Source organism: Rhizobium sp. NZLR8, from assembly GCF_019685025.1.
Classification (GTDB): domain Bacteria; phylum Pseudomonadota; class Alphaproteobacteria; order Rhizobiales; family Rhizobiaceae; genus Rhizobium.
This window is the reverse complement of the sequence record NZ_JABDVY010000002.1, coordinates 173,015-634,387: the sequence shown is the minus strand read 5'-3', so window position 1 is coordinate 634,387 and position 461,373 is coordinate 173,015. Positions and strand designations below refer to the sequence as shown.

Annotated in this window: 425 protein-coding genes and 12 pseudogenes (2 of these 437 only partly in view); 259 read left to right on the top strand and 178 right to left on the bottom strand. The window is 61.2% G+C overall.

Going from position 1 to position 461,373, the window contains the following annotated elements; genetic code table 11:
• A protein-coding gene (locus HJB89_RS06990; RefSeq protein ID WP_221132582.1) for an ROK family transcriptional regulator crosses the window boundary here: on the bottom strand, positions 1-496 show its beginning. Its footprint begins 656 nt before the window's first position; 496 of the gene's 1,152 nt are visible here — the first part of the coding sequence; it begins with the start codon at positions 494-496; its stop codon lies beyond the left edge, outside the window.
• 266 nt (positions 497-762) lie between these two features.
• On the opposite strand from HJB89_RS06990, the gene HJB89_RS06985 reads away from it, so the two are divergent.
• Entirely contained in the window at positions 763-1,791 is a 1,029-nt protein-coding gene (locus tag HJB89_RS06985) for an AraC family transcriptional regulator (protein WP_207584683.1), read from the top strand.
• 1 nt (position 1,792) lies between these two features.
• Here the strand turns inward: HJB89_RS06985 and HJB89_RS06980 are convergent, their stop codons facing one another.
• Both HJB89_RS06980 and HJB89_RS06975 read right to left on the bottom strand, forming a co-directional pair.
• Positions 1,793-2,866: a LacI family DNA-binding transcriptional regulator gene (locus HJB89_RS06980; protein WP_221149374.1), complete on the bottom strand. Its 1,074-nt coding sequence runs from the start codon at positions 2,864-2,866 to the stop codon at positions 1,793-1,795.
• Between the two features lie 176 nt (positions 2,867-3,042).
• Positions 3,043-3,675: a TetR/AcrR family transcriptional regulator gene (locus tag HJB89_RS06975; RefSeq protein WP_207584685.1), complete on the bottom strand. Its 633-nt coding sequence runs from the start codon at positions 3,673-3,675 to the stop codon at positions 3,043-3,045.
• Between the two features lie 112 nt (positions 3,676-3,787).
• On the opposite strand from HJB89_RS06975, the gene HJB89_RS06970 reads away from it, so the two are divergent.
• The 5 genes from HJB89_RS06970 (at position 3,788) to HJB89_RS06950 (ending at position 11,987) form a co-directional block, all read left to right on the top strand.
• On the top strand, positions 3,788-4,861 hold the full coding sequence (locus HJB89_RS06970) for an efflux RND transporter periplasmic adaptor subunit (protein ID WP_207584686.1): 1,074 nt from the start codon (positions 3,788-3,790) through the stop codon (positions 4,859-4,861).
• Entirely contained in the window at positions 4,858-5,943 is a 1,086-nt protein-coding gene (locus HJB89_RS06965; RefSeq protein ID WP_221149372.1) for an efflux RND transporter periplasmic adaptor subunit, read from the top strand. Before HJB89_RS06970 ends, HJB89_RS06965 begins: the two co-directional genes overlap by 4 nt.
• Complete coding sequence (locus HJB89_RS06960; RefSeq protein WP_221149370.1) at positions 5,940-9,011, top strand: efflux RND transporter permease subunit; 3,072 nt, start codon at positions 5,940-5,942, stop codon at positions 9,009-9,011. The genes HJB89_RS06965 and HJB89_RS06960 overlap by 4 nt, the downstream gene beginning before the upstream one ends.
• 263 nt (positions 9,012-9,274) lie before the next feature.
• The gene (locus HJB89_RS06955; RefSeq protein ID WP_259671987.1) at positions 9,275-10,378 is read left to right on the top strand and encodes an alpha/beta hydrolase; all 1,104 of its coding nucleotides are present in this window, start codon (positions 9,275-9,277) and stop codon (positions 10,376-10,378) included.
• A gap of 157 nt (positions 10,379-10,535) precedes the next feature.
• Positions 10,536-11,987, top strand: coding sequence for an NCS1 family nucleobase:cation symporter-1 (locus HJB89_RS06950; protein WP_221149368.1), 1,452 nt, complete (start codon positions 10,536-10,538; stop codon positions 11,985-11,987).
• Between the two features lie 58 nt (positions 11,988-12,045).
• Here HJB89_RS06950 and HJB89_RS06945 read toward each other — a convergent pair whose 3' ends face one another.
• Entirely contained in the window at positions 12,046-13,929 is a 1,884-nt protein-coding gene (locus tag HJB89_RS06945) for a methyl-accepting chemotaxis protein (protein ID WP_207584690.1), read from the bottom strand.
• 135 nt (positions 13,930-14,064) lie between these two features.
• Between HJB89_RS06945 and HJB89_RS06940 the strand changes: the two are divergent.
• Both HJB89_RS06940 and HJB89_RS06935 read left to right on the top strand, forming a co-directional pair.
• A pseudogene (locus HJB89_RS06940) lies at positions 14,065-14,154 on the top strand (DUF4272 domain-containing protein); the annotation flags it as partial.
• A 156-nt stretch (positions 14,155-14,310) separates the two neighbouring features.
• Entirely contained in the window at positions 14,311-15,354 is a 1,044-nt protein-coding gene (locus HJB89_RS06935) for a magnesium and cobalt transport protein CorA (protein ID WP_207584691.1), read from the top strand.
• Between the two features lie 14 nt (positions 15,355-15,368).
• Here HJB89_RS06935 and HJB89_RS06930 read toward each other — a convergent pair whose 3' ends face one another.
• The 3 genes from HJB89_RS06930 to HJB89_RS06920 all read right to left on the bottom strand — a co-directional run bounded on the left by HJB89_RS06930 (position 15,369) and on the right by HJB89_RS06920 (position 17,481).
• Positions 15,369-16,142 carry an aminoglycoside phosphotransferase family protein gene (locus HJB89_RS06930; protein ID WP_221149366.1) on the bottom strand — a complete coding sequence of 258 codons (774 nt, stop codon included), beginning with the start codon at positions 16,140-16,142 and terminating at the stop codon, positions 15,369-15,371.
• Positions 16,143-16,167: 25 nt separating this feature from the next.
• The gene (locus HJB89_RS06925; RefSeq protein ID WP_207584693.1) at positions 16,168-17,049 is read right to left on the bottom strand and encodes an MBL fold metallo-hydrolase; all 882 of its coding nucleotides are present in this window, start codon (positions 17,047-17,049) and stop codon (positions 16,168-16,170) included.
• A gap of 69 nt (positions 17,050-17,118) precedes the next feature.
• Positions 17,119-17,481 (bottom strand): hypothetical protein, encoded by a 363-nt coding sequence (locus tag HJB89_RS06920; RefSeq protein WP_221149443.1) that lies wholly within the window; start codon positions 17,479-17,481, stop codon positions 17,119-17,121.
• A 216-nt stretch (positions 17,482-17,697) separates the two neighbouring features.
• Here HJB89_RS06920 and HJB89_RS06915 point away from each other — a divergent pair, with 216 nt between their 5' ends.
• From HJB89_RS06915 to glgB, 3 genes are read left to right on the top strand one after another with little or no spacing between them, the layout of a single operon-like run.
• Complete coding sequence (locus HJB89_RS06915) at positions 17,698-20,922, top strand: alpha-1,4-glucan--maltose-1-phosphate maltosyltransferase (RefSeq protein ID WP_221149365.1); 3,225 nt, start codon at positions 17,698-17,700, stop codon at positions 20,920-20,922.
• Positions 20,923-24,204, top strand: coding sequence for a maltose alpha-D-glucosyltransferase (gene treS, locus HJB89_RS06910; protein WP_221149364.1), 3,282 nt, complete (start codon positions 20,923-20,925; stop codon positions 24,202-24,204).
• A complete protein-coding gene (gene glgB / locus HJB89_RS06905; protein ID WP_221149362.1) occupies positions 24,201-26,411 on the top strand; it encodes a 1,4-alpha-glucan branching protein GlgB in 2,211 nt (736 codons plus the stop codon). The genes treS and glgB overlap by 4 nt, the downstream gene beginning before the upstream one ends.
• A gap of 6 nt (positions 26,412-26,417) precedes the next feature.
• Here the strand turns inward: glgB and HJB89_RS06900 are convergent, their stop codons facing one another.
• Positions 26,418-28,046: a thiamine pyrophosphate-dependent enzyme gene (locus tag HJB89_RS06900; protein WP_221132544.1), complete on the bottom strand. Its 1,629-nt coding sequence runs from the start codon at positions 28,044-28,046 to the stop codon at positions 26,418-26,420.
• Between the two features lie 27 nt (positions 28,047-28,073).
• Positions 28,074-29,264: an amino acid aminotransferase gene (locus HJB89_RS06895; RefSeq protein WP_221149360.1), complete on the bottom strand. Its 1,191-nt coding sequence runs from the start codon at positions 29,262-29,264 to the stop codon at positions 28,074-28,076.
• A gap of 153 nt (positions 29,265-29,417) precedes the next feature.
• On the opposite strand from HJB89_RS06895, the gene HJB89_RS06890 reads away from it, so the two are divergent.
• Positions 29,418-29,885, top strand: coding sequence for an Lrp/AsnC family transcriptional regulator (locus tag HJB89_RS06890; protein WP_207584699.1), 468 nt, complete (start codon positions 29,418-29,420; stop codon positions 29,883-29,885).
• 18 nt (positions 29,886-29,903) lie between these two features.
• Here the strand turns inward: HJB89_RS06890 and HJB89_RS06885 are convergent, their stop codons facing one another.
• The 5 genes and pseudogenes from HJB89_RS06885 to HJB89_RS06865 all read right to left on the bottom strand — a co-directional run bounded on the left by HJB89_RS06885 (position 29,904) and on the right by HJB89_RS06865 (position 33,656).
• Positions 29,904-30,665 (bottom strand): ABC transporter ATP-binding protein, encoded by a 762-nt coding sequence (locus HJB89_RS06885; RefSeq protein WP_221132546.1) that lies wholly within the window; start codon positions 30,663-30,665, stop codon positions 29,904-29,906.
• Positions 30,662-31,702, bottom strand: coding sequence for an iron ABC transporter permease (locus HJB89_RS06880; protein WP_221132547.1), 1,041 nt, complete (start codon positions 31,700-31,702; stop codon positions 30,662-30,664). The genes HJB89_RS06885 and HJB89_RS06880 overlap by 4 nt, the downstream gene beginning before the upstream one ends.
• Entirely contained in the window at positions 31,699-32,724 is a 1,026-nt protein-coding gene (locus HJB89_RS06875; RefSeq protein ID WP_207584702.1) for an ABC transporter substrate-binding protein, read from the bottom strand. Before HJB89_RS06875 ends, HJB89_RS06880 begins: the two co-directional genes overlap by 4 nt.
• A 163-nt stretch (positions 32,725-32,887) precedes the next feature.
• A pseudogene (locus tag HJB89_RS06870) lies at positions 32,888-33,165 on the bottom strand (hypothetical protein).
• 26 nt (positions 33,166-33,191) lie between these two features.
• Positions 33,192-33,656: a hypothetical protein gene (locus tag HJB89_RS06865; protein ID WP_221149359.1), complete on the bottom strand. Its 465-nt coding sequence runs from the start codon at positions 33,654-33,656 to the stop codon at positions 33,192-33,194.
• 157 nt (positions 33,657-33,813) lie between these two features.
• On the opposite strand from HJB89_RS06865, the gene HJB89_RS06860 reads away from it, so the two are divergent.
• The 10 genes from HJB89_RS06860 (at position 33,814) to HJB89_RS06815 (ending at position 51,946) form a co-directional block, all read left to right on the top strand.
• Positions 33,814-40,113, top strand: a complete 6,300-nt coding sequence (locus HJB89_RS06860) for a HAMP domain-containing protein (RefSeq protein ID WP_207584704.1) — start codon at positions 33,814-33,816, stop codon at positions 40,111-40,113.
• A gap of 10 nt (positions 40,114-40,123) precedes the next feature.
• A complete protein-coding gene (locus HJB89_RS06855; RefSeq protein WP_221115090.1) occupies positions 40,124-41,800 on the top strand; it encodes a response regulator in 1,677 nt (558 codons plus the stop codon).
• 150 nt (positions 41,801-41,950) lie between these two features.
• The gene (treZ, locus tag HJB89_RS06850) at positions 41,951-43,711 is read left to right on the top strand and encodes a malto-oligosyltrehalose trehalohydrolase (RefSeq protein ID WP_246762878.1); all 1,761 of its coding nucleotides are present in this window, start codon (positions 41,951-41,953) and stop codon (positions 43,709-43,711) included.
• Between the two features lie 26 nt (positions 43,712-43,737).
• Entirely contained in the window at positions 43,738-45,603 is a 1,866-nt protein-coding gene (malQ, locus tag HJB89_RS06845; protein ID WP_207584707.1) for a 4-alpha-glucanotransferase, read from the top strand.
• Between the two features lie 192 nt (positions 45,604-45,795).
• Complete coding sequence (locus HJB89_RS06840) at positions 45,796-45,957, top strand: hypothetical protein (protein ID WP_207584708.1); 162 nt, start codon at positions 45,796-45,798, stop codon at positions 45,955-45,957.
• 548 nt (positions 45,958-46,505) lie between these two features.
• Complete coding sequence (locus HJB89_RS06835) at positions 46,506-47,381, top strand: DMT family transporter (protein ID WP_221149358.1); 876 nt, start codon at positions 46,506-46,508, stop codon at positions 47,379-47,381.
• Between the two features lie 149 nt (positions 47,382-47,530).
• Positions 47,531-48,445: an ABC transporter permease gene (locus HJB89_RS06830; protein ID WP_207584710.1), complete on the top strand. Its 915-nt coding sequence runs from the start codon at positions 47,531-47,533 to the stop codon at positions 48,443-48,445.
• Positions 48,446-48,448: 3 nt separating this feature from the next.
• A complete protein-coding gene (locus HJB89_RS06825) occupies positions 48,449-49,375 on the top strand; it encodes an ABC transporter permease (RefSeq protein WP_221149353.1) in 927 nt (308 codons plus the stop codon).
• Positions 49,368-51,002 (top strand): ABC transporter ATP-binding protein, encoded by a 1,635-nt coding sequence (locus tag HJB89_RS06820; protein ID WP_221149351.1) that lies wholly within the window; start codon positions 49,368-49,370, stop codon positions 51,000-51,002. The genes HJB89_RS06825 and HJB89_RS06820 overlap by 8 nt, the downstream gene beginning before the upstream one ends.
• Complete coding sequence (locus tag HJB89_RS06815) at positions 50,999-51,946, top strand: 2-hydroxyacid dehydrogenase (RefSeq protein ID WP_221132555.1); 948 nt, start codon at positions 50,999-51,001, stop codon at positions 51,944-51,946. The genes HJB89_RS06820 and HJB89_RS06815 overlap by 4 nt, the downstream gene beginning before the upstream one ends.
• 29 nt (positions 51,947-51,975) lie before the next feature.
• Here HJB89_RS06815 and HJB89_RS06810 read toward each other — a convergent pair whose 3' ends face one another.
• On the bottom strand, positions 51,976-52,695 hold the full coding sequence (locus HJB89_RS06810) for a GntR family transcriptional regulator (RefSeq protein WP_207584714.1): 720 nt from the start codon (positions 52,693-52,695) through the stop codon (positions 51,976-51,978).
• Positions 52,696-52,837: 142 nt separating this feature from the next.
• Here HJB89_RS06810 and araD point away from each other — a divergent pair, with 142 nt between their 5' ends.
• The 11 genes from araD (at position 52,838) to HJB89_RS06755 (ending at position 63,266) form a co-directional block, all read left to right on the top strand.
• Entirely contained in the window at positions 52,838-54,574 is a 1,737-nt protein-coding gene (araD, locus tag HJB89_RS06805) for an L-arabinonate dehydratase (protein WP_221149349.1), read from the top strand.
• 9 nt (positions 54,575-54,583) lie between these two features.
• The gene (locus HJB89_RS06800) at positions 54,584-55,774 is read left to right on the top strand and encodes an L-talarate/galactarate dehydratase (protein WP_221149348.1); all 1,191 of its coding nucleotides are present in this window, start codon (positions 54,584-54,586) and stop codon (positions 55,772-55,774) included.
• 22 nt (positions 55,775-55,796) lie between these two features.
• Positions 55,797-56,507, top strand: coding sequence for a ribonuclease activity regulator RraA (locus HJB89_RS06795; protein WP_207584717.1), 711 nt, complete (start codon positions 55,797-55,799; stop codon positions 56,505-56,507).
• 66 nt (positions 56,508-56,573) lie between these two features.
• Positions 56,574-58,091 carry an aldehyde dehydrogenase (NADP(+)) gene (locus HJB89_RS06790; RefSeq protein ID WP_221149347.1) on the top strand — a complete coding sequence of 506 codons (1,518 nt, stop codon included), beginning with the start codon at positions 56,574-56,576 and terminating at the stop codon, positions 58,089-58,091.
• A 336-nt stretch (positions 58,092-58,427) separates the two neighbouring features.
• The gene (locus tag HJB89_RS06785; RefSeq protein ID WP_207584719.1) at positions 58,428-59,948 is read left to right on the top strand and encodes an ABC transporter substrate-binding protein; all 1,521 of its coding nucleotides are present in this window, start codon (positions 58,428-58,430) and stop codon (positions 59,946-59,948) included.
• Positions 59,949-60,018: 70 nt separating this feature from the next.
• Positions 60,019-61,080, top strand: a complete 1,062-nt coding sequence (locus HJB89_RS06780; RefSeq protein WP_221149346.1) for an Ldh family oxidoreductase — start codon at positions 60,019-60,021, stop codon at positions 61,078-61,080.
• 190 nt (positions 61,081-61,270) lie between these two features.
• Positions 61,271-61,561: a hypothetical protein gene (locus HJB89_RS06775; protein ID WP_221149345.1), complete on the top strand. Its 291-nt coding sequence runs from the start codon at positions 61,271-61,273 to the stop codon at positions 61,559-61,561.
• Positions 61,562-61,599: 38 nt separating this feature from the next.
• Complete coding sequence (locus HJB89_RS06770) at positions 61,600-62,004, top strand: hypothetical protein (RefSeq protein ID WP_221149441.1); 405 nt, start codon at positions 61,600-61,602, stop codon at positions 62,002-62,004.
• Positions 62,005-62,071: 67 nt separating this feature from the next.
• Positions 62,072-62,320 (top strand): hypothetical protein, encoded by a 249-nt coding sequence (locus HJB89_RS06765; protein ID WP_221115075.1) that lies wholly within the window; start codon positions 62,072-62,074, stop codon positions 62,318-62,320.
• 317 nt (positions 62,321-62,637) lie between these two features.
• Positions 62,638-62,868, top strand: coding sequence for a hypothetical protein (locus HJB89_RS06760; protein ID WP_221115074.1), 231 nt, complete (start codon positions 62,638-62,640; stop codon positions 62,866-62,868).
• Positions 62,869-63,002: 134 nt separating this feature from the next.
• Complete coding sequence (locus HJB89_RS06755; RefSeq protein ID WP_207584725.1) at positions 63,003-63,266, top strand: hypothetical protein; 264 nt, start codon at positions 63,003-63,005, stop codon at positions 63,264-63,266.
• Between the two features lie 87 nt (positions 63,267-63,353).
• Here HJB89_RS06755 and HJB89_RS06750 read toward each other — a convergent pair whose 3' ends face one another.
• Entirely contained in the window at positions 63,354-64,424 is a 1,071-nt protein-coding gene (locus tag HJB89_RS06750; RefSeq protein ID WP_207584726.1) for a LacI family DNA-binding transcriptional regulator, read from the bottom strand.
• A gap of 178 nt (positions 64,425-64,602) precedes the next feature.
• Here HJB89_RS06750 and HJB89_RS06745 point away from each other — a divergent pair, with 178 nt between their 5' ends.
• The 4 genes from HJB89_RS06745 to HJB89_RS06730 all read left to right on the top strand — a co-directional run bounded on the left by HJB89_RS06745 (position 64,603) and on the right by HJB89_RS06730 (position 68,978).
• Positions 64,603-65,430 carry an ABC transporter substrate-binding protein gene (locus tag HJB89_RS06745; RefSeq protein WP_207584727.1) on the top strand — a complete coding sequence of 276 codons (828 nt, stop codon included), beginning with the start codon at positions 64,603-64,605 and terminating at the stop codon, positions 65,428-65,430.
• 64 nt (positions 65,431-65,494) lie between these two features.
• Entirely contained in the window at positions 65,495-67,030 is a 1,536-nt protein-coding gene (locus HJB89_RS33575) for an amino acid ABC transporter permease/ATP-binding protein (RefSeq protein ID WP_221115073.1), read from the top strand.
• A 189-nt stretch (positions 67,031-67,219) separates the two neighbouring features.
• Positions 67,220-68,356, top strand: coding sequence for an FAD-binding oxidoreductase (locus HJB89_RS06735; RefSeq protein ID WP_221115072.1), 1,137 nt, complete (start codon positions 67,220-67,222; stop codon positions 68,354-68,356).
• A 115-nt stretch (positions 68,357-68,471) separates the two neighbouring features.
• Positions 68,472-68,978: a hypothetical protein gene (locus tag HJB89_RS06730; protein WP_207584730.1), complete on the top strand. Its 507-nt coding sequence runs from the start codon at positions 68,472-68,474 to the stop codon at positions 68,976-68,978.
• Positions 68,979-69,046: 68 nt separating this feature from the next.
• On the opposite strand, the gene HJB89_RS06725 is transcribed toward HJB89_RS06730, so the two are convergent.
• A complete protein-coding gene (locus tag HJB89_RS06725; protein WP_221149343.1) occupies positions 69,047-69,775 on the bottom strand; it encodes an endonuclease/exonuclease/phosphatase family protein in 729 nt (242 codons plus the stop codon).
• Positions 69,776-69,890: 115 nt separating this feature from the next.
• On the opposite strand from HJB89_RS06725, the gene HJB89_RS06720 reads away from it, so the two are divergent.
• Positions 69,891-70,853 (top strand): lysylphosphatidylglycerol synthase domain-containing protein, encoded by a 963-nt coding sequence (locus tag HJB89_RS06720; protein ID WP_221149342.1) that lies wholly within the window; start codon positions 69,891-69,893, stop codon positions 70,851-70,853.
• On the opposite strand, the gene HJB89_RS06715 is transcribed toward HJB89_RS06720, so the two are convergent.
• The gene (locus HJB89_RS06715; RefSeq protein WP_221149329.1) at positions 70,800-72,341 is read right to left on the bottom strand and encodes a phospholipase D-like domain-containing protein; all 1,542 of its coding nucleotides are present in this window, start codon (positions 72,339-72,341) and stop codon (positions 70,800-70,802) included. The two genes, HJB89_RS06720 and HJB89_RS06715, sit on opposite strands and share 54 nt — an antisense overlap.
• 114 nt (positions 72,342-72,455) lie before the next feature.
• Here HJB89_RS06715 and HJB89_RS06710 point away from each other — a divergent pair, with 114 nt between their 5' ends.
• Complete coding sequence (locus tag HJB89_RS06710; RefSeq protein ID WP_221115071.1) at positions 72,456-73,700, top strand: DUF763 domain-containing protein; 1,245 nt, start codon at positions 72,456-72,458, stop codon at positions 73,698-73,700.
• 22 nt (positions 73,701-73,722) lie between these two features.
• On the opposite strand, the gene HJB89_RS06705 is transcribed toward HJB89_RS06710, so the two are convergent.
• Positions 73,723-74,172, bottom strand: a complete 450-nt coding sequence (locus tag HJB89_RS06705) for a pyridoxamine 5'-phosphate oxidase family protein (protein ID WP_221115070.1) — start codon at positions 74,170-74,172, stop codon at positions 73,723-73,725.
• Positions 74,173-74,360: 188 nt separating this feature from the next.
• Entirely contained in the window at positions 74,361-75,278 is a 918-nt protein-coding gene (locus tag HJB89_RS06700; protein WP_207584735.1) for a DMT family transporter, read from the bottom strand.
• A 217-nt stretch (positions 75,279-75,495) separates the two neighbouring features.
• Here HJB89_RS06700 and HJB89_RS06695 point away from each other — a divergent pair, with 217 nt between their 5' ends.
• Positions 75,496-76,833 (top strand): epoxide hydrolase family protein, encoded by a 1,338-nt coding sequence (locus tag HJB89_RS06695; protein ID WP_259669445.1) that lies wholly within the window; start codon positions 75,496-75,498, stop codon positions 76,831-76,833.
• Positions 76,834-76,968: 135 nt separating this feature from the next.
• Positions 76,969-77,286 (top strand): YkgJ family cysteine cluster protein, encoded by a 318-nt coding sequence (locus tag HJB89_RS06690; RefSeq protein WP_207584737.1) that lies wholly within the window; start codon positions 76,969-76,971, stop codon positions 77,284-77,286.
• Positions 77,287-77,383: 97 nt separating this feature from the next.
• Here HJB89_RS06690 and HJB89_RS06685 read toward each other — a convergent pair whose 3' ends face one another.
• Complete coding sequence (locus HJB89_RS06685) at positions 77,384-77,953, bottom strand: nucleoside 2-deoxyribosyltransferase (protein WP_207584738.1); 570 nt, start codon at positions 77,951-77,953, stop codon at positions 77,384-77,386.
• A 185-nt stretch (positions 77,954-78,138) separates the two neighbouring features.
• Between HJB89_RS06685 and HJB89_RS06680 the strand changes: the two genes are divergently transcribed.
• From HJB89_RS06680 to HJB89_RS06635, 10 genes and pseudogenes are all read left to right on the top strand, one after another.
• Positions 78,139-78,447, top strand: coding sequence for a DUF982 domain-containing protein (locus HJB89_RS06680; protein ID WP_311044368.1), 309 nt, complete (start codon positions 78,139-78,141; stop codon positions 78,445-78,447).
• Positions 78,448-78,669: 222 nt separating this feature from the next.
• On the top strand, positions 78,670-79,698 hold the full coding sequence (locus HJB89_RS06675) for a substrate-binding domain-containing protein (protein ID WP_221115067.1): 1,029 nt from the start codon (positions 78,670-78,672) through the stop codon (positions 79,696-79,698).
• A 170-nt stretch (positions 79,699-79,868) separates the two neighbouring features.
• Positions 79,869-81,407, top strand: a complete 1,539-nt coding sequence (locus HJB89_RS06670) for a sugar ABC transporter ATP-binding protein (RefSeq protein ID WP_221132568.1) — start codon at positions 79,869-79,871, stop codon at positions 81,405-81,407.
• Positions 81,408-81,435: 28 nt separating this feature from the next.
• A complete protein-coding gene (locus HJB89_RS06665) occupies positions 81,436-82,428 on the top strand; it encodes an ABC transporter permease (RefSeq protein WP_221149327.1) in 993 nt (330 codons plus the stop codon).
• A 1-nt stretch (position 82,429) separates the two neighbouring features.
• Positions 82,430-83,434, top strand: coding sequence for a sugar-binding transcriptional regulator (locus HJB89_RS06660; protein WP_221149322.1), 1,005 nt, complete (start codon positions 82,430-82,432; stop codon positions 83,432-83,434).
• Positions 83,431-84,423 carry an aldo/keto reductase gene (locus HJB89_RS06655; RefSeq protein ID WP_221149319.1) on the top strand — a complete coding sequence of 331 codons (993 nt, stop codon included), beginning with the start codon at positions 83,431-83,433 and terminating at the stop codon, positions 84,421-84,423. Before HJB89_RS06660 ends, HJB89_RS06655 begins: the two co-directional genes overlap by 4 nt.
• 12 nt (positions 84,424-84,435) lie before the next feature.
• Positions 84,436-86,184, top strand: a complete 1,749-nt coding sequence (locus HJB89_RS06650) for a glycerol-3-phosphate dehydrogenase/oxidase (protein ID WP_221149317.1) — start codon at positions 84,436-84,438, stop codon at positions 86,182-86,184.
• Positions 86,157-87,002: a class I fructose-bisphosphate aldolase gene (locus HJB89_RS06645; protein WP_259671976.1), complete on the top strand. Its 846-nt coding sequence runs from the start codon at positions 86,157-86,159 to the stop codon at positions 87,000-87,002. The genes HJB89_RS06650 and HJB89_RS06645 overlap by 28 nt, the downstream gene beginning before the upstream one ends.
• Before the next feature lie 28 nt (positions 87,003-87,030).
• Positions 87,031-88,560: an FGGY-family carbohydrate kinase gene (locus HJB89_RS06640; protein ID WP_221149315.1), complete on the top strand. Its 1,530-nt coding sequence runs from the start codon at positions 87,031-87,033 to the stop codon at positions 88,558-88,560.
• Positions 88,561-88,562: 2 nt separating this feature from the next.
• Positions 88,563-90,121 (top strand): annotated as a pseudogene (locus tag HJB89_RS06635) (GMC family oxidoreductase).
• A gap of 178 nt (positions 90,122-90,299) precedes the next feature.
• On the opposite strand, the gene HJB89_RS06630 reads toward HJB89_RS06635, so the two are convergent.
• Positions 90,300-90,503, bottom strand: coding sequence for a cold-shock protein (locus HJB89_RS06630; protein WP_003572688.1), 204 nt, complete (start codon positions 90,501-90,503; stop codon positions 90,300-90,302).
• Positions 90,504-90,613: 110 nt separating this feature from the next.
• Positions 90,614-91,126: a hypothetical protein gene (locus HJB89_RS06625; RefSeq protein ID WP_207585200.1), complete on the bottom strand. Its 513-nt coding sequence runs from the start codon at positions 91,124-91,126 to the stop codon at positions 90,614-90,616.
• A 327-nt stretch (positions 91,127-91,453) separates the two neighbouring features.
• Here HJB89_RS06625 and HJB89_RS06620 point away from each other — a divergent pair, with 327 nt between their 5' ends.
• Positions 91,454-92,566, top strand: a complete 1,113-nt coding sequence (locus HJB89_RS06620; RefSeq protein ID WP_207584746.1) for a hypothetical protein — start codon at positions 91,454-91,456, stop codon at positions 92,564-92,566.
• An 88-nt stretch (positions 92,567-92,654) separates the two neighbouring features.
• Here the strand turns inward: HJB89_RS06620 and HJB89_RS06615 are convergent, their stop codons facing one another.
• Together HJB89_RS06615 and HJB89_RS06610 are read right to left on the bottom strand one after the other, a co-directional pair.
• A complete protein-coding gene (locus HJB89_RS06615) occupies positions 92,655-93,263 on the bottom strand; it encodes a class I SAM-dependent methyltransferase (RefSeq protein WP_207584747.1) in 609 nt (202 codons plus the stop codon).
• A gap of 182 nt (positions 93,264-93,445) precedes the next feature.
• Positions 93,446-96,325, bottom strand: coding sequence for an AAA family ATPase (locus HJB89_RS06610; RefSeq protein ID WP_221149313.1), 2,880 nt, complete (start codon positions 96,323-96,325; stop codon positions 93,446-93,448).
• Positions 96,326-96,643: 318 nt separating this feature from the next.
• Between HJB89_RS06610 and HJB89_RS06605 the strand changes: the two genes are divergently transcribed.
• Positions 96,644-97,486, top strand: a complete 843-nt coding sequence (locus HJB89_RS06605) for an alpha/beta fold hydrolase (RefSeq protein ID WP_221149311.1) — start codon at positions 96,644-96,646, stop codon at positions 97,484-97,486.
• 30 nt (positions 97,487-97,516) lie between these two features.
• Here HJB89_RS06605 and HJB89_RS33705 read toward each other — a convergent pair.
• The 3 genes and pseudogenes from HJB89_RS33705 to HJB89_RS06595 form a co-directional block, all read right to left on the bottom strand.
• A pseudogene (locus tag HJB89_RS33705) lies at positions 97,517-97,618 on the bottom strand (ABC transporter ATP-binding protein); the annotation flags it as partial.
• Between the two features lie 61 nt (positions 97,619-97,679).
• Positions 97,680-98,291, bottom strand: coding sequence for a DedA family protein (locus tag HJB89_RS06600; protein ID WP_207584750.1), 612 nt, complete (start codon positions 98,289-98,291; stop codon positions 97,680-97,682).
• A complete protein-coding gene (locus HJB89_RS06595) occupies positions 98,288-98,869 on the bottom strand; it encodes a class I SAM-dependent methyltransferase (RefSeq protein WP_207584751.1) in 582 nt (193 codons plus the stop codon). The genes HJB89_RS06600 and HJB89_RS06595 overlap by 4 nt, the downstream gene beginning before the upstream one ends.
• A gap of 267 nt (positions 98,870-99,136) precedes the next feature.
• On the opposite strand from HJB89_RS06595, the gene HJB89_RS06590 reads away from it, so the two are divergent.
• Together HJB89_RS06590 and HJB89_RS06585 are read left to right on the top strand one after the other, a co-directional pair.
• The gene (locus HJB89_RS06590) at positions 99,137-99,811 is read left to right on the top strand and encodes a response regulator transcription factor (RefSeq protein WP_207584752.1); all 675 of its coding nucleotides are present in this window, start codon (positions 99,137-99,139) and stop codon (positions 99,809-99,811) included.
• Between the two features lie 38 nt (positions 99,812-99,849).
• Positions 99,850-101,187, top strand: a complete 1,338-nt coding sequence (locus HJB89_RS06585) for a sensor histidine kinase KdpD (protein WP_259671975.1) — start codon at positions 99,850-99,852, stop codon at positions 101,185-101,187.
• Between the two features lie 37 nt (positions 101,188-101,224).
• Here HJB89_RS06585 and HJB89_RS06580 read toward each other — a convergent pair whose 3' ends face one another.
• The 9 genes from HJB89_RS06580 to HJB89_RS06540 are packed head-to-tail and all read right to left on the bottom strand — an operon-like array spanning position 101,225 to position 109,914.
• Positions 101,225-101,968, bottom strand: coding sequence for an ABC transporter ATP-binding protein (locus tag HJB89_RS06580; RefSeq protein ID WP_207584754.1), 744 nt, complete (start codon positions 101,966-101,968; stop codon positions 101,225-101,227).
• Entirely contained in the window at positions 101,965-102,822 is an 858-nt protein-coding gene (locus HJB89_RS06575) for an ABC transporter ATP-binding protein (protein ID WP_207584755.1), read from the bottom strand. Before HJB89_RS06575 ends, HJB89_RS06580 begins: the two co-directional genes overlap by 4 nt.
• Entirely contained in the window at positions 102,819-103,754 is a 936-nt protein-coding gene (locus HJB89_RS06570; protein WP_207584756.1) for an ABC transporter permease, read from the bottom strand. Before HJB89_RS06570 ends, HJB89_RS06575 begins: the two co-directional genes overlap by 4 nt.
• A 4-nt stretch (positions 103,755-103,758) precedes the next feature.
• Entirely contained in the window at positions 103,759-104,856 is a 1,098-nt protein-coding gene (locus tag HJB89_RS06565) for an ABC transporter permease (RefSeq protein WP_221149308.1), read from the bottom strand.
• 5 nt (positions 104,857-104,861) lie between these two features.
• Entirely contained in the window at positions 104,862-106,448 is a 1,587-nt protein-coding gene (locus HJB89_RS06560; protein ID WP_207584758.1) for an ABC transporter substrate-binding protein, read from the bottom strand.
• A 43-nt stretch (positions 106,449-106,491) separates the two neighbouring features.
• Positions 106,492-107,445 (bottom strand): dihydrodipicolinate synthase family protein, encoded by a 954-nt coding sequence (locus HJB89_RS06555; protein ID WP_221115057.1) that lies wholly within the window; start codon positions 107,443-107,445, stop codon positions 106,492-106,494.
• Between the two features lie 19 nt (positions 107,446-107,464).
• The gene (locus HJB89_RS06550) at positions 107,465-108,352 is read right to left on the bottom strand and encodes an SMP-30/gluconolactonase/LRE family protein (protein WP_207584760.1); all 888 of its coding nucleotides are present in this window, start codon (positions 108,350-108,352) and stop codon (positions 107,465-107,467) included.
• Positions 108,349-109,179, bottom strand: coding sequence for an NAD(P)-dependent oxidoreductase (locus tag HJB89_RS06545; protein WP_207584761.1), 831 nt, complete (start codon positions 109,177-109,179; stop codon positions 108,349-108,351). Before HJB89_RS06545 ends, HJB89_RS06550 begins: the two co-directional genes overlap by 4 nt.
• 21 nt (positions 109,180-109,200) lie before the next feature.
• Positions 109,201-109,914, bottom strand: coding sequence for a FadR/GntR family transcriptional regulator (locus HJB89_RS06540; protein ID WP_207584762.1), 714 nt, complete (start codon positions 109,912-109,914; stop codon positions 109,201-109,203).
• Positions 109,915-110,216: 302 nt separating this feature from the next.
• On the opposite strand from HJB89_RS06540, the gene HJB89_RS06535 reads away from it, so the two are divergent.
• The 6 genes from HJB89_RS06535 to HJB89_RS06510 all read left to right on the top strand — a co-directional run bounded on the left by HJB89_RS06535 (position 110,217) and on the right by HJB89_RS06510 (position 118,530).
• Positions 110,217-112,157 carry an ABC transporter substrate-binding protein gene (locus HJB89_RS06535; RefSeq protein WP_207584763.1) on the top strand — a complete coding sequence of 647 codons (1,941 nt, stop codon included), beginning with the start codon at positions 110,217-110,219 and terminating at the stop codon, positions 112,155-112,157.
• A gap of 118 nt (positions 112,158-112,275) precedes the next feature.
• A complete protein-coding gene (locus HJB89_RS06530; RefSeq protein ID WP_221149307.1) occupies positions 112,276-113,262 on the top strand; it encodes an ABC transporter permease in 987 nt (328 codons plus the stop codon).
• Positions 113,263-113,271: 9 nt separating this feature from the next.
• Positions 113,272-114,393: an ABC transporter permease gene (locus tag HJB89_RS06525; protein WP_221149306.1), complete on the top strand. Its 1,122-nt coding sequence runs from the start codon at positions 113,272-113,274 to the stop codon at positions 114,391-114,393.
• Between the two features lie 7 nt (positions 114,394-114,400).
• Complete coding sequence (locus HJB89_RS06520) at positions 114,401-116,122, top strand: ABC transporter ATP-binding protein (protein WP_221115056.1); 1,722 nt, start codon at positions 114,401-114,403, stop codon at positions 116,120-116,122.
• Positions 116,119-117,330, top strand: coding sequence for a mandelate racemase/muconate lactonizing enzyme family protein (locus tag HJB89_RS06515; RefSeq protein WP_221115055.1), 1,212 nt, complete (start codon positions 116,119-116,121; stop codon positions 117,328-117,330). Before HJB89_RS06520 ends, HJB89_RS06515 begins: the two co-directional genes overlap by 4 nt.
• A gap of 12 nt (positions 117,331-117,342) precedes the next feature.
• Positions 117,343-118,530, top strand: a complete 1,188-nt coding sequence (locus HJB89_RS06510; protein ID WP_207585201.1) for a mandelate racemase/muconate lactonizing enzyme family protein — start codon at positions 117,343-117,345, stop codon at positions 118,528-118,530.
• A 65-nt stretch (positions 118,531-118,595) separates the two neighbouring features.
• Here HJB89_RS06510 and HJB89_RS06505 read toward each other — a convergent pair whose 3' ends face one another.
• The 7 genes from HJB89_RS06505 to HJB89_RS06475 all read right to left on the bottom strand — a co-directional run bounded on the left by HJB89_RS06505 (position 118,596) and on the right by HJB89_RS06475 (position 126,027).
• Positions 118,596-119,168, bottom strand: a complete 573-nt coding sequence (locus HJB89_RS06505) for an NADPH-dependent FMN reductase (RefSeq protein WP_221115054.1) — start codon at positions 119,166-119,168, stop codon at positions 118,596-118,598.
• An 82-nt stretch (positions 119,169-119,250) separates the two neighbouring features.
• Entirely contained in the window at positions 119,251-119,916 is a 666-nt protein-coding gene (locus HJB89_RS06500) for a nitroreductase (protein WP_221115053.1), read from the bottom strand.
• A gap of 191 nt (positions 119,917-120,107) precedes the next feature.
• The gene (locus tag HJB89_RS06495) at positions 120,108-120,467 is read right to left on the bottom strand and encodes a helix-turn-helix transcriptional regulator (RefSeq protein WP_221115171.1); all 360 of its coding nucleotides are present in this window, start codon (positions 120,465-120,467) and stop codon (positions 120,108-120,110) included.
• Positions 120,468-120,676: 209 nt separating this feature from the next.
• Positions 120,677-121,369, bottom strand: coding sequence for a response regulator transcription factor (locus tag HJB89_RS06490; RefSeq protein ID WP_221132579.1), 693 nt, complete (start codon positions 121,367-121,369; stop codon positions 120,677-120,679).
• 1 nt (position 121,370) lies between these two features.
• Entirely contained in the window at positions 121,371-121,748 is a 378-nt protein-coding gene (locus HJB89_RS06485; RefSeq protein WP_221115051.1) for a response regulator transcription factor, read from the bottom strand.
• Between the two features lie 2 nt (positions 121,749-121,750).
• Positions 121,751-122,392 (bottom strand): response regulator transcription factor, encoded by a 642-nt coding sequence (locus HJB89_RS06480; RefSeq protein WP_221115050.1) that lies wholly within the window; start codon positions 122,390-122,392, stop codon positions 121,751-121,753.
• Positions 122,389-126,027 carry a PAS domain-containing protein gene (locus HJB89_RS06475; RefSeq protein ID WP_221132580.1) on the bottom strand — a complete coding sequence of 1,213 codons (3,639 nt, stop codon included), beginning with the start codon at positions 126,025-126,027 and terminating at the stop codon, positions 122,389-122,391. Before HJB89_RS06475 ends, HJB89_RS06480 begins: the two co-directional genes overlap by 4 nt.
• Positions 126,028-126,369: 342 nt before the next feature.
• On the opposite strand from HJB89_RS06475, the gene HJB89_RS06470 reads away from it, so the two are divergent.
• From HJB89_RS06470 to tnpC, 4 genes are all read left to right on the top strand, one after another.
• Positions 126,370-127,122 carry an SDR family oxidoreductase gene (locus tag HJB89_RS06470; RefSeq protein WP_221115048.1) on the top strand — a complete coding sequence of 251 codons (753 nt, stop codon included), beginning with the start codon at positions 126,370-126,372 and terminating at the stop codon, positions 127,120-127,122.
• Positions 127,123-127,353: 231 nt separating this feature from the next.
• On the top strand, positions 127,354-127,740 hold the full coding sequence (tnpA, locus tag HJB89_RS06465; RefSeq protein WP_221149305.1) for an IS66-like element accessory protein TnpA: 387 nt from the start codon (positions 127,354-127,356) through the stop codon (positions 127,738-127,740).
• Positions 127,737-128,090: an IS66 family insertion sequence element accessory protein TnpB gene (gene tnpB, locus HJB89_RS06460; protein WP_221149436.1), complete on the top strand. Its 354-nt coding sequence runs from the start codon at positions 127,737-127,739 to the stop codon at positions 128,088-128,090. Before tnpA ends, tnpB begins: the two co-directional genes overlap by 4 nt.
• Before the next feature lie 68 nt (positions 128,091-128,158).
• Positions 128,159-129,703 (top strand): IS66 family transposase, encoded by a 1,545-nt coding sequence (tnpC, locus tag HJB89_RS06455; protein ID WP_221149304.1) that lies wholly within the window; start codon positions 128,159-128,161, stop codon positions 129,701-129,703.
• A gap of 76 nt (positions 129,704-129,779) precedes the next feature.
• Here the strand turns inward: tnpC and HJB89_RS06450 are convergent, their stop codons facing one another.
• A complete protein-coding gene (locus HJB89_RS06450; protein WP_221115044.1) occupies positions 129,780-130,661 on the bottom strand; it encodes an SDR family NAD(P)-dependent oxidoreductase in 882 nt (293 codons plus the stop codon).
• A gap of 125 nt (positions 130,662-130,786) precedes the next feature.
• Between HJB89_RS06450 and HJB89_RS06445 the strand changes: the two genes are divergently transcribed.
• The 13 genes from HJB89_RS06445 to HJB89_RS06385 all read left to right on the top strand — a co-directional run bounded on the left by HJB89_RS06445 (position 130,787) and on the right by HJB89_RS06385 (position 143,916).
• A complete protein-coding gene (locus tag HJB89_RS06445; protein WP_221149301.1) occupies positions 130,787-131,500 on the top strand; it encodes an HXXEE domain-containing protein in 714 nt (237 codons plus the stop codon).
• Positions 131,461-132,147: a TetR/AcrR family transcriptional regulator gene (locus HJB89_RS06440; protein ID WP_221149297.1), complete on the top strand. Its 687-nt coding sequence runs from the start codon at positions 131,461-131,463 to the stop codon at positions 132,145-132,147. Before HJB89_RS06445 ends, HJB89_RS06440 begins: the two co-directional genes overlap by 40 nt.
• The gene (locus HJB89_RS06435; protein ID WP_221115041.1) at positions 132,144-132,755 is read left to right on the top strand and encodes an HXXEE domain-containing protein; all 612 of its coding nucleotides are present in this window, start codon (positions 132,144-132,146) and stop codon (positions 132,753-132,755) included. The genes HJB89_RS06440 and HJB89_RS06435 overlap by 4 nt, the downstream gene beginning before the upstream one ends.
• 240 nt (positions 132,756-132,995) lie before the next feature.
• Complete coding sequence (locus HJB89_RS06430; protein ID WP_221149290.1) at positions 132,996-133,766, top strand: alpha/beta fold hydrolase; 771 nt, start codon at positions 132,996-132,998, stop codon at positions 133,764-133,766.
• Positions 133,767-134,336: 570 nt separating this feature from the next.
• Positions 134,337-135,530 carry a plasmid partitioning protein RepA gene (gene repA, locus HJB89_RS06425; protein ID WP_221115039.1) on the top strand — a complete coding sequence of 398 codons (1,194 nt, stop codon included), beginning with the start codon at positions 134,337-134,339 and terminating at the stop codon, positions 135,528-135,530.
• A 3-nt stretch (positions 135,531-135,533) separates the two neighbouring features.
• The gene (gene repB, locus HJB89_RS06420; RefSeq protein ID WP_207584776.1) at positions 135,534-136,535 is read left to right on the top strand and encodes a plasmid partitioning protein RepB; all 1,002 of its coding nucleotides are present in this window, start codon (positions 135,534-135,536) and stop codon (positions 136,533-136,535) included.
• 154 nt (positions 136,536-136,689) lie between these two features.
• Entirely contained in the window at positions 136,690-137,994 is a 1,305-nt protein-coding gene (gene repC / locus HJB89_RS06415; RefSeq protein ID WP_221149284.1) for a plasmid replication protein RepC, read from the top strand.
• A 104-nt stretch (positions 137,995-138,098) separates the two neighbouring features.
• Complete coding sequence (locus HJB89_RS06410) at positions 138,099-138,983, top strand: dihydrodipicolinate synthase family protein (RefSeq protein WP_221131438.1); 885 nt, start codon at positions 138,099-138,101, stop codon at positions 138,981-138,983.
• Between the two features lie 7 nt (positions 138,984-138,990).
• Positions 138,991-139,668: a GntR family transcriptional regulator gene (locus tag HJB89_RS06405; RefSeq protein WP_204330037.1), complete on the top strand. Its 678-nt coding sequence runs from the start codon at positions 138,991-138,993 to the stop codon at positions 139,666-139,668.
• A gap of 56 nt (positions 139,669-139,724) precedes the next feature.
• On the top strand, positions 139,725-141,053 hold the full coding sequence (locus tag HJB89_RS06400; protein ID WP_221131437.1) for an ABC transporter substrate-binding protein: 1,329 nt from the start codon (positions 139,725-139,727) through the stop codon (positions 141,051-141,053).
• Positions 141,053-141,994: a carbohydrate ABC transporter permease gene (locus HJB89_RS06395; RefSeq protein ID WP_207584780.1), complete on the top strand. Its 942-nt coding sequence runs from the start codon at positions 141,053-141,055 to the stop codon at positions 141,992-141,994. Before HJB89_RS06400 ends, HJB89_RS06395 begins: the two co-directional genes overlap by 1 nt.
• Positions 141,994-142,809, top strand: coding sequence for a carbohydrate ABC transporter permease (locus HJB89_RS06390; protein ID WP_221115034.1), 816 nt, complete (start codon positions 141,994-141,996; stop codon positions 142,807-142,809). The genes HJB89_RS06395 and HJB89_RS06390 overlap by 1 nt, the downstream gene beginning before the upstream one ends.
• Positions 142,810-142,929: 120 nt before the next feature.
• Positions 142,930-143,916, top strand: coding sequence for a sugar kinase (locus HJB89_RS06385; RefSeq protein ID WP_221115170.1), 987 nt, complete (start codon positions 142,930-142,932; stop codon positions 143,914-143,916).
• A 36-nt stretch (positions 143,917-143,952) separates the two neighbouring features.
• On the opposite strand, the gene HJB89_RS06380 is transcribed toward HJB89_RS06385, so the two are convergent.
• The 3 genes from HJB89_RS06380 to HJB89_RS06370 form a co-directional block, all read right to left on the bottom strand.
• Positions 143,953-144,798, bottom strand: a complete 846-nt coding sequence (locus HJB89_RS06380) for a carbohydrate ABC transporter permease (RefSeq protein ID WP_207584782.1) — start codon at positions 144,796-144,798, stop codon at positions 143,953-143,955.
• A gap of 5 nt (positions 144,799-144,803) precedes the next feature.
• Positions 144,804-145,742 carry a carbohydrate ABC transporter permease gene (locus HJB89_RS06375; RefSeq protein WP_207584783.1) on the bottom strand — a complete coding sequence of 313 codons (939 nt, stop codon included), beginning with the start codon at positions 145,740-145,742 and terminating at the stop codon, positions 144,804-144,806.
• 153 nt (positions 145,743-145,895) lie between these two features.
• A complete protein-coding gene (locus tag HJB89_RS06370) occupies positions 145,896-147,143 on the bottom strand; it encodes a sugar ABC transporter substrate-binding protein (protein WP_207584784.1) in 1,248 nt (415 codons plus the stop codon).
• 526 nt (positions 147,144-147,669) lie between these two features.
• Between HJB89_RS06370 and HJB89_RS06365 the strand changes: the two genes are divergently transcribed.
• Positions 147,670-148,704 carry a LacI family DNA-binding transcriptional regulator gene (locus HJB89_RS06365; protein WP_207584785.1) on the top strand — a complete coding sequence of 345 codons (1,035 nt, stop codon included), beginning with the start codon at positions 147,670-147,672 and terminating at the stop codon, positions 148,702-148,704.
• Positions 148,705-148,711: 7 nt separating this feature from the next.
• Here the strand turns inward: HJB89_RS06365 and HJB89_RS06360 are convergent, their stop codons facing one another.
• Together HJB89_RS06360 and HJB89_RS06355 are read right to left on the bottom strand one after the other, a co-directional pair.
• Entirely contained in the window at positions 148,712-149,647 is a 936-nt protein-coding gene (locus HJB89_RS06360) for an alpha/beta hydrolase (protein WP_207584786.1), read from the bottom strand.
• Positions 149,644-150,792: a Gfo/Idh/MocA family protein gene (locus tag HJB89_RS06355; RefSeq protein WP_207584787.1), complete on the bottom strand. Its 1,149-nt coding sequence runs from the start codon at positions 150,790-150,792 to the stop codon at positions 149,644-149,646. Before HJB89_RS06355 ends, HJB89_RS06360 begins: the two co-directional genes overlap by 4 nt.
• 271 nt (positions 150,793-151,063) lie before the next feature.
• On the opposite strand from HJB89_RS06355, the gene HJB89_RS06350 reads away from it, so the two are divergent.
• Positions 151,064-151,882, top strand: coding sequence for a sugar phosphate isomerase/epimerase (locus HJB89_RS06350; protein ID WP_207584788.1), 819 nt, complete (start codon positions 151,064-151,066; stop codon positions 151,880-151,882).
• 92 nt (positions 151,883-151,974) lie between these two features.
• On the opposite strand, the gene HJB89_RS06345 is transcribed toward HJB89_RS06350, so the two are convergent.
• Entirely contained in the window at positions 151,975-152,736 is a 762-nt protein-coding gene (locus HJB89_RS06345; RefSeq protein WP_207585168.1) for a DeoR/GlpR family DNA-binding transcription regulator, read from the bottom strand.
• A gap of 264 nt (positions 152,737-153,000) precedes the next feature.
• Here HJB89_RS06345 and HJB89_RS06340 point away from each other — a divergent pair, with 264 nt between their 5' ends.
• The 8 genes from HJB89_RS06340 to HJB89_RS06305 all read left to right on the top strand — a co-directional run bounded on the left by HJB89_RS06340 (position 153,001) and on the right by HJB89_RS06305 (position 160,760).
• Positions 153,001-153,801, top strand: coding sequence for a class I fructose-bisphosphate aldolase (locus HJB89_RS06340; protein WP_164007235.1), 801 nt, complete (start codon positions 153,001-153,003; stop codon positions 153,799-153,801).
• 3 nt (positions 153,802-153,804) lie between these two features.
• A complete protein-coding gene (locus HJB89_RS06335) occupies positions 153,805-154,746 on the top strand; it encodes a PfkB family carbohydrate kinase (protein ID WP_221149282.1) in 942 nt (313 codons plus the stop codon).
• A 327-nt stretch (positions 154,747-155,073) separates the two neighbouring features.
• The gene (locus HJB89_RS06330) at positions 155,074-156,222 is read left to right on the top strand and encodes an ABC transporter ATP-binding protein (RefSeq protein WP_221115032.1); all 1,149 of its coding nucleotides are present in this window, start codon (positions 155,074-155,076) and stop codon (positions 156,220-156,222) included.
• Positions 156,223-156,355: 133 nt separating this feature from the next.
• A complete protein-coding gene (locus HJB89_RS06325; protein ID WP_221149280.1) occupies positions 156,356-157,432 on the top strand; it encodes a Gfo/Idh/MocA family protein in 1,077 nt (358 codons plus the stop codon).
• Positions 157,432-158,277: a sugar phosphate isomerase/epimerase gene (locus tag HJB89_RS06320; protein ID WP_221149272.1), complete on the top strand. Its 846-nt coding sequence runs from the start codon at positions 157,432-157,434 to the stop codon at positions 158,275-158,277. Before HJB89_RS06325 ends, HJB89_RS06320 begins: the two co-directional genes overlap by 1 nt.
• Complete coding sequence (locus HJB89_RS06315) at positions 158,274-159,083, top strand: alpha/beta fold hydrolase (protein WP_221149270.1); 810 nt, start codon at positions 158,274-158,276, stop codon at positions 159,081-159,083. The genes HJB89_RS06320 and HJB89_RS06315 overlap by 4 nt, the downstream gene beginning before the upstream one ends.
• A gap of 4 nt (positions 159,084-159,087) precedes the next feature.
• Positions 159,088-159,789 carry a ribulose-phosphate 3-epimerase gene (locus HJB89_RS06310; RefSeq protein ID WP_221149268.1) on the top strand — a complete coding sequence of 234 codons (702 nt, stop codon included), beginning with the start codon at positions 159,088-159,090 and terminating at the stop codon, positions 159,787-159,789.
• Between the two features lie 14 nt (positions 159,790-159,803).
• A complete protein-coding gene (locus HJB89_RS06305; protein WP_221149267.1) occupies positions 159,804-160,760 on the top strand; it encodes an ROK family protein in 957 nt (318 codons plus the stop codon).
• Positions 160,761-160,785: 25 nt separating this feature from the next.
• Here HJB89_RS06305 and HJB89_RS06300 read toward each other — a convergent pair whose 3' ends face one another.
• From HJB89_RS06300 to HJB89_RS06280, 5 genes are all read right to left on the bottom strand, one after another.
• Entirely contained in the window at positions 160,786-161,178 is a 393-nt protein-coding gene (locus HJB89_RS06300) for a DUF4112 domain-containing protein (RefSeq protein WP_221149266.1), read from the bottom strand.
• 131 nt (positions 161,179-161,309) lie between these two features.
• Positions 161,310-162,383: an alcohol dehydrogenase family protein gene (locus tag HJB89_RS06295; protein WP_221149263.1), complete on the bottom strand. Its 1,074-nt coding sequence runs from the start codon at positions 162,381-162,383 to the stop codon at positions 161,310-161,312.
• Positions 162,384-162,397: 14 nt separating this feature from the next.
• A complete protein-coding gene (locus tag HJB89_RS06290; protein ID WP_221149260.1) occupies positions 162,398-163,777 on the bottom strand; it encodes an aspartate aminotransferase family protein in 1,380 nt (459 codons plus the stop codon).
• A gap of 95 nt (positions 163,778-163,872) precedes the next feature.
• Positions 163,873-165,369, bottom strand: coding sequence for an NAD-dependent succinate-semialdehyde dehydrogenase (locus HJB89_RS06285; protein WP_221149259.1), 1,497 nt, complete (start codon positions 165,367-165,369; stop codon positions 163,873-163,875).
• A 215-nt stretch (positions 165,370-165,584) separates the two neighbouring features.
• Positions 165,585-166,082, bottom strand: coding sequence for an Lrp/AsnC family transcriptional regulator (locus HJB89_RS06280; protein ID WP_221149258.1), 498 nt, complete (start codon positions 166,080-166,082; stop codon positions 165,585-165,587).
• Positions 166,083-166,183: 101 nt separating this feature from the next.
• Here HJB89_RS06280 and HJB89_RS06275 point away from each other — a divergent pair, with 101 nt between their 5' ends.
• The 10 genes from HJB89_RS06275 (at position 166,184) to doeB (ending at position 175,782) form a co-directional block, all read left to right on the top strand.
• Positions 166,184-167,569, top strand: coding sequence for a PLP-dependent aminotransferase family protein (locus HJB89_RS06275; RefSeq protein WP_221149257.1), 1,386 nt, complete (start codon positions 166,184-166,186; stop codon positions 167,567-167,569).
• Between the two features lie 121 nt (positions 167,570-167,690).
• Complete coding sequence (gene ehuA, locus HJB89_RS06270) at positions 167,691-168,476, top strand: ectoine/hydroxyectoine ABC transporter ATP-binding protein EhuA (protein ID WP_207584803.1); 786 nt, start codon at positions 167,691-167,693, stop codon at positions 168,474-168,476.
• A 56-nt stretch (positions 168,477-168,532) separates the two neighbouring features.
• Positions 168,533-169,381 (top strand): ectoine/hydroxyectoine ABC transporter substrate-binding protein EhuB, encoded by an 849-nt coding sequence (gene ehuB, locus HJB89_RS06265; RefSeq protein WP_207584804.1) that lies wholly within the window; start codon positions 168,533-168,535, stop codon positions 169,379-169,381.
• Positions 169,382-169,456: 75 nt separating this feature from the next.
• Positions 169,457-170,116 carry an ectoine/hydroxyectoine ABC transporter permease subunit EhuC gene (ehuC, locus tag HJB89_RS06260; RefSeq protein ID WP_207584805.1) on the top strand — a complete coding sequence of 220 codons (660 nt, stop codon included), beginning with the start codon at positions 169,457-169,459 and terminating at the stop codon, positions 170,114-170,116.
• Positions 170,117-170,120: 4 nt separating this feature from the next.
• The gene (ehuD, locus tag HJB89_RS06255; protein WP_207584806.1) at positions 170,121-170,780 is read left to right on the top strand and encodes an ectoine/hydroxyectoine ABC transporter permease subunit EhuD; all 660 of its coding nucleotides are present in this window, start codon (positions 170,121-170,123) and stop codon (positions 170,778-170,780) included.
• Positions 170,781-170,782: 2 nt separating this feature from the next.
• Positions 170,783-171,562: an ectoine utilization protein EutA gene (eutA, locus tag HJB89_RS06250; RefSeq protein WP_207585169.1), complete on the top strand. Its 780-nt coding sequence runs from the start codon at positions 170,783-170,785 to the stop codon at positions 171,560-171,562.
• Between the two features lie 4 nt (positions 171,563-171,566).
• Complete coding sequence (gene eutB / locus HJB89_RS06245; protein ID WP_221149256.1) at positions 171,567-172,568, top strand: hydroxyectoine utilization dehydratase EutB; 1,002 nt, start codon at positions 171,567-171,569, stop codon at positions 172,566-172,568.
• The gene (eutC, locus tag HJB89_RS06240; RefSeq protein WP_221149254.1) at positions 172,565-173,557 is read left to right on the top strand and encodes an ectoine utilization protein EutC; all 993 of its coding nucleotides are present in this window, start codon (positions 172,565-172,567) and stop codon (positions 173,555-173,557) included. The genes eutB and eutC overlap by 4 nt, the downstream gene beginning before the upstream one ends.
• 28 nt (positions 173,558-173,585) lie before the next feature.
• Positions 173,586-174,767, top strand: a complete 1,182-nt coding sequence (gene doeA, locus HJB89_RS06235; protein ID WP_207584809.1) for an ectoine hydrolase DoeA — start codon at positions 173,586-173,588, stop codon at positions 174,765-174,767.
• A gap of 7 nt (positions 174,768-174,774) precedes the next feature.
• Positions 174,775-175,782, top strand: coding sequence for a N(2)-acetyl-L-2,4-diaminobutanoate deacetylase DoeB (gene doeB, locus HJB89_RS06230; protein ID WP_221149251.1), 1,008 nt, complete (start codon positions 174,775-174,777; stop codon positions 175,780-175,782).
• Positions 175,783-175,813: 31 nt separating this feature from the next.
• Here doeB and HJB89_RS06225 read toward each other — a convergent pair whose 3' ends face one another.
• Positions 175,814-177,631, bottom strand: coding sequence for a methyl-accepting chemotaxis protein (locus tag HJB89_RS06225; protein ID WP_207584811.1), 1,818 nt, complete (start codon positions 177,629-177,631; stop codon positions 175,814-175,816).
• A 248-nt stretch (positions 177,632-177,879) separates the two neighbouring features.
• On the opposite strand from HJB89_RS06225, the gene HJB89_RS06220 reads away from it, so the two are divergent.
• Positions 177,880-178,128, top strand: coding sequence for a plasmid stabilization protein (locus HJB89_RS06220; protein WP_207584812.1), 249 nt, complete (start codon positions 177,880-177,882; stop codon positions 178,126-178,128).
• 29 nt (positions 178,129-178,157) lie between these two features.
• Here the strand turns inward: HJB89_RS06220 and HJB89_RS06215 are convergent, their stop codons facing one another.
• The 8 genes from HJB89_RS06215 to HJB89_RS06180 all read right to left on the bottom strand — a co-directional run bounded on the left by HJB89_RS06215 (position 178,158) and on the right by HJB89_RS06180 (position 186,217).
• The gene (locus tag HJB89_RS06215) at positions 178,158-178,406 is read right to left on the bottom strand and encodes a hypothetical protein (protein ID WP_207584813.1); all 249 of its coding nucleotides are present in this window, start codon (positions 178,404-178,406) and stop codon (positions 178,158-178,160) included.
• Between the two features lie 240 nt (positions 178,407-178,646).
• Positions 178,647-179,735, bottom strand: a complete 1,089-nt coding sequence (locus HJB89_RS06210) for a DUF5666 domain-containing protein (RefSeq protein WP_207584814.1) — start codon at positions 179,733-179,735, stop codon at positions 178,647-178,649.
• Complete coding sequence (locus tag HJB89_RS06205) at positions 179,732-180,595, bottom strand: DUF6502 family protein (RefSeq protein WP_207584815.1); 864 nt, start codon at positions 180,593-180,595, stop codon at positions 179,732-179,734. The genes HJB89_RS06210 and HJB89_RS06205 overlap by 4 nt, the downstream gene beginning before the upstream one ends.
• Positions 180,596-180,778: 183 nt before the next feature.
• Complete coding sequence (locus HJB89_RS06200; protein ID WP_207584816.1) at positions 180,779-181,153, bottom strand: hypothetical protein; 375 nt, start codon at positions 181,151-181,153, stop codon at positions 180,779-180,781.
• A 10-nt stretch (positions 181,154-181,163) separates the two neighbouring features.
• Entirely contained in the window at positions 181,164-182,210 is a 1,047-nt protein-coding gene (locus tag HJB89_RS06195; protein ID WP_221149247.1) for a flagellar hook-associated family protein, read from the bottom strand.
• Positions 182,211-182,212: 2 nt separating this feature from the next.
• On the bottom strand, positions 182,213-183,673 hold the full coding sequence (gene flgK / locus HJB89_RS06190) for a flagellar hook-associated protein FlgK (protein ID WP_221131407.1): 1,461 nt from the start codon (positions 183,671-183,673) through the stop codon (positions 182,213-182,215).
• 13 nt (positions 183,674-183,686) lie between these two features.
• Positions 183,687-184,979, bottom strand: coding sequence for a flagellar hook protein FlgE (locus tag HJB89_RS06185; RefSeq protein WP_221149245.1), 1,293 nt, complete (start codon positions 184,977-184,979; stop codon positions 183,687-183,689).
• A 362-nt stretch (positions 184,980-185,341) separates the two neighbouring features.
• Positions 185,342-186,217 (bottom strand): EF-hand domain-containing protein, encoded by an 876-nt coding sequence (locus HJB89_RS06180; RefSeq protein WP_221115018.1) that lies wholly within the window; start codon positions 186,215-186,217, stop codon positions 185,342-185,344.
• A gap of 163 nt (positions 186,218-186,380) precedes the next feature.
• Here HJB89_RS06180 and HJB89_RS06175 point away from each other — a divergent pair, with 163 nt between their 5' ends.
• Complete coding sequence (locus HJB89_RS06175; RefSeq protein ID WP_207584821.1) at positions 186,381-187,028, top strand: TetR/AcrR family transcriptional regulator; 648 nt, start codon at positions 186,381-186,383, stop codon at positions 187,026-187,028.
• Between the two features lie 365 nt (positions 187,029-187,393).
• On the top strand, positions 187,394-189,577 hold the full coding sequence (locus tag HJB89_RS06170) for a DUF1217 domain-containing protein (protein WP_221149243.1): 2,184 nt from the start codon (positions 187,394-187,396) through the stop codon (positions 189,575-189,577).
• A 38-nt stretch (positions 189,578-189,615) separates the two neighbouring features.
• On the opposite strand, the pseudogene HJB89_RS33700 reads toward HJB89_RS06170, so the two are convergent.
• Positions 189,616-189,890, bottom strand: a pseudogene (locus tag HJB89_RS33700) (prevent-host-death protein).
• 161 nt (positions 189,891-190,051) lie between these two features.
• On the opposite strand from HJB89_RS33700, the gene HJB89_RS06165 reads away from it, so the two are divergent.
• From HJB89_RS06165 to HJB89_RS06095, 15 genes and pseudogenes are all read left to right on the top strand, one after another.
• Complete coding sequence (locus tag HJB89_RS06165) at positions 190,052-191,044, top strand: LLM class flavin-dependent oxidoreductase (RefSeq protein ID WP_207584823.1); 993 nt, start codon at positions 190,052-190,054, stop codon at positions 191,042-191,044.
• Between the two features lie 23 nt (positions 191,045-191,067).
• Positions 191,068-192,417 (top strand): LLM class flavin-dependent oxidoreductase, encoded by a 1,350-nt coding sequence (locus HJB89_RS06160; RefSeq protein WP_221115017.1) that lies wholly within the window; start codon positions 191,068-191,070, stop codon positions 192,415-192,417.
• Between the two features lie 17 nt (positions 192,418-192,434).
• Positions 192,435-193,634 (top strand): M20 aminoacylase family protein, encoded by a 1,200-nt coding sequence (locus HJB89_RS06155; RefSeq protein WP_221115016.1) that lies wholly within the window; start codon positions 192,435-192,437, stop codon positions 193,632-193,634.
• A gap of 8 nt (positions 193,635-193,642) precedes the next feature.
• Entirely contained in the window at positions 193,643-194,194 is a 552-nt protein-coding gene (locus HJB89_RS06150) for a GNAT family N-acetyltransferase (RefSeq protein ID WP_207584826.1), read from the top strand.
• Between the two features lie 37 nt (positions 194,195-194,231).
• Positions 194,232-196,010: an amino acid ABC transporter permease/ATP-binding protein gene (locus tag HJB89_RS33570; protein ID WP_221115014.1), complete on the top strand. Its 1,779-nt coding sequence runs from the start codon at positions 194,232-194,234 to the stop codon at positions 196,008-196,010.
• Between the two features lie 93 nt (positions 196,011-196,103).
• Positions 196,104-197,048 carry an ABC transporter substrate-binding protein gene (locus HJB89_RS06140; RefSeq protein WP_221149241.1) on the top strand — a complete coding sequence of 315 codons (945 nt, stop codon included), beginning with the start codon at positions 196,104-196,106 and terminating at the stop codon, positions 197,046-197,048.
• Positions 197,049-197,120: 72 nt separating this feature from the next.
• The gene (locus HJB89_RS06135; protein ID WP_221139463.1) at positions 197,121-198,059 is read left to right on the top strand and encodes an ABC transporter substrate-binding protein; all 939 of its coding nucleotides are present in this window, start codon (positions 197,121-197,123) and stop codon (positions 198,057-198,059) included.
• A gap of 29 nt (positions 198,060-198,088) precedes the next feature.
• Positions 198,089-199,122: pseudogene (locus HJB89_RS06130) on the top strand (LLM class flavin-dependent oxidoreductase).
• Between the two features lie 60 nt (positions 199,123-199,182).
• Positions 199,183-199,779, top strand: a complete 597-nt coding sequence (locus HJB89_RS06125) for a 2-hydroxychromene-2-carboxylate isomerase (protein ID WP_207584830.1) — start codon at positions 199,183-199,185, stop codon at positions 199,777-199,779.
• A gap of 114 nt (positions 199,780-199,893) precedes the next feature.
• A complete protein-coding gene (msuE, locus tag HJB89_RS06120; RefSeq protein WP_221115011.1) occupies positions 199,894-200,454 on the top strand; it encodes an FMN reductase in 561 nt (186 codons plus the stop codon).
• 11 nt (positions 200,455-200,465) lie between these two features.
• Positions 200,466-200,663, top strand: a complete 198-nt coding sequence (locus HJB89_RS06115) for a hypothetical protein (protein WP_207584832.1) — start codon at positions 200,466-200,468, stop codon at positions 200,661-200,663.
• Between the two features lie 32 nt (positions 200,664-200,695).
• A complete protein-coding gene (locus tag HJB89_RS06110; RefSeq protein WP_207584833.1) occupies positions 200,696-200,860 on the top strand; it encodes a hypothetical protein in 165 nt (54 codons plus the stop codon).
• 13 nt (positions 200,861-200,873) lie between these two features.
• A complete protein-coding gene (locus HJB89_RS06105) occupies positions 200,874-201,023 on the top strand; it encodes a hypothetical protein (protein ID WP_207584834.1) in 150 nt (49 codons plus the stop codon).
• The gene (locus HJB89_RS06100) at positions 201,023-201,586 is read left to right on the top strand and encodes an alpha/beta hydrolase (protein ID WP_207584835.1); all 564 of its coding nucleotides are present in this window, start codon (positions 201,023-201,025) and stop codon (positions 201,584-201,586) included. The genes HJB89_RS06105 and HJB89_RS06100 overlap by 1 nt, the downstream gene beginning before the upstream one ends.
• Positions 201,587-201,597: 11 nt before the next feature.
• Positions 201,598-201,906 (top strand): hypothetical protein, encoded by a 309-nt coding sequence (locus tag HJB89_RS06095; RefSeq protein WP_207584836.1) that lies wholly within the window; start codon positions 201,598-201,600, stop codon positions 201,904-201,906.
• Between the two features lie 6 nt (positions 201,907-201,912).
• Here the strand turns inward: HJB89_RS06095 and HJB89_RS06090 are convergent, their stop codons facing one another.
• The 3 genes from HJB89_RS06090 to tauA are packed head-to-tail and all read right to left on the bottom strand — an operon-like array spanning position 201,913 to position 204,623.
• Positions 201,913-202,767 (bottom strand): ABC transporter permease subunit, encoded by an 855-nt coding sequence (locus HJB89_RS06090; RefSeq protein ID WP_221115010.1) that lies wholly within the window; start codon positions 202,765-202,767, stop codon positions 201,913-201,915.
• Complete coding sequence (locus HJB89_RS06085) at positions 202,764-203,552, bottom strand: taurine ABC transporter ATP-binding protein (protein ID WP_207584838.1); 789 nt, start codon at positions 203,550-203,552, stop codon at positions 202,764-202,766. The genes HJB89_RS06090 and HJB89_RS06085 overlap by 4 nt, the downstream gene beginning before the upstream one ends.
• Before the next feature lie 57 nt (positions 203,553-203,609).
• Positions 203,610-204,623 carry a taurine ABC transporter substrate-binding protein gene (gene tauA / locus HJB89_RS06080; RefSeq protein WP_207584839.1) on the bottom strand — a complete coding sequence of 338 codons (1,014 nt, stop codon included), beginning with the start codon at positions 204,621-204,623 and terminating at the stop codon, positions 203,610-203,612.
• A gap of 213 nt (positions 204,624-204,836) precedes the next feature.
• Between tauA and HJB89_RS06075 the strand changes: the two genes are divergently transcribed.
• The 14 genes from HJB89_RS06075 (at position 204,837) to HJB89_RS06010 (ending at position 219,078) form a co-directional block, all read left to right on the top strand.
• Positions 204,837-206,207 (top strand): FAD/NAD(P)-binding protein, encoded by a 1,371-nt coding sequence (locus tag HJB89_RS06075; protein ID WP_207584840.1) that lies wholly within the window; start codon positions 204,837-204,839, stop codon positions 206,205-206,207.
• 247 nt (positions 206,208-206,454) lie between these two features.
• The gene (locus HJB89_RS06070) at positions 206,455-207,147 is read left to right on the top strand and encodes a GntR family transcriptional regulator (RefSeq protein ID WP_207584841.1); all 693 of its coding nucleotides are present in this window, start codon (positions 206,455-206,457) and stop codon (positions 207,145-207,147) included.
• Positions 207,148-207,619: 472 nt separating this feature from the next.
• Positions 207,620-208,222: an amino acid synthesis family protein gene (locus HJB89_RS06065; RefSeq protein ID WP_221115008.1), complete on the top strand. Its 603-nt coding sequence runs from the start codon at positions 207,620-207,622 to the stop codon at positions 208,220-208,222.
• Between the two features lie 16 nt (positions 208,223-208,238).
• Positions 208,239-209,084, top strand: a complete 846-nt coding sequence (locus HJB89_RS06060) for an alpha/beta fold hydrolase (protein ID WP_221149239.1) — start codon at positions 208,239-208,241, stop codon at positions 209,082-209,084.
• Positions 209,081-210,016: a flavin reductase family protein gene (locus HJB89_RS06055; protein ID WP_207584844.1), complete on the top strand. Its 936-nt coding sequence runs from the start codon at positions 209,081-209,083 to the stop codon at positions 210,014-210,016. Before HJB89_RS06060 ends, HJB89_RS06055 begins: the two co-directional genes overlap by 4 nt.
• On the top strand, positions 210,013-211,053 hold the full coding sequence (locus HJB89_RS06050) for an LLM class flavin-dependent oxidoreductase (protein ID WP_221115006.1): 1,041 nt from the start codon (positions 210,013-210,015) through the stop codon (positions 211,051-211,053). The genes HJB89_RS06055 and HJB89_RS06050 overlap by 4 nt, the downstream gene beginning before the upstream one ends.
• Before the next feature lie 4 nt (positions 211,054-211,057).
• On the top strand, positions 211,058-212,521 hold the full coding sequence (locus HJB89_RS06045; RefSeq protein WP_221115005.1) for an aldehyde dehydrogenase: 1,464 nt from the start codon (positions 211,058-211,060) through the stop codon (positions 212,519-212,521).
• A 5-nt stretch (positions 212,522-212,526) separates the two neighbouring features.
• A complete protein-coding gene (locus HJB89_RS06040) occupies positions 212,527-212,850 on the top strand; it encodes an NIPSNAP family protein (protein WP_207584847.1) in 324 nt (107 codons plus the stop codon).
• A gap of 48 nt (positions 212,851-212,898) precedes the next feature.
• Positions 212,899-213,909 (top strand): ABC transporter substrate-binding protein, encoded by a 1,011-nt coding sequence (locus tag HJB89_RS06035; protein ID WP_207584848.1) that lies wholly within the window; start codon positions 212,899-212,901, stop codon positions 213,907-213,909.
• Between the two features lie 114 nt (positions 213,910-214,023).
• A complete protein-coding gene (locus HJB89_RS06030; RefSeq protein ID WP_207584849.1) occupies positions 214,024-214,896 on the top strand; it encodes an ABC transporter permease in 873 nt (290 codons plus the stop codon).
• Between the two features lies 1 nt (position 214,897).
• A complete protein-coding gene (locus HJB89_RS06025) occupies positions 214,898-215,698 on the top strand; it encodes an ABC transporter permease (protein WP_221139458.1) in 801 nt (266 codons plus the stop codon).
• Entirely contained in the window at positions 215,695-216,771 is a 1,077-nt protein-coding gene (locus HJB89_RS06020; RefSeq protein ID WP_221115003.1) for an ABC transporter ATP-binding protein, read from the top strand. The genes HJB89_RS06025 and HJB89_RS06020 overlap by 4 nt, the downstream gene beginning before the upstream one ends.
• 10 nt (positions 216,772-216,781) lie before the next feature.
• Complete coding sequence (locus HJB89_RS06015) at positions 216,782-218,236, top strand: NAD-dependent succinate-semialdehyde dehydrogenase (protein WP_221149237.1); 1,455 nt, start codon at positions 216,782-216,784, stop codon at positions 218,234-218,236.
• Between the two features lie 41 nt (positions 218,237-218,277).
• Positions 218,278-219,078, top strand: a complete 801-nt coding sequence (locus HJB89_RS06010) for a phosphate/phosphite/phosphonate ABC transporter substrate-binding protein (RefSeq protein ID WP_221149236.1) — start codon at positions 218,278-218,280, stop codon at positions 219,076-219,078.
• Positions 219,079-219,126: 48 nt separating this feature from the next.
• Here the strand turns inward: HJB89_RS06010 and HJB89_RS33110 are convergent.
• The 6 genes and pseudogenes from HJB89_RS33110 to HJB89_RS05985 form a co-directional block, all read right to left on the bottom strand.
• Positions 219,127-219,347 (bottom strand): annotated as a pseudogene (locus HJB89_RS33110) (FAD-dependent oxidoreductase); the annotation flags it as partial.
• Between the two features lie 117 nt (positions 219,348-219,464).
• Complete coding sequence (locus tag HJB89_RS06005; protein ID WP_221149231.1) at positions 219,465-219,821, bottom strand: RidA family protein; 357 nt, start codon at positions 219,819-219,821, stop codon at positions 219,465-219,467.
• Positions 219,822-219,837: 16 nt separating this feature from the next.
• Entirely contained in the window at positions 219,838-220,659 is an 822-nt protein-coding gene (locus HJB89_RS06000) for an ABC transporter permease (RefSeq protein ID WP_221149230.1), read from the bottom strand.
• On the bottom strand, positions 220,659-221,915 hold the full coding sequence (locus HJB89_RS05995) for an ABC transporter permease (protein WP_221149229.1): 1,257 nt from the start codon (positions 221,913-221,915) through the stop codon (positions 220,659-220,661). Before HJB89_RS05995 ends, HJB89_RS06000 begins: the two co-directional genes overlap by 1 nt.
• Before the next feature lie 69 nt (positions 221,916-221,984).
• The gene (locus HJB89_RS05990; protein WP_221149228.1) at positions 221,985-223,034 is read right to left on the bottom strand and encodes an ABC transporter substrate-binding protein; all 1,050 of its coding nucleotides are present in this window, start codon (positions 223,032-223,034) and stop codon (positions 221,985-221,987) included.
• Between the two features lie 45 nt (positions 223,035-223,079).
• The gene (locus HJB89_RS05985; protein ID WP_207584859.1) at positions 223,080-224,162 is read right to left on the bottom strand and encodes an ABC transporter ATP-binding protein; all 1,083 of its coding nucleotides are present in this window, start codon (positions 224,160-224,162) and stop codon (positions 223,080-223,082) included.
• Between the two features lie 239 nt (positions 224,163-224,401).
• Here HJB89_RS05985 and HJB89_RS05980 point away from each other — a divergent pair, with 239 nt between their 5' ends.
• The 4 genes from HJB89_RS05980 to HJB89_RS05965 all read left to right on the top strand — a co-directional run bounded on the left by HJB89_RS05980 (position 224,402) and on the right by HJB89_RS05965 (position 227,796).
• The gene (locus HJB89_RS05980) at positions 224,402-225,799 is read left to right on the top strand and encodes a PLP-dependent aminotransferase family protein (protein ID WP_207584860.1); all 1,398 of its coding nucleotides are present in this window, start codon (positions 224,402-224,404) and stop codon (positions 225,797-225,799) included.
• A 3-nt stretch (positions 225,800-225,802) separates the two neighbouring features.
• Positions 225,803-227,095, top strand: a complete 1,293-nt coding sequence (locus HJB89_RS05975) for an FAD-binding oxidoreductase (RefSeq protein WP_207584861.1) — start codon at positions 225,803-225,805, stop codon at positions 227,093-227,095.
• 96 nt (positions 227,096-227,191) lie between these two features.
• Positions 227,192-227,443, top strand: coding sequence for a transcriptional regulator (locus HJB89_RS05970; RefSeq protein ID WP_097621406.1), 252 nt, complete (start codon positions 227,192-227,194; stop codon positions 227,441-227,443).
• Between the two features lie 2 nt (positions 227,444-227,445).
• Positions 227,446-227,796 carry a type II toxin-antitoxin system RelE/ParE family toxin gene (locus HJB89_RS05965; protein WP_207584862.1) on the top strand — a complete coding sequence of 117 codons (351 nt, stop codon included), beginning with the start codon at positions 227,446-227,448 and terminating at the stop codon, positions 227,794-227,796.
• 23 nt (positions 227,797-227,819) lie between these two features.
• Here HJB89_RS05965 and HJB89_RS05960 read toward each other — a convergent pair whose 3' ends face one another.
• The 5 genes from HJB89_RS05960 to HJB89_RS05940 form a co-directional block, all read right to left on the bottom strand.
• Positions 227,820-228,797 carry an ABC transporter ATP-binding protein gene (locus tag HJB89_RS05960; protein WP_207584863.1) on the bottom strand — a complete coding sequence of 326 codons (978 nt, stop codon included), beginning with the start codon at positions 228,795-228,797 and terminating at the stop codon, positions 227,820-227,822.
• Between the two features lie 4 nt (positions 228,798-228,801).
• On the bottom strand, positions 228,802-229,629 hold the full coding sequence (locus HJB89_RS05955) for a carbohydrate ABC transporter permease (RefSeq protein WP_207584864.1): 828 nt from the start codon (positions 229,627-229,629) through the stop codon (positions 228,802-228,804).
• On the bottom strand, positions 229,626-230,504 hold the full coding sequence (locus HJB89_RS05950) for a carbohydrate ABC transporter permease (RefSeq protein ID WP_207584865.1): 879 nt from the start codon (positions 230,502-230,504) through the stop codon (positions 229,626-229,628). The genes HJB89_RS05955 and HJB89_RS05950 overlap by 4 nt, the downstream gene beginning before the upstream one ends.
• 62 nt (positions 230,505-230,566) lie before the next feature.
• Positions 230,567-231,850, bottom strand: a complete 1,284-nt coding sequence (locus tag HJB89_RS05945) for an ABC transporter substrate-binding protein (protein WP_207584866.1) — start codon at positions 231,848-231,850, stop codon at positions 230,567-230,569.
• Between the two features lie 37 nt (positions 231,851-231,887).
• A complete protein-coding gene (locus HJB89_RS05940; protein WP_221149227.1) occupies positions 231,888-234,209 on the bottom strand; it encodes an alpha-L-rhamnosidase in 2,322 nt (773 codons plus the stop codon).
• A gap of 141 nt (positions 234,210-234,350) precedes the next feature.
• Here HJB89_RS05940 and HJB89_RS05935 point away from each other — a divergent pair, with 141 nt between their 5' ends.
• Positions 234,351-235,400 (top strand): LacI family DNA-binding transcriptional regulator, encoded by a 1,050-nt coding sequence (locus tag HJB89_RS05935; RefSeq protein ID WP_221149226.1) that lies wholly within the window; start codon positions 234,351-234,353, stop codon positions 235,398-235,400.
• Between the two features lie 78 nt (positions 235,401-235,478).
• Positions 235,479-236,621, top strand: a complete 1,143-nt coding sequence (locus HJB89_RS05930; RefSeq protein WP_221149225.1) for a Xaa-Pro peptidase family protein — start codon at positions 235,479-235,481, stop codon at positions 236,619-236,621.
• Between the two features lie 37 nt (positions 236,622-236,658).
• Here the strand turns inward: HJB89_RS05930 and HJB89_RS05925 are convergent, their stop codons facing one another.
• Both HJB89_RS05925 and HJB89_RS05920 read right to left on the bottom strand, forming a co-directional pair.
• Positions 236,659-237,996, bottom strand: a complete 1,338-nt coding sequence (locus tag HJB89_RS05925; protein ID WP_221139448.1) for an alpha-L-fucosidase — start codon at positions 237,994-237,996, stop codon at positions 236,659-236,661.
• Positions 237,997-238,025: 29 nt separating this feature from the next.
• Positions 238,026-239,033, bottom strand: a complete 1,008-nt coding sequence (locus HJB89_RS05920; RefSeq protein WP_207584873.1) for a LacI family DNA-binding transcriptional regulator — start codon at positions 239,031-239,033, stop codon at positions 238,026-238,028.
• Between the two features lie 188 nt (positions 239,034-239,221).
• On the opposite strand from HJB89_RS05920, the gene HJB89_RS05915 reads away from it, so the two are divergent.
• The 10 genes from HJB89_RS05915 (at position 239,222) to HJB89_RS05870 (ending at position 251,548) form a co-directional block, all read left to right on the top strand.
• Positions 239,222-241,147, top strand: a complete 1,926-nt coding sequence (locus HJB89_RS05915) for an ABC transporter substrate-binding protein (protein ID WP_221114980.1) — start codon at positions 239,222-239,224, stop codon at positions 241,145-241,147.
• Positions 241,148-241,252: 105 nt separating this feature from the next.
• Positions 241,253-242,239, top strand: a complete 987-nt coding sequence (locus tag HJB89_RS05910) for an ABC transporter permease (protein WP_221139446.1) — start codon at positions 241,253-241,255, stop codon at positions 242,237-242,239.
• A gap of 12 nt (positions 242,240-242,251) precedes the next feature.
• The gene (locus HJB89_RS05905; protein ID WP_221149223.1) at positions 242,252-243,385 is read left to right on the top strand and encodes an ABC transporter permease; all 1,134 of its coding nucleotides are present in this window, start codon (positions 242,252-242,254) and stop codon (positions 243,383-243,385) included.
• The gene (locus tag HJB89_RS05900; protein ID WP_246762846.1) at positions 243,375-244,424 is read left to right on the top strand and encodes an ABC transporter ATP-binding protein; all 1,050 of its coding nucleotides are present in this window, start codon (positions 243,375-243,377) and stop codon (positions 244,422-244,424) included. The genes HJB89_RS05905 and HJB89_RS05900 overlap by 11 nt, the downstream gene beginning before the upstream one ends.
• Positions 244,424-245,482 carry an ABC transporter ATP-binding protein gene (locus tag HJB89_RS05895; protein WP_221139568.1) on the top strand — a complete coding sequence of 353 codons (1,059 nt, stop codon included), beginning with the start codon at positions 244,424-244,426 and terminating at the stop codon, positions 245,480-245,482. Before HJB89_RS05900 ends, HJB89_RS05895 begins: the two co-directional genes overlap by 1 nt.
• Positions 245,482-246,315: a 5-deoxy-glucuronate isomerase gene (locus HJB89_RS05890; RefSeq protein ID WP_221149222.1), complete on the top strand. Its 834-nt coding sequence runs from the start codon at positions 245,482-245,484 to the stop codon at positions 246,313-246,315. The genes HJB89_RS05895 and HJB89_RS05890 overlap by 1 nt, the downstream gene beginning before the upstream one ends.
• A 69-nt stretch (positions 246,316-246,384) precedes the next feature.
• On the top strand, positions 246,385-248,253 hold the full coding sequence (locus HJB89_RS05885) for a GH39 family glycosyl hydrolase (protein ID WP_221149220.1): 1,869 nt from the start codon (positions 246,385-246,387) through the stop codon (positions 248,251-248,253).
• Between the two features lie 31 nt (positions 248,254-248,284).
• Positions 248,285-249,103, top strand: a complete 819-nt coding sequence (locus HJB89_RS05880; protein WP_221131396.1) for a sugar phosphate isomerase/epimerase — start codon at positions 248,285-248,287, stop codon at positions 249,101-249,103.
• Between the two features lie 4 nt (positions 249,104-249,107).
• The gene (locus tag HJB89_RS05875) at positions 249,108-250,124 is read left to right on the top strand and encodes a hydroxyacid dehydrogenase (RefSeq protein WP_221149219.1); all 1,017 of its coding nucleotides are present in this window, start codon (positions 249,108-249,110) and stop codon (positions 250,122-250,124) included.
• The gene (locus HJB89_RS05870; RefSeq protein ID WP_221149214.1) at positions 250,121-251,548 is read left to right on the top strand and encodes a mandelate racemase; all 1,428 of its coding nucleotides are present in this window, start codon (positions 250,121-250,123) and stop codon (positions 251,546-251,548) included. The genes HJB89_RS05875 and HJB89_RS05870 overlap by 4 nt, the downstream gene beginning before the upstream one ends.
• A 146-nt stretch (positions 251,549-251,694) precedes the next feature.
• Here the strand turns inward: HJB89_RS05870 and HJB89_RS05865 are convergent, their stop codons facing one another.
• Both HJB89_RS05865 and HJB89_RS05860 read right to left on the bottom strand, forming a co-directional pair.
• On the bottom strand, positions 251,695-254,847 hold the full coding sequence (locus HJB89_RS05865) for an efflux RND transporter permease subunit (RefSeq protein ID WP_221149212.1): 3,153 nt from the start codon (positions 254,845-254,847) through the stop codon (positions 251,695-251,697).
• A complete protein-coding gene (locus tag HJB89_RS05860; RefSeq protein ID WP_221139441.1) occupies positions 254,847-255,947 on the bottom strand; it encodes an efflux RND transporter periplasmic adaptor subunit in 1,101 nt (366 codons plus the stop codon). The genes HJB89_RS05865 and HJB89_RS05860 overlap by 1 nt, the downstream gene beginning before the upstream one ends.
• Before the next feature lie 320 nt (positions 255,948-256,267).
• On the opposite strand from HJB89_RS05860, the gene HJB89_RS05855 reads away from it, so the two are divergent.
• The 3 genes from HJB89_RS05855 to HJB89_RS05845 all read left to right on the top strand — a co-directional run bounded on the left by HJB89_RS05855 (position 256,268) and on the right by HJB89_RS05845 (position 259,811).
• Entirely contained in the window at positions 256,268-256,954 is a 687-nt protein-coding gene (locus HJB89_RS05855) for a response regulator (protein WP_221149210.1), read from the top strand.
• 2 nt (positions 256,955-256,956) lie between these two features.
• Positions 256,957-258,246 carry an ATP-binding protein gene (locus HJB89_RS05850; RefSeq protein ID WP_221139440.1) on the top strand — a complete coding sequence of 430 codons (1,290 nt, stop codon included), beginning with the start codon at positions 256,957-256,959 and terminating at the stop codon, positions 258,244-258,246.
• 116 nt (positions 258,247-258,362) lie between these two features.
• A complete protein-coding gene (locus HJB89_RS05845; RefSeq protein WP_221149207.1) occupies positions 258,363-259,811 on the top strand; it encodes an efflux transporter outer membrane subunit in 1,449 nt (482 codons plus the stop codon).
• 98 nt (positions 259,812-259,909) lie between these two features.
• Here the strand turns inward: HJB89_RS05845 and HJB89_RS05840 are convergent, their stop codons facing one another.
• From HJB89_RS05840 to HJB89_RS05820, 5 genes are read right to left on the bottom strand one after another with little or no spacing between them, the layout of a single operon-like run.
• The gene (locus tag HJB89_RS05840) at positions 259,910-260,761 is read right to left on the bottom strand and encodes a CoA ester lyase (protein ID WP_221114967.1); all 852 of its coding nucleotides are present in this window, start codon (positions 260,759-260,761) and stop codon (positions 259,910-259,912) included.
• Positions 260,758-261,210: a MaoC family dehydratase gene (locus tag HJB89_RS05835; RefSeq protein WP_221131389.1), complete on the bottom strand. Its 453-nt coding sequence runs from the start codon at positions 261,208-261,210 to the stop codon at positions 260,758-260,760. The genes HJB89_RS05840 and HJB89_RS05835 overlap by 4 nt, the downstream gene beginning before the upstream one ends.
• Positions 261,210-263,075, bottom strand: coding sequence for an acetyl/propionyl/methylcrotonyl-CoA carboxylase subunit alpha (locus HJB89_RS05830; protein WP_221139437.1), 1,866 nt, complete (start codon positions 263,073-263,075; stop codon positions 261,210-261,212). The genes HJB89_RS05835 and HJB89_RS05830 overlap by 1 nt, the downstream gene beginning before the upstream one ends.
• Positions 263,076-263,082: 7 nt before the next feature.
• A complete protein-coding gene (locus tag HJB89_RS05825; RefSeq protein ID WP_221114964.1) occupies positions 263,083-264,693 on the bottom strand; it encodes a carboxyl transferase domain-containing protein in 1,611 nt (536 codons plus the stop codon).
• Positions 264,690-265,835: an isovaleryl-CoA dehydrogenase gene (locus HJB89_RS05820; protein WP_221114963.1), complete on the bottom strand. Its 1,146-nt coding sequence runs from the start codon at positions 265,833-265,835 to the stop codon at positions 264,690-264,692. The genes HJB89_RS05825 and HJB89_RS05820 overlap by 4 nt, the downstream gene beginning before the upstream one ends.
• Before the next feature lie 153 nt (positions 265,836-265,988).
• Between HJB89_RS05820 and HJB89_RS05815 the strand changes: the two genes are divergently transcribed.
• A complete protein-coding gene (locus tag HJB89_RS05815; protein ID WP_207584895.1) occupies positions 265,989-266,249 on the top strand; it encodes a type II toxin-antitoxin system Phd/YefM family antitoxin in 261 nt (86 codons plus the stop codon).
• Positions 266,239-266,658, top strand: a complete 420-nt coding sequence (locus tag HJB89_RS05810) for a hypothetical protein (RefSeq protein ID WP_221149206.1) — start codon at positions 266,239-266,241, stop codon at positions 266,656-266,658. Before HJB89_RS05815 ends, HJB89_RS05810 begins: the two co-directional genes overlap by 11 nt.
• A 1-nt stretch (position 266,659) precedes the next feature.
• On the opposite strand, the gene HJB89_RS05805 is transcribed toward HJB89_RS05810, so the two are convergent.
• On the bottom strand, positions 266,660-267,667 hold the full coding sequence (locus HJB89_RS05805) for an AraC family transcriptional regulator (protein ID WP_207584897.1): 1,008 nt from the start codon (positions 267,665-267,667) through the stop codon (positions 266,660-266,662).
• Positions 267,668-267,800: 133 nt separating this feature from the next.
• Between HJB89_RS05805 and HJB89_RS05800 the strand changes: the two genes are divergently transcribed.
• The 8 genes and pseudogenes from HJB89_RS05800 to HJB89_RS05765 all read left to right on the top strand — a co-directional run.
• Positions 267,801-268,568, top strand: a complete 768-nt coding sequence (locus tag HJB89_RS05800; RefSeq protein WP_207584898.1) for an SDR family NAD(P)-dependent oxidoreductase — start codon at positions 267,801-267,803, stop codon at positions 268,566-268,568.
• A 20-nt stretch (positions 268,569-268,588) separates the two neighbouring features.
• Positions 268,589-269,788 (top strand): acetyl-CoA C-acyltransferase, encoded by a 1,200-nt coding sequence (locus HJB89_RS05795; protein WP_207584899.1) that lies wholly within the window; start codon positions 268,589-268,591, stop codon positions 269,786-269,788.
• A gap of 4 nt (positions 269,789-269,792) precedes the next feature.
• Positions 269,793-270,920 (top strand): acyl-CoA dehydrogenase family protein, encoded by a 1,128-nt coding sequence (locus tag HJB89_RS05790; protein WP_221149204.1) that lies wholly within the window; start codon positions 269,793-269,795, stop codon positions 270,918-270,920.
• A gap of 63 nt (positions 270,921-270,983) precedes the next feature.
• Positions 270,984-272,216: a 3-methyl-2-oxobutanoate dehydrogenase (2-methylpropanoyl-transferring) subunit alpha gene (locus HJB89_RS05785; RefSeq protein WP_221131386.1), complete on the top strand. Its 1,233-nt coding sequence runs from the start codon at positions 270,984-270,986 to the stop codon at positions 272,214-272,216.
• Position 272,217: 1 nt separating this feature from the next.
• Positions 272,218-273,231 carry an alpha-ketoacid dehydrogenase subunit beta gene (locus HJB89_RS05780; RefSeq protein WP_221149202.1) on the top strand — a complete coding sequence of 338 codons (1,014 nt, stop codon included), beginning with the start codon at positions 272,218-272,220 and terminating at the stop codon, positions 273,229-273,231.
• A 3-nt stretch (positions 273,232-273,234) separates the two neighbouring features.
• The gene (locus tag HJB89_RS05775) at positions 273,235-274,470 is read left to right on the top strand and encodes a dihydrolipoamide acetyltransferase family protein (protein WP_221114957.1); all 1,236 of its coding nucleotides are present in this window, start codon (positions 273,235-273,237) and stop codon (positions 274,468-274,470) included.
• Positions 274,471-274,473: 3 nt separating this feature from the next.
• Positions 274,474-275,871, top strand: coding sequence for a dihydrolipoyl dehydrogenase (lpdA, locus tag HJB89_RS05770; RefSeq protein ID WP_221114956.1), 1,398 nt, complete (start codon positions 274,474-274,476; stop codon positions 275,869-275,871).
• Between the two features lie 44 nt (positions 275,872-275,915).
• Positions 275,916-276,131: pseudogene (locus tag HJB89_RS05765) on the top strand (ATP-binding protein); the annotation flags it as partial.
• Here HJB89_RS05765 and HJB89_RS05760 read toward each other — a convergent pair.
• From HJB89_RS05760 to HJB89_RS33105, 3 genes and pseudogenes are all read right to left on the bottom strand, one after another.
• The gene (locus tag HJB89_RS05760; RefSeq protein ID WP_207584905.1) at positions 276,078-276,839 is read right to left on the bottom strand and encodes a slipin family protein; all 762 of its coding nucleotides are present in this window, start codon (positions 276,837-276,839) and stop codon (positions 276,078-276,080) included. The pseudogene HJB89_RS05765 and the gene HJB89_RS05760 sit on opposite strands and share 54 nt — an antisense overlap.
• Before the next feature lie 28 nt (positions 276,840-276,867).
• Positions 276,868-278,271, bottom strand: coding sequence for a nodulation protein NfeD (locus HJB89_RS05755; protein ID WP_221149435.1), 1,404 nt, complete (start codon positions 278,269-278,271; stop codon positions 276,868-276,870).
• 145 nt (positions 278,272-278,416) lie between these two features.
• Positions 278,417-278,654: pseudogene (locus HJB89_RS33105) on the bottom strand (nucleotidyltransferase); the annotation flags it as partial.
• 171 nt (positions 278,655-278,825) lie between these two features.
• Between HJB89_RS33105 and HJB89_RS05745 the strand changes: the two are divergent.
• Entirely contained in the window at positions 278,826-279,347 is a 522-nt protein-coding gene (locus HJB89_RS05745) for a tetratricopeptide repeat protein (protein ID WP_221149197.1), read from the top strand.
• 228 nt (positions 279,348-279,575) lie between these two features.
• Here the strand turns inward: HJB89_RS05745 and HJB89_RS05740 are convergent, their stop codons facing one another.
• From HJB89_RS05740 to HJB89_RS05675, 14 genes are all read right to left on the bottom strand, one after another.
• A complete protein-coding gene (locus HJB89_RS05740; protein ID WP_221149195.1) occupies positions 279,576-280,142 on the bottom strand; it encodes a hypothetical protein in 567 nt (188 codons plus the stop codon).
• A 60-nt stretch (positions 280,143-280,202) separates the two neighbouring features.
• Complete coding sequence (locus HJB89_RS05735; protein ID WP_221149193.1) at positions 280,203-281,507, bottom strand: AAA family ATPase; 1,305 nt, start codon at positions 281,505-281,507, stop codon at positions 280,203-280,205.
• Positions 281,508-281,522: 15 nt separating this feature from the next.
• Positions 281,523-282,467, bottom strand: coding sequence for a type II secretion system F family protein (locus HJB89_RS05730; RefSeq protein WP_221149192.1), 945 nt, complete (start codon positions 282,465-282,467; stop codon positions 281,523-281,525).
• A gap of 6 nt (positions 282,468-282,473) precedes the next feature.
• Positions 282,474-283,427, bottom strand: a complete 954-nt coding sequence (locus tag HJB89_RS05725; RefSeq protein WP_221149190.1) for a type II secretion system F family protein — start codon at positions 283,425-283,427, stop codon at positions 282,474-282,476.
• Positions 283,424-284,869, bottom strand: a complete 1,446-nt coding sequence (locus tag HJB89_RS05720) for a CpaF family protein (RefSeq protein ID WP_221149189.1) — start codon at positions 284,867-284,869, stop codon at positions 283,424-283,426. Before HJB89_RS05720 ends, HJB89_RS05725 begins: the two co-directional genes overlap by 4 nt.
• 19 nt (positions 284,870-284,888) lie before the next feature.
• Positions 284,889-285,461, bottom strand: a complete 573-nt coding sequence (locus HJB89_RS05715) for a L,D-transpeptidase (protein ID WP_221149186.1) — start codon at positions 285,459-285,461, stop codon at positions 284,889-284,891.
• The gene (locus HJB89_RS05710) at positions 285,458-286,600 is read right to left on the bottom strand and encodes a pilus assembly protein (protein WP_221149185.1); all 1,143 of its coding nucleotides are present in this window, start codon (positions 286,598-286,600) and stop codon (positions 285,458-285,460) included. The genes HJB89_RS05715 and HJB89_RS05710 overlap by 4 nt, the downstream gene beginning before the upstream one ends.
• Before the next feature lie 29 nt (positions 286,601-286,629).
• Complete coding sequence (locus HJB89_RS05705) at positions 286,630-287,253, bottom strand: TadE/TadG family type IV pilus assembly protein (RefSeq protein ID WP_221149184.1); 624 nt, start codon at positions 287,251-287,253, stop codon at positions 286,630-286,632.
• Positions 287,247-287,726 carry a TadE/TadG family type IV pilus assembly protein gene (locus HJB89_RS05700; protein WP_221149183.1) on the bottom strand — a complete coding sequence of 160 codons (480 nt, stop codon included), beginning with the start codon at positions 287,724-287,726 and terminating at the stop codon, positions 287,247-287,249. The genes HJB89_RS05705 and HJB89_RS05700 overlap by 7 nt, the downstream gene beginning before the upstream one ends.
• Complete coding sequence (locus HJB89_RS05695; RefSeq protein WP_221149182.1) at positions 287,723-289,324, bottom strand: TadE/TadG family type IV pilus assembly protein; 1,602 nt, start codon at positions 289,322-289,324, stop codon at positions 287,723-287,725. The genes HJB89_RS05700 and HJB89_RS05695 overlap by 4 nt, the downstream gene beginning before the upstream one ends.
• 93 nt (positions 289,325-289,417) lie before the next feature.
• On the bottom strand, positions 289,418-289,723 hold the full coding sequence (locus HJB89_RS05690) for a hypothetical protein (RefSeq protein ID WP_221149181.1): 306 nt from the start codon (positions 289,721-289,723) through the stop codon (positions 289,418-289,420).
• On the bottom strand, positions 289,707-291,194 hold the full coding sequence (locus HJB89_RS05685) for a type II and III secretion system protein family protein (RefSeq protein ID WP_221149174.1): 1,488 nt from the start codon (positions 291,192-291,194) through the stop codon (positions 289,707-289,709). Before HJB89_RS05685 ends, HJB89_RS05690 begins: the two co-directional genes overlap by 17 nt.
• Before the next feature lie 54 nt (positions 291,195-291,248).
• Positions 291,249-292,166 (bottom strand): Flp pilus assembly protein CpaB, encoded by a 918-nt coding sequence (cpaB, locus tag HJB89_RS05680; protein WP_221149172.1) that lies wholly within the window; start codon positions 292,164-292,166, stop codon positions 291,249-291,251.
• 98 nt (positions 292,167-292,264) lie between these two features.
• Positions 292,265-292,462 (bottom strand): Flp family type IVb pilin, encoded by a 198-nt coding sequence (locus tag HJB89_RS05675; RefSeq protein ID WP_221149171.1) that lies wholly within the window; start codon positions 292,460-292,462, stop codon positions 292,265-292,267.
• 256 nt (positions 292,463-292,718) lie between these two features.
• On the opposite strand from HJB89_RS05675, the gene HJB89_RS05670 reads away from it, so the two are divergent.
• Both HJB89_RS05670 and HJB89_RS05665 read left to right on the top strand, forming a co-directional pair.
• Positions 292,719-293,255 carry a prepilin peptidase gene (locus tag HJB89_RS05670; RefSeq protein ID WP_221149170.1) on the top strand — a complete coding sequence of 179 codons (537 nt, stop codon included), beginning with the start codon at positions 292,719-292,721 and terminating at the stop codon, positions 293,253-293,255.
• Between the two features lie 53 nt (positions 293,256-293,308).
• Positions 293,309-294,031, top strand: a pseudogene (locus tag HJB89_RS05665) (hypothetical protein); the annotation flags it as partial.
• Here HJB89_RS05665 and HJB89_RS05660 read toward each other — a convergent pair.
• From HJB89_RS05660 to HJB89_RS05630, 7 genes are all read right to left on the bottom strand, one after another.
• Positions 294,015-294,836, bottom strand: a complete 822-nt coding sequence (locus HJB89_RS05660; protein WP_221114950.1) for an Ig-like domain-containing protein — start codon at positions 294,834-294,836, stop codon at positions 294,015-294,017. The pseudogene HJB89_RS05665 and the gene HJB89_RS05660 sit on opposite strands and share 17 nt — an antisense overlap.
• Before the next feature lie 512 nt (positions 294,837-295,348).
• The gene (locus HJB89_RS05655; RefSeq protein WP_207584923.1) at positions 295,349-295,633 is read right to left on the bottom strand and encodes a MurR/RpiR family transcriptional regulator; all 285 of its coding nucleotides are present in this window, start codon (positions 295,631-295,633) and stop codon (positions 295,349-295,351) included.
• 139 nt (positions 295,634-295,772) lie between these two features.
• Positions 295,773-296,765, bottom strand: a complete 993-nt coding sequence (iolG, locus tag HJB89_RS05650) for an inositol 2-dehydrogenase (protein ID WP_221131381.1) — start codon at positions 296,763-296,765, stop codon at positions 295,773-295,775.
• A 42-nt stretch (positions 296,766-296,807) separates the two neighbouring features.
• Positions 296,808-297,611, bottom strand: coding sequence for a TIM barrel protein (locus HJB89_RS05645; protein ID WP_207584925.1), 804 nt, complete (start codon positions 297,609-297,611; stop codon positions 296,808-296,810).
• A gap of 81 nt (positions 297,612-297,692) precedes the next feature.
• Positions 297,693-298,487 (bottom strand): ATP-binding cassette domain-containing protein, encoded by a 795-nt coding sequence (locus tag HJB89_RS05640; RefSeq protein ID WP_207584926.1) that lies wholly within the window; start codon positions 298,485-298,487, stop codon positions 297,693-297,695.
• A gap of 2 nt (positions 298,488-298,489) precedes the next feature.
• Positions 298,490-299,611, bottom strand: coding sequence for an ABC transporter permease (locus HJB89_RS05635; RefSeq protein WP_221114948.1), 1,122 nt, complete (start codon positions 299,609-299,611; stop codon positions 298,490-298,492).
• 125 nt (positions 299,612-299,736) lie between these two features.
• Entirely contained in the window at positions 299,737-300,684 is a 948-nt protein-coding gene (locus tag HJB89_RS05630; RefSeq protein WP_221149152.1) for a sugar ABC transporter substrate-binding protein, read from the bottom strand.
• A gap of 171 nt (positions 300,685-300,855) precedes the next feature.
• Here HJB89_RS05630 and HJB89_RS05625 point away from each other — a divergent pair, with 171 nt between their 5' ends.
• On the top strand, positions 300,856-301,851 hold the full coding sequence (locus tag HJB89_RS05625) for a LacI family DNA-binding transcriptional regulator (RefSeq protein ID WP_207585173.1): 996 nt from the start codon (positions 300,856-300,858) through the stop codon (positions 301,849-301,851).
• A 66-nt stretch (positions 301,852-301,917) separates the two neighbouring features.
• Here the strand turns inward: HJB89_RS05625 and HJB89_RS05620 are convergent, their stop codons facing one another.
• A complete protein-coding gene (locus HJB89_RS05620) occupies positions 301,918-302,145 on the bottom strand; it encodes a LysR substrate-binding domain-containing protein (RefSeq protein WP_409201822.1) in 228 nt (75 codons plus the stop codon).
• 115 nt (positions 302,146-302,260) lie between these two features.
• Here HJB89_RS05620 and HJB89_RS05615 point away from each other — a divergent pair, with 115 nt between their 5' ends.
• Positions 302,261-303,334, top strand: a complete 1,074-nt coding sequence (locus HJB89_RS05615; RefSeq protein WP_221139428.1) for a tartrate dehydrogenase — start codon at positions 302,261-302,263, stop codon at positions 303,332-303,334.
• Positions 303,335-303,535: 201 nt separating this feature from the next.
• Positions 303,536-304,012 carry an Lrp/AsnC family transcriptional regulator gene (locus HJB89_RS05610; protein ID WP_007634620.1) on the top strand — a complete coding sequence of 159 codons (477 nt, stop codon included), beginning with the start codon at positions 303,536-303,538 and terminating at the stop codon, positions 304,010-304,012.
• 398 nt (positions 304,013-304,410) lie between these two features.
• Here HJB89_RS05610 and HJB89_RS05605 read toward each other — a convergent pair whose 3' ends face one another.
• Both HJB89_RS05605 and HJB89_RS05600 read right to left on the bottom strand, forming a co-directional pair.
• Positions 304,411-305,787: an aspartate aminotransferase family protein gene (locus tag HJB89_RS05605; protein WP_221139427.1), complete on the bottom strand. Its 1,377-nt coding sequence runs from the start codon at positions 305,785-305,787 to the stop codon at positions 304,411-304,413.
• A gap of 13 nt (positions 305,788-305,800) precedes the next feature.
• Complete coding sequence (locus tag HJB89_RS05600; protein WP_221131379.1) at positions 305,801-306,634, bottom strand: GNAT family N-acetyltransferase; 834 nt, start codon at positions 306,632-306,634, stop codon at positions 305,801-305,803.
• A gap of 395 nt (positions 306,635-307,029) precedes the next feature.
• On the opposite strand from HJB89_RS05600, the gene HJB89_RS05595 reads away from it, so the two are divergent.
• Complete coding sequence (locus HJB89_RS05595) at positions 307,030-307,698, top strand: haloacid dehalogenase type II (RefSeq protein WP_221139425.1); 669 nt, start codon at positions 307,030-307,032, stop codon at positions 307,696-307,698.
• Between the two features lie 249 nt (positions 307,699-307,947).
• Here HJB89_RS05595 and HJB89_RS05590 read toward each other — a convergent pair whose 3' ends face one another.
• The 3 genes from HJB89_RS05590 to HJB89_RS05580 form a co-directional block, all read right to left on the bottom strand.
• A complete protein-coding gene (locus tag HJB89_RS05590; RefSeq protein WP_207584933.1) occupies positions 307,948-309,405 on the bottom strand; it encodes an NAD-dependent succinate-semialdehyde dehydrogenase in 1,458 nt (485 codons plus the stop codon).
• 278 nt (positions 309,406-309,683) lie between these two features.
• Entirely contained in the window at positions 309,684-311,138 is a 1,455-nt protein-coding gene (locus HJB89_RS05585; protein ID WP_221149151.1) for an aldehyde dehydrogenase family protein, read from the bottom strand.
• Between the two features lie 126 nt (positions 311,139-311,264).
• Positions 311,265-312,542: an FAD-binding oxidoreductase gene (locus HJB89_RS05580; protein WP_221149147.1), complete on the bottom strand. Its 1,278-nt coding sequence runs from the start codon at positions 312,540-312,542 to the stop codon at positions 311,265-311,267.
• Between the two features lie 378 nt (positions 312,543-312,920).
• Here HJB89_RS05580 and HJB89_RS05575 point away from each other — a divergent pair, with 378 nt between their 5' ends.
• On the top strand, positions 312,921-313,640 hold the full coding sequence (locus HJB89_RS05575) for a cupin domain-containing protein (protein WP_207584936.1): 720 nt from the start codon (positions 312,921-312,923) through the stop codon (positions 313,638-313,640).
• 122 nt (positions 313,641-313,762) lie between these two features.
• Here HJB89_RS05575 and HJB89_RS05570 read toward each other — a convergent pair whose 3' ends face one another.
• Genes HJB89_RS05570 through argE form a run of 3 tightly spaced genes read right to left on the bottom strand, consistent with a single transcriptional unit; the run spans position 313,763 to position 316,200 of the window.
• Positions 313,763-314,119, bottom strand: coding sequence for a cupin domain-containing protein (locus tag HJB89_RS05570; RefSeq protein WP_207584937.1), 357 nt, complete (start codon positions 314,117-314,119; stop codon positions 313,763-313,765).
• A 14-nt stretch (positions 314,120-314,133) separates the two neighbouring features.
• On the bottom strand, positions 314,134-315,057 hold the full coding sequence (locus tag HJB89_RS05565; protein WP_207584938.1) for a glyoxylate/hydroxypyruvate reductase A: 924 nt from the start codon (positions 315,055-315,057) through the stop codon (positions 314,134-314,136).
• 15 nt (positions 315,058-315,072) lie between these two features.
• The gene (argE, locus tag HJB89_RS05560) at positions 315,073-316,200 is read right to left on the bottom strand and encodes an acetylornithine deacetylase (protein WP_207584939.1); all 1,128 of its coding nucleotides are present in this window, start codon (positions 316,198-316,200) and stop codon (positions 315,073-315,075) included.
• Positions 316,201-316,442: 242 nt separating this feature from the next.
• Between argE and HJB89_RS05555 the strand changes: the two genes are divergently transcribed.
• From HJB89_RS05555 to HJB89_RS05505, 11 genes are all read left to right on the top strand, one after another.
• Positions 316,443-317,318: a GNAT family N-acetyltransferase gene (locus tag HJB89_RS05555; protein ID WP_207584940.1), complete on the top strand. Its 876-nt coding sequence runs from the start codon at positions 316,443-316,445 to the stop codon at positions 317,316-317,318.
• Between the two features lie 324 nt (positions 317,319-317,642).
• Positions 317,643-319,094 (top strand): NADP-dependent succinate-semialdehyde dehydrogenase, encoded by a 1,452-nt coding sequence (gene gabD, locus HJB89_RS05550; protein WP_221149145.1) that lies wholly within the window; start codon positions 317,643-317,645, stop codon positions 319,092-319,094.
• 251 nt (positions 319,095-319,345) lie between these two features.
• The gene (locus HJB89_RS05545) at positions 319,346-319,612 is read left to right on the top strand and encodes an acylphosphatase (protein ID WP_221114938.1); all 267 of its coding nucleotides are present in this window, start codon (positions 319,346-319,348) and stop codon (positions 319,610-319,612) included.
• Positions 319,613-319,761: 149 nt separating this feature from the next.
• Positions 319,762-320,415, top strand: a complete 654-nt coding sequence (locus tag HJB89_RS05540) for a Rieske 2Fe-2S domain-containing protein (protein WP_207584943.1) — start codon at positions 319,762-319,764, stop codon at positions 320,413-320,415.
• A complete protein-coding gene (locus tag HJB89_RS05535) occupies positions 320,412-321,257 on the top strand; it encodes an aromatic ring-hydroxylating dioxygenase subunit alpha (RefSeq protein WP_207584944.1) in 846 nt (281 codons plus the stop codon). The genes HJB89_RS05540 and HJB89_RS05535 overlap by 4 nt, the downstream gene beginning before the upstream one ends.
• Complete coding sequence (locus tag HJB89_RS05530) at positions 321,254-321,916, top strand: glutathione S-transferase family protein (RefSeq protein WP_221139421.1); 663 nt, start codon at positions 321,254-321,256, stop codon at positions 321,914-321,916. Before HJB89_RS05535 ends, HJB89_RS05530 begins: the two co-directional genes overlap by 4 nt.
• A gap of 1 nt (position 321,917) precedes the next feature.
• A complete protein-coding gene (locus HJB89_RS05525; protein WP_207584946.1) occupies positions 321,918-323,297 on the top strand; it encodes an amidohydrolase in 1,380 nt (459 codons plus the stop codon).
• 25 nt (positions 323,298-323,322) lie between these two features.
• Complete coding sequence (locus HJB89_RS05520; protein ID WP_207584947.1) at positions 323,323-324,420, top strand: BMP family ABC transporter substrate-binding protein; 1,098 nt, start codon at positions 323,323-323,325, stop codon at positions 324,418-324,420.
• A 3-nt stretch (positions 324,421-324,423) separates the two neighbouring features.
• Positions 324,424-325,944 carry an ABC transporter ATP-binding protein gene (locus HJB89_RS05515; protein WP_207584948.1) on the top strand — a complete coding sequence of 507 codons (1,521 nt, stop codon included), beginning with the start codon at positions 324,424-324,426 and terminating at the stop codon, positions 325,942-325,944.
• The gene (locus HJB89_RS05510; protein ID WP_221149143.1) at positions 325,944-327,044 is read left to right on the top strand and encodes an ABC transporter permease; all 1,101 of its coding nucleotides are present in this window, start codon (positions 325,944-325,946) and stop codon (positions 327,042-327,044) included. Before HJB89_RS05515 ends, HJB89_RS05510 begins: the two co-directional genes overlap by 1 nt.
• Entirely contained in the window at positions 327,041-327,952 is a 912-nt protein-coding gene (locus tag HJB89_RS05505) for an ABC transporter permease (protein ID WP_207584950.1), read from the top strand. The genes HJB89_RS05510 and HJB89_RS05505 overlap by 4 nt, the downstream gene beginning before the upstream one ends.
• 26 nt (positions 327,953-327,978) lie before the next feature.
• Here HJB89_RS05505 and HJB89_RS05500 read toward each other — a convergent pair whose 3' ends face one another.
• On the bottom strand, positions 327,979-328,512 hold the full coding sequence (locus tag HJB89_RS05500) for an NUDIX hydrolase (protein WP_207584951.1): 534 nt from the start codon (positions 328,510-328,512) through the stop codon (positions 327,979-327,981).
• A gap of 95 nt (positions 328,513-328,607) precedes the next feature.
• On the opposite strand from HJB89_RS05500, the gene HJB89_RS05495 reads away from it, so the two are divergent.
• The 5 genes from HJB89_RS05495 (at position 328,608) to HJB89_RS05475 (ending at position 333,801) form a co-directional block, all read left to right on the top strand.
• On the top strand, positions 328,608-329,252 hold the full coding sequence (locus tag HJB89_RS05495) for a DUF47 domain-containing protein (RefSeq protein WP_207584952.1): 645 nt from the start codon (positions 328,608-328,610) through the stop codon (positions 329,250-329,252).
• Positions 329,252-330,256: an inorganic phosphate transporter gene (locus tag HJB89_RS05490; RefSeq protein ID WP_033184194.1), complete on the top strand. Its 1,005-nt coding sequence runs from the start codon at positions 329,252-329,254 to the stop codon at positions 330,254-330,256. The genes HJB89_RS05495 and HJB89_RS05490 overlap by 1 nt, the downstream gene beginning before the upstream one ends.
• A gap of 470 nt (positions 330,257-330,726) precedes the next feature.
• A complete protein-coding gene (locus HJB89_RS05485; protein WP_207584954.1) occupies positions 330,727-332,040 on the top strand; it encodes a CmpA/NrtA family ABC transporter substrate-binding protein in 1,314 nt (437 codons plus the stop codon).
• Positions 332,041-332,098: 58 nt separating this feature from the next.
• The gene (gene ntrB, locus HJB89_RS05480) at positions 332,099-332,992 is read left to right on the top strand and encodes a nitrate ABC transporter permease (protein WP_207584955.1); all 894 of its coding nucleotides are present in this window, start codon (positions 332,099-332,101) and stop codon (positions 332,990-332,992) included.
• Between the two features lie 11 nt (positions 332,993-333,003).
• On the top strand, positions 333,004-333,801 hold the full coding sequence (locus HJB89_RS05475; protein ID WP_207584956.1) for an ABC transporter ATP-binding protein: 798 nt from the start codon (positions 333,004-333,006) through the stop codon (positions 333,799-333,801).
• Between the two features lie 40 nt (positions 333,802-333,841).
• On the opposite strand, the gene HJB89_RS05470 is transcribed toward HJB89_RS05475, so the two are convergent.
• Positions 333,842-334,516 carry a GntR family transcriptional regulator gene (locus tag HJB89_RS05470; RefSeq protein ID WP_207584957.1) on the bottom strand — a complete coding sequence of 225 codons (675 nt, stop codon included), beginning with the start codon at positions 334,514-334,516 and terminating at the stop codon, positions 333,842-333,844.
• A 341-nt stretch (positions 334,517-334,857) separates the two neighbouring features.
• Here HJB89_RS05470 and HJB89_RS05465 point away from each other — a divergent pair, with 341 nt between their 5' ends.
• The 7 genes from HJB89_RS05465 to HJB89_RS05435 all read left to right on the top strand — a co-directional run bounded on the left by HJB89_RS05465 (position 334,858) and on the right by HJB89_RS05435 (position 341,384).
• On the top strand, positions 334,858-335,985 hold the full coding sequence (locus HJB89_RS05465; protein WP_207584958.1) for a BMP family ABC transporter substrate-binding protein: 1,128 nt from the start codon (positions 334,858-334,860) through the stop codon (positions 335,983-335,985).
• A 20-nt stretch (positions 335,986-336,005) separates the two neighbouring features.
• On the top strand, positions 336,006-337,130 hold the full coding sequence (locus HJB89_RS05460; protein WP_207584959.1) for an ABC transporter permease: 1,125 nt from the start codon (positions 336,006-336,008) through the stop codon (positions 337,128-337,130).
• Positions 337,130-338,056, top strand: coding sequence for an ABC transporter permease (locus HJB89_RS05455; protein WP_207584960.1), 927 nt, complete (start codon positions 337,130-337,132; stop codon positions 338,054-338,056). The genes HJB89_RS05460 and HJB89_RS05455 overlap by 1 nt, the downstream gene beginning before the upstream one ends.
• A 65-nt stretch (positions 338,057-338,121) precedes the next feature.
• Entirely contained in the window at positions 338,122-338,823 is a 702-nt protein-coding gene (locus tag HJB89_RS05450) for a cysteine hydrolase family protein (RefSeq protein WP_207585174.1), read from the top strand.
• On the top strand, positions 338,820-340,370 hold the full coding sequence (locus tag HJB89_RS05445; protein ID WP_221131369.1) for an ABC transporter ATP-binding protein: 1,551 nt from the start codon (positions 338,820-338,822) through the stop codon (positions 340,368-340,370). The genes HJB89_RS05450 and HJB89_RS05445 overlap by 4 nt, the downstream gene beginning before the upstream one ends.
• On the top strand, positions 340,370-341,038 hold the full coding sequence (locus tag HJB89_RS05440) for a cysteine hydrolase family protein (protein WP_221149142.1): 669 nt from the start codon (positions 340,370-340,372) through the stop codon (positions 341,036-341,038). The genes HJB89_RS05445 and HJB89_RS05440 overlap by 1 nt, the downstream gene beginning before the upstream one ends.
• A complete protein-coding gene (locus tag HJB89_RS05435; protein ID WP_221149141.1) occupies positions 341,031-341,384 on the top strand; it encodes a cupin domain-containing protein in 354 nt (117 codons plus the stop codon). The genes HJB89_RS05440 and HJB89_RS05435 overlap by 8 nt, the downstream gene beginning before the upstream one ends.
• Before the next feature lie 115 nt (positions 341,385-341,499).
• Here the strand turns inward: HJB89_RS05435 and HJB89_RS05430 are convergent, their stop codons facing one another.
• Positions 341,500-342,084 carry a cysteine hydrolase family protein gene (locus HJB89_RS05430; RefSeq protein ID WP_207584964.1) on the bottom strand — a complete coding sequence of 195 codons (585 nt, stop codon included), beginning with the start codon at positions 342,082-342,084 and terminating at the stop codon, positions 341,500-341,502.
• Between the two features lie 80 nt (positions 342,085-342,164).
• Positions 342,165-344,555 carry a bifunctional diguanylate cyclase/phosphodiesterase gene (locus HJB89_RS05425; RefSeq protein WP_207584965.1) on the bottom strand — a complete coding sequence of 797 codons (2,391 nt, stop codon included), beginning with the start codon at positions 344,553-344,555 and terminating at the stop codon, positions 342,165-342,167.
• A 101-nt stretch (positions 344,556-344,656) separates the two neighbouring features.
• On the opposite strand from HJB89_RS05425, the gene HJB89_RS05420 reads away from it, so the two are divergent.
• Positions 344,657-345,463, top strand: coding sequence for a transporter substrate-binding domain-containing protein (locus HJB89_RS05420; RefSeq protein ID WP_207584966.1), 807 nt, complete (start codon positions 344,657-344,659; stop codon positions 345,461-345,463).
• A gap of 80 nt (positions 345,464-345,543) precedes the next feature.
• On the opposite strand, the gene fdhA is transcribed toward HJB89_RS05420, so the two are convergent.
• Positions 345,544-346,734 (bottom strand): formaldehyde dehydrogenase, glutathione-independent, encoded by a 1,191-nt coding sequence (gene fdhA, locus HJB89_RS05415; protein WP_207584967.1) that lies wholly within the window; start codon positions 346,732-346,734, stop codon positions 345,544-345,546.
• A gap of 763 nt (positions 346,735-347,497) precedes the next feature.
• On the opposite strand from fdhA, the gene HJB89_RS05410 reads away from it, so the two are divergent.
• Positions 347,498-347,932 carry a hypothetical protein gene (locus HJB89_RS05410; RefSeq protein ID WP_207584968.1) on the top strand — a complete coding sequence of 145 codons (435 nt, stop codon included), beginning with the start codon at positions 347,498-347,500 and terminating at the stop codon, positions 347,930-347,932.
• A gap of 100 nt (positions 347,933-348,032) precedes the next feature.
• Here the strand turns inward: HJB89_RS05410 and HJB89_RS05405 are convergent, their stop codons facing one another.
• Positions 348,033-348,935, bottom strand: coding sequence for a DMT family transporter (locus HJB89_RS05405; protein ID WP_207584969.1), 903 nt, complete (start codon positions 348,933-348,935; stop codon positions 348,033-348,035).
• A 111-nt stretch (positions 348,936-349,046) separates the two neighbouring features.
• Here HJB89_RS05405 and HJB89_RS05400 point away from each other — a divergent pair, with 111 nt between their 5' ends.
• Positions 349,047-349,922 carry a LysR substrate-binding domain-containing protein gene (locus HJB89_RS05400; protein ID WP_207584970.1) on the top strand — a complete coding sequence of 292 codons (876 nt, stop codon included), beginning with the start codon at positions 349,047-349,049 and terminating at the stop codon, positions 349,920-349,922.
• On the opposite strand, the gene HJB89_RS05395 is transcribed toward HJB89_RS05400, so the two are convergent.
• Positions 349,897-350,889 (bottom strand): GlxA family transcriptional regulator, encoded by a 993-nt coding sequence (locus HJB89_RS05395; RefSeq protein ID WP_221114928.1) that lies wholly within the window; start codon positions 350,887-350,889, stop codon positions 349,897-349,899. The genes HJB89_RS05400 and HJB89_RS05395 overlap by 26 nt on opposite strands.
• A gap of 105 nt (positions 350,890-350,994) precedes the next feature.
• On the opposite strand from HJB89_RS05395, the gene HJB89_RS05390 reads away from it, so the two are divergent.
• The 10 genes from HJB89_RS05390 to HJB89_RS05345 all read left to right on the top strand — a co-directional run bounded on the left by HJB89_RS05390 (position 350,995) and on the right by HJB89_RS05345 (position 364,697).
• On the top strand, positions 350,995-351,897 hold the full coding sequence (locus HJB89_RS05390) for a 3-keto-5-aminohexanoate cleavage protein (protein ID WP_207584972.1): 903 nt from the start codon (positions 350,995-350,997) through the stop codon (positions 351,895-351,897).
• A gap of 7 nt (positions 351,898-351,904) precedes the next feature.
• Complete coding sequence (locus HJB89_RS05385) at positions 351,905-353,395, top strand: carnitine 3-dehydrogenase (RefSeq protein ID WP_221114926.1); 1,491 nt, start codon at positions 351,905-351,907, stop codon at positions 353,393-353,395.
• A gap of 9 nt (positions 353,396-353,404) precedes the next feature.
• Complete coding sequence (locus HJB89_RS05380) at positions 353,405-354,565, top strand: acyl-CoA dehydrogenase family protein (protein ID WP_221131361.1); 1,161 nt, start codon at positions 353,405-353,407, stop codon at positions 354,563-354,565.
• 4 nt (positions 354,566-354,569) lie between these two features.
• Positions 354,570-356,624 carry an acetate--CoA ligase family protein gene (locus tag HJB89_RS05375; RefSeq protein ID WP_221131360.1) on the top strand — a complete coding sequence of 685 codons (2,055 nt, stop codon included), beginning with the start codon at positions 354,570-354,572 and terminating at the stop codon, positions 356,622-356,624.
• A gap of 6 nt (positions 356,625-356,630) precedes the next feature.
• Positions 356,631-357,413 (top strand): carnitinyl-CoA dehydratase, encoded by a 783-nt coding sequence (locus tag HJB89_RS05370; protein ID WP_221131359.1) that lies wholly within the window; start codon positions 356,631-356,633, stop codon positions 357,411-357,413.
• Positions 357,414-357,531: 118 nt separating this feature from the next.
• The gene (locus tag HJB89_RS05365) at positions 357,532-359,121 is read left to right on the top strand and encodes an ABC transporter substrate-binding protein (RefSeq protein WP_221131358.1); all 1,590 of its coding nucleotides are present in this window, start codon (positions 357,532-357,534) and stop codon (positions 359,119-359,121) included.
• Positions 359,122-359,210: 89 nt separating this feature from the next.
• Positions 359,211-360,218, top strand: coding sequence for an ABC transporter permease (locus tag HJB89_RS05360; RefSeq protein WP_207584978.1), 1,008 nt, complete (start codon positions 359,211-359,213; stop codon positions 360,216-360,218).
• Positions 360,215-361,042, top strand: coding sequence for an ABC transporter permease (locus HJB89_RS05355; RefSeq protein WP_207584979.1), 828 nt, complete (start codon positions 360,215-360,217; stop codon positions 361,040-361,042). The genes HJB89_RS05360 and HJB89_RS05355 overlap by 4 nt, the downstream gene beginning before the upstream one ends.
• Positions 361,035-362,666: an ABC transporter ATP-binding protein gene (locus tag HJB89_RS05350; protein WP_221131357.1), complete on the top strand. Its 1,632-nt coding sequence runs from the start codon at positions 361,035-361,037 to the stop codon at positions 362,664-362,666. Before HJB89_RS05355 ends, HJB89_RS05350 begins: the two co-directional genes overlap by 8 nt.
• A gap of 27 nt (positions 362,667-362,693) precedes the next feature.
• Entirely contained in the window at positions 362,694-364,697 is a 2,004-nt protein-coding gene (locus HJB89_RS05345; RefSeq protein ID WP_409201821.1) for a CocE/NonD family hydrolase, read from the top strand.
• Positions 364,698-364,700: 3 nt separating this feature from the next.
• On the opposite strand, the gene HJB89_RS05340 is transcribed toward HJB89_RS05345, so the two are convergent.
• Positions 364,701-365,612, bottom strand: a complete 912-nt coding sequence (locus HJB89_RS05340) for an alpha/beta hydrolase (RefSeq protein ID WP_221114920.1) — start codon at positions 365,610-365,612, stop codon at positions 364,701-364,703.
• A 262-nt stretch (positions 365,613-365,874) separates the two neighbouring features.
• On the opposite strand from HJB89_RS05340, the gene HJB89_RS05335 reads away from it, so the two are divergent.
• Together HJB89_RS05335 and HJB89_RS05330 are read left to right on the top strand one after the other, a co-directional pair.
• Complete coding sequence (locus HJB89_RS05335) at positions 365,875-366,399, top strand: RNA polymerase sigma factor (RefSeq protein WP_207584981.1); 525 nt, start codon at positions 365,875-365,877, stop codon at positions 366,397-366,399.
• Positions 366,396-368,534: a VWA domain-containing protein gene (locus HJB89_RS05330; RefSeq protein WP_207584982.1), complete on the top strand. Its 2,139-nt coding sequence runs from the start codon at positions 366,396-366,398 to the stop codon at positions 368,532-368,534. Before HJB89_RS05335 ends, HJB89_RS05330 begins: the two co-directional genes overlap by 4 nt.
• 55 nt (positions 368,535-368,589) lie before the next feature.
• Here the strand turns inward: HJB89_RS05330 and HJB89_RS05325 are convergent, their stop codons facing one another.
• A complete protein-coding gene (locus tag HJB89_RS05325; RefSeq protein ID WP_221149140.1) occupies positions 368,590-369,516 on the bottom strand; it encodes an SMP-30/gluconolactonase/LRE family protein in 927 nt (308 codons plus the stop codon).
• Positions 369,517-369,742: 226 nt separating this feature from the next.
• Here HJB89_RS05325 and HJB89_RS05320 point away from each other — a divergent pair, with 226 nt between their 5' ends.
• A complete protein-coding gene (locus tag HJB89_RS05320) occupies positions 369,743-370,810 on the top strand; it encodes a LacI family DNA-binding transcriptional regulator (protein WP_207584984.1) in 1,068 nt (355 codons plus the stop codon).
• A 41-nt stretch (positions 370,811-370,851) separates the two neighbouring features.
• On the opposite strand, the gene HJB89_RS05315 is transcribed toward HJB89_RS05320, so the two are convergent.
• Both HJB89_RS05315 and HJB89_RS05310 read right to left on the bottom strand, forming a co-directional pair.
• Positions 370,852-371,883: an L-idonate 5-dehydrogenase gene (locus tag HJB89_RS05315; protein ID WP_221149139.1), complete on the bottom strand. Its 1,032-nt coding sequence runs from the start codon at positions 371,881-371,883 to the stop codon at positions 370,852-370,854.
• 10 nt (positions 371,884-371,893) lie between these two features.
• Positions 371,894-372,835 (bottom strand): 2-hydroxyacid dehydrogenase, encoded by a 942-nt coding sequence (locus tag HJB89_RS05310; RefSeq protein ID WP_221114916.1) that lies wholly within the window; start codon positions 372,833-372,835, stop codon positions 371,894-371,896.
• Positions 372,836-372,970: 135 nt separating this feature from the next.
• On the opposite strand from HJB89_RS05310, the gene HJB89_RS05305 reads away from it, so the two are divergent.
• From HJB89_RS05305 to HJB89_RS05265, 9 genes are all read left to right on the top strand, one after another.
• Complete coding sequence (locus tag HJB89_RS05305) at positions 372,971-373,735, top strand: SDR family oxidoreductase (RefSeq protein WP_207584987.1); 765 nt, start codon at positions 372,971-372,973, stop codon at positions 373,733-373,735.
• A 13-nt stretch (positions 373,736-373,748) separates the two neighbouring features.
• A complete protein-coding gene (locus HJB89_RS05300) occupies positions 373,749-374,303 on the top strand; it encodes a gluconokinase (RefSeq protein WP_207584988.1) in 555 nt (184 codons plus the stop codon).
• Positions 374,293-375,186 (top strand): NAD(P)-dependent oxidoreductase, encoded by an 894-nt coding sequence (locus tag HJB89_RS05295; protein WP_207584989.1) that lies wholly within the window; start codon positions 374,293-374,295, stop codon positions 375,184-375,186. Before HJB89_RS05300 ends, HJB89_RS05295 begins: the two co-directional genes overlap by 11 nt.
• 101 nt (positions 375,187-375,287) lie before the next feature.
• Positions 375,288-376,784: a sugar ABC transporter ATP-binding protein gene (locus HJB89_RS05290; protein ID WP_207584990.1), complete on the top strand. Its 1,497-nt coding sequence runs from the start codon at positions 375,288-375,290 to the stop codon at positions 376,782-376,784.
• An 18-nt stretch (positions 376,785-376,802) separates the two neighbouring features.
• On the top strand, positions 376,803-377,843 hold the full coding sequence (locus HJB89_RS05285) for an ABC transporter permease (RefSeq protein WP_164012916.1): 1,041 nt from the start codon (positions 376,803-376,805) through the stop codon (positions 377,841-377,843).
• 51 nt (positions 377,844-377,894) lie between these two features.
• The gene (locus tag HJB89_RS05280) at positions 377,895-378,992 is read left to right on the top strand and encodes a substrate-binding domain-containing protein (protein WP_207584991.1); all 1,098 of its coding nucleotides are present in this window, start codon (positions 377,895-377,897) and stop codon (positions 378,990-378,992) included.
• Between the two features lie 89 nt (positions 378,993-379,081).
• Positions 379,082-379,420: a hypothetical protein gene (locus HJB89_RS05275; protein WP_207584992.1), complete on the top strand. Its 339-nt coding sequence runs from the start codon at positions 379,082-379,084 to the stop codon at positions 379,418-379,420.
• A 160-nt stretch (positions 379,421-379,580) separates the two neighbouring features.
• Positions 379,581-379,805, top strand: a complete 225-nt coding sequence (locus HJB89_RS05270) for a hypothetical protein (RefSeq protein WP_207584993.1) — start codon at positions 379,581-379,583, stop codon at positions 379,803-379,805.
• A 422-nt stretch (positions 379,806-380,227) separates the two neighbouring features.
• Positions 380,228-382,213 (top strand): methyl-accepting chemotaxis protein, encoded by a 1,986-nt coding sequence (locus HJB89_RS05265; protein ID WP_207584994.1) that lies wholly within the window; start codon positions 380,228-380,230, stop codon positions 382,211-382,213.
• A gap of 80 nt (positions 382,214-382,293) precedes the next feature.
• On the opposite strand, the gene mctP is transcribed toward HJB89_RS05265, so the two are convergent.
• The 5 genes from mctP to HJB89_RS05240 form a co-directional block, all read right to left on the bottom strand.
• The gene (mctP, locus tag HJB89_RS05260) at positions 382,294-383,769 is read right to left on the bottom strand and encodes a monocarboxylate uptake permease MctP (protein WP_221114913.1); all 1,476 of its coding nucleotides are present in this window, start codon (positions 383,767-383,769) and stop codon (positions 382,294-382,296) included.
• A complete protein-coding gene (locus HJB89_RS05255) occupies positions 383,759-383,956 on the bottom strand; it encodes a DUF3311 domain-containing protein (RefSeq protein WP_164012938.1) in 198 nt (65 codons plus the stop codon). The genes mctP and HJB89_RS05255 overlap by 11 nt, the downstream gene beginning before the upstream one ends.
• Positions 383,957-384,203: 247 nt before the next feature.
• Positions 384,204-384,875, bottom strand: coding sequence for a response regulator transcription factor (locus tag HJB89_RS05250; RefSeq protein ID WP_207584996.1), 672 nt, complete (start codon positions 384,873-384,875; stop codon positions 384,204-384,206).
• On the bottom strand, positions 384,872-386,257 hold the full coding sequence (locus HJB89_RS05245; RefSeq protein WP_221149138.1) for a cache domain-containing protein: 1,386 nt from the start codon (positions 386,255-386,257) through the stop codon (positions 384,872-384,874). The genes HJB89_RS05250 and HJB89_RS05245 overlap by 4 nt, the downstream gene beginning before the upstream one ends.
• Before the next feature lie 170 nt (positions 386,258-386,427).
• A complete protein-coding gene (locus HJB89_RS05240; RefSeq protein WP_164013069.1) occupies positions 386,428-386,892 on the bottom strand; it encodes an Lrp/AsnC family transcriptional regulator in 465 nt (154 codons plus the stop codon).
• Between the two features lie 162 nt (positions 386,893-387,054).
• On the opposite strand from HJB89_RS05240, the gene HJB89_RS05235 reads away from it, so the two are divergent.
• From HJB89_RS05235 to HJB89_RS05215, 5 genes are all read left to right on the top strand, one after another.
• Positions 387,055-387,834: an ABC transporter ATP-binding protein gene (locus HJB89_RS05235; protein WP_207584998.1), complete on the top strand. Its 780-nt coding sequence runs from the start codon at positions 387,055-387,057 to the stop codon at positions 387,832-387,834.
• Positions 387,835-387,881: 47 nt separating this feature from the next.
• Entirely contained in the window at positions 387,882-388,655 is a 774-nt protein-coding gene (locus HJB89_RS05230; protein ID WP_207584999.1) for a transporter substrate-binding domain-containing protein, read from the top strand.
• Between the two features lie 12 nt (positions 388,656-388,667).
• Positions 388,668-389,393 carry an ABC transporter permease gene (locus tag HJB89_RS05225; protein ID WP_207585000.1) on the top strand — a complete coding sequence of 242 codons (726 nt, stop codon included), beginning with the start codon at positions 388,668-388,670 and terminating at the stop codon, positions 389,391-389,393.
• A gap of 12 nt (positions 389,394-389,405) precedes the next feature.
• Complete coding sequence (locus HJB89_RS05220) at positions 389,406-390,095, top strand: ABC transporter permease (protein WP_207585001.1); 690 nt, start codon at positions 389,406-389,408, stop codon at positions 390,093-390,095.
• A gap of 120 nt (positions 390,096-390,215) precedes the next feature.
• Positions 390,216-391,124 carry a homocysteine S-methyltransferase family protein gene (locus HJB89_RS05215; RefSeq protein WP_207585002.1) on the top strand — a complete coding sequence of 303 codons (909 nt, stop codon included), beginning with the start codon at positions 390,216-390,218 and terminating at the stop codon, positions 391,122-391,124.
• A 20-nt stretch (positions 391,125-391,144) separates the two neighbouring features.
• On the opposite strand, the gene HJB89_RS05210 is transcribed toward HJB89_RS05215, so the two are convergent.
• A complete protein-coding gene (locus HJB89_RS05210) occupies positions 391,145-391,573 on the bottom strand; it encodes a MarR family winged helix-turn-helix transcriptional regulator (RefSeq protein ID WP_207585176.1) in 429 nt (142 codons plus the stop codon).
• A gap of 199 nt (positions 391,574-391,772) precedes the next feature.
• Between HJB89_RS05210 and HJB89_RS05205 the strand changes: the two genes are divergently transcribed.
• From HJB89_RS05205 to HJB89_RS05195, 3 genes are all read left to right on the top strand, one after another.
• Complete coding sequence (locus HJB89_RS05205; protein WP_207585003.1) at positions 391,773-393,584, top strand: chloride channel protein; 1,812 nt, start codon at positions 391,773-391,775, stop codon at positions 393,582-393,584.
• A 115-nt stretch (positions 393,585-393,699) separates the two neighbouring features.
• Positions 393,700-393,966 (top strand): type II toxin-antitoxin system Phd/YefM family antitoxin, encoded by a 267-nt coding sequence (locus HJB89_RS05200; RefSeq protein ID WP_207585004.1) that lies wholly within the window; start codon positions 393,700-393,702, stop codon positions 393,964-393,966.
• Positions 393,963-394,385 carry a type II toxin-antitoxin system VapC family toxin gene (locus HJB89_RS05195; protein ID WP_221116797.1) on the top strand — a complete coding sequence of 141 codons (423 nt, stop codon included), beginning with the start codon at positions 393,963-393,965 and terminating at the stop codon, positions 394,383-394,385. The genes HJB89_RS05200 and HJB89_RS05195 overlap by 4 nt, the downstream gene beginning before the upstream one ends.
• Before the next feature lie 26 nt (positions 394,386-394,411).
• Here the strand turns inward: HJB89_RS05195 and HJB89_RS05190 are convergent, their stop codons facing one another.
• The 5 genes and pseudogenes from HJB89_RS05190 to HJB89_RS05170 all read right to left on the bottom strand — a co-directional run bounded on the left by HJB89_RS05190 (position 394,412) and on the right by HJB89_RS05170 (position 399,569).
• The gene (locus HJB89_RS05190) at positions 394,412-395,182 is read right to left on the bottom strand and encodes an ABC transporter ATP-binding protein (protein WP_207585006.1); all 771 of its coding nucleotides are present in this window, start codon (positions 395,180-395,182) and stop codon (positions 394,412-394,414) included.
• 9 nt (positions 395,183-395,191) lie between these two features.
• Positions 395,192-396,174: pseudogene (locus HJB89_RS05185) on the bottom strand (ABC transporter substrate-binding protein).
• Between the two features lie 40 nt (positions 396,175-396,214).
• Positions 396,215-397,066 carry an ABC transporter permease gene (locus tag HJB89_RS05180; RefSeq protein WP_221149137.1) on the bottom strand — a complete coding sequence of 284 codons (852 nt, stop codon included), beginning with the start codon at positions 397,064-397,066 and terminating at the stop codon, positions 396,215-396,217.
• Between the two features lie 11 nt (positions 397,067-397,077).
• Positions 397,078-398,430: an LLM class flavin-dependent oxidoreductase gene (locus tag HJB89_RS05175; RefSeq protein WP_221149136.1), complete on the bottom strand. Its 1,353-nt coding sequence runs from the start codon at positions 398,428-398,430 to the stop codon at positions 397,078-397,080.
• Positions 398,431-398,783: 353 nt separating this feature from the next.
• Positions 398,784-399,569, bottom strand: a complete 786-nt coding sequence (locus HJB89_RS05170) for an IclR family transcriptional regulator (RefSeq protein ID WP_221149135.1) — start codon at positions 399,567-399,569, stop codon at positions 398,784-398,786.
• Positions 399,570-399,788: 219 nt separating this feature from the next.
• Between HJB89_RS05170 and HJB89_RS05165 the strand changes: the two genes are divergently transcribed.
• From HJB89_RS05165 to HJB89_RS05130, 8 genes are read left to right on the top strand one after another with little or no spacing between them, the layout of a single operon-like run.
• Positions 399,789-400,859, top strand: a complete 1,071-nt coding sequence (locus HJB89_RS05165) for an ABC transporter substrate-binding protein (protein WP_207585011.1) — start codon at positions 399,789-399,791, stop codon at positions 400,857-400,859.
• Positions 400,860-400,881: 22 nt separating this feature from the next.
• Positions 400,882-402,396: a sugar ABC transporter ATP-binding protein gene (locus tag HJB89_RS05160; protein ID WP_221149133.1), complete on the top strand. Its 1,515-nt coding sequence runs from the start codon at positions 400,882-400,884 to the stop codon at positions 402,394-402,396.
• Positions 402,393-403,355 carry an ABC transporter permease gene (locus tag HJB89_RS05155; protein ID WP_207585013.1) on the top strand — a complete coding sequence of 321 codons (963 nt, stop codon included), beginning with the start codon at positions 402,393-402,395 and terminating at the stop codon, positions 403,353-403,355. Before HJB89_RS05160 ends, HJB89_RS05155 begins: the two co-directional genes overlap by 4 nt.
• Positions 403,352-404,293, top strand: coding sequence for an ABC transporter permease (locus tag HJB89_RS05150; RefSeq protein ID WP_221149131.1), 942 nt, complete (start codon positions 403,352-403,354; stop codon positions 404,291-404,293). The genes HJB89_RS05155 and HJB89_RS05150 overlap by 4 nt, the downstream gene beginning before the upstream one ends.
• Positions 404,290-405,246, top strand: coding sequence for an amidohydrolase (locus HJB89_RS05145; RefSeq protein WP_207585015.1), 957 nt, complete (start codon positions 404,290-404,292; stop codon positions 405,244-405,246). The genes HJB89_RS05150 and HJB89_RS05145 overlap by 4 nt, the downstream gene beginning before the upstream one ends.
• A complete protein-coding gene (locus HJB89_RS05140; protein ID WP_221139412.1) occupies positions 405,239-406,549 on the top strand; it encodes an alanine racemase in 1,311 nt (436 codons plus the stop codon). The genes HJB89_RS05145 and HJB89_RS05140 overlap by 8 nt, the downstream gene beginning before the upstream one ends.
• Positions 406,550-406,584: 35 nt before the next feature.
• Positions 406,585-406,929 (top strand): RidA family protein, encoded by a 345-nt coding sequence (locus HJB89_RS05135; RefSeq protein WP_207585017.1) that lies wholly within the window; start codon positions 406,585-406,587, stop codon positions 406,927-406,929.
• 31 nt (positions 406,930-406,960) lie between these two features.
• Positions 406,961-407,974 carry a succinylglutamate desuccinylase/aspartoacylase family protein gene (locus HJB89_RS05130; protein ID WP_207585018.1) on the top strand — a complete coding sequence of 338 codons (1,014 nt, stop codon included), beginning with the start codon at positions 406,961-406,963 and terminating at the stop codon, positions 407,972-407,974.
• Here the strand turns inward: HJB89_RS05130 and HJB89_RS05125 are convergent.
• The 7 genes from HJB89_RS05125 to HJB89_RS05095 form a co-directional block, all read right to left on the bottom strand.
• Complete coding sequence (locus HJB89_RS05125; RefSeq protein WP_207585019.1) at positions 407,971-409,155, bottom strand: hypothetical protein; 1,185 nt, start codon at positions 409,153-409,155, stop codon at positions 407,971-407,973. The two genes, HJB89_RS05130 and HJB89_RS05125, sit on opposite strands and share 4 nt — an antisense overlap.
• A 96-nt stretch (positions 409,156-409,251) precedes the next feature.
• Positions 409,252-409,926, bottom strand: coding sequence for a 4-carboxy-4-hydroxy-2-oxoadipate aldolase/oxaloacetate decarboxylase (locus HJB89_RS05120; protein ID WP_207585020.1), 675 nt, complete (start codon positions 409,924-409,926; stop codon positions 409,252-409,254).
• A 91-nt stretch (positions 409,927-410,017) separates the two neighbouring features.
• Positions 410,018-410,854 (bottom strand): ABC transporter substrate-binding protein, encoded by an 837-nt coding sequence (locus HJB89_RS05115; protein ID WP_207585021.1) that lies wholly within the window; start codon positions 410,852-410,854, stop codon positions 410,018-410,020.
• 31 nt (positions 410,855-410,885) lie between these two features.
• A complete protein-coding gene (locus HJB89_RS05110) occupies positions 410,886-411,650 on the bottom strand; it encodes an amino acid ABC transporter ATP-binding protein (protein ID WP_221116806.1) in 765 nt (254 codons plus the stop codon).
• Positions 411,647-412,402, bottom strand: coding sequence for an amino acid ABC transporter permease (locus HJB89_RS05105; protein WP_221149129.1), 756 nt, complete (start codon positions 412,400-412,402; stop codon positions 411,647-411,649). Before HJB89_RS05105 ends, HJB89_RS05110 begins: the two co-directional genes overlap by 4 nt.
• The gene (locus HJB89_RS05100; protein WP_221149127.1) at positions 412,399-413,106 is read right to left on the bottom strand and encodes an amino acid ABC transporter permease; all 708 of its coding nucleotides are present in this window, start codon (positions 413,104-413,106) and stop codon (positions 412,399-412,401) included. The genes HJB89_RS05105 and HJB89_RS05100 overlap by 4 nt, the downstream gene beginning before the upstream one ends.
• Positions 413,103-413,876: an SDR family oxidoreductase gene (locus HJB89_RS05095; protein ID WP_221149125.1), complete on the bottom strand. Its 774-nt coding sequence runs from the start codon at positions 413,874-413,876 to the stop codon at positions 413,103-413,105. Before HJB89_RS05095 ends, HJB89_RS05100 begins: the two co-directional genes overlap by 4 nt.
• Positions 413,877-414,108: 232 nt before the next feature.
• Here HJB89_RS05095 and nac point away from each other — a divergent pair, with 232 nt between their 5' ends.
• The gene (nac, locus tag HJB89_RS05090) at positions 414,109-415,014 is read left to right on the top strand and encodes a nitrogen assimilation transcriptional regulator NAC (RefSeq protein WP_221149123.1); all 906 of its coding nucleotides are present in this window, start codon (positions 414,109-414,111) and stop codon (positions 415,012-415,014) included.
• Between the two features lie 14 nt (positions 415,015-415,028).
• Here the strand turns inward: nac and HJB89_RS05085 are convergent, their stop codons facing one another.
• From HJB89_RS05085 to HJB89_RS05055, 7 genes are all read right to left on the bottom strand, one after another.
• Positions 415,029-416,231 (bottom strand): pyridoxal phosphate-dependent aminotransferase, encoded by a 1,203-nt coding sequence (locus HJB89_RS05085; protein ID WP_221149119.1) that lies wholly within the window; start codon positions 416,229-416,231, stop codon positions 415,029-415,031.
• 61 nt (positions 416,232-416,292) lie between these two features.
• Entirely contained in the window at positions 416,293-417,060 is a 768-nt protein-coding gene (locus tag HJB89_RS05080; protein ID WP_221149117.1) for a 5-oxoprolinase subunit PxpA, read from the bottom strand.
• A gap of 21 nt (positions 417,061-417,081) precedes the next feature.
• Positions 417,082-418,077, bottom strand: coding sequence for a biotin-dependent carboxyltransferase family protein (locus HJB89_RS05075; protein ID WP_221149115.1), 996 nt, complete (start codon positions 418,075-418,077; stop codon positions 417,082-417,084).
• Positions 418,074-418,793 carry a 5-oxoprolinase subunit PxpB gene (gene pxpB / locus HJB89_RS05070; protein WP_207585030.1) on the bottom strand — a complete coding sequence of 240 codons (720 nt, stop codon included), beginning with the start codon at positions 418,791-418,793 and terminating at the stop codon, positions 418,074-418,076. Before pxpB ends, HJB89_RS05075 begins: the two co-directional genes overlap by 4 nt.
• A complete protein-coding gene (locus HJB89_RS05065) occupies positions 418,790-419,215 on the bottom strand; it encodes an acetyl-CoA carboxylase (protein WP_221116810.1) in 426 nt (141 codons plus the stop codon). The genes pxpB and HJB89_RS05065 overlap by 4 nt, the downstream gene beginning before the upstream one ends.
• Positions 419,212-420,606: an acetyl-CoA carboxylase biotin carboxylase subunit gene (gene accC / locus HJB89_RS05060; protein WP_221131343.1), complete on the bottom strand. Its 1,395-nt coding sequence runs from the start codon at positions 420,604-420,606 to the stop codon at positions 419,212-419,214. Before accC ends, HJB89_RS05065 begins: the two co-directional genes overlap by 4 nt.
• Positions 420,606-421,037, bottom strand: coding sequence for a biotin/lipoyl-containing protein (locus HJB89_RS05055; RefSeq protein ID WP_221116812.1), 432 nt, complete (start codon positions 421,035-421,037; stop codon positions 420,606-420,608). The genes accC and HJB89_RS05055 overlap by 1 nt, the downstream gene beginning before the upstream one ends.
• Between HJB89_RS05055 and HJB89_RS05050 the strand changes: the two genes are divergently transcribed.
• Complete coding sequence (locus HJB89_RS05050) at positions 421,036-421,254, top strand: hypothetical protein (protein ID WP_221149113.1); 219 nt, start codon at positions 421,036-421,038, stop codon at positions 421,252-421,254. The two genes, HJB89_RS05055 and HJB89_RS05050, sit on opposite strands and share 2 nt — an antisense overlap.
• A gap of 168 nt (positions 421,255-421,422) precedes the next feature.
• Here the strand turns inward: HJB89_RS05050 and HJB89_RS05045 are convergent, their stop codons facing one another.
• From HJB89_RS05045 to HJB89_RS05025, 5 genes are all read right to left on the bottom strand, one after another.
• Entirely contained in the window at positions 421,423-421,746 is a 324-nt protein-coding gene (locus tag HJB89_RS05045; protein WP_221149112.1) for a hypothetical protein, read from the bottom strand.
• A gap of 33 nt (positions 421,747-421,779) precedes the next feature.
• Complete coding sequence (locus HJB89_RS05040; RefSeq protein ID WP_221149110.1) at positions 421,780-422,382, bottom strand: hypothetical protein; 603 nt, start codon at positions 422,380-422,382, stop codon at positions 421,780-421,782.
• A gap of 8 nt (positions 422,383-422,390) precedes the next feature.
• Positions 422,391-423,722, bottom strand: a complete 1,332-nt coding sequence (locus HJB89_RS05035; RefSeq protein WP_221149108.1) for a hypothetical protein — start codon at positions 423,720-423,722, stop codon at positions 422,391-422,393.
• Between the two features lie 117 nt (positions 423,723-423,839).
• Positions 423,840-425,714, bottom strand: a complete 1,875-nt coding sequence (locus HJB89_RS05030) for an adenylate/guanylate cyclase domain-containing protein (RefSeq protein WP_207585037.1) — start codon at positions 425,712-425,714, stop codon at positions 423,840-423,842.
• Positions 425,715-425,951: 237 nt separating this feature from the next.
• Positions 425,952-427,022: a LacI family DNA-binding transcriptional regulator gene (locus HJB89_RS05025; protein WP_207585038.1), complete on the bottom strand. Its 1,071-nt coding sequence runs from the start codon at positions 427,020-427,022 to the stop codon at positions 425,952-425,954.
• Between the two features lie 222 nt (positions 427,023-427,244).
• On the opposite strand from HJB89_RS05025, the gene HJB89_RS05020 reads away from it, so the two are divergent.
• The 6 genes from HJB89_RS05020 to HJB89_RS04995 all read left to right on the top strand — a co-directional run bounded on the left by HJB89_RS05020 (position 427,245) and on the right by HJB89_RS04995 (position 434,181).
• On the top strand, positions 427,245-428,198 hold the full coding sequence (locus tag HJB89_RS05020) for a sugar phosphate isomerase/epimerase (RefSeq protein ID WP_221131341.1): 954 nt from the start codon (positions 427,245-427,247) through the stop codon (positions 428,196-428,198).
• A gap of 58 nt (positions 428,199-428,256) precedes the next feature.
• A complete protein-coding gene (locus tag HJB89_RS05015; RefSeq protein ID WP_221149105.1) occupies positions 428,257-429,489 on the top strand; it encodes an ABC transporter substrate-binding protein in 1,233 nt (410 codons plus the stop codon).
• 97 nt (positions 429,490-429,586) lie between these two features.
• Positions 429,587-430,474, top strand: coding sequence for a carbohydrate ABC transporter permease (locus tag HJB89_RS05010; RefSeq protein ID WP_207585041.1), 888 nt, complete (start codon positions 429,587-429,589; stop codon positions 430,472-430,474).
• Positions 430,474-431,358 carry a carbohydrate ABC transporter permease gene (locus HJB89_RS05005; protein ID WP_207585042.1) on the top strand — a complete coding sequence of 295 codons (885 nt, stop codon included), beginning with the start codon at positions 430,474-430,476 and terminating at the stop codon, positions 431,356-431,358. Before HJB89_RS05010 ends, HJB89_RS05005 begins: the two co-directional genes overlap by 1 nt.
• Positions 431,359-431,365: 7 nt before the next feature.
• Positions 431,366-432,448, top strand: a complete 1,083-nt coding sequence (locus HJB89_RS05000) for an ABC transporter ATP-binding protein (RefSeq protein WP_207585043.1) — start codon at positions 431,366-431,368, stop codon at positions 432,446-432,448.
• An 80-nt stretch (positions 432,449-432,528) separates the two neighbouring features.
• Positions 432,529-434,181: a GMC oxidoreductase gene (locus HJB89_RS04995; RefSeq protein ID WP_207585044.1), complete on the top strand. Its 1,653-nt coding sequence runs from the start codon at positions 432,529-432,531 to the stop codon at positions 434,179-434,181.
• 31 nt (positions 434,182-434,212) lie between these two features.
• Here HJB89_RS04995 and HJB89_RS04990 read toward each other — a convergent pair whose 3' ends face one another.
• On the bottom strand, positions 434,213-434,350 hold the full coding sequence (locus HJB89_RS04990; protein WP_246762854.1) for a hypothetical protein: 138 nt from the start codon (positions 434,348-434,350) through the stop codon (positions 434,213-434,215).
• A gap of 288 nt (positions 434,351-434,638) precedes the next feature.
• Between HJB89_RS04990 and HJB89_RS04985 the strand changes: the two genes are divergently transcribed.
• The 3 genes from HJB89_RS04985 (at position 434,639) to ppk2 (ending at position 436,975) form a co-directional block, all read left to right on the top strand.
• Complete coding sequence (locus tag HJB89_RS04985; protein WP_207585045.1) at positions 434,639-435,028, top strand: nuclear transport factor 2 family protein; 390 nt, start codon at positions 434,639-434,641, stop codon at positions 435,026-435,028.
• A 72-nt stretch (positions 435,029-435,100) separates the two neighbouring features.
• Entirely contained in the window at positions 435,101-435,952 is an 852-nt protein-coding gene (locus HJB89_RS04980; RefSeq protein ID WP_207585046.1) for a helix-turn-helix domain-containing protein, read from the top strand.
• A gap of 108 nt (positions 435,953-436,060) precedes the next feature.
• Positions 436,061-436,975, top strand: a complete 915-nt coding sequence (gene ppk2, locus HJB89_RS04975; protein ID WP_141335705.1) for a polyphosphate kinase 2 — start codon at positions 436,061-436,063, stop codon at positions 436,973-436,975.
• Positions 436,976-437,100: 125 nt separating this feature from the next.
• Here ppk2 and HJB89_RS04970 read toward each other — a convergent pair whose 3' ends face one another.
• Positions 437,101-437,976, bottom strand: a complete 876-nt coding sequence (locus tag HJB89_RS04970; RefSeq protein WP_207585047.1) for an aldo/keto reductase family oxidoreductase — start codon at positions 437,974-437,976, stop codon at positions 437,101-437,103.
• A gap of 96 nt (positions 437,977-438,072) precedes the next feature.
• On the opposite strand from HJB89_RS04970, the gene HJB89_RS04965 reads away from it, so the two are divergent.
• The gene (locus HJB89_RS04965) at positions 438,073-438,984 is read left to right on the top strand and encodes a LysR family transcriptional regulator (protein WP_207585048.1); all 912 of its coding nucleotides are present in this window, start codon (positions 438,073-438,075) and stop codon (positions 438,982-438,984) included.
• A 16-nt stretch (positions 438,985-439,000) separates the two neighbouring features.
• Here HJB89_RS04965 and HJB89_RS04960 read toward each other — a convergent pair whose 3' ends face one another.
• From HJB89_RS04960 to HJB89_RS04945, 4 genes are all read right to left on the bottom strand, one after another.
• Positions 439,001-439,480: a pyridoxamine 5'-phosphate oxidase family protein gene (locus HJB89_RS04960; protein ID WP_207585049.1), complete on the bottom strand. Its 480-nt coding sequence runs from the start codon at positions 439,478-439,480 to the stop codon at positions 439,001-439,003.
• 128 nt (positions 439,481-439,608) lie between these two features.
• Positions 439,609-439,803, bottom strand: coding sequence for a hypothetical protein (locus tag HJB89_RS04955; protein ID WP_116409581.1), 195 nt, complete (start codon positions 439,801-439,803; stop codon positions 439,609-439,611).
• Between the two features lie 61 nt (positions 439,804-439,864).
• Positions 439,865-440,098, bottom strand: coding sequence for a 30S ribosomal protein S21 (gene rpsU / locus HJB89_RS04950; RefSeq protein WP_207585050.1), 234 nt, complete (start codon positions 440,096-440,098; stop codon positions 439,865-439,867).
• Positions 440,099-440,124: 26 nt separating this feature from the next.
• Positions 440,125-440,334: a hypothetical protein gene (locus HJB89_RS04945; RefSeq protein WP_207585206.1), complete on the bottom strand. Its 210-nt coding sequence runs from the start codon at positions 440,332-440,334 to the stop codon at positions 440,125-440,127.
• A 392-nt stretch (positions 440,335-440,726) separates the two neighbouring features.
• On the opposite strand from HJB89_RS04945, the gene HJB89_RS04940 reads away from it, so the two are divergent.
• From HJB89_RS04940 to HJB89_RS04920, 5 genes are all read left to right on the top strand, one after another.
• The gene (locus HJB89_RS04940; protein ID WP_207585051.1) at positions 440,727-441,440 is read left to right on the top strand and encodes an Ig-like domain-containing protein; all 714 of its coding nucleotides are present in this window, start codon (positions 440,727-440,729) and stop codon (positions 441,438-441,440) included.
• A 174-nt stretch (positions 441,441-441,614) separates the two neighbouring features.
• Complete coding sequence (locus tag HJB89_RS04935) at positions 441,615-441,803, top strand: hypothetical protein (RefSeq protein ID WP_221149104.1); 189 nt, start codon at positions 441,615-441,617, stop codon at positions 441,801-441,803.
• Positions 441,804-442,285: 482 nt separating this feature from the next.
• On the top strand, positions 442,286-443,785 hold the full coding sequence (locus tag HJB89_RS04930; RefSeq protein WP_221116824.1) for a DUF4173 domain-containing protein: 1,500 nt from the start codon (positions 442,286-442,288) through the stop codon (positions 443,783-443,785).
• 47 nt (positions 443,786-443,832) lie between these two features.
• Positions 443,833-444,537, top strand: a complete 705-nt coding sequence (locus HJB89_RS04925; protein WP_207585054.1) for a response regulator — start codon at positions 443,833-443,835, stop codon at positions 444,535-444,537.
• Entirely contained in the window at positions 444,537-445,544 is a 1,008-nt protein-coding gene (locus HJB89_RS04920; RefSeq protein WP_221116825.1) for a HAMP domain-containing sensor histidine kinase, read from the top strand. Before HJB89_RS04925 ends, HJB89_RS04920 begins: the two co-directional genes overlap by 1 nt.
• A 63-nt stretch (positions 445,545-445,607) precedes the next feature.
• On the opposite strand, the gene HJB89_RS04915 is transcribed toward HJB89_RS04920, so the two are convergent.
• Positions 445,608-446,201 (bottom strand): TetR/AcrR family transcriptional regulator, encoded by a 594-nt coding sequence (locus HJB89_RS04915; RefSeq protein WP_221116826.1) that lies wholly within the window; start codon positions 446,199-446,201, stop codon positions 445,608-445,610.
• A gap of 117 nt (positions 446,202-446,318) precedes the next feature.
• On the opposite strand from HJB89_RS04915, the gene HJB89_RS04910 reads away from it, so the two are divergent.
• Together HJB89_RS04910 and HJB89_RS04905 are read left to right on the top strand one after the other, a co-directional pair.
• Positions 446,319-446,747, top strand: coding sequence for a Tautomerase enzyme (locus HJB89_RS04910; protein WP_207585057.1), 429 nt, complete (start codon positions 446,319-446,321; stop codon positions 446,745-446,747).
• 78 nt (positions 446,748-446,825) lie between these two features.
• On the top strand, positions 446,826-447,221 hold the full coding sequence (locus HJB89_RS04905) for a VOC family protein (RefSeq protein ID WP_221131337.1): 396 nt from the start codon (positions 446,826-446,828) through the stop codon (positions 447,219-447,221).
• A gap of 52 nt (positions 447,222-447,273) precedes the next feature.
• On the opposite strand, the gene HJB89_RS04900 is transcribed toward HJB89_RS04905, so the two are convergent.
• The 7 genes from HJB89_RS04900 to otsB all read right to left on the bottom strand — a co-directional run bounded on the left by HJB89_RS04900 (position 447,274) and on the right by otsB (position 454,173).
• Positions 447,274-448,038, bottom strand: coding sequence for an SDR family NAD(P)-dependent oxidoreductase (locus tag HJB89_RS04900; protein ID WP_207585059.1), 765 nt, complete (start codon positions 448,036-448,038; stop codon positions 447,274-447,276).
• 41 nt (positions 448,039-448,079) lie between these two features.
• A complete protein-coding gene (locus HJB89_RS04895) occupies positions 448,080-448,808 on the bottom strand; it encodes an SDR family oxidoreductase (protein WP_207585060.1) in 729 nt (242 codons plus the stop codon).
• 27 nt (positions 448,809-448,835) lie between these two features.
• A complete protein-coding gene (locus HJB89_RS04890; RefSeq protein WP_221131336.1) occupies positions 448,836-450,095 on the bottom strand; it encodes a sugar ABC transporter permease in 1,260 nt (419 codons plus the stop codon).
• Positions 450,092-450,913 (bottom strand): ATP-binding cassette domain-containing protein, encoded by an 822-nt coding sequence (locus HJB89_RS04885; RefSeq protein ID WP_207585062.1) that lies wholly within the window; start codon positions 450,911-450,913, stop codon positions 450,092-450,094. The genes HJB89_RS04890 and HJB89_RS04885 overlap by 4 nt, the downstream gene beginning before the upstream one ends.
• Positions 450,914-450,984: 71 nt before the next feature.
• Entirely contained in the window at positions 450,985-452,058 is a 1,074-nt protein-coding gene (locus HJB89_RS04880) for a sugar ABC transporter substrate-binding protein (RefSeq protein ID WP_207585063.1), read from the bottom strand.
• Between the two features lie 249 nt (positions 452,059-452,307).
• Complete coding sequence (locus HJB89_RS04875; RefSeq protein ID WP_207585064.1) at positions 452,308-453,192, bottom strand: AraC family transcriptional regulator; 885 nt, start codon at positions 453,190-453,192, stop codon at positions 452,308-452,310.
• A gap of 201 nt (positions 453,193-453,393) precedes the next feature.
• A complete protein-coding gene (otsB, locus tag HJB89_RS04870) occupies positions 453,394-454,173 on the bottom strand; it encodes a trehalose-phosphatase (RefSeq protein WP_221149432.1) in 780 nt (259 codons plus the stop codon).
• 124 nt (positions 454,174-454,297) lie between these two features.
• Between otsB and HJB89_RS04865 the strand changes: the two genes are divergently transcribed.
• From HJB89_RS04865 to HJB89_RS04830, 9 genes and pseudogenes are all read left to right on the top strand, one after another.
• Positions 454,298-455,383, top strand: a complete 1,086-nt coding sequence (locus HJB89_RS04865) for an ROK family protein (protein ID WP_221116829.1) — start codon at positions 454,298-454,300, stop codon at positions 455,381-455,383.
• A gap of 236 nt (positions 455,384-455,619) precedes the next feature.
• The gene (locus HJB89_RS04860; RefSeq protein ID WP_221116830.1) at positions 455,620-455,790 is read left to right on the top strand and encodes a hypothetical protein; all 171 of its coding nucleotides are present in this window, start codon (positions 455,620-455,622) and stop codon (positions 455,788-455,790) included.
• A 518-nt stretch (positions 455,791-456,308) separates the two neighbouring features.
• A complete protein-coding gene (locus tag HJB89_RS04855; RefSeq protein ID WP_207585066.1) occupies positions 456,309-457,148 on the top strand; it encodes a transporter substrate-binding domain-containing protein in 840 nt (279 codons plus the stop codon).
• Between the two features lie 167 nt (positions 457,149-457,315).
• The gene (locus tag HJB89_RS04850) at positions 457,316-457,978 is read left to right on the top strand and encodes an amino acid ABC transporter permease (protein WP_207585067.1); all 663 of its coding nucleotides are present in this window, start codon (positions 457,316-457,318) and stop codon (positions 457,976-457,978) included.
• Between the two features lie 5 nt (positions 457,979-457,983).
• Entirely contained in the window at positions 457,984-458,643 is a 660-nt protein-coding gene (locus HJB89_RS04845) for an amino acid ABC transporter permease (protein ID WP_207585068.1), read from the top strand.
• A 12-nt stretch (positions 458,644-458,655) separates the two neighbouring features.
• Positions 458,656-459,426 carry an amino acid ABC transporter ATP-binding protein gene (locus tag HJB89_RS04840; RefSeq protein WP_221149103.1) on the top strand — a complete coding sequence of 257 codons (771 nt, stop codon included), beginning with the start codon at positions 458,656-458,658 and terminating at the stop codon, positions 459,424-459,426.
• Between the two features lie 405 nt (positions 459,427-459,831).
• Positions 459,832-460,008: pseudogene (locus HJB89_RS33695) on the top strand (GntR family transcriptional regulator); the annotation flags it as partial.
• 202 nt (positions 460,009-460,210) lie between these two features.
• Positions 460,211-460,603, top strand: coding sequence for an FCD domain-containing protein (locus HJB89_RS33690; RefSeq protein ID WP_405048954.1), 393 nt, complete (start codon positions 460,211-460,213; stop codon positions 460,601-460,603).
• Between the two features lie 4 nt (positions 460,604-460,607).
• Positions 460,608-461,373, top strand: the 5' portion of a protein-coding gene (locus HJB89_RS04830; protein WP_221116831.1) for a transporter substrate-binding domain-containing protein. 20 nt of this gene lie beyond the right edge of the window; the window shows 766 of its 786 coding nt (coding positions 1-766); its start codon is at positions 460,608-460,610; its stop codon lies beyond the right edge, outside the window.

The window sequence follows — 461,373 nt, the reverse complement described above, 5'->3', positions numbered from 1 at the left end:
GCATACGGTGGCCGGCGACCGCCAGGCCGACGCCGAGAATGTCGCGGCGTTTGGCGCCCCGGCGAGCCAGAATGTCTTCGACCGCCGCTTCGATCTGTTCCAGCTCAGCCGACAGCGAAGTGCCCGCCTGCTGGATTTCCAAGTTTTCCAATGGTTCCCCAAAGCCCATGAGGCAAAGGCCGATCGAGCCGACGTTGACGGAGATTCCAAGTGTCAGACACCAGTCCTTTCGAAGGGTCAGCTCCGGGCTGGGCGGACCTGACCGTCGGCCTTCAGAATGCGAAAAGACGATCATTCCTCGCTCATGAAGCCGTGCGACGATCCTGTGCAGGGATTGCTGGGTGAGATCGAGCGGCTCGGTCAGGTCGGAGCGCTCGATCCCTGGGGATTTCCAGATCAGCCGCAAGAGGTCCCGTTCGTTGCGGGACGCCACTCGGGCCGGTTGTGCATCTCGCAAAAAATGCGCGGCAACATGTTTTAGCGGATCATACTTCATTTGCAGTTCGTTTTGATTTACACTGTGAGTGTGAAGCAGATTGCAGGTGCATGTTGCTTCTGTCAAATGAGGGGATTCGATCCCCTGTTTGCCGAGCTTGCTTACCTCATCAAGATTGGCCAAGCCAGCCGAGATGAGTGCATTTCAGGGACTCGAAGAGCGGGTCCGTGCGTTTGGAGGAACCCATTCGCCATCACTGCAAGCTCGAGCGAGATGGAACGCTCGGCCTTGCGGCAGGCGGGTGCTGAAAGAGAGGATCGAGCAACATGATTTCCTCGCGATACGAGAATACGGCGCGCGCTCCTGAGCGCGAGAATTATGGGTTCGCACCGATGCATCAAGGCCGCGACTTCGAGTCGATGGTTCAAACACTGTCGGCGGGTTATGGGGTTTTCGCCGCACAGCCGCTAGGCAACGATCGAATCTTCCCCTGGGCGGCAGACTTGAGAAGAGGCAATGGATTTACGGTTCTTCACTCCGTCTTTCAAAGTTCTTGGACAGTTCGAACGCTCAATGAGACGCCGCAACACCTTGCCTTCTACCTTCCGCATACCGGATCCTTTCGGGTGTCCATTGGAAAAAGGTCGGTTGAAAGTGGAGCGGGTCACCTTCTCATGGCCAATAATCATGAGGCCGATGATCGTTTCGTCCAAGGTCCGCACACTTCGGATGTACTCTTCCTCGACTGGGGAGTCGTGAAGCGAATGCTCGTTTCACTTATGGAAACACCGCTCTCCGAGTCGCTCGACCTTGAGCCCGTTCTGGATCTTGCGACACAGTCGGGCCAGCTTATCGGCAATCTGGTACAGACAATCGTCCAGGGTATGCGCAACGGCGGTCCGCTTTTGTCCTCCCCTCTCGCCATGGCGACGATGAGCGAGACCCTCGCTCACCTCGTGATCCGATTTGGCCACCACCGCCTTTCAGGTCAAATGGAAAAAAAGAAAATATCGCTGGTTGCGCCTTGGCATGTCCGACGGGCCATCGACTATATGCATGCCAAGATCGCCGAGCCTCTCACCATGGCGATGGTTGCGGATAATGTCGGCGTTTCACTTCGCGCGCTGCAGACGGGATTCAAAGCTTTCAGGGGGACTTCTCCGGCCTGTTATCTGCGCTCCATCCGGCTGCAGGCAGCCCGCGAACAACTGCGGGATCCAACAAACCAACGATCCGTCCGCGAGATCTGCGCGATATGGGGTTTTGCGCATGCGGGCAGGTTTTCCATCATCTACCGCGGCACCTTTGGCGAGAGCCCGCGGGATACGCGACTGCGGGCAGAGCGTTTGCGTTAATTCAAGCCTTTGGGATTTGAGGCCTTCCGACAGGTTCTTGACGCGGCGGCGCGACGCTGCGGCGCAGGACGAGATGGCATCCGAGTTCCAGGCGATGGGCCGGGCGCTGCGGGTCGTTGGCGATCAGCCTTTGTTCGATGAGTGCCAGTGCGGCGGCGCCGAGCTTGTCGGTAGGAACGCTGACCGTTGAAAGCGGCGGACGGCTGAATTCGCCGGGGACGATATCGTCGAAGCCCAGCACAGAGATCGCTTCCGGCACGCCTATGTCGCGATCGGCCAATGCCTTCAGGCAGCCGAGCGCCAGATTGTCGGCCGCGCAAAAGACGGCGGTCGCCCCTTTCAGCGTAGGATCGCGGTCGAGCAACGCATTGATGGCAGCCTCGCCGTGTCTCGGCTCATATCCCTCGGCCTCCAGAATCATATCGTCCGGCACGGGAAGCTGGGCGGCGAAATAGGCATCGGAAAAGCCGTCATATCTCCGCTGGATCGTCGTGCGGCCCTTCCAGGTCAGGTGCAGGATGCGGCGATGCCCGAGCGCCAGCAAGTGCGCGATGCCGAGCCTTGCTCCGAAGCGGTTTTCGGGTGTCACCGTATCGACCAGCATAGCGGGATCCTCGCCGTTGACGATGACGACCGGCATGTCAGGGGAGGCGAGGCTGCGGATGAGTTCCGGCTGATCGTCGTTCAGGACCACGATGCCGTCGGCACGCTCCGAAAGCGCGATCTGCCTGACATGAGCGCCGTCGATGCGCCGTCCGGTGCTGACGAAGGGTACGATCCGGATGCCGCGACGCTCGCACTCCCTTCGAAGACCGTTGAGGATCGTCCAGCTCACTAGGTTAAGGTCGCTCTCCGGCGCGGCATCATCGGGAATGGCGAGAAGCAGAACGCGCAGCGCCGCAATCGTCGCCTTCTTTCGCCGGCGGTCGAGGTAACCCAAGCGTTTGGCCGAATCCAGAACCCGTTCGCGCACTTCTATCGTCAGCGGCGCGGTTCCGTTCAGAGCGTGCGAGGCCGTGCTCAGCGATACATCAGCGTCGCGCGCGACATCCTTGAGATTGACTTTGCGTTCCACTTTATTCCGTCGCGAATTGAGGTCGTGCCTTCGAAGGCACAAGCTAACACGATGTTTTCACATAAAAACTTCAGAAAATCTACGTGCGCTGCAGCCTATTTTTCCTCTTTCGGCGAAAACCGGCCGCAGCGCTGCCGCAAATGAGCGATGATCGCGGGCGCTGGAACCATTGGCGATCAGTGAGGCTTGGCGAGCAAGCCGTTGAACAGCAGGTCGAAATAGGTCCGCAGGAAGGCCTCCTTGTTGGGAGTGGGCACGCGGCGGTCGTCGAATATCAGTCGCAGAACCGTCGTCGTCAGGATGGGCGCGACCACGATGTCGGAAAATTCCACCGGAACCTGACGAAACTCCCCCGAGGCCATGCCCTCCAGAATGAGAGCGTCGATCTTGGCGATGATCGGCGCAATGAACTGATCGTGGTGGCGATCGATCAGGTCGGGAAAGCGCTGTCCCTCCGAAATGACGAGTCGCGTTAACTCGCGCGTCGCGCGGTCCTCGGGAATTTGCTCGTAGAAGAGTCCCAGAATTGAAACCAGTCTGTCGGTAGCGCTGCCGCTGAGCCGATCGGCGATCACGACCAGTTCCTGAAACGGCACGGAGAAGTGGTTGATCATCGCTTCGAATAGCTTTTCCTTGGTTTCGAAATAGACGTAGACCGTGCCCTTGGTGACGCCGACCCGCTCGGCGATGTCTTCGACCCTCGTTCCGGCAAAACCGCTTCTGACGAATTCCTCGAAAGCGGCATCCAGGATCTGGATGGGTCGCAGCGCTTTCTGTTCTGCGCGTGTGAGTTTCTTCTGAGCTGCCATTTTTCTCGCCTTCCTTTGTCGTGCGCGCCCTCGTTCCCTCCGGCGCAAAGTTTCATTGACTAATGCGTCAGTCAATTATATAGGAGCTGCCGTTGAGAGCAAGAGGTCTATTATGAGAACCATTCAGGTCGCCGCAGCGATCGTATGCGCCATCGGTCTCGGGTCATGCAGTGATGACAGCCGACCGGCCGGACCAACCCCGCGGCAGGTCGGTGTTGTCGTCGCCAAGCCTGAGCCGCTGGTCCAGGGCGGTGCGATCACGGGAGAAGTCCGCGCCCGCGTTCAGACCGATCTGTCCTTCCGCGTCAGCGGCAAGATCGTCGAACGGCTGGTGGAAATCGGGCAGTCCGTGAAGGCGGGTCAGCTTTTGGCCCGCATCGATCCGGAAGAGCAGAAGGCCGATCTGGACGTGGCGGCGGCCAATCTTCAGTCGGCGCAAGCGCAGCAGACCCAGGCGCAGCTGGCATTCGATCGCCAGCAGAGCCTGTTTCGAACGCAGGTGACGACCCGCGCTGCGCTCGATCAGGCGCAGGAGGCGCTTCTGACGGCCCGGGCATCGACGAAGTCGGCGCAGGCGCTTTTCGAAACCGCCCAGGACACCCTGTCCTACACCGAGCTGAAGGCGGACGTCGACGGGGTGATCACCGCCCGCAATGCCGAGGTCGGGCAGGTGGCGCAGGCCGCTCAGGTCGTCTTCACCCTTGCTCATGACGGCGACCGGGACGCCGTCTTCGAGGTGGTCGAAAGCGCCTTCCTGCGCCCGATCGCAGGCGACGGGACCGTGGCCCTCCTTTCGGACCCGACGCAAAAGATCACGGCGAAGGTTCGCGAGATTTCGCCGACGATCGATTCCTCCACCGGCACCATCAAGGTCAAGGTCGCGATCTCGAGCGACGCTCCCATTCCGCTGGGCGCTCCCGTCGTCGGAAGATTCAACTACGTCTCCCAGGACGTCATCCAGCTTCCCTGGTCGGCAATGACCGCCAAGGACGGCAAGCCAGCCGTCTGGATAGCCGATCCCGCATCGTCAGAGGTCTCTGTGCGGGCCGTCGATGTCACCGGCTACGAGACCGGCAGCTTTATCGTGAAATCGGGCGTGTCGGCAGGAGAGGTCGTGGTGACTGAAGGAACAAAGTTCCTCAGGCCCGGTGAAATCGTTTCTTATGTCAAGGAAGCTTCCAAGTGAGTATTCGTCCCAAGATAGTCGCACTAATGATGGGTACGGCCCTGATCTCCTCCTGCACGCGGCAAGAGGATAACAACGAAGAAGCGCCGCGTCCCGTGCTGTCGATGACAGTCACGCAGACGCCTGCCACCAGTCTCAGCCTGACCGGTACAGTCGAGCCGACGATCGAGACCGAGCTCGGCTTTAGGATTCTCGGGCGGATGATCGCCCGCAACGTCAATGTCGGAGATGTCGTCAAGAAGGGCGATGTCGTCGCAGCCATCGATCCGCTGGCGCTGGAGCTTGCCGTGCGCAGCTCCCAGTCCGATGTGGAAAACAGCGACGCCCAGTTGAGGAACGCGGTGACCACCGAGCAGCGCCAGCGCGCGCTGGTGGAATCGCGCTCCGGTACCGAAGCCTCGCTCGAAGAGGCCGAGCTGGCGAGACGATCGGCCTCGGCCGCGGTCGCCAAGGCGCAGGCCAATCTCGACAAGGCCAATGAGCAGCTCGGCTATGCGCAGCTTCGCGCGGAATTCGACGGAGTGGTGACGGCGGCCTCGGCCGAGGTCGGGCAGGTGGTATCAGCCGGCCAGACGGTCGTGACCATCGCGCGGCCGAACAAGCGCGACGCCGTGGTCGACGTGCCGCAGGGCACTGCCCAGAAACTGAAGATCGGCGCGCCCTTCGAAGTGACGCTGCAGCTCGATCCTGCAATTCGTGCGTCAGGGGTCGTGCGCGAGATCGCGCCGGAGGCGGACGCCTCCACTCGCACGAGCCGAACGAAGATCGCGCTTACCGATCCGCCGGAGGCCTTCAGGCTCGGTGCCGTTATATCAGCCTCGGCCACCATTGCCGCCGATCCGGAGATCGTGCTGCCGTCTTCGGCAATCCTTGCCGGCGCCGAGGGCCCGAGCGTCTGGATCGTCGACGTGCCCGGCAAGAAGGTATCGCTGCGCCGCGTGAAGATTGACGGCGACGTCGTCGGAGGCGGCAGCGTCCGCATCGCAGAGGGGCTTGCCCCCGGAGACAGGGTGGCCGTGGCAGGCGTGCATAAACTTGAAGATGGCCAGGCCATCAGGATCGACCAGGAGATCAGCCAGTGAAGTCCTTCAACCTTTCCGACTGGGCGCTCAAACACCGTTCGCTCGTCTGGTACTTCATGATCGTCTTCATTCTCGCCGGCGCCTTCTCCTATTTGAACCTCGGCCGCGAGGAAGACCCGAACTTCACGATCAAGACAATGGTGATTACGGCGCAGTGGCCCGGCGCTTCCGCCGAAGAGATAACGCGGCAGGTGACGGACAGGATCGAAAAGAAGCTTCAGGAATTGGAGTCGCTTGACTACACCAAGAGTGAGACCGTCGCTGGCCAGACGACCGTCTTCGTCGAACTGCTGCCGACCACCAAGGCTGGGGATGTCGCGCCGACCTGGCTGCGCATCCGCAACATGATCGCCGACATTAAGGGAGATTTTCCGAGCGGTGTCGTCGGACCTTTCTTCAACGATCGCTTCGGCGACGTGTTCGGAAACATCTACGCCTTCACGAGCGATGGGCTGACCCAGCGGCAGCTTCGCGACCTCGTGGAAAACGCCCGCTCCGAGGTTCTGACCGTGCCCAATGTCGGCAAGGTCGATGTGGTCGGCGCTCAGGATGAAGCGATTTACCTCGAATTCTCCACGCGCCAGATCGCAGCACTCGGCATCGACCAGCAGTCGGTGATCAGCACCCTGCAGGCGCAGAACGCCGTTACCCAGTCCGGCTTTGTCGATGCCGGGCCGGAGCGTATCGCCTTGCGGGTGAGCGGACAGTTCACCTCCGAGGAAAGCCTGCGGTCGATCAACCTTCGGATCAACGACCGCTTCTTTCCGCTGACCGACGTCGCCACGATCAAGCGCGGTTATGTCGATCCGCCGTCGGCGCTGTTCCGCTTCAATGGCGAACCGGCGATCGGACTTGCGATCGGCATGAAGCAGGGCGCCAATCTGCTGGAGTTCGGCGAGGCGCTGGACGCGCAGATGAAACGTATCGTTGCCGATCTTCCGATCGGCGTCGATGTCCACCGCGTTTCCGATCAGCCGGCCGTCGTCGACGAAGCGGTTTCGGGCTTCACCCGCGCGCTCTTCGAAGCGATCGCTATCGTGCTTGTCATCAGTTTCATCAGCCTCGGCTTGCGCGCCGGCATGGTGGTGGCGATTTCCATCCCTCTTGTGCTCGCCATCACCTTCGTGGTGATGGAATATTCCGGCATCTCGCTGCAGCGTATTTCGCTCGGCGCGCTCATCATTGCGCTCGGACTGCTCGTCGACGACGCCATGATTGCCGTAGAGATGATGGTGGCCCGTCTGGAAGCGGGCGACGATCTCAAGAAAGCCGCCACTTACGTCTATACATCGACGGCTTTTCCGATGCTGACGGGAACGCTCGTCACCGTCGCGGGCTTCATTCCCGTTGGTCTCAACAACAGCGCCGCAGGCGAATTCACTTTCACGCTTTTCGTGGTCATCGCGGTTTCGCTGGTTGTCTCCTGGATCGTGGCGGTGCTGTTCACGCCGCTTCTCGGCGTCACCATCCTGCCGAAGACCATGAAGTCGCATCACGAGAAGAAGGGCCGCTTCGCCTCCTTCTTCTCCTGGCTTCTGGGGCTGGCGATGGGCTGGCGCTGGATCACCATCGCGCTCACCGTCGCCGTGTTCGGCCTCTCGGTCGTCGGCATGGGGCTGGTGCAGCAGCAGTTCTTCCCGAACTCGGACAGGACCGAGCTCGTCGTCGACTGGAACCTGCCGCACAACAGCTCGATCGCCGAGACCAACAGGCAGATGGCCAAGTTCGAAAAGGAGATGCTGGCCGGCAACAAGGACATCGATCACTGGACCACTTATGTCGGCCAGGGCGCGCCGCGCTTCATCCTCTCCTTCGATGTGCAGACGCCTGATGTCTCGTTCGGACAGACGGTGATCGTCACCAAGGGGCTTGACGTGCGCGACAAGGTGCGGGCGGACCTGCAGGGCTATCTGACGAAAACCTTTCCCGGCACCGACGCCTTCGTCAAGCTCCTCGATATCGGCCCTCCGGTGGGCAAGCCGGTCCAGTACCGGGTCAGCGGCCCCGATATCCAAAAGATGCGTGACATCTCCCAGCAATTTGCCGGCATCGTCGGTACGCATCCGCTTCTCGCCAACATGGTCCTGGACTGGAACGAGCCCTCCCGCGTCGTCAAGGTCGATGTGCTGCAGGACAAGGCGCGCCAACTCGGCGTCTCCTCCGAGGATATCGCCACCGCCCTTAACGGCATCGTCGAAGGCTCGACGGCGACGCAGATCCGCGACGACATCTACCTGGTCAATGTCATCGGGCGGGCCAGGGCATCGGAGCGCGGTTCCATCCAGACGCTGCAGAACCTTCAACTTTCCACCTCCAACGGCAAGGTCGTGCCGCTCTCAGCCGTCGCCAATTTCCGCTACGAGCTCGAGCAACCGACGATCTGGCGTCGCGACCGGCAGCCCACCATCACGCTCAAGGCAGCCGTTATCGGCTCGACGCAGCCGGCCACGATCGTCGACCAGTTGAAGCCGAAGGTGGAAGAATTCCAGAAGAGCCTGCCCGTGGGATACAAGGTGGAAATCGGCGGCGCGGTCGAATCCAGCGCCGAGGCGCAAGGGCCGATCGCGGCGGTCGCTCCGATGATGCTGTTCGTAATGGCGACGATCCTGATGATCCAGCTGCAGAGCTTCAGCCGCCTGTTCCTGGTCTTTGCGGTGGCTCCGACGGCTCTAATCGGTGTGGTTGCGGCGCTGTTGCTGAGCCATGCGCCGATGGGCTTCGTCGCCATCCTCGGCGTGCTGGCGCTGATCGGCATCCTGATCCGCAACTCCGTCATCCTCGTCGTGCAGATAGAGCATCTGCGCGCCGAAGGTGTCCCGGCCTGGCAGGCCGTCATCGAGGCGACCGAACATCGCATGCGGCCGATCATGCTGACGGCAGCGGCCGCCACCCTCGCGCTGATCCCGATCTCGCGCGAGATATTCTGGGGACCGATGGCTTACGCCATGATGGGCGGCATCGTCGTCGGAACCGCGCTCACCCTGCTGTTCCTGCCGGCGCTCTACGTCGCGTGGTTCAGGATCCCGAGGGATGAAGGCGCCCAGGCCGGTGCCGCGGCAGAGGCGTGAGGAAGCTAGTGGCTATTTCATGCCGCCGTGGCTGCAACACGGACTGGAACGCAATGCGTGGGATGGCACAAGCGATTGCCATCCCACGCGGGAGCAGGAATCGCACTCCGAGTGACGACATGGGCAAAACCACACTCGTGACCGCCAGCGACCTTTGGAAGAATGGATCGATGGCGGAGCGGCATTCCCGAGAGGTGTCGAAGGGAACTCCTGCTGGTCCGCCGAGCATCGCTGCGGCCATCACCGTTGGCATCGCCCTGGCGATGCTTGGCGGCTGCGCCACGCGGCCATCGCCGGATGTCCTGCAACCCGTGCATCTCGATAAGCCCGTTTCGCTGAACAAGCAGGTTCATGGCGAGAAGGCCCCGGATCGGGTGAGGGTCCTCGCCGCCACGAATCGAACCCCCGACAGAGTGCGCGGCGGTTTCGGCAGCGCATGGGCCGAGACGCTCACCTATGAGGAGTATGAGTTTTCGGTTCCTCCCGACCGAAAGGATACCGCGATCACCTATCCGACCGCGACGCCGGATCCCGAGCGGCAATTTGCGGTCATCGAGCGCGAGCAACTGCCGAAGGATGCCTTCGTGCAACAGGCGCTCGGTTCCGTGCAGGCCGACGGCACCGTTGGCATCTTCGTGCATGGCTACAACTACAGTTACCAGGAGGCGCTTTACCGCACCGCGCAGATCGCCGCGGATGCGAATATACCGGGTGCCCCGATTCTGTTCTCCTGGCCTTCGGCCGCGGCGGTCGCCGGCTATGTCGCCGACCGCGATGCGGCCCTGTCTTCGCGCACCGAACTCGCCTCGCTCGTCACGTCGCTCTCGGCTTCGGGCAAGGTGAAGCGTATTGTCCTTTTCGGACACAGCATGGGCGGGTTTCTGGTCATGGAAACGGTGCGCCAGCTCAAGCTGCAGCATCGCGACGATGTCATCGGCAAACTGGCGGTGTTGCTTGCCGCCCCCGACATCGATGTCGACGTTTTCCGCGCCCAGCTGAAGGACGTCGGGCGGATGCCGATCCCGATATCGCTTCTCGTTTCGAAGGACGACCGGGCGCTCGCGGCCTCGAGTTTCATCGCCGGAGAGCGGCCGCGCGTCGGGCGCCTTGATATCGACGATCCCGTCGTCGAGGAGGCTGCCGTGAGGGAAAGGCTTCGGGTCATCGACATCACGTCGATCCAAGCGTCCGACGGGCTGGGGCACGACCGCTACGCATCGCTCGCCAGGTTCGGCGCGCAGCTCGCCTCCTTCGAGAGCGGCAGGCGTTCGACCGCTGGTGACGTCGGCGCTTACGTCTTCGACGCCGCAGGTGCCGCGGTTGCAAGCCCGTTTCGCCTGGCTGGGCGTGTCGTCGGCTCACAGTGAACGCTTTCGCCAAGGACCGATCCGGCTCCGGCGATGGCTAATTCTCAGGCATCGCCAAGAGATGTGCATAATATGACTATTAAATGGTCAGATGCACAAAGGAGGAGCAGACTTCCGGCTGTGGTCGATTTGACCTCAGGGATATGGGAGGGCATTCATGAGCATTCGAAATCCGTCTCCCTCGTTGTACAACGAGGATCTTGCACCCGCCGAGGAGCCTAAATGGGGTGCATTCAGTATCTTTAACGTCTGGACATCCGACGTTCACAGCCTGTGGGGCTATTATCTGGCGGCGAGCCTGTTCCTGCTGTGCGGCAGCTTCGTCAATTTCGTCATCGCTATCGGCATCGGATCGCTGGTCATTTTCGTGTTGATGAGCTTGGTCGGCAATGCCGGCGTGCGCACCGGCGTACCTTTTCCGGTGCTGGCGCGCGCCTCCTTCGGCACATTCGGGGCGAATGTTCCGGCCCTTGTCCGGGCCGTGGTCGCCTGCTTCTGGTACGGGGCGCAGACCGCCGCTGCATCCGGCGCCATCGTCGCCTTGCTGATCCGCAACGACAGCCTGCTCGCCTTTCATCAGAACAGCCATATGCTCGGCCACTCGACCCTCGAACTCATCTGCTATGTGATCGTCTGGGCGCTGCAGCTGCTGATCATTCAGCGGGGGATGGAAACGGTTCGCAAGTTCCAGGATTGGGCCGGTCCGGCCGTCTGGATCATGATGCTGATCCTTGCGGTCTATCTGGTCGTCAAATCAGGCACCTTCTCCTTCGGTGCCGAAATTCCGCGCGACGTGCTGATCGAAAAGACCAAGGATGCCGGCGTGCCGGGCGAGCCAGGCTCGGTCGCAGCGCTTGCCGCCGTGTCCGCCACCTGGATCACCTATTTCGCGGCGCTCTACCTGAACTTCTGCGATTTCTCGCGTTACGCAACGAATGAAAAGGCGCTCAGGAAAGGCAATCTTTGGGGGCTGCCGATCAATCTCCTGGCATTCTGCCTCGTCGCAGGTGTGACGACCACCGCCGCCTTCACCGTCTACGGGGAGGTCCTGCTGCATCCGGAAATGATATCGGCGAAATTCGAAAGCTGGTTCCTGGCGCTGCTTGCGGCGCTGACATTTGCGATCGCAACGCTCGGCATTAACGTCGTGGCGAATTTCGTGTCGCCGGCCTTCGACTTCGCCAATGTCTTCCCACGCCAGATCAACTTCAAACGCGGGGGATATATCGCCGCAATGATCGCTCTCGTGCTTTACCCGTTTGCCCCCTGGGAGACAGGTGCGGCGCATTTCGTCAATTTCATCGGATCGACCATGGGACCGATCTTCGGCGTCATGATGGTGGACTACTATCTCATCCGCAAGAGCCAGCTGAACGTCGAGGCGCTTTACCATGAGAATGGCGAGTTCCGCTTCCAGAACGGATGGCACGGCAATGCCTTCATCGCATTCGCGGTCGGCGCGCTTTTCTCCTCGATCCTGCCGACCTTCACCAGCATCCTGCCGGATTGGTGGGGTACCTATGGCTGGTTCTTCGGCGTCGGAATCGGCGGGGCGATCTATTTCGTGCTGAGAATGGGCGCGCGGCGCAATCCAGCCTTCGCGTCATGACAAACGAAGGGCGCCCGGCATTGCCGCGCGCCCTTTATCGACTCCTGTTGCCGATAGTTCAGCGGCGTGCGGCAACCGCATGCACCGTTGCGCGGGCCATTGGTTGTTCCATTGTTCTAGCGGTGGAGCGAAGGGCTGAGGATTGGCTAGATGCGGCGTCGTCGAGCCTGAACTGGCTGATGAGTTCGCGCAGCGTCTGGGCCTGCTGGGCTAGCGAATCGGAGGCAGCGGTCGATTGTTCCACCATGGCCGCGTTCTGTTGCGTGGTCTGATCCATGCGATTGACGGCGACGTTGACTTCGCTGAGGCCGACCGACTGCTCTTTCGCCGAGGTGGCGATCGAATCCATATGGTGATTGATCTGGCTGATGAAGCCACCAATGGTCTTCAGGGCCTGGCCGGTGTCGCGCACAAGCTTGACACCGCTTTCCACCTCTTTCGACGAGTTCTGGATAAGACCCTTGATCTCCTTGGCAGCCGTTGCGGAACGCTGCGCAAGTTCGCGCACCTCCTGGGCGACGACGGCAAAGCCCTTGCCGGCCTCGCCGGCTCTTGCCGCTTCCACGCCGGCATTCAGCGCGAGAAGATTGGTCTGGAATGCAATTTCATCGATGACACTGATGATGTTGGAAATCTGCTGAGACGAGGTTTCGATCCGCCCCATTGCCTCCTCGGCGTGGGACACGACCTCGGCGGAGATCCCGGCGCTGCGATTTGCCTCGGTGGCGACCGTGCGCGTCTCCTCGGTTCGCTTGCTGGAGTTCGACACATTCGCCGTGATCTCTTCCAGCGCAGCCGCGGTTTCTTCGAGCGACGCTGCCTGCTCCTCCGTGCGTTTTGAAAGATCGCCCGCACCTGAGGAGATCTCCCGCGAGCCTTCGTCGATCGTGCCGATGCTTTCGGAAATCGCTCGAAGCGTTGTGCCAAGCTGCGTGACAGACTGGTTGAAGTCACGGCGCAGCGCCTCGAAGTCGGGTGCGAAGGCCTCGTTGAGCTGGAAGGCCAGGTCGCCTGCGGCCAACCGCTTTAGACCGGCGGCGAGGCCCGAGGTGGCGATGCGTAGCCGCTCCGAGGCGTCGGCTTCGGCCTGCCTCTGTGCGGCAACGCGGTCGGTCTCCGCTCTATTGCGATTCTCCTCGGCTTCCATCGCCATCCGCTTGTTGGTGATCGCGGCCTGGCGGAAGATTTCGACCGCCTCCGCCATCGACCCGATTTCGTCGGCGCGGTCGGCGAACGGGATCTCCGAACCGGTGTCCCCGTCGGCCAGCCGTCGCATCGAAGCGGTGATGCCGGTAATCGGATTGGCGATGCTCTTCAGCACGAAGGCGACAGCGCCGAGAACGAGCAATCCGGCAACACCGATCGTTGCAAGCAGGTAGAATTCTATGGAGGCGAAGGTCTCCTTGCTGAGGTCGGCAGCCTTCTTGCTGCCACTGACGTTCAACTCGACCAGGGCCGCTGTGGCTTCCTTGAGCTTGTCCGAATAGGAGCGCATCTCCCCGCCGAGATATTTCCCGGCTTCTTCGGTCTTGTTGGCGCGGGAAAGATCAAGCAACTGCGCGCTACTGGCGATGTAGCCTTCGACGCTTTCCTCGATCGTCTTGATCAACTCGCGCTCGTGGTCGGATGAAGCCAGAGGAAGGTAGGCGTCCGCCGATTTGCGAATCGCATCCTCGGCGACCTTGATGGCCTCTTCGCGTGTTTTCTTTTCCGCCTCCGTCTGCGCAATGATGTGATCGCGGTAAACGAGGCGCAAATTCGTCATGGCGAGATTGATCGCCTGGGAAGCCTGTACGCTCGGCAACCAATTACTGGCAATCTCTTCCGTCGATCCGTTCGTCTTCCGAAGACCATCGACCGCGAGATAGGCGACAAGGCCGAAAAGAAGAGCTATGACACTGAAAATCAACAGCAAACTTGATTTGATGTTTGGGCGGCGCATTGAAAGTCCTCGATCGAACTTCCGGCTTCTGACCGGACTGGATGAGGAGTTTCTAACAAAAACAATTTAACGATTTGCTCAATATGTAAAACGCCGTTTACCACCTTTTTGGAAAGCCTATGTCGCTTTTGCGCTCAGGGGGCTGTCTACGCACGCCACTACGCTCTCAACTGGCTGATCGGCTACATGGATCAGGACTGGGACGATATTTCCACGGATACGTGATTGCACGCGCCTTGCCACGATGAAGGCGCTGGGTCAGCCCTCCACATCGAGGCAGATGCATGTTTTACGAAATAGCATTATGATGGGCTGACCGCCTGACCGGCAGACGGATGGCTGCGGATATGTGATCCGTGCGGGAGTGGAGGACGGCAGGATTTGGAACAGCTGAAGAATCTGGACAGCATTTCCCCGCGGGCCGGCAGCGGTTCGACATCGCCGCCCTATGAACGTCCCGGCGTCGTGGCTGCTGCCGTTTACCAGCATGGGCAACGCATTCGCGACATCAGGATAGAAGAGGCCGGTGAATGGCGAGGCCGGGAGAATGCCGTCGTCTGGATCGGCCTGCACGAGCCGGATGAAGTGCTGCTGCACCAGGTCCAGGCCGAGTTCAATCTCCATGCCTTGGCGATCGAGGACGCGGCACAGCCCCACCAGCGACCGAAGCTGGAGACCTATGGGGACGCAATGTTCATCGTTGCCCGGACCGCCCATATGAAGGATGACGAAATCGTCTTCGGCGAAACGCATTTGTTCGTCGGTCGCGGTTATGTCGTCTCGGTCCGCCACGGGGACTCGTCCTCGTACCTGGCGGTGCGGCAGCGGTGCGAGGCGACGCCGACGGCGCTGGCCCACGGCGAGAATTATATTCTTTATTCCATCCTGGATTTCATCGTCGACAACTACATGCCGGTGATCGAGGTCGTGCAGGAGGAGGTCGAAAAACTTGAAGATCTGGTGCTGCGCGAACAGCTGGCAAAGTCCGACATCGAACGGCTTTACCTCTTACGCCGCAAGCTTCTGCGGCTGCGCAATGCCGTGGTGCCGCTCGTCGACGTCTGCCGGCGATATGAGCATGTCGATCTTCCCGGCATGGATCCGACGCTGCAATCGCTGTTTCGCGATGTGACCGATCATGTGCGCCGGGTCCAGGAGGATATCGACGCGCTGCGCGAGGTGCTGGCCTTCGCCTTCGAGGCCAGTGTGATGATCGGCCAGACGGAGCAGACGGCGATTGCCCGCAAGCTTGCCGCCTGGGCGGCGATCCTCGCCGTTCCCACCGCGATCGCCGGTATCTACGGCATGAATTTCAGCGATATGCCGGAACTGAAATTCCAGTATGGCTATTTCTTCGTGCTGGGTGTCATTGCCGTCTTGTGTCTGGGTCTGTTCGGTTTTTTCCGCCGAAGGAAGTGGCTGTAATTGCCAGAGGCGCGTCACCGCAGCGCGCGCAGCAGCCGATCTCGATGTTTGCTGATGTAGTCGATGTCGTTTAGATACAGCCGATCGTCTCCTGCGGCCACGTCCTCCACGAAGGTCTCGTCTCCGGCCGAGGCCCTTGTTTGCATGAAATTCACGAGCGCCTGAAGCCGCCTGCAGATCGTCTCCGGCAGCTGGCGCCGCTCTTCTGCCGTCGTGCCGTAAGCCATGCAGAAGATTACCGTCCGCCGCAGCTGCTCATCAAGGCCTGATATCACGCCGGGATTGGAAGGATCGGACAAGGGCCCCCAGCGGTAAACAGCATAGGCCAGATCCCATAGGCGCGGCGCGGGATGGGCGGCGTCGAAATCGATGACCCCGACAGCCTCATGTTCTGCGGTTGCGACATTGTAAGGCGCATAATCTCCGTGGCAGACGATCTCGCGCGGTTCCTGCGGCGGCAGCATCCATGTCTGGACCTCGCCATCCCTTGCCAGAAACCCTTGAGACGCCGAGTGAAAATCGTGCAGAAGCCTGGCCGCGGAAATCAGCATGGTCTCTGATCCGACAAATGGGTCACGCAAGTCTTCGCAGACGCGCCCGGAGACGTAGCTGACGATCTCCTGGCCTTCCCCTGTGATGTCGATCGGCACCGGCGCTCCCAGAAAGTCTCTGGTCCTGAGATGGCGCAAAAACCGATGAACCGTCGGCGTCCATACGCCTGATGGTCTGATGACGGTGTTGCCGTCACGCCAGATCTGCCCGGCTCGCCCGCCCTCCAATGGTTTCACGTCATGGTCTCCTGCATGCTATCCCCTATGCGTGATTCCGTTTTTCGATATGGGCCTGAACCGTGGCGCCAAGATTTGTCTCGTGGCAGTTCCGGTAGAATGTCACCGTATCCAAAGGCATCCCGTCGGGAATGATGACGAAATCTTCAAGCCGGAAGTCGCTTGAGCGGCTGAGTTGTCCATCCGCCAGTTGGTTTTCGCTCAACCCATCGACACGATCGGCCAAGGCTTCGAAATAGACGAGGTTCGCATTCACCGTTGAAGGTGAAGACGTCTGGCCATGCGCGGGGATGACCAGTCTCGCATCGAGGTCACGGATACGCTCCAGCGAGGAACGGATCAGGCGAAGGTCTTCGGCACTTTTGCTCCAGACTTCGGGAATGGGGTATTCCACCGCATCGACCGCCAGGCAGATGCGAAGTTCGGGGATCCATACGGCGATATGGTCGGGCGTGTGCCCGGGCGTATGGATCAGTTCGAGCGTGAGATCGCCGCCGTTGAGAACCATCGAGCCGGAGAAGGTGATATCGGGACCGATGAGCTCGACATTCCGAAATCTCGATTCCTGACTGGCCTTGTCTCTGAGGATCTGCTGCGCGGAGGGATCACGCAAGCGGTCGAGCGCCGCGGCATGCGCTATGATGGGAGCGCGGCCCGCAATGGCGGCATTTCCCCAGAAATGATCCCAATCCATGTGCGAGTTGATGACCATCAGCGGGCGAGCTGCAGCCTTCTCTTCAAGCAGATCCAGCGCCATTCGGCATAGCTCGGGCGTCCCGAGCGTATCGATCAGGACGTTGAACCTCTCGGTCCGGACAAACACGCCATCGACTTCGTCGCCCGCTCGAACGATCACGATCCGGTCGTCAAGTTCGGGATAGGAGCACAGTTCTACCGATACATCCACGTCTGGTTGTCTCTATTGCAATCGAAGTGTTTTCATTCAGTACATCAAATCTTGCTCAGGTGCCCGCCCTTAAGGATGGTGCGACTTCCGCTCTACGGGAACATGCCCATCCCAAGTTTTCATCACGGTGTTCGGCACCGCGGCTGCGCAAATCACCATGACGCTGGGTTTCGAACGGCCGAGGCTCGTCGGCGTCCATTGTGTTTGGAGCGGGACCGCGCATCGAGGAACCAGCACCTTGGCGTTGGGCTCCAACGCTTGCCATTGCTCGCTCCCCTTGGCGTTCTCACCCGAGATGAAACGCCTGGCCTCCTCGCGGATCTCAAACAGGCCGTGCTTGTGAGGAGTCGAACGATCGGTATCGATGCTCCAGGAGGCGAGGGACGAGACGCACGCTGCAAGCGTTGCAGTGACGAGTATCGTTCGAAACACCGATGCGCCGTCAACAGCCAAATGGGTACCCTCCTGGGAGAGGCGAGACTACCCAAAAGCGGCATGAATCCTCAAGCACTCTCTGCATCATTGAGCGCCGTTGATGAGCGAACGTCGGTGCGATCGGTGATCGTCGCGCATCGCGAATTGGCGGTTTCGGTGGAACAACCACCGCCAAGGGAAGTTTGCATGGAAAGCAACTCGAGGCGGCGGCCGATGCCATTTTCTACGAACCAGGGTGTGTTGAGCACCCCACCCCGGATCTATTATGTCAATCCGCTTCTACTTCAGGGCATCGACGCATGGCGCGAGGTTTTCGACCATGCGGCGGATACGGGTTTCGATCGTGTGCTGACGGCGCCTCTCTTCGACCGGGGCGGGGAGTGCAGCGTCTTTGCCCCGCGGGACTTCGATCGCCTCGATCCTCCGCTGTCGCTCGGGAGCGCGGTCGAGGATGGGGTAGCGCGCTTGGCGGAGGCTGCCGGCAAGAGCAGTGTCGCCTTGATGATGGACCTGATGCTCGATGGCAAGTCTCGGGATCCCGAAGCGGGCTTTCATCCCGTCGACCCCCGTCGCTCACCATTAGACCCGGCGGAGCCGATGTCCGCGATGGCGGCGGAGTCTCAATCCCGGCTATTGGAAGAATGGACCGAACGGCTGCGAAGACTGGCCCCTCTAGGCCTCTCCGGCTACCGGGTGCTCGGGATCGATCGCGCCGCGCCGACGCTCTTCAAATCGCTGATTTCGGCGGTGCGCGAGAAGGCGGACGCGCAATTCTTCGCCTGGACCCCCGGCACCGATTTCGGCGCGAGGGAAGCGGTCAAGGATGCAGGCTTCGATGGATGTTTTTCATCGATGGCCTGGTGGGATTTCGACGAGAGATGGTTTATCGAAGAACACCGCGTGCAGGCGTTATTCGGCCGGCAGATCGCCTTTCCGGAGCCGCCATTCTCCCGGCGGATCGCGCACGGAACCGAGAGCCGCGAAATCCTCGAACGGCGCGCCGTCCGTGCGCTGCGCCTTGCCGCCGCGCTCGGTGGTGGCGTGATGGTTCCGATGGGCTTCGAGTATGGCGCAGCCACGCCGCTCGATCCGACCCATGGGAATGGAACGGGCTTGCGAGGCCTGCGCCATGACCTCGCTTTCGATATCTCCTCCCAAATTCGCCTTGCGAACACGGAAATCGGCAAGAACCCAGATGCCTTCGCTGCAACGCTTCGGCTCATCCGCAACGCCAATGGCCCGGTCTCAGCGCTTCTGCAATCCGAGGCGGAAGACCTTCGCAGCACGGAGAATGTGCGCTTCATCTTAATCAACAGGGACCTTCGGAAAAGCGCGCCCGCTCCGGTTACGGCACTTCGCGAAGCGGCTTCGGGTTTTCTTCCCGTGGCTGCCGGCAGCGCGGCTCTACGGCTGCGGGCAGGGGAGACCCTGGTAATCGAAGGCAAAGCGCCGGCACCGATCACATCCCGGCCCATTCTCGATATCGAGCAGGCGACGGCGTCGCCGCGGCTCGCCATCGAAAACATCCTGCCGCGCGTCGATGAAGGGCGCTTCCCAGTCAAGCGAGTGGTCGGCGACATCGTCACCGTCGAGGCAGATATATTCGCAGACGGCCACGACCCGATCGCCGCCGTCCTGCTCTGGCGGCCGCTCGATGCGGCGGACTGGAACGAGACGGAGATGCAGCTGGTCGAAAACGACCGCTGGCGCGCCGAATTCCTGTTGGAGCGGACCGGCCGCTATGAGTTTGCCGTCGAGGCATGGAGGAACCTGTTTGCGATCTTTCGCTACGAACTGACGAAGAAGAACGATGCCAGGCTGGACCTGAAGCTCGAGCTGCAGGAGGGGGTGAATCTCGTCCGCTCGGCTGAGACCCAGGCCAGCACAGCGCTCAGCGCGGAATTGAAAGCCCTTGCCGACCGTCTCGAACACGCGCCGGATGCCGAGCGCGCGGCGATCCTGCTTGATCCTAAGACATCGGAACTGATGAACAAGGCCGACAGGCGGCCGTTTCGGCTTTGCTCGGCGGCAAGCGCCGTCGATGCCGAACGCAAGGCCGCCGCCTTTGCCAGCTGGTACCAGATCTTCCCGCGCTCGCAGAGTGGCGATCCGGACCGGCATGGCACGTTCGACGACGTCATCGCGAGATTGCCGGCCATCCGCGATATGGGCTTCGACGTGCTCTATTTCCCGCCAATTCATCCGATCGGTTCGACCAACCGCAAAGGCCGCAACAACAGCCTGAAAGCCGCGCCGGATGATCCCGGAAGCCCCTATGCCATAGGCTCGGAGGATGGCGGCCACGATGCCATCCATCCAGAACTTGGCGAGTTCGAGGATTTCCGGCGGCTGATCGAGGCGGCGGGCCGGCATGGCCTGGAGATCGCCCTCGACCTCGCAATCCAGGCGTCGCCGGATCACCCCTGGCTCACGGAGCATCCTGGCTGGTTCGACTGGCGTCCCGACGGCACGATCAAATATGCCGAAAACCCGCCGAAGAAATACGAGGACATCGTCAACGTCGATTTCTACACCAGGGATGCGCTACCTTCGCTATGGGTGGAGCTCAGGGATGTCGTCCAGCTTTGGGTGGACCAGGGCGTCAAACTTTTTCGCGTCGACAATCCACACACCAAGCCCTTTCCGTTCTGGGAATGGCTGATCGGAGACATCAGGGCGCGTCATCCCGATGTCGTCTTCCTGTCGGAAGCCTTCACCAAGCCGAAGGTCATGTACAGGCTGGCAAAGATCGGCTTTTCCCAGTCCTACACCTATTTCACCTGGCGCAATGCCAAGTGGGAACTCGAGCAATATATGCGGGAGCTGACGGAGACGGCGGCGAAGGAATTCTTCCGCCCGCATTTTTTCGTCAACACCCATGATATCAATCCGGATTTCCTGCAGAACGCACCGCGCCCGGCCTTCCTGATCCGCGCAGCCCTTGCCGCCACCCTCTCGGGCCTGTGGGGCGTCTATAACGGTTTCGAACTTTGCGAGGGGCGCCCCGATGCCAAGCGCAAGGAATATGCCGATAGCGAGAAGTACGAGATCCGCGCCTGGGACTACGACCGACCGGGCAACATCATCGCCGAGATCAGCATGCTCAACCGCATCCGGAGTGAAAATACCGCGCTGCATTCACATCTCGGGCTGACGCTGCTGAATGCACGAAATGGCAATATCCTGTTTTTCGAGAAGGCAAGCCGTGCGCGTGACAACGTCCTGCTGATCGCCATCAGCCTCGACCCCCACAATTTCCAGCAAAGCGATGTCGAGCTGCCGCTCTGGCAGTGGTCGCTCGGGGATGGCGGCACGCTGGATGCCGAAGATCTGATCGGCGGGCATCGTTTCAAGTGGACTGGCAAATGGCAGAGCATCGGGCTCAATCCCCACGTCCTGCCCTATGCGATCTGGCGTATTCGCTCAAGGGAGGCATGAATGGACACGACGAATACCGATGGCTCGCATCAGCCGCTGTGGTACAAGGATGCGATCATTTACCAGCTGCATATCAAGTCGTTCTACGACGCCAATGGCGACGGCGTCGGCGACTTTGCCGGTCTGCACCAGAAGCTCGATCACATCGCAGCGCTCGGCGTCAACGCCATCTGGCTGCTGCCGTTCTTTCCCTCTCCGCGCCGCGACGACGGCTATGATATCGCTGATTACGGCAATGTCAGCCCCGACTACGGGACGGTGGAGGATTTTCGCGCCTTCGTCGATGCCGCCCACCGGCGCAATATCCGCGTCATTATCGAGCTCGTCATCAACCACACCTCTGACCAGCATCCCTGGTTCCAGCGCGCGCGCCAGGCGCCAGCGGGGTCGCCGGAGCGCGACTTCTACGTCTGGTCGGATACCGATCAGAAGTTTCCGGAAACGCGCATCATTTTCATAGACACGGAAAAATCCAACTGGACATGGGATGCTGTCGCCGGCGCCTACTACTGGCACCGCTTCTATTCGCATCAGCCCGACCTGAATTTCGACAGCCCGCTCGTCATGGAGGAACTCCTGAAGGTGATGCGCTTCTGGCTGGAAACCGGCATCGACGGGTTTCGCCTCGACGCGATCCCCTACCTCGTCGAGCGTGAGGGGACGATCAACGAAAACTTGCCGGAAACCCACGCAATCCTCAAACGCATCCGCGCTGCGCTCGATGCCACCCATCCCGGTGTGATGCTGCTTGCCGAGGCCAATCAATGGCCGGAGGACACGCGCGAGTATTTCGGCGAGGGTGACGAATGCCACATGGCCTTCCACTTCCCGCTGATGCCGCGCATGTATATGGCGATCGCCAAGGAGGACCGGTTTCCGATCACCGATATCCTGCGGCAGACGCCTGAGATTCCCGACAACTGCCAATGGGCGATCTTCCTTCGCAACCACGACGAGCTGACGCTCGAAATGGTGACCGACGCCGAGCGCGACTATCTTTGGGAGACCTATGCATCCGACAAGCGTGCCCGCATCAATCTCGGGATCAGGCGGCGCCTGGCACCGCTGATGGAGCGCGACCGCCGGCGGATCGAGCTGATGAACGCGCTGCTTCTCTCGATGCCGGGAACGCCGGTGATCTATTACGGCGACGAGATCGGCATGGGCGATAATATCTACCTCGGCGACCGGGATGGGGTCAGGACGCCGATGCAATGGTCTCCGGACCGCAATGGCGGCTTCTCCAGGGTAGACCCGGCGCGTCTCGTCCTGCCGCCGGTGGCCGACCCGCTCTACGGTTTCGAGGCCGTCAACGTCGAGGCGCAGAGCACGGACGCGCATTCGCTGCTCAACTGGACGCGCAAGATGCTGGCGCTGCGCGGCAGCCATCCGGCCTTCGGCCGTGGTTCGTTGCGGTTCCTCGCACCGGAGAACCGCAAGATCCTCGCTTATCTCAGGGAATATGAAGGCGAGACCCTGATGTGCGTCGCAAATCTCTCACGGCTGCCCCAGGCCGTCGAACTCGACCTCTCGAGTTTCGAGGGCCGCGTGCCGATCGAATTGACCGGCATGTCGCCCTTTCCGCCGATCGGCCAGCTGACCTATCTGCTGACACTGCCGCCCTACGGATTCTTCTGGTTCCAATTGGAGGCCGATGCCGACCCGCCGGCATGGCGCACCGCGCCGCCGGAGCAGCTTCCCGATCTGGTGACGATGGTAATCCGCCGCGGCCTGCTCGATCTTGTCGATGAACCCAAGCTTGCACGCGTCCTCAGCAATGAAATTCTGCCTGCCTATCTCGGCAAGCGGCGGTGGTTCGGGGCGAAGGATCAGCCGCTTCAGGCGGCGCGCCTGATTTCCGCAACGCCGATACCGTTTGCCGACGGGATCGTTCTCGGCGAATTGGAGGCCGTGCTGCCGAACCATAGCGAATCCTACCAGCTGCCGCTGGCAGTCGCCTGGGACGATGCGCAACCCTCCGTACTGACCCAGCAGCTCGCGCTCGGACGGATTCGCCAAGGCAGGCGGGTCGGCTTCCTGACGGACGGATTTGCTGTGGAGGCGATGGCGCGCGGTATCCTGCGCGGGCTTGGCGACCGCTCGCGCATTACCGGCCGCACCGGCACACTTGAATTTCTCGGCACGGAGCGGCTCGACCGTCTGGCCGTCACCGACGACCTTCCGGTCCATTGGCTCTCGGCCGAGCAGTCCAACAGTTCGCTGATCGTCGGCGACCTCGCGATGATCAAACTGATCAGGCACATCTTTCCTGGAATCCATCCGGAGGTCGAGATGACGCGCTATCTCACCCGCGCCGGCTATGACCACACCGCCCCCTTGCTGGGCGAGGTCGCGCACACGGATTCCAGCGGACGCCGTTCGACATTGATCATCGTCCAAGGCGCGATCCGCAATCAGGGGGACGCCTGGAACTGGATGCTGAACAACCTGCGCCGTGGGGCAGACGAACTCGTGCTCAACGATCCGGCCGTCCAGCCCGGCGACGACGTCTTCCAGCCGCTGATCAGCTTCGTCGCGATGGTCGGCATGAGATTGGGCGAACTGCATGTCGTGCTCGCCGGCGAGACCGGGGACGAAGCCTTTAGCCCCGTCGTCGCCGGCGACAGCGAGGTCGACACGATGAAGAAGGCGGTTGCCGGCGAGGTCGCTTATGCCATGTCGAAACTTGCCGAACGCGAGGAGAATGCCGATCCCGCGATCGGCCTGCTCGCAGCACCGCTTCTTGAGCGCCGCACCGAACTCGCCGAGCTTGCCGCGACGCTTGCGGAGGCCGCACGCCATACGCTGATGACTCGCACGCATGGCGATTTCCATCTTGGCCAGATCCTCGTCAGCGAGGGCGATGCCGTCATCATCGACTTCGAGGGCGAGCCTGCTAAAAACCTGGCCGAGCGCCGCGCCAAGACCAACCCGCTGCGCGATGTCGCCGGGCTTTTGAGATCGCTGAGCTATCTCGTGGCCACCGCCCAGCTCGACAACGACGCCGTCATCGAACACGAGAACGAAGTCCGGCGCGACGCCATCGCCCGCTTCGGGCGCCAGGCAGAGGAGGCGTTCCTCGGCGCCTATTCGCAGGCGGTGTCGGCATCGAAGGCGCTTTACATGCCGTCCGGTCAACGACGGAGGGTTCTCGATGCCTTTCTTCTCGAAAAAGCCGCCTATGAGATCGCCTATGAAGCCCGCAACCGGCCGAAATGGCTTCCCATTCCGCTCTCCGGCTTCACCGAAATCGTTTCGCGTCTGGCGGGGGTCCCGGCATGAATGTTGAGCGCTCGGAACTGCTGGCGGGCATCGGACAGGATGAGCTCCAGGCTCTGATCGAGGGACGCCACGGCGATCCTTTTTCGATCCTCGGCCCCCATGAGAGTAGCGGCATGGCGATCGTGCGCGTTTACCTGCCCGGCGCCGACGCGGTCGATCTCATCGAGGCGGCGAGCGGTCGAGTGGTGGCGCCTTTCAGCATCGCCCACCCGTCCGGCCTGTTTGCGGCGGCGACGGTCGCCAGGGCGGGATACCGCCTGCGGATCACGTGGCCGGATGCGGTGCAGATCACCGAGGACCCCTATAGTTTCGGCCTGTTGCTCGGAGAACTCGACCTCCATCTGATCTCGGAGGGCACCCACTATAGTCTGAGCCGGACGCTCGGCGCCGTGGCGATGTCGATCGACGGCATATCAGGCGTTCGTTTCGCCGTGTGGGCCCCGAACGCGCGGCGCGTCTCGGTCGTTGGCGACTTCAACGCCTGGGACGGTCGGCGAAACCCGATGCGGCTGAGGCAGTCGGCGGGTGTCTGGGAGCTGTTCATTCCCCGGCTGGCGCCTGGCGAACGATACAAGTTCGAGATCGTCGATGCTGCTGGAACCTGCCTGCCGCATAAGGCCGATCCGGTGGCGAGGGCGAGCGAGGCCGCCCCATCCACAGCGTCCATCGTCGCATCGTCGACGCCATTTCGATGGAGCGATGACGGCTGGATGAAGGGCCGATCCCGGCAGGCGAGGCTGGAGGGCGCGGTCTCGGTTTATGAGGTGCATGTCGGCTCCTGGCTCCGCGACCAGAAAGACGGTAACAGGTCGCTCGACTGGGTTGAGCTCAGCCAGCGGCTTGTCCCCTATGCTCGTGACATGGGCTTTACCCATATCGAGCTGCTGCCGATTATGGAGCATCCGTTCGGCGGCTCCTGGGGCTATCAGCCGCTTGGCCTGTTTGCCCCGACCGGCCGATATGGGACGCCTGAGGATTTCGCCTATTTCGTCGACCGCTGCCATGGGGCGGGGCTTGGCGTCATCCTCGACTGGGTGCCGGCCCACTTTCCCACAGACGTCTGGGGACTTGCCCGCTTCGACGGCAGCGCGCTCTACGAGCACGAGGATCCGCGCGAGGGTTTTCACCGCGACTGGAACACGCTGATCTACAATCTCGGCCGCAACGAGGTCAAAGGCTTCCTGATCGCCAGCGCGCTGGAATGGCTGGAGCGCTACCATATCGACGGGTTGCGCGTCGATGCCGTGGCATCGATGCTTTACCGTGACTATAGCCGCAATGAAGGCGAGTGGGTTCCCAATCAATATGGCGGCCGCGAAAATCTGGAAGCGGTCGAATTCTTCAAGCACCTGAACAGCATCATTCACGAGCGCTGCCCGCATGCGATGACAATCGCCGAGGAATCGACGGCCTGGCCTGGTGTCACGAAGCCACCCGAGCAGGGCGGCCTCGGTTTCGACATCAAATGGAACATGGGCTGGATGCATGACAGCCTGAGCTACATCGAGAAGGATCCGGTCTATCGGAGTCATCATCATGGCACGATGACCTTCGGCATGATCTATGCCTATTCGGAGCGCTTCATACTGCCGATTTCCCATGACGAGGTCGTCTATGGCAAAGGCTCGCTGCTGACGAAGATGCCGGGCGACGAATGGCAGAAATTCGCCAATCTGCGCAGCTATCTCGCTTTCATGTGGGGACATCCCGGCAAGAAACTGTTGTTCATGGGCAGCGAAATCGCCCAGCCGGGCGAATGGAACCACGACGCTTCGGTGACCTGGGATGTACTGGATCGGCCCCAGCATGTCGGCATTCAGCGCCTGGTGAAGGATCTGAACAGCCTTTACAGGGACGAAGCCGCATTGCAATTCGGCGACTTTCATCCCGAGGGCTTCGAATGGGCGGCAGCCGACGACGCCGTCAATTCCGTCCTCGGCATGCTCCGTTATGCCCCCGATCGCACTTCCTCTCTCCTGGTCGTCTCGAACTTCACACCGGTGCCGCGTTACGGCTACCGGATCGGCGTGCCGAAGGATGGAGTGTGGGTCGAAGGGATAACGACGGATGCGCGGGAATATGGCGGCTCCGGCCTCGTCAACGGTGCGCTGTCGAGCGAACCGGTCCCCGCCCACGGCAGGGCAGCCTCCCTGTCGTTGACGCTGCCGCCGCTGGCGACGATCTTTCTCAAGGGACCATCGTCTTGATGGGCATCAATCGGCGTGCGGAGCCGGATGAATGAAAGGCCAGGGGCTCGCCTCTGATCCCTTTTCGATCGGAACCTCGATGAGAACCGGTTCGTCGAGAGACAGAGCTTTCTCGATGGTGGCTTTCAATTCGCCGGGGCTCGTCACCTTGAATGCGCGGATACCGAAGCTCTCGGCAAGAGCGACAAAATCAGGATTGGTCAGGTCCGAGCCGAGATAGCGGCCTTGATATGCCTGCTTCTGGTCTCGCAACACATTGCCATAGGCGGAATTGTTGAAGACGATAGCGACGACATTGATCTTGTGCTGGACGGCAGTGGCAAGCTCCTGAACGCCGAACATGAAGCCTCCATCGCCTGAAACAGAGACCACAGCTTTGTCGGGATTGGCGACTTTTACACCCAAGGCCGTGTTGAAGCCGAAACCCAGATTGTCTTGATAACCGCATGTCACATATTGGCGCGGACCATAGACCGGGAAGGCAAACCGGGCGGTAAAGCCCACCTGGCTGACCTCCTCGACGAAGAAGCCGTCCCTCGGCAGGGCTTGGCGAATGGCATGGAGATAGGCAAGCTGCGGCTGCACTTCCGAGAACCGGGACTTGGCGCCTTTGTTGAGATCGGCAAATTCGCGGGTGCGATCCTTGCTGGGGGATTCTGCCAGGGTATCGAGCAGAGCTTGCGTCGCTGCCTTGGCATCGGCGACAATGCCGACATTCGGCTTGAGGCGGACCATCTCGGTCGGATCGATATCGATGCGGATCACCTTGAGGCCCTTGGGGAGCCACTTCCATCGCATGAACTGCAATTCGAGCCGGCTGCCGATCCCGATCAGCACGTCGGTGTTCTTCCAGTATTCATAGGCGGCGACAAAATTCAGGGAGTTCGGGTGGTCGTCGGCGACGATGCCCTTGCCGGAACGATGGGAGGTGACGGGCGACTGCAGCAATTTTGCAAGCGCGGCGATCTCGGCGCCGGCATCTACAGCACCGCCGCCAACCATGATCATCGGGTTCTTGGCGCCTGATATCAGCGCGGCTGCGGCAGCGACCTGATCGTGGTTGACTGCTGGGTGAGGGGCTCTCGAACCGATGGGAAGTTCGATTTCAGGGCCGGATTGGCCAAATACATCCCAAGGGGCTTCGACCGCTCCCGGACCCTGGCGGCCGGAAAGCATCTTGCTGACGACGTCGGCCATGACAGGACCGGCCTCCGACAGGTGATTGATGCGCTCCGCCGTCTTGGTAATCCCGCGCATCGTCGCGAGTTGATCCGGCAGCTCGTGCAACTGTCCTCTGCCCTGACCGATCAAATGGGACATGATGTTGCCGGTGATGCAAAGCACCGGCGAATTGGCGCCGTAAGCCGTGCACAGAGCCGCGCCGGAATTGAGGACGCCGGGGCCGGGCACGACGGTGTAGGCGCCGATCCGGCCGGTGGATTTGGCATAGCCGTAGGCCATATATCCGGCGCCCTGTTCGTGCCTGGTGTGGATGAACCGAACTTTGTCGCTGGCACCGTAGAGGGCATCGTTGAAATCATACATATGGGCGCCCGGGATGCCGAAGACCGTGTCGATCCGATGGCCGATGAGCGAACGGGTCATCGCCTGGCCGGTCGTTTCTTTCCTGCTCATTTTAAAACCTCAAAGGCTTGAGTTCGCTTAGGCCGACATCGATGATTTTAGGCAGCCTTCAGCGCGAAGTGCGGCGACGATGGCGCAGGCATCGTCCGGCTGCATGCCCGCAAGGTTCATACGACCGGAATCGGCCATATAGATGCCGTGCTTGGCTCGAAGCGCTACTGCCGTTTCTTTCGACATGGAGAGATTGGAGAACAGACCGCGCTGCTGGCTAATGAACGCCAGATCGGGAGCAGCGGCGGCAAGCGCCGCACGATTGCCGTTGACGCGCTGGCACATCTCCTCGAGTTCGGCGCGCCACATTGCCGACATTTCGTCACTCTCGAGGATGGTTCTGACGATCGCGGCGCCATGGTCGGGCGGCATAGACCAGTTGACACGGGCAAGGGCCGCCATGTTGCTTTCGGCCTTCCCGGTGTCGTCGACATTGCGGGCCATGACATAGAGCGCGCCGACACGCTCGCGATAAAGGCCAAAGTTCTTGTCGCAGGAATAAGCGATCAGCGCCTCATCGACGGCATCGAGGATCATGCGTGTCGGCGCGGCGTCACGTTCCAGACCGTCGCCGAGCCCCTGATAGGCAAGATCGATGAACGGCACCAGCTTCTGTGCAACAAGCAGTGCGGTAATCTGCCGCCACTGCTCCATGGTGAAATCGATGCCGGTCGGATTATGGCAGCAACCGTGAAGGAGCACGACGTCGCCTTCCCCCGCGGAAGACAAGGCTTCGATGACGCTTTCGAATTTCACCTGCTGTAACGTCAGGTCGACAAAGGCGTACGCCTTGACCGGCAAACGCGCTGCGCCGAAGATCGGCGCATGGTTTGGCCAGCTCGGCGTCCCGAGCAGAACCTTCGCCGACGGATTTGCTGTTTGGATGAGTTCGGCGCCTAGACGCAGCGCACCGCTTCCGCCCGGTGTCTGAATGCCGACAAGGCGATGACCGAACGTCGGTGATTTTCCGAAAATAATAGGCTGCAGCAGGCGCACGAATTGCAGATCGCCTTCCGGGCCAAGGTATTTCTTGCTGTCCTGGGTCTCGAGAAGAAACTGCTCCGCTGCCTTCACGGCACGCATCACCGGCGTGCGTCCCATGATGTCGCGATAGACGCCGACGCCGAGGTCGACCTTTCCGCTGCGATCGTCGGCGTGAAAGGCCTTGATCAGGGCAAGTAGACTGTCGGCTGGCCGGCTATTCAGTTGGTCAAACATAAGTCCACCTCCGTTCCATCTCTTGGTCGGAGATTAACTGAACTCCTGCGGCGAATTTCTGCGATTATCTCCCTGCTTCAACATAAATATGAAGATAATCGGCGTGTCGTAGCTATAATGCGCAGAAATTCACCTCTTTTGGGGATCGTGACCATGCTTGACCAGTTCGACATCAAATTGCTTGCCGCGCTCCAGCAGAACAGCGAGATGACGCAGAGCGAGTTGTCGCAGCAGGTCAATCTTTCTGCGACCCAATGCGCGCGCCGTTTGGAAAGGCTGCGCAACGAGCAATACATTCAGAATGTCGTTGCCATCCTCAATCCCGCAAAGTTGGGTTTCAGCGTCGTCGCTCATACTCTTGTCAGCCTCAGAGCGCATACGGAAGGCGGAAACGAGCGGCTTCATCGCTTCATCGAGACGGCGCCGGAGATTCTGGAGTGCTATTCGCAGACGGGGGACGCCGATTTTCTGATGAAGGTCATGACGCGCGACCTCGACCATCTCAGCCAGTTTCTCGAAAGAATGATCCGGGTCACCGACAATCTGGCGTCGGTCAAGTCAAGCATCGTCCTCAAGACGCTGAAAAAGACGACCGCTTTGCCGCTGCAGATCGTGACATGAGAGCGGCTTCAGCTACTCTCATCTGAGATAGTGGATGTGCGGGCGGGAATGATGGGGTGAGGCTTCGATGCGGGCCTCGACGGAAAAGACATCGCGCAGGAGGTTTTCGCTCAGCACGTCCTGCGGTGCGCCGGAGGCGACGATCCTGCCCCGCTGCATGATGATCAGCTGATCGCAGAACATGGCGGCATGGTTGAGATCGTGCAGCGCGACGATGCTGGTGATCGGCAGGCCGGAGACGAGCCGCATCAGGCCGATCTGGTGCTGGATATCGAGATGGTTCGTGGGCTCGTCGAGGATCAGCTCTTGGGGCGACTGGGCGAGCGCCCTTGCGATATGGGTGCGCTGTTTTTCACCACCCGACAGGCTCTGCCAGCGATCGTCGCGTTTCTCCGCCATGCCGGCGCGCGCCAGCGCGCCTTCGACCGCCTCTTCGTCAGCCCTGGCCCAGCCTGAGAACATCGACCGATGCGGAAACCGGCCGAGCTTGACGACGTCGACGACCTTCAGATTGGCATTTGTCGTGGCATGCTGCTCGACGAAGGCGATGCGGCGGGCGATCGAGCGGCGGCTAATCGCGCCGATATCATTGCGGTCGAGCGTGACGCGGCCGGCATGCGGCCGCTTCAGGCCGGCGAGGAGCCGCAGCAGCGAAGTCTTGCCCGAACCATTGGGGCCGAGCAGACCGAGCATCTGGCCCGGCTGCGCCTCCAGGGAGACGCCGTCCAGAATGGTCTTCCTGCCAATTTTCCAGATGAGGTTGTCGGCCTTGATGCTCATGACGCGCGCTGGAACCGGTAGAGGATGATCGAGAAGAACGGAACGCCGACCAGTGCCGTGACGACGCCGATCGGCAGGATCTGGTTGGGAATGAGGGCGCGCGCGGCAATGTCGGCGAGCACCATGAAGATCGCTCCCGCGATGGCACAGGCCGGCAGCAGGCGAATATGGAGCGGCCCGACGACAAAGCGGGCGACATGCGGAACGACGAGGCCGACGAAGCCGATCGAGCCCACCATGCTGACGATCGTCGCCGTCATCATCGCCGTCAGCGCGAAGAGCACCATGCGGGCGCGGCCGACATTGACGCCGAGCGAGGATGCCGCCTCGTCGCCGAAAGCGAAGGCGTCGAGTACGCGGGCGTAGAACAGACAGGCGGCGAGGCCGATGCCGACGACGACCGAGACCAGCGCGAATTCCGGCCAGCGCACGCCGCCGAAACTGCCGAGCAGCCAGAACATCACGTCACGGGCCTGCTGTGCATTGGCCGAGGTCGTGACGATATAGGAGGTGGTGGCGTTGAAAAGCTGCGAGGCGGCGACGCCGGCAAGGATGGTGCGGTCGGCCCCGCCGCGCGTGCCGTTCGAGAGCAGCGCCACGAAGAAGAAGGCGGCGAAGGCGCCGGCAAAGGCTCCGGCCGACAATGATACCGCGCCCGCGCCGAGCCCGAGGATGACGATTGCCACCGCGCCTGTGGAGGCGCCGGCGGAGATGCCGAGCACATAGGGTTCAGCCAGCGGATTGCGCAGCAGCGACTGCATGGTGGCGCCCGACAGCGCCAGCCCGGCGCCGCAGAAGGCGGCGACGAGCGCCCGGCTGAGGCGATAATCCCAGATGACCGTCTCGTGGATGCGGTTCAGCTCGACCGCGGTCCATCCAAGCCGGTTGGTGACGGCCGAAAACGTCGTTGCAAGCGGGATCGGCAAGTCGCCGATCCCGACGCTGACGCCAATGGCGACAGCGACGAGGCACAAGGAGGCGAGGAGCAGCGCGACGGCGGTTCCCAGCTGCCGGAAGATACGGCCCGCTTCCGTCACTTCAACAGACCGAGAGCCTTCAACCGGCCTGCAACCTGCTCGGCGCCGTAGATCGTACGGACGGTGGGGTTCATCGCCTGGCCGTCCATAACGACGATCGCCTTGTTCTTGACGGCAGTGATCTGGCTGACGGCCGGATCGGTGTTGAGGAAGTTGATCTTGGCCTCCGGCTTGTCGAGCTCCCAGCGGTTGCGGTCGAGGCTGGCAACGACGATGACGTCGGGATTGGCGGCGATGATGGCTTCCCAGCCGAGCGTCGGCCATTCCGCTTCCGCTGATATCGCATTGTGTCCGCCGAGCAGGTCGGCGATGAATCCGGAGGCGCTGTTCTTGCCGCCGAGATAGGCGTCGGCGGACGGGCTGGGGCTGGAGAACCAGAAGACGTAGGAGAGGTTCTTGCCGTCCTTCGAGACGCTGGAACGAAGCTTGGCCTCACGCGCCTTGAAGTCGGCGATCAGCGCCTGGCCGCGATCGGCGACGTTAAAGATCTGCGATAGTTCGTCGATCTCCTTGTAGAGAAGATCCATGTTCCACAACTCGGCGCGGCTGCCATACTGGTCCTTCACGTCCTTGGTGCTGAGGCAGGTGCTGGGCGAGAGATAGGTGACGACGCCGATCTTGTCGAAATCCTCGCGCTTGGCGACCTTGCTGTTCGGCCCGACGAGGCTCGGCAGGGCCGCCGCCACGAAGTCGGGGTTTTCGGCGAGGATCGATTCGAAGGTCGGCATCTCGACGGTCAGAAGCTTGACCTTGGCATTGGCTTCGGCAACCTGCGGCAAGACCTTGCTCGGCCAGAAAGCGGTGCCGGCCATCTTGTCCTCGAGGCCGAGCAGCAGCAGAATTTCAGCGCTGTTCTGGCCGAGGCCAATCGCCCGCTCGGGCGCCTTCTTGAACGTTACCTCAGCGCCGCAATTTTCGAGCGTCAGCGGGTAAGTCGTCGAACCGGCCAGTGAGGGAGTTGCGGCAAGGCCGATCACGGTTGAGAGGCCGCAGGCGGCCAAGAGTGATTTGAGGCTGGTCACGTAAGGATCCCGGTGCGTGAGTGTATGCGGCCGCCGTATAGCCACGGGACGCGTCCAAAACAAGACTGAAAATATCAACTTATTGCAAAATCGCTGTAGTGACACTGCTGACAATATAATAGGTGGCCGCTGTCTATCCCCAAACCGTGCACGTCGAACATGTTCAGGTGAGCTTACCCACGAGCTTTGCATAGTCCGAAAAGGTGAAGCGCTCGCCTCTTTTGTTTGCCTCGTCGGCAAGCATCAGCACACGGGTGGGAAACAGGATGGCGGCGCGGTTGGAATCGGATAGCTCGTTGTCGTCATCATCTTCGACGGCCTTTCTGGCTTTCGCGCGGCATTGACTTCCTGATGGGTGAGCAGTTCTTTCTCGACGATCGCGTCGCATATCGAGGCTATTGCCATGATCAGGCCCTTGAGCTGCAGGTTGGCCGTATTCATGAGAGCTCCAATGAAAAGAGGGGCATTTAATCCAGTTCGACCGGTCGGATCGTGTCGACCGAAACTACACCGTCGACGATCCCGCGTTTGACGTCGCGTCTATCCCGATCGATCTCGATGACGGTGTAGAGCTTGTCGTCGCGGAAGGCGCTGGCATTGACCGTGGTGACATCTTCGGCGGGAGCTGCATCCACTTCCATGAAGTCGAGCTCACGAGCCGCGGCGACGATCCTCGCATCGCCCGGCGTCCGGGCGGCCACCACGATGATGCCGTGTCCGGGAGCGTTGGCCCATCTGGGATCGTCGGGCTTGGCGATCGGTTCAAGCCGGTAGATGTTCAGCATTTCGCCACTGGCGTCCGACGAGGCTTGCGCGGCCGCATCCTGCATCTGCGCTTGGCTCTCGACCGACCTCCCGAAGGTGGTCGGGCTGGTCGCGTTGTTGATCTCTTCCTTGCCTGTCCTTGAGACGTTCGACATGTCGCTCTCCATTATCAGGTTGGAAACGACGGCCGGCCGGAAACTGTTCCAGCGCAGGCAAAGTTTGACGGCTGATGCCCATTACGTCGATCTCTGCAACCGCGCGCCTCAGCCATACCCTTTTTCCACTTGAGCACTAATTTAACTCCAGTCGAACAAGGGGGATTTCGTGAGCAAGCAGACCAGTGAATTTTCGCGCGATGTCGTTGCGGTAGACGGCGTCAATGGGCACGACCATAAAACCATGGCATTCGACGATGCCAGCGCGCTTCTCGAAGTGCTGGTCGCCGTCAGGCGGGGCGACTTTTCCGTGCGGATGCGAGCGGATCTGACCGGCGTTACCGGCAAGGTCGCCGACGCTCTCAACGACATCATCGCTGCCAACCAGCGCATGGCCCAGCAGCTCGAGCATGTCGGCGAAGTCGTCGGCCGGGACGGGCGGACGAGCACGCGGGTGCGCTTCGGCCTGTCGGACGGTTCCTGGTCCGAGATGGAAGGTTCGATCAATGGTCTGATTGACGATCTGCTGTGGCCGACGACCGCCGTCACCCGCACGATTACTGCGGTCGCCAAGGGGGATCTGCTGCAGACCGTGCCGCTCGATGTCGACGGGCGACCGCTGAAAGGCGAATTCCTGCGCTCGGCCGATATCGTCAACACGATGATCAAGCAACTCAGCGTCTTCACGTCGGAAGTGACGCGCGTGGCGCGCGAGGTCGGCACCGACGGAAAACTCGGCGGGCAGGCGCAGGTGCCGGAGGTGACGGGCGTCTGGAAAGACCTCACCGAGAGCGTGAACTCGATGGCCTCGAACCTGACGGCGCAGGTGCGAAATATCGCTGAGGTGACGATCGCCGTCGCGAACGGCGACCTTTCGAAGAAGATCACCGTCGACGTGCGCGGCGAAATCCTGCAACTGAAGGAAGCGATCAACACCATGGTCGACCAGCTGAGGTCCTTCGCCTCGGAAGTGACGCGCGTCGCCCGGGAGGTCGGCACCGAGGGCAAGCTCGGCGGCCAGGCCCTGGTGCCCGGCGTCGCCGGCACCTGGAAGGACCTGACCGACAGCGTCAACGCCATGTGCGGCAACCTGACCGCCCAGGTCCGCAACATCGCCCAGGTAACGACGGCCGTGGCGCGCGGCGACCTGTCGCGCAAGATCACCGTCGACGTCTCCGGCGAAATCCTCGAACTGAAGGAAACCATCAACACCATGGTCGATCAGCTCAATGGCTTTGCCGGCGAGGTGACGCGCGTAGCGCGTGAAGTCGGCACCGAAGGCCGGCTTGGTGGACAGGCGCAGGTGCCGGGTGTCGCGGGCACCTGGAAGGATCTCACCGACAACGTCAATTCGATGGCGTCGAACCTGACGGCACAGGTGCGCAACATCGCCGAGGTCTCGACCGCGATCGCCAATGGCGACCTGTCGAAGAAGATCACGGTGACGGTGTCGGGAGAAATCCTCGAGCTGAAGGAGACCATCAACACGATGGTCGATCAGCTGAACGCTTTTGCCTCGGAAGTCACCCGCGTTGCCCGTGAAGTCGGCACGGAAGGGCGGCTCGGCGGCCAGGCCAATGTACGCGGCGTTGCCGGCACCTGGAAGGATCTGACCGAAAACGTCAACTCGATGGGCGGCAACCTGACGGCGCAGGTGCGCAATATCGCCGAAGTCTCGACTGCGATTGCCAATGGCGATCTGTCGAAGAAGATTACCGTCGACGTGAAGGGTGAAATCCTTGAGCTGAAGGAAACCATCAATACGATGGTCGATCAGCTGAACGCCTTTGCTTCGGAAGTGACCCGTGTGGCCCGCGAAGTCGGCACAGAGGGCCGGCTCGGCGGCCAGGCCAATGTGCGCGGCGTTGCCGGCACCTGGAAGGATCTCACCGACAGCGTCAATTCCATGGCTTCCAACCTGACGGGACAGGTGCGCAACATTGCCGAAGTCGCCACCGCCGTCGCCCAGGGAGACCTGTCCAAGAAGATCACCGTCACTGTGTCCGGAGAAATCCTCGAGCTGAAGGAGACCATCAACACGATGGTCGATCAGTTGAACGGCTTTGCCGGTGAGGTGACGCGGGTGGCACGCGAGGTCGGCACCGAAGGGCGGCTAGGCGGCCAGGCCAACGTGCTCGGTGTTGCCGGCACCTGGAAGGATCTGACCGACAGCGTCAATTCCATGGCGGGCAATCTGACGGCGCAGGTGCGCAACATCGCCGAGGTCTCGACTGCGATTGCCAATGGCGACCTGTCGAAGAAAATTACGGTGTCGGTCTCGGGTGAAATCCTTGAGCTCAAGGAAACGCTGAACACCATGGTCGATCAGCTGAACCGGTTCGCCTCGGAAGTGACGCGCGTCGCGCGCGAGGTCGGGACGGAAGGCAAGCTCGGCGGCCAGGCGCAGGTGCCAGGTGTCGCCGGCACCTGGAAGGATCTGACCGAGAACGTCAATTCCATGGCCTCCAACCTCACCGGCCAGGTGAGAAACATCGCCGAAGTAACAACGGCCGTGGCGCGTGGCGACCTGTCGCGCAAGATCACCGTCGACGTGAAAGGAGAAATCCTCGAACTGAAAAACACCATCAACACCATGGTGGACCAGTTGAACGCTTTTGCCGGTGAAGTGACGCGTGTCGCCCGCGAGGTCGGCACCGAAGGCAAGCTCGGCGGCCAGGCGCAGGTCTCCGGTGTGGCCGGCACCTGGAAGGACCTGACCGACAGCGTCAATTCCATGGCCGGCAATCTGACGGCGCAGGTGCGCAATATCGCCGAGGTGGCGACCGCGATCGCCAACGGCGACCTGTCGCGCAAGATCACCGTCGATGTGCGCGGCGAAATCCTGCTGTTGAAGGATACGTTGAATACCATGGTGGATCAGCTGCGATCCTTCGCCGGCGAAGTGACGCGTGTGGCGCGCGAGGTCGGGACCGATGGCCGGCTCGGCGGCCAGGCGGTCGTTCCGGGCGTTGCCGGCACCTGGAAGGACCTGACCGACAACGTCAACCTGCTCGCCGCCAATCTGACCACCCAGGTTCGAAACATCGCCGAAGTGACGACGGCGGTGGCGCGCGGCGACCTGTCGCGCAAGATCACCGTCGACGTGAAGGGTGAAATCCTCGAACTGAAGAACACCATCAATACGATGGTGGACCAGCTGAACGCTTTTGCCGGAGAGGTGACGCGCGTCGCCCGCGAAGTCGGCACCGAAGGCAAGCTTGGCGGCCAGGCGCAGGTGCCTGGAGTGGCAGGCACCTGGAAGGACCTGACCGACACCGTCAATGTCATGGCCGCTAACCTGACCGAGCAGGTCCGCGGCATCGTCAAGGTGGTGACGGCGGTGGCGAACGGCGACCTCAAGCAGAACCTTACCGTCGCATCCAAGGGCGAGGTGGCGGCGCTCGCCGAAACCATCAACAACATGACCAACACGCTCGCGACCTTTGCCGATCAGGTGACAACGGTGGCGCGCGAGGTTGGCGTGGAAGGCCGCCTCGGCGGCCAGGCGAATGTTCCGGGCACGGCGGGGACCTGGAAGGATCTGACCGGCAACGTCAACCTGCTTGCCGCCAACCTGACGACGCAGGTGCGCGCCATTGCCGAAGTGGCGACCGCCGTCACCAAGGGCGACCTGACGCGCTCGATCAAGGTCGACGCGCGCGGCGAAGTGGCCGAGCTCAAGGACAACATCAACACGATGATCGACAATCTGCGGCTGACCACCGAGCGCAACACCGAGCAGGACTGGTTGAAGACCAACCTGGCGCGCTTCACCAATATGTTGCAGGGACAGCGCGATCTGACGCTGGTCGGCAAGATGCTGCTCTCGGAGCTGGCGCCGCTGGTCGGCGCGCATCAGGGGGTAATCTACCAGGTGGATGCCGATGAACGGCAGCCGGTCTTGTCGCTGCTCTCTGTCTATGCGCAAGGGGTCGAGGCGGCGCACCCGGCACGGCTTGAATTCGGCCAGGGACTGGTTGGTCAGTGTGCCAGCGACGCCCGCCGCATCCTGGTCACCGATCTTCCCGACAATGTCGTTCCGATAAGCTCCGGCGTGTTCACGACCCTGCCGAGAAGCGCCATCGTGCTGCCGGTGCATTTCGAGGGGCAGGTGAAGGCGGTGATCGAGCTTGCCTCCGCCGGCGAATTCACCGAGCTGCAATTGTCATTCCTCGACCAGCTGACGACGTCGATCGGCATCGTGCTCAACTCGATCGAAGCGACCATGCAGACCGAAGGCCTGCTCAAGCAGTCCCAGCAGCTTGCCGCCGAGCTGCAGACGCAGCAGCGCGAGTTGCAGCAGACCAACGAGCAGCTCGGGCAGAAGGCGCAGCAGCTGGAAGAACGCAACGTCGAAGTCGAGGCGAAGAACCAGGAGATCGAGCAGGCCCGGCGCGCGCTGGAGGAAAAGGCAACCGAGTTGGCGCTGACATCGAAGTACAAATCCGAATTCCTCGCCAATATGTCGCATGAGCTGCGCACGCCTTTGAATTCGATCCTCATCCTCGGCCAGCAGCTGGGAGAGAATCCGGATGGCAACCTGTCGGGAAAACAGGTCGAGTTCGCCAAGACCATCCACGGCGCCGGAACCGATCTCCTGAACCTCATCAGCGATATCCTCGACCTGTCGAAGATCGAGTCCGGAACGGTCTCGGTCGATGCCGAGGAGATTTTCGTCAGCAACCTGCTTGAGATGATGGCCCGGCCATTCCGGCATGAGGCGGAAAATCGGAGCCTGTCATTCGCGGTCGAGGTCGGTGGCGATATTACCAAGAGCATCATTACGGATTCGAAGCGGTTGCAGCAGATCCTCAAGAATCTGCTGTCGAACGCCTTCAAATTCACCGCGCAGGGCGGCGTCACGCTTCGTGTCGGGTTGCCGGCGAGCGGCTGGTCGCCCGATCATCCGTCGCTCCGGCACGCGCCCTCCGTCATCGCCTTCGAAGTGGTTGACACCGGCATCGGCATCCCCCCGGAAAAGCAGCGCATCATTTTCGAGGCGTTCCAGCAGGCTGATGCCTCGACAAGCCGTAAATATGGCGGCACCGGCCTTGGCCTGGCGATCAGCCGCGAGCTGGCAAACCTCTTGGGGGGTGAGATCCAGCTCCGCAGCACGCCCGGCGTCGGCAGCACCTTCGTCCTCTATCTGCCGCTCACCTATGTCGGTGCCGGGGCGGTTGCGCCGAAATCCGTCCCACCGGCAAACGTCGTGGAATTTGCCGAGGCCGCGGCAATCCGCCGTGCCGAAAAACCAACCGAACATGTTGAAGACGATCGTCATCGGATAGCGGCCGGTGACTCGGTGCTGCTCATCGTCGAGGATGATCCACATTACGCCCGCGTCTTGGCCGATCTCGCCCGTGACAATGGATTCAAGGTTCTGGTGGCGATGCGTGGCGGCGATGCGCTGGCACTCGCGCAGGACTACAGGCCGGCGGCGATCTCGCTCGACATCTTCCTGCCCGATATGCTCGGCTGGACGGTGCTCAGCCAGCTCAAGCAGAACCCGCAGACGCGGCATATCCCAGTGCAGATCATCAGTCTCGATGAAGATCGCCAGCATGGGCTGACCCGCGGCGCCTTCGCCTTCATGAGCAAGCCGACGACGCCGGAGGGCCTCGGCAAGGCGCTGTCGCGTTTGAAAGCCTATGCGCAACCGCGCCGCAAGCATCTGTTGCTCGTCGAAGACAACGAGGCCGAACGGTTGAGCGTCACTGCCCTTCTCGGACATGACGACATCGACATCACCAGCGTCGGCTCCGGATCGGAAGCACTCGACGCTCTGAGGCAGGATCCTCCGGATTGCGTGGTGCTCGACCTTTCCCTTCCGGATATGTCCGGCTTCGACGTACTGGAGAAAATACGCGACGACGCCGAGATCGGTGAGGTTCCAGTGGTCGTATTCACTGGACGGGAGCTTTCCCCCGAGGAGGATGCGACGCTACACAGCATGGCGCGAAGCGTCGTCGTGAAGGGCGTGGAGTCTCCGGAACGTCTTCTCGATGAAACTGCGCTGTTCCTGCACCGGGTCTTCGCCGACCTGCCGCCTGCAAAACAGGCGACGCTGCAGGAATTGCACAGCTCGGACGAGGATCTCGTCGGCGAGACAGTACTGCTCGTCGACGACGATGCTCGCAACATCTTCGCGCTGAGCAGCGTGCTCGAGCGCCGGGGAATGCGGGTGCTGACAGCAACGACCGGCAGCGAAGCCATCGACGTCATCAACAATGAACCCTCTGTCGCAATCGTGCTGATGGATATCATGATGCCTGGAATGGACGGCTACGAGACGATGCAGGTCATCCGTTCGGAGCCACGATTCCGGCGGCTGCCGATCCTGGCGTTGACGGCCAAAGCGATGAAGGGCGACCGCGAGAAATGCCTGGAAGCGGGCGCTTCCGACTACCTGGCGAAGCCGGTCAATACCGAACAGCTTCTGTCGGCCCTTCGCATGTGGCTGCACCGCTGAGGACCTGGCCATGAACCCCGTCAACATCCTCCTCGTCGACGACCAACCCGCCAAGCTTCTGAGTTACGAGGTCATCCTCGACGAGCTCGAAGAAAACCTCATTAAGGCGCAGTCGGCGCGCGAAGCCTTCGAGCATCTATTGCGCACCGAAATCGCGGTGATCCTCGTCGATGTCTGCATGCCTGAACAGGATGGGTTCGAGCTGGTCAGCATGATCCGGCAGCACCCACGGTATCAAGATACGCCGATTATCTTCGTTTCCGCGGTGATGCTGGCCGAACCCGACCGGTTGCGCGGATATGCGGTGGGCGCGGTCGACTACGTCTCCGTGCCGATCGTGCCCGAAGTGCTGAGAGCCAAGGTCAGGGTCTTTGCCGATCTCTACAGGAAGACACGGGAACTCGAGCGCCTGAATGCGGAGCTGGAGGCCCGGGTTCGCCAACGCACTGCCGAACTCGAAGCCTCGGCCGCCCAGTTGCGGGAGCTCAACGAGGAGCTCGAGCACCGGATCGATCAAAGGACGCGGGAGCGCGAGGAGGCGTTGGCGCAACTGTTCGAGGCGCAGAAGCTCGACACCATCGGCCACCTGACCGGCGGGGTGGCGCACGACTTCAACAACCTTCTCATGGCGGTGCTCGGCAGCCTTGGCCTTCTGAAGAAGCGGCTTCCGGTGGATGAACGCAGCGAACGGCTGCTGACCAATGCGATCCAGGCGGCCGAGCGCGGCACGGCGCTGACCCAGCGCCTGCTTGCCTTCGCACGCCGCCAGGAGCTCAAGCCGCAGGCGGTCGACTTCCTCAGGCTGTTCGAAAACGTCGAGGATCTTCTCGCCAAGGCGGTCGGGCCGCGCATCGAAATCCGCAAGCGCATCCCGGCAGATCTGGCGCCCCTTCTGGTGGACAGCAACCAACTGGAATTGGCGCTGCTCAACCTGTTCGTCAATGCGCGCGATGCACTCGAAAGCGGCGGAGCCGTAACGGTTGCCGCGGCGGCCGCCGAAGAGGGCCGGCCAGCCGGTCTCGCCGGCGGCAACTACATCAGAATATCGGTGTCGGATGATGGCGAAGGGATGGACGAAGCAACGGTCTCGCGTGCCGCCGAACCGTTTTTTACCACCAAGGGAGTCGGCAAGGGCACCGGTCTCGGCCTATCGATGGTGCATGGTCTGGCGGCGCAATCCGGGGGCTCGATCCAGATATCGAGCGCCAGGGGCAGCGGCACGACCGTATCCCTTTGGCTGCCCGTCGCCGAGACTTTCGTCGAGGTGCAGCCGGTCGTCGAGGCTCCGGCGACGGAGCCTCTGAAACCGGCGTCGCGGCCGCTTGCCATTCTCGTCGTCGACGACGACGCGCTTGTCCGGACGGGAACCGTGGCGATGCTGGAGGATCTCGGGCACCTGCCGCAGGAAGTGTCCTCCGCTTCCCAAGCCTTGGAATTCTTTGCCGGCGGACAGGATTGCGATCTCGTCATTACCGATCATGCCATGCCGGGTATGACAGGCGCCGAGCTTGCGCGCCACCTCCGCTCGGCTTTCCCGGGCCTACCGATCATCCTCGCCTCGGGCTATGCCGAATTTTCCGAAGACCATGGCCTCGGCCGGATGCTGCGGATGAAGAAACCATTCACGCAGGAACAGCTTCAGGCGGCCATGGATCAGGCGCTCTCCGGCAAGGTCGCGGCGGCCTGACGATCGAAGCGTAAACATACCAAGGCGAGCAGTGCGGTCATCCCCGCGACCGTTGCCGCTTTCGCGTGTCCAATTGCGGACGAAACTTTTTGCTCCCGCAAAAGTTAAATAAATCTATCCCCACTCACCGAAGGCTTTCCCTTGACCAAAATGACGTTCGGCCCCGCATTCACCGAAGACGGCATTCTGTTTCGCCTCTGGGCTCCTCTGCATGACAGCGTGTCGTTGAAGATCGAAGGCGCCGATCCGCGTCCGATGCAGGCGGCGGAAGATGGCTGGCATCGGTGCATAGTTCCGAATGCCCATGCCTGTACGCGCTATCGCTTCGTCCTGCCGGACGGTCTCGAAATTCCCGATCCCGCCTCGCGGTTCCAGCCGCAGGATGTGCATGGTCCGAGTGAGGTGGTCGACCTTTCCTCTTATCGCTGGAAGACAAGCGACTGGCCTGGCCGGCCCTGGGAAGAGATGGTTATCTACGAGATGCACATCGGCTGCTTCACGCCGGAGGGCAGCTTCAGGGCGGCGATCGAGCGGCTCGATCATCTGCGAGAGCTGGGCATCACGGCGCTGCAGATCATGCCGCTCAGTGAATTCCCGGGTCGTTACAGCTGGGGCTATGACGGTGTGCTTCCCTATGCTCCCGACAGCAGTTACGGCCGGCCGGAAGATTTCATGGCGCTGGTGGATGCAGCGCACCAGCGCGGCATCTCGGTGTTCCTCGATGTGGTCTACAATCACTTCGGGCCGGATGGGAACTATATCCCCTCCTATGCGCCGCTCTTTACCGACCATCACAAGACGCCCTGGGGCCATGGCATCAACTACGACGGCGACGGATCGCAGATGATCCGCGAATTTGTCATTGAGAACGCCATTTACTGGATCACCGAATTCAGGCTCGACGGCTTCCGCTTCGATGCCGTTCACGCGATCAAGGACGACAGCGACGAGCATCTTCTTTACGAGCTTGCCCGCCGCGTCAGGGCTGCGGCCGGCGATCGGCATGTGCATCTGATCATCGAAAACGAGGAGAATGACAGCGACCTGTTGAAGCGTGACGAAAAAGGTGAAGCGAAGCTGTTCACAGCCCAGTGGAATGACGACGTCCACCACGTGCTGCATATCGCGGCGACCGGCGAAACCTTCGGCTATTATGCCGATTACGCTGGCGACGCTGGCAAGCTCGGCCGAGCGCTGGCGGAAGGTTTCGTGTTCCAGGGCGAACATATGTCGTATCGCGGAGGAGGCCGCGGCAGACCGAGTGGCCACCTGCCGCCGACCGCCTTCATTTCCTTCATCCAGAACCATGATCAGATCGGCAATCGGGCGCTCGGCGATCGGGTTCTGGCCTCGAGCCCGGCCAATGCCGTCAAGGCCGTCATCGCCATCTATCTGCTGGCGCCTGAGATACCGATGCTGTTCATGGGTGAGGAATGGGGTGCGGAGGAGCCGTTTCCTTTTTTCTGCGATTTCGACGAGGATCTGAACGAGAAGGTCAGGAAAGGCCGTCGCGAGGAGCTTTCGCGTCTGCCGGGCTTCGACGCCGACGACCTTCTCGACCCGACGGCGCCATCGACCTTTGCGGCCGCCAAACTGGATTGGTCGAAACGCACTACCTCTGACGTGCTTGAGTATTACCGGACACTTCTCGACCTCCGGCATCGGAAGATCGTTCCTTTGCTGAAGGGTGTGGCCGGCGGAAGCGCGGTCTACCGCTCGGCGGGAAACGCGATCGCGGTGGATTGGACCCTTGCGGAGAGCCGGCACCTTCATCTGCGCGCCAACCTAGGCAGCGAGGCGGGACGGCCGCTTGACCCGCAACAGGGTGACGCCGAGACGATATTCCGTCTCGGCAGCGACGGCGGCGATCTCGCGCCCTGGACGGTGATCTGGAGCATGAGCAAAGCGTGACGGCGGTGCGAGGAAAGGATCGACTGATGAAATCCGCTGAGCTCGATAAGCTCGCCCGGCTCCACGGCATCAGCCCGACAAGACCCAGCCCCGAGAACCGGGAAGTGGCGATTTCCGCCGAGACCAAGCGCAAGATACTCTCTGCACTGAACATCGAATTGACGAGGACGGGTGAGACTGGCGCGCCGCGGCGGGAAGCGAAGCCGGCGCGCGGGAAGATTCCGGTGTCATTTCTGCCGGATTTCCTGTCCGACACACGGGTCTGGGGCGTGAGCCTGCAGCTTTACGAACTCCGGTCGGCACGCAATTGGGGCATAGGAGACTTCAAGGATCTGGCTGATATGGCCGATCTGGCGGGATCGCTGGGGGCCGATTTCATCGGACTCAATCCGCTTCACGCGCCGTTCCTCGCCGATCCCGACCGTTGCAGCCCCTATGAACCCTCAAGCCGTCAGCATCTCAACCCGCTCTATATCGCAGTCGACCAGGTGCCGGGGTTTGCCAGCAGTCGCGAACTCGAACGGGAGTTGGAGCGCCTTCGCCAATCCGATCTCGTCGATTACATCGGCGTCGCGCGGACCAAGCTTGGAGCGCTTCGTGATCTCTGGTCGGCATGGCGCCAGGGTCGTGTCAGTCGCAAGGCCGCCTCTGACGGCCCGGCCGATTTCGACGCCTTTGTCGCGCAAGGCGGCGACAGCCTGCGGCTGCATGCGCTGTTCGAATGCCTCTCGTTTTACATGGTCGAGCGCGGAGCGGGCGCCGGCTGGCAACGGTGGCCAGCCGAGTTCCAGCGCGTCGACAGCGCTGCCGTCACCGATTTTGAACGCGAGCACCCGGACGATGTTCGTTTCCACATGTGGCTACAATGGCTCGCCCACCGGCAATTGATGCAGGCAGCAGATCGAGCGCGCAAGGCCGGGCTGCGCATCGGGCTCTATCTTGATCTTGCCGTCGGGGAAGCGGTCGATGGCTCGGCGACATGGAGCGAGCCGGATATCTATGTCTCCCAGGCCACCATCGGCAGCCCTCCCGATCCATTCGCCGTCGACGGCCAGGACTGGCACCTCGCTGGATACCTGCCTTCAAAAATTGCCGCAGGGGAGATGTCGCCGTATCGACGCATGGTCAGCACCTCCATGCGCTACGCGGGCGCCATTCGCATCGATCACGCGCCGGCAATCCGTCGCCTTTTCCTGGTTCCATTGGGCGACAGGCCGGAGAGCGGCGCCTATGTCCGCTATCCCGAGGATCGGCTGCTGCAGATCCTCGCCGAAGTTTCCGCCGAACACCGATGCCTCGTCATCGGAGAGTCCCTGGGAATGATCCCGGAAGGATTGCAGGAAGATCTGGCCGCTGCCGGCATTTTCTCCTACCGGATCCTTTCCTACGAACAGGACGACAAGGGCTTCAAGCCGGCCGATGCCTATCCCGTCCTCGCGCTCGCCTGCATTTCGACGCATGACCACCAGACCCTTGCCGGCTGGTGGCGCGGCGCCGACATTCGGGACCGTTGTGAACACGGTATCGTACCGCCCGATCTCACCGAAGAACATCTCAAACACCGCAAGCACGAACGGAGGAACCTGAAGGTCACCTTCAAGGTTGCCGGCATCGATTTGCCGGCCCGCCTTGCTGCCGCAAGGGTAAGCGAGGAAACGCTGAGGGAACTGACCGTCAGCGCCTATCGCTTCATCGCGCGGACTCCGTCGTTGCTCGTCGCGGTTCGGCTTGCCGATCTCACCGACGAAAAAAAGCCGACCAATGTTCCAGGCACCAGCGACAGCTATCCGAACTGGAAGCCGAAGCTATCGGTTTGGCTTGAGGATTTGACGACTAGTCCGCTGCCCGAGATCGTGGGGGCGGTGATGCGAGAGGAAAGGCCGCGGGAGTGATCGAGGTCGAATGAACCGCCAGCTTCGCCATTGTCGTTCGATCGGGCCTGCCGCGCGTATGGAAATCGATCGGGCAGGGAACGAATACGAAGCCGGCGAATTTTCAAGGAATAAGGACAGGGATCGCCGAGATAAGCCTGTCCGCTTTCGCCGCTTCAGATGCGGCGCGACCAATATGATGGAAACAAGACCATGACGACCGCATTCATCCTTATCGCATTGGCTCTCATCATGATCTACGCCGGTCCGACGTTGCTGTTCATCTGCTTCGGCTATGCCGACTATGTGCTGGAGCGGCGAAGACATATGATGGCTCTGAAGCACGCCGTGAGACGTCGCAGCGATGAGCTTTAGAGTAATTCCTGGAAATCGCTTCCTTTCCCGTGCGAAGTGGTCAGCTTTCGTCGGTCTTGGGCATCGGAAAGGGAACCGGCTTTTCCGGCGTGGCGCGGATTGTCAGGCTTTTCGACCCGTCTGAATAGGTTGACGGCATCCGATTAAGGTAATCGGAAAAGTCGACGACGAAGTTCAGCCGGCCGTATTTTTAAAATTGAAAGCGTATTCCATCGACGGCGCTCTCCCGGCTTTCGAGTTCCCAGCTGCCCCCATCATCGTCACGTGCCGTCGAGTGTCATCAAGCCTAGTTTCTCGATGGGATATGGCAGTTGTCGCCTTCAAACTAATATATTTGTATTTTAGTGTGGACGCCGGGCGAGGGATCGAGATAAGACCGTCAGATCGCGCGACCGACAGATAGCGATGCCCATCCCTGATGAGTTGAGCGATCCTGGCACCTGCACGCCAGGAAGGCTCTTATTTCTGATGGATTGCTGGTTCAACGCGCTGCCGTATCGAACGTCCGATATTGGCAGAGCCCACATCGTTCAATCAGGAGAAGCGTGATGCAGCCCGGTCGCACAGGCCTTGCCGTCTGCATGATGGTGGCCGCCGCCTTTTTGAATAGTCTTGACGCCATCATTGTGCGCTTGCTGGCCGGCGACGTGCATCCCTTGATGATCTGCTTTTTCCGCTCGTTTTTCGGACTTCTTGTCGTCTCGCCGTGGATCGTGTCCCGAGTCGGTCTGAAAGCCTCTCCCTATCGTGTTCTGCACGCCGTGCGTGCGGGTCTGAAGCTTGCCTCACTGGTTGCTTTGTTCATCGCCTTTGCGCACGCGCCACTGGCCGATGCCACGGCGATTAATTTCACCATGCCGATGTTTCTCGTTCTCGGTGCATGGCTTGTCCTCAAGGAGCGCGTCGGCGTCTCCAGCGTCGCCGGCATCGCCGCAGGCTTTATCGGCGTGATGATCATCATTCGCCCCGGAGCGTCAGATTTCAACCAATGGCTGCTTTTTGCCCTTGCAGGAGCGGTCTTGACGGCGGCTAGCCAGTTGATGCTTCGGCGCATGGCGTTGAGGGATAGCGCGGACCGGCTGGTTGCGTGGAATCTCACTACCACGGTGCCGCTTGGCCTGATCGTCATGGTGCCGGTTTGGTCGATGCCGACCTGGAGCCAACTCGGGCTGCTCGCCATACAAGGGGCGCTCGGCGCATTCAACATGACGCTGATCACCCGCGCCTTCGGTATGGCGGCTGCAAGCGTTCTGGCCCCGCTCGACTTTCTCCGGCTGCCGGTCGTAGCACTCATAGCTTTCCTGTTTTTCTCGGAGGTTCCGGCCGCACAGACATGGATTGGTGCCGCGGTCATCATTGGCGCGACCATCATTGGAACGGGCGGTATGGCGTGGCGGCGCAAGCCGCCGTTTGATAAGAGCTGACGATTTTGAGAAAGGGGGTTCACAAAAATTCTAGATGAACTAATATTTTAGTTCACGCCTGTCGCCGGAAAGGGCATGACTGGGCGGGCTTCGAAACACGCGAAGACCAGACCTGACGGTCCGTATGGGTTTCACTCGGGAGGAGTGGCATGAAGAGTTTTATCGGCAAGCGTGCGATCGCCAGTGGCGTATCGCTCGTGGTGCTTATCGTCATCGTCTTTTTCCTCTCCCGGCTGACGGGCGACCCGACCGACCTCTATCTGCCGATCGACGCGACCACGGAAATGCGCCAGCAATTCCGTGAGATGAACGGTTTCAACGACCCATTGATCATCCAGTTCGGCCGTTATGTCGCGGATCTCGCCCAAGGCAATTTCGGTCAGTCCCTGCGCCAGGCCCGTCCGGCCATGGATGTCGTGCTGGAGGCCTTCGTCTGGACCTTCTGGCTGGCTGTCATCACCATGGCGCTGGTCACGGTCGCTGCGATCGTCATTGGTTCGCTCGCGGCGTTTCGCGTCGGCGGGGTCTTCGACCGTCTTGCCACTTTCTTCTCGCTGATCGGCGCTGCCGCCCCGGATTTCTGGCTTGCCATCGTGGCAATCGTCATTTTCGCCGTGAAACTGCATGTCCTGCCGACATCGGGAACGGGAACGTTCTGGCACTGGGTCCTGCCGGTCAGCGTGCTGTTCATCCGGCCCTTCGGCCTGATCCTGCAGGTGGTGCGCGGCTCGATGATCAGCGTGCTGTCTTCCGCCTACGTGAAGACGGCGCGCGCCAAGGGCGTGCGTTCGAACTCGATCATCTTCATTCACGGACTGCGCAACGCCATGCTGCCGGTGATCACAGTGATCGGCGATCAGGCGGCGGCCATCTTGAACGGTGCCGTTGTCGTCGAGACGGTGTTCGGCTTTCCCGGAATAGGCAAGCTGATGATCGATTCCATCCTGCTTCGCGATTTCGCCGTCGTGCTGGCCGTCATCATGGTCTCGGCATTGGCGATCTTCATCATGAACCTGTTGATCGACATTGCCTATGCGCTGCTCGATCCGCGTATCCGGTATTGAGCGATGACGATGACCGACACACAAATCCTCATCGAGAAAAAACCGAGCGGCCCGATCGGGCGTTGGCTGACCATGCTGTGGGCCGACAAGCTCGCATTCTTCGCCGCTCTATTCCTCCTGATCGTTCTTCTCTGCGCGCTGTTTGGCCCGTTTCTGCTGGAGGGCATCGCCACCAAGCAGAACCTGCGGGGCCGAAACGCGCCGCCCTTCGATATTACCCGCGGATGGCTTTATGTCCTTGGAGCCGATGCGCTGGGCAGGCCGCTGCTTGCCCGCGTCGTCGTCGCGGCGCAAAACACCATCCTGATTGCTGCGGCGGCGGTGCTTGCATCCTCTATCGTTGGCACGGCGCTCGGACTGGTGGCGGGTTATAGCCGCTCTTCCGCCGCTCAATGGATCATGCGCCTCGGCGACGTCATCATGTCCTTTCCGTCGCTGCTTCTGGCGGTGATCGTGCTCTATATGCTCGAACCCTCGGTCACCAATATCGTCCTCGTCCTGGCGATCACCCGCATTCCCATCTATCTGCGCACCACCCGCGCCGAAGTGCTGGAAGTGCGCGAGCGGATGTTCGTGCAGGCGGCGAAAGTCATGGGAGCATCGTCCCGGCGCATTGTCTTTCATCACATCCTGCCGGTGATCTTCCCGACGCTGGTCACCATTGGGACGCTTGATTTCGCCTTCCTCATGCTGGCGGAATCCTCGCTGTCGTTCCTTGGGATCGGCATTCAGGCGCCGGAAATCACCTGGGGCCTCATGGTTGCCCAAGGGCGGCCTTACCTTACCAATGCCTGGTGGCTGTCCTTCTGGCCGGGCCTTGCAATCATCCTGACGACGCTGTCGCTCAATCTTCTGTCAAATTGGCTGCGCATCGCGCTCAATCCAACGCAACGCTGGCGCCTTGAAATGAGGGGCAGGAAAAATGGCTGAACATCTTCTGGAAGTGCGCGACCTCTCGGTCGAGTTTCACACCGCCAGTGGCTCCGTCAAGGCAGTGCAAGATGTCAGTTGGCATCTCGATCGCGGCGAGACACTGGCAATCCTCGGGGAAAGCGGTTCGGGCAAGTCGGTGTCCGCCTCGGCGATCATGAACCTGATCGATATGCCACCCGGCAAGATCACCGGCGGCACCATCCTCCTCAATGGGCGCGATATGCTGAAAATGACGCCTGAGGAGCGGCGTTCGATCAACGGCGCCAAGATCGCCATGATCTTTCAGGATCCGCTGGCGCATCTCAATCCGGTCTACACGGTCGGCTGGCAAATCACCGAAATGATGACCACGCATGGTCAGTCCGCTGAGCAGGCCCGTGCCAGGACGCTCGAACTCATGCAGCGAGTGGGCATCACCGATCCGCAGGCGGCGATGCGAAAATACCCGTTTCAGTTCTCCGGCGGGCAGCGGCAGCGGCTGATGATCGCCATGGCGATCGCCTGCAAGCCCGAAATCCTGATTGCGGATGAACCGACCACCGCGCTTGATGTTACGGTGCAGGCACAAGTGCTCGAACTTCTGCAGGAATTGCAGCAGGAAACCGGAATGGGCCTGTTGCTGATCACGCACGATCTTGGTGTCGTTGCAGAGATCGCCGACCGGGTCGTGGTGATGAATTCCGGCTGCGTCGTCGAAACCGGCAATGCCGCCGAAGTTTATCGCAACCCGCAGAACCCCTATACGAAGAAGCTGATTGCTGCCGCACCTGGGAAGGGCGCGATGGCGCAAGAGCGTGACCGGCAGGGCGAACCGCTGCTGCGCGCCATCGGCTTGAAGAAGAGTTTTGGCGCATTCCAGGCACTGAGAGGCGTGGACTTCGTCATCATGCCCGGCGAAACGGTCGCTGTTGTCGGCGAGAGCGGTTCCGGTAAGTCGACGCTTGCCCGGGCGATCGTTCGCCTTGACGACCCACAGGAGGGTCAGGTCCTCTACCGCGGCAATGATCTGCTTGCGATGAGCCCGAGGGAAATATTCGGGCTGCGTCGGGATTTGCAGATGGTCTTTCAAGACCCGACGCAGTCGCTCAACCCGCGGATGACCGTGTTCAGGCTGATTTCCGAGGCCTGGGTCATTCACCCGGATATCCTGCCGAAAGCGAGATGGAAGGAGAGGGTGGCCGAATTGCTGGTCAAGGTTGGCCTGAAGCCGGATATGGCGGACCGGTATCCACATCAATTTTCGGGCGGCCAGCGCCAGCGCATCGCCATTGCCCGCGCGCTGGCGATGGAGCCGAAACTGATCATCTGCGACGAGGCGGTTTCAGCGCTCGACGTGTCGATCCAGGCACAGGTGATTGCCTTGCTCGAGGGTCTGCGTCGCGAATTCGGCCTGTCCTACCTTTTCATTGCACACGACCTGCCGGTGGTTCGCGATTTCGCGGATCGTGTCATCGTCATGAAGGCCGGCGAGATTGTCGAGGAGGGGCCGGTGGGCCAGATATTTAACGCGCCATCCCACCCCTACACCCAGGCGCTGCTTGCCGCCGGCCTCGATCCCGATCCCGAGGTCCAGGCCACCCGACGCGCCGCACGTCTCACACAGGAAGGACTCGTTTCCGTATGAAGCCCGATGTCATCGTCGCCTATCCGCTCCGGTCCCGTCAGATGGCGGTGCTGGAGGAGACCTATACGCTGCACCGGCTGGATCTTGCAGAAGGCGGGCAACGCGATGCTCTCCTGGCCAAAGCCGGCCCGATCTGCACGGCTCTGGTCTGCAACGGCCATGTGACGATCGATGAAGCCCTGCTTGCGAAATTGCCGGCACTGAAGCTGGCCGCCTGTTCCTCGGCCGGCTACGACCAGATGGACGTCGAGGCGATGACGCGGCGCGGCATCAAGCTCACCAACACATCCGAGGTGCTTTGCGACGACGTTGCCGACATGGCGCTGCTTCTGATGCTGGCGGCACGCCGGCGCCTGCCGGAAGGTGATCGCTATGTGCGCTCCGGCGACTGGGGGCACAAGGGCATGATGCCGCTGACGACATCGACGTCGGGCAAGAAAGCCGGGATCGTCGGTCTCGGCCGCATAGGCATGGCGATTGCCAGGCGATGCGAAGCTGTCGGACTGGCGGTCGGCTATTATGGGCGGACGAAAAAAGCCGACAATGATTTTGCCTATTTCGACGAGCCGGTAAAACTGGCGGACTGGGCCGACATCCTGATCGTCGCGACACCGGGCGGGCCCTCGACCGAAGGGTTGATTTCGGCAGAGGTGCTGAATGCGCTCGGACCAACGGGCAGCTTCATCAACATTGCCCGCGGCACCGTGGTCGATGAGCCGGCCTTGATCCGCGCCTTGCAGGAAAATCGGATCGCATCTGCCGGCATCGATGTCTACCTCAACGAACCCAATCCCGATCGGCGCTTCGCAGCACTCGATAACGTTGTGCTCTATCCCCATCACGCCAGCGGCACCGAGGAAACGCGCGACAGGATGGCGCAACTCACGCTCGACAACCTTGCCGCCTTCTTCGCAGGCAGGCCGCTGCTGACGCCGGTCAATTGACCCCGGCGGAAACCTGCGGCGCGGCAGGTTCAGACGAAGTAGTCCGGGAACTCCTTCCTGAGCTCTTCTACTTTTGCGACTGTGCGGCTGAGATGCTCGCGGACCGCATCGACGGCCCCCTGTTCGTCGCGAGCGGCAATCGCGTCGATGATGGCGTGGTGACCATCGAGGATGCTCATGATCTTGCCCTTTTCGGGCAGATGCAGACGTCGAATGCGCTCGAGATGGCCGGACCGCTCGCGGATCAGTTGATGGAGGCTGCTGCGCTTGGCGCCTGCGAACAATGTCTGGTGAAAGAGCTCGTCGAGCTCCTGGAAGATGGCAATCTGATCGACGTCATCGGCGACCGCCGACTGCATTTTTATGATCGAGCGGGCGCGCGTGATGACGCTCGGATCCGGATCCGGGTCAGTCGCGAGGCGGCGGCAGACTTCCGATTCCAGCGCGACACGAAGGAAATGCGCTTCGTAGATTTGCAGGACGTCTATCCTGGTCACCACAGTGCGGGACTGCGGGTAAATGCGAACCAGGCCCTCCTGTTTGAGAAGCTGTAACGCGTCACGAATGGGCGTCTGGCTGACTTCGTAGGTCTCCGTCAGCTCGGTGCGCGACAGCGTGGTGTCCGGCGGCAACTGAATGGTGATGATGCGCTTTCGCAGATCATCATAGACCCGCTGGACGGTGCTGCCGGCCGCGACTGGAAAGCCGGGTGCGGTCAGGCCGAATGTGGAAGCGAACTGAGAATTCATGTGAGGCAAATCCTTTTACACCATTCATAGCTTTACGTGACCTAATGCACAAGAATGCAAAGTTGCGGTTGATATATATGGCAAACTAAAATATTAGTTGGAGAAATTCGTAGAGCAGCAAGCAAAATGGTGGGAGAAAGCCGTGACCGCGAGGAAAACGTACGAGCAACTGCGGTCGGCCCGATGGATGCTGCCGGATGATCAGCGCTCGTTCGGTCACCGGTCGCGGACCATGCAGATGGGGTATGCGCCGGAGGATTGGCAGGGAAAGCCGATCATTGCCGTCATCAACACCTGGTCCGATGCCCAGCCCTGCCACATGCATTTCCGCGAACGCGCCGAATGGGTGAAGCGCGGCATCCTTCAGTCGGGCGGGTTTCCCATGGAGCTGCCTGCTCTTTCTCTTTCCGAAAATTTCGTCAAGCCGACCACGATGCTCTATCGCAACATGCTGGCGATGGAGACCGAGGAGCTGTTGCGGAGCCATCCTGTCGACGGCGCCGTTCTGATGGGCGGCTGCGACAAGACGACACCGGGCCTTGTCATGGGTGCGGTCAGCATGGGCATTCCCTTTGTTTATCTCCCTGCCGGCCCGATGCTTCGCGGCAACTACGCCGGCAAGACGCTCGGCTCCGGCACTGACGGTTTCAAATACTGGGACGAGCGGCGTGCCGGCACGATCACCAGAGAGGAGTGGCAGGGCATCGAAGGCGGAATTGCCCGCAGCTACGGCCATTGCATGACCATGGGCACGGCGTCGACGATGACAGCGATCGCCGAAGCTATGGGATTGACACTGCCGGGCGCTTCCTCGATTCCGGCAGTCGACGCCAACCACCAGCGCATGTCGGCCGCCTGCGGTCGCCGCATCGTCACTATGGTGTGGGAGGATCTGACGCCGGACCGGATCATCACGCCGGCGGCCGTCGACAACGCCGCCACGGTCGCCATGGCAACCGGTTGCTCCACCAATGCGATCATCCATCTGATCGCCATGGCGCGGCGCGCCGGCGTGCCGCTGGAGCTCGATGACCTCGACCGCATCGGTCGCACGACCCCTGTTCTTGCCAACATTCGGCCTTCTGGTTCGACCTACCTGATGGAAGATTTCTTTTATGCGGGCGGCCTGCGGGCGCTCATGAAGCAGCTCGGTGACAAACTCGATCCGACCGCGATAACCGTTACGGGCAAACCCCTGGTGGACGGCCTCGACCAGGTGAAGATCTACAATGAGGACGTTATCCGGCCACTGTCGAACCCGGTCTATCACGAAGGTTCGCTGGCAGTGCTCAAGGGGAACCTGTGTCCTGACGGCGCGGTCATCAAACCAGCGGCCTGCGACCCGAAATTCCATCGCCATTGCGGCCCGGCCCTGGTCGCCGACAGTTATGCGGAGATGAAGAAGATCATCGACGATCCCGATTATCCGCTGACGCCGGACACGGTGCTGGTGCTGCGCAATGCCGGCCCGCAGGGCGGGCCCGGCATGCCGGAATGGGGCATGATCCCGATGCCGAAGGCGCTGTTGAAGCTCGGCCTGCGCGACATGGTGCGCATTTCGGATGCGCGCATGTCCGGAACGAGTTTCGGCGCCTGCGTGCTGCACGCCGCGCCGGAATCTTACATCGGCGGGCCGCTGGCATTGCTTAGAACCGGGGACATGGTCGAGCTCGATATTCCGGCACGCAGCCTCAATATGCTGGTTTCCGAAGAGGAGATCGCAGCCCGACGGGCCGCCTGGGTGGCGCCGACGCGACATTACGAGCGCGGTTACGGCTTTATGTTCTCCAAGCATATCGAGCAAGCCGACAAAGGCTGCGACTTCGACTTCCTGACGACGGAATTCGGTGGCAAGACTCCGGAACCGGCTATCAATTGAGGAACCACGATGTTTGATCCCAATCGACGCTCGATCCCCGCACAACCGCCTAAGGCTGGCTTCGCCGCCGGCCCGTCCAAGCTGGACGCCATCCGATCGGTCACCCTGTCGCTCGCTTATCTGCCGTTGGCGCGGCCGATCAGCGACGCCAAGGTTTTGACGGGCCGGCAGAAGCCGCTGACGGAGGTGGCGTTTCTGTTTTGCGAGATCGTTTCCGAAGCGGGCCATAGCGGTCTCGGCTTCAGCTACTCGAAACGGGCGGGCGGACCCGCTCTTTATGCACATGCCTGCGAGATCGCCGACAACCTGATGGGCGAAGATCCCAATGATACCGCACGGATATGGGACAAGCTCTGCTGGGCCGGGGCCTCGGTCGGCCGCTCCGGCATTGCGACGCAAGCCATTGCCGCCATCGACATCTGCCTCTGGGACCTGAAGGCGAAACGGGCCTGCCTGCCGCTGGCAAAATTGCTAGGCGCCCATCGCGACAGCGTCGCCTGCTACAACACTTCAGGCGGCTTCCTGTCGTCGAGCGTCGAGGAAATCCGCGATGCTATCGATCACTCGATCGCCGCCGGTATCGGCGGCATCAAGATCAAGGTCGGACAGCCGGACCCGATGGCCGATCTTCGCCGGCTTGATGCCGTGACCAGCCATATCGACGGCCGTGTGCCGCTGATGGTCGATGCCAACCAGCAATGGGACCGCACGACGGCATTGCGCTTCGGACGGCTTGTCGAGCCGCTCAATCTCGAATGGATCGAAGAGCCGCTCGATGCCTATGACGCCGAGGGCCATGCGGCACTGGCGCGCGAACTCGCCACGCCGATCGCCACCGGCGAGATGCTGGCAAGCGCCGACGAACATATGGCCCTGATCCGCGCGGATGCGGTCGACTTCATTCAGCCGGATGCGCCGCGTGTCGGCGGCATCACGCCCTTTCTGCGCATCTGCGCGCAAGCCGAGGCGAAACGCCTGCGCCTGGCGCCGCATTTTGCCATGGAAATCCATTTGCACTTGGCTGCTGCCTATGCGCACGAGCCGTGGGTAGAGCATTTCGATTGGCTGGCGCCACTGTTCAACGAGCAGCTCGACATCAAGGACGGCCGGATGATCGTGCCCGCACGTCCGGGGCTTGGCTGCAGCCTGACGGGCAAAGCCCGTGACTGGACAGTGGAAACGCGCAGCTTCGGCGGCTGAATTTGAACGAGGAGAAGGAAATATGAACCCCGCAACCCGTGAAAAGCTGATGGGCGTCTCGGTCGCGACCCTCTGCTCGGCGCTGTTCAAGCGCGGCTTGAGAAATCAGACGGTCCAGGATGTTCGGCCCGTGCAGCCGAAGGGCCGCAATATGGTGGGGCCGGCCTTCACGCTGCGCTACATGCCGGCGCGCGAGGACCGCAACGCGATGAACGTCTTTCGAAACCCGAAACATCCGCAACGGCTTGCCATCGAGACGTGCCCCGACGGCCATGTTCTGGTGATGGACAGCCGCAAGGATCCGCGAGCCGCCTCCGCCGGCGATATTCTGATTACCCGCCTGATGATGCGCGGCGGTGCCGGCGTGGTCACCGATGGCGGCTTCCGCGACGCCGTGACGATCGGTGGTCTTGATATTCCCGCCTATCACAATCGTCCCTCCAGCCCGACCAACCTCACGCTCCACGAGGCGATCGACATCAATGTGCCGATCGGTTGCGGCGATGTGGCGGTCTTCCCGGGCGACATCATGGTTGGCGACGACGACAGCGTGATCGTCATCCCGGCCGAGATCGCCGACGAGATCGCTGACGAAGCGGTGGAAATGACCGCTTACGAGGATTTCGTCACCGAGCGCGTCAAGCAAGGACATACGATCATCGGCCTCTATCCGGCCACCGACGAAAGCAACCTGACGCTCTTTGCCGAATGGCGGAAGGTGAATGGCCGCTAAGGCCGGCATCTTGGACAACGGATCACCGCATCAGGACGGAGCGAGGCTCCGCCGAGGAGGATAACAATGAGCTGGACCCCTTCAGGCAGACATTTCATCGGTGGCGAGTGGATTGCCGGAACGACGACATTTCGCTCCGAGCCGGCGCACGGGCCGGCCCATGACTTCGCTGTCGGTACGACGGAACTGGTTGACCGCGCCTGCCGCGCTGCAGAAGCTGCTTTTGCGGCGTTTGCGGCGAAGACATGCGAGGAGCGCGCTATTTTCCTCGAGACGATCGCCGAGGAGATCGACAGACGCGGCGAGGCCGTCACCCTTATCGGCACCGAGGAAACCGGGCTCCCAGAAGGCCGGCTTAACGGCGAGCGCGCCCGCACGACCGGCCAGCTCAAGCTGTTTGCCGAGCATATCCGCAGGGGCACGCATCTTGACGCTCGTATCGATGCGGCGCAACCCGATCGGCAGCCGGCGCCGCGGCCCGAGATCCGGCTGGTGCAGCGGCCTATCGGCCCGGTCGCCGTCTTCGGCGCCTCGAATTTCCCTTTGGCATTCTCGACGGCCGGCGGCGATACGGCAGCCGCGCTTGCTGCCGGCTGCCCGGTCGTGGTGAAGGGACATTCAGCCCATCCAGGCACCGGTGAGATCATTGCCGAGGCGATCGCCGCTGCTGTCGAACGCACCGGAATGCCGGCTGGCGTCTTCAGCCTGATCCAGGGCGGGCGCCGTGACGTCGGCACGGCTCTGGTGACGCATCCCGCCATCAAGGCCGTCGGCTTTACCGGATCGCTGGTCGGTGGTCGTGCGCTGTTCGATCTTTGCGCCCAGCGTCCAGAGCCGATCCCGTTTTTCGGGGAACTCGGCAGCGTCAATCCGATGTTCCTGCTGCCGGCCGCGACCGCTGCCCGGGCGGAGGCGATCGGTTCAGGCTGGGCCGGCTCACTGACGCTTGGCGCCGGCCAGTTCTGCACCAAACCCGGTATTGCCGTCGTGGTCGATGGGCCGGAGGCGGACAGGTTCGCCGGCGCTGCCAAGTCGGCGCTTGAAAAGGTGGCGCCGCAGACGATGCTGACTCAAGGCATCGCCACCGCCTATCACGACGGTGTCGATCGGATGCGGGCAAGCAATGCAGTCGCACCGGTTCTCACTGGAAAGAGCGCTGGCCGGGATGCAGCCCCGAACCTGTTCGAGACCAATGGCTCGGCCTGGCTTGCCGATCATTCGCTCAGCGAAGAGGTGTTCGGCTCTCTCGGCCTCGTGGTGCGCGTCGGCTCGCAAGAAGAGATGCTCTCCCTTGCCGAAAGCTTCCAGGGACAGTTGACCGCGACGATCCATATGGACGACGCCGATCTTGGTCTTGCCCGCGAGCTGCTGCCGATCCTCGAAAGGAAGGCGGGCAGATTGCTGGTTAATGGCTTCCCGACCGGCGTCGAGGTCGTCGATTCCATGGTTCATGGCGGCCCCTATCCGGCCTCGACCAATTTCGGCGCGACCAGCGTCGGGACCATGTCGATCCGCAGGTTTCTGCGCCCCGTTTCCTACCAGAATTTCCCCGCCGGCCTGCTGCCCCAAGACCTGCGCAACTGAAACCGGGGAAAAGCAAATTGATCGCGCCGCGACGGAACTTCGCAAGATCATTCGCCGGCTTCGAGGCAGATCAATGCCTGCGCCGCCGACCGATCTTACCGATGATGAGGTCGAGATGTCGCGCGGACTGTTTGTTTCGGCCGGCTAGAAATCGAGCGTTTCAGACAGGGTGGGCGCCCGTGTTTCGGGTGTCGCGCTTGATCGCTCCTCTCAACTAGTATATTAGTGCACTTATGCATTAGATCGGCTTTTGCAGGAGGAGGCGAGGGCCGCATCACCGGAAATGGGACGAAGATTCGCTTGAGGAGCGCCGACGGCGCATGGGAGGAGAACGAAATGAAACTGCATTTGCTAGCTGTCTGCTTTTCAACCACGATGATCGGGCTGAGCGGTGGCTCGGCTCACGCTGAGGATGCCAAGAGCAACGTGACTGTTGTGCTTGCCGAAACCGTCGATGTCGTCGAGCCTTGCATGGCGGCGCGCCAGGACGTCGGCCGGGTCATTTCCGAGAACGTCAACGAGATGCTGGTCGAATTCGACTACGTCAACGGCGGCCTCAAACCCCGTCTGGCGACGGAATGGTCGAAGATCGACGACGACACCTGGGAATTCAAGCTGCGCCCGAATGTCAAATGGCACGATGGCAAGCCGTTCACCGCCAAAGACGTCCAGTTCACGATCGAGCGCAACAAGAACAAGAAGCTCAGCTGTGAGACCGGCGGCAAATATTTCGGCGGCACGGAATTCAGCTTCGAGACGCCGGATGCCAACACGATCCGCATTACCACAAAACCGGCGCAGCCGATTCTTCCGCTGCTGATGACGGTGATGGCCGTGGAATCAGCCGAGGCGACACCAGCAGACGAATTCACCCGCAAACCGATCGGCACTGGCCCCTATACGTTCGACAAATGGGATATCGGCCAGTCGATCGTGCTGAAGCGCAATCCGGACTATTGGGGGGAGAAACCGCAGGTGGAACAGGCGACCTATCTGTTCCGCTCCGACAGCGCGGTCGCAGCCGCCATGGTCGATGCCGGCGAAGCCGATATCGTTCCGGCCGTATCGGTGCAGGATGCCACCAACAAGGAAACAGATTTCGCTTATCCGAATTCGGAGACGACATCGCTGCGCATCGATACGCGCGCGGCACCCCTCAACGACCGGCGCATTCGCGAGGCGATGAACCTCGCCATCGATCGTCAGGCAATGCTCGGAACGCTGTTCCCTGAACAGGCGAAGATCGCCACACAGCTCGTCGTACCCACAACGATCGGTTACAATGCCGATATTCCCGTCTGGCCCTATGACCCGGAAAAAGCAAAGGAACTGGTCAAGGCGGCGAAAGCTGACGGCGTCCCGGTCGATCAAGAGATTCGCATCATCGGCCGCAACGGGCAATATCCGAACGCCACCGAAGCGATGGAAGCGATGATGGCCATGCTTCAGGACGTCGGTTTGAACGTAAAGCTCGATATGTATGACGTTTCCGTGTGGAACGGCTACTTCGTGGCACCTTTCGTCGCCGATTCCGGTCCGACGCTGACGCAGTCGCAGCACGATAACGCGACCGGCGATCCCGTCTTCACCGCCTTCGTGAAATACGCGACCGACGGCTCTCACTCCATGGTTCGGGATCCCGCAGTCGACGCCCTCATCGCCAAGGCGACCTCAGCCACCGGAGACGCGCGCACAAAACTCTGGAAGGAGCTTTTCGCCAAGGTGAACACCGAGATCATCGCCGATATCCCGATGTTTCACATGGTCGGATTCACCCGCGTTTCGCCGCGTCTCGATTTCAAGCCGACGATCGCGACGAATTCCGAGCTGCAGCTATCGCAGATCCGCTTCAAGTAAGCCGGTTTGCGGATTGACGCGCGGGCCGCCTTCCCTGAATGGCCCGCGCTTTCGATGACATGACGGATGGATGCCTATGCCGCTGATTGACCGCATTGACCTCACCCAATTCGCCGAGCAGATATTGATCCGCGCCGGGATGGAACCCGACAAGGCCAAAATCACAGCCGCCGTCCTGGTGGAAGGCGACATGATCGGCCACGAAACGCATGGCGTCAGCCTTTTGAACTGGTATGTCGAAGCGTTGGAAGATGGTTCGCTGGCGAAGTCGGGTAGCTACGAGGTGGTCAATGACCGCGGCGCAGCCTTTGTGTGGGACGGCAAATCTTTGCCCGGCGCATGGCTGCTGACCAAGGCGATCGACCAGGCCTGCGAACGCGTACGCGATCATGGCGTCGTCACCGCCGCAATCCGAAACTGCCATCACACCTGCGCACTGTCAGCCTTCATGCGGCAGGTTACCGAACAGGGCCTCATCGTTCAGCTGTCGGTATCGCATCCCGCGGCAAGCCGAGTCGCGCCCTATGGCGGCACAAAGCCGCTCCTGACCCCCAACCCGATGGCGGCCGGCTTTCCGACATCCGAGGATCCGATTCTGATCGACGTCTCCGCCTCGATCACCACCACGACGATGACGCAAAACCTGGCGAACGCCGGCAAGAAATTCCCCGAGGCCTGGGCCTTCACCGCCGCGGGCGAGCCGACCGATGATCCGCGCGAGGTGACCGAACGTGGCGGGACAATGATGCCCCTCGGCGGTCAGTTGAAGGGACACAAGGGCTTTGGGTTCGGGCTGATCGTCGAACTGCTGGGGCAGGGGCTTTCCGGCAAGGGACGGGCGAACGCGCCGCCCGGTGTGTTTTCGCAAAGCGCATTTATTCAGGTCATCGACCCCGCCTTTTTCGCCGGGCTGGACGCCTTTACCGCGCAGTCCGATTATCTCGCCTCTGCATGCCGCAGCAACCCATCCGCGCCGTGGAACGATGGCCCGGTCCGCATGCCGGGTGACAGCGCAGCCCGCAGGCGACGCGCGGCGTTTGAAGAGGGCGTGTCTGTCGGCGATGTGCCTTGGGAAAAGCTCTGCAAACATGCCGAGCTCCTTGGCCTGCGCATTCCGGATGTCGCCGCGTGAGGCACGCCTCCAAGACTGTCCTTGATCTAGCGATGCCAGTCCCACGTGCGATTCTCGCATGGCGAGCGTTTTGACGTCTCGGGAGACGTGTTCTGACGTCCCCAACCGAATTGTGGAACAATGTCGGTCTTCCCTGGTTAACGACCATAAAGATGTGTGACGCGGAAAACACGGAACAGCGGGAGGTTCGATGAAGCGGAGCATAGGATTTGGGCTGGTTTTTGCCGTTGTTCTGACGGGCTGCACGACCGGCGCAGGCAATTACGCGTCGGCGGGACTGGCCCCCATTCCCGGCAGCATCACCTATCATGGGCAGCCTCGCACGAAGCTGACGAAATCGCCCGTGGGTTCTTCTTTCCCGCATAGCTTTACAGATCAATGGGGACGCCAGGTCGAGGAAATTTACATCATCCGGCCTGACCGGAGCTTGCTGATCGCCGAGCGCCACTATCGGCCGGTCTTCTCGCTCGACGATAACTAGAACAGGATGGTTTTAGCCCCAGGGAAGGAGAATTGATGATGCCGCGACGCAAGAGCACTGAGACGATGACCCTCGACACCAACGGAGCCAAGATCGGCGAACCGGTGCCGAAAGCCATCATCGATACGAACACGGCCTCGGTCGGCATTCCCCGGCAGCCTGATCAGGGCCTGCGTGAGGAATTGAGCGCGTTGCGACAGCAAATCGACGCGCTCCAGCGGCAGGTGTTCGATGGTGCCCGATCGTTAAAGGGAGGCGCCCGGAAAGCAAAGCGGCAGACGGAAGCGGCTGTGAAGCTCTATCCGGCTTCGACGCTCATCCTCGTTGCGGCCGTTGCGGGTGCGTTCGCCTTCGCTGGACACCGCGCTTCTCTGCCGCGCCATCGCCATCAATCGCTGCGCGAGTTGAGGGATCTTTACGACGCGATCCGCGAGCGCATCTGACAAGATTTCAGGATTGTCAGCATCGCGATTATGCCCGACACTTGCTCATCGAAGCGAGGGCAACCGCATGCTCGACATCATTATACGGAGCGCTCTTGATATTGTTCAGCGTACGGAGCGCCTGATCGTGGCAAGCAAGCAGCTGCTGAAGAGTGAAGACCTTGACGAAGTCGAAGTGTATGAACTCGATTGCGAGATCGAACGGCTCGGGGATGCGGTTTTCGTCGTGGACGAAGCCATTCGGTCACTTGCACGCGCCGTCGAATGTTGGCCGCAGGCCGCACGGGCCTACGGCATAAACAGAACATTGCATTGATGGGCTGTCGCTGCCTTGGGCAGAGCTGACAATTCACGGAGCCCGTTCCGGACGTGTTTTCGAGCCGCGATCTGCGTGTCACGCCGATGTCACGCGACCATGGAAACAATATGTGCTTGATCGGCATGGTTGGGATGAGGCTGAGGTCTCAGACCTAGCGATTGCCGTTCTGATGGCGGGAACCGGCCGCTCTGTTGTTTGATCGATTTTTAAGCGCATTGGAGACACTCGATGAGGGATGTGCTGCCGACTATCACGCGTGTCCTGAGCCGTGGACGGCTGGGGCAATCCTCCTTTTGTTTCGATGGGGCATCACGATGACCTCGAAGACCTCCCGGCGAAAATCTCAGCCCCACGAATTCATCTTTCCGGTTCACACACGCACGATCGCAGAGATCAGATATGACAGCCTCAGCCGAGTCATGACGGTGGTCTATCACGACGGCCGCTCGACGACGACGACCGGCATACAAGGCCCGGCGATGCTGAGGATTCTCGCCCAGCGTCCGCTGGAGCGCTCTCCGTTCCTGTTGCAGACGGTCATCTGACCTGGAGAAACCGTCGCCACCTCTTGTCTCTGCCGCGTGACAAGGCATCCGCTGGCTAAATCGGCATGATTGTGCATCCATTTCCCGCAGGCTGCGTTCCTCTCCTACAGTTAGACCTAATGGAGTGAATGCCGATGACCTTTCCACCGCCGAAAACCGAAGCTCCCGCGCAACGCTTTGAACAGGCAACCGAGGCCGCGCGCGACGCATTGGAAAGACTGATTGCCGTCGCCAATGAGTCCGGATGGGCAACCGGAGAGATAACCGCGGCGCTGCTTAAGGCCGCGCAATTTCTGAGCGACGCCAACAAGAAAGATCCCGATCCGGCTGATGACCCTGTCATCAGCGATGCTTCCGCTAGGCAAGAGCAGATTGGTCATGGCGAGCTGTACGACTAAGCATGTCGCGCAAAAGTGCGCAGCGGTTTTGCAGCAACGACATGCGTAAAGACAAAACCTAAAGCGCGACGCGCTTTAACCCAGATTTTACCGGCCGATCGTCGCAACGGAGCCGCGCACGACGAGGCTGGTGGCAACGCGCAGACGTTCGACGGCAAGCGGGGTGCGTTCGATGCGGGCGACGAGCCGTTCGCCGGCGAGTTTGCCCAGTTCGTAGACGCGCTGGTCGACGATGGTGATCGGCGGAACGGTGACGCTGGTCCAGTCGGCGTCCAGAAACGAAATCATCGAGACATCCTGAGGGATCGACAAGCCGAGCGACTGCAGTGACTTGAAAATGCGCAAGCCCACGAGACTGTCGGATGCCAACAGCGCCGTCGGCGGCGATATCTCCGAGAGCAGGCGTTTTATCACGGCGTTTGTCTGCTGCTGGTTCGTGGCGCCGAGCCGGATGTAATGAAGAGGGTTCGGCAAACCCGCCTCGGTCAGAGCGCTGACGAAGCCTTCCATGCGTTCGCGCACGGCGGAATTTGATATCCGCCCGAGCTCAGTGAGCCCGCCGTCCTCGGCGTCCATGGCGGAGATATAGGCGAGGCGGCGATGGCCCTGGCCGATCAGATACCTTGTCGCGGTGAGTGCCGCATCCCTGTCATCCCCGGTCACGGCGTCGACATCAAGCTCCGGGATGGCCCTGTCGAATAGAACCAATGGCACGCCGGCGCGGCGGACGTGCTGCAGGTGATCGAGGCGATCGCAGCGGGCCGGCGTGACGATCAGGCCATCGACGCGTTTACCGATCAGCAGGTCGACCGCCGATTTTTCCGCATCGATCTGTTCGCCCGAATTGGCGATGATGACGTTGAAGCCCGCAAGCCGGGCTGCATCGGTAATGCCGCGCACTGCGAGGCTGAAGAAAGCATTCTCGATATCGCCGACCACCACGCCGATAATGCCTGAGCGTCCCGTGCTCATGCTTCGGGCGAGCTCGTTCGGGCGGTATTCGAGCGCGGCGGCGGCCGCCGTCACCTGATCCTTGATCTTGTCGCTGACGACGCCATAGCCGCCGAGCACGCGGGCTGCCGTCGCCTTCGAGACCCTTGCTGCCTTCGCGACGTCGGCAACCGTGACTGAACGTTTCGGGGCAGCGGAATCTTCCATGGCGCAGCACTACAAGAGTTGTTGACGGCCGGTCAATTGACAGATATCAAATATGTCGTGAGACCGGTCTCTTTATATAGAAGACCGGTATCTTGTCCAGAAGTCTTCGTCGCACGGGCGACGAGACCGGATGATAACGAATGCCGACAAGAGCATCCCTTCAGAGCGGAGAACGAACATGAAGCCTTTTGAATCTTTCGCGGCCGTCGCGGCTCCATTGCGGGCTGGCCTTCTGACGTGCCTTCTGGCGATGGGGGCCGGCTCTGCGGCCGCGGCCGACAATCCCTATAGCCTCATCGAGCCCGGGGTGATCAGCGTCGGCACGATGGGCGATGCCAAGCCCTATACGTTTGCGACGGCGGACGGCCAGTTCACCGGTTTCGATATCGAGTTGTTTCTCAACGTCGTCTCCCGCCTTGGCATTCCGAAAGACAAGGTCACGTTCACGGGCCAGGAATTCTCCGCACTTCTGCCGTCGGTGGCAAACGAACGGTTCGATGTTGCTGTCGCGGCGATCGGAACCACCGAAGCCCGGAAGAAGACCGTCGACTTTTCCGACGGCTATCTTGCCGGTTATCTCTCGGTCCTGACGGCGGATTCCGGCATCAAGGATGCCGACGGCCTCAAGGGCAGGCGTCTCGGCGTCGTGCAGGGGACCTTGCAGGAAGTCTATGCGGCCAAGAATTTCGGTGAGGCCGATCTCGTGAAATTCCCCGACAACAATTCCGCCGTGGCTGCCCTCAACAACGGAACGGTCGATGCGCATTTTCTCGACTACGAGGCTGCCAAACAATATGGCGAGCGCTATCCCGCGCTGAAGATTGCGGTCAACATCCCGTCCTTCGATGCGCCAGCGGGCTTCGTGATCCGCAAGGGAAATGACGCCTTCCGCACGGCGTTGAACACAGCTCTTCACGACGCGATGCAGGACGGCACCTGGAAGACCCTCTATGAAAAATGGTTCCCCGGTTCGCCGATGCCGGACCAGTACCTTCCCAAGAAGTAACGTCGTAAGCCGTCCGCTCCGGCGGACGGTTTCATGCCCGGCTTGGGCTTCGATGAGGATCTCGATGAACTGGCTTGAAAATCTGCGCCGCAGCTTCCTGGACTGGGACGCCATGGCCGAAGTGCTACCGAGCATGATCAGCGTCGGCCTGAAGAATACCCTGATCCTGGCCGCCGCCTCGACCGTGCTCGGTGTCGTTATCGGCATGGCTCTCGCCGTCATGGGTATCTCGCAGTCCCGCTGGCTGCGGCTGCCCGCGCGCGTCTATACCGATGTCTTCCGCGGTTTGCCGGCGATCGTCACGATCCTGATCATCGGTCAGGGTTTTGCCCGGATCGGACGGGAGATCTTCGGTCCGTCGCCATTTCCGCTCGGCATCCTGGCGCTCAGCCTGATTGCCGGGGCGTACATCGGCGAAATCTTCCGATCAGGCATCCAAAGCGTCGAGCGCGGCCAGATGGAAGCCTGCCGGGCGCTCAGCATGAGCTACGGGCAGGGCATGCGCTTGATCGTCATCCCGCAAGGCATCCGGCGGGTTCTGCCGGCGCTGGTCAATCAATTCATCGGAAACGTCAAGGATTCCAGCCTCGTCTATTTTCTCGGATTGCTCGCCTCCGAGCGGGAGATCTTCCGCGTCGGGCAGGATCAAGCTGTCGTAACGGGCAATCTGTCGCCCTTGTTGCTGGCGGGCGTCTTCTATCTCGTCATCACCGTGCCGCTCACTCACTTGGTCAATTACATCGATGTGCGACTGCGCCTGGGAAAACAAGGCCGCAGCTCGGGTGTTGCGAGTGGATTGGTCGAGGTGAGCGAAATGCGCGCCGCCGGTCCGCAACCCCCGGCAAAATCTGTCGAGCAGACCGAACCGCGCTTCAAGGGTGGTGCCCTGAACGTCCGGGATCTCACCATGGCCTATGGTAATCTCGATGTGCTGAAGGGTGTCGATCTCGACATCGCCGCCGGTACCGTCACCTGCATCATCGGTCCTTCCGGCTCGGGAAAATCGACGCTGCTGCGCTGTATGAATAGGCTGGTGGAACCGAAAGGCGGCGACATCCTGCTCGATGGCGCCAGCATTCTGGCCATGAAACCAGAGCGGTTGCGCCGGCGCGTGGGCATGGTGTTCCAGCACTTCAACCTGTTTCCCGATCACACCGCGCTTGAGAACGTCATGCTTTCACTGACGAAGATCAAGAAGATGTCGAGGCAGGAGGCGCGACGCATTGCCGAGGCGCGTTTGGCCGAGGTCGGTCTTGCCGAGCGCAGAAATCATCGCCCGGCAGGTCTGTCTGGCGGGCAGCAGCAGCGCGTCGCCATCGCGCGTGCTCTTGCGATGGATCCGGAACTCATCCTGTTCGATGAAGTGACGAGTGCGCTCGATCCCGAATTGGTGAAAGGCGTTCTCGACTTGATGGCAGCTCTCGGCCGCCAGGGCATGACGATGGCCGTGGTGACGCATGAGATGGGATTTGCACGCAGGGTGGCCGACCAGGTCGTCTTCATGGATGAGGGCCGCATCGTCGAAGCCGGCTGCCCGGGGCAAATCTTCGACAATCCCCACAGCGAGCGGCTGAAACGCTTCCTTGCGGAAGTCCTCTAAAGCATGTCGCGCAAAAGTGTGCAGCGGTTTTGCGGCAACGACATGCGCAAAAAACAAAGAGCCAAAGCGCGAGGAGCGAATCTGAAAGATCGCGACGCGCTTTAGCCCCTGACGCGAGGCATGCCGCTGAGGGCTCCTACGACGGATGCATGGAATTCGTTCGACATAGCAGGAAACAAGGTTATCGACATGAATGCTTCCCCCAAACCTTCGAAGGTCGTCGTCATCGGTGGCGGCATATTCGGCGTCTCGACGGCTGTCCATCTCGCTCGCCTCGGGATCGCCACCGTGCTCGTCAGCGATGGGCCGCTTGCCAATGGCGCCTCCGGCCGTTCGCTCGCCTGGCTCAATTCGGCCCGGAAACGCTCTGATGCCTATCACCGGCTGCGCCTCGCCGGCATCGACCGTTATCGCACCCTTGCTGCCCGATATCCGGATGCGCCCTGGCTGCGTTTCGATGGCGGCCTGACCTGGGATGCCGATGACGCCGGCAATGAGATAGCCGAGGTCTTCGACTTCGAGCGCGACCTCGGCTATCACGCGCAATGGCTGGCCCAGGAAAACATTCCCGGCGCGACGCCCGGCGTCGACGCCGGTGCGGTGACGCCGCAGGGCGCGATCTTCAATCCCGGAGAAGGTTGGGTCGATCTTCCCTCGCTGATCGGCCTTCTCGCGGAGGAATTCCGTTCGCTCGGCGGCGAGGTCGTGACGGACGCCGGGCGCGCGGCGATTGATGTCGAAGGCGCCCGTGTCTGCGGCGTGAGCGCAGCGGACGGCAGACACTGGGACGCGGAGTCTGTGCTGCTCGCCGCGGGCGGCGCCGTTCCGGCAATCGTTGCCGAAGCCGGCCAGCATATCGACGATGCAACGCCGGTCGCGCTTCTCGTCAGGACCAAGCCGATCCGCCATTCGCTGAAGGCCGTGCTCAACACCCCCCGCGTCGCCATCCGACCCATGCCGAATGGCGGCTTCGCCCTCGATTCCGCCTGGTCCGAGGAAGAGGTCGAAGTGAAGCCGGACGGCGGCTATGAAGTCAGACAATCGACGTTGGACGGGCTGCTGCGCGAGGCGTCAAAAGTTCTCGAAGGCAACCCGACGCTCGAGATTGAAGATTATGGGGTCGGCCCAAAGCCCATTCCGGGCGATGGCGAGCCGGTCTTTGGCGAACTGCCGTCGATCTGGGGTTACTTCGTCGCCTTCAGCCATAGTGGCGCCACCCTCGGCCTGATCGCCGGTGAACTGCTGGCCGACGAGATCGCCACCGGACGCCGTCATCCGCTGCTGGCGGAGTTTCGGCCCGAACGTTTCAGCGCGTCGCGAGGATGACGGTCGTGGAAGGAGCGGAAGTCCGACTCGGCGCCGTTGCGAACCGCGACCGGCGTCCGATGCATCCTTCTGAGCCGTCGAGCGTTCTATCGCCAGGAACAACTGGAGATCCATCATGTTCAAGGACGAACTCGGGGACATCGGCACAAACCTGGACAGGCGCGACAATACCGGCACCGCACCGGCTGCTTTCGAAGATGCAAACGCCAATCCCGATCTCATCAGGCGTGAGGGCTTCGCGAGCGAGGCCGAATATCGGGCTTATATCGCGACGCTCGGTGGTCATGCTCCGGTTGGAGGCACCTTTGAGGAGCCTCTCCTGGCCTCTGACAATCATGCCCTGGAAGGCCGTCTGCGAGAACTGAGAGAAGAACTCGAAAACCTCCGCGCCCGCCTTCAGGTGATCCAACATCAGGCTGCGACCGTCGTTGCGGCGAACGTCCGCTGGGCCGATGCAAGCGCCCACGCGCAGCTTGGCAATCAGCCCTGGCTCAAGCTGGCCGGCGCAATGGCGGCAACATTCGTCGTCACCAGAGGCATCACGCGGCTGCCGCTCGGAACCGTGGCGACGACGGCGCTACCGTTGGTGGCGGCCGCGATGAAACGGAAGTCCGTCAGGTGAACATCGTCCTCTAACGGGACATCGGGCACGGCACACTTCTGCTTCAATCGCCTTCTCTCGGCGTCCGTTTAGGCGAAACCAATTTCCGCAAGGAGAGGCAGGTGATCAGAGGCGACCCTTGTCAGTCGGTTTTCCAGGACCGTCGCCTGTTTGACGACGAGATCGTCGGAAACGAGAATGTGGTCAAGGCGCATCAGCGGATAGCGGGAAGGGAAGGTTGCTCTTGGTGTGGCCTTGCCTTCGCGCTGAGCATCCTTCAATGACTGAGTGGCAAGTCGGTAAGTCGCCGATGCCGGAATGGCGTTGAAGTCGCCGCAAAGGATGGTGGGGAGAGATTCGCCCGCTGTCCCGCGCAGCCAGCCCGAGTTCAACAGCGTCGTCATCTGCCGCATGCGCTCGCGGCCGCGAAGGCCAAGATGGGTGTTGACGACCAGCAGTTTTCTGTCGCCGACCAGTATTTCGACCGAAAGGGCACCGCGCTGTTCGCCGATGGATGGCAGCGGGCCGGCCTTGACCGCGCCAGTCGGCAGCGCGGTGATGATCGCATCGCCATACTGCTCTTCGGCAATCGACAGCGCCGGATGAAAATGAGCCTGCATCTCCAGAAGCGCGGCGATCGTATGGGCCTGGTCGATGCCGCCGGTCCTGCGCCTGAGGACATCGACCTCCTGAAGAGCGATGATGTCGGCTTCCGCCTCGGCGATGACTGAAGCAATGCGTCCGGGATCGAGCTTGCGGTCGTTGCCGATACAGCTGTGCACGTTATAGGTTAAGAGTTTGATCGTTTTTTCCGACATGAGTCCGCTGAAGCTTGTCCTTGGGGACATGGATCTCGTTCCCCAGGGGAACACAAAACTCATTTGATCGTTCCAGATTATCGAACCATCCCGTTTGCACTCCTGAGGACAATCGATGAGCTTGAAAAACATGATCTGGAATGGACTGCTCGTTGCTGCCCTTTGTTTCGCGGTCTTCCTTCTTTACCGCATCTTCCAACAGTACAGCCTCGAGCAGATCGTCCAATCGGTTCGCAGCATACCTTTTTCGAATTTCTGCGTAGCCCTGCTGTTTGCGGCGGCATCCTATCTATGTCTTGGCTGTTTCGATCTCCTGGCGATCCGTTCACTCGGCAAATCCTTGCCTTATCCCAAAATCGCGTTGGCTTCGTTCATCAGCCTGTCGCTCGGCCACAATATCGGTTTTGCCGGACTGAGCAGCGGCGCCTTCCGCTACCGTTTTTATTCGCGCTGGGGGCTGACGACCGAGGATGTCGCCAATATCATCGTGTTTTGCGGCATCACAGTCGGGCTGGGGCTGATCACGCTTGGCGGCCTGGCGATGATCATCAATCCCGGCGACGCCGGGCGCCTGCTGCGGCTCGATCCGGCCGGTGTGCGCATCTTCGGCTTGCTGGCGCTCATCGTGCCGGTCGTCTATGCGGGGCTGGCGTTTTTCATCCGCAGCAAGTTGCGGCTTTGGCGCTGGTCCTTTCAGTTGCCGCGATTTTCGATAGCGGTCGCGCAAGTTGGGGTCGGCACGATCAACTTCGGGTTCGTTTCTGCCTGTCTCCACCAGATGCTCTCAGCCTTCGGCGATGTTGCCTTCTTCAGATCGGTAACAGCCTACGTGCTCGCCAACTCGGCAATTCTTGCAACGCATGTTCCAGGTGGTCTCGGCGTGCTCGAGGCGACCGTCTCCTATGCGGTGCCGAAGGAAGCATCCATCGGCGCGCTGATCGCATTCCGCTGCGTCTATTTCTTCATTCCGCTGGCGCTTGGCGCAACGCTACTCGCAATCAGCGAGGTCGTCTTTCGCCGCCGATCACGTGGAGCGAACGAGACGGCGGACGAAGGCGCCGAGGCCCAGTCGGCTTAGCAGTGTGGTGGGCCGACCCGGGTCGAAGAGCGCGGTTCCCATGACTGGCTTGGTGCTGCCGGCCATGTCGACTGCAAACTCGCGCAAGCCGCGGCGACCATCATTCAGCGTCTCGATCGCTTCGATCACCGATCCTGTCCGAGCGAAGGCTGCAGCAAAGGTCTCGGCCGCCCTTCCTAGGTATTCCGAAAGCAGGCGGTTGCGAAGATCCACGATCCCCCGGCGTTGATCCTCGCCGTCGGCCTCCAAGAGCATATCGCATTCGGTATCAATTGCTTCCGAGCGGTTGTTGATGTTGGACGAGCCGATGCGCACCAATTTGTCATCGGCAATTATCAGCTTGGAGTGGACGAGCACCTCCACTTCTGTGCTCGACGCCAGCGGGGCTCGCCCAGGGGCAGTGGCTTTGGGCATGACCGGCCCCGGAACAACGGGATAGTAGATGCGCAGCCGATGAGCGCGATCAGCGCGTTTGAGGCGACGGATGACACGGTCGCGATTATTGCCCATGACAAGCTTTTCGATCAGCCCGTGAGAGCTGCGCGTACAGATGATGATGACTTCAGGCCCGTCTTCCTCCTCAAGCCCGGCGGCGATGGCCTCCGCGACGCGGAAGGAGGCGAGGTATTGTGCTTCGATGTAAAGTGATCGCTTCGCCCGGGCGATCACATCAAGTGTCATGTCGATACCGTCGCTTACGCCGGTCCGCAAGGCCGTCGAGGGTTCCGTCAGCGCGAAACTGACCGAAATATCTCCGATCGAAACCGGCAGATCATCGGGCCAGACGAAAGGCGCGCTCGCGACCAGCGGCGAGTGGCTTTCGCCGGTGGCGTCTTCCCAGCGCCGCCTGGCGATATCGCCGATCAGCTTGGCCGCGTCGCCCGTGACCATCGCTTGAACATCGTGCAGGGGGTCGTAGGAAACGCCGGCGGGATCACGTCGCAGTTTGTCTTTGGCGCGATGAAGCCAAGTGTCCCACCGCCGCGCCGTCAGATCCATCCCACCGATGAAGGAGACCGCGTCGTCGATGCAGACGAGTTTCTGATGATGGCAGCCGCCGACTGCCCGCGCAGAATCGAAGCGCAGATCGATCCGGGCATTCTTCGGGAAATTCTTCTTGCGAAACAGCTGCAGGGACTTGTTCGAATAGAGGGGGCCGAGTGCCCAGACGAGGATGCGTATTTCCAGTTCGGGATTTTCCGCCGCGAGACCGTGCAGCAGGTCGGCAAGCGTCTCCTCGGATTTATCGGGTTCCATCAGGATGTCGGGATTGAAATCCCATCCGATGATCCAGACAGTGCGCCGCGCCTGCCGTAGCGCCCGCGCCAGCTCGGCAAAATAGCTGTTGCCGTTGATCAGGAAGGCCGCCTTCGCGGCACTCCCTTGCAGGTCAAACCCACTGCAATCTTGCCTTTTACGGCCGACCAGCGCCGGCAATTTTGCCTGTGTCAGCGTCGGATGATTGAAGACGGTCTCAATTGCGGTCATGATTGCCTCTCTAACTGGGGAAACAAACGCTTGGAATATTTCTGGGTTCCCTGCGGTGGCGGAAGAGGCGGCCGGGCTGACTTCGTCCGGCGATAGAAAGCCTAAGGAAACGCGATGTCACAACGAGCAGGCAGTGCCGATCTTCCGCTTCACGGGGGACGTGTGCCACATTGGCTGGGCGACCGGATGACGCGACTCGGTACGCTGATCACCGAGGCGATCGTTCATCACTATGGCCGCGACGAATTCCTGCGCAGGCTTGCGCATCCCTTCTGGTTCCAGTCCTTCGGCGCGGTCATGGGCATGGACTGGCATTCCTCCGGCATCACCACCAGCGTTCTCGGCGCCTTGAAACGCGGACTGAAGCCGCGCGCCGGCGAACTCGGCCTGCATGTCTGTGGCGGCCGCGGCGCGCAGTCGCGCAAGACCCCGCAGGAGCTGCTGTCGATCGGCGAACGGGTCGGTCTCGATGGGGAGGGGCTGGCGACGACGAGCCGTCTCATTGCCAAGGTCGACAGCGCCGCCCTTCAGGACGGGTTCGATCTTTATCTGCACGGCTTCATCGTCGCCGATGACGGCCATTGGGTGGTCGTGCAGCAAGGCATGAATGGCGACAAGCGGCAGGCCCGGCGCTATCACTGGCTGTCGGAAGGGCTGGAGAGCTTCGTCGACTCGCCGCATGCGGCCATCGAGGGCAGGAGCCAGGGCGAGATCGTCAATCTGGCCGACAGGCGCGCCGAGCGTTCTCGGCGTGGCCAACTCGATCTGCTGGCGACGCTCGGTCCCGACCGGATCGTTCGCGAGGCCGCCGCGCTGCTGCGTGTTGAGCACCCGGCGCCCGAGCCTGCCGAACAACCGATGCTGCCGCACCTGATCATGCCGACCCATCACGACGTTCGCGAAAGTGACATCATCATGAGGCGCCTGCACGGAAATCTGGCCGCCGCAGCCGACCGTGGACCGGCGGATTTCGAAGAGCTGCTGCTGGTTCCAGGTGTCGGTGCCCGCACCGTGAATGCGTTGGCCCTGGTGGCCGAAGTCGTCCACGGCGCGCCTTGCCGTTTTTCCGATCCGGCGCGCTTCTCGATCGCCCATGGCGGCAAGGACCGCCATCCCTTCCCAGTGCCGCTCAAAGTCTATGACGAGACGATCGGCGTGATGAAATCGGCGGTACAGAAAGGCAGGCTCGGACGGGAGGAGGAACTGCAGGCGCTGAAGCGCCTCGATGACCAATCCAGGCAGATGGAACGCTACGTCACCGGTCCAGACCTCAAGGAAATTATCGCCGGCGAATTCCGCCAGTCCGCCGATTTCGGCGGCCGGAGCGTCTTCGGCTGTGAGGAGCCGCCCGCAGAGTAGGGCACCCCTTTGTGCCACTGTCTTAACTCGCTGAGCCGGGTAGGGTGACCTCGCCGTTTTCCTCACCATCCCAGTACCGGATGGAGGACGCCGAAACTTTGATAAGAACGATCCCGGGAGTGTCCACACCTTCAGGAAACCACCGCTGGAGATCGGGCACCCAATGTTCTTCGAACGCCGCCTTGTCCCGCACCAGCGAGGCGAAGCCCTCGACAGCGATGAAAATCCCCGGTTTGCCGAGGAGGCTGGGAGGTGCCGTGAACGTCAGCGAGACGATGTCGATGCCTTCGATCTCCGTGATTTTCCTGCTGTCCTCATACGAAAAGAACCAGGAATCCCCGTCATATTCGACGTCGCCATTATTGCTCATCGGTCGGGCCGAGATGCAGCCCGACCCGGCGTTCGTCGACAGCATGCAGAAATCGATCTTCTTCAGTTGTGAGGATAGGTCTTCGAGGGTCATGGACGCCATTGCGATCTCCCGGGTTTGAATGCTCGGGAGTAGCGTGCAGGCGTCCAAATTGTTCCGTGGAAAGCCTACGTGACTAAGCCTCCATCCTTTTGATCTATTCCCGCAAGGTTTAAGGATGGAAGTATGCAGGAATTCCAGGGGTTACAGCAGCGTCCTATGCAAAGCTGAAGATAAGCGGCGCTATACCCTCAATGGCCGTCGGGCGGGACGGCTTCGACCGGAACCGTCTCTTTCAGGTTCTTCCGGTGGAAGATGAAGAGCCCGGCAAAGACGATGATTGCGGCGCCGATGACGATCTGTGCATCGGGAATATCATTGAAGAAGAAATAGCCCAGAATGATCGCCCAGAGCAGCAGCGTATACTGCAGCGGCGCCAACAGCGATGCCGGCGCGAGCTTCAGCGAGCGTGTGATCAGCAGGTGCGCGCAGGAGGCGACGATCCCGAGCAATAGCATGCCGGCCCAATCGACGAGTGTTGCCGGCTGCCAATGGCCGATGCTCAACACGATGCCGGTCGCCAGGGCGGCGATCGTCTGCCATGTCACGAGCGTCGTATCGCTGGTCGAACGTAGATAGCGGCTCATCACCAGCGACAGCGCAAAGGCAAAACTGCCAACAAGACCGAAGAGCGACGGAAGCGACAGCATCGCCGTCGATGGACGCAGTGCAATGACGACACCTGCAAAGCCAAGCAGAACGGCAAGCCAACGGCGCCAGCCGATCTTCTCTCCGAGAAAGAAATGCGAGAGCGCCGCAATGTAGATCGGCCCGGCCATATAGAAGGTCATGACATCTGCGAGCGGCAGATAGGCGACGGCGGCGTAGAACAGGGCAACATCGGCGGTCGCCATGGCGACCCGGATGAACTGGAGGCCCTTCTGTTCGACGCGAAACAGGGCCATCGGCCCTTGTCGCGCGATCATCGGCCCGAGCACGACGAAAGCGCCGACGGAGCGGATAACCAGCACTTGGCCGACGGCAAAGCTTGCGACCAGCCACTTGCCCATCGCATCGTTCAGTGCAAAGAGCAGATCGCCGAGCAGCATCAGCACGACGCCGGTCATGATCAGGTTTCCGGCATTGGCTGCGGCCGTCTTGGTCTTCATATGGCGTCCTTGCAAGAGGGGCCGCTCAGGCGCGGCCGAGGTCGGCTTCAGCTTTAACACCGCCGATGTCAACGGTTAGTTTCACCCGCAATTTGATTGATCGCCGCCATCGCTGGGGCCGCGGTGCTCCCGTCACGTTCCCTAGCGGGGCGTCCTCGCCGCTATGCCGGACATCTGCGGATACAAATCGGCGTGACCTCGGACATATCTCGGATACATGAAAAAGGCACCGTCTTGGGGCGAAAATTCAACCCTAAAACGGAGTTTCCCTTTGACGTCCCTCCCTCCTGATATTAACCGCCGCAATTTTCTGGCGGCCGCCGCCATCGCCGGCACTGCAACGATATTAAAGCCTGCGATGTCATTTGCTTCCACTGGCGCAGCCCACGAGATTCGACCTTTCAAGGTAAGCGTTCCCGACAGCGCTCTCCAAGAGTTGAAGCAGCGCCTTGCCTCAGCGCGATGGCCCGCCAAGGAAACCGTCGGTGACGACTCCCAGGGCGTCCAGCTCGACCGTTTTCGCGCCCTCGTGAACTATTGGCAGGACGGTTACGACTGGCGGAAGGTCGAGGAAAAGCTCAATGCCATTCCGATGTTCATTACCGAAATCGATGGGCTCGACATCCATTTCATCCACGTCCGCTCCAGGCACGAGAACGCGCTGCCGTTGATCATGACCCATGGCTGGCCGGGTTCGATCCTTGAAATGCTCAAGGTCATCGATCCGCTGACAAACCCGACAGCTCACGGCGGGAGGGCCGAGGATGCCTTCCATCTGGTCGTTCCCTCGATTCCGGGCTTCGGTTTTTCCGGTAAACCGGACGTGCGGGGATGGGGTTCCGACCACATCGGTCGCGCATGGAGCACGCTCATGGACCGGCTCGGATACCAAAAATACGTCTCCCAGGGTGGCGATTGCGGCTCGGTCATCTCGCAGCGCATGGCGCATCAGAACGTTCCCGGTTTGCTGGGCATTCATCTCACCATGCCTGCAATCGTCCCGCGCGAAATCGTACCTCTCCTCGCTGCAGGCGCTGCCGCACCCGAAGAGTTCAACGAGGAGGAGCGAGCTTGTTTCGATAAGCTGGCGATCTTCTACCGAGATAGCGCTGCCTACGCGCAAATGATGGTCACCCGTCCGCAGACCATCGGCTATTCGTTGGTAGATTCACCGGTCGGAATGGCCGCTTGGATGTACGACAAGTTTGCTGAATGGACATTTAGCGACAAGCAGCCGGAAAAGGTCCTGACGCGCGACGAGATGCTCGACGACATTTCGCTCTACTGGTTCACGGAGACCGGTGCCTCGGCTGCCCAAATCTATTGGGAAGACCATACCAACAACTTCAATGCCCTCGACAAGATCCCGACGTTGCCGGTGGCGGTCAGCGTCTTCCCAGGGGAAATTTATCAAGCCCCGAGGTCGTGGACAGAGCGAGCCTACGGCAACCTGATCTATTTCAACGAGGTTGATAACGGCGGACATTTCGCCGCTTGGGAACAGCCCGCGATCTTCACGAACGAAGTTCGGGCGGCGTTCCGTTCGCTACGCTAAGTCGAGTGCTTGATGGCCGTCGCGATTGCGGCGGCCATCGCCTTCAGCCGCAAGCGAGCGCGTCGTCCGATATCCCTTTCGAGTTCTGTTTCAAGCACTTTGCGTTAAGGGCGGGTGTCGTGGTAGGAGTTGGGTATGAACTCACTAAGCGATATAGATTGCCAAAGCTGCGGCGCGTGTTGCTCTTTTTCATCGGATTGGCCAAGATTTTCTACGGAAAGTGATGCTGCTCTCGATTTGCTGCCACCGCGCTTCGTTGCGGCAGATGAGACGGGAATGCGTTGTAGCGGGTCGCGTTGCTCTGCGTTGGCAGGTCGGGTCGGTTTTGAGACATCGTGCCTCGTTTACGATATTCGGCCTGTCGTTTGTCGCGAATGCGTTCCTGGAGATGATGCCTGCCTGATGGCGCGTGAAGCCTTCGGATTAACGCTGCCGCATCAGATCCTCGGGTAGGCCAGCGCTTGAACGGGAACCAAATTCATAGCTTTGCGCGGAAGATAAACGAATTCGGGCGATTTATCCTCGACCTCGAACGCCTGAACCAAGCATTTTAGCGCAGCTTTTCAACGGCGATGGCGAGACACGTCTTGAATGCGGCGAGGTCGGTATAGAGCGCATCCCGAGGCGCGTCTCCGACGATGAGGACGCCACCGCGCCGCTCGATCCCGGCGTGCAGCATGAGATTGTCGGCCAGGCCGAAATCCTCGACGGCAATCCCGTTCGGGTCTCGCAGTCGACCGTCGGCATCATAGGCGAGGGCCCCGCCGTAAAGATCGCTCACCCGTCCGCTGTGATCTCGGGCCACATTCGTGTAGGCGAATACCGGCTTACCACTTGCGCACATGAATCCGAGTTCGAAGGCCGTCCCGGTATCGGCGGCAATGCCACGAAAGGGCGTCAGATTGGCGATGATGGCGTCAGCCTCCATCATCATCTTTTCGTCCACCGCGTTTATTGCCGCTGCGCGCTCGCGCTTCGAGTTCGTGTGCGGGATTTCCAGATCACCGGGCGAGAGTGGGAAAAGTCCCGCCTCGCGCGCAAGCGCTGCCTTCCGGTCGAGCATTTCACGGGCGTTTGGAAGGAAGACCTCCGGACCGGCCAGATAAACTTTTTTTGTCATAGACGAATTGCACCTTAATGGGATGGGCTCGGAATACCTCCCTTGCTGTATAGCCAAGGAGGATCACAATCCAGTGGACGAGAACCGCCCGCGACGCGCAGCGTGTACCAATCAGATCGTTAGCCGATGGAATTGTTCCGTAGCGTGTTGGTCCGGTCGATGGCTCTTCATAGGACTAAAGCCCTATGCTGGAACGAGCCCGCGCAGATGACGTTCAGCCGATAGCTGAAGGAGCTGAAGAGATGTCGATGCGCCGCGATTTTTGGGACCAACCCGTTGAGGTCATCATTGGGGATGGCGACCACCTTAAGAGTATCCGCAGCAGCCGGGACGCGCTCGCATATCTCATGACCTGTTGGCCGCGTGAGAAAGCAGCCTCCTTCGCCGTCGCGAAGAGGATCTGCACGGACGCCGTTGACGGGCGGGCAGATCCATCCGCTGCCGCATTGGCATTCAAAGTTGCGGCTGAGGAAGCCGGCGTCCTTCACCGCTAGCCGTTCTTTGCGTCGAGGAAAAGCGATTGGGCACACAGTCGGACCTTCAGTGATTTCATGTGAAATATATTTCAGCGCGTGAATTTTATTGACAGCTCTCTATCGTTGGGATTACCTGCCCATACCGGACTTCGAGGAGGAACTCCGGTCTTCAATGGATCATCGGCAGCCGCTCAGGTGCCGCCGGATATTTGGGAGGGGCCTCGGCCTCGAGGAGGAAACTTGCGCAGATTTCTAAGCACGACCGCATTGGCGGTCCTCGCATCGACACTATTGGCTGGCGTGGCCAGCGCAGACACGGAAAATCCGTTCCGCTGCAAGCCGGGCGAAAAATACGTCATGAATGTGATGGTCTCGGGCGTCGAATATTGGTTTCCGGTCTATGAGATGTTCAAGCAAGCCGGTCAGCAGCTCGGTTGCGAGACGGCTTATACCGGCACGCCGGAATATGACGTCAACAAGCAGATTGCCACCTTCGACCAGGCGCTGGCCCAGAACCCGGCCGGTATCCTCGTTCATCCGATGAACTCCGACCCGTTTATCGAGCCGATCAACCGGGCTATCGATCAGGGCACGGCGGTCGTTACCTTCGCGGCCGATGCGCCGCTCTCCAAGCGCATTTCGTTCATCACATCGGATAATACCCGTGAGGGCACCTATGCGGCCGACGCGATTGCCGAAAAGATGGGTGGCAAGGGCGAATATGCCGTTCTCGAAAATCCGGGCCAGGACAACCACGACAAGCGTATTGCCGCCTTCATCGCCCGTATGGAGGAAAAATATCCGGATATGAAGCTGGTCGGCCGCGCTGCCTCCAACCAGGACCCGAACAAGGCCTATCAGGGCCTGATGAGCCTGGTGCAGGCACATCCGAACCTCGGCGCCGTCTTCATGCCGGAAGCGAATTCGGCGATCGGCGCTTCGCAGGCCAACAAGGAAAGCGGCGGCAAAATCCTGGTGATGTGCGCCGACGTCAACGCCAACATCCTCGACATGATCAAGGCGGGCGAAGTGTTCGGCTCGATCAACCCGAACCAAGGCATGCAGGGTTACATGGGCTTCATGCTCCTGTGGCTGGCCAAACATCCGGAACTCATCGACCCGATGAACGACGCCAAGCGCGCCAGCTTCAACCCGATGAGTATTCCATTCGTCGACAACGGCCTGTCGATCGTCACGGCCGATAATGCCGACGACTTCTACTGGGATAAGTACCTCAAACGGCGGGGCACCAAAGGCATCGATGAGTAAGCCCACTGCATAATTCCTGAAATCGGAATCGACTTAAGGACAAATTATGCAGCGGACCAAAGCGTTACAGCGACCTTTGCGCGTCTGAAACGACGCGCGGCGCAGTAGGTGCCGGCTGTCCGAGGCATGAATCCCCGGACAGCCATCGCGAGCGTGAAGAGGAGACGATGATGGCGTCCGTGCCGGTTCTGGAAATCCGCAATGTCAGCAAGCACTTCGGTGCGGTGAAGGCGTTGACGGAGGTGAGTTTCAGCCTGGAAAAAGGCGAGGTTCATGCGCTTTGCGGCGAAAACGGCGCGGGCAAGTCGACGCTGATGAACATCATTGCCGGCGTGCTGCAGCCGACCGAGGGGTACGTTCTTGTCGACGGCGCGCCGGTAAAAGTGACGTCGCCGACCGTGGCGCAATCGCTCGGGCTTGGCCTCGTGCATCAGGAAATCGCGCTCTGCCCCGATGCGACGGTGGCCGAGAACATGTTCATGGCCGCTACCAACCGCCGCCGCTCGCCTTTCATGAATTATGGCAAGCTGGCGCGGGATGCGCAGGTCGTGATGAACCGGCTGGCGCCGATCGACGTCCGCCGTAAAGTCGGCGACCTGTCGATTTCCAGCCAGCAGCTTGTCGAGATCGCCAAGGCACTGACGCTCGAATGCCGGGTGCTGATCTTCGACGAACCGACGGCAGCGCTGACGGAATCGGAGACGCAGATCCTGTTCGGGATCATCCGCGACCTCAGGGCGCAAGGTATTTCGATCATCTATATCAGCCACCGCATGGCCGAAATCTTCAGCCTGTGCGACCGGGTCACCGTGTTCCGCGATGGCCGCTATGTCTCGACGGAGAAGGTGGTGGATTTGACGCCGGATGATGTGGTGCGTCGCATGGTTGGACGCGAGATCACCCAACTCTATCCGGAAAAGCAGGCGCCGGCGGAGCGGACCGACGAGATCATTCTAAGCGTCAGCGATCTCGGCGACGGCAGCCGCTTCACGGATGTGAGCTTCGAACTGCGCAAGGGCGAAATTCTTGGTGTCGGCGGGTTGATCGGCTCCGGCCGCACCGAGATCGCCGAAGGTATTTGCGGATTGCGGCCGGTGATTGCCGGCGAGGTTGAACTGCATGGGCAGCGGCTGCAGACGCGGTCCTATGCGCAGGCCGCGCAGGCAGGCGTCGTTTACCTGTCGGAAGACCGGAAAGGCTCCGGCATATTCCTCGATCTTTCCATCGCCCAGAACATTGCCGTTCTCGATCTGAAATCACTGACCGGACCGCTTGGGCTGTTGAATTCCAAAGCCGAGGCGGATCGAGCCCGCGACCTGGTCCGCCGGCTCGGCGTGCGGATGGGTGGCATCGACATGCCGATGTCGTCGCTGTCGGGCGGAAACCAGCAGAAGGTGGCGATTGCCAAGCAACTGGCGGTTAACCCCAAGGTCATCCTGATGGACGAGCCGACCCGCGGCATCGATGTCGGCGCCAAATCGGAAATTCACCGGCTGCTGCGCGATCTCGCACGCTCCGGCATCGGCATCGTCGTCATCTCGTCGGAACTGCCGGAGCTTCTCGGCCTGTGCGACCGGGTGCTGGTCATCCACGAAGGCAGGGTTGCAGGCGAAGTCGAGGGCGAGGCGATGACGGAAGAGGCGATCATGCGGTTGGCGTCGGGGATCGGCGGTCACGATAGTTCAAGGGCATCAGAGCATGCCGCATAGAGAAAAAGCAGGGGCAGGAGACAAGGTCATGGCGGACGCAACGTTGGCAACGGCACATCAGCCACGCGCGCCCGGCTGGAAACGGCTGGGGACAATGCGCGAGGCGGGACTGATCGCGATCATCCTGGCGCTCTGCATCGTCATGAGCATTGCCTCGCCGCATTTTCTGACGCTCGGCAATTTTCGGGCGATGCTGATGTCGTTCTCGGTGGAAGGGATCGTCGTCGTCGGAATGACCATCCTGTTGATTGTCGGCGGCATTGACCTGTCGGTCGGCTCGGTCGTCTGCTTCTCGATGGTGCTGTCTGGCTCGCTGTTCCTGATCGGGCTCGATCCGTGGAGCGCATCCCTGATCGGGATCATTGCCAGCGGCCTGATCGGCTGTGTCATGGGCTTCTTCGTCACGGTCGTCGGGCTCAACCACTTCATCACCTCGCTTGCGGCCATGGTCATCGTGCGCGGCATCTGCCTGATCATTACCAAGGGCACGCCGCTGTCGCTGTTCACCTTGCCGCCCTCGTTCAAGGCGGTCGGGCAGGGCACGTTCTTCGGTGTCCCCTATGTGATCCTGATCTTCGTTGCCGTCGTCGCGCTGTTCGATTTCCTGCTGCGCCGGGCGACCGCCTTCCGCAAGGTGTTCTACACCGGCAGCAACGAGAAGGCGGCGCTCTATTCCGGCATCAAGACCAACCAGGTGAAGTTCTGGGTGACGGTGCTCTGCGCCACGCTGTCCGGTGTTGCCGGGGTGATCTACATGTCCCGCTTCGGCGCCGCGACCCCGACCTTCGGCGTCGGCATGGAACTCAACATCATCGCCGCCGCGGTGATTGGCGGTGCATCGCTGAATGGCGGCTCCGGCACCATCCTCGGGGCAATTCTCGGTATTGCCCTGCTGTCGGTCGTCACAAGCTCGTTGATCTTGCTCGACGTGTCCGTCTATTGGCAAGACATGATCAAAGGCTGCATTCTGCTTGCCGCCGTCTCGATCGACCATTTCCTGCACAAGCGGAAGGCTGCCTGATATGCCGATAGCCAAACTCAGACCCGCAAACGCGCCGCGCGAGGAAATCGTCATCGCCCGGCAGATGCACCAGGCTCTGGTGCTGCATTTTCTCGAAGGACTGACGCAGGCGCAAATTGCCGATCAGCTCGGCATCTCGCACGCCACCGTCAACCGCCTGATCAAGCGCGGCCGCCAGCTCGGCCTGGTCGAGATCAAGATCAAGTCGCCGGTCGAGCCGCTGGTTGATATGGAAGAACGGCTGCTGGCGCTTGGCGGCATCGGTCGTGCGGTGGTGGTGCCGACAGTGTCCGACAATCCGCAGACGGCGCTGCAAGCTGTCGGCGAAGCGGCAGCGCGGTTGCTGGTGGAAGAGATCGTCGACGGCGATACGATCTGCATTACCGGCGGCAAAGGGGTGAGCGCCGTCGTCGCCGGTCTGCAGCCGCCGCGTCGTTTCGACATCGAAGTCATTCCGGCAACCGGGTGCGTGCAGGGTAAGCACTACACCGACGTCAACCATGTCTCGACCTTGATGGCCGACCGGCTTGGAGGACGTTCCTATCAGATCCACGCACCGCTCTTTGCCGACGATGCCGAGCAGCGGGCGATGCTGATCAACATGCGCTCCGTCGCAGACGTTTTCAAACGGGCGCGCGAGGCGAAGGTGGCGGTGGTCGGCATCGGTTCGATCCTGTCGGACGATTCCAGCTATTACGACCTGCATCCCTCCACAAGCACCGACCGCGCCGCGATCGAGCGGTCCGGCGCCTCCTGCGAATTGCTGGCGCATCTGCTCGATGATCATGGCCGGGTCTGCGACTACAGCCTCAACCGTTCGCTGGTGTCGTTGACGCTGGCGGAATTCGCCTCGATCCCCACCAAGATCGGTGTGGCGAGCGGGCCGAACAAGGCAGGCCCGATCCTCAGCGTTCTCAGGGGCAATCATCTGGATACGCTGGTGACCGATGAGGCGACGGGTGCGCAGGTGCTGGCACTGGCGAATGGCGAAGGAAAATGGGCATGAGCGGACAGCAATTGACACGCGAGATCGGCAAATCCGGCGTTTCCGCCTCGGCGGTTGGGCTGGGCACCTGGGCGATCGGCGGCTGGATGTGGGGCGGGACTGACGAGAAAGAATCGATTGCCGCGATCCAGGCATCGCTCGATACCGGCGTGACCCTGATCGACACGGCGCCGGCCTATGGGCTTGGACGGTCCGAGGAAATCGTCGGCAGGGCCTTGACCGGTCGCCGCGACAAGGCCGTCATCGCCACCAAATGCGGCCTTGTCTGGCACACCCAGAAGGGCCGTCATTTCTTCGATCAGGACGGCAAACCGGTCCACCGTTATCTCGGCCGAGATGCGATCCTGCACGAGGTCGAGGAAAGCCTGAGGCGGCTCGGAACCGACTATATCGACCTCTACATCACCCATTGGCAGGACCCGACGACAGCGGTCGAAGAAACGATGCGGGCGATGGAAGATCTGCGCACCGCGGGCAAGATCCGGGCGATCGGGGCAAGCAATGTCAGCCGCGACGACCTCAATGCCTATATCGATGCCGGTGGTCTGGATGCCATCCAGGAGCGGTTCAGCATGATCGACCGCGAGATCGAGGCGGAGCTTCTGCCGCTGACCAAGGTGAACGGGATAGCGACACTGAGCTATTCGTCGCTGGCGCTGGGGTTGCTGTCCGGGACCATCGGTCCGCACCGTGTGTTCTCAGGCGATGACCAGCGCAAGGATAACCCGCGCTTTTCGGTCGCCAACCGCCAGAAGGCAATGGCGTTGGCCGACGCCATCCGGCCGGTCGCCGAAAAACACGGCGCCAGCATCGCCCAGACCGTGATTGCCTGGACGCTGGCGCAGCCCGGCGTCACCTTTGCGCTCTGCGGGGCGCGCAATCCGGCACAGGCCGTCGACAATGCCCGAGCCGGCACCATCCGGCTGGATGAGGCCGATCGCGCGGCGATCGATGCGGCCATTGCGGCGAAACTGACTGATATGAGATAGCGGATCGCCATCATGAAACGTGAAGAGAACTTGGACGGGCTTCGCCAGAGCCCGAAGGTGGACGTGTGTATCATCGGCGGCGGCATCAACGGCATCAGCGTCTTTCGGGAGCTGGCGCTGCAGGGGCTGAATGTGCTGCTCGTCGAAAAGCACGATTATTGCTCCGGTGCCAGTTCGGCGTTGTCCCGCATGGTGCATGGCGGGCTTCGCTATCTTGAAAACGGTGAATTCAAGCTGGTGCAGGAATCGCTGGTCGAGCGCGACCGGCTGTTGCGCAACGCGCCGCATTACGTCGCGCCGCTGCCGACGACGGTGCCGGTGTTCGACATCTTTTCCGGCCTCGGCAATGGCATCGTCCGCTTCCTGGGCCTCAGCCGCCGCCCGAGCCGCCGTGGCGCCGTCGCCATCAAGGCTGGCCTGAGCATCTATGATTTCCTGACGCGCAAGCGGGCGCTGATGCCGCGCCACAAGTTTCGCGGCCGGCGCACGACGCTTGCCAAGTGGCCGGCGCTCAATCCCGCCATCAAGAGTTCAGCCACCTATTTCGACGCCTGGGTCAGCCATCCGGAGCGGCTGGGCATCGAGCTTCTGCAGGATGGTCTTTTAGCCACGTCCGGTGTCATGGCGCTGAACTATGCTGAACTGCGGCGGACCGAAAATGGTCAGTATCACGTCGAGGACCAGATAGGCGGCGCGTCGGTTGCCGTCGAACCGGCGCTGATCATCAACGCCACCGGCGGCTGGATCGACATCGCCAATCAAACCCTGTTTTCGCCGGAAGCACAGCCGGGACCACTGATGGGCGGCACCAAAGGCTCGCACCTGATCATCGACAATGCGGAGCTGCGCGACGCACTTGCCGATCACATGATCTATTACGAGAACGAGGACGGGCGGATCTGTATCCTGTTTCCCTATCTCGGAAAGGTTCTCGTCGGCTCCACCGACATCCGCGTCGATGATCCGGAAACGGTGCGCTGCGAGACGGACGAGCGGGATTACATCCTGCAATCGCTCGCCTTCGTGCTGCCTGATATCACCATCCGTCCGGAGCAGATCGTTTTTCAGTTTTCCGGCGTGCGGCCGCTGCCGGCCAGTACTGACAGTTTTACCGGACGCATCCCGCGCGATCATTTCTGCACCGTGCTGGAGCCGTCCGAGGGCGGGCCGCCGGTGCTCTGCATGATCGGCGGCAAGTGGACGACATTCCGGTCTTTTGGGGAATTGGCGGCCGACATGGCTCTGGAAAGGCTCGGCAGAAGGCGCCGGGCTGCGACAACCGATCGGCCAATCGGCGGCGGGCGGGCATTTCCCGCCGACACGTCCGTCTGGCTTTCGCAGGTGGCGTCCGGCAAAGGCTTTTCCGGCGGGCGTATGGCTGAACTGTTTGCCCGGTACGGCACGGATGCCGAGGCGATTGCCGGTTTTATCGCGGCAGGCCCGGATGCAGCCCTGCCGCACGCAAGCTATTCGGTGCGCGAATTGCAGGTGCTGATCCGCGATGAGGCGGTGGAACATCTCGACGACCTGCTTTTGCGGCGCACCACGCTTGCCGTTTCGGGCGAGCTTTCGCTCGACATGACCGATGCCGTCCTCGACCTGCTGGCGCAGGAAAAGCGCTGGACGCCGGGCCATCGCGCCAGTGAGCGCCACCGCTTTCTCACCCTTCTCAACGAACGCCACGGCGTCGGCGAAGACATGCTTTCCGCAAGGAACGAACCAAGGAGCACAGAATGCGACACAACAGCAAAGTCCGGATGAACCGGCTGTTCGGCGGCGGCCGCTGCCTCGACGTGGCGATCGATCACGGCGTTTGCAATGAGCCATCCTTCCTCGACGGGCTGGAGGATATTCAGGCCGTCGTCAACGCCTTGGTCGCTGCCGGGCCGGATGCGATCCAGATGAATTACGGCCAGGCGGACCTGCTGCAGGACGTGCCCGGCAAGGACAAGCCGTCGCTGGTCATACGCATCGACATGGGCAATCCCTATAACCGAATTCGCCACCGCGACATGTGGGCGGTACTGCAGAACGAGGCCGAGCCATTGATCGGCGCGATCGAAATGGATGCAGCCTGCGTCGTCGTCAACCTGTTCATGCTGCCGGACGAGCCGGACCTGTTCCGCCAGTGCGTTGAGAATATTTCGCGCGTGCGGGCCGATTGCGACAAATATGGCATGCCGCTGATGATCGAGCCGCTGGTGATGCAGCCGGTCACCGAAAAGGGTGGTTATATGGTCGATGGCGATGCGGACAAGATCGTTACGTTGACCCGGCTCGCCCGTGAGATGGGTGCCGATGTCGTCAAGGCGGACCCAACCACCCATGCCGAGGATTTCCACAGGGTGGTGGAGGCAGCCCGGTGCCCGGTTCTCGTCCGCGGCGGCGGCAAGGAAGATCTTCGTGCCGTTTTCGACAAATCGGCGGCCTTGATGCGACAGGGTGCTGTGGGCATGGTTTATGGGCGCAACATCTATCAGCACGCCAATCCGAGCGCCGTGGTGCGCGGGCTGATGGCGATCGTCCACGAGGATGCGAGCGGCGAACAGGCCTTTGCGCTCTATCAGCAGGCTGAATAGCGATTTCGAACCTTGGGAGGGGTTCTGCATGGGAGACTATCTTTTGGGGCTCGACGCCGGAAATACCGTAATCAAGGCGGTGATTTTCGACCGGCATGGCAACGAAATCGCGGCTGCTTCCGAAGAGGGGCACAGCCGCATGCCGAGCCCGGGGCATGTCGAGCGGGGGCTGGACGAACTCTGGACGAATGCACGGCAGGTCATCCGCGCCTGCATCGAAAAGGCGAAGATCCAGCCGGAGGAAATCGCCGCAATCGGTTGCGCCGGACATGGCAACGGCCTCTATGCGCTTGATCGCGACGGCGCTCCGCTGCTCGGCATCCAGTCGCTCGACACGCGGGCGGCCGGGCTGGTCGATGAATGGCGAGAGGCTGGCGTTGGTGAGCGGACCTATCCGATTGCCCGCCAGCGTCCGTGGCCATCCCAGACGCCGACATTGCTTGCCTGGCTTAAGCGTCGCCGGCCGGACCTGTTCGACTGCATCGGTACGGTGTTCTTCTCCAAGGATTTTATCGTCAATCGGCTGACCGGCCGCCGCGTCAGCGAGGTGTCCGACATGTCGGGGGCGGGCTTGCTCGATCTTGCCGCGCGCCGCTACGACAGGGCGTTGATGGAGGCCTATGGACTGGGCGATTGCATGGACCTCTTGCCGCCGCTCATCGAAAGCGCCGACATTGCCGGCACGGTCACGGAAGAGGTGGCGACGCAGACCGGGCTGGCTGCCGGCACGCCGGTGGTCGGCGGGCTGTTCGACGTAGTCGCCTCGGCGCTCGGCTCGGGCGTTTCGTGCACCGGCAGTGCCTCGATCATTGCCGGCACCTGGAGCATCAACCAGGTCATCATCGACGGTCCCGACCTCGACGGGCCGGTGTTCATGTCCTCGACCTTCGATCGCACTCGCTACATGGCGATGGAGAACAGCGCCACCTCGGCTGCCAATCTCGAATGGCTGGTGCGGGAGTTCTTCGAAGGCGAGCATGCGGAAGGCGTTTCCCCTTTCGATGCCTGCTGCGCGCTGGCTGCGGTGATCAAGCCCGCCGCAGACGACCCGCTCTATCATCCCTATCTCTACGGCGCCCAGCAGGACGGCCACGCACGCGCCGGCCTCTACGGTCTTGCCGGTTGGCACACCAAGGGGCATCTGGTTCGCGCGCTTCTCGAAGGTGTCGCCTTCGGCCATCGCCAGCATATCGAGGCGATCCGAAAGGCCGGCGCTGATTTCAACGAAGCCGTGCTGTCCGGCGGCGGCTCGCGCAGCCTGATCTGGCCGCAGATCTTTGCCGATGTGCTCGGCGTTCCCGTCACCGTTGCCCGCTCGCGCGAAACCGGTGCGCTGGGGGCGGCGATTGCGGCGGGAACCGGCGTCGGAATCTTCGCGGACTTCGGCACTGGTGCTGCGGCGATGGTCCAGACCGAGCGGCATTATCGTCCGGATATCTCGCTTGAGGCACATTATGCGCGGCGCTACGCGCTCTATCAGGATATTGCCGAAGCGATGGCACCGCTCTGGCGGCGTCTGACGGCAGTCGCGCCGGCGGCAGCGGGAGTGGCGGCGTGAACATGCGTGTGAATGATGCCGCCATTGATGCGGGAAGCTACGACTACATCATCGTCGGCGCGGGATCGGCGGGATGCGTTCCAACCGGCTGTCGACCGATCCGAAAACCCGCGTCCTGCTGCTCGAAGCCGGCGGCAGCGATCGGTATCATTGGGTGCATGTGCCGATCGGCTATCTCTACTGCATGGGCAATCCCCGCACCGATTGGATGATGACGACGGCGGCGGAAGCCGGACTGAACGGCCGGTCGCTGCCCTATCCGCGTGGAAAAGTCTTGGGCGGCTGCTCGTCGATCAACGGCATGATCTACATGCGCGGGCAAGCGGCCGATTACGACGGCTGGCGGCAGGCGGGTAATTCCGGTTGGGGCTGGGACGACGTGCTGCCCCATTTCCTGAAATCCGAGGACAACTATCGTGGCAAGTCGTGCATGCACGGGGCGGGCGGCGAATGGCGGGTGGAAAGGCAACGGCTCTCCTGGCCGATCCTCGATGCCTTTCGCGATGCGGCCGAAGAACTCGGCGTTCCCAAAACCGACGATTTCAACAATGGCGATAATGAGGGCTCAGGCTATTTCGAGGTCAATCAGCGCGGCGGCCTGCGCTGGAACACCACCAAGGCCTTTCTGCGCCCGGCGATGAAGCGGGCCAATCTGCGTGTGCTGACCAGCGCCGAAACCGAACGACTGGAATTCGACGGCAGGATGGTGACCGGCGTGCGGTTCCGGCTCAACGGGCAAACTCATCTGGCTCGCGCCGGTCGCGAGGTCATTCTGTCTGCCGGTGCGATCAATTCGCCGAAAATCCTGGAGCTTTCCGGGGTTGGCCGCCCGGATGTGTTGTCCGCTGCCGGACTTGATGTCACCCATGAACTTCCGGGCGTCGGCGAAAACCTGCAGGACCACCTACAGATTCGCACGATTTTCCGCATCGAGGGCGCAAAGACGCTGAACCAGCTCTATCACAACCTGTTCACCCGGGCCGGGATGGGGCTTGAATATATGCTGCGCCGGTCCGGTCCGACCGCCGATCTCGAATATCACGTGCAGCCCTTGAGCACCGACCGGCTGGGCGAGCCGCTGCACACATATCCCGCCGTCACCGTTTCGGTCTGCAATCTGCGGCCGGAAAGCCGAGGCACCGTGCATGTTGGCGGCCCGGACCTTTCCGTGGCACCGGAAATCCGCCCGAATTATCTTTCGACCGTCGGCGACCGGATCGTTGCAACAAAATCGATTCGGCATGCCCGCCGGCTGATGGAGGCCGGGGCCATCGCCAAGTACCGGCCACAGGAAATGCTGCCGGGCGCGGAATACCAAAGTGACGAGGATCTGATTCGTCGCGTCGGCGATATCGCCACCACGATCTTCCATCCGGTCGGCACCTGTAAGATGGGCAGCGACACGATGGCGGTCGTCGATTCACAATTGCAGGTGCATGGGCTGGCGAAGCTGCGGGTCGTCGATGCATCGATCATGCCGACGATCGTCTCGGGCAATACCAACTCGCCGGTGATCATGATTGCCGAGAAGGCCGCCGAGAGTATCCTGTCAGGGCAATAACTCTTGGGATTGCCTGAAGTGAATGCGTGAAACGCCTTGCCGTCCCGGTACCCCAAAACGACACGCGCAACGCTTGGTTACCGTCGTGACAGCCTATCGCGCTAAGGCATTCTTGCCTGCGGACTGCGACGAGGAGCCCAACCCGCTTAACGCGGGCTGGGCAATCTTCGACTTTCGATCAGAGGGTTGAGACGTTCTCAGCCTTTGATTTTCCGGTCTTGCGATCCTGTCCGACGTCAAAGCTGACCTTGTCGCCTTCGCGGAGCGAGCCGCCGCGCTGCAGCGCAGACACGTGCACGAACACGTCTTGTCCGCCATCCTCAGGGGTAATGAAGCCGAAGCCCTTGTCGTCATTGAAGAATTTAACCGTACCTGTCGGCATGAGATAACTATTCCTTGTGTCATTCGTCGATTTGCGAAAGCGAAACTATACCGCCGACGCTTCTCTATCAACCTTCATGCCGTTGACGCAATTCAAAAGCAACGAAGGCACTAGCTTCGTTGAAGGTCAATCAGGCTCGTGACAACCGATCGACCTGTGGCGGGGTCGGTATCGACGGTCGTAAGACGCATGCCCGACGCACCGATCTTTTTGATCGTCATCTGCGCACGTCGATCGCCATTTACCTCCTTGGCCCACTTTATCGCGAGGTTTATGGCATCGCCGTTGCGCTTGCCGCCAAGACCCGCGGTGCCGGTTCCCGCCCCGACATAGGAGCCGGTGTAGCTGTCACCGCTCGTCTTGAGATTGGCGCTGATGATGCGGGAAAAGATCATGAGGCTGGTGCAGCGCCCATTGAGTGCGAGGGAATTCGTGTTTGTGTCCGACTTGAAGCGGCACGTGACTTTGAGAGTGGGTGCATTTGTCCGCACTTTCACCGTCCCTTTACCGCTCCAACTTCCCGCAAGTGTTTTTAGGAAGGCTGATTCGTCGGCATGGGCACCGCCGGCCATGACCCCCGACCCGGTCGCAATGGCGACGGAGCATGCAATGACCTGGATCATGTGAGTAATTTTTGGCCCACGGGACATCAGCATCACGACGCTTAGCAAATCGAGGAGAAGGGTCGTCATATAATCGCTCGGCGGTGATTTGGTTCCGTATGGGAAGCATTCAGGCTTGCAACTCACTCCTCTTGCGACGGTGGTGTCATGCGCGCGTGCGTATCAACAGGATCGACGTAGGAATGCTGCCCAAGCGTGCATAAAGGGATTGCGAATCCTTCGCATCAAGTTGTAGATCGGGATTATGCAAGCCGATCAGAATGACGCCAACTCCGCTGCTCGTCATCGGTTGCTGTCTGAAGCTTTACCGGCGCGCGGCGCTGTCACATGAGGGGTCCAACGCCATTGTCTTCGCTTGTACTCCCCAGTCGCCCGCTTTCATTGGCGCGCAACGTCATCTCCACGCCGAACGCCTACTTCTGGTCAACGCCCATTATCCTGGCGTTGGCTGTCTTTCTATTCGTCTCGGAAGCACCGGGCGTGATCCGCGATTTCCAGATCAGCCAGAACCCTTTGGTACTCGAAGATGGTGACGTGCAAAACGGGAAATGCACGACACGCAAGGCAGTCTTCACCGACTGCGAGGCACGCCTTGTCTACAGCTACGGTGGACGAAACTACGACACCGAGGTCGAGGTCATGTTCGTCGATTTCCATACCGGCGATTATGAAACCGGTCTTGTGATTTCCGCCGATCATCCGGAACTCGCGACGATGAGTCTCGGTCTAGACATGCTCTGGAACAGGATTATCACCCTCACTCTGTTTGTGGTCCTGCTTGGCGCCATGAGCCTGGGGATGATTTTTCTCGGTATCCGCATTTGGCGGGTCAAGGGGCAATTGCGCCGGCCCGCCAGGCTGATCCCGGTCCCGGTCGAGATCAGCGCATTCGACCGAAAACGCGGCGTCCTTTCCATCACCTACAATGACAAGATTGCCGCCGACAAAACAGGGCGTTCGGCTTACACGCGGATGAAGAGCGGACAGGAACCGCTGATCGTCGGTGAAGCCAATGGCAAGGCGATCGGACTGGCTGTCCGGCACGGCAATACAGCCCTGCCAGTGCTTCTGGACGATCGTCTGCAGCGGGTCGAGCTCACGGATGCCGAGCGCACCGCGGCTCTTGCACCCTTAGCGCATAAGCAAGCAAGCGATCAGGGTGTGCCGGTGCTGATTGAAGAAGCCAAAAGAACGGTATCGATATGGAAGCGGCTGCAGTTTTTCTTCGGTGTGTTGCTTCTGATGGTCGTCGGTGTGGTCGGCTTCTGGCTTTGGTATGTCACAACCTCCTCGACGCAATTCCAATCGCCTGGAATGGACATCAACAATCTCATGCCGGCGCCGTTAAACGCGTGGGGATGCGAGCAACTAAAGAAGCGGTTTGGTCAGGATCGCGCGCCGTTCGGTTGCGTCGCCGCCGATTACACGAGCTGGAAATGAAAACGGCCTGCGCAGCCGACGCCTATCGTTTGATAAGGAACGCCTGATAGCAGCCTTTGCATCGCGAAGCGCACGAAATCGCTGCGCGTCATCCGGGTTTCCGTGCGTAAAATGTGTTCCACGCTTCGTTGTTACGACCCAAGCGGTATGCGTCCCATTCAAGATCCATGCCGGCGGCCTTGATGCACAGCGCGAAGTCGTCCCGGCGCCAGTAGGTCATATGGTAGGCACCGCTCGTCTCCCCGTCGCCATCACGCATCGTCACCAGGAAGACGCCTCCGGGGCGTAGCGCTGCGACGATCTTTTCAAGGACTTGGCCGGTCTGGTCGCGAGGCACATGGATGAGGACACAGAGAGCGATCACAGCGTCATAGGGGCCGCCGAGGTCGTCGGTGATGACGTTGAGGAACTCGCCCTGCTTGCCGCGCGCCGCCTGCAGTTCGAGAAAGCGTTGCGTGGCATCGGTTCGCCTTACCAAAACGCCCTGGGTCTCAAGGAAATCCGCATCCCATCCGGGGCCGGAGCCAATCTCAAGGATCCGGCCTACTTTGCCGGCGGCGACGGCGACTTGACGCAACGCCGTCTCCAGGCTGGGTGAGGGAAACGGATCAACGATGCGACTATAATCATCCGCACAATCTTCATAGGAATCGATCGTGCGTTGCGTGCCGGCCAAAGTGGCGGAAGAAGTGGGCATTTTGACCTCCGAATGATGGAATACTAACGCCGCTCAGCGCTTCGTATCACCATGCTCAGCGTAAGGCCGCGCACGCACATCAGGCAAAATGCCTAGGCAACGAAAGAATTGAATGCGATGCCGACCTCGTGAGAGCGGCCAATCAGGAGGGTTCAGCCAGGCAATCTCCTGGAAGCTAACATTTAGGCGGGATCAACCATCCGCAGCCGGTGCGCCATCGCGGCTGCAGCGCCGCGGCTGGGGACGGAGAGTTTGCTCAGGATGTTGGAGACATGAACGCTCGCCGTTTTCGAAGAAATGAACAGATTGTCGGCGATCTCGCGATTGCTTTGTCCTGCAGCGACAAGCCGGAGCACCTCGAATTCCCGGTCCGTCAGGCCAAGCGGTGCCTTCGGCATACCGCCGTCCGTCCCACCTCGAAGATCAATACGAGCCTTTGCGGCCAGCGTCTCGATCTGATCGCAGAGGAGGCGGGCGCCGATCGAATGGGCAAGATCAGCACCTTGCCGTAAATGACCCGCACCCCTGGCGCGCTTGCCGGCATTCACCGCAGCGCCACCGGCCTGCATAAGGGCATAGGCCTGCCGAAAGGGCTGGCTCAAATCAGCCCAGTTTTGGGCAAGCGCTTCCCAGCCATCGAGGTCGGACCCCGCGGTGCGCGACATCTCGGCCGAAATGCCCAGCCTCTCGGCCTCCTCCACTATGTTGCGGCACGGCGACCGAGCGGCAAGGTCCGCGAGCTGCCGGGCGGCATCTTTCTGACTCGTATCGACGGCAACACGCATGGCCGAGGCCAGCAGCGGCCATGAGACGCTTCCTTGCTTCTCGATATGGGTCGAAGCGGATCTTATCAGTATCGCAGACTGATCCGTATCGCCCGCCAGCGCGCAGCTTTCGATATCGAATCTCAGAAGATTGGCCGCCATGCGGCTCGCAACCTGAGGACCCGGTGGCAGAGCGCGCAAGGAGCTTGCGGCTGCGGCAATTCGATCCGAATCCCCTAACACCAGGGCAATCTCCGCCTGGCATTCGAAAACATGAACAAGCCCAAGCGGCAGCGGATCCAATGCCGCCATCCGTTCGCACGTCTCAATGGCTTCGGAAACGCGGCCGACGGCGAGCAAGGCGCGGCACAAAGGCGAACCCACGATCGCCCCGATATACCGGGCCTGACCGAACTCGACGGTCCGCGCAAAGATCGCCGGTCCGACTTCGATGACCTCAGCGTATTTTCCTGTCGCAAACAGGGCTTGAAGGAGGGAGGCACCCGCCAGCACCTCGACCCGGCCGATGGAGGCTTGCTCGGCGCGCTTGGCCACGCTCCAATGGGCGTCGATGCGGGAACTGTCCGATGCCATGTCCACAGAGGCCGCGACGATCAGCGCCTCGATACGGTACTCCTCGTCATCGAGCCTCTCCGACAGATCCTTCAGTTCGTCGCCTAAGCGCCTGGCGCGATCGAACTCTCCCCGCAATATCAGCGCCCGGGAAAACTGCCCCAGTCCGTCCGCGCGCAGCCTTGTGGGATCGAGCGCATGATCGAGCGCTCGTTCCAGATCGGCGATTTCGCCTGGGATAAGCGTGTGCTGACGCATCACCGCGCGCTGCAGCAGAAGGGCTGCCAGCTGCGTGCCGTCGCGCTCGGCATCCACCTCGGCGAGTGCGCGTTCGACAAAAGCCAGTCCCTGTTCCGCTTCCGCTGCCCAGCAGGCGGCATCGGCAGCCAGTTCCAGCACCCTGCAGGGATCCGCGCCGATCAAGTCGGCCGCATTATCGACGTCGGGCCACGCCGCCAGCACGAGCTTCAGCATCTCCATCTGGTCCGCATAGGCGAAAGTCGCGGCGCCTTCTGCAGCCGATTGCCAGGCCCACCGCAGGCAATGTTCGGCTTCGCCGGCACCGTGCCAGTGGCGGGCGAGCGCAACGGCATGCCAAACCCGGTAGCTTGGAACCGGACCGCGTTCGAGCACTTCGGCATAGGCGCGATGAATGGCCATCCTCTCGCCGGCAATCAGGTCGCCTCGCACCGCTTTGTGGATAAGGGCGTGGCGGAACGCATATCCGTCGCCATCGGGCACCAGGATCCCGGCCGAAATCGCAGGGCGCAGCAAATCTGCCAGTTCAAGGTCGGACTTATCCGCCACGCTGCGAAGAAGCCCATGGGCGATATGCGGGCCGCCGAGCGCCGCCACCTTCAACAGCTCGGCCGTGGACGCCGGCAAATCCCTGACGGCTTTGAGCAGGTAGTCGATGAGCGAGCCGGGAAAATCCGTACGCAAGCCTCCGCTTGCATCGATGAGGGCCTCGGTGAAAAGCGGTATCCCGCAGCACCGCGTATGAACCTCATTGATGACAGCAGGTGTTGGCGGGCGCCCGAGCAGCCCTTTGAGTTGTGCTGCGACCTCCGCCCGCGTGAGGCGGGGAAGCTTCAACACCTCGGCACCCTCGGAAAGGGAGAGGTCGGCAATAGTCGTCCGCAGTGCGTTGCTGCCGCTGGTCTCCTCGGGTCGATAGGTGACGATCAGCATCAGCCGAATTTTCCTCAGCCGCGCCGCGAGGAAGCGAAGCAGATCGCACGTGGTCTGGTCGGCCCAGTGTATATCCTCGACGACCAGGACGAGCGGCATTTCTCGTGCAAGCTCTTCGAACAATTTTCGCAGCGCTTCGAACAGCCGTGCTCTTGCGATGCCCGCATCATACCTTTCGGAGGTCTCGCCGAATTCGGGAAGAAGCCATGCCAACTCACGGGCACCCTCGGCGCCGACAAGCGACCGCGCTGATGGCGCGCCGCGCAGCTGAACCAGTTCATGGAGCACAGCCGTCACAGGCGCATAGGGCAATGCTGATTCCCGCTGCTCGATGCAGCCGCCTTTCAGGAACAGGGCACGGCCGGACAGTCGGTCGGCAAACTCTTCAACCAGCCGGCTCTTGCCGCCGCCGGCTTCTGCCCCGAGAAGAAAGGAACGTTGCCGCCCGCCGGAGACATCCCGGAACGCGGCTTCCATCGCATCGAGTTCTGCTGCGCGGCCAGAGAACAGAGATCGTCTATGAGATGTCGGCACAAAATCCTCCGGTACGTGCGGTTTGAGATTAGCAGAGATGGAGACGTAGTCATCCCATGTGCGGCGAACATCGGCCGAGGAGCGATGTGCCGATTTCGGACACCGGCGATCTCCATCGACGCGCAGCTGTTCAATTTTCCACGGGTGGAAGGGGATTTGGTGTCAGTGCCGCCGCTGTTGCTCCCGAGTGTTTTTGACCTGTCCTACTGAAAATGCCCGATGCGGCACCGCTGCCTTAGCCCCAATATGGGGATGCCTGCTGATACCAGGACCCAAGGTTTTCGCCGCTTCACCCAGTACACGTAAAGGACGCCCCAAGTGAGTGAACGCATTATCAGATTTGACGACGTCGAGATCTCCACGCAGGCATTTGGCAACCCGGCGTATCAGCCGATCCTGTTGATCATGGGCGCCATGGCGTCAATGCTGTGGTGGCCGGACGAGTTCTGCCAAACACTTGCCGATCGCAAATTTTATGTCATTCGCTACGACAATCGAGACACCGGCCGCTCGACGATCTACGAGCCGGGGGAACCTCCCTATACAATGGACGACATGGCTGAGGACGCCATCAGAATACTCGATGGCTACGGTATCGACGGCGCCAATCTGATCGGAATGTCGTTGGGCGGCACGATCGCCCAGATCGCAGCGCTCTCGCATCCCGAACGCATCAAGACGCTGACGCTGATTTCCACCACGCCGATGGGCATTGATACCAGTGCTCTACCGCATACCACCGGCGCCTACATGGCGCATGCAGCGACGGGCGAGACCGTCGACTGGACAGACGATGCCCAGGTCATCGAATTCCTTGTCAAGGATACTCAAGAGATCGCCGGTGTGGCCCATCCCTACGACGAACGGCGGGCGCGCGCCTTTGTCGAACGGGACGTCAGGCGGGCGAAAAGCTTCGTCAGCGCCACCAATCATTTCATGCTGAAGGGCGGCCAGACCTTGAAAGGAAAATTGGGAGAACTGGCCGCGCCCCTGCTTGTCATACACGGAACGGCGGATCCGATTTATCCGGTTGAACACGGCGAACTGCTGGCAAGAACTGTCCGGGGAGCGAAGCTTGTTCGGCTCGAAGGTGGCGGCCACGAAATTCATCCCGATGATTGGGAAGAGATCGTTTCCGCTATCGACGCCCACTTGCGGTGATCCAAGAGAGAGCGAGGGCGTGCCGGATGGCTACGCCCTTCCGTACATCCGGCTCGCGTGCAGCAGGCGTTGCGAATAGGGATGTTTCCACGGTACCTCTTCGACCTCGACGATCTCGCCCGCTTTGGCAACGCGCCGTTAAGCGGGATGCTTGCCTCCCACTCTACGAACTAGCCCTTGCTCGGCCTGAGGCTTATGTTCGCGCCGTCCTCTGCCGCCGCATGAGCCATCGCATGCTGCCTGCAACTACGATTTCAACGGCCACAAGCGCCAAGGACAAGAGAACGCCTGTTTTGACCGGGTCATGGGCGGCTCCGCGCAACACGAATCCGGTGGTCAGGAAAAACGTGTTATAGGTCGTGATCCCGATCGCCGAGGCGACGAGAAAACGATCGGCCCGCAGCTTAAGCACGCCGGCCGGCAACGACAGGTAAAGCCTCGCTACAGGGATTATCTGGCCGCAGAGTGAGACAGCGAAGTGATTTCGGCGATAGGCATTGGCAAGATGCCGATAACGTTCGAGGGGCAGAAAGACGAACCTCCCGTATTTGTCGACCGCCCGAGTGACACGCTCTTCTCCAAAGGAGCGACCGAACGTGTAGACACATGCTGTCCCAATCAACGAACCGCTGGACGTCACGACAATGACGGCAGCCAGCTCCATGATCGTCGACGTGGCGGAGCCGAAGATCAGCAGCATGAGATAGGAGGGTACGATGGGTATGGTCTTTTCGAACACCGCCGCGGCGAACATGCCCAAGACGCCAAATTGAACGACTAGGGGCAACAGCTCCGATGAGCTCATGCCATCGTCTCCTCAACACGCCGCGTAATGCGATAGACCGCTGCGGGTGGAAGGTTGAGATAAGCTCGTCCCAGGCGTTTGGCCTCAAGACCGAGTTCCGCAAGTATGGACTTGTGCACCGGACAGGCAGCCCCATAGGTGAACAGGAAGAACTCGCCGCCGGACTTTAAACAGGAGAAGGCGCCTTTCATGATACTGGCGACCCTTTGATGCGACATGTTTAGCAGTCCCAGGCCGCAAACGATCGCGCCCACCGGAATATCGGACAATGTCAGCCGGTTCAGTTGCTCCGCATTCATTTCCAACAACCGGGCCCGGGGAAACCGCGCTTCCAGAAGCCTTGCGAAGTCCGGACTGCACTCGATCAGAGTGAGGTTTTCTTCCCGGACTCCGCGTTCGATCAGGGCCTGCGTGAATGCTCCCGTTCCTGGTCCAAGTTCCAGAACCTTACCCGTCCGCGCCGTAATGTCCCTTGTCATCAATGAAGCCAAGGCGCGGCCGGACGGTGCAATGGCCGCCACGCTGCGCGGATTGCGAAACCATTCGCCAAGGAACAGAAAAATATCAGTGATGCCCATGCCGCGCTCCGTTCGTTTCGTAAAGCAATGGCAAGAGCATGAGTATTTTTAGGGTGTACATCATTGTTGATCCGGGTCACGGCACCAGACTGAATGCGGAAAGCGTTTGTGCCTCATACACAGCTAATGTCAGTTTTACATGTCGGCAGTCTGTCGCAGCCCGGATTGGCCAGAATTTCGGAAAAACCGGGCTTATGTTTCTCGTGCAAGGTTGCCGACATGGAGCGCCCGTAAGAAGATAAGCCGTTCCAACGAGGTAGGTTCGTCTTGAGAGTATTGTTGGTTGAAGATGAGCCTGAGATGGCATCTGCGCTGCGTGACGCGCTTGCAGGTAGCGGCATGGTTCTCGATCATGCGACCAGTCTTGCTGACGCTGAGCTGATCACTGCGCCCGGCCTGCATGACGTGCTTATTCTCGATCGGCAACTCACTGATGGCGAAGGACTGTCTCTGATTCCGAAGCTGCGCGCCAAAGGAAACCTTGTGCCAGTACTTGTCCTGACCGCCCGGGGGGAGCTGACCGACCGTGTCGAGGGCCTCGAACAAGGCGCGGACGACTATCTGACCAAGCCCTTCGCATTCGAGGAGCTTGTGGCGCGGCTTCGAGCCCTCATGCGCCGACCAGCTACGATGCAGCGCGACATCGTGACGATCGGCCGGCTCTCTTATGACCACTTCAATCACGAGGCCAGGGTCGGCGACAACGCGATTGAGCTGACACGCCGAGAATTGCTCGTCCTTGAAGCGCTGTTGCGACGCCTCGGCCGTATGGTGCCGCGTTCGTCGTTGATGGAAGCCGTCTTCGCAATCGATGACGAGGTGCAGCCGAACGCACTCGACACCCAGGTTTCGCGCCTTCGCAGAAAACTTGCGGATGCGGACAGCGGTGTCATCGTCAACGGTGTCAGGGGAGTGGGTTATCTGTTGAGGGAGGAACCATGAGCCTCGTCGAGCCCCGATCTCTGCGGTGGCGATTGGTCATGCATATCACAACCGCGCAGATCGTGATGCTGGTGGTGATCTTCGTGGGCATGTTCGCCACTATCGGGTTTCTCTGGTACTTCGGATACATCAATCACGGGGTCAATGACAGGACGACACCCGAAGTGGTGCGCAACGCGATTCAACGCGGCCCCGACGGAAAGCTGTTCATCTCCCCAACGCAGGAACTGGTCCAACTCAGATCGCAGATCCCCAATCTCTGGTTTCTGGTTCGAGATGCGAACGGACAGCAACTGACGGAAGGCCGCGTCCCATTGGAGGTCATGTCTGCGGTATCGGCGTTGGATGTTATCACATATGCCGATCTGATCCAAAATTTCGAGAAGGACGCATTGCCGTTCGCGATAGTCCACTGGGAGGAAACGCCTGCCGGGCGGGTCAAGATCATGTCGGGCGCGCAGGGACATGTCACCATTGCCCAGATACTCGAGTCGAGCCAAGGTCTCCTGACGGTGATGGCGATATTGATCGCAATCACCGCAGTTGCAACGTTCCTCGTGACGCCGTTCGTCGTTCGCCGCGCACTGAAAGGCCTCGACCACGCGGCCGAAGAGACGAAGAAGATCGATATCCATCGGAGCGGCACGAGATTGTCCGCCAGCGGCGTGCCGCTTGAGATTCTACCCTTCGTCAATGCCGTCAACGAAGCGCTTACCAGGCTCGACAAGGGATATACGGGCCACAGGAGATTTTTGACCGATGCGGCCCACGAGCTCCGCACGCCGATCGCTATCCTGACGACGCGCCTTTCGGGGCTTCCGCCCGGGCCGTTGAAGGTCCGCCTCCTGGAGGATGCCGCCAGGCTGACCGCGCTGACGGGCCAGCTTCTCGACTTGCAGCGTCTGGAACAGCAGATGGTCACGTTTACAGCTGTCGACCTGGTGGACCTTGCCGAGCGCGTCGTCATCGACCTTGCGCCGCTGGCCTTCGGTGCCGGATACGAAATGCGCTTCGAACCGGAGGGTGACAAAATACTGGTGTCCGGCGACGAGACATCCATCGAGCGCGCACTGACAAACCTTGTCCAAAACGCCATTAACTACGGCGGAAGACAGGGAACGATCAGCGTCCGTGTCTCCGCAGCCGGATGGCTGGAGGTCTGTGACGAGGGGAAGGGAGTTCCAGAGGCGGAGCGAGAACAGATTTTCGAGGCCTTCCATCGCCTGCGGCACGATGGTCGTGGGGTGGGCCTTGGCCTCGATCTCGTCCAGAAGATTATGCGCCTGCATGGGGGACGCGCCGAAGTCCGGCCCGGTCCCGGCGCATGCTTCCGTCTGACCTTCCCGCTTACGCCACCGGCAAGGCCGCTGCCGTAACCTGATCTCAACGGCGAAAATCCACAGCTGTCGCTAGCTATGCCCTTCCGTACATCCGGCTCGCGCGCAGCAGGCGTTGCGAATAGGGATGTTCGACCGCGCCTCTTCGCAACGCCTCGATCTCGACCTGTTCGACGATCTCGCCCGCTTCCATGATGGCGACGCGGCTGCACATGTGGGAGACGACGGCGAGATCGTGGCTGACGAGCAGATAGGTAAGGCCGCGCTCGGCGCGCAGATCCTGCAGCAGGTTGAGGATTTCGGCCTGAACCGACACATCGAGCGCCGATGTCGGTTCGTCGAGAAGCAGGACGTCCGGGTTCAGCATCAGGGCACGGGCGATCGCCACGCGCTGGCGCTGCCCGCCGGAGAGCTGATGCGGAAATCGGTAGCTCAGCGCCGGATCGAGGCCGACCGATCTCAGCACCGCGTTGACGTCGACGGAATTCGTCTCCAGCCCCTGGTTGCGCAGCGGTTCTTTCAGCTGCGAGCGGATGGTCTTGCGGGGATGGAGCGATCCGTAGGGGTCCTGAAACACCATCTGCACGCGGCGATAGAACGGCCGGCTGCGCTGCCGGTCCAGCGTCTCGCCCTGGAGTTCGATGTTGCCGTCGTAATTGGCGTTGAGGCCGGAGAGAGCTCTAAGAACCGTTGATTTTCCGCAGCCGGATTCGCCGACCAGGCCGAATGCCGTTCCCCTCTCGACGGTGAGGTTTACATCTCTGACAACCGGCCGCTGGCCGTGTCCGAAACGGATGGTGAGATTGTCAATTCTGATCACCGCGGCGGCTCCAGTGCGAGGTCGTCAAGCCAGGCGGGATCCCGCTTCAGGATCGGCAGCCGGGCAGGGGGATTGTCGATCGTCGGCAGGGATGCCAGCAACCCTTGGGTATAAGGATGTCTGGCCTTGTCGAGATCGCGCGCCTCGAGCACTTCCACGACGCGGCCCGCATACATGATGAGGACGCGGTCGCAGAAATTCCTGATGAGATTGAGGTCGTGACTGATGAAGATCAGGCCGAGATTGCGGCGTGCAACGAGTTCGTCGAGCAGGGCCAGGATCTCAAGCCTGACCGTCACGTCGAGCGCCGAAGTCGGCTCGTCGGCGATCAGCACTTCGGGCTCGGCAATCAGCATCATGGCAATCATAACACGCTGGCCCATACCGCCCGATATTTCGTGCGGATAGAGGCGGGCGACGCGCTCGGGATCGCGGATCTGGACGGCTTCGAGCATGTCGAGCGCTTGGGCGTAAGTTTTTGCCTTGCTGACCTTTGGATGATGGAAGCGGTAGGTTTCGGCGATCTGTTCGCCGATCCGCATGACCGGATTGAGCGAATATTTCGGGTCCTGCAGGATCAGGCCGATCCGCCGTCCCCTTATCGTCATCATCGTCCGCTCGTCTGCCTTGATGAGGTCGACGTCGCGAAAAGCCATCCGCTCGGCTCGGACGATCGCGGTCGGCGGCAGCAGCTTCATGATCGCGCGGCCGACGGTCGATTTTCCCGATCCGGATTCGCCGACGATGCCGAGTTTTTCCTGTCCGAGTGCAAAGCTGACGCCCCGCACCGCGCGCATGTGCCCACCGCCATAGGCGATTTCGAGGTTACGAATATCGATCAGGGGCTCTGTCATTCCGAACCTCTCGGATCAAGAACATCGCGCAGCGCATCGCCGACGAGGTTGAAGGCGAGGCTGACGAGCGCAATGGCGATGCCGGGTGCGGCGATCACCCACGGGCTGTCGAGCATGAACTCGCGCCCGCTGGCGGCCATCGAGCCCCATTCCGGCCAGGGCGGCTGCGCACCGAGGCCGAGAAAGCCGAGACCGGCGGCAGTGATGATGATGCCGGCCATGTTGAGGGTGACGCGGACGATCACCGAGGGGATGCACATCGGTAGGATATGGCGGATGATGATCGCAAGTGATGTCGCGCCCTGCAGCCGCACGGCGGCGATATAATCCGCCTTGCGAAGGCTGAGCGTCTCGGCGCGTGCCAGGCGGGCGATCGGCGGCCAAGCCGTCAGCGAGATCGCGATGATCGCGTTGGTGATACCAGGGCCGAGCGCTGCGGCAAAACCCAGCGCCAGCACCAGCCCGGGGAAGGAGAGGAAAATATCGGTGATGCGCATGAGGATTTCATCGACGATGCCGCCGAAATATCCCGAGACGGTGCCGATCAGCAGGCCGAGTGGTGCGACGATGATCGTCACCAGCATGATGATGTAGAGCGTCGTACGGGCGCCGTAGATCACCCGCGCAAAGACGTCGCGGCCGAAATTGTCGGTGCCGAGAAGATGGGCTGCCGAGGGCGGCGCCAGCCGCCCGGCCATATCCTGCGCGATCGGATCGTAGCTTGTCAGTAGTGGGGCTGCCGTCGCCACCACGATCAACAGCACGACGATGAAGAGGCCTGCCAGGCCAAGCGGGTGCAGGCTGAACTTCAGCCAGCCCTGATGGATCTGCTGCGTCGACGACTGAAACCAGCCCTGAGGCTCCGGCGCCAGCAGCCATTTTCTGAAGCCGCCGGCATTGGCGCTGTTTACGTCTTCGGTGGAGATCGTCATGGCGTCACCGTGTTCTCGGATCAAGAATGCGATAAAGGAAGTCCGACAGGATGTTGATGGTCAGGAAGACGGCGCCGATCGTCAGCACCGAACCCATCACGACATTCATGTCGTTCATCTGCAGCCCGCGGGTGAGATATTGGCCGAGCCCGGGCCAGCCGAAGACCGTCTCGATCAGCACCGCGCCCTCGAGCAGCCCGCCGAAGGTCAGCGCCAGGATCGTCAAGAGCTGCACGCGAATGTTCCTGAAGGCATGGCGCCAGACGACCTTGCGGGTGCCGAGCCCCTTTGCCCGCGCGGTGATGATGTATTCCTGGCTGAGCTGTTCCAGCATGAAGCTTCGTGACATGCGGCTGATATAGGCGACGGAATAATAGCCGAGGATTGACGCCGGCAGGATGATGTGGCCGACCGCATTCTGAAACACTTCCCATTGCTGCTGGATTGCCGCATCGATCAGAAGAAAGCCGGTCATCGGCGTGACGAGGCCCTCGTAGAAGACATCGACCCGGCCCGATGCGCCGACCAGCTTGAGCTTGGCGTAGAAGATGAAGAGCGCCATCAGCCCGGTCCAGAAAATCGGGATTGAGTGGCCGGCGAGGGCGATGATCCGGGCAATGTGATCGATGATCGTCCCGCGTCTGACGGCGGCCGTGACGCCCAAGGGAATGCCGATAATGGCGCCGATGATCATGGCGATGATGGCAAGCTCAATCGTCGCGGGAAAAATCATCATGAGATCCGTGAGGATCGGCTGGCCCGTCGTCGCCGACGTGCCGAGGTCGCCTGTGGCGATCTTGCCGACATAGGAGAGGAACTGCATCCAGATCGGCTGCCCAAGCCCCAGCTCATTGAAAACCCGATCATAGACCTCCTTGCTGACCTCCGGCCCGGTGATTGACAGTACCGGGTCGGCGGGAAGCAGGCGGCCCATCGAAAAGGTCAGGAAAAGCAGGCCGAGCAGCGTGGTGACAACAGCCACCACACGCCCCGCTAAGCGTCGAAGCAGGCTGGTCAAGGGGTGCGGGGCTGCATCGGCAAACCCGCCCGCCTGAGAATGACGGCTGCTCTCCTGCCTCGATGTCAGATCGGCGCTTGCCACGCGCTCTACTCCTTGGTCACGTCATGCCAGCGCGTCGACCAGGTCGTATGCCCGTGATAGCCTTTGACGTTGGCGCGCATGACATAGGGGTCGGTTCGCTGGAAGAAGATGACGAGCGGGGCGGCCATGCCGGAGTAAATGCCGTCCATCTTCTTGAAGATATCCGTGCGCTTGACCGTATCGCGCTCCTTCATCGATTGATCGATGAGCGAATTGAGGTCGTCCACCTTCATGCCCGTGCGCCAGAGGTAATAGCTGCCGAGGCGTGCCTCGTCGCTATTGTCGGGGTTGAAGGCATATTGTGTGGCGACGGCAAAGGGATCGGGAAGGCGGGCGCCAGAATTGCCGAGCAGCACTTCGAATTTGCGCTCGCGGAAGGCGGGCGTGAACTCGCCGGGCACCAGATCGAGATCGAGCCCTGCGGCCCGGGCGCTTGCCTGCAGCGCTTCGGCGAAGGGCAGGGTCGCGGCCCCCGACGGATTGAGCACCTTCCTCAAGCCGTTGGGATATCCGGCCTCCGCCAGCAGCTGCTTGGCTTTGGCGGGATCGTAATCATAGCGGACGTCGGCCTGCTCGGGAGCGCCGATCATGCCGCGCGGGATCATCGACTGCCAGGGAAAGCCCGTATACCGCATGATGTTGCCGGAGATCGCCTTCCAGTCGAAGGCGTGCTGGAAGGCCTCGCGGACCTTCGGCTTTTGCAGGTCCGGGTCTTTCTGGTTGAGGGCGATGTAGTAGAAGCCGAGACCCGGTACGTTCTCGATCACCATATCCTTCTTGGTGGCGAGCGCATCGAGATCGCCGCTTGCCACATACTGGCCGACATCGACGTCGCCGGCTTCGAGCTGCAGCCGGAGATTGCCGGATTCCGGGATGTGGCGGGCAACGACGCGGGCCATGGCCGGCTTGCCGCCCCAATATTTCGGTTGCGCATTGAAGATAGCGACGTCGTTCGGGCGCCATTGCGCCAGGCTGAACGGCCCGCTGCCGGCGGAATTGGCGGAAAGCCAGGCGCCGCCGAAATCGGCGTTGGCCTCATGCGACAGCACCGTCTTCTTGTCGACGATGCCGAGTGATGAGCCGGCCAGCGAATAGAGCACCAGATCGGTATTCACGGTCTGCGGCAGTTCGATCTCGAGCGTATGTTCATCCTTGGCCCGAACGAGCTTTTCGACATTGTCTGGTGTGAAGCCCCAGAGCGCGACGTCGGTGGAGCCGACCTGGCCCATCTTGATGACGCGCTGGATCGACCAGGCCGCATCCTCGGCGGTCACCTTGTTGCCACTCTGGAAAACGGCGTCGTCGCGCAAGGTGAGCGTGATGATCTTGCCGTCTGGCGAGACGCTCCATTGCGTCGCAAGCATCGGCTTCAGCGTCTTGAGATCCTCAGGCGACAGCTGCACGAGATTGTCGTAAAGATTGGAAATCAGTTCGGAAACCGTGCGCGCGTTATTCTGGGCCGGATCGAGCGTCCGGATACCGGTGAGATTGGTGCCGATCACCAGCATATTGGGCGGCGATGCGGCGAAGGCAGGCTGCGTCGTTACTAGGGCACCGGTAATTGCGATCGTTGTCAGTAGCTGTTTCAGCATCTCTAGACCTCCCAATCCTGTTGTTTTGCGGAAATAGTCGAATTCAGCCGGCCGCCTTGGCAGATTGCTGCCGGTCCGGATCTATTTGAATGGTGCCGTCGGCCTCCCAGCCTCGAAGCAACCGATGAAGTTCCTCGCGATCATTTTGGTCGAGCAGCGGCAATCCCGGCACGCGCACGGGACCGACATCGAGGCCGGAATAGGTGACGGCTTCTTTGACGACCGTGACGTTCGCACCGTTGCGGAATTTGGTCCGCATCCGCTCGAATGGTTCGAGCCGGTTGACGATCGCCCGTGCCGCGGCGAAATCGCCTTGTTCGAGCGCAGCATGGACGGCAAGCGAAAGCTGCGGTGCAACGTTGACGAGACCCGAGGTGAAGCCGCGCGCGCCGGCCGCGGTAAATGTCGGCGCCCAGCTTTCCGCCAGGCCGCAGACGAACAGCGCCCCGGCCGGATCGGCTGCGGGGATGGCTCTGGACAGCAGCATCAGATCGGTCGTTGCAAACTTGATGCCGGCAATATTGCCGTGGTTGGCGAGACGGACGATATCGTCGACCCCGAAACCCTCGGCTCTGACATAGGCGATGAGCGGCAGGGTGGAAGCATCCGCAAGATCGCAGAAATAGCCGATCTGGGCCGATGGTGCTGCGAAAGGATCGACGGGCTGATGCGACATGACGGCGGAGGCGCCGATCGCAGCCGCATCCCTCGCCATACCGATCGCCTCGCGCAGCGAGCGGCCGATGGCCGCCGTCACCGGCGCCCGGCCATTGACGCCTGAAACCGCTGCTTCGTGGACGATCCGGATCTCTTGCGGCGTCAGGGCGTAAAACTCGCCGGTGTTGCCGGCAGCAACGATGTTGTGGATGCCTGCTGCCGCCACTCGCGCATAGACCTTGGCCGTGATCGCAGGTTCGACGTTGCCTTTACCGTCATAGGCCGTGACGGGAACGCCCGACACGCCGGTAAGCGCCTTGCGCATGATCGCGATGCTCATTTCTCTTCCCCGTTCGCTTTCAAGATGATTGGTTGCCGAAGCGGAAGGGCGGCAGCCCCTCTGCATCCACGTCGAAGGCGATGACCGTTCCCGCCTCGAACCGTCCGGTGCGGTCCGTCGACAGGCTGGTGACGAAGAGCGTGCTGAGATCGGGTCCGCCGAAACACGGCATTGTCGGTGCTGCGACGGGCAGAATGTAAATCTCGACGATTTCGCCTTCGCGCGATATCCGGTTGACCCGGCCGGCGGAGACGCCGGCGCTCCAGTAAAGCCCGTCGCGATCGGTCGTCGCCCCGTCCGGCCGCCCCTCATCTTCTGTGAAGCTGCGAAGGCGACGTCCTTTACCGAGACTGCCCGTCTCAGGATAGAAGTCGAATGCCTGCAGGAAACATTGGCGGCTGTCGGAGTGATACATCCGCCGGCCGTCCGGCGACCAGGCGAGACCATTGGAACTCGTCAACCCCGTTGCGACGGTCCGCGTGCTGCCATCGGCCCCGACGCGGAAAAGTGCTGCGTCATTCACCTGCGGCTTGGCTTCGCTGATCGAGCCGACCCAGAAATGGCCGTCGGGGCCGACCTTGCCGTCGTTGAGGCGGCCATTGATATCCCGCCCGACCGGGTCGCACAGAAATTCGATTTTTCCCGAGACGGGATCGAAGAGATGGACGCCCGTCTGAAGGCCCACGACGATCCTGTTGTCTCGGCACAGCCCGAGACTGCCGATCGCCGCCGGCATGTCGAAACGATCGATCTGTCCTGACGCCGAAAGCCGGACAACCGCTGGCGCCAGGATATCGACCAGCCACAGCGTGCCGGTCTCATCGTCCCATACCGGCGATTCACCGACCGTCAGCGGCTGCTGGATGACGGAACGGATTTCTGGGCGGATGATCCGAGGCGCCGTCATTCGGCCGCCTCCAGGCTCTTGGCCAAACCTTCGGCGTCACGCATGCGGATGGTGCCGTCGTGATTGATCTCGCAGAACCCGCCACCCTGGAACGCAAGCGCTACCGGCCCTTCAGATCCCTGTTCGATGCGGGCGTGATCGCGCGGCCGGTCCTGTGGTTGGTAACCGAGCCTCGTTGCCAGATCGTTATCCCACCATTTCTCGTCGGTATCGGAAACGCCGTAGATGACTGTCGCGGCGATCAGCGGGTGGGACAGCCCGATCCGCACCAGCTGCGCCAGATCTCGCGCGCTGATCCAGATCGCAACCGATCGCTCGCTGTTGGGGTAGGTGCCGGCATTGCCGATACGGATGGAAAGGGAGCGAATGCCCGACGTGTCGTAGTAAAGCCCCGCCACCAGTTCGCCCCAGCATTTGGAAAGTCCATAAGGGCTGTCGGGGCGCATGGGATCGAGCGGCGATATGACTTCGTCACGCGGATAGAAGCCGGTCGCATGGTTGCTCGACGCATAGACGACCCTGGGGATCTTGTTGATCCGTGCCGCTTCGTAAAGATTGTAGGTTCCGAGCACATTGGCGTGCAGAATGGCGTTCATGTCGATGCCGCTTGCGATGCCCGCCAGATGAACGATGCCGTCGATATCTTTCAGCGCAGCCGTTGCCTCGTCGAGCTTTGCAAGGTCGACCCTTACGAACGTCTCGTTTCCGCCGAGCTCAGCCGGTTCCTGCAGGTCGATCAGGCTGACGTGCTCGACATGCCCGCGGAGGAGCGGGCGCAGCAGGGTTCCTACACGTCCGGCAGCACCCGTCACAGCGATCCGTTTCATCGTTCTTCCTCCCATTCTCGCTCAAACGCCCTGGAACATGCGGGCGCGGGCATTCAGTATGTGTTTCTTCATTGCATCGTGAGCTTCGGTTTCCTGCCGTGCGAAGATCGCCTCCACGATCACCGCGTGCTCATCCTGGACGCTACGGATCTGCTCCAGGGTCCGTTTCAGGCTCAAGCTTCGCGTAACCGAATGGCCGATGGCGAAATGCGGCCTGAACCATTCGCGAACGGTGATGTGGAACTGGTTGCCGGTCGCCATGGCGATTGCATCATGCAGAGCCTGGTCCTCCTCGGCGCCGAGCTCTCCGTTGCGCAGGCATTGCTCGATCGAAAGAAGCGCTGCGGTTATCCGTTCCCTGTCGTCCGGCTGCCAGTTTCGCGCGGCAAGCTCCGCCGCCTCGGCTTCGAGACCGGCGCGGAATTCGAAAAACCGCTGAACATCCGCGAGCGATCCGACCGGCACCATTTTCAGCATCGACGAATCCGGCCTCTGCCTGACATAGGAGCCGGAGCCCTTGCGTGAAACGACCAGACCATCGGCTCTCAAGCGTTCGAGCGCTTCGCGCACGACCGGTCTCGATGCGCCGAAATCAGCAGCGAGCTTCGTCTCCGACGGCAATCGTTCGTTCACCGGAAAGTTGCCGTCGGCGATCATCCCCACGATTTTCTCGTAGATGATGTCGCTGAACCGCGTTGCGGCTCTGTTCGAAACGGCGTCGACCGCGAATGTCATGATCGTCCTTTTCTCTGAACGCTGTGGGCTCTTGCTGTCGCCGGCATCATATCTCCATGGCAGCTCACAGCTTCTAACAGATCGCCGTATTTAGTTCGCTGTAGCCTTGTATTCCGGGCAGGCAATTCAAGTTCTGATGTTGCATCGCTACAAAATTTGTAATTATCTGTCAACTCTTGTAATCATTTGGGAACGTGTCTATGGTTCGGTCGTAGCGCCGAGGAGGGCGCAGGCGGCGGGTCGGGAGCCCGCCGCATCCGCCGGTCTAAAAAGCTGCGCCGGCATAAAAACGGAGGAACTCGATGCCTAATGAAATACTGTCGCGTGGCGTTACCCGCCGCGCCGTGCTTGGCGGCATGGCCGGTGTCGCCGCGCTATCCGTCGCTGGTCGCGTCTCCGCCGCCGCAGGCGGTGAAGCACCCGCACTTGCACAGCTTGTGAAAGATGGAAAACTGCCGCCGCTCGCCGAGCGCCTGCCGAAGAAGCCGATGGTCGTCAAGCCGTTCGAAAAAATCGGCACCTATGGCGGCTCTCTGCGCCGCGGCCTTCGCGGTTCATCCGACCATAACGGCATTCTGCGCATGGTCGGCAACCAGAGCCTGGTGCGCTGGAACCTCGAGTTTACCGCTGTGGAGCCGAACCTTGCCGAGCGCTGGGAAGTCAGCGACGACGCGACGCAATTCACCTTCCATCTCATCGAAGGCGTGCGCTGGTCGGACGGTCATCCCTTTACGGCCGATGACGTCGTTTTTGCGATCGAAGACTGCGTCAAGAATACCGAGCTCTACAGCTCGACACCAGCGCAGCTTGCTGTCGCCGGCAAGCCGGTGACCGTCGAAAAAATCGACGACTATACGGTGAAGTTCACCTTTGCGGCGGCCAACGCGCTTTACCTGGAAAACCTCGCCACGCCGCTTGGTCAGCATCCGACGCTCTTTCCAAAGCATTACTGCAGCCAGTTCCTGCCGAAATATAATCCCAATATCGAGGCCGATGCGAAGAAGGCCGGCGTCACCAGCTGGACGGAGCTGTTCCGCAGCCGGTGCGGTGACATCGAGATCCCGTCGCGGTGGGGCAACGTCGACAAGCCGACGCTCGATCCATGGGTGGTGAAAGAGCCTTATGCCGGCGGCGCGACGCGTGTCGTCATGACCCGCAATCCCTATTTCTGGCAGGTCGATACCGAAGGCAACCAGCTTCCCTACATCGATGAGATCAACTTCGGCATCTCGCAGGACGTCGAATCGCTGATGCTGAACGTCATTTCGGGAAAGATCGACATCCAGGAGCGCCATATCAGCGTGCTTGCCAACAAGCCGACGCTGTCCAAGAACATGGAAAAAGGCGACTATCGACTGCTGACGCTGGTGCCTTCGGCCTCGCAACAATGCCAGATCTATTTCAATATCACCCACAAAGATCCTGCCATGCGCAAGATGTTTGCGGACAAGTCGTTTCGGCAGGCCTTGTCGATCGGCATCAATCGCCCAGAGCTCATCGATATTGTCTATTTCGGGCAGAGCGAGCCTTACCAGGCGGGGCCGCGTCCAACCCATCCGTGGTATAACGAGAAATACGCGCGCCAGTTCACCGAATTTGACGCCGACAAGGCAGGCGCGATGCTCGATCAGGCCGGCTACAAGAAGGGCGGCGACGGCTTCCGCCTTCGGCCCGATGGCCAAAAGGTGTTCTTCTCGATCGACGTCATTCCGACGTTATATCCCGATCTGGTCGACGCGCTCGAACTGGTCAAGACGCATTGGGCCCAGATCGGCATCGACATGAAGGTCAATACCATCGAGCGGGCGCTTTATTACACCCGCGGCGACGACAATGCCCATGATGCGCAGGTGTGGCCGGGGCCCGGCGGTCTCGATCCGATGCTCGATCCGCGCGATTTCTTCGCCTTCCATCCGCAGGGTTCGCGTTACGCCATTCCGTGGACGCTTTGGTACACCTCCAACGGTGCACGCGGCGAAGAGCCGCCGGAAAGCCAGAAAAAGCGCATGAAGCTCTTTGACGAAGCGCGTTCGACGGCCGATCTCGACAAGCGCGGTGCGGTCATGAAGCAGATCTTCGACATCGCCGCGGAGGAATTCGAGACCGTCGGGCTTTGCCTCGCGGTCGGCGGGTTCGGCATCATCCGCAACAATCTGCGCAACGTTCCCGAGAAGCAGCCGGATAGCTGGTCCTGGCCTAATCCGGGGCCTGCGTTGCCACAGCAATTCACCTTCACGAGCTGATTCGGATCTCCGGCGCCGTGCCATCAGGCGCGGCGTCTTCCTTCAAGTCTGTCCCCCAATGCCTTTTCGGCCGTCCAGCCGAAGGAGTCGGGGCGGCGTTCAATGCAAGAGACGCCCTATGCTGGTCTTCATCGCCAAACGCTTCCTATGGATGATTCCATCGCTTTTTGCCGTCAGCTTTCTCGCTTTCGTGCTGATCCAGCTGCCGCCGGGCGACTATGTCACGACCTATATCGCAACACTGGCGGCATCCAACGAAATCGTCGATCAGAACACGGCGGCACAATTACGCGAGCGCTTCGGCCTCGGCGATCCGATGCTCGTCCAATACGTCAAATGGATATGGGGCATCCTCTCGCGCGGCGATTTCGGCATTTCTTTCGAATGGCAGCAGCCCGTCTCCGACCTTATCTGGGAGCGCATGGCGCTGACGCTTGTTCTGGCCCTGTCGACATTGATCGCCACTTGGGCGATCGCCCTGCCGATCGGCGTCTATTCCGCTGTGCGCAAATATTCGATCGGGGACTATTTCTTCACCGCCTTCACCTTTTTCGGCCTGGCCGTTCCGTCCTTCCTGCTGGCGCTGGTGCTGATGTATGTCGCGGCGGTCGAATTCGGACAGGATGTCGGCGGGCTGTTTTCGCCCGAATACGAGAACGCGTCCTGGAGCTTCGCCAAGATGATCGATCTCTTCTCGCATCTCTGGCTTCCGGTCATCATTCTTGCCGTTTCATCGACCGCGAGCCTCATCCGTGTCATGCGCGCCAACATGCTCGATGAACTGCCGAAGCCTTACGTGACGACGGCAAGGGCAAAAGGTCTCTCAGAGTTCCGGCTGCTGATGAAATATCCAATGATGATCGCGCTCAATCCGTTCATCTCGACCATTGCCTGGCTGCTGCCCAACCTCATTTCCGGCTCGGTTGTCGTCGCCATCGTCCTAAATCTGCCGACGGCCGCACCTTTGCTGCTGCAGGCGCTGATGGCCCAGGACATGTATCTGGCCGGTGCCTTCGTTCTGCTGATCTGCGCTCTGACGCTGATAGGCTCTTTGATCAGCGACATCCTGCTTGCGCTGGTCGATCCCCGCATCCGGTTGGAATAGGAGCCTAACGTGGCTGACATCACCGTTACAAATATTCAGCCGGATCGCGCCGCCGTCGCATCGCAGTGGCAGTTGATCTGGTGGGCTTTCCGCCGGCACCGGCTGGCCATGGTGGCGCTTGTCGTCACCGTGATGATGTATATCGTTGCCCTGGTTCCCGGCTTCTTCGCCATCAACGATCCGAACCTGCAAAATGCGCGGGCGACCTTTCACCCACCGCAGAGATTGCATCTGATCGACACGCAGTATGGCTTTTCCTTCGGCCCGCATTATTATCCGATGAAGCTGACCCGCGATCCGGAAACACTGGCCGCCATCTTCAAGGAAGACACGACAAAGCGTGTCGACGTCCAATTTTTCGGGCGCGGCTATGAATATTCCGTATTCGGTCTGTTCAAGTCAAACATCCACCTGATCGCCTCGCCCGACAAGACGACGCCGCTGCTTCTCTTCGGCGCCGACAGGCTTGGGCGCGATGTTTTCAGCCGAACGGTGCAAGGCTCGCAGATCTCGTTGTCGATCGGCCTCGTCGGCGTCTTCTTCTCGCTCATGCTCGGTATCGTGCTCGGCGGAATCTCGGGATATTACGGCGGCCGCATCGATTTCTTTATGCAGCGCGTGATCGATTTCGTTCTGTCGCTGCCGACGATACCGATCTGGCTCGCCATGGCCGCGGCCCTGCCACAGGATTGGCCGGCGACGCTGCAGTATATGATGATCACGATCATCCTGTCGCTGACCGGCTGGGCGCAGCTTGCCCGCGTCGTTCGCGGCCGCTTCCTGTCGCTGCGAACAGAGGAGTTCGTCGCCGCCGCGAGACTCGACGGCGTTCGAGAAAGACGCATCATCTTTCGCCACATGCTGCCGAGCTTTGCCAGCCACATCATTGCGTCGATCACGCTTGCGGTGCCGGCGATGATCCTTGCCGAAACCTCTCTCTCCTTTCTGGGGCTCGGGCTGCAGCCGCCGACCATCTCCTGGGGCGTGCTTTTGCGCGAGGCCCAGAACATTCGCTCGATCGCCACCGCGCCATGGCTCTTCATGCCGGGCTGCGCCGTCGTGGTCGCCGTGATGGCGCTTAACCTTCTCGGCGACGGGCTGCGCGATGCGGCCGATCCGTACAACAAATGAGGCCGGCATGACCGATATCGTTCCCATCGCCGGCAGGCCGCTGCTCCAAGTGAAAAACCTGACCGTCGAATTTCCACTGCGGACCGGCATCTTTCGCGCCGTCAGCGACCTGTCTTTCTCGATCGAACCGGGCAAGACGCTTTGTGTCGTCGGCGAAAGCGGATCCGGCAAGTCGGTGACAGCGCGTTCGATCCTGCAGATCGTCGACGCGCCTGGCCGCATATCCGGCGGATCGATCATCTTGAACGATCAAAACGGCGGCTCGACCGATCTGACCAGCCTCAATCCGCGCGGGCGTCAGATCCGGGCGATCCGTGGCCGCGACATCGCCATGATCTTCCAGGAGCCGATGTCGTCGCTGTCGCCGATCCACACGGTCGGCAACCAGATCGTCGAGGCGCTTCGTCTCCACACCAGGATGAGCAAGGCAGAGGCGCGCACTGAGGCCATATCGCTGCTCAAGCAGGTCGAGATTCCCTCGCCGGAAAAGGCGTTGGATCGGTATGCCTTTCAATATTCCGGCGGGATGCGCCAGCGCGCGATGATTGCTATGGCACTCGCCTGTAAACCTCAGCTCCTAATCGCCGACGAGCCGACCACGGCTCTCGACGTGACGACGCAGGCCGAGATTCTCGACCTGATCGCCCGCCTGCAAAAGGCCAATGGAATGGCCGTTCTGTTCATCACGCATGACATGGGTGTCGTGGCCCAGATCGCCGACGATGTGCTGGTGATGCATAACGGCGTCGCCAAGGAATATGCGCCGGTCGAGCAGATCTTTCATGCGCCGCAAGACGACTATACCCGCATGCTGATCGGCTCGGTGCTGAAGCTGGAGCAGAAGGCGGAAATCCGCCTGGCGCGCGCGCCGCTCGACAGAACCCAAGCGCCGATCCTCGAACTGCGCAACGTCTCGATGGATTTCGGAGAGGTGAAGGCGCTGGACGATGTTTCCATTTCGCTGCTGCCGGGCGAGACCCTCGGCATCGTTGGCGAGAGTGGCTCCGGCAAGACGACGATGGGCCGCTCGATCATGCGGCTGCTCGATCCGACTGCCGGCGAAATCCTGTATCGCCGCGCCGATGGCGACATCATCGATCTGGCGACGGCAAAAGGTCCCACACTGGCCGCCGCGCGCCGCGAATTGCGTATGGTGTTTCAGGATCCTTTCGGCTCCCTCAATCCACGCATGACCGTCTCCCAGATCATCGGCGAGCCGCTGCTCGTCAACGGCGTCGCCAAGGGGCGGGCGCTGGAAGAGCGGGTTTGCCATCTGATGGAGCAAGTTGGCCTCGATCCGAGAGCACGCGAACGCTACCCGCACGCATTCTCCGGTGGTCAGCGCCAGCGCATTGGCATTGCCCGGGCCATCACGCTCAATCCGCGCGTCATCGTCGCGGATGAGGCAACCTCGGCGCTCGATGTCTCCGTGCGCTCGCAGGTGCTCGATCTCCTGATGCGCCTGCAGGACGAACTCGGCCTCGCCTATATCTTCATCAGCCATGATATCGGCGTCATCCGCTACATGTGCGACCGTGTCGGCGTCATGTACAAAGGCCAACTCGTCGAAATCGGCGAGGCGGAGAAGGTCTGCCGTACACCCGAGCACGCCTACACGCAGGCGCTGATATCAGCGATCCCCCGTCCAGATCCGCGTGACCGCGATCATTCCAGGCGTTTCCGCTACGTCGCGCCCGACAACCTCAGGAATGGAAGTTCTCAGAGATGAAGATCACCGGGATCCGGACTTTTCTCATGCATGTCGGCCAGCCAGACCCCTCGAACTGGGCTTCCGATCAGCGTTCCGGTGGCGGCGCCTCCAAGCAATTCGGCGGCACCAGAAACTGGCTCTTTTTGAAGGTCGATACCGACGAGGGTATCACCGGCATCGGTGAATGCTCGGGCTGGCCGCGTGTCGTCGAGACCGCGATCCATGATCTTGCACCCCTCCTCATCGGCGAAGATCCGGCCCATATCGAACGGCTGTGGCAGAAGATGCATATCGCCATGATGGGCCATGGTATGCTCGGAACTGTCGGAGGCGGTGCGATGACCGGCATCGACATGGCCCTATGGGACATCAAGGGCAAGGCGCTTGGCGTGCCTGTCTGGATGCTGCTCGGCGGCAAGGTGCGCGACCGGATACCGATCTATTCGCATGCGAATACGCCCGAGCGCGCACTTGCGCTCAAGGAACGCGGGATAAAGGCGATCAAGTGCGGCGGGGTCGCCGATCCCGTTCGCAAGGTCGCCGCGCTCCGCGATGCCGTCGGCGACGACATGGACATTGCCATCGACCTGCATGGGCCGCCGTGGCTGACGCCTGCGGATGCCTGCCGGCTGGTGCGGGCGCTCGAGCCCTATGAATTGATGTGGGTGGAAGATCCAATCGCGCCGGAGAATATCGACGGCTACCGGCGTATCCGCGATGCAGCTTATGTGCCGCTTGCGGCCGGCGAGCGCTCGGCGACCATCTTCGGCGAGCGCGAGCTTATCGAGAAGGAACTGGTCGACGTGATCCAGCCGGACACCGGCCGGGCCGGCGGCATCACCCAGATGAAGAAGATCGCCGCCATGGCCGAAGCCCATCATATTCAGATGGCGCCGCATTCCGGCTCGCTCGGGCCGGTGGCGGAATATGCGGCCTTGCATCTGCTTGCGGCAATCCCGAACGCTCTCATTCTCGAGCGCCTCGACGATGACTGGGACGGCCGCCGCCGGACGATCGTGCCGCATCCGCAACAGGTCGACGGTTTGATCGCCGTTCCCGATGGCCCAGGACTTGGCTGTGATATCGACGAAGCCTTCGTGGCGCGTTTCCCCAGTGCCGGCAACGTCTCGGTGCCGGCAGCTGCGGGCGTCTATAATCCCGGAACCGACAACGAGCACGTCTACGTGCAGACGCGCGTGGCGCGTCGCAATTATTTCAATCGCTAGAAGGACAGAATGATGAAGATCGACCGCATGCGGGTTTTCATGACCCGCGACAAGGACCGTCCGCGCGTGATCGTCGCGCTCGATACCGATGACGGGCTTACGGGCTGGGGTGAATGCTACAATCACGGGCCGGACAAGGCGCTTCCGCCGCTGCTCGATTATCTCTGCGGATTTTTGTCCGGCCAGGATCCGACTCGCGTCGAGTATCTGGTCAATCTGCTGGTCCAGCAGAGCCGGTTCCCGCCGGGCGCGCTTGGCCTTGCCGCGATCTCCGCGCTCGATCATTGCCTGTGGGACCTTGCGGCCAAGGCGGCGAATCTCCCGGTCTATAAGCTGCTCGGCGGCGAGGTGCGCGACCGCATCAAGGTCTATGCCGGGGTTTATACCGCTCCCGATGCGCCGGCGGCCCGCGACGAATTCGATCGCCTGAAGGAGGGATGGGGGTTCACCGCCTTCAAGCTCAGCCCCTGGCGGATCGACATGCACTCCAATCGCTGGGGCAATGTCGTGAAGGCCTCGGCGGATTATTTCCGCTCGCTTCGCGAAACGGTCAACGACGAATACGAGATCGCCTTCGACGCGCATGCGAAGATTTTCGAGCCGGTCGCCGCTCGCCAGCTCGGCAATGCATTGGCCCCCTACGACCCGCTATTTTTCGAGGAGCCGCTACGGCCAGAAAACATCGAGGCCTGGGGCGATCTGAAGCAGGGCCTTAACTGCACGTTGGCGACCGGCGAGTCGCTCTACAACAGGAACGAGTTCCTGCGGCTGCTGCAGGTCAAGGGCGCCGATCTGATCCAGCCGGATATTTGCGTCGTCGGCGGCATCAGCGAAATGCGCCGCATTGCCACGCTCGCCGAAGCCTTCTTTGTCGGCGTCGCGCCGCACAACCCGATGGGCCCCTTGGCAACGGCGGTCAACGTGCATTTTTCAGCTGCGGCGCAGAATTTTCGTATCCTCGAATACCGGCTGCCGAAGGGCCAGGCCTACGTCTATGGCGGCAACGATATCGAGAAGCGGGAAGGCGAAACCCGTTACGTCGTCGATCCCTATCTACCGAAGGACGGCTATCTCGAACTGCGCCCGGATCGGCCCGGCTGGGGCGTCGAGATGGACGAGAAGGCGATGGAGGAGGAAGGCTATATCCACTGGCAGCGGCGCGTGCCGAAGCGGCCGGACGGTTCTTACGCCTTCGCTTAGAGACGTCTCGAAAATCGGGAACTGGCTGCTGCCGCATGGGGCGGCCAGTTCCTTTTATGTGCCCACTAGGCGTCTTTCGGCAGCACCGAGCGAACCCTTGCGATGAAGACATGGAAGTCCCGCATGAAAATGCGAAGGAAATCGGCGGTGGTGTCGTTCGTGACCTCGCCGTCATCGGTGATCAGCCCCGGTGTGAACTGGATGTAGGCTTCCGGGGCATTCATCTGGGGAGAGTTGCAGAAACTAAGCACGCTGCGCAAATTCTGCTGGGCGACGGCTGTGCCTATCGCGCCAGGTGACGTGCCGATAACCGCTGACGGCTTGCGTGTGAACGAGTTGGTGCCGTAGGGGCGGCTTGCCCAGTCGATTGCGTTTTTCAGCCCGCCAGGTATGGATCGATTGTATTCGGGCGTGATGAACAGCACGGCGTCGACGGCCGCGATTGCCGCCTTGAATGCCTTGCCGGCCGGGGGATAGTCGGCGTCATAGTCGTAGCTGTAGAGCGGCAGGTCCTTGAAGGATATCTCCGACATTTCAAGTTCCGGCGGGGCGAACCGCACCAACGCCTTGGCAAGCTTGCGATTGATCGAGCCCTTGGCGAGGCTGCCGATGAGATAGCCTACTTTATGCGTGGTCATGGCGTTCTCCAATATCACGCATGACAAGGACGTCTTGCGCAAGAATCATAAAAGGGCTCTCTTGTCCTTCGAGCGCACGTCACTAATCACCGACGAAAGTGACCGTCTCGGCGAGCGGGGCGCGGCCCGTATGGGCAGAACTTGCCGCTGGGTCCTCGTAGCCGATCGACATGCCGCAGAAGAGGATGAGCCCGTCCGGGGGTGACAGGACCTCCGCGACCGTCTCGCGAACCTGTGACCACGCCATCTGCGGGCAACTGTGCAGTCCTTCGGCGCGCAGCAGCAGCATGACGGTCTGCAGATACATGCCGACGTCGGCCCATTGGGGTAGGCCCAGGTCACGGTCGATGTAGCAGAACAGGGCGGCGGGCGCGCCAAAGCAGTTCCAGTTGGCGATTGCTGCCCGCTGGCGCGCCTCCCAGTCCTCGCGCGCAATGCCGAGCGCGCTGTAGCGCTCCTTGCCGAAGGCGGATCGGCGCTCCCCGTACGGGGACTTCATCGCGGGCGGATACATCTCGTACTGCCGCGTATCCCAGGCGTCGCCGTGGGCCACGCGCTCGACGGCGGATGTCTTGAGCTCGGCCAGCGTCGCGCCGGTCATCACATAGGTATTCCACGGCTGGATGTTCGATCCTGACGGCGACCAAGCCGCGGCGGACAGCACGCGCTCAAGTATCTCCCTGGCCACAGGTTTGTCTTTGAATCCGCGCACCGACCGTCGGCTAGTGACTGCCTCATATACGTCCATCATCGCCTCCTGCTGACCGTTCCGTTCCTGATGTGGTTGATTATCTCCATTCGCAATTGAGACGTAATCACACCGTGGTCTAGGAGGCGTACATCAAACGTCCATCAGAAACCGATGCATCCGACCTGACGCCTGCAAGATCATCCTCAGCAGAATCGGAGACCAATTACGAGCGGCAAGAGCGGGGCTCGTCATTTCGTCAGGTGCCCGGCTCGGGCGCTGTCTACCGGGGAGCGATGGCACGATCCGAAGATGTCGGCGAGCGTATCGAGCATCGTCCTGGCCGTGCCGGATTGAAGTGAATAAAAGATCGTCTGGGCAGACCTTCGCGTCTGCACGAGTCCTTGTTCTCGAAGAATTGCCAGATGCTGGGAAGTCGAAGATTGGCTCAGTCCCACTTCATCAGCCAGGACGGTCACGGACACTTCTCCCTCGGTCAACAGATGCAGAATGTGAAGCCGTTTGGCGTTCCCCATGGCCGACAAGAAGTTTGCTTCGATGTCGAAGGCGTTGGCTTCAGGGGAGGGCGAGGCTGGTGATCGATTGTACAGGCGTGATCTCCTTTATGAAATCTAAGCCGGGCATGAGGTCATATCCCTGAGCTTTAATTTAGAGATAACGCATGGGTGCCAAGGCGAAACCCATTGCTGGCGCCGCGCCGTCTTTTTCGACGCGAATCGGATACGGCGCGCATCAAATGGACAGGCAGCTGATGTGCGAGGTCGGGTCTCGTCGTTTTGGAAAGGGCCTGGCAAAAAAATTAACGCGAGCCTGTCTGCCGCATTTGCGCGGGCAGCGTCTCCCAGGCCCGGATCAGTTCGCCAATCGAGGCGGCCTCCATCTTGTGCATGACGTTGCTGCGATGCAGCTTGACCGTCACTTCGCTGATGCCGAGATCGAAGGCGATCTGCTTGTTGAGGCGTCCGTGCGCCACTTCGTGCAGAACTTCGCGCTCGCGCTGCGTCAGCGTCTCCAGGCGTTTGACATTGCGTTTGGCGATTGCGGCTTCGGCCCGTCGCTCGGCATCCATCGCAATGGCCGCGGTGATGGCGTCGAGCAGCGTCTGGTCCCGCACCGGCTTGGTGAGAAAATCCACAGCACCCGCCTTCATTGCCTGAACGGTCATCGGGATGTCTCCGTGGCCGGTCAGAAAAATGATCGGCTTGGAAATGCCGTTTTCGGCCAGATGGCTCTGCAGGTGAAGGCCGCTTGCTCCAGGCATGCGCACATCGAGGATCAGGCAGCCGGGGTTTTCCATTATATCGGCATCAAGCAATTCTCGGGTCGAGGCAAAACTAATCGACTGAAAACCCGCCGACAGGATCAACTCCGACAGCGCCTCGCGAACCGATGCGTCGTCATCGACGATAATGACGAGCGGCTCTAACTCTTCACATCTGCCCTGCAATGATAACGGCGCCGATCTCCGCTGCAACGGCTGGTCAACTCTCATGTTACCCTCCATCTCTCGATTGGTGTAAAGCGTTGGCGATGGCCGACAGCAGGGCCTGGGCATCAAAGGGCTTGCGGAAAAACCCGCCCGTGCCCTGAGCACGGCCCTGATCGGCTATCTCGTGGCGACCCGTGATCAGGAACACCGGCAACTCGGGACGTGATTTTCTGACCAGGTCACGAAGCTCGAAGCCGTCGATGCCGGGCATTCCGATATCAGTGATGAGCAGGTCGAGGTCCGACAGCCCGCTGACGAGCAGCGAGCCCGCCGACGGGAAGCCGCGGGCCACATAACCCGCCGATTCCAGAAGGTCGCCCATCGATTCAAGCAGTCTTGGATCGTCGTCGACAATTGCGACAACATGTCTTGTCTCGTTCATGTTCAATTCCCCCCCACTCGGCGCGAGTGGGTAATCGGTATTTCCAATTTCTCCGCGATCCGCACGAGATCGGCGAGCGACGCCGCCGCCATTTTCTGCATCACATTTCTTCTATGGATCTGCAGCGTAACTTCGCTGATCCCCAATTCGGCTGCTGCCTGCTTGTTGAGAAGACCGCTGACCACGAGCGGCAGCACCTCGCGCTCGCGCGGCGTCAGGTCGAGATAGTGTCGTTTGAGCATATCGAGTTCGGCACGTTCCGATCGCTTCACCCGATCCTGGGCGAGCGCCGCATGGATTGCTGCCAGGAGATCCGCGTCACTGAACGGTTTGGTCAGGAAATCCACGGCGCCGCTTTTGATCGCACGCACGGACGAGGGGATGTCGCCATGTCCGGTAATGAAGACGATCGGCGGATGATCCCCGTCGGCGATCTGTCTCTGCAGGTCGAGGCCGTTGATGTCAGGCAGCTCGATATCGAGGATGAGGCAGGCGGCTACATCCGACTTGTCCGCTCTCACGTAATCGCCGGCGGATTCGAAGGCGATGGCGCGCATGCCGTGCGCGTCCATGAGCTCGCTGAGCGCCTCCCGGACACGTCCGTCGTCATCGACGATGAAGACGATATGGTCATCGACCGTCATGACGCCGCCTTCGTTTCTATCGGCAACGTGAAGATCAACGTCGCTCCGTGCGGATTGTTCTTCTCTGCCCACAATCGTCCGCCGTGCAGCTCGACGATCGAGCGGCAGATCGCCAGACCCATGCCCATGCCATTTTCCTTGGTCGTGAAGAACGGCTCGAACATCTTCTCGGGGAACGCGATACCCTGACCGCGATCACTGATTTCGGTCTGTACGGCATTCCCCATATGGCGCACGCGCATGCCGATCACCTTGTCGCCGGCGACAGTGTCCATCGCCTCGATGCCGTTGCGGACGAGATTGATCAGGACCTGCTGGATCTGGACCCGATCGATGGCGATAAGCGGAAGGTTTGCATCGACGTCCACGTTCAGCCTGACGCTCCGCCGTGCCGCTTCGTCGGCCATGAGATTGCGGGCTTCGTCGACGACGCCGGCGAGCGTCGTGTAGACCCTCCGGTCTGCGGATTGCTTGAACAGGGCGCGGATACGGCTGACGACATCCGCGGCCGAGTTGGCGTCGCGGATGATGCGCTCGACCGTCCTCTGTGCCCGCTCCATATTCGGCGGTTCCGCCATCAGCCAGCGCTGGCAGGCATGCGAGTTGGCGACGACGGCCGCGAGCGGCTGGTTCACCTCATGGGCGATGGAGGCCGAAAGCTCGGCAAGGCTCGCCACCTGGCTTGCCCGCGCAAGGCCCTCTCGCGCCTGACGCAGATCTTCTTCCGTGCGAACCTCACTGTCGATATCAAGGCAGATGACGTTCCACTGGACGATAACGCCTTCGGCATTGCGCATCGGTGCCGCACGCGTCTCGACCCAGCGATATTCGCCATCGTGGCGCCGCAGACGATGCCGGCGCGCATAGGGCTCGCCGGTGCGCAATGAATGGGCATAGTTCTCTTTGACCCCGGCCACGTCGTCGGGATGAACGCCGGCATCGAGCGTGCCGTCCAGCCGGGTTTTTCCCGTACCGTCCAGCTCTTCGAGCTTATATCCGAGAAAATCGCGCAGCTGAGGGTTGCGGTATACCGGCTCCCCATCGGGCGCTGCGCAATCGATCATTGCCGGCAGCGTTTCGACGATCTGCCAGAGCGACCGCTCCCTCTCACGCAACTCCTCCTCGATGCGAAGTTGATCGTCGATGTCATGGGTCAGGCCGTACCATTGAATGATCCGCCCGCTCTCGTCCCTCAACGGTTCGGCGCTGCCTCTGACCCAGCGGTAGACGCCATCAGCGCGCCGCAGGCGATATTGTTTCGAGAAGCGCTCGCCGGTGGCGAAGGAATGCCTTAGCGCCTCGGCAAGGCTCTCCGCATCGTCGGGATGAATGGCGGCTTCGATGATGGCGGACAGCCGGTTCATACCGGGCTTGCCTGTGTCTGCAATATCGGGACCGAGAAAATTGATCAGCCGCTGGTTGAAGAAGGTCGGCTCCCCCTCGGCATTCAGGCGCCAGAGAAGGCTCGGTACGATGTCGACGAGCTGTGACAGCTCCCGTTCCCGCTCACGCAGGGCCTGTTGTGCGCTGACCTCGTCATCGATGTCGATCGCAGCCGCGTACCATTGCACGATCGCGCCATTCTGATCCCGCAACGGCTCCGCGCGACCTTGCATCCAGCGATATACGCCGTCGGCGCGGCGCCGGCGATACCGGATTGTGTAAGGCTCGCCGGTCGCAAGCGCGTGAGCGAGCACCTCTTTCATACGAGGTCCATCCTCTGGATGCACGGTCGCCCCGATGATGGCCGCCAATCGACTGATATCAGGCCTGTCCCAGGCAGCGACGTCATCTATTCCAATGGATTGCAGGGTGCGCCTGCTGAAGAAGGTCGGTTTGCCGTCGGGCGCCATGCGGCCAATGTGAACCGGGACCATGTCCACAAGCTGCGACAGTTCGCGCTCGCGATCACGCAATGCTTCCAGGGCGCGCACCTCTTCGTCGACGTCGAGAGAAACGCCGTACCACTGCACGACAGTTCCGTTGCCGTCGCGCCGGGGTTCCACCCTGCATTCCGCCCAGCGGTAGATGTCGTCTTTTTCGCGCCAGCGAAACCGCATGGCGGTACCGCCGCCGCTTTCGAAACAGTTCTGCAGCGTGCGCTGGACGTCGGGCGCGTCTTCGGGATGAATCAGCTGCCGCAGCAGTTCTTCGATGCGCGGCTCGCCGAGAGCGTCGAAATTGGCGATGACGGCGCGGAAATGGTCCTGATAGCGTTTGTTGAAATAGACCGACCCGCTCGCCGGCTCCACGCTCCAGACGCGAACCGGCACCGCGTCGATCATCTGCTGCAGCGCTCGCTCGCTCTGGCGCACCGCCTCTTCGGCACGGACCTGATCGTCGATGTCGTGGCAAAGGCCATACCATTGGACGATGCTGCCGGCCCGATCCCGCATCGGCTCGGCGCGGCTCGACATCCAATGATAGATGCCGTCGGCGCGACGCAGCCGATACCGCATGGCGAAGTTTTCGCCGGTCACGAGGCAATGGTTGAGCGCCTCCCCGAAGCCGGTTGCATCATCGGGGTGAATGATGGCCTCGATGACCGCTTCCAGCCGGCTCATGCCGGGCCTGTCCGAATCCGCGACATCGAGACCGAGGAAATCGATCATCCGTCTGTTGAAGAAGGTCGGTTCGCCCTGGGGTGTCAGACGCCAGACGTGGCTCGGAACCATGTCGACAAGCTGCGAGAGCTCCCGCTCCTGCTCGCGCAACGTCTCAACGCTTTGGCGCAACGTGAGCACGGCCAGCTGATGTTGCCTGGATATGGCGGCGACGATCAGCGCCGAAAATGCCGAGATCGCCAGGAAAAGCTGCAGCATGATCTGCTTGTGTTTCTGGGACTCGGCATCGCCGACAAATTGGCCGGCGCCGGTTATCGTGAAGACGACCGTAATCAGGGCGAGGAGGGCGAGCGATATGGCCGCACCCTTGAATTCGAAGCGGACTGCGGCCCAAAGAAGGGGCGGCATGATGATGTAGGCGAAGGGAAGGTAGCCGCTGAGCGAAAGAGCGGCGACACCGAGAAAAATCAGCCCAAGGACGCAAGCCTCCACCCATTGCGCCGCCGAGAGCCGGGTCTTGCCGCGCCAGTTATGGAAGACGGAGAGCGCCAGCGGCGCGACGATCAGGACGCCGGTTGCATCACCGATCCACCAGAGAGGCCAGGCGGTCACGAAGGACTGCGATTGGATGCCGAACCACGCGAGCGTCGCGCTTCCCACCGTCGCGCTCACGATTGGCGCAATTCCGGCGCCCAGGACGATGAATGCGAGAACCTCCTGCAAGGTTTCCAACTGAGCCGGCCGCTTCAAGGTCCGATTGACCAGCCATGCCGCGACCACTGCTTCAAGAGCGTTGCCGACATACATCAGAAAGGCCGCCGGCAGCGGACTGTGGAACCAGAGGGCATTGCTGAACAGCTCGGCCAGGCAGCCCCCCAATATCCACCACGGCCAGCTGCGCCTGGGGGCGAGGATGAGCGTTGCGATGAAAAGCCCGCCCGGAGGCCAGATGGAAATGCCCGTTCCCGGCACGATCGCGAGCGATTGGGCAAAGCCGCAGCCGAGCACATAGGCGGCGATGAAGAGCCCGAGATACAGGGCGCGGGGGCGGTGCGACCAGACGTTCGTCATCCACCGCTCCTGCCGGACAGACAAGGCCGGGGGATCATCAGCATTTGGTGCAGCACTCGTTCTTGATGTCGGGGCTGGCGAGCTCATGCTACGAACCGTAATCCCGTCAAACCACCGTCGCAACTCATGGAAATCCATACATTGCGCGGAGGGGTAGTGTTGCACCGGGTCCGGATCGTCGGCGCGAAGGAGCAAGCGGGAGACCGCTCCCGTTCCGGTGGGTCATCCTAAACCTTCGGTCTACTCCATTGTACCTACGGCTAAGGCGCCGAGCCACACGCATGATGGAAGGGTTTTGGCCTTCCGGTCATTGTCGATCCAATCGATCGTGAGGATGCAGACATGAAAATCACCGTGGTGGGAGCAAGCGGTCTCATCGGAACGCGGCTCAGTGAAGGCCTGCGCCGGTTGGGCCACGAGGTTACGGACGCGTCCTTGTCGTTTGGCGTCGATACGGTGACCGGTAAAGGCCTTGACGCGGCTATAGCGGGAGCCGACGCCGTCGTGGACGTGACCAACGCCGCATCATTCGGCGACAGTGCGGCACTGGATTTCTTCAGGGCGTCGACGAAGAATTTGCTTGCCGCCGCCTCCGAGGCAGGCGTCGGGCATTATCTCGCCCTCTCCGTCGTCGGCGCGCCCCGGCTCGTGGAAAGCGACTATTTTCGCGCGAAAATGGTGCAGGAAAATCTCATCCGGGCTTCAAATCGCCCCCATACGATCCTCCGCTCCACCCAGTTTTACGAGTTCATAAACGGATTGATCGACATCGGTGCGCAAGGCGACGTCTTTCGATTGCCGCCAGCCTTGATGAGGCCGGTCGCAGCCTCGGAGGTCGCCGCCTTTCTGGCCGAATTGACCCTCGCAACGCCTTTGGGCGGTATCGTCGAAATCGGCGGCCCGGAACAGTTCGGTATCGATGACGTCGCACGGATCTATCTGGCCGCGAACGAAGACGAGCGGCCGGTGATAACGGATCCGTCCACATCGTATTTCGGTGTCGAATTGACCGATGACGCATTGCTTCCCGGCGCCGGCGCACGGGTGGCGGCCGAGACGCTCTCCGACTGGCTCTACCAATCGATGGCGGATTAGTTCTGCCGGCGAATGGCCTCGTTTCGCCTGTAGAGAAATTCACGCCGAAATCCGTTGAGACCCTGAACCTCGTACCGACCTCGGCTATCGCTGCGCGACCGTCTTTGGAGGTTTCCTATCGACCGGAGTTGACGTTACTTCGTGAACAGTAACCGGTGTTCTGCTCCCACATTGTCATCGCCGCCCTGATCTGTGATCGCCTATCCATGGACAAGCAACGGGAGTTTCTCCATGGAGACTACATTGGAGGTTCTCACGACCAGGAAGTCTGGACGTGAGGTTCACCGGCACTGGCCGGACGAGGTGAAGGCGCAGATCGTTTCGGAGAGCCTTCGGCCCGGCGCGATGGTCAATGAGGTCGCAGAGCGTCACGGCCTGAAGCCGAACCACCTCTCGACTTGGCGAACGATGGCGCGGCAGGGAAAGCTTGTACTACCTGCACCCGAGGATGCGGTAGAGTTCGCAGCGGTGATCATCGATCCGCCCGCTGCGGAGCCGCCGATCAAAAGAGCCAGTCGCCCCGAGGTCATCGTTGGCGGTATCACGATCCGTCTGGAAGAAGGCGCGTCTGCCGCCCGGATCGCCGCTGTCGCGCGTGCATGCGCGGTTCCGGCATGATCTTTCCATCGAACCGGGTTCGGATCATGGTGGCGACCAAGCCTGTCGACTTCCGTAAAGGCCACGATGGGCTGGCGGCGCTGGTAAAGAACGAGCTGCATAAGGACCCATTCACAGGAACAGTCTTCATATTCCGGTCACGCAAGGCCGACCGGTTGAAGCTGATCTACTGGGATGGCACCGGTCTGGTGATGGCTTACAAGCGGCTCGAAGAACACACCTTCACCTGGCCAGATATCCGGGACGGTCTGATGACCTTGGGGCATGCTCAGTTCGAGGCGCTGTTTGCCGGGCTCGACTGGCGTCGGGTCCGTTCTGTGGAATCGAGAGCGCCGGAAGCCATCGAATAGGTGCGTCACGATGACTCGGGCGGCAAATTCCAACGGCGAAGTGAAGCTGGCTTTGATAGACTTCGACCATGTTGGACGCCGCCGATCTTCCTGACAATGTCGCTGCCCTGAAGGCGATGCTGATCGCGGCTCAGGCGCGTGAAGTTCGCAAGGATGACCGGATCGAGCGACTGGAGAAGCTGGTCGCCGCTTTCAAGCAGGCTGCCTTCGGCCGCAGGTCCGAGAAGGCCGATCCCGAGCAATTCGATCTCGCATTGGAAGACCTGGAAACAGCCATAGCGGCCATCCATGCCGAAGATGAATCCGATAGCCCCTCGGGCAAACCAAGCCCCAAACCTCGCGCCGCCAATCGTGGCTCTCTTCCCGCACACCTTCCTCGTGTCGAAGAGACCATCGAACCGGAGAGCTTGATCTGCACCTGTGGCGGCGGCCTGCATTGCATCGGGGAGGACGTGTCCGAACGGCTGGATGTCATCCCTGCGCAGTTCCGTGTCATCGTCACCCGCCGCCCCAAATATGCCTGTCGCACCTGCACCGACGGTGTTGCCCAAGCTCCTGCGCCCGCTAGACTGATCCACGCCGGATTGCCGACCGAAGCAACCATCGCGCATGTGCTGGTCTCCAAATATGCCGACCATCTGCCGCTCTACCGGCAGGCCCAGATCATGGGCCGCCAGGGTCTCGATCTTGACCGTTCGACACTCGCCGATTGGGTCGGCCGGGCGGCATTCGAACTTCGTCCGGTTTTCGATGCTCTGATCGCCGATTTGAAGCGTTCGACGAAGCTGTTCATGGACGAGACCCGTGCACCGGTGCTCGATCCAGGCTCCCGCAAAACAAAGACCGGATACTTCTGGGCGCTGGCTCGTGACGGCCGACCATGGTGCGGCGGTGCTCCACCTGCAGTAGCCTTCACCTATGCTCCCGGTCGCGGTGGGCAGCATGCCGAACGGATATTGCATGGGTTCACGGGCATCCTTCAAGTGGGTGGCTACGCCGGATATAATCGGCTGATCGCGCCGGACCGTGTTGGTCCCGACATCCGGCTGGCCTACTGTTGGGCGCACGCTCGGCGGAAGTTGGTCGAGATCACCCGCACTGGCCCAGCGCCTATTGCCGAGGAAGGCGTGAAGCGGATCGGCGAACTCTATCGCATCGAAGCCGAGCTGCGCGGTCTCAACCCCGACGCACGTCTGACTGGAAGGCAGACACGGTCAGCGCTGTTGATCGCTAACATGCGGACCTGGCTGAGCCAACATCGTGCCCGTGTCGCTGGCAAGTCGCCGCTTGGCGAGGCGCTCGCCTACATCGCCAAATACTGGGATGGCCTGTGCGTGTTCCTGACCGACGGCCGCGTCGAGATCGACAACAACAGCGTCGAAAGAACGATCCGACCGATAGCGCTAAACCGCAAGAACGCTCTGTTTGCTGGCCATGACGCTGGGGCGGAGAACTGGGCGACCATCGCCTCGCTGGTCGAGACGTGCAAGCTCAATGATGTCGATCCATTCACATATCTGAGCGCTACGCTCACTGCCATCGTAGAGGGTCACAGGCAGAGGCACATCGAAGAACTTCTGCCGTGGAACTATCGGGCGGAACAACACATATAAAGAAGGCCATCATGAACCAGTGTCCAAGCGTTCGCAGAGAAGCTCCACCAGTTATGCTCTCCGAGAACCCTTGGTTTCATCGAAGAGTTTGCGCTCCATCGACGGTCAGAGAGGTTCCGTTCACATAGCTCGCCAGATCAGACGCCATGAACAGTACGGCCTTGGCAAGGTCGTCAGGATACCCGGTTCGGCCGAGCGGCATGTTGCCCAAATGCTCGGCCAAGCCGCCCTTCTGCAGCAATTCCTGTTGCTTGGCGAGCGTCAGCGGAGCGTCGGTCGGCGCATCCGAAAACGGTGCCTTGGTCGCGCTATTCTGCATCATGGCAATCCGCTCGGCGGTCATCGTTGCACCCGGAATGACCGCGTTGACCTGAATACCGTGTGGCCCGAGTTCCACCGCCATCGATTGCGTTACTGCCATCAGTCCGGATTTCGCCGCGCCGTAGGGGGCGAGGAAGCCGGTGGGTTTGAATATCTCTGTCGAGAGCACATTGATGATGCGTCCGCCATGACCGGCCTGGATCATTTCGAGTGCCGCCAACTTGGAGAGAAAGAACGGACCCTTCAGATCAGTATCGACGGTCTGATCCCAAATCTCCTCAGTCATTTCGACCGAAAGGCGCGGTGGGAAGACGGCGGCGTTGTTGACCAGAATATCGACGCCGCCGAGCTTGCTGACCGTAAAATCGATCACACGCTTCGCGTCTTCCATTTTGCTGGCGTCGGCCTGCAAACCGATGGCACGCCCGCCGAAGGCCGACACCTTTTCCTCGATCTTGGTGAGGGCTTCCTGGCCTCGCGCCGTTACGACGACTTCGGCACCCGCCTGGGCGAGCCTCAGCACGATGGCTTCGCCAATCCCGCGCGTTCCACCCGTGATAATGGCACGGCGGCCTTTCAGGGAAAGCAGGTCTTCAAACGGGGTAGATTCAGGTATGGCGAAAACAGGAGTGGTCATAGCTTGTTCCTTTGCGGATGGCGATGAACGATCAGTTCTCGTAATTGACTTCAGAGTCATTTATGCTCTCTTCAAGTCAAATCGTCAATGCAAGGCCCGTTTGTAGCATCGAGACAGGAGTTCACATGCCCTTTGGATGGTTCGATATGAACTGGCCGTGGATCGGGCTATTCATTGCAGCGATCCTCCTCGTGGTGCTGTTCGGGACTGATGCGCTACGCGGCGAAAGAAGCGTGTCGCGTTGGCGTGATCCCCGATGGCTGGCCTGGCTTGCTCCCGCCGGGTACATGCTCCACCAGACGGAGGAGTATGGCGTCGACATGCTCGGGCAGTTCTTCGCATTTCCTAATCTCGTCTGCGCGACATTCGGGCAACCGCCCTATCCGGACTGTGCTTACCCTCCGTCCCTGTACGTCGCGATCAACATTCCGGTGATCTGGATCGCAGGCCTGACCTGCGCGTTGCTGAGCCGCCGGTATCCGCTTGTCGGCCTCGGCCTCTACGGTGTCCACTTCGTCAATGCGTTGTCCCATATCGGCATGTTTGCAGCGACGGGCGACTACAATCCAGGCGTCCTCACGGCGTTCGTCGTGCTGCTTCCGCTGTCTGTCTGGGTCGCCTTCGCCACCTGGAAGAACCCGCTCATCGGAAGATCTGGCATCGCTACCATCTTTCTGGCCGGGCTACTGGTGAACGGCGTGTTGGCTGCATCATTGGTGGCTTTCTCGCGGGGCCTGATCTCGGGCGACACGCTGATCGGCATTCAACTGTTCAACTTCCTGTGGTCGCCACTCATTCCATGGCTAAAGGACTGGCATTCGCAGCAGGGTCGCCGATGACAGACGCGAAACCAAAGTGGAACCGCCGTAAAGACGCTCGACCTTCCGAGATCGTCGATGCTGCGATGGCGCTGTTTGCGGAAAACGGGTTTGCCAACACCAAACTCGACGACGTGGCACGGCGGGCGGGCGTCGCGAAAGGCACGCTGTATCGCTACTTCGATACCAAGGAGGCTCTGTTTCGTGCAGTTGTCCAACACCTGCTCACCAACCATCTTGAAGTGGTCGAGAAAGCTGGCAAGGCCTTCGAAGGGTCGCTCGCCGAATTCGTGCCGATGCTGCTCAAACGGGCCGCTCAAAGCCTGGGCGATGATCGTCTGCCCGGTCTGGCCCGCGTGATGCTTGCCGAAGGCCGTGCCTTCCCCGATCTGGCCGCCGTCTGGCATGATGAACTGGCGGCACGAATGCTCGATCTCATTGCAGGCATGGTCGCCAAAGCGCAGGACAGAGGCGAAGTGAGGCCGGGCGATCCAAGGCTGTATGCCTTTTCGATAATCGGCCCGATCTCGGTGGCACTCCTCTATCACGAGGCGTTCGGTTCGAGGGCCAATGCGCCCGATCTTGAAGCCCTCGCCAGCCAACACGCGGAAACGATCCTGCGCGGCATGGCCGCATCAATTCCCGACCAGAAGGAACCCACGCCATGATCCGATTCATTCTCGAACGAAATCTCTACGTCATGGCCGCGCTCGGCGTCGGCGTGGCAATCTATGTCGGCGTGAACTGGGAGGCACTAACCGTCCTTCAGAGAATGTCCGGCCTGTTCTTCATCGGACTGGTCATGCACCTGTGGGAAGAAGGGCGGTTTCCCGGCGGTTTCGTGGAACTGATCACCGAGCATCTCCACTTCACGGCCAGCAGCCGCTGGTTTGGAGAAGTCGTCACGGCCGCCTACGTGCTGGTCATCGCCTTTGTGCCACTGTTCTTTCCGAATGTCCCGTTTCTCGCAATGTCCGCGATGATGCTCGGCATCATGGAAGTGGTGATGCATACGGCTATGATCAGAATGTTTCGGATGAAGCACTTCTATTCGCCCGGCTTGGTCACGGCAGCCTTCGTACTGTTTCCGATCTCTCTTTACACCTTCATTTACGTGATCCAGCACGACCTTATGCGCCCGCTCTGGTGGCTGTTTTCGTTCCTTTACATGCTGTTTGGTCTCATGATTGCGCAACAGGTCGTTATCCGTGCGAGCGGCGTTAAGTACGCGGACTTTCTGAAGACCGTTCGAGCGGCCATCATGACTCGACGATGACCGCAACCGGCGCACATTTGTCGCGTCCTTCAACGCCATCGACCTCCGGAGTAACTCCCGTTGCTAATCCATAGAGTCGATCACGGATTAGGGCAGCCAGCGCAATGTGGCATCGGAACACCGGTTACCGTGAACACGAGGCAAAGGCAATTTCAAATCAAAGTGAATATGGAATTTAGGGCTTGCCTTTGTTGATGGTTGTGCATAATTTAATCGTACACGATACAAAGGAGTTTGATGATGGTGAAGATGTTTGTCGCCGCCGCCGCAATGACCGTAGCTGGCCTTTTGCATGCCAACGCGGCCGAAAAGCCGACGGTTGTACTTGTTCATGGCGCATTTGCCGATGCCTCCAGTTGGAATGGCGTGATCACACGTCTGGAAAAGGATGGATATCCGGTGGTGGCGGTCGCTAATCCGCTTCGAAGCGTCACGTCCGATGGCGATTATGTGCGCAAAGTGGTCGCCGGATTGAAGACCGACGTTGTTCTCGTCGGTCACTCCTACGGTGGCGTAGTCATCAACGAGGCAGCAGCACACAGCGCGAACGTTAAATCGCTGGTCTTCGTCGCGGCCTTCGCGCCCGATGTTGGAGAAACGGCGCTCGCGCTTTCAGGTAAGTTTCCAGGAAGCACGCTCGCACCCACCCTTGCCGAACCGGTGTTGTTGGATGGTGGAGTAAAGGATCTGTACATCAAGCAGGGCGAGTTTCACGATCAATTCGCCGCAGATGTATCTAAGGCGGAGGGCAAGCTGATGGCCGCAACGCAGCGTCCGATCACGGATAAGGCTCTTGGCGAGGCTTCAACTTCGGCGAGCTGGAAGAATATCCCTTCCTGGTTCGTTTACGGCGATGCGGATAAAAACATACCGCCGGCAGCGCTTGCATGGATGGCGGAAAGAGCGGGCTCCAAAGAGACGGTTGTGGTTAAAGGTGCGTCCCACGTCGTAATGGTTTCTCATCCCGATAAAGTAGCGAAGGTCATCGAAGACGCTGCGTCCAACAAATAAGCGGTACGGTCCCGCGGCCGGATCAACATTGGTCCGGTCGTGGTGTGACAAAAGCTTGATTGCAGAACGATAGCCATCGAACATGCCGCCTCCAGCGTTATTCGTTGCATTCTCCCCCGGTTCGTCGACCGCCCCGCGCAATGGTGAGCATAGTCTCGCCCATGGCGCGGGGCATTTGCCGACGATATTGCCTCATGTAGGCTTGGCCGCGGTCTGTGCGGAACGGATGATTTCCATCGGGCGACCGGCCAGGCGCCAGCGGACGCTACACGATTTCCGGCTATCGTCTCGACCCGACCGACGCGAGGTTTTCCGCCCGCTGGCTTCTCCGGGTCAAATTCGATGAATTCATGTGCATAACGACGGCATTGGCCTTGCTCTTCTGCAGCTCGGGTGGGCGCAAATTCCGCCGATTGGTCCGCCAAATCGCCAGCTTCCCGCGGCCGTTTCGCATGCCTCGACATGCCTTTTGGTTAAGCATTTGTAATTCAGTCACGAATCGCGGCATATAGTAACTGCGCAACTGGGGCGCTTTCGTTCAAAATTGCGCAGTTATTTGGGAAACAGATCATGCAGCCGAGTCTTGCTCTTCAGGACGATCAAGAGCATCTCCCTTCGCTTCTGGCAACAGATGCGAAGGAGTTGTCCTATCAACTTCAGCAGCATCAGGCAAAAATCTTCCCGCCGCTTTCCCAAAAGACCATCAGAACATTTTCGCCGGCGGAAGCTGCGTCCTTTATCGGCATCGGCGAAGGTTATCTCCGGCAGGTGGCTGCCGATGGCCATGGGCCCGATCCGCTGGCCAACGGACGGCGGCTCTATAGCGCAACGGATATGGATCGGATTCGCCGGGTTCTTGACGAGCGAAACGGAACGCCGAAATATGTGCCGGCCCGCAGGCCGGGAGAGAAGCTCCAGATCGTCTCCGTCATGAATTTCAAAGGCGGCTCGGGCAAGACTACGACCGCAGCCCATTTGGCGCAGTTCATGGCGCTCAGGGGTTACCGCGTGCTCGCCGTCGACCTCGACCCGCAGGCCTCGTTGTCGGCTCTTTTCGGCCATCAGCCGGAATTCGACGTCGGTGAGGGCGAAACCATATACGGCGCCATCCGCTATGAGGATCCGCGCCCAATCGCCGACATCGTGCGCGCCACCTATACGCCCAATCTGCATCTCATTCCAGGAAATCTCGAGCTGATGGAGTTCGAGCACGAGACGCCGAAGGCGATGTCGTCGGGTAAAGCGGAGACGATGTTCTTCGCCCGCATTGGCGAGGTCCTGACCGAGATCGAAAGTCTTTACGACGTCGTCGTCATCGACTGCCCGCCGCAGCTGGGGTTCTTGACGATGTCGGCGCTCTGCGCAGCGACCTCGGTGTTGATCACGGTCCATCCGCAGATGCTCGACGTCATGTCGATGTCGCAGTTTCTGACGATGACGAGCGAGCTGATGTCGGTCGTGGAGAAGGCCGGCGGGCGCACCAGCTATGACTGGATGCGCTATCTCGTGACGCGCTTCGAGCCGAACGACGGGCCGCAGAGCCAGATGACTGGCTTCATGCGGGCGATCTTCGGTAACCGAATGCTCCACAACGCCATGGTGAAGTCGACAGCAGTCGCCGACGCTGGCGTCACCAAGCAGACCCTTTACGAGGTCGAGCGGTCGCAGTTCACCCGCGGAACCTATGATCGGGCGCTGGAGTCCCTCAACTTGGTGAATAGCGAGATCGAGGCGCATCTTCGCTCCACCTGGGGAAGGAAATAGTCGATGGCGCGCAAGAACCTCATCGAAATCTCTGCTCCGAGCCCGGCTAGGGTGGAAATGGTCCTACCGCGCGACAATCGCCCGATCGCCGGGTTCGTGCCGCAGGAGCGCAGCGCGGCGCCAGTCGGCGGCATTACCAAGACGCTGGGCAATATTACGGAGAAAATGGAGCGGGCGAGTGAACTGGAACGGCAGCTTGCCGCCGGCCAGACCATCGTCGAGCTCGATCCCGCCCTGATCGACGCCTCCTTCGTCAGCGATCGATTGGCGATCGACGCGACGGAACTCGCGCAGCTTGTCGAGCAGATCCGCGAGCACGGTCAGCAGGTTCCGATCCTCGTCCGTCCGCATCCCGAAACCAAGGGACGGTATCAGGTTGCCTACGGCCATCGTCGTCTGGCCGCCACTCGAGTAATCGGCATCAGGGTGCGCGCTGTCATCCGCGAGCTCACGGACGGTCAACTGGTCGTCAGCCAGGGGCAGGAAAACAGCGCTCGAACCAATCTTTCCTACATCGAGCGCGCGCTCTTCGCATCGAGGCTCGAAGAACGGAGCTTCGGCCGCGATGTGATCATGGCGGCTCTCGCCGTCGATAAGGCGGCGCTGTCGAGAATGCTGATCGTCATACGGCAGGTTCCCCTTGATCTCGTCAATGCCATCGGCGCGGCGCCCGATATCGGTCGTCGGCGGTGGTTGGAGCTGGGCGAGCGGCTTGAAGGTGCCGACATCGAGAAAATCATCGCCGAGTTGTCCGCGGACGACGCTCGAAAAATCTCGAGCGACGAGCGGTTTCACCGGGCGCTCGTGCTGGCTACCAGACGGACGGCGTCGGCGAAACCGACGATTGCCCAAACCCAGCTTAGCGGCGTGCCGGTGATGATCAAAACGACAGCGTCCGGTGCGACCTTCGTCTTTGACGGCAAGACCGCACCCGGTTTCGATCAGTTCGTCCAGGAAAGGCTGAAGGGCCTGTTCCAGGAGTTCAACAAGGACAGAGGAGCGTAGCGCGCAAAAGAAAAAGGCCCCCAACGACGCCGTCGTGGAAGCCCTTCTCAGATCTTAAGCACATCGAGAATCGCATTTCCACGAATCACAGTCAAGCGTCTTAGGCACCAAATTGGTGGATGGTTTTCTTTTGCCTGAACGAAGGTGAAGGCAAATGGAGAGTGGATATGTGACGACGCCCTTTGGGCGGCGGCCGATGTCACTTGGCATGCTGGCAAGCCAGCAACTGGCCGAGACCATCGAGCCGGGAATGAAACGCAGCAAGTGGAAGCTGTTTCGGGCAATCTGCGAGGCGCGGCCGTCGCTCGGCGTGACCGATCGGGCGCTGACGGTGCTCGACGCGCTTTTGACCTTTTACCCCGATGATGAAATCTCTGAGGAGAAGGGCCTGATCGTCTTCCCGTCGAATGCGCAGCTTTCGCTCCGCGCTCGCGGAATGACGCCGGCGACGCTGCGGCGGCATCTGGCGGTTCTGGTCGAGTCCGGCCTGATCCTGCGCAAGGACAGCCCGAATGGAAAGCGCTATGCCCGCCGCGACGGGGCAGGGGCCATCGGCGAAGCCTTCGGCTTCAGTATCGCGCCGCTGCTCGCACGCGCGGCCGAGATCGAAAGCCTGGCCGCCCAGACGGTCGCCGACCGGGAACTGCTGAGAGCGACCCGAGAGCGCCTGACGGTTTGCCGACGTGATATCTCCAAACTGATTTCGGTGGCGCTCGACGAAGCGATTCCGGGCGACTGGGAGACGATGACGCTGATGTTTCGCGCACTTGTCGCGAGAATTCCGCGCGTGGCGACAGTCGAAAGCCTGGCTTCTGTGCTCGACGAGATGGGCCTCTTGCGTGACGAAGCCGTCAACCTGCTGGAAAGGCATGTAAAAAGACAAAAAACAGACGCCAATGAGTCTCACATTGAGCGTCACAAACAGAATTCAAACCCCAACTCCAACTATGAACTTGAACCAAGCTTCGACACGAAGCAGGGCGAAAGCGCTGTGGCCGATAATGAGCCGAACGCCGGACCGCCTGACGAGCGAAGACTGGAGCAGCCGAAGCTTTCCGGCAGGATGAGCAACGGAGCGGGAGGCGCGGCCGATCCGGTGGCCGCGCCGAGCCTGAAATCCTTCCCGCTCGGCCTCGTTCTGCAAGCCTGCCCTCAAATCCTTGACTATGGTCCCGGCGGAGCCATCGGCAACTGGCGAGATCTGATGTCGGCGGCGGTGATCGTGCGCTCGATGCTCGGCGTCAGTCCCTCGGCCTATGAGGAAGCCTGCTTAGGCATGGGGCCGGAAAATGCCGCGACGGTGATTGCCTGCATCCTGGAGAAGGGAGGGCATATCAATTCTCCTGGGGGTTATCTCAGGAATCTGACCCGAAGGACAGAGCGGGGCGAGTTTGCAATCGGCCCGATGCTGATGGCGCTCGTGCGGGCAAGCGGAGCAACAGCAAGGCATGTTGGATGAGGGAACGGGAGCGGCAATCGCATAACGATTGAGGATGCAATCACCTCTTTACAACTAACATGTCACTCTGCTACGTCTAGCCTCAATCATTGGAGGAAGCATATTTGACCCAGAAATTTGGGCTGTCAGTCGCTCTCGCCACGCCGTTCGGCAACAATGGCGATATCGCCATCGATGTTATGATCGAGCAGGCAAAGCGAAGCCTCGCTGCCGGATGCTCGAGCGTAACGCTGTTCGGAACGACGGGTGAAGGTTCGTCCATCGGAACGCAGGAACGTGAACGTGTTCTGGCTTCCATGATCGAGAGTGGGATAGAAGCGAGCAAAATCGTCGTCGGCGTGCTGGTCGACGCCGCCGAGGATGCGGCGTCGCAGGCAGGTCGTGCGCTTTCCAAGGGGGTTCGCAACATTCTGCTTGCTCCCCCTTCCTATTTCAAGAACGTCAGTGACGACGGCCTGTTCCAGTGGTTTTCGGCTGTGTTCGCCACCCTCGGCGTCAAGGCGCGAGACATTATCGTCTACAACATCCCCTCGGTCACCATGGTTCCGCTGACCGTATCGCTGATCGGCCGGCTGCGGGCAGCCTTTCCCGATGTCGTCATAGGCGTCAAGGACTCCTCCGGCGACTGGCCTTTTACGGAAACACTGTTGAAAGCGCATGGCGATCTCGTCATCCTGGTGGGGGACGAACGTCATCTGGCGAAGGGCGTGCGGCTTGGCGGCCAGGGTGCAATCTCGGGCATGGCGAATTTCGTACCGCGCGAAGTCAAGCTGATGGCGGAGGAAGGCAAGGATGATTCCCGCATCGAGGACTTCGTCGCCGAACTGCTGAAATTTCCGGTGACGGCTGCCGTAAAGGTCATGGTCGCGCAACTGACGTCGGATGATATATGGCTTGCTGTTCGTCCGCCGCTCGTTTCAATATCCGCGGAAGGGCAGGCGGAACTCGCTCTCGCTTTCGATGGTCTTTTCCGCTCGAAGGCGGCATAGGGCAAAGATGTTTCTGGGAGAGGCGATGGACGGCACAGACGAGCAGCCGACACTCCGGGAAAAGGCGTATGAGAGCTTCACGCGCCACCTTCTTGCGCGTGATGTGCGCCCCGGTCAGTTCGTTTCGCAGCGCCGTCTCGTCGAGTTGACAGGACTGACACTTGGCGCCATCCGAGAGCTCATTCCGAGGCTGGAAGCCGAAGGGCTGATCAAGACTGTGCCTCAGCGCGGCTTACAGATCGCCCATATCGACCTTAATCTCATTCGCGAGGCGTTCCAGCTGCGCGTTTTCCTGGAGAAGGAAGCTGTTGCGCTTTTCACCCGCTCTGCATCTGACGAGACGGTCGCCAGACTTTTGAAGCAGCATCGCGATATCGCCGATGCCATTCGCGGCGGCGATGGATCGCACGAATTGGAACTGCACGCGCAGGCCGTCGATTGGGGCATGCACGACGCTTTTATCGATGCCTTGGGAAATACCATCATTTCGAACGCCTACCGGGTAAACTCGATCAAGATGCGCCTGATCAGTCAGGATCGTTTTCGCATCGACGGTCACGTCGGACCTGTCATGGGTGAGCACCTGAAGGTGCTCGAGGCGATCGAACGACGATCGGCGGAGGACGCCGTCAACAGCCTTGTCGCACATATCAATCATGCAAGAGATCGTGCGCTCAGGATATAATCGGAAAATAAGCAGCCGGGGGTGAGGAGATCGCCGGCAAGAGGAGGAGCAATCAAATGTCATCGTTTTTGAATCCGACGAGGCGCGGCTTTCTGGCGGGGACCGCCGCTTTTGGAGCCAGCAGCATGCTCGGCATGCGGTCGGCATCCGCTGCCGTTGATTGGAAGCGCTTTGCCGGGACGACACTCGAAGTCAACCTGGTCAAGAGCCCGCGCAGTGAGACGCTCGTCAAATACCTGTCCGAGTTCGAGGAACTCACCGGCATCAAGGTCAATGCCGAAGCGACGCCCGAACAACAGCAGCGCCAGAAGACGACCATCGAGCTCAGCTCGGGCAAGCCGAGCTTCGACGTCGTCCACATGAGCTACCATGTGCAGAAGCGGCAATTTGAAAAGGGCGGCTGGCTTGCCGATATCAGCGGCTTTCTCAAGGATTCGTCCCTGACCGATCCGTCGCTCACGGAAAGCGATTTCGCCGAAGCCGGCCTGACCTTCGCCAAGGATTCTGGCGGCGTTCTGCGCTCGCTTCCGTTCTCTGTCGATTACTGGATCATCTACTGGAACAAGGCGCTGTTCGAGAAGAAGGGGCTGTCCTATCCGACGACGTTCGAAGAACTGGTAAGTGCGGCCGAAGCACTCACCGATCCGTCGACCAATACCTACGGCTTCGTCGCCCGCGGCCTGAAGAACGCCAATACGCCGGTCTGGACGTCGCTGCTGCTCGGCTATGGTTCGAGCCCGCTCGGCCCCGATGGCAAGCTGCGCACGACATCGCCAGAAGCGATCGACGCAGCCAAGCTTTACCAGAAACTAATGACCAAGACCGCCCCTCCCGGCGTCTCCGGCTTCAACTGGGCCGAGGCGCAGTCGGCCTTCCTGCAGGGCAAGATCGGCATGTGGCTGGACGGCGTCGGTTTTGCTCCGCCGATCGAGAATCCGGAAAAGTCGCGTGTCGTCGGCCAGGTCGGTTACGGTGTGATGCCGAAAGGCCCGAAAGCACAGGCCGCAGGCACATTCGGCGACGGTCTTGGTGTCGTTGCGGCAAGCAAGAACAAGGAAGCAGCCTACCTCTTCTGCCAATGGGCGATTTCCCACGACATGGGCGCACGCCTGCTGCAGGCCGGTGCCGGCGTTCCTTTCCGCCAGTCGATCCTTGCGGATGCCAAGGTTCGCGAAGGTGTCAAGATGCCGGCCGCATGGCTTGATGCGGTTGCGGGTTCCGGCAAGATCTCGCAGCTCGCGCTGCCGGTGATCATTCCGGTCACCGAGTTCCGCGACATCTATGGCGTCGGTCTTACCAACATGATCGGCGGCGGCGATCCAGAGACCGAACTCAAGGCCGCGACGGCACAGTTCGAACCCGTCCTGGCGAAGAGCGAGGGATAATGGCCTCGGCAAGCATCGAAACGGCCGCAGCGGCCAAGGCCGCCTCGAAGGGAAGGAGCAACGCTGGTCGCGTTGCTCCCAACTACTGGCCCTTCGTCATTCCGGCGCTGATCGTCATTGCGGCCGTCATCGTTTTTCCATGGGTGTTTACCCTTTGGATGAGCGTCAACAGCTGGACGCTTGGCCAGTCCCAGGTCTTTGCAGGACTGGACAATTACGCCCGCCTGGCCGTGGACATGCGCTTCTGGGAGTCGCTCTGGCATACGGTGCTCTACACGACGCTCTCGGTGGTGGCGCCGCTCTTTCTAGGGACGCTCGCCGCGTTGATTTTCGATACGCAATTTCCGCTCCGCGGTCTTCTGCGCGGTATATTCGTGATGCCGATGATGGCGACGCCCGTCGCCATCGCTCTCGTCTGGACCATGATGTTCCACCCGCAGCTCGGCGTCCTCAATTATCTTCTATCCTTGATCGGCATCGGCCCTCAGGAGTGGATCTATAATCAGACCAGCGTCATCCCTTCGTTGGTGCTGGTCGAGACATGGCAATGGACGCCGCTTATCATGCTGATCGTGCTCGGCGGTCTGGCGGCGGTTCCGCGCGAGCCCTATGAAAGCGCCGAAATCGACGGAGCCAATGTCTGGCAGAAATTCCGCTATCTAACCCTGCCGATGATCGCGCCTTTCCTGATGATTGCGGTGATCATCCGCAGCATCGATGCGGTGAAAAGTTTCGATATCATCTATGCCATGACCCAGGGCGGGCCGGGCACGGCGTCGGAAACGATCAATATCTATCTCTACAACACAGCTTTCGCCTATTACGACATCGGCTATGGCTCGGCCATGGCAGTTGTCTTCTTCATCCTCATCGTCCTGCTGTCCTTCGTCCTTTTGATGCTCCGGCAGCGTGCGAACTGGTCTGACGGGGAGGCACGCTGATGAAGCGCAGAACGCTCGATCGTATCGGACTGCTGTTTGTTGCCCTTGTGATGATATCGCCGGTCGTCCTGTTCTTCCTCTGGATGATCTCGCTGTCGCTGAAATATGAAATCGACAGCGGTGCCTATCCGCCGATCTTCATTCCTGAGCGTTTCGCTTGGTCGAACTATCTGAAGGTCTTCGAGGAGAACAACTTCTTCCTGTATCTGTGGAATTCGGTGGTGGTGACAGGTGCCGCCACGCTTCTGGCACTGCTGATCGGCGTGCCGGCCGGATATGGCATCGCGCGCCTGAAGGCCGAGAAGTCGGCGATGGTCATCATGATCGCGCGTATGACGCCCGGCCTTTCCTTCCTGATTCCGCTCTTCCTGCTCTTCCAATGGCTGAACCTGCTCGGCACGCTCCTGCCGCAGATCATCATCCATCTCGTCGTCACAGTGCCGATCGTCGTATGGATCATGATCGGTTATTTCGAGACGACGCCGATGGAACTGGAAGAGGCCGCCAGCATCGATGGCGCCACACCCTGGCAGATTTTCCGCTTGGTCGCTTTGCCGATCGCCAAACCCGGCATTGTCGTCGCCTTCATCCTGTCGGTCATCTTCTCCTGGAACAACTTCGTCTTCGGTATCGTGCTCGCCAGTCGCGAGACCCGCACGCTGCCGGTCGCGGTCTACAACATGCTTTCGTTCGAACAGGTCAGTTGGGGGCCGCTTGCGGCGGCGGCGCTGATCGTCACTTTGCCCGTGCTGATATTGACGGTGTTTGCGCAACGACAGATCGTGGCTGGGCTGACGGCCGGAGCCGTCAAGTGAGCCGGTGAGACGACGGTTTTGGCGACTTCTTCTGCTTTCGCCTGCCTGCTTGACCAGGATGATTTTAGGCCGGTCGGCCTAGAATCTGAATCCTATTCTAAATTAAAGAGTTAGAGCATGATGTCGTCCGAAAACCGCTCGCACTTTTCGGCATCACGCTCGGGTCCGGCGCGCAGCGTTTTATGTGTCGGCGCTGCGGTGCTCGACACGCTGTTTCGTGTGCGCTCGTTGCCGACCGGCCAGGGCAAAATTCTCCCCTACGATATGCTGCAGATCGCCGAGGGTATGGCGTCGAGCGCGGCCTTTGCGGTCGCCCGGCTGGGTGGCAATGCCAACCTCTGGGGTGCGGTTGGCGATGATGCCACCGGCGAACGCATCATTGCGGAGCTCAGCGATAGCGGAGTAGATACGAGCGGTATGGTTCGTGTGGTAGGCGCCCGCTCGGCGGTCTCGACGATCCTTGTCGATGATCAGGGCGAGCGGCTGATTGTGCCCTTCTACGATGCCGGGCTGCACGAGACGGTCAAACCGGTGACAAAACACGACGTGTCTGCTTTCGATGCTGTGCTCGTCGACGTCCGCTGGCCGAAGCTTGCGCTGCGGACGCTGTTCGCAGCCAGAGAGGCCGGCAGGCCAGCCATTCTCGATGGCGACGTTGCGGGCGATGGCGTAATCGAGATGCTTGCACCGGCGGCCAGTCACATCGTGTTTTCACAGCCGGCCGCCGAGCGCCTTACCGGAACTGCGGAGACGGCGAAGGCCGTTGGCCTCCTGAAGCGAAAGTTCGAGCAGGCCTTCATCAGCGTCACATCAGGGGAAAACGGCTCCTTCTGGTTCGATGACCAAACCGGCGAGATTTTCCATCTGGCGGCTCCGAAGGTGAGGGCCGTCGATACGCTCGCAGCAGGCGATATCTTCCATGGCGCTTTCGCTCTGGCGATCGCAGAAGGCGTGCCGATCGCCGAGACGATGCGCTTGTCGTCGATGGCGGCGGCGCTGAAATGCCAGGTGTTCGGCGGACGCATCGGTGCACCAACCAGAGCCGAGGTCTGCGATGCCCTCCGCGGTTGGGGCGTCGAGCGGCAATCGTGCGGGCAGGTAGATTAAAAAAGCGATCCGCCCGCGGTATGAGTTTGCGCTCCCTCAGCTTTTGACCGAACCGGCGGTCATGCCCGCCAGGAAGTAGCGTTGAGCAACCAGGTAAAGCACCAGGAGGGGAAGGGAGCCGAGCACGCTCATTGCCATCATTTCATTCCATTCGAAAGCATGCTGGCCCATCAGCAGCTGGATGCCGATCGGAACGGTTCTGAGATTCATCGATTTTGTCAGCGTCAGTGCGAAGAGGAATTCATTCCACGCCAGCAGAAAAGTGTAGACCGCCGTAGCAACAATCCCGGGGATGGAGACGGGCACGATGACGCGCCAAAGTGCCGTCCAGCTCGAACCGCCATCGACGAGAACGGCCTCGTCCAGCTCTTTCGGTAAGGTGTTGAGATAGCCCGTCATCAGCAGGACTGCGTAAGGCAGTGTAAAGACCATATAGGTGAGGATCAGTGCCAGATATGTGTCGAAGATCCTGAAGGCGACTACCATTCCGAAATAGGGGATCAGAAGGGTGATGGGCGGAACGGTCTGCGTGCTGATGATGAAGATGTTCAAGGTATTCTTGAAGCGGAAGGAATAGCGGCTGAAGCCGTAAGCAGTCAGGATAGCGATGACGAGGGTGAGGCAGGTGACGACGCCGGCGACGAAGTAGCTGTTGATGAAGAACCGCACCTTCACCGGATCGTTGAAGATCGTCAGATAGGCGGCCAGGGTAAAATCCTTCGGCAAAAGCCGCGGCGGAAGAGCGAAGATTTCGGTATTCGATTTCAGTGAACTGAAAAACATCCAGACGATCGGGAAGGTCGAAAAGACCAGGCCGATCGCCAGTCCGAGATAGGTCAGGATGGTCGGCAGTGCCGAGTTCTTGAAGGAACGCTTTGCCATGACGGTCACCTTCGCTGCTGGTGTTTGATGTAGAAGTAGGTGACGCTCATCGAAATGATGAGGATGATCATTGCACTCGCCGAAGCCAGCGAAAATTCATATTGGGAGAAGGCGAGCTTGTAGGTGAAGGTGGATAGCACTTCCGTCGAATAGATCGGACCGCCGCCCGTCGTCATCCAGACGAGCGGAAAAACCTGCATCGTCCAGATAAAATCGAGAAGCGCGATGCTGATGATGATCGGCATCAGTTGCGGGATGGTAATGTACCAGAATTTTTCCAGTTCGTTGGCACCATCGATCCCGGCTGCCTCGTAAAGCTCCTTCGAAATGCCTTGGAGACCGGCAAGCAGGCTGACCATATAAAGCGGATAACCCGCCCAGATGTTTGCAAAGGTCAAGGCGTGAATGGCGGTGCGGGTCGAGGAAAACCACTCGACCTTGAAATTGATGATGTGGAGCGCCATCAGCACGCTGTTGACGACGCCGTTCGGATCGAGCAGCAAACGCCAGATGATGGCGATGATCACGGCGGTGAACAGCCAGGGCAGGATGAAGAGCACACGCAGGACGCTCCGAATAAGCGGATCGACGCGGTTGGTGTTCAACAGCAGCGCGAAAGCCAAGCCGATGATGAAGTGGAAGACGACGCTCATGATCGTGAAATACATCGTCTGGGCGACCGACTGCCAGAACACCGGATTTTCGAAGATGGTCAGGTAATTCTGGACCCCTGCGAACGCAGCGTCCTTTTTCATGATGGCGCCGTCCATCAATGAATATTTGAAGACCATCACCATGGGGAACAGCATCAGCAGAACCAGCAGCAGGGTGGCCGGCGACACGTAGAAATACGGCACCAGCTTCCTCAAGGTGCTGTAACGAAGTCTTCCTTTCCTTCGCGCTTTGACTTGCGCAGCGACCAGAGCCGGAGCGGAATGATTCATGAGCTGTGACTTCCCATTATGCGAAGATTTGACGACTTTCACCGGCAGCGCCAGGTCGCTCTGCCGGTGATCTCGTGAAAGCGACGTGCTTTAGTCCTTTGTTTTATGCATGTCGTTATCCCGGAACCGCCGCGCACTTCCGGGCGACATGCATTAGAACTTCGCGAGCCAGACCTTCTCGGTATTGGCAGCCGCATCCTTGGCCGACTGGCCGCCGTCGAACATCTTTTGAACTTCGACGTTCATGTCCCGCATCAGCTCTTCGGCTACCGGAAGGCCGACGAATTCGTTGGCAGGATAGCCGCTCTGGAAGATTTTAAAAGCTTCCGCGAAGATCGGGTCCGATGCCACGAAGTCCGGTTTGGCATGGACGTTGCCGGGGAAGGCGTTGGCAATCGAGACCAGACGGCCATTGACGTCGGGGCTCATCAGATATTCCACAAGCTTCCAGGCTTCTTCCTTGTGCTTGCTGCCGTCGCTGATGCCGATGCCCCAGGACGCATAGGGCATGCCGCGTTTGCCGGTGTAGCCGTCGGTTGCGGGCAGGGCCGAGATGCCGAACTTGAGCTTCGGATTGCGCTCGCGGATAAGGTTCACATGTGCGAGGGAATCGACCATCATGCCGACGCGGCCATTGACGAATTCCTCGACCTTGTCCTGTTCCTTCTTGGCGAAAATGCCGGGAGAAATAACGCCTTCCTTGTTGAGGGAAGCAAGATAGTCGAGCGTGCCGACGACGGCGTCATTTTCAAGATCGGGCTTGCCGTCCTTCATCATCGAGGCGCCGGAGGCCCAGACCCAGGACATCACGTCATTCTGGATTCCGCTCGGGGACTGCAGCGATAGCGGCAGAACCCAACCATACTGGTTCTTCGAGCCGTCGGTCATCTTCTTGGCGGCTTCGGCGAATTCCGTGCGCGTGGTCGGCAATTTGTCGACGCCAGACGCCTTGGCGATATCCAGGTTGACGAAGACCGGGTAGACGAAGGAAGCCAGCGGGAACATCACGCTCTTGCCATCGACCTTGACGATATCGGTGATCTGGCTCTTGTCGTATTTCGCCTTCTCCATCAGTTCGTCCATGGAGGCGATCGCGCCCTGCTTGGCGAGCCCGTTGACCCAGGCGCCATCCAGGCCGACGACGTCGCTGAGGGTTCCGGAGGCGGCGCCGACGACGATCTGGTCACGCGTCGTGGCATAGGGGCCGCTAACCAGCGTCACCTTGATGCCGGGGTTTGCCGCCTCAAAATCGTTCATGATGCCGCGCAGGGCCCCGGACGGCATTTCCGGTTCCCACCATTGAATAAATTCGATGGTGGTGTCGGCAAATGCCGATGTGGCGCAAAGCGCCCATACAGCCACGGCAGCCCGCATCGTCATGCTGAATTTTCTAATATTCATCTGTGCCTCCCATAGATTTCAGTTAATCGATCCTCCTCAAGACCGTAGACAAAGTAGGTTCCCTGAGGCACCTATCTGTCAACGAAGAACTGCGATCGAGAAAGGATGAGAGACCTGCGTTGGCGGCGAATAACAGGATAAGTAACTGACAAGACAGGATAAAATCTACCGTTGGAATCAATTCTTTTTTCAAGCATTTGTGTTGCTTGTGACTCATTTTTTCTTTACTTTCGTAAACAAATGAAAGTTTGCTCAACAAGACGAAACATGGGAAGTGCGTCATCTTCACTGCGAAATTTTCCGATTTGCGGCCTGAAACAAGCGTTTTTGCAGCCACGAGGCGCAGCCGCCGCAAATCGCAGGTGGAGGGAATATTTCGGTTTTCGAAAGGGAGCCGAGTCTGCAATTCCGGGCGCCAAAAACGCTCTGTACAAATTGCCCCATGCGTGATTTGGCGCGTCAGTGGATTTGCCGTTGATGCGAAATCATTTTGATCCGGCGCCTCGTCCCGCCGATAAGGAACTGAATGGCCAAGAAAAGTTATAAATCGATGGACGATTTCGCGACCGCCTCCGGCGTATCGCGTCCGACGCTGTCGAAATATTTCGATGATCCCTCGCAGATCAAGGAGGTGACCCGCAAGCGTATCGAGGCGGCCCTCAAGAAGTCGAATTTCGAGCCGAACCTTTTCGCGCGGCACCTCAATCGCAAGCGGACCAGAAATATCGGGATCCTGGTCCCGACCATGTCGGATCCCTTTTATGTGCAGGTCGTGTCGCTGATCGAGCTGGAGTTGCGCGAAAAAGGCTTCTGGCCGGTCCAGATCTCTTCGCACACGCGGCCGGAGCTGGAGGCCGAGGCGGTGCGGACATTGCTCTCGCTGAAGGTTGCAGGTGCGATCGTGGCGCCGCTCGGAGCCGGCTTGCGCCGCTCCGCGCTGGAAAGACTGAAGGACGCAATCCCCGTCGTCTGCTTCGACAATCCGGCCAGCGGCGACCTTCCTTATGTCGGCAACGACAACGCACAAAGCATGGCAGCCATCGTGCAATATCTCTGCCGGTCCGGTGAGCCGCCGATATTCCTGGAAATTCCGCATCTGACGGAAAACGCCGGCGAGCGGCAGGCGAGCTACCGCGCGACCATGGCAAGGGAAGGGCATTCACCGCTGGTCATCGATTGTGACGCACCACCGTCCTGGGAGTTCGAGCGTCTCGGATACGAGCAGATGCAGAGAATTCTTGCGCGTGGCGGCCTGCCCGGCAAAACACTGCTCTGCGCCAACGACCGCTTCGCTTTCGGCGCCATGGCGGCCGCATTCGCTTCCGGCCTGAAAATCGGGCGCAACGACGGTTGCGACGTGCGCATCGCCGGGCACGACGATCATCCGCTGAGCCGATATACCTGTCCGTCGCTGACGACGATGGCCCAGAACGCGCCGGAGATCGCAGCGAAATCCGTGGAGCTTTTGCTGTCTCATATCGAAAGCGAGGACGAGGGGACGACCCCTTCGATAAAGAGGGTCATCCTGGAAGCAACACTGGTGATGCGCGACTCGGCTTGAGGCGGGCTCAACGCGTGAGCGCCGGGTCCATGGTGCGCCATGCCGTTGCAATGGCTTCAAGAGCCTCTTGCGCCTCCGGAATGGCCCGGCGCTTCGAGACGAAGCCATGGATCTGTCCAGGCCAGGTGTGGCTTGTGGCCTGGGCTTCGGAGCTCAGCCGCTCGGTATAGAGGGCCCCTTCGTCAAACAGCACGTCGTGGCCGGCAAGGATCACGACGGCGGGCGCCACGCCCGCCAGTGACGCGGCGCGAAGCGGCGAGGCCCGCCAGTCGGACCGGCTAGCAGGGTCCGGCAGATAGTGGTCCCGGAACCATCGCATCGCCGCTGACGTCAGGCCGAAACCCTCATCGTAACGCAAGTAGCTGTCGGTTGCCTGCAACTGGTCGGTCACCGGATAGATCAGCACCTGACCGATGACAGCCGGCACCTGTCCGTCGCGTGCCAGCAGAGCGATGACGGCGGCGAGATTTCCGCCGGCGCTGTCGCCGCCAACGACAATTCGCGCCGGATCGATGCCGAGTGCAGCAGCCTGATCCGTCATCCAGACGAGCGCGGCTGCGCAGTCTTCGATCGCCGCCGGAAAGGGATGTTCCGGGGCGAGGCGGTAGTCGGGCGAAACCACGACGGCGCCAGCGATATTGGCAAGCGTCCGGCAAATGTCCTCATGGGTTTCCGGCGCGCCGATCACAAAGCCGCCACCATGGATATAAAGCAAGGCGGGAGCCCGCTCGCGCGGCGTTGTGCGGCCGCGCCATATCTTCAGCCGGATGGCGCCGGCATGCCTTTCCAGTATCTCGGCCACATCCTCGAGCGGCCACTGGATGTCTGCGAAACCGTCCAGATATTGTTGCCGCGCCAGCGCCGGCGTGCAGCTTTCCACAGGCTCCTGCGGATCGCCCGGCCACGCAAGTGCGCGTTTTGCGGATTCATCCAGTTGTGTCATGCAAGCAGGCTCCGTGCTTCGTCTTCCCGCAATTCCCTTGGCTGGGCAACAGTACCTGGAATGGTCTGCGCGACACCGGTTTCACCTGCCCGGAGGGTTGCTTCCATGACATCTAGCACATGCAGCGCGAGATCGCCTGAAGCGCGCGGCGTACGGCCTTCGATGATGGCGCGGGCAAGATCGGCAAGACCAAGCATGCGATAGTTGGCGCGGTCCGGTGCTGCGATCGGCCAATTGGCCGCACCGAAGAGTTCGCCTGATGTATCGGTTTCCTGCCAGGGCGCGCCACGACTGGAGAGCGCGACACGGCCGCTGAAATTATCAGGGTCGGGCAGGCGTAGCGATCCTTCGGTGCCGTGCAGCTCAATGGGGTGGTTGGAGTGGCGGAAGACGTCCCAGGAGGTGCCGAAGGTGACTGTGGCCCCGCAATCAAATTCCAGCAGCGAAAGCACGCTGGTCGGTGTTCCCACTTTGAACCTGGTGCCCTGCTTCGGCCCTTCGGCGGTGATGAGCCGCTCTTCCTGCCCGCTTGTGGCAACGGCCTGCACACGTCGGATCGGCCCCATCAGATTGACCATCATCGTGAGATAGTAGGGGCCCATATCCATGACCGGGCCGGCGCCGGCCTGATAGTAAAAGCTGGGGTCCGGATGCCAGTGCTCCATGCCGCGGCCCATCATGAAGGCTGTCCCCGTCACCAGCTTGCCGATGGCGCCGGCTTCCATCTGCCGCCGGGCATGACGTCCGGCTGCCCCGAGGAAGGTGTCCGGCGCCGAACCGAGCATGAGGCCCTTTTCGGCGGCCGCATCCACCAATCGGCGTCCTTCTGCGGCCGTGACGCCGAGCGGCTTCTCGGTAAAGACATGTTTGCCCGCCGACAACGCCCGCATCGAGACGTCGAAATGGGCAGCCGGGATCGTCAAGTTGAGGATCAGGTCGATGTTCTTATCGTCAATGAGGGCATCGACGTCGGCCGCCCGCAGGTTGAACTCAGCGGCGCGGCGCTTGGCGGCGTCTGCATTGAGATCGGCACAGGCGGTGATCTCGACGCCGCGAAACAGCGGCGCATTGCGCATATAGGCGAGCGAAATGTTGCCGCATCCCACAACGCCGATCTTGAGTTTCATTTCATTGGTCCCTTCCATCTAGACCTGACCTTGCCGTTGCGTGCTCACAGAGTTGAGGAATGCTATGTTTGACGCGCGAGATATAAATTATGTTGACGCACGCTAACATTTTCCCCTACGAAATGACAAGACGTTGGGAGGCGTCGCAACTCCCCGATGAAGAGGGTCTCGGCCCTCTTGTTGAAGAATGCGTTTCGGCAATGCGGACACCAAGTGCCTCGATGATCGCCTCCGCGAAGGCGCCGGCTTCGATATCGGCTGTCACCAACGAATAGGTCAGGACCAAATTATGAACAATGCTGCGCTGAAAATCGGCTGCCAGACATTCACCTGGGAGATGCTGGGCAAGGGTTGGGGCGGGGGGCCGGATGATCTGGTGCGCGCCATCGCCGATGGCGGATATGCCGGTCTCGAAATCACCGACACGATGATCGGTCACTACGTGCTTAAGCCTGCCGACTTTGCCCGTACTTTGACAAACGCCGGTTTGACGCTGGTTTCCTTTGCCTTCGGCTCCGCCAGCGGCTTCACGGTGGCGGAAAAAATCGCTTCCGATCTGGAGACGGCGCGGCGCTGGGTGGATTTCGTGGCGAACTTTCCCGGTGCGATGGTGTCGATGGGATCGGCCACCGTCGTTTCGGATGGCCCGCGCGATGAGAAATTCGCCATCGCAGCGGAGTGCTACAATCGCGCGACCGAGATCGGACGGTCGGCCGGTGTCGCCGTTGCTGTCCACCCTTCCTCGCACCACAATACGCTTCTCTTCACCCGGAACGATTATGACCGCCTGTTTGTTCTCCTCGATCCACGGGTGGGTTGGGTGCCGGACACCGGCCATATTCTGCGGGGCGGCCAGCAGATCGACGAAACGCTTTCGGCCTACCGGGACCGTATCCGCTACGTGCATCTGAAGGATGTCGACGCCGGCGGGATCTGGGCGATGCTCGGCGAAGGCGTCTGCGACGTGCCCGCCGTGATCTCGGCCGTTCGGGATGCGCCGGAGTTCACCGGCTGGATCGTGGTGGAGGAAGAATCGGACCATGCCGGAACCGATCCGGCGGCGGCCGTTCGCGTGAACCGCGAGACGCTTCGACAGCTGGGGTTCTAACGCGCCTCGTTTCCCTTGGGGTCGACGAAAATCTTCCGCGCGCGACAATGCCTCTCCCGGCTCGCGGCTGAATTGGCGAGGCTGGCTGCCGGTCACGCGTAGCGCACCTCCACGCCGAGCTTGTCCAATCGGTGGCGAATGCTGTGCGGCATGTTGCTGTCCGTGATGATCAGATCGACGCGCGACAGCGAGAAGGCTTTGGAGGAGGCGCCGATGTCAAATTTGCTCGAATCCGCCACAAGTACGACACGCCGGGCCATGCGAACCAGGTTGCGCTTGGTCCGCGCAATATCTTCTGAGACATCGACGACGTCGAAGGCCTGATCGATCGCGTGAGCGCTGACAAAGGCCTGGTGGGCGACGAGACCGCCGACCGCCTTATCGGAGTCCGATACGATCGTGCTGACGGTGCTGGGAAACACCCGGCCGCCGATCATGTGCACGTCAAGTCCCGGCCGGTACATCAGGTGCTGCGCGATGTTCATCGCCGTCGTCGCGACCACGACGTTGTTGACCTGGGGCATCTGCATGGCCACCTGCAGCAACGTCGAACCGCTGTCGAAGACGATCGACTGGTTGTCGATGATCTGCCGCGCGGCCATCTGGGCGATGCGCCGCTTCGCATCGAAATTACGCTGCATGCGTTCCTCGAAGGCTGCGGCCGGCGAGTCGGACGGCAAAGCGATTGCCCCACCATGGGTTTTGATCAACTGCTTCTTTGCATCCATGATCTCGAGGTCGGAGCGGATCGTGACTTCCGAGACCTCGAAGAATTCCGCGAGCTGGCGGGTGCGAGCCTGGCCGACCCGTTGAAGTTCCAGCATGATCTGCTGCCGCCTCTGTTCTGCAAGCATATGCGATCCCGACTGCCGCGCGCGCCGTTGCGATAAAGCGACTTTTGAAAAACGAAAGCCAGCCGCGTGTTTGTACGGCTTCTGCTGCAGAAATAGCTCCTTGGAGTGAAAAAAGCACGTTAAAAATTTTCTTGCCGCGTGGAAACGAAAGAATTCGAAATATTGAACATTTGTTTGTTTTCGAGTTAGGGTTTTTCCAGCAACGAAGCCGTCAATCGCAAAGCCAGCAATCGTAAAGCCAGCAATCTTAAAGGAAGTATCGCCATGGGTCTCGGAACCAAAATCCGCCTCGCACGCCTGTTCTCGAACCCATCGGGTCATTTGTTTGGAGGCGCGGTCGATCATTTTGTCGGTTATGGCAATGTTCGTGAGGGCGGGCTTGCCGATCTGCCGGGCGCGCTCAAACGCGTCATGGCGGGAGGCCCCGACTACATCAGCATCCAGCCTGGCGCGGCGCGGCACCTTTGGTCGGAATACGCCGGGAAGGCAGCCCTCGTCATTCAGGGTGGCTGCTTCACCGCCGACGACCGGATTCGCCAGCTCATTGCGACCCCGGAAGACGCTGTGCGCTATGGCGCCGACGCCCTGGCGGTCGCCATTCCAGTGCGCGGCGCCACCGAAGGAGAGTACATCCGCTGGCTCACCGACACGGTCAACGCCGCCGCCCGCTACGAGATGCCGGTCGTCGCCCACGTCTATCCCCGGGATTTTTCCGATGGCGGCAAGATCGTGTTTACCCCGGATGAAATTGCTTATGCGGTTCGTATCGGTTTCGAAGCCGGCGTCGACGTGATCAAGGTCGGTTACACCGGAGATTTCGAGTCCTTCCGAGAAACCGTCGCGACCTGCCCGATCCCGGTCGTGATCGCCGGCGGCCCGAAGACCGATACGCTGCTTGGAGCGCTCGTCCAGACCTCGGAAGCGTTGCGCGCTGGCGCCAAGGGGGCAGTCGTCGGCCGCAACCTCTGGGGGCACGGCGATACGACCATGGCGGCGCGCGCCTTCAAGCTCGTCATTCACAAGGGGATGGCGCCAGAGGAGGCACTGGCGGCTGCCAGGGCTTGAGACATGTCGCGCTCGCTCCAGGTTCTGGGCTTCGGCGCCCTGGCAGTCGATGACATCATCTATGTCGATCGGGGGCTTTCGGCTGGCAAGGGGAAGGTGACGAAGCGGACTGCGGACCATGGCGGCAACGTGGCGACGGCTCTTGTCGCCATCGCCCGGCTTGGCGGGCGCGCCGGCTTCATCGGATGGCTCGGCGATGAGCCTGCGGCCGATCCGGCCGGTGCCGAGCTCGAGCGCGAGGGCGTCGACATATCCCTGGCGCCACGCCATGCCGCTGCCGCGCCGATCCGCTCGGTGATCACGGTCGGTCCTGACGGCGACCGGTTCATAGCCTATGACGACGATGTGCTGCACGGCACGTCGGACGCGCTGCCCGACAATGTTTTGATGCAGGCCCCGGTCCTGCTGATCGATGGTTACGCGACGCACTCGGAAAGTGTTGTGGCGCGGGCGCGGGCGCTTGGCCTAGCCGTGATAGCCGATATCGAATGGACGGTCGGTGCCGCGACGGATCGAATCCTCGCCTTCGCCGACCATCTGGTGCTGCCGCTCGCTTTCGCTAGAGAGTACACCGGTGAGGATGATCCAGCGATCATCCTGGAGAAGCTTTGGTCAACGGATCGGTCCGCTGTTGTCCTGACCGATGGCGAACGAGGGAGCAACCTGCGCCAGAAAGGCGACGCCACCCGGTGGCATTTGCCGGCCTATCAGGTTCAGGCGGTCGACACGACCGGTGCCGGCGATTGTTTTCACGGTGCCTACGCTCTTGCGCTTGCTGAGGGTAAGAGCCCGCTTGATTGCGTTGCCTATGCCACGACGGCTGCCGCCATTTCCGTGACCGCACGGGGAGGGCGCAGAGGCCTGCCAGACAATCGAACATGCCTGACATGGATGGCGGCGGAAAATGCACCCGTGCCGCGCCCGATTCCGCGATATCACGATTAGCGCGAGGTAGTGCGTGCCGACGTCGTCCACTGCCCGGGGGAGTCGCACGGCTGATTGTAAGGGGTTGAAAGATCCTCCAATAGCTACCGTGCCGACCTTAAAAATTACGCGCGTTAAAAAATATTGTTTCGCAAAAAACCCATTGTTATCGGATTAAACATTAACAAATTCAAATAGATATAGTAAATAGTCGATAACGCATGGCGCTTTGACATTGATTCTTTTGTTGACTTTTAAGCTCATGCCTGAGCCTTCTTGTCGAAAGCATCGGAGACGGTGGGAGCGCCGTTTGAAGACGTGATCCGGACTGATATGGGAGGATGAGACGTGGCTGTGGTTGTACTGGACAAAATCTGCAAGACCTATGGAAACAGCTACCATGCGATCAAGGATCTGAGCCTGACGATCCATGATGGCGAGTTTCTGATCCTGGTCGGTCCATCCGGATGCGGAAAATCGACCGCGCTCCGCATGATTGCCGGGCTTGAGGAAATCAGCAGTGGAACCTTGAGCATCGGCGGTCAGGACGTCGTCGATCTCGCCCCCAAGGACCGGGACATTGCCATGGTCTTCCAGAGTTATGCGCTTTATCCGCACATGACGGTGTTCGACAACATCGCCTTTTCGATGAAGCTGGCCGGAAAGACCAAGGTCGAGCGAACCAAGCGCGTGCATGAGATTGCCAAGACCTTGCAGCTGGAAAGCTTGCTGGGCAACAAGCCCGCACAGCTTTCCGGCGGCCAGCGCCAGCGTGTTGCGATGGGCCGCGCCATGGTCCGCGAGCCCGCGGCATTCCTCATGGACGAACCGCTTTCCAACCTCGATGCCAAGCTGCGTGTTCAAATGCGCGCGGAGATCGCAAGCCTGCAGAAACAGCTGGGCGTCACGACGATTTACGTGACGCACGACCAGACCGAAGCCTTGACCATGGGCGATCGCGTCGCGGTGCTGAAGGGCGGCGTGCTACAGCAGGTGGACACGCCCAAGGCTTTGTATCACCGCCCGGTCAATGCGTTTGTCGCAGGCTTCATCGGGTCGCCCTCGATGAACCTATTCGAAGGGCGTCTGGAGGGCATGCGGATCCATCTGCCGGGCTTCTCCATCCCCCTGTCCGACGGCACGTTTGAGCGGGCTCCCGGCCTTTCCGCTTTCGAGGGAAAAGCCCTGATCTTTGGCGTCCGGCCCGAGGATCTCTACGACAGCCAGTTGCCGTCCGGGGCGTCCTATCCGACGATCCCGGTTGTCGTGAAGTCGATCGAGGAGCTTGGCTCGGAGTTGATCGTGCATTTGAAGATCGACGCGGTCCGGATCGACTCGGGCGACCCCGACGCCGTCGAAGACTTGAGCGGCGCCGCCAACGCCGTCGCTCGCTTCGAAGCTGTCAGCGCGGTCGAGACGGGCCAATCGATCAATCTGGCAATCGACCCGGCGAAACTTCATTTCTTCCATCCTCAAACGCACATGGCTTTGAACTGACCTGGGAAAAGCCGAGAGGCGCCGATGGCGGTTCGGCCGGCAGAAGACGTCTTCGGCGTTTGACGTCTTGAAAGCCACTCCATTCGGCGCCGAAACCGGCGTTCATCTTCAACATCCGACAAAGGGCTTATCGATGCCAGCAAAACAGGAACGACGCCTCCGCATCGGCGTACTGGGAGCCGGCCAGATTGCCCAGGCGGCCCACTTCGAGAGCTGCACGAAGGCTGCCAATGCCGATCTCTATGCGATCTGCGACGTAGCCGAGGATCTTCGCCAGCGTATGGCAATCACTCATGGGGCCGGCAAAACCTATGACGACTACGACAAGATGCTGGCCGATCCCGGCCTCGATGCCGTGATCATCGCGACCGCCGATGCTTTTCACGTCCCGGCCTCCATCCGCGCCCTTCAGGCCGGCAAGCATGTCTTGTGCGAGAAACCCGTCGGTGTCACCGTCGAGGAATGCCTTGAATTGAAGGCGGCGGTCGATCGGTCGGGAAAAGTGTTTCAAGTCGGGCATATGAAGCGTTTCGACGCAGGGCTCCAGGCGGCGAAATCCTTCATCCGCGATGAGATGGGTGAGATGGTCGCTCTGAAAGCATGGTATTGCGACAGCACCCATCGCTATCCGATGACCGATGCAGTCCAGCCCCTGATCGTCAGCAGCGCCAATGCGCGAAAACCCTCCGCCAATCCGAAAGCCGACCTGCGCCACTACTACATGCTTGCGCATGGTTGCCACCTGATCGACACGGCACGGTATTTCGCCGGCGATATCGTTTCCGTCGCCGCTCGTCTGTCCGAGCGAGCCGGTATCTGGTGCTGGTTCGTCGACGTGGAATTTGCCTCCGGCACGCTCGGCCACCTCGATCTCACCGTCCAGGTGCGCATGGACTGGCATGAAGGCTTCCAGATCTACGGCAGGAACGGCAGCATTTTGGGCAAGACCTATAACCCATGGTACTACAAAACAAGCGAGGTCGACATTTTCCGGGAAGCCGATGGCGCAACCCATCGCGTACTCGGCGCCGACGGTCATTTCTACCGCCGTCAGGTCGAAGGCTTCGCCCGCACCATTCTGGATGGCGCAGTGATGGAAGGCGCCGACATTGATGATGGCCTGGCCTCCGTACGGGCGATGGTCGCCGTCGCGCGTTCCGTCGAAAGCGGCAAGGCGGTTGTGCTGGCTGACGTCACGGGTGGCGTGTGATGAAGCTCGGCATTTTCGCAAAGACCTTCGACGGTACGAAACCCTCGATCGTCCTCAATTCGGTCGCGGAGGCCGGGTTCACCGCAGCACAATACAATATGGCCTGCTCGGGCCTGCCGCCAATGCCGGAGACGATTACCGAGGCCCAGGCGCGCTCGGTCACGGAGGCAGCGCGTAGCAGCGGCGTCGAGATCGTCGCCATATCAGGCACCTACAACATGATCCATCCCGATCCGGCCCTGCGCCACGCCGGGCTTCGGAAATTGGCGACATTGGCCGAGCGTTGCGTCGGCATGTCAACGGGCCTGATCACGCTCTGCACCGGCACACGCGACTCCATCGACCAATGGAAGGCGCATGCCGACAACGACACGCCGGCAGCTTGGCGCGATCTCCTCGAAGCCATGGAAGCGGCCGTGACAATCGCCGAGCGCTACGATGTGGATCTTGGTATCGAGCCCGAGCTTGCCAATGTGGTCAACTCGGCTGAGAAAGCCCATCGGCTGATCTCGGCGCTGAAGAGCCCTCGCATCAAGATCGTGCTCGATCCGGCCAATCTTTTCGAGGTTGCGACGCTGGACGATCAGCGGCGCATCGTGTCTTCCGCGATCGATCTTCTGGCCGATCGGATCGTCATGGCGCATGCGAAAGACCGCCATCCCGACGGCAGTTTCGCGACCGCCGGCAAGGGCGTCCTCGACTATGCGCATTATCTTCGCTGCCTCAAGGCGATTGGCTTTTCCGGCAGTCTTGTCACGCATGGTCTCTCAGCCTCGGAGGCGGCGGGTGCGGCGACCTTCCTGAAGAGTGCGCTCGACGGCGAAGGCGCGGGGAGAGGACGGTGAGACGGGCTCAATCATTCGAAACCAACGATGGGACCATTCTCAACGTCGACATGGCGGGCGAGGGCGTGTCGGCAATATTCCAGCACGGCCTATGCGGCGATGCGGCGCAGACGGATGAGGTCTTTCCGCGCGAAACCGGATATCGCCGGGTTACGGTCGAAGCCCGCGGTCACGGCCGTTCTCGAGCCGGCAATCTGGAGCAGTTGTCGATTTCGACCTTCTGCGATGATATCGCCGCTTATATCGAGAAAAACCTTGCGGTGCCGGTCGTGATTGGCGGCATCTCGATGGGTGCTGCGATCGCCTTGCGTCTCGCGGTCAAGCGGCCCGATCTTGTCAACGCTCTGATCATTGCAAGGCCGGCCTGGCTGACGGCTTCGGCGCCGGACAATATGGCGCCCAATGCCGAAGTCGGGCGGCTTCTAAAAACTCTGCCGCCGGATGAGGCAAAGCAGGCATTTCTTGCCGGTCCTGTCGGAGTCCGGCTCGCCGCCGAGGCCCCGGACAATCTCGCCTCGCTTGCCGGTTTTTTCTCCCGCACGCCTCTGGACGTGACCGCCGAACTGCTGACCAGGATCTCAAATGGCGGCCCTGATGTGACCGACGCGGACGTTCGAAATCTCGCCTTGCCGACGCTCGTCATCGGCCATGATCACGATAGCATTCATCCTCTCTCCTACGCGCGTGCTCTTGCCGCGCGGATTGCCGGCGCGCGTTTCGTACAGATCACGCCGAAAACTGAGAGCCGTCCGCAATACGTCGCCGACTTTCGGCTTGCCGTCGGTAATTTTCTGAAGGAGCTCTGAAACAATGCCTACCCCCGAAAAAACCTGGATCGCCGATCTTCCGAAGGATCGATTGATTGCCGAATTCTCCGTCTGGTCGGCCGATCTGATGCGTCTCGCCGATGATCTCGCGCGTGTCGATCCTCACGTCGACATCCTCCACATCGATGTCGCCGATGGGCATTTCGCGCCGGCAATGTTGTTTTTCCCCGATCTCGTCGCCGGTGTGCGCAAAGTTTCCACGCACCCGATCCACGTTCATCTGATGGTTGCGGACAGTATCATCCTGTCGCAGATCGAGCAGTTCGCCGATGCCGGCAGCGATCTGATCAGCCTTCATGTCGAAAACGAAAGCGTCGCCGACGAGGCTCTCGATCTTCTCGATCGCCGCGGTATTGCAGCCGGAATGGTCCTCAAGGTCGATACCCCCGTCGAGCGGATCGAAAAATACGCTTCCAGGCTGCGTTTTGTGACGCTGCTTGGCACGGCGATCGGCGTCAAGGGCCAGGGCCTCGACGAAAAGGCCGGCGCCCGGCTTCAACAGGCAAAGCAGATCATCGCCGGCTGCGGCGCGGCCGATCGAATCGTGCTTGCGGCCGATGGCGGTATTCGCGAGCACACTGTGCCTCTCCTGCGCCAGTCGGGTGCGGAAACGGTGGTTCTCGGTTCCCTGGCTTTCAATGCGCCATCGCTCGAAGAGCGGATGGCATGGGTCCGCGCACTCTAACTTTTGGTCTTCACATGCAGCAGGTTGCCATTGGTATAGACCTCGGCGGAACGCAGGTGCGGGCCGCCCTTGTCGATGAGCAGGGCAGGATCCTGGCGCGCTTAGCCGAACCAACGGATGCGCTGGCCGGCCCCGACCGGGTGCTCGTCCAGATTTGCGGCCTGGCCGATAGACTGCTTGCAGCATCGAACCCCGCTTCGGTGGTCGGCGTCGGCGTATCCGCTCCGGGCCCGCTCGATACGGTCGCCGGTGTCGCGACTGACATTCCGACCCTCTCGGGCTTCGTCGATTTTCCGCTGAAGGCGGAGTTGCAGAAGCGGTTTCCGTTCCCGGTCGACCTCGAAAACGATGCTATTGCCGCGGCGATCGGCGAGTGGCAATTCGGTATCGGCAAGGGGCTTGATAACCTCGTCTATGTCACGGTGAGCACCGGGATCGGCGGTGGCGTTATCTCGGACGGCCGCGTCGTGCGCGGCCGCAAGGGCATGGCGGCGCATGTCGGCCACATGTCGGTCGTGCCGAACGGAGAGCTTTGCCCTTGCGGCAACAGGGGCTGTTTCGAGGCCTATGGATCCGGACCGGCTTTTGCGCGGCGCGCGCAAATGCGGGCGATGGAAAGCCACGAGACGACGTTAGGCAGCAACGGCGGCGCCATCGACAGCCGCAGCGTTTTTGCGGCAGCCAGAAATGGCGATCGTCTCGCCAATCAGCTGATCGATGAGGAAGCGGAAATTCTCGGCCGCGGCTTCACCAGCCTGATCCATATCTTCAGTCCCGATATCATCGTCATGGGGGGAGGGCTTTCCCACGAATTCGACCGGCTGCAACCGGGCATTCAAGCCTATATCAGCCAGTGGGCAATGCCGGCATTCAAGGATGTCAAGGTGATGCTGGCAGCACTGGATCAGAACTCGGGCCTAATCGGTGCTGCGGCTCTGGCGTTCCTGGCGGGGAAGGTTGCTCGGACGTGATACAATCCCGGGACGATTGGTTTCGTCAGGTTCGCCGGTTTAGCTCGTCTTCGCTCACGCCAAAGTGGTCGAGGATGATGCCGACGTTGCGGCGGTGAGACTTGAAATAGACATCGAAGATATCGCCGATCAGCGGGACCGTGCCGCAGGCGGCGTCGACGCCGAGATTGACGCCCATGCGGGCGAGCTTGTGGGCGGGAAGACCGAGCCGCCTTGCCTCGTCGATGATGAACAGACCGATCAGCGATCCGGCAACGTCGCCGATGGCCGGGAGGAGGCCGAGGACCGAGTCCGCACCAATCCGCACGCCGATGACCGGCAATCTGACTGCGGTATCCATCAGACGGGCTATGCCGACGGCGCGCCGAATCCGTCCGAGTTCGGCAGAGGTGAGGTATGTCGTGCTGCCCGTCGGCATCAGCGACCGCCCGGCGCGAAGTGGATTTTCCGAAGCAGCGAAGTTCCGATGCGACCGCAAAGATTTTCCATGGCCGTGAAACGCCGCAAACTCAATAAGGTTCGTCTGCGGCGTGATCGGAGATCTCGATCTTATCTTCCGTCGGGAACCACGACCAATTTGCCGACGAAGTTCTTTGCCATGAAATCGGTCTGGGCGCGGTGGAATTCCGACAGCGCATAGACGCCGCCGACGAGGGGCCGGATTTTCCGGCTTTCGATATAGCCGACGATCCGGCGGAAGTCGGCGCGGCTTCCCTGGCTTGAGCCATGCAGTTCCAGCTGCTTCAGATACATCGTCCGCAAGTCGAGCTGGACCACCGGGCCGGCGATGGCGCCGGCCGTCGTATAGCGACCTTCGGGACGCAGGATCTTCAAGAGGTCGTTGAACAGCGGCCCGCCGACAAGATCGGCGACGACATCGATCGGCTGGCCACGGCTGGCCGAATGGACGGCTTCGACCAGATCGCCCTTGCCGCGGGTCACGACTGCCTCGGCGCCGATATCGAGCATCGCCGCCTCCTTGCCGGGACCAGCGACTGCGATCGGGATGGCGCCGCGGGCACGTGCGAGCTGAATGATTGCCGAGCCGACGCCGCCCGAGGCACCGGTCACGAGGACTCGTTCGCCGGCGGCAAGCCTTGCCCGTTCCAGCATGCGCTCGCCGGTCAGATAGGCGCAGCAGAAGGTGGCGAGTTCAATGTCGGTCAGATCGGTTGCGACGACATGAGCGTTCTCGGCCGGCAGTGCCATATATTCGGCATATCCGCCGTCGCGGCCATGGCCCATGTAATCGATATCGGCGAGGCTGTCGTCGTCGCGGTTGTAGATCGAGAAATCGACCATGACGCGTTGGCCGATGCGGGCCGGATCGACGCCGGCGCCGACGCCGACGATATGGCCGACCGTATCGGTGCCCTGAATACGCGGAAATGTCAGCGTGTTGCCCTGCCTTCGCCATGTGGAGACGGCGGACGGATCGTCCTCGGTGCCGTAGGCGCCTTGCCGAACCCAGACGTCGGTATTGTTCATGCCGCAAGCCGTGACGAGGATCAGAACCTCGCCGTCCGCCGGCCTCGGGACGGGCACGTTCCTCTGATAGGCGAGCTTCTCCAGGCCGCCATGGCCGGTCAGCAATACGGCCGCCATCTTTTCGGTGATCGTCATGTTGATCGTCTCCCTCAGATGTTCTTAAAGACGGTGTCGATCGCGTCCGCCGCCGCCTTGACCACGATGTCGGCCTCTTCGCGCGTCAGGCAGAGCGGCGGGGCGAAGCCGAGGATATCGCCCTGCGGCATCGCGCGGCCGATGACGCCGCGTTCGAGAAGAGCAGTGGCGACCTGCGGGCCGATCTTGCGGCTGGCATCGAAGAATTTGCGATCATCCCTGTCCTCGACGAATTCGACCGCCGCCATCAGACCGTCGCCGCGGACTTCGCCGACGTTGCGGTGGCTGCCCACCGCCTTCTGCAATTCCGAGCGGAAATAGGCGCCCGTCGTGCCGGCATTCTCGACGATGCCGAATTCGTCGATCAGTTCGAGATTGGCAATGCCGGCGGCGGCGCAGATCGGATGGGCGGAATAGGTCCAGCCGTGACCGATCGCCCCCATCTGGTCGGAGCCCTGGACCAACACCTGCCACATCTTCTCCGAAACGATCGTGCCGGAAAGAGGAGCGTAGGCCGAGGTCAGGCCCTTGGCGATGGTGATCAGGTCCGGCTTCATGCCGTAATGATCCGAGCCGAACATCGTGCCAAGACGGCCGAAGCCGGTGACGACTTCGTCGGCGACGAGCAGGATGTCATATTTGTCGAGCACGGCCTGGATCTTCTGCCAGTAGCCCTTCGGCGGTGGCACGATGCCGCCGGTACCGAGAATGGGTTCGCCGATGAAGGCGGCGACGGTGTCCGGGCCTTCGGCGAGGATCATCTCCTCGAGTTTGTCGGCGCAATATTGCGAGAACTGCTCCTCGTCCATCGACCGGTCGGGGCGGCGGAAGTAATAGGGTGCTTCGGTGTGCAGCACCGGTGTGCGCGGCAGGTCAAAGGCATTATGGAAGAGTGCCAGGCCGGTGAGGCTGCCGGTCATGACACCGGAGCCGTGATAACCGCGCCAGCGCGAGATGATCTTCTTCTTGTCGGGCCTGCCGAGGATGTTGTTGTAATACCAGATGAGCTTGATGTTGGTTTCGTTGGCATCGGAACCCGAGAGACCGAAATAGACGCGGCTCATGCCATCAGGCGCGCGGTCGATGATCATCTTCGAAAGCGTAATCGAGGCCTCGGTGCCGTGGCCGACATAGGCATGGTAATAGGCAAGGTTCTTTGCTTGTTCGGCGATCGCGTCGGCGATCTTCTGGCGGCCATAGCCGACATTGACGCAATAGAGGCCGGCAAAGGCGTCGAGACTTTTCCGTCCCGTCGTGTCGATGATGTAGACGCCTTCGCCGCCGGCGACGACGCGGGTCGGCGTCTCGCCGCGCGCATGCATGCCCATATGCGTCGAGGGATGGAAGAAGTGATCGCGGTCCCAGGCTGCGAGTTCGTTGCTTTTCTCAAGCATGTTTTATCCTCTTCTTGAAATGGAGCGGCTTAATGCATGTCGCTCGGAAGTGTGCAGCGGTTCCGGGACAACGACATGCATTAAAACAAAGAGCCTTAGGCCGCCGTGTCGATGCAGAGATATTTAAGCTCGGTGAAGGCTTCGAGCCCATGGCGGGAACCCTCGCGGCCGAGGCCGGACTGCTTCCAGCCGCCGAAGGGTATGGGGCCGCCGGTGATCTTCACGCGGTTGACTGCCACCATGCCATATTCCAGTGCGCGCCCGAGGCGCATCTGGCGGGCGCCGTTCTCCGTGACGATATAGGCGACGAGGCCGTATTCGGTATCATTGGCGCGGGCGATGACCTCGTCTTCGGTGTCGAAGGTGGTCACGGCCGCCACAGGCCCAAAAGTCTCCTCGCGCATGATCAGCGCATTCGCCGACACATTCGTCAAAAGCGTCGGCTCGTAGAACAGCCGGCCGGCCTTGTGGCGCCTGCCGCCGGTGACGAGCCGGGCACCGAGCGCCAGCGCGTCGGCGACCTGTTCCTCGACCTTGACGACGGCGCGTTCATGCATCAGCGGCCCGATCTCGGCGCCATCCTCGAGCCCGGCGCCGACCTTCAGCTCGGCGATGCGGGCGGCAAAGGCTTTGGCGAAGTCGTCAGCGATCCGCCGCTGGACGAAGATCCGGTTGGCGGCAAGGCAATCCTGGCCCGATGTGGCAAACTTGGCGGTGACGGCGATCTCGACCGCCTTGGCGATATCGGCGTCATCGAAGACGATCAGCGGAGCGTGGCCGCCGAGTTCCATTACCAGCCGCTTCAGGGTCGGCGCACATTGGGCAGCGATCAACCGCCCGATCCCGGTCGAGCCGGTGAAGCTGATGGCGCGCAGGCGGGTGTCGGCACACATGCGTCCGACGATGGTCGCGGCATTGCCGGTGACGACGTTGAAGACGCCGGCCGGAATGCCTGCCCGTTCGCCGAGCTCGGCAAGGGCAAGCGCCGAAAGCGGTGTCTCTGAGGAGGGATGGGCGACGACCGTGCAGCCGGCGGCGAGCGCGGCGGCTGCCTTTCGGGTGATCATTGCAGCGGGGAAATTCCACGGCGTGACGATGCCGACGACGCCGAGCGCCTCGCGCCGGACGATCATTTCGGCGCCGGGCAGGTGGCTGGTGACGCTCTCGGCGTTCAGCCGCTTGCCTTCCTCGGCATACCATTCGACGAAGGAGGCGGCGTAATCGATCTCGCCGCGCGATTCCGCCAGCGGTTTGCCCTGTTCGAGCGTCATGATCAGCGCCAGATCCTCCTTGGCGGTGAGCATCAGCGCGTGCCAGTTGCGCAGGATCGCCGCGCGGTTCTGCGGCAGCATCGCGCGCCAGGCGGCAAAGGCCTCCGATGCTGCATCGATCGCCGCTACCGTCTCCTCCGCGCCGAGGCTCGCAACCCAGGCCAGCGTCCCCGAGGAAGCCGGATCGGTAACTTCGAAACTTTTGCCCGTCGTGCCGGCGATCCATCGGCCGCCGACATAGGCAAGATCGCGCAGGAGATGACGGTCGGAAAGCCGCGACAGCGCGTCATGATAGGCGGGGCGGGCAAAAACGGCGGTCATGTCCAATCTCCTTTGCGGTGACATGAAGTCTTCCATGGGAGCGGACGAGAGATTGTCTGTTGGCGGAGGCGAAAAGAGAGAGATGGTCTAAAGGATGGCGCCTTAACAGAGAGATTGGCTAGCGCATAACCCCGAAAATCGATTTTCGGAAAGGATTATGCGTCAGTTAAAGGTGTTAGAGCGTCCTCAGCGCGTCCTTTTGGACGCGCGGCGCTCTAGCGCGCGCTTTGTTCATCGCCGATGGCGGCGAAGGAAGACACCGGAAGCACTGTTTCCTCCTTCACCGTTTTGGTGACGATGTAGGTGAAATAGCGGTCGATGCCGAGTTCGCGGTCGAGAAGCCCGTCGACCAGCCGCTGATAGGCGTCGATATCGGGGGCGATGATCTTTAGGATATAATCGACGCCACCGCCGACCGACCAGCAGGCGACGATCTCCGCGATTGCGGCGACGGCGCGCTCGAAGCGTTCGAAATCCGCCTGACGATGGTTGGCGAGCGTCACCTCCATCATCACGCTGGCGACCGGGGCGATGCGCCGCGGCGCGACGCGGGCGTGGTAGCCGGTGATGATGCCTGCCTTTTCGAGCTTGCGCAGCCGCATCCAGCACGGCGTCGGCGACAGTCCGGCCTTATCGGCCAGCGCCAGCTTGGTGATGCGGCCGTCGCGCTGGACGGCGTCGAGAATGCGCAGGTCGATGGCGTCGAGCTTCATGGTGCTTTCTTTAGAATGAAATCATTTCAAACGCAGCGAAAAGACAATGGAAGCGCATTTTGGCATTGTCAATTGAACTGATTTTCAGCAGTGTTGAAATCATGACAAAGTGGCGCCCCGATCCCTCGCAACTCCGCAGGCCGGCCTATCTCTCGCTTGCCGAGCAGATCGCCAACGCGATTACCGACGGCAAGCTCTTTGACGGCACGCAATTGCCGCCGCACCGCAAACTGGCGGATGACCTGCATCTTTCGGTGCAGACGGTCAGCCGCGCCTATGACGAGCTCAGCCGCCGGGGGCTGATCTCCGGCGAGATCGGACGCGGCAGCTTCGTCCAGACCAGGCCGCGCGAGCCGGAGCCGCCTTATCTGCCGGAACGGTTGGGCGAGGTGATTGATCTGTCGATCCTGAAGCCGGTCTGCGAGCAGATCCATCTGGAAAGGCTGCGCCAGGCCTTCGGCTGGCTTTCGGAAAACCTGCCCTCCAGCTCGGCCCTGTCGTTCCGGCCGAACATGGTCTTTCCGCGCCACCGCGCCGTTGCCACCGAATGGCTGGCGCGCTGCGGACTGGACGTGTCGCCGCTGAATATCAGCGTGACGAACGGCGCGACCTCGGGCATGACGGTGGCGCTGATGAGCGTCGCGCCGCCCGGCTCGACCATCGCGACAGAGGCGGTCAGTCACCATACGCTCGTGCCGCTCTGCGGCTATCTCGGCCTGCACCTCGAAGGGCTGGCGATCGATGAGCAGGGCATGATCCCCGAGGCGCTTGATGAAGCCTGTCGCACGGGGCCGATCCGGGCAATTTTCCTGCAGCCCTCGGTGATCAATCCGATGGCGGCGCTGATGAGCGCGGAGCGCCGGCAGGCGCTCGCCGCCGTCGCCGCAAAGCATGACATCGCGATCATCGAAAACGATGTTCTCGGTCCGATGGTCGAAAACCGCGCGCCGCCGATGGCCGCCTTTGCGCCGGAGCGGACGCTCTACGTCACGAGCTTCACCAAGATCACCGTTCCGGGGCTGCGGATCGGCTACCTCGTCGCACCCGACCGCTATGTCGCCGCCGTCGCCAACCGGCATCTCGTTTCCAGCTGGATGGCTACACCTGCCATGGCCGAGATTGCTACCCGCTGGGTCAGCGACGGCACGGCGATGGAACTCGTCAACTGGCAGCGTCGCGCCCTTGCCAGCCGGCATGCGATTGCGGCGGAGATGCTGGCCGGTTTGTCCTACCGGGCGCATCCGCAAAGCCTGCACGTTTGGCTGCCGCTCTCCGGCAACCATGAGGAAGACGGGTTTGTCTCGCAAGCAAGGCTGCGCGGCGTAGCGATCGCGCCTGGCAAATCGTTCCGCACCGCCGATCAGGGCTGGACGCCGGCCGTGCGCATTTCGCTGGGTTCGACGACGGAAGACGAATTGCGCACCGGGCTTGGTATCGTCGCCTCACTGGCGCAGGGAAATCCGGAAGAGCTGCTGCTTGCGATTTAAGCCGTTGCCGTGCGTTTGAGCACACGCAGAATAATTGTCATGATATTATTTTACGAATTGACATGATTTTGATCGGCCGTCATCGTTAGGGCATTGCTTGTCTCAACAGGGAGAGACATGAATGCCTCAGCCCATCATCCGCATCGACAACATCGTTAAGAGATACGGCCCGCTGACCGTGCTCGACGGCCTGTCGATGAATGTCATGCCGGGCGAAAAGCTGGCGCTGATCGGGCCGTCCGGCTCCGGCAAGACGACGATCCTGCGCATCCTGATGACGCTGGAGACGATCAGCGGCGGCCATATCGAGGTCGATGGCGAACAGCTCTATCACATGCCTGATAGCAACGGGTTGGTGGCAGCCAATGAGCGGCACCTGCATCGCATGCGCGAAAAGATCGGCATGGTTTTCCAGCACTTCAATCTCTTTCCGCACAAATGCGTGCTCGACAATGTGACCTTGGCGCCGATGCTGACGAAGGGCATCAAACGGCCGCAGGCCGAAAAGCGGGCAATGGAGCTTCTCGACATGGTCGGCCTGGCCGACAAGGCGAGAAGCGTCCCGGCGCAGCTTTCCGGCGGGCAGAAGCAGCGCGTCGCCATTGCCCGGGCGCTGGCGCTGTCGCCGAAGATCATGCTGTTTGACGAGGTGACCTCGGCGCTTGACCCGGAACTGGTCGAGGAGGTGCTGAACGTCATGCGCCGGCTGGCGTCCGAAACCGACATGACCATGCTTCTCGTCACCCATGAAATGGGCTTCGCCCATGATTTCGCCGACCGTGTGCTGTTCTTCGATCGCGGCAAGATCGTCGAGGAAGGCAAGCCGGGCGATATCTTTCGCAATCCGACGCAGGAGAGGACGCAGACCTTCCTACGCAAGATCATTGCGGCGGGGCACCGCGTCTGACCACAGACATTGCCCGCAAAGAACAAACTCAAGGAAAGCCAGAGGAGTTGGGAACGATGAAAGCAGGATATCTTTTGACCGCCGCCAGCCTGTCGGTGCTGCTGATGGCGGCGGCCGGCCCGGCATCCGCCGCCGATGACAAGCTCGAGCAGCTGAAGGAGCAGGGCTTTGCCCGTATCGCCATCGCCAACGAGCCGCCGTTTACGGCCGTCGGCGCCGATGGCAAAGTGTCGGGCGCCGCGCCCGATGTGGCGCGCGCGATCTTCGAAAAACTCGGCGTCAAGGAAGTGGTGGCTTCGATCTCGGAATATGGCGCGATGATCCCCGGCCTGCAGGCCGGTCGTCATGACGCGATTACGGCGGGGCTGTTCATGAAGCCGGAGCGTTGCAATGCCGTTGCTTATTCCGAGCCGATCCTCTGCGACGCCGAGGCCTTCGCTCTGAAGAAGGGCAACCCGCTGAAGCTGACGAGCTACAAGGACATCGCCGACAATCCGGACGCCAAGATCGGCGCGCCGGGCGGCGGCACCGAGGAGAAGCTGGCGCTTGAGGCCGGCGTGCCGCGCGACCGTGTCATCGTCGTTCCGGATGGCCAGAGCGGCATCAAGATGCTGCAGGATGGCCGCATCGACGTCTATTCGCTGCCGGTTCTGTCGATCCACGACCTGATGGCCAAGGCGAATGATCCCAATCTCGAAACCGTCGCTCCCGTTGTCAATGCGCCGGTCTATTGCGATGGCGCCGCCTTCCGCAAGCAGGACGTCGCACTGCGCGACGCCTTTGACGTCGAGCTTAAGAAGCTGAAGGAATCGGGCGAATTCGCCAAGATCATCGAGCCCTACGGCTTCTCGGCCAAGGCGGCGATGTCGACAAGCCGCGACAAGCTCTGCGCCGCGGCGAAGTAATCGAGGCGAGCAGCTGGCCGTGCCTTGGGCACGGCCGGCTTATCCCCGAACGATCTCCAGAGAAGTGAGTTGCCGATGTCGGTATGGTCCGGCTATCTGACACTGATCCTTGATGGCGCCCTGGTGACGCTCCAGCTGACGATCATGGGATCTGCGCTGGCGCTTGTCATGGCCTTCCTGGCGGGCCTCGGCCGTCTGTCGCGCTTCTTAGCCGTGCGGGCTCTGGCAACCGCCTACATCGAGTTCTTCCGTGGCACCTCGATCTTCGTCCAGCTCTTCTGGGTCTATTTTGTGCTGCCTTTTGCCGGCCTGACACTCACGCCGCTGCAGGCGGGTGTCCTGGCGCTCGGCTTGAACGTCGGCGCCTATGCGGCGGAAGTGGTACGCGGTGCCGTCAAGGCCGTCGGGCGCGAACAGTCGGAAGCCTGCGTTGCGCTCAACCTGTCACGATACCAGCGCATGCGCCACGTCATCCTGCCGCAGGCGCTGCCGCTGATGCTGCCGACCTTCTGCAACAACGCAATCGAGCTTCTGAAGGGCACGGCAGTCGTATCGCTGATCTCGCTGACGGATATGACCTTTCAGGCGCAGGTGGTGCGGGCGCAGACCGGCAATACGCTGGTGCCCTTCGCGACGATCCTCATTCTCTATTTCCTCATGGCCTTGGCGATTTCGGCGGCGATGCGCTGGCTGGAACGGCGGATGGCGCGCAGCCTCGACGGCATAAGGACCTGATCGGATGGAATGGGATTGGGACTTCGTCTGGCAAATCATGCCGACCCTTCTCGAAGGGTTCAAGATCACTCTTCTTGCGACCATCCTCGGCGCTGCCGTTGCCATGGTTGTCGGCCTGGGTCTTGCCATTGCGCGGCGGTCACCGGTCGCCGCCGTGTCGCGCACGGTCGGCTTCATCTCGGAATTTATCCGCGGCACGCCGCTGCTGGTGCAGCTCTACTTCATCTTCTACGTGCTGCCGGATATCGGCATCCGGCTGGCGCCGTTGGTCGCCGGCGTCATCGGTATGGGCATTCATTATGCAACCTATACTGCCGAGGTCTATCGCGCCGGCATCGAGAATGTGCCGCGCGGACAATGGGAAGCGGCCAAGGCCACCAATCTGACGACGCGCCAGGCCTGGATCCACGTGGTCCTGCCGCAGGCGATCCCGCCGATGATCCCGGCACTCGCCAATTATTTCATCGCCATGTTCAAGGAGACGCCGCTGCTTTCGGCGATCACCGTGCTCGAACTGATGAACCAGGCAAAGAGCATCGCCAACAGCAACTACCGCTACATCGAGCCGATGACGCTGGTCGGCGTATTCTTCCTCGTCATCAGCCTGATTTCGGTCGTGGGCTTGCGCTGGCTCGAGGAACGTTACGCCAGGATGGATGATTGACCATGCCCGCAAAGATCGAAATCATCCCGGCCGGCCGGCTGCCGCGACTGGACGATCGGCCGCTCGAAAAGCGCATCGGCCTGGTCATTCTGGCGACGGACCACACGACGGAGGTGGACTTTCAGCGCATGGTCGCCAGCGATCGCATCGGCGTCTATGTCAGCCGCATCCACTACGCCAATCCGGTCACACCGGAAAACCTCCTGAAGATGCAGCCGTCGCTGACGCAAGGCGCAGCCCTGATCCTGCCGGATGAGGCGCTCGATGCCGTCATGTATTCCTGCACCTCCGCCTCTGTCGTCATCGGCGACCGCAACATCGAAGCGGCGATCCACGCGTCCAAACCCGGCGTTCCCGTGGTGACGCCGACGGCTGCGGCGGTGAAGGGTCTGAAGGCGCTCGGCGCCAGGCGGATTTCGATGCTGACGCCCTATACGATCGAGACCAGCCGGCCGATGGCGGATTATTTCGCGGATCTCGGTTTTACGATCGACCGCTTCACCTGTCTCGGCCTGACGGATGATCGCGAAATGGCGCGGATCGCGCCGGATGAAATTGCCGCTTTCGCGCGCCAGGTGCTGGCGCCGCAATCCGATGCGCTGTTCATCTCCTGCACGGCCCTGCGCGCCGCTCAGGTCGCCGCCCGGATCGAAGTCGAGACCGGCAAACCCGTGGTCACCAGCAATCTCGCGACGGCCTGGGCTTGCCTCAGGCTTTGCGGCGATGATCGGCCGCGGCCCGAACTCGGTCAGCTGATGACCAAGCCTTATCGCGAAGGCTGAGATCATGGTGAGCGCTTTGTCTGTTACGCTGGAGGACATTCGTGCGGCGGCGCGGCACATTACGGGCCGGGTGCTCGCCACACCGATCGTGCAGTCGGCATCGCTCGGCGAGATCGCCGGCACTCCCATCTGGCTGAAGCTCGAACATTATCAGACGACCGGCAGTTTCAAGTTGCGCGGTGCGACCAATGCGGTGCTGTCCCTGTCGCCGGAGCAACGCTTGCGCGGCGTCGTTGCAGCCTCGACCGGAAATCATGGCCGGGCGCTTGCCCATGCGGCGAAGGCGCAAGGTGCTGTCGCAACCATCTGCATGTCGCGGTTGGTGTCGGAGAACAAGATTTTAGAAATCCGCCGCCTCGGTGCCGATGTGCGCATCGTCGGACGATCACAGGACGAGGCGCAGCAGGAGGTCGACCGGCTGGTCCGCGAGGAGGGGCTGGTGATGGTTCCGCCCTTCGATCATCCGGTTGTTGTCGCAGGCCAGGGGACGCTGGGGCTCGAAATCATCGATGCCTTGCCGGACGCCGCGACTGTGCTGGTACCGCTCTCGGGCGGCGGCTTGGCGGCGGGCGTTGCCGCCGCCATCAAAGGCGTCAGTCCGAAGACCAAGGTGATCGGCCTGACGATGGAGCGGGGTGCGGCGATGAAGGCGAGCCTCGATGCCGGGCGGCCGGTGCAGGTCGAGGAGGTGCCGAGCCTTGCCGACTCGCTCGGCGGCGGCATTGGCCTCGACAATCGCGTGACCTTCGCGATGTGCCGCGAACTTCTCGACGGCGTCATCCTGCTGACGGAAACGGAAATCGCTGCCGGCATGCGCCACGCCTATTTCAGCGAACGCGAGATCATCGAAGGCGCGGGCGCCGTCGGCATCGCAGCGCTGCTTGCGGGAAAGATCAGCTCCCGCGGTCCCGTCGTCGCGATCCTGTCCGGGCGGAATGTCGACATGGAACAGCACCGCCGGGTGATCAACGGCGAGACGGCAATCTTCGGGGAGGGTGGGCCATGAGCCGGATGATCATTCTGACGGAAGCAGAATTGCGGAAGATCATCGCGCTCGATCGCGATGCGGTCGCCTGCATCGAGCAAGCTTTCGCAGCGCTTGCCACCAAGACCGTCGCCATGCCGCCGATCCTGCGGCTCGACATTCCGGAATATCGCGGCGAAGTCGATGTGAAGACCGCCTATGTGCCCGGCATCGAAGGTTTCGCAATCAAGATCAGCCCCGGCTTCTTCGACAATCCGAAGATCGGCCTGCCGAGCACCAACGGTATGATGGTGCTGCTGTCGAGCCGAACGGGCCTGGTGCAGGCGCTGCTGCTGGACAGTGGCTATCTGACCGATGTGCGCACCGCCGCAGCCGGCGCCGTCGCGGCAAAACATCTGTCGCGGGAAAATGCCTCCGTAGCCGCCATCTTCGGAGCAGGCGTTCAGGCGCGGCTGCAGCTCGAAGCGCTGACGCTGGTGCGGCCGATCCGCGAAGCCAGGATTTGGGCGCGGGATGCCACCAAAGCGCAAGCCGCGGCAGCCGAACTCGCGGGAAAGCTCGGTTTTCCCGTCACCGTGACATTGGACCCCAGGGGTGCAATCGGCGGCGCCGACCTCATCGTCACCACCACACCCGCGGAAAGCCCGATCATTGAGGCCGGGTGGCTGGAACCCGGACAGCATCTGACGGCCATGGGCTCGGATGCGGAACACAAGAACGAGATCGATCCGGCCGCCATCGCCGGCGCCGGCCTCTATGTCGCCGACAGCCTGAAACAGACGCGGTGTCTGGGCGAGCTGCACCACGCAATCGATGCCGGCCTGGTCGCGATGGAAGAAGTCTTCGCCGAACTCGGCCAGATCGTTGCCGGCCAGGCGCAAGGACGGACGAGCGACCACCAGATCACCATCGCCGACCTCACGGGAACCGGCATTCAGGATACCGCCATCGCCACGCTCGCTTTTGCCCGCGCCGGCGCGGCGAATGCCGGGACCCCATTCGAAAGCTGACCGGCATTCGCCGGAGAAGGGAAGAAACATGACCCAGCCCAATTTGAAGTTTTCGCTCGGCGAATATGCCGCGCGGCTGGAAAAGACACGGCGCGCCATGGAGGCGAAGGGCGTAGACCTCCTGATCGTCAGTGACCCGTCGAACATGGCCTGGCTGACCGGCTATGACGGCTGGTCCTTTTATGTGCACCAGGCGGTGATCGTGCCACCGCAGGGCGAACCAATCTGGTTCGGCCGCGGCCAGGATGCCAACGGCGCCAAGTTCACCGCCTATCTGAAGCATGACAACATCGTCGGCTATCCCGATCACTATGTGCAGTCGACCGAACGTCATCCGATGGACGTCCTCTGCGGGATCCTGACCGAACGCGGCTTCGGCAAGCTGACGATCGGCGTCGAGATGGACAATTACTGGTTCTCGGCGGCAGCCTTTGCGGCCCTGCAGAAGCACCTGCCGAACGCCCGCTTCGTCGACGCGACCGCGCTGGTCAACTGGCAGCGGGCGATCAAGAGCGAGACCGAGATCAAATACATGCGCAATGCCGCCCGGATCGTCGAAGCCATGCACGCGCGCATCTTCGACAAGATCGAAGTCGGCATGCGCAAATGCGATCTGGTCGCGGAAATCTATGACGCCGGCACCCGCGGCGTCGACGGCATCGGCGGCGATTATCCGGCGATCGTACCGCTGCTGCCGTCCGGCGTCGAAGCATCTGCTCCGCATCTGACCTGGGACGACCGGCCGTTGAAAAAGGGCGAGGGCACCTTCTTCGAGATTGCCGGCTGCTACAATCGCTATCATCTGCCGCTGTCACGCACCGTCTTCCTCGGCAAGCCGACGCAGGCCTTTCTCGATGCCGAAAAAGCGACGCTGGAAGGCATGGAGGCCGGTCTTGCGGTCGCGAAACCCGGAAACACCTGCGAGGACATCGCCAATGCATTCTTCGCGGTCCTGAAAAAATACGGCATCGTCAAGGACAACCGAACCGGTTACCCGATCGGCCTATCCTATCCGCCGGACTGGGGCGAACGCACCATGAGCCTGCGGCCGGGCGACCGGACGGAGCTGAAGCCCGGCATGACCTTCCACTTCATGACCGGCCTCTGGCTCGACGACATGGGTTTCGAGACGACCGAGAGCATCCTCATCACCGAGAGCGGCGTCGAATGCTTCGCCAACGTGCCGCGCAGACTGATGGTCAAGGATTGAGGCTGTCATGAACGAGATTGGCTTGCGACCGTCGCCGATCAGCGCGACGGTGGATTTCGCCGCCGAGGGTGTCCAGCACGGCTTCCTGCGGCTGCCTTACAGCCGTGACGATTCCGCCTGGGGGTCGGTGATGATCCCGATAACCGTCATCCGGAACGGCAAGGGGCCAACGGCCCTTCTGACCGGCGGCAATCACGGCGACGAGTATGAAGGACCGATCGCGCTCTTTGATCTTGCCCGCACGCTGAAGGCCGAGGCGGTGAAGGGCACGGTTATCATCGTGCCGGCCATGAATTATCCGGCGTTTCAGACGGGAACCAGGACCTCGCCGATCGACAAAGGCAACATGAACCGCAGCTTTCCGGGCCGGCCGGACGGCACGGTGACGGAGAAGATCGCCGATTATTTCCAGCGTGTGCTTCTGCCGATGGCGGATATCGTTCTCGACTTCCATTCCGGCGGCAAGACGCTCGATTTTCTGCCGTTCTGCGCAGCCCATATCCTGCCGAACAAGCAGCAGGAGGCGCAGGCTTTCGACTTCGTGACTGCCTTTGCCGCGCCCTATTCGATGAAGATGCTGGAGATCGATGCGGTCGGCATGTACGACACCGCGGCCGAGGAGATGGGCAAGGTCTTCATCACCACGGAACTCGGCGGTGGCGGTACCGCGACGGCCAAAAGTGCGGCGATTGCCAAGCGCGGCACGATGAACGTTTTGCGCCACGCGGGGATCGTCGCGGGCGCTGTCGATGCCGGTCCGACGACTTGGCTCGACATGCCGGACGGCCGCTGCTTCTCCTTCGCGGAGGAAGGGGGACTGATCGAACCTGTCATCGATCTCGGTGACGCAGTCACTGACGATGCCGTCATTGCGCGCATCCATCCGACCGGGCGGACCGGGGTGGCGCCCCGCGAGATCCGCGCCGGAATGAGCGGCATTCTCTGTGCCCGGCATTTCCCGGGGCTGGTCAAACCAGGCGATTGCGTTGCCGTCGTGGCGATCGTTACAGGCTGAGGTGAACGGAGTTCCGGCGGCAGCTCATACGTCAAGCCGCTTTCTGCGGTCTTGACGCGCTGGCTCTCGCATCAACCTGGAAGCGGTTGACGACCCCTTCCAGCGTCTGCGTCTGAGTGCCGAGGGCTCGACAGGCCGAGGCGGTTTCGACGGCCATGGCCGCGTTGCGTTGCGTCACTTCATCCAGAGCATTGACGGAGGCGTTGATCTCGCCGATCGCCACCGCCTGTTCGGAGGACACCGAAACGATGCGGGCAATCAGGCCGGCGACCTGCTCGACCTGTCCTTCAATTTCCAGAAGCGCCTTGCCAGTGCGGTTGACAAGCTGCACCCCGCTGGAAACCTGAGCCGAGGATGTGGAAATCAGAGCCCTGATCTCCTTGGCGGCGTTGGCCGAGCGCATGGCGAGTTCGCGCACTTCCTGCGCCACGACGGCAAAACCCTTGCCCGCTTCGCCAGCACGGGCGGCTTCGACCCCGGCATTGAGCGCCAGAAGATTGGTCTGGAAGGCGATTTCATCGATGACGTTGACGATGTCGCCGATCTGCGACGACGAACCTTCGATCCTTTCCATGGCGGCGATCGCTTCGCGAACGACGGCGGCCGAATGTTCGGCGCTGGTGCGGGTCTCGGCCATCATGCCGGTTGCCTTGCCGGCATGCTCGGCGGCGTCTTTCGCCTTGACGTTCATCTCATCGAGCGCAGCCGTGGCCTGTTCGAGCATCGCGGCCTGCTGTTCCGTGCGCGACGCGAGACTCTCGGTTGCGCCCGTAATGCCGTCCGAGGAACTGCCCACTTGCCTGGAGGTCAGGGCGATCTCGGCCATCGAGGCGCAAAGTGCGTCCATGCTGTCGTTGAACTTGGCGCGCAAAGTCTCGTAGGCGGCGGCGAAGGGTGTGGCGATCCGGCAATCGAGATTGCCGTGTGATAGCTGGTCCAAGCCGTACGTCAGCTGATCGATCACCATTTCGCGGATCTGCTCGTCGGCGGCTTTTTCGGCCATCTGGCTGCGTTCGCGTTCAAATTCCGCATCGCGAAGCGCCGTCTCGCGCTTCTGCGCGCCCTCGCGTTCCAGCGCGTTGCGGCGGAAGACGGCCACGGCCTTGGACATGGCGCCGATTTCGTCGGAGCGGCTGGCATAGGGAACGTCTGTCGAATAATCGCCGTCTGCGAGGTTGCCCATATAGGCTTTCATACCGTCGAGCGGCACGATTGCCCGGCGACGCAAGAGATAGAGACCCACCAGCAACAGGCCGAATGAGCCGAAGCCCGCGGCACCCGCATAGATCGTCCAGGTGACGATTTCCGAGGCGGCATTGCGCTCCTCGCCCTTCAGGAAGGCATCGGAATTTGCGACAAGTTTCTCGACCGCATCCTGATGCGAATGAAAGGCGACGCGCAATTGCTCGATCGCACCATGCGCCTTGTCTTCATCCTTGGCGGTCAGGGCGGGAATGATCTCGCGGTTCATCACGTCCCAGAATACATCGCCCTTGGCGATGACATCGTTTTCAAGCTCGTCCTTCAAAGCCTGCGGCAGCCGGGTGGTTTTCCAATAGGCGCGGCGATCGTCGTAAGCAGCCTTGAGATTCGCGATCTTGGCCAGATTGGTATCGGTCAGTTCGGGAAATTTGCTCGCCTCGAAGGAGAGCATGTAGGACTCGACGACAAACAGCGGCGGCGGCAGAATATCGGCGATCAGATCCTTTCCGTAAACGACCTGTTCGTAAACCGGGCCATTGACCTTCAGCCGTTCGAGCGCCGATTGCTGCAATCCGATCGACATGAAGAGGCCGGCCGAAACGGCGACGCCAAACGCCACCAAACTGCGCGCAATAGTAAAGGCCAAGACCGTCTCCAAATAACTTATGGCCTCTCTTCTTCGAGACGCCTGATCTACGTGCAGCATTATTTCGCAAGAACGCTGAGATATGGTTAATTCTTTCGTTGGCAGGGGGTTGGCTCACCTGTGAAAGGCCGGTGCAACCGTCCAAAATTGGGGTGATGGCAAACAACGGCCACTTTGGTAGTAAGCTATTATCCGTCAACTCACTGGCCGGGATGCTGAGCGTCATATTTATCAGAAAGGAGATCAGTATGACCGAACCTCAGCTTGCCGTACGGAGTGCAAAGGCGCGTGATCTTGCGCGACGGCTTGCCCGCCGCGAAAATCGTTCAGTCGCCGAGATTGTCGAGCGGGCTCTCGAACACTATGAGATCTGTCAAGTCGGGCCAGAGCCAGCCATGTCCGTCTATGCCCGCCTTTCACCGCAAAGCGGGGCGGATCTCGATCTCGAAGCAGTCGTCGATGGAAGCCGCGAGATTCACAAGGGCATAGAGGTCTAAATTCTGGATTGGGTCGTTCCGGTGAGAATTTAGGCCAATCGCATCAGCATTTCGTTGAGGTCGCCGATCTTGCGCAGCAGCTCGACCAATCTATCTGTATCGTCCTGGCTGAGCCGGCCGGTTTCGCCGCTGCTGTTCCAAAGCTGTTGGAATTCTTGGCTCATCTGGAGCGCGCTGTTCATTATGCCGATGATTTGCGCGCGGTTTTCCCAGGTTGCAACGACGGTTGGTTCGTCCATCTCGATCGAAATATCCGGTTCGCGTTCCAGCAAAAGCAATTTCTGATTCCTCTTGGGCGAAGATGACTTGGTTCGGATGGCGCCATCGGGTCCGCGGTGGGCCATCTCTGCAACTACGCGGGAATACGGTTCGACTTAAAAAGCGTTTGAAACGATTGGCGGGTATGGGGCGGACCCGTTAGCCAATCGGCAAACCCTTCCCGGAATCACCCAAAGCAGGATTCGCAGGAGCAATAAAATGGGAATATTTCCCATTTGTCAATGTGGGTGACAGCGTTTTCAGTGCGGAACCGGATCGGGGGGCGGCGACCCGGGGGGCCCCGAGCCGGGAGGCGGGCCGCCAGGGCCGGGTGGCGGACCTCGCCTGCCCGGATCGGGAAAATCGCCGCCCGGCCCGCCTCTGCCGAAAGGCGAGTGATCGGGCCCCGGTCCGTTCCCGGGACCATTCGGCGGGCGCGGACCAACGCCATTGGGACCAGGTCCGGGAAAGCCAGTCATTCTGCTCGAATCCCGCACGCCGATATCGACGAAGCCATGACCATCGGGGGAGAGTTGCATCGACCCGGAAGGCGCCGAACCTCCAGGTCCAGAACCCGCCATGCCTCTGTCCCCCGGCCGGAAGGTCTCGATGTTGACGGTACCGCGTTTCAGGCCCGGCACGACAGGTTCGGCCTGAATACGAGTGACGATCAATCGATCGGCAACCGCCTTCAGACGCACGAGTGTTTGTTTGCCGGCCAGATACCCATGCGTGCTTCCAAGCGAAAGGCCGCCGATCAGGACGTGATTGCCGCTCTTGACGAGGACACCACGGACATGGACGCCATCGGAAACGGAGCGGGGCTCGATGCGCCGGGCAATGATCGTGCCGTCAGGTTTGCGGATACCGAACACGGCAACCCGCTTGCCTTTCCGCAGGCCCTTCGTCGCCAAACCTGATGCGTCGACGGTTTGCGAAAGTATTCTTATCCCGGTCTTATCAATCCGGTCGATGCGGCCCTGGACCTCGCTGACGATCGTAATGCGGGCGGCGCGCTTGCCTGTGAGCAGCACCCGGGCGACATGACCGACCTTCATCGCGCTGGCGGGAACGCGTCGTCCATCGATCTCGATCGGCGTCGTGGCGCTGAACGGTATGTGGATATCGTTGACGATAATGCTGCCGAAACCCTGGATGGTCCCGACGATGCCGGTTCCGCCGATGCCGTGATCTTCGTTCTCGCCGCCTCCCTGAATGGAAAGACCGGACCCGCCGATTCCATGATCGCTGGTGCCGGTCGGCTGCGCGGCTGTCATCGCAGGTATCAGGACCTGAAGCGCAATTCCGCCCAGCAGAAACTGTCGTCTCGAGATCGTTGACGGGCTCATTCGTCCGCCTCCGTCTCGGAAGCGGCGTCTGCCTGAGGATCCGGCTCACGCTCCTCGGTCATGACGTAGAGGCCCGAGATCCAGCGGCTGCTGCCGCCCGGATCGTCCTTGATGGCCTGATGGGCGATCTTGTTGAGCTTGAGAAGCATCGCCATCCCTTCCTCGCGCGCGATTTCGTCGAGCCGGGCGGCGAGCGCTGGCGACATCCCATCATAATGAACGGCACGTTCGAAATAGGGAGGAGGGTCGTTCATCAGGTTCATGACCGACGCCTGCACATGGTCACGAAGGTTGCGGGTAAAATAATGCCGGCGGGCTTCGTCGCCGGCATTGGGCACGATCGATGAAAGGTTGAGCCGGACCCAGCCGTTGTCGTCGACAACGACGATGCCCTTGTCCAGCCAGTCGTCGAGGATGGAGCGGGGATGGACGTCTTTGGTGATGTCGCTGACCAGGCTCTCGAATGAGGGAACACCATCGCTGGACGTCCGGGGCAAAGTGCTCGGCCTGTCCTCGGCATCGCAATAAAGCGGATCGGCAAGCCACCGCGCAAGGATGCGGCTCGTCTGCGAAACGCCCACGGTCAGGAACGATGGATCAAGCGCCAGTCCGCGCAGCCGGTTGACGTCCTTGCGGTGGATGCCTGTCAGCAGCGAGATGCGGCTATCCGTCTGCTGCTTGTTCGGCAGCGCGAATTCCTTCTCCGCCACCTCGATATAAAGCCGGCGAAGGACGACCGAAAAAGCGGTGAAGTTGAAGCCGGAGGCGAGAGCGAGTTTGACCAGCGGGCGGAGCACGCGGACCAGCATGGCCTGCAAGGTCTCTTCGGAGAACGGAAGCTTCGCGCGCGGCTTTGACATCAAGAAACACTCGGCCTGTGAAAGACCATTGCCGGCAGACTTCGACAATCGTCCTTGGTCTTCCCTATGGCAAAGTCCACACTGCCGCAACGCACAGGCGACAAGCAAGCCCGGTCCTTGCCATGCTCCCTGGCGGCGCGCGCACGATCGCGACGCCTTCCTGAAGGTATTTTTCTTATTCTATCAATGTCTTGTGTTCTCCGACTCGGGGGACAGCAAGGCGCCCTGGCGCCAATCGATCAACCGGTCGATTCGAGCAATCTTGTGGAAAACCTCGAAGACGTCGAATGACGAGCCTTTCTCGATGTAGGAGGCCAGGAGCTCGCAAAGCTCGAAGATTTCGGGGGGCGTTCCCGTCATCTCTACACCGTCGTCGGTGAAAATCCCCGATCGCGGCCACGCCTGGGCCTGTTGCTCGTCGAGCTTGCTGCCGACGAAAGGGATCGTATTGATGATGCCTGAGGCAAGCGCAAAGGCGGCCTCAGCCACGATTTCGGAGCAGCTCGTGTTGGGCTCTCTCGTTAAGGCCGGTATTTGCAGCCGCTTGAATTCCCGCATTTTCAATCCGTCAGAGATAGTTGACCAGGCTCAGGCCCTGGAGTTTTGAGACGAGCGTGTAGGCCGTTTCCAGTTGCGTCTGCAGCTGGTTGACGAGCGTCGAAGCCTCATAGGCATCCACGCCCTGGAGATCGACGAGGTTTCCCTGAAGCAGGCTCGACTGGGCATCGAGCGCGTCATTTGCCTTTTCGACCCGTTCTTGCGAGAGGCCGAGCTGGCTTTGCTGCGTCACGATGCCTGAAGTCGCCTGCGCGGCATAACCGATCGCCTTCGATGCCACCGTGCTCTGTGCGTCGGCGCTGAGATCCTGGCCGAAGAGCGCGGAGGCGACGACGGAGGCAAGCGCCAGATAACGCATGCCTTCGGAATTGGCGTTGGTGGACGAGGTGATGGTTTCCGAGCCGCTGATCCGGCTTGTCATGTCGGTGCTGGAAGCGGTCGACCAGCCTCCCGAAGCGTCCGTCCAGGCGCTTTCGGAAAACATCGGCTCGACGGTATCGGTGATGAAAGTGCCGATTTCCTCGCCGGTCAGATCGTTGACGTCTTTTCCAAGGCCGGTTGCATAATCGCCCAGCGCGGTCACGATCGCATCCGAGACCGTAGAGGACTGATCGGTCAGAGGCTGGCTATCGAGGTTCGTTCCGCCAAACAGGAACTCGCCATTCACCTCGGTGTTCGCCGTCGAGATCAGCTGAGAAATCGTGGCGCCCGCCGTCTGCAGGGCAACGGCGATGCTGGTCGTATCCTGGCTCGCCTGGAGCGCTGTCAGGTTCGAGACCAGGCTATCGCCGGCATCCTTGAGGCTCGAAAGGGCGGTCTGCGATGCGTCCATGCGCAATCCGACGACGGCATTACTTGACTGGAACGAGGCGGCCTGGTCGATGGCGCTGGTCAGATTGATCGTTTTCGCGGCGCCGGCGCCAAGGGAGACGCCGATATCGGCGTAGGTTCCGGTCGTCGCCTCCGTCGAGGCCTGCTGCAGCTTGGTTTGGGACTGGCTGATGGTCAGACGCAGGACGTTCTGCATCGCCGATGACGAGACAAAAGAGGCTTTCATGACTAGCTCGCTATATCGAGGAGCGACTGGAACATCTCGTCGATGACGTTCAGGATCTTTGTCGCCGCTTTGTAGGATTGTTCGATATCGAGGAGGAGCGTCAGCTCCTCGTCGAGGTTGACGCCGGCCTCGTTGGAATAGGCCTCGTCGGAGCGCGATAGCGCCGCAGATGTGTTTTCGGAGGCCGCCGTCGCATCGCTGCGGTATTGTTCGAGCCAGCCGATCGAGGAACTGGCATAGTCCATCAGGCTTTGCGATGTGGAAAGACCGGCGTCGGAGGAGAACGAGCGCTGTTCCGTCAACGCCGTATACAGGGCGTCGAGATTGTCCGAGAAGCCGCTGTCGCCCGAGCTGTTGAGATCGGTGATGCCGCTGATCGTTCCGTCGCGCAGCTTCGTTGCATCCCCGCCCTCGCTGGTAACGACGGCAAGATTGACCGAGATCGAGGACGCGATGCCGGTGATATCGTCGGAATCCGAGGGTGTTCCTCCAGTTGCTCCGGCCGCCGTCGTCCAGACGAAAAGTGCGGGTGCGCTGGTGCTGCCGTCGGTTTCCGAGAAGGCCTGGACGAGGGACTTGGCGATCTCGTCGAGCTGAGCCTGGAATGTCGGGGCGATTTCGTCGCGAAGCTGCAGCAGCGCCTGCAGGCTGCCCGAGGCACTTGTCGTCGATCCCTCGCCGGCGTCGAGCGCAACGCCGTCTATATAGACGGAATTGCCCTCCGTTCCGGCGACGTAGGTTGTCGTGGGCACGTATGTGACGGTGCGCGGTATGGTCTCGAACAGCACGGTGCCGTCAGAGGTGTAGAGCGCCATGTCGTTATTGTCGCGGACGGCGGTGGTCACACCGACGATCGAGGAGATCTGCTTCAGAAGCTTTTCACGCTCGTCGAGAGCCGAGGACGTATCGGCGCCCGTCGCTGTCGCCCCCTTGACCGCATTGTTGGCGGTTTCGAACTGCGACAATAGCGTATTCAGCGATGAGACCTGCGTGGCGATCTCCGCATCGGCATCGGCTCTGATCGACTGGACGCCGTCGCTTGCGGTATTCAGCGAATTGGCCAGATCCTGCGCGGCGGTGACAGCCGATTGCGCGGCGGTCGTGCTGCTCGGCGATGTAGCGAATGTCTGCAGCGCCTGCTGAAATGCCGAGAGATAAGTGCTCGGCGAGGTCTCGTAGTCATTGCCGCCCGTCAGCGACTTCAGGCTTTCGAGGCCGGTCACAAGCGTCTGCTGGGCGCTGTCCTTGGCGTTCGATTGCAGATACTGGGCCAGCAGCGCGGTTTCCTGCGCCCGGCTGATGCTGACGACCTGAGCGCCGGACAGAGACGTCGTTATCGACGCCTCGCGTCTGACATAGTCGGAATTTCCGACATTGGCGATGTTGGTCGAGACGACGCTGCTTTGCTGGCCGGTATTGTTGAAAATACTTTGGACGCTGTTCAAGGCGGAGGTAAGCGACATCTAGGCGCTCCCTTTATCGTTTCAGGTTGACGAGGACATCCATGATGTCGGAGCCGGTCTGAAACACCTTCGAATTGGCGGTATAGCTGCGCTGCGCCTCGATCATTTCCGTCAGTTCGCCGGCGAGATCGACGTTCGAACTCTCGAGGGCGCCGGACTGGATGGAGCCGAGCCCGTTCGTCTGCGGAAAGCCGGTGACCGTGACGCCGGACAATCCGTTGGCGCTGTAGACGTTGCCGCTGAGCAGCGTCAGATTGTCGGGGCTGGCGACCGTCGCAAGCGGGATCTGATAGAGCGCCTTCGTCGCGCCATTCGCATAGGAGACCGATACCACGCCGTCCGTCCCTATGGACACCGAGCTGACGGCACTGGCTGCCTGACCATCGGCAGAGCCCGTCGCCGAGAAGTCGGAGGCAAGCTGGGTGAAGTCCGAATAATCCATGGTGATCGTCTTTGCCGTGACCGGATCGACGATATCCGTGTCGGTCGCAGACGTCAGCTGGCCGTCGGCGTCGAAGGAGAGCGTCGCGACGCTCACCGCACTGGAGGAGTAGGGGAAGGACGTCGTGCCGCCGGTCGCTGCATCGGCATTGCGGTAAACCGAGACTTCCCAGGTGCTTCCAGTGATCGCGCCGGCTGAATCCGTCGTGACACCCGTCTTGGTGAAATAGTAGTCGTACTGGACGGTGCCGCCGAGGCTGTCATAGGCAACCAGCGACATCTTCTGCGTATCGTCGGTGACACCAGAGGAATTGGCGCTCGGCAGCGTCGTCGCATCCGTGACGACAATTGCCTCGGAATTCAGGTTGCCGCTGAAATAGGCGCTGGTCGAAGCGATCGCGCTCAAGCCCGATTGGGCGACGTTAACCGGCACCAGGCCGTCGAAACCGTTGACGACAACCGCCGGCACGCCGGAATCATAAGAATACCCCATAAGGGTGAAACCGGCGCTGTTGACCAGATTGCCGTCGCTATCGACCGAGAAGTCGCCGGCCCGGGTAAGAACCGGCGTGCCGTCGGGGCTTTGCACGATGAAGAACCCGTCTCCTGATATCGCCAGGTCGTAATCCGAGGTCGTATAGGAGATGTCGCCCTGTTCGGAAATCGCCTGGCGCACGGATGTCTGGACGCCGCCGGAATTGTAATTGCCTGAGGACGACGGCAGGACCAGCGACGAGAAGGAGGTGGAAACGGCTTTGTAGCCGACCGTGTTTGCGTTGGCGATATTGTCGGAAACCGTGCTCAGCCGGTTTGCCTGGGCGCTCATGCCTGAGACGGCGGTTTTCATACTTCCAAAAATGCTCATGGCTCAATCCTTAAAGGTTGGGGAACATGCCATGTGACGACAGGCTTCCAGATCCCGGATTGCGGGCGCACGACATCGCTGGCGCCGGGCAAAGCCCACACCGGTCGATGATCTGATTGTCTGGACTGACCCCGTGATGGCGATAGGCGCTTCGGCTCATCCGTGCGCTGGTGTCGTGCGCCTATTGCGGCGCACCATTTGTTCGGCTGACGGCTATGGCGGCGTTCCTGCTAGAGCATGATGCCGAAAAGTGTGAGCGGTTTTCTTATGACATCATGCGCTAACTCTCTAATTTAGAACAGGATTCAGAATTTAGGCCGACCGGGCCTAAAATCATCCTGGTCTAAACAACTAGGCGGTCGTCAGCCCGTGGCAGTGGACAATGAACCGGTGCCGGATGTGTCGAGCAGATCAAAGAGCTGGCTCGCCTGGCTTTCGGTGACGTCGTCCGGCCTACCGGCCATGAATTCGTCCAATGTCACGAGTCCGTCTCCATTCGTATCGAGATCTGAGAGCAGGGATGCAGACTGGTCATTGTCGGCGGGCGGCGGTGGCGGCGGTCCGTCGGGACGTTGCGATGACTGAGAGGACATGGCCTCGGTCAGCGCATCGACCGATAGGGACCCGGCGCTTTCGCTGTCGAAGCTATCGAAAAGCGTGCCGGCCTGATCTTCCGTCACATCGGACGGCCGGCCTGCGACGAACTCCGCCTTGCTCACCAGCCCGTCACCATCGGTATCGAGATCGGAGATCAGGGATGCAGACTGATCGTCGTCGGCCGGCGGCGGCGGTGGCGGTCCGTCGGGACGTTGCGATTGCAGGGCGGACATGTCCTCAGTGAGCGCATCGACCGATAGCGAGCCGGAATCTTCGCTGTCGAAGCTGTCGAACAGCGTACCGGCCTGATCCTCTGTCACGTCGGACGGCCGGGCTGCGACGAACTCGGCCTTGCTCACATAGCCGTCGCCATCGCTGTCCAACTGCGCAACGTCCATGCCGGCGCCGCCGCCCTGCTCTTGGCTGGAGCCGGACTGACCGGTGAGGCCGTTCATCGCCAGCGACATCAACTGGGCCATGAGTTTCTCGGCACTGTTGGTCGTGTCTTCGTCGGACTGCTGGCTTGTGGTTGATTTTTTTGCCGAAACCGTATTACAGGATAGGATGTCCTGGGATGCGGATGTCGAGCTCTTGCTATAGGAATAGGAAGAAATTGATGTTGCGGCCGAAATGGTCGTCATAAGCGCTCCATCGCTAGAGGGTGGGGATGCAACGCATTACAGAACTTATGAGTTCTCTAAATCGAAATTGCTAATGCCACAACCGAAAAAATCATCCCTCAGAAATCGCAGTCCGCTTTTCAGGCTCGTCGGCATGCGCTTCGGTAAGGCGGTCTAGATCGTCATGGATGGTGTCGACGAGCCCGCAGATGAGCCGCGCAAGCGAGGCCGGCCGAAAGTCTCCAGCGATGAGGACAAGCGGGCACATATCGTCGAAATCGCTCGCCGTGTTTTTGTAAAATGCGGCTATGCCGGAAGCACGACCGCGGTCGTCGCCACGGAGGCAGGCGTTTCGAAACAGACGCTCTACAAACTGTTCCAGAGCAAGGAAGAGCTGTTTGCCGCCGTCGTCGGCGCGCATCGGCGCATGATGCTCGATCTGCCCAGGCCCGCGGAAGATCTCTCGATCGCCGAGAGCCTCGAACGTATCTTCATGATCGACATGGATGAGGAGAAGGACGCGGATCGTGCCGGTTTCCTGCAGCTCGTCTTTCGCGAGGCGGCTCAGTTTCCTGAGCTTGTCGACATTCTGCAGCATGAAGGCATGCTTGCCAGCCGCCAACACCTTGCCGACTGGTTGAACGATCGCCGGGCCGAAGGCAGGTTGGCGCTCGACGACCCGGCAAGCGGCGCCCGCATGCTGATGGACATGATCTTCGGCGGTATGGGCCCGCCGGAAGGGCGGGCCCAGGCGTGGCCCGATCGGGCGAGGCTGCTTGCCCATCTTCGCCGTTGCATCGCCATCTTTGCCGCTGGCGTCGGCGCCGCCTGAAGCGCATCGCATTTTTCAACTTCCAATTCCGCATCAGATGAATTATAGAACTATGGAGTTCTATTAAATTGATTCGGCCACATGGACGTGGCTGTGCTTCGCCATGATCGGCGCCGACATTCCCGCAGAGATGAAAAGTTCCCCCGTGATTGCCGGCAGGCTTTCGCGCGGCGCCGCCGTGCTTAAAGCATGTCGCCCGGAAGTGTGCAGCGGTTCCGGGATAACGACATGCATAAAAACAGAGGACTAAAGCGCGTCGCATGAATCAAGTTTGATGCGACGCGCTTTAGCGCAAATCCAGCAAAAGCCGCAGAGCGATTTTGCGTTCGGAAACGCGTAAAAACCAGAGGTTAGAGGGACAAACGTTGGTTTCCACTTATGTAAGCTACCTCTCGGTCGCTCGAAATCTCGGCGCCAGTCTTTCGAACGTCGCATCCCAGGCCACGGTTGCCCGCGACAGCGCCTATTACAAGGAAAACATCGGCAAGGTCACGACGGTCGATGACTTCATGGGTGATTACAAGCTCTATTCCTATGCCATGAAGGCCTACGGGCTCGACGACATGACCTATGCCAAGGCCTTCATGAAGAAGGTGCTGGAAAGCGACCTCAGCGATTCATCGAGCTTCGCCAACAGCTTGAGTGACAGCCGCTATGCCGAGTTTGCAGCCGCCTTCAAATTTTCCGGCGAGACGAAGACGGCGCAATCGGACGTGCAGCGGGACAATCTGCTCGATGCTTATGAGACGTCCTTCGACACCGAGGCGGACGACATCGCGGATGAGACGGATTATTTCGAAGAGAATATCTCGTCGATCACCTCCGTCGATGATTTCCTGTCGAGTTCGAGGCTGAAGAACTATGCGCTGACGGCCTTCGGTCTCAGCACCGACTATACCTCAAGCAGCTTCTTGAAGGAGGTTTTGACGAGCGATCTCGACGATCCCGACAGTTTCGTCAACCAGCTCGGCGACGACGTCTATGTCAGCCTGGCAAAAGCCTTCAACTTCAACGAGGACGGCTCGACCGACGGCGACGTGATGTCGGAAGATCAGATCTCGCTGATGACGAGTGGGTATGCGGTGGCCTCGTCGACCACTGCGTCTTCGGACACCGGAGAGGCCTATGACACCTATTTCGCTGCAGAAATTGGAAACGTCACCTCCGTCGATCAGTTGATGAGCGACGATAAGCTGGTCGGCTATCTCAGGATCGCCTACGGGCTGACCGACGACGAATCCGACACTTTCATTTCCGCGGCGCTGAAAAGCGCCGACATCGCCGACGCGATCGGCCTGTCCAATTTGCACGACGCCTTCAATTTCGATGAAGACGGCGCGCTTGCCGATGGCGACACCGCCCAGACGTCGGAACAGACCGCCACGACCACGGCAGCCTTCGATGAAAATTACCAGGTGCTGGTCGCCAATACCAGCACGGAAGACGCCACCGACAACTATACGACGCGCATCGCCAGCGTTACCTCGATCGATGATTTCCTCGTATCGAATGCCGATGACGACGATGACGACAACGACGATCTCCCGGAAATGTGGGAAATGGCGTTGCGCGCCTATGGCATCGATTCCACCGAGGTTTCGAGAAGCGAGGTCCGGAAGATACTCGAAAGCGATCCAACGGACGCCAAAAGCTATGTCAACAGCCTGAACGATGACCGGTTCGTCGCCTTTCGCAAAGCCTTCAACTTCGACAGCGACGGCGACGTCACCGTTCCCTTGCAGGCCATGTCGGAATCCGTCGTCGACGACTATGCCGCCTATTACAAGCAGAACAAGATCCGCTACCTCGAAGGGAACGAACTGACCGAGGCGACCGATGCGGCGGATGACGAGATCAGCTATTTTCGCGAGCAGATGGCGACGATCACCACGGCGAGCGAATTTCTGGCCGACGATCGCCTGGTTTCCCTGGCGCTCGAGGCCAAGGGGCTCGACCCTGACGATGTCACGTCGGACGAATTGGAGAAGATGTTTTCTTCCGATCTCGACGACGAAGATAGTTATGTCAACAAGCTGGACGACAATCGTTTCGCCGAACTCGTCGGCTCGTTCAATTTCGACCAGGACGGCAATATTTCCACCGATCCCACCGGGACGGTGCAGCAGCGCGGCGATGTGCTCGACACCATCGACTCCTATGTCAGGCTGACGCTTGAGGACGATCAGGGCGATAGCAACACCGGCGTGCGCCTCGCGCTCTATTTCCAGCGCAAGGCGCCGGAGATTTCGAGCGCCTATGACATTCTGGGTGACAGCGCGCTCTTCGAGTTTTTTACCACGACCTTCAACCTGTCCAGTTATGTCTCCAACATGGACGTCGACAAGCAAGCCGAGATGGTCAACAATTTCATCGACATCAAGGATCTGGCGGATCCTGACAAAGTCGACGATCTGATCAAACGCTTCACCGCCATGTATGATGTCGCCAACGGCACCGGCACCACGTCGACAGCACTTTCGATCCTCACCGGCTCAGCGACGATAAGCTCTGACACGCTGCTTGCAATGGCGCAGTTGAAAAGCGGCTGAGTGATCTTTACTCCCCGGTTCGTGAGGACCCGCCCACATCAAGATTGGCTGTCTGCCAGACGTTCGCGGCGTCGCGAAGGACTTGGCAGCGGGATGAATTGCCTGCCTCGACTTGCCGGTTGATAGGCGCCGGCACCTTCAGGGGCGCCGGTGCCTCGTGGGTTTTCGTATTGACCGACTGAAGCGTGATGGCGATCAGCTGCAGCTTGTCCTTGAGTGACCGGATATTCCCGGGCGCATGCGCTTTGAGGTAGCTGATCGGCTTGACATGCGCCGACAGCGTCCTGCGGTAACGCCCTTTGGCCCAGAATATCGAACGCCCCAGGCCTGGCCTGGAGAGGCTCCGATTTCCATCTCAGGCGCGGCCGCTTTTTTCACGAAACCTCTGCGAAAGAGAATGTCATTTCTTATAACGAAGTTTGTCTACTGATTTTATAGATTATACTTTGCAACCAGCGATCGGCTCGTGATGTCATGACCTATCTCCTCAGTCTTCTCGACAAAAGTCCGATCGAACAGGGTTTCACCGCTGCGGATGCGTTGCGGACGACGGTCAAGATTGCTGCCCGAGCCGAGGAACTCGGTTATCACCGTTTCTGGGTGGCCGAGCATCATAACATGTCCAATCTGGCGAGCTCGGCGCCGGAAGCGCTGATCGCCTACCTTCTCGCCAGGACCTCGAAAATCCGTATCGGCTCGGGCGGCGTCATGCTGCAGCATTACAGCGCCTACAAGGTTGCCGAGACCTTCAATCTTCTGGCATCGCTTGCACCCGGCCGCGTCGATCTCGGTGTCGGCAAGGCGCCGGGCGGCTTTCCGCTTTCGACACGCGCGCTGCAGCTTGGCGTCGATCCGGCAAGCAAACCGGATTTTGCCAGCCAGCTTTCCGATCTTAACACCTATCTCGCAGCCGACCCGAATTACGAGGGTGCGCAGGCGACCCCTTTCCCGCCCACCGCTCCCGAACGTTTCCTGCTCGGCGCCAGCGTCGACAGCGCCAAACTTGCTGCCGAGAAGGGCTGGGAACTGGTTTTTGCCGGTCACCTGAACGGCGATCCCGACAATCTGCGCAGGACCTTTGAGGCCTATGAGCAGGCATCCGGCGGCAAGCGGCCGATCCTGGCGCTCGCAGCCTTTGCCGCCGAAAGCGAGGATTATGCCCGCGAGCGCGTCGGCAATCTGCGCATCGTCAAGGTGTTTCTGCCGAACGGCCAGACCGTCAATGTCGGCAGCGAGGAGCAGGCGGCTGAATTTGCCCGCCAGGCCGGCGTCACCGATTACCGCATCGAGGAGAAGGTGCCGAGTGTGCTGCACGGCACCGCAACGCAGATCCGCAAGGAATTGGACGAGTTTCACCGCCGCTACGGCGTCAACGAATTCGTGCTCGATACGCCGGCGCTTTCAACCGCCGAGCGCCTGGCCTCCATCGAGCTGCTCGCCGAGGAGCGGCTTTCCCTCGTCGCCTGACCGTTTTCAAGGAGATCGATCCCATGGCTCAGAAACACGTCACGTTCGGCATCATGCTGCAGGGTCCCGGCGGTCACATGAATGCCTGGAAGCATCCAAGCGGGCCGGCGGATGCCAGTGTCAATTTCGACTTCTTCGTCACGACGGCGCGTAGCGCGGAGGCGGCCGGCATCGCTTTCGCCTTCGTCGCCGACGGGCTCTATATCAACGAGCAGTCGATTCCGCATTTCCTCAACCGCTTCGAGCCGATCGCCATTCTCTCGGCGCTGGCGGCATCGACCTCGAAAATCGGTCTCGTCGGCACGGTCTCGACCTCCTACAGCGATCCCTTCACCATCGCCCGGCAGTTCGCTTCGATCGACCTCATCAGTGGCGGCCGGGCAGGGTGGAACGCGGTGACCTCGCCGCTCGAGGGCTCGGGGCGCAACTACAGCCGCGAACATCCCGAACATGAACTGCGCTACGAGATCGCCGAGGACTATATCGATGCGATCAAGGGTCTGTGGGATTCCTGGGACGACGACGCCTTCGTCCGCAACCGCGAGACCGGCGTCTTTGTCGACAAGACCAAGATGCATCGCCTCGACCATAAGGGCCGCTTCTTCCGCGTCGAGGGGCCGCTCAACATCGGCCGTTCGAAGCAGGGTCAACCGGTCGTCTTCCAAGCGGGCGCTTCGGATTCCGGCATCAGGCTCGCCGGCAAACATGCCGATGCCGTTTTCACCAATGGCGGGCCTATCGAGGAGGCGCAGGCCTTCTACCGCCAGCTCAAGGACAGCGTGATTGCGCATGGCCGCCCGGCGGCGGAGGTCGGCATCTATCCCGGCATCGGCCCGATCGTCGGGAAGACGGCCGAGGAAGCGGAAGCCAAGTACCAAGCGATCCGCAACCTCGTCACTATCGAGGAGGCGCTGCTCTATCTCGGCCGCTTCTTTGATCATCATGATTTCGCCGTCTATCCGCTGGACGAGCCGTTCCCCGAACTTGGCGATATCGGCAGAAACAATTTCCGCGCTACCACCGACCGCATCAAGAGGACGGCGCGCGATAAGGGCCTGACGCTCCGCCAGGTCGCGCTTGATTCCGCGACGCCGCGCACCGCCTTCATCGGTACCGCGGAGCATATCGCCGACGAGATCATCCGCTGGGTGGACCATGGCGCTGCCGACGGCTTTATTCTCGGTTTTCCCGTCATCGCCGAGGGTTTCGCCGACTTTGCCGAATACGTCCTGCCGATCCTCACGGAGCGCGGTTATTTCGATCCGGTCCTGAAAGGCGAGACGCTGCGCGACCATTTGGGTCTGCCCTTCCGCGAAAGCCGGTATGCGGCCGGTGCGGACCGCCTCGAGCGCGGAAAGGCCGTCGGCGCCTGAGGCGCTGACGAACCGTCATGGACATCATCGCTCGGAACCCGCGCAGCAACGATCCGGTCGAAAAGGGCATCGCCGCCTATCTCGACGAGATCATCGCGCTTCGCCACGATCTGCACCAGTATCCGGAGCTTGCGTTCCAGGAACTCAGGACCAGCAAGCTCGTGGCATCCCGCCTTTCCTCCTGGGGCTACGAGGTGGCGACGGGCATTGCCGGCACCGGCATCGTCGCCACCCTCAGGCGCGGCGACGGCAGGAAGCGGATCGGCATTCGCGCCGACATGGACGCGCTGCCGATCGAGGAGGCAACCGGTCTTGCCTATGCCAGCAGCAATCCCGGCGTCATGCATGCCTGCGGCCATGACGGGCATACCTCGATCCTGCTGGCGGCCGCCCGTTATCTCTCAGAGAGCGGTAATCTCAGCGGCACGCTCAGGCTGATCTTCCAGCCCGCCGAGGAAATCGGCGCCGGCGCACGCAAGATGATCTCGGAAGGCATGTTCGAACGGTTTCCTGTCGATGCGGTCTTCGGGCTGCATAACTGGCCGGGTGTGCCGACGGGGCAATTCGGCTTCGTCACCGGTCCTGCCATGGCTTCGGTCGATCAGGCGGTGATCAAGATTGTCGGCAAGGGCGGCCATGGCGCGGAACCGCACCGCGCCGTCGATCCGGTGCTGGCGTCCGCCTCCTTCATCACCGCCCTGCAAAGCGTGGTCTCGCGCAATGTCGATCCGCAGGACATGGCGGTTGCCACCGTCGGCTCGATCCATGCCGGCTCCGCCTCGAACGTCATCCCTGAGAGCGTGGAGATGAAGCTCACCATGCGGGCCTTCAGCGAGACGGTTCGCCAATTGCTGCAGGAGCGTATTCCAGCCCTTGCCCGCGCCCAGGCCGAAAGCTTCGGCGCCGAAGCGGACGTGAATTATCGCCTCGGCTTTCCGGCGTTGGTCAATCACGCCAAGGAAACGGCATTTGCCCGTGATGTCGCACAGGACGCACTCGGTCTGGCGGCGATCGAGAAGGATTTCCGGCCGAGAACCGCGAGTGAGGATTTCGCCTTCATGCTGAAGGCCAATCCCGGCAGCTACCTGTTCGTCGGCAATGGCGACAGCGCTCCCCTCCACAGCGCCCACTATGATTTCAACGACTCGGTCATTGCGCCTGCCGCCCGCTACTGGGTGCGGCTCGTTGAGGCCTTCCTCACTGATGACAACGGGTGATGAACGATATGAGCGATACGTTTCTCTATACGAGCCCTCTCGACCCCCGCGCCAAGCCGCTGATCGATGAGTTGATCCACGAATATGACAGCCGCTACGGCACCTATTTCAATGCCGAAGGTGCAGCGGCCGAGCTCAATCGCTATCCCTCCGAAGCCTTTGCGCCGCCGCACGGCAACTTCCTCCTGTTGATGCGGAATGGTCAAACCATCGGCGGCGGCGCCTTCAAGCAGTATGACGAGCGCACGGCCGAGTTCAAACGCATCTGGACGCGCTCCGATCTGCGCCGCCAGGGCCTTGCCCGCAAGGTGCTGGTGGAACTGGAGGCCCAGGCCGCCCGCCAGGGCTATGCCCGCATCTATCTTACGACCGGCTTTCGCCAGCCCGAGGCAGTCGGCCTCTATCTGACCTATGGCTACACCGCTCTCTTCGACACTGCTGTCGATCCCGAGATCTACAAGAGCCTGCCCTTCGAGAAGGACATCACCCATCTCGCTCAGCCGGCTCCCGAAAACGAAGCGGCCGAGCCACGCCTGCGCGTCGCCAGCGCAAATCACTGAAAGCGGCAAAGACCGACAATCATAAAAGGGAAGCACAATGGCACTGACGACGGATTTCGTGGGCATCGACCCCGGCAGCAGGACGGCAGAACCGAAGCAGGATCACTCCCGTTACCGCATCGTACCGGCGCGCCATCCCGGCCAGCTCGTGGGCACGATCTTCGCCGCCTTCGTCATCATCGCCGTGCTTTATTCCACCTTCACCAATCCACGCTGGGGTTGGGGCGTCTTTGCCGAATGGTTCTTTGCCGAACCGGTGCTCGTCGGCCTCGGCAGGACACTGCTTTTGACCGCGCTTGCCGCCATATCCGGTTCCATTCTCGGAACGGCTCTGGCGCTTGCCCGCGTTTCCAGGTCGCCGCTGCTTTCCGGTCTCTCATGGGGCTATATCTGGCTACTGCGCTCGATCCCCGTCATCGTGCTGCTGCTGATACTGAACAATCTTGGCTACCTCTACGAGACGATCAAGATCGGCATCCCTTTCACCGATACGGTCTTCATCGACTATCCGACGGTGCAACTGCTGACGCCCTTTGCCGCTGCCTTCCTCGGCCTCACGCTCAACCAGTCGGCCTTCTTCGCCGAGATCGTGCGCGGCGGCATTCTTTCGGTGGATCATGGGCAATTGGAGGCTGCAGCCGCACTCGGCCTGCCGCACCGCCGCCAGGCCTTCCGCATCGTACTGCCGCAGGCCATGCGCTCCATCCTGCCGACAGGCTTCAACGAGCTCATCGGATTGGCGAAGAGCACATCCATGGTCTACGTGCTGGCGCTGCCGGAACTCTTCTACACGGTCCAGGTGATCTACCGCCGCAATCTCGAAGTCATTCCGCTGCTGATGGTCGCGACCGTCTGGTATCTGATCATCATGACGGTGCTGTCGGTTGCCCAGCACTATATCGAACGCTATTTTTCCAAAGGCGCCGTGCGCAATCCGACGCCGCTTCCCTTTCAGGCATTTTTCGCGCGCTTCCGGCGTCCGCTGCCTGTCCTCGATACGGCGATCGACACCGTGCGCAAGATCGGCTTTCAGGATGCGGCGGCCCTGCGGGCCGCGGGCGGCGCGGTGCGCATCCACGGTATCTCGAAGAGCTTCGGTTCGCTGAAGGTGCTCGATGACATCGAGCTCAGCCTGCCTGCCGGCAGCGTGACCGCCATCCTTGGCCCGTCCGGCTCCGGCAAGTCGACGCTTTTGCGTGCCATCAATCATCTGGAGCGTGTCGATGAGGGCTTCATCTCCGTCGATGGCGATTTCGTCGGCTACAGCAGAAAGGGCGATACGCTCTACGAACTCAAGGAAAACGAAATTCTCAAACGCCGCGCCGATATCGGCATGGTCTTCCAGAACTTCAATCTCTTCCCACATCTGACCGTGCTCGAAAACCTCATCGAGGCACCGATCCAGGTTCGCGGCATCGGCCGCGAGGAAGCGGTGCAGCTGGCGCAGGAGCTGCTCGCGCGCATCGGGCTCAGCAACAAGATCGACGCCTATCCACGCCAGCTCTCCGGCGGCCAGCAGCAGCGTGTGGCGATCGCCCGCGCACTGGCGCTCCGCCCTAAGGTGCTGCTCTTCGACGAGCCGACCTCGGCGCTCGATCCCGAGCTCGTCGGCGAAGTGCTCGATGTCATCAAGGAGCTTGCCCGTACCGGCACGACGCTCGTCATCGTCACCCATGAGGTTGGCTTTGCCCGCGAAGTCGCCGACACCGTCGTCTTCATGGACAGTGGCCACATTCTGGAGGCCGGCCCGCCGGCGCGCATCTTCAACAAAGCGGAACATCCCCGCACGCGCGAATTCCTCGCCAAGGTTCTCTAGCGCCCGACAGCGCTGGCGAAATGCCGGGCCCCGACGGGCTGCACCGGCCGACTGACAACAACCACAACTTAAAAATGAAAATGGAGACGGGACATGGCATTTGCAGATAGAACAAGGCTTCTCATAGCAGGGGCCGTCACCATCGCCGCACTCGGTTTCGGTTCGGCTCAGGCGCAGCAGAAGTTCGATCTCAGCCCCGAGCAGCCGAACCGGCTGCGGGTCGAGAAGAACGAGAAGCGCGTTGACGAAGTCAAGGGCTTCAAGTTCGTCGAAAACGGCGCCTTTACCGTCGGCATCAGCTCGAGCGGCAATCTGCCGCTGCATGATTATGCCTCCGATTCCAAGACGGTCATCGGCTATGACGTCGATCTAGCGCAGGCCATCGCCGACAGCCTCGGCCTGAAGCTGGAACTGGTTTCCGTTGCCTGGGCCGACTGGCCGCTGGGACTGACGTCGGGCAAGTTCGACGCGGTGATCTCGAACGTGACCGTCACGGAAGAGCGCAAGCAGAAATTCGACTTTTCGACCTACCGCAAGGACGAGCTTGGCTTCTACGTCAAGGCCGACAGCCCGATTGCGGCGCTCAAGCAGCCGAAGGATATTGCCGGCCTGAAGGTCATCACCGATGCCGGAACCAACCAGGAGAAGATCCTGCTGGAATGGGACCGCGAGAACGTCGCGGCCGGCCTAAAGCCGATCGAGGTGCAATATTATGACGACGACGCGGTCAAGGATCTCGCCGTCCAGTCCGGCAGAGCCGACGCGGTCTTCAGCGTCAACGCGACGCAGGCCTACTCGGCGGGCATCAATGGCAAGACCAAGCTCGTCGGCACCGTCAGCGGCGGTTGGCCGATCACTGCCGAGATTGCGGTCACGACGCGCAAAGGCAGCGGTCTGGCGGCTCCCTTGACCGATGTTGTCAACGACCTGATCGCCAGCGGAGCCTACAAGAAGATCCTCGATACCTGGAATCTTGGCCCCGAGGCGATCGACCAAGCAAAGACCAATCCTCCCGGCCTGCCGAAGAGCGGCTCCTGACATTGCCCGACGGGCTGGCGTTCAAACGCCGGTCCGCCGCTGCTTCTCAATGCAAACGGAGAGATATCGAACGTGACGATTTTTTCGACAATCCGCGCCTTGCTGCTTGCGGCGCTGACGTCTGCCTTGGCCGGCTTCGGGGCGGCCCATTCAGCCGACGATTTCGACCTCAGCCCGCAACAGCCGGGCAGGCTGCATGCCGCCAGGAACGAGGCGGCGATCACCGCGATCCCGAAGCACTTCAAGTTCGTCACGCCAGGCAAGTTCACCATCGCCGTCAGCCCCGGCGGTGCTCCGCTTGGCACCTATGCCACCGACGCCAAAACCGTAGTTGGGGCAGATCCCGACTATGCCTATGCCATCGCCGACAGCCTTGGCCTGACGCTGGAAATCGTGCCCGTCGCCTGGATCGACTGGCCGCTCGGCCTCACCTCGGGCAAGTATGATGCCGTCATCTCCAATGTCGGGGTCACCGAGCAGCGCAAGGAGAAGTTCGATTTCTCCACCTACCGCCAGGGACTGCACGGTTTTTTCGTGAAATCCGACAACCCGGTCATCTCAATCAAGGAACCCAGGGATGCGGCGGGCCTCAGGATCATCGTCGGTGCCGGCACCAACCAGGAGCGCATTCTACTGAAATGGAGCGACGAGGATGTCACCGCGGGGCTGAAGCCGATCGAACTGCAATATTACGACGACGAGGCGGCAAGCCTTCTCGCACTGCGTTCCGGCCGGGCCGATGTCATCGTCCAGCCGCACGCCCAGCTCGTCTTCATCGCCGCGCGCGACAAGAACATCAAGCGCGTCGGCACGCTGAGCGCCGGATGGCCTGATCGTTCCGACGTCGCGATCACCACCCGCAAGGGAAGCGGGCTCGCCGATGCGCTGACCGTTGCCACCAATGGCCTGATCAACAACGGCACCTACGCCAAAATCCTCGACCACTGGCATCTCTCCGAGGAAGCCCTGCCGGCATCCGAGACCAACCCGCCCGGCCTTCCAAAATATTGATATCGGATAGCACCTGTGGAAGGGACGACATGAGCCCCGGCAATATATCCATCAGCCATATAGGCTTCCTCACTCCCGGCAACTATATCGCCGACGATCCGTTGTCGGGATTGGAGCAGACGCTCCAGCAACTGCAATATGGCGAGGAGTTGGGCTTCGACAGTGCCTGGGTCCGCCAGCGGCATCTTGAGCCGGGCATCTCTTCCGCCAGCGCCTTCCTGGCGGCGGCGACCCAGCGAACCAGCCGGATCGAACTCGGAACCGCGGTCATTCCGATCGGCTATGAAAGCCCCTACCGGCTGGCCGAAGATCTCGCCACCGTCGATATTCTGTCGCGCGGCCGGCTGAATATCGGCGTCAGCGCCGGCCGGCCGCTGCATGCCGACCTGATTGCCCCGCTCGTGTTCGACGGTGACTGGACGGGCTACGATTTCTCGCATGATCGCGTGCTGCGCTTTGCCGACAATCTGCGCGGCACTTATCTCGGCGACGAGCAGACTTTCATCAAAACGCCTTTCGGGCAGCAGCGGCCGCGCCTGCAGCCCTATGCCAAGGGCCTGATTGACCGGATCTGGTATGGCGGCGGGTCGCAACGCTCGGCCGAGTGGGCCGGCCGCAACGGCTTCAACCTGTTGACCGGCAACGTGATAACGGGTGAGGGGACGGATGATTTCTTCGTCGCTCAATCCAGATTGATCAAAACCCATCGCGCCGCCGGAACCGCGCGGCGCGTCGCGCTCGCCGCGTCATCGTGCCTTTCGACAATGCCGACGCGGTCACGCGCCGCCGCTACCGGGATTATGCCGAGGGCCGCCATGAACGGACGCTTTCGCCCCAGGGCGAACGGCGGACCTTGTTCGCCCGCGATGTCATCGGCACGTCGGACGAGATATTGGAGCAGCTTTTCGCCGATCCGATCCTGCCTGACGTCGGCGAGTTGCGGCTGGAGCTTCCTTACGAGTTCGAGCACGAGGAATATCGCCAGATCCTCCACGACTTCGTGACAACAATCGCATCGGAACTCGGATGGAAAGCGCAGCCGGAAATTCAGGCCGCTTCCTGAAGGCCATCGAGCCGATGCCCTATTCGACGCCAGAACGATCATCTACGAGGAACGCCATCAGTGGCCAGAACGATAGAATACTTCTTTTCGATTGGGTCCCCCTGGTCCTACATCGGCTTCGACGCCTTCACCGAACTTGCCGCAGAGAACGACGTCGTCATCACGCCCTATCTGACGACGGTGGTCGAGGAAAATGGTGGCATCTTCTCACGCAACCGTCCGGAGATCCGGCGCGCCTACTGGACGCGGGACCTCAAACGCTGGGCGCGCGTGCGCGGCAAGGATTTGCGGCTCGAACATCGCCCGGAGCTCAGCGATCCGACGCCGGCCTCCCTCTTCGTGATTGCCGCCTATCTCGACGGGCAAGATTGGATCGGCGTTACCAGGGCCTTGCAGCATGCCTTCTGGAGCGAGGCGAGAGATATCGGCAAGCCCGATGTGCGCGAGGCGATCGTTGCCGCAGCGGGTTTCGATGGCGCAGCGCTTCTCCGGCGGCAAGCCGACGACGATGTCCAGAATAAATGGTCGGCAGACCGCGTGCATGCGCGCGACAGCGGCGTCTTCGGCTTTCCCACCTATGTCTATCATCGCGAGATTTACTGGGGGCAGGACAATTTGCCTTTCCTCGAACGTCATCTTCGCGGCGACAGGCCTTAGGTTGGATCATCAAGACGAATGTTTTTTCAACCGAGCGCCGAACGAGAGACGCCCATTCCTTTAATCCAGTAATTTTATAGACAATATTTGAAGCAACCATAGAGAGGAAAAACCATGTCAGGTTTCAAACTCGTCGGCATCGCCGGCAGCTTCAACCGTCCGTCGAAGACACTGGCACTTGTTCGGCATGTCGCCGACCGCGCGAGCCTCCGATACGGCTTTGCGAGCAAGACCTATGATCTGCACGATCTTGGTCCGTCGCTCGGCCGCGCCTTGTGGCGCAAGGACCTCGACGAGCAAGCCAGGCGTGTCGTCGACGAGATCGTCAAGGCCGATGCTTTGATTATCGGCTCGCCGACCTACAAGGGTTCCTATCCCGGTCTGTTCAAACACCTGATCGATCTGATCGACCCGCAGGAACTTCGGGGCAAGCCGATCATCATCACGGCGACGGGTGGCGGCGACCGACATGCATTGATGGTCGAGCATCAACTTCGGCCGCTGTTCGGTTTTTTCATGTCCCATACGCTGCCGACGGCTGTTTATGCGTCCGATCGCGATTTCGCGGATTACGCGGTCTCATCAGAAGCGCTTTCGAGCCGCATCAGCGAAGTCATCGGCGAATTGGCAGCCTTCTTTCCTGAAGCAAGACCGGTAATAGCGGCCGCCCAATAGGGATCGTTCCCATGGTTCGATCTCGGGAGGCCACGATGAACGATACGGAAAGACCGGGGGCAAGCGAGCAAATCTGGAGCGTATTCGAATTTGCTCGGCGATATCGCCTCGCCAAACGTGAAGAGAATCGCCTGCTGATGCTCTACGGACCAACAGCATCGCTTCGCGATCTGCTCGCCAATGCGCGACGTCATTCGCTGATTTCCTAACCGCGGAAGATGGTTCCAGACAGGAGGTTCGCATGAAACTTGATTTCCATTTCTGGCTGAGGCGCACGATCGGCCGCCTCCCCGAGCCTAAGGCGCGGGAGCCCGTAAACGCATTCTCCCGGGACGAAGAGCGGGACCGGTCGGCGCACGAATACGAGCTTCACTATTGGGGCGCGATGCCCGGACTTTGGTATTGAGGAGGGTGGTGTAATGGCAATCGTCATTGAGACCGGCTTCCGTCGGCCCGATAAGGGAAGAGCAACGGGCAGCGTCATCTCGCAGTTCAGGCATGCGGCAGGGATCCGCACGGTCGTCAGTTCCTTCACCTTCCTGTTCGCCCTGGTGATCGGGTTGATCTGATGAGCGACGTTCTTATTCTTCCAGGACTTTTCGGCTCGGGAGAGGGGCATTGGCAACAGCACTGGCTACAGGATCAGCCGGGCAGTTGTTGCGTCGTCCAGGATGACTGGGATCATCCGGACCTCGACAACTGGCTGCCGCGGCTGGAAGGCGCGCTTGAAGAGGCCGGTGAGGCATATCTGGTTGCCCATAGTCTTGGATGCCTGCTCGCCGCAAGGCTGGCCGGGCGAAGCGCTGCCCGGCGCGTGAAAGGGGCATTGCTCGTTGCGCCATGCGATCTGCCGGTCACGGAAATTCTGCATCCGGGGCATATCGCCTTCGACGGCATGCCGACGGCGCCGCTGCCGTTTCCGAGCATCGTCGTCGGCAGCATGAACGACGCCTACATGACGGTCGATCGGCTGACCCTTTTCGGCCGGCTGTGGAAGGCCGAAACCAGGAATATCGGCCTTGCCGGGCACATCAATATCGCCAGTGGTTTTGGCCGCTGGCGTAACGGCTATCGGCTGCTGGATGCCTTGACGGCGCGCATCGTTTCCGCGCGGCCGGCTTTTGCGATGTGAATGGAGGCGGAATGTCGGACATTGTCGATGATCTCCTGCGCCTCAGCGAAGATCCGAATAGCGACCCTAAAAGTAGGCGCCGGCAAACCATGGAGCGTTTGGTGCAGACGCTGCTCACCATGGCCGATGCCGAAATTGGGCCGGAAGAGGCGCAACATCGCCATTCGATCATCCATTTAACGACGATTATCGGCGACATGACGGGCACGATCGCGGAGGCCGACGATCCGACATTTGCGGCGATCGTCAGGGAGGCGGCGGTGCTGATCCGCAGCCTGCAGCGGCGTCAGGCCGATGCGGCCAGATTTACGGTGCATTGATCCTCCTCAGAGCTTGCCTTTCCAGGGCAGGAGGAATGCCTCCAGAAAGCGGAGGGCGGCCGAGAAGGTGAAGGCGCAGATCGCGATGATGCCGATGCCGACGAAGACGACGTCGGTCGCCAGGAACTGCGACGCCGACATGATCATGAAACCGATCCCGCGCGTAGACGCGATCAGTTCGGCGGCGACCAGCGTGCCCCAGCCGACGCCAAGCGCAATGCGGATGCCCGTAAGGATCTCGGGCAGGGCGGAGGGAAAGACGATATCGATGAAAAGCTGCAGCCGGCTCGCGCCCAGCGAACGGGCGGCATTGACCCGCTCGATCGGCAGTGACCGAACGCCCGCCTGGGCCGAGAGGCAGATCGGTGCGAACATCGCAAGCACGAGCAGCGTGATCTTCGACGTTTCGCCAATGCCGAGCCAGATGATCATCAGCGGCAGGTAGGAGAGGGGCGGAAGCGGCCAGTAGAACTCGATCGGCGCGTCGAGCACACCTTTCGCCCAGCGGTTCAGGCCCATGAGCAATCCGAGCGGAATGCCGACGGAGATGGCGACGAGGGCTGCGACCACGATGCGGAACAGGCTTGCAAAGACATGTTCGGACAGCGACGCGCCGGCATAACCGTCGCGATAGATGACGCCGATCTGCGTCAGCACCTCATCCGGACGCGGCAGGAACAGGTGTGGTACGACACCGAGCGTGGACACAAGCCACCACAGCAGCAGTATCGCCAGGGCGGCGGCAATGCTGACGGCCACAGTCGATTTCTCACCGGCGCCGAAGCTTGCCATTTTCACCAGCTTGACCTGGCGGTCTTCTACATCAGCCGCAATCGGCGGAGCCTGGACGATATCGCTCATGCGGCGCTCCTGAGGTCTTCGGTGCTGTGCAGAATGGCGCGGATTTCCTCGCGCAGCTCGGCAAATTGCGGCGACGCCTTGATCGATCTTGCATCGCCGGTTTCGGCGAAGCGGCGGATGAAATCGAGATCGAAGCGCGCCACGACGCGCCCTGGCCGAGGCGACATGACCAGGACCTGCGTGCCCAGGAACAAGGCCTCTTCGATCGAGTGGGTGATGAAGAAAACCTTCTTTGCCGTTTTATCCCAAATGGAAACCAGCAGTTCCTGCATCTGCTCGCGTGTCAGGCTGTCAAGCGCGCCGAACGGTTCGTCCATCAGCAGGATGTCGGGATTTGTCGCGAGAGCTCGGGCGATGCCGACCCGCTGGCGCATGCCGCCCGACAGCTCGTAGGGAAAGGCGCCGGCGAATTCGTCGAGGCCGACGAGCCGGAGCAGCTCGAGGGCGCGCGTTCGGCGCTCCTTCCGATTTATGCCGGCGAATTTTAGGCCGAGGGCGACGTTGTCGGCCACCGATTTCCAGGGCAGCAGCGCATCTTTCTGAAAGACGACGCCGCGATCGGCACCTGGCCGTTCGACCGCGCGGCCGTCGAGCGTGATCCGGCCATCGGAAAGCGGAAGGAAGCCGGCAATCGCGTTGAGAAGAGTTGATTTGCCGCATCCCGAGGCGCCGAGCGCGACGACGAAACCACGTTCGGGAATATCGAAGGAAACGCGGTCGAGCGCGTGAACGGTCCGCCCATCGCGGGCTGCGAAGAAAACGCTGGCGTGATCGACTTTAAGCATGGTGCCACTCGCAGTTTCGACGCCGGCGCGCGACTTTCGCGCCGGCGTCATGGAGGATCAGTTGCTGACGCCGGCAAGCGCGTCTGCGGTGACGAACGTGCCGTAATTTTCCAGCACGTCGGAGACTTTGCCCTGTTCCTTCAGGAACGATGCCGTGTCCTTGAGGATCTTTCCGGCACCCGCTTTCTCCCCGCCGCCGAGCCAGGCGTCTGATGCCTGGGCCTCGGGTGTCAGCAGCGTCAGGTTCTTCAGAGCCGAGGCCTGCTGCTCCGGCGTTCCGCCGAGAAGTTTGGAGAGCGACTTGGCATTGTCGCTGTCGGGACCCCAGGCGGCTTTGTCCGAGGCGAAGGACGCGTAGTATTTGTTGATGACCGAGGCGAAGCCCTTCAGGAATTCCGGGTTGTCGGCAGCAAACGCCGAGGTCGCAACCCAGGCCGAGAACGTCGGCGCACCCTTGTCCGCCACGTCTTTGGAGGTCACGAGAACCTTTCCGGTCTTCTTGAGTTCGGTCAGAGCCGGATCCCAAACGAAACCGCCGTCGATATCGCCGCGATTATAGCTCGCGACGATTTCGGGCTGAGGGATCGCGAAGACCTGAACGTCTTTCTCGGTTAGACCAAGCGATTTGACGAGCGCCAGCAGCTGATAGTGGTCCGTGGAAACAGGTGCGGCGGCAAGCTTCTTGCCCTTCAGATCGTTCAGGCTTTCGATGCCGGACCCGTTGCGGACGACGAGCGCCTCGTCGATGCCGGAGATGGACGCCAGGTAGAAGGCCTTGACCTCGAGCCCGCGCGATACCGCAGCCGCAAACGGACTGGAGCCGACATAGCCGACCTGGACGTCGCCTGAGGCAATAGCCGCAAAGATTTCGGCGCCCGAATTGAACCTGCGGAAATCGATGTCGTATCCGGTATCCCTAGCGAATTCGCCGTTTGCGATCGCCACCGAAGACGGCAAGGCATCGGTTTGATAGCCGACGACGACCTTTTTGTCCGCCGCCTCAGTGACGGCCGCCGTTGCCAGAGTGCCGACGCCGACGGCGATTGCGGCAACCAAATTTCTGAAATTCATCTTGAGCCCCGTTGTTTGAGAGCCGATCGGCCCCTTGATTTCACCCTCAAAAGCCTAAGGTTGAGAATGGGCTGGCGGGAGAAATAACAAACTATATTTATAGACTATACAGATAATTGTTTTCGCGATTCGGCCGCTTGTGCAATCTGCTGGACCGGCGAGTGGCGGCAGGGCCCGAATGACGAAAGATTACCAGGCTTCAGGGAGAATGCGTTGATATACGATGTGATCGTCGTCGGTTCCGGTTTTTCAGCGATAGCTGTGACCTGCAATCTCATCGAGCAGCTTCCCGCTTCGGCGAAGGTTGCCGTCGTGGGTGACGATCCCGGTTTCGGGCGCGGAACGGCATACCGGACGGAACTCTATCTCCATCGCCTCAACGTTCCCGCGGGCCGCATGAGCCTGCTGCCCCATCATCCCGACGATTTTGTCGACTGGCTGAAAAACCGTGGACGCCTGACGCAGGCAGGCGATTTCGCCTCGCGCGGCGATTACGGTCTTTATGTCAGGGACACGCTTGCGCGGCTGCTTCGAAAGCGGGACGGCCGTTGCCGGGTCGATTTCATCAAGGCCAAAGCGGCGGGATGCGTGGAACGCTACAAGACTACGCTCGCCTTCCAACTCGGCAACGGCGACGAGATTGCCGGGAAGAATGTCGTGCTGTGCCTTGGCGTCGGAAATGCGAACCTTCCGGTCGATCCGGCCGGCGTCCCATCATCTCTGCGATCGCGGATCATCGAGAACCCGTGGCGGCTCTCGTGGCTGAGGCGCGTCGCACCGTCTGATGCAGTCTGCATCCTCGGCTCCGGCCTGACGATGATCGATCAGGTTCTCGCCCTTCGCGCCCATGGCCATAGAGGCAGGATCGACGTGCTTTCGCGGCGCGGGTTGGCACCGCTCGGACATGCGAGGACGCCGCCGGCGCCTGTGCCGATCGACGTTGAGACGCTTCCCGGTACGATCAGCGGCCTATTGAAGACTTTGCGGGCGAGGAGCAGAGAGGTCGCCGACTGGCGCGCCGTGATGGACGGCCTGAGGCCGGTCACACAGGCTCTCTGGCAGCGGCTTTCGAGCGAGGAGCGGGTGCGTTTCTTGCGGCATGCGCTTCCCTGGTGGAACATCCACCGTCACCGGGTCGCGCCGGAGGTGTTCGCCGGGTTCGAGAAACTGATCTCGGAAGGAACCGTTCGCTTCCATGCAGGTTTCCTGAAATCGCTCGGCCCTTGGGAAGACGGGCTCGTCGCCGGCTACAGGGTCAGAGCCCAACGTGAGATCGCTGAGATCAGGGCGGACTGGCTGGTCAACTGCACGGGAATGGAGCGTGCCGGGATCAGCCATTCGCCGCTTTTGAAGGAGATGAACCGGCTTCAGCTGATCGTTCCTGATCCTCTTGGCCTCGGCATCCGGGTGGATGCGGCTTCCGAGGTGATGGCTCCGTCCCGGATCTCGCCTCCTCGGCTGTTTGCTGTCGGCGCCTTGACGGCAGGGCAATTCTGGGAGATCACCGCCGTTCCCGACATTCGGGTCCAGGCAAAAGCCGTGGTCGAAGGGATCGTCAGGGCGAGGCCCAATTCCGACGCTTAGAACATGTCGCGCAAAAGTGTGCAGCGGTTTTGCGATGACGACCTGCGCAAAACCAAAGACCTAAAGCGTGGCAAGCGAATCTGAAAGATCGCGACGCGCTTTAGGCTGACAATATCCTCGGCACGGTGCTGTTGAATTGCTGGCCGCCGACGGCTACAGTATTTGGTAGGCCATAATACGATTCCTGAATTCGGCTGCCGCAGCGGAACTTGAGCATGCGAAAGTCAATCCAACACTGAGGTACAGCATGAGCGGTGCTCTTAAGGACGCAATCAGAGTCGAGCGTCCTGCAAAGACATTGCGGGAATTGGCGCTCGACAAGGTCCGCGAAGCCATCGTCAACGGATACTTTCGTCCCGGAGACCGCCTTGTCGAGCGCGACCTCTGCGCCCAGCTCGGCGTCAGCCGGACGGTCGTGCGCGAGGTGCTGAGACATCTGGAATCGGAAGGGCTCGTCGCCAATCTGCCGAACAAGGGACCGATCGTCGCCCTGCTGGATATCGAGGAAGCCAAACAGATCTATGAGATCCGTGGTGCGCTCGAAGGCATGGCGGCGCGGCTGTGTGCGGAGCGTGGCAGCCCGGAAATCGTCGCCGCGCTCGAAGAATCGCTGACCGCAATCCGCAACAGTTATCGCGACGGCGATATGACGGCTGTGCTAGCCAATACCTCTTCCTTCTATCAAACGCTGTTCACCAGGGTTGACAGGCATGTCGCCTGGGGCGTCGTCAACCTCCTCACCGTGCGCATAAACCACCTGCGCTCGATGACCATCAAGACGGAAAGGCGCGACATTGAAGGGCCGCTGCAGATGTCTAAGATCATCGACGCCATCCGCCGCGGCGACGGCGAGGGCGCCCAGCGGGCGGCGATGGATCATGTCGCGGCCGCCAGCGTAATTGCCGAAGCGGTGCTGTCCGCCCAGAAGACTGCCGAATAGGGCGTAGCGCCGCGCGGTTTTCAAGACGGTCGCCGTCCTACTACTCTATTGTTGCATCTCTTCGCGCGCACCTGTCTCGCTGGAAGACGGCCAGCATGGAGTTGTCGCATCGACATTTGTCGATGCCTCTGCCGCATTTCGCAATCACGTTCCGCGGAATGAAGAGAATTCAAACTCCAAGCTTGACACCCAACTTTGCTCGATGTGATGGTATGCCATAATCAATAATATATAAGGCGGTATCATATGGTCTGGGATAATTTTGACGTTCTGACGTGTCGCGCCGCTGCAGGCCGCCGCCGTGCCGTCCGGCTCTCGACAACACGCTGAATGAACAAAGCGCTTTCGGGCGTTGGAGCGCATACGCGCCAAATTCGTGATTCGTCGGACTTTGCTGCGTCTTCGCCGAAACCAAGTTGACACTCATATATTATGGTATACCATAATACTGAATAGAGAGATGAGGTGCTCCATGGCCATTCAAATTCGCAAGACCGGACTGCAGATCGAAACGACGCTGATCGAAGGCGGCAAGACCGCGGCGGTGCCGCTAAAGCTGTTTTCCGCCTTCGCGGTCGTGAAGAACCCCTGGGCGAGCCGCGGCTTCGTCGAAGACCTCAAGCCCGAAATCCATGCGGGCGCTCCGGTTCTCGGCGAATTGCTGACCAAGATGATCATCGATGCGGTCGGTTCCGGCGAGGCTGTCGAAGCCTATGGCAAGGCCGCCGTCGTCGGCCTGGACGGCGAGATCGAACATGCCTCCGCGCTGATCCACACGCTGCGCTTCGGCAATTTTTATCGTCATGCCGTCGGCGCCAAGTCCTATCTCGCCTTCTGCAACACCCGTGGCCCCGCCAATGCGCCGATCATGATCCCGCTGATGGACAAGAACGACGAAGGCCGCCGCTCGCATTATCTGACCATCCAGACCTCGATCCCCGACGCGCCTGCCGCCGACGAGATCGTCGTGGCGCTTGGCGCTTCGGTGGGTGGACGTCCTCATCACCGCATTGGCGATCGCTATCAGGATCTAAAAGATCTTGGGCAGGACGTCGCCAATCCTGCGGGCGTTTGAAAGTGCGGGCGCTGAGATGCTGACAGCCGGATCGATCTCAGGCGCCGCTGCAGCAAAGAGCGCCGCCGGTGACCTGCCCCGAAAGAAGACGGCAAGTGGAACGGCCTATCACGAGGCCGGCAGCGGCGAGCCGCTGGTTCTTATTCATGGCGTCGGCATGCGGCTTGAGGCCTGGGCGCCGCAGATCGCATTTCTGTCGGCCGGCCATCGCGTCATCGCCGTCGACATGCCGGGACATGGCGAGAGCGTAAAATTGCCGGCGGGCAGCCGCCTCGAGGAGTTCGTCGCCTGGTTCGGGCGCTTTCTCGACGAGATGGCGATCGACACAGCGAACGTTGCCGGCCACTCGATGGGAGCGCTGGTATCGGGAGGGGCGGCTGCGACGTTCGGCGAACGTATCAGCCGTGTCGCTTACCTCAACGGCGTCTACAGGCGTGACCGGCAAGCAAAGGTTGCCGTGCTCGCACGGGCAGCCGCCATTCCGGTGACGGGCGTGGACAAGGAAGGCCCGCTGGTTCGCTGGTTCGGCGATGATCCGGACAGCGTCGTTGCGCGGGAACGGACGCGGAAATGGCTCAACCTCGTCGATCCGGAAGGGTATGCTGTCGCTTACGCCGCCTTCGCCGGAGGAGACGAGACCTATGCCGATCGTTGGAAAGACGTGGCTGGTCCGGCCCTGTTTCTGACGGGGTCCGATGATCCGAATTCGACGCCCTTGATGGCGACGCAAATGGCGGCGCTCGCGCCCCGGGGCTGGGCCCGCATCGTGGAGGGTCATCGTCATATGGTGAACCTGACCGCGCCTGATATCGTCAATTCGCTGCTCGCTGAGTGGCTGTCGTTCGGGGAGGATGAGCGATGACAATCCAGACTGTCGACCCAAGAGCATTGCGTGATGCATTCGGAGCTTTTCCGACCGGCGTGACGGTCGTCACTGCCTGCGACGCGGATGGAAATCCGATCGGCTTCACGGCGAACTCCTTCACATCAGTGTCGCTCAATCCGCCTTTGCTTCTCGTTTGTCTTGCCAAGACGTCGCGCAATTTCGCGACGATGACCGGAGCACAGCATTTTGCGATCAACGTGCTTTCGGAAACCCAGAAAGACGTGTCGAACACTTTTGCGCGGCCGGTCGAAGACAGGTTTGCAGCGGTCGAATGGAACAAGGGGGCGGCGGGCTGCCCGATCTTCTCAAATGTGGCGGCCTGGTTCGAATGCGCCATGGATCAGGTCGTCGAGGCTGGCGACCATGTCATTCTGATGGGGCGCATCGAAGCGTTCGACAATAGCGGCCGCAATGGTCTCGGCTATGCGCGTGGCGGTTATTTCACCCCAACGCTCGCCAGCAAGGCGGTTTCCGCGGCAAGCGAAGGCAATATCGAACTCGCGGCCGTCGTTGAGCGCCGTGGAGAGGTTCTGCTGCTCGGCGAGGATGTGCTCTCCCTGCCAAGCGTCGACGCCCATGACGGCAACCCGACCGAGACGCTGGAAAAGTATCTGGAGGCGCTCACCGGGCTGAAGGTCAGCATCGGCTTCCTCTATTCGGTTTATCAGGGCAAGAGCGACGGCAAGCAGCACATTGTCTATCACGCCGTTGCCGGCGACGGCGAGCCTACCGGCGGCAGGTTCGTGAAACCCGACGCACTGGCTGCGGCAAAATTCAAGACCAGTTCGACCGCCGATATCGTCAATCGTTTTGCGATGGAAAGCTCGATCGGCAATTTCGGCGTCTATTTCGGTGACGAGACCGGCGGCACCGTTCATCCCATTCCAGCCAAGGGCGCAAAAGCATGAAGTTCTCCCTCTTCGTCCATATGGAACGGCTCGACGCCAGCCAGAGCCATAAGAGCCTCTATGAGGAATTCGTCGCGCTCTGCGAGATCGCCGACGAGGGTGGCATGCATGCGATCTGGACCGGCGAGCACCATGCCATGGACTTCACCATCGCACCCAACCCGTTCGTGACCATTGCCGATCTCGCCCGCCGCACATCGCGGGCAAGGCTCGGGACGGGCACGGTGATCGCCCCCTTCTGGCATCCGATCAAGCTCGCCGGCGAGGCTGCTATGGCCGACATCATCTGCGACGGAAGGCTCGACATCGGGATTGCGCGCGGCGCCTATTCTTTCGAATACGAACGCCTGCTGCCCGGCCTCGATGCCTGGGGGGCTGGCCAGCGCATGCGCGAACTCATCCCGGCGGTCAAGGGCATCTGGAACGGCGACTATGCCCATGACGGGGAATTCTTCAAATTCCCCGCAACCACCTCGGCGCCGAAGCCGCTGCAGCAGCCGAACCCGCCGATCTGGGTCGCGGCGCGCGATCCGAACTCGCACGAATTTGCCGTCGCCAACGGCTGCAACGTTCAGGTCACACCGCTCTGGCAGGGTGACGACGAGGTTCAGTCGCTGATGGAACGCTTCAACGATGCCTGCGCCAAGAACCCGGATATCGAGCGGCCGAAGATCATGCTGCTGCGCCACACCTATGTCGGCTCGTCAGAAGAAGACGTCGCCCAGGCCGCCCATGAACTGAGCGTTTATTACAATTATTTCTTTGCCTGGTTCAAGAATGAGAAGCCGGTTACCCAAGGCCTGATCGAACGGATTCCGGACGAGCAAATCCGAGCGAACGCCATGCTTTCGGATCAGGTCATGCGCACCAACAATGTCGTTGGTAACGCCCGGACCGTCATCGACCGGCTGAAGGCCTATGAGGCGCTCGGTTACGACGAATATTCCTTCTGGATCGACACCGGTATGAGTTTCGAGCGCAAGAAAGCGTCGCTCGAGCGCTTCATTACCGAGGTCATGCCGGCATTTCAGGAGTAAGACCATGCGGCGTTTTCAGCACTATATCGATGGAGAATTCTCGGACGGCGAGGTTTCCTATCCGAGCATCGATCCGGCGACCGGCGCGGTCTGGGCCGATATGCCCGAAGCGCGCGAAGGGGATGTCGATCGGGCTGTGAATGCTGCCGACCGGGCGCTTTATGACGGCCCGTGGGCGAAACTGACGGCCACCCAACGCGGCAAGCTGCTCTACAAGCTGGCAGACCTGGTTGCCGTCAACGCCCAGATCCTCGCGGAACTGGAGACGCGCGACACCGGCAAGATCATCCGCGAGACATCCGCGCAGATCGCTTATGTCGCCGAATATTATCGTTATTATGCCGGCATCGCAGACAAGATCGAAGGCGCCTACCTGCCGATCGACAAGCCGGATATGGACGTCTGGCTTCGCCGCGAGCCGATCGGTGTCGTTGCGATGGTGGTGCCCTGGAACAGCCAGCTCTTCCTGTCTGCGGTGAAGATCGGCCCGGCGCTCGCCGCCGGCTGCACGATGGTGGTCAAGGCCTCGGAAGACGGGCCGGCGCCGCTTCTCGAATTTGCACGCCTGGTGCATGAGGCGGGCTTTCCCGCCGGTGTCGTCAACATCATCACCGGTTTCGGCTCCTCCTGTGGGGCCGCCCTCGGCCGTCACCCGAAGGTCGCACATGTCGCCTTCACCGGCGGTCCTGAAACCGCGCGGCACGTCGTTCGAAACTCAGCCGAAAACCTCGCCTCCACTTCGCTTGAACTCGGCGGCAAGTCCCCCTTCATCGTCTTTGCCGACGCCGACCTCGAAAGTGCGGCCAATGCCCAGGTTGCGGGCATTTTCGCTGCGACCGGGCAGAGCTGCGTGGCCGGATCGCGCCTGATCGTCGAACGCAGCGTCAAGGACAAATTCGTCGCCCTGCTGCGGGAGAAGGCCGAGGCGATCCGGATCGGCGCGCCGCTTGATAGGGCGACCGAAGTCGGCCCGCTTGCCACCAAGCGCCAGCAGGACAATATCGGCGCCCTCGTTGAGAGATCGATCGAAAGCGGCGCCCATCTCGTCACGGGCGGACGCAAGATCGATGGCGAAGGTTATTACTTCCAACCGACGATCCTCGACTGCGACGATGTCGCCTCGCCCTCGCTGATCGAGGAATTCTTCGGGCCGGTTCTCTCCGTCGTCTCCTTCGAGACCGAGGCGGAGGCGCTGAGGCTTGCCAACGACACCCGCTACGGCCTGGCCTCCGGCGTCTTCACCCAGAACCTCACCCGGGCGCACCGGCTGATGAAGGGGCTCCGCGCCGGCATCGTCTGGGTCAACACCTACCGAGCCGTATCGCCGATCGCGCCGTTCGGCGGCTTCGGCCTGTCGGGCCACGGCAGGGAAGGCGGCATGGCCGCGGCTCTCGATTATACCCGGACCAAGACGATCTGGCTGAGGACCTCGGACGATCCGATCCCCGATCCCTTCGTGATGAGGTGACGCCGATGTTTTACGAAATCCGCACCTATCGGCTGAAGAACGGAACGATCCCGCAATATCTCAAGGTCGTCGAGGAAGAGGGGATCGAGATCCAGAAGAGCCATCTTGGCACGCTGGTCGGTTACTTCTTCTCGGAGATCGGCACGATCAACGAGATCGTCCACATCTGGGCGTTTACAAGCCTGGATGACAGAGAGGCGAGACGCCAGCGGCTTCTGGCCGATCCCCGGTGGCAGGCCTTTCTGCCCAAGATTCGCGACCTCATCGAGGTGGCGGAAAACAAGATTATGAAGCCAGCAAGCTTTTCTCCCAGGAGCAACGCGCACTGACGACATAACGCATACCCGTAGGACAAACCAAAACAGGGATAAGGGAACATGAAAACGACATTTGCATTCGCGGCGGTTGCCGCATTCGTGGCCGTCTCCGCGCCGGCACACGCCGACAACATGGTCTTCTCGAGCTGGGGCGGAACGACCCAGGATGCCCAGAAGGCGGCATGGGCAAGCCCCTTCACCGAAAAGACCGGCATCACCGTCGTGCAGGACGGCCCGACCGACTACGGCAAGCTCAAGGCCATGGTCGAGGCCGGCGAAGTCACCTGGGACGTCGTCGACGTCGAAGGCGATTATGCCGCCCAGGCCGGCAAGACCGGCCAGCTCGAGAAGCTCGACTTCTCCGTCATCGACAAATCCAAGCTCGATCCGCGTTTCGTCACCGACTATTCGGTCGGCAGCTTCTATTATTCCTTCGTCATCGGCTGCAATGTCGATGCCGTCAAAGCCTGCCCGAAGACATGGGCCGACCTGTTCGACACGGCCAAGTTTCCCGGCAAGCGCACATTCTACAAGTGGTCGGCTCCCGGCGTGATCGAAGCCGCGCTACTTGCCGACGGCGTGCCTGCCGACAAGCTTTATCCGCTCGATCTCGACCGCGCCTTCAAGAAGCTCGATACGATCAAATCGGACATCATCTGGTGGTCGGGCGGCGCACAGTCGCAGCAGCTGCTGGCATCGGCCGAAGCGCCCTTCGGCAGCGTCTGGAACGGCCGCATGACGGCGCTTGCGGCGACGGGCATCAAGGTGGAAACCTCCTGGGAACAGAACATCACCGCCGCCGATGCACTCGTCGTGCCGAAGGGTTCGCCGAATGTCGAAGCTTCGATGAAGTTCATTGCACTGGCCACCTCGGCCGACCCGCAGGCCGCCCTAGCAAAAGCCACCGGGTATGCGCCGATCAACCTTGACTCGGCCAAGCTGATGGATCCGGAAACGGCAAAGACCCTGCCGGACCAGCAGACGGCAAGCCAGGTCAACGCCGATATGAGCTACTGGGCCGATAATCGCGATGCCATCGGCGAGAAGTGGTACGCTTGGCAGGCGAAATAAGCTGAAGCTTGAGATCAACGGGCACGGCGAAGGTTCGCCGTGTCCCGCGCAGCGCCGGTGCGAAATCGATTGCACCTCGGCGCCTGCGGAAATTGACGGGTGGGAAGGACTGTCATGTCGACGTATAGCGATCTCTCCGGCGTAATTACGCCCTTGCCAAAGGTCCGCAGGCCAACAGGTTTTAGCGGGGTCGTTCCGGCTTTCGCCTTTGTGAGCATCTTTTTCATCGTGCCGGTGGCGATACTCCTGTTGCGAAGCGTGCTGGAACCCGTGCCGGGTCTGGGAAACTATGCGCAGCTGATCGGGTCTGCGACCTATCTCAAGATTTTCGCCAATACTTTCATCGTCTCGGGTCTCGTCACAGTGATTTCGCTCGCGATCGGTTTTCCCGTCGCCTGGGCGCTGGCGATCATGCCGGGACGGCTGACGTCGGTGATTTTTGCGATCCTGCTCCTGTCGATGTGGACCAACCTTTTGGCCCGCACCTATGCCTGGATGGTGCTCCTGCAGCGGACCGGGCTGATCAACAAGATGCTGATGGGAATGGGCCTGATCGACCAGCCGCTGGCGCTGGTCAACAATCTGACGGGCGTGACGATCGGCATGACCTATATCATGCTGCCTTTCATCATCCTGCCGCTCTATGGCGTGATCAAGAAGATCGACCCGTCGACGCTGCAGGCGGCGGCACTTTGCGGCGCCAATCGGTGGCAGTGCCTGACCCGTGTTCTCCTGCCGTTGGCGACGCCCGGCATGGCGGCCGGCGCACTGATGGTCTTCGTCATGTCGCTTGGCTATTTCGTCACGCCGTCGCTTCTCGGCGGCACCGCCAACATGATGCTCGCCGAATTGATCGCGCAATTCGTGCAGTCGCTGGTCAACTGGGGAATGGGCGGTGCTGCGGCGCTGGTCCTCTTGGTGGTGACCCTGTCGCTTTATACCGTGCAGCTGCGATTCTTCGGCAACCAGAATCCGGGAGGGCGTTGATATGTTGCTCAATTTCGACCGTCTCGGCTGGTGGAAATACGCCCTTCTCGGCATAACGCTTCTGACCGCGGCCTTTCTGCTGATGCCGATCATCTTTATCGCAGCACTGTCCTTCGGCTCGTCGCAGTGGCTGATCTTTCCGCCGCCGGGCTGGACGCTTCAATGGTACGGCGAGCTTTTCGCCGATCCGCGCTGGCTGGAATCGGCTTTGACGAGCTTGAAGATCGCGGTCATCGTCACCGTTCTGTCGGTGCTGCTCGGGCTTGTGACGTCCTTCGGACTGGTGCGTGGTTCGTTCATGTTCCGCGATGCGCTGAAAGCGCTGTTCCTGACGCCGATGATCCTGCCCGTCGTGGTTCTCGCGGTCGCCCTCTACGCCTTCTTTCTCAGGATCGGCCTTGGCGGCACCTTGACGGGCTTTGTCATTTCGCACCTCGTGCTCGCGCTGCCCTTCTCGATCCTGTCGATATCGAGTGCGCTTGAAGGTTTCGACAAGTCGATCGAGGATGCGGCGGTGCTCTGTGGCGCCTCGCCCCTTGAGGCAAAAATCAGGGTCACCCTTCCCGCGATCAGCCATGGGCTGTTTTCGGCGGCCGTCTTCTCCTTCCTGACATCCTGGGACGAGGTGGTGGTGGCGATCTTCATGTCCAGCCCAACCCTGCAGACGCTGCCCGTGAAGGTATGGGCGACGCTGCGGCAAGACCTGACGCCTGTTGTCGCAGCCGCGTCGACCCTTCTCATCCTTTTGACGATCATCTTGATGGCTTTGGTTGCCGTCGTGCGTAAGGTACTGAAACAATGAACGAACCATTCCTTCAGATCCGCGGAATACGCAAGGAATACGGCCCCGTGGTCGCCGTGCACGACGTCACGCTCGACGTTCGGCGCGGGGAGTTCCTCACCTTTCTCGGACCGTCCGGATCCGGCAAGAGCACGACGCTCTACATTCTGGCGGGATTTGATAATCCGACGAAAGGCGACATTACGCTCGAGGGCAAGACCCTGCTCGCCACGCCGTCGCACAAGCGCAATATCGGCATGGTTTTCCAGCGTTACACCCTGTTTCCGCATCTGACGGTGGGCGAAAACATCGCATTTCCGCTGAAGGTCAGGCGCAAGTCCAAGGCCGAGGTCGACAGCAAGGTGAAGGAGATGCTGCGCCTTGTCCGGCTCGAGGGCTTCGAGGACCGCAAGCCGGCGCAGATGTCCGGCGGCCAGCAACAGCGTGTCGCCCTTGCCAGAGCTCTTGCCTATGATCCGCCGGTGCTTTTGATGGACGAGCCGCTGTCGGCGCTCGACAAGAAGCTGCGCGAGGAAATCCAGCACGAGATCCGCCGTATCCACCAGCAGACCGAAGTGACGATCCTCTACGTCACCCACGACCAGGAGGAGGCCCTGCGGCTCTCCGACCGCATCGCCGTCTTTTCCAAGGGCGTCATCGACCAGATCGGCACTGGCCCTGAACTCTACGCCAATCCTAAGACCCGCTTCGTCGCCGAATTCATCGGCGACAGCGACTTCATTTCCTGCGACCTGCTGACGTCCTCCCACGGGCAGGCCACAATTTCCCTTGGCGGCGGCACCGTCTTCAACAGCATTCCGGTGCATGGAAAAGGGACTGCCGGCACAAAAGCAGCCTTGATGCTGAGGCCGGAGCGCATTCGGCTGTCGCGCGCCCAAGCGGGAGCGGGTCTCGCCGCCACCGTCAGCGACATTACCTTCCTCGGCAACAATATCCACGTCTCCACAGAAACGGCGAGGGGCGAGGCGCTGGCGGTTCGCCTGCCGTTCGGTCACGAAGCGATCACCGGGCTCAGCCGTGGAGACACGGTGCATCTGGAATTCGATCCGGGTGCCGCTCACGTCTTCTGTTGAAAGTCGTCCTATGAAACTCAGTGATCCCTCGCTTTTCCGTCAAGCATGCCCGGTCGCCGACCGCTGGATCGAAGCGGAAGGCCGTCCGGCGACGACCGTCCGCAATCCGGCGACAGGCGAGAAGCTGGGCGCGGTCCCCGACCTCGGGGCCGCGGAAACGGAGGAGGCCATTCGAGCTGCCGTCATTGCCCAGAAGCTTTGGGCGAAGAAGACCGCCGGCGAACGCGCCGCCGTTCTCAAGGCTTGGCATCGTCTGATGATCGAAAACCGCGACGATCTGGCGATGATCCTGACGCTGGAGCAGGGAAAACCGCTCGCTGAGGCCAAGGGGGAGATCACCTATGGCGCGAGCTTTATCGAATGGTTCGCCGAAGAGGCAAGACGCATCAACGGCGAGACCATACCGGGGCACCAACCGGACAAGCGCATTCTCGTCCTGCGTCAGCCGGCTGGAGTGGTGGCCGCCATCACGCCCTGGAACTTTCCGAACGCAATGATCACCCGCAAGGTCGGCCCCGCACTCGCCGCCGGCTGCGCCGTCGTTCTCAAGCCGGCGCCGCAGACGCCGTTCTCGGCGATCGCCATCGCCATTCTCGCCGAGCGCGCCGGCCTGCCGGCTGGCCTGCTCAACATCGTCACGGGTGACGCAGCGGCAATTGGTGGGGTCCTGACGGCAAGCCGTGACATCAGGGTCCTGACGTTCACCGGCTCCACGCGGACGGGCGAGCTGCTTTACCGGCAATGCGCGCCGACGATCAAAAAGCTCGGCCTCGAGCTTGGCGGCAATGCACCCTTCATCGTCTTCGATGATGCCGATCTCGACGCTGCGGTCGAAGGCGCAATCATCGCCAAGTTCCGCAACAATGGCCAGACCTGCGTCTGCGCCAACCGGCTCTATGTCCAGGACGGCGTCTACGAGGCCTTTGCCGCCAAGCTCGCGACCGCCGTTTCGGCGCTGAAGGTCGGCAACGGCCTGGAGCGCGACGTCGTGCTTGGCCCGCTCATCGACGAAAATGCTGTCGCCAAGATCGAGACGCATATCAGCGATGCCGTCGCAAAGGGTGCAGCACTCGTTTCAGGCGGCAAACGTCACCCACTCGGCGGCCTTTTCTTCGAACCGACCATTCTGCGCGATGTCGCTGCCGGCATGCAGGTCGCCCGCGAGGAAACCTTCGGGCCTCTTGCGCCGCTCTTTCGGTTTCGCGACGAGCAAGACGTCATCGAACAGGCAAACGACACCGAATACGGGCTTGCTTCGTATTTCTACGCGCGCGATCTGTCGCGGGTATTCCGCGTCGCCGAAGCGCTCGAATATGGGATGGTCGGCGTCAATACCGGTCTCGTCTCCACCGCCGAAGCTCCGTTCGGCGGCGTGAAAATGTCGGGTCTCGGTCGCGAAGGGTCCAGACACGGGTTGGACGAATATACCGAAATCAAGTATGTGTGCCTCGGCGGCATTGCCTGATTTTAGTTGTCGCTTGCGCTTCTCCGCTGGGAAAGACCGGAATGCATCTCGTCAGCATCGCGATGTATCTTACATCCCGGCCGCTCGCGGATGCGACGGCCGAGTTCTGGTCGTTTCTCCGGCATGAGCTCTGGCAAGCCGGCCTGACGGATCTGCCCGAGACGCTCGATCGGACGGTGGCCTATGACGAAGCCTGGCTGAGGCCGGATCTTCTCCTCTCGCAGACCTGCGGTTATCCCTTTGTCACGCGCCTGAGCGGCAAAGTTCGCCTGGTGGCGACGCCGGTTTATAATCATCCCGGCTGCGACGGTCCGCTGATGCGCAGCTTCATTATCGCCCGTACGGATTCGGCGCATCGGTCGCTCGAGGATTTGCGCGGCACCACGGCTGCGATCAACAGCCCTGACAGCAATTCCGGCAGCAATCTCTTTCTCGCCGCGGTCGCTCCGCTTGCCCGCGACGGCCGCTTCTTCGGCCGGATCATCGAAACCGGCAGCCACGGCGGCAGCATCGCCGCCGTTCTCGAGGGCAGGGCGGACAGCGCGGCCATCGATTGCATCACCTATGCCAATATTCGCCGCTTCGATCCCGGCCACCTTGAAGGGGTCCGCATCATCGCCGAAACGCCCAAAACCCCAGGCCTGCCGTTCATTACTTCAGGCGATGCCTCGGACGGGAGGGTCCGCCTCCTGCGCCGTGCACTTGTCGCCGCTGTAAGGGAGCCATCGCTGGCGGCGACGCGGGCCACGCTCGGCCTCGTTGATTTCGCGGTGCTTTCCGAAGCCGACTACGAGCCGCTCTTGTCGCTGGCCGGCGACGCGTTGCCGCAGCTGAGAGCTTGAATGCCAGACGCAGTCCCTGCTCGTCAATCGGCAGGAGATCGGCCATTAGGCCGCCCGCCCGGGCCTCGCTTGCGAAAGTATGCATTGATTGCGGGATAAAGCCGAAACGATCCATCCACCGGGTTTTCGGTGTAATGTCGATGAAGAACATGGGCAGCTGTCGCACCAAGCGGTAAAACGGGCTCGCCGATGGTGCCCGCCGCACGATCGGCATTGCTGCTGATGCCGATGCGTTTGGCTACATGTTCTTTTGACGGTTGTCGGCGCGCGTTACGGCTTTGCAACTAACGGTGTCATGCCAGGCAATTGAATTCACCGACTGCGCCCGAGCCTCAGGACGCCCGATCGAGATGAGGGCTACGGTCGTTTCCGGCACGTGACGACCGTCAGTTGCCGGCCGCTGCGATAATGCCGATCTCCACGGCGAACTCCGGTGCGGCGAGCCTTGCCTCGACCGTGGCACGCGCGGGCGCATGGCCTGACGGCACCCAGGCGTCCCAGACGAGATTCATCTCTTCGAACTCGGAGATATCCGCAAGCCAGATCGTCGCGCTGAGGATGCGGGTCGCGTCGCTGCCTGCGCCTCCCAGGAGCCGCGTGATCCGTGCCAGGATGTTGGCCGTCTGTTCGCGGACGGAGGCACCCGGTGCATCGATCGCGACCTGGCCTGCGAGGAAGACGAAGCCGCCAAAAGTCACGGCCTGGCTCATCCGCTTTCCGGTTTCGTAGCGTTCGATCTGCATGCTCAACCCCTCTGGATCAATCCCTGTGCGCAATCTTCTGGCGTTCGGCGCGTCGCTGCAGCCACTGGATCGTGGCGAGGAACAGCGTCGAAAACAGGATGAGAAGCGTGGCGACGGCGGCGATCGTCGGGCTCAGCGTTTCGCGCACGCCGCTCCACATCTGGCGCGGCAGCGTGCGCTCCTCGGAACCGGAAATGAAGAGTGCAATCACCACTTCGTCGAACGAGGTGACGAAGGCGAAGAGCGCGCCGGACGCCACCCCCGGCGCGATGACCGGCAGCATGATGCGCAATGTCGCTTCGACGGGAGCGGCACCAAGGCTGGATGCCGCCCGCATCAGATTGTGATCGAAGCTTGCGAGCGTGGCGGTGACGGTAATCACCACGAAGGGGGCGCCGATCGCCGTATGCGCCAGCACCAGCCCGGTCAGGCTGTTGAGCAGTCCGACGGCCGCGAAGGCATAGTAGATGCCGACCGCCGAAACGATGACAGGCACGATCATCGGTGAAATCAGAATGGCGGTCAGCGTCGCACGCGCCGGACAAGAAGGCCGGCTGAGGCCGATGGCGGCAAGCGTGCCGAGAAAGGTCGACAGGCCAGTCGCGAAGACGGCAACGATGATGCTGTTCTTCAGCGCCAGCTGCCAGACGTCGGAATCGAAGAATTCGTGATACCACCGGAGCGACAGGCCGGGCATCGGATAGGTGAAGAACGGTTCGGCATTGAAGGAGAGCGGCACGATCGCCACGATCGGCGCGATCAGGAACAGGATCACGAGGCCGCCCGTCAGCCACAGGAAGATCGAAAACAACCGCGGGAAAGAAAGGAAGTTGGTCATCAGCCTATCCTCAGCCTGTCGATGCCGACAATGCGATTGTAGATGGCATAGAGGATCAGCACCGCCACCAGCAGGATCGTGCTCAAAGCCGCCGCCATGCCCCAGTTGGTGACCTGGTTGGAGTAATAGGCGATGAAATAGCTCACCATCTGATCTCCCGGCCCGCCGACCAGAGCCGGCGTGATGTAATAGCCGAGCGCCAGGATGAAGACGAGCAGCCCGCCGGCGCTGACGCCGGGCATGCTCATCGGCAGGTAAATGCGCAAGAAGGCCGACACAGGCGGCGCGCCAAGCGAGGAGGCGGCGCGCAGATAGACCGGCGGGATGCCCTTCATGACGCTGTAGATCGGCAGCACCATGAAGGGCAGCAGAATATGGGTCATGGCGATCAGGACGCCGATGCGATTGTAGATCAGGTCGAGGGGATGCGCGGGATCGACCAGGCCAAACCAGATGAGTGCCGAGTTGATCACGCCGCGCCCCTGCAGCAGCACGACCCAGGCGCTGGTGCGGACCAGAAGCGAGGTCCAGAACGGCAGCAACACCAGGATCAGCAGCGTATTGGCAGCCGCGCCTTTCGACCGGGCGATCAGGGCGGCGAGGGGATAGCCGAGGAACAGGCAGATCACCGTGACCGAGGCGCTGACGACGAAGGTTCGGATCAGGACATCGACATGCACCGCATTCTCCGCCGAGACCTTGGCGATGGCGCCTGACGCGTCGCGCTCGAGATCGAGCGAGGCGAGCAGGTAATAATCGGTGAAGGGCGGCGAGGCGTTCTTGATGATCGTCCAGTAATGCGGCGTCTCCCACTTCGGATCGATGGCAACAAAGGCGGCTTTGTAGGGCGGCTCAGCGTCGCGGATCGTCCGCGCGGTTTTCAATAGCATCGAGCGCATGCCCGTCTCGTAATAGTTGAGACGCTTGGCCACCTCGGCGATCTGGTCGCGCGGCGATTGCTTCAGATCGCTGGCAAAGGCGGCAAACAGCGCTTCGTCGGGCGGGGATTGTTCATCCCAGGCGGAGAGAGCCGACATCGTGTAGGGCAGGGCGGCGGAAGCCGCCCTGTTGTCGACGGCGCGCGTCAGCAACAAGGCGATGGGCAAGACGAAGACGAGCAGCAGGAAGATCAACAAGGGTGCGACCAGCAACAGCGCTTTCAATTGCGCCCTGCTTTTCGCACCGCCGAGGCTTTTCACCCGCGTGCGGGCGGCAATCATCGAGCCGTCGCCTTCATTCATTGTCGCGATCACCATCGCTGATGCCTTCCTGCGGTGGAGAAAGGGGCGGACGAAGCCAGGGGGACATTCGCCCGCCCGACGAGGTTACTGTGCGAGCCACTTATTGAAGCGTTCGGTCAACTCCTCATCATGATCGGCCCAGAACTCGGAGGAGACGACGAATGCGTTCTTCGTGTTGTCGGGCGCGGTCGGCAGATCGACGAGAATATCCGGCGGAACCTTGGCGATGGCCGCCTTGAGAGTCGGGCCATAGGAGATGTATTTGGACTGCTGGGCCATCACGTCGGGATTGACGGTGAAAGCGACGAATTTGTCCGCAAGTTCCTTGTGCTTCGAGCCTTTCGGCTCGGCCCAGAGATTGAAGTCCATTCCCTGGCCGTCCCAGACGATCTTGAAATTCTTGCCGCTGTTCTTGACTGCATCGTAGATGCGGCCGTTCCAGGCCGTGGTCATCACGACCTCGCCATCGGCGAGAAGCTGCGGCGGCTGCGCACCGGCCGTCCACCAGACCTTCACATCCTTCTTGATCGTGTCGAGCTTCTTGAAGGCGCGATCGACGCCTTCCGGTGTGCCGAGCACCTTGTAGACCTCGGCGGGTTTGACGCCATCGGCAATCAGCGCGAATTCCAACGTGGTCTTCGGCGACTTGCGCAAGGCGCGCGGCCCTGGGAATTTGGCGGTATCGAACAGGTCGGCCATGGTTGTCGGCCCGCCATTCGGAAACTTGGCGGCGTCATAGGCATAGATGGTGCCGAAGACGATCGTCGCGACCGCGCAATCCATCGCGGCGCCGTCGATGAATGCGTCCTTGCCGCCGAGCTTCGAATAGTCGATCGTCTCGAGCCAGCCTTCGTCGCAGCCCTGCAGCGCATGGCTGGGTTCGACGTCGACGACGTCCCAGGTCACCTGGCCGGTCTCGACCATGCCCTTCAGTTTGGCGGTCGAGCCGTCCCATTCATCCTGGAGGATCTTGGTGCCGGTTTCCTTGGCGAAGGGCTTGAAGAAGGCCTCCTCCTGGCTCTTCGTATAGGCGCCGCCCCAGGATGTGACGGTCAGCGTGTCCTCGGCAAGCGCGGTGCCCGCGATTGCCAGCGTCATGACGGAGCTGAGAAGCATGCAATTCAAACGCATCATGGTGGTTCCCCTTTTTGTTGCTGCGTTTACGAAAGAAAAAATGGCTCAGGAGAGCGCGAGCGCGCGGCAATCCTCCGGCGCCCAGCCGATGACGGTGCTCGAGCCGAGCGACTGAACCGGAATGCCCTGGGCTGCGGCGACCTTGATGAAGACGTCGTCGCAGCCGCAGGCGGAAACGCGCAATCTGACATGGTCGCCGTGGTAGATGATTTCCTTGAGCGTGGCGGTGAACCGGTTCGCAACCTCGGCGGCCGGCGCCAGCTGAATCCGCTCTGGCCGCAAGACCAGGGTTGCTCGCGCGCCTTCCTTCAAACCTTCGCCGGCGTAGCCAATGATGATCGAACCGTCCGGCGCACGAATTCGGCAGACCGAATGGTCGATCGTGAGGACTTTGCCTGCTATCGCATTGTTCTCGCCGATGAAGGTTGCGACGAAGGGATTTGCCGGCGTCTCGTAGAGCGCATGCGGCGGCGCGATCTGCTGCAGGATGCCGTCATTGAACACGCCGACCCGATCCGACATGGTCAGCGCCTCGCTCTGGTCATGGGTGACGTAGACGACATTGATGCCGAGACGGGCATGCAGGTGCTTGATCTCGAGCTGCATATGTTCGCGAAGCTGCTTGTCGAGCGCGCCGAGCGGCTCGTCCATCAACACGAGTTGCGGCTCGAAGACCAGCGCGCGGGCAAGCGCGATGCGCTGCTGCTGTCCGCCGGAAAGCTGGTTGGGCCGCCGCGTTTCGAAACTCGCCATGCGCACCATGTCGAGGGCGCGGCGAACCCGCTCGGTGATCTCGGCCTTGCCGAGGCGGCGCATCTTCAGCGGGAAGGCGACATTCTCGCCGACGGTCATATGCGGGAAGAGCGCATAATTCTGGAAGACGACGCCGATATTGCGGCGATGCGGCGGAACGCTGTCGATCCGGTTGTCGGCAAGGGTGATCGTGCCACCGCTCGGAGCCTCGAAACCGGCCAGCATCATCAGCGTCGTGGTCTTGCCGGATCCGGAGGGACCGAGAAGGGTCAGAAACTCGCCCTTTGCGACCTCGAGGTCTAAGCCGCGCACGACGTAGCTGATGCCGTCATAGGATTTACGCACACCTTCGAAGGCGATGAAGCGCTCGCTCATGAATTCCTCCTGTTCGCATCGGCCGGGTCCCTGCCTCTTTGTCTCGATGCAAGACTATATTGTCTCGGTCGACTTCTATTTGTCAAGCCACACAAATAATTTTGTATGGCAACAGACCGCAGCTCTCGAAAACGGCGAGAAAGCGTGCTATGTCGCAAGAAACTAAGCTGAATTGTGGGGGCGGCGATCGAATATCCTGCGTCCGGCTGAGGGAATTGTACACTGATTGCAGGAATTGTATGTCTGAAAGATCGGAAGTGAGCCAGACAAACCAGAAGCGGGAAACGCGCATACCGGCCTATCTCGAACTGGCAAGCGAGCTCGAGGCGAGGATTCGCTCGGGCGCCCTGCCGCCCGGCAGCCAGCTGCCGCCGCAACGCGACCTCGCACGCGAGCGCTCGCTCAACGTTTCCACGGTCACGCGCGCCTACCGCGAATTGCAGAACCTCAATCTGGTGATGGGCAGCACCCGGCGCGGCACGATCGTCACCGGCGACGGCGCCATGCCACGGGTCGACCGGGCGGCGAGCCCGGCCGGCATCATAGACCTGACGGTCAACCGGCCGGCTGTCGATGATTTCCAGCAGCGCCTCGCCCAATCCCTGCCGGACCTGTCATCGGACCGGCGCTTCCGCCAGATGCAGGAATACCAGCCGCCGGAAGGCCCGGCCTGGGCACGCCATGCGGCGCGAAAATGGATTTCGCTCAACGGCTTCGATCCGTCCGAAGACGATATCGTCGTCACCAGCGGCGCCCAGCACGCTTTGCTGGCAGTGATCAGCAGCCTGATCGAGCCGGGAGACACCATCGTCTGCGATCGGCTGACCTATTACGGCCTGATCGCGCTGGCCCAGATGTTCCGCTTCCGCATCATCGGCATCGGAAGCGACGAGCAGGGCATGTCGGCGGCGGAACTCGACGATATCTGCAGCCGCGAGTCCGTGCGCGCCGTCTTCACTGTTCCCTCGATGCACAATCCGTCGGTCGTCACCATGAGCGAGGCGCGCCGGCGGGAACTGGCCGAGGTCGCGGAAAAACATGATCTCGTCATTATCGAGGACGATGTCTACGGACCGATGCTCGGGACCCGTGCGAGCGCCCTGATCACGCTTGCTCCGACCAGGACCTACCATATCTCGGCGCTCTCCAAGGCCTTGGCGCCAGGCCTGCGCGTCGGTTATCTCACCTGCCCGCCCGGCCGCGCGGTCCTGTCGGCCGAGGCGGTCCGCACGACGGCCTGGATGCCCTCTCCGCTGCCGCTGCTGCTTGCCACCCGCTGGCTGGAGGACGGCACGGCCGAAGCGATCCTTAAGGCCCAGCTTGCCGAGCTGCGCGCTCGTCACGCGCTCGTCACGACGATGCTTGCCGGTCATTCCTTCTCCGCCGATCCGCGCTGCATGTTTTTATGGCTGAGGCTGCCGGCACCGTGGCGATGCGAGGATTTCGCCGCCAATCTGCGCGCCCACGGCGTTGCCGTCATGCCGGCCACCGCCTTTGCCTGCGACCGCCAGCCGGTCGAACATGCCGTTCGCGTCAATGTCGGCTGCGCATCGTCGCGGGACGAACTGGCAACCGCGCTGCGCATCATCGCCGCGACGCTGAACGATCGTCCCCGCGCCCTGGCCGGCCTGGTCTAGACAATGAACAGGCCGCTTGCCGAGCTTTCCCCCTTGCCTGAGGCCGAGCGCCGGCATGTGGCTGTTGTCGGCGCGGGACTGGTTGGCCTCTGCTCGGCGCTGTGGCTGCAGCGAATGGGGCACCGGGTCACGATTATCGATCCGGCGCCGCCATTGGGCGATGCATCCTACCGGCAGGCCTGTTCCTACGGGAATGCCTGCACCTTTGCGCCGCACGGCGTCGTTCCTGTCGCCACCCCCGGCGTCATCTGGCGCGTACCGGGAATGCTGCTCAATCCGCTCGGTCCGCTGGCGATTGTCTGGAGATACCTGCCGCACCTGGTCCCATGGCTGCGCGCCTTTCTGGCATCGAGCACGAAGGCCGAGGTCGAACGGATTGCCGGAACCTTGGCGATGCTGCTGTCTCACGCCGATGCCGCCTGGCAACCGCTGGTGAGGGAGGCCGGCGCCGAGCATCTGAAGCGGCATGACGGCTGCCTCTATCTCTACAAGACCGAAGCGCAATTCCGGGCAGCCGACGCCGAAAACGCGCTGCGTGAACGCCATGGCGTCGCCATGGAGCGGCTGGAACAGGTCGATATCCGCAGCATCGAGCCCAATCTTGCGCCGCTCTACCACAAGGGCGTGCTATTCCCCGACGCCTATATGTTTTCCAGCCCCAAACAACTCGCCTTCGCGCTGGCGCAAGCGCTCGTAAACGGCGGCGGAGACATTGTCCGCGGCGACGTCTCGGCGATCGAGCCGCGCGACGACGGCGTCTGCCTCAGGATCGCGGGCAAGGCAGTCCTTGCGGACCGCGCCGTCGTGGCCGCCGGCGCCCATTCGCGCAAGCTTACGGTGTCGATCGGCGATCGTGTGCTGCTCGATACCGAACGCGGTTATCACGTCTTGTTCCCGCAGGCGGGCAATCTGCTGTCGCGCCCGGTCTGCTATCCCGAGCACGGCTTCTACATGGTGCCGATGGCGGACGGGCTGCGTGCGGCCGGGACGGTGGAACTCGGCGGGCTTGCCGCTCCCTTGAATCCCAGGCGGACCGCAATGATCCGGGCGGGCGTGAAAAGGCTCCTGCCGGCGGCCGGAGAAGGCAGCGACGAGTGGCTGGGTTTTCGCCCATCCATGCCGGATTCGCTTCCCGTCATCGGCAACTCCCGCAGCTTGCCCCGCGTCACCTATGCCTTCGGTCATGGCCATCTCGGCCTGACATTGTCCGCCTTGACCGGCTATCTCGTTTCTGAGCTTGTCGCCGGACGGACTCCGGCCATCGATCTGGCGCCGCTGCGTCCCGACCGGTTCTGAGCCACGGATGTGCTCGGATGAGCGAAGGCGGGTGTGATGAATATTGACAATATATGCTACGCTACCCATGATAAATAAGAACGAAAGGGTATGGCGATGGCATCGGGTAGCATTCATGTGAAGGTCAGCGGGCAGTTGCAGGATCATATCCAGCAGCAGGTCGGCGACGACGGCCTCTATGAAAACGCCAGCGAATATATTCGTGCTCTCATTCGACGCGACCTGCAGACCCGTGATGAGGCCTGGGATATGCTGCAAAAGGAGCTTGCGCCCGCGATGCGGGCCGAAGACAGCGAATTTGTCGCCGTTTCGGCCGAAGACGTCATCCGCCGTAACAAGCGCCGATAGCCATGCCGGCTTTTCGATTTTATTCACGCGCCGATGCAGCGCAGGACAAGATTTGGCGCGATACGGTTGAGGCGTGGGGAGAAAATCAGGCAGACGCGTATATTCTCGGGCTGCATGCTTATTTGCAGCGCCTATGCGAGGACCGGCTGATCTGGCGGCAGCTTCCGCAACGTCTGGCCGTGCCCGAAGACATCAAGCGTTCGGCCTATTTCGGCTGCTACGAGCATCACCGTGTGTTCTTTCGGGAGCTTCAGAACGGTGATCTCGGTGTCATGAGCATCCTTCACGAGCGGATGAATCTGCCGGTTCGGCTGAAAGAGGATTTGGCGGTACTCTCACGCAAACAATCGTGATGCGGGCTATCATCGGTCCGGCCTCAGAACCGATGTTCGGCTCCCTCGACCGGGTCTGCCCAGACCGTCATGTCAGGCGCAAACGGCGTCTCGCCTTCAGCGCGCACGACCATCTCGCCGAGTTCCGGGACATCGAGATAGAGGATCGCATCGGCACCGAGCCGTTCGACATGCCGGATCTTGCCTTGCCATTGTCCGGCATCTTCCGAAAGCCTGATGTGTTCCGGACGGATGCCGTAGGTTGTGCAGTTCAATCGCCGTGCGGTTTCGCCGCCATAGAGGTTCATCTTCGGGCTGCCGATGAAGCCGGCGACGAAGGGTGTCGCGGGATTGCGGTAGAGTTCCATCGGGCTGCCGATCTGCTCGACTGCTCCGCCGTTGAGGACGACGATCTTGTCCGCCATCGTCATCGCCTCGACCTGGTCGTGGGTGACATAGATCATCGTCGACTTCAGGCGGGCGTGAAGATCGGCGATCTCAAGACGCATCTGAGCTCTAAGCGACGCGTCCAGATTGGAGAGCGGTTCGTCGAACAGGAAGACCTGGGGATCGCGAACGATCGCGCGGCCGATGGCGACGCGCTGCCTCTGGCCGCCGGAGAGCGCTTTCGGTTTTCTCTGCAAGAGATGGGTGAGCTGCAGCGTTTCGGCCGTGGCAGCAACCTTTTCGGCGATCTCTGCCTTCGGGCGGCGGGCAAGCGAAAGTCCGAAGCCGATATTCTCGGCAACGGTCATATGCGGGTAGAGTGCATAGCTCTGGAACACCATGGCAATGCCGCGCTCGGAGGGTTCGGCATAGGTCACGTCCTTGCCGCCGATGGTCAGCGCGCCCGACGTTGTCTCCTCCAGGCCGGCGATGATGCGCAGCAGCGTCGACTTCCCGCATCCAGACGGGCCGACGAAAACGACGAACTCGCCGGAGGCAACCTCCAGATCGACCCCCTTGATGACTTCGAGGGCGCCGAAGCTCTTGCGAACCTGTTTGAGAGTGAGCTCAGCCATTCCACTACCCTTTGACTGCGCCTGATGTCATGCCCGCGACGATCTGGCGGTTGAAGAAGATGAAGACGATCAGCGGCGGGATCGTAACGAGGAGGATGTTCATGAAGAGAAGATTGTACTGGCTCGTATACATGCTCTGGAAATTATAGAGTGTCAGCTGCACCGTCACGTTCTCCTTGCCGGGCAGGTAGTAGAGCGGGTTGGTGAAATCGTTGAAGATCGCAATCGACTGCACGACGATGTTGGTGACGGTCACCGGCTTCAGCAGCGGCAGGATCACCCTGAAGAAAATCTGCCGGGGCTTGGCGCCATCGATCAGCGCCGCCTCGTCGAGGTCGCGCGGTATGGTCGAAATGAACGACCGGTAGAGCAAGGTCGAGAACGAGAGATTATAGGCGACCTGGATCAGGATCATCCCGGTCATGGTCTTGAAGAGGCCGATATCCTGCAGCAGGCCGATCGTCGGAACGACGGCGGGCGGCATCATCAGCCCCATGAAAAGGGCAATGGATGCCACCCTGTTCCAGGCGGTCTTGCGGCGCTGCATGACATATCCGACCATCGCCGACAGCAGGATGAGGATGGTGACGGAGACGACGGTGATCAGGGTCGAATTGAAATAGGCAAGCACCAACTGATAATCGCGCGCCTTGAAGACGGCGACAAGATTGTCCCAGAACAGCCACTGCGCAGGCAGTTCGAAATCGAGGCGGGACGCTTCGGACTTCGACTTGACCGCCTGGAGAGCGACGAAAACGAAGGGCATGACGAAGATGACGGCAGCGACGGCAAGGGCTATCGCGCCGGTCACATAAGGGCGGATGCTTCTCATTCTTCGACCCCGCGCCGGTTGAGCCATAGGGTGAGTGGCAGGATGATTGCGGCAATCAGCGCAAACAGGATGACGTTTCCGGCGGTCGACAGACCGTAGAAGCCTGCCTGGTACTGCTTGTAGATGACCGAGGCGATCACATCGGAGGAAAAACCCGGCCCGCCGCGGGTCATTGCCCATATCAGATCGAACGAGCGAAGCCCGCCGATCAGCGATAATGTCACGACGGTGACGGTGGCGGGACGCACAAGCGGCAGGGTAACCCGGAAAAATTGCTGAAGACGCGTGGCTCCGTCAATTCTCGCCGCCTCATAATAGTCGGGGCTGATCGCAGCAAGGCCGGCGATGAAGATCAGGGTGGCGAGGCCGACACCCTTCCACAGATCGACGAGGGCCACCGAAAAAAGCGCGAGCGCCGGATTGGTGAGCCATCCGGGTCCCGGAATGCCGAGCGTTTCGAGCGTGACATTGATGATGCCTTTGGTCGGATGCATCATCACGGTGAAGGTGATGCCGATGCCGATCGTCGAGACCAGGACGGGAAAGAAGACCAGCGTGCGCAGGAAGCCGCGGGCGAAGATATTGCTGGTCAAGAGCACCGCCAGCAGCAGCCCGCAGACCGTCTTCAGGCCGGATGTCGTCACGGCATAGATCAGCGTGTTGACCAGCCCCCTGACCAGGAACGGTTCGGAAAAGAACTGCTGAAAGTTTTCGAGCCCGATGAATTCGGCCGTCGAAAGATCCCAGCGCGTCAGGCTGAACCAGAGAGACGATACCGTCGGAACCAGAAACAGCACGCCGTAGATGATGGCAGCGGGAATGAAAAACCACAGCGGGTAGGGCGATTTGCGCGAGCGGGGGCGTGTCTCGATCATATCTATCTCTTCGATCGGGTGGAACCTCGCCCCCTCGGGAGCGAGGTTGTCTCGAAAGACCGCTACCAGTTCGGCAGGCCGAGCTGCTTGGCCTGTTTGCGCACATCGTCGTCATAGAGTTTCGCCGCTTCGGCCGGCTGGCGAATGCCGGAGCCGACTTCGACGGTGATCTGCTCGAGGGCCGGCCCCTTGACCGGCGAAACGAATTCCAGCGCCGGGGTCGTCTTGTCCTTGGCGTCGAAATAGGGGAGCATGTCCTTTACCGCAGGCGGTACGTCAGCAGGCAGATCGCAGCCGTCGATCAAGGGAGGCCCCTGCACGGTGTTGGTTTCAACCATGATCTTGCAGCCTTCGACGCTTCCGGCGAAATCCACGAATTTCTTCGCTTCCTCGGCGTGCTGGCTGGTCAGCGGAATATAAAGGGCCGGCGGCATCCAGACCGTCAGGCCGTTCGTCGCCGCATCGTCGCTCGGCTGCGCAAAGAACCCGACATCTGCGAGGTTCTCGGGATAATTCTGCTTGAGCGCGCCGACTGCGAAGCTCAGCATCGGATAATGCGCGGCCTCGCCGGTCGCCACCATTCTCAGGCCGTCGTCATAGCTTGCCGCGCCGAAGTCCTCGTTCATCAGGCCGGCGTCGTGAATGTCCTTCAGCCGTTCGAAGCCTTTCATGGCCGCCGGCGTTTCCGCGTATTTCGCCTTGTTGGCGGTATAGTCGGCGGCGAAGTTCGGCACCGCCGCGTGCAGGTTGTAATAGTCGGCCAGAACGAATAGCTGCGAGGTCCAGGTATCGCGATAGGTCTGCGCCACGGCGACCTTGCCTGAGGCTTTGACCTTGGCGTTGTTGGCCATGAAATCAGCCCATGTCTTCGGAACGGTGAGGCCGAGGTCCTGGTAGATTTTCCTGTTGTAGAGGATGCCGCCGGCCATCGCCGTGCCGAAGGGAACGCCATAGAGCTTGCCTTCGGCGCTGACCACCGACTTGAAGCCGTCGTCCACCTTCGCCTGCGACGCGAGCCCGCTCAGATCGACGAGAGTCTGCGCCGGCTTCAGCGCCTGCAGCAGCGAACCGGAATTATAGAGGAACACATCGGACATCTCGCCCGTTGCCAGGCGCGTCTTGATGATGTTGTCACCCTCGCCACCGCCCGCCCGCGGCTCGATTTCGATCGTCACGTCAGGCGCCTTGGCCTGGTAGGCGGCAACCAGCGCTTCGGCCGCTGCGACCGTGTCGGGGTTGTTGTCGATCAGGAACGACAGCGTCGTTTCCGCATGCGACGGGCCGGCCGCGACCAACGCCAAAAGCGCGGATGCGCCGGCGAGAATAAGCTTTATCCGATGTGTCATGACGTTCCTCCTCTGAACGATGTGACGTGTATGCTCCTCAAGAATCCGGTATCCAAAAAACCAACTGGTGCGTGCCCGGGGGAAGGACGGCTTCCTCGACGACAGGCTCGCCGTTGAGCGACGGGTTCCGGTGCCGCCGCCCGGGCCGGAAGCGGCCGATGCATCCTTCCGGAAGGGTCAGCACATAGGTGACCTTGTTGCCGGTGCAATGCCAGCCGGCCTCGATGCGGCCCTGGTCGATGTCATGATGGGCCGCAACCGGCGAGAGATCGGCAATCGGCGCGGGATCGACGATCACCTCGGCAAATCCGGGTGCATCAGGGCTCGGCGAAATTCCGGCAACGGATTCGAACAGCCATTGGCAGACGGCGCCATAGGCGTAGTGGTTGTAGCTGTTCATGTCGGGTTCGTAGATCGTGCCGTCCGGCGCCATCGAATCCCAGCGCTCCCAGATCGTCGTCGCCCCCTTCGAGACCTGGTAGAGCCAGCCCGGCACGTCTTCCTGCAGGAAGACCTTTGCCGCCAGGTCGTCCATCCCGAGCTTCGTCAGGGCCGGCAGCAGGGCAGGTGTGCCGATGAAGCCGGTGCCGATCCTGTAGTCGGCATCGATGATCACCTGGCGGAAATGCTGCTCGGCGGCTGGCCGATGTTCTGCCGGTATCAGATCGTGCAGGAAGGCCAGTGCATAGGACGTCTGGTCGTTATGCGCCAGCCGTCCCGCCGGCGTGATGAACTCGTTGGCGAAGGCCCGCCGGATCTCGCCGGCCCGCCGCTTCATCTCATCTTCAAGCTTATGCTCGCCGAGAACGGCTGCGATCTTCGCCAGAAGGTCGGTTGAGATGAAGTGATAGAGTGTCGCCGCGCAGTCGTCGGCGATCGTCGGCCGGGGTTTTCTGTTGTCGCCGACCGGCTGCAGCCAGTCTCCGAAGGTGAAGCCGCGATCGCCCCAGCGGGACGGCGGGCGCACCAGCGGACCATCCGAGATCGACCAGACGAAATCGACCCAGCGGACCATGGAATCCAGGCACTCGGACAACACGGCCCGATCGCCGTAATGGGTGTAGAGAACCCAGGGGATGACGACGATCGCGTCGCCCCAGCCGGTCGAGCCGGCATAGCCCGGGAAATCGGCGGGATGCAGACGTGTCGGATCCGGCGAAAAATGCGAGACGGCGCCGTCCTCGCGCTGGTCGGCCATCACATCGCGCAGATACTTCCTCAGGAAAGACTGGCTGTCGCTCAGCCAGCAGGCGGTTGCGGCAAATACCTGGGCGTCGCCCGTCCAGCCCAGGCGTTCGTCGCGCTGCGGGCAATCTGTGGGCACTTCGACGAAATTGGCGCGCTGCGACCAGATGGTGTTCTCGACGAGGCGATTGACGAGGGGATTGCCGCAGGTGAAGCCGCCGGCAGGCTCGGGCACCGACGAGATCGGGATGGATGCGATTGCAAGGATCTCAGCATCGCCTGATATGGTCACCCTGGCATAGCGGAAGCCGTGGAAGGTGAAATGCGGTGCGTAAGTCTCGTCGCCGTCTCCGCGCAGTGTATAGACGGTCTGCGCCACGGCCGCGCGATAGTTGCGATTGTCGAAGTGACGGTCGGGGCCGAGCACTTCCGAATGCTCCACCTGCACTTCGGCACCGCTAGCTCCCCGAACCGTATATCTGATATAACCGCCGGCATTCTGACCGAAATCGTAAACCGTCCTGCCGTCTTCGTCGGTCCAGCTTTCGATCGGGGCAAGCGGCGGCAATTCCCGCACCGCCGCGGTTTCATGGGCGACGAGCAACGCTCTGTCGAACGGCAATCTCTCGGTGCCATGGGTCCCGACAAGATTTTCTGCGCGCGCATCGTAGATTTCGCCGAAATAGATGCCCGACTTCAGGATCGGCAACAGACCGCTCCGCCATGTGGTGTCGGTGGAAAGAAGGGTGCCGTCCGGTCCGATGAGATCCGCGATGGCGCCGATTCTGTCGCCCCAGCAGTTCGCGATCGCCTTGGCGCCCCACATCAAGGGCGAGCGGTACCATCCGTCGGCAAGCCAGATCTCGATCCAGTTCTGGCCTGGCTTGAGCAGGTTCGACACGTCATATCGCTGATAGGCAAGGCGATCGTCGTAATTCGTCCAGCCGGGTGTCAGCAGGTCGTCGCCGACGCGGGCGCCGTTGATGAAGCAGCGGTAAAGGCCGAGGGCCGAGATGAACAGCTCGACCGGAAGCTTGGAGCCGTCATGTTCGAAGGTTTGGGCGACGAAGCTTGCGGCCGTTCCCTGGCCGCCATCCGACAGCGGCGCGATCATCTCTCCCGACCAGGTGCGCGAAACGCGGTTGCCGCTGATGGCTGCCGGCTGAAAGTTCATCAAAACCTCCCAATGATTTGTAGAACGGTCTCCGTATAACGTTCTACATTTTTTTCGAAAGCGCAATAGAAATTTCGTTGCCGGTCTGCCATGGTGGTTTTGCGGGCGATTGACGACCCGTAGCCGCAAGCCCGGGATTTCATGTCAGTCGAAGACAAACACAAGCCGCAACGAAACGATCGCGCGACGATCCGGACGGTGGCCGCGCATGCAGGCGTATCGGTCGCGGCGGTTTCCAAGGTGATGCGGAACGCCTACGGCGTCAGCGAAGCGCTACGCGCAAAGGTTACCGAGGCCATCGGGGAGCTCGGATATCGCCCCTCGCGGGCGGCGCGCGGATTGCGCGGCCAGAGTTTCACCATCGGCGTGCTGCTGATCGACATCCGCAACCCCTTCCTGCCCGACGTGATCGCCGGCGTGAACGGGGTGCTGGCGCCGTCGCACTATCAGGCGATGATCGGCGTCAGCGATGCGCGCGTGCAACTGGAGACCTCGTTGATCGAGTCGATGATCGACTACAAGATGGACGGCCTTATCCTGGTTGCGCCGCGGCTGCCCTCGGAGATCCTCGCAAAATTTGCGGTTCAGGTACCGATCGTCACGGTCGGTTACCACGATGCCAGCGCCACGGCCTTCGATACCATCAATGCCGACGACCAGCGGGGGGCGGAGATCGCCGTCGAAGCGCTGTTTGCCTGCGGCTACCGCGATATCGGCATGCTGAGCCTCGGCGAGCGCGAGGGGCACGCGGTTTCCGTCGTCCGCCAGCGTGAGATCGGGTTCCGCCGGGCGATGCAGCGCGGCGGGCTCGGCTCGCCGGCGCCGATCGTCAAAATTCCCATGGCCTCGCCAAAGCGGGAAGACGTGATGCGAAAGTTTCTGTCGAGGAAGGACAGGCCGCGCGCCGTGTTCTGCTGGAGCGATCTCGACGCGATCACACTTCTGAGCCTGGCGATGGAGATGGGCGTGCGCGTGCCCGAAGACCTCGCCGTCATCGGATATGACAACTCGACGACCGCTGCCCTCGGCCTCGTCAATCTCGCAAGTATCGACCAGTCGGGCCGGGAGCTCGGCCAGGTCGCTACCCGGGCGCTCATTTCCAGAATAGAAGGCCGCACCGCGGCCGAGCATATTCTCCAGATACCGTCGCTGGTCAGCCGCAACAGCCTGGCCCGGTCCGATACGAAATAGCGCTGATGGGTAAGACCGGCAGCGGCTGTCCACACTCGCCGGCCCCGTCAGCACGCACAGCAAGAGCAGGAAAACGAAATGTCGTGGCAGCACCCCGTACCCCGCATAACCGATGAGGAGCGGCAGCGCCGCCTCAGCAGGCTTCGGCAAGTGATCGAAGTCCACGGATTGGCTGGCATGCTTCTCGGACCGACCGAAAGCCTGCGTTATTTCACCGGGCTCGTCGGGCATCCGAGCGAAAGGTTTCTCGGCGCCCTCGTTACGCCGACGGCGGTTTCCTACATCGTTCCGGGTTTCGAGCGCAGCCGCGTCGAAACCCTGCCGCATCTGCCGGGGGAAATCCTGGTCTGCGAAGAGGAGGAGAGCAGCGCTGCGCTCATCGCGCGCCTTGTCGGCCAAGGCGGCAGGCTCGCCCTCGATGATGGGTTGCCGCTTTTCTTCTATCACGCCCTGGCCGCGGCGATGGGCGCCGGAAGGCTTGTCGATGGCGGACGGCTGGTCCGCGATCTGCGTCGGATCAAATCGGCTGCCGAGATCGCGCTCATTCAATATGCGATGAACCTGACGCTCGACTTCCACAGGCAGGTGCATGCGCTGTTGAAACCCGGCATCAAATCATCCGAGGTGGTCGATTTTATCGATCACCGGCATCGCCAGGCAGGCGCCGATTCCGGCTCGACATTCTGCATCGTCTCGTTTGGCGCCGCGACCGCGCTTCCGCATGGCGCCGACGGCGATCAGGTCCTCGGCGACGACGACGTCATCCTCGTCGACACTGGCTGCCGGATCGACGGTTATCATTCCGATATCACCCGGACCTACATGCTGGAGGGCGGCAACAGCGCTTTTGAACGTGCCTGGTGGATCGAACGCGAGGCACAACAGGCCGTCTTCGACGCCGCCCGGATCGGCGCCGCCTGCTCGAGCCTCGACGATGCCGCCCGCAAGGTACTTGCCAAACATTCCCTCGGCCCCGACTACCGCCTGCCGGGATTGCCGCACCGCGCTGGTCACGGGCTCGGATTGGAGATCCACGAGGAGCCCTACATCGTTCGCGGCAACGACACGCCACTTGCTGTCGGCATGTGTTTTTCCAACGAGCCGATGATCGTCTTTCCCGAAAAATTCGGGATTCGGCTGGAGGACCATATCTACATGACCGCCGAGGGACCGCGCTGGTTCACCAATCCCGCGACGGGTCCGGCCGAGCCGTTCTCCTGAGCAGACGCCATGTCTCGCCCGCCCAAGCCGTTGCGTCTTAATCCTGAATGGCGGGCGCGCTTCCGGCCTTAAGCTTGACTTCGATGACCGGGACGACGACCCCGGGTCGGCGCACCGGCAGGACGAATGTCAGTTCGTCGTCGGCGACGGCGAACTGGGTGTTCGTCCATAAGGTATTGGCGGAGGGGCGCAGCCAGGTCACTTCGCTGGCATCATGCAAGAATTGCGCATATTCGACTTTCCCGGCCAAAGCATCGAAATGCAAATGCTTATAGGGCCAGTTGAAGAGGTGGATATAGAGGCGATCGCCGTTCTGGGTCAGGCGGCAATCGGGCGGGGCGGTGAAGTCGGATTGGGTGCAGCCGACGATGCTGCGCTCGTGCAGCGCCATCCACTCCTCATAGGCGGCAAGGGCTGATATTGCGCGGTGGTCGAGCGTGCCGCGCGCCGTCGGCCCGACATTCATCAGCAGATTGCCGCCTATGGCAACGGTGCCGACCAGCATCTGCACCAGTTGCTCCGTGCTTTTCCAGGTGTCCTCGTCGCGGTGATAACCCCAGGAGCCGCTGAGCGTCTGGCAGGCTTCCCAGACGACGCGCCTGCCGTCGCGTTTCGGCCAGGCGCGCGGCATATATTGTTCCGGCGTGACGATGTCGGGCTGCAGACCGGCGAGATCGAGCCGGTTGTTGATGATGATGTCGGGGGCAAGCTCGCGCACCATGCGCACGAGCTTCTCGCTTTCCCAGTCTCGATGGCCCTTTCCGACCAAATCTCCGAGCTTCCACTGCGGATAGCTGAAATCGAACCACATGATGTCGATCTGCCCGAACTCGGTCAGCAACTCGCGCACCTGTTCGCGCATGAAGGCGGCATAACGGAGCATATCCCGGCCTTCGTTGATCTCTAACGCATCGGGATGATTGCGCTGCGGATGGCGCGGATCGACCGTGAAGTCGGGATGATGCCAGTCGATCAGCGAATAGTAGAAGCCGATCCTCAGGCCCTCGGCGCGGAAGGCGTCGACGAAGGGGCGCAGCAGATCCTTGCCATAAGGCGTGTTGGTCACCTTGAAGTCGGTCGCCTTGGTATCCCAGAGGCAGAAGCCTTCATGATGCTTGGTCGTCAGCACCACGTATTTCATGCCCGCAGCCTTGGCGCGTCTCGCCCATTCACGCGGGTCATAGAGATCGGGATCGAAATGATCGAAATATTTCTGGTAGTCGGCGTCGTTCAGTTCTTCGCGGCTCTTAACCCATTCATGGCGCGCCGGCAGGGCATAAAGCCCCCAATGCACGAACATGCCGAACCGCTCGTGGACGAACCAGGCCTTCTTCTCCTCGGGCAAGGCCAGTGAATGCAGATTGTCGCCATCCATGGGATATATTCCTCCTGTTGATAGTCGAATCAGGTCGTTTCGCGGACGATGAGCTCGGGCACGATGACGATGCCGTGCTGACGGTTCTTGGTGGCGATGCGGCTGAGCAGCAGGCGCACGGCTTCCTCTCCCATTTCCCGTTTCTGCACCCGCAGCGTGGTGAGCGCCGGAGACAGCAGTTCGGCCGTCGGGATGTCGTCGAAGCCGATGAGGGCGATCTGCTCGGGGATCAAGATGTGGGCTGCCCGGCAGGCCTTCATGGCGCCGATCGCATTGAGGTCGTTGTAGCAGATAAGGGCATCGATGCCCGGCGTTTCCGCCAGCAACTGCGCGGCCGCCGTCTGCCCGCCGGCCGCGGTCGGATCGCAATAGACGATGCCATGCGCCTTCAGCCCATGGGCCGCCAGCGTCTTGCGGAAACCGACGAGACGGCTCTTGCCGCCGAACGAGCTGCGCGGCCCGGCGACGATCGCGATTTTGCGGCGGCCGCGCTCGACCAGATGATCGACGGCACGCGATGCCCCGGTCTCGTAGTCGGTGACGATCGTCCCGGCGATCTCGTTGGGCGCCTCGCGGTTGATGAGGACCACGGCGCGGTGGGGCGCCAGCGCCTTATGAAGCGCCGCATCGGGCAGTCGGGCGCTGCAGACGATGATCCCGTCGACTCGATGCCGCAGCAGCGTTTCGATGAGTTCTTCCTCACGTTTGCTGTTCTCGACGACATTGGCCAGAAGCAGATTGTAGCCGGCGGCGCTCGCGGCATCCTCGGCCCCCCGGATGACCTCGGGAAAAAACGGATTGGTGATGTCTGGAACCAGAAGGCCGATGGTTTTCGACCGGTCGGACCGCAATCCGCGCGCAAAGGGATTGGGCCGGTAATTGAGTTCGCTTGCTGCTGAAATGATGCGTTGACTGGTTTCCGCGCTGGCGCCGCCCTGGCCGTTGAGTACGCGCGATACCGTCATCGGCGACACGTCTGCGGCGCGGGCGACATCGGCGATGGTTATTTTGGAGTCTGGTTCTTTGGGGCGGCTCAACGGCTGTCTCTGAGAAGGGCGGGGAATTTACGATAACGATAACTAACAGGATTTTCGAGAAAGCCAAGCCTTGTGGGTCGAGTATCGGGCGGAACGAATCTTTTTGACAAGAGATTACGATAACGATAACGTTCGCAAAAGAGGAGAATACGTTAACGATAACCTATGCAGAATGTTGGGAGGACAGAATGCAGCACGTCAGAATTCTAAGACGGCAGGTTGTTTCGACCGTTGCCGCGGCGATCCTCATGGGTGTCGGTTGGGCCGGCGCCGCTTTCGGCTTTCAGGAGTCGCCGGAATTGAAGGCGCTGGTCGACGCCGGCAAGCTGCCGCCGGTTGAAAAGCGGCTGCCCAAGGAGCCACTGGTGCTGACGCCGCTTGAATCGGTCGGTACCTATGGCGGCACCTGGCGCACGGCCACCTTTGGCGGCGGCGACAGCGAGATCGAACGTTCGATCGGCTATACGAGATTGGTCCGCTGGAATCCGGAATGGACCGAGGTGATCCCCGACATCGCCAAGAGCGTCGAGGTCAACGAGAATGCCACCGAATACACGTTCACCCTGCGGGAAGGCACGCGTTGGTCGGACGGCGAGCCCTTCACCGCCGACGATCTGGTGTGGTGGAACGAGAACGTGCTGCGCAACACCAAGATCACGCCTGCAGCGCCGGATTGGCTGACCGCGGGTGGTCAGACCGTCAAGGTCGAAAAGCTCGCCGACGACAAGGTGGTCTTCAAGTTCGCTGCCCCGAACGGCCTGTTCCTGATGAACATGGCGACCGTGCGCGGTTCCGATATCCTCGCTGCCGCACCGGCCCACTACCTCAAGCAGTTCCACAAGGATTTCAATCCCGACGGCGTCGACGCCCTGGTAAAGGCGGCCGGCGCGACCGACTGGGTCCAGCTCTTCAACAACAAGATCGGCTTCCCCGGCCGCTGGCGTGATCTCGGCCGCCCGACGCTCGACGCCTGGGTGCTGACCGCGCCCTATAACGGCACCACCCAGGTCGTCGCCGAACGCAATCCCTATTATGCCAAGGTGGATACTTCAGGAAATCAGCTGCCTTACTTCGATCGCATCACCATCGACGTGATGCAGGATACCCAGGCGATCATCCTGAAGGCGATCAGCGGCGAAATCGACATGCAGAACCGCTTCATCGAGACGACGGACGCCCGCACTGTCATCGTGCAGAACCAGCAGAAGGCCGGTTACGGCCTGTTCATCGCCCGGCCGGCATGGTCGAACGCCCTTTTGATCACCCTGAACGAGACCCACAAGAATCCGGCCTTGCGCGCCGTCTTCTCCAACAAGGATTTTCGCATCGGCCTCAGCTATGCCATCAACCGCGAGGAGCTCAACCAGCTGATCTATGCCGGACAAGCCAAGCCCTATCAGGCGGCACCCCGCGAAGGCACCGCGCTCTACGACGAGAAAATGGCGACGCAATATCTGGAATATAACGTCGACCTCGCCAACCAGTATCTCGACAAGGCCGGCCTGAGCAAAAAAGACGGCGACGGCTATCGCCTCGGTCAGGACGGCAAGCGGATCACCTTTGCGATCGATGCGCTGACCGGAAGCCCGATCCAGGTCGACGCGCTCGAAATGATCCAGCGCTACTGGCGGGCGGTCGGCATCGACATGCAGCCCCGGCCGGCCGAGCGTTCGCTGATCTTCTCCCGCCTGCAGAACAACGAGAATGACGGTCTCGCCTGGGTCGGCGGCGGGGGCTACGATTTCCTCGGCCTGCTCGATCCCAAATGGTATTTCCCGCATGAGTATGAATCAAGCTTCGCGACAGCCTGGGGCCTCTACTACCAGAACCCCAAGGATCCGAACGCTGAGGAGCCGAGCCCAGCCGCCAAGAAGCAGATGGATCTCTATCGGCAGGTGCAGGAAGCCCCGACGCTCGAAAAGCAGCTTGAAGCGATGAAAGAACTGCTGGCGATCACGCGTGACGAATTCTACGTCATCGGCACCAACCTGGAGCCGGACCGCGTCGGCATCGTCAAGACCGCTATGCGCAACGTCCCCAAGGTCATCCCCAGCACGTCGTTCTACATGACGCCGGGACCGGCGAAGCCCGAGACCTTCTACTACCAGCAATAAGACACATGATCGGCCGGAATGGCGTCCGCAGGCGCCATTCCACCAAGACCAGCCCCACCCAATCCCCCAGTCCGATCGGCCACTGCCGATTGAAGGAGCTTGAACATGGCCGGCTTCATCATCAGACGTCTGCTGTACATGATCCCGATGATGTTCGCGATCTCGGTCGTGACCTTCATCATCATCCAGTTGCCGCCCGGCGACTTCCTGACCGCGATGACCGCGCGTCTGGCCTCCCAGAACGAAACCATCGATCCCGGCGTCATCGCGGGCCTGCGCGAACGTTATGGCCTCGATCAGCCCTGGGCGGTCCAATACTGGAAATGGATCAGCGGCATCCTGCTACGCGGCGATTTCGGCCAGTCCCTCGATTGGAACAAGCCGGTCAGCGAGCTGATCTGGGCCCGCATGGGCATGACGATGGTGGTCTCGGTCACGACGCTGCTCTTCGTCTGGGCGGTGGCCTTTCCGATCGGCATCTATTCCGCCGTACGGCAATATTCGGTGGGGGACTACTTCGCCACTTTCTTCGGCTTTCTCGGCCTTGCCATTCCGAACTTCCTGCTGGCGCTGGTGCTGATGTATGTCTCGTCGCAGTATTTCGGCCAGAGCGTCGGCGGGCTGTTTTCACCCACTTATATCAACGCGGCCTGGAGCTGGGCCAAGCTCGGCGACCTGATTTCGCATATGTGGATCCCGGTCGTCGTGCTCGGAACCGGCGCCACGGCGGCGCTGATCCGCATCATGCGTGCCAACCTGCTCGACGAGCTCAACAAGCCCTATGTCGACATGGCCCGGGCCCGGGGCCTGGGCGAAATCCGGCTGCTATTGAAATATCCGGTGCGGGTGGCGCTCAACCCCTTCGTCTCCACAGTCGGCTGGGTGCTGCCGCACCTCGTCTCGGGTTCGGTGGTGGTCTCCATCGTTCTCAGCCTGCCGATCACCGGGCCGCTCCTGCTCAATGCCCTGTTTGCCCAGGACATGTATCTGGCCGGCACCTTCATCCTGCTGATGAGCATGCTGACCCTGATCGGCACGCTGATCTCAGACCTGCTGCTCGCCTGGCTCGATCCCCGCATCCGTAACGGCTGAAGGACGATAGATATGACCGATCAAGCCATCGCGCTATCGCCTGAACCCGTCCGCAATTCCGACGCCGTTGCCGGCCAGTGGAAACTCATCTGGCGGCGCTTCCGTCGCCACCGGCTGGCGCTGGCCGCCGGCCTCGTCATTCTGTTGATCTACCTTGTCGCCCTGTTTGCCGAGATTCTCGCCCCGGTTTCATCGCAGACCTACGATTCCCACTACACCTATGCGCCGCCCCAGCAGTTGAGGTTCGCCGGCTACGACGCGGCGGGCGGATTCCACCCGCTTTATGTCAACGGCTATTCGATGACGATCGACCCGATCGCGCTCAGCCGCAATTACGTGCCTGATCCGGCTGTCGTCATTCCCGTCGGTTTCTTCGTCAAAGGCGAACCCTATCGGCTCTGGGGATTGTTCGATCTCAACCGGCACCTGATCGGCCCGATCGAGGCCGGCAAGCCATTCTACCTGTTCGGCGCCGACCGTCTGGGTCGCGACGTCTTCAGCCGGACGGTGCACGGCACCCGCGTGTCTATGTCCGTCGGGCTGATCGGGGTCACGATCAGCCTCATACTCGGCATTATCCTCGGCGGCATCTCCGGGCTCTATGGCGGCTGGGTGGACGATGTCATCCAGCGCTGCATCGAACTCATCAACTCGATCCCGACCATCCCGCTGTGGATGGGGCTTGCGGCTGCCGTTCCGATCAGCGCCGATCCGATCCTGGTCTATCTCTGGATCACGGTCATCCTGTCGCTGATCGGCTGGACCGACCTCGCGCGGGTTGTGCGCGGACGGTTCCTGTCGTTGAAGACTGAGGATTTTGTCATCGCCGCCCATCTCGATGGCTGTTCGCGAATGCGCATCATCTGGCGGCACATGGTTCCTTCCTTCATGAGCCATATCATCGCCTCGGTGACGCTCGCCATCCCGACGATGATCCTTGCCGAAACCGCGCTCTCCTTCCTCGGCATCGGCCTGCGTCCGCCGGTGGTGAGCTGGGGCGTGCTGCTTCAGGAGGCGCAGAACATTCTCGCGGTCTCGAGCGCGCCATGGCTGTTTCTTCCTGGTCTTGCGGTGATCGTCACCGTGCTCGCCCTCAATTTTCTTGGTGATGGATTACGCGATGCTGCAGATCCCTATGAATACTAATTCCAATTTCGCCGCGGCCGGCGGTGGGCATGCCGATCGCGACGCCCTGATTGAGGTCGATGACCTCAGGACCCACTTCTTCGGCGGTGCGGGCACGGTGCGGGCGGTCGACGGTGTTTCCTTTTCCATCCCCCGCGGCAAGACGGTCTGTGTCGTCGGCGAATCCGGTTCGGGAAAGAGCATCACCGGCCGCTCGATCCTCAACCAGGTTCCGCGGGGCGGGCGGATCGTCTCAGGTGCGATCCGCTATCGGCCCGATCCGGCCGCACCCGCCATTGATCTCGCCTCGCTCGATCCGCGCGGCCGCGACATGCGGGCAATCCGCGGCGCCCAGATCGGCTTGATCAGCCAGGAGCCGATGGCCGCACTTTCACCCGTTCATACGATCGGCAACCAGATGATGGAAGTGATCCGCCTGCATCTCAAGATGGGAAAGAAGGAGGCGCGCGAACATGCGATCGAGACGCTGGCGCTGGTCGGCATTCCCAGGCCGGCCGAGCGCATGGAAAATTATGCCTTCCAGTTCTCCGGCGGCATGCGCCAGCGCGTCTGCATTGCGCTGGCGCTCGCCTGCCGTCCCAAGCTCTTGATCGCCGACGAACCGACCACCGCGCTCGATGTAACCACCCAGGCCAATATCCTCGACCTGTTGGCCTCGCTGCAGGCCGAATTCGGGCTCTCGGTGCTGTTCGTCACCCATGATCTCGGCGTCGTGGCCGAAATCGCCGACGAAGTCGTCGTCATGTATGTCGGCCGGGTGGTGGAGGCGGGCGATGTCGACACGATCTTCCATGCACCCGCCCACCCCTACACCAAGGCCCTGCTGCAATCGGTGCCGCGCATGCATGGCCAGCCGACCGAACGGCTCGCGATCATCGAGGGCATGGTGCCCTCGCGTTTCGACCGGCCCGAGGGCTGCAGCTTTCATCCGCGATGCAGAGAGGCGAGGGCGGGCCTGTGCGATCGAAGCAATCCGCAACCCGTCGCCATCGGCGACGGGCATGTCGCCAGCTGCCTGCTTTACGAGGCAAGACAATGATGGCCGATCCCAAGATGCAACGAAGCCCGCTGCTCGAACTGAACGATCTCAGGATGCATTTCCCGATCCGCAAGGGTGCATTCCGGCAGGTGGTCGGGCATGTCAAGGCGGTCGACGGCGTTTCGCTTCGCGTCGAAGATGGCGAGACACTCGGCATTGTCGGGGAATCCGGCTGCGGCAAGTCCACGCTGGCCCGCACCGTCCTGCGCATCTATCGGCCGACCAGCGGAGAAATCCGCTATCGCGACCGCAGCGGCGGCACGGTGGATCTCGCGGCACTCTCAGGCCCCGCCCTCAAGGAAATCCATCGGGACCTGCGCATCGTGTTTCAGGATCCGCAATCCTCGCTCAATCCGCGCCTTCCCGTTATCGACATCATCGGCGAAGTACTGAGTGTCAACGGCATCGCCAAGGGACGGGAACTCGAGCACCGGGTCGCCGAGCTGATGCAGAGCGTCGGTCTGCGGCCTGAATATATGCGCCGCTATCCGCATGCCTTCTCCGGCGGCGAACGCCAGCGCATCGGCATTGCCCGGGCGCTGGCGTCCAATCCGCGGCTGGTGATCGCCGATGAGGCCGTCTCGGCGCTCGATGTCAGCGTGCAGGCGCAAACCATCAACCTGCTGCAGGACCTTCAGGAACAGTTCGGCCTGACCTATCTCTTCGTCGCCCACGACCTCTCGGTCGTCCGGCACATCTCCGACAATATCGCCGTCATGTATGTGGGCCGAGTCGTCGAAAAGGCGCCGACGGAGCAGATCTTTTCGCGTCCGCTCCATCCCTATACCGAAGCGCTGCTCTCGGCGGTGCCAATCGCCGATCCGAGGATGCGCCGCCACGGCCGGCGCATCCGGCTGGCGGGCGAGGTTGCCGACCCCGCGCATGCGCCTCCCGGCTGTGCCTTTCATCCGCGCTGCCGCTACGCCACCGAGCTTTGCAGGCAGGAGCTGCCGGCGTTGCGTACCGTCACCGTCGATGGACACGAAGTGGCCTGTCACCACGCCGAATCCCTGACCCTCAATCCTTTCACCGATCGTACCGTTCCGGAGTTCAATTGATGCCCGAATTCATTCCACGCTCCGAGCAGCGTCCCATTGTGGATACCTCCTCCAGGACGCTCGATCTCATCTACTTCGACCTCCTCGCGCTTCCGGCCGATGGTCGGGACACGCGGCGGCTGCCCTTGCACGAAAGCCTCTACGTCGTGCTGTCGGGGCAGGTGGATATCGAGGTGGATGAGATCACGTTCGAAGCCGTGGGCCGGCGAGCCGATATCTGGGGAGGCGATGCGGACTCGGTTTACGCGCCCGTCGACGTCAATGTCCGGATATCGGCCCGTGGCGGCCCGGCGGAAATTGCGATCGCCGGCGGCCTCTGCGAGACGCGCTACGCCCCGTTCCGGGTCACGCCCGAGGAGGTCGACGCGGTCAATGTCGGCTCGCCCGACACGCATAGCCAGCGGCGGATCGTCCACCTGCTTGGGCAACGGCAGAACGGCCGCTGCGGCAACCTCCTGGTGAGCGAGCTCTATGCCGGCGAGGGCTGCTGGTCAGGCTATCCTCCCCACAAGCACGATACGGAAGACGGCGATGCCGAGACCCTGCACGAGGAGCTCTATCACTACCGCTTCCAGCCCGAAACCGGCTTCGGCAGCCAGATCACCTATGACAACGACGGTCCGGTCAAGATCCTCATGACCCGCAACGGCGATACTGTCCTGGTCGATCGTGGCTACCACCCGACCGTCACGTCGCCCGGCCATCGCGGCTATATCTTCACCATTCTTGTCGGCAAGCATCGCCGCGGGCTGATCCAGCGCTTCGATCCCGCCCATCAGCATCTGACCAAAACCATCCCCGGCATCGATGCGATGCGTGAAAAGTTCAAATAATCAGGCTCTTGACCTTCCGTGCCGGCTTTGCGGGCACGGACAGACTTCCGCCCAAGGAGAGACGATCCCATGCGTGAACGGACGCGAATAAACGTTGATGCCAGCGAAGAGGTGCGCCCCTTCGAGCGGTTCTGGCGCGGCACCGGTTTTTCTCCGGCCGAGCTGCTGCTCGAACCCGAGATGCGCCAGATGCTCGCCTATATCGGCGGCCTGCCGAACGAAGGCATCAGGTTCCTGCGCGTCCACTACCTCTACAACCTGCTGCGCGCCACCAGCGGCGCGAGCGGCTACGACTGGTCGCTGCTTGACCGCGCTCTCGACGTGATGATCGAACACCGGCTGAAGCCGTTCTTCGAGCTGATGGGCAACCCGTCGGGCCTGTTCACCGACTACGAGGACATGGACCAGGTCAAGCGCTGGCGCGATCTCGTCACGGTGACGGTGGAGCGCTATGGCGCCCGCTACGGCATGGACGAATTGCGCACGTGGTATTTCGAAACGACGAATGAGGCCGATTCCGGCTGGTGGACCTATGGCATCAAGGGCTACACCAATTATTACGACGCCTGCGTCGCTGGGCTCGACGCCATCGATCCCGGCCTGCCGATGGGCGGACCCGGCACCGCCCGTACGCTCTCGCCGATCTTTCGCGCTTTGATGGCCCATTGCGACAGCGGTACGAGTTGCCTGAGCGGGGACGGCCCGCCGCGCATCGATTACATCTCGATCCACGAAAAGGGCGTCAACGGCAGCAAGGATGACCTGACCCCGAAAACCAACGCCATCGTCGATCGCACGCTTCTCGTCGTCGATTATCTCAAGGAGCATCATCCGCGGCTTGCGGGCCTGCCGATCGTCAACGACGAATGCGATCCGCAGCTCGGCTGGAGCGATCATCATAGCTGGCACGGCAAAGCCTATTACGCCGGTATCATCGCCCGCATCATCGAACAGCACGACCGGCGCATCATCGCCCCGAAAGCGGCGAATTTCACCTTCCTCAGCAATGATCATGCCTTTATCGGCGGCTGGAGCCAGCGCACGATCTTTGCCTATTTCGGTTCGCGCAATTTCACCAAGGCGCAGTGGGAGCACAAGACCGATCTCGCCATGCTGGTCACGGATGTCGATCGTGCGCCGCCCTTCGACATCATCAAAAAGCCCGGCCTGACAGCCATGGAACTGCTGGCAACGCTCGGCGATACCGTCTGCAGGGTGACGGCCGAACCGGTGCTGACGCCCGACCAGGATGGCCTGGCGATCCTGCCGACACGGCTGCCGGGCGGCGGCGTTTCCATCAGCCTCATCCACAGCGTCGACTCCATCAACCGTTCGGGCCGGACTGCCGTCCGCCTCGAGGTCAACGGGCTGGTTCCCGGCCGCCACGCGCTTTGCCTGCTGCGGATCGACGAGGAGTTCACCAATCCGATGGAGGTCTGGGAGGCCCAGCGCGACGAAAACAATCCGCGCGGCCCCTTCGAGCCGGTCGGCGCTCCGCCCGAACCTGATGAGGCGCAATTTGCCGACCTGCGCCGCGCCCAGGAGCCGGCCTTACTGCATCCGATCAGCGTCATCGCCTGCGACGAAGGCCGGGTCAGCGTCGATCTGGACTTGCCGTTGCCGTCGCTGACGCAGGTGCTTGTCGTGCCCGACACAGGTGCGCCCCCGGCCGCGCCAACCGGTCTCGTCGTCGAACGTTACCTCGGCCTCGGCGGCCGGGAGGAGCGCATGCTGTTCTGGGCTGCCGGCGATATCAGCCCGGCCATCTTCTACGATGTCCTCACCAGCACCGACGGCAAGGCTTTTGAAAAGGTCAGTCCCGTGCCGCTGATCTCGACGGCATTCCTGCATATGTCGCCGCCAGAGGGCGCGCGTTATGCGGTGTACGCCCGCGATGCGTTTGGCCGCCGCAGCGAGCTTTGTATCTCTCGCGCTTGAACAGCGCGCCTTCCTGCCTGGGATCTGAACGATGGATATCGCCTATTTCACCAAAACCCTGGAAGGCCTGCCGCTGGAGCAGGCGGCGGAGATCACGGCGGGCCTGGGGTTCGACTGTGCCGACCTTCTCGTTCGCGATGGCCAGGCCGTTTCCCCCGGCCGGCCGGAGGAAATTGTCAGGGCCGTAAAGCTCTTTGCGGCGGCCGGACTGCGCAGCCCGATGGCGACCATCGACTCGACGCAGCCCGACGATGCGGCATCCCGGCTTCTCGGCTATTGCGGCGAAGCCGGCATCGGCCAGGTCCGGCTCGGCTTCTGGCGCTATGATCCGTCGCGGCGCTGGAAGGTTCAGGTCGATGAGGCGCGGCGCGACCTGGATGGTTTCGAGCGTCTCGCCGAACGGTTCGCCGTCAAGCTGACCATCCAGCTGCACGGCGGGACCCTGCACAGTTCCGGCGCGCTGGCGATGCAATTGCTCGTCGGGCGCGATCCCATCAGGATCGGCGCCTATCCCGATCCGGCCAATCAGATCATTCGCGAGGGGAGCGAGGACTGGCGTCTGAGCCTTGAGCTTCTCGATCCGTGGTTCTGTTGCATGGGCGTCAAGAACTGCGGCTGGTTTCCAGGCGCTTACGGAGCCGACGGCCAACGTGCCTGGCACTCGGATTGGTATGGGCTCGATGACGGTATGGTGCCCTGGAACGAAATCATTGCGCATCTGGTGACCACCGGATTTGCCGGCGTGCTCTCGATGCATTCCCAATACCGAGTTCCACGGGAACAGGCGCTCGCTAAAGTCCGCGCCGATCTTGCCCATCTCAGGCGCCTGGTCGCCGCAGCGAAAGAGTAGAGCCATGAGCAAACAAGCTCCCATCATTGCCGTGCTTTTGACCGAAAAGACCCGCCGCATGATGCTGGACGATGCGGCGACCGCTGAGTTGAACGCCCTCGGCGAGGTGCGCTGGCCGGCCGGCGCCACGATCGACGCCGTCGATGCCGACCGGCTGCTGCAGGGCGCTACGGCCTGCCTTACCGGATGGGGCACGCCGCCCTTCGATCTCGCCGCGCGCCAGCGCCATCCGCAACTCGCCCTTGTCGCGCATTCGGCCGGCAGCATCCGTACGCTAGTCCCGGCCCGTCTGTTCGACGACGGCCTTCGCGTCACCCATGCCGCCTCGAAAATTGCCGCCTCGGTTGCCGAGTTCGTCGTCGCCGAAGCGTTGCTCGCCATGCGCGGCATCCACCGGCTGCATCATGCATTGCGCGGCGGCGGTGAATGGCTCGACGTTCGCGCCGCCGTGCCGCAAAGATTGCTGGGCGCCAGAACGGTCGGCATCGTCGGCGCCGGATATGTCGGACGGGCGGTGATGCGCTTGCTCGTGCCATTCGGCTGCCGGGTGCTGGTCGTCGATCCCTATCTCAGTGGCAGCGAGGCAGCCGCGCTCGGCGTCGTCAGGACAGGACTGGACGATGCGCTCACTGAGAGCGATGTGATTTCCCTGCATGCGCCCGTCCTGCCCGAGACGCGCCGGATGATCGGCGCCCGCGAACTGGCGCTGTTGCGCCCCGGCGCATTGTTCATCAATACGGCGCGCGCAGAGCTGGTCGATGAGGTGGCGCTGCTTTCCGAGATCCGCGCCGGCCGCATCGAGACGGCTCTGGATGTCTTCGACAATGAACCGCTGCCGCCGGAAAGCCCGTTCCGCGACCCCGGTCTCGCCAATGTCACCATTTCGCCCCATGCCGCCGGCCACACCGAAGAGGCGCATCTCGCCCAAGGCCAGGCTATGGTGGACGAGATCGGCCGGCTGCTGCGCCGGGAGCCGCTCCAACACGAAGTGTCGCGCGCCATGCTCGACCGGATGGCATGAGCATGGACAGAAACACGCAAGGTTCGGTGACGGCGCCGCGCATCAGGATCGTCGAGATCGACGCTTTCGAGCGCGAGATCAACCTGCGTCTGCCGTTCCGCTTCGGCGCGGCGACGCTGGAAAAGGCGCCGCAAGCCTTCCTCAGAGTCCGCGTCGAGAATGAAGAGGGCAAAACCGCCATCGGCGCCGCCGCCGAAATGATGGTGCCGAAATGGTTCGACAAAAACCCGGCGCTGACACCGGCGCAGAATGTCGATCAATTGCGCGGCTCGATCCGCACCGCTGCCGCTGCGTCGCTCGAAGCTTCAGCGCCGACGACATTGTTTGCCGCCGCCCGCCTGAACGAGATGGAAACCGTGCGGCGCCTGCCCGGAAATCCGCTGGTCGCCGGTTTCGGACCTTCGCTTATCGCCCGCGCAGCACTCGATGCCTATTGCCGTCTTGCCGGCATTTCCTTCTTCGATGCGGTGCGCCAAAACCTCGTCGGCATTGGCGGCCCGATGCTGCCTGGCGATATCGACGCGGATGGCGCCTCTGCGGTGCTTGCCGGCCTTCGCCCGGCCGGGTCGATCTCGGCCCGGCATACGATCGGACTTCTCGACCCGATCACCGAGGGCGAAATCATCGATCCCGTCGATGACGGCCTGCCGCAGAGCCTTGAGGCGGTGATCGCGCGCTATGGCAATCGCTGGTTCAAGATCAAGCTTTCGGGCACGGTCGATGCCGATATCGACCGCCTGGCGCGGATTGCCGCCGTGCTGGACCGCCTGCCCGACTACCAGGTGACGGTCGACGGCAACGAACAGTTCGACGCTGCCGAACAGCTCGGCGCCTTGCTGGCGCAAATCGAGGCCATGCCCCGGCTGGCGAGGCTGCGTGCGGCCATTACCTTTGTCGAGCAGCCGTTCGCGCGCGCGATCACCATGGAAACGCCGCTCGGGGATCTGGCGGCGCAGTTGCCGTTCCTGATCGACGAGAGCGACGGTAGCGACGGCGCTTTTGCCCACGCCCGGCGGCTCGGCTACACCGGGGTCTCCTCAAAAACCTGCAAGGGCATTTACCGCTCGCTGCTGAAGGCGATCCGCATCAAAACAGGAACGGTGCCGGGTTTGTTCCTCTCGGGCGAGGATCTGACCTGCCAGGCCGGGCTTAGCGTGCAGCAGGATCTGGCGCTGGTTTCCCTGCTCGGCCTCTCCCATGCCGAGCGCAACGGCCATCACTATGTGGCCGGCATGCAAGCTGCACCGCAGGCGGAGAGGGCGCGCTTTGCCGCAGCCCATGCCGATCTCTACGAACAGGGCGCCGACGGACCGTTCCTGTCGATCCGCGACGGCCGGATTACCATCGGTTCGCTCGGGGCGATCGGCTATGCGAGCGGCGCCTTGCCCGATTTCGAAGCGATGGAGCCGCTGTCAGTCGGATAGCAGGACGCGCAAGCGGCTTGTGGCCGCCTGCGGGGGAACACGTCCCGCGGCCTTGTTCCGGGGGAGAGGAACGCGGCCGAAGAGCTTGCCGTCACCGGCCGTCGTCTGGCGCTGGACAATCTGGCCGATCAGATGAGGAGCGGAGATCATCTCTGACCTTGCCCTCGCCTTGACTGCTCGGGCTGGAAGGCGACCGCCGCGTGATCGTTGGACGCATGCGGTTCATCTCCGGCGATCTCCTCAGCCAGGCCGATCCGGCGCAGCAACCGTTTGAGGACCTGTTCGAGATCATCGACGAAGGTGAAGATGACGGGGATGACGATGAGGCTGAGCAGCGTCGACATCACCACGCCGCCGATCACCACGATCGCCATCGGCTGGCGGAAGCTCGAATCCCCGCCCATCAGGCTGAGCGCGGCCGGCAGCATGCCGCATGCCATGGCGATGGTGGTCATGACGATCGGCCGTGCGCGCTTGTGGCAGGCATCCACCAAGGCGTCGAACCTGGCCATGCCACGCTGACGCGACATGATCGCATATTCGATGAGCAGGATGGAGTTCTTCGTCACCACGCCCATCAGCATGAGCAGGCCGATGACTACGGGCATGGAGAAGCTCGTTCCGGTCAGCACGAGCGGCACCAACGCGCCGCCGAGCGAGAGCGGCAGAGCCATCAGAAGGGTGAGCGGCTGCAGGAAATCGTGGAAGAGCAGAACGAGGACCGCGTAGATGCAGAAGACGCCGATTGCCATCGCCAGCGCAAAACTCTGAAACAGTTCCGAACTGCGCTGAAGTTCGCCCTGTTCGACAAGAGTGACGCCCGACGGAAGATGCCGGAGCGCCGGCAGCGCCTGCGCCTCGCGATTGACGTCGCCGAGGATGCGGCCATTGAGTTCGACGGAAAGGGTGACATTGCGCATCCGATCGATACGATCGATTTGGGAGGGGCTGCCGCCAATCCTCACGTCGGCAATCGATCCGAGATCGACGTTGCCGTTGGTTCCCGCCACCCGCATGTTCTTGATATCGTCCAGATTGGTGCGCGTCTCGGGCGAGAAGCGGACGACGATGGGAATCTGCCGCTGAGGCAGGTTGAGCTTCGGCAGGTCGGAGGAATATTCCCCGCTCGTCGCCACGCGCACGGCCTCGGCGATGGCGCTCGAGGTTACCCCGAGTGCTGCGCTGCGCGCAAAGTCGGGTGTGATCTGGATCTCGGGCGCCTGTCTGGCGGCTGTCGATGTCACCGCTCCGATGCCCTGCAGTGTGCGGAGCTGTTCCTCGAGCGCCGTGCTGGCGCTGTCGAGCACGTTTGCGTCGTCGCTCGCCAGCGTGATCTCGAGTTTCGTGCCATTGCCGCCGCCGCCGACCTCCACACGCACGCCGGGGAGGACGGAGAGCGCCTGTCGGATGTCGTTTTCGATTTCAGACTGCTTGCGATAGCGCTCGTCGATGGGCGGCAGCACGGCGACGATTGTGGCCGATCCGACATCGCTCGTGGTGCTGGCGTCGGGACCGCCGCCCGAGGACGTCGAACCGACGGCTGAGAAGACATGCGTCACGTCGGGAAGCTTGCCGATAATATCCGCGGCTTTCCTGGCCGTGGCATCCGTCTGTTCGATGGTGGCGCCCGGTTGCATGGTCAGCGTAATCTGGGTCCGCGCATCGTCGGACGCGGGCAGGAAGCCCGATTTCAGCAAGGGGATGGTCGAAAGCGAGAGCGCCACGACGATGGCAGTGACGGCCACAGTCGTCTTCCTGCGGTTCATGGCGGCCTTCACGATGGCGATATAGGCACGCATGATCCGGCCATCCTTCTCCTCGGTCGGATGGGCCTTCATGAAATAGCCGGCCATCATCGGCGTCAGCAGGCGCGCGACCACGAGCGAGGCGAGCACGGCGACGGCGGCGGTGATGCCGAACTGGCGGAATATAAGGCCCGGTATGCCGCTCATGAACGCCGTCGGCAGGAAGACCGAGACCAGCGTGAAGGTGGTTGCTATGACGGCAAGTCCGATCTCGTCGGCCGCTTCGAGGGCGGCATCGATCGGCCGCTTGCCCATCTGCAGGTGGCGGGCGATGTTCTCGATCTCGACGATGGCATCGTCGACGAGGATGCCGACTACCAGCGACAGCGCGAGCAGCGTGACGATATTCAGGCTGAAGCCGGTGAGGTACATGACAAGGAAGGTCGGTATGACCGACAAGGGCAGCGCCACGGCCGACAGGATCGTCGCCCGCCAGTCACGGAGGAAAAGCCAGACAACGATGATCGCCAGGATCGCGCCTTCGTACAGCATGTGCATCGAACCATCGTAGTTGCCGATGATCGGGCCGATCGTGCTGTAAGCCTCGTCGATCTGCACGTCGGAATGCTTGGCGGCGAACTGTTTGATCGCCTTGTCGACATCGGCGGCAACACGGCTGTCGGAAAATCCGTTCGAGCGCTTGATCTCGACCGCGATCACCGGCTTGCCGTCGAGATAGGCCATCGAGGAGCGCTCGGCGAAACTGTCGGTGATGGATGCGACGTCATCGAGGCGAACCTGCTGGCCGTTCGCCAGGGGGATTTTGAGCCCCTTCAGCGCCTCGACCGATGGCAGGGCGCCGAGCGTGCGCAAGGTCTGGCGGGTGCCGCCGATTTCGCCAAGGCCGCCCGATGTATCCGTCTGCACGGCCTTCAGCTGCGACGACACGGTGGCCGCGGTGACGCCCAGCGACGCCATCGTCGCGGGATCGAGATCCACATGAACCTCACGGTCGATCCCGCCGATGCGGTTGACTTGCCCGACACCCGACACCGAAAGCAGCGCCTTGGTCAGATCATTGTCGACAAACCAGGAAAGTTCGGTCTCGTTGAGAGCGGTCGAGCGAACGGCAAAGGTGACCAGCGCGGAACTCTGTACGGTGACCTTGCTGACGCTAGGCGTCTCCATCTGCGCCGGCAGGTCGCCCTTGACGCTGTCGACGGCATTGCGGACTTCGTTCAGGGCCGTTTCGCTGTTTTTTTCCAGCTTGAAGGACACCTTGATCGAAACGGTGCCGTCCGTGATGGTCGTGGTGATGTGGTCGAGATAGCTGAGCGCGGCAAGACTATCCTCGATCTTACGAGCCACCTCGGTTTCGAGCTGCGTCGGCGCCGCGCCGTCGAGGGTAGCGGTGACGTTGATTGTGGGAAGGTCCATGTCGGGGAAATTCTGGATTGGCAGCTGTTTGAAGGCCAAGAGCCCACCGGCTGTCAGCATCACAAACAGCAATATCGCCGGTACAGGATTGCGGATCGACCAGGCTGAGAAGTTCATCAGTTTGTCTCCGCAATCTTCACGAGGTCGTTGTCCGACAGGAACGCGCCGCCTGAGCTCACCACCTTCGACGAGCGATCTATTCCGGAGACGATTTCCACCTCACCATTGTTGCGGCGGCCGGTTTCCACCCTGACCTTTTGCACCCGCTGATCCTCACCTGAAGTGAAGAGGTAACTGATGCCGTCCCGGAACACGATCGCCGTCTCGGGAACGGTCAGCGCTGGAGAGGTCTGCAATTCGATGTTGCCGGTGACATAGAGGCCGGTGCGCGGACGGACGTCGGTGGGAAGCGCCACATAGATGATTGCCCGACTGGTATCGGTGCTGACCGAAGGCCCGACAAGTCTCACCTTGCCGTCAATGGCATGGCCGTCCGGCCCGTTGATCTTGACGCTCAAGTCTTCCGAAATGCGTGGGAGGTAACGCGCTGAAATTTCGGCCTGCCATTCGACACGCTGCTGGCGAACCATGCGGAACAGCTCGGTGCCGGCGGAGACGACAGCGCCGAGATTGGCGGAACGGGACGTTATGAGACCGTCGTCGACGGCGGTGATGGTGGTCTGCGCAAGCTTGATCTTTTCGCTGTCGAGTGCCGCCTCTTCAGATGCGAGACTTGCCGTCGCCGTCTGCTCGTCGGCCAGATATTCGACAATCTTCTCGTCGGAAAGCGCGCCCGAGGGACGGAGCTGCCGCGCCCGGTCGGCGTTGGCCTTGGCCTTCGAAAGACTTGCCTTGGCGGTCTCGACGGCGGCCTCCTGCTTGCGAAGATCGGCGAGCACGCTTTCCTGGGAAAGCAGGACGAGCGGCTGTCCCTTCGTGACCACGGAGCCGACATCGACCAGGACATCGGTTATGCGCAGGCCGCCGGTTTCGGAGGCAATGACCGCTTCCTGCCAGGGTTTCAGCCATCCGCTCGCCGGAACGGTTTCAGGCCAGTCCCGCTGCACCGGCGCCGTCAGAGAGACGGTGAGAGCGGGAGCTGCCACCTGCTCGGCTGCGGCATTGCGGAGGGGGAAGAAAAGCGCGACCGCAACGAACGCGGCGGCGAGTGGCTTGGATGGTTTTCTCAACGATGCACTCCTTGTGGTCAAAGGCATCGCTGCCTTTCCCGATCCGCGATCAGCTCGATGAAGGATTGCGGCTGATGCACGGCAATCCGATCGCAGCTCGCGTCGATGTCATGGCAGGATAGGTAACGGGGCGAATGTTAAGTGCGGTCAAGTTGGCGTTAAGTTAGGTAAAACTTGGCCGCGCGAGCGTGTTCGTGCTGTATGGCTTGCCCGGATTCGAGCATGATGCCGAAAAGTGTGAGCGGTTTTCGGACGACATCATGCTCTCACTCTTTAATGTAGAACAGGATTCAGATTTTAGGCCGACCCGGTCTAAAATCATCCTGTTCTAATGACGGATAATGCGAATGAACAAGGTTCTCCTCATCGACGACGATGCCGAGCTGACGACGCTTCTGCAGGAATATCTGGTCGAGGAAGGATATGACGTCGTAACGGATACGGATGGCCGCGCCGCCATTGCCGCGGCAGCCGGCAATACGGTCGATATCATCGTGCTCGACATCATGATGCCCCGGATGAACGGGATCGAAGTCCTGCAGAGGATCCGGAAGCTGAGCCAGGTCCCCGTTGTGATGCTGACCGCAAGAGGCGACGACGTCGACAGGATATCGGGCCTCAATCTCGGCGCCGACGACTATGTGCCGAAACCATGTTCGCCGGGCGAATTGGCCGCGAGGTTGCGGGCCATCCTGCGCCGCGCCGGTCAGCCGGCGGCCGGTGTATCGACCGACACGATCAAAGCAGGACAGCTCGTGCTCCATTCCGGCAGCAGAAGCGCCGAATGGCGCGGCCAGACCTTGGAGTTGACCGGCACCGAATTCAGCCTGCTCGAGGTTCTCGCCCGCAGCGCCGGCCAGCTTGTATCGAAGCAGGAGATTTCGAAGCGGGCCTTCGGCAAGCCGCTCACGCCGTTCGACCGCCGTATCGATGTCCATATCAGCAGTGTTCGCCAGAAGCTCGGGCTGAGGGAGGACGGGCAATCCTGGATCCAGTCCGTCCGCGGCCAGGGCTATCAACTTGTCGTGGACTGATCATGCCCCGGCTTTTCTGGAAATTCTTCAGGATCATCTGGCTGACGCTGGCGGCAAGCCTCGCTGTCATTATCCTTATCGTCAAACTTGTTCAGGCGGTTCCCTTCGCAGGCGAGCTGGACCAGGAGCGGCGGACGCTCGTGCTGAACCTGACTGCAAACATTCTGGTTGAGGACGGCGAAGCCGCAGCCGCGCGTTTCGTGACCACAAGCGAGAAGACGCAGCCGCTCGGCCTGAGCCTTTCGAAGCCTGGGGAAGCTGCCGCCTGCGCCGAGAAGAACACGGTCATTACGCGATCCGTGCTGAAGGATGGCGACTGCTATCGGCTTTCCGTGTCGGCGCCGGCCAGTTCCACCTTCGACAACCTTGGCCCGTTCATGCCGTGGCTCACCATCCTGATCGCGAGCACGATCGCGGCGGGCGCACTGGCACGATACCTCATTCGTCCCGTCGTCCATCTGCGCGACGGTTTGAGCGCGCTTGCCCATGGCCGCTTCGACTTCCGCATCGGCGATAAAATGGCCGGCCGAAAGGATGAGGTGACGGCACTGGCCTATGATTTCGATTCCAGCGCCGCCCGGCTTCAGGAGCTCCAGGATGCGCAGCAGAGGCTGTTCCATGACGTCTCCCACGAACTGCGTTCGCCTTTGTCCCGCCTGCAGGCCGCCGTCGGCGTGCTCCGGCAGAGCCCGGCCAAACTTACCGCCATGCTGGACCGTATGGACCGGGAGGTCGAACGGCTCGACATGCTGGTGGGCGAGGTGCTGACGCTTGCCAGGCTGACGGCGGGTTCCAGCCGGCCGCTGAAAACGCAGACCTTGGATGTCATTGAGCTGCTCAACGAAATCCTCGGCGATGCGGCATTCGAAGCCCAGGCGCGCGAGGTCTCGATCACGCAGAGTATCGACGGCATCTTCCGCGCCGAGGTCGAAGGCGAACTGATCTACCGGGCGCTCGAAAACGTCGTCCGCAACGCCGTAAAATACACAGCCGATCGTTCGCGCATCACCGTCTCCTGCGAGGCGACGGCCGACCGCCTCAAGATCTGCGTGACGGATCAGGGGCCAGGTGTCGGACGGGACGAACTCGAACGGATCTTCCAGCCGTTCTCACGCGGGAAAGACGCCGTGCCGAGAGGCGGATACGGTCTGGGTCTCGCCATCAGCAGGCAGGCGATCGAACGCCATGGCGGGCGCGTGCGTGCATCATTGCCGGAGGCCGGCGGCCTGGCGATCACCCTGGAGCTTCCGAGGGTGCCGGCGCCCTATGGCGCGGCCAATGATGAAACCTGATCCGCATCGCCTGACGAGGCGGTGCCGGATTTTACCTAACTTTACAGTTTCTTAACCGCCATTAACGCTGGCATCGCTAAGCCTGAACCCACGATCCCGGTTCAGAAGGCTCGCCCGTGAGTACGTCGTTTCCCACAAGACCATCATCCCTCCGCTACGCTGCATCCGCACTGACAATTCTGCTGACGGGCTGCGTCAGCGGCCCGGATCACGTTCCCCCGCAAATGCCGCTTCCCGCGAAATTCGCAGAGGGAGGTAACAAGAGCAACGGCAATGTCGTAGTGGCTGAGTGGTGGACGGCCTTTCGCGACAAGCGGCTCGACGGCCTGGTGGCCCATGGCCTCAGCGAAAATCTCGATGTGCTTCAGGCGCTCGAAAGCATCAACTCGGCCGCCGCCAATGTCACGGTCGCCGGCGGCGGCGGCTTGCCGAGCCTGACTGTCGATGCATCGCACACATTATCCGGCGAGAAGGGCCGGCTCCGCACGACAATCGGCACTACGAACACGACGAGCGGCGACGCCAGCCTCTCCTGGCTGCTCGACGTCTTCGGCCAGTACCGTCGCTCGAAAGAGAGCGCAATCGCCTCGCTGGGGGCCGCCTATGCGACGGCCGACAATGCGAAGCTCACCTTCCTCAAGGACCTTGTCGAGAGCTATATCGACGCCCGTTACTACCAGGAGCGCATCGCGCTTTCCCAAGCGAGTTTGAAATCCCGCCAGCAGACCTATGAACTGACGCAGCTGCAGCTGAAAGCCGGTGCAGCCTCCCGCCTCGATGTCGTTCAGGCCGAGGGCCTGGTGCAGTCGACAAAGGCCGACGTACCCGGCCTCGAAAAGAGCTTCACGGAATCGGCCCATCACATCGCCACGCTGCTCGGGATGCCAGCGGCTTCGCTGACGGACGAGCTGAAGAAGAGTGCCGGCCAACCGGTCTTCCGCGGCGACATTCGCGCTGGCATTCCCGCCGATCTCATCCGCAATCGTCCGGATATTCGCAAGGCCGAGCGCGAGCTGGCGGCGGCCGTCGCCGATATCGGCGCAGCCGAAGCCCAGCTCTACCCGTCGATCACCTTGTCCGGTTCGATCTCGCCGAGCTGGGTCAAATCATCAGGCAGCGGCGCAAGCCTGACGAGCTGGTCTTTCGGGCCATCGCTCAACCTGCCGATCTTCGATGGCGGCACATTGCGCGCGAATGTCGATATCGAAAAATCCGATGCGAAGACCCAATATCTCGCGTGGAAAGCGGCGGTGCTGAACGGGGTCGAAGAGGTCGAAAACGCGCTGTCGGCGGTTCGCCGCGACACGCAGACGCTGGAGCCGTTGCGCCGGCAGGTGCAGACGGCGCTGGAATCGCTGGCACTTTCGACCACGAGCTACAAGGATGGCGCCTCGTCGCTGCTCGATATTCTGGACGCGCAGCGTTCGGTCTCCGATGCGGAGGCAAGCCTTGCCGCGAGCGTTCAACAGGTCGCCAAGGACTATGTGGATCTGTATGTCGCCATCGGTGCCGGTTACCTCGAGCCGGAGCACGCCGCCTCCAAGCAGATTGCGAAGTCGGGTTAGAGCAATTCCCGCAAAAGTGCGCAGCGGTTTTGCGCCCGGAATTGGGTGAAAACAACGAGATAGAACAATTCGGTGGTTCGAAGAAAAACGGAAATTCTCTAGTTGGCAGGAGTGATTTGCCCTGCCATTGCCAGAATGCGCAGCGCGAGCTTCAGATGCGGTATATCCAGCATGCGCCCGTCCAGTTGGATGACGCCTGCGTCGGGATTGGCGGCAAAGGCGGCGGCGACTTTCTCGGCCCAGGCGATCTCGGATGCATCCGGCATAAAGGCGTGATTGATCGTTTCGATCTGGCTCGGATGGATGGCCATCATGCCGGAAAAGCCGTCTCGCCGGGCGCGGCCGAGATAGGCGCTCAGACCTTTGAGATCGTGGAAATCGGGATAGACGGTTTCGATTGCGGGAACGGCGGCGGCATGGGCTGCGAATAGCGTGAGCGAGCGGGCAAGCTCGTAAGGTGGCGTATAACGGCCATCCGTCCTCCGCGCGGTCGTGGCCCCCATCGCGGCGGGCAGATCCTCAGCACCCCAGGTCAGGCCGCAGAGGCTGGTCGAGACCTCCCGGTAACTGCCGATCTCGAAGATCGCCGACGGCGTTTCGGTCGCGATCGGCAAAACGGGAACGGCCGACGTCAGCGAGGCCGCGAGTTTGCGCACGGAAGCCGCGCCCTCGGCCTTCGGCAGCATGATCGCGAAAGGGCGAAGGCCGCTCAGAGCGGCAAGGTCGTCCTCGAATGCCGGGGAGGTGAGGGGATTGATACGGATAAGAAGGGCGGTCTCGCCGGTCTGGCGCAGGGTGAACTCGTGTACGTTTTCGCGCGCTTTCGGCTTGCTCGCTGGCGCAACCGAATCTTCCAGATCGAGAATGACGGCATCGGCGCCCGAGGCGAGCGCTTTTTCGAAACGTTCCGGCCGGTCGCCGGGCACGAAGAGCAGCGAGCGCAGCCTCATGACGGTTTCACCTTCAGCATCGCCGTGCGCAGGCACTGACAGACGATCTCATCGCGCTGGTTCAGAGTGATGTGCCGGAAGGTGACGATGCCGGCGTCTGGGCGGGAGTTCGAGCGGCGCAGCTCCATCACCTCGGTTTCCACCCGCAGCGTATCGCCGATGAAGACCGGTTTCGGCATCGTCACCTTGTCGTAGCCGAGATTGGCGACGAGCGTGCCGAGCGTCGTGTCGCCGACAGAAAGGCCAACGGTCAGCGCAAAAGTGAAGGTGCCGTTGACGACGATCCGGCCGAATTCGGTGCTGGCCGCATACTCGGCATCGAGGTGTAGCGGCTGCGGATTGTGGGAGAGCGTCGAAAACAGCAGGTTGTCGGTCTCGGTGACCGTTCGGCGGATCTCATGAGCGATGCGGTCGCCGACCGTCCATTCGTCGAAGTAGCGACCGGCCATCAATCCTCTCCCTTCATGACGCTGGCGACCAGCTGGTTTTCCGAGACCCTGATACCGGGGGAAACCTGCAGCTTTCCGACGATGCCGTCGAAGGGCGCCCGCAGCGAATGTTCCATTTTCATGGCTTCGACCGTCAGCAGACGATCGCCCTTGGCGACCGGGTCGCCTTCGGCGACATCCACGGAAATGACCAGGCCGGGCATGGGCGACAGGATGGCGCCATCACCCACGCCGTGGCTTGCCTCGACCTCGCTTGCGACGGGCAGGCCGATCGGCCAGGCGTTGCCGGCGTCGAAAAGCACCGTCGTCTCGTCCGTCTCGATGGTCTTTGCTTCGAGGTCGGGGCGCAGACGCCCCCAATAGAGGTGGCCGCCGACGCGCACCCGGACGCGTCTGTCGCTCGGCCCAGCGACGCGAAAACCGGTGAGGGCGGACCAAGGCTCATCAGATGCGCTCTTTGCAAGCGCGGTGGCGGCGCTGTCGATCACGGTTTCATCAGGCTCGGTCGCCACAAGGCTTTCACCGTGACGGTCGAGGAAGCCGGTATCGATCCGGGCGGCGTGAAAATCCGGGTCGGCGGCGATGCGGGCGAGAAGGCCGGCATTCGATCTGACCGGCCAGACCTCGACGTCGGCGCAGGCGGCCGCGAGTTTCGACAGTGCCGCCTCGCGGTTCGGCCCATGCGCAATGATCTTGGCGATCATCGGATCGTAGAAGGCGGTGATCTCATCGCCCTCATCGACGCCGCTGTCGACGCGGACCGTTTTCGGCAGCTTGAGATGGTCTAGCCGGCCGGTCGAGGGCAGATAGCCGGCGGCGGGATTTTCGGCGTAAAGCCGGGCCTCAAAGGCCCAGCCGTTGACAACAATCTCGTCCTGGCTTTTCGGCAAGGGCTCGCCGCTGGCGACTTTCAGCTGCCAGAGCACCAGATCCTCGCCAGTTATCGCTTCGGTGACCGGGTGTTCCACCTGCAGCCGCGTGTTCATCTCCATGAACCAGATGCGGTCGGGATTGAGGCCACCGGAGGCATCGGCGATGAATTCGATAGTGCCGGCGCCGACATAGTTTACCGCTCTTGCAGCCTTCACCGCCGCATCGCAGATTACCGCCCGGGTGGCGGTATCGAGGCCTGGGGCGGGGGCCTCCTCGATGACTTTCTGGTGACGGCGCTGGAGCGAACAATCGCGTTCGAAGAGGTGAACGCAATTCCCGAGCTTGTCGGCAAAGACCTGCACCTCGATATGACGCGGATTGGCAATGTAGCGTTCGATCAGAACGCGATCGTCGCCGAAGGAGGCGGCGGCCTCACGGCGGCATGAGGCGAGAAGCTCTGCGAAATCCTGCGGGCGGTCGACGCGGCGCATGCCTTTGCCGCCGCCGCCGGCAACCGCCTTGATCAGCACGGGATAACCGATGGCATCGGCTTCTGCCGACAGCCGCTCTTCTCTCTGGTCCGGGCCGAGATAGCCGGGGGTGACGGGGACGCCTGCCGCCTGCATCAATTCTTTCGCGGCGTCCTTGAGCCCCATGGCGCGGATGGCGGCCGGGGGCGCGCCGACCCAGAGGATGCCGGCGCTTTCCACCGCTTCGGCAAATTCGGCATTTTCCGACAGGAAACCGTAACCGGGATGGATGGCGGCGGTGCCGGTTTTCCGGGCGGCCTCCAGGATGCGTTGCTGCGAGAGGTAGCTTTCGCGGGCCGCCGGCGGGCCGATGGCGATCGCCTCGTCCGCTTCGCTCACGAAGGGTAGGCCGGCATCGGCCTCGGAATAGACGGCGATCGTGCGGATGCCGAGCAGCTTGGCGGTGCGGATGATGCGGCGGGCGATCTCGCCCCTGTTGGCAATGAGAAGGCTTTCCATCATGGCCGCCTCACATCCGGAACAGGCCGAAGCGCGGCCCTTTCGGGATCGGCGCATTCAGGCAGGCGGAAAAGGCAAGGCCGAGGACATCGCGGGTCTGGCGCGGGTCGATGATGCCGTCGTCCCAGAGGCGGGCCGTCGCATAATAGGGATTGCCCTCGGCCTCGTAGGCGGCCCGGATCGGCGCCTTGAAGGCGGCCTCTTCTTCGTCCGGCCAGTCCTCTCCGCGCGCCTCCATCGCATCGCGGCGGATGGTGGCGAGCACCGAGGCTGCCTGTTCGCCGCCCATGACGCTGATGCGGCTGTTCGGCCAGGTGAAAAGGAAGCGCGGTCGATAGGCGCGGCCGCACATGCCGTAATTGCCGGCGCCGAAGCTGCCGCCGATGATGACGGTCACTTTCGGTACGGTCGCGGTTGCCACCGCCGTCACCAGCTTTGCCCCGTCCTTGGCGATGCCGCCGGCCTCGTATCGGCCGCCGACCATGAAGCCGGAGATATTTTGCAGGAAGAGCAACGGCACGCGGCGCTGGCAGGCGAGCTCGATGAAATGCGCGCCCTTCAGAGCGCTTTCGGAAAACAGCACGCCGTTATTGGCGATGATGGCGACCGGCATGCCCCAGATGCGGGCGAAGCCGCAGACCAGCGTGGTGCCGTAAAGCGGTTTGAACTCGTGCAGTTCCGAGCCGTCGACGATCCGGCCGATTACCTCGCGCACGTCATAGGGCGAGCGGACGTCGTCCGGAATGAGGCCGCAGAGATCTTCCGGACCGAGTTTCGGCCGCCGCGGCGGCGTGATGTCGATATCGATTGATTTCACACTGTTGAGGCTTGCTGTAATATCGCGCATCAGCAGCAGCGCATGTTCGTCGTTTTCGGCGACATGATCGACGACGCCGGAGCGGCGGCCGTGGGTCTCGGCGCCGCCGAGCTCTTCGGCCGAGATGATCTCGCCGGTGGCAGCTTTGACCAGCGGCGGGCCGGCGAGGAAGATCGTGCCTTGATTGCGAACGATGACCGTTTCGTCGGATATGGCCGGCACATAGGCGCCGCCGGCGGTGCAGCTTCCCATCACGCAGGCAATCTGCGGAATGCCTTCGGCCGACATCTGTGCCTGGTTGTAGAAGATCGCGCCGAAATGGTCGCGGTCGGGAAAGACCTCGGCCTGATGCGGAAGATTGGCGCCGCCGCTGTCGACCAGATAGAGGCAGGGCAATCGGTTCTGCATGGCGATCTCCTGCGCCCGCAGATGTTTCTTCACCGTCAGGGGGTAATAGGCGCCACCCTTCACCGTCGCGTCATTGGCGACAATCATCACCTCGCGGCCGGAAACGCGGCCGATGCCTGATATGATGCCGGCGCCCGGCGCTTCGTCGCCATACATGCCGTTGGCGGCCAGCGTGCCGATCTCCAGGAAAGGACTGCCGGCATCGATCAGCAGCTGGATGCGGTCGCGCGGCAGGAGCTTGCCCTTGCCGGTATGGCGCTCGCGCGCCGTTGGCGATCCGCCCTGGCGCGCTTTGACCGAACGCTCGTGGAGCTCGTCGATCAGGGCCTTGTTCTTGACGGCATTGGCCTTGAAGCTGTCGCTGTCGCGGTCGATCGCAGTCGAAATCACCGTCATGACGCAATGAGCTCCCGGCCGATCAGGTAGCGGCGAATCTCGTTGGTGCCGGCGCCGATGTCGTAGAGCTTGGCATCGCGCAAGAAGCGTTCGACCGGCCATTCCTTGGTATAGCCGGCGCCGCCGAGCGCCTGGATCGCCTCCAGCGAGACCTTGACGGCATTCTCACTGGCGAAAAGGATCGCGGCGGCAGCATCCGTGCGCGTCGCGCGGCCGGCATCGCAGGCGCGGGCGACGGCATAGACATAGGCGCGCGCCGAATTCAGCGCGACATACATATCGGCGATCTTTGCCTGCATCAGCTGGAAATCGCCGATCGGTTTGCCGAACTGCTTGCGATCGCGCACATAGGGCAGCACGACATCAAGGCAGGCCTGCATGATGCCGAGCGGGCCGCCGGCAAGCACGGCGCGTTCGTAATCGAGGCCGGACATCAGGATCTTCACGCCTTCCCCCTCCCGCCCCATCAGCGCCTCGGCCGGCACCTCGCAATCCTGAAAGACCAGCTCGGCCGTGTCGCTGCCGCGCATGCCGAGCTTGGAGAGCTTTTTCGAGACGCTGAAGCCAGGCAGGCCTTTTTCGATGATGAAGGCGGAAATGCCTTTCGGGCCGGCGGCCGGATCGGTCTTGGCATAGACGACAAGCACGTCGGCATGCGGCGCATTGGTGATCCAGAACTTGGTGCCGCTCAGGATGTAGCGGTCGCCCTTTTGGTCGGCCCGCAGCCGCATGGAGACGACATCGGAACCGGCGCCGGCCTCGGACATGGCAAGCGCGCCGACATGTTCGCCGGAGATCAGCTTCGGCAGATGGCGGCGTTTCTGCTCCGTCGAGGCCCAGCGGCGGATCTGATTGACGCAGAGATTGGAATGGGCGCCGTAACTCAAGCCGATGGAAGCGGAGGCGCGGGAAACCTCCTCCATGGCGACGACATGCTCGAGGTAACCGAGACCGGCCCCGCCGAATTCTTCCTCGACGGTGATCCCATGCAGGCCGAGCGCCCCCATCCGAGGCCAGAGCTGGCGCGGAAACGTATTGTTTTCGTCGATCTCCGCGGCCATCGGAGCAATATGATCGGCGGCAAACCGCGCCGTCGTTTCACGGATCGCGTCCGCGGTGTCGCCGAGCGAAAAATCAAACATGGCAGTCCTCCCGCTGAAATATGTAGCGCGGGTTGCGGAAGGTTCAAAGTGTCTCTGATTTGGATGCGGGTGACGGCCTCCGTATCGAAGTTGTGCCGTTTTCTTGAAAATATGGGAAATATGGAATATATGGAAACAAAGCCGGAGATTATCATGCGACAGTTCACGACAGGGGATCTCAACAAGCAGGTCGGCGACGTCACCGATGCTGCAAGCCGGGAGCCGATCGTTCTCACTCGACATAACAAGCCGCGTTTCGTGCTGATGAGCTATGAACATTACGAGCGCATGCGCAGCGGCAAGGACCCACGTCGTGCTCATCACCTCTCGGAGATGCCGGACGAACATGCCGAGTTATTCGGCGAGGCGATCGAGCGGCTGGCGAAGGGTGACGGTTACGACGATGAGCCATGAGTTTCGCCCCGGGGAAGTGATATACTATCCCTATCTCTGGGCATGGCAGCAGCAGCGGGGCGAGACCGAAGGGCGTAAACAACGACCAGTTTGTGTCGTTGTCGCAATCCGCAGCGCAGGCGATGGAAATACGCATCTTGTGCTTCTGGCAATCACAACGCAGCCGCCGCAGGCGGAGCGGATCGCCCTGGAAATTCCCGATATCGAATGCCGGCGTGCCGGTATTGGTGATCTCAATCAGAGTTGGATCGTCGTAGACGAATATAACTATGATATCGTCGAACACTCCTGGTACATCGAGCCGCATCAAGAGATTCTTGGTCGCTTCAGCAAATCCTTCGTGATGAAGATTGGCGCGACGTTCGCGAAAGCGCGAACCCAGTCGGGTCGCGTCAAGCGGTTCGACTGACTTAGCTTCGATTTTCCGCTTCTTCCCGCCGGAAAGCCTCGGGGCTCTTGCCCATCCATTTCCGGAAAGCCCGGAAGAAGGCGCTGGGTTCGGAATAACCAAGCTGCACGGCAATCTCGCCGATGGTGTTCGATGTGCTCAGCAGAAGGTCGACGGCGAGGTCGCGGCGGATGTCGTCCTTGATGGCGGCATAGCTTTGCCCCTCATCGTGCAGGCGGTGGCGAAGCGTGGAGGGCGGCATGCGCATATCGGCGGCAAGCTTGGCGAAGCTCGACCAGGCATTGGGCGTTGCCAGGTTCAAGCGCCGGCGGACGGCGGCGGCGATGCCGGCATCGTAACGATAACGCACCAGAATATTGGCGGGCGCGCCGCGCAGGAACTGTTTCAGCGCCTGCTCGCTGCGTGAAATCGGCAGGTCGAGCAGGGCGCTGTCGAAGCCGAGCCGGCTGATGGCTTGAGAAAACCGCACCGGTGCTCCGAAGAAGAGCTGGTAGTCGGCGCCTTGGCGGGGCTCGGCGCAGCGGAAATCGACAAGGCGGATCGGGATGCGCCGGCCGACCAGCCAGCAAATGATGCCGTGCAGGATGATCCAGTAGGTGCGGTAGGCGAAGGCCGAACGCGGCGCGCCGGCATCGCTGAGCTCGACCTCAGCCATGCCGTCGCGGACGACGAGCCGTCCCCGGGGATCGTCGAGCACGACATCGAGGAAGCGCAGCGCCCGGCGGAGCGCGTGACCGAGTGTCGGCGCATGCAGCACGCAATGGCAAAGCAGGGTGAAGCTGCCGCTGCGCATCGGGCGAGCGCCCATGCCGAAGAATTCGTCGTCGAGCTCGGCGGCGATCGCCAGCCAGAGCGCGCCATAGGTCTCCGCCGAAACCGGCTGGTCGATGCCAGGCGGCAGGCTGACGCGGGCAAGGATCGGCGCCGTCGGCTTGCCCAACCGCCGCAGGCTGTCGAGCGCTTCCTCCACGAAACCCGGCGCGATCATGCGTCGCTCGATCTCGGCCATATCAATCCCCACTATGGCAAAACTGGCCGAGATAATGGAGCAGTTCTGTCATCGCTTGCAATAGGTGGAGCGAATAGAATCGCGGCTGCCGGTTGTGCTTGGAGGACGGCGCGGCGGCGGGAGGAATAGGTTCATGCTAATCGCAGGTGCAGGTTTCATCGTGACCGGCGGCGGCTCGGGGCTCGGCGCGGCAACGGTGCGCGCGCTGGTCGAGGCGGGCGGGCGCGTGACGATTGCCGATCTCAATCCGCAGGCGGGCGAGGAAATTACCCGCGAGTTCGGGCGCGATGTCCGCTTCGTCGAGGCGGATGTGACCGATGGCGAGGCGGGAAAAGCAGTGGTTGCCGCGGCGGTCGAGGCCTTCGGCGGCCTGCGCGGCCTGGTGAATTGCGCCGGCGTGGCACCGGCCGAAAAGGTGATCGGCCGCGACGGGCCCCACCGGCTGGAGAGTTTTGCCCGCACCATCGGCATCAATCTCATCGGCACCTTCAACATGATCCGGCTTGCCGCTGCTGCGATCCAGAATGCGGAGCCGGATGCGGAAAGCGAACGCGGCGTCATCGTCAATACGGCCTCGGTTGCCGCCTTTGACGGGCAGATCGGCCAGGCGGCCTATGCCGCCTCCAAGGGCGGCGTGGCGGCGATGACCTTGCCGGTCGCCCGCGAGCTTGCCCGTTACGGCATTCGCGTCGTTTCGATCGCGCCCGGGATTTTCGAGACGCCGATGATGGCTGATATGCCGGCCGAGGTTCAGGCCGCACTCGGCAAGAGCGTGCCCTTTCCGCCGCGGCTCGGCCGGCCGGCGGAATTTGCCGGGCTGGTGCGCCATGTCTTTGAAAACAACATGCTGAACGGCGAGGTCATCCGCCTCGACGGCGCATTGCGAATGGGTGCGCGGTGAGCGGCGCCCGAGGAGGAAAGATGGCATTGCAGGACCCCATCGTCATCGTCGGGGCGGCGCGCACCCCGATCGGCAGTTTTCAGGGAGAGCTGAAGGAGGCGACAGCACCCGAACTCGGAGCAGTGGCGATCCTCGCAGCGCTTGAGCGCAGCCGCGTCGAGGCCGAGGCGATCGAGGAGGTCATCTTCGGCTGCGTGCTGTCGGCCGGGCAGGGGCAGGCGCCCGCCCGCCAGGCGGCCGTCCATGCCGGCCTGCCGTTTGCGACAGCGGCCAGCACCGTCAACAAGATGTGCGGTTCGGGCATGAAGGCGGTGATGATGGCGCATGACCTGATCGCCGCCGGCAGTGCTTCGGTGGCGGTCGCAGGCGGCATGGAAAGCATGACGAATGCGCCCTATCTCCTTGACAGGGCCCGTGCCGGCTACAGGCTTGGCCATGGGCGTGTCGTGGATCACATGTTCCTCGACGGGCTGGAGGATGCTTATGACAAGGGGCGCTTGATGGGCAGCTTTGCGGAGGATTGCGCCGAGGCCTATCAGTTTACGCGCGAGGCGCAGGACAACTACGCCATCGCCTCTCTGACGCGGGCGCAGAAGGCGATTGCCGAGCGCTGTTTCGAAAGCGAGATCGTGGCGGTCACGGTGAAATCGGGCAAAGCCGAGCAGGTGGCGAGCCGCGACGAACAGCCCGGCAAGGCCAGGCTCGACAAGATCCCGACGCTGAAGCCCGCCTTTCGCGAAGGTGGCACGGTGACCGCCGCCAATTCCAGCTCGATCTCCGATGGCGCCGCGGCCCTCGTGTTGATGCGCCGCTCCGAGGCGGAGCATCGCGGCCTCCAACCGCTCGCCACCATTCTCGGCCATGCCACGCATTCGCAGGCGCCCAATCTATTCGCCACTGCGCCGATCGGCGCGCTGCAGAAACTGTCCGACCGCACCGGCGTGGCGCTCTCGGACGTCGATCTCTTCGAAATCAACGAGGCTTTCGCCGTCGTCGCGATGGCGGCGATGCGCGATCTCGACCTGCCGCATGAAAAAGTGAATGTGCATGGAGGCGCCTGCGCCCTCGGTCATCCGATCGGCGCGTCGGGAGCCCGGATTCTGGTGACGCTGCTTTCGGCATTGGAGCGCTACGACCTGAAGCGCGGCATGGCCGCGCTCTGCATCGGCGGCGGCGAGGCGACGGCCGTCGCCATCGAGCGGCACGAGGCGAGAGGTTGAACAGATGATTCTTTCCGATCTTCAGCAGCAGATCTCAGATCTCGCCCGCGATTTTGCCCGCGACCGGCTGGCGCCGGGGGCGGCCAAGCGTGACCGGGAGCATCTCTTCCCGCGCCAGGAACTGAAGGAGATGGGTGAACTCGGGCTGCTCGGCATGCTGGTTCCGGAGGCCTATGGCGGCTCGGATACCGGTGTGGTCGCCTATGCCGCCGCCCTTGAGGAGATTGCCGCCGGCGACGGGCCGTGTTCGACGATCATGAGCGTGCACAGCTCCGTCGGCTGCGTGCCGATCCTGAAGTTCGGCACCGAGGAGCAGCGGCAGCGCTTCCTGCCGAAACTGGCAAGCGGCGAATGGATCGGCGGCTTTGCGCTCACCGAGCCGCAGGCGGGGTCCGATGCCTCAAACCTGAAGACCCGGGCGCGGCGTGACGGCGACGACTACGTGCTCGATGGCGCCAAGCAATTCATCACCTCGGGAAAGAACGGCAATGTCATCATCGTCTTTGCCGTCACCGATCCTGATGCCGGCAAGAAAGGCATCACCGCCTTCATCGTGCCGACGGATACGCCAGGCTACGAGGTGATCCGCGTCGAGGATAAGCTTGGCCTGCATTCCACCGATACCTGCCAGATCGCTTTCAACGGCATGCGCATTCCTGTCGAGTTGAGGCTCGGCGCAGAAGGCGAAGGCTACCGCATCGCGCTCGCCAATCTTGAAGGCGGGCGGATCGGCATTGCGGCGCAGGCGGTCGGCATGGCGCGGGCGGCGTTCGAGGCGGCGCGCGACTACGCCGGAGAGCGCACCGCCTTCGGCAAGCCGATCGTCGAGCACCAGGCGGTTGCCTTCCGCCTGGCCGATATGGCGGTGCGGATCGAGGCCGGCCGGCAGCTCACCTTTCACGCCGCCTGCCTGAGGGAAGCCGGGCTGCCCTGCCTGTCGGAAGCCTCGATGGCGAAGCTTTTTGCCTCCGAGATGGCCGAGCGCGTCTGCTCCGACGCGATCCAGATCCATGGAGGTTATGGCTACATGGCCGATTACCCGGTCGAGCGCATCTATCGCGATGTGCGCATCTGCCAGATCTATGAAGGAACGAGCGACGTGCAGCGCATGGTGATCGCCCGCAATCTGTAACAATATATCCGGCCCTGCTTCCGGGGAGGGATGCATGGCCGGCAAAGGGAGGAATAAAAAAACATGGTGGATTCCGCTCGTTTGAGCCTGCACGTCCCCGAACCCGCCGTCCGCCCGGGCGGCCAGCCCGATTTTTCCAACGTCAAGATCGCCAAGGCTGGTGCCGTGCCGCGGCCGGAGGTGGACGTCGCTTCGGAAGACATCCGCGAGCTCGCCTATTCGATCATCCGCGTGCTGAACCGCGACGGCGAGGCGGTTGGCCCCTGGGCAGGCTCGCTCTCCGACGAGGAACTGCTGACCGGGCTTCGCAACATGATGAAGCTGCGTGCCTTCGACACTCGCATGCTGATGGCGCAGCGCCAGGGCAAGACCTCCTTCTACATGCAGCATCTCGGCGAAGAAGCCGTCAGCTGCGCCTTCCGCAAGGCGCTCATCAAGGGAGACATGAATTTCCCGACCTATCGCCAGGCGGGCCTGCTGATTTCAGACGACTATCCGATGGTCGAGATGATGAACCAGATCTACTCGAACGAGAGCGATCCGCTTCGCGGCCGGCAGCTGCCGATCATGTACTCCTCCAAGGAACACGGCTTCTTCACCATCTCCGGCAATCTCGCCACCCAATATGTGCAGGCCGTGGGATGGGCGATGGCCTCGGCGATCAAGAATGACAGCCGCATTGCCGCGGCATGGATCGGCGACGGCTCGACGGCGGAATCGGACTTTCATTCGGCGCTCGTCTTCGCCTCGACCTACAAGGCGCCCGTCATTCTCAACATCGTCAACAATCAATGGGCGATCTCCACCTTTCAAGGCATCGCCCGTGGCGGTTCCGGCACTTTCGCCGCCCGCGGCCTCGGCTTCGGCATTCCGGCGCTGCGCGTCGACGGAAACGACTATCTCGCCGTCCATGCCGTCGCCCGCTGGGCGGCCGAACGCGCCCGGCGCAATCTCGGCCCGACGCTGATCGAATATGTCACCTACCGCGTCGGCGCGCATTCGACCTCCGACGATCCGAGCGCCTATCGGCCGAAGACGGAATCGGAGGCCTGGCCGCTCGGCGATCCCGTGCTGCGGCTGAAGAAACATCTGATCGTCAAGGGCGCGTGGTCGGAGGAGCGGCATGTGCAGGCGGAGGCTGAAATTGCCGACGAGGTGATCGAGGCACAGCGTCAGGCGGAAGCGCATGGCACGCTGCATGCCGGCGGCAGGCCTTCGGTGCGCGACATTTTCGAGGGCGTCTATGCCGAGATGCCGCCGCATATCCGCCGCCAGCGGCAGAAGGCGGGGTACTGACATGGCCAGGATGACGATGATCGAGGCGGTGCGCAGCGCCATGGACGTCTCGATGGCGCGCGACGACGATGTCGTGGTGTTCGGCGAGGATGTCGGCTATTTCGGCGGGGTCTTCCGCAGCACGCAAGGTCTGCAGGCAAAATACGGCAGGACGCGCTGCTTCGATACGCCGATCAGCGAATCCGGCATTGTCGGCACGGCGATCGGCATGGCCGCCTACGGGCTGAAGCCCTGTGTCGAAATCCAGTTCGCCGATTACATGTATCCGGCCTATGACCAGCTGACGCAGGAGGCGGCGCGCATCCGCTACCGTTCCAACGGCGATTTCACCTGCCCGATCGTCGTGCGTATGCCGACCGGCGGCGGCATCTTCGGCGGCCAGACACACAGCCAGAGCCCGGAAGCGCTATTTACCCATGTCTGCGGGCTGAAAGTGATCGTTCCCTCCAATCCCTATGACGCCAAGGGCCTGCTGATCGCGGCGATCGAGGATCCCGACCCCGTCATGTTCCTGGAGCCGAAGCGGCTCTATAACGGCCCCTTCGACGGCCATCACGAGCGGCCGGTGACGCCGTGGTCGAAACATGCGCTGGGAGAGGTGCCCGACGGCCATTACACCATCCCGATCGGCAAGGCCGAAGTGCGGCGCGCCGGGTCTGCGGTGACCGTGGTTGCCTATGGCACGATGGTGCATGTGGCGCTTGCCGCGGCAGACGATGCCGGCATCGATGCCGAGGTGATCGATCTCAGGAGCCTGCTGCCGCTCGATCTCGATATGATCGTCAAATCGGTCACCAAGACGGGCCGTTGCGTCGTCGTGCATGAGGCAACGCTGACCTCCGGCTTTGGCGCCGAGGTTGCGGCACTGGTACAGGAACATTGCTTCTATCATCTCGAAGCGCCGGTGGTGCGCGTCGCCGGCTGGGACACGCCCTATCCGCATGCGCAGGAATGGGACTATTTCCCCGGTCCCGCCCGGGTCGGGCGGGCACTTGCCGAAGTCATGGAGGCCTGAGCCATGGGCGAATTCATCATCAAGATGCCCGATGTCGGGGAAGGGGTGGCCGAGGCCGAGCTGGTGGAATGGCATGTGAAGGCGGGAGATCCGGTCCGCGAGGATATGGTGATCGCCGCCGTCATGACCGACAAGGCCACCGTGGAAATTCCTTCTCCCGTCAACGGCACCGTCATCTGGCTTGCCGGCGAGGTCGGAGACCGGATCGCGGTCAAGGCGCCGCTGGTGCGGATCGAGACGGCGGGCGATGTCGGCGACGGCGACGCCCAGCCCGTGCGGATCTCGCAGACGCCACCTGCCGAAACGGCCAAGGTCGAGATTGCAAAGCCCACTCCGGCAGCGCCGGCCTCTGCGCCAGCGCCGGTTGAAAAGCCGCTTGCCGCGCCCTCCGTGCGGCTGTTTGCCAGGGAAAAGGGGGTGGATCTCAGACAGGTGCAGGGAAGCGGACCGGCCGGCCGCATCCTGCGCGAGGATATCGAGCAATTCCTGACCCTGGGCGCCGCTCCGGCAACGGCAAGGAACGGTTCTGCCAGGAAGACGGCGACCGAGCAGATCAAGCTGACCGGCCTGCGCCGCCGCATCGCCGAAAAAATGGTGCTGTCCACCTCGCGCATCCCCCACATCACCTATGTGGAGGAAGTGGATATGACCGCGCTCGAGGAGTTGCGCGCCACCATGAACGGCGACCGCAGGCCGGATCATCCGAAGCTGACGGTTCTGCCCTTCCTGATGCGGGCGCTGGTCAAGGCCATTTCCGGGCAGCCCGACGTCAACGCCACCTTCGACGACGATGCCGGCATCATCACGCGTCATAGCGCCGTCCATATCGGCATCGCCACGCAGACGCCGGCCGGTCTGACCGTGCCGGTGGTGCGGCATGCGGAAGCGCGCGGCATCTGGGATTGCGCGGCGGAAATGAACCGGCTGGCGGAAGCGGCGCGATCGGGGACGGCGACCCGCGATGAGCTTTTGGGCTCGACCATCACCATCAGCTCGCTGGGCGCTCTCGGCGGCATCGTCTCGACGCCGGTGATCAATCATCCCGAAGTGGCGATCATCGGCGTCAACAAGATCGCCACACGGCCGGTATGGGACGGCGCGCAGTTCGTACCGCGCAAGATGATGAACCTCTCCTCCAGCTTCGATCATCGCATCATCGACGGCTGGGATGCGGCAACCTTCGTGCAGCGCATCCGTACGCTGCTCGAATCGCCCGCGCTCATTTTCATCGAAGGCTGAGCCATGAAAGAAATCGTCTGCAAGCTCCTCGTCATCGGCGCCGGCCCTGGCGGTTATGTCTGCGCCATCCGCGCCGGCCAGCTCGGCGTCGATACGGTCATCGTCGAGGCCGGCAAGCCGGGCGGCACCTGCCTGACGGTCGGCTGCATTCCCTCCAAGGCGTTAATTCATGCGGCCGAGGAATTCGACGCGACGCAAAAGATGCTTGTCGGCAAGAACCCGATGGGCATCCGCGTCGAAGGCGCCTCGATCGATCTTTTGAGGACGATCGCCTGGAAGGACGGCATCGTCGGCCGGCTTACAGGCGGCGTCTCGGGGCTATTACAGAAGGCGCGGGTCAAGATCGTCCATGGCCGGGCCCACTTCCGCGACGGCAAGACGGTGGAGGTGGAGACGGAGACCGGCCAGCAGATCATCCGCGCCGAGACCGTGGTGATTGCCACCGGTTCCGATCCGGTGGAGCTTGCCAACCTGCCGTTCGACGGCCGCGTGATCTCCTCGACGGAGGCGCTGTCGCTGACGGAGCTGCCGAAAAAACTTGTCGTCGTCGGCGGCGGTTATATCGGGCTGGAGCTTGGCACGGCCTTTTCCAAGATGGGATCGGAGGTGACGGTGGTCGAGGCAACGCCACAGGTGCTGCCATTATATGATGCCGAGCTGGTGCGGCCCGTCATGCGCAAGCTGACCGAAAGCGGCGTCCGGGTGTTGACAGGTGCGAAGGCGATCGGCCTTGCCGATAATGGCGAGACATTGATCGTCGAAACATCCGATGGCCGGCGAGAGAGCCTGCCGGCGGACCGCATCCTCGTTACCGTCGGCCGCCGCCCGAGGACGGCAGGCTCCGGTCTCGAAGAGCTCGATCTCGATCGCGCCGGCCCTTATCTCAGGATCGACGATCGCTGCCGCACCTCCATGCGCGGCATCTATGCGATCGGCGACGTCACCGGCGAGCCGATGCTGGCCCATCGGGCGATGGCGCAAGGCGAGATGGTAGCCGAGATCATCGCCGGCAAGAAGCGGGCCTGGGACAAGCGCTGCATTCCCGCCATCTGCTTTACCGATCCGGAGATTGTCAGCGCCGGCCTCTCGCCGGCGGAGGCGCAGGCGCAGGGCTATCAAATCCGCACCGGCCAGTTTCCGTTCAGCGCCAACGGACGGGCGATGACCATGCTGTCGGAGGAGGGCTTCGTGCGCGTCGTCGCCCGCGCCGACACCAATCTCGTTCTCGGCCTGCAGGCGGTGGGAGCAGGGGTCTCCGAACTCTCGGCGGCCTTTGCGCTGGCGATCGAAATGGGTGCGCGCCTGGAAGATATTGCCGGCACCATCCACGCCCATCCGACCCGCAGTGAAGCAGTCATGGAGGCGGCGCTGAAAGCTTTGGGAAGCGCTTTGCACATCTGAGCCGAGCTGACCAAGACCACGGGGTGGCGGTGTTCCGCCGGACCTACCAGCTTCTCATCATCGATGAGCTGGGCTTCGTGCCGCTCTCCAAGACCGGTGCGCTACTCGATCGTATCACCCACCACGTCAACATCCTCGAGATGAATGGCGACAGCTATCGTCTCGCGCAAAGTCGCGCCCGACGGAGCACCGCCAGAGCCGTTCGATCACTTCGGCTTAATGGCCATCAGATTGCCGAACTCCATCGGGAAGGGGAATAAAATCGTCGAAGTCTTCTCGCTGGCGATGACGTTCAAAGTGCTCAAGTAACGAAGTTGCATCGCCTCCGGCTGCCTGGCCAAAATTTCGGCCGCTTCTAGTAGCTTCGCTGCAGCTTGCTGTTCGCCCTCGGCATTAATGATCTTTGCGCGGCGTTCGCGTTCGGCTTCCGCTTGGCGAGCAATTGCACGAACCATCGACTCGTTGATATCCACATGTTTGATCTCGACAGTGGCTACTTTAATTCCCCAAGCATCCGTCTGAGTGTCAAGGATTTCCTGAATATCCGAGTTGAGCCTGTCACGTTCTGCCAGCATCTCATCGAGGTCGTGCTTGCCGAGCACGGAGCGCAACGTCGTCTGGGCAAGCTGGCTTGTTGCCATCATGAAATCCTCGACCTGGATGGTCGACTTCTCGGGGTCAATAACCCTGAAATAGATCACCGCGCTGACACGAACCGAGACATTGTCATGTGAGATGACGTCCTGGCTAGGGACATCGAGTACGCGCGTGCGCAAGTCGACCCGCATCATCTGCTGGACATAGGGGATGAGCAGAATCAAGCCGGGTCCCTTGACTCCGGTAAAGCGGCCAAGTGTGAACACGACGCCGCGTTCGTATTCCCTCAGGATTTTAACCGCGGATGCGAGGATGGCGACCAAAATGACGATGGCCACCAAATAGAAGGCAAGATCTGCAAACATATCCATGACTTCTCCTCCTGCTTGCTGAGTGCCGTTAAGTGTCCTTAGGACGGCTGGCGACCTCGAGCGCCAGCCCATTGCGGCCGGTCACGCTGACAGGGTCACCGGCAACAAGTGGTTCGGCGGAAACCGCCTTCCAGCGTTCGCCATGTGCGATGACATACCCCGTGAGCCCCATCCAGCTCTCAACTTTACCGGAAATGCCAATCATCTGCTCTGCACCGGTGGCAACCCGGCGCAAGCGCGAGGTGAACGCCAGGCGAGCAACGACAAGGCTAAAAGCAAGAGCAGCAAACGCAATTGCGCCCAGTAGGGCGCGCGACACTTCCAGGCCGGGTATATCGGTATCAAACAAAATGGTTGCTCCCAGGATCACGGCTACCCCGCCGCCAATGCCGAAAGCGCCGAAGCTTGGCGAATGCGCCTCAGCCATAGTCAATCCCACGCCGAGGAAAATAAGCCCAAGGCCGGCAAAACTCACCGGCAGCAATGCCAGGGCATAGAGACCAAGGAGGAGGCAGATGCCGCCGATCGTGCCAGGAAGCATTGTCCCAGGTGCGAGAAATTCGAAGATCAGGCCATAGATCCCGACCATCATCAGGATGATTGCGATGTTCGGATCGGTAATGACGGAAAGCAGGCGCGTGCGCCAGTCGGGCTCGAATTCCTGCACGACTAAACCGGAGGTATCGAGCCGGGCGTCCGTTTGACCGACCCGCACCACCTGCCCTTGTGCCTTTGCAAGGAGATCGTTGACATCAACTGCCGTGAAATCGATGGCATGTTCGCGCACTGCCGCAGTGGATGAAAGGCTCGCAGCTTCGCGCACGGCACGCTCTGCCCAGTCGGCGTTGCGATTGCGCAATTCCGCAAGCCCGCGAATGTAAGCGACTGCGTCGTTAACGGCTTTTGCTTCGCTGGCATTGCCCGGAGCTTCTGCCTGCTTGTCACTAGGTTCGCCCGGCTTCTTTTCGGGTTCCGCATCACCGCCGAAAGGCTTTACGCTGAGCGCGATTGGTGTCGCCGCACCTAGATTGGTCCCAGGCGCCATTGCCGCAATGTGGCTTGCGTAGAGAATATAGGTGCCGGCGCTGGCAGCCCGTGCCCCGCTCGGTGCGACGAAGCCCGCGACAGGCACTGGTGAGGCAAGGATCGCGCGAATGATTTCCCGCATGGAGGTGTCAAGACCACCTGGTGTGTCCATTTGCAGAATGACCAAGACCGCTCCACGTTCGCCAGCACGCTGAATGCCTCGTATCACGTAGTCAGCTATCGCAGGCCCAATGGCGCCGTTCACCTTGAGGACGACAGCAACGCGGCTGGACGCCGACGGTGCGACGAAGCCCAAGGCTGAGAACAGCAAAAACAACAAAGTGAAGATTGGCGGTTGCCATCGCCAACACCTTAATCCGCGCGTGACAATCTGCGGAACGTACATAATATTTAATATATGTCGGAAATTACAAAGAAAAAGAAGAGGTGTCTCAGGATTTCCGAACAAGCGAAGAACGCCAACCTCAAGGCTTCGCTTGCACGGTTAGTTTAACTGAATGGTACGTACAAAAGGCATTCACACAACGCTGCTACCCGCTATTCCGCGCAAGGATCGCCAGATACTCGGAGCACACCGTGTCGACCAGTCCAAGCAATGAGGCATTGCTCTCCAAGCCGGGCGAGAGCCTCCTCGCCGATCTCAAAATGCCTGGAATACCGCGCCTTAACATATGCCTCGTTCAGCGTGTTGAACCATACGCGCTCTCGATGCTGGTCGCGGGGAAAGGCATCGGCGAGATGTCAGTCCTGTTCCTCGGCGAGCTCGCGCCGTGTGGATCGTTGGCGTTTATCACTCTGGCGCATTCCGGCGGATACCGCGTTTGTCGCTTTTTTGCGACTATTTGCTCAAATTCTTGAGTTGTTAGCTTTTTTTTACGATGATTTCCGGTGAACGCATCCGAATTTTAGGCAAGAATGTCTGATGGGGGATCAAGTTGAATGTTGCAGATCAGAGCTGGGACTAAATGCATTGCGTTTTTGATAGCGACCGGAGCAATTTTAGCCGGTTGCCAGTCATCCAGCGTTGATGGTCTCGCTGCTTTTGGCGATAGTGCAAAGACCGTCGAGGATGACTCAGCGGTCGCCTTCTATAAGAACGACGAGTTGATCACCACTGGCAAACTGCAGTTCCAGGAAAAGAACTACGGAAAATCTTACGCCATTTACAAGCGAGCAGTAGACGTTTTTCCGGAAGATCCGGCCGCCTGGCTAGGCTTGGCAGCCTCCGCCGACATGGTTGCCCGCTTCGATACGTCCGACCGCGCCTACCAGCAACTCTCGCGAATGATCGGCAACACCCCGGTCTACTACAACAATATCGGATATTCTCACCTTTTACGCGGCGACTTGCGCACCGCCAGACGGTATTTCCTGAAAGCCTATGAGCTTGATCCCGGAAACGAAGTCACTGCGCGTAATCTCGAATTGATGAAGAACAGCGTCAATTACGCTCAGCGATAATAGGCCCCTCAGCGATCGGCAATCTGCGTCGCGATTAGAGTGCCCTTGCCGCACTGCCAGCATCGGCGCGGCGCCTCCTAGAACAGGATGATTTTAGGCCCGGTTGGCCTAAAATCATCCTGTTCTCAATTCAATAGTGAGAGCATGATGTCATGAGAACACCGCGCACACTTTTCGGCATCATGCTCTAGCAGCGTCCAGCGATTGCTTTGGAGGTGACGTCGCTGTTTATCGTGCCTTCCGAAGTATGAGCTGGCCTTCCGGCGAGAGTGTTCGCACGTAACGCGGCAGGTCGTTGACTGCAATGCCCCCGGCTTCGATGGACGCGAGCGTGCTATCCGGAGTTTGAGTTTCCGCCGGCCCGGCACGGGGCGACGGTGCGAAAAATTGTGCCGGTTCCTTGCCGGGCGCGCTAAGGACCAAAGCAGAACCCATGCGTGCAAAGCTTGTGTCGTTGTGCTGTTCGCTCGTCATAGCCTTTCGCAGGCTACCCATCTCCTCGCGGATAAGCGCGACGTCGTCGGCCTTGGCATTGTCGTCGATCTTGCCCGACTGCTTTTCCATCTGTCCTCTCAGGCCGTCGACGGACCTTTTCAGCGCGGCGATGGTCTCGCGGCTCTCGCGAACATCCGCTGAGTTTTTGGCGGTATAGATGAGAACGCCGGCATTCACAGGCAGGAGCATCAGGAGCAAACCGACGAGTAGCGGGCTTTTTGAGCCTTTCTTCTCTACGGTTCGCAAATTGCCAGGTGTTGGGCGGTCCGCTTCGCCCTCGATGCTCGGAATGCTGGTCATTCGTTTACTCCCCCGTAAGTCATTAAATCTGCGTGGCCGTGATCAGCGCCAAGTCCGCAATCATTCCGTTGTAAACACACCTTCCCACGCCCGCTCGAGCATATCGAGCGACGCGTTTCCAGCTATACCATTGAACTCGCAGTAAGACCCGACGAAATCCAGAAGATATTTCGGATGATAGCAAGAGGCTGGCGCATCGCCGTTGTACTTGCGATCGTAGAACAGGTTCAGGTCTGGATCACTGACCGCCAATCCGGTGCCGCTGGCATAGGATTTGAAGATCCTGATATATTCGTCGCGCGACGGCGTGTTCACGAAGATCTTGTATTTGAGGCGCCGCAAGCCCGCCTCGTCGGAAAGGTCCTTCGGTGCGATATTGGTCGAGAATACGACCAGCTCGTCAAAGGGAACCTTGAACTTCTTGCCGGTGTGCAGCGTCAGGAAGTCATATCCGCGCTCGAGCGGCACAATCCAGCGATTGATGAGCGCCTGCGGCGCCACTTGTTGACGCCCGAAATCATCGATGATGAAAACGCCGCCGGATGCCTTCAAGTGGATCGGTGCTTCATAGACATTCGGTCCTTCGTTGAAGGTGAGATCGAGCTGATCGAGGGTCAATTCCCCGCCCGTCTTGATCACCGGACGGCGGCATTCGATCCATCTCTGATCCGCTTTCGGATGGGATTCTGTGTCGCTCCCCGACACGGGATGATGCACGGCTTCGTCATAGAAACTGATGACATGGCCGCCGACCTCGATGGCATAGGGCACCCAGATTGTTTGACGAAACAGTTGAGACGTCCGCTCGGCGATGCTCGTCTTTCCGTTTCCGGGTGGTCCGTAAAGCAGGATAGAGCGACCGGAGTTGATGGCCGGGCCGAGCTTTTCGACCAAGGTATCCGAGAGCACCAGCCCGGCAAGGCTGTCGGTCAGCCGCTCCGGGGTCACGCGCTCGTAATGGATGGACTGCAAACCGACTTGACGGCAGAACGCGTCCAGCGACACCGGCGCCGGGCCGACATATTGGCTTTGGCGCGACGCCGCGTGGGCATATTCGAGCCCCTTCATTGAAAGCGCATACCGGATATCGGATCTCACATCCTCACCGGCCAGGCCGCGAGCCTCGAGGTATGCGAGTTTCACCAGTTCCTTGATCAGGATATTGACGATCACTTTCGGCAATTTCATCCGGTCAGCCAGATGAGACGCCGTGGTTGTATCCTGCTCGGCCGCACATTTTGACGCCAGCCGAAGCAGGAACGACAGATCCAGTCCGGTCTGTTCTAGGCTTGCCGGTGCCATCGGCATACGCGGATCCAGGGAACTGATGGCATCGTTACGATCATGTTCGAGCGAATACTGCATACGACCTCGCTTGGCTCAACCGCCGGGGCTCATGCTGAGAAGAAGACTGATGACACGGATAACAACGGGAACGAGAACGATGATGAGACTTACCGGAAAAAGGAACGCGCCGAGCGGAAGCAGCATCTTGACCGGCAGGGCGTTTGCCTTTTCCTCCGCGCGAATAATGCGGAGGTCGCGCATTTCCTTGCAGTAGACCCGCAACGTCTGCGTTACGCTGGTCCCGAGCTCCTCCGATTGGCGGAACAGAACGGAAAGGGCCCGGGCTTCGTCAATCCTCAGGCGGACGGCAAGGTTGGCGAGGGCCTCGCGCAGTCGCCGGCCACCCCGCACTTCCAGCATCATGATCGAGAGATGCAGGCCGAAGTCCTGCCGCTTGTCGACGAATTCCCGCGCAACACGGTTCGCCGCTGCCTCGATGCTCATGCCCGCATCGAGGCAGACGATCAGCATATCCATAAAATCGGGAAAGAGGCGGCGGTACTCCCTCTCCTTGGCGGCGCCACGCCGGTCGATATAGATGTTGACCAGAATAAAGGTCACGCCCGCAGCAAACATGGCAACAACCAGCGTAACCACCCGTGACATATCAGGCACGACCCAATTGAGAGCCCAGACCGCCGCGACCAGCACGCTGATACAGACCACCGCCCGAACCACCTGGAAGGTGGTCACGGCGCCGGCGGCGAAATAGCCGGCTCGAATCAGCCGGTTCTGGGTGGAGTTCACATTGGTGTCACGTCGCGTAATCTCGAAATAACGACGGATCAGGCGGTTTTCCGCCTCGCCGAGATCGGCAATCGTCGTATCGCCAAGGTGGAACTCCTCGCCTGATGCCACCGAGCTCTTCGACACCCGAACCGAGACCTCGCGCTGTCGAAAAAACAATTCCGATGCTGCCGCAGAAAATATCAGCACGGCAAAGAAGACGATGAGGTAAATTCCATACTCGCTCGACATGACGCCTCAGTACTCGAAGTTGACCATCTTGTAGAGAATGACATTCCCGATCGCCATGACGGCCAGCAGCACGGTCACGACGATGGTTCCGTGGCCGCTCTCCCAGACGGGATCGAAGTAGGTCGGCGACAACATCTTGATCATCGCGTAGAGCAGGAACGGATACATCGACATGACGATCGCCGTAATGCGTCCTTCCGAGGAAATCGCCCTGACCTTTGCCTTCAGCAGCATGCGGTCTCGCAGCGTCTTCGAAAGGTTCTGCAAGATCTCCACGAGGTTTCCGCCGGTTCCCGCCTGTACGCTCAGCGATATCGCAAGCAGGTTCAGATCCTCGACGCCGACCCGGTCGGCCAAGTTCACCAGGGCGTCGTCCAGTGTCACGCCGTAGGTGAGTTCATCCGAGAGGAGGCCGAACTCGGTGCCGATCGGATCAGGCATCTCGCGTGCGACCAACGAAATCGCCGCCGGCAGCGGGTGGCCGGCGGCCAGGCTGCGATTGGCGACATCGAGCGCTTCAGGAAGTTTCAGTTCGAATTTCCGCATGCGGAGCACCCGGGCGCGCCAGATGACGACTGCGGGGATGATGAGGCAGATCAGGAGAAAGACGGGGACTCTAAACAGAGTGCTCGGCAGGAGGAACTGAACGACCAGCCACGTCAAAAGTGCGCCTGCGATCGCGTAGAGAGCAAATCGCCTGGCATCGAACTTGATTCCCGACTGGGCGTAAAACTGCCGCAACCGCTGCATCATGGGGGTTTGCCGCCACCTGCCGCCGGCTCCGCGCTCCTTGAGCATATCGCTATAGGTCTTACGATGATCATCGCTGACCTCGAGCAAGCTCAGCCGATGGTTCACAGCGCGGTGGCGTTCTGATGTCTTGAAGTAGCCGCGCATTATCGCTTCGACAGCAACAAGGGCGGCGGTGAAAACGGCCGCGTAAAGGAGAGTCAGGGTCATTGAACAGGTCCCGTCTGCAGCGGTTTGCCGGGATCGAAAATCGTCACGGGGATCTCGATCCCGAGTTCGGCAAATTCCTCGACGAACCGCGGGCGGATGCCGGTGGCGCGGAATTCTCCATGGATCCGGCCGCCTTCATCGGTGCCGATTTTCTTGAATTTCATAATCTCCTGCATCTGCACGACTTCGCCCTCCATGCCGGTGATCTCGGAAATCGAGACGACTTTGCGGGTACCGTCGCTCAGGCGCTGGACCTGCACGATCATGGTGATGGCGGAGGAGATCTGCGAGCGAATGCTCATCTGCGACATCGGCATCCCGGCCATGCCGACCATCTGCTCAAGCCGACCGACGGCGTCGCGGGGCGTGTTGGCGTGAATGGTCGTCATCGACCCCTCGTGACCGGTATTCATCGCCTGCAGCATGTCGAACGCCTCGTCGCCGCGAACTTCGCCGACGATGATGCGGTCGGGACGCATGCGCAGGGCGTTTTTCAAAAGTTCGCGTTGACGGATCTCGTTGCGCCCGTCGAGCGTCGGCGGTCGGGTTTCCAAACGCCCGACATGCGGCTGCTGCAGTTGAAGTTCGGCTGCATCCTCGATGGTTATCAGGCGCTCCCTTGGAGAAATCTGCGACGAGAGGGCGTTGAGCAAGGTGGTCTTGCCAGAACCGGTGCCGCCTGAAATGACCATGGACACCTTGCCCTTGACCGCGGCGCTGAGAAGTATGCGCATCGCATCGGCCATAGCTCCATATTGCACGAGGCGCTCCATCGTCAGCGGCTTGCGCGTGAATTTACGAATGGAAACGAGCGGTCCATCGACCGAGATCGGCCTGATGGCGACGTTGACACGCGAGCCATCCTTGAGGCGGGCGTCAACCATCGGCGTCGACTCGTCGACACGGCGGCCAACCGCCGAGACGATCTTGTTGATCACCCGAAGGAGATGGTCCTCGTCTTTGAACCGCACGGCCGTGCTCTCGAGCTTGCCGCTCCGCTCGACATAGACGCTGTTATAGCCGTTGATGAGAATATCTGCGATCGTGTCGTCGGCCAGCAGCGGCTCGATCGGTCCGAGCCCGAGCATCTCGTCGGTGATATCGCGGATCAGATCATTGATTTCCTTGGCATTCAGCGGAAAGTTGTTACTCCGGATGTAGTCCTTGACCAAAGGCCGGATCTCGGTGGCGATCTCCTCGTTGTCGAGCGTGTCGAGGATCCCGAGGTTGATGCGATCGAGCAGGTAACGGTGCAGATTGACCCGCTCGGAAACCATGTCCGGCCCGAGCGCGGCCTCTTCGCCGCTCGCCGTGGCGCTGTCGGAGGCCGGTTGGGCAGGCATGTTCTGAACTGCGCCGACCAAAGACAGTTCGGCCGCCTCCGGATCTTCCCGGCTTTCCCCCCGCTGCTTGTAGAAACGCCCGATGATACCGTTCGCCATGCTTCCCGCCCCCGAACTCTTATTTTACAATAACCGTGGAACCGACTTTCACCCTCTCATAGAGATCGATGACGTCGGCGTTGCTCATGCGAAAACAGCCCGATGACGCGAAACCGCCGACCGTCGACTGCTCGTTCGTTCCATGAATGCGGTAGAGCGTGTCGGTCCCGCCCTTGTAGAGATAGATCCCGCGAGCACCCAATGGATTGAGCGGCCCGGCCGGCACCAGGTCCGGAAGTCCGGCTGCGCGCGCCTTCATCTCGACAGGCGGGCGCCAGTCGGGCCACTCGGCCTTGCGTCCAACCTTGACGATACCGCTCCAGCGAAATCCGTCTCGTCCGACTCCGATTTTGTAACGGATCGCGCGCCCTTCGGAGATGACGAGATCCAGCGTACGATTGCCGTTGGCGATGACGATTGTCCCAGGCGCGTAGCTTTTTTCGATCGTCACCACGGCGGCTGTCGTCGGCCCCAGGCTTCGCGGCACAAGCCCGGCTGCCGCGGCGTCGCCGACAGCGGCCAGAATTGCCAAAACCGCAAGAGCAACGCCGGCCGCGCGGGACCTTATGCGCCCACTGTCGAACGCCCTCATCGCACCAGCGCTCCAAGTTTACCGACCGCGCCACAGAAGCGCGCCCGGGAATTCACTTGAAATGGCAGCACGCCGCGATTGACCGCCTCGCTCAGAGTATCCCAGTCATCCGCAATGACATGCGTCGGGATCTCCTTGAAGATCTTTTCCGTTTGTTGTCGGCGCAGGCCGAGGCCGAAAAGCTTGGAGCGGTATTTGTTGATGACGATGAATATCTGATCCGAACTGCCACGCAGCCGTACCAGGTTGGCAAACAAATCCTTGGCTTGAGAAAGCGCCGGGACCGTCATTTCAGTGACGATGCAGATGCTGTTGACCGAAGTGAGCACCTCGTATTTCCACGGCGTGTCATAATAGGGAATGTCGATGATCGTGTGGTCGCTCTCGAAGGCGGCCACGTCGAGCATACGCAGCACGAGTTCCCGGCCCTTCGGCGCCAGAAGCACGGATGGCTGCTTGAAGGACAGCAGCGAAAAGCCCCCCGAATGACGCTTTCGGACCAGATCGATGAATTCCAGATCGACACGGGAAGGATTGGCGATGACTGGTTTCAAGTCGTAGTCGTTGACGAGGTTGAGATAATAGCCAAGCGCGCCGGAGCAAAAATCGGTGTCGAACAAGTCAATCCGCGGCGTGGAATTCTTGGTCGGCTGGGCCAGCACATGCGCGAGCGACGAAGCGATCATGCTGGCGCCCGCGCCCCCGACGGCTGAGACCACGGCATGCACCCGGCTGTCGCTGGCCCCAGTGCCTGGCGCATGGGTCGAAATCATGTCGATCAGGGCGCGACGCTCGAGCGGCTTCTTCAGCCAGTCGTTGCCGTTCAGGCGGAAGAGCAGCCGCAGCATGTCGTCCGGCAGGTCTTCGGAAACGACGACGAGCGGAATGTGGCGATAGCTGGTGCGAAACGCGAAAAGCTCCGGCTGCTGCAGCAATGTGCCGTTGTCAACGTCAAGAACGATCAGGTCGAACTGCGTCGGATCGAACCGGCCCTTTTCTCCGAGCGCCTTCAGCGCCAGATGGCGGACATCGTAACGCGAAAGCGACCCGAACGTATCGAGCATGAAGCTCGCTGCAGCCGCATCGTCGGAGAGGACCAGGATCTTGGTGGATGCGGCAATGTTCATGTGAGCTGTCATTTTCGCTTTCCTACGCGTAATTTAAGGAGTCAGCAGGTTGAGCAGGTCTTCAGATCTTCCGTCGTGATCGTCACCGGATGGGCCGGGATGGTGACGTCGTTCAATCCCAACAGCCCGCCGAGGACCGGCAGATCGAAAGTGATGTTGCGCACCTCCAGCCGCATCGTCAGCACAGGCCCGTCCGGCCGGCCCCAGTAGCCGAGGCCCGATCGCTGATAGGTGACCATCAGCTTATCCGGCGTGATGCGCCAATTGAGGTCGCAAATGCCGGGGTGAGGATCAGTGCCCGCGCTGCAAACGCCGTCACTTCCGCGGACGATCCGGTTCAGTGCCGCCGTGCAGTTTGCAAGAGCCGGTCCGCAGGTCGAGGATATCGTTGCATCGTTCGGCGCCGCTTTGCCGTTGTTGAGTGGATCGGCGGCATCTGTTGGGAAAACGGCATTGAAATTCGTGGTCAGCGGATCGGATACCGCCGCCAGACGGGCACCATATTGCAGCGCCTTGACCGTCTGATTCCACTGCGACATGGCATAACCGAACTCGATGAAGGCGGCGAATACCAGCATGACGATCGGAAAGGTCAGCAATGCTTCGACAAGGCTGACACCGCTGCTATCCTGCCAGAATGCCTTGATTGCCCTAGAGGTCACCATCCGATGTATTTCTCTTCATGGAAGGAACTGATCGTGATGGCACCAATTCCCAGAAAGCCGAACACCGGCGAGGTCTGGTAGAGATGAGCAGTTGATATGGTGATGTCCCCGTCCGCATCCGGTGCGGTGATGGTGATGTCGGCAGGGCTGTTCCAGCCGGGCACGCGGGGTTTAGCGTTTGCCGCAGGTGTTTGCGTTCCGTAAAAGGCGATCGTCTTCGCAGTCGCCTGATTACATGTCGGCACATAGGTTCCCGACACCGGTCGGCATCGCGAAAGGTAACGCCCGGCATCGCGCAAGCCTGCGTCGATCTGCATACGCTGCCAGAAGATGCTGCCAAACTCGAGTATCCCCGCCGCAAAGATCGTCACAAAGGGGATCGCGAGCAGCGCTTCGGCAAGCACCGCGCCTTCCTCCCGCCGCCAGAAGCCGAGGCAAAGCCGATGCCGGATAAAATTGCGGAGCGCCATCATCTGACCAACTCCGCTTCTTCCCGGAGGAAATCTTCGAGTGTGCCCCGTCCACCCTTGCCGCTGATGTCGATCACTTCAAGCGAGAGATAGCGCTCGTTGCCAGCCTTGAACGCCGGTTTGGTCATGAACATGCGTGCGAAGGCAACCGCCTGCGTCTGCTTGTGGCCGTTCAAATGGTCGACCGAGGCCTCGTAGCCGCAATTGACGATGGCGGCGAAAATCTCGCGGCGGTCGCCATATTCGCCCACCGTGTAGTTCGACAGGGCCGGCCCCGAGTAGCACTGTCCGCCGCCTGTCGTCGGATTGCCGATTTCGCCGTTTGCCGAGGCATGGTTGAGCAGCGCCGCGGTGTTGAGCTCGTAACGATAGACGTCATAGGCGGAGGGCCGGCTCGGTGTTCCGCCGGCCTGCGGCGGATAGCTGGAATAATTGCTGAGAATCGCGCTGACCGACGGGGCCGTGCCGCCCTGCGCGACGGTCCAGTAGTTTGCATAGTTCCAATTGTTGCTGGTGCTGATCTTGCCGCCGCCGAGGGGCGACATGGCTGCACCGTAACCCAATGGCACCGCCTTGGTGACATCGCCAACAGTGCTGCCGACCAGCACCGGGTCGTAGGCCTTGCAGCCGTTCTGTCCCGTTTGCTTTTGTGCGGAGCGCACGTTCTGGGCCGGGCGGTAGCGGCCATCATTGCGCAAGCCCTTGAACGACCCCTGATAAATACCGAATCGCGTGTTGACGCCGTCTTCAACTGGCCCGGCCATGGCACCCGTTTCGGTATCCAGGTTGTCCTTCGTATAACAGGCCCCCGGATTCCCGGTAGCCAAAGCGTCGGCCATCACGCTTGCGCCATTGCCCAGAGGGGTTCTCAGGAACCCGAAATTGCCAGGCCCGGGGCTGGACGAGGACGTGCTGTACATTTCGATTTGCCGGCCGTAGAGATTGCCGGCCGCGAAGTTGGTGTGGAGATCCGCCGCCGCCTGTTCGTTGGCGGCCGGGCTCGTATTGCCAGCCGGCTCATAGGGATTGCAGATGAAGATCGGCGTGATATCACAGGCACTGGCGTGATAGACCGCGACGGCGTCGGCAGCGATGTTGATCGTATTGCGGGTGAAGCCAACCGGGATCGGAAAGATCGTCTGCATCGCCTGCGGCTTGGCGATGACCCAGGCGTAGGAGGCTTCGCTGGCCACCGTCGTTTCCATCGAAGACGGGATGGGCGTATCATCGTTGGCCGGGATGTTTTTCAGAAAAAGCACGTTGACCGTGCTCCCGGCATTATTTCCGGCGTGATAGGCCACGGTAATATTCGAGCCAAGCGACATGCCGGTCCCGCCCCCGGAAAAAGCCGCGCTATTGGCGATTTTCTCGATCGCCGTCTGCGCCCTCGAAATGGCATCGTCGCGGCCATCGAGTTCGCGGGCTCCGGCCAGCGCCATGGCATCGACCGCGTTCTGGAGATCAGTATGCAGGTTACTGCTGCGACCGACATCGATAACCAGCAGCGAAAAGCCGAGAAGCATTGGCATGGCGATGAGCGTCAAAGCGATGACATAGCCACGATGATCGTTCCAGAACCGTCTGACAACCCTGCCCAGCATTGGCATACCCCCATCACGGCGCTATCGCCGCGACGACCCTGTGTGATGCATTTTCCCTTCCGGCGCGCTGCGCCGTTCATGCCTTTCGAACAGCTACTGGCTAGCTGTGGCCCCAGTGGACGCCCCATTGGCCCCCATGGCCGGCGATGGCTCAACAACCACCACCCCGCCGTTCTGATACTCAGTGACCGCCCTGCGGATCACCTTGCCGTCGCTCGCGATACGGGTTCGCTGGGCTTCCGGCGGGAACGGATCCTCGGTATGGATGGCCTTATTTGCTTCCATGGCGTTGCCCGCCCCGAATGTGATCGTATCGCGATGGTTCATATAATCGGCGCAGCCGGAAGCGAGGCCGGCGGCTGCGAGGACGAGAAGGACGCGCTTAGCGTTTTGTAGCAACGACTTGGACTCCCTGGTTCAGGTCGAGACGATGGCCATAGGGCCCAGTCACACCTACGCCATTGCGAAAGCGTCGGAGCATGTCCTTGTCGACTTCCAGGACACCGAGCGCGAAAAGCTCGGCGTCGTTGGACGAACGCGTCTGATCGAGCGGACTGTAGAGGTCCTCACCCGGGCGGGCCGGTCGCACGATGTGCGGGGTGACGACGATGACGAGGTCGGATTCCTTCTTCTGGAAACTCGTCGAACGGAACAGCGCGCCGAGGATCGGGATCTGCCCGAGGCCCGGCAATTGCTGGATATCTTTGGCATTGATCGACTGCAGCAGGCCGGCCATGGCAAAGCTCTGGCCGTCGCGCAGCGCTACCGTGGTGCTGGCAGCGCGCGAGATGAAACCTGGATTGCCGTTGACGTTGATCGATGGATCAAGCTCGGAAACCTCGGGCTCGATCTCCAAATTGATGACGCCGTCGTCAAGCACCACCGGTTTGAAGGTCAGCCGCACACCGAAGGGGCGATAGTCCGTCTCGGTGGCGACTGTCGTGCCGTTGTTCGTCGTCTTCAGGATCGGCACTTCACCGCCGGCATGGAAGCTGGCAGTCGAGCCGCTCATGGCGATGAGGTTCGGCTGAGCCAGGCGACGCACCAATCCCTTCTGCTCGAGCGCGTTGATGACCACGTCGATGCGGCCGCCCGAGATTTCCAGCACCTTGGCGATCAACTGGCCGAAGGGCAGCATACCCGTTGCCGCACCCTTGGGATCAACGAGGGTACGGACGAGGCTGCCGTTATCATCCACGCCGATACCCTGGCTGGTCGTTGCCTTGCCGATGCCGTTGTTGCCGCGCCCGGACCAACCGATCCCGAGGTCACGACCCGTCTGTCGGGAGGCTTCGATGACACGGACCTCCAGCATCACCTGCTGGCTGTCGCTGACGCGCAACTGGTTCAGCACCGGTTGGTCGGAATAGGACTGGGCGATTTCGATCACCCGCTGCAATTCGACGCCGTCACGGACCATGCCTGTCAGGCGAATGCGATCGTTGGAGTTGGCCACGATAACCCGGGCCGAGGGCGCGGCAGAGCGAATGGCGGCGGCGACTTCGCTGAAATCGCTGGCAACGCGGATGTCGATGACGCCGAGAAGCGACTTGTCGTCGCCATAGACCGAGATATTGGTGGCGCCGATCTTCTTGCCGCGGATGAACAGCGACTTGTCGGAAAGCGGCACTACGTCGATCATGTCGGCGCTGCCGATGACGAGATCGCCGAAGGGCTGGCCGGTATTAAGCGTCAGGGTCTCGTTCGGAGGCAATCTCACATGCTGGACCGATTTGCCGAGCGTGACCAACTTTTCCTGTGCGTTGGCGGAGCCCGCAAATCCCGGCCCTAAACACACACAGGCCGAAAACACTGCCGCCAGTGGCGCAAGGCTTCTGGTCCTTGCGATTCTTCTCTTGCCGTTCGCCATGCCTGCTTTAGCCCCCCATTCGGCTCGCCGCACCTGCGGCATGCCGCATAAATATCACTGGATCAGGCCGACTCGGTGCTCCTCGCGCTTCGTCGTGTTCCAGACACCCACTGTCACCCACTTCGGCTCGACCGACAACACCGGCTCGACCTTTTGTTCCACAATCTGCACTTGTTTTTCGGGTTCTGGCAACTTATTCTTTTCCAGATCGTTGCCTAGCTCCGTCGCCATCGCCCCGCCACCCAGGTCGGCGACGGTGATCGGCCGGGTCTGCTCGATAGAGGAGGAGGCAATATTGCGAAGCGCCAGCGAGAGCGTGCCGATACTGGAGCCGAGGGTAAGGCGCTGCGCCTCATCGGTCGTGACCTCAAAGGTCACGGTTTTCACGACGGATGGCTCGTCCTTTCGCTCGTCTGCCGTCTGGTCCACCGCAAGCACCTTGACGCCTTGCAGCAGCACGTCGACGAAGGTCTGATCGTTGCCTGCCGGCCCGCGCACGACCCGCGTCAGAAGCACGTCGACGCGATCGGAAGGCCTGACGAAGCCGGCAACGCCGAGCACGTCGTTGACGCGGATGGAAACCGCCTTCATGCCCTGGTCGAGCGCCGCCGACAGCGTGGCGCGTTCGCCGGTACCAGTGATTTTCGAGGATAGCACCGGCTCGCCAGGGTCGATCGCCGCCATGGCATAACGCGGCTGGGCATCGCTGCCGACGACCGCTTCTATGCCGACGAACGAGCCTGTGGGTGTTTCATTGGAGGGCCATGGAATGGCCCTGAGATTTTCGGACCGGATTCGGTCGCCGAAGCGCATTGCCTTGGCGGCGACAACGAGTGTCCTTTCCTCGGGCCTCACGCCGTTCATCGCCAGCAGCCGGGCCTTCTGATCGGAGAGATACTCGCGCATGCCGAAAACTGCTGCTGCCGCGAGCACGAACGCAATAACGAGGCTTAAAATCGTTGAAGAACGCATCTCGATTACTCGTTACACTGGATGGAGCGCATCCATTCATTGCTTCTAATTTAGAAGAGAGGGGTTAACAAAACCCCTCGCTTCCTCGAACGCCAATATCAGGCTGCTGGAGCGGTCAGATTGTTCGTAAACCACCCTGCCCAGCCGTTCCAAACGGTAGCCAGATTGGTGCCGGCCAATGTCACCGCCGTGATCACGCCGCCAACCAGCAAGGCAAGCAGAATAAGGTATTCGGTGAGTGCGACGCCATCTTCTTCCCGCGCGAAAGCGCGTACGCTATTTACAAAAGCTTTCATCGAGAATTTCCTCCGGATAAGTTGTGCGCCGTATTCCCCCCGGCCGCCTTGTCGTCGAGACCGCCTCTTCGACTGGGATTATTAATAATCTCTTAACTCTAATTTAGTCAATCGATTTATACGCTGGCTCTCGACATCTATACTTTATGGTTAAGACCAAAGTCCCGGTGTCTATTCGAAAAACTGACTCAACCGTCTGGATTTACTGTATCACAACTTGAAAATCAGGCCATAATAGCCCAAAAGGTTGAATACCATGCCGCAAATGATCGATGTCACTAGCTCGCTTTCGGTATTTCTTTTTCTCTACGCCGCCTGGACCGATTTCCGCACATGGAAGATCCCCAACGCGATCGTGCTCGCGCTCGTTGCACTTTATGCATTGCGCACGGTGGCCGTGATACTTGGCTCACAGGATGTCGGCGCTGCGTTGTTTGCTTCGAGCGGAATAGGGGGCGATCTCGGGGCCGGTCTGCTGATGTTTATGCTGGGGGTGGTGCTCTGGGCGGTCCGGATGTTCGGCGCAGGAGACGCCAAGCTTTTCCTGCCGATCGGCCTTTTTGTCGGATGGCACGGAATGCTGCCGTTTTCGTTTTTCCTCCTCGTCCTCGGCATCGTGACGCTCCTGGTCCTGCGGCTGCCGGTGCCGCTGCGCGTCGCACATCTCGCCTTTTTCATGCGCGTCGAGGAAATCCGGGCGAGCCGGAAGATACCTTACGGCGTCATCATGGTTTTCGCCGTGCTCCTCACCCTGGCATTGCCGCCCATCCGAGAGCAACTGCAGCTGCGGTGACCTGGCATCGACATAGCTTCCTCGCAAGCGGAGATGGTGGCCGGGATCACATCGCCGGCAAGAAGCGTGCCTGGGACAAGCGATGCGTTCCCGCCATCTGCTTTACCGATCCGGAGATTGTCAGCGCCGGCCTCTCGCCGGCGGAGGCGCAGGCGCAGGGCTATGAAATCCGCACCGGCCAGTTTCCGTTCAGCGCCAACGGACGGGCGATGACCATGCTGTCGGAGGAGGGCTTCGTGCGCGTCGTCGCCCGCGCCGACACCAATCTCGTTCTCGGCCTGCAGGCGGTGGGAGCAGGGGTCTCCGAACTCTCGGCGGCCTTTGCGCTGGCGATCGAAATGGGTGCGCGCCTGGAAGATATTGCCGGCACCATCCACGCCCATCCGACCCGCAGTGAAGCAGTCATGGAGGCGGCGCTGAAAGCTTTGGANCGGGCGATGACCATGCTGTCGGAGGAGGGCTTCGTGCGCGTCGTCGCCCGCGCCGACACCAATCTCGTTCTCGGCCTGCAGGCGGTGGGAGCAGGGGTCTCCGAACTCTCGGCGGCCTTTGCGCTGGCGATCGAAATGGGTGCGCGCCTGGAAGATATTGCCGGCACCATCCACGCCCATCCGACCCGCAGTGAAGCAGTCATGGAGGCGGCGCTGAAAGCTTTGGAAGCGCTTTGCATATTTGACGAGGAGCAGGCGATGATGAGTGGTTATTGCCAAGCGAACGCCTGTTGGTGCGGATCGCGCGAAGCCGCCTCTCTGTTCATGGTCAGACCAGAACTGTGAAGTTGTCAAACGCGAGCTGCGGAAAGCCTGTAGGCTCTACGTCAGGATGAATATCAAAGCGGACGAAGTCGACTGCTCCGAGGGCTTCCAATGAGATATGCTGGCCGTCGGCAATCGTGTCTCCATAAACCGTAACGGCCATCTCGCTCACCTTGTTGCCACCGATATAGCCCTCAAAGGTTACAAGGGCGTCGACCCCTTCGTAACCAGGGTCGAAATTGGTCGCGACGTCGACGCCCTCTATCGTGAAGAGCTTGCCGTCAGCGTGATTGAAAAAGGGATTGTAGGGATTGCTGACGACGTACTCGTTGCCGTTCGCTTCGGCGACCGCCCAGAGATTGCCGTCAAGTTTGTCGCCAAACTTGAAGCCTGCATAGCCCGAGGCGATATCGGACTGCCCGGGATATTCCCTGGGGGCGTTTTCAAAATCGATAGAATACATCCCCTGCGGCGGGACGTTGACGGCGATGTGGAGGTTGCTGACGTCAGTACCGCCTTTTCCATCGGAGGTCTTGAATGAAAAATTCTCCGAAAATACGCCACCAGGCTCGAGGCTTGCCGGGTCGTTGACGTTGTAAGCGTAGCTGCCGTTGCTCCAAATCGTCAGCGTTCCGTGCTCGCCCGCTACCGTAAGATATCCCGGCTCACCGGCTTTGCTGGGGATTCTCATGCCGTTGACGAACTGAACTTGAAGCAGATCGCCATCTGCGTCCGAAGCGCTTTCGAGCAGGTTGCCTTCGACGGCTTCCGTTGGGGAGTAGTCGTGGATGGACACGCTGGGCACGGTTGGTTTGTGATTTGCCATGGCTCGCCTCCCTGAAGATGAGCGTGGAAAGGATGTCGGGCAGCGACCCGAACGCCCCAAATAAACTTTCTACTCCACTTTGAGTCAAGCAACAAACTACACGCTGCAAGGGAATTGGTGCGCGGACCGTCGCTGCGACTGCAAACTTGCAGCGATTAAGAAGGGACGCGCAACCGGAGGGAGGGAACCTTTGTCAAAGCCGATTAGCGGCGCGACACCGCCAATTGACCAGCACGTCGAGAGGCGAGACTGTCGCATCTCTAGCTGGCCCAACTGTCGCACTTTAAACTCGAACCCACCTTCCTACAAAGAAAGTGGCGTAATCTGTATTATGGAACAACAATATGCCGTTTGATTACAATGGTATACCATTGTCATCCATCTCAACGTCCCACTCTTTTAAAGTTGCCGTTCTGCATGCCGATCGCTCTCAACTCCGCAACGAACGGCGATTGGCGGCTTCTATTGATCAACCCAGCCCGGGATAGTCGCGCAAGTTTTCGATCTCCGAGTCACCTGTGAGTGATGGCAGCCTTCCGAACATGATTTCTCATCATCGACCGCAATTCGGCGAATGTCTGCAGTCCACAGTGCTGAGCCAAGCGCAAAACGGTTGTCTGAGATACCTTGCAACTGCGCGCGATCGCTGCCGCGCTTTCGAAAGCGACCATCTCCGGTCGTTCAATGATTTGTCTGGCAACCTGCTCAAGTCGATCGGGAAAGACAATCTGACGCCTCGCGATCAGCGATTTCAACTCCTCCAATGTCTGAGGAGGACCAACGTTAGCCTGCTTCATTGGCTTCTGCCTCCTGAAGGTCGCTATCTAGGATCTGCCGGTCATGCGTAGCATCCGACGATCTGCAAAGGTTAGCCGGTGCGTCGGGTGCGAACCGATAACGCGTGAAGCACTATTGGTTCGCACCCGTTCCCTTCCATCAATCGACCGTCACCGGTTTGCCGGTCTGCCAGCTTTTGGTTGCGGCTTCCGCGAGTTTCTGAGCTTGCAATCCGTCAAACCCGCTCGGCCGCGGCGACCGATGGCCATTGTCGATTGCGTCGATGAAGGCATTGATCTCGTTGGCGTAGGCCTGCGCGTAGCGCTCAAGGAAGAAATATTGGACGGGATCGCCGCTGACACCGCTTGCGTTGGAAAGCTCCACACTGGTTGCCTGGATATTCCGCGCCGCAAGCATGCCGGCAGCGCCATGGACTTCGATGCGTTGATCGTAGCCATAGGTTGCCCGGCGCGAATTGGTGATGACAGCGATACGACCCGACGCCGTCTGCATCTGCACGGCGGCAGTATCCACATCACCTTCGGCCCCGATCGCCTTGTCGACGAGAGACGATCCAAGCGCGTTTACCACGACGAATTCCTCGCCCATGAGGAAGCGGGCCATATCGAAGTCGTGGATCATCATGTCGCGGAACAAGCCGCCGGAGGATTTGACGTATTCGGCTGGCGGCGGGGCGGGATCACGGCTGGTGATGGTGACGATTTCGATGTCGCCGACATCGCCGCGACGCAGCCGCGCCTCCACACTGGCAAAATTGGGATCGAAGCGGCGATTGAAGCCGATCATCAGCGTGGAATTGTTCTTCTCGACAAGGTCGAGGCAGGCATTGATGCGTTCGACCGACAAGGATACCGGCTTTTCGCAGAGGATCGCCTTGCCGGCCTTCGAGGCCGCCTCGATGAGATCGGCATGACTGGGCGTCGGCGTTGCTATGAGGATCGCATCCACCGCTGGAGACTTGATGATATCCTCCGCGTCAGCGACCTCGGCGCCCGTCTGGGCAGCAAGCGCCTCTGCCGTGGCCCTGAAAGCATCGGCCACATAAACGAGCTTTGCCTTCGGGTTCGCCGCGATGGTGGCGGCATGGACCTTGCCTATCCGGCCGGCGCCGATCACTCCAAACCTGATCATCGATATTTCTCCGTTATCTGTAAGCGTTAACTGTCGGATCGTTCAAACCGTGAAGGCATCGCGGAAGCGGTCGAGCGCCGCCTCATCGTCGCCGGACGCCCAGGCCTCCATGCCGATGGCGCCGCGATAGCCCATGTCCTTGAGCGTGCGTGCGATCATCTTATAATTGACCTCGCCAGTCCCTGGCTCGCAGCGGCCGGGCACATCGGCCACCTGGATTTCGCCGATCCAAGGCAGGCATTTGCGGCAAAGCTCGATCAGGTTTCCCTCGCCAATCTGGGCATGGTAGAGATCGAGATTAAGGCGGAGCCGCGGATGATTGACGCTCGAGACAAGCGCCAGCGTGTCTTCGGCGCGCCCGAATGGCACGCCCGGATGATCGACCGGCAGGTTGAGGTTCTCGAGCGTGAAGGTGACGCCTTCTTCTTCGGCCATGTCGACGACACGGCAGAGGGTGTCGCGCGCCTTCAACCACATGGCGCCGGTCACGACTTCGACCGGCTGGACCGGCAGGCCTCCATCTCCCAGGCCTGTGCCGTGCAGATTGAGCCTTTGCACGCCGAGCCGCTTACCGATCTGCGCCGTTTCGCGTGCCGTCTTGAGAAGTTCGGCGGCACCTTCGTCGTCGGTCAGACGGCCGGAGAGATAGCCGTTCATAATTGTGAAAGTCGCGCCGGTTGCTTCCAACTTGCTCAGATCGTGATCCGGCCAATTCCATAGACCAACGCCAAAGCCCATTTCCTTAAGGCGGGAGGCCCGCCACTCGATCGCCTTGTCGCGCCAGAGCATTTCCGCGCAGGCGGCGAGTGTAAACGTTGGCAAGTCATCTCGTGATCGATCGTTCATGATCGTGTTCCATCGTTATTGCGTGAATGAGAGGCGATTGCTTTTTTGCAACGGTCGAACCGCTTGTGGTGTGACCGCGGTCTAGATCGTACCGCCGAGTTCCTCGGACAACTGCTGCAGCTCCTTGCCACCGGCCATCAGGTTCTGGAGTTCGTCCATGGCGATGTCCGCCTTTGCGTATGTGCCAAGCGTTTGACCGCGGTTGAGGATGGTGAAACGGTCGGCCACCGCATAGGCGTGGCGGACATTGTGGGTAATGAAGATAACGCCCAATCCTTTCTGCCGGACCTGATGGATGTATTTCAACACCATTGAGGTCTGAGCCACACCGAGCGCCGAGGTCGGTTCGTCCAGGATGAGGATCTTGGCGCCGAAATAGACGGCTCGTGCGATGGCCACGCACTGGCGTTCACCGCCGGAAAGCGTGCCGACGGCCTGGTTGGGATCGCGGATATCGATGCCGATCTTGCGCATTTCCTCGCGCGTGACATCATTGCAGTGATCGAAGTCGATGTGGCGGAATGGGAAGACGCCTCTACGAGGTTCCCGCCCCATGAAGAAATTGCGGGTGATCGACATCAGGGGGATCATCGCAAGATCCTGGTAGACGGTCGCGATCCCGGCATCGAGTGCATCCCTGGGGCTTCTGAAATCGACCGGCTTTCCCTCCACCCGGAACTCGCCGCCACTCGGGCGGACAACGCCGGATAGCGTCTTGATCAGCGTGGATTTGCCCGCGCCATTGTCTCCCAGAAGACAAAGCACCTCCCCGGCTGAGACCTGCATTGACACGCCGTTCAATGCGATCACCGAACCGTAGTGCTTGACGATATCGGCCACTTCGATGACCGGAGTTCGGATGTTGACGTCAACCATGATCAGCGCTCCCCAGTAACCTTGCGGCGAATGAAATTGTTGAAGAGCACGGCCAGCAACAGCATTGAGCCCAGGAACACCTGAAACCAGTCGGAGTCGAACTTGGTATAGGTCAGACCGATCGAAACCGAGCCGAAGATAATCGCACCGAAGAAGGCGCCGATCGCCGAGCCGTAGCCGCCGGTGAGCAAACACCCGCCGATAACGGCGGCGATGATGGCTTCGAATTCCTTCTGAAATCCGCGCCTGGCGTCGGTGGAACCAGCATCGAGTACGGTGATGATCGCAACGAGTGCCGCCGCACATGCCGTCAGCGCAAAGAGGCCGGTTTTAACCCTGTGGACCGGGACACCCGAGTTCCTCGCCGCATTGGGATCGCCGCCGGCCGCAAAGACCCAGTTGCCGGTGCGCGTACGCAATAAGACCCAGGTCGCCAGCAGGGCAAGGGCTGCAAACCACAAGACGGAAACCGGAACGCCCGTGACCTTCGGCACGCCATTGGGGAACTTGTCGATCAGATCATGATCCGCGAGCCATAGGAAGGCGCCCTTCAGGGCTTCGCCGGAGAAAATTCCAAGCAGCGGGCTGTCTTTGACATGGTCGCTGATGCCGCGGAGCTGTGTCGAGCCACCGGTCGCCCATTTCAGGCCGACGAGCGTCAGACCGCGGAGAATAAAGAGGAACGCCAGCGTCACGATAAAGGATGGCAGACGCGTATGGATCACGATCTGTCCGTTGATCGCGCCCATGAAGGCGGCGAAAAGCATCGTCATCACGATGGCGACCGACAATGGCTGACCGAAGTTGGTCAGGATGACACCAAAGACCAGTCCAGCGAACGCGACCATAGAACCGATCGAGAGATCGAACTCGCCGCCGATCATTAGAAGTGCGGCCGCGATGGCGAGGATCCCCAATTGGGAAGCCGGCGCCATGATCGTCATTACGCCCGAAAGCGAAAACATTGTGGGGTCTGCGGTGAGAAAGAAAAATACGATGACGAGCACCAGGCCGGCCACGGCTCCAAGCTCGGGCCGACGCATCAGTTGCGTCAGAAAGCCCACCTGCTTGATACGCTCATCGGCTTTCGGCGCGACCGCCGCTTTCTGCTCAAGCGAAGCCATGATTCCTCCCTGTGAATGTAATTTAGCGCTTCATCTGCGCTGCCTCGCAGCGCGTTCCATCAAACCAAAGCCCCTCCCCGATAACGGGGAGGAACTTCGGGGAGGATGCCTTTCGGCAATCTCGGTCAGCGGATCCCCTTAGCGGAAAGATCGACTACCTGAGCGGCCTTTTCTTTGGTGATCAGGTTCGGACCGGAGGGGACGTTGCCACCTGGGATGAGCCCGTATTTGGCGTAATTGGCCAGAAACACGACAGGCATATAACCCTGAAGGAATTGCTGCTGATCGATCGCGAAAGCGGCCTTGCCGTCTGCCACCGCCTTCAGAAAATCAGCCGAAAGGTCGAAGGTTGCCACCTTGATCTTGCCGGTCATGCCGACATCTTCGACGGCTGCCAAGGCCGGCTCACCAGCTGTGCTGGCGCCGAGCGCCATAACGGTATCGACGGTCGAGTTGGAACTCAGCGCTGCCTTGACCTTCGCCCGAACATCGGCCGGATCGTTGCTGACAGGAAGCACCGTGACTTTGCCGCCGAAACCATCGGCAAAGCCCTTGCAACGCAGATCGAGCGAAACATTGCCGACTTCCTGGTTCACGCACAGGCCTTCCTTGCCGCCGAGATCGTGGAGCTTTGCGCCGGCGGCTTTGCCGGCGGTATATTCGTCCTGACCGACATGCAGAAGCGCTCCCAACTCTCTCGAAACATCGGAGCCGGAATTGATTGAGATGACCGGGATCCCGGCAGCGACGGCTTTCTTAATGGAAGGACCGAGCGCCGAGGCGTCTGGAATGGAGACGATCAGCCCATCGGGTTTCTGATTGACGGCAGCATCGATAAGCTGCGCCATCGACACCATGTCGAAAGTTTCCGGAGCACGATATTCGACACTGGCACCCATGTCCTTGGCCGCCGCGCTCACGCCGTTCTTGACGACGGACCAGAATGGGTCGTTGGCCTGACCGTGAGTGACGGCAACGATGCGAATGTCGGCGGCAGTGGCAAGTGCCGAAGACCCGATGATCGCGGCCGCAAAGGCGGCGCCTGCGAAAAGTGATTTCAGACCAAATTTCATTTTACCCTCCCAAAACGATCCACCGGGTGGATCTTCCCAATGCTACCGGTTGCAACTCCATTTGCACCCGGTAGCAAGCGGAGCAAAATTACTTTATCCTCGACAAAAATCAAGCATCCATTCCATTTTTATTTTTTTGTGGAATATTCATTCCAATCAAGGAGGCGGCAAATGCGCAAGCGGGCGACAGCAAAAGAGGTGGCGGAAGCCGCTGGCGTATCGAAATGGACGGTCATCCGCGCCTTCACTTCCGGTGCGTCGATTACAGATGCCAGCCGACAGAAAGTGCTTCGGGCGGCAGAGGCTCTGAATTACTCACCCAACCTGCTTGCCCGCAGCCTTGCGACGAACATCACGCATCAGGTCGCCGTCTTCGTCGACGACTTCGCCAACCCACATAAGCTCCCCGTTCTGGAGATGCTGACCGAGCGTTTGCAGGCGGAGGGTCTGCTGACCGTCCTGATCAATATCAATCGCCATTTCGATCACATTCATGCGTTGATCAACGCCGATCAGCGCCAGTTCGACGCCGTCATTCTGTTCGGAACCGCCTTTCGTGAGGAAACGCTGGGTAGTCAACGGCTTGGCCCCGGTTTTCCGCCGATGTTCGTCCTTGCGCGCGATAGCCAAATCCCCGGCGTTCCCGCCGTCGCCTGCAATGCCGAACTCGCTCTCGGCGAAATTGTGAATTACCTGTTCGAGAGGGGGTATCGCCGTCCGGGCTTCATGACGGGAGGACAGACCCTGTCGACCGCGCTCGGCCGACGACATCACTATTTGAAATTCTGGCAGCGGAAGGGCGTCGAAGGCGTCGTCGAGCTGACTGCAGAGCGCTACAGCGCCGAGGCCGGGGCTAAGGTGGCGCGCGCCTATCTGAACGCCACCTCCCCCTCCTCGCGCATCGATGTGCTGATGTGCGAGAACGACATTCTGGCGCTCGGAGCAATGGATGTGGTCCGCAGCGAATTCGCGCTTCGCGTTCCACATGACCTGGCGATCGTCGGCTTCGACAATATCGAGCTCAGCGCCGCTCCCGCTTATCAACTGACGTCTTACGAGCAGCCTGCCGATGAGATGATTGACACCATGGTCGCAATGATCACGGGCAAGCGCGAAGCCGAAACGATTATTCTGCCTGGGCGTCTTGTGCCGAGATCATCGGCGTGAATTGCCCGCTAGCCCGCGAGCCTTTTTAACGGCAGTCGGCGATGGCGCGATCGCGAATGAACATGCTCAGGCCGATGCCGAATATCTTTCGCGGTTGCGCCTCAGGAGATCGAGCAGAGCATCACTCTCCGGATCACCGGCTGCCTTCATCCATGCCACCGCCAGCGGCAGTTTCGGCGTCGGTCGCCCGGCTTCCTCTTGCACCGGCAAAAAGCGAACCCCGGCAGAGGCAAGAGAGGATGTCCATCGTGGGACGACGGCGAGACCGAGGCCGCCCGCAACCATGCTGACGATGGTTTGCTTTTCATCGGCGACCTGGGTGATATCACGGTGCAGGCCGGCTGCCGCAAACAGGAGCGCGCAGGCCTCAGCGGATAAGACCTGCGGAAGATGTTACGGGAGAAAATCGATGCGTGAATACTCAATCGCAGCCATCCCCGCCGACGGGATCGGACCTGAGGTCATTGCTGCCGGGTGCACGGTGCTTGCAAGTCTGGAAAAACGTCTCGGCGACGTGAGGTTCGCCATCGAAAATTTCGACTGGGGTTCCGACTACTACAAGAAGCACGGCGTGATGATGCCGTCCGACGGACTTGAGCGGCTGAAGAAATTCGACGCGATCTATTTCGGTGCCGTCGGCGCGTTGGATGTTCCCGACCACATCACCCTCTGGGGGCTCAGACTGCCGATCTGCCAGGGCTTCGACCAATATGCCAATGTCCGGCCGACCAAGATCCTTCCGGGCATTACCCCTCCGCTGCGCAACTGCGGTGTGGGCGATCTTGATTGGGTGATTGTCCGCGAGAATTCCGAAGGCGAATACTCCGGCCATGGCGGCCGCGCCCATCGCGGCCTGCCCGAGGAAGTCGGGACCGAGGTCGCCATCTTCACGCGCGTCGGCGTCACCCGCATCATGCGCTACGCCTTCAAACTGGCGCAGGCGCGGCCGCGCAAGTTGCTGACGGTCGTGACCAAATCGAATGCCCAGCGCCACGGCATGGTCATGTGGGACGAGATCGCCGCCGAGGTGGCTGCAGAGTTCCCTGACGTCACCTGGGACAAAATGCTGGTCGACGCCATGACGGTGCGGATGACGCTGAAGCCGCAGAGCCTCGACACGATCGTCGCGACCAACCTGCATGCCGACATCCTCTCCGACCTCGCCGGTGCGCTGGCCGGCAGTATCGGTGTCGCCCCCACCGCGAATATCGATCCGCAGCGGCGTTTTCCCTCGATGTTCGAACCGATCCATGGCTCGGCCTTCGACATCACCGGCAAGGGCATCGCCAACCCTATCGCGAGCTTCTGGACCGCCGCGCAGATGCTCGACCATCTCGGCGAGCAGGAGGCCGCGGCTCGTCTCATGCGCGCCGTCGAAGCGGTCACCGGCGCGGGCATCCTCACCCCCGACCTCGGCGGCACCGCCACGACCAAAGAGGTCACGGAGGCCGTCTGCGACGCGATCCATTCCTCCAATATCTAGAACACGGCCGCGGGGTGTCACACATCGTTGCGTCTCCGGTCAGGGGCAGCATAAAATGCTGTCTTAGGCCAAGCCACATCCCGTTCGTCCCTCCCCGAGCCCCCGAAACGCGATCGACTCGAACCTCCAATGTGTTAGTGTTGGGAAAGTGGCGGCACAATATGCTGCGGCGTTAGCAGGTTCGACAGGCGGAGTGGAGCGATGAAACTCGACCGGATCGATATAAAAATTCTGCATGAATTGCAGAAGAATGGCCGCGTCACCAATGTCGAGCTCGCCGAGCTCGTCAACCTGTCGCCGAGCCCCTGCCTGATGCGGGTGAAGAAGCTGCAGTCGGAAGGATATATCGAGGGCTACTCCGCACAGATCAATGTCGCCAAGCTCGGACAGACGTTGACCGTTTTCACCGAGATCACCCTGAAGAACCACCGGCAGATCGATTTCGCCCGGTTTTTGACGACGGTCGAGAAGATCGACCAGGTGATCGAATGTCATCTGGTCTCCGGCGGCTACGATTATCTGTTGAAATTCGTGACGGCCGGGATCGGCGAGTACCAGACGATCATGGAGCGGCTCTCCGACATGGAGATCGGCATCGACAAGTATTTCAGCTTCGTCGTTCTGAAATCGCCGATCGTCAAGGCGCACATGCCATTGACGAGCCTATTTCCGCTCTAGAGCCTTTCCTGGTCAGCTTGAAGCATTCTGCCGGAGCAGGTTTTCGACAGGGCAGAGGCGATTGGCGACGGGCATATCCTTTGGTACGTCCGAGCCGATCGCCTCTGATCCTGGCGGAAAGATGCCCGGCCCTTCGGGTTGGCTGAAACGGGCCGCCTGCTCGACCGGCCGGCTTGGCCGTAGAGCTGAGCTACGACGCGCGCCGGCCGGTCGAGCATCCGACTCCGTTTGAGCCAACAGAATGATTCAATCTGACCAGGAAAGGCTCTAGTTTGGTGGTCGACCCCGTCAAGGGTGCGCGGCCGCGGGGGTGACAAGGGCCGGATGCTCACATGGCATCGGCCTTTGCCATATGTTTCGTTTTATCGCAGGGATCACGGAAACGGCTGCCTGCCCGCTCAGCCTTTCAGGGCCGCGCGTACATCGGGGTCAGCCAGGGTGTCGTCCAAGGTTTTGCGCGTGCGCTCGATGATCGCGTCGATGTCGGCGTCGGTGCAACAGAGCGGCGGCGCATAACCGAGGACGCCGTTGCCAAAGGCACGGATGACCAGGCCGTTTTCCCAGGCGCGGTCGAAGATCCGGCGCGCCGGATCGGCGGCTGCCGGCAACGGCGTCTTCTTCTCCTTGTCGATCACCAGTTCGATGGCGGCGAGCATGCCGCGGCCGCGCACATCGCCGACGAGCGGATGGTCCTTGAGGCCTTCAAGCCCCTGCATCAGCCTTGCGCCGGCCTTCCGGCCGTTCGCCAGGAGACCGGTTTCATAAAGGTTCAGCACTTCGAGGCCGACGGCGGCGCTGACGGGGTGGGCCGAATAGGTATAGCCGTGACCGACGGCCGCGCCACCAGCGCCATCCGCAATGGTTTGGTAGACGTGGTCGGCCATGAAGACCGCCCCCATCGGCACATAGCCGGAGGTCAGACCCTTTGCCGTGGTGATGAAGTCCGGAACGATCTCGTCCTCCTCGCATGCAAAGAGTGGGCCGGTGCGGCCGAAAGCGGTGATCACTTCGTCGGCGACAAAGAGGATGCCGAGCTCGCTGCAAAGCGCGCGCATCGCCTTCATCCAGCCCTTCGGTGGCACCAGCACGCCGCCCGAACCCTGGATGGGTTCGGCATAAAAGGCGGCGACGCGTTCGGGACCGATCTCTTCGACCTTGCGACGCAGGGCTGCGAGGGAGGAGTTGATGATCGCCTGCGGGTCCTGGCCGACGGGGTTGCGATAGGCGTAGTGGGAGGGAATTTTATGCTGCCAGTCGAAGGGAATGCCGAAGCCGGCGTGGAACAGTGGAAGTGCCGTCAGCCCTGCCCCGACAGTCGAAGAACCGTGATAACCTTGCTCAAGGGAGATGAACTGGTCGCGCTGCGGCTGCCCGCGGGCGATCCAGTAATAGCGGATGAAACGGATCGTGCTGTCGACGGCATCGGATCCGCCCAGGGTGAAGTAGACATGGTTGAGGTCGCCTGGAGCCCGTTCGGCCAATGCCGCGGCAAGCCGGATCGCCGGTTCCGAGCCGAGACCGAAATAGGTTGTCGCATAGGGCAGGTCGCGCATCTGCCGCGTTGCTGCCTCGACGATCGATTCATGGCCGTAACCGGCATTGACGCACCACAGGCCGGCAAAGCCGTCGACCAGCTGCTTGCCGGAAGCATCGGTCACCGTCGCGCCTTTGGCGGAAGCGAGCACACGCACGCCGAGCTTTTCATGATTGCGGTAGGAGGCGACCGGATGCACGAGATGGGCGCGGTCGAGTTCGACAAGGGAATTGCTGTACATCATACTCTCCGGATCAGCCGAGCGCCTGGTTGGCGAGGGCGAAGATGGTGGCGACGGAATCGGCGTCTGGAATCGATGGCTTCATCATGGCGATGCCGCCACCGACATGGGCGAAGCCCTGTTCGACCAGCCAGTCGGACAGGCCGGCGGCGGCGGTGGTATCGACCCTGAGAAACACGCCGGGCCGCCGGGCGATGAAATGAGCGACGAGCGCTTTGGCGTCCTCCAGGTTCCCGGCAACGACGGGGCCGATGACCTCGCCCCGGCCGAAGGTGCGGATGACCGCAAAACCGGTGACGCCTCCGCTACGGCGGACGACGGCAAATTCCCCGACCTTGGCGAGATATGCGATCAGATCGGCGCGATCGGCGCCGAAGGCCTGTCGATCGAGTTCGGTGATCGCGGGAGAATCGGCAATGGCGGCGGCTGACGTCGCCATCGGCGCGGCGAGTTCTGCTGCGATGCCTTGGTGCTGCAGAATGCGGCCGGTCTGGCGGAAGCCGAGCTTCTCATAGAGCGGAAGGCCGTCGGCGGTCGCAACAAGCCGGAGCGGGCGTTTGCCGGCAAGCTCTATTGCGGCATCCATCAGCCTGCGGCCAAGCCCGCGGCCGCGCATGGCTTCATCGACGATGACCATGTTGATCGTGGCGCACTCTTGCTTGTAGGGGGTCATGAGCACGGTGCCGACCACCCGGTCGTTCTCGATCGCCACAACGCCTTCGCTCAAGGCAAGCGCCATCTGCCAATCCTCAGGGCGATGGGGCCAGCCTGCCTGCCGCGACAGGTTGAGAGCGGCACCCAGGTGTTCGGTGCCGAAAGCGGCGAAATCGATCTGGCTTGTCTGCATGACACTTCCTTCATTTCCTGGGTGGAAGTGTGAAGGAGTGCGGGTTGGCTAATCGTCTGAAGGCTACGCTCTGAGCGGTATCTTATCGTTTTCCCTTTGTCGCCCGCCGCATCTTATGCTGGCATGTAGGCTCCACGGGGCGGATCTCGCGCAAAATTCGCTGCACTCGCCGCAACGAGCCGGTCAAAACAGTGGGATATAGCATGGGTGACGTAGTCAATCGTCCGCCGCCCTTCCGCGCCCGCCAGCCGGCGGGGGTCCGCAACCATCTGCCAAAGCCACCTTTCGATACGAAATAATCTGCTTCGTTAGCCGCCACATTCAGGCGAGCCGAGGGGCGGGCCGCGTCTATCATGGGTTCAAATGCCCCGGTCCACTCTCCAAAGGATATGCCCATGACCCTGTCGCGTCCGAAATACATCACCTTCGACTGCTACGGTACGCTGACCAACTTCCAGATGGCGGAAGCGGCACACGACCTTTACCGCGACCAGCTCGATGAACCCCGCATGGCCGAGTTCATCCGGAATTTCGCCGCCTATCGCCTCGACGAGGTCCTGGGCGACTGGAAACCCTATGCCGAGGTCGTTCACAATTCGATCGAGCGCAGTTGCAAGCGCAACGGCGTCAAGTTCAACGACGAAGATGCCCGCACGGTCTATGAGCGGGTGCCGACTTGGGGGCCGCATGCGGATGTGCCGGCGGGTCTTGCGAAGGTTGCCAAGGAGATCCCGCTGGTGATCCTGTCGAACGCGATGAATTCGCAGATCATGTCGAACGTCGAAAAGCTCGGTGCGCCCTTCCATGCGGTCTACACGGCCGAACAGGCGCAGGCCTACAAGCCGCGCCTGCAGGCCTTTGAATACCTGTTCGACATGCTCTGCTGCGCCCCCGAAGATGTCGTCCATTGCTCCTCCTCGTTCCGTTACGATCATATGTCGGCTAACGATATCGGCATCAAGAACAAGGTGTGGGTGAACCGCGGCCACGAGCCCGCCAACCCGTTCTATGGTTACGTCGAGATCGCCGACATCTCCGGCCTCCCCGGTGTTTTCGGTCTCTAAAGCCAACGAAGGAAAGCGCGGGCGGCTTTTCCGCCCGCGCTTGTTTTTAAGTATCGGCCGGGCTCGCAGGCCGCCAAGGCAATTCGTTGCGGTAACGTCATGAAGTCGTGTTGCCGGTACTGGCAAGGTCGATTGTCGACCGCCCGGCCGGTGCCTAATCCGTATCCGTTCGCCCGCCGTGAAGTAAAAATGTGGCGCTCCCGCGTGCGCCACATTGCTGCTGGTTCTCACCTCATGATCGTTTCGGGCTCAGCTCAGCCCACCAATGTGGAAGCTCTTCATTTCGAGATATTCCTCGATGCCAACCTGGGCTCCCTCCCGGCCGAGGCCAGACTGCTTGACGCCGCCGAAAGGGGCGACTTCGGTCGAGATCGCGCCGGTGTTGAGCCCGATCATGCCGAATTCGAGCGCTTCGCCGACGCGCCAGGAGCGCTTCAGGTTTTCGGTGTAGAAGTAGGCGGCAAGGCCGAAGGGTGTGCCGTTGGCGATTGTGATCGCTTCGTCTTCCGTCTCGAAGCGGAAGAGCGGTGCAACCGGGCCGAAGGTCTCTTCGCTGGCAAGCAGCATGTCGGTTGTCGCCTCCGTCAGCACCATCGGCGCGGCGTATTGCCTGCCTTCCGCCACCGTGCTGCCCCGTGCGGCGATCTTGGCGCCTTTGGCCAGAGCGTCGTCGACATGGCGGTTGATTTTCTCGATCGCCGCAGCGTTGATCATCGGGCCGATGACATTGCCCGGCTCCGTACCGGGGCCGACCTTCATGGCGTTGACGCTGGCGCCGAGTTTCTCGGCAAAGGCATCATACACGCCGGCCTGTACCAAGATGCGGTTGGCGCAGACGCAGGTCTGGCCGCCGTTGCGGAACTTGGACAGGATTGCGCCTTCGACCGCGAGATCGAGATCGGCATCATCGAAGACGATGAACGGCGCATTGCCGCCGAGTTCGAGGGAGAGCCGCTTGACGCTGTCGGCGGCGCCGCGCATCAGAAGCGAGCCGATCCGGGTCGAGCCGGTGAAGGAGATTTTCCGCACCGTCGCGTTTGCCATGAACTCGTTGCCGATCTCAGTCGGCATGCCGGTGACGATATTGATCACCCCTGCCGGAATGCCGGCGCGCTCGGCAAGGATACCCATGGCGAGCGCCGAATAGGGGGTGAATTCCGAAGGCTTGATGACAACCGTGCAGCCGGCCGCCAAGGCGGGCGCCACCTTTCGGGTGATCATCGCGATCGGAAAATTCCACGGGGTGACGATCGCGCAGACGCCGACCGCTTCCTTGAGGACGATGATGCGGCGATCCGGTGTTGGCGAGGGAATGGTGTGGCCGCCGATGCGGCGGGCTTCTTCGGCAAACCATTTGACGAAGGAGGCACCGTAACGGACCTCGGCGCGAGATTCATCGAGAGGCTTGCCCTGCTCGAGCGTGATGAGCAGCGCAAGATCCTGGAGATTTTCGATCATCAGCGCATACCAACGCTCGAGCAGAACCGCACGCTCGGCATGCGTCCTCTTCTTCCATAGGGTGAAAGCGGCCTGGGCTGCGCCGATCGCCGCGCGGGTCTCGGCGGTTCCCATATCCGGGACAGTGCCAAGGCTTGCCTGGGTGGCCGGATTGGCGACGCTCACCGTTTTGCCCGACGCTGCCCTCGACCAGATCCCGTCGATCAGGCCGGCCTGCTGAAAAAGGTCTTTGTCTTTCAACTCAAGCATATCGTTTCCTCTCGGACCATTGGTCGTCGGCTGCAAGAGCCACCGTGATGAATGAATTTCGTCCCGTGCCGCCATCGCAGCCCTCGACGTGTTCCCGGGCTGAGCTTAGCGAAACAGGGCAAGCAGCATGCATCGACTGCGGGTGCCAGAGCGGTGGAAAATAACGTTTTGCGCGAGGCGACAGTCAGATTCGGTTGTTGCCTTGACGCTTCGGCTGATGGCCTTCAAAGGTCGGGAGGACGTGCAGAAGGAGCCATCGGCCAGCGTTGACGGATGCCCTAGAAGTATCCGAGGATGGATTTGACTTCGAGGTATTCGAGCATGCCCTCAATGCCGAATTCGCGTCCATTTCCAGATTGTTTGAAGCCGCCAAAAGGCGCGTGTGGATCCCAGACCGGATAGTTCAGATGCACTTGACCGCAGCGGATCTGTGACGCGACGTCCTTGACGATGTCTATATTTTTGCCCTGCACATGCGCAGCCAGGCCGTAGACGGTATGGTTGGCGATGGCGATGGCTTCGTCCACCGTGTCATAGGGAATAAGGCAGAGGACCGGGCCGAAGATTTCCTCCTGGGCGATGCGCATGTCTGTGCGCACGTCCGAGAAAACCGTCGGTTTAACGTAGAACCCGGCATTCAGACCGGCTGGGCGACCCTCTCCGCCGGCAACGAGCGTCGCGCCTTCCGCAATCCCGACGCCGATCATGGTCTGGATCCGATCGAACTGGGCGCGGTTGGCGATCGCACCGTGCGTGGTGGCGTTTGAACGGGGATCACCGACGACGATCTCATCTGCGGCCCTCTTGGCAAGCGACTCGATCTCGGAGAGCCGCGTGCACGGCACAATCATCCGCGTCGGCGCGCTGCATGATTGGCCGAGATTGCGGAAAGCAGCCGCTATGCCTAAGGAAACGGCTCGATCGAGATCGGCGTCCGGCAGGACCACGTTCGGTGACTTGCCGCCAAGCTCCTGCGCGACGCGCTTGACAGTCGGCGCGGCTGCCTGAGCCACTGCGATACCGGCACGGGTTGAGCCGGTAATGGAAATCATGTCGACATCGGGATGCGACGCGAGGACCGAACCGACGGACGGGCCGTCACCATTGACGAGGTTGAAGACGCCGGAGGGGAAGCCGGCTTCCTCGATCGTCTCTGCAAACAGCAGCGCGTTGAGGGGGGAAAGCTCGCTGGGCTTCAGCACGACAGTACAGCCTGCGGCGAGTGCCGGCGAAACTTTGGCGGTGATCTGGTAGAGCGGCCAGTTCCATGGCGTGATCAGTGCGCAGACACCGATCGGTTCGTGGGTGATGGCGGTGTGGCCGCGTTGCTTGACGAAGGGGAAAGCTTCCAGGACCTCGCGAGCGACCTTGACATGGGCGATCGCCAGCGGCACCTGCGCGGTGCGCGAATATCCGATCGCCGCGCCCATTTCGAGGCTCAAGCATTGCGCAAACAGTTCGCTACGGGCTTCGAGCAGCGCCTGCAGGCGATCAAGCAGACCCGCACGGTATTCCGGTTTGGTCCGGCTCCAGGTGGCGAAGGCCCGTCGGGCGGCGGAAACAGCCGCATCGACATCCTCGGCGTTTCCGAGCGCAAAGTGGGTCACCACCTCTTCCGTGGCAGGGTTGACCACGACGCCCTTGGCGGTGCCCTTGGGTTCGAGCCATCGACCGTCGATGAAGAACTTGTCCAGACGACCGTTGCGGGACAGGTGTTCGAGAGGCGTGATCATCTTACAAGGTCCTTCATGCGGCAATTGCGCGGAGGATCGGCAGGGACCAGGGGTGGCCGTCCATGACGTCGTCGGCCGTCCCCAGGTGAGGCCGTCTAGCCGCGACCGGGGCGGCGCCAGGATCGGTCAGGGCAGCAGGTCCTTCATGCGGTAATAGGTGCCGACGATCGGCAGGAACCACGGATTCCCGGTATGCATCGGAACGGCGGGCCAGGCGAAGCCGTCGAGTGGATTGGCGTCTTTGCGCCCCATCGCCATATTCGCCAGGGCGTTACCCATGAAGGTCGACAACTGGGCTCCGTGGCCGGAATAGCCCATGCTGTAAATCACACCCTCGGCGCTGCCCGCGCGGGGATAACGGTCTTGCGTGCAACCGACGAGGCCGCCCCAGCAATAGTCGATCTCGACGTCGGCAAGCTGCGGAAACATGCCGAGCATCTGCTGGCGCAGAAGCTGGCCAGAGCTGACGTCGGTTTTCTGGTTCGACACAGTCGAAAATCTTGCCCTCCCCCCGAACAGCATGCGGTTGTCGGGCGTCAGGCGGAAATAGTTGGCGATGTTGAGCGAGTTGGTGAAGTTGCGGTTGCCCGGAACCGTCGCGGCGACCTCCTGCGGCGTGAGCGGGCGCGTCGCAATGATGAAGGAAGCGATCGGCATGAGCCTCCGGCGGAAATAGTTAAAGACGCTTGGCGTATAGGCATCGGTCGCCAGGATGACCTGGCGCGCAGTAAGCGAGCCGGTCGGTGTGGTTAGCCGCCATCCATTCGGCACGCGTTCGCGGCCGGTGACCGGGTTTCGCTCCCAGATCGCAGCACCATGGCGACGGGCCGCCTGCGCCACGCCGTTGGCGTAGCGTCCCATGTGCATCATGGCGGATTTCGGATAGAGAATCCCACCATGGAAGGCATCCGATAGCACCTCCTTGCGGAGGTCCTCACGCGTGAGCCATTCGGCTGACGGGTCGACCTCGCGACGGATTTCGTCTGACATCGCCTGCAGCTTGCCGACATGAGAGGGCTTCGAGGCAAGCTTGAGCTTGCCGCCCCTGCGGAAATCGCAGGCGATCTTTTCTTCCTCGATGATCCGTTCGATCATGTCGATCGAGTCATCATAGGCTCGCCACAAGCGGCGCGCCCGGTCTTCTCCGAGATGCTGCCTGGCGGCACTGAAGCTTGCGAAATGACCGCTGTTAAGGTGCCCGCCATTGCGGCCGGAGGCACCATACCCGACGTGCTCGGCTTCCAACATAGCGACCTTCACACCGGATTGCGCCAGTGTGCGCGCGGCGTTGAGCCCCGTGAAGCCAGCACCGATCACTGCAACCTCGAAATCTCCCGAGACGGGGTCGACGATGCCTCCGGCGAATGGGATTGAGGTGTCATGCCAGTAGGAAGCAAATTTCATTGGCGCATGCCCTTATGCTCGTCTGATCCGAAGTATGAAGTATATGCCTGCTCGCGCTGGAGAGGTGCGGCGCAGGCGGCCTTGTTTCGCAACAATTGCCTGTGTTGGGGGCAGCAAACCACAGGATATTCTGTTTATGCGCCAACTCCGCAGCCCACCCCTTGAAGCCACAGATTAGGATCTACGCAGAATTCGGTCCAGAGGTGCTTCCAGGAGTAGATCATGCCCAATGATGCTCAGCTGTTGCCGAAGTGGTGCTGCATCGGGCCGACTCCAAAGGACTGGGAACGAGCCTGGCCTGGCCCGGTAAATCGGCTTGCGGCCCAATCGGCACCAGCACCAGACCTATGAATGTCGCACCAAATTGGGAGTCAGACGATGACCGGTAAGACCATCCTCCTCTTCGAGGCGAAAAGCGGATATGCTCCGGAGGGCCAGCGACGCACCTTAGGGCCAGACGACATATTCGGAGCCGGCCGCGATATCGTCTGGAGCGCTTCCAGCGGGGTTTCCGCTGGATCAGTGCATTGGAACGGAAAAGCCTCCATCGCCAGTTTTCCCCATACGGAATCCCTGGTTGTCGTGGCAGGGCGACTTGTCCTGCATTCGGGCGGCTCAACGTTTGATCTCACATCCGGCGACAGCGTGGTCATCGGCCGGGGCAAGGACGTCACAGCGGAAGCGGAAAAAGGCACCCGCTGGATCTTCTGTGCGACGATCGCGCCAACATTGAGCACGCAAGGCGTCGTGGCGATCGATAGGCAGGTTGCACTTGCCCCCTCCCCGCCGCCTCCGGCGCAGTTCGTGGAGGGGGACACACCTCAGTGCAGTCACTTCAGGGCATTTTCCGACGAGGCGGTCGGCTTTCGAACAGGTGTCTGGGCGACGACGCCGCACGTCCGGCTGTCGCGCCCTCATCCCGTCCATGAATTGATGTACATCCTGGAGGGGCAGGCTGATGTGACCGATGGAGACGGTACGAAAACGTCAGTCGAGGCGGGAGACGCGATCTTCGTCGGTCGCGGGACGATCAACCGCCTATCGATCCACGGCAACCTCAAGAAGATCTTCGCCATCGTCGAAGGCCTGGAGATTTAACCGGATCAGCGGCCTCGTCTGCGGATAGAACGCCGAATGTTGAGGCTTACCCTTCTGCCGGCCTTCGGTGCTTCTATGCGGCAGGCGCGCCCATCTTTCGGGCGAGCGCCGTTGGCAGTCGCTCAGTCGTAAACGCAGACGTAGATCTTGCGCACGGTCTCGATGGTACGCCAGACGCCGACAAAACCGGGCTTCATCACAAAGCTGTCGCCGGCGCGATAAGTCTTCGTCTCGCCGTCTTTTTCGTCGATTTCAACGACACCGGAAATGATGTGGCAAAACTCGTAGACCGTGCCCTTGATGGAATGGTGCTCGCCGGGCGTCGCTTCCCAAATGCCGGTCAGCACCTTCTCGCCTTTTGAGGCATCTTGCGCCCAGGTCTTGTAGGTGGGATTGCCTGAAATCAGCCGTTCTGCGTCCGGCACGGCCTGTTTTGGGGCGAAGTTTGGATCGGTATCGATGGTCAACAGAAACGACATGTCATTTTCCTCGTTTAATAACCGCGTGTCCGATCGACCAGGCCGATCAGCTTTTCGCCGGCGCGGTGGCGCCGAATATTTTCAGTGACCGATTGCGCCGCCGTTTCCGGTTGCGTGACGGAGGCGGTGTGCGGCGTAATCGCTACTTTCGGATGTTGCCAGAGTGGATGTTCTGCCGGCAGCGGCTCGGGATCGGTGACATCGAGCATCGCCGCGGCAAGACGGCCGCTATCGAGAGCCTCGATCAAAGCCGCGTGGTCAAGGTGCGGCCCGCGGCCCACATGCAACAGCCGTGCGCCGGCCGGCAGCTGTGCGAAGAGCTCGGCATTGAGGATGCCGCGCGTCTCGTCGGTCAGCGGCAGCAGACAGACCAGGATGTCGGTCTTCGCCAAAAAGGCGGCCAGTCCATCCGTGCCATAGTGGCAGGTAACGCCGTCGATTTGCTTCTCGCTTCGGCTCCATCCTGCGAGCGGAAATTGGAAGGGCTTCAAGCGTTCGATCGCCGCCTGCGCCAGAATGCCGAGGCCCAGAAAGCCTATTCGGCGCCGAGCGGCCTGCGGCGCGGCGAGCGTCTGCCAGACAGACTGTCGCTGCAGCTCCCGGTAAGCGAGCATCTCCCGGTGGAGCGTCAGGACGCCGAGAGTGACGTATTCTTCCATCATCCGGATAATGCCGTCCTCGACCATGCGGACGACCGCTACATGGTCCGGTAGGCTGCCCTGTTTGAGCTGATCGACGCCGGCGCCGATACAAAACAAAACTTCCAAATTGCGGTAACGCGAGATATCGCCTGGGATCGTCCATGTCAGAAGATACCGCACCCTTTGCGGATCCACCGGCTGGCCCTGCCCGACGAACTCCAGATCCGGCAGTTCGCGCGCAAAAATCTCCTGGAAAACCGCACCGCGTGTGGCATCGGAGTTGAAGAGAAACGCCATGAAAATCGCCTTCTTTCAGCCTTCGGCAAGATGGGTGCCGAGTTCCTCGATCATCGTCTGGCATGCCGCGAGCTCGCCAACTTCGATGTATTCGTCAGGCCGGTGTGCGCGACCAATATCCCCAGGACCGCAGATGATGGAATCGATGCCAGCCTGCTGGTAGAGCCCGGCCTCCGTGCCATAGCTTACGGCGGCAAGCGGCTCCTGCCCCGTCAATTTCATCAGCAGCGTTGCGAGGTCGCTGCCTTCAGGGAGCGCAAGTCCCGGGTAAGCGCTCAGCTCGTGCCAGCCCACCTCGAAGCCCTGGTCTTTGAGAGCCGCAAGCCTGGCCCTTACCGGCTCCAGCAGAGATGACGGGGAGATACCCGGCACAGCGCGGACCTCGATATCGGCGGTGCAGCGATCCGGAATGATATTGACCGCCTGGCCGCCAGTAATGACGCCAACCTGCAATGACGAGTAGGGAGGCGCGAAATCATGGTGGAAGGGCCCGTTCGTCAGGGACTTGCCGTATTCCGCAATCTCGGTGATCAGATTGGCCATGGCATGAATGGCGTTAAGCCCCAGATTAGGGCGTGAGGAATGACCCGAGCGCCCGATCACCTCGAGGCGGACAGCCGCCTTGCCTTTGTGCGCCCGAACGGCCTGCATCCGGCTCGGCTCGCCGATGATCGCCCCCAACGGTGCATTGCACAGGTTTGGCAGCTCGGCGATGAGATGCGGTACGCCGCGGCTGCCTGCCTCCTCGTCATAGGAGAAGGCAAGGTGAATTGGCCGTCGCAGGTTCATGGCGGCAAGCTTCGGCAATGCGGCCAAGGCGCAGGCGAGAAAGCCTTTCATGTCGCTGGTGCCACGTCCGTAAAGTCTGCCTTCCTCGGCGCGCAGAACGAAAGGATCCGAACTCCATTCCCGTTCGCCGGCCGGCACGACATCCATGTGCCCGGACAGAATGTAACCCTGGCCTTCGCGCGGTCCGACAGTCGCGAAAAGGTTGTACCGGTCACCTTCCGGGCCGAGATGGACCGTCACATCGGCTCCCGCCTTCCGGCAATAGTTACGTATCCAGTCGGCAATCGCGCCATTCGGCGTGCCGACAACGGAGGGAAATGCGATCAACCTTGCGAGAATTTCTTTGACGTCCATGGGAGTGACCAAGTTGCCTTCAGAGTGGTCTAGATGTTACTAAGCCTAAGCGCAGGGATGCGTTTTACCTGCTGAGTAGGGCTTCGGTTCAGCTGAAGATTTCGAATTGTTGCGATGAACAAGCCAATCCTGCCGGCCTTGGTGTGCAATATTGTGACTTGGTTGCAATCGGCGCATGATCAAAGACACTGTCTACCTCCAGTGGAGCTTGGTGATCCGGCGAACGGAGCGGATATCCGAAAATGCAAAAATCAGTGCGCCTGAAATCATTCGAATTGATCGCGCAGGATATAAACAGTGTCGATGTCAGCCTGCTTCACGCGCTGTCGATCGGCGTCGGCTGGCCGCACCGGCCCAAAGACTGGGATCTCCTGCGGCGCGCTGGGCTTGGCATCGTTGCGGTCGATGGCATAGGACGCGTCTTCGGAAGTGCGATGTGGTTTCCGCATGGCGATGATTTCGCCACGATCGGGCTGGTGATCACCTCGCCTCGCACGCAGGCGCAAGGGACCGGGCGATGGCTCATGGACCAAGTGTTCGAGCAGTGCGGCGACCGCAATCTGAGCTTGAATTCGACCCATGCAGCTTACAGACTTTATGTTTCGCTCGATTTCACCAAGGAAGCGATTGTCTATCAATACCAGGGAGATGTTGGGCCGAAGCTTCCTCCCCTGCCGGAGCTGAATGGGCAGTTGAGCGAACTGTCCAGCGACAAAATCGAGGAGATCAACGCTCTCGATACGCGAGCCTTCGGCACCGATCGCGGCAAGTTGATCGCTTTGCTTGCTGAGGGGGCGTCCATTTGCACACTCCGGCGAGGCGACGAAATCGTCGGCTATTCCATGTGCCGCGAGTTCGGGCGTGGCCATGTGATTGGTCCGATCGTGGCAAGCAATGATCAGGACGCGATCAATCTTGCCGCCGTGCATCTCAAGGATTTGGCAGGCGGGTTCGCACGTGTTGATACCCGAGAGAAAGGCCTGTTCGCCGAGTTCCTTCAACAGAGCCGGCTCGCCGTCTCCGATACCGTTACGACCATGTCCAAGGGGCGTAATTTCTTAAATAGGCAGAGCGGCGAACCGGCGGTTTATGGTTTGGCCGGCCATGCGCTAAGCTAGTGTAATGGACTGGCGAAATCTAATTTTACGCTGATGGATTACCTTCTCCCCCGTACTGACGGGCAGAAGGGACGTGCCCTACAAGACCCTGGTGACGGAGAGGCCGCGGCATTCGCCCGTTTACGGGGGTTCGAAGGACGGGTCGAGACCCGTGGCTCGACCCCGGTCGGTGGCGGCAGCCGGATGGGCAGTTGTCGGCGATCGCGTGCCTGAGGTGTCGAGCCCATTCCCGCAAAATTGTGTGGTGGATTGCACAAACACGAAAAGAGATAGAGCATCCCCGCGACTCGAAGAAACAGAAATGGTCTATCTGAGGAGACAGTCATGGAATTGAAGGACGCAACTTTGTTTCGGCAGGCCGCATTGGTCGGCGGCGATTGGATCGAGGCCGGGGACAATGCGATCGCCGTGGATAATCCCGCGACCGGCGAGATCATCGGCCGCGTTCCCAATCTGGGGGCTGCGGAAACCAAGGCGGCGATTGCCGCAGCCGAGATTGCGCAGAAGGAATGGGCAGCCCGCACCGCCAAGGAACGGTCGGTGATCCTGCGGCGCTGGTTCCAGCTGATGATGGACAATCAGGACGATCTCGGCCGCATCCTGACATCAGAACAGGGCAAGCCGCTTACTGAAGCCAAGGGCGAGATCGCCTATGGCGCGAGTTTCATCGAATGGTTTGCCGAGGAGGCGCGGCGTGTCTACGGCGACATCGTTCCCGGCCATCAGAAGGACAAGCGCATTCTGGTGATGAAGCAGCCGATCGGCGTCGTTGCCGCCATCACCCCGTGGAATTTCCCGAATGCGATGATCACCCGCAAGGCGGGGCCGGCCTTTGCCGCCGGCTGCGCCATGGTGTTGAAGCCGGCCTCGCAGACGCCCTTTTCGGCAATTGCCATTGCCATCCTTGCCGAGCGCGCCGGCTTCCCCAAAGGCCTGTTCAGCGTCTTGACCGGCTCGGCGCGCGCCATCGGTGGCGAGATGACCGCAAGCCCCGTCGTACGCAAGCTGACCTTCACCGGCTCGACCGAAGTCGGCACCGAGCTTTACAGGCAGAGCGCCGCGACCATCAAGAAGCTTGGGCTGGAACTCGGCGGCAACGCCCCCTTCATCGTCTTCGACGATGCCGATCTCGATGCGGCCGTGGAAGGTGCTTTGATCGCCAAGTTCCGCAACAACGGCCAGACCTGCGTCTGCGCCAACCGCCTCTATGTGCAGGAGGGTGTCTATGACGCCTTTGCCGAGAAGTTGTCGAAGGCCGTCGGAGCGCTGAAGACCGGCAACGGCTTCGACGAGGGCATCAATCTCGGCCCGCTGATCGACGAGGCAGCACTTGCCAAGGTCGAAGAGCATGTCGCCGATGCGCTTTCCAAGGGCGGCCGGGTCATTGCCGGCGGGCATCGCCATCGGCTCGGCGGGCGCTTCTATGAGGCGACGGTGCTGGCCGACGTCGCCGCTGGCATGGCTGTGGCGAAGGAAGAGACGTTCGGACCGGTGGCTCCACTCTTCCGCTTCAAGGACGAAGGCGATGTGATCGCCCAGGCCAACGACACCGAGTTCGGTCTCGCCTCCTATTTCTACGCCAAGGATCTCGCCCGGGTCTTCCGGGTCGCCGAAGCGCTGGAATACGGCATGGTCGGCGTCAATACCGGGCTGATCTCGACGGCCGAAGCCCCCTTCGGCGGCGTCAAGCTCTCCGGCCTCGGCCGCGAAGGCTCGAAATACGGCATCGAGGAATTCACCGAAATCAAATATGTCTGCCTCGGCGGCATCGCCTGAGGCCAAAACAAGGCCCAAGACAAGCATAGCCCATCCACGATTTCTGTTCTTTTCGAGAAACGGCCGTCATGGCTATGGGCTTGCCGTCGAGGCGGCGTCATCGACCTGTCGGCTCACCACGGTGCAAGCTGAGCATCGTGGAGGGTCACCGGCCTTTTGCAGAGCAAACTCCGACGGCGTATCCTCGATTCGATGATGACCCTTTCGCAAGTTCATCCAGGCGCTATGGTGCAGGAAAAGCAAGGGCGAGCATGGGACAAGATACAAGCCACCTTCAGGAGCGGATGACGATTGTCGGTGATCTCGAGGCTGCGTCCTTTGTCCCCTGGATCCGGCGCCATGCCGCCAAGCTCGGGCTCTCGCACAGCATATCTCATACAAGTTCGATGCGGATCGAACTCGAGCTTTCAGGACCGGAGGATTTGATCGACATGATGGAGGTGGGGTGCTCGCTGGGGCCAATCGACGTATGGGTCGAGAGCATAGAACGCACGGCGATCATCGGAGAAACGGCCTGACACCAAATGCGGTTTTGCGATGTGCATATTATTTAATCAATATTGCCAATGCGAAATAACTATGCAAACGTGAGGCCTTGAGCGCAACTGCCTTGAGGCCAAGGTGGAGCGTGCTCTACAAAACATAGTATGGTTCAGGAAGTCTAGTCATGCCATCCGATACGACCGGCTTTTGGACGCCAGTCGCCCTTTCCCGGGATCTGCCGGCCGCAACCGTCATGCCGGCCCGGACGGCATCTGGATCGATAGCCCTCTGGCGCAGCGCTTTGGGGCGTATATCGGCATCGGCGGATCGCTGTCCGCACCGCGGCATGCGTTTGTCCCATGGCTTCGTGCGCGGCGAGGCACTTTCCTGCATCTATCACGGCTGGAGCTATGGTCAGGCCGGAAACTGTCTGCGCATTCCCGCCCATCCGGGGCTGGCGCCGCCGGAAACCATCCGTGTCGCCACCCATGACGTCGAGGAAGCGGGCAGCGTGATCTGGGTGGCGGTCGGCACGCCCACTTCGAAGCCGCCGAGGCTTGACGGCCTCATGCCCCTGCGCTCGCTGACGGCGTTTGCCGGCACTGCCGCGATCGAGGCGGCAGCCGGCGTGAAGGCGAACCCTGACGGTCTTATCGAGATCGACGCATCCACGGGCAGCTTCTGTCTGCTATTATCCGCTCAGGAAGATGGGCAGACGCTGATCCATGTGCTGCTGAAGGGTGACGTCGGCCCCGCCGTCGCCATCGGCGCTTCGCGGGCCGCCGAAGGCCTGCGCCGCCGGGCTGAAGGTCTTCAGAAAAAGGAGATCGCGCGGTGAGGATGCAGGCGATGATCGACGAATGGTATCCGGTCGGGCTTTTCAGTCAGCTTGAGAGCCCCGGTCGCAGGACGGCGTTGATGGGCGAGCCGATCGAAGTGGCGAGCGACGCCGATGGCAATGCGCGGGTAACGGCCGGCGACGGCCGTGTTCTGCCGGTGCGCGTACGTTACGGCCATGTTTGGTCTTCCCTCGGCGAGCCGAAGAAGGATATTTTCCCGATCCCCGAGGCCGACCAGCCCGGCCGCCGTTTCGTCGACGTCGGCGTGGTGCGGGTACGCTGCTCGCCCCTGCGCGCCGTCGAGAACTTCCTCGACATTGCCCATTTCCCCTTCGTCCACACCGACATTCTCGGTGCAGAGCCGCACACGGAGGTTCAGAACTACAAGGTCGAGATCCGCGAGGAGGAGGACGAAGTCTGGGCAACGCAGGTGAAGTTTTACCAGCCGCAGGCCTCCAAGTCGGCAAGCGGCGGGATCACCACGGAGTATATGTACCGCGTGCCGGCACCGACCTGTTCCGTGCTCTACAAGACCTGCCCGCCGCGCCCGAGCGAATGGGATGTCATCACGCTCTTCGTGCAGCCGCTGGCCGAGGACCTGTGCGACGTCTGGCCGTGGATGGCGCTCTTCGACGACGAAACTGCGATGACCGACCTCATCCACTTCCAGCAGACGATCTTCCTGCAAGACCGTTCGATCCTCGAAAACCAGATCCCGCGGCTCCTGCCGCTTGATCCCGGTATGGAAATCCCGACGCGGGCCGATCTGACATCGATCGCTTACCGGCGTTGGCTCAAGCGTCACAATTATACTTACGGCGCACAGCTGGTGGCGCAATGAGGCTCTACGACTACATTCTTTCCCCCAGCTGCTACAAGGTGCGCCTGATGGCGGCGCTGACCGGCGTGAAGCTGGAACTTCGTCCGGTGGATTTCCATCCCGGCGCCGAGCATCGCGGCCCCGAGCTTCTCACCCTCAATCCGGCAGGCTCCATTCCGATCCTGGAGGATGGTGATCTGATCCTGACCGAGTCGTCGGCGATTCTCGTCTATCTCGCCGCCAAGGCAGCACCCGAATGGCTTGGTAATGGCGCGGCGCGGGAAGCGGCCCAGGTGCAGCAATGGCTGTCGTTCTCCGGCCGGCTGACGGCAAACCTCGGCGGCGCGCGACTTCATGAGATGCTGCTGCGGCCGGGCGATATCGGCGCGCTGCAGGCCCAGGGTATCGCCGCACTTCGCGAGCTCGAGGCCGGGCTCGTCGAGCAGGGTCTTCGCGGCGTGCGCTTTCTTGCCGCCGACCGGCCGACAATTGCCGACATCGCCTGCTTTCCCTATGTGGCGCTGGCGCCCGATGGGGGCGTGACGCTGGATGCTTATCCCGCCATCCGGCTCTGGTCGCGGGCGCTGCGAGCCCTCGACAAGTTTATCGAAATGCCGGGTATTCACCGGCTGCACGAATTGAAGCCCGAACCTCATATCGAAGAACCGGGCGAGGCGTGACATGACCGGCTATCTCCTGAAGAACTGCGCGGCCGTGATCGTCGACGAGGGCAAGGGGCCGGTCGTCCGTCGCCATGTCGATCTCCTGACCGACGGTTCGGCGATTGTGGCGATCGGCGAAAATCTGGCGGCGGACGCGCTTTTCGCCGGCACGACTGTTCAGGATGCTGCCGGCTGGTTCGTCTATCCCGGCCTCGTCAACACCCATCATCATTTTTTCCAATGCTTCGTGCGCAATCGCGCCGATCTCGACTGGACGAAGCTTTCGGTCATCGAGTGGCTGGACTGGATCTACCCGATCTTTTCGCAGCTCAACGAGGAGTGTTTTTACCACTCCTCCGTCACGGCGATGGCCGAGATGATCAAACATGGCTGTACCACGGCTTTTGACCATCAATACAATTTCCCGCGGCACGCCGGGAAGCGGCTGATCGACCGCCAGTTCGAAGCAGCCGAACTGTTCGGCATGCGCTTCCACGCCGGCCGCGGCGGCAATACCCTGCCGAAGTCGGAGGGCTCGACCATTCCCGACGAGATGCTGGAAACGACCGATGAATTCATCGCCGACTGCGCCCGGCTGATCGACACTTACCACGATGCCAACCCCTTCAGCATGCGCCAGGTCGTGGTGGCGCCCTGCCAGCCGGTGAATTGCTATCGCGAGACCTTTGCGGAATCGGTGGCGCTGGCGCGTGATCGCGGCGTCATGATGCACACCCATGTCGGCGAGGGCGAAAGCCCGGTCATTCATGCTCGCCATGGCATGCGCACGGTCGATTATCTGGAAGAAGTCGGCTTTGCCGGGCCGGACACCTTCTATGCCCATTGCTGGGAGTTGAGCCACGACGAACTCAGGAAGATGGCGGCGAGCCGCACCGGCGTGGCGCACTGCCCGGAGCCGGTCTATCTGGTCGGCGCTGAAGTCACCGACATTCCCGCCATGGCCGCCTTCGGCCTGCGCATCGGCCTTGGTTGCGACGGGGCCGCCTCCAACGACAATTCCAACCTGATGCACTGCCTGCACTCCGCCTATATGCTGCAGTGCCTGGTCTCCTCCAGCCGCGCCCATCCCGTGCCGCCGCCCGTCGATTTCCTCGGCTACGGCACGACAGGCGGTGCGAGCCTGCTCGGCAGGCGCGACATCGGCCGACTGGCGCCCGGCATGGCAGCCGACCTGTTTGCGATTGACACGCGCCGCATGGATTATGTCGGTACGCGGCACGATCCGTTGAGCCTGATTGCCCGCGTCGGCATCGGCATGGCGACCGACATGACGATGATCAATGGCCGCATCGTCTGGCAGAAGGGGGAATTCCCAGGTCTCGACGAGGCCAAGCTTTCTGCCGACGCCGAGGCTGCACTCGCAGCCGTGAAATTCTAAAAACCAAAAAAGGGAACGCGTGAACATGACCAAATTGACCCGCAGAAACCTGATGACGGCCGCTGCCGCCACCGGCCTTGCCGGCGCGCTCGGCCGCCGTCTTGCCTTCGCCGCCGACCAGCCGCTCGGCATCACCCTCGTCGTCCCTTCGCCGATCGGCGACGTAGGCTGGGGGCACGCCCTTGCCGCCGGTCTCGAGCCGATCAAGGCCGCTTACGGCGACAAGGTGAAGGTCACGGTGCTTGAGAATATCGCCGAAGGCCCGGACGCCGACCGCATCATGACCAAGACCGTCGCCGACGGAAATAAGTTCCTGATTGCCGGCTCCTTCGGCTATCAGAACGGCGCCCTGCAGATCGCCCGCCGTGATCCGAGCGTGACGGTCCTGCATGCCTCCGGCTTCCAGGTTGCTCCGAATTTCTCGCCGTTCGCCGCCAAATATTTCCAGGGCACCTATCTGCTCGGCATGGCCGCGGCGGCGCTTTCCAAGACCGGCAAGCTCGGCTCCGTCTCGGCCTTTGCCATTCCCGAGCTCATTACCTCGATCAACGCCTTTACGCTCGGCGCCCAGGCGGTGAAGCCGGATATCGAAGTCTCCGTCGTCTGGGTCAATTCCTGGTTCGACCCGGCCAAGGAGCAGGAGGCAGCCAAGGCGCTGATCGCGCAGAAGTGCGACGTGATCTTCTCCAATGCGCAGGACACGCCATCCGTCATCTCTGCCTGTGAGGACGCCGGCGTCTACGCCTTCAACCTCAATTCGTCGATGAAGAAGTATGCGCCGAAAACCTATCTCGGCTGCATCTCGACGGACTGGTCGCCTTTCTTCAAGGCTTCGGTCGATGCCCATCTCGCCGGTACGTTCAAGGGGGCCAATACGTTCCTCGGCGTCGCCGACAAGGTCGTCGAAGTGGTCGACTGGAACCCAGATATTCCGGCCGACGTAATGACCAAGATCAAAGAGGTCGAGGCAAAGATCGCCGACGGCAGCTTCTCGCCCTTCACCGGGCCGATCACCAAGGCCGACGGCAGCGAAGGTGCCGCCTCGGGCGCAACCATGGCCGACCCTGAGATCATAGCCATGAATTGGCACGTCAAGGGCGTCTCGACGCCGCTGCCGAAATAATTCATGACCACCCCGCTCCTGTCGCTGCGTGGCATTTCGAAAAGCTACGGCCAGATCCATGCCAATCAGGCAATCGATCTGGATGTGGCTCCGCAATCGATCCATGCGATCCTCGGAGAAAACGGGGCGGGAAAATCGACGCTGATGAAGCTGATTTACGGTGTCGAGCAGCCGGACGACGGAGATGTCGTCTGGGAAGGAACACCCTTGCGCCTCGCCTCCCCCGGGGAGGCGAGGCGCAAGGGCATCGGCATGGTCTTCCAGCACTTTTCGCTGTTCGAGACATTGACGGTCATCGAGAATATTCAGCTGGTGGTGCCGGGTCGCAAAGCTGATCTCAAGGAACGTATCCGGACGCTTGGACGGGAGTTCGGCCTCGAAGTCGATCCGCTTGCCCATGTGCATGCGCTGTCGGTCGGCGAGCGGCAACGGGTGGAGATCATCCGAAGCCTGATGACCAATCCGAAGCTGCTGATCCTTGACGAGCCCACCTCCGTCCTGCCGCCGCAACTGGTGGAGAAACTCTTCGACACCCTGCGTCGGCTGCGCGACGGCGGCGTTTCCATCCTGCTGATTTCCCACAAGCTCGAAGAAATTCGGGCGATCTGTGACCGCGCGACGATTCTGCGGAGCGGACGCGTGACCGGAGATATCGACCCGCGCGATCACGACGCCCATGACCTTGCCCGGATGATGATCGGCCGCGATATGCCGGCACCCATCTCGGCGCTGCCGCTGTCTGGCGGGGAAAAGCGGCTGGAGATCATCGGTTTGGACCACCAGCCCGACGATCCCTTTGCGGTGCCGCTCTCCGGCCTCAGTCTCGAAGTGCGTTCCGGCGAAATCCTTGGGATCGCCGGTATTTCGGGCAACGGCCAAAGTGAGCTTGCCGCGCTGATTTCGGGCGAGACCATGCTGGGGCGCGAACAACGCGACCGGATCTACATGATGGGAATGGATGTCGGCAGGCTCGATGCCGCCGCGCGGCGGCAGCTCGGATTTGCCTTCGTTCCGGAAGACCGGCTCGGACGCGGCGCCGTGCCGGAAATGTCGCTCGTCCTCAACAGCTTGCTGACGGCCCATCCACTCAAGCTTTTACGGCGTGGTCTCATCGAAAGGGCACGAGCGATGACATTCACCAAGGATTGTATCCGTCAGTATGATGTCCGCACACCCGGTCCGGATGCGGAAGCCGGCACCCTGTCCGGCGGCAACCTGCAGAAGTTCATCGTTGGCCGCGAAATCATGCTGTCTCCGAAATTGCTTTTCGTGGCGCAGCCGACCTGGGGCGTCGATGTCGGCGCTGCATCCGCCATCCGCAGCCGCCTGGTCGCATTGCGCAATCAGGGCATGGCGATCCTCGTCATTTCCGAGGAACTGGAAGAACTGTTCGAGCTCTGCGATTCCATCCAGGTGCTGCATCACGGCCGGCTCAGCCCGCCGCTCGCAACGCGGGACACGAAGCCCGAGGAGATCGGCCGATACATGATCGGGGCACATACCTCGCCCGAGAAAGTCCAGTGATGAGCGCTTGGTTACCCGCTTCCGTTCCCACCCTGGTCCGCCGGGAGCATGCATCGCTGGCTGCGGCCCTCTGCGCACCCGTCATCGCGCTCGGGGGGGCGATCGCACTTAATCTTTGCCTTTATGTCTTGATGGGCCGCGACCCCGTCGCGGTCGTCTATGCGATGCTTTTCGAGCCCTTCCTCTCCTGGGCTTCATTTTCGGAAGTGCTCTTAAAGGCTGGGCCCCTCCTCCTGATCGCCCAGGGGCTGGCAATCGGCTTTCGCGCCAAGGTTTTCAATATCGGCGCCGAAGGCCAGTTTATCCTTGGGGCGATCTTCGCCTCCGCCATTCCGGTCTGGTTTCCCCAGGCGACGGGCCAGTGGATCTGGCCGGCGATGCTGCTGCTCGGCGCCATCGGCGGCGCACTCTGGGCTTCTCTTACCGCCTTCTGGCGCGTACGCCTCAACGCCAACGAGATCCTCGTTTCGCTGATGCTGAGCCTCGTTGCCGCGCAACTGTTGAACTATCTGCTGCTCGGCCCCTGGAAGGATCCGAACGGCTTCAATTTCCCGCAGTCGGTGATGTTCCAGTACGATGCGATGGTGCCGACCCTGATTGCCGGTACTCGTGTCAACGTCTCCTTCCTCATCACCCTCGTTTTGTCGGTTGCGGCCTGGGTCTTCATGCAGAAGAGCTTCATCGGCTATAAGCTGCAGGTCGGCGGCCTGGCGCCGAGGGCTGCCGGCTACGCCGGCTTCAGGGAAGGTTGGGCGATCTGGCTTTCGCTGCTGATCGGCGGTTTTGCTGCCGGCCTTGCCGGCGCCGCCGAAGTTGCCGGTCCGCTCGGCCAGCTGCAGCGTTCGGTCGCGAGCGGCTATGGTTATGCGGCCATCATCGTCGCCTATCTCGGCGGCCTGCATCCAATCGGCATCGTGGTCTCGGCGCTGGTCATGGCGGTCATCTATATCGGCGGCGACAATGCCATGGTCTCGGCCGGCCTGCCGATCGCCGCCGTCCGTGTCTTCCAGGGCAGTCTGCTGCTCGCCTACCTGATCGCCGTCGCCTTCGTGCGCTACCGTCTTGAATGGCGCCGCACCGCCCAGCGGAGCCTGCCATGAACGCCATCGAGTTCATTCTTGCCGGCATGCTTGCTGCCGCGACACCGTTTCTTCTGGCAGCACTCGGCGAACTGGTGGCCGAGCGCGCTGGTGTCCTCAACCTCGGGGTCGAGGGATTGATGGCGCTTGGCGCCGTGCTCGCCTTCATCGTCGTTTATCATGGCGGCGGACATTTTCTCGGCTTCATCGCCGCAGGGCTCGGCAGCGCTGCCCTTTCCCTGCTTTTTGCCTTCGTCACGCTCGGGTTCCGGGCAAACCAGGTGGCCGCCGGCCTTGCCATCGGCATCCTTGGCCAGGGCCTCTCGGCGCTTTTCGGCAAGACCTATGAAAGCCTGACGGTCAAAGGTCTTTCAAAGCTTGCTCTTCCAGGGCTGTCGGAACTCCCGGTCATCGGCGGTCTTTTCGTCCAGGACATCGTCGTGTGGATTTCGCTCGCCGCGACCCTCGCTCTCTGGGCCATACTTGCCTACACCAAGCTTGGTCTCATCGTCCGGGCCGTTGGCGAGAACCCGAAGGCCGCCCACGCTATCGGCTATTCGGTCATATCGGTCCGTATCCTCGCCATCGCCTTCGGCGGCGCGATGGCCGGCTTCGCCGGCGCCTACGCGGCGGTCGTCTACACACCACTTTGGGCCGACGGAATGATCGCCGGACGCGGCTGGATCGCCGTCGCTCTGGTCGTCTTCGGGACCTGGCTCACCGGTCGCATCTTCCTCGGCGCCTGCCTCTTCGGTGCGGTCTCGCTGATGGGGCTTGCAGCCCAGGCAAGCGGGCTGGACGTTCCCTCGCAATTGCTCTCGAGCCTGCCTTATCTCGTCACGATCATCGTGCTCGGCATCATCTCCGCCGACCGCCGCCTGCTGAAACTGAACGGCGTCGCTTCACTGGGCGAACCATTCGAGCGATAGAGCATCGTGCGGAAAGGTGTCAGCGGTCAGCCGCGATCGCGTTTCTTGCGACTGCGCACTTCAAATTGGACGAGCAGCGACTTGAGTTCGATCTCGCGAACGCGTCGTGCCGCTTCATCCGGGCTGACCCATTCGAGAATACGCTGATCCCGCTCCTTGAAATCGCCGCTGATTTCCGTGACTTCAATCTGAAACATGTCGACGATACAGGGGGCCACATCGCCATTGTCGAATTCTTTGAGATAGGTATAGCGTCCGACCGGCTTCTTCTTCACCAGCCCGCGCACGCCTGCCTCCTCCCATGCTTCGATTGCTGCTGCTTCGAAAGGCTTTTTCCCCTTCATCGGCCACCCTTTCGGGATGACCCAGCGTGCGCTCTCGCGCGATGTGATCACCAGGATTTCGACCTCGGATCCGGCATTGCAATGGCGGAAGCAAATAGCGCCATATTGTTGGCGGAATGCGCCGGCGAACAGCGTTTCAGGAACAGCAGCGAGCTGCCGCAGTAGTGGCTGGGTTTTGTCCAGTCTAGGCTTCCTGCCTTTTTTGCTAGGCGTCATAGCGATGGAGTAGCCGATTTGCTTGTTGCTTCAATTGCCTGAGCGTGTTTATGACACATTTATGACAGTCGGCCGCACGAGGAAGGTTCGCAGGCATGATGAGCATTTTTCGCAAGCTGATGCCACGGGAAGACAGATTCTTTGAAATGTTTTCCAAGCATTCGAAGACCGTCGTTGCCGCGGCGCACGCCCTCGATCAACTCCTGAAGGGCAATGACGTTCAGAAAAACTGTGAACGTATCGTCACATTGGAAAACGAGGCCGACGACGTCACGCGTGAGGTTCTTCTTGCCGTTCGGCGAAGCTTCATCACGCCCTTCGACCGGGGGGACATCAAAGACCTTATTCAGTCGATGGATGATGCGATCGACATGATGCACAAAACTGTCAAGACGATCCGCTTGTTCGAGCAATCCTGCTTCGATCCGCTCATGCAGCAGATGGGCAGTGAAATCGTCAAGGCGGCAAACCTTGTCGCCGAAGCGATACCCCTCCTCGACAAATTGGGAGCCAATGCGCAACGTCTCGCAGCCATCGCGGAGGAGGTCACCCGAGTGGAGGGACGTTCCGATGAGCTCCACGACCAGGGCTTGAAGGAGCTGTTTGTGCGTTATGGCGCCAGCGGCAATGCGATGGCCTACATGATCGGAAGCGAAATCTACGGAGAACTGGAGAAAGTCGTCGACCGCTTCGAGGATGTCGCCAACGAGATCAGCGGCATTCTCATCGAGAACGTCTGATGGATGCCTCCCTCGCTTTGCCGCTGCTCGTCGGCCTGGTCGTTGTCGCCCTGTTCTTCGACTTTCTCAACGGTCTGCATGATGCGGCCAATTCGATCGCCACGATCGTCTCGACCCGCGTCCTGCGGCCACAATATGCGGTCGCCTGGGCGGCGTTCTTCAATTTCATCGCATTCCTGTTCTTCGGTCTGCATGTGGCCGAAACGCTGGGAACCGGCATCATCGATCCTGCGATCGTTTCGCCTCAAGTGATCTTCGCCGCACTGATGGGCGCTATCATTTGGAATATTCTCACCTGGATTTTCGGAATTCCGTCCAGTTCGTCGCATGCGCTTGTCGGTGGGCTGGTGGGGGCCGGCCTGGCAAAGGTGGGTTTCAGTTCGATCGTCTGGAACGGCCTCCTAAAGACCGTCGGTGCCATTTTCCTTTCGCCAGCCATCGGCTTCCTGCTCGCCCTCGTGCTGGTGCTCGCCGTCTCCTGGTTATTCGTCCGGCAAACGCCGTTTGCGGTGGATCGGACATTTCGCGTCATGCAATTTGTGTCCGCTTCGCTCTACTCGCTTGGCCACGGCGGGAACGATGCGCAGAAGACGATGGGCATCATTGCGGTACTCTTGTTCAGCCAAGGATATCTTGGCCCGACATTCTACGTGCCTTTCTGGGTGGTCATTTCCTGCCAGTCGGCAATGGCTCTCGGTACGCTCTTTGGCGGATGGCGGATCGTTCATACCATGGGGTCGAAGATCACTCGGCTCAACCCCATGCAAGGTTTCTGCGCAGAGACGGGCGGAGCGTTGACACTCTTCGGAGCGACGTGGCTCGGTATTCCCGTTTCGACGACGCATACCATCACTGGAGCAATCGTTGGAGTGGGCGCGGCTCGTCGTGTTTCAGCCGTGCGCTGGGGATTGGCCGGCAACATCGTGATAGCCTGGATCGTAACGATGCCGGCGGCTGCGGCAATATCCGCAGCGTTCTACGGCCTCGTATCTTTGCTGCAATGAAATGAGGTGACGGCGAGGCAATCACCTCGCATTGACCCTCCCCTCTTGAGCTTTGCCAGTGGCAATACCGACGAATAGGGCGGGCAGAATCCATTCCCCCGTCCTCGTCATCGCGACTTCCATATTGCGTGCACTGCACAAATAGAGCGCTCCCATGGCTGCGGCCACAGCAGTAATCGCACAAAACGGAAGCAGAAAATAACAAAGCCCAAAAAATAGGCATTTATCAATTCTTCGCATTTCTCCTTTTGCTTCATGCCGTTACCAACTCTTCTTGAAATTGGCACGCTGCTTGCAAGTCCTGAGATGCACCGGTCAACGGCGACCGGTGCGGATAGGCGCGGCATAAGCGCCTACATCAGACACCGACGTCGCAAGGTCTTTGCTCTCCGGGATGCTCCCATCCCCTGGACGCAATTTCCAGCGGCGTTTTTTTGTGTCCAAATTCAGCCAGCAGAGGGAACCTGCGCATGACAACGAATTTGAAGACTGGGATTTCGACAATAGGCATAACCCGCCGCAGCATGCTCAAGACGACCGCAGCGGCTGCCCTCATCGGCGCCGTCAAAACTGCCTTTCCGTCCGGCGCCTTCGCAGCCGGAGCAGGCCCTGAAGTGAAAGGCGTCAAGCTCGGCTTTATCGCTCTCACGGATTCCGCGCCGCTGATCATCGCTAGAGAGAAGGGCTTTTTCGACAAGCATGGCCTTCCGGAAACGGATGTGGCCAAACAGGCATCCTGGGGCGCGACCCGCGACAATCTCGTGCTGGGCGGCGCAGCAAACGGTATCGACGGTGCCCATATCCTCTCGCCGCTGCCCTATCTCATGCATACCGGCAAGGTGACGCAGAACAATAAGCCGGTGCCGATGGCGATCCTCGCCCGCCTCAACCTCGACAGCCAGGGCATTTCCGTCGCCAAGGAATATGCCGAAACCGGCGTGCAGCTCGATGCCTCGAAGCTGAAGGCCGCGTTCGAGAAAAAGAAGGCAGAAGGCAAGGAGATCAAGGCCGCCATGACCTTCCCGGGCGGCACACACGACCTCTGGATACGCTATTGGCTCGCCGCCGGCGGCATCGATCCAAACAAGGACGTTTCGACCATCGTCGTGCCGCCGCCGCAGATGGTTGCCAATATGAAGGTCGGCAACATGGACGTCTTCTGTGTGGGCGAACCGTGGAACGAGCAGCTCGTCAACCAAGGCATCGGCTTCACCGCGGCTACCACCGGCGAGCTCTGGAAGGGTCATCCCGAAAAGGCGCTGGGGCTCCGCGCCGAATGGATCGAAAAGAATCCCAATGCGGCCAAGGCCTTGCTGATGGCTGTCATGGAGGCCCAGCAGTGGTGCGAGAGCATGGATAACAAGGCGGAGATGGCGGACATTCTCGGCAAGCGCCAATGGTTCAACGTTCCGACGAAGGACGTGCTCGGCCGCCTCAAGGGAGACATCAATTATGGCAACGGCCGCGAGGTCAAGGCCACCGACCTCTACATGAAGTTCTGGAAAGACGGCGCCTCCTATCCGTTCAAGAGCCACGATACCTGGTTCATGACGGAAAACATCCGCTGGGGAAATCTGCCGGCGAGTACCGACATCAAGGCGCTGGTCAACCAGGTGAACCGTGAAGATATCTGGCGCGAGGCCGCCAAGGATCTCGGTGTCGCGGCGGCCGATATTCCCGCCTCGTCTTCCCGTGGCAAGGAGACCTTCTTCGACGGCAAGATCTTCGACCCTGAAAATCCTTCCGCCTATCTCGACAGCCTTTCGATCAAGGTTGTCTCCTAACCCCGCCTCCGGCGCGCCACGGGCGCGCCGGCCTTTCGTTCATGTGAGGAGCGCGTCGATGTCCGCCCTGGCAAATAAAGCAAATCCCTCCACTGCCGTCTCTGCCAAGCCGGCGGCAAAAATTCTGCCATTATCCGGCAAGCAAAGATCACGGATCGATTTTCGTCATGCGGCAACCGCCACGTTTCGCAACGTCGTTCCGCCAGCCGTGGTGCTGGCACTCATCCTGCTCTTCTGGCAGGCGCTCTGTTCATCGCCGGATGCGTCCTTGCCCTCGCCGCATCGGGTCTGGCAGGAGAGCTACGACCTGATCGCCTATCCGTTCTTCAACAACGGCTCCCAGGATATCGGGCTTGGCTGGCGCGTGCTCGTTTCGCTGCAACGCGTGCTCTATGGTTTTGGCTTGGCCTCCGTCACCGGCGTTATCGTCGGAGCGATCATCGGCCAATCGGTCTGGGCAATGCGCGGTCTCGATCCGATCTTCCAGGTGTTGCGAACGGTTCCGCCGCTCGCCTGGTTGCCGCTATCGCTCGCAGCCTTCCAGGATTCCAACCCTTCCGCGATTTTCGTCATCTTCATCACCTCGATCTGGCCGGTGATTATCAACACCGCCGTCGGCGTACGTAATATCCCGCAGGACTACCGCAACGTTGCCGAGGTGCTGCGGCTCAATCAGTTCGAGTTTTTCTGGAAGATCATGCTGCCATCGGCGGCCCCCTACATCTTCACCGGCCTGAGGATCGGAGTCGGCCTCTCCTGGCTCGCCATCGTCGCGGCCGAAATGCTGACCGGCGGCGTCGGCATCGGTTTCTTCATCTGGGACGCATGGAATTCGTCGCGCCTGCCGGACATCATCGTCGCGCTCGCCTATATCGGTATCGTCGGCTTCGCACTCGACAAGCTGGTGGCTGCGCTCGGCAAACTCATCACGCGCGGCGCCACCGCCAACTAAGGAACGTCCCGATGAATGCCTATCTGAAGCTCGATCATATCGACAAACATTTCGATCGCAGCGGCGTGCGCGCCGAGGTTTTGAAAGACATCAACCTGACGATCTCCGCGGGCGAATTCGTCTCGATCATCGGCCATTCGGGCTGTGGCAAATCCACTCTGCTCAACCTCATTGCCGGCCTGACCCCGGTTTCCGCCGGCGCCGTGCTCCTCGAAAATCGTGAGGTCAACGGACCCGGTCCCGAACGCGCCGTCGTTTTCCAGAACCACTCCCTGCTGCCTTGGCTGACGGTTTACGAGAACGTCAATCTGGCCGTCTCCAAGCTCTTCAACCGAACGAAGACCAAGGCCGAGCGGCATGACTGGGTCATGGCCAACCTCGACCTTGTGCAAATGGCGCATGCGAGGGATAAGCGGCCTTCGGAAATTTCCGGTGGCATGAAACAGCGCGTCGGCATTGCCCGCGCGCTTTCGATGGAGCCGAAGATCTTGCTGCTCGACGAGCCTTTCGGTGCGCTGGATGCGCTGACCCGCGCCCATCTTCAGGACGCAGTGATGGAAATCCACGCCCGGCTCGGCAACACGATGGTGATGATCACCCATGACGTCGATGAGGCGGTGCTGCTCTCCGACCGCATCGTGATGATGACCAACGGCCCGGCGGCCCGCATCGGCGAAGTGCTCGATGTGACCATGTCTCGTCCCCGCAATCGCATCGAACTCGCCTCCGACCGGACATATCTCAAATGCCGGGAGGCCGTGCTGAAGTTCCTTTACGAACGCCACCGCTTCATCGAAGTCGCGGAGTAGAGACCGGAAACAACGGCGTGATTGACCGGTCGCAGCCTGCTTACTCCTCGGCCGTTGCAAATACCGCGCTGGCATCGCTGACAATTTCCACGTGGGAATATGCCGCCTGCCCCGCGGCGGCTGCGTCCGCGCGCATGATTGCGGTCACGATCCGGCCGTGCTCTTCATAGGATTTCGCCAGACGTCCGGGCAGACGGAACTGCGCCCGCCGAAAAGCCGCGAGCCGCGCCCGCGTCTGAGTCACCATCTCGAAGACATGATCGTTATGCGCGCCGCGATAAAGCCGGGTGTGAAATTCGGTGTTGTGAGCCGAATATTCCTCTTCCGCGCCGGCATGCACGAGCTTCACCGATCCCCGATGATCCAGTTCCAGCGCCCGCCGCTCATCGACCGTCATACGCTCGGCCGAGAGCCTGGCACAGATCGCTTCGAGTTCCGCCATCGCCTCGAACATCGAATGCAGATAAGCCTCGGTGACATTGGTAACGACGGCACTGCGGTTTGGTTCGCGCGCAACCAATCCCATGGCGCTGAGCTCACGCAAGGCTTCTCTGACCGGTGTGCGCGAAACGTCGAAACGAACCGCGAGCGACACCTCGTCCAGCTTTCCGCCCGGCAGGATTTCGCCTGTGACGATCATGTCGGAGATCGCCCTCACCATCTGTTCGACGGTGGTTCCGGTGCGGATGATTTCTCTGCGTTTGGCCTGCTTCACGATACGAATCTGCTCACGTCAACACTCTGCATACAGATGCCGCTCAGCACGCCATAAGTCAAACTACGTGGCGAAGATATTGTTAGATTTTCACTTTCCGATGCAAGGCACAGTCCGCAACAGCTTGTCGACTCGCTGACTGCGCACCTAGATTGAGTAAAAAACAGTTCATGATTATTTTTTATGCGTTACTGCGGTCAATCTGCATGCACTTTAAACAATACAGGCTGCTACTCCAAAAATAATATATAAAAAACAATAAATTGGGTTCTGGCATGAGCATTGCATGCACTTTACTGTCCTGTTTCGCAAACCGGCCCAGCGCCGCAAGGAGCATTCCAATGACCAAACTCCTTTCCATGAACCGCCGCAATTTCCTGCAGGCTTCCGCTGCCGGAGCGCTGGCCAGCGCCATACCGGGCCTGATCGGCTCCTCCGCAGCGGCCCAAACCGCGCTGACCATCGGCTTCATCTATGTCGGCCCCAAGGACGACTACGGCTACAACCAGGCGCATGCGGAAGGCGCCGCCGTGGTCAAGGCGCTGCCGGGCGTGACGCTGGTCGAAGAAGAGAACGTTCCGGAGACCGTCGATGTTCAGAAGACCATGGAGTCGATGATCAATCTCGACGGTGCGACCCTGCTGTTTCCGACCTCCTTCGGCTATTTCGACCCACACATGCTGGCCATGGCCGCTAAACATCCCGACGTTCAGTTCCGCCATTGCGGCGGCCTCTGGCAGGAAGGCAAGCACCCGGCCAATACGGGCTCCTATTTCGGCTATATCTTCCAGGGCCAGTATCTGAACGGCATCGCCGCCGGCCATGCGACGAAGAGCAAGAAGATCGGCTTTGTCGCCGCCAAGCCGATCCCGCAGGTTCTGCAGAACATCAACGCCTTCCTGCTCGGCGCGCGCGCAGTCGACCCTGCTATCACCTGCCAGGTAATCTTCACCGGCGAGTGGTCGCTCGCCGTCAAGGAGGCCGAAGCCACCAACGCCTTGGTCGACCAAGGCGCCGACGTCATCACCTGCCACGTCGATAGCCCGAAAGTGGTTGTCGAGACGGCCGCGGGCCGCGGCGCCTTCGTCTGCGGCTATCACGCCAACCAGAGCCCGCTCGCTCCCGAAAAGTACCTCACGGGCGCCGAATGGGCCTGGGGCAACGTCTATGGCGACTTCGTCAAGAAGGCGCAGGCCGGCGAAAAGCTCGGCAATTTCGTGCGCGGCGGCCTGAAGGACGGCTTCGTCAAGATGAGCGCGCTCGGCCCCGGCGTGTCCGCAGAGGGCCGCAAGGCCTTCGAAGCCACGCAGGCGGACATGATGAAGGGCGGCTTCTCGGTTTTCAAGGGACCGTTGAAGGACAACAAGGGCGACACCGCCGTGGCTGCAGACAAGAGCTACGCTGAAGACGCGATCGAGCTCGAAAGCATGAATTATCTGGTCGAGGGCGTCGTCGGGTCCACATCGTAAACCGCGAAGGGAGAAGCGCCATGACCATCGAGGCCAATCCTGCAATATCGATCGCGGGAAAACCGGCTTCGCTGCGCCCGGTCCTCGAATGGACCGCGCGGCGAGCCGAGCCGATCGTCATCGGCCTCGCGGCCATCCTGATCGGTCTTGCGCTTTTCTCCCTCTTCATCCTGGCGGTCGGCAAGTCGCCGGCCACCCTCTTCCAACTGATGTACACCGGCGGCTTCGGCAGTTGGTTTTCGGTGCAAAACAGCCTAAGCCGTGCCGCACCCCTTCTCCTGACGGCACTCTGCGTCGCCCTGCCCGCCCGTCTCGGCCTCGTCATCATCGGCGGGGAAGGAGCGGTTGTGTTGGGCGGCGTTGCTGCCGCAGCCATGGCTCTGCCGCTCGCCGGCACCGCGCCGGTCTTCCTCACCCTCGTTCTGATGGCGATGGCGGCCATGGTGGTCGGCGGCATCTGGATCGGCCTCGCCGGGTTCCTGCGCCACTACCGCGGCGTCAACGAAACCATATCGTCGCTGCTGCTCTCCTATATCGCCATTGCCCTGATGAACCAGTTCGTCGAAGGGGTGCTCCGCGATCCGGCAAGCCTCAACAAGCCGTCGACCAGGCCGCTGCCGGCGGAATACATGCTCGGCAATATACCCGGCATGGACGTGCATTGGGGTCTTGTCATCGGCATCCTCGCCTGCATGGTCTCGTGGATCGTGATCGAGGCGACGAGCTACGGTTTTGCCGCCCGCATCGCCGGCGGCAACGTGCGAGCCGCCCAGATCCAGGGGCTGCCGGTCGGCAAGCTGATCGCGGGATTTACCGCACTTGCCGGCAGCTTTGCCGGTCTGGCGGGCATGATCGAAGTGGCGGCGGTGCAGGGAAGTGCCAATGCTTCGCTTGCGGCGGGCTACGGTTATACCGGCATCCTCGTCGCCTTCCTCGCCAGGCACAATCCGCTGGCGATCATTCCAGTGGCGATCCTGCTCGGCGGCATCGAAGCCTCGGGCGGCCTCATCCAGCGGCGCATGGGCCTGCCGGATGCGACCGTTCTGGTGCTGCAGGGAACGCTCTTCATCGTTATTCTTTTCTGCGAGACATTCTACGGCCGCTTTAAGATCTTCAATCCCGATCTCTGGAAAAGGAGCCTCTGATGGAAGAGACAGGCATCGGCATCTGGGGCGTGCCGCTGGCGATCTTTGCAGGCGCCATCCGCGTTTCCACCCCGTTCATCTTCGTTAGCCTCGGCGAGACGATCACCGAACGCTCCGGCCGCATTAATCTCGGCCTGGAAGGCACGCTGGTCTTCGGCGCCATGACGGCTTATGCGGTGGCCGTCATGACTGGCTCACCGACCCTCGGCGTGGTGGCCGCGATGATGGCCGGCGCGATCTTCGGCGTCATCCACGGCTGGATCTGCAAATTCCCCAAGGTCAATGACATCGCCATCGGCATTGCCATGATGCAGTTCGGTCTCGGCATGGCGTTCTTCCTCGGCAAATCCTTCATTCAACCCGTGGCGCCGAAACTGCCCTCGATCGCGCTCGGAGGCTGGTCGAGCATGCCGCAGCTACAGGCGGCGCTCAATATCAACGTGCTGTTCTTCATCGGCGCCGCACTTGCTCTCTTCCTGTTCTGGGCCTTCAAGAACACCCGCATCGGTCTGATCCTGCGCGTCGTCGGCGATAGCACCGACGCGGCCCGGGCCATGGGCATCGACCCTGACCGGGTTCGCCTGCTGGCGACGGCCGCGGGCGGCTCGCTGGCGGCGATCGGCGGCGCCTACCTTTCGCTCTATTATCCGGGCTCGTGGAACGAAGGCATCTCGTCGGGTCAGGGCCTGATGGCCGTGGCCCTAGTGATCTTCGCGCGCTGGAACCCAATCGGCTGCTTCCTCGCCGCCCTGCTTTTCGGCGGTGCCGGCGCGCTCGGCCCGGCGCTGCAATCGGTCGGCGTCACACAAGGCTACTACCTCTTCTACGCTGCCCCTTATGTCCTCACCCTCATCATCCTGATTGCCACCTCCTCGCCCACCCGCTCGCTCGCCGGTGCGCCGGGCGCGCTGTCGCTGACGAAATAACGGAGCCTTGTGATGAACGGACTTGGCGGTCTCAACAAATCTGCCGCGGAATAGGAGAGAGAATGATGGACGCGATGGTCGAAACCAAAGGGCGTTTTATCGACGCCGATCCGTATCCGTGGCCCTATAACGGCGCTCTCAGGCCTGATAACACCGCCCTCATCATCATCGACATGCAGACGGATTTCTGTGGCAAAGGCGGCTATGTCGACCACATGGGCTACGACCTGTCGCTGGTGCAGGCGCCGATCGAACCCATCAAACGCGTGCTTGCCGCCATGCGGGCCAAGGGCTACCACATCATCCATACGCGCGAGGGCCATCGCCCCGACCTCGCCGATCTGCCGGCCAACAAACGCTGGCGCTCGCGGCGGATCGGCGCCGGCATAGGGGATCCCGGCCCCTGCGGCCGCATCCTGACGCGTGGCGAACCCGGCTGGGACATCATCCCCGAACTCTACCCGACCGAAGGCGAGACAATCATCGACAAGCCCGGCAAGGGTTCGTTCTGCGCCACCGATCTTGAGCTCATCCTCAACCAGAAGCGCATCGAGAACATCATCCTCACGGGAATCACCACCGATGTCTGCGTCTCGACGACGATGCGCGAGGCGAACGACCGCGGCTACGAATGCCTGCTGCTGGAGGACTGCTGTGGGGCGACGGACTATGGAAACCACCTCGCCGCCATCAAGATGGTGAAGATGCAGGGCGGCGTCTTCGGCTCGGTCTCCAATTCCGAAACCTTTGTGAGCCAGCTGTCATGAGCACCGTTCGCGACACGCCCCTTCCCAAGGCCGGCAAGGCGATCGGTATCGATACGCTCGGCATGACCATGCGCTTCGGCAGCTTTACCGCGCTCGACAACGTCTCGATCGCCGTTCCGGCCGGCTCTTTTCACGCGCTTCTCGGCGAAAACGGCGCCGGCAAGTCGACGCTTGTCAAATGCATCATGGGCTTCTATCACGCCACGTCAGGCTCGCTGTCGGTCGACGGCCGCGAGGTAGCGATCGGCTCACCCAAGGATGCCGCGACCTACGGGCTCGGTATGGTCTACCAGCATTTCACCTTGGTTCCCTCTCTGACCGGCGCGGAAAACCTGGTCATCAGCCGTGCCGAAGTACCTGCGGTGATCAACTGGGCCGGGGAACGCAAGGATCTGGCGGGTTTCATGGAGCGCATGCCGTTCAAGATTCCGCTCGACAGGCCGGTGAGCCAGCTTGCCGCCGGCGAAAAACAGAAGCTCGAAATCGTCAAGCAGCTCTACCTCGGCCGCTCCTTCCTCGTTCTCGACGAGCCGACCTCGGTGCTGACGCCGGCGGAGGCAGACGAGATGCTCGGCATCGTGCGCGGGATGACCGAGCGCGGCGAACTCACCGTGCTGATGATTTCTCACAAATTCCACGAAGTGACGAAATTCGCCGATGCCGTCTCGATCCTGCGGCGCGGCAAACTGGTCGGTGCCGGCAACGTCGGTGAGCTCTCCACATCAGATATGGCGGCGATGATGATCGGCGACGTCAAGCTCGCCGAACTCGACAGCCGCCTGCCGGTGGCGGAAGCGGCAAGGCCGGTGCTGTCCGTAAGCCGGGTGAAAGCCCCGGATCGTTCCGGCCTGAAAACGATCGAAATCGACGAGCTTACGGTGCGCTCCGGCGAGATCGTCGGCATCGCCGGCATATCGGGCAATGGCCAGAAGGAACTGACGGAAATCCTCGCCGGCCAGCGCCCGACCGATAGCGGCCAGGTCATGGTCAATGGCGAGGCTTACGGCGCAACCCGCGACGAGACCCGCAAGAACAGGGTGCGTTTCATCCCCGAGGAGCCGTTGCAGAATGCCTGCGCGCCGAAGATGACGGTGAGCGAGAACCTTGCGTTCCGCACCTTCGACTTGAAGCCGGACGGCAAGGACGCGATCTGGTTGAACAGGGCCAGCATGAAGAAGCGTGCGTCGGCGCTGATCTCCGACTTCAAGGTCAGGACCGCCTCTTCCTCCTCGCCGATTGCAGCGCTTTCAGGCGGCAACGTGCAGCGGGCGGTGCTCGCCCGCGAGCTGACCGGCGACGTCGATCTGCTCATCGTCTCCAACCCGTGTTTCGGCCTCGATTTCTCGGCCGTTGCCGAAATCCGCGCCCGCATCATGAAGGCGCGCAATTTGGGTGCTGCCGTGCTGCTGCTCTCCGAAGACCTCGACGAACTGCTCGAAATGTCCGATCGCATCATGGTCATTTCGGAAGGCAGGCTGGTTTACGAGACACCGGCGCGTTCGGCCGATATCGGCGTGATCGGCGCCCACATGGCGGGGCATCACTGATGGTGGGGATTAGAGCCGAACCTTTCGCTTTTCCGGTGAGGCACGATGAACTCGCCCTTATCGTCATCGACATGCAGCGCGATTTCGCCGAAGCCGGCGGCTTCGGTGCAAGCCTTGGTAACGATGTCAGCCGCATCACCCGCATCGTGCCTGATGTCAAACGCCTCATCCAGGGCTTCCGCAATGCCGGCCTGCCTGTGATCCATACGATGGAGTGCCACCGGCCGGACCTGTCCGACCTGCCGCCGGCGAAACGCGACCGCGGCAATCCTTCGCTCAGGATCGGCGACGAAGGCCCGATGGGCCGCATCCTGATCTCAGGCGAACCCGGCACGGCGATTCTTCCGGAACTTGCTCCTGTGAAGGGGGAAATCATCATCGAAAAACCCGGCAAGGGCGCCTTCTACGCTACCGAGCTTGGCGCCATGTTGCAGCAGAAGGGTATCAGTCAGCTCGTCTTTGCCGGCGTCACCACCGAAGTCTGCGTGCAGACGACCATGCGCGAAGCAAACGACCGCGGCTATGAATGCCTGCTCGCCGAGGAGGCGACGGAAAGCTATTTCCCCGAATTCAAAGCCGCAGCCATCGCCATGATCCGCGCCCAGGGCGCTATCGTCGGCTGGACCGCCCATGTCGACGACATTCTGGAAAGCATTGCCAATGCCTGAAACGACCCGCGAACTGCTGACATCAGGCGGCTGGAAGGAAGTGGAATTCGTCCCTTTCCGCGAGAATGTCACCATTCACTGGATCCGCCCCTTCGAGGGCGACCAGCCGGGCGTGGCGCTGTTGAAATATGAGCCCGGCGCCTCCGTTCCCCGCCATCTCCACGAGGGGCTCGAGACCATCCTGGTGCTCGATGGTGTTCAATCCGACGAGACGGGCGATTACATCAGCGGTAGTTATATCGTCAATGCACCCGGCAGCGAGCATTCGGTCTGGAGCGATACCGGCTGTGTCGTGCTGATCCAGTGGGACCGGCCGGTGAAGATACTCGAAGAGGAAATCGCATGATTCCGTTCTTCGCCGCTGCATGGCAACGACAGCAGCGTCGAGCTAATTGAAGCGGTCTCACCCACTGGGGCGATTTCCATCAGGCAAGCGGCGTGACGCTGGGTGCGACGCGCTTTTAAGCAACGCCTCTCAAAAACTCCTCGGTCTCCATGAGTTCAAGCTGCACGGAAAACCGATCGTGCAGGAGTTCCAGTGAGGCGTCATGCGTATCGTCGGCGCCACTGCAGACGGCATCCTTCAGCACGATGACTCGATAGGCGAGATCGATGGCGCCGAGTGTCGTGGCAAGCACGCAGACGTCCGTTTCACCGCCGGTGATGACGAGGGTATCGACCCGCTCCGACTGAAGGATCGGATGAAGACGCCCGTCGATCCAAGGGGAATAGGTGCGTTTGTCGAAGTGCCTTGCCGGCGGAACCAGCGACGCCAGCGATGAGGCGAGATCGATGAAGCTGCGGGGAAGATGTTCGCCCGTCATCATCCACCATTTCTGGTAATAATCCCTCCATTTTCCCGTCATGTCGTCGGCATGTGCGGGTGGCACGAAACGGGTAAAGATCGTTCGGGAAGGGTGCCGCCCGGCCAGCTCTTCGATCTGGGGAGAGACCCGTGCCATCCAGGGAACGTGCCACGGCGTGTCCTCGGCAAACATCCGCTGCATGTCGACACAAAGATGCCGCCACTCCCCGACCTCGCCCATCACATCCTCCATTCGGTTTTCAGGCGTCAACCGCCGCGCTGGGCGAAAGTTCCTCTAACCAGCGGAAGAGCAGAAGCCTTTCAGGCAACGGCGCCCGGAGCGATCGTCAGTAATCGAGTGGTGCTTTCAGGTTCCCGGAAACAATCGAGTTCACGAAGAGGAACTGGTTTGGAGAAGAAGTAGCCTTGGAGGTCGGTGCAGCCGAGGGCGGCCAGAAAGTCGCGTTGATATTCGGTTTCAACCCCTTCCGCCGTCGTCGAGATCCCGAGGTTGCGGCTGAGCGCGACGATAGCGCCAATGATAGCTGCCCCGTTGGCTTTTGTGCCGAGCAGCGAGACGAAGGAACGATCGATCTTGATGCGGTCGATATCGAAGCGCATCAGGTGGCTGAGGCATGAAAATCCGGTCCCGAAATCGTCGAGCGAAATCTGAATACCCCGACTGCGCAGCGACTTCAGCACCGAATAGACGTCCGAGTTATCCTCGATGAGCGAGGATTCGGTGAGCTCGAGTTCGAGCCGGGATGGCGGCAGCCCGCTCTCCTGAAGCACGGCGAAGACTTCCTCGGCAAAATTCGGTCTTCTTAACTGGGCGGGAGATACATTGACGGCAACGAACGTATCTTCAGGCCATTTGCAGGCGGCTCGGCAGGCTTCGCGCAATACCCAGAAACCGAGAGCGTCGATGAGACCACCCTCCTCGGCGACAGGGATGAAGCTGGCAGGCGTCAACAGTCCACGCTGACTGTGACGCCAGCGCACCAGAGCTTCCGCGCCCGACGCCGAGTATCCGCCCTCGGCACGATGCACGGTTTGGTAATAGACCTCGAGCGATCCGAAATCCGGCCTGTTTGCAGCCGGATCTGAGCGTGGACCGTCGCCGGATGAGGCCATGCTTTTAGCCAGAACTTCGCGCAATTCGTTTTTGAGAATGTCGCGCGCATTCCTGCCGCCGTCCATGGACGGCGAATAGACGCGCCATTGACCTCTCCCGCCCATCTTGGCCTCGTAAAGCGCGACGTCGGCGTAGCGCATGATGTCGTCGGCATTCCGGCCGGCATCCGGAACAACGGTTACGCCGATCGAGCCGCCGACGCGGGCGACCGCCTCGCCTCGCAAAAGCGGGAAGGGCTTGCCAAGTTCGGCAACGATCGCTTCGCAGATTGCCGGCAAAACTTGATCATGGTCTTTGATGTCCCGGAGAAGCAGGGCAAATTCGTCCCCTCCGAGCCGGGCAAGCGTGTCGCCTGGACGCAGTATGGAGCGGATCCGCTCCGCAGCCATCCTGATGAGTTCATCGCCGGCCGCATGGCCGAACGTGTCGTTCACGGCTTTGAAGCGGTCGAGGTCGAGAAGCGCAACTGCCGAGCGCTCGGCCGAATTTTTTGTCTCGGCCAGGCACTCGTCAAACCGGATGGCGAACAAGGCGCGATTGGGAAGGTCGGTCAGCACATCATGCAGGGCAAGCTGCCGTGCATGCAGCTCGCTTTTCTTCAATTCGCCGAGACTGCTTCGCAGGCGCACCAGCAGGACCGAGAACAGGATGGCGATCACCAGGGCGGCAATCGAAAGCGCCGGCATCAAGCGGCCGATCACTCTTGAACCCGGAAGATCGGGCCGCCAGACGATGAAGCCGATCGGTTCGCCGTTTGCCGTGGCGTCGATCTGAAACGCAACCTCGTTTTCGTCCGCATCGGCGGTGCGCGCGAAGCGCGCGCCGTTGAGACCTTGTTGCCGGCTCAATTCGTCCAGCGCCGCACCATCGATAAACCGAACGACGATCAGGAATTGCCGCGTCGGCTGCTGCTGTCCCTGGTCGGCCTCGTTGATGGCGACGACGCCGACGATCGTCGGCCGGCCTTCCAGCCGCATCAGATTGGCCAAGGCACGGTTGGAGCGGGTTGCGTTCGCAAGGCGGCTTTCCATCGAGGACGGCGTTCGTTCGGAAACCGTCCCTTGTCTCACCCCAAGGCGGGCATCCTGAAGGAGAGGCAAAAAGAGAGGCTTCATCCAGCGATAACGCTTTTCCGTCTGGGCGTCCGCCAGCATGAGCAGTTGAGCCTTCTCGTCGACGACGAAAGCCTGGTCGTAGCCGAAGGCGGACATTGCGGTCTGGCTGATCGCACTTCCGGCCGCCGCCGTCAGTACTGCCTCGAGGCTTGAGGAGCCTCCGGTTGATCGGGCGGCAGGATAAACACGTGTGAGGTAGCCATTGCCGAACTGACCGATAACATGCGCGACCTGATCGACCTGTTCGCGCAGGCGCGCATTTACAAGCTGGCGTTGGCGATCAAGGGCGGCAGCGTCACTCTCGGTTCCTGCCCACAGCGCCGAAAGCACGACAAGTCCGATCGCTCCAAGGCCGCTGACGGCGATCAGAAAGAGAATTCTTCCCGAGGCGATCCAGGATTGCTGAAACGTATTGGAGCTGGAAGGAACAACGATTTGCAAGCCTAGACCCCTGGACACCACGACACGGGCGTATTCGCCGACGCTAACAAAGAAGCGTTCACGTAGAATTAAAAGCTACGGCGCATTATGGGCGAGATCGAATACGCCCCAAGGAGCTCCCGATGCTGCGCATATCCCTTCAGACTATGTTGCGCGGAGCACTGATTGCGGGGGGCTTGGGTATGTTATTGATCGCGGCCGCGCCAATCCAGGCGACCGCGCAAGATCGTACGCCGATGAGGATTGCCGTCGAAGGGGCATTTCCGCCCTTTAATTACGTCGATGCAAACAACAAGCTTCAAGGCTTCGACATCGATGTTGCCAACGCCCTTTGCGAGGTCGGCAAGTTCGAATGCCAGTTCATCATCGAGAAGTGGGACGACATAATTCCCGATCTCGTTGCCGATAAATACGACGCGATCATCTCATCCATGTCGATGAGCCTCGAGCGGCGTCAAAAGGTTGCTTTCACTGAAAAATACTACAACAGCCCGTCCGTGTTCATCGCTCGGAAAGATTCGCCGATCAGCGATGTCAGCCCCGCCGCCCTCAGCGGCAAGATTCTCGGGGTGACGTCGTCGACAGCGCAGGAATCCTACGCCAACCATCTCTATCCGGAGATGAAAAAGAAGGTCTTTCGGTCTTCGCCTGAATTGTACAAGGGGCTGTCGGACGGCAGTGTCGATATCATTCTGGAAGACAAACTCGCCATCTACGACTGGATCGCCAATACGAAGGCTGGAACCTGCTGCGAGTTCAAAGGACCGGATCTGGTCGACGTCACATACTTCGGTGAAGGTGCCGGCATCGCGTTGCGCCTGGATGACAAGGAACGTCTTACGCGCTTGAACGAAGCGTTGAAGAGCATCAAGGCGGACGGGACCTATGACATGATCAACGCAAAATATTTCCCGTTCAGCATCCAGTAGTTTCGCAGTAAATGCTTGATAAATGAAGGATGGCCGGTTTGCGGCCGACCATCCCATCAGGGCTATCTTCGATCGTGCCGCTATGCGGCTTTCGCGACGTCTCCATGCGGATCGAGGACATATTTCATCGCGGCTCCATGGTCGAAGCTCTCATATCCAGCGGCGGCATCGTCGAGCGGGATGACCTTGGCATTGACGATATCGGCAATGGGCAGCCGGTCGTGGAGGATCGCCTGCATGAGCTGACGATTGTATTTGAGCACCGGCGTCTGGCCGGTGTGGAAAGATTGCGCCTTGGCCCAGCCGAGACCGAAGCGGAGCGCAAGATTGCCGTGTTTGGCGGCATTGTCGACGGCGCCCGGATCCTCGGTGACGTAGAGGCCGGGAATACCGATCGAGCCTGCGGCTCGGGTAATCTCCATCATCTGGTTGAGCACGATCGCAGGCTGTTCGCCGCCCGAATGGCCGCGTGCCTCGAAGCCGACCGCATCGATGGCGCTATCCACCTCGTTGCTGCCGACGACCTGGGCGATCATGTCGCCAAGACGGTCGCTCTTGGAGAGATCGATCGGTTCGAAACCGACCCTCGCCGCATGCGCCAGACGATCCTTGTTGAAGTCACCGATCATGACGACCGCGGCGCCGAGGATGCGTGCCGAAGCCGCAGCCGCAAGGCCGACAGGGCCGGCGCCAGCGACGTAGACGGTCGAGCCGACCCCGACACCGGCGCGCACTGCGCCATGGAAACCGGTGGGCAGAATATCGGAGAGCATGGTGAGATCGCGGATCTTCGCCATCGCCTTGTCCCGATCGGGGATTTTCAGCAGGTTGAAATCCGCATAGGGGATGGTGACGTAGCGCGCCTGTCCGCCGATCCAGCCGCCCATGTCGACATAACCATAAGCGCCACCGGCGCGGGACGGGTTTACGGTGAGGCAGACACCGGTATCCTGGGACTTGCAGCAGCGGCAACGGCCGCAGGCGACATTGAAGGGTACCGAGACGATATCGCCGATGTCGAGCATCTCGACGTCGATGCCTTTCTCGATGATCTCGCCGGTGATCTCGTGGCCGAGGACCAGACCCGGCATTGCCGTGGTACGGCCACGGACCATGTGCTGGTCGGAGCCGCAAATGTTGGTCGATATTACCTTCAGAATGACGCCGTGTTCGATGCGGCGTCCATCGGGCGCTTCCAGTTTCGGATCGTCGAGATCGCGAACCTCGACCTTGCCCGGCCTCAAATAAACGACGCCTCTATTCTTGCTCATGGATTCCTCCCACTTGTTGATGCCTCGAGCTGCAACCGATGCAGTCGATGGCAACCTTTCCTTCGGCCTGCCTCCTCTGCAGCCCGGTATTCACAACGCGCCGGATATCGCCGCATCGGGCGATATTCGAATTTCACGAATGGACAGATTGGATGGAGGGAGAGAGTAAACACGCTAGGTCTTGCCTGTCGTTCCGCTCGTCATCGCCGATCTGCTGCGTAAGCGCCAGTTTCGGGCTCCAGAACCTCCTTTCGATCCATCTCGATATCCTTCCGGAACTCTCTCCGGCGATCTCCTTGCGGATTCAGTTCTTATAACAGCTGCCGAGCGGCCGGACCGGCCTTTCAATGGTTCATGTCGCCAGCTTGCAAGGCGGCGCCTTGAATACCACAAGAAAACCACGCCCGGCGGAAAACAGCGCCCAAAAAAACGACATGGGTGCAATTCAAAGACGACGTCGGCGAAGCCGCGGCGGCATGCCGCTCAAGCGGATAAGTTGGCCCCTCGAATAGGGCGGTTTTCCGGATCGCTTCAGAAATTTGATCGTAGGCCTCTGATCAAATAGTTTGAGCATCATGTCGCCCGCTGTCGAGCCTCAGTTTGTGCTCTGGAGCCTGATTTGGCTAATTGGCTGTCGCGCTGTGATCACATCTCCTCGGCCCGCGCAGATGACGTTTTCAATCGTGATTGGACATCGGCTTCGACCTGAGCCACGCTATTGTTGGGAGCGGACCATCTATTTTTGCGAAGATAGGAGGCCGGAATGGAACAGTATGCACTGGAGCAACTGAAAGCAGTTGCAAAGGTCAGCACGACCTGTAAGCGCCTTGAACTAACGCGGCGCGAACGCATTGAACGCTGGGCTGAATGTCTCGAACGCAGCCCCAGACCGTATCTTAGAACGCTTCACGAAACCGAATATCAGCCGATCGCAGATCGGTTTGCCTTGCGGGATGACGACACCCCGATCTCTGTTGCATTCGCTGATCCCATCCTGCGGGCGGCAGGAATGGAAAATGACAGCTATGGAGAGGCCAGACGGTTCTTCGAACTCAGCGACGAGCAGTTGCACGATGTTGTCTGCTTCTGCCATTTTGGTGAACGCGTCAGCGCGGCGACAGTCGCTCGTCGCGTGCGAAAGATGGCAGATCGCAGTCCAGGCGGTTTTTTCGCTCAGCTCCGTGCGTTCTTTGGCTAGCGGCCAGTAGCGCTACGCGCTGTCTGCTGGTTGTGAATGGTCAACCTATCGTTTTGGCACGCCTCGTTGCGTGGCGTCTCGTGTTGCGGCCACCTGACATCTAGTCACGTGACCACCGGCCCAGGTTGAAGTCGATCGCCGTGTGCCAGAACACGGCGCCGAGGATGATCGCCCCGCCGAAATAGGTGGCGACTGGCGGCTGCTCCGAAAACAGCAGCCAGACCCAGAAGGGCGTCAGCACGATTTCCATCGTGCCGATCAGCGCTGCCTCGGCCGGCGGCATCCGCTTCGCGCCGGCAAGGAATAGCACCAGCGCGAGGGAGAAGTTAGTCGCGCCGAAGGCGGCAAGGACGATCCAGTTGTGCAGGTCGAGTGAGCCGACCGAACCGAACGGCGCGAAGATGACGAGGGTCAGAAAAGCGCTGACGACAGTCGGCGGCAGGCTCGGCACGCCGGGATTGATACGCGGAATGATGATAACAAGCGCAAACGACGCGGTCATGCCGAGCGCCAGCAGGTCGCCCCAGCCGGTGCCCCCGCCGATCGACGAGGCGACGATGACCGCAACGCCGAAGAGCGAGACGCCGCCGGCAATCAGCGTCCGCCTGGCGACCCTCTCCTTGAGGATGAGCCAGCCGAACAAGGCTGCGATGAACGGCGTCGTAGCATAGATCATCGTCACATTGGCGACGGTGGTCATATAGAGCGCCCCGATGAAGCAGCCCTGACTGAAGGTCTGGCACGCGATCATCGCAAGTCCCGAGGGATGGAAAACGGAACGCCATTGCCGCCGCGAGATGCCCCCTTCGAGGAAAAGGCAGGGGATCAGCAGAAACAGGCCGCCGAACAACGACCGCCAGGCGATCGCCGTCCATACGTCGGTGGTCAGGAGCCGCGCGTAAACGCCGCTCGCACTCCAGGCGAGCGTCGCGGCAACGATGAGAAGCACACCCTTCTCGTGCTCGCTGCCTGCGAGGCGTGTGGTCGGATTTTCAATGGTCACGCAGATGGTCTCAAAGAAGGAAGTCGAACGCGATCCTGTTCTGCGCCGAGAATTGACATTCGACAAACGAATAGTAGAGATGGCAATCATCGATTTTTTCTATGGCTAGCAATGCACCAGCCGATCGAAAGCGACCTGTTGAGAACCTTCCTGGTCGTCGCCGAGACGTCGAACTTCTCCGTTGCTGCCCAGCGCATCGGGCGGACGCAATCGGCCGTCAGCACCCAGGTCAAGAGGCTCGAGGAGGCGATCGGCGAAAGTCTTTTCGAACGCGGCGCCCGCGGCGTGCTGCTCACTCGCCAGGGCATGCAACTGGTGCCTTATGCCCGCAGGGTGATCGATCTCCTGAACGAGGCCGCCGCGACGATCCGCAGCAAGCCTCTCGACGGGCCGGTGCGCATCGGAATTCCCGAGGAATACAGCCAGACGGTGCTGCCGGCCGCCCTTGCGGCTTTTGCCGTGCGCCATCCTGCGGTCGAGGTCACGGTGTCCTGCGACTACACGGTCCGCAACCTTGCCGCCCTGGAACGGGACGAACTCGATCTCGCCGTCGTTTTCGACTGGAGCGACCAGAACAAAGGCGAAGTCCTCTGCGTCGATCCGACAGTCTGGGTCACATCGATGGTTCACCGGCTGCACGACATCGATCCGCTGCCCGTTGCGACCTATCGCAACTCCACGTGGTCACGCGATTTTGCGCTCCGGTCGCTGGAGCAGATCGGCCGCAACTACCGGATCGCCTTCATCGCCGATACCGGCTCGGGGCTGAAGAATGCCGTGACCGCGGGCCTTGCCGTCACGACGCTTTCCCGCAGCAGCATCCCGCTCGGCTGCCGGGAGCTGACCGCCGAAGACGGTTTTCCGCCGGTCGATTCCTCGAAGGTCGTGCTTCGCCGGAGCACTTTCCGTTCCAGCGAAGCCGTACGGGAGCTTGCCGAAATGGTGCGCGAAGCCTTCCAGCCTATGGCGGCGCCGGCGATGGTGTGATGCGGCGGCGCAGTCGGCGCCTCGTCTCGGAGGGGCTCTCGGAGAAACTCGCCCGGTAGCTTCTCGCAAAGGCCGAAGCCGAATTGAAGCCGGTCGCTGCGGCGATGTCGGCGAAGGAGGCTGTCGTCTCGATCACCTTGCGGCGCGCTGCGTTCAGGCGTAGCGCCAAATAATGCACATGCGGCGGTGCGCCGATGCTCTGCTGGAAAAGATCCTGCAGATGCCGGGCGCTGATGCCCACCCTGCGGGCAAGCCGCGCGAGCACCAATGGCTGCTCGATATGCTCCTCCATCAGCCGCACCGCCTGCGTCACGCGGGAATCCTGCATGCGCAGTCCCGCCGAGGCCGCGGCAAGCGGCTCGTCCGCATGGAAAGACGGATGCTCGTAGCGGAACAGCCGGCTGACTTCGAGCGCCAGCGAATAGCCTTGCCGTTGCCTGATCACCTCCAGCATCAGATCGACGGTCGGAAGCGATCCCGATGTCGTCAGCCGCTTGCCGTCGATGACGAAACGATCCTTGACGGCCCGCACCTCAGGATAGGCCAGCGCAAAATCCTCATAGTCTTCCCAGTGAACGGTTGCCGACAGGCCGTCGAGCAGGCTTGCCTCGGCCAGCAGCCAGGTACCGGACTCGATGCCGGCGATTGTCGTACGGTAGCGGGCGGCCTGCGACAGCTGCATCTTCAGCGCCGGCGTCGCGCTGCGGCGCCAATTATAACTCGCAAGCACGAACAGCGGCGCCTCGTCCCGCGTCGCCTGGAATATCCCCTGGGCCGGGATGGCGATATCGCTGGTGGTCGGGACCGGCGCTCCATCCGGCGTCAGCAGCCGCCAGCGATAGAGTTCACTGCCGGCGATGCGGTTGGCGCCGCGCAGCGGCTCGATGACAGACGCGATCAGGATCAGGTTCGCATCCGGCAGGACGAGAAGGTCGATATCAAGCCGTTCCGTCGATCGCTGCAGCAAGGCCACCTCCCTGTTGTTCCGATAATGTATCGTTGAGTTCCGAGAATGCAAAGCATCTCCGCCGATCCTGCCGCGTAATGGTTGGTAAGACGGGGAGAAAAAAACATGCCTCTTGCGATGAACCGCGATGTTTTCATCACCTGCGCCGTCACCGGCGCCGGCGATACGATTTCCAGATCCAGCCATGTTCCCATTACTCCCAAGCAGATCGCCGCCTCCGCGATCGACGCCGCCAAGGCTGGGGCGGCTGTTGTTCACTGCCATGTCCGCGATCCTGAAACGGGGGCCGCCAGCCGCCGCAACGATCTCTATAGGGAAGTCACCGACCGCATCCGCTCGGCGGATATCGACGTCGTCCTCAATCTCACCGCCGGCATGGGCGGGGATATGATTTTCGGGGATGTCGAAAGCCCCCTTCCCCTCAATCCGAAGGGCACGGATATGGCAGGGGCCACCGAGCGCGTCAGCCATGTCGCCGAATGCCTGCCGGAGATCTGCACGCTCGACTGCGGCACCATGAATTTCAACCTTGGCGACTATGTCATGACCAACACGCCTGCCATGCTGCGGGCGATGGCGAAGAAGATGACGGATCTCGGCGTGCGGCCGGAGATCGAAGCTTTCGACACCGGCCATCTCTGGTTCGCCAAACAGCTTGCCGAGGAAGGCCTCATCGAAGACCCGGTGCTGATCCAGCTCTGCATGGGCATTCCGTGGGGCGCGCCCGACGATCTCAATACCTTCATGGCGATGGTCAACAACGTGCCCGATAGCTGGACCTTCTCGGCCTTCTCGATTGGCCGCAACGCCATGGCCTACCCGGCGGCAGCGGTTCTTGCCGGCGGCAATGTGCGCGTCGGCCTGGAAGACAACCTCTTCGTCGGCAAGGGCCAGCTCGCCACCAATGCGCAGCTCGTCGAAAAGGCCGTGCAGGTGGTCGAAGGCATGGGGGCGCGGATCATCGGCCCGGAAGACGTGCGCAAGAAACTCAAACTGACGAAGCGCTGAGGACGGCATGACAAGGATCAGCAAGGCGGCTTGTATCGGCGGCGGCGTCATCGGCGGCGGGTGGATCGCCCGTTTCCTGCTGGCCGGCATCGACGTTGATGTGTTCGACCCGCATCCGGAAGCGGGCCGCATCGTCGGCGAGGTGATCGCCAATGCCGAAAGAGCCTATGCCATGCTAACCGGCGCACCGCTGCCGCCGCGCGGCAGGCTTAGCTTCACCAAGACGCTAGAGGAAGCCGTCACAGATGCGGACTGGATCCAGGAAAGCGTGCCGGAAAGGCTCGATCTCAAGCGCCGCGTGCTGACCGAGATCGATGCCGTAGCGCGTCCGGATGCGCTGATCGGCTCTTCCACGTCAGGGCTGCTGCCAACCGATCTGCAGCGCGACATGAAGCATCCCGAACGCCTGTTCGTCGCTCACCCTTATAATCCCGTCTATCTGCTGCCGCTCGTCGAAATCGTCGGCGGAGAGAAGACCTCGGCGGCGACCATCCATGCGGCGATGGAAAAACTGGTCCCGATCGGCATGAAGGGCGTTCATATCGCCAAGGAGATCGAGGCCTTCGTCGGCGACCGGCTGCTCGAAGCACTCTGGCGCGAGGCCTTGTGGCTCATCCACGACGATATCTGCACCGTCGAGACGCTCGACGACGTCATCCGCTATTCCTTCGGCCTGCGCTGGGCGCAGATGGGCCTGTTCCAGACCTACCGCATCGCCGGCGGCGAGGCCGGGATGCGCCACTTCCTCGCCCAGTTCGGTCCCTGCCTTGCCTGGCCCTGGACCAAGCTCACCGATGTCGTCGATCTCGACGATGCACTGATCGAAAAGATCGGCCGGCAATCCGACGAACAGGCGGCCGGTCTCTCGATCCGCGAACTCGAACGCATCCGCGACGAAAACCTCGTCGGCATCCTGCAGGCGCTGAAAGGCGGCGATGGCGGCAAGGGCTGGGGCGCCGGCAAGCTGCTGAAGGATTTCGAGCAATCGCTCTGGGCAGAAGGCGGCGGTGCGACCGCGTCTTTCGACCCATCGAAACCGCTGCGGCTCATCGAGGCAAAAGTCAGCCCCGCCTGGGTCGACTATAACGGCCATATGACCGAGCACCGCTACCTCCAGGTTTTCGGCGACACCTCCGACGCATTGCTGCGCCTCATCGGCGTCGATCTCGCTTATGTCGAGGCGGGGCAGAGCTATTACACGGTGGAAACCCACATCCGTCATCTCGGCGAGGCGAAGCTCGGCCAGGCAATCCATGCGACCTGCCGGATTCTGTCCGTCGACGAAAAGCGGCTGCATCTCTTCCATACTCTCTACGACACGGCGACGGACGAAGCTCTGGCAACCGCCGAGCACATGCTGCTGCATGTCGACAGCAAGGCCGGCAAGGCTGTGCCAGCGCCGGCCGCCCTGCTCGACAAGGCGAAGGCGATCGCGAACGCCCATGCGGCGTTGGCGCTGCCTGAAGGCGTCGGCCGCCACATCGGCCAGAAGCGCTAGAGGATCAACATGGATTTCGGTCTCAGCCAAGAACAGGAAATGATCGTCGAGACGGTCCGCACCTTCGTTGAAACCGAAATCTATCCGCATGAGAACGAGGTCGAGCGGACCGGCATCGTCCCGCCGGAACTCGGCCGCGAGATCCAGCGCAAATGCGTCGATCTCGGCTTCTACGCCTGCAATTTCCCCGAGGAGGTCGGCGGCGCCGGCATCGACCATGTCACCTTCACGCTGGTCGAGCGCGAGCTCGGGCGCGGCTCGCTCGGGCTGACGGTTTTTTTCGGTCGGCCCTCGGGCATCCTGATGGCCTGCGAGGGCGAGCAGCGCGAGCGTTACCTGCTGCCTGCGGTGCGTGGCGAGAAGATCGACGCGCTTGCCATCACCGAGCCGGACGCCGGCTCTGATATGCGCGGCATGAAGTGTGCTGCCCGCCGCGACGGCGGCGATTTCGTCTTGAACGGCACGAAACATTTCATCTCCCATGCCGACGTCGCCGATTTCGTGATCGTCTTTGCCGCGACGGGCGAAGAGGAAACGCCGAAGGGCATCAAGAAGAAGATCACCGCTTTCCTGGTGGACCGCGGCACGCCGGGGTTTGAAATCCTGAAGGGCTACGATTCCGTTTCGCATCGCGGCTACCACAACTCGACGCTCAACTTCGCAGATTGCCGCATCCCCGAAGCCCAAGTGTTGGGCGAGGTGCATCGCGGCTTCGATATTGCCAATCAATGGCTTTACGGCACGCGGCTGACGGTTGCCGCCACCTGCGTCGGCCGGGCGCGGCGTGTCTTCGAGATGGCCCTGCCCTATGCCGCCGAGCGCAAACAGTTCGGCAGGCCGATCGGCGCCAATCAGGGCGTGTCGTTCAAGCTCGCCGATATGATCACCGAGATCGACGCGGCCGAATGGCTGACGCTTTCAGCCGCCTGGCGGCTCGATGCCGGCCTGTCGGCCGACCGGCAGATCGCTTCGGCCAAGCTCTACGCCTCGGAAATGCTGGCGAGGGTGACGGATGAGGCGATCCAGATCTTCGGCGGCATGGGGCTGATGGACGATCTGCCGCTTGCCCGCTTCTGGCGCGATGCCCGCGTCGAGCGCATCTGGGACGGCACATCGGAAATCCAGCGGCATATCATCAGCCGCGACCTGCTTCGGCCTCTGGGAGCATGAGCCGATGACAGCGAGCCCTCTCGACCGCCTGCTTAGACCGCAAACGATCGCCGTCTTCGGCGGCCGTGAGGCGCGCAGGGTGATCGAGCAGTGCGACCGCATGGGCTTTTCAGGCAAGATCTGGCCCGTCCATCCCAAACTCGACGAGGTGCTTGGACGGGCCTGCTATCGCTCGGTCTCCGATCTGCCGTCGGCGCCGGACGCCGCCTTCGTCGGCGTCAACAGGACGCTGACCGTCGAGATCGTGCGCAGCCTTTCTGCGGCCGGTGCCGGCGGCGCGGTCTGTTATGCCTCCGGCTTCAGCGAGGCGACCGGCGAACTCGGCGACGGCGCCGAGCTGCAGCAAGCCCTGCTGGAAGCGGCTGGCGATATGCCGATCCTCGGGCCGAACTGCTACGGGCTGATCAACGGTCTCGACGGCGCGCTGCTGTGGCCCGATCAGCACGGCATGCAGCGGATCGAACGGGGTGTGGCGATCCTCACGCAATCCTCCAATATCGCCATCAACCTGACCATGCAGACCCGTGGGCTGCCGATCGCCTATGTGGTCACGGCCGGCAATCAGGCGCAGACATCGCTTGCCGATATCGCCTGCGCGCTGATCGACGATCCGCGCGTCACGGCGGTCGGCCTCCATGTCGAAGGTTTCGGCGATCTTGCTTCCCTGGAACACTTGGCTGCCGCTGCCCGCCGATCGAGGAAGCCGGTGGTCGTGCTGAAGGTCGGCAGGTCCGAGCAGGCAAAACGCGCGGCGGTGTCGCACACTGCCTCGCTTGCCGGCAGCGATGCCGTGGCAGACGCCGTACTCGCTCGTCTCGGCCTCGGCCGCGTCCAGAGCTTGCCGGCGCTGTTGGAAATCCTGAAGCTGCTGCATGTCGCCGGCCCGCTCGCAAGCCGTTCGATCTCGTCGATGAGCTGCTCGGGCGGCGAGGCTTCGCTGATGGCCGATGCCGCCGTCGGCCGCAATGTCGAATTCCCACCCCTGCAGCCGCAACAATTACCGCGTCTGCGGCGGGTCCTCGGCGAGATGGTGACGCTTTCCAATCCGCTCGACTACCACACCTTCGTCTGGGGTGATCTCGCGCGCCAGACCGAAGCCTTCAGCGCCATGTTCGAAGGCGGTTATGCCCTCAATCTCGTGGTCCTCGACTTCCCGCGCGGTGACCGCTGCGATGCCTCCGAATGGGCGATGACGGCCGACGCGGTCATCACTGCCGCCTCCGCCACCGGCGCGCTGGCCGGTATTCTGGCGACACTTCCGGAAAATATGCCCGAGCCGATCGCCAATCGACTGATGGCAAATGGAATCATTGCCTTCTCAGGCATCGACGAAACCATCACCGCTGTGGAAGTCGCGGCCGGCATCGGCCAAGCTTGGGGAGCACCACCTGCCCTGCCGCTGCTCAACGTGTCGTGCTTGGGCGGCGAGATCGAGACGCTGACGGAAGCCGATGCGAAGACCGAACTTGCTGCCTGCGGCCTCCCTGTTCCCCGGGGGCTGCAGGCTTTTTCTCCCCGCGATGCCGGCGAACAGGCCGAACGGCTCGGTTTTCCCGTCGTCCTGAAGGCTCTCGGCATCGCTCACAAGACCGAGGCCGGGGCTGTCGCGCTCAACCTTAAGGATGTTGAAACGGTTTCGAACGCGGCGGCGGCCATGCCGCTAAATGCCGGTTATCTCGTCGAGAAGATGATCGATCCGCCGGTCGCCGAGCTCATTGTCGGCGCCGTCCGCGACCCTGTCTTCGGATTGTCGCTCACGCTCGGAGCGGGAGGAATCCTCGTTGAATTGCTTGAGGATTCGGTCATTCTTCCGCTTCCCGCGACGAAAACCGAGATTTACGCGGCGATTTCTCGTCTCAAACTTGCAAAATTGATCTATGGCTATCGCGGGCGGCCAAAAGGCGATCTCGACGCCGCGGTCGTCGCTATCGCAGCAGCGGCAGATTATGTCGTAACGAACGCGGCATGGCTGGAGGAACTGGACATTAATCCATTGATGGTTCTTCCCGAAGGGCAAGGCGTTGCAGCAGTCGATGCGCTGATACGGCGGAGGAGGTAGCATAGGTTGAGCGACCAAATTCGCGTACGACATGACGGCGGCATCCTCGAAGTCGTCATCGACCGGCCGAAGGCGAACGCCATCGACCTGGCGACCAGCCGTGCTCTGGGATTGATCTTCCGGGATTTCCGCGACGATTCTGAATTGCGTGTCGCCATCGTCTCGGGCGCGGGCGAGAAGTTCTTTTGCGCCGGCTGGGACCTCAAGGCGGCTGCATCAGGCGATGCGGTCGACGGCGATTATGGCGTCGGCGGCTTCGGCGGGCTGCAGGAGCTGCGCGATCTCAACAAGCCCGTCATCTGTGCGGTCAACGGCATCTGTTGCGGCGGCGGACTGGAGATCGCGCTCTCAGCCGACCTGATCATCGCCGCCGAACATGCGACCTTCGCGCTGCCGGAAATCCGCTCCGGTACGGTTGCCGATGCGGCCTCGATCAAGCTGCCGAAACGCATTCCCTACCATATCGCCATGGACATGCTTTTGACCGGACGCTGGCTCGACGTTCACGAGGCGCATCGCTGGGGTTTCGTCAACGAGGTCTTGCCGGCCGAGCGGCTGATGGAGAGAGCCTGGGAGCTTGCCCGCCTGCTCGCGAGCGGGCCGCCGCTCGTCTATGCGGCCATCAAGGAAATCGTGCGCGATGCGGAGGGTTCGACGTTCCAGACTGCCATGAACAAGGTCACCAAGCGGCAGTTTGCAACGGTCGACAGGCTCTATTCGAGCCAAGACCAATTGGAAGGCGCGCGGGCCTTCGCCGAGAAGCGAAACCCTATCTGGAAAGGACAATAACGAGGCGGCGGCAACCGCAATGTTTTCCCGCATGATGCGGGCACCGAAGGCGGAGAGGAAACCGCCTGCGGATCTGCCCGGAAGTTCTGTCAACGCACAATAAAGAAGGAACTGGGGAATGAACGACTATACCAAAGTTCTCGCAAGCCGCGTCACCGCAGGCGGGCTCAGCCGCCGCGAATTCATGGGACGCGCCATGGCGGCAGGCATCACACTTGCCGTCGCCGACAAGCTCTTCACCGAGAGTGCCGAAGCCGCCGAACCGAAACGCGGCGGCCACCTGAAGCTCGGCCTCGAAGGGGGGGCGGCCACCGATTCCAAGGATCCGGCGAAATTCCTGTCGCAGTTCATGTTCTGCGTCGGCCGCTGCTGGGGTGACATGCTGGTCGAATCCGACCCGCTGACCGGTGCCGCCGTACCGGCGCTCGCCGAATCCTGGGAGCCGTCGAAGGACGCGGTGACCTGGACCTTCAAGATCCGCAAGGGTGTCAAGTTCCACGATGGCAAGGAACTCACGATCGACGACGTCGTTGCGACGCTGAAGCGCCACACCGATAAAAAGTCGGAATCCGGCGCGCTCGGTGTTCTCGGGTCGATCAAGGAGGTCAAGGCTGACGGCGGCAATCTCGTGCTGACGCTGAGCGAAGGCAATGCCGACATGCCGTTGCTGCTGTCCGATTACCATCTGGTCATCCAGCCGAACGGCGGCGTCGACGATCCGCTCGCCTCGATCGGCACCGGTCCCTATAAGCTGACGAGCTTCGAGGCCGGCGTTCGCGCCACCTTCGAAAAGAACAAGGACGACTGGCGCAGCGACCGGGGTTATGTCGATTCGATCGAAGTGATCGGCATGAATGACGCGACCGCCCGCATCGCGGCCCTGTCGTCCGGCCAGGTGCACTATATCAACCGCGTCGACCCGAAGACGGTCAACCTCTTGAAACGCGCCCCCAACGTCGAGATCCTCTCGACCGCCGGCCGCGGCCATTACGTCTTCATCATGCACTGCGACAAGGCGCCGTTCGACAATAACGACCTGCGCTTGGCCCTCAAATACGCCATGGACCGCGAAACCATGGTGCAGAAGATCCTCGGCGGTTACGGCAAGGTCGGCAACGACTTTCCGATCAACAGCACCTATGCGCTATTCCCCGAGGGCATCGAGCAGCGCGTTTACGATCCCGACAAGGCCGCCTTCCACTACAAGAAATCGGGCCATAGCGGCTCGGTCCTCTTGCGCACCTCGGAAGTCGCTTTCCCCGGCGGCGTCGATGCGGCCGTCCTCTATCAGGAAAGTTGCAAGAAGGCCGGGATCGAGATCGAGGTGAAGCGCGAACCGGGCGACGGCTACTGGACCAACGTCTGGAACGTCCAGCCCTTCTCGACCTCCTACTGGGGTGGCCGGCCGACGCAGGACCAGATGTATTCCACCGCCTATCTCTCGACGGCGGATTGGAACGACACCAAGTTCAAGCGTCCCGACTTCGACAAACTGCTGCTACAGGCCCGCTCCGAACTGGATGAAGCCAAGCGCAAGGACATGTACCGCGCCATGGCGATGATGGTGCGCGACGAAGGCGGGGTGATTCTGCCGATGTTCAACGACTTCGTGAACGCCTCCACCAAGCAGGTGAAGGGTTATGTCCACGACATCGGCAACGACATGTCGAACGGTTATGTCGCAACCCGCGTCTGGCTGGACGCCTGAGGGGCGCAACGCCCTTTGATCTCCGACGAAGCCGGGACCGCGGGATGAAACCTGCGGTCCCTCCTGACGTTTTACGAGAGGCCTTCGCCATGACCAATCCAGTCCCGAGCAATATCTTGCCGGGCTTGAGGTTCCGGCAGCGTTTTCCGCTGCTCGCCCTCATCCTCGAGCGCTTCGTGCTCAGCATCGTGCTGCTTTTCGCCGTTTCCATCCTGATTTTCGGCGGGCTCGAAGCCCTGCCCGGCGATTTTGCCACCACCTATCTCGGCCAGTCGGCCACACCGCAGGCTGTCGCCAATATTCGTCAGGATCTCGGGCTGAACCGTCCGGTCACGACGCGCTACGTCGAATGGCTCGGCAACGCCGTTCAAGGGAACTTCGGCACATCCTGGGCCAGCAAAAATTCGGTGAGCGAGCAGATCGGCAAGCGCCTTGGCAATTCGCTCTTCCTGGCGGGTTTCGCCGCGGTGATATCAGTGCCGCTCGCCGTCGGCCTCGGCATGTTCTCGGTGCATTTCCGCAACCGGCTGCCGGACAAGATCATCAATGTGATCTCGCTTGCGGCGATCTCGCTGCCGGAATTCTTCATCGGCTATCTGCTCATCCTCTTCTTCGCGGTGAACCTCGGCATCGCCACCTTTCCGGCGACGGTCTATGACAGCATGGGCTTCGTCGAGCGGTTGAAGGCGATCGCCTTACCGACGGCCACCCTGGTGCTCGTCGTGCTCGCCCACATGATGCGGATGACGCGGGCCGCCATCCTCTCGGTGATGTCTTCCGCCTATATGGAGACCGCCGAGCTGAAAGGCCTCAGCGCCTTCCGCTCGATCGTCAAGCACGCGGCGCCCAATGCGCTGGCGCCGATCATCAACGTCGTCGCGCTGAACCTCGCCTATCTCGTCGTCGGCGTCGTCGTTGTCGAAGTGGTCTTCGTCTATCCCGGCATGGGGCAATATATGGTCGATGCGGTCACCGTGCGCGACATGCCGGTCGTGCAAGCCTGCGGCCTGATCTTCGCGGCGGTCTACATCTTCCTCAATATGACGGCCGATATCCTCGCGATCGTCGCCAATCCCCGGCTGAGGCATCCGCGATGAGATTGAGAGACATCCCCATCACCGCCTGGATCGGCATCACCGGCATCGCCATCGCCTTCATCTTTGCGCTCTTTGCACCTTGGCTCGCCCCCTATGGCGAGACGCAGGTCGTCGGCGACGTCTGGCAACTGCCGGATGATCACTATATCTTCGGCCTCGACAACCTCGGCCGCGACATCTTCTCGCGGCTGATCTACGGCGCGCGCACGACACTGCTGGTCTCATCCGCGGCCACCATCATCTCCTTCTCGCTCGGTATCATCCTGAGCTTCACCGCCGCGGTTTCGCGCGGCATCATCGACACGGTGTTCTCGCGCTTCAACGATCTGATGATGTCGATCCCGACGCTGATCTTTGCGCTGGTGGTTCTTGCGGTCCTGCCGCAGAACATCATCGTCCTGATCCTGGTGATGGCGATCCTCGATTCCACCCGCGTTTATCGCCTCGGCCGCGCCGTGGCGCTCGATGTCGCGGTGATGGAATTCGTCGAGGCGGCCAAGCTACGCGGCGAAGGCAGGCTCTGGATCATCTTCCGCGAAATCCTGCCGAACACGCTGTCGCCTCTGCTTGCCGAGTTCGGGCTGCGCTTCGCCTTCTCGATCCTGTTCCTCTCGACGCTTTCCTTCCTCGGCCTCGGCATTCAGCCGCCGGCGGCCGATTGGGGCGGCATGGTCAAGGACAACAAGGACGGCATCATCTTCGGCATCTCCGCCGCGCTGGTGCCGGGCACGGCGATCGCCGTGCTTGCCGTCTGCGTCAACCTCGTGGTCGACTGGCTCCTGAAACGTACATCCAGCCTCAAGGGAGGGCGCGGCGATGCCTGAGCTTCTTTCCGTTCGCAATCTGAAGATCGAAGCAACCAGCTATCCCCCCGGCGAACCGCCCAAGCGGGTGACGATCGTCGACGGCGTTTCCTTCGACCTGCAGAAGGGCAAGGTTCTGGGCCTGATCGGTGAATCGGGCGCCGGCAAGTCGACGATCGGCCTTGCGGCGCTGGCCTATGGCCGGGGTGGCGCCGAAATCACCGGCGGCGAGGTACGGCTCGACGGCGCCGATATCCTGCCACTCGGCAAGAACGGCATCCGAAAAATTCGTGGCGCCCGGGTCTGCTACGTCGCGCAATCGGCCGCCGCCGCCTTCAATCCGGCGCACCGGCTTGGCGATCAGGTGATCGAAGCGTCGCTCAAACATGGGTTGATGACCAGGGAGGAGGCGCGCAAACGGGCGCTTTATCTGTTCCGGGTCTTGGGCCTGCCCAATCCTGAAACCTTCGGTGAGCGCTTCGCCCATCAGGTCTCCGGCGGCCAATTGCAGCGGGCGATGACGGCGATGGCGCTCTGTTCCAACCCCGAACTCATCGTTTTCGACGAGCCGACCACAGCCCTTGACGTCACCACGCAGATCGACGTGCTGGCGGCAATCAAACATGCCATCGAGGAAACGCACACGGCCGCCCTCTACATCACCCACGACCTTGCCGTCGTTGCCCAGATATCCGACGACATCATGGTGCTGCGCCACGGCAGGCAGGTGGAATATGGCAGCGTCCAGCAGATCATCGAGGCGCCGCGGGAAGAGTATACGCGCGCGCTCGTCAATGTCAGGCAGGCCTATCGCGAGGAGGCCGCCGACCAGTCTGCCGCACTTCTCAAGGTGGAAAATGTCAGCGCCGAATATTCCAACGGCTTCAAGGTGCTGCATGATGTCTCGCTGCACGTGCCGAAGGGGCAGACGCTCGCCATCGTCGGCGAATCCGGTTCGGGCAAATCATCCTTGGCGCGCGTCATTACCGGCCTGTTGCCGCCAAGCGGCGGCCGCATCGTCTTTGGCGGCAAACCGCTGATGCCCCACCTCAAGAGCCGGCCGAACGACGACCTCAGGCGCATTCAGCTGATCTACCAGATGGCTGATACGGCGATGAACCCGCGGCAGACGGTCCGTGACATCATCGGCCGCCCGCTGACCTTCTATTATGGTCTGAGAGGTGCTGAGAAAACCGCCCGGGTGAAGGAATTGCTCGACCAGATCGAGATGAGCAACGGCTTCATCGATCGCTATCCGGCCGAACTGTCCGGTGGACAGAAGCAGCGCGTGGCGATTGCCAGAGCCCTTGCCGCCAAGCCCGAACTCATCCTCTGCGATGAGCCGACTTCGGCGCTCGACCCGCTGGTGGCGGAGGGTATCCTCAAGCTGCTGCTCCGCCTACAGGAAGAAGAGCAGCTGTCCTATGTCTTCATCACCCACGACATCGCGATCGTCCGGGCAATCGCCGACAGCGTGGCGGTGATGCATCGCGGCAGGCTGGTGCGCTTCGGCCCGAAATCGACAGCGCTTTCACCGCCCTTCGACGACTACACCGATCTGCTTTTGAAATCCGTGCCGGAAATGGAAATCGGCTGGCTGGAACGTGTGCTTGCGACGCGACGCATGGAGAGCGCCGGCCATTGAATGGGCCGATCACTGAAAGGAATGAACATGGGCTCGCGCGGCTTTGCCACGATCGAAAATGAATGGATCACGCTGAAGGATGGAACACGGCTTGCCGCGCGCATCTGGATGCCCGACGGCGCGGAGCAGGATCCCGTTCCCGCCGTCTTCGAATTCCTGCCCTATCGCAAACGCGATGGAACCTGCCTCAGGGACGAGTCGACCTATCCAGTGTTTACGGCCGCAGGCATTGCCGGCGTGCGCGTCGATATCCGGGGATCGGGAGAATCCGATGGCGTCATCGATGGCGAATATACCGAGCGTGAGCTCGCCGATGCCTGCGAGCTGATCGCGTGGATTGCCGCCCAGCCATGGTCGAACGGCTCGGTCGGCATGATGGGCATCTCCTGGGGCGGGTTCAACAGCCTGCAGGTCGCAGCTCTGCGCCCGCCGGCGCTGAAAGCCGTCATCTCGCTCGCCTCGACCGTCGACCGCTACAATGACGATATCCACTACAAGAACGGCTGCCATCTCTCCGCCCAGCTCTCCTGGGCGGCGACGATGCTCGGCTACCAGTCGCGCCCGCCCGATCCGGCGCTGGTCGGCGAGCGCTGGAAGGAAATGTGGTTGGAGCGCCTGGCAGGCGAACCCTTCTTCATGGAGGAGTGGCTGGCCCACCAACGGCGCGACGATTTCTGGCGTCACGGCTCGATCGCAGAGGATTTTTCAAGCGTCGAGATCCCGACGCTGGTGATCGCCGGCTGGGCGGATGGCTACCGCAATACGCCGCTGATGGCGGTCGAGGGCTTGGGCGATAAAGCCAAGGCGTTGATCGGCCCTTGGGTGCATAAATACCCGCACTTCGCCTGGCCGAAACCCCGCACGGATTTCCATGGCGAAGCGATCGCCTGGTGGAACAAGTGGCTGCGTGGCGAGGACAATGGCATCGACCGCTTGCCGCAGGCCCGCGCCTATATTCTCGATGCCATCCGCCCTGCGCCCCGCCGCGATAGTGATCGGGGTTTCTGGATCGCCAAGGATGTCTGGACGCCGCCGCACATGCAATGCTTCTATGTCGAGCAATTCGGCAGGTTGACGGAGGGCATGCCGATCCCGCATGCGCCCGAGCATCCCGTCTATGTGAGCTCTCGGCTCGACATCGGGACGGCATCGGGTGAATATTTCACGCTGAAGCCGGATGCCGAAATGGCGATCGATCAGCGCTCGGACGATGCCGGCTCATTGGTTTTCGATACGATGCCGCTTGCCGGCGATTGCGACTATCTCGGCCGGCCGGTGCTGACGCTTGCGCTACGTCCCGGCGCGGCGGGTGGGAATCTCTGCGCCCGGCTCGTCGACGTCCATCCGGATGGCACGGCAACGCGTGTCGCCTTCGGCGTTGTCAATCTTACCCACCGTGACGGCAATGCCGATCCCAAGCCGCTGATTCCAGGCGAGACAGTGTGGATCCGGCTCGCGCTCGACGCCTGCGGTTATCGCTTCCGCAAGGGGCATCGCATCCGTCTTTCGCTTTCGACGGCCTATTGGCCGATGATCCTTCCGCCGCCTGAGGATGAAGGGGTAGAGATCGATATGGCATCGCTCGGCCTGGGGCTGCCGGTGCTCGGCGACCATCGCAGGATTGAAATCGAGGAACCGGCCAATCCCGATCCTCTGCCAAAATATATTGAACATGCGGCGGCTGCGACGAAACGGCAGGTCGTCCGCGACCTGTCTGCCAACCGGACGGATTATCGCATCCACGAGGATACCGGGCTCCACGAACATCCGCAGACGGGCCTGTCAACCCGGCAATTGCGCGAGGAAGTCTGGTCGATTTCACCGGATGATCCGCTGTCGATGACAGGAACATCGACCTGGACCTGCGACATGCGCCGCCCCGGCTGGTTCGTCCGCACAGTCTCAACGGCGCGGATTGCCTGCACTGCGACCGATTGGATCATCAGCGCCGTCGTCACCGCTTTCGAGGACGACGTGCAGATCTTCGAAAAGGTCTTTGCGGAAAAGCGGATCCGACGCGACCTGATGTGATCGTCAGGGCGCCGCGAAATGCCGGACGGCCTCGCAGACGGCATGGAAACCATCGCGTGCGCCATCGCTGATGTGGCGGGCGCGCAGCCAAGCATGCACCATTTGCGGCTCCTCCCGAAACCAGACTTCGACGCCCTCCGCGGTAAGCCGGGCGGCATAGTGCCGGCCGTCGTCGCGGAGAGGATCGAAATGCGCGACCGTGATGAAGGCCGGCGGCAGCCCGGCCAGCGAGGCTGCCTGCAGCGGCTCAGCGATCTCACTGCCTGCCGTCGCCTGCAGGATGTCGCGATAATAGGCGACATCCGCCGTCGTCAGCCCTGGGGCCTCGGCCATCTCGACGTAAGAGCCTGCCGTAAGGTCCCCGCCGAGCGCGGGGTAGATCAGGACCTGGCCAATGAGGCCGGACAGGCCCTCGTCGCGTGCACGCAATGCAAGGCCCGCCGCAAGATTGCCGCCGGCGCTGTCGCCGATCAGCACGACCTTGCTGTTGGCGGAAAGCAGATGCTTCAACACGGTAAAGCCGTCATCCGTCTGTGCCGGCCAGCGATATTCCGGGGCCAGCCGGTAATCGACGGAAACGAGTTCCGCGCCGGCAAAATCGGCAATCTCGGCGCAGATGGCATGGTGGCTCTCGAGCGACCCGACAACGAAGCCGCCGCCATGCAGATAGAGCAGGATGGTCCGCGTGACGATCTTCCGTGGGCGGTAGCGCCGAATCGGTATGCGCTGGAGCATGCCGTCCGCAAAGATCATCTCCGGGGGCAACGGTCGGTCGAAGCGGGCGCAAAGAGCGTCGTACCAATGCCGCTGCTGCTCGGCCGACGCGTCAACGGCGTCCGCGGGATAGAAGCTATCGCAGATCTCAAGAAACTGCAGGATGCCCTTTTCGGTGGGCGCAGGCGATGGAGCGGACATTGAAGGTCCTTTCGATTTGGGACATGCAGACCCATGTCCCTGGCCGACTCTGCGCTCATCATGCGTCAAGGTGACGGAGGCAATCTGTCTGGTCGCGACCCATAAATGTCGCGACACTCGATTATTTTGAACCCGCATTTCCAGATTTCGGCTTTTTTTCAAAAATCCGATATTTTTTCGTCATCGACCCAAGGAAAGCCTTCGGAGAAACGTCTCAATTCCGAAATAGCATCTTGCTGGATAGCTTGGGGGTAGGTGCGCATTGGATGCGGAGCTCATAGAACGAGCACAGGGCGGCGACCGGGAGGCCTTCGGGCAACTGGTTTCGCGCCACTATGATTTCGTCCATGCGGCGGCATGGCGGTGGTCGGGCAGTTCCACCGACGCGGACGATATTGCCCAGGAGGTTTGCGTCAAACTCGGCGCAGCCATTCGCGGCTTTCGTGGCGCCAGCCGCTTCAGGACATGGCTCTATACGCTGACGCTCAACGCGGCCCGCGACCATAGACGGAAGCTTGCGCGAGAAGAGCAGACATTTCGCGCATTCGCCGCCGAACCGCGGCAGGATGCGCCGGCCGCAAACGACGACGAGTTATCGAGTGAATTATGGGCAGCCGTGCGCGCCTTGCCGGAAAGGCAATGCGACGCCGTGCTGCTCGTCTATGGCGAAGGCCTTAGCCATTCCGCTGCCGCCGATATCATGGGCTGTTCGGAAACGACCGTGTCCTGGCAGGTGCATGAGGCGCGCAAAAGGTTGAAGGCCATGCTCGGCAAGGAAGAGGTATGACCGTGGACAAGGAACTTGAAAAGCTCTCCCGCCTCACCCCGCCGGCAGCCGATCCGGAGGCGCGCGTACGCGCCCTTGCCGCGGCGATGCAGGCCTTCGACGGCGCAGAAAATAATGTGGCGGCAGCCCAAGGAAATGCGAGAGGCTGGCGTCAAAGCTCCGTCATCAACTGGATATGGAGCCCAGCCATGAACAAGAAATTCCTTGCCGGTTCAGCGCTTGCGACGCTGCTTGTCATTCCCGCCGCCGGTTATCTCGTAGTCGAGCTGACCCGAAACGGATTGCCGATCATCGACCAGACTGAGATCGCCGGCAATCTTTCGCAGAATGGGACGTCGAAACCGGCCGAACCGGCAGGCAAGCCGGCAGACCCAGTTGCGGCTGCGCCTCAACTTCCCGAGGCAGCGGCCGAAGAGAACAAACTGGCTCGATCGTCAGCGGCCGGCAACGCCGAAGCGTTGCAGGACAAGGAGCAGCAAGCTGCCGCGAAAGCCAAGGCGCCGCAGACCTCTGAGTTCGATGCCGATGAAATGTCGACTCTTCTGAATAAGTCGGAGGGTTCCGCCACAACGCTCGGCGAAGCCAAACGCTCCATTGCACCCGGCATCGCCCCCCAACAGCAGCCAGCCGAACCGATGGCTGCTGTCGCCCCTTCCCCTGCTCCGCCGGCGGACGGACGTGTCCAGCTTCAGCTCGATCCCAGCCACGAGCGCTTTGCCAATGCCGCGGCTAATCCGATCAAGAGTGTCGCGACCGATCCGGTCTCGACTTTCTCAGCCGATGTCGACAGCGCATCCTATTCCTTCGTCCGCCGGTCGTTAACGGGCGGGGCGATGCCCGATCCGCAATCGGTCCGCGTCGAGGAGATGATCAATTATTTCCCCTATGACTGGCCGGGTCCCGATAAGGCCGAGCAGCCCTTCAAGGCGACTGTGACGGTGATGCCGACGCCGTGGAACCACGACACGGAATTGATGCATGTGGCGATCAAGGGCTATGACATCGCGCCGGCGACTGCGCCGCACGCCAATCTGGTCTTCCTGATCGACGTCTCGGGCTCGATGGACGAGCCGGATAAGCTGCCGCTGCTGAAAAGCGCCTTCCGCCTTCTGGTCAACCGGCTGAAGGCTGACGATACAGTCTCGATCGTCACCTATGCCGGCAATGCCGGGACCGTGCTTCAGCCGACGCGCGTGATGGAGAAGTCAAAGATCCTGTCGGCAATCGACAGGCTGGAAGCTGGAGGTTCGACCGGCGGCGCCGAGGGCATCGAGGCAGCTTACGACCTTGCCAAACAGGCATTCGTCAAGGACGGCGTCAATCGGGTGATGCTGGCGACGGACGGCGACTTCAATGTCGGCCCATCAAGCGACGAGGATTTGAAGCGCATCATCGAAGAGAGGCGCAAGGACGGCATCTTCCTCACTGTTCTTGGCTTCGGACGCGGCAATCTCAACGACTCGCTGATGCAGACGCTGGCGCAGAACGGCAATGGCAGCGCCGCCTATATCGACACCTTGGCGGAGGCGCAGAAGACGCTCGTTGAAGAGGCCGGGTCGACGCTGTTTCCGATCGCCAAGGACGTCAAGTTCCAGGTCGAGTTCAATCCGGAACGGATCGCCGAATACCGGCTGATCGGCTACGAGACACGCGCCCTCAACCGCGAGGATTTCAACAATGACCGTGTCGATGCCGGCGATATCGGCTCCGGCCACAGCGTCACGGCGATCTACGAGATTACCCCCAAAGGAAGCCCTGCGGTCATGAATGACGACCTGCGTTATGGCGCAGCCGACAAGGCGCCGGCACAGGCCTCCGATAGCGCTCATGGCGGCGAGCTTGCCTTCGTCAAGATGCGCTACAAGCGGCCGGGCGAGGATAAGAGCGCCCTCATCACCACACCTGTCGACAACGGCAACGTGGTCGCCACTGTCGACGCCGCGCCTCAGGATGTCCGTTTCTCGGTGGCCGTCGCCGCCTTCGGCCAGAAACTGAGCCGCAGCGCCGCCCTCGATGCCTATTCCTATCAGGCGATTGTCGATCTCGCGGCGGCGTCGCGGGGCACGGATCCGTTCGGCTATCGATCGGATTTCCTCGGGCTGGTCCGGCTGGCGGATGGCCTCAGCCAACGATAAGTGGAGAAGCGCAAAGGAGAGGCCGCCCGGAAAGGCGGCCTCTCCTGCTTGGTGTTTAGCCGGGTCTTGATCCATTGGCCGTAAGGTAGACAGCATAAAGGGACGTTGTTGCCGTGATGAACAGGCGATTCAATTTCTCGCCGCCGAAGGCGACATTGGAGACGATCTCGGGAATATGGATTTTGCCGATCAGCGTGCCATCCGGATCGTAAGCGTGCACACCGTCGCCGGCGCTCGTCCAGATCCTTCCCTTCCGGTCGACACGAAAACCGTCGAAAAAGCCCGAGGTGCATTCGGCGAAAATACCGAGATCGGTCAGCTTTCCAACGTCGGATACAGCAAGCTTTCGTATATGGCGCGGACCGCCTGATAGATGCGTACCTCCGGTGTCGGCGACATAGAGCAGCTTTTCGTCGGGGGAAAAAGCCAGCCCGTTCGGCTTGACGAAATCGGACGTCATCTGGTCTGTCGTGCCCGTTGCCGGGTCATGCCGGTAGACGTGGCATCCGCCGATTTCCTCTTCGCCGTAGTCGCCTTCATAGTCGTGAAGGATGCCGTAGCTCGGGTCGGTGAACCAGATAGTTCCATCGGATTTGACGGTGACGTCGTTTGGAGAGTTGAGCCGGTTGCCGGCAATTCGGTCGGCCAGAATGCTGATCTGGCCGTTGAAGTCGGTTCGCGTGACGCGACGCGTCAGATGCTCGCAGGTGATGAGCCGGCCCTGAGTGTCGACGGTATTGCCGTTCGAATTGTCGCTGGGGGCGCGGAAGACCGACGTATGGCCGCTGGTATGGTCGTAGCGCATCATTCGGTTATTGGGGATATCCGAGAAAACCAGATAACGCCCGGCGGCAAACCAGGCTGGCCCCTCCAGCCAGCGGCCGCCGGTCCAAAGCCGCTCGACGCGTGCGTGACCGACGAAGCAGCTTTCAAAGCGCGGGTCGAGAACCTCAAAACCTGTACCGTCAATTTCCCCGAACATCTGTTCCTCCGTTACTTTTGAATGTTATCGATATCATAATGTCGTGTTTCGCAGGCTTCGTACAGCCATCCGACCTGACGTCGTTCCTGTGTATTGCACCAGGAACGCAGGTTTTTGCCGGGGGAAGTGGCGCATTCTTGTGAAAATATCGATTGTGCGATGATAGCGATAACTTTATCGTGTCTGGATTGTCGAGCGCAGGAAGCGTGTTTGAAAGCGGAGACCAGTGAAAAACGAGGATGAGCCGAAAGACAAGCGTCTGAAGCCGGGGGACGCTCAAAAGCTGACGATGGCGGAGGTTGCCAAATATGTCGGCGTATCCGCCATGACCGTTTCGCGGGCCTTCCGCCAGGATGCAAGCGTTTCCGAGGAGACGCGAAAGCGCATCATGGAAGCTGTCGACGCGCTCGGCTACGTGCTCGACCTGTCGGCCGGCAGTCTCTCGTCAAGGCGCAGCGGCTTCATCGCCGCGCTGGTGCCCTCCATCAACAATTCGAATTTTTCCGACACCGCGCGCGGCATTACCGATGCGCTGGAGAATACCGGCCTTCAGCTTCTTCTCGGCTATACCGACTATGCGGCGGAGAAAGAAGAAGAGCTGATCGAGGCGATGCTGCGCCGTCGCCCTGAAGGCATTATCCTGACCGGTGGTTCGCACACGGCGCGGGCCCGGCGGATGCTTGCAAAAGCCAGCATTCCTGTTGTCGAGACCTGGGAGCTTCCAGAAGACCCGATCAATCATGTCGTCGGCTTTTCCAACAGCGAGGCGATGGCCCTGCTGGTGCGGGCGCTCGCCGGCCAGGGATACCGGAAGTTCGGCTATATCGGCGGAACGACGGCACGTGATACGCGCGGCAGCCAGCGGCGAAGCGGTTTCCAGAAGACTGTCGAAGAACTCGGCCTGGGACCGGGACGGATGATTTCCTTCGGCGTACCGCCGATCACCATGGAGCAGGGGGGCCAGGCGATCGTCAGCCTCTTGGAGCGTTGGCCGGACACGGAAGTCGTTCTCTGCGTCTCCGACCTTTCCGCTTTCGGCGCGATCATGGAATGCAAGCGCAGGGGAATGAAAGTGCCGGGTGATATCGCCATTGCCGGTTTCGGCGACTACGAGATATCGTCGATCTGTCATCCCAGCATCACGACTATCAATGTCGACTGTTACGGCATCGGCCGTCAGGCCGCCGCCCGCCTGCTGGACGCGCTGCAGGGCAGCGGCGAGGCGACCGGCGACGAGATCACATTGACCGGCTACAGGGTGGTCCTGCGCGAAAGCACGCGCCGCAGCGCCTAGAGCCTTTTCCTGGAATTGCTCTGATAGTTGGGGCGCCGATATCAGAAGGCGATCTGCACTTTCATCGATTTGCTGCGGTCACCTGCCAGCTCGAAGGCGGCAACGGCCTCGTCGATTGCAAAAACGCCCGTCAGCAGCGGTTTCAGATCGACGCGGCGCGCGTTGATCAGCTCGACGGCGAGCGCGAATTCCTCGTGAAAACGGAACGTCCCGCGCATCTCGATTTCTTTGGCGACGATCATGTTCTGTGGGATGGAGACATCACCGCCGAGGCCCAACTGCACCAGAATGGCGCGGGGCTTCAGCGTTTCCAGGCCAGCGCGCACGGCCCGCTCGTTGCCCGACGCCTCGAACATGACGTCGAAGTATCCCTTTTCGGCACTGTAAGCCGCAAGGTCGGAAGTATGGGTGGCAACATTGATCGTTCGATCCGCGCCGCTGGTGCGGGCGATGGCCAGAACGCTATCCGTCACGTCAGTCGCGACGATTTCGCGGGCGCCGAGAACGCGCGCCGCAATGATTGCCAACATCCCGATCGGGCCGCAGCCGGTGACGAGCACCCGTTTGCCCAGCAGCGATCCGGCGCGGTTTGCCGCATGTAAAGTTACAGCAAAGGGTTCTGCGAAGGCGGCCTCATGAATGGAAATGCCCTCAGTGACCTTGTGGCATTGCCAGCGCTCCGCCACCAGTCGCTGGCGAAAACCGCCCTGAATATGCGGCATCGGCATGGCGCTGCCATAAAACCGCATGTTGAGGCAGTGGTTCTGCTGTCCCTTCAGGCAATATTGGCAATGATTGCACGGCCGGCTTGGGGAAACCGCAACACGGTCTCCCATGGCAAGATCGGCAACGCCGGCGCCCAGTGCCTTGACCGTCCCGGCAATCTCATGGCCGAGAATCATCGGTTCGCGCAGACGAACGGTGCCGAAGCCGCCGTGATTGTAATAGTGCAGGTCGGAACCGCAGATGCCGCCGGCTTCGATGGCAATCTCAACCTGCCCCGCGCCTACAACCTCCGGCTCTCGCTCTTCGATCCTCAGATCCTTGGCGGCATGAATGACGATGGCTTTCATATCGAAATCCTTACACGACGGGAGTTGGAAGTGGGCGACCGGCAAAATGCGCAGCGAGATTGTCTCTGACCAGTTGGCCCATTGCCTTGCGTGTCTCGACGGTACCGGAGCCATGATGGGGCTGCAACACAACGTTTTTGAGCGTCAGGAAACGCGCATCGATCTTGGGTTCGTTCAGGAAGACATCGAGGCCTGCAGCCTGAATGCTACGGTCTTGCAGTGCGGCGATCAGCGCCTCTTCGTCGACGGTCGTCCCGCGCGAAACATTGATCAAAATGCCGTTGGGGCCGAGGGCTTTAAGCACATCGGCGTCGATGATCTTCACAGTCGCCTCCCCTCCCGGAACGATGACGATCAGAAAATCGGCCCAATCGGCAAGCGCCACCAGGTCCGGCTGGTAGGCATAGGCGACATCCGTGTGCTCGTGGCGAGTGAAATAGGCGATGTCGCAGCCGAAACCGGCAGCCCTTCTGGCGATTGCCTGGCCGATCCGGCCCATGCCGATGATCCCGACCTTCTTGCCGGAGACGCGCGTCACCAGCGGCATGGCGACACTGCCCCATTGGCCGGAGCGGACGAAAACGTCGGCCTGCGGAACCTGTCTCGCCGTGGCAAGCAGCAGCCCGATGGCGATGTCGGCGACATCTTCGGTGAGCACATCGGGGGTATTGGTCACGCGAATGCCATTGGCGCGGGAAAAGGACAGGTCGATCGCGTCGGTGCCGACGCCGTAACAGGAGACGATCTCCAGCTTCGGCAGTTGCTTCATCAGCTCGGCGGAGGCGCCGAGTTCACCACGCGTCGCGATGGCGCGAATATCCCTGCCGACCCTTACGATCAGTTCTTGCCGGTCTGCCGCTTCCCACAGGCGATGGACGCGATACTTCGCCTCCAGATCCACCATGTCCCACTCCGGATAGGCTCCGGTCATCAAGATTTCTACCTCAGGCATTCCGTCTCCATCCGGCATTTTGACAGTTGATTATGTTATCGATAACATATAATTCGAAGGCGGGATGTCAAGTGAGTTTCACCGCGAGCGGCGGTATAAGCGGTCATTCGCAGCGACACTGGAGGAGTTATTTGCATGAAGAACCTGTTTGATCTGACCGGACGGCTTGCCCTGATCACCGGCTCGAGCCAGGGGATCGGCTATGCCCTGGCGGAAGGCCTGGCCCAACACGGCGCCGAGGTCATCATCAACGGCCGCACGCCCGAAAGCGTCAAGCGCGCAGTCGAGAGCCTCAAGGCTCAGGGCCTGTCTGCCCATGCGGCGATCTTCGACGTGACCAGCAAGGATGCGGCCAAACAGGGCATTGACGCGGTCGAAGCCGATATCGGGTCGCTCGACATCCTGATCAACAATGCCGGCATGCAGTTTCGAAGCCCGCTGGAAGATTTTCCGGCGGACAAATGGGAACTGCTGTTGACCACCAATATTTCGAGCGTGTTTTACGTCGGCCAGGCAGCCGCCAAAGCCATGATCGCCCGCGGCAAGGGCAAGATTATCAACATCGCCTCGGTTCAAAGCGAACTCGCCCGCCCCGGCATTGCTCCTTATACGGCAACCAAGGGCGCGGTGCGCAATCTGACGCGCGGCATGTGCGCCGACTGGGCCAAGTACGGCCTGCAGATCAACGCGATTGCGCCAGGTTATTTCAAGACGCCGCTCAACCAGGCGCTCGTCGACAACCCCGAATTCTCGTCTTGGCTCGAGAAGCGGACGCCGGCCGGACGGTGGGGCAATGTCGAGGAACTGGTCGGCGCTGCCGTTTTCCTGTCGGGCGGCGGTTCGTCCTTCATCAACGGCCACACGCTTTATGTCGACGGCGGCATCACGACCTGCCTCTGACAGAGACGAGACAATGGACTTCGAAAGAAAGGCACCGCCTCTTGCCGTCGTTGTCATGGGCGTAAGCGGCTGCGGCAAATCCTCGGTTGGAGAGCGCATCGCCGCTGAATACGGCATGCGATTTGTCGAGGGCGATCAACTCCACCCCGTCGGAAATGTCGCGAAAATGGCTGAGGGCACCCCGCTCACCGACGCCGACCGGCTGCCCTGGCTCGACCGGATTGGTGAGGAAATAACCACTGCGCAAGGCGCGTCGCAGGGATTGGTGATCTCGTGTTCGGCGCTGAAGAAAGCCTATCGGGACAGGCTGCGGCAGGCGGCAAGCGGGCGTCTGGCCTTCGTTTTCCTGGAAGGGTCTCGCGATCTATTGCTGTCGCGGATGCAGGCCCGCAAGGGTCATTTCATGCCGGCGTCCTTGCTTGACAGCCAACTGCAGGCGCTGGAGCCGCCGGCCGGTGAACCTCACGTGGTGACGGTGCCGATCGATAATGTGTTGGACGATATTGTGGCGCTGGCTTGCAAAGGGCTGAGCGGCGTGGCTGTCAAGGGAGGGTTTCATGCAGTGTGACTATAGAGCAGATGTCGCCGTCATCGGCGCGGGCATCATGGGAACGGCGATCGTCAGCCGACTGATCGAAACCGGCCACAAAGTATCGGTCTTTGACCTGGATGCCGAAAAAGTTGCGGCATTAGCAGCCAAGGGCGCCCACGCGGCGAGTTCCGTGCAAGATGCGGTCGCGGCGTCGGAATTCTGCGTGCTCAGCCTCAATCATGCGAACATCGTGCGTGCCGTCGTCTTCGGCGAGAAGGGCGTTGCAGCGGCGGCGAGCGCCGACAAGCTGCTGATCGACATGTCCTCCATCGATCCCGCCGAGACCGCGGACATGGCGATGCGACTGCGCCGGGAAACGGGCATGGCATGGGTGGATTGCCCGCTTTCCGGCGGCGTGCCCGGTGCGCTGAGCGGGCGCCTGACGATCATGGCCGGCGGCAGCCCTGAGGATTTCGAACGGGCGCGCGTGGTGATGCGGCATCTTGCCGCCAATTACACGCTGATGGGCGGATCCGGCGCCGGGCAGACCACGAAGCTGATCAACCAGCTGTTTTGCGCCGTGCTGTTTCAGGCCGTCGCTGAAGCCGTCAAGCTTGCCGAAGCCGGCGGCGTCGATCCCTCAGCCATCCCGGCAGCTCTTGCCGGCGGTCGGGCGGACAATCGGATCATGCAGGAATTCATGGCAAAATTCGCCGCCCGGGATTTCTCACCGACCGGCAGGATCGACAACATGCTGAAGGACCTGGATTCGCTGCAGGCCTTTGCGCTGAAGACAAAGACGCCCTTGCCGATGACCGGCGCGGTAGTCGAAATCCACCGACTGCTCTGCGCCGCCGGGCTCGGGCCGAAGGACTCCGCCGAAATGATGCGCCTTCTCGACGGGCTTCAGCCCGGCTGACGCCAATCTTTATTCGAGATTGTCATCTTTCCGCTTGACCATCAGCAAATGTTATCGATAACATACAGCCAATGACAACCGCAGCTTTGGGAGGAGCCACAGTGGAAGCCAGGAGACTGCTGGAGTTCCAATCGATCACCAAGAGCTTCGGCGGCACGCAAGCGCTGCGTGATGTCTCGATCGATTTGCGCGAGGGAGAAATTCTCGCGCTGCTCGGAGAAAACGGCGCCGGCAAATCGACGCTCATCAAGACGCTCGCCGGCATCTACAAGCCAGATAGCGGCGACATCCTTTTCCGCGGCGAGAGCTACCACCATCGCCCCCCGAAGCCGAACGAGCGGCAGCCGGTTGCCTTCATCCACCAGGATCTCGGTTTGATCGAGTGGATGACGGTCGGCGAGAATATGGGCCTGTCGCAGGGCTTCTCGATGCGCCGCGGCCTGATCGATTGGAACAGGACGCAAGCGCGCGCCAAGGAAGCCCTGAAACTGGTTGGCTGCGATTTTGACCCCACCACGCGGGTCTCGACGTTGTCGCGCACCGAAAAATCGCTTGTCGCCATCGCTCGCGCACTTGCCGTCGAAGCTGACGTTCTGGTGCTCGACGAGCCGACGGCGAGCCTGCCCGCCGATGAAGTCGACCGGCTGTTCAATGCGATCCGTCCTCTAAAGGATCGCGGCGTCGGCATGATCTATGTCTCCCACAGGCTCGACGAGATTTTCCGTATTGCCGATCGGGTCGCCGTTCTGCGTGACGGATGCATGGTCGGACAGAAGCCGGTCAGCGAAACGGCGCCCGACGAGCTGGTGACGATGATCATCGGTCGCAGCGGCGATAGTCTCTTTTCCAAGGCCGCGATTACGCCCGGCAAGGCGATCGTCAAGGTTCGTGACCTCATCTGTGCCGGCACGAGCCCGATATCCTTCGATATCCGCGAAGGTGAGCTGCTCGGCCTGGCCGGATTGCGTGGCGCCGGCCAGGAACGGATCGGCCGGGCGCTGTTCGGTTGCGAGCCCTTCAACGGCACGGTTCTGCTGCATGACGAGGCCCCGGATCTTTCGAGCCCGCGACGGGCCATGGCGTCGGGGATCGGATTGATTGCCCGTGACCGGACGGAAGAATCCGTTGCTCTGTCGCTTTCCATCCGGGAAAATACCTATCTCAATCCAGGCGCCGTCGGCCGCGGGCTTTTGTCCTTCCTGTCGCCGCGCGGCGAAGCCGACCTTGCCCATGCGATCGGCCACACCGTCGGCCTGCGGCCGAACGATCCGGATCTGCCGGTCGAGGCCCTGTCGGGCGGCAACCAGCAGAAGGTGGTCGTCGGTCGCTGGCTGGCGACCGGCCGCAAGCTGCTGGTCGCGGAAGATCCGACCGCCGGCGTCGACATCGGCGCGCGTGCCGAGATCTACCGTCTGATCACCCAGGCGCTCGAGGCGGGTCTCGCGGTTGTCGTCGTCTCGACCGATTTCGAGGAAATCGCCCATATATGCCACCGCGCGCTGGTCTTCTCGCGCGGCAAAATCGTCAGCGAACTGACTGGAAGCGCCCTCACGACGGAGGCGGTCATCACCGCCGCCTCCGCGTCGGAAGCGGCTTGAGCCATCGGGAGAACAGCCATGCAATCCATTGAATCCACCGCGCTGGAGCCAACCAAGAGCGAAATGGCCGGCCTGTCCACAGGCCAGAAGATCGGACGCCTGATCCCGGTCTACGGGCTGGTGATCCTGACCGTCGGCCTGATCGTGATCTTCTCGATCCTTCTGCCGGATACGTTCCCCACCGTGCTGAACGTTCGCTCGATTGTCTCAGACAAGGCAATCATCGCGCTTCTGTCGCTCGCCGCGATGATCCCGATGGCATCGGGCCGCATCGATCTGACCGTTGGCTACGGCATCGTGCTCTGGCATATTCTCGCCATCAGCCTGCAGACCGCTTATGGCCTGCCCTGGCCGGTCGCCGTGATCATCGTTCTGGCGCTCGGCGTCCTCACCGGCTTCATCAACGGGCTGTTGGTCGAAGTCGCAAAGATCGACAGCTTCATCGCCACGCTCGGTACGGGAACGGTTCTCTACGCGCTTGCCCTCTGGCACACCGGCGGGCGGCAGGTGGTCGGCGTCTTGCCGGAGGGTTTCTATGCGCTGAATGGCACCATGCTGTTCGGCCTGCCGATCACCGGCTTCTACGTGCTGCTGATCGCCATCTGCATGTGGGTCGTGCTCGAATACCTGCCGATCGGCCGCTATCTCTACGCCATCGGCGCCAATCCCAAGGCGGCAGCCCTCAATGGCATTCCGGTCCGCAAATTCGTGATCGGCGCATTCGTCACCTCAGGCCTGCTGGCAGCGCTGACCGGGGTCCTTCTCGCCTCGAAGCTGCGCATCGGCCAGGCCAGCGTCGGCCTCGAATATCTGCTACCGGCGCTTGTCGGCGCATTTCTCGGATCGACGACGATCAAGCCGGGGCGGGTGAACGTCTGGGGCACTTTGATCGGCGTCATCATTCTGGCGGTCGGCATATCCGGAATTCAGCAATTCGGCGGGTCGTTCTTCGTCGAGCCGCTGTTCAACGGCGTAACCCTGCTGATTGCGATCGGCATAGCAGGGTATGCCCAGCGCAAGCGCGGAGCTGTGAGGAGGATCACACCCGCATCCAAATGAGGATGCCGGCTCATCCCGGCATCTTACAACAAACAAAATGGAGGAGTGGACATGAAGCGCAGAACATTATTGCAGGCAACGGTCGCAACCGTCGCCGTTATGCTCAGCATGCCGGCATTGGCGGATTCGATGGCCGACGCCAAGGCGGTGGTGGACAAGTATGCTTCCAAGGTAAGCGCCTGGGATGGCCCGACGAGCGGCCCCAAGGGCGCCAGCGGAAAGAACATCGTCATTCTGGCCGGCGACATGAAGAATGGCGGCATTCTCGGCGTGGTCAATGGCGTTCAGGAAGCGGCGGGCGCGCTGGGGTGGACGGTCAAGGCGCTTGACGGCGCCGGTTCGATCGGCGGGCGGACCGCGGCGTTCGGCCAGGCGATGGCCCTGAAGCCGGATGGCATCATCATCAACGGCTTCGACGCGGTCGAGCAGAAGCCGGCGATGGAAGCGGCCAAGGCGGCCGGTATTCCAATGGTTTCCTGGCACGCCGCCTCGGCTGTCGGCCCCGTTCCCGAAGTCGGCGTCTTCGCTAACGTGACGACCGATGCGATGGAAGTATCGAAGTCTGCGGCCGATTGGGCCTTCGTCGACGCAGGCGGCAAGCCTGGCGTCATCATCTTTACCGACTCCACCTATGCGATCGCGATCGCCAAGGCCGACCGCATGAAGAAGGAGATCGAGGATCTCGGCGGCACGGTGCTCGAATATGTCGACACGCCGATTGCCGAAACCTCTCAGCGCATGCCGCAATTGACCACGTCGCTGCTGCAGAAGTATGGCGCCAAGTGGACGCATTCTCTGGCGATCAACGACCTCTATTACGACTTCATGGGGCCTTCGCTCGCTTCAGCCGGCATTGCCGGCGACGGAAAACCGGTGAACGTTGCAGCAGGCGATGGTTCGGAGAGCGCCTATCAACGTATCCGCGCCAAGCAGTTTCAGGCCGTCACGGTCGCCGAGCCGCTCAACCTCCAGGGCTGGCAGCTCGTCGACGAGCTTAACCGCGCCTTTGCGGGCGTTCCGTGGTCGGGTTACGTGTCGCCACTGCATGTGGTGACCAGCGCCAACGTCGAGTTCGACGGCGGACCGAAGAACAGCTTCGATCCCGATAACGGCTATCGCGATCAATACAAGAAAGTCTGGGGCAAATAAGCCTCCGATCAGGGCGTATCGGTCGATACGCCCTCACTTCCTCGCATCCCCATCGATCCAGCTCCGGCGAGTTTTGGAAAAGAGAAGCTATGATTATTCGTTATGCTTTATTTGAAGGTGAAATCCATCCCGGTCGGGAAGAGGAATTCCGCGACTTCGTGAAACAGCGGCTCGTCCCGCTCTGGACGAAATTTCCGGGCGCCGAGGAAGTCCGGGTGCTGGACGGGATGGAGCGCGACGAAGGCGCCCCGGTCTATGCCATGGCCTTGGCCATTCGTTACCCGGATATGGATGCAGTGAACGCAGCGCTTCGCTCCGATGTGCGCTTCGAGAGCCGCGAGGTCACCGGCGAACTCCTCCAGCTCTTCACCGGCAAGGTGCATCATCACGTCTTCCAGGCCAACGAATACTCGCCGCATACCGCCTGAGATCGGCGCATCGATTTCGGCAAGCAACGCATGTTTTCCGGGTGATGGTCTTGATGACTGCGTCAGGTCGCCGTCGCAACTCATCGATTGCGGCCGGAATTCCTGGCGATATAAAGGTTGGCGTCCGCCATATGCAGCGCCGCCCCCAGGCAGTCGGCCGATGGAACAGGTGACTTCAAGCTTCGGGGTCACCTTGGCCATTCGTGGTCCGCAGCCGCTCGACATCGGCAAAGGTGTCCCCGGCACTCGCCCGGGAAACAACAGCAGGAATTCCTCGCCGCCCATCCGGATCGTCAGACAGCCTTCCTGTCCAGTGTCGCCCAGCAACGCGGCGCAGAAGCTGCAATTCATGCCGATTGCATCGCTGAACATCGACTACGCCTAGGCAGATCAATGCTTGGCTCTTGGCAAGTGGATTCAAACCGTCCGTTTGCAACAGGAGATGTGCGTCACTTCAAACCAACAACTTGGTGTAGGTTTTCCGCGCGGACGTCGAGCCGTTTAAGACGAAAAATGCGACAAAATAGTCAAAAAGCGCAGCAATATGACGCCCTGCCGGCTTCGTTTACACTCTCTAAAATATCTCCCCCTATTTTTAAGGGTATCGGAGCGACGTTCTGAGGATCGTCACCTACGCCATGATGGCCGGCCAGGTATACCGAAATCTCGCATGAATCGACGTTGTTACGCTGACGCTCGCCCCGCTTTAGGCGCGACGCGCGCAGTGGTGCACGGCGGACGCATTCGGGCACAGATCCTGGTCATAGACACCTTTGACAAACCTCGCCAACACGATGGAGCGTGGCAATGGATACTATTAAAAGTTTCGGGATCGCGATGCGTCTCGCTCTTGGCTTCAGCTTCCTGATTGTGCTGATGGCCGGCCTGAGCATCTACTCGGCGGTACAGGTCGATGAGATCAACAGCAACCTTGGAACGATCAACGACGTCAACAGCGTCAAGCAGCGGTTTGCCATCAACTATCGCGGCAGCGTGCACGATCGGGCGATTGCCATTCGCGACGTCACTCTGGTGACCTCTGCCGATGAACGCAAAGCGGCCGAGGCATTGATCGAAAAGCTGGCCGCCACCTACGCCGAGAATGAAAAGCGCATGGCGGATATGGTTGCATCTCCGGCAGGTGCGACGGATCAGGAAAAGACCATTCTGGGCGACATCGCCGACATACAGGCGAAAACCAATCCTTTGGTCGCTCAGATCATTGCGCTGCAGGAAAAGGGCGATGGCGACGCGGCCCGCAAGATCCTGCTCGAACAGGCAAGACCGGCCTTCATTTCCTGGCTGGGCGCCATCAACAAATTCATCGATTATCAGGAAGCACTGAACAAATCGATTGGTGGCGAGGTTCGCAGCACGGCAAGCGGCTTCAAGCCGATCGTGCTGACGGCGTTGGGTATCGCGGCTCTTCTTTCGATCATTGCGGCTGCGATTACCGCGCGTACGATCGTCGGCCCGCTGGCAAAATTGCAGCTTTCGTTGAAAGCGATGGCGGAGGGCAATCTCGACGGCGATCGTCGCCTCGAAGCGCGAGGTGATGAGATCGGCAAGCTTGCGCGCGCTGTGGCCGGCTTGCGTGACGCCATTTCGACAAAGGCCGAACGGGAAGCTGACACGGAAGCCAAGCGGGCTGTCGCAGAACGGCATCGGCTCGAACAGGATGCCGATGAACGCCGCACTCTTGCCGAGCAGACCGACCGGGCTGTCGGCCAGCTTGGCGATGCATTGCAGGCGCTGGCCGACGGCGACCTCACACAGCAGATCGACACGCCGTTCATCCCGTCTCTGGAAAAGCTCAGAGCCGACTTCAATACCGCTGTCGAAAAGCTCCGCGCCGCCATGCAGAAGGTTGCTCAGAACGCAAGTGCGATCGCCGCCGGCGCACAGGAGATCCGATCTTCGTCGGATGATCTCGCCAAGCGGACCGAACAGCAGGCCGCATCCGTTGAGGAAACCGCTGCTGCGCTCGAGGAAATCACCACCACTGTCGCCGACTCGAGCAACAAGGCCCAGGAAGCAGGGCAGCTCGTTCGCAAGACGAAGGACAGCGCGGAGCGTTCGGGCAGCGTCGTCCGGGGTGCGGTCGACGCGATGGGCAAGATCGAATCCTCCGCTACTGAAATCGGAAGCATCATCGGTGTCATCGATGAAATCGCCTTCCAGACCAACCTGCTTGCGTTGAATGCCGGTGTCGAAGCCGCCCGCGCCGGTGAAGCAGGCAAGGGTTTTGCCGTCGTTGCCCAGGAGGTGCGCGAATTGGCGCAACGTTCCGCCAAGGCTGCAAAGGAAATCAAAGAGCTGATCAACGCGTCGAACGGCCACGTGAAAAACGGCGTCGCCTTGGTCGGCGAGACCGGAAAAGCCTTGCAAGAGATCGTCGCACAAGTGCAGCAGGTCGACGGCAATGTCGGCGCTATTGTCGGCGCTTCGCAAGAGCAGGCAACGGGTCTGAAGGAGATCAACACCGCTGTCAACAGGATGGATCAGGGCACGCAGCAGAACGCAGCCATGGTGGAAGAAGCGACGGCCGCCGCCCATAACCTCGCCAAGGAAGCCGACGCGCTGTTCCAGCTCCTAGGCCAGTTCAGCATCGGGGGCGCGGTGGTATCGAAGCGCTCAACGCAGCCCGCTGCCGCGGCACAACATGCTCAGCCGGTGTCCTCGCCGGCGCGCCAGATGATTGCCAAGGTAGGCAGGTCGTTTCAGCGAAGCGCGGGCCAGGGAAATGCGGCCCAGGGGAACGCAGCATTGGCCGGCGATTGGGAAGAGTTTTAAATCGGACTGATTTCCGGTCAGCTTCTGCTGGATAGCAAATTGCAAAGGGCGGCGTGTGCCGCCCTTTGCTTTGATTGGTCTCACGCCCGGGCCGGAACCTTGGCCGGAAGCAGGGCATTGAGCACGACTGCGACCGCGATGTTTGCCGCAAGCGCCAGCAGTCCCGTGTAGACGGTGAAGGGCTCGCCGCCGAGGCTGATCATATGCAGCGGTTTCCAACCGGCATCCCAGACCAGGAAGGTGCCGCCGCAGAAGCCGACGAACCAACCGGCCAGCAGAGCGGGTGCTCGAAACCAGTTGGTGTAAAGGCCGAAGACCAGGGCCGGAAGTGTCTGCAGGATCCAGATGCCGCCGAGCAGCTGCAGGTCGAGTGCGAACTGCGTCGGCAGGAAGATGATGACGAGCAGCGCACCGACCTTCACCACCAACGAGGTGATCTTTGCGACCTTCGCCTCTCCCGCATCGCTGACCTTCGGATCGACATAGGCTTTCCAGAAGTTGCGGGTGAAGAGATTGGCGGCACCAATGCTCATCACCGCCGCCGGCACCAGCGCGCCGATGGCGATCGCCGCAAAGGCGAAGCCGGAGAACCAGCCCGAAAACAGCGTCTTGAACAGGGTCGGAACGACATCATTGGCACTGTCGAGCTTCAGATTGGCGGCATGACCCATATAGCCGAGCAGTGCCAGAAGACCGAGCAGCAGCGTATAGGCGGGCAGCATGATCGCGTTCTTGCGGATCGTCTTGCCGCTGTTGGAGGCGAAGATGCCTGTCAGCGTATGCGGATACATGAAGGCGGCAAGCGCCGAACCCAGCGCCAGCGTGGCATAGGCGACATATTGATTGCCGCCGAGCAGCAGGTTGCCGGAGCCCTTGGCCTGGAAGGCCGCATCGGCCGAGGCGAAGACATTGGCGTAGCCGCCGAGCTTCGACGGGATCAGTGCGACGGCTGCGATCACCACGATGTAGATCATGATGTCCTTGACAAAGGCGATCAGGGCCGGCGCGCGCAGACCCGCCGAATAGGTATAGAGCGCCAGCACGATGAAGGCGATCGCGAGCGGCAATTCGCCATGCAGCCCGAGCGCCTTCAGGACCGCAGTCATACCGACGAGCTGGAGGGCGATGTAGGGCATGGTGGCGATGACGCCCGTTGCCGCGACGGCGAGTTCGAGGCCGCGCGATCCGTATTGGCCGTGGACGACGTCGGCAGCCGTCACATAACCGAACTCTTTGGCGCGTTTCCACAGAACCGGCATGACCATGAAGACGAAGGGGTAGACGACGATGGTGTAGGGCAGCGCGAAGAAGCCGTAGGCGCCGACCGTATAGACCAGCGCCGGGACGGCGATCACCGTATAGGCGGTATAGAAATCGCCGCCGACGAGGAACCAGGTGATCCAGGTGCCGAAGTTGCGGCCGCCGAGGCCCCATTCATCGATATGGGCGAGCGTCTCGGGCTTGCGCCAGCGGCTGGCGACGAAGCCCATGACCGTGACGAGGACGAAGAAGAAGATGAAGACGGCAAGCGCCTGGCCGTTGATATCAGTCGTCATGGCGGGTGCTCCGATAAGCGATCCAGGTCAGCGTCGCGGTGATCGGCACCCAGAGAAGCTGATACCAGTAGAAGAACGGAAAGCCGAAAAGGGACGGCTCGCGGACATTGTAAAATGCCGGCCAGAGCAGGCCTATATACGGAATGATCAGCAGCCAGAGCGCTGCCTTGCTACGTGGTTTTTCCATGTCGGAATACCTTTCAGGCGCCGCGGGCGGCGGTCGCCATGTTCCAGTTGTCGGCGTGGAAGGCAGGTCTGTCAGCCGGCGGTGGCAGCAGGCCCTGTTCGGGTCGCTCGAGCTTTTCCGGACGTTCGGAAGCTGATGTAACGCATGTGAATTCCTCCCAGCGGCTTGCACTTGGCTAGCGGCGAATGGAGTCCTAGGGCGTCGGATTTATCCTCACAAGATGGGCGAGGAGCTGAAGTGCCGGGCTCTACCCAGAAGTGGGTAGGCGCGGATCCACGCCGACTTTCGGGACGATGCCGTGGTCGAGCGCATAGCGGATGAGACCTGCTGTCGTTGCGATGCCGAGCTTTTTCTTGAGGTTCTTGCGATGTGTTTCGGCCGTGGCGGAGCTTATCCCCAGCACTTCCGCGATCTCGCGGTTGCTCCTGCCTGCAACGATCAGCCCGAGAGTGTCGCGCTCACGCGGCGTCAAGGGATCGCTCCCCTCCTCCGCGCGTTCGCCCATCAGCGCATCGAAGACGCCGGAGGAGAAATAGGTGCCGCCGCCGGCGACGGTTTCGATAGCTGCGACGATCTCGTCGGTCGAGACGTCTTTGAGGACGTAGCCGGCGGCGCCATGCATGACCGACGAGGAAATATACTCGCGGCTGTCATGCATGGAGAGCATCACGACGCGAGTTTGCGGAAGTTCGTTCCTGAACAATTCGATCGCATCGATGCCGCTGAGCTTCGGCATGTTGATATCCATCAGCACCACCTGCGGCTGAACCTGCAGGGCGATGTCGAGCCCGGTTTGAGCCAAGCCGGCGGTGCCGGCGACTTCGATATGGTCGAATGTGTCGAGCACGGCTTTCAGCCCGTCCAGCACCAGCGGATGGTTGTCGATCAGCAGCACCTTGATTTTCGGGCGTGCCGTCATGCGGCTTCCGCCTTCTTGCCGGCGGCAAGATTGGCCGATCTCGGCATCATGGCCGTCAGCGTCGTGCCGGCCTCGCTGCTGTTGATCAACAACAGACCGCGGAAATGTGCCATCCGCTCCTGCATGTTGCGCAGGCCGAGTCCCGCTCTGCCTGAGGCGCCGTCCTTGCTGCCGTCGAAGCCGGTGCCGTTGTCGGAGATGGTCATGCGGGCGCGGCCGCCGTCGCTCCAGAGCTTGACCGTAAGCCGGGAGGCGCCCGCATGGCGCTCGACATTGTTGAATGCTTCCTGTGCGACGCGATAAAGTGCGGTGTTGGCTTCGGCTTTCAGCCTGTCGGTGAACGCGGAAGCGTCGATTTCCGTCTCGATTCCTGTCCGCTCGGCGAAATTGTAGCAGAGCGCCTCAAGCGCCGCCTTCAGGCCGAGGTCGTCGAGCACGCGTGGGCGCAGGTCGTGCGAGAGCCGCCTGATCTCCTTGATGGCGCCGTTCAGCGCCTCGACGCCGCGGTCGATGGTCAGCGCCGCATCGTCGACATTGGTCCTGACCTTGCGGCCGGCGAGATCCATCGCATAGCGCACGCCGACGAGATTTTGGGAAATGCCGTCATGTAGTTCGCGGGCAAGCCGCGCGCGCTCTTCTTCCTGGGTGTCGATGACCCGCTGCGTCAGCGCCTTGAGCCGGCTATCGGCCATGCGGCGCTCGTGGAAGGTCAGCAGCATGCAGGTGGTGAACACGACGAGCACCGAAGGCACGGCGATCAGCGCGACGATGACGAAGGTCCGTCTTATGTTGACGCGCATCACCTTGTTGGCGGCGGCACTCTGGGCAAAGACGTCATCGAGATAGACGCCGGTGCCGACGACCCAGCGCCACTTGTCGAGACTGACGACGAAGGAGAGTTTGTCGGCGATCTGTCCGGTCGATGGCTTTTGCCATTTGTACTGATGCAGGCCGCCGCCCGCTCGCGCGGTGGCGATCAGTTCGGCGATGACCTTGTCGCCATCCGGATCGGTGAGATCGAGCCAATTGTGCCCATGCCGGAAGCTCTGGCGCGGGTGGACGATATTGTTGCCGTCATAGTCGTAGACGAAGAAATATCCATCCTTGCCGTAGTCGAGCGAGGTCAGGATCGCGGCCACCTGCTCCTTGGCGGCCTCGTCGTCGGCCCCGGCCTTGTCATAGATCGTCTGGATGGCCGACAGCGCAAGGTTGGTCAGATTGAGGATCTCGGCTTCCTTGGTCTTCAGCATGTTCTGCTCGAACGTGTCGATGCTGTTCTTGGCGAGATTTGCCGATTGCCAGGTGATAAAGGTGGTGATCGCAAGGATCGAGATGACGAGCGGGACGATCGCCAACGCGATGATCTGGTGTCGTAACGTCAAGGGTCGTTCCTCCCGGGATTTGCGGCCGGAATTATGCCCTTTGGCGAATGTGAGTCCAGCGGCTTGTCGCGCTTGCCGCGCGACCGGATCAATGTCGGTTCTGAATTAAAGAGTTAGAGCATGATGTCGTCCGAAAACCGCTCACACTTTTCGGCATCATGCTCTAGGCGCTATTCTAGGGGCACGAACAGGCCGAGTTTGACGTCGCGCAGCACGACATTGGTGTGCATGCGGCGGATCTGCGCGTTTTCCGCCATGATCAGAGCCGCGATGTCGTCATAGTGCTCGACGTCGCGGGCGGTAATGATGGCGATCAGATCGACCGCGCCGGTGACGTAATAGACCTGTTGGATATGATCCTGCTTCTCCGCCCAAAGGCGGAACTTCGCCAGTGCGTCGTAATTGTCCCGCTCGATCTCCATCCCGACGATGAACACCATCGATGTTCCCGTCGCCTTCCGGTCGACGACGGCGACCTCCGCCTTGATGATCCCTTCCTCGCGCAACCGCTTCAACCGTCGCTGCACGGCCGAGACCGACAACCCGATCCGTTCGGCAATCGTTTCGGCCTTCAGCTGGCAGTCACGCTGAACGATGTCGAGAATGTCACGGTCAAAACGATCCAGCTGTTCCATCATTCAGTCCAATTCCAGTTGCGGCACTTCATACATTCTGCCGCATTCGATGCGCGAGGAAGATTATTTTGCACATAATATGCAAAAGAGGTGATAATTGCGCGAAAAAACCGCGTTATTTTATCATTATCCTTCGCAAATTCAGTTCAGCCGGACCACTGCATGTCGGATCAACCCTTTCCTGCTCTTCGCGTCGAAGATCTCCATAAAAGCTTCGGCTCGCAACAGGTCCTCAAGGGTATCTCGACGGAGGCCCACAAGTCTGATGTGATTTCGATCATCGGCTCGTCCGGCTCCGGCAAGAGCACCTTCCTCCGATGCATCAATTTCCTGGAAACGCCGGATCGCGGCCGCATTGCGGTGAACGGCGAGGAAGTCGCGCTGAAAATCGGTCGCGGCGGCCGGCTGCAGCCGCAGAGCTGGCGGCAGATCGAACGGCTGCGGACAGGGCTCGGCATGGTCTTTCAGAGTTTCAATCTCTGGGCCCATCGCACCGTGCTGGAAAACGTCATCGAGGCGCCAGTGCACGTCATGGGCATTTCAAAGCGCGAGGCGATCGAAAAGGCCGAAGCCCTGCTCCACAAGGTCGGGCTCTTTGACAAGCGCGACGCCTATCCCGCCTTCCTGTCCGGCGGCCAGCAGCAGCGCGCGGCGATTGCGAGGGCGCTCTGCGTCGATCCCGCCGTCATGCTGTTCGACGAGCCGACATCGGCGCTCGATCCGGAGCTGGTCGGCGAGGTTCTCAAAGTCATCCGCGATCTTGCGGAAGAAGGCCGGACCATGCTGATCGTCACGCATGAAATGCGCTTTGCCCGGGATGTTTCGAGCCGAGTTCTCTACCTGCATCAGGGACGGATCGAGGAAGAAGGTCCGCCGGAACAAGTTTTCGGGGCGCCGGTCAGTGCCCGCTGTCGGGAGTTCACCCGTCTCAGCGCCCATTGATCACACCAGCCATCATCGACACCACACGAACCAGGAGAATCCCGCGAATGAAACTGCTCCCCACGCTTTTCGCCGGCGTTGCACTTGCGCTTTCCGCCGTCACGGCACAGGCCGAAGTCCGCTTCGGCGTCATGAACGAATCCTATCCGCCCTTCTTCGCCAAGGATGCCTCTGGTGAGTGGCACGGATGGGAAATCGATCTGATGAACGCCGTCTGCGACGAGATGAAGGAGAAATGCTCAATCGTCGAGATTTCCTGGGATGGTCTCATTCCAGCTCTCCAGAGCAAGAAGTTCGATGTGATCTGGTCGTCGATGTCGAACACCGCCGAACGCTCGAAGGTGATCGATTTCACCGACAAATATTACAATACGCCGAGCACACTGATCGGCCCCAAGGACCAGAAGCCGGGCGCCACTGCCGAGGACGTGAAGGGCAAGACGATCGGCATCCAGGTGTCGACGATCCAGTCGGAATATTACAAGAAGTATTTTGCAGGCGCTGCCGAGGAAAAGACCTACCAGACGCTCGACGAGGCTTTCCAGGATCTCGCCTCCGGCCGCATCGACTACGTCTTCGGTGATTCACTGGCGCTCGACGCTTTCCTGAAAAGCGATGGCGGCAAAGATTGCTGCGCCAAGATGGGTGATGTCGCCGACGACAAGGAGATTCTCGGAGCCGGCGTTTCGGGCGGGTTGCGCAAGGAAGACACGGCGCTGAAAGCCAAGCTGAATGCGGCGATCGCTGCCGTTCGCGCCAACGGTCAGTATGACGCCATCAACAAGAAATACTTCGATTTCGATATCTACGGCGCGAAGTAAGCAGTCTCGTTGATGGCGACCGCGCAACAAGGCATTCTGGACCTGCTGTCTCCCTATCCTCCGGGATGGGGCGGCGTTCTTTTGACAGGTGCAGTCTCCACGGTCGCCATCTCGGCCTGCGCCTTCGCAATCGGCCTGTTGCTCGGCACGGGCGGCGCGCTTGGAAAGCTGTCCAGCAATCGCGCCCTCCGCCTGCTGCTCGATCTCTATACGACGGTGATCCGCGCGGTTCCCGAGCTGATCCTGATCGTTGGGCTCTATTATGCCGGCACCGACGGTCTCAATCGGCTGCTGGCGGCATTGGACCTGCCGCCAATCAACGTGAACGGCTTCGTCGCGGCCGTCGCCGTGCTCGGCTTCGTGCAGGGCGCCTATATGACGGAGGTGCTGCGCGGCGCGATCCTTGCTATTCCCGCCGGCCAGATCGAGGCCGCCAAGGCCTTCGGCATGGGACCGATGCTGCGCTTCCGCCGCGTCCTGCTGCCGGCGCTATTGCCGAACGCGCTGCCGGGGCTTGCCAATCTGTGGATGTCGGTCACCAAGGACAGCGCGCTGGTGGCGGTCGTCGGCTACCAGGAACTGGCGCTTGCCACCCGCCTCGCCGGGGCAAGCACCAAACATTACTTCGTGTTTTTCCTGGCTTCGGCCCTCCTCTACCTCGCCATCACGCTCGTTTCCAACGTCGCCTTCAAACTGATCGAGGCGCGGGTGCGGCGGGGACAGCCGCGCCTTGCCTGAAGAAAGCGTCGCATGAATTTCAGCTGGATCTCTTCCTATTGGCCGCTGCTTCTGACCGGCGCCTGGCAGACCGTTGCGCTGCTGGTGATCTCCGTGGTGTTCGGCTTTGCCATCGCCATCGGTCTCGCTTTCGCGCAGGTCAGCGGCGGCAGGCTGACGCGGCTGCTCGCCCGCGGCTATTGCACCTTCTTCCGCGGCACGCCGCTGCTGATCCAGCTATGGCTTCTCTATTATGGGGTCGGCTCGCTGCTGCCCATGGTTCCCGGCATCCGCCAGAGCCTGTTCTGGCCGATCCTGCGCGAGGGCTTCTTCTTTGCGGCCGTCAGTTTCACGCTGAACTATGCGGCCTATGAGGCGGAGGTGTTGCGCGGTGCGCTGCTCGCCGTTCCCAAAGGCGAGCTGGAAGCCGGCCGGGCCTTCGGCCTGTCGCCATGGAAGCTCGTCCGCCGCATCTGGCTGCCGCGCGCCATCCGCATCGCCTTGCCGACGATTGCCGGAGAGATCGTCATGCAGCTGAAGGCGACGCCGCTTGCCTTCACGGTGACGGTGATGGATCTCTACGCCGTGGCCAACAAGGTTCGCCAGGACACGCTGCTGGTCTATGAGCCGCTGCTTGTCGTCACCGTCTTCTATCTCGCTTTGACCGCAGTAATTGCCCGCGTCTTTCGAGGTCTCGAAGCGCAGGTACCCGTTCGTCGTTAGGCCGACGAAAAAGGAACCGGCCATGAACTCCCTCGCGCACCAATCACTTGCAATCCGCCCACTTTGTTATGAAAAGCCCGCCGTCGGTGACGGCGCGACAGCCTGAATGGAAACCTCTTCATGAGCACGACACGAATTCTCGATGGCGGCATGAGCCGCGAGTTGCTGCGGCTGGGCGCCGAACTGAAACAACCGGAATGGTCGGCACTGGCGCTGATCAACGCGCCGGACATCGTCCGTGAGGTCCACAAGGAATTCATCGCGGCCGGTTCGCAGGTCATCACCACGAACAGCTATGCGCTGGTGCCTTTCCATATCGGTGAGGACCGGTTCCAGAAGGAGGGGGCGGCGCTGACCCGTCTCGCCGGTCGTTTGGCGCGCGAGGCGGCCGATGCCGCCACCGATCGCAAGGTGCTGGTCGCCGGTTCGCTGCCGCCGATCTTCGGCTCCTACGAGCCGCAAAATTTTCAGCCTTCACGGGTGCAAGACTATCTCAAGGTGCTGGTCGAAAACCTCGCTCCCTTCGTCGATGTCTGGCTCGGCGAGACGTTGAGCCTGATCGCCGAGGGAGAGGCCGTGCGCCAGGCGGTGGCGGCATCAGGCAAGCCGTTCTGGATTTCCTTCACCTTGGCGGATGACGAGGCAGACATCGAAAGCGGCGGGCCGAAGCTTCGCTCCGGCGAAAGCGTCGAGGACGCGGCATCCTGGGCAGTTTCATCGGGTGCGAAGGCCTTGCTCTTCAATTGCAGCAAGCCTGAAGTCATGCAGGCGGCGGTAGAGACGGTAGCGCGCGTATTCCGGAAGACGGACGCTCAGATCGAAATCGGCGTTTATGCCAATGCCTTCGAAGGCGAACAAGGCACATCAGCCGCCAACGAAGGGCTGCATGAGACCCGTGACGATCTGAACGACGACGCCTATTCGCGCTTTGCGTGCTCCTGGGCCGAAGCCGGTGCGACGATCATCGGCGGCTGCTGCGGCATCGGCGCCGCCCATATCCATCGCCTCAGCAAGACGCTTTTAAGATAGGCTCGACGCCGGTCGGCTCATCAGGCTTGGGCGGTCTTCTGCAGCTCGAGGAGAAGCTCGATCAGCTTCGGCGCCATCTCCCTTATTTCCGAGAGGTGGGCGGCGCTCAGTCTCACCAGAAGCGCGTCGGCCTTCTCCGTCAGAAGTATCGTCTGACGGCGCCTGTCGGTCGGATCGGCATGGCGTTCGACCAGGCCCGCGTCCGACAGCCGCCCGACAAGCTCGGTCGCCGTATGCGGCGCGATGATCAGCCGCTCGGCCAGCATGCCGATGGTCATGGCATCGCCGCGGTGCCCCTTGATCGCCAGCAGCGCCTGATGCTGCTGTACGGGCAGCCCTTCCAGCTGGGCGGCAGAGGCGCTGAAGTCCATGAATTGCCGAAGCGCGAATCTGAGATCGGCGAGCGCCTCATAATCCTCCTGTCTCAGCGCCGGCACGGTTTTCTTCAAACGCATTCTCCTCTGCCGCAACGGCTGCCAAGGTCGCGAGCCATCCCGCCATCTCGAATAGATGGGCATCCGACAGCCGGTCAAGTGAGGCATCTCTACAGACATTTTCACCTTCATGCCTTCACCCATTGATTTATATCGTATCACGATATATTGACGTCGCTCAAGTGTATCCATTTCCGGCGTAGCAGAGGCTTCCATGGCGCAGCATCAACCAAGCAACCGGCCGCACGATTTCACGGGCGGCCTTTCCCGGCGCGAGGCCGGCGATTTCACCACCGACAGGCGGGTCCTCCTGCTGATCGGAATGTCCATCATCGTCGGCACCGGCGGCGCGTTTGCGGCCTGGTGTCTCGTCAGCCTGATCGCGCTGGTGACGAATGTCATCTGGTTCGGGCAGATCGGCATCCAGCCTGCTTCGCTGGCTGCCGTGCCGCGCTCGCTGTGGGTGGTGCTGGTGCCGCCGCTCGGCGGGCTGGTCATCGGCCTGATGGCCCGCTTCGGATCGGAGAAGATCCGCGGCCACGGCATTCCCGAGGCCATAGAGGCGATCCTGATCGGCGGCAGCCGGATGTCGCCGAAGGTCGCGGTCCTGAAGCCGCTGTCCTCGGCAATCTCGATCGGAACGGGTGGTCCGTTCGGCGCCGAGGGGCCGATCATCATGACCGGCGGGGCGATCGGATCGCTCTTCGCGCAATTCTTTCACATGAGCGCTGCCGAGCGGAAGACGCTGCTCGTCGCCGGTGCAGCCGCAGGCATGACGGCGATCTTCGGCTCACCGATTGCCGCGGTCATGCTGGCGGTCGAACTGCTGTTGTTCGAATGGAAGCCGCGCAGCTTCATTCCTGTCGCCGTTGCCGCCTGCGTGTCGATCTGCTGGCGCCCGCTGCTGTTCGGCACCGGCCCGCTGTTTCCGACCCATTTCCAAGTAGATTTGCCCTGGTGGGGGATCTTCGCCTGTGCGGCGATGGGCATCATATCGGGGCTGCAATCGGGGTTGCTGACGACGCTGCTCTACCGGATCGAGGACCTCTTCGAGGCACTGCCGATCCACTGGATGTGGTGGCCGATGCTTGGCGGTCTTGTCATCGGCCTCGGCGGTCTGATCGAACCGCGTGCCATGGGCGTCGGCTACGACATCATCGATGGCCTGCTCAACAACCGGCTGCTCGCACCGGCGGTGATGTCGATCCTGCTGGTGAAGACGATCATCTGGCTGTTTGCGCTGTCGTCCGGCACCTCGGGCGGCGTGCTTGCTCCGCTTCTCATCTTCGGCGGTGCTCTCGGATGGCTGGTCGGCCTTGTCATGCCGGGCAACGATCCCGGCTTCTGGGCGCTGCTCGGAATGGCGGCGATGATGGGCGGAACCATGCGCGCGCCGCTGACGGGGACCTTTTTTGCGATGGAGATCACCGGCGATGTGAGCACGCTCGTTCCGCTGCTCGCCGCAACGGTGGTGGCCTATGCCGTCACGGTTCTTCTGCTGCGCCGCTCGATCCTTACCGAGAAGATTGCGCGCCGCGGGCAGCACATCACCCGCGAATATGGCGTCGATCCGTTCGAGCTCTCCCGTGCACGGGAGATCATGATCAGCAATGTCGACACGCTTCCCGTCACCATGACGGTGGGGGAGGCCTGCGATTTCTTCGCCTCTCAGGAGAAAACCCATCGGATCTACCCGGTGATCGACGCGGCAGGCAGATTGGCGGGCATCGTCTCGCGGGCCGATGCCCTGCGCTGGCAGGGGACGCCGGACCTGACCCTCCAGACGCTTGCCGAAAACGTCACCGACGATTCCGTTCCCGTCGGGCATCCTGATGATACCGTTGCCTTTATCGCCGACCTCATGCTGTCGACGGGCGATGGGCGTATTCCGATCGTCGATCCCGCTTCCGGCAAGCTGTGCGGCCTGATCGCCCGCAAGGATCTGCTGCGGCTACGCAGTTCCTTGAGGTCGCAGGAACTGGATCGGCGGCCGTATCTGACTGCCGGGGCGAGGAGCAAATCGTGATAGCCGCCTCAGGTTTCTTCGGCCCCGCCAATTGAACCGCTCGATCCCGCCGCTTGCAAACTCACCCCAGTCCAGTTATATAGTCACTATAGTCATTCTGGTCAGGAGCTGAGCAATGCAGCCATCACGGCAAGACAATGAAAGCTGGACCGTTGCCAGTGCAAAGGCGAAGCTTTCCGAAGTCATCGAACGCGCGCAATCCGCGCCACAGACAATCACAAGGAACGGCAAGCCGAGCGTTGTCGTCGTCTCTGCCGAGGAATGGCAGCGCAAGACCGCTCGCCAAGGGACGCTTGCCGAATTTCTGATGGAGTCGCCGCTGCGCGGCGCCAATCTGGACCTTGAGCGTCAACGCGACGAACCGCGTGATCCGGCGCTGTGAGACTTTTGCTGGACACCAACGTCCTGTCCGAGGTGACGAAGCCGAAGCCTGATGCGCACGTCTTGCAATGGTTGGACAGGCTCGACGAGGATCGCTCCTTCATCAGCATCGTCTCGGTCGCAGAGATCCGACGTGGTGTTGCCCTGATGGACGAGGGACGAAAACGCGACGCGCTGGCTGAATGGCTTGCCCGGGACCTGACGCAGCGCTTCGAGCACCGCATCATCCCGGTGGATGAATCGGTTGCCCTGGCCTGGGGGGACCTCATGGGCCATGCAAAGCGGAGCGGCCGTGGCCTGCCGTCGATGGATGGCCTGATCGCTGCCACCGCGGTTGCTCACGATCTCACGCTCGCGACGCGCAACACGAAGGATTTCGACGGCTTGGGGATCGAACTGATCAATCCCTGGATCCTTTAGTCCTGGCGAAGGCTACAGCGCAGCCGTCAATGCAATCCGAACAGGTTCAGCAGCTCCTCGCGGTGGCGAACGAATTCCGGTGCGCTGCGGTCGCGCGGTCGCGGCAGATCGATGTCGATCAGGCGCGGTTCGCCGCCCTTCTCCCGTGGCAGGATGAGGATCCGGTCGGCGAGATAAATCGCCTCCTCGAGATCGTGCGTGACGAGAATGGTCGTCACATCCTCATCGCGCCAGATCCGGGCGAGTTCCTGCTGCATGCCGATCTTGGTCATCGCGTCGAGCGCGCCGAGCGGTTCGTCGAGCAGCAGGATCTCGGGCTGAACAGCCAGCGCCCGGGCGATCCCGACGCGCTGCGCCATGCCTCCGGAGAGCTGCCGGGGATAGGCGGCCTCGAATTGCTGCAGGCCGACAAGCTTGACATAGTGGCGCGCCCGCGCCCTCGCCCGCTGACGGGTGAGACCACTTGTTTCCAGCCCGAAGGCGACATTGTCGAGCACATCAAGCCAGGGCAGAAGGCGCGGTTCTTGGAAGATGACGGCGCGCTCTGCGCCGACGCCCCGCACCACCTTGCCGTCGACGAGGACCTCTCCGGTGTCGGCATCCTCGAGACCTGCAAGAACCCTGAGCAGGGTCGTTTTGCCCGAGCCGCTGGCACCGACGATGGCGAGGCTTTCGCCGGAGCGGATGTGGAGATTGATATCCTTGAGAACCTGCAGCGGCGTGCCGTTCAACTTGTAGGATTTGGAGAGGCGACGGATCGTCACCTCGCCGCGGCGAATGTCCTCAGCAATGCTCATCTCGGTTCCTCAGTTGCTTGCCGGCTTGGCATCGGCCGTGAAGAGGATGTCCTTGGCCGCCAACTGGCCTTGCTTCAGCTTGCCTTCGCGAACCAGGACGTCGATCCAGAACTGGATGTCGCGCTCGACCGGCAGACCGCCGGCGCGCACGCCATAGCCGCGGAAATATTGCGCGATATCAGCGTTCTCGCCACGCTCGCTGAGCGCCTTGGCCAGGATCTTCTTGGTTTCTTCAGGATGTTCGCGGGCATAGTCGAGCGCGCGGGCCGACTGCTCGACGAAAATCTTTGCGGCCTCGGGATTTTGCTGAATGAAATCGCGGCGCAGGACCACAAACCCCCCGGCAATGTCGCCGAGCACGTCGGTATCGTCAAAAACCGCGCGCAGGCCGCCATTTTTGAGCGCCGCACCCTCGAAGGTCGTCTGCCAATAACCGAAGGCGGCAATATCGACCTGCTTGGAGCGCAGCACCTGTTCGAGTTGCGGCCCGGGAACGACGATCTGATTGGCGGAGTCGCTCGGCAGGCCGACGGAATGCAAGGCCTCGCGGATGGTATAATCGAGGTGCGCGCCAAGCGTATTGACTGCTATGCTCTTGCCGGCAATGTCCTTGATACTCTTGATCGGGCTGTCTTCCAGCACATAGAAGGTCGACTGCACCTCGTCATTGATGCCGTTCGACGGATAGGCGGCGACGAAGTCATTGCCGCCGATGATCGAATTCAGCACGGCGGAGGTGGCCGCACTGCCGATCTCGACATCACCGGATGCGAGGGCGATCAGAGAGGCCGGCCCGCCTTGAGCATAACCGACATTTTCGAACGTAATGCCGGTGCCTTGAAATAGCCGAGCTCGTCGGCGAGCTCATGGGCGGCAAGACCGCCTTGGCTGGCGAGGTAGCGCAGCTTGATCGTGTCGGCAGCTGCGGCCGGCGTAGCAAGGCCGAGCGCGATGACGGCCGGGAGGAGAAGGTTGCGGGGATGGAATGTCATGACGTATCCCTTTCGGAAGAGGAAAATCGGGGGAAGCAGGTTAGCGGCTCGGCTGAGACCAGCGGCAGAGACGGCGCTGCAGGAGAACGAGCAAGGCATTGGCGGCAAGCCCGAGAAAGGCGAGCAGAAGGATCGCCGCAAACATCAGCGGGATCTGGAAATTGTACTGGGCGTTCATCACCTGGAAGCCGATACCCTTGTTGGCGCCGATCATCTCGGCGGCAATCAACAGGAGAAGCGCAGTCGTCGCCGAGAGACGCAGGCCGACGAAGATCGCAGGGACGGACGCCGGCAGAATGACGCGGCGGAAGATGGTCAGCGGTCCGGCGCCATAAGTCCGCGCCATCTCAATAAGCTTCTGGTCCACCTCCTTGACGCCGCCGATCGTGGCGAGCAGCACCGGAAACAGGGTGGCCCAGAAGATCACGAAGATCTTGGAGGTTTCGCCGAGGCCGAGCAGCAGGATGAAGATCGGATAGAGCGCCAGCGCCGAGGTCTGGCGGAAGAGCTGCAGGATCGGATCGAGCGCCTGCTCGACCGCACGACCCTGGCCCATGAACAGGCCGAGCGGAATGCCGATCACGACGGCAAAGGCGAAGGCGGTTCCGGCTCGCTGCAGGCTGATGGCGATGTCGTCCAGCAACGCGCCGTTGGCAAGATTGGTCCAAAGAGCAGACAGGATCACGTTCAGGGGCGGGAAGATGGCCGGATTGATCCAGCCCCTGGTGCTCGACACCTGCCAGAGCGCGAGGAAGGCGAGGAGCAGGCCATAACGCGGCAAAAACGATGCGAGCAACCCGCGCCCATGGGAGCCGAGAGTGGAAATGGTGCTTTCGCTGCTTTTCAGGCGGCCGAAGCTTCTCGGGAGAGTCTGGTTGATTTCATAGGCCATGGTCCGTTCCCTCATTCTGCTGCCTGGAGAGCTGCGTGTCCGGCAGCCCATCGATTGGCGGGGAAAGGCAGGCCGAGGTTTTCCCGGAGCGTCTTGCCCTCATAGGCCGTGCGAAACAGTCCGCGGCGCTGCAACTCCGGGATGACCAGATCGACGAAATCGTCGAGGGCCGTCGGCAGCCAGGGCGGCAGAATGTTGAAGCCGTCGGCCGCTTCGTTCTCGAACCATTGCTGTAGCGTATCGGCGATCTTTTCAGGCGTTCCGACGATGGTGTAGTGACCGCGGGCCGACGCGATCCATTGATAGAGCTGGCGGATGGAAAAATTGTTTTCGTCTGCGATCTGGCGGATGAGGGCCTGGCGGCTCTTCATGCCTTCCGTCGGCGGCGCCGGCGGCAGCGGCCCGTCGAGATCATAACCGTGCAGGTCGAGCGTACCGCCGGTCAGGCCGTTAAGGAGGCCGATTCCATCCTCTTCGACAATCAGCGAGGTCAGACGGTCGTACTTCTCGCGTGCTTCCGCTTCGGTCCTGCCGACGAAAGCGGAGACGCCGGGCATGACGAGGATGTGATCGGGGTTGCGGCCGAGGCCGCGGGCGCGTGCCTTGATATCGCGGTAGAATTCCTGGGCTGTTTCGATGTGCTGATGGGCGGTGAAGATGACTTCGGCCGTTGCCGCGGCAAGCCCGCGCCCGTCGTCGGACTGCCCGGCTTGCACGATGACCGGATGTCCCTGGGGCGAGCGCGAGACGTTGAGCGGGCCACGCACGCTGAAATGCTCGCCGCGGTGGTCGGTGTCGTGCAGCTTCGCCGGATCGAAGAATACGCCCGACTCCTTGTCGCGGATGAACGCGTCGTCCTCGAAGCTTTCCCAGAGTTTGCGGACAACGTCGACATGCTCGGCAGCACGGCGATATCGATCGGCATGTGGAAGCTGCGTATCGCGGTTGAAGTTCTGTGCCGTGAGGTCGCCCGTCGTGGTCACGACATTCCAGCCGGCGCGGCCCTCGGAGATCAGATCCAGCGAGGCGAATTTGCGAGCAGTCGTATAGGGCTCCTCATAGGTGGTGGAAGACGTCGCGATAAAGCCGAGATGGGTGGTGAAAGGCGCAAGCGCGGAAAACAATGTGACGGGTTCGAAGCCGGCGACGCGGGCATTGCCGCCTTCGCGCGCTCCGCCAAAACCGACAGCCAGTCCGTCGGCCAGGAAATAAGCATCGAAGAGTCCGCGCTCGGCTGTCAGGACGAGTTGCTTGTGAAACTCGAAACTGGTGGCACCGTCGGCCGGCTGGTCAGGATGCCGCCAGGATGCAACATGCTGTCCGCCACCGGGAAGAAATGCCCCAAGCCTGATTTTGCGTGTCATTTCGCGTCCTCTCCGTTTGCCGCCCACAGCCCGGTGTTTTCCAGGGCCATGGTATAGGTTGGCTGTCAGGACTCTACACTACGTTCTCCATAAATTTTATAGAGAAACTTCATTTCATAATTTCGGAGGAAGAGTGAATAGTTTTGCGGGATTGGCTTGAATCTGGAAATCGACGATCGAGGCGGCCAACAAGAGATATGTCGTCTTGCGGCCGTCTTTGATGTTTTCCATGTCGGACAGGTCGACGAGCGACGTCCTGTTTCGTGATATGATTTTGGGAACATGCAGCCGGGCACGGGTCATGCATGAGCGGTGCGTGCCGCCGGATAGCGGTGCCTGGCTATGCTTGGGCATCAGCCCCGTTTTGACCGGGAAGGGGCATGCTCCAGGCCGGCGGCGGCCTTCTTCAGGCAGTCGAGGTAGCGGTCCCGGTTCGCGATACCGTCGTCGCGTGGGGTGACGAGGCAGAGCGTTGCAGCTGCATGGCCTTCCTCGCCCCGCACCGGCACGGCAAAACAATGGGTAAAGCTGTCGACGATGCTGTTGAAGGTGAAGAAGCCTTCACGCTCGGCCTGGCGCACCTCGGCGATGAAGGTCTGGGGCTCGAGCCATTCACCGCCCGGCAGACGGAAATCCTGCGACGGAATGAAGTTCAGGATGTCCTGATCCGACAGATGCGCGACGAGCAGGCGCCCCGACGCCGTCCACGGAATCGGCACCGACTGTCCCACATCCGTCGAAATGCGGAACGGCCGCGCCCCCTCGCGCATGCGCACGACCGTATACCTGTTTCCATCCAGCATGCAGAACTGCGCCGTTTCCCGCGTTTCATCGGCAAGCCGTTCCAGCGTCGCCTCGCATTCGCGGGTGAAGTCGAAATGGTTCTCATAGGCGGCGCCGAGGAAATAGAGCTTGCGGCCGAGATAGACGCGCCCCTCGCCGCCGGTGAATTCGAGAATGCCGTTACTGAGCAGCAGGTTGACGAGTTCGTAGACGGACGAACGCGGCGCACCGATCTGCGCGGCGATTTCGTTCGGCTTCAAGGCCTGCCGTTTCTGGCGCAGGAAATCGAGGATTTCGAAGGCGCGGTCGAGCCCTCGGGCGCGTTTGCCGGCTGCTTCGTCCTGAACTGCATCCATTGCTATCGTCCTGTTCTTTTGTCCGGCCAAGCTTTTCAAGCCGCCTGCCGTATCTGTCAATTGATCCCGTCATTCAATCGCGAATGAAATTTCCCCACCCCTCTTGCGGGGTAAAAAAATCGGCATAAGATCGCCTCGTCCGGTATAAAGATCACATGTACGATATATTGGACATAGATGGCAAACCGTCAAGGTTGCCGCACAAAAAAGGGGATCGACATGAAGAATTTTGAAAACAGCATTTCCGCTTCGCTGCGCCGCCGCCTCCTCGCGGGCGCTGCCGCAGCAGCCACCCTCCTGGTCTTTTCCACCGGCACTGCCTCGGCCGCTGCCAATTGCATCAAGGGCGACAGAAAAGCGCCCTATACGATCGGCTGGGCGAACATCTACTCCGTGCCGACCTGGATGAAACAGACCGAAGGCACCATTACCGCTGAAGTGGAGGAGCTGAAGAAGGCCGGCCTCGTCAAGGACCTGATGATCACTGACGCGCAGGGCAACGCCCAGACGCAGATCCAGCATATCCAGTCGATGATCGACGCCAATGTCGACGCCATCGTCGTCATCGCCGGCTCCTCCAACGCGCTCGACCGCGTCATATCGGATGCCTGCGACAAGGGCATCGCCGTGGTCAATTTCGACAGCTTGGTCAACACCGACAAGGTGACGGCGAAGATCAATACCGATTCCAGCGAATGGGGTGCGACCGCTGCCAAGTGGATGGTCAGCCAGCTCGGTGGCAAGGGCAAGATTATCATCATGAACGGCCCGGCCGGCATCTCGGTCAGCGACGACCGCCGCAAGGGCGCCCAGCCGGTCCTCGATGCCAATCCAGGTCTCAAGGTGATCACCGAGACGAACACCGAATATAACGTCGCGCCGGCACAGGAAGCGATGACCAGCCTGCTCTTCGCCAATCCCGAAATCGACGGCGTGCTGTCGCTCGGCGGCGCGCTGTCTGCCGGCTCCGTCCTCGCCTTCGAGCGCCAGGGCCGCGACCAGGTGCCGACCACAGGTGAAAATGCAAGGCAGTTCCTGGAACTCTGGAAGGAGAAGAGCCTGAAAGGCTGGGCGACGATGCAGCCCAACTGGCTCGGCGCCCTTTCCGTCTACACTGCGGTGCAGGCGCTGCAAGGCAAGAACGTGCCGGCCTTCGTCAAGGTGCCGCTGCCTGTCATCGACGACAGCACGATCGGCAGCTACCTCGCACGGGCCGACAAGTTCCCGGCCGACGGCTATATCTACTCGGATTACGACAAGGCGCTGTTCGACAAGCTGCTTGCCAAGTAATCCGCGGTTGGGGGACGCCGTCATGACGGAAGAAGCGCCCCTGCTGGACGCCCGGCAGGTGTTCAAGGGATTTTTCGGCAATCCCGTTTTGAAGGGCGTCGACATCGCCCTTCTGCCGGGCAGGGTTCACGCCCTGCTCGGTGAAAACGGCGCCGGCAAGTCGACGCTGATCAATCTCCTGTCCGGCTCCCTCCAGCCCGACGGCGGGTCCATCCTCGTCGACGGCAGGCCGGTCGGGCGTTTCAGCCCGGCGGCGGCGCGCGCGGCCGGCATCGCTGTCGTGCAACAGGAGCTGAGCCTCACGGCCAACCTGTCGATTGCCGAAAACATCGGGATCGGCGCGTTTCCGCGCCGGTTCGGTCTCATCGATTACGGAGCGCTTCATCGCGGCGTGCAAGAGGTTTGCGACCTGGTCGGGCTGACAGAACCGCTCGACGTGCCGGTTGCCGATCTCGCGCTCGGCCGCCGTCAGATGGTGGAGATCGCTAAGGCGCTGTTCCGCAAGCCGCGTGTGCTTATTCTGGATGAACCGACCTCGTCGCTCTCCGCGCATGAAGCCGGCATTCTTGCCCAGCTGATCGAGACGCTCAAGGGTCGCGGCACGGCACTTCTCTATATTTCCCACCGCCTCAACGAGGTGCAGGCGCTCTGCTCGCATGTCACCGTGCTGAAGGACGGCGGCGTAACGGCCGACCAGTCGCTGTCCGGCATCGACGGCGAGGGTCTGGTGCGCCTGATGGTTGGTCGCGAAACCGGCGACCTGTTTCCGCCGCGCCCGGCCGCGGTACCCGGTGCGATGCGCATCAGCGTCGAAGGTTTTTCGGCCGGCATCGTGCGTGACATTGGTTTCTCCGCTCGCGTCGGCGAGATCGTCGGCATCGGCGGGCTTGTCGGGCAGGGTCAAGAAGACCTGCTGCTCGGCCTCTATGGCGCGATTCCAGCCTCGGCGACCCGGGCGGAGGTAGCGGGCAATCCCCACCTGCCCGCCCATGTCGGCGCGGCGAATGCGGCTGGTATCGTCTACGTCCCGGCGGACCGCAAGCACGAGGGACTGGTGCTGCCGCATTCGATCGCCTCCAATCTCATCCTGCCTTCGCTCGGGCGGCTTGCCCGCAAGGGGCTGCGCGACGCGAAGGCGGAAAACGGCCTGGTCGCCGATCTCGCGCGCCGGCTGACGATCAAGGGCGATGCGGCCCGGCCGGTGCAGGCGCTTTCCGGCGGCAACCAGCAGAAGGTGGCGCTCGCCAAATGGCTGCCGCTCGATCCGTCTGTGCTGCTCCTCAACGATCCGACGCGCGGCGTCGACATCGAGACCAAACGTGAGATCTACCTGATGCTGCGCGCCTTCGCCGCCGAGGGGCGGCTCGTCATTCTGGCCAGTTCCGATACGCCGGAACTCGTGCATCTCTGCGACCGTGTCGTGGTCCTGCGCGAGGGGCGCGTCGCGGCGACGCTGTCAAAAGATCGGATCAGCGAAGGAGCGATCGTCGGCGCGGCCATGGGCGTGACGACCACGACGCAGGGAGAGGCGGCATGAATACAATTTCGGCATCCCGTCTCTACGGCGCGATCCAACTCCGCCGCAACCGCGGCCTCGCCGGCCTCTATCTGGTCGTCGCTGCCTTTCTCATCCTCTATGCGCTGCTCTTTCCCGGCATCCTTTCCATCGGCGGCTTTTCGAAGTTCACGCAGAACTGGTTTCCGCTCGCGCTGGTCACCATGGCGCAGGCGCTGCTGATGCTGAATGGCGGCATCACGCTGGCGATCGGGCCGCTGGTCAGTCTCGGCGCGGTGATCGCCGCGACGACGATGGAAGGGCCGCTCGGTGTGCCCGGCGGCATTGTCGCGGTCGCCGTCGCCGGCCTATTGATCGGCGCCGTCACCGGCGCCATCGTGACACATCTGAGATTGCCGGCGATCATCGTCACGCTGGCCGGCTCCTTCATCATCGGCGGCGTCGCGCTCATCCTGCTGCCGCGGCCGGGCGGATTCATTCCCGATTGGCTGTCGACGGTGCTTGCCGGCCATACGCCCGTCGCCTTCCTGCTGCTCGTCGTCATCCTCATACTCTGGAAAGCCTTTCTGGCAACGCCGCTCGGCCTCGGCATCTATGCGGCCGGCGACAACCCGGTCGGCGCATTCCGCTCCGGCGTGCCGGTCGAACGGGTGAAGGTCGCAGCCTTCGCGCTCTCCGGCCTTCTTGCTGCTCTCACCGGTCTCTTCGTTGCGGCGCAGACCGGCTCGGGCGATCCCATCATCGGCACGCCCTTCACGCTGAACTCGATCGCCGCCGCCGTGCTCGGCGGCGTGGGTTTCCTCGGCGGCAAGGGCACGATGCGCGGCGCGATCTGCGGCAGCCTGCTGCTCTCGGTGATGATCAACGTGATGTTCTTCCTGGGCTTTCCGCCCGTCGCGCAATATGTCGCGCAAGGCTTGATCATCGTCGGCGCAGTCGCCGTTCCGGAACTTCTTGGAGTATGGAGGGCAAGACGATGAACATCATCCGGTCTGCGTTCCGCAATCCGCCGCTCCTGACCTTTCTTCTGGTCGCGCTCGTCTGGATCGTTGCAAGCTTCACGCTTTGCGGTTTCGGCGCCTACGGCCATCTGCGTTATCTGCTGGAGCTTGCCGCGGTGATCGGCATCGTCGCTGCCGGCCAGACGCTCGTCATCCTGATGGGCGGCATCGATCTTTCCGTCGGTGCTGTCATCACCGTCACGGCGATCCTGCTGCCGCTGATTTCGCCCGCCTGGGATCCAACCGGCCTTGCCGGCATCGCGGCGGCCCTTGCCATCGCCACCGGCATCGGCCTGATGAACGGCGCGGGGGCCGCCTATCTTCGTGTGCCGCCGATCATCATGACGCTCGCGATGGCGACCTTCCTGCAGGGCCTGCTCGTCATCGTCGCCGGCGGCAGCGCCGTCACCGTCAGCAATCCGGCGGTCATTCTGCTCGGGCAGGCGCGGCCGTTCGGCATCCCCTCGGGCATCCTGCTGTGGCTCGTCGTCTCGGTCGTCGTCCTGCTGCTCATTCATCGCATGCCGATCGGCGCACGGTTTCTGGCGCTCGGGGCGAACCCGCTCGCCGCCCGGCTTTCCGGCGTCAGCGTCACCCTCAACACGCTGATCGTCCATACTCTGTCCGGCTTTTTCGCCGGGCTTGCCGGCATTCTCGTGCTGGGCATGAACCGGCAAGGTTATGTCGGCATCGGCGATCCCTATCTGCTGACGTCGATCGCCGCCGTCGTGCTCGGCGGCACCTCCATCCTCGGCGGCCGCGGCACCTATGCCGGCACGATACCGGGGGCGATCCTGCTCGTCACCACGACGGCGCTGATCACCGTCGTCAACGCCTCCCCCGGCTGGCGGTCTATCATGTTCGGCACGCTGATCCTCGCCCTTCTGCTCGTGTCCGGCCGTGAGGCACGCAGATGACGGCGCGCTACGACGGGCCGGTGATCGATCCGCACCACCATCTCTGGGACCTCAGCCTGCAGCGCCACCCCTGGCTTCAGAAGGCGCGGGCTTCCGGCGAAGAGATGGTTTTCGGGAGCCTCGCGCCGATCCTGCGCGACTACGGCATCGATGATTATCGTGCCGATGCCGGGCGTCAGAACGTCATTGCAACCGTGCATGTGGAGGCTGGCTGGTCCGATGCGCATCCGTTGGAAGAGAGCCGCTGGCTGGAGGGTCTCGACCGCAGCTCCGGCGTGGCGAAGCGTTATATCGCACGGGTTCCCCTCGACGGGCCGGACGCCGCGCGCCTGCTCGAAGCGGAAGCGGCGAGCCCTTATGTCGTCGGCATCCGCGATATTCTGAGTTGGCATTCGGAGCCGGCGAAGAGTTTTGCTCTGCGCGCAGATCGCATGGCCGATCCCGCTTGGCGGGCGGGGCTTGCTCACGCTTCACAGTTGGGGCTGGTCTTCGAGCTGATGCTCTACCCGTGGCAGATGGATCAGGCCCTCGAGCTGGTGCGCGATTTTCCGCAAACGCTGTTCGTGCTCAACCACGGCGGCAGCCCCGCCGACCGATCGGAGGACGGCATGGCGCTCTGGCGTCACGGCCTGCGAGCGCTCGGCAAAGAGCCGAACGTGCGGTTAAAGATCTCCGACCTCGTCGCCTACGACAATGACTGGACGCTCGAAAGCCTGCGGCCGGTGATCGAGCACTGCTTCGATTGTTTCGGCCCTGAACGTTCGATGTTCGCCAGCGACTTTCCGGTCGCGGGCCTGCACGCCTCATTCGACGAGGTCTATCAGGTTTTCCGCACGGTCGCCGCGCAACTTTCTCCCGACGAGCAGCGCGATCTGTTCTTTGCCACCGCCAACGACACCTATCGCCTCGGTTTGGGCGATCCGGCCGAGATCGGGCGAGGCCGCCATGTCTGACCTTCATGCCACGACGGAAAACCGGCTGATCGACGACCGGGTTCGCGGCTTTCCGCCGGACAACCCTCCGCTTTCGCCTGCTGCAATCGGAACGCAGGGGTGGAAGCCCTATGACGGCAGGATGGCCCTGCCGCTGATCTCGCTCGACCGCCGGGCCTTCACCGGCAATGTCGAACTGATGATGGCCTATGTGAAAAGCCATGGCGCCGACATCGCGCCGCACGCCAAGACCCCGATGTCGACGGTGCTGGCAGACGCGCTTCTTTCGGCAGGCGCCTGGGGCACGACCGTTGCCGATATCCGCCAGGCAGCCGTCCTGCTCAAGGCGGGACAACGCCGGCTGATCCTCGCCAACGAGATCGGTGGGATCGCCGCTGCTCGCCGGCTTGCTGCCCTGCTCGGCCACTATCCGGATGCGGAATTCCATATCTTCGTGGATTCGACAACGCTCGTCGAGGCGCTTCGCTCCGCATGGCGTGAGCGCGCAGATCTGCCGCCTCTCGGCCTATTGGTTGAGTTCGGCGCCGGCCGCGCCGGTCTTCGAAGCGCCGCCGCTGCCGAGGCAATCCTCGATGCGATCCTGGCCATTGAGACGCCGGCCTTCCGGCTCACCGGCATCGCCGCCTATGAAGGTGCGGCCGCGACCGCCAATGCCGACGAGACGATGCACCGCATCGGCGCGCTGATGGCCCTGACCGCCGAATTCCTGCCGAAGATACGCGCCCGCATCGGCAAGGAGCGGCCGCTTCTCGTCACATCAGGCGGTTCGGTGTTTTTCGACATCGTGGTGGCCCGGCTTTCAGCCGCCGTCGCAGCCGATCCCGCCTGCCGGCTGGTGCTGCGCAGCGGCGCGATCTTCTTCCACGATCACGGCATCTACGAGCGTGGCCTTGCCGGCCTCGACGCGCGCGGCGGTTTGCGTATCGGCGGCGAGACGGTTTCGGCGGCGGCCGGTTTCCGTCCGGCGCTGCGCGTCTGGGCCGAGGTTCTGTCGCGGCCGGAGCCGCAGCTTGCGATCTGCGGCATGGGCATGCGCGACGTGGCAATGGACCAGGGCCTGCCGCGGCCGCTGGCGCTCTATCGCCATGGCGCCCGCCTTACCGATTTGGGAAGTGCCGACGTTATCCGGCTCAACGATCAACATGCCTTCGTCACGCTCGCCGATGGCAGTGATATCGCGGTCGGCGACGTCATCGAGTTCGGCATCTCGCATCCCTGCACCTGCCTTGACCGGCATGCAATCCTGTATGGCCTCGACCCGGATCATTCGGTGACGGCGGCCTATCTGACCAGCTTCGGCTGAATTCTCCCTGCAAAGCCAAGAAAAGGAAAACCCGCATGATCCAGCGTTACCAGAAAGGTTCGCGCATGAGCCAAGCCGTCAGCTATGGCGGTCTCGTCTATATTGCCGGTCAGGTCGCGGAAAATCGCAAGGCTGATATCGAGGAGCAGACCCGCGACGTGCTCGGCAAGATCGACGCCCTTCTGAAGGAAGCCGGTATCGACCGCTCGCGTCTCCTCGCTGTCAATGTCTTCCTGCCGGCGATTACCGATTTCGAGGCGATGAACGGCGTTTATGACAGCTGGATCGACATGGAAAACCCGCCGGCCCGCGCCTGCGTCGAGGCGCGCCTCGCCGATCCGGATCTGCGCGTCGAAATGACCGCGGTCGCGGCGCTATAATTGCACGGCAACCGCCCGCACTGGAGACTTCATGCACAGCGGCCTCGTCAATCCGATCGACTTTTCGCGCGAGGGCCGACAGGCTGGCCATCTCGCCATTCCCTATTCGATCGATCGTTCGCCCTATTATCAGATCCGCATTCCGATCCTCCGTCTCAGAAATGGTGAGGGACCGTCTTTGCTGCTGATGGCCGGTAATCATGGCGACGAATACGAGGGCGAACTCCAGCTCGCCCGGCTGATCCGCCTGCTTGAAGTTACTCAGATCCGCGGTGCCGTCACCATCCTGCCGATGGCGAACCTGCCGGCGGTGATGGCGGCCAAACGCTGCTCGCCCTTCGACGGCGGCAACCTCAACCGGGCCTTTCCCGGCGATCCCTTGGGGTTGCCGACGGCGCGGCTGGCGCATTTCCTCGAACACGAACTCTTTCCGCGCCACGACGTCATGCTCGACCTGCACTCGGGCGGCACGTCGATGGCGCACCTGCCCTGCACGCTGATCGAGCGGCAGGCCGACGCCGCCCGCTTCGAGCGATCCGTCTCGCTGATGCGGGCGATCGGAGCATCGCATGCCTTCATCGCCGACAACGGGCCGGCGGCGCCGACATCGATGGGGGCTGCGGCACGGGTGGGGACTGTCGGTCTTTCCGGCGAGTTCGGCGGTGGCGGGACCGTGACGCCTGCGACGATGGCCTTCACCGCGGCAGCGATCGACCGGTTGCTCCTCACGCTCCGTATCGTCAAACACCCGATCCTGTCGCGAGCGACCCTCGCCGAACCGGGGCCGTTGCAGCTTCTCTCGCTGTCCCGGCACAGCCAGGGCATCTATGCCAACCGCAGAGGCTGGTTCGAACCGGCCGTCACGCTTGAAGCCACCGTTTCTGCCGGCGATCTGGCCGGATGGTATCACGATCTGGAACGGCTGGAGCAGCCGGAGGAAGAGCTCCGCTTTGCCGAGAGCGGCATCGTCATTTCCCAGCGTCTGCATTGCGACAGCCAGGCCGGCGACTGTTTAATCCAGGTCGCCGAACCCATTGCAGCTTAGGTGATGGCGGCGACGGCCGCCTTGACCCAGTCGAGACGCTTTGCGGGGATGAGGCCGTAATTGTAGAAGTTCACGCCGTCGGCACCGGCATCAACGGCCGCCTTGGAGCGGGCCGCCAGCACAGCGGCTTCACCGACCTCGGGATAGAAGACGCGCAGGCCGACCCCGAGGAACTTTTCCGATCCAAGGGCTGCCCGGCCGGTGCGGATGACATCGCCGATCGAATCCGGCTCCATGTCGTAGCAGCAGAGGATCGCCCCGTCGCAGAGCCTGCCGACGGCTGCGAGATCGACGCCGCCGAGCCAGCCATCCTTCAGGTCGATGAGCACGATGCGTGTCGCCGGATCGGCTGCCGCCTTGATCTCGCCGATCAGGCTGGTCACCGGTTCGCTGCGCCAGGCAAGAAAGGCATGCAGATCGGGGTGGTCGCGGAAGGCGTCGTTGCCCGCTGCCGGAAAGTCCGGGAACTGCCGCTCCGGGACAGCCCTTTCGCAGAGTTCGGTGATGAAGCGCTTGACCGATCGGCGCGCGCCTTCGACCGGTACGCCGGCCTTGGTGGCGCGCGCCGTGCAATGGTCGCAGAAGCAGAGCGACAGCAGGAAATCGTCTTCGGCGTTCAGGCCGACACCATCTTTTTCGTGATGGTATTCATGCGCGAAACCCATGAAGTTCGGGCTTTCGAGTTCCACCATGTCCGGCCGGTAGTTCGTCGTGATGTCGCGCACGAGAGTGACGGCATAGGCACGCGCCGCCGGGCTGGAGGGGCAAAGGTTGTAATAGTTGGGATTGCCGAAGGCGTTCTGCGTCGCGTGGTCGGGGTGCAGCATGCCGAGGCGGCTATTATGGAGGCAGACCGTCCAGCAGGAGACCTTGAGACCGGTTGTCTCACGCTCCCTGACGAGCGCTTCCAGCATGTCGCCGCGCTCGGCTACATTCCTGGCCATCAACGGCCGGATCACCTTGTCCTGCCACAGGCTTTCATCCGGCCGGAAATAAACCGTCCCGTCCTCGGGAAAATAGGCCTTCTGTTGCGGGCTGCGCGGCTGGAGAAAGCGGCCGGCATGATAAGAGGTCGCAAGGCTGACCGTATTGAGGCCGGCCCGGTTGCGAAGCTCGGCGGCAATCGTGTCGACCCCCTGATCATGGATATCCCAGGGGTAAGTCCACATGGAAAGATGCATGGCGCGCTCCCAAATCTGTCCACTTTATAGAACACGTGTCCATAATAGTGTCCAGGCTGATCTTTGGGTGCAGGCCTTCGGCGCTCCCGCCGTGCATCAAATATCCACGACAAGGCCCTTGGCTTTCAGCACCGCGTCGAGATTGCTGACCTCGATGACCGACTTGCCCTCTTTGTACGCGGCGATATAGCCGGCTTCGGCGTCTTCGCGGGCCTGCGAGAGCCGGGCGGCTTCCCGCGCTTCCTGCCTGCGCACGACCACCAGTCCGTCGGCATCGCCGACGATGATGTCGCCGGGATTGATGGTTTCGCCGCCGACGATGATTGGGTCGTTCACCGCCGCAATAGTTTCCTTCACCGTGCCCTTGATGCAGACGCTGAGCGAGAAGACCGGGAAACCGAGTTCCCGCAGTTGCAGCGTGTCGCGCACGCCGGTGTCGGTGACGAGACCGCCGATGCCCTTCGCCAGGCAGGCATTGGCGAGCACATCGCCGAAGGATCCGGCCTCCTCGTATTCCCCTGCCGATACGACGATGATATCGCCGGGCTTTGCGTAGTTGATGGCAAGCTGCAGCATGATGTTGTCGCGCGGCGCACATTTCACCGTAAAGGCCGGGCCGCACAGTTTCATGCGGTAGTCGACGGGCTTGAGGCGGGAGGAAAGCGCGCCGCGGCGTCCCTGGGCTTCGTGGATCGTCGCCGGCGAAAACTTGGAAACGGCGTCTATATCGGCTTTATCAGGCCGCTCAGTGATATCTTTTATATGGATCATGGATGCCTCACATCGTTGGTGACGGCGGGCATGCCCCGCCGTCGGATTTCGTTTGGAAATCGTCACTTGAGGACGTTGAGGCCGGGAGGCCTCACGGGATCGGGTCGAACTTCAGCTCGGAGAGCGGCACGACCTTATCGGTGCGGGTCATCTTGTATTCGGTATCCGGGCCGAGCCACTTGTCCCAGATCTTGTTGATCTCGCCCGCTGCGTCGAGCTTGTGAAGGATTTCGTTGACCTTGGCGGTCAGCGCCGGCTGATCCTTGGCCATGCCGATGCCGATCGGCTGGTAAAGCATCGGCTCCTCGATCATCCGCATTTCCTTGCCCTTGCTCTTCGATTCATTGACGAACTTGGTCGTCGTCATGGTGTTTGCCACCATGCCGCGGGCCTTGCCCTGCTGGACGGCGAGATAGGCCGAGGCTGTATCCTGGAATGTCAGCGGGTCGGATTTGTTAAGCTTGATCGACATTTCCGAGGTCGAACCCTTGGTCGAAGCGAGGCGCTGGCCTGCATAATCGGCCTTCTTCTTGCCGGCATCGTCGGCCGGCACGATCAGCATCTCCTTTGCGAGATAATAGGGATCGCTGAACTGGATCTGCTCGGCGCGGCTCACCGTATAGGCGAGGTTTGCAACGGTGATGTCGACGCGGCCGAGCTTGACCTCGGGCACGCGGGCTTCGACCGAAACCGGCTTGATTTCAGCCTTGACGCCCAATTCCTTGGCGATGGCGCCGCAGAGATCGACGTCGAAACCGGCCATTTCGCGGGTCTTCGGATCCGGCGAAGCGAAGGGGGGAACGTCGGCGAAAGTCGCGCAGCGCAGGGTCTTCGCCGACATGATGGTGTCGAGCTGATCGGCTTTCGCGGGCAAGGCGGCCGCCATGCCGGCAAATGCGACGGTGAGGCTCAGGTATTTCCAGTTCATTGCTGTTCTCCTTTGTTTTTGGTCGTTGGTCTCAATGCCTGAGATCAGCGAGGAAACGCTGAGCCCGGGGATGGGTCGGATTGTTGAAGAAGTCCTCGGGAGTCGCCGTTTCGATGATCTGGCCCGCATCGATGAACCAGATCCGATCGGCGACGTCGCGCGCGAAACCCATTTCGTGGGTGACGCAGAGCATGGTCATGCCTTCGGACGCCAGGCTCTTCATGACGGCGAGCACCTCGCCGACCATTTCGGGATCGAGCGCACTCGTCGGCTCGTCGAACAGCATCACCGGCGGTTCCATGGCAAGGGCGCGGGCGATCGCCACCCGCTGCTGCTGGCCGCCGGAGAGTTGACCCGGATAGGCCCGGGCCTTGTCGGCGAGGCCGACCCGATCGAGCAGCTTGAGGGCCTTTTCGCGCGCGACATCGGGTGCCACGCCTTTCACCCGGATCGGCGACATCGATACGTTTTCGGCGACGGACAGATGCGGAAACAGGTTGAAGTTCTGGAAGACGAAGCCGATCCGGCTGCGCATCGTATTGAGTTCTCTCGCCCGCATCGAGGCGTGAATGTTTTGCCCGTCGAGCGTGATCGATCCGCTATTGATCTCCTCAAGGCGATTGATCGTGCGGATCAGCGTGGATTTTCCCGAACCGGACGGTCCGCAGATGACCACGACCTCGCCGCGCGCAACCTGCGCATCGATGTCCTTCAGGACCGGATAGTCGCCGTAGCTCTTGCAGACCTGCGAAAGCCGGATCGTCTGCGATTCCTGCGTTGAAACGGACATGGTCATAGCTGCTCCGATACGATTTTCGACGGCGTGACCAGGGCGGCGGGGACGTTGAGAAGTCCCGCACGCCGCCGCGTGATGCGCCGCTCGAGGCGATTTGCGAAGTAGGTCAGCGTCCAGCAGATGGCGAAGTAGACGATCGCCAAGATGAGGAAGACCTGGAAAGGCTGCGTCAGCAGCTGATTGTTGACCTGGCTTGCTGCAAAGGTCAGGTCCGGCACGTTGATCACGTAGCCGAGCGTCGTGTCCTTGATCGTCGACACGAAGGTGGAGAGGATGCTCGGGATCATGTTGTAGAGCGCCTGCGGCAGGATGATGTAGCGCATCGCGCCGATATGACCGTGGCCAAGCGCACGCGCCGCATCCATCTGGCCCGGTCCGAGCGCGACGATGCCCGCACGGACGACCTCGCTCAGGAACGCGCTCTGGTAGACCACGAGTGTCGTCAGCATGGTGACGAAGCTTGGCACGTCGGCGCCGGTCAGCAGCGGAACCAGGAAATAGCTCCACAGGATGAGCATCAGCAGCGGCACGCCCCTGGTGAAATAAACAAGGGCAGTGACTGGCCAGCGCAGCAGCGGCGACCGAGAGAGCCGCGCCATTGCAAATAGGATGCTGACCGGAAAGGCGAGAGCGATGCTCAGCGCCGACAGGATCAGCGTATTGGCGAGCCCGCCGAGCGGTCCGTTCGGATATTGGCCGATCAAGAGCAGCAGCCAATAGTCTCGGACGATGGCGATCATATCGTGGATCATGCGCGCGCGCTCCTGGCAGGATCCGCGCGCATCGACAGATAGGCGCCGATGCTCATGATCACGAGCGAGAAGAAGAGGTAGAGAACGGTGCCGATCAGGTAGATTTCGAAGGTCCGGAAGCTGAGGTTCTCGATTTCCTTGACCGCATGCGTCAGTTCCGACGCCCCGATGATGACGGCGAGACTGCTGTTCTTGAACAGCGAAACACTATGATTGACGAGCGGCGGCAGCGCGTTGCGCACGCCCTGCGGCATGATGACGAAACGCATCGCCGAGACATAACCGTGGCCCAGCGCCCGAGCCGCCTCCATTTGGCCGGGACCGACCGAGCGCACGCCCGAACGAAGATCTTCGCTGAAATAGGCCGCCTGGCAAAGCCCAAGCCCGATCACCGCGAAGATGGCCTCGGCATTATGGATGGCAAGCCATTTTCCCAGCCCGCTCGGCATTAGGGTGAAGATCCCGAAATACCACAGCATGAGCTGGACCAGGGTGGGGACGTTGCGGTGGTAGGATACGTAAGCGGCAACTATCGGATCGCCGAAACGAAAGGGCGACAGACGCAAACTGAGCAGCAGAACAGCCAGCGCCATCGCCAGCGACCAGGATCCGGCAAAGATGATGAAGGTCATCTCGATGCCATGCAGCAGCATGGCGGTATATTCCGGATTTCCGAGGATTGCCGAAAGGTCGAAACCGCTCACGGGGTTGGCTCCCCGGATGGATCTGTCTTTAGTTGCGGCCTTGCGGTCTGCAGGCCGCCCATGACCTGCAGCGTCGGCGTGATCTCCATATGTCCGATGTTGACGGCGACGGGGGCCGATATGGCGAAGGCGATCGCGTCGGCGATATCGGCCGCCTGCGGCAGTTCGAAACCGTCGATGAACTTTTCCCGGATGCTCGAATCATCGCCGTGGACGTGATTGAAAATATCCGTGGCGACGCGGCCGGGGCAGATTTCCGTGACCCGCACCCGCTTGCCGAAAGCGTCGATGCGCAGCTGGTTGGACAGCATGCTCACCCCTGCCTTGGTGGCGTGATAGGAAGAATTGCCGCCGAAATTATAGGCGCCGGCGATCGAGGAGATGTTGATGACGTGGCCGCGGTCCCGCGCCACCATGCCCGGCACGACCAGACGGCAGATGTGCAGGACGGCTCGCAGATTGACGTCGACGATGAGATCGATATCGCCCTCGTCGGCTTCCAGGAATTTCTTCGGCCGGTCGACGCCGGCATTGTTGACGAGGATGTCGAATTCCACCCGACGCGCGAGCTCGGCGATCGCCTCACGGTCGGTCACATCGATGGTGTGGGCGACGCAGCCTGTGCGTGTCGCCAACTGTTTCAGTGCTTCGGCACTGCGGGCAACGGCATGCACTTCGATGTTCTCTCGGCGAAGCCGCTCAACCACGGCTGCGCCGATACCGGAGGATGCGCCGGTCACCAGTGCGGTCTTGTAGTCGGAGAATGGCATTGTCGTTCCCTTGTTGTTGAAAGAGAGAGTAGCGAAGCTTCAACCCCTTGCCTAAGACCGATTATCTCTGGAGCAATAAGCAACGGTTATGGAGCCGGTGCGGTCTGCCGAAGAAGAGAAAGTGGCGATGCCGGCATTCTCTCGCGGCCTTGCCTCAGGCCGCGTCGCGTTGCAAAAGCGATGCGCGTCTGCAAACATGCCATCCGCAGATCAGCACGGTACCCCGATCCCCATGGACATCAGACGCCTCAAATCTTTCATCGTGATCGTCGACAGCGGCAGCATCACGCGAGCGGCGGATCTTTTGCATATCGCCCAGCCGGCTCTCAGCCAGCAGCTTGCGGCGCTGGAAGAGCATTTCGGCCACAAGCTGCTGATCCGCAGCCAGCAGGGCGTCAGCATGACCGATGCGGGACACGCGGTATATCGCCATGCGCAGATTATCCTTCGGCAGATGGAGCAGGCGCAGGCCGATGCATCGGCGGCCGGAAATTCGCTTGCCGGACGCGTGTCCGTCGGTCTAGTCCCGTTCAGCAGTGCGGCGACGCTCTCGGTCGACCTGCTGTCGGAGACGCGGAAACGGCATCCCGGCATTCTGCTGCATCTGACCGAAAGTGTCGGCCAGACCTATAGCCAAATGATCATGAACGGCCGGCTGGAGATGGCGCTTCTCCATGGAACCGGACCAATCAAGGGCGTGCGGTTCGAACCGATCCTCAGCGAAGAGTTTTTCCTGGTCGCCCATCGCGACTTTGCCATTGAAGCGGATGCGAAACCGGTTCCGGTCAACACTCTCGACGGAATACCGCTGCTCCTGCCCCCGGTCTATAATTTCGTCCGCCGCGCGGTCGATACCGCCTTCACCCGCACGCGCACCAATTTGAAAGTCGTGGCGGAAGTCGAAATCGTCCGCACGCTCGCCCGCGCGGTGGACGGCGGTCTCGGCGCGACGATCATGCCGAAAGCCATCGCCGACCGCATCGTCTCTGAATCGAGCGAGCCGCTGATTTGCCGGCTCGTCTCGCCCCGGATCGAGGAAACCCTTTCGCTTTGCGTTTCCGACCAGAATCCCTTGTCGGAACCGGCCCTTGCCGTCCGAGACATCCTTCTGGAGTTGACGGCGCGGCTGAAAGCCTGAGACGCAATTGCCGGTCAGCGCATGTCCTTGCAAAACTGGGCTATGCGGGCGCAACCTTCATCGAGTTTTTCCATACTTGTCGCGTAGGAAATGCGGAAGAAGGGGCTCATTCCGTAAGCCGCACCTTGCACGGTTGCGACATGGTGCTCCTCCACCAGGCCCATGACGAAGTTGACGTCGGTCTCGATCTTTCGCCCGCCCTTGCTGGTCTTGCCGATCAGCCCTGAAATATTAGGATAGATGTAGAAGGCGCCTTCGGGCCGATGGCAGCGCAGCCCTTCCACTTCCGACAATTTGGCGAGCACAAAGTCGCGTCTTTCCTTGTAGATCGCCGCACGCTCCTTCAGCAGATCCTGAGACCCGTCGAGCGCTGCGGTCGCCGCCGCCTGCGTCAGCGTCGCGATGCCGCCGCCATTTTGTCCGTTGACGTTGCTAATGGCGGAGATCAGGTCTTTCGGTCCGGCGCAAAAGCCGAGCCGCCAGCCGGTCATCGCGTAAGCCTTGGAGACACCGTTCATCGTCAGGACGCGTTCATACAGTTTCGGCTCGACCTCCGCGATCGTGCAGAACTGGAAGTCGTCATAGACCAGGTGTTCGTAGATATCATCGGTCATGATCCAGATATCGGGATGGCGCAGCATGACCTCGGCGATGGCCGCCATCTCCCCCCGCGAGCAGGCTGCTCCGGTCGGATTGTTCGGGAAATTCAGGAAGAGCCATTTGGTCCGCGGCGTGATTGCCGCTTCCAGATCCTCCGGCCGCAGCTTGAAGCCGGTCTGCTCGTGACAGGGGACCGCGACCGGCACGCCGCCGGCGAATTTGACGATGTCGGCATAGCTGACCCAGGAGGGTGTGGGGATGACGACCTCGTCACCGGGATTGCAGGTTGCCAGCATGGCATTGAAGATCACCTGCTTGCCGCCGGCCGAGACGACGATCTGGTTGGCATCGTAGTCGAGATTGTTGTCGCGCTTGAACTTCCTTGTGATGGCTGATTTGAGGGCTGGCGTCCCGTCCATCGGCGGATATTTCGTATCGCCGGCAATCGCTGCCGCATGGGCCGCCTCGATCGCGTGTGCCGGAGTGGGGAAATCCGGCTCGCCGGATGAGAGGCTGACGACCTTGATCCCTTTGGCGGCCAATTCCCTAGCACGCTGGGTCATGGTGGCGGATGCGGATATGGAGACGTTTTTCAGGCGGTCTGCAATGACGGACATCGACGTGGTCCTTCGATGAGGGATGGAAACGAGAGACCGCCCGCAGGCGATCAGGATTATGTCAGTCGGCGAGTTCGGCGGCCGGAGCGAGCGTCGCGCCCGTGGCTTCGATCTCGCCGCGGACGATGCCGGCAAGCTCCAGGGCGCCGGGCGTGTCGCTGTGGACGAGAATGGAGCGCGCCGGCATGGTGATCACGGCGCCGTCGATGGTCTCGACGTTTCGGTCGAGGAGGAATTTTCGGACGCGGGCGCGCACCGCAGCTTCATCCTTGACGACGGCGCCGGGAAGCCCGCGCGCAACCAGCCTGCCGCCGGCGTCATAGGCCCGGTCGGCAAGGAATAGCGCCAATGTCTTCAGGCGCGCGCGTTTCGCCGCCTGCTCAATTCCGCTGCCCGATGTGACGAAGACGACGAGATTGGCGTCGACGGTGGCAATCGAGTCCATCATCAGGTCGGCGAGGACAGGATCGCGGTTGACCATATTGCCCATGGCCGCATGGAAGCTGATATGGGAGACAGCGACCCGCTCGCTTCTGGCGATCGCCATCAGTGCGCCGAGCTGATAGAGCATCTGCTGGCGAAGCTCGTCTGCCTGGAACGGTATTTCGCGTCGGCCGAAGCCCAGCCGATCGGGCAGGCCGGGATGGGCGCCGATGCCGACACCGTTCAGTTTCGCAAGCCGCACCATGCGCCCCATCGTCTCGGGGTCGCCGCCGTGGAAGCCGCAGGCGATGTTGGCCGAGGAGACGATTTTCATCATCGCTTCGTCATCGCACAGCCGGTAAGGACCAAATCCTTCGCCCATGTCGGAATTCAGATCGATCTTCATCAGTTCCTCCTTTCGCCTCCCTTAAGCCATCGCCTTCAGGGCGCGCTTGACCATCCCCGATGTTTGCCTGACATCGTCGACATAGCGGGCGACGGCCTGTTCGACGGCGCGCGCTTCCGCATGCGTTGACCGGACGAACTTCAGGCGGGCGCCGATGCGGGCCTGCCCGAGCCGCCACAGATCGCACTCGATCACGCCGGCAATCTTCGGATATCCGCCGGCGGTGTTGGCATCGCTCATCTGTACGATCGGTTCGCCGCCCGGCGGAACCTGGATCACGCCGGGCACGACGCCATGGGAGCGCATTTCGATGGATGCGGTCGGCGTGATCGGCTCGCCGGACAGGCGGTAGCCCGTCCGGTCGCTGCGGGAGGAAATCCTCCAGGTCTGGCTCCAGAAGGCTTCGCCGTCGCCGGCGAAAAGATCGTGCTCGCCGGCAGGCAGACCACGGATTGGCAAGGCGCCGTCGATAGGAGCCGGAAAGACTTCACGTAGCGCCACCGCGGGCTCGACGACGGCGAGACCCGAGGCGGGCAGCATGGCGATCTCCGCATCCTCGCCGACCGCGATCCGATCGCCCTTCGTCAGAGGCCGGCCGGCATTGCCGCCGAAACCGCCGCGCAGCGACGTGCTCCGCGACCCCATGACGACTGGGATATCCAGCCCTCCTCCGACCGAAATATAGGAGCGCGCGAGCCTCGGGGGCTGCTTCAATTCAAGGACCTGTCCGGGCTCTGCCGTATAGGCGCACCATGGAAGCAGTTCCGATCCATCGAGATGCGGACCGCCGTCGGCCCCGGTCACGACAAAGACGGTGCGACGCTCGAAACACAGGCTGAACGGGAAGGTCTGCACCTCGATCACGGCCGCATTCTCATCATTGCCGGCAAGAATATTGCCGATCCTGACCGCAAGCGGGTCCATGGCGCCGCTCGCCGATACGCCGATGTCGCGATAGCCGGAACGCCCGAGATCCTGCGCCGTGTTGAACGGGCCGGTTTCCAAGATCTCGATCATAGTTCGATCCTTGCCGGCAGGAACCGCACCGTATCTCCCGGCGCCATCATGGCGGGGGTCGGCGAGGTTGGGTCGAACATCTGCAGTGATGCGAAGCCGATGGAATTCCAGCCATTAGGACCGGTCAGCATGGCGACGCCGGTCTGCATGCCGCCGATGGTCACGCAGCCCTTCGGCATCTTCAGCGACGGCACGGTCTTTCGCGGCATATAGATGCGCGGATCGAGGCCATGCAGATAGCCGAAACCGGGCGCGCTGCCCAGGGCGAAGACACGGTAGGTCGCTTCATGATGGATGCGGACGACTTCGTGGTCGCTCAAGCCGGAGAGATCGCAAAGGGCGGGAAGATCCGTCGCATGTTCGCCGCCGTAAGTGACGGGGATCTCGATAGTGTTGCCATCGAGATCGATGCTCTGCGCATTCTCCCATGCCTCCAGCAGCCGGGTGACCACTGCATCGGGGTCTTCGGGCGTCTCCTTGAAGATCACCAGCAGGTTGGTCATCCCGGGAATGTTTTCGGCAAGATCCGTCCAACCCTTCACCGTCTGGGACAGGGCCCAGATCCGCCGCTGCGCGATGAGGTCGAACTCGCCTGGCGCCTCGAGCAGGAAGGATCTGGCCCCGATCGAGGAAACCCGTGCCCGGCTTTGGGTGGCCGGAACGATTTCGCGCTGCGCTGCATGTCTGGATGCATGTCGGGTTGTCGTGACGATCATGATGGCAGCTCGATTTCGAACAGAGGATCGCCGAAGCCGACCAATGCGCCGGACTCAGCGAGCTCTTTGGACAAAACACCGGAATAGCCGGCGCGAAGGGGAAGCAGCACATGCCCTATCTTGATGAAGCCGAGGATATCCGCATCGGATACGGAGCGCGGCAAAGTTTGGGGCAGGACGGCGGCGGCCGGATGTTCGGCGCAGAAATGTCCTGCGATCGGCGCCTTCACGATGACAGGCGCGTGGCCTGGAGCGCGGGGTGTAGCTTCTTGTACGCCGATCCGGGCGCCGCCCTCCCCTGAAATGACGATGCGAATCTGCCCGTCCGGCCGGGAGATTTCGAGGCCCTCCACGCCGGCGGCCGTCAGCGCGTCGGCGAGGAATGCGATGGTTGCGGGATCGCTGAAATCGATGGTGCTCATGCCGCCGTCCTCCTCAGCTTCAGCCATTGCTCGAGATAGTGGATATCGGTCTCACCGCGCGCGAATGCGTGATCCTCGAACAGGGCGCGCAGGAAGGGGATATTGGTGGCGATGCCCTCGATCTCGATGCCGGCAAGCGCCTCGCACATTCTGGCCATCGCTTTCGCCCGCGTCGGTGCGTGGACGATCAGCTTGGCGATCAGCGAGTCGTAATAGGGCGAGACCCTGTAGCCGGAATGAATATGCGTATCGACGCGGATGCCTGATCCCTGCGGCAAAGCCAGATGCGTGACGACACCTGCCGACGGCAGGAAGGTGTCGGGATCCTCGGCGTTAATGCGGCATTCGAAAGAGTGGCCCTCGCAGGTGACATTGCTCTGGGCGAGATCCAGAACGTCACCCTGGGCCACCTTTATCTGCGCCTGGACGATATCAACCCCGCTGGTCAGCTCGGTGACGGGATGCTCGACCTGAAGCCGCGTGTTCATCTCGATGAAATAGAAGGCGCCATCCTCATAGAGGAATTCGAAGGTGCCGACGCCGCGGTAGCCGATCTGAAGGCAGGCCTGGACACAAGCCCTGCCGACCGGCTGGATGATCTCGGGCGCGATGCCGGGCGCCGGCGCTTCCTCAACCACTTTCTGGTGGCGGCGCTGCATCGAGCAATCCCGGTGACCCAGCCACACCGCATTGCCGTGATCGTCGCAGATGACCTGGATCTCGATGTGGCGCGGATGCTCTAAGAATTTCTCGATGTAGAGCGACGGCGAGCCGAAGGCCTTGCGCGCCTCCTCGCGGGTCAGCGCGATTGCCTCATGCAGCTGGTCGGCCTTCACCACGACGCGCATGCCGCGTCCACCGCCGCCGCCTGACGCCTTGACGATGACGGGATAGCCGATCTCCAGCGCGATGCGCTCGATCGAGGCCGGGTCGTCGGGCAGCGCGGTATCGGGACCCGGAACACAGGGGACGCCGGCGGCCATCATTGCTCGCTTTGCCACGATCTTGTCGCCCATGGTCGCGATCGATGACGCCGTCGGGCCGATGAAGACCAGCCCGGCCCTTTCGACGGCGTCGGCGAAGGCGGCGTTTTCCGACAGAAAGCCATAACCCGGATGGATGGCGCCAGCGCCGGTCAGACGTGCCGCGAGCAGAATGGCATCCTGATTGAGATAGCTCTTGCCCGCAGTCGACGGGCCGATGCAGAGAAAACTGTCGGCAGTCTTGCCGTAGGGCGCTTGCCTGTCCGCCTCGGAGCAGATGGCGACCGTCTTCAGGCCGAGTTCGCGGCAGGCGCGTTGAATCCGGACAGCGATCTCGCCGCGATTGGCGATGAGGACGGTATCGAAACGGCGGCCTGAAGCGGCGGATTGTTCAGATGTTTCCGGCATCAGGCGATCTCCGCCAGCAGATCGCCGGTCTCAACCTCGCCATTGTCGATATCGGTCAGGTGCGTGATGCGCCCGGACCGCGGCGCGGCGATCGTGTTGAAGACCTTCATCGCTTCGATGATGAAAAGGGTCTGCCCCTCCTCCACCGCGTCGCCGATCGCGACGAACGGCGGCTCGCCGGGCGTCGGCGCCCGGTGCAGAACGCCGAAGACGGGCGCCTTCACCGCATGGGAGGTTTTCTCGACACTCGGAGGCGTATCGGAGACGAGGCTTATCGCCGATTCCGGCTTTTGCGGGGGCTCAGCAGCGTCTGCCTCTCCCGGCGACGTGCGGAAAATCCGAACCGTCACGGCCTTTTCCGTCACGGTCAGCTCGGTAATGTTCGATCGTCCGACAAAGTCGATCAGCGTCTTGATCTTCGAGAGGTCCATGTGCGTGCTCGGAATTTCAAAATTCCACCGCGCAGACCTGAAGTTTCAGATCGCCCGGCGTTATGATTTTCGTAGCACGACGTATGGCCTGATGGGGTCAGACGAAGTTTTGATGGAGCGCAATCCGCGCCCTATGGGCGAGATGTCACCGAATGCCCTGACGGCGGCCGGCGCTGGCGAGGCGAACCGAATCCATGGAAAAGCAAAGCGCTTTTAAAAGCGGCGCTTCCCTTCGAAATAAATCACACTTCATCGCACCTGCTTCGCTCGCAGGTCTGTCTGTGGGTCACATCCATTGAACGGCGCAATCGACAGACAGACTGCGCACGAGGACAGTGGCCAAAGCCGTAGACCGTCGGCTTGAATTGACGTTATCTCTCAAGAATCAGACGATAAAAAATCCTTGTATGGCGCTCTTCTGGCCATTCAATTCCGCCACAACCCACAAAGGCTGACCGGGCGGGGTTGGCTGAACGCCAAGCGCCGGCTTGGCAATGACTGGCCATACCTTGTCCGTGCTCGTGGCAGAGTCATCAGGAAGTACGTTGACGTCAACTCTATCGCTACCGTCCTTATTAGGAGAGATATATACATCCATCCCCTCACCAAAGCCTTGGCCTATAAGTGTAAAAGGCGTTCGAGCGCGTAGTGGAGCTTGCACACGCTTGGGGTCCAGACGCTCAATTTTGAGAGTAGCTTTCGCGGCCATGTTAGCCTCCCTGATTCATCCTTATCCGCAAAATTAATCACTATCGCCCGATCTGCGAGGGATGAACCCGCCTGATCTCGACATCACGCCGCCGGAGCGGGACAAGGCACCGCCCGATCTGGACAGTCCGCCGCTCGCCATTCCTCGAGGGTCAGCCGAGGCCTCGGCCGAAAGCAGGATTTGCTCAAGGGTTCCCGTTTGGGCATCCAGCCTCATCGAGAGATCGCCCTTGTCATAGATCCAGACCTTCATATCCCTGGCGAGAGCACCAATTTGGGAGCCGAGGCCCGTTCGTGCACTCGAACCTGGGGACCGAGACAATCTGTCATATTCGATGTCACCAGCGACGTTTTTCGGAGGGGGATCGTCGGGATTCGCGCCGCTGCCGTGGACAACGAAGATAGCCGGCCGGCTCAGTTCAATAAAAGCTCCCTCGAAAGAGAAAGCGTAGATTCGCGCGAGAGTCGCTTCGTCCGCGCTGAGCTGGCCCCTAAGAAAGCTGTTTCCTCCTAATGGATTTCCGATCAGAGGCTGATAAACCTCGCCTCTCAGAACAAGATCACTAAGTTCACGCCCGAACAGATATACCGCTGATACGCCGAGTAAGGTTTCATTGTCTGCCACGTCTGCCTCCATCTACCTGGTTATTGACCGATGCCTGATCTCGACAGCAGAACTTTCTCGCGAAAGGTCATCTTCGGAAGCTCCAGATAATCTATCGGCAGTAATGTCCGCGCAGAGTGGACATGACTGTGATGCTCGCCGCCTTTGAGGTGCGGGCCAGCGTGCACTTCACCGATCGCCCGTCGCCTGAAGTTTCTACTGATGATCCGTGCGAACTGACCGCCACTTTCGTCCTGATCGATCGCAAGCATCGTTCTCGCGACGTCGCCGTAGTCGAGAAAGTCGGGAGCGAGAGCCCACAAGGTTTCCGCCAGATACGTCCCGGCGATATCGCGTGCGTCGAGCAGTGCTTCGACAAAACCATCCGAGTCCTGCGCGAAAGCGCGGTCGAAAGCATGCTGCACCGGCGCCTCGGCAGCCGGATCGAACTCGGCAATATCTGCGAGGTCTTCAACCGCATGCGAGATCAAGCCGCGCGCCACGAGGCTCTCATGAAAGACGTCGACGAGGATGTCGAATATGGCGCCGGTGAGGGGTTGCGAGAGTTCGTGCTCGTCCTTCCACCCACGCGCGAACTCAGCCATCGTTCGTTTGTTGTTTGCCGACCGTATCTGGCGATGCGGCGAAAATTCCGAAAAGCGTGACAGGCGGTTTGCACGGTAGAGGTTACCGCGCGTCTCCACGAGAACATTGTCTATCACGGAGGGAAAATGCATGGCCGCGATCAGCGACACGCAGTCGGAGAAGGCCTCCTGGAAGCCAAGATATTCAGGGTACTCAGTTCCGGGACGCGGCACGCCAAGCACACTGAAGATGATCGCGTGACCCACCTCGTGGGCGATGACGTCGAAATCCAGGCTGAAGGGAAGGATGTTTCCATCCTTCTCGAACTGGCTGCCGACTTCGAGGAAGCCATAGCCGTACTGGGCATTGTCCCATTGCGGCAAAATGGAGATTTCCAGACGGTCATAATGATCACGAAAATGCCAGGTGAGCGGCTGGCCGAGATAGCGCTCCCACACATCCAGCGTGAATCGCACGCATCCAAAAACATGCGCGGCTTCGAAGCCAGACATCGCAGGTCGGAGATAGTTGAAATTGCCGCACGGGTCGGGAGTGGCGGGCGCGAGGATTTTCCCGGTCCAGGGCGGCAGATAGATGTACGGCGTTCCGAGCGGTCCGCGGTTTAAACCGTAAGGACCGGTCTTGCCGACCGGCTCCACCACGAACATGCGATCGTCGGCTGGGCCAGCTGTCAGGCTACCCAACGGAGACGAAACTTCGACAATCTCGGGCTTGGACCGAGCATCTTCAAATGGAGGCTGTACAAAAAGCCTGAACCGGGTGCCCATCCGCTCCCCCTCAAAAGACTTTTATGATTGCCAGTTTAAGTTGACGATCGGCGCTCGCAAGAATTTTAGCAAGTAATAAAATAGAATTAGAACTAGCCTTCCAAGGTGTACGAGGCGTTATTCTGACAGCTCAACCAACCTTGAATAACGCGGGTGACTGCGAATGGGATCGAGGTCGGAATCGTTCTTGAACCACAGCCGCATCTCGATGCCGACCTGAGGCATCCAGACCTCGAGCAAGTCTATCGCTCGCTCAATCTCGCCAAGCAGTGCATAAGTGCAGGCGGCATTGTACTGAATGTTGATATCGTCGGGATCCGTCGCCAGAGAGCGGGCCAACCACTCCAGGGCCTGATCGCGGACACCGAGAAAGGCCAGCGCCGTCGCTCCCAGGCAGGCAACATTGGCATTCTCCGGATGTAGCCGCAGTTCTTCCTCCGCCTTTTTCAACGCGATCCGAGCATAGCTACTTGCCTTGTCTAATTGCCCGAGCGAACGAAGGACGTTCACAAGCATGATCGGCGCACCATAATCGGCAGGCTTGATTTCCATCGCACGCTGAAAGTGCGCAGCCGCGAGTTCGAATTGACCTTCGGTGACGCAAAATTCGGCATAGTACCGATTTGCCTCGTGGCAATTTGCGTCGAGCGACAAAGCCTGCTCGAATGCAGAAACTGCCTCAGTGCGATTGCCGGCCACCGCCAACGCAAATCCCTTGGCCGCATGTGCTTCCGCCAGATTGGGATCGATAACGAGTGCCATCGTCGTATTCGCGAGAATGTCCTCCACCGAAATCTCGGCGCCGAACTGAGATCGCAGACGCGCATCGCAAACCGCGATACCGGCATAGGCGCGCGCATAATTCGGATCCAGTTCGATGGCTCGGGCGAAGCTCTGCCTGGCCATCAGATGGTTCGAGCGCGAGGCAATATGGTAGTATTCGCGCCCCCTGAGGAAGTGCGTATAAGCTTCGACGCTCTCTGTCGGCGCCAGCTCGATTGCCTCCTTTTCCTCAGGGAGCAGCTTGACCTTGAGTTGCTCGACAATTGCCTTCGTGATCTCGTCCTGCACTTCGAAGATATCGGTGAGGTCGCGATCGTAACGCGCGGCCCAGACGTGGCCGTCGCTGGCTGCGTCGATCAATTCGGCATTGATCCTCACGTGGTTGCCGGCCTTGCGGACGCTGCCCTCTACGACATAGGCAACCCCGAGTTCCCTGGCGATGCGCTGCAGGTTCTCGCTCCGGCCTTTCCATGTGAAGACAGTGTAGCGGCTCAGGACAAACAGGCCTGAAACATTCGACAGATCAGTGATGATGTCCTCGGTAATGCCGTCGCTGAAAAACTCCTGGGCGGGATCGTCGCTGATGTTGGCAAATGGCAGGATTGCCACGGATGGTTTGTTGACGGGTGCCTGCGTGTGGCCGTTTGCCGCAAGCGGCACCCCTTCACCGGAGGCGACATTGCCCCAATCGGCAAAATAGACATGCACAGGACGGGAAATGTTCTTGACGGTCTTTTCGCCCTGGTCTGCGAAATCGAGACCGAGTTTGTTTCCGACTTCGTGGCGCACAGCCGCCGAACAGGCAATACCGCCCGGAGCTGCAAGGGCTTGTAGCCGGACCGCCACATTAATGCCGTCCCCATGAAAGTCATCCGCATCGAAGACGATGTCGCCCAAATTCAAGCCTATTCGAAACGCAAAGTGCCTGTCGGCTGGAATCCCCATGTTGCGCTCCAGCATGCCGCGCTGGATATCGACTGCGCATCGTGCAGCACTGAGCACGCTGCCGAACTCGACCAGGAAACCGTCGCCCATCACCTTGATTATACGCCCGTCGTGGGTCGTGACAGCTGGTTCGAAGAGCTCGCGGCGATGCTGCCGAAGGGCATTGAGCGTCTCCTCTTCGTTTGCCTCCAGGAGACGGCTGTACCCCACCACATCGGCAGCCAGAATAGCCGTCAATCGACGCTCGACAAGCTCTGCACACATGCCCGTCTCCCCAACGTGCTGGTGGCAATACTATTCAATTCGAGAAGCTAGCCAGTAATGTTGCCGGACGATCGTATGACTGACAACTAAAATCGCCGTCTCGCCCGTAAGAACTCCCGGAGAGCCTCGAGGTCGCGGATTACGGCAGCGAGAAGTTGCACACGGCGCTTCAGGGTGGCACCCTCCGAATGAGGGCCTGGCGTTTCTGTACGGGATGCGCGAACCGGTTCCCCATCGTCAACTCTTCGGAGGGGCAATACTTTCCCGCAGGATAAGCCTGCTGCGGATGACGGTGGGCACAGAAGCAGGGTTCTGGCTCTGGCCAAGGGCGTCGAGCAGGAGATCCACTGCGGCGCGGCCCATCTCTTCCACCGGCTGCTCGATCGTCGAGAGCGGTGGCGAGGAGAATTCGCAGACGGGCGAACCGTCGAAGGAGACGACGGACAGATCATCGGGAATGCTCAAGCCTGCGCGCTTGACGCAACTGACAAACGAGATGGCCATGTCATCGCTGGTGGCGATGACTGCCGTTGGTTTCTCGTCCAATCCAGCGAAATCGTCTGCCGCCTGCACGCCGATGTCGAAACCATGCTGATAATCGAGACGACCGCCCGAGCGACGCACGGCCTCCTTCGATAGGCCGGCTGCCGCAAGCGCCTCGAGCACGCCGCCATAGCGCTCGACGTCATGATAATTGCCTTCAGGTCCTGCAAGGTAGAAGAACCGGCGATGGCCAAGCCGGATCAGTTCGGCGGTGACGTCGCGCACAGCCTCGCGGTCGTTCGTCACGACGCTCTGCAGTCCCGCATCGCTCATGTCGAGCAGCATCGAAACGATCGGCAGGCCGGAACTTGCCAGCGAGCGCCCATCGACCTCCGGAAGCTTCGACGACAGGATAATGGCTCCGCGCACGCTGCCGCCGAAGGCGAGGTCGAGAATGTGCCGCTCGGAAATCTCGTCGCGATCGAGGTTGGCGATCATCAGGTTGTAGCCGCCCTGGATCAGCGACTTGTTGATGCTCTGCAGGACCTGCGGAATGATCTGTGAGACGCCATAATAGAGCGATCCGGGCAGGATGATCATGATGATGTTGGATTTGCCGACCCTGAGACCGCGCGCCATCGCATTGGGAGTATAGCCGAGCTGCTTGGCCGCCGCGTTGATCTTGGCGCGCGTCTTCTCGTTGACCCGTCCTGGATTGGCGAGCGCGCGGCTGACCGTTGAAATCGCGACACCGGCGAGCCGCGCGACATCGGCCATCAGCGCGCCCGACTGCTCCTCTATGGCCACATCCTTGTTTTTATTCACGTTTGTTTCATTCTCCCGGATGCTTCGATTTGCAACTCTAAGGCAGCCGGCGATTTATAGCAAACGTTTGCCAAAAATCGCTTGCTTAAAAAACCAGCTTGATTATCATCTAGGCATGGCAAACGATTGCCATTCCTTAATGCGTTGAAAATTCATGATTTATTGATTGCGGAACTGATCTTCCGCACGCGAGTAGGTCATGCCTTAAGAAATGGATGGATTATGGCTACTGGCGACAGGCTCCGATTCGGCGTCGATCTCGTGACGTTCTTCGATCCCGGCTTCTGGGGCGTCGATAGCCATGACGCGATCATCGACTATGCGCGCACCGAACCGCGCGCCTTCTGGGACAAGATTCTCGACAGCGTCCAGGCCTCCGGCGTCACCGGCGTCGAGCTGACCTTTTCTCCGTTCAACTGGCAGGATGCGATCAAGACCTATGGTTCCGTCGATGCTTTTGCAGCCGAGCTGGCAAGACGCCGCCTGACGCTCTGCAGCGGCTTCTTCGCGGAACTGGAGGCGGCGGGCGACTTCGCCGAGCCCGAAGCCCAGCGCGCGCTGATCGACAAGGCGGAGCGATATGCCGACTTCCTGAAAGCCTGCGGCAGCGACATCATGGTGATCGGCGCCCCGCTTCGCCAGACGCTCGGCGCCCAGCCGGTGCAGTTTTACGATTTCGACCGCGCCAAGGTGATCGCCGATTTCCTGAACCGGCTCGGCGCGACCCTCTATGCCAGGGGCGTGCGGCTGGCGCTGCACACCGAGGCGCATTCGATTTTTGCCGCTGCACGCGACGTCGACCTGATGATGCTGCTGACCGACCCAGCCTATGTGCATATGTGCCCGGACACTGCCCATATCATCGTTGCCGGCTCCGATCCCATCCAGCTCGTTGATCGCCACCACGAGCGCATGATCATTGCCCACTGGAAGGATGCGGTCGGGCCTATGCCCGCCGACACGCCGATCGACAAGCACATCCACGATCGCCACCAGCCGTATTTCTGCAGCTTCGGCTTTGGACGGGTCGACTGGCCGGCCTGGATCCGACTGCTGCGCGACCGTGCCTTTGAAGGTTGGGCAATTCTCGAACTCGATGCCGCGCCGGATCCCGTCCGCGACATCGCCAACGGGCTGACGCTCGTCCGGCAGGCGCTCCTGCCGATCTACCGCTGACGATTATTCCCAAGACAACGAACGCCCCGCAAAGAGGGCATTTTCAAGAGGTGGAACAATGAAGACAATGATGAAGCTTTTTCTTGCCGGTGTGGCATTCGCCGGTCTCTTCGCTTCGGCGCATGCCGAGGACAAACCGACGATCGAGATCATGTCGTCCTGGACGTCGGGCGGCGAAGCGGCAGCCCTCAACGTCATCAAGAACGAGTTCGAAAAGCGCGGCGGCGTCTGGAAGGATTCCTCGATCGCCGGCTTCGGCGCCGCCGATGCCGCCTTCCAGAACCGTATCGTCGCCGGTGACGCGCCCGGGGCCAAGCAGGGCGTCATCGGCCTCGCGGCCGCAGATTTCATCAACCAAGGTCTGTTCAATCCGATCGACGACGTAGCCGGTGCCGGCAAATGGGCCGACGTCCTGCCGAAATCGATCCATGATCTCATCTCCTATGACGGCAAGGTCTATCTCGCGCCGACCGGCGCCCATGGCGAAAGCTGGGTCTTTTATTCCAAGGAAGCCTTCGGCAAGGCCGGCATCGCCGAGGAGCCCAAGACCTGGGACGAGTTCTTCGCCGACTTCGACAAGCTGAAGGCTGCCGGCATCGTTCCCGTTGCCTGGGGTGGCCAGCCCTGGCAGCAGACCAAGGTCTTCAATATGATCCTGCTCTCGCAGGTCGGGATCGACGGCTTCCTGAAGATCTATGTCGACAAGGACAAGAGCCAGGCCTCGGTCGACGGCGTGAAGAAGACCCTCGAAATTCTCGCCAAGCTGCGCGGCTATGTCGATGCGGGTGCCGCCGGCCGCAACTGGAACGACGCAACGGCCATGCTGATCACCGCCAAGGCCGGCGTGCAGTTCATGGGCGACTGGGCGAAGGGCGAATTCACCGTTGCCGGCAAGGAGCCGGGTAAAGACTATGGCTGCATGATCGTGCCGGAGTCCAAGGGTATGGTCTATATCGCCGACTCCCTCTGGTTCCCGAAGACCGGCAATGCCGCGACCGACAAGGCGCAGAAACTTCTCGCCGAAGTCGTGATGGATCAGAAGGTGCAGGTCGAATTCGCCTTGAAGAAGGGCTCGGTTCCGATGCGAACCGATGTCGACAAGTCGAAGCTTGATGTCTGCGCTCAGAAGGGTGTCGAGCTGATGGCTGCCGGTGCGATCGTCCCGGATCAGGCGATCGTGCTTACTCCTCAGCAGGTCGGCGCGCTCGACGATTTCGTCGACGAATACTGGAGCGGTGGCTCGAACGATGCAGCTACTGGGGCCGAGAATTTCTTCGCTGTCTTCGAGTAGAATAGTGCCTGCGGCGTCGGCCTGATCCCGACGCCGCGGCCGACGTCGCTGCCTCGCGGTGGCGTGTGCCCCGCTTTTTCCGTCAACGAGCCGGCCGATGCCCATCAAACGCAAATCCAATCTTTCCGCCACCATTGCGCTGCTGCCGACTTGGTTCGTCGCGGTCGTGGTCTTCATCGGCACCATGGCCTGGTCGATCCGCCTGTCCTTCACCAATTCGACGCTCTTTCCATCTTCAACCTATGTCGGCTTTGCGCAGTATTCGAAGCTGTTCTCTTCCGCCAAGTGGCTTGCATCGCTGCAAAACGTGTTGATCTTCGGCGTCCTCTACGTCGCGGGCTGCCTGTTGCTCGGCTTCCTGTTGGCCGCGGCGCTGGACCGCAAGATCCGTTTTGAAAGCGCCTTCAGAACCATATTTCTTTATCCCTATGCCATGTCCTTCGTGGTGACCGGGCTGATCTGGCAATGGATGCTCAATCCGACCCTTGGCATCCAGGCGAGCGTGCGTTCGCTCGGCTGGGAGAGTTTTGTCCTCGACTGGGTGGTCAATCGTGACATGGCGATCTATGCGCTGGTGCTTGCCGGCGTATGGCAGGGTGCGGGGCTGGTGATGGTCATTGCGCTCGCCGGCATGCGCGGCATCGAAGGCGAGCAATGGAAGGCGGCGCGGATAGACGGCATTCCCGTCTGGCGGATCTATGTCTCGATCGTCCTGCCGCAGCTCGGACCGGCGCTGGCGGCGGCCGGCATGCTGCTCGCTATGGGGGTGATCAAGACCTATGACATCGTCGTCGCCATGACGAACGGCGGCCCCGGCAATGCGACGGAGGTGCCGGCGAAATTCATCATGGACAATTTGTTCGGACGTCAGAACCTCGGCCTCGCCACTGCCGGCGCGACGGTGCTTGTCCTCGGTGTGATCATCGCAGTCGCGCCGTTCCGCTACGCGATGCACATGCGCGACAGAGCGAAGGGAGCCGCGTGATGGCCGGTCCTCATCCGAACGGTCCGAAGCCGGCGCAGATCACCGTCGGGCGCATCGGCCTCTATGCCTTCCTGGTCGTTGCCGCACTTTTCTTTCTTCTGCCGCTTTACACGATGGTCGTCACCTCGCTGAAGTCGATGGAGGAAATCCGGCTCGGGCAGATCTTCGCCCTGCCGGCGACGCTCGATTTTTCCGCCTGGACGACCGCCTGGTCGGGCGCCTGCATGGGGACCGTCTGTGTCGGCATTCGCAGCGGCTTCTGGAATTCGGTGGCGATCACCCTTCCCGCGGTTGCGCTCTCGGTCTTTATAGGCGCCGTCAACGGCTATGCGCTGTCGCTCTGGCGGCCGCGAGGGGCAAACCTGCTCTTCGGCCTGCTGATGGCCGGCGGCCTCATCCCCTACCAGATCTTTCTCTATCCGATGGTCCGGGCGATGGCGAATATCGCCCTCTACAATTCGCTCGCCGGCATCATTCTCGTGCATGTCATCTTCGGCCTGCCGCTGGTGACGCTGCTCTTCCGCAATTATTTCATCAGCGTGCCGGAGGAGCTCTGCAAGGCGGCGCGCGTCGACGGCGCCGGCTTCTGGCGTATCTTTTTCGAGATCATGCTGCCGATCGCCGTGCCGATGGTGGTGGTGGTCTCGATGCTGCAGTTCACCGGCATCTGGAACGACTTCCTGCTCGGTCTGGTATTTGCCGGGCGTGACAACCTGCCGATGACCGTGCAGCTCAACAATATCGTCAACACCACGATGGGCGAGCGGACCTACAACGTCAACATGGCGGCGACGATCCTGACCGCCATCGTTCCGCTCGCCATCTATTTCCTGTCCGGCCGCTGGTTCGTGCGCGGCATCGCGGCCGGCGCAGTCAAGGGGTAATGCTTCCATGCAATCTGCCGTCTCCGTCAAGGACCTGAAGATCGCCTATGGCGACCATACGGTGATCGAGAAGCTGTCGATCGATATCGCTCCCCGGGAATTCCTGGTTCTGCTCGGCCCTTCCGGCTGCGGCAAGTCAACGCTTCTGAGCGCCATTGCAGGCCTCCAGGACATTACATCAGGCGAGGTGTGGATCTCAGGCAAGAACGTCAGCTGGGAGGAGCCGAAGGACCGCGGCATCGGCATGGTCTTTCAGTCCTACGCGCTCTATCCACGCATGTCGGTTCGCAAGAACCTGTCCTTCGGCCTTCGCGTCGCCGGTCTGCCGAAAGCCGAGATCGAGGCCCGCGTCGCCCGCACGGCCGCGCTCCTCCATCTCGACACGCTGCTCGACAGGCGCCCTGCCGAGCTGTCGGGCGGCCAGCGCCAGCGCGTCGCCATCGGCCGGGCGCTGGTGCGCGAAGTCGATGTTTTCCTTTTCGACGAACCGCTGTCGAACCTCGATGCCAAGCTGCGCAACGAATTGCGCGTCGAGATCAAGAAGCTGCATCAGCGCCTCGGCAACACTATGATCTACGTGACCCATGATCAGGTAGAGGCGCTGACGCTTGCCGATCGCATCGCCATCATGCGCGACGGCGTGATCCAGCAGCTCGCTTCGCCGGCTGAGATCTATCGCCGCCCGGCCAATCTCTTCGTTGCCGGTTTCATCGGCGCGCCGGCAATGAATTTCATCGAAGGCAGGATCGAGCGCGCCGCCTCCTCACCGGTCTTCCGGAGCAAGGGGCTCGCCGTCGATCTCTCCGGCTATTCCTTTAGCGCAGGCGCGGCGGAAGGACCGGCAACGCTCGGCTTTCGCCCTGAGCATCTTGTGCTCGATAGGGCGGTAAGCAGCCTGCCCATCATTCCCGGCTGTGTTTCCGTCGTCGAGCCGATGGGTTCGGACGCCGTCGTTTGGTTTGACTGGGCGGATCAAAGCCTCTCGCTGAGGCTGATGGGCGACGTCACCCTGCAGCCCGGCGATGCCCTGGCTCCCGGGCTCGATATCGCCAAGGCGTCGCTCTTCGGCGCCGACGGATCGCGGCTGTGATGCCTCGTCCCTTTGTTTTCCCGCAATTGCCGGCGCGTTGCGCGCGGTTTTGAGCAATTGCTCCAGGACAGGATTTGGAAATGTCTGAGATTGTCTACGATGCGCTGGTGATCGGCTCCGGCGCGGCGGGTTCCTTCGCGGTCAAAGAGCTGACAGCGCAGGGCCTTTCGGTGCTGCTTCTCGAGGCCGGCCCCGCTGTTGGGCCGAAGGATTTCGATCCCGCCCGCAAGAAGGCGCCTGCAAGCAGCATCAATATCTGGGAGCGTGCGCGGGCGACACTCAAGGGCCAGCCGATCCAGGCGCGGGCGGCGTTTTTTACCGAGCGCTTCAGCCACTTCTTCGTCAACGACCGCAAGAACCCCTATACCACGCCGAAGGGCGAGCCTTTCCTCTGGATCCGTGGCCGCCAGGGCGGCGGCCGCCTCCACAGTTTTGGCCGCGTGCTGCTGCGCTGGACCGATGATGATTTCAAGATCCGATCACGCGCCGGAAAGGGCGTTGACTGGCCGGTCTCATATGGCGAATTGGCGCCTTTCTACGACGAAGTGGAGACTTATCTCGGGCTCTACGGCAACAAGGACGATGTGCCGACCCTGCCGGACGGCGTCTATGCGAAGCCGGCAAGCCTGACGCCCGCCGAACAGATCTTCAAGCAGGCGGTCGAAAGCCGCTGGCCGGAAAGGCACGTTGTCTCCTGGCGCTACATCGCGCCGGATGCCGAACGCATGCCGCGACCGCTGCGGGAAGCCAAGGCCACCGGCAGGCTGACAGTCCGCTACGATGCCGTCGTTCGCCGCATCACCACGGACGGGAGAACCGGACGTGCCACCGGCGCGGAGTTCACCGATCGCAATACCGGACAAGTATCGACGGCCCGCGCCGCGACGGTGGTTCTCTCCGCCTCGCCGATAGAGAGCGTGCGGCTGCTCTTGAATTCGGCTTCGGCAAAACATCCGGATGGGCTCGGCAACAGCTCAGGCGCTCTTGGCCGCTATTTCATGGACCAGCTTCCGTGCCTCGCCTTCGGTTCCTTTTCGAAGGCGAAGGGCTGGGCGCCCGATGGCTCCGCCCCGACGGATCCGTTCTACAATCCATCAGGCGGGATCTTCATTCCCCGCTTCGGTGAGGGCGACGCTGCCCGCGGCGATTTCGACTACCAGGGAAGCGTCGGCCGAGCGCCGGTCTCCGGCGACGCTGATGCGCGTCTCGCCTTCTTCGGTTTCGGCCGCATGCTGCCCTATGCCGACAATCGCATTACGCTTGATGTCAGGCGCAAGGACGCCTGGAACATTCCCGTTGCGCATATCCGCTGCGTGATGCAAGCGGAGGAGCAGGCGCTGCTTCGCCGGCAGGAAGAGACGCTGATCGCCATGATCAGCGAGGTCGGAGGCGATCTTGAATTCATCGGTTCGCCCACCGGCCTCAAGGAGATGGGCAAGGGCGCCTTTCCCGAGGCCGATGCCTTCAGCCGCTTCATGTTCCGCAGTTGGTTCCGCAAGACCATGTGCATGGGCGCGGCAATCCATGAAACGGGCGGCGCGCGCATGGGTGAAACCCCGGAAGCTTCGGTGCTCAACCCCTACAACCAGGTCTGGGATGTCCCGAACCTGATTGTCACCGACGCCAGCGCCTTCCCCGGCAGCGGCATCGCCGGCACCACACTCACCGTCATGGCTCTGACGATCCGCGCCTGCCGGAATCTTGTCTCGCAATACCGGACAGGACAGCTGTAGCTGCGCCTCAGCGGCTGTACTGCAAGATCGTTCACGCCGCTTTGGCGTCCCGACGCTCGGCAAGGATCTGTTCGAACAGGTCCATGGTGACAACCGGGCCGACGGCTGTGCCTGCCGCGGAGGCATGCGCAAGGTGAGCGACCGCGTCCGCATTGCCAATGGCAAACACACCCGGCCTGCTGGTCCGGCCTTCCCTGCCGGTCTTAGCTTGCCTCAACGTTCTGCGAAGTCGATGAGATCGGTCTCGCCAGCAACAAAGGCTGCGAAATCGGAAGACGATGCGTTTTCGCCTGGCTTATTACACCCGATGTAATTGAGGGCATTCCCCCTCCCGCGATATCAGTGAACGGCCTTCCTGCAGGAGGAACATTCCAGTCCTCAAACAGAAGCGGCCAATCCGGAGGATGTCGACGGCCAAACCGCTGTCAACCGTACGAGGCGGCCGAGGAGAACGACGATGACGACGGTGAACTTTACCAAGCGAGAGCCCCCGGAATGGCTGCTGGCTTTCTGGAAAGAAATCGATGACAAGACCTTCGGCGAAGGCTTCGATTGCCTGGCGCAAAACGCCACCTGCAATCTCGGCGTCGCCGACTGGAAGGGGCGGGAGGCCATTCGCGAGAACCTGCGCGCTTTCATCGATACGGGTTTTTCAGCGCTTCACGATGTGACGGAATATTGGGACGGCGGCTCGCTTAAGATCTTTCGCGGCACTGTCACCATGACACCCGACGAGAAGGCGCAACCGGTCGTCAAGCCTGTCATGACACACTTTTTCTACATGGACGAACGAGAACCTGCCAAAGTTGGTCGCTGGTACGGGTCTGTCGGCCCCGTTGCATTTTAATCCACAAATCGCTGGCGGGAGCGCTATTGCCCGCCAGTTACCAACGGGACGGATAACGGAGACCGCCGGAAGATGAGCTCGACGCACAACCGTTTAAGCAGAGCGCCGACCGAGCTTGGGGCGCAGTTGCGTGCCTGGCGCGGCACGCGAGGCAAGAGCCAGTTGGCACTCTCGCTCGACACCGGCATATCGCAGCGCCAAATCAGCTTCATCGAAAGTGGCCGGAGCACGCCTGGCCGCCACAATCTGCTGCATCTCGCCGACGCCCTGGATGTGCCGTTCCGGGAGCGCAATACGCTGCTGCTCGCCGCCGGCTATGCGCCTATTTATGCAGAAAACGGTATCGACGATCTTGAAATGAAAAGCGTCACGGATGTGCTTAAACGCATGCTTTTTCAGCATGAACCATTTCCGGCCGTGGTGATGGACCGGTATTGGAACGTGGTGATGGCCAACGATGCGACGCAGCGCTTCTTCAATTGCTTCATCGACATGGCAGCACGGGAAAAACCGCGCAATCTGCTGCATCTGATATTCGATCCGGCCGGTTTGCGGCCCTTCATTCCGAACTGGGAGGAAACGGCAAGAAGCCTGATGGCGCGGATATTCAGGGAGTCCGTCGGCCGCGTCATCGACATGCGCACCAAGGCACTGATCGACGCGCTGCTTGCCTATCCGGATGTGGATAGTGCCTGGAAGGTCTCCACGACAGCGGACAGCACACCCGTCATCCCCTTGTCGTTCATGAAGGATGGGCAGCTTCTAAGTTTCTTCTCGCTGGTGACGACGGTCGGCACCGCACAGACAATAACGACCCAGGAACTGAGGATCGAATGCATGTTCCCGTTGGATGATATCACCGAGATAGAATACGCCAAGCTGATGAAACAGGCCGATGCGCGTCAGCGCCGGACCGTGACGTGAGCGACCACGGCCAAGGCAGAGCGCCGATGGTCCACCATCGCTACTTGAACCGTCATACAAACTTCGCAGTGACATGCTCCTGTCAAAAAAAGCAGGAAGGAAAAGCCCATGTCTCAAAACCATCAGGACCAACTCAGCCGGATAAAGGCCGAAATCGCCGACAGCTTCGATGAAGAGCTGGAAATGCAGATGGAGGAAGACCGGCTGGACGATCTGGTCGCCGAAGGAATGTCGGAAGCGGCGGAGCCGACGCTCGAGCGAAAGACCTACTTCCGGGAACTGTTTCGGCTGCAGCACGAGTTGGTGCGGCTGCAGGATTGGGTTCAGCACACGAAGTTGAAAGTGGTGGTGCTTTTCGAAGGCCGCGATTCGGCCGGCAAGGGCGGCGCGATCAAGCGGGTGACCCAGCGGCTCAATCCACGCGTCTGCCGGACGGTTGCGTTGCCCGCCCCGACCGAACGGGAACGCCATCAATGGTATTTCCAGCGCTATGTCCCGCATCTTCCCACAGCCGGCGAAATGGTGCTCTTCGACCGAAGCTGGTACAACCGCGCCGGTGTCGAGCGCGTGATGGGCTTCTGCACCCCTGATGAACTCGAGGAGTTCTTCCGCTCGGTGCCTGAATTCGAGCGGATGCTGGTCCGTTCCGGAATCGTGCTGATCAAATACTGGTTTTCGATCACCGACGAGGAGCAGGAATTCCGCTTCAAGATGCGTATCCACGATCCGCTGAAGCAATGGAAGCTTTCACCGATGGATATGGAAAGTCGCGTCCATTGGGAGGAATATACCAAGGCCAAGGAAGAAATGCTGGCGCGGACGCACACCAAGGATGCACCCTGGTGGGTGGTGCAGGCGGTAGACAAGAAACGGGCGCGTTTGAACTGCATCGCCCATCTTCTCGAACAAATCCCGTACGAGGATGTTCCGAAACCGGAAATCGAGTTGCCGGATCGCATCCGCCATGCCGATTACAACAGGGCGCCGGTTGCGTCTGAAATGCTCGTGCCGGAGCGCTATTGAAGGCATAACCATACCGGCCTTCCCGGCCGGAGATGACGAGCGGATTTCAGCGTCGCTGACGCTTTCGGCTCCGCCACACCACGTGTGAGCGTGGTGTGGCGGTAGCTCGCGGCCTTTGAATGCGATCAGGCGGCGATGTTCCCGATCTGGTTGAGTTCGTCGACAGCCTCATCCGGCAGAACAAGCGCGGCAGCGGCGAGGTTCTCCTTGAGGTGGCCGACGGACGAGGTGCCGGGGATCAGCAGGACGTTCGGGGCGCGGCGCAGCAGCCAGGCAAGTGCGACCTGCATGGGCGTAGCATCAAGGCGTGCGGCGACATTAGACAGGCTGGACGACTGCAGCGGTGTGAAGCCGCCGAGCGGGAAGAAGGGCACATAGGCGGTGCCCTCGCGGGCGAGCTCGTCGATCAGGCGATCGTCGGCCCGATGCGCAAGATTGTACTGGTTCTGCACGCAGACGATCTCGGTGATCCCGCGCCCTTCGGCGATCTGCTTCGCTGTGGCGTTGCTTAAGCCCAGGTGACGGATCAGTCCCTGCCGTTGGAGATCGGCAAGCACCGTCAGGGGTCCTTCGATCGAGCCTTCGGCAGGGCCATGCACGTCGAACATGAGCCTGAGGTTGACGACGTCAAGCACATCCTGACCTAAGTGACGAAGATTGTCGTGGACTGCCGCCGTCAGTTCTTCTGGCGAAAAGGCCGGAATCCATGATCCATCCGCGCCGCGCCGTGCGCCGATCTTGGTGACGATGACGAGGTCGTCACGATAGGGATGGAGCGCTTCACGGATGATCCGGTTGGTGACGTGCGGACCATAGAAATCGCTGGTGTCGATGTGGTTTACGCCGCTTGCGACAGCCTCGCGCAGCACCGCCAAGGCCGCGCCGTGATCCTTGGGCGGGCCAAACACGCCGGGCCCGGCAAGCTGCATGGCGCCGTAGCCGAGCCGTTTGATGCTGCTGTCGCCGAGATTGAAGGTGCCGGCCTGATCGATGGTGGACATGAACTCACTCCTTTCAAGAGTCGACGCCAAGATAGGCGTTGTCGGCGCGCCTGATAATTCGTTACAATCCGCACAGGCTGTGCGGAGTGGCGAACAGTGAAAGTCGATTTGGGTGATCTGAATGCCTTCCTTGCCGTGGCGCGGGCCGGTGGTTTTCGCGAGGGCGCGCGTGCAAACGGCGGCAGTGCTTCCTTCCTCAGCGAGGCGGTGCGTCGGCTGGAGGCCGAGCTCGGTGTGAGGCTGCTCAACCGCACGACACGCAGCGTCGTGCCGACCGAAGCCGGCAAGGGCCTGCTGGAACGGCTCGGCCCTGCCTTGACCGAAGTGGAGTCCGCACTCGATGTGGTCAACGGATATCGCGACAGGCCGGCCGGTGCGTTGCGGCTCAATGTGCCGGTCAGCGCGGCGCGGCTGGTGCTGCCCGCCATCGTTCCGCCATTCCTCGCCGCCTATCCCGACATTCGGCTGGAGGTGATCGCCGACGAGAGCTTCGTCGATGTGCTTGCTGCCGGGTGCGACGCCGGCATCCGCTATGACGAGCGGCTGGAGCAGGATATGATTGCCGTGCCGATCGGCCCGCGTGTTCAGCGCTTTGCCACCGCCGCCTCCCCTGACTATCTCGACCGCCATGGCCGGCCGCAACATCCGAGCGATCTGCTCGGCCATGCCTGTCTGTTGGGCCGCTTTGCCAGTGGTGTGCTGACGACGCCATGGGAGTTCGAACGAGATGGCGAGGTGGTGCGGGTCGAACCTTCAGGACCATTGATCGTCAGGGTCGGCGGCGCGACCGATCTTACCGTCGATGCAGCGATATCGGGCACTGGGATCATCTGCGTTTTCGAGGACTGGCTGCGCCCGTATATTGACAGCGGCGCTCTCGAGCCAATTCTCGAACCCTGGTGGCAGCGGTTTTCCGGGCCATTTCTCTATTATCCTGGACGGCGGCTGGTGCCAGCGCCGCTGCGGGCCTTCATTGATTTCGTCAAGGCCTCGGCCAAGCAGGCTTGAAGAGCGCTGCGATCCGTTAAAGCTTGACCTCGGCGTTGTCGCCCATATCCGGTTTGCTGTTCGAGACCGCTGCAGCTGCCATTTTGATATAGCTGATGATGGTGCCCGGGCTATCCCAATATTCCGCCGAGGACGGGGTAATCTTGAGGATGCGGATGGAGGGATCGTCGGGATTGTCCCACCACGCCTTGGCCGGCGTTGCCCATAATTCCCTGATCTTCTCGCGATCGTTCTGCACCTCGGCCGTCCCAGACACGGAAACATATTTCTGTCCCTTGGTGTCGGCAAAGGCCAGGCACACATTTGGCCAGTGGGCGATCTCGTCGTCCTTGTGGCTGGCCACATCCGTCAGAAAATAGACCGCATTCTCCATCTGGGCGGTATAGGCGGACATCGGGCGGGCGCGCAGATCGTCACTGCTGCGGGTCGTCAGCATGCAAAACCCTATTCTGTCGATCAGCTCCCACACCCGTGTCGCATCATCATGCTCGGCCATCGTCATCTCCATCTGTGCAAAAGACGAAATAACCGTCTGCCGGCGCCGATGTTCCCGTGGTTCATCCCGCCAATTCCCGCAATCGATCGACAGGCGGGATGGAATGTTCCTGCTGCCTGCGTTTATCCTCAATGCACGCTTGGGGTTTCCATGACCATGGCGAAGTCCTCAGCGACCAGTTCACTGACGGCGATCAGGACCTCCTCGCGGGAAAAGCCCGACGTCAATGCGCGTTGGATCAGATCCTGCAGATCCGGCTCCACGACATCGCGGCAATCCTCGAGGCGTTCTTCTGAAACGGTGAGGCTATTGAGTTCGTCCATTGTCTGTCCTTTCCGGGGAATGTTGTCGTCGAAGCCTGGGAAGGCCGGCCGGGATGGCCTGTTAACGGGCGGCCGTCCGCTTCGGCCCGGCGATCAGGCCTTCACGCTGCAGCTTCTTGCGTGCGGCTTTACGGTGCCGACTGATCGCCTGCGCCTTTTCCCTGACGCGTCGTTCGGAGGGCTTCTCATAGGCGCGCCGTTCCTTCATTTCGCGGAACAGCCCTTCGCGCTGCATTTTCTTTTTCAAAACCCTGAGGGCCTGATCGACGTTGTTTTCTCTGACGAGTACCTGCATTTCGAATTCTCCTATGTAAGGGACGCTCAGCCGAGCTGCTCGGCGATGAGCGCCCGCAACTCGCGGCGGGTGAGAAGGCAGGGTGATGGCTTCCAAGTCTTGGCAGCGCGGCGGACGGCCACGTCACCCTCACGCGAGTTCACCACCGCAATCGCAGTGGCTGTATTTGTGTCGTTCAAAAAGAAATCCTTATACCGGCCATTGCCGGCTTCATCGATCGTTGTGGATTTGACCATCGCGCTGCCTCAAGGGCATGCGCCGATTCAGCCGATGTACAAGCGTCTCGTTCCCAAGCCGGCGACGGCTTCGATTTCCGCTTTAGCCCTAAAATAGTTGGCGGAGCGCGCGATTGCAACAGCTGACCCCGATGGCTCGGTTTAACGGCCGGAATCATCCTTAGATATATTCATTGCCGATGTTCAAGTTAGCCGGGTATAGATTCGGTCAAATTTTCTTCAATTTGGTGTGAAAACGAAATTATTCGCCCAGGAATTAAGCAACGCCCATATCGGTTACGAAATTAACCTTTCGTTAAATAACCCATTGACTTGCAGTATTAATAGGTTGTTAAAGGAGCCGCTCGCTGAGGTCGAAACTGACCCGTCTATAACAATTTGAGGAGAGAGCGATGGCTTCGCCGATACACGCAACTGATGATAGTGCAACATTTCTAGAAACTGACGTTATTTCCGGAAATCTCCTTTCCAACGATACATCCGATAATGGCCACCTTTTCCTGCGCGCCTTCGACGGCGAGACCGTTGGCGCCAAAAGCGGCAACAGCCAGATCACCGAAATCCATGGCGACTACGGCACGTTCTTCGTCAAGCCGGACGGCAGCTACACCTATGTCCTGAGCGATGCTGCCAAGATTGGCTTCGCCAACGGCGAATCGTACCAGGAAAAGGTTTCCTACAAGATCTCCGACGGCAGCGGTCATACCGACGTCGGCCTGTTCACCCTGAACATTCAGGGCGTAACCCAGGTCAAGCCGATCGCAGTTGACGATGTCTACAGCTTCACCGAAGGCCATGCCATCGGCGGCAACGTTCTGGACAACGACATTGCCGGCGACAACGGCAAGATGTTCCTCCGTCAGTTCCTGACCACGAAGGTCGACGGCAACCCGAGCGCAACCACCGACGTCGCCGGCACCTATGGTACGTTCCATGTCAAGTCGAACGGCGAATTCACCTACGAGCTGACGCACGATATCGCTGCTGGCGATCATGTCACGGAAGTTCTGCGCTACTACAAGATCTCCGATGGTGACGGCCACACGGACACTGCCAAGGTGACCCTCAACATCACCGGCACGGATGCTCTTCCCCATATCGCTTGATCAATAGATCAGCATGACACAACGCCCGCCGCGCAATCGGCGGGCGTTTTTGCATCTCCGCCTCTCTTGATGCGGGGCCTGGCGGCACCTGACATATTCGGTCGATATAATTCTTTTTAGCTAGTTCTTATAAATGCCTGGGAGGCGTAGTCTCGAAGTTCGGAGGATACGCCCTTGACCGAACACATCGAACCCAAGCAAATTGAGACCGATGAGCTGACGAAAGTCTGGTCCGTTACCGAGTTCTGCGCTCGCCATCGAATAGATACCGAGGAACAAGCGCTGTTGCTCAAACTTTTCGGACCGTTCGCGACAGCCTGCGAACTACTCCACAATGCCACGCGCGCGCCGAGGTTCAGATAAACCTCCCTTCATTCCTTCGATGATCTTTTCACAAATGCCGGCAAAGTCAGCCGGCAAATGAGACTGCGCCAGGAATGTATTGATTGGGTGAGGCTCGTTCGCTTGGCGGATTGCTTTCCCCGATTGCTGAAATGAGTGCGGCGCCGTCCTCTGCGACCGGGGCCTCCCCGAAAAGCGGAAATGACAAGCCGTTTTCACGCCCGATACGACCTCGCGAGACTTTCCCGGCGTTTCCGCCCCGCGGGCGATTCCTGAATTGCTCCTCACTCTCTGCACAAAATCTGCAATCCGGCGCGGCATCTTCCTGCCATGAACCAGAACGACATGCCGCCCCGCGTTATACCTCCCACTTTGCCGGACCGCCTTCGCAACGACGGTTGGTGGCTGACGGAGACGTGCGGGACACAAGGCCCGCCTTCCCATGCGAGTTCCGCAGTCATGCTCATGACGATCGAAAAGCCGCATCTACGAGAGGAGCAGCAATGGACACAACAGATATCCTGACGGAAGCAATGCCGATGAGGCGGGGCAGTGGCCGGATGACCGGGCTGTTGGCGCTCGTGGCGCTTTCAGATTTTCTGATCTTTGGCCATGAACCCGGGATAAATATCTTCCTTTTTGCGCTCGCCGTCTGCGCCGCCACTTTGCTTTCGGCCAGCAAGAGACCTCGGCTTTCCCAAGCGATCATGTTGCTCGGCTTTTCGGTTCTGGCGTCGGCGCCGCTGCTGGAATCGCCTTCGCTTACGGGCATTGCCTTTTGCCTCGGCGCCCTGATGTCGGTTGCGCTCGTCAGCGCCAGGCTCCTGCCGCGTCGCCTGTCCGCCGCCCTGCCCCTGGTTTTCTTCCGTTTCGCCCTTGTCGTTCCCCTGCGGCTTGCCGAGGATATCAGGAAATATCTTGCGACACCGGGGAAACGTTACTCTTTCGCCGGAACCCGACAGAGCATCGCCCTCTGGATCATGCCGCTCATTCTTGCAGCGGTCTTCGTATCTCTCTTTGCGGCGGCCAACCCACTTATCGAGATCGCTCTGCGCAGCATCGATTTTGCCGTTCTGCTGCAGTTCCTCGATCTCTGGCGGATCGGCTTCTGGATGATCGTCGCTATTGTGGTTTGGGCGATGTTGCGGCCGCGCCTCAAGCGCCGCGGTGCGAGGTCGCAGGCCGCCAGGGCCTTCATGATCGTGCCCACCAGAAATGCGCCGCTCGGTTATGCCTCGTTGTTGCGGGCGCTCGTCCTGTTCAACGCGCTCTTTGCCGTGCAGACGCTCCTCGATCTCGTCTATCTCTGGGGCGGCGCAGATCTGCCCGATCACATGAGCCGTGCCGAATATGCTCATCGCGGCGCCTATCCGCTGATTGCGACAGCGCTTCTTGCCGCCGGTTTCGTGCTGGTCGCTATGCGGCGCGGTGGTCCCGGCGATCACAGCCCGCTGATCCGCGGCCTCGTCCACACCTGGATCGGCCAGAATATTCTGCTTTGCCTGTCGTCGATGCTGCGGCTTGGGCTTTACGTCGAGGTCTATTCGCTGACGGAATTGCGTGTCGCCGCCGGTCTCTGGATGGGCCTCGTCGCCATCGGTCTTTTCTTGATCCTGCTGCGCATTCTGCTCAGCCGATCCAACGAGTGGCTGATCGCGATGAATCTCGCCTCTCTGCTTGTAGTCGTCTACATCAGCGCCTTCATTGATTTCCCTGATATTATCGCCCGCTTCAATGTCGCCCACAGCCAGGAAATCACTGAGGAAGGTCCACCGCTCGATCTCGATTATCTCTCCTCGCTTGGCCCTTCCGCCATTCCGGCGATCGATCTCTATCTCCACATGCTGCCGGATCAGCTGATCGACAAGAGGAATCAGGCACTGGCGATTCGGTACTATCTCGTCAGGGACTTCGCGCGGCGCCCGCACGACTGGCGGAACTGGACCTTCCGGGCAGCGCGGCTGGAGACCTATCTTCTGTCTCCTGCAGCCATTGCAAGATAGAACGAGAACGATAACAACAGGCACGACAAACAACGCAGGACTGGTGGATGGCGCCCCGAATTCTCGTCGTCGATGACGAACCTCACATCCGCGATGTGATCTGCTTCGCCCTCGAGCGTGCCGGCTTGACACCGACGGCGGTCCGCAGCGGAACCGAGGCGATGACGGCATTCCGGCGCGCCAACATCGATCTCATCATTCTCGATATCGGCATGCCCGATATGGATGGTCTGGAAGTGTGCCGCCAGATCCGCAAGACATCGGGATTGCCGATCCTGTTTCTTTCCGCACGCGACGAGGAGATCGACAGGGTGCTGGGGTTGGAAATCGGCGGAGACGATTACGTCACCAAACCGTTCAGCCCGCGCGAACTCGTCGCCAGGGTCAAGGCGATCTTGAAGCGCAGCGGCAATGAACCCGCGCCTGAAAGGCGTCACGCCATCTTTATCGCCGGCGAACTCAGCCTCGATCGCCACGGCAGGACGGTCATGTTCGGCGACAGGGCCATCACGATGACGGCGCTCGAATTCGCCATCCTGGACGCATTGTTGTCACGCCCCGACATGGTCTTCAGCCGCGAACGACTGATGGAGGCGGCCTATGGCGCTGGAACCTATGTCGCCGACCGAACGATCGACAGTCATATCCGCAACATCAGGGCCAAGTTCCTGGCGGCCGGCGGCCAGGGGATCATCGCGACGGTTCACGGCATCGGCTTCAAACTCGGCGGTGAAATCGGGAGGAATGCCTGATGCCGGTACCGAAAGTCAGGATGAAATGGCGCCCGACGCTGGCGCTGATCGTCTATGTCGTGCTTCTCGCCGTCATGGCGCTGCCGATCCTGATCGTCATCTGGTTCCGCGCCGTGGAAGTGAGTTCGAACCGGATGGCGCCGGCGGAAATGGTCGCCCTCGCCGTCGTCTTCATATTGACGCTCGGCGTCGCCTATGTGCTGACGCGCACCATCACCGGCCCGATCGACGCCTTGATCGCCCGCACGGAAGAGATCGCCCGGGGCGGTAAGCGGGCGATCCGGCCGCTGGACAGCTATGGAACGCGCGAGATCGCCGTCCTGTCGCAGAGCTTCCTCGATCTCGCCGGAAGACTGGTCGATCGCACCGAATATGTCCGCTCCTTTGCCGCCCACGTCTCCCACGAACTAAAGTCGCCGCTGACGGCGATCCGCGGTGCGGCGGAGCTTTTGCGCGACGACGATGCCGAAAAGGCGATGACGAAGGCGCAGCGTTTGCACTTTCTCGATAATATCGTCGTCGATGCAGCTCGGCTCGACGCGCTGTTGCTGCGGCTGAGGGAGCTTGCCCAAGCAGAAATCCCTCTAGCCGAGGGCAAAAGCAGCATCAGGGACATCCTGTCCTCGCTGCGCCGGCAATTTCCATCCCTCGATATCTCCGGTAAAGGCGATACGGACATATCGGTTGCTCTTCCCCGAGAAGCAGCCGGCATCGTTTTTGCCAATCTCGCCGAGAATGCCTTTCAGCATGGCGCCACGCTATTGGAACTCAGCGCGTCAGCCGATGTCCGGACAACCGTTGTTCTTGTCCGAGACGACGGCGGCGGTATTTCCGAGGCAAATCGCCAACATGTCTTTCAGCCGTTCTTTTCAACCCGCCGCGAACAGGGCGGCACCGGCATGGGTCTCGGCATCGTTCGCGCCATGCTGAGCTCCCATGGCGGTACGATCCGCCTGCTGCCGACGACCGGCGCAGGTGCCGAGTTCGAAATCACCATGCCCGTGTAGTTCTCGCAGGGTTGGGAACACGTGTGCGCAGTCCTGAACCCAAACGCCATCGCCGCATGCGGATTAGCTTCCAGGCTTTATCGCTGTCAACGCAGCCTGCGCGATGACCTCTGCAATGCGTTCGGAGAGTGCCGGGTCGGAAACGGCGCGCGCGAGGGTAACACCGCCACTCAGCATGGCGAGGAGCAGGATCGCCTGGTCTTCCCGCACAATGTCGGATCGGCCGTCTATCTCCGGCAGGCCGGCGGCGACTTCTTCGACGAGGCGTTTGATCTCTGCCGTATAAGCGCTTCGCGTTTCATCGTCCGCACGCATCACATCGGGCGAAAGGCTCGGCAGAGCACAGCTCTCGCCCAGATCGCAGGTTCTTTTATAACCGAGATAGTAGCCGACGAAGGTCGTCAGCCAGTCTTTCGGTTGATTGGTCTTCAACGCGGCGATTCCTTGCCGCAGTTCTTCGAGGCCTTCCAGCACGGCTGTGCGAAAGGCTTCGGCCTTCGACTTGAAATGTCCGTAGAAGGCGCCGTTTGTCACGCCGGCGGCCTTCGTCAGCGCATCGATACCGGCACCGCCATAGCCGTCCTTGCGGAAGATCTGTCCTGCGGCTGCGAGGACGCGGGCGCGGGTTTCTGATTTGTGTTCGGCGCTATAACGCATGAATGCCTCAATAAGAGTGAACGCTCTTTATTGCTTGCTAAGAGAGCGATCGCTGTGTATCTATAAAGAGTGATCGGTATATCACAAGCGGTCACGATTCAAAGAGGGAGATATCCGATGCCTATCACACTCACCGTTCCGGAAGGCCTGCTCTCGCCGGAGGCCCAGGCGCAAGCCTTTGCCGGCTTGACGGACGCGTTGCTCGATGTAGCCGGTTTGACCGGCAATGCCTTCATGACCGCCAATGTCATCGGCACGATCAACGTGCTGCCGCGCGAGCACGTGCTTGCGGCGGGAAAGCCGATCGCTGCGGCATTCGTCGAACTCAAATTGCCGGAGGTCGCGCTGGTAAGCGCCGAAGCGAAACAGGCCTTCATCGAAAAAGCGGCCGATGTCGTCGAACAGGCCGCCGAAGGCCGGCTCAAGCGCGATCATATTTGGTCGAACATCGTCTACGCGCCCGAAGGGGCGTGGGGAATCGCCGGCCACAGCTACAGCAATGCGGATTTCGTCGGCGCCATCCAGGGCACGGCCGCCGCGTTGTAAGGGTCGCGGTGCATGCGCGGAAATCTCAGACCTGATTCAGCAATGCGTCGCCATCCGGCGGCGCGACGGAGCGAGATCATGCAGCTTGCCAACTATCTATTCTTTTCCACCCGCTGCGAGGAGGCGCTGGCCTTTTATGCCGAATGCGGGCTTGGCCGGGTCACGCAATTGAAGCGCCACGGCGCGGACGGAATGCCCATTGCCAGCGAAGCTATGCGGGGCAAGGTGATGCACGCTCGCTTCGAAGGGCTTGGTGTCTTGTTCTTCGCCTCGGACAATCACGATGCGGAGCCGATGCGAGGCTCCGCCCACATGTTGATCTTGGATGACCGCGACAGGACCGACGGGCTTTTCGCCCGGCTCGCCGAAGGCGGCAAGATAACGACACCGCTCGCGGTCCAGCCATGGGGGAGCTATTACGGCAAACTCACCGATCGTTTTGGTGTCCAGTGGATGCTCGACTGCTTGGCGTGAGCATATGCCGCTCATGGGCGATATGCTTCGCTCTCCTCTCAGTGTCTGGCCATTATCGTGTCGTATAGCCGCCATCGATCACCAGCACTTCGCCGGTGACATAGCTTGCCGCTGCCGAGCAGAGGAACAAGGCGGCCCCCGCCACCTCTTCCGGCTGCCCGACCCGTCCCATCGGGGTCATGCTGCGCCAGGTCGGGAACCAGTCGGGATTGGCGATGCCGCCGCGCGACAGATCGGTCTCGATATAGCCCGGCGCAATGGCGTTGACGCGAATATTCTCGGCGGCAACTTCGCTGGCGAGGCTCTTCGTCATCATATGAACCGCCGCCTTGGAGGTGTTGTAGGCGACCTGGTTCTGGGGAATGTTGGAGACGATGCCCGACATCGAGCCGATATTGAGGATGACACCGCCGCCCTGACGCCGCATGGGGGCGAGTGCGGCGCGGCAGGCGCGGAAGACGGCGTCGACATTGACGGTCATGATCTCGCGCCAAATCGCGTCGGAGAACGCGCCGCTGTCGCCATGAATGGCGATGCCGGCATTGTTGACGAGGATGTCGAGCTGGCCCGCCCGTAGGAGCGTCTCCGTGACGAGCGCGTCGGCGGCATCGTCTTTCATCAGGTCGGCGGCGACGAAATCGCAATCGACACCGGCCTTGGCGAGCCTGTCCTCCGCCGCTGCATTGCGCGTCCTTCCCGTGATGAGGACTTTGGCGCCAGCCTCGCCGAGCGCCTCGGCGATGGCAAGCCCGATGCCGCGCGTGCCGCCGGTCACCAGCGCTACCTTTCCATCTAAGCGAAACCTATCGAAGATCATCTCCGTTTCCTTCCGTGATTTTCAGAGCCGGTACAAACGCGTCAGATATCCGTGCTCTGCGGCAGGATGACGAGATCGCGGATCGTGATGTTGCGCGGACGCGTCAGCATGAAGAGCACCGCTTCGGCCACCTCCTTCGGCTCCATCAGGCCGCCGGCGGCAAGTGCTTCATCCAACTTCTCCTGCGGCCAGTCGCTGAGAAGGGCCGTGACGACTGGGCCTGGAGCGACGGCGCCGACGCGCAAGCCATGTTTGGCCACCTGTCGCCTCAGTGTATGGACGAATGCCTGAACCGCATGTTTCGAGGCCGTGTAGATCGGCTCCCAGACGACGGGGATCAAGCCGGCGACGGAACTGGTGAGGATGATATCTCCGGTCCTGCGTTCGACCATGTGCGGCAGCACGGCATGCACCGAGCGGAAGGCGGCATTGACGTTCAGGTTGAGCATCCGGTCCCACGCGTCGGGGTCGCCGCCCAGTACCTCGCCGCCGATATAGGAGCCGGCATTGGCGTGGAAGATATCCAACTGGCCTGCCTTCTTCAGAATCTGCGGCATCATCCCTTCGACGCTTTTCGGATCGGTTAGATCGATGACCAACGGAATGGCGTTCGCGTCGAGTTTCGAGCAGATTTCCTTCAATGCCTCCTCGTTACGATCGACCAACACCACCTGGGCGCCGGCGGCAAGCAGGGCCTTGGCGCATTCGAGGCCGATACCCGATGCCGCTCCGGTGACGGCCGCGACTTTTCCAGACAGATCCTGTCTCATTTTCTTCCTCTGCTTTCTTGATGGGTTTTAGGCCCGGCCGTGCGAAATCCGCGATCGGCGTGCCAACGAGTCGACGATGACGGCGACGGCGAGAACGGCGCCGGTGATCATGTATCGAAGCGATGACGACAGATCGAGAAGCGTCAGCCCGCTGGCGATCGACTGAATGACGATGATGCCGAGAAGGGCTGAATAGGCGCTGCCGCGCCCGCCGAACAGGCTCGTGCCGCCGATGACCGCCGCGGCGATGGCGTTGAGATTGACGTCGCCGGTGCCGGCCTGCTGACTTGCTGTCGCCAGCCGGGCAGCTGAAAGCACGCCGCCGGTTGCCGCAAGCAACGCGCATATGACGAAGGCGCTCGTATAGATGCGCGAGACGTTGATGCCAGAGCGGCGGGCGGCCTCCCTGTTGCCGCCGACGGCATGCATGGAGCGTCCCCATTTGGTGCGCATCAGCGCATAGTTCATGACGGCAACGAGCCCGACGAAAAGGCCGAACATCCATGGAACGCCGCGCGACTGGTTGAGATAGAATGCGACAGCTTCCAAAGCGGCCGTGATGATGACGGCGCGAAGGAGCAGCCCGCGGGCCGATTTTGCCGACAGGCCGGCTGCCCGCCGGCGCGCCGCCGTGCGGTAGCTGGAGAAGAAGAATGCAATGCCGGCAAGGGCTACCAGCAGATAGGCGATCGGGTCCGGCATGACCATGATCTGGCCGAAACTCACGAGCCAGGAACCATAGGGCAGATTGATCGAACCGGTCGCTCCGAGGATATAGAGCTGCAGGCCGAGAACCGCGAGCAGCCCGGATAGGGTGGAGACGAAGCTCGGCATGCCGAAGCGGTTGAACAGGAAGGCGTAGAGAGAGCCGATCAGAGCGCCGACGACCATGGCGGCGAGGACCGCCAGGACCACTGGCCAGCCCTGGTTGACCCAGAAGACGCCGACCAGTGCCGAGGCGAAGCCGCTGACCGAGCCGACGGAAAGATCGATCTCGCCCACCATCAGGATGCAGACGATACCCAGCGAGATGACGCCGACCGTCGAGCAGTCGAACAGCATGTTGACGAGATTGGCGCTGGAGAGAAACACTGGATTGAGCGCCTGGAACACCGTCCAGATGATTGCCAGGCCGACAATGACCGGCAGCGAGCCGAGGTCGCCGGCGCGGATGCGATCCCAAAAGGCGCGGATCGAGCCGGCAAGACTATCGTCATGGCGCACTCTTTCGTCACGCCGGTCGAGGAGCGCAGGTGCTGCCGGTTCATTCTGGATGGTCTTCATCATGGCCTGCCCTCCTCGTTCTGCTGGCTTTGCGCCTGGCGGCGCGACGCGCGGCGGGAGACGGAATTGTTGGATGCGCCGGTGATCGCGCTGACGAGCTCTTCGTTGGAAGCATCGGGCAGCAGAGTGCCGTTGTTGCGGCCGAGCCGAAGGACGACAATGCGATCGGCAACGGCGCGCACATCCTCCATATTGTGGCTGATCATGATGACGGCGAGTCCGCGTTCCCGTACGCGCTCGATCAGATCCAGCACTTCGGCGGTCTGGGCGACGCCAAGCGCTGCGGTGGGTTCGTCGAGCATGATCAATTTCGGCTCGAGCAGTAGCGATCGGGCGATCGCCACGGTCTGGCGCTGTCCGCCGGACAATGAGGCGACGGGCTCGCGTACGCTTGGGATTCGGGCCGAAAGCTCGTTCAAAAGCTTCCAGGCACGGATCTCCATGGCGACCTCATCGAGCTGGAAAGGATTGAGCTCCTTGCCGAGAAAGATATTGGCGACGACATCGAGATTCTCGCAAAGCGCCAAATCCTGAAAGACGGTTGCAATGCCGAGCCCGAGGGCAGCACTTGGGCTCGGCAGATTGACTGGCTCACCCTCAAACAGGATCGCGCCTGAGCTTGGTTGGTGTACACCGGCCAGGATCTTGACCAGCGTCGATTTGCCGGCGCCGTTGTCGCCGACGAGTGCCACGACCTCGCCGGCATGGACATCGAGTTCGATATCGGTGAGTGCCGACACCGCCCCGAAGTTCTTCGATATTCCGCGCAGGCTGAGGACGGGCTGGCGGGAAGGGTCAAGAGTATGAGAGGTTTCAGACATCGCCTGGCCTTTTGGAAAAAGCGAAACGGCAAGCGCGACCGGCGGACCGGCCGCGCTTTCCCTTGGTTCGATTACTTGGTGATGCCGAGCTTCTTGCAGCCGTCGGCGTAGCGGCCGGTGCACAGCTCCTCGGCGGTGTTGATCTTCTTGTCGATGATCTCGGCCTTGAGGTTCTCGGCAGTGACGACCGCAGGCACGAAAAGCTGTGCCGGCGTGTCGTAAAGCGTCATTTCGGCCTTCGGCGTTTCTCCAGCCAGGAGCTTGACGGCAACGTCGGCAGCGGCAGCCGCAACGATTTCGCTCGGTTTGGAGATCGTGTTGTACTGATCCCCCGATATGATCAGCTGCAGTGCAGCGATCGTCGCATCATTGCCGGTCACCGGCGGCACGGGATCGACACCCGCTGCCTTGAAGGCTGCAATGGCGCCGCCACCGGTGCCGTCATTGGCGGCGACCACGCCGACGATCTGTTTGCTGAAGCGGGTGATCTGACCGGCTGCCCATTGCTGGGCATTCGCCGGCTGCCAGTTCGGCGTGTCGAATTCGGCAAGCGTCTTGTATCCGCCACTGGCAAGACCATCATGAATACCGTCCTTGATCAGCCCGGCAGCCGCGTCGGTCGGTGAACCGTTGATCTGCAGGATGCCGCCGCCATCGGTCGGCACTTTCTTAGCCTTCAGATGCTGGACGAGCGATTCCGCGATTGCCTTGCCGATCGCCTTGTTATCGAAGGAGACGTAGAAATCGGCTTTCCCCTTCGGGATAGGACGGTCATAGGCAATGACCTTAACGCCCTGGCTCTGGGCGAGCTGGACGAGAGACGCGGCGGCTGCCGAATCCACCGGATCGAGCACGATAACCTTGGCGCCCTGGGTAATGGCCGAATTGAACTGCTGCTGCTGTTTGGCAATATCGGCATCGGCATTCTGATAGAGAACCTTGCACGAGGCGCAAAGCTTCTTCATTTCCGCGACGAATCCTGGATGGTCGTGCTCTTCGTAACGGGTCGAGCCCTGGTCGGGCATAAGGAATGCGACCGTCGCATCCGAAACGGCGTTTTGCGCGAAGGCGGACGTGCCGCCGAGCAGGGATAGGACAACTGCTGTCGCACCTGCCACCTTGGTTGAGAATTTCATCATTTCCATATCCTCCCGTTGGAAAAAATTGTGTAGCTTCTTCGTTGCAGTGTTTCGCTGTGGCCGTTCGGCTGAGCGAACCGCCACGCCTGTCCCGGCGGTTTGCCGTTTTCTGAGGACAAGCGTCTCCTCTCGCGAACCGCTCACTGCGCGCTCGCGTTCAATCAATGTCAGTTTTCGTTCCTCCTCCTCGTCCTCCCTATCGCCGTCTTCGGCGAAACGTCGTCCTATTCCCGGGTTCCTGTTCGCTCGGCTGGCTCAGGCCGCTTTCGCTATGTTGATATTGTCGCCCAATAGCCGCCGGAAACGGGAAGGCGTCATGCCTTTTTCCGCGAGAAATTGCCGGTTGAAATTGGACAGATTGTTGAAGCCGACCTCGAAGCAGATGTCGGTGATCGATGCATGGTCGTCGCTCATCAGGATCTGACAGGCGAGGTTGATGCGCAGTCGCTTCACATATTGCACCAGCGACATGCCGGTATGGCGGCGGAAGGCACGCGAAAAGGCGCCGGCCGATTGCCCGGCAATCCTGGCGAGATCGGCTTCATCGAAGGATTTGGTCAGATTTTCCCTGATGTAGGCGAGTGCCTTGTTGATGCCGGCCGACATGTAGCCCGACGGATCGGGCAGATAGTTCGGGCTGGCAAGAAACTGGGAATCCTGCGCCCGGCTGAGCAGGCCGACGATCATCATGAAGAGCTCGATGCGACGCACACCGTGAGCCTGCTGCACCTCGTTCATCAGGGGAGCAACCTGCCGGCTGGTCTCGGCGCCGAAGAGCACGCCGCGGCGGGAGGCTTCGAGAACCGGATCGAACGGGCCGAGCTCGGCCAGCACCTTCATGGTGTCGCTGATGAAATTCTCGCTGAACTGGATGAGCTGGCATCGAAGCGGAATGCTCGATCCTTTCGGGACATCGCTGATCCAGTTATGAGGAAGATTAGGCCCGGCAAGCACAAGGTTGCCTGGCTCGAACTCGCCGATGAAGTCGCCAACGAAATATCGTCCGGTTGTCGCCACGACGAGATGAAGTTCGTATTCCGGATGAAAATGCCAACGAACCGTATGATAGGGATAGCCATGGGCCTTCGTTGCGAAGGATTCGCCCGGTCTGATCTGAATGACTTCCAAGTCAGGTTCCATTGTTTCCTCCTCCGAGGACGGGTGGTAAGCCCGCGTGCCAAATTCCCTTTTTGGCTTTATTGTTAAGCGGAGTGTAGTGGGCACGTCTCACGCCCGCCACCACGATTCCCAGGCAAAACTGATACTTTTTTGACGATCGACGCTTCGCAGCTGGCGGAAAGACGACAGCAATCGGCATTGCACATCATCCGAGGACATGCTTCAGCCGGCCAAGGCGGCAATGACGTTTCTGACCAGTGCAGAGGAGGACAGCCGGCTCGTGGCACAGCTCGGGGCGCCGATCGCGCCGACCCGCACGGAAACGCCGCCGCGCGCATTGGCGATCGCAAACATCGACTCGTCGGTCAGATCATCGCCGATGGTAATCGGGCAGCGGTTCCTGAAAGGGTCGGACTGGAAAAACCGTTCCAGCGCATCGCCCTTGCTCGATCGTGCGGGACGCAGCTCGAAGACCATCTTGCCGAGCTGCAACGCCCAGTTCGACCCTGCCAGCTCCGCATAGTGGTGCATGCGGTCCTCGAGTACCTTTTCATATTCGGGCGCCAGCCGGTAATGGGCGGCAACGGCGGCGCCCTTGTCCTCGATCAAGACTCCCGGATAGTGCTCGGCTTCCGCAGTCAGCGCGTGCTTCAGCGCCTGAAACTCAGATGTCGCCTCGACCGTCTGCATTCCCGCGGCGCTCCTGATTTCCGCGCCATGAAGGCCTGCCGTCGGAAATGCAAAGGGTTTGAACAGCGTGTCTGCATAAGCAAGCGACCGTCCGGTGACCAGTGCCAAGGCGCCGCCAAGCTTGTTCGACAGGCGGTGAAGTTGCCCGGGAAGCGCCTCCGGAACTTCGATCGCGTCCGGCGTGGGCGCAAGATTGAGCAGCGTCCCGTCGATATCGAGAAACATCGCCCAATGATCCGGCTCTTCCAAGACCAGTGAAAGCATTTCCTGGGTGGCGCTATCGTCCTGCACGGGATTCTCCAAACGCTGCAGTCATTGAAGCTAGGTCGCCAAGCGACGAGGGCAAGGTGAGCTTTCAGACTCCGGAACATCAAGCGGCTGGTCCGCGTTGTATCTCGCCGCCCGTTCGAGCACTCGCGCCGTAGAAGGTATTTTGATGGCCAAAAGCAGTTCCGAGCCCCGTGATGCGCTCAATGCCCCACTGGCACATGGCGCGTTAAACCTGCCATTGGTGACGATCGACGACTACAACAACGAGCTGCGTGACAAGAATGGTTTCGTTGGCGACAACGCCAACAAGAAGACTTTTCAAATGAAGCTCGACGATTGGAGAAAACGCATCCGCAAGGTCGGAGACGACCCGATCGGCAAGACCGCGACGCCGAAGCTTTCCAAGAAGAAGATTGATGCCTTCCTCAAGGGCGACGATATGGAGGCAGCGGCATTGATCATGGGGGCGGTGGAAGACTTCGCTCAGGACTTTGCCGACGTGATCGGAAAGTTCCTTAAGGACAAGCGCTGGGTCAAGACGGAACGCATCGTCGTTGGCGGCGGCTTCCGGCAGAGCCGGTTCGGCGAGCTGACCATCGCCAGGACCATGGTTATTCTCAAGGCGGCCGGCATAGACGTCGAGGTCGTGCCGATCGTTCACCATCCTGACGAGGCTGGACTGATCGGCTCGGTCCACCTGATGCCGCGCTGGATGTTCAAGGGCCACGAGGCGATCCTGGCCGTTGATATCGGCGGCACTAACGTTCGCGCCGGCGTCGTAAAATTCGGAAAGGACGACGCGCCGAACTTCGCGGATGCGAGCGTATGGGAATCAGCCATCTGGCGTCATGCCGATGATGAGCCAAGTCGCACCGCAACCATCGAGAAGTTGGCCGCGATGTTGCACGAACTGATCGGCAAGGCGGAGAAGGCCAATCTCAAACCTGCGCCCATCATCGGGATCGCCTGCCCCGGCATCATCAAAGCCGATGGCTCAATCGAACGCGGCGGACAGAACCTGCCGGGCGGAAACTGGGAAAGCGACAGCTTCAACCTTCCCGCCGCGCTGATGAAGGCCATTCCTGAGATTGGTGACGACAGCACATTCGTGATGATGCACAACGACGCCGTCGTGCAGGGATTGTCGCAGATCCCATTTATGACCGACGTGTCGAGGTGGGCGGTACTGACGATCGGTACGGGTCTGGGCAATGCGCATTTCACGAATCGAGAGGCAACGAAGGCGCGATAGGCTCCAACTCCACTGCCCGGGGCGAACCAACCAAAAAAGCCCCGACAGGAAAGAGTGCCCGTTTGCGGAAGATGGAGATGCGATTTGGTCAACCGGGTTAGCGGCAGCTCTGGAGGCCCCTCCCCTTTTTCGCTTGGGAAAAGATGGTGATAACTGCCACGGGTTGTTCTCGGCGGGTTCAAATTGCGCTTATCTCTCCGGCGTCACACAGGCCATGCGCAGACGAAAGATGGATCATGAACTTCAAGGGAATAAGCGCTCCGCTCAATGCTGTCCGTCTCGAACAAATGCTCGGGCTCGTTCCGTCACGCCGCGATCCTGAAACCCGTGATGCAAACGACAAATCTTCCGGCAATGAACCCGCCCGCGGGCTGGAGGCCGAAAACCAGTACCGTTCGCCTGCCTAAATGAGACGATCTGTGCAAGGTGACGGAAGCTGTTCGCGATGCGTCGGCAATGGCGTTTAGCGCGCAAAATTACCCGATTTATCAGTATTGCGTGAATGCCGACCGAGACCGCGATTGCTGAGAAGCCAAGATCGCCAGTCAGGCGCATGAAATCAATACCAACGCCACGGCGATCATGGCGGCGGCGCACGAGCAATCAACTGCGTTCGGCCTTGATGCCGACGGCTTTAAAGTCTGCCTCGCTTCCAAACAGCGAAGACATCGCCGACCGTTGAGACGCGGCACTGTTCGATTCGATATCCCTTCATTGAAACGGTCAGCAAGCCCCAAGGCGATCAGCCTCGGTGGCAACAGGAAAATGCTGCGCTGCCAAAAAAATCGCCACGCATTTCACTGCGCGTTTTTTCGGCAGTACCCATTGACAATTCATCCTTCATGGCACTTGATACATTATTCCAGTAAAACAGACATACGTCCATTATACTGGAATAATGGGAACCATCCATAAGGGGAACGCCATGACCATTTCCTTTCGCACCGGCGTGATGTCGCTGGTCGCCGCCGCCATGTTGTCCACGCCTGTGCTGGCCGACGGCAGCAAGCTCGATGAAGTGCTGGCCCGCGGCCACCTCGTCCTCGGCACGGGCAGCACCAACGCGCCTTGGCACTTTAAGAGCGCAGACGACAAGCTTCAGGGGTTCGACGTCGACATGGGCCATATCATCGCCAAAGCTCTCTTCGGCGATCCTGAGAAAATTGAATATGTGAACCAGTCCTCCGACGCCCGCATCCCGAACATTACCACTGACAAGGTCGACATCACCTGCCAGTTCATGACCGTTACCGGCGAACGCGCCCAGCAGGTTGCCTTTACCATTCCCTATTATCGCGAGGGTGTGGGCCTGATGCTCAAGGCGGACGCAAAATATGCCGACTACGCCGCTCTCAAGGCGGCTGGTTCTTCCGTCACCATCTCGGTTCTCCAGAACGTCTACGCCGAGACAATGGTGCATGCGGCATTGCCGGAGGCGGCCGTCGATCAGTATGATTCCGTCGACCTGATCTATCAGGCCCTGGAGTCGGGACGCGCCGACGCCGTCGCCACCGACCAGTCGTCGCTCGCCTGGTACATGACCCAAAATCCGGGCCGCTATAAGGACGCTGGTTACGGCTGGAACCCGCAGACCTACGCCTGCGCGGTCAAGCGCGGCGACCAGGACTGGCTGAACTTCGTCAACACCGCCCTGCATGAAGCCATGACCGGCGTCGAGTTCGACTTCTACGCCAAGTCCTTCAAGACCTGGTTCGGCAAGGATCTGACGCCACCGCAGATCGGCTTTCCTGTTGAATTCAAGTAACGGCCATGCGGAGCGGGACTGTTCTCCCGCTCCGCTGCGCAGGATGATTTCACGCCGGGTCGTCCTGAAATCTGAATCCTGTTTTCAATTAAACAGTGCGAGCATGATGTCATAAGAAAACCGCGCACAATTTTCGGCATCATGTTCAGTCTGAAAGGGCGGCCCGTATGGGTTACACGTTGAATTTCGGCGCCGTCTGGCGCAATTTCGATTTCCTTTTGAGCGGGCTCGCGCTCAGCCTCGGCCTTGCGGTGATCTCGATCCTGATCGGGGCTGCGATCGGTCTCGCCGTGGCATTCGCGCTGACGTCCAAAAGCCGCTTCGCGGTCGTGCCTGCACGGCTCTATGTCACGGTAATCCGCAACCTGCCGATTCTCGTCCTGGTGCTTTTCGTCTTTTTCGCGCTGCCGCAGATGGGCTTGCGCCTCGACAAGATAAAAAGCTTCGTGCTGGTCCTATCGCTCTATTCCGGCGCCTATCTGGCCGAGGTGTTCCGCGCCGGGCTGTTGTCGATCCCGAGAGGATTGACGGAAGCCGGCCTCGCCATCGGCCTGACGGGAATGCAGATCCGCAGCTCTATCATCGCGCCGTTGATGCTGCGTAACGTGCTGCCATCGTTATCCTCGACGATCATCTCGCTCTTCAAGGACACCTCGCTCGCCGCCGCCATCGCCGTGCCGGAGCTGACCTTTGCTGCCCGCAAGATCAATGTCGAGAGCTTTCGCGTCATCGAAACCTGGATGGTCACATCGGCCCTCTACGTCGTGACCTGTTTCCTCATCGCTGCCGTGATGCGCTTCGTCGAGCGCCGCCTGGCCCTGCCGAGATAGACCTGATGACCCACACCTTTCTCGAACAACTCTGGATCGCCCGCTACGTCATCATCAATGGCGTCGGTGTGACCGTATCGATCTCTCTGCTGGCCATCCTCGCGGGTTCCGTCCTCGGCGTTTTCGTCGGCCTGGCGCTCGTCTATGGCGGCGTTGTTTTACGTGTGGCCGTGCGCGCCTATACCGATATCATCCGCGGCACGCCGGTGCTGGTGCTGGTGCTGGCGAGCTACTATGTCTCTGCCGCTGTCGGTCTCGATCTCGGGCCGTTTTCAGCCGGTGTGCTCGCCCTTGCTATCTTCTGCTCCTCGCATGTCGGCGAAATCGTCCGCGGTGCGCTTCAGGCGATCCCGAAGGGGCAGACTGAAGCCGCCAAGGCGATCGGCCTGACCTTTACCCAGACCTTCACCTCGGTGCTGTGGCCGCAGGCCATGCGCCAGTGCCTGCCGGCCTGGGTGAATACCGCCGCCGAGATGGTGAAGGCCTCGACGCTGCTCTCGGTCATCGGCGTCGCGGAGCTTCTGCTGCGCACGCAGGAGATCATCTCCCGCAATTTCATGAGCCTCCAGTTCTATTTCCTGGCCGGCGGTCTCTATTTCATCGTCAATTACGGCATCGAGCACTTCGGCAAATATGTCGAGCGCAAGACCGCCCTGCCGTCCTGAGGAGTTCCCCCGATGGCCAACACCATTCTCGACATCAAAGGCCTGCGCAAGACTTACGGCATCCACGAGGTTCTCAAAGGCGTCGATTGCGCCGTAGCGGAAGGCGAGGTCATTTCCATCATCGGCTCGTCCGGCTCCGGGAAAACCACTTTGCTGCGCTGCGTCAACATGCTGGAGGAATTCCAGGGCGGCACGATCAGCCTCGATGGCGAGGAGATCGGCTACCGCGCCGAAGGCGCTACGCGGCGCCGCAAGAGCGAGAAGGAAATTGCACGCCAGCGCGCGCTGACCGGCATGGCTTTTCAGCAGTTCAATCTCTTCCCGCATATGAGTGCCGCTGAAAACGTCATGCTCGGTCTCGTCAAGGTGAAGAAAATGACGAAGCCGGAAGCCCGCGCCATCGCGGAAAAATGGCTCGATCGTGTCGGCCTCGCCGCGCGCACCAACCACTATCCCGGACAGCTTTCCGGCGGCCAGCAGCAGCGCGTCGCGATCGCCCGCGCCATCGCCATGTCGCCGAGGCTGATGCTGTTCGACGAAGTGACCTCGGCGCTGGATCCGGAGCTGGTGGGCGAAGTGCTGCAGGTCATCAAGGGGCTTGTCTCCGACGGCATGACCATGCTGCTCGTCACCCATGAAATGCGCTTCGCCTACGAGGTTTCATCGCGCGTCATCTTCATGAACCAGGGCGTTATCTGCGAGGAGGGAGATCCGAAGGAAATGTTCGTGCGGCCGAAGACCGAACGGCTCGCAGAATTCCTCAAAACCTCGAGTTTCAACTAATGCATGTCGCCCGGAAGTGTGCAGCGGTTCCGGGACAACGACATGCATAAAAACAAAGGGCAAAAGCGCGTCGCATGCATCAAATTTGATGCGACGCGCTTTAGACGAAAAAGAGGCCGCGTGGACCATCAGCGTTGCTTACCTGCATGGCGCCCGATCCAAGGCGAGTTTCGACGCGCGGCCGCTCCGTCTTCAAGAAAGAAATCTGCCAACAGGGCAACCGATCGAGGGAACTGTTAGTCCTCGTTGCCAGTGGGCGCCGGCGGCAATGACGACCGGACCAAATGTCGGGACGAGGAGGTGCGGGCGCGCGCACAAATTTCGGTCAATCTGCATTCCCGGCAGGCAAATTCCCGGCCAAGCCTTCGAGACATCTTGAAAATCCTGAACGCAGGATTTTGGCATATGCTTTGCTTTCTCTCTTTTATGCAAGATAGCCACACACCCGAGACCGCGCAGAAGTCCATCGAGGCAACGATCGTCTCCGGGATCCTTTCGGCAAAGATTCGGCCCGGTACGCGTCTCAGCGAAAACCAGCTGGCCGCGCTCTTCGGGGTGTCCCGGACCCCGGTCAGGGAAGCCATGATGCGCTTGGAGACACGCGGCACCGTGCATGTAAGTCCCCGGCGGGGTTGGTTTGTCGTTGAGCCGTCCGCAGAAGAGGCGATCGCTGTCTATGAGGCACGGCGTGTCGTCGAGGCTGGATCGCTGCGCGGCATGCGCGTGCTGACAGATGACGGACGCAAGGCTCTTGCCGCAACATTTGAACGAGGAAAAAAGCGCAATGGCTGCCGCCGATCGCCAGCGCTTGACCTATTTGATGGGCGATTTCCACATCCGCATCGCCGAATTGAGCGGGAACGCCATCATCGTCGATATCCTTCGCGATCTAACGGCGAGGACGATCCTCATTTCGATGCTCTATCAGTCTGAATTTCACGCAGCGCAATCTCATGACGGGCATTGCCGTATCTTCGAGGCCATGCAGGCGGGCGATTTCTTCAGAGCTGCGGCGCTTTCTGTCGAACATCTTGATGAAGTGGAAATGGGCCTCGACCTCACCACGCGCCCGGACCCGCTCTCGGAACTGCGCAGCTCCCTCTCACTCCCTCCCAAGACCGTGTCCTCCTCTCCTCCATCGTTAAACTTCAAAACCACAACTCCAAAGGAGCAATGAACACATGCTGACAAGACGAGCACTCATCGGAATCGCGACCCTGGCGGCAAGCTTCGGCTTCAGCTCGCCGTCTCACGCCGATACTCTCTCCGACATCATGGCACGCGGTACGCTGCGCGTCGCTGTGCCGCAGGATTTTCCGCCCTTCGGCAGTGTCGGCACCGATATGGCGCCGATGGGCTATGACATCGATATGGCCAATCTCATTGCCGAAAAGCTGGGCGTCAAAGCCGAGCTCGTGCCGGTCACCAGCGCCAACCGCGTTCCCTATCTGCAGACGAACAAAGTCGACTTGGTCATTTCCAGCCTCGGAAAAAATGCGGAGCGTGAAAAGGTGATCGATTTCTCTGTCGCCTACGCCCCCTTTTTCAACGGCGTTTTCGCGCCGGCCGATCTTTCGGTCGCCAAGGCGGAAGATCTCGCCGGCAAGAGCATCGGCGTTACGCGCGGCGCCGTGGAGGACTTGGAGCTGACGAAGATCGCGCCGGCCGACGCGACGATCAAGCGTTACGAGGACAATAACGGCACTATCTCGGCCTTCCTGTCCGGCCAGGTTGACACTGTCGCTACCGGCAACGTGGTGGCTGCTGCGATCCTCGCCAAAAATCCCCCCAAGCGCCCCGAGCTGAAGTTCCTCATCAAGAACTCGCCCTGCTACATCGGTCTCAACAAGGAGCAGACGGCTCTTCTGGAGAAGGTAAACGGCATTATTGCTGCCGCCAAAGCCGATGGCGCGCTGAACACCATATCGCAGAAGTGGCTCGGCACCG

Coding starts and splice junctions, on each gene's coding strand:
- HJB89_RS06985 (WP_207584683.1), top strand. CDS start 763: ATGATTTCCTCGCGATACGAGAATACGGCGCGCGCTCCTGAGCGCGAG.
- HJB89_RS06975 (WP_207584685.1), bottom strand. CDS start 3,675: ATGGCAGCTCAGAAGAAACTCACACGCGCAGAACAGAAAGCGCTGCGA.
- HJB89_RS06970 (WP_207584686.1), top strand. CDS start 3,788: ATGAGAACCATTCAGGTCGCCGCAGCGATCGTATGCGCCATCGGTCTC.
- HJB89_RS06955 (WP_259671987.1), top strand. CDS start 9,275: ATGCTTGGCGGCTGCGCCACGCGGCCATCGCCGGATGTCCTGCAACCC.
- HJB89_RS06950 (WP_221149368.1), top strand. CDS start 10,536: ATGAGCATTCGAAATCCGTCTCCCTCGTTGTACAACGAGGATCTTGCA.
- HJB89_RS06945 (WP_207584690.1), bottom strand. CDS start 13,929: ATGCGCCGCCCAAACATCAAATCAAGTTTGCTGTTGATTTTCAGTGTC.
- HJB89_RS06915 (WP_221149365.1), top strand. CDS start 17,698: ATGCCATTTTCTACGAACCAGGGTGTGTTGAGCACCCCACCCCGGATC.
- treS (WP_221149364.1), top strand. CDS start 20,923: ATGGACACGACGAATACCGATGGCTCGCATCAGCCGCTGTGGTACAAG.
- glgB (WP_221149362.1), top strand. CDS start 24,201: ATGAATGTTGAGCGCTCGGAACTGCTGGCGGGCATCGGACAGGATGAG.
- HJB89_RS06900 (WP_221132544.1), bottom strand. CDS start 28,046: ATGAGCAGGAAAGAAACGACCGGCCAGGCGATGACCCGTTCGCTCATC.
- HJB89_RS06895 (WP_221149360.1), bottom strand. CDS start 29,264: ATGTTTGACCAACTGAATAGCCGGCCAGCCGACAGTCTACTTGCCCTG.
- HJB89_RS06890 (WP_207584699.1), top strand. CDS start 29,418: ATGCTTGACCAGTTCGACATCAAATTGCTTGCCGCGCTCCAGCAGAAC.
- HJB89_RS06885 (WP_221132546.1), bottom strand. CDS start 30,665: ATGAGCATCAAGGCCGACAACCTCATCTGGAAAATTGGCAGGAAGACC.
- HJB89_RS06865 (WP_221149359.1), bottom strand. CDS start 33,656: ATGGAGAGCGACATGTCGAACGTCTCAAGGACAGGCAAGGAAGAGATC.
- HJB89_RS06855 (WP_221115090.1), top strand. CDS start 40,124: ATGAACCCCGTCAACATCCTCCTCGTCGACGACCAACCCGCCAAGCTT.
- treZ (WP_246762878.1), top strand. CDS start 41,951: ATGACGTTCGGCCCCGCATTCACCGAAGACGGCATTCTGTTTCGCCTC.
- malQ (WP_207584707.1), top strand. CDS start 43,738: ATGAAATCCGCTGAGCTCGATAAGCTCGCCCGGCTCCACGGCATCAGC.
- HJB89_RS06840 (WP_207584708.1), top strand. CDS start 45,796: ATGACGACCGCATTCATCCTTATCGCATTGGCTCTCATCATGATCTAC.
- HJB89_RS06835 (WP_221149358.1), top strand. CDS start 46,506: ATGCAGCCCGGTCGCACAGGCCTTGCCGTCTGCATGATGGTGGCCGCC.
- HJB89_RS06830 (WP_207584710.1), top strand. CDS start 47,531: ATGAAGAGTTTTATCGGCAAGCGTGCGATCGCCAGTGGCGTATCGCTC.
- HJB89_RS06825 (WP_221149353.1), top strand. CDS start 48,449: ATGACGATGACCGACACACAAATCCTCATCGAGAAAAAACCGAGCGGC.
- HJB89_RS06820 (WP_221149351.1), top strand. CDS start 49,368: ATGGCTGAACATCTTCTGGAAGTGCGCGACCTCTCGGTCGAGTTTCAC.
- HJB89_RS06815 (WP_221132555.1), top strand. CDS start 50,999: ATGAAGCCCGATGTCATCGTCGCCTATCCGCTCCGGTCCCGTCAGATG.
- HJB89_RS06810 (WP_207584714.1), bottom strand. CDS start 52,695: ATGAATTCTCAGTTCGCTTCCACATTCGGCCTGACCGCACCCGGCTTT.
- HJB89_RS06800 (WP_221149348.1), top strand. CDS start 54,584: ATGTTTGATCCCAATCGACGCTCGATCCCCGCACAACCGCCTAAGGCT.
- HJB89_RS06795 (WP_207584717.1), top strand. CDS start 55,797: ATGAACCCCGCAACCCGTGAAAAGCTGATGGGCGTCTCGGTCGCGACC.
- HJB89_RS06790 (WP_221149347.1), top strand. CDS start 56,574: ATGAGCTGGACCCCTTCAGGCAGACATTTCATCGGTGGCGAGTGGATT.
- HJB89_RS06785 (WP_207584719.1), top strand. CDS start 58,428: ATGAAACTGCATTTGCTAGCTGTCTGCTTTTCAACCACGATGATCGGG.
- HJB89_RS06780 (WP_221149346.1), top strand. CDS start 60,019: ATGCCTATGCCGCTGATTGACCGCATTGACCTCACCCAATTCGCCGAG.
- HJB89_RS06775 (WP_221149345.1), top strand. CDS start 61,271: ATGAAGCGGAGCATAGGATTTGGGCTGGTTTTTGCCGTTGTTCTGACG.
- HJB89_RS06770 (WP_221149441.1), top strand. CDS start 61,600: ATGCCGCGACGCAAGAGCACTGAGACGATGACCCTCGACACCAACGGA.
- HJB89_RS06765 (WP_221115075.1), top strand. CDS start 62,072: ATGCTCGACATCATTATACGGAGCGCTCTTGATATTGTTCAGCGTACG.
- HJB89_RS06760 (WP_221115074.1), top strand. CDS start 62,638: ATGACCTCGAAGACCTCCCGGCGAAAATCTCAGCCCCACGAATTCATC.
- HJB89_RS06755 (WP_207584725.1), top strand. CDS start 63,003: ATGACCTTTCCACCGCCGAAAACCGAAGCTCCCGCGCAACGCTTTGAA.
- HJB89_RS06750 (WP_207584726.1), bottom strand. CDS start 64,424: ATGGAAGATTCCGCTGCCCCGAAACGTTCAGTCACGGTTGCCGACGTC.
- HJB89_RS06745 (WP_207584727.1), top strand. CDS start 64,603: ATGAAGCCTTTTGAATCTTTCGCGGCCGTCGCGGCTCCATTGCGGGCT.
- HJB89_RS33575 (WP_221115073.1), top strand. CDS start 65,495: ATGAACTGGCTTGAAAATCTGCGCCGCAGCTTCCTGGACTGGGACGCC.
- HJB89_RS06735 (WP_221115072.1), top strand. CDS start 67,220: ATGAATGCTTCCCCCAAACCTTCGAAGGTCGTCGTCATCGGTGGCGGC.
- HJB89_RS06730 (WP_207584730.1), top strand. CDS start 68,472: ATGTTCAAGGACGAACTCGGGGACATCGGCACAAACCTGGACAGGCGC.
- HJB89_RS06725 (WP_221149343.1), bottom strand. CDS start 69,775: ATGTCGGAAAAAACGATCAAACTCTTAACCTATAACGTGCACAGCTGT.
- HJB89_RS06720 (WP_221149342.1), top strand. CDS start 69,891: ATGAGCTTGAAAAACATGATCTGGAATGGACTGCTCGTTGCTGCCCTT.
- HJB89_RS06715 (WP_221149329.1), bottom strand. CDS start 72,341: ATGACCGCAATTGAGACCGTCTTCAATCATCCGACGCTGACACAGGCA.
- HJB89_RS06710 (WP_221115071.1), top strand. CDS start 72,456: ATGTCACAACGAGCAGGCAGTGCCGATCTTCCGCTTCACGGGGGACGT.
- HJB89_RS06705 (WP_221115070.1), bottom strand. CDS start 74,172: ATGGCGTCCATGACCCTCGAAGACCTATCCTCACAACTGAAGAAGATC.
- HJB89_RS06700 (WP_207584735.1), bottom strand. CDS start 75,278: ATGAAGACCAAGACGGCCGCAGCCAATGCCGGAAACCTGATCATGACC.
- HJB89_RS06695 (WP_259669445.1), top strand. CDS start 75,496: ATGAAAAAGGCACCGTCTTGGGGCGAAAATTCAACCCTAAAACGGAGT.
- HJB89_RS06690 (WP_207584737.1), top strand. CDS start 76,969: ATGAACTCACTAAGCGATATAGATTGCCAAAGCTGCGGCGCGTGTTGC.
- HJB89_RS06685 (WP_207584738.1), bottom strand. CDS start 77,953: ATGACAAAAAAAGTTTATCTGGCCGGTCCGGAGGTCTTCCTTCCAAAC.
- HJB89_RS06680 (WP_311044368.1), top strand. CDS start 78,139: ATGCTGGAACGAGCCCGCGCAGATGACGTTCAGCCGATAGCTGAAGGA.
- HJB89_RS06670 (WP_221132568.1), top strand. CDS start 79,869: ATGGCGTCCGTGCCGGTTCTGGAAATCCGCAATGTCAGCAAGCACTTC.
- HJB89_RS06665 (WP_221149327.1), top strand. CDS start 81,436: ATGGCGGACGCAACGTTGGCAACGGCACATCAGCCACGCGCGCCCGGC.
- HJB89_RS06660 (WP_221149322.1), top strand. CDS start 82,430: ATGCCGATAGCCAAACTCAGACCCGCAAACGCGCCGCGCGAGGAAATC.
- HJB89_RS06655 (WP_221149319.1), top strand. CDS start 83,431: ATGAGCGGACAGCAATTGACACGCGAGATCGGCAAATCCGGCGTTTCC.
- HJB89_RS06650 (WP_221149317.1), top strand. CDS start 84,436: ATGAAACGTGAAGAGAACTTGGACGGGCTTCGCCAGAGCCCGAAGGTG.
- HJB89_RS06645 (WP_259671976.1), top strand. CDS start 86,157: ATGCGACACAACAGCAAAGTCCGGATGAACCGGCTGTTCGGCGGCGGC.
- HJB89_RS06640 (WP_221149315.1), top strand. CDS start 87,031: ATGGGAGACTATCTTTTGGGGCTCGACGCCGGAAATACCGTAATCAAG.
- HJB89_RS06630 (WP_003572688.1), bottom strand. CDS start 90,503: ATGCCGACAGGTACGGTTAAATTCTTCAATGACGACAAGGGCTTCGGC.
- HJB89_RS06625 (WP_207585200.1), bottom strand. CDS start 91,126: ATGATCCAGGTCATTGCATGCTCCGTCGCCATTGCGACCGGGTCGGGG.
- HJB89_RS06620 (WP_207584746.1), top strand. CDS start 91,454: ATGAGGGGTCCAACGCCATTGTCTTCGCTTGTACTCCCCAGTCGCCCG.
- HJB89_RS06615 (WP_207584747.1), bottom strand. CDS start 93,263: ATGCCCACTTCTTCCGCCACTTTGGCCGGCACGCAACGCACGATCGAT.
- HJB89_RS06600 (WP_207584750.1), bottom strand. CDS start 98,291: ATGAGCTCATCGGAGCTGTTGCCCCTAGTCGTTCAATTTGGCGTCTTG.
- HJB89_RS06595 (WP_207584751.1), bottom strand. CDS start 98,869: ATGGGCATCACTGATATTTTTCTGTTCCTTGGCGAATGGTTTCGCAAT.
- HJB89_RS06585 (WP_259671975.1), top strand. CDS start 99,850: ATGCATATCACAACCGCGCAGATCGTGATGCTGGTGGTGATCTTCGTG.
- HJB89_RS06575 (WP_207584755.1), bottom strand. CDS start 102,822: ATGACAGAGCCCCTGATCGATATTCGTAACCTCGAAATCGCCTATGGC.
- HJB89_RS06570 (WP_207584756.1), bottom strand. CDS start 103,754: ATGACGATCTCCACCGAAGACGTAAACAGCGCCAATGCCGGCGGCTTC.
- HJB89_RS06560 (WP_207584758.1), bottom strand. CDS start 106,448: ATGCTGAAACAGCTACTGACAACGATCGCAATTACCGGTGCCCTAGTA.
- HJB89_RS06555 (WP_221115057.1), bottom strand. CDS start 107,445: ATGAGCATCGCGATCATGCGCAAGGCGCTTACCGGCGTGTCGGGCGTT.
- HJB89_RS06550 (WP_207584760.1), bottom strand. CDS start 108,352: ATGACGGCGCCTCGGATCATCCGCCCAGAAATCCGTTCCGTCATCCAG.
- HJB89_RS06545 (WP_207584761.1), bottom strand. CDS start 109,179: ATGAAACGGATCGCTGTGACGGGTGCTGCCGGACGTGTAGGAACCCTG.
- HJB89_RS06540 (WP_207584762.1), bottom strand. CDS start 109,914: ATGACATTCGCGGTCGACGCCGTTTCGAACAGAGCCGCAACGCGGTTC.
- HJB89_RS06535 (WP_207584763.1), top strand. CDS start 110,217: ATGCCTAATGAAATACTGTCGCGTGGCGTTACCCGCCGCGCCGTGCTT.
- HJB89_RS06530 (WP_221149307.1), top strand. CDS start 112,276: ATGCTGGTCTTCATCGCCAAACGCTTCCTATGGATGATTCCATCGCTT.
- HJB89_RS06520 (WP_221115056.1), top strand. CDS start 114,401: ATGACCGATATCGTTCCCATCGCCGGCAGGCCGCTGCTCCAAGTGAAA.
- HJB89_RS06515 (WP_221115055.1), top strand. CDS start 116,119: ATGAAGATCACCGGGATCCGGACTTTTCTCATGCATGTCGGCCAGCCA.
- HJB89_RS06510 (WP_207585201.1), top strand. CDS start 117,343: ATGAAGATCGACCGCATGCGGGTTTTCATGACCCGCGACAAGGACCGT.
- HJB89_RS06505 (WP_221115054.1), bottom strand. CDS start 119,168: ATGACCACGCATAAAGTAGGCTATCTCATCGGCAGCCTCGCCAAGGGC.
- HJB89_RS06500 (WP_221115053.1), bottom strand. CDS start 119,916: ATGGACGTATATGAGGCAGTCACTAGCCGACGGTCGGTGCGCGGATTC.
- HJB89_RS06490 (WP_221132579.1), bottom strand. CDS start 121,369: ATGAGAGTTGACCAGCCGTTGCAGCGGAGATCGGCGCCGTTATCATTG.
- HJB89_RS06485 (WP_221115051.1), bottom strand. CDS start 121,748: ATGAACGAGACAAGACATGTTGTCGCAATTGTCGACGACGATCCAAGA.
- HJB89_RS06480 (WP_221115050.1), bottom strand. CDS start 122,392: ATGACGGTCGATGACCATATCGTCTTCATCGTCGATGACGACGGACGT.
- HJB89_RS06475 (WP_221132580.1), bottom strand. CDS start 126,027: ATGACGAACGTCTGGTCGCACCGCCCCCGCGCCCTGTATCTCGGGCTC.
- HJB89_RS06470 (WP_221115048.1), top strand. CDS start 126,370: ATGAAAATCACCGTGGTGGGAGCAAGCGGTCTCATCGGAACGCGGCTC.
- tnpA (WP_221149305.1), top strand. CDS start 127,354: ATGGAGACTACATTGGAGGTTCTCACGACCAGGAAGTCTGGACGTGAG.
- tnpB (WP_221149436.1), top strand. CDS start 127,737: ATGATCTTTCCATCGAACCGGGTTCGGATCATGGTGGCGACCAAGCCT.
- tnpC (WP_221149304.1), top strand. CDS start 128,159: ATGTTGGACGCCGCCGATCTTCCTGACAATGTCGCTGCCCTGAAGGCG.
- HJB89_RS06450 (WP_221115044.1), bottom strand. CDS start 130,661: ATGACCACTCCTGTTTTCGCCATACCTGAATCTACCCCGTTTGAAGAC.
- HJB89_RS06445 (WP_221149301.1), top strand. CDS start 130,787: ATGCCCTTTGGATGGTTCGATATGAACTGGCCGTGGATCGGGCTATTC.
- HJB89_RS06440 (WP_221149297.1), top strand. CDS start 131,461: ATGGCTAAAGGACTGGCATTCGCAGCAGGGTCGCCGATGACAGACGCG.
- HJB89_RS06435 (WP_221115041.1), top strand. CDS start 132,144: ATGATCCGATTCATTCTCGAACGAAATCTCTACGTCATGGCCGCGCTC.
- HJB89_RS06430 (WP_221149290.1), top strand. CDS start 132,996: ATGGTGAAGATGTTTGTCGCCGCCGCCGCAATGACCGTAGCTGGCCTT.
- repA (WP_221115039.1), top strand. CDS start 134,337: ATGCAGCCGAGTCTTGCTCTTCAGGACGATCAAGAGCATCTCCCTTCG.
- repB (WP_207584776.1), top strand. CDS start 135,534: ATGGCGCGCAAGAACCTCATCGAAATCTCTGCTCCGAGCCCGGCTAGG.
- repC (WP_221149284.1), top strand. CDS start 136,690: ATGGAGAGTGGATATGTGACGACGCCCTTTGGGCGGCGGCCGATGTCA.
- HJB89_RS06405 (WP_204330037.1), top strand. CDS start 138,991: ATGTTTCTGGGAGAGGCGATGGACGGCACAGACGAGCAGCCGACACTC.
- HJB89_RS06400 (WP_221131437.1), top strand. CDS start 139,725: ATGTCATCGTTTTTGAATCCGACGAGGCGCGGCTTTCTGGCGGGGACC.
- HJB89_RS06395 (WP_207584780.1), top strand. CDS start 141,053: ATGGCCTCGGCAAGCATCGAAACGGCCGCAGCGGCCAAGGCCGCCTCG.
- HJB89_RS06390 (WP_221115034.1), top strand. CDS start 141,994: ATGAAGCGCAGAACGCTCGATCGTATCGGACTGCTGTTTGTTGCCCTT.
- HJB89_RS06385 (WP_221115170.1), top strand. CDS start 142,930: ATGTCGTCCGAAAACCGCTCGCACTTTTCGGCATCACGCTCGGGTCCG.
- HJB89_RS06380 (WP_207584782.1), bottom strand. CDS start 144,798: ATGGCAAAGCGTTCCTTCAAGAACTCGGCACTGCCGACCATCCTGACC.
- HJB89_RS06375 (WP_207584783.1), bottom strand. CDS start 145,742: ATGAATCATTCCGCTCCGGCTCTGGTCGCTGCGCAAGTCAAAGCGCGA.
- HJB89_RS06370 (WP_207584784.1), bottom strand. CDS start 147,143: ATGAATATTAGAAAATTCAGCATGACGATGCGGGCTGCCGTGGCTGTA.
- HJB89_RS06365 (WP_207584785.1), top strand. CDS start 147,670: ATGGCCAAGAAAAGTTATAAATCGATGGACGATTTCGCGACCGCCTCC.
- HJB89_RS06360 (WP_207584786.1), bottom strand. CDS start 149,647: ATGACACAACTGGATGAATCCGCAAAACGCGCACTTGCGTGGCCGGGC.
- HJB89_RS06355 (WP_207584787.1), bottom strand. CDS start 150,792: ATGGAAGGGACCAATGAAATGAAACTCAAGATCGGCGTTGTGGGATGC.
- HJB89_RS06350 (WP_207584788.1), top strand. CDS start 151,064: ATGAACAATGCTGCGCTGAAAATCGGCTGCCAGACATTCACCTGGGAG.
- HJB89_RS06345 (WP_207585168.1), bottom strand. CDS start 152,736: ATGCTTGCAGAACAGAGGCGGCAGCAGATCATGCTGGAACTTCAACGG.
- HJB89_RS06340 (WP_164007235.1), top strand. CDS start 153,001: ATGGGTCTCGGAACCAAAATCCGCCTCGCACGCCTGTTCTCGAACCCA.
- HJB89_RS06335 (WP_221149282.1), top strand. CDS start 153,805: ATGTCGCGCTCGCTCCAGGTTCTGGGCTTCGGCGCCCTGGCAGTCGAT.
- HJB89_RS06325 (WP_221149280.1), top strand. CDS start 156,356: ATGCCAGCAAAACAGGAACGACGCCTCCGCATCGGCGTACTGGGAGCC.
- HJB89_RS06320 (WP_221149272.1), top strand. CDS start 157,432: ATGAAGCTCGGCATTTTCGCAAAGACCTTCGACGGTACGAAACCCTCG.
- HJB89_RS06310 (WP_221149268.1), top strand. CDS start 159,088: ATGCCTACCCCCGAAAAAACCTGGATCGCCGATCTTCCGAAGGATCGA.
- HJB89_RS06305 (WP_221149267.1), top strand. CDS start 159,804: ATGCAGCAGGTTGCCATTGGTATAGACCTCGGCGGAACGCAGGTGCGG.
- HJB89_RS06300 (WP_221149266.1), bottom strand. CDS start 161,178: ATGCCGACGGGCAGCACGACATACCTCACCTCTGCCGAACTCGGACGG.
- HJB89_RS06295 (WP_221149263.1), bottom strand. CDS start 162,383: ATGACGATCACCGAAAAGATGGCGGCCGTATTGCTGACCGGCCATGGC.
- HJB89_RS06290 (WP_221149260.1), bottom strand. CDS start 163,777: ATGCTTGAGAAAAGCAACGAACTCGCAGCCTGGGACCGCGATCACTTC.
- HJB89_RS06285 (WP_221149259.1), bottom strand. CDS start 165,369: ATGACCGCCGTTTTTGCCCGCCCCGCCTATCATGACGCGCTGTCGCGG.
- HJB89_RS06280 (WP_221149258.1), bottom strand. CDS start 166,082: ATGAAGCTCGACGCCATCGACCTGCGCATTCTCGACGCCGTCCAGCGC.
- HJB89_RS06275 (WP_221149257.1), top strand. CDS start 166,184: ATGACAAAGTGGCGCCCCGATCCCTCGCAACTCCGCAGGCCGGCCTAT.
- ehuA (WP_207584803.1), top strand. CDS start 167,691: ATGCCTCAGCCCATCATCCGCATCGACAACATCGTTAAGAGATACGGC.
- ehuB (WP_207584804.1), top strand. CDS start 168,533: ATGAAAGCAGGATATCTTTTGACCGCCGCCAGCCTGTCGGTGCTGCTG.
- ehuC (WP_207584805.1), top strand. CDS start 169,457: ATGTCGGTATGGTCCGGCTATCTGACACTGATCCTTGATGGCGCCCTG.
- ehuD (WP_207584806.1), top strand. CDS start 170,121: ATGGAATGGGATTGGGACTTCGTCTGGCAAATCATGCCGACCCTTCTC.
- eutA (WP_207585169.1), top strand. CDS start 170,783: ATGCCCGCAAAGATCGAAATCATCCCGGCCGGCCGGCTGCCGCGACTG.
- eutB (WP_221149256.1), top strand. CDS start 171,567: ATGGTGAGCGCTTTGTCTGTTACGCTGGAGGACATTCGTGCGGCGGCG.
- eutC (WP_221149254.1), top strand. CDS start 172,565: ATGAGCCGGATGATCATTCTGACGGAAGCAGAATTGCGGAAGATCATC.
- doeA (WP_207584809.1), top strand. CDS start 173,586: ATGACCCAGCCCAATTTGAAGTTTTCGCTCGGCGAATATGCCGCGCGG.
- doeB (WP_221149251.1), top strand. CDS start 174,775: ATGAACGAGATTGGCTTGCGACCGTCGCCGATCAGCGCGACGGTGGAT.
- HJB89_RS06220 (WP_207584812.1), top strand. CDS start 177,880: ATGACCGAACCTCAGCTTGCCGTACGGAGTGCAAAGGCGCGTGATCTT.
- HJB89_RS06210 (WP_207584814.1), bottom strand. CDS start 179,735: ATGAGCCCGTCAACGATCTCGAGACGACAGTTTCTGCTGGGCGGAATT.
- HJB89_RS06205 (WP_207584815.1), bottom strand. CDS start 180,595: ATGTCAAAGCCGCGCGCGAAGCTTCCGTTCTCCGAAGAGACCTTGCAG.
- HJB89_RS06200 (WP_207584816.1), bottom strand. CDS start 181,153: ATGCGGGAATTCAAGCGGCTGCAAATACCGGCCTTAACGAGAGAGCCC.
- HJB89_RS06195 (WP_221149247.1), bottom strand. CDS start 182,210: ATGAAAGCCTCTTTTGTCTCGTCATCGGCGATGCAGAACGTCCTGCGT.
- flgK (WP_221131407.1), bottom strand. CDS start 183,673: ATGTCGCTTACCTCCGCCTTGAACAGCGTCCAAAGTATTTTCAACAAT.
- HJB89_RS06185 (WP_221149245.1), bottom strand. CDS start 184,979: ATGAGCATTTTTGGAAGTATGAAAACCGCCGTCTCAGGCATGAGCGCC.
- HJB89_RS06180 (WP_221115018.1), bottom strand. CDS start 186,217: ATGACGACCATTTCGGCCGCAACATCAATTTCTTCCTATTCCTATAGC.
- HJB89_RS06175 (WP_207584821.1), top strand. CDS start 186,381: ATGGATGGTGTCGACGAGCCCGCAGATGAGCCGCGCAAGCGAGGCCGG.
- HJB89_RS06165 (WP_207584823.1), top strand. CDS start 190,052: ATGACCTATCTCCTCAGTCTTCTCGACAAAAGTCCGATCGAACAGGGT.
- HJB89_RS06160 (WP_221115017.1), top strand. CDS start 191,068: ATGGCTCAGAAACACGTCACGTTCGGCATCATGCTGCAGGGTCCCGGC.
- HJB89_RS06155 (WP_221115016.1), top strand. CDS start 192,435: ATGGACATCATCGCTCGGAACCCGCGCAGCAACGATCCGGTCGAAAAG.
- HJB89_RS06150 (WP_207584826.1), top strand. CDS start 193,643: ATGAGCGATACGTTTCTCTATACGAGCCCTCTCGACCCCCGCGCCAAG.
- HJB89_RS33570 (WP_221115014.1), top strand. CDS start 194,232: ATGGCACTGACGACGGATTTCGTGGGCATCGACCCCGGCAGCAGGACG.
- HJB89_RS06140 (WP_221149241.1), top strand. CDS start 196,104: ATGGCATTTGCAGATAGAACAAGGCTTCTCATAGCAGGGGCCGTCACC.
- msuE (WP_221115011.1), top strand. CDS start 199,894: ATGTCAGGTTTCAAACTCGTCGGCATCGCCGGCAGCTTCAACCGTCCG.
- HJB89_RS06115 (WP_207584832.1), top strand. CDS start 200,466: ATGGTTCGATCTCGGGAGGCCACGATGAACGATACGGAAAGACCGGGG.
- HJB89_RS06110 (WP_207584833.1), top strand. CDS start 200,696: ATGAAACTTGATTTCCATTTCTGGCTGAGGCGCACGATCGGCCGCCTC.
- HJB89_RS06105 (WP_207584834.1), top strand. CDS start 200,874: ATGGCAATCGTCATTGAGACCGGCTTCCGTCGGCCCGATAAGGGAAGA.
- HJB89_RS06100 (WP_207584835.1), top strand. CDS start 201,023: ATGAGCGACGTTCTTATTCTTCCAGGACTTTTCGGCTCGGGAGAGGGG.
- HJB89_RS06095 (WP_207584836.1), top strand. CDS start 201,598: ATGTCGGACATTGTCGATGATCTCCTGCGCCTCAGCGAAGATCCGAAT.
- HJB89_RS06090 (WP_221115010.1), bottom strand. CDS start 202,767: ATGAGCGATATCGTCCAGGCTCCGCCGATTGCGGCTGATGTAGAAGAC.
- HJB89_RS06085 (WP_207584838.1), bottom strand. CDS start 203,552: ATGCTTAAAGTCGATCACGCCAGCGTTTTCTTCGCAGCCCGCGATGGG.
- tauA (WP_207584839.1), bottom strand. CDS start 204,623: ATGAATTTCAGAAATTTGGTTGCCGCAATCGCCGTCGGCGTCGGCACT.
- HJB89_RS06070 (WP_207584841.1), top strand. CDS start 206,455: ATGAGCGGTGCTCTTAAGGACGCAATCAGAGTCGAGCGTCCTGCAAAG.
- HJB89_RS06065 (WP_221115008.1), top strand. CDS start 207,620: ATGGCCATTCAAATTCGCAAGACCGGACTGCAGATCGAAACGACGCTG.
- HJB89_RS06060 (WP_221149239.1), top strand. CDS start 208,239: ATGCTGACAGCCGGATCGATCTCAGGCGCCGCTGCAGCAAAGAGCGCC.
- HJB89_RS06055 (WP_207584844.1), top strand. CDS start 209,081: ATGACAATCCAGACTGTCGACCCAAGAGCATTGCGTGATGCATTCGGA.
- HJB89_RS06050 (WP_221115006.1), top strand. CDS start 210,013: ATGAAGTTCTCCCTCTTCGTCCATATGGAACGGCTCGACGCCAGCCAG.
- HJB89_RS06045 (WP_221115005.1), top strand. CDS start 211,058: ATGCGGCGTTTTCAGCACTATATCGATGGAGAATTCTCGGACGGCGAG.
- HJB89_RS06040 (WP_207584847.1), top strand. CDS start 212,527: ATGTTTTACGAAATCCGCACCTATCGGCTGAAGAACGGAACGATCCCG.
- HJB89_RS06035 (WP_207584848.1), top strand. CDS start 212,899: ATGAAAACGACATTTGCATTCGCGGCGGTTGCCGCATTCGTGGCCGTC.
- HJB89_RS06030 (WP_207584849.1), top strand. CDS start 214,024: ATGTCGACGTATAGCGATCTCTCCGGCGTAATTACGCCCTTGCCAAAG.
- HJB89_RS06025 (WP_221139458.1), top strand. CDS start 214,898: ATGTTGCTCAATTTCGACCGTCTCGGCTGGTGGAAATACGCCCTTCTC.
- HJB89_RS06020 (WP_221115003.1), top strand. CDS start 215,695: ATGAACGAACCATTCCTTCAGATCCGCGGAATACGCAAGGAATACGGC.
- HJB89_RS06015 (WP_221149237.1), top strand. CDS start 216,782: ATGAAACTCAGTGATCCCTCGCTTTTCCGTCAAGCATGCCCGGTCGCC.
- HJB89_RS06010 (WP_221149236.1), top strand. CDS start 218,278: ATGCATCTCGTCAGCATCGCGATGTATCTTACATCCCGGCCGCTCGCG.
- HJB89_RS06005 (WP_221149231.1), bottom strand. CDS start 219,821: ATGCAGATCGAACGCTACGAAACCGGAAAGCGGATGAGCCAGGCCGTG.
- HJB89_RS06000 (WP_221149230.1), bottom strand. CDS start 220,659: ATGACCAACTTCCTTTCTTTCCCGCGGTTGTTTTCGATCTTCCTGTGG.
- HJB89_RS05995 (WP_221149229.1), bottom strand. CDS start 221,915: ATGGTGATCGCGACAATGAATGAAGGCGACGGCTCGATGATTGCCGCC.
- HJB89_RS05990 (WP_221149228.1), bottom strand. CDS start 223,034: ATGATGCGTTTGAATTGCATGCTTCTCAGCTCCGTCATGACGCTGGCA.
- HJB89_RS05985 (WP_207584859.1), bottom strand. CDS start 224,162: ATGAGCGAGCGCTTCATCGCCTTCGAAGGTGTGCGTAAATCCTATGAC.
- HJB89_RS05980 (WP_207584860.1), top strand. CDS start 224,402: ATGTCTGAAAGATCGGAAGTGAGCCAGACAAACCAGAAGCGGGAAACG.
- HJB89_RS05975 (WP_207584861.1), top strand. CDS start 225,803: ATGAACAGGCCGCTTGCCGAGCTTTCCCCCTTGCCTGAGGCCGAGCGC.
- HJB89_RS05970 (WP_097621406.1), top strand. CDS start 227,192: ATGGCATCGGGTAGCATTCATGTGAAGGTCAGCGGGCAGTTGCAGGAT.
- HJB89_RS05965 (WP_207584862.1), top strand. CDS start 227,446: ATGCCGGCTTTTCGATTTTATTCACGCGCCGATGCAGCGCAGGACAAG.
- HJB89_RS05960 (WP_207584863.1), bottom strand. CDS start 228,797: ATGGCTGAGCTCACTCTCAAACAGGTTCGCAAGAGCTTCGGCGCCCTC.
- HJB89_RS05955 (WP_207584864.1), bottom strand. CDS start 229,629: ATGAGAAGCATCCGCCCTTATGTGACCGGCGCGATAGCCCTTGCCGTC.
- HJB89_RS05950 (WP_207584865.1), bottom strand. CDS start 230,504: ATGATCGAGACACGCCCCCGCTCGCGCAAATCGCCCTACCCGCTGTGG.
- HJB89_RS05945 (WP_207584866.1), bottom strand. CDS start 231,850: ATGACACATCGGATAAAGCTTATTCTCGCCGGCGCATCCGCGCTTTTG.
- HJB89_RS05940 (WP_221149227.1), bottom strand. CDS start 234,209: ATGAACTTTCAGCCGGCAGCCATCAGCGGCAACCGCGTTTCGCGCACC.
- HJB89_RS05935 (WP_221149226.1), top strand. CDS start 234,351: ATGTCAGTCGAAGACAAACACAAGCCGCAACGAAACGATCGCGCGACG.
- HJB89_RS05930 (WP_221149225.1), top strand. CDS start 235,479: ATGTCGTGGCAGCACCCCGTACCCCGCATAACCGATGAGGAGCGGCAG.
- HJB89_RS05925 (WP_221139448.1), bottom strand. CDS start 237,996: ATGGATGGCGACAATCTGCATTCACTGGCCTTGCCCGAGGAGAAGAAG.
- HJB89_RS05915 (WP_221114980.1), top strand. CDS start 239,222: ATGCAGCACGTCAGAATTCTAAGACGGCAGGTTGTTTCGACCGTTGCC.
- HJB89_RS05910 (WP_221139446.1), top strand. CDS start 241,253: ATGGCCGGCTTCATCATCAGACGTCTGCTGTACATGATCCCGATGATG.
- HJB89_RS05905 (WP_221149223.1), top strand. CDS start 242,252: ATGACCGATCAAGCCATCGCGCTATCGCCTGAACCCGTCCGCAATTCC.
- HJB89_RS05900 (WP_246762846.1), top strand. CDS start 243,375: ATGAATACTAATTCCAATTTCGCCGCGGCCGGCGGTGGGCATGCCGAT.
- HJB89_RS05895 (WP_221139568.1), top strand. CDS start 244,424: ATGGCCGATCCCAAGATGCAACGAAGCCCGCTGCTCGAACTGAACGAT.
- HJB89_RS05890 (WP_221149222.1), top strand. CDS start 245,482: ATGCCCGAATTCATTCCACGCTCCGAGCAGCGTCCCATTGTGGATACC.
- HJB89_RS05885 (WP_221149220.1), top strand. CDS start 246,385: ATGCGTGAACGGACGCGAATAAACGTTGATGCCAGCGAAGAGGTGCGC.
- HJB89_RS05880 (WP_221131396.1), top strand. CDS start 248,285: ATGGATATCGCCTATTTCACCAAAACCCTGGAAGGCCTGCCGCTGGAG.
- HJB89_RS05875 (WP_221149219.1), top strand. CDS start 249,108: ATGAGCAAACAAGCTCCCATCATTGCCGTGCTTTTGACCGAAAAGACC.
- HJB89_RS05870 (WP_221149214.1), top strand. CDS start 250,121: ATGAGCATGGACAGAAACACGCAAGGTTCGGTGACGGCGCCGCGCATC.
- HJB89_RS05865 (WP_221149212.1), bottom strand. CDS start 254,847: ATGAACTTCTCAGCCTGGTCGATCCGCAATCCTGTACCGGCGATATTG.
- HJB89_RS05860 (WP_221139441.1), bottom strand. CDS start 255,947: ATGCCTTTGACCACAAGGAGTGCATCGTTGAGAAAACCATCCAAGCCA.
- HJB89_RS05855 (WP_221149210.1), top strand. CDS start 256,268: ATGAACAAGGTTCTCCTCATCGACGACGATGCCGAGCTGACGACGCTT.
- HJB89_RS05850 (WP_221139440.1), top strand. CDS start 256,957: ATGCCCCGGCTTTTCTGGAAATTCTTCAGGATCATCTGGCTGACGCTG.
- HJB89_RS05840 (WP_221114967.1), bottom strand. CDS start 260,761: ATGAGGCTGCGCTCGCTGCTCTTCGTGCCCGGCGACCGGCCGGAACGT.
- HJB89_RS05835 (WP_221131389.1), bottom strand. CDS start 261,210: ATGGCCGGTCGCTACTTCGACGAATGGACGGTCGGCGACCGCATCGCT.
- HJB89_RS05830 (WP_221139437.1), bottom strand. CDS start 263,075: ATGATGGAAAGCCTTCTCATTGCCAACAGGGGCGAGATCGCCCGCCGC.
- HJB89_RS05825 (WP_221114964.1), bottom strand. CDS start 264,693: ATGACGGTGATTTCGACTGCGATCGACCGCGACAGCGACAGCTTCAAG.
- HJB89_RS05820 (WP_221114963.1), bottom strand. CDS start 265,835: ATGTTTGATTTTTCGCTCGGCGACACCGCGGACGCGATCCGTGAAACG.
- HJB89_RS05815 (WP_207584895.1), top strand. CDS start 265,989: ATGCGACAGTTCACGACAGGGGATCTCAACAAGCAGGTCGGCGACGTC.
- HJB89_RS05810 (WP_221149206.1), top strand. CDS start 266,239: ATGAGCCATGAGTTTCGCCCCGGGGAAGTGATATACTATCCCTATCTC.
- HJB89_RS05805 (WP_207584897.1), bottom strand. CDS start 267,667: ATGGCCGAGATCGAGCGACGCATGATCGCGCCGGGTTTCGTGGAGGAA.
- HJB89_RS05800 (WP_207584898.1), top strand. CDS start 267,801: ATGCTAATCGCAGGTGCAGGTTTCATCGTGACCGGCGGCGGCTCGGGG.
- HJB89_RS05795 (WP_207584899.1), top strand. CDS start 268,589: ATGGCATTGCAGGACCCCATCGTCATCGTCGGGGCGGCGCGCACCCCG.
- HJB89_RS05790 (WP_221149204.1), top strand. CDS start 269,793: ATGATTCTTTCCGATCTTCAGCAGCAGATCTCAGATCTCGCCCGCGAT.
- HJB89_RS05785 (WP_221131386.1), top strand. CDS start 270,984: ATGGTGGATTCCGCTCGTTTGAGCCTGCACGTCCCCGAACCCGCCGTC.
- HJB89_RS05780 (WP_221149202.1), top strand. CDS start 272,218: ATGGCCAGGATGACGATGATCGAGGCGGTGCGCAGCGCCATGGACGTC.
- HJB89_RS05775 (WP_221114957.1), top strand. CDS start 273,235: ATGGGCGAATTCATCATCAAGATGCCCGATGTCGGGGAAGGGGTGGCC.
- lpdA (WP_221114956.1), top strand. CDS start 274,474: ATGAAAGAAATCGTCTGCAAGCTCCTCGTCATCGGCGCCGGCCCTGGC.
- HJB89_RS05760 (WP_207584905.1), bottom strand. CDS start 276,839: ATGGATATGTTTGCAGATCTTGCCTTCTATTTGGTGGCCATCGTCATT.
- HJB89_RS05755 (WP_221149435.1), bottom strand. CDS start 278,271: ATGTACGTTCCGCAGATTGTCACGCGCGGATTAAGGTGTTGGCGATGG.
- HJB89_RS05745 (WP_221149197.1), top strand. CDS start 278,826: ATGTTGCAGATCAGAGCTGGGACTAAATGCATTGCGTTTTTGATAGCG.
- HJB89_RS05740 (WP_221149195.1), bottom strand. CDS start 280,142: ATGACCAGCATTCCGAGCATCGAGGGCGAAGCGGACCGCCCAACACCT.
- HJB89_RS05735 (WP_221149193.1), bottom strand. CDS start 281,507: ATGCAGTATTCGCTCGAACATGATCGTAACGATGCCATCAGTTCCCTG.
- HJB89_RS05730 (WP_221149192.1), bottom strand. CDS start 282,467: ATGTCGAGCGAGTATGGAATTTACCTCATCGTCTTCTTTGCCGTGCTG.
- HJB89_RS05725 (WP_221149190.1), bottom strand. CDS start 283,427: ATGACCCTGACTCTCCTTTACGCGGCCGTTTTCACCGCCGCCCTTGTT.
- HJB89_RS05720 (WP_221149189.1), bottom strand. CDS start 284,869: ATGGCGAACGGTATCATCGGGCGTTTCTACAAGCAGCGGGGGGAAAGC.
- HJB89_RS05715 (WP_221149186.1), bottom strand. CDS start 285,461: ATGAGGGCGTTCGACAGTGGGCGCATAAGGTCCCGCGCGGCCGGCGTT.
- HJB89_RS05710 (WP_221149185.1), bottom strand. CDS start 286,600: ATGACAGCTCACATGAACATTGCCGCATCCACCAAGATCCTGGTCCTC.
- HJB89_RS05705 (WP_221149184.1), bottom strand. CDS start 287,253: ATGGTGACCTCTAGGGCAATCAAGGCATTCTGGCAGGATAGCAGCGGT.
- HJB89_RS05700 (WP_221149183.1), bottom strand. CDS start 287,726: ATGATGGCGCTCCGCAATTTTATCCGGCATCGGCTTTGCCTCGGCTTC.
- HJB89_RS05695 (WP_221149182.1), bottom strand. CDS start 289,324: ATGCTGGGCAGGGTTGTCAGACGGTTCTGGAACGATCATCGTGGCTAT.
- HJB89_RS05685 (WP_221149174.1), bottom strand. CDS start 291,194: ATGGCGAACGGCAAGAGAAGAATCGCAAGGACCAGAAGCCTTGCGCCA.
- cpaB (WP_221149172.1), bottom strand. CDS start 292,166: ATGCGTTCTTCAACGATTTTAAGCCTCGTTATTGCGTTCGTGCTCGCG.
- HJB89_RS05675 (WP_221149171.1), bottom strand. CDS start 292,462: ATGAAAGCTTTTGTAAATAGCGTACGCGCTTTCGCGCGGGAAGAAGAT.
- HJB89_RS05670 (WP_221149170.1), top strand. CDS start 292,719: ATGCCGCAAATGATCGATGTCACTAGCTCGCTTTCGGTATTTCTTTTT.
- HJB89_RS05660 (WP_221114950.1), bottom strand. CDS start 294,836: ATGGCAAATCACAAACCAACCGTGCCCAGCGTGTCCATCCACGACTAC.
- HJB89_RS05655 (WP_207584923.1), bottom strand. CDS start 295,633: ATGAAGCAGGCTAACGTTGGTCCTCCTCAGACATTGGAGGAGTTGAAA.
- iolG (WP_221131381.1), bottom strand. CDS start 296,765: ATGATCAGGTTTGGAGTGATCGGCGCCGGCCGGATAGGCAAGGTCCAT.
- HJB89_RS05645 (WP_207584925.1), bottom strand. CDS start 297,611: ATGAACGATCGATCACGAGATGACTTGCCAACGTTTACACTCGCCGCC.
- HJB89_RS05640 (WP_207584926.1), bottom strand. CDS start 298,487: ATGGTTGACGTCAACATCCGAACTCCGGTCATCGAAGTGGCCGATATC.
- HJB89_RS05635 (WP_221114948.1), bottom strand. CDS start 299,611: ATGGCTTCGCTTGAGCAGAAAGCGGCGGTCGCGCCGAAAGCCGATGAG.
- HJB89_RS05630 (WP_221149152.1), bottom strand. CDS start 300,684: ATGAAATTTGGTCTGAAATCACTTTTCGCAGGCGCCGCCTTTGCGGCC.
- HJB89_RS05625 (WP_207585173.1), top strand. CDS start 300,856: ATGCGCAAGCGGGCGACAGCAAAAGAGGTGGCGGAAGCCGCTGGCGTA.
- HJB89_RS05615 (WP_221139428.1), top strand. CDS start 302,261: ATGCGTGAATACTCAATCGCAGCCATCCCCGCCGACGGGATCGGACCT.
- HJB89_RS05610 (WP_007634620.1), top strand. CDS start 303,536: ATGAAACTCGACCGGATCGATATAAAAATTCTGCATGAATTGCAGAAG.
- HJB89_RS05605 (WP_221139427.1), bottom strand. CDS start 305,787: ATGTACAGCAATTCCCTTGTCGAACTCGACCGCGCCCATCTCGTGCAT.
- HJB89_RS05600 (WP_221131379.1), bottom strand. CDS start 306,634: ATGCAGACAAGCCAGATCGATTTCGCCGCTTTCGGCACCGAACACCTG.
- HJB89_RS05595 (WP_221139425.1), top strand. CDS start 307,030: ATGACCCTGTCGCGTCCGAAATACATCACCTTCGACTGCTACGGTACG.
- HJB89_RS05590 (WP_207584933.1), bottom strand. CDS start 309,405: ATGCTTGAGTTGAAAGACAAAGACCTTTTTCAGCAGGCCGGCCTGATC.
- HJB89_RS05585 (WP_221149151.1), bottom strand. CDS start 311,138: ATGATCACGCCTCTCGAACACCTGTCCCGCAACGGTCGTCTGGACAAG.
- HJB89_RS05580 (WP_221149147.1), bottom strand. CDS start 312,542: ATGAAATTTGCTTCCTACTGGCATGACACCTCAATCCCATTCGCCGGA.
- HJB89_RS05575 (WP_207584936.1), top strand. CDS start 312,921: ATGACCGGTAAGACCATCCTCCTCTTCGAGGCGAAAAGCGGATATGCT.
- HJB89_RS05570 (WP_207584937.1), bottom strand. CDS start 314,119: ATGTCGTTTCTGTTGACCATCGATACCGATCCAAACTTCGCCCCAAAA.
- HJB89_RS05565 (WP_207584938.1), bottom strand. CDS start 315,057: ATGGCGTTTCTCTTCAACTCCGATGCCACACGCGGTGCGGTTTTCCAG.
- argE (WP_207584939.1), bottom strand. CDS start 316,200: ATGGACGTCAAAGAAATTCTCGCAAGGTTGATCGCATTTCCCTCCGTT.
- HJB89_RS05555 (WP_207584940.1), top strand. CDS start 316,443: ATGCAAAAATCAGTGCGCCTGAAATCATTCGAATTGATCGCGCAGGAT.
- gabD (WP_221149145.1), top strand. CDS start 317,643: ATGGAATTGAAGGACGCAACTTTGTTTCGGCAGGCCGCATTGGTCGGC.
- HJB89_RS05545 (WP_221114938.1), top strand. CDS start 319,346: ATGGGACAAGATACAAGCCACCTTCAGGAGCGGATGACGATTGTCGGT.
- HJB89_RS05540 (WP_207584943.1), top strand. CDS start 319,762: ATGCCATCCGATACGACCGGCTTTTGGACGCCAGTCGCCCTTTCCCGG.
- HJB89_RS05530 (WP_221139421.1), top strand. CDS start 321,254: ATGAGGCTCTACGACTACATTCTTTCCCCCAGCTGCTACAAGGTGCGC.
- HJB89_RS05525 (WP_207584946.1), top strand. CDS start 321,918: ATGACCGGCTATCTCCTGAAGAACTGCGCGGCCGTGATCGTCGACGAG.
- HJB89_RS05520 (WP_207584947.1), top strand. CDS start 323,323: ATGACCAAATTGACCCGCAGAAACCTGATGACGGCCGCTGCCGCCACC.
- HJB89_RS05515 (WP_207584948.1), top strand. CDS start 324,424: ATGACCACCCCGCTCCTGTCGCTGCGTGGCATTTCGAAAAGCTACGGC.
- HJB89_RS05510 (WP_221149143.1), top strand. CDS start 325,944: ATGAGCGCTTGGTTACCCGCTTCCGTTCCCACCCTGGTCCGCCGGGAG.
- HJB89_RS05505 (WP_207584950.1), top strand. CDS start 327,041: ATGAACGCCATCGAGTTCATTCTTGCCGGCATGCTTGCTGCCGCGACA.
- HJB89_RS05500 (WP_207584951.1), bottom strand. CDS start 328,512: ATGACGCCTAGCAAAAAAGGCAGGAAGCCTAGACTGGACAAAACCCAG.
- HJB89_RS05495 (WP_207584952.1), top strand. CDS start 328,608: ATGATGAGCATTTTTCGCAAGCTGATGCCACGGGAAGACAGATTCTTT.
- HJB89_RS05490 (WP_033184194.1), top strand. CDS start 329,252: ATGGATGCCTCCCTCGCTTTGCCGCTGCTCGTCGGCCTGGTCGTTGTC.
- HJB89_RS05485 (WP_207584954.1), top strand. CDS start 330,727: ATGACAACGAATTTGAAGACTGGGATTTCGACAATAGGCATAACCCGC.
- ntrB (WP_207584955.1), top strand. CDS start 332,099: ATGTCCGCCCTGGCAAATAAAGCAAATCCCTCCACTGCCGTCTCTGCC.
- HJB89_RS05475 (WP_207584956.1), top strand. CDS start 333,004: ATGAATGCCTATCTGAAGCTCGATCATATCGACAAACATTTCGATCGC.
- HJB89_RS05465 (WP_207584958.1), top strand. CDS start 334,858: ATGACCAAACTCCTTTCCATGAACCGCCGCAATTTCCTGCAGGCTTCC.
- HJB89_RS05460 (WP_207584959.1), top strand. CDS start 336,006: ATGACCATCGAGGCCAATCCTGCAATATCGATCGCGGGAAAACCGGCT.
- HJB89_RS05455 (WP_207584960.1), top strand. CDS start 337,130: ATGGAAGAGACAGGCATCGGCATCTGGGGCGTGCCGCTGGCGATCTTT.
- HJB89_RS05450 (WP_207585174.1), top strand. CDS start 338,122: ATGGACGCGATGGTCGAAACCAAAGGGCGTTTTATCGACGCCGATCCG.
- HJB89_RS05445 (WP_221131369.1), top strand. CDS start 338,820: ATGAGCACCGTTCGCGACACGCCCCTTCCCAAGGCCGGCAAGGCGATC.
- HJB89_RS05440 (WP_221149142.1), top strand. CDS start 340,370: ATGGTGGGGATTAGAGCCGAACCTTTCGCTTTTCCGGTGAGGCACGAT.
- HJB89_RS05435 (WP_221149141.1), top strand. CDS start 341,031: ATGCCTGAAACGACCCGCGAACTGCTGACATCAGGCGGCTGGAAGGAA.
- HJB89_RS05430 (WP_207584964.1), bottom strand. CDS start 342,084: ATGGGCGAGGTCGGGGAGTGGCGGCATCTTTGTGTCGACATGCAGCGG.
- HJB89_RS05420 (WP_207584966.1), top strand. CDS start 344,657: ATGCTGCGCATATCCCTTCAGACTATGTTGCGCGGAGCACTGATTGCG.
- fdhA (WP_207584967.1), bottom strand. CDS start 346,734: ATGAGCAAGAATAGAGGCGTCGTTTATTTGAGGCCGGGCAAGGTCGAG.
- HJB89_RS05410 (WP_207584968.1), top strand. CDS start 347,498: ATGGAACAGTATGCACTGGAGCAACTGAAAGCAGTTGCAAAGGTCAGC.
- HJB89_RS05400 (WP_207584970.1), top strand. CDS start 349,047: ATGCACCAGCCGATCGAAAGCGACCTGTTGAGAACCTTCCTGGTCGTC.
- HJB89_RS05390 (WP_207584972.1), top strand. CDS start 350,995: ATGCCTCTTGCGATGAACCGCGATGTTTTCATCACCTGCGCCGTCACC.
- HJB89_RS05385 (WP_221114926.1), top strand. CDS start 351,905: ATGACAAGGATCAGCAAGGCGGCTTGTATCGGCGGCGGCGTCATCGGC.
- HJB89_RS05380 (WP_221131361.1), top strand. CDS start 353,405: ATGGATTTCGGTCTCAGCCAAGAACAGGAAATGATCGTCGAGACGGTC.
- HJB89_RS05375 (WP_221131360.1), top strand. CDS start 354,570: ATGACAGCGAGCCCTCTCGACCGCCTGCTTAGACCGCAAACGATCGCC.
- HJB89_RS05365 (WP_221131358.1), top strand. CDS start 357,532: ATGAACGACTATACCAAAGTTCTCGCAAGCCGCGTCACCGCAGGCGGG.
- HJB89_RS05360 (WP_207584978.1), top strand. CDS start 359,211: ATGACCAATCCAGTCCCGAGCAATATCTTGCCGGGCTTGAGGTTCCGG.
- HJB89_RS05355 (WP_207584979.1), top strand. CDS start 360,215: ATGAGATTGAGAGACATCCCCATCACCGCCTGGATCGGCATCACCGGC.
- HJB89_RS05350 (WP_221131357.1), top strand. CDS start 361,035: ATGCCTGAGCTTCTTTCCGTTCGCAATCTGAAGATCGAAGCAACCAGC.
- HJB89_RS05345 (WP_409201821.1), top strand. CDS start 362,694: ATGGGCTCGCGCGGCTTTGCCACGATCGAAAATGAATGGATCACGCTG.
- HJB89_RS05340 (WP_221114920.1), bottom strand. CDS start 365,612: ATGTCCGCTCCATCGCCTGCGCCCACCGAAAAGGGCATCCTGCAGTTT.
- HJB89_RS05330 (WP_207584982.1), top strand. CDS start 366,396: ATGACCGTGGACAAGGAACTTGAAAAGCTCTCCCGCCTCACCCCGCCG.
- HJB89_RS05325 (WP_221149140.1), bottom strand. CDS start 369,516: ATGTTCGGGGAAATTGACGGTACAGGTTTTGAGGTTCTCGACCCGCGC.
- HJB89_RS05315 (WP_221149139.1), bottom strand. CDS start 371,883: ATGAAAGCCATCGTCATTCATGCCGCCAAGGATCTGAGGATCGAAGAG.
- HJB89_RS05310 (WP_221114916.1), bottom strand. CDS start 372,835: ATGCCTGAGGTAGAAATCTTGATGACCGGAGCCTATCCGGAGTGGGAC.
- HJB89_RS05305 (WP_207584987.1), top strand. CDS start 372,971: ATGAAGAACCTGTTTGATCTGACCGGACGGCTTGCCCTGATCACCGGC.
- HJB89_RS05300 (WP_207584988.1), top strand. CDS start 373,749: ATGGACTTCGAAAGAAAGGCACCGCCTCTTGCCGTCGTTGTCATGGGC.
- HJB89_RS05295 (WP_207584989.1), top strand. CDS start 374,293: ATGCAGTGTGACTATAGAGCAGATGTCGCCGTCATCGGCGCGGGCATC.
- HJB89_RS05285 (WP_164012916.1), top strand. CDS start 376,803: ATGCAATCCATTGAATCCACCGCGCTGGAGCCAACCAAGAGCGAAATG.
- HJB89_RS05280 (WP_207584991.1), top strand. CDS start 377,895: ATGAAGCGCAGAACATTATTGCAGGCAACGGTCGCAACCGTCGCCGTT.
- HJB89_RS05275 (WP_207584992.1), top strand. CDS start 379,082: ATGATTATTCGTTATGCTTTATTTGAAGGTGAAATCCATCCCGGTCGG.
- HJB89_RS05270 (WP_207584993.1), top strand. CDS start 379,581: ATGGAACAGGTGACTTCAAGCTTCGGGGTCACCTTGGCCATTCGTGGT.
- HJB89_RS05265 (WP_207584994.1), top strand. CDS start 380,228: ATGGATACTATTAAAAGTTTCGGGATCGCGATGCGTCTCGCTCTTGGC.
- mctP (WP_221114913.1), bottom strand. CDS start 383,769: ATGACGACTGATATCAACGGCCAGGCGCTTGCCGTCTTCATCTTCTTC.
- HJB89_RS05255 (WP_164012938.1), bottom strand. CDS start 383,956: ATGGAAAAACCACGTAGCAAGGCAGCGCTCTGGCTGCTGATCATTCCG.
- HJB89_RS05250 (WP_207584996.1), bottom strand. CDS start 384,875: ATGACGGCACGCCCGAAAATCAAGGTGCTGCTGATCGACAACCATCCG.
- HJB89_RS05240 (WP_164013069.1), bottom strand. CDS start 386,892: ATGGAACAGCTGGATCGTTTTGACCGTGACATTCTCGACATCGTTCAG.
- HJB89_RS05235 (WP_207584998.1), top strand. CDS start 387,055: ATGTCGGATCAACCCTTTCCTGCTCTTCGCGTCGAAGATCTCCATAAA.
- HJB89_RS05230 (WP_207584999.1), top strand. CDS start 387,882: ATGAAACTGCTCCCCACGCTTTTCGCCGGCGTTGCACTTGCGCTTTCC.
- HJB89_RS05225 (WP_207585000.1), top strand. CDS start 388,668: ATGGCGACCGCGCAACAAGGCATTCTGGACCTGCTGTCTCCCTATCCT.
- HJB89_RS05220 (WP_207585001.1), top strand. CDS start 389,406: ATGAATTTCAGCTGGATCTCTTCCTATTGGCCGCTGCTTCTGACCGGC.
- HJB89_RS05215 (WP_207585002.1), top strand. CDS start 390,216: ATGAGCACGACACGAATTCTCGATGGCGGCATGAGCCGCGAGTTGCTG.
- HJB89_RS05205 (WP_207585003.1), top strand. CDS start 391,773: ATGGCGCAGCATCAACCAAGCAACCGGCCGCACGATTTCACGGGCGGC.
- HJB89_RS05200 (WP_207585004.1), top strand. CDS start 393,700: ATGCAGCCATCACGGCAAGACAATGAAAGCTGGACCGTTGCCAGTGCA.
- HJB89_RS05190 (WP_207585006.1), bottom strand. CDS start 395,182: ATGAGCATTGCTGAGGACATTCGCCGCGGCGAGGTGACGATCCGTCGC.
- HJB89_RS05180 (WP_221149137.1), bottom strand. CDS start 397,066: ATGGCCTATGAAATCAACCAGACTCTCCCGAGAAGCTTCGGCCGCCTG.
- HJB89_RS05175 (WP_221149136.1), bottom strand. CDS start 398,430: ATGACACGCAAAATCAGGCTTGGGGCATTTCTTCCCGGTGGCGGACAG.
- HJB89_RS05170 (WP_221149135.1), bottom strand. CDS start 399,569: ATGGATGCAGTTCAGGACGAAGCAGCCGGCAAACGCGCCCGAGGGCTC.
- HJB89_RS05165 (WP_207585011.1), top strand. CDS start 399,789: ATGAAGAATTTTGAAAACAGCATTTCCGCTTCGCTGCGCCGCCGCCTC.
- HJB89_RS05160 (WP_221149133.1), top strand. CDS start 400,882: ATGACGGAAGAAGCGCCCCTGCTGGACGCCCGGCAGGTGTTCAAGGGA.
- HJB89_RS05155 (WP_207585013.1), top strand. CDS start 402,393: ATGAATACAATTTCGGCATCCCGTCTCTACGGCGCGATCCAACTCCGC.
- HJB89_RS05150 (WP_221149131.1), top strand. CDS start 403,352: ATGAACATCATCCGGTCTGCGTTCCGCAATCCGCCGCTCCTGACCTTT.
- HJB89_RS05145 (WP_207585015.1), top strand. CDS start 404,290: ATGACGGCGCGCTACGACGGGCCGGTGATCGATCCGCACCACCATCTC.
- HJB89_RS05140 (WP_221139412.1), top strand. CDS start 405,239: ATGTCTGACCTTCATGCCACGACGGAAAACCGGCTGATCGACGACCGG.
- HJB89_RS05135 (WP_207585017.1), top strand. CDS start 406,585: ATGATCCAGCGTTACCAGAAAGGTTCGCGCATGAGCCAAGCCGTCAGC.
- HJB89_RS05130 (WP_207585018.1), top strand. CDS start 406,961: ATGCACAGCGGCCTCGTCAATCCGATCGACTTTTCGCGCGAGGGCCGA.
- HJB89_RS05125 (WP_207585019.1), bottom strand. CDS start 409,155: ATGCATCTTTCCATGTGGACTTACCCCTGGGATATCCATGATCAGGGG.
- HJB89_RS05120 (WP_207585020.1), bottom strand. CDS start 409,926: ATGATCCATATAAAAGATATCACTGAGCGGCCTGATAAAGCCGATATA.
- HJB89_RS05115 (WP_207585021.1), bottom strand. CDS start 410,854: ATGAACTGGAAATACCTGAGCCTCACCGTCGCATTTGCCGGCATGGCG.
- HJB89_RS05110 (WP_221116806.1), bottom strand. CDS start 411,650: ATGACCATGTCCGTTTCAACGCAGGAATCGCAGACGATCCGGCTTTCG.
- HJB89_RS05105 (WP_221149129.1), bottom strand. CDS start 412,402: ATGATCCACGATATGATCGCCATCGTCCGAGACTATTGGCTGCTGCTC.
- HJB89_RS05095 (WP_221149125.1), bottom strand. CDS start 413,876: ATGCCATTCTCCGACTACAAGACCGCACTGGTGACCGGCGCATCCTCC.
- nac (WP_221149123.1), top strand. CDS start 414,109: ATGGACATCAGACGCCTCAAATCTTTCATCGTGATCGTCGACAGCGGC.
- HJB89_RS05085 (WP_221149119.1), bottom strand. CDS start 416,231: ATGTCCGTCATTGCAGACCGCCTGAAAAACGTCTCCATATCCGCATCC.
- HJB89_RS05080 (WP_221149117.1), bottom strand. CDS start 417,060: ATGAAGATCGATCTGAATTCCGACATGGGCGAAGGATTTGGTCCTTAC.
- HJB89_RS05075 (WP_221149115.1), bottom strand. CDS start 418,077: ATGATCGAGATCTTGGAAACCGGCCCGTTCAACACGGCGCAGGATCTC.
- pxpB (WP_207585030.1), bottom strand. CDS start 418,793: ATGATCGTCACGACAACCCGACATGCATCCAGACATGCAGCGCAGCGC.
- HJB89_RS05065 (WP_221116810.1), bottom strand. CDS start 419,215: ATGAGCACCATCGATTTCAGCGATCCCGCAACCATCGCATTCCTCGCC.
- accC (WP_221131343.1), bottom strand. CDS start 420,606: ATGCCGGAAACATCTGAACAATCCGCCGCTTCAGGCCGCCGTTTCGAT.
- HJB89_RS05050 (WP_221149113.1), top strand. CDS start 421,036: ATGTGCGTGCTCGGAATTTCAAAATTCCACCGCGCAGACCTGAAGTTT.
- HJB89_RS05055 (WP_221116812.1), bottom strand. CDS start 421,037: ATGGACCTCTCGAAGATCAAGACGCTGATCGACTTTGTCGGACGATCG.
- HJB89_RS05045 (WP_221149112.1), bottom strand. CDS start 421,746: ATGGCCGCGAAAGCTACTCTCAAAATTGAGCGTCTGGACCCCAAGCGT.
- HJB89_RS05040 (WP_221149110.1), bottom strand. CDS start 422,382: ATGGAGGCAGACGTGGCAGACAATGAAACCTTACTCGGCGTATCAGCG.
- HJB89_RS05035 (WP_221149108.1), bottom strand. CDS start 423,722: ATGGGCACCCGGTTCAGGCTTTTTGTACAGCCTCCATTTGAAGATGCT.
- HJB89_RS05030 (WP_207585037.1), bottom strand. CDS start 425,714: ATGTGTGCAGAGCTTGTCGAGCGTCGATTGACGGCTATTCTGGCTGCC.
- HJB89_RS05020 (WP_221131341.1), top strand. CDS start 427,245: ATGGCTACTGGCGACAGGCTCCGATTCGGCGTCGATCTCGTGACGTTC.
- HJB89_RS05015 (WP_221149105.1), top strand. CDS start 428,257: ATGAAGACAATGATGAAGCTTTTTCTTGCCGGTGTGGCATTCGCCGGT.
- HJB89_RS05010 (WP_207585041.1), top strand. CDS start 429,587: ATGCCCATCAAACGCAAATCCAATCTTTCCGCCACCATTGCGCTGCTG.
- HJB89_RS05005 (WP_207585042.1), top strand. CDS start 430,474: ATGGCCGGTCCTCATCCGAACGGTCCGAAGCCGGCGCAGATCACCGTC.
- HJB89_RS05000 (WP_207585043.1), top strand. CDS start 431,366: ATGCAATCTGCCGTCTCCGTCAAGGACCTGAAGATCGCCTATGGCGAC.
- HJB89_RS04995 (WP_207585044.1), top strand. CDS start 432,529: ATGTCTGAGATTGTCTACGATGCGCTGGTGATCGGCTCCGGCGCGGCG.
- HJB89_RS04985 (WP_207585045.1), top strand. CDS start 434,639: ATGACGACGGTGAACTTTACCAAGCGAGAGCCCCCGGAATGGCTGCTG.
- HJB89_RS04980 (WP_207585046.1), top strand. CDS start 435,101: ATGAGCTCGACGCACAACCGTTTAAGCAGAGCGCCGACCGAGCTTGGG.
- ppk2 (WP_141335705.1), top strand. CDS start 436,061: ATGTCTCAAAACCATCAGGACCAACTCAGCCGGATAAAGGCCGAAATC.
- HJB89_RS04970 (WP_207585047.1), bottom strand. CDS start 437,976: ATGTCCACCATCGATCAGGCCGGCACCTTCAATCTCGGCGACAGCAGC.
- HJB89_RS04960 (WP_207585049.1), bottom strand. CDS start 439,480: ATGGCCGAGCATGATGATGCGACACGGGTGTGGGAGCTGATCGACAGA.
- HJB89_RS04955 (WP_116409581.1), bottom strand. CDS start 439,803: ATGGACGAACTCAATAGCCTCACCGTTTCAGAAGAACGCCTCGAGGAT.
- rpsU (WP_207585050.1), bottom strand. CDS start 440,098: ATGCAGGTACTCGTCAGAGAAAACAACGTCGATCAGGCCCTCAGGGTT.
- HJB89_RS04945 (WP_207585206.1), bottom strand. CDS start 440,334: ATGGTCAAATCCACAACGATCGATGAAGCCGGCAATGGCCGGTATAAG.
- HJB89_RS04940 (WP_207585051.1), top strand. CDS start 440,727: ATGGCTTCGCCGATACACGCAACTGATGATAGTGCAACATTTCTAGAA.
- HJB89_RS04930 (WP_221116824.1), top strand. CDS start 442,286: ATGGACACAACAGATATCCTGACGGAAGCAATGCCGATGAGGCGGGGC.
- HJB89_RS04925 (WP_207585054.1), top strand. CDS start 443,833: ATGGCGCCCCGAATTCTCGTCGTCGATGACGAACCTCACATCCGCGAT.
- HJB89_RS04920 (WP_221116825.1), top strand. CDS start 444,537: ATGCCGGTACCGAAAGTCAGGATGAAATGGCGCCCGACGCTGGCGCTG.
- HJB89_RS04915 (WP_221116826.1), bottom strand. CDS start 446,201: ATGCGTTATAGCGCCGAACACAAATCAGAAACCCGCGCCCGCGTCCTC.
- HJB89_RS04910 (WP_207585057.1), top strand. CDS start 446,319: ATGCCTATCACACTCACCGTTCCGGAAGGCCTGCTCTCGCCGGAGGCC.
- HJB89_RS04905 (WP_221131337.1), top strand. CDS start 446,826: ATGCAGCTTGCCAACTATCTATTCTTTTCCACCCGCTGCGAGGAGGCG.
- HJB89_RS04900 (WP_207585059.1), bottom strand. CDS start 448,038: ATGATCTTCGATAGGTTTCGCTTAGATGGAAAGGTAGCGCTGGTGACC.
- HJB89_RS04895 (WP_207585060.1), bottom strand. CDS start 448,808: ATGAGACAGGATCTGTCTGGAAAAGTCGCGGCCGTCACCGGAGCGGCA.
- HJB89_RS04890 (WP_221131336.1), bottom strand. CDS start 450,095: ATGATGAAGACCATCCAGAATGAACCGGCAGCACCTGCGCTCCTCGAC.
- HJB89_RS04885 (WP_207585062.1), bottom strand. CDS start 450,913: ATGTCTGAAACCTCTCATACTCTTGACCCTTCCCGCCAGCCCGTCCTC.
- HJB89_RS04880 (WP_207585063.1), bottom strand. CDS start 452,058: ATGGAAATGATGAAATTCTCAACCAAGGTGGCAGGTGCGACAGCAGTT.
- HJB89_RS04875 (WP_207585064.1), bottom strand. CDS start 453,192: ATGGAACCTGACTTGGAAGTCATTCAGATCAGACCGGGCGAATCCTTC.
- HJB89_RS04865 (WP_221116829.1), top strand. CDS start 454,298: ATGGCCAAAAGCAGTTCCGAGCCCCGTGATGCGCTCAATGCCCCACTG.
- HJB89_RS04860 (WP_221116830.1), top strand. CDS start 455,620: ATGAACTTCAAGGGAATAAGCGCTCCGCTCAATGCTGTCCGTCTCGAA.
- HJB89_RS04855 (WP_207585066.1), top strand. CDS start 456,309: ATGACCATTTCCTTTCGCACCGGCGTGATGTCGCTGGTCGCCGCCGCC.
- HJB89_RS04850 (WP_207585067.1), top strand. CDS start 457,316: ATGGGTTACACGTTGAATTTCGGCGCCGTCTGGCGCAATTTCGATTTC.
- HJB89_RS04845 (WP_207585068.1), top strand. CDS start 457,984: ATGACCCACACCTTTCTCGAACAACTCTGGATCGCCCGCTACGTCATC.
- HJB89_RS04840 (WP_221149103.1), top strand. CDS start 458,656: ATGGCCAACACCATTCTCGACATCAAAGGCCTGCGCAAGACTTACGGC.
- HJB89_RS33690 (WP_405048954.1), top strand. CDS start 460,211: ATGGCTGCCGCCGATCGCCAGCGCTTGACCTATTTGATGGGCGATTTC.